This window comes from Ruegeria sp. CE6, from assembly GCF_056537485.1.
Genome location: NZ_JBQFRR010000001.1, coordinates 1,124,474 through 1,585,846, shown reverse-complemented (window position 1 = coordinate 1,585,846; position 461,373 = coordinate 1,124,474). Strand labels below are relative to the sequence as shown.

386 protein-coding genes, 2 tRNA genes, 4 pseudogenes and 2 riboswitches (2 of these 394 only partly in view) are annotated in these 461,373 nt (G+C 56.2%); of the genes and pseudogenes, 227 read left to right on the top strand and 165 right to left on the bottom strand.

Features of this window, described 5'->3' with window-relative positions; all coding sequences use genetic code 11:
- The 3 genes from ACR0DK_RS07555 to ACR0DK_RS07545 all read left to right on the top strand — a co-directional run.
- On the top strand, window positions 1-1,066 hold the 3' portion of the coding sequence (locus ACR0DK_RS07555; protein WP_170407894.1) for a nucleotide sugar dehydrogenase. The gene continues 251 nt to the left of window position 1, outside the view; 1,066 of the gene's 1,317 nt are visible here — the last part of the coding sequence; the start codon falls outside the window, past its left edge; it ends in the stop codon at window positions 1,064-1,066.
- A 360-nt stretch (window positions 1,067-1,426) separates the two neighbouring features.
- Window positions 1,427-3,166 carry a type I secretion system permease/ATPase gene (locus ACR0DK_RS07550; protein ID WP_480735489.1) on the top strand — a complete coding sequence of 580 codons (1,740 nt, stop codon included), beginning with the start codon at window positions 1,427-1,429 and terminating at the stop codon, window positions 3,164-3,166.
- Window positions 3,166-4,473 (top strand): HlyD family type I secretion periplasmic adaptor subunit, encoded by a 1,308-nt coding sequence (locus ACR0DK_RS07545; RefSeq protein WP_170394559.1) that lies wholly within the window; start codon window positions 3,166-3,168, stop codon window positions 4,471-4,473. Before ACR0DK_RS07550 ends, ACR0DK_RS07545 begins: the two co-directional genes overlap by 1 nt.
- A gap of 20 nt (window positions 4,474-4,493) precedes the next feature.
- On the opposite strand, the gene ACR0DK_RS07540 is transcribed toward ACR0DK_RS07545, so the two are convergent.
- Window positions 4,494-6,407: a M10 family metallopeptidase C-terminal domain-containing protein gene (locus ACR0DK_RS07540; protein WP_480735486.1), complete on the bottom strand. Its 1,914-nt coding sequence runs from the start codon at window positions 6,405-6,407 to the stop codon at window positions 4,494-4,496.
- 349 nt (window positions 6,408-6,756) lie between these two features.
- Between ACR0DK_RS07540 and ACR0DK_RS07535 the strand changes: the two genes are divergently transcribed.
- The 5 genes from ACR0DK_RS07535 to ACR0DK_RS07515 all read left to right on the top strand — a co-directional run bounded on the left by ACR0DK_RS07535 (window position 6,757) and on the right by ACR0DK_RS07515 (window position 15,455).
- Entirely contained in the window at window positions 6,757-10,611 is a 3,855-nt protein-coding gene (locus ACR0DK_RS07535; RefSeq protein ID WP_480735485.1) for an Ig-like domain-containing protein, read from the top strand.
- A gap of 22 nt (window positions 10,612-10,633) precedes the next feature.
- Window positions 10,634-11,482 (top strand): SapC family protein, encoded by an 849-nt coding sequence (locus tag ACR0DK_RS07530; RefSeq protein WP_480735483.1) that lies wholly within the window; start codon window positions 10,634-10,636, stop codon window positions 11,480-11,482.
- Window positions 11,483-11,849: 367 nt separating this feature from the next.
- The gene (locus ACR0DK_RS07525; RefSeq protein WP_170394547.1) at window positions 11,850-12,032 is read left to right on the top strand and encodes a hypothetical protein; all 183 of its coding nucleotides are present in this window, start codon (window positions 11,850-11,852) and stop codon (window positions 12,030-12,032) included.
- A complete protein-coding gene (locus ACR0DK_RS07520; protein ID WP_170394544.1) occupies window positions 12,029-14,161 on the top strand; it encodes a type I secretion system permease/ATPase in 2,133 nt (710 codons plus the stop codon). Before ACR0DK_RS07525 ends, ACR0DK_RS07520 begins: the two co-directional genes overlap by 4 nt.
- A complete protein-coding gene (locus tag ACR0DK_RS07515; RefSeq protein ID WP_480735481.1) occupies window positions 14,145-15,455 on the top strand; it encodes an HlyD family type I secretion periplasmic adaptor subunit in 1,311 nt (436 codons plus the stop codon). The genes ACR0DK_RS07520 and ACR0DK_RS07515 overlap by 17 nt, the downstream gene beginning before the upstream one ends.
- 74 nt (window positions 15,456-15,529) lie before the next feature.
- On the opposite strand, the gene ACR0DK_RS07510 is transcribed toward ACR0DK_RS07515, so the two are convergent.
- The 4 genes from ACR0DK_RS07510 to aspT are packed head-to-tail and all read right to left on the bottom strand — an operon-like array spanning window position 15,530 to window position 21,509.
- Entirely contained in the window at window positions 15,530-16,231 is a 702-nt protein-coding gene (locus ACR0DK_RS07510) for a response regulator transcription factor (RefSeq protein ID WP_480735479.1), read from the bottom strand.
- Window positions 16,232-18,133, bottom strand: a complete 1,902-nt coding sequence (locus ACR0DK_RS07505; protein WP_480735478.1) for a PAS-domain containing protein — start codon at window positions 18,131-18,133, stop codon at window positions 16,232-16,234.
- A 55-nt stretch (window positions 18,134-18,188) separates the two neighbouring features.
- The gene (locus ACR0DK_RS07500; protein WP_170663495.1) at window positions 18,189-19,805 is read right to left on the bottom strand and encodes a bifunctional aspartate transaminase/aspartate 4-decarboxylase; all 1,617 of its coding nucleotides are present in this window, start codon (window positions 19,803-19,805) and stop codon (window positions 18,189-18,191) included.
- Window positions 19,806-19,823: 18 nt separating this feature from the next.
- Entirely contained in the window at window positions 19,824-21,509 is a 1,686-nt protein-coding gene (aspT, locus tag ACR0DK_RS07495; RefSeq protein WP_480735476.1) for an aspartate-alanine antiporter, read from the bottom strand.
- A 396-nt stretch (window positions 21,510-21,905) separates the two neighbouring features.
- On the opposite strand from aspT, the gene ACR0DK_RS07490 reads away from it, so the two are divergent.
- The 4 genes from ACR0DK_RS07490 to ACR0DK_RS07475 are packed head-to-tail and all read left to right on the top strand — an operon-like array spanning window position 21,906 to window position 25,822.
- A complete protein-coding gene (locus tag ACR0DK_RS07490; RefSeq protein WP_170422810.1) occupies window positions 21,906-23,030 on the top strand; it encodes an ABC transporter permease in 1,125 nt (374 codons plus the stop codon).
- 1 nt (window position 23,031) lies between these two features.
- Entirely contained in the window at window positions 23,032-23,847 is an 816-nt protein-coding gene (locus ACR0DK_RS07485) for an ABC transporter ATP-binding protein (RefSeq protein WP_170422811.1), read from the top strand.
- Between the two features lie 5 nt (window positions 23,848-23,852).
- A complete protein-coding gene (locus tag ACR0DK_RS07480) occupies window positions 23,853-25,169 on the top strand; it encodes an MlaD family protein (RefSeq protein WP_170394518.1) in 1,317 nt (438 codons plus the stop codon).
- Entirely contained in the window at window positions 25,166-25,822 is a 657-nt protein-coding gene (locus ACR0DK_RS07475; RefSeq protein WP_170407827.1) for an ABC-type transport auxiliary lipoprotein family protein, read from the top strand. Before ACR0DK_RS07480 ends, ACR0DK_RS07475 begins: the two co-directional genes overlap by 4 nt.
- Before the next feature lie 6 nt (window positions 25,823-25,828).
- Here the strand turns inward: ACR0DK_RS07475 and ACR0DK_RS07470 are convergent, their stop codons facing one another.
- On the bottom strand, window positions 25,829-27,409 hold the full coding sequence (locus tag ACR0DK_RS07470; RefSeq protein ID WP_480735473.1) for an FMN-binding glutamate synthase family protein: 1,581 nt from the start codon (window positions 27,407-27,409) through the stop codon (window positions 25,829-25,831).
- Between the two features lie 177 nt (window positions 27,410-27,586).
- On the opposite strand from ACR0DK_RS07470, the gene ACR0DK_RS07465 reads away from it, so the two are divergent.
- Window positions 27,587-28,033 carry a fluoride efflux transporter FluC gene (locus ACR0DK_RS07465; RefSeq protein ID WP_480706199.1) on the top strand — a complete coding sequence of 149 codons (447 nt, stop codon included), beginning with the start codon at window positions 27,587-27,589 and terminating at the stop codon, window positions 28,031-28,033.
- The gene (gene crcB / locus ACR0DK_RS07460) at window positions 28,030-28,392 is read left to right on the top strand and encodes a fluoride efflux transporter CrcB (protein ID WP_170394509.1); all 363 of its coding nucleotides are present in this window, start codon (window positions 28,030-28,032) and stop codon (window positions 28,390-28,392) included. Before ACR0DK_RS07465 ends, crcB begins: the two co-directional genes overlap by 4 nt.
- On the opposite strand, the gene ACR0DK_RS07455 is transcribed toward crcB, so the two are convergent.
- Genes ACR0DK_RS07455 through ACR0DK_RS07430 form a run of 6 tightly spaced genes read right to left on the bottom strand, consistent with a single transcriptional unit; the run spans window position 28,389 to window position 34,913 of the window.
- Window positions 28,389-29,906 carry a DHA2 family efflux MFS transporter permease subunit gene (locus ACR0DK_RS07455; RefSeq protein ID WP_170663497.1) on the bottom strand — a complete coding sequence of 506 codons (1,518 nt, stop codon included), beginning with the start codon at window positions 29,904-29,906 and terminating at the stop codon, window positions 28,389-28,391. The two genes, crcB and ACR0DK_RS07455, sit on opposite strands and share 4 nt — an antisense overlap.
- Complete coding sequence (locus tag ACR0DK_RS07450) at window positions 29,903-30,880, bottom strand: HlyD family secretion protein (RefSeq protein WP_170407817.1); 978 nt, start codon at window positions 30,878-30,880, stop codon at window positions 29,903-29,905. Before ACR0DK_RS07450 ends, ACR0DK_RS07455 begins: the two co-directional genes overlap by 4 nt.
- Before the next feature lie 35 nt (window positions 30,881-30,915).
- The gene (locus tag ACR0DK_RS07445) at window positions 30,916-31,242 is read right to left on the bottom strand and encodes a cytochrome o ubiquinol oxidase subunit IV (RefSeq protein ID WP_255612219.1); all 327 of its coding nucleotides are present in this window, start codon (window positions 31,240-31,242) and stop codon (window positions 30,916-30,918) included.
- Window positions 31,235-31,867 carry a cytochrome c oxidase subunit 3 gene (locus ACR0DK_RS07440; protein ID WP_480735470.1) on the bottom strand — a complete coding sequence of 211 codons (633 nt, stop codon included), beginning with the start codon at window positions 31,865-31,867 and terminating at the stop codon, window positions 31,235-31,237. Before ACR0DK_RS07440 ends, ACR0DK_RS07445 begins: the two co-directional genes overlap by 8 nt.
- Complete coding sequence (locus ACR0DK_RS07435; protein ID WP_170732727.1) at window positions 31,864-33,954, bottom strand: cbb3-type cytochrome c oxidase subunit I; 2,091 nt, start codon at window positions 33,952-33,954, stop codon at window positions 31,864-31,866. Before ACR0DK_RS07435 ends, ACR0DK_RS07440 begins: the two co-directional genes overlap by 4 nt.
- The gene (locus tag ACR0DK_RS07430; protein WP_170407810.1) at window positions 33,951-34,913 is read right to left on the bottom strand and encodes a cytochrome ubiquinol oxidase subunit II; all 963 of its coding nucleotides are present in this window, start codon (window positions 34,911-34,913) and stop codon (window positions 33,951-33,953) included. Before ACR0DK_RS07430 ends, ACR0DK_RS07435 begins: the two co-directional genes overlap by 4 nt.
- 132 nt (window positions 34,914-35,045) lie before the next feature.
- Between ACR0DK_RS07430 and ACR0DK_RS07425 the strand changes: the two genes are divergently transcribed.
- The 8 genes from ACR0DK_RS07425 to ACR0DK_RS07390 all read left to right on the top strand — a co-directional run bounded on the left by ACR0DK_RS07425 (window position 35,046) and on the right by ACR0DK_RS07390 (window position 45,944).
- Window positions 35,046-36,281 carry a lytic murein transglycosylase gene (locus ACR0DK_RS07425; RefSeq protein WP_480735468.1) on the top strand — a complete coding sequence of 412 codons (1,236 nt, stop codon included), beginning with the start codon at window positions 35,046-35,048 and terminating at the stop codon, window positions 36,279-36,281.
- 391 nt (window positions 36,282-36,672) lie between these two features.
- Window positions 36,673-38,301, top strand: coding sequence for a peptide ABC transporter substrate-binding protein (locus tag ACR0DK_RS07420; protein ID WP_170407804.1), 1,629 nt, complete (start codon window positions 36,673-36,675; stop codon window positions 38,299-38,301).
- 66 nt (window positions 38,302-38,367) lie between these two features.
- Window positions 38,368-39,291: an oligopeptide ABC transporter permease OppB gene (oppB, locus tag ACR0DK_RS07415; RefSeq protein WP_170422826.1), complete on the top strand. Its 924-nt coding sequence runs from the start codon at window positions 38,368-38,370 to the stop codon at window positions 39,289-39,291.
- A gap of 10 nt (window positions 39,292-39,301) precedes the next feature.
- Entirely contained in the window at window positions 39,302-40,231 is a 930-nt protein-coding gene (locus tag ACR0DK_RS07410; protein ID WP_170732730.1) for an ABC transporter permease subunit, read from the top strand.
- 1 nt (window position 40,232) lies between these two features.
- Window positions 40,233-42,038, top strand: a complete 1,806-nt coding sequence (locus tag ACR0DK_RS07405) for an ABC transporter ATP-binding protein (protein ID WP_480735465.1) — start codon at window positions 40,233-40,235, stop codon at window positions 42,036-42,038.
- 246 nt (window positions 42,039-42,284) lie between these two features.
- On the top strand, window positions 42,285-43,178 hold the full coding sequence (gene galU, locus ACR0DK_RS07400; RefSeq protein ID WP_170394477.1) for a UTP--glucose-1-phosphate uridylyltransferase GalU: 894 nt from the start codon (window positions 42,285-42,287) through the stop codon (window positions 43,176-43,178).
- 77 nt (window positions 43,179-43,255) lie between these two features.
- A complete protein-coding gene (locus ACR0DK_RS07395) occupies window positions 43,256-44,686 on the top strand; it encodes a mannose-1-phosphate guanylyltransferase/mannose-6-phosphate isomerase (protein ID WP_480735463.1) in 1,431 nt (476 codons plus the stop codon).
- A gap of 181 nt (window positions 44,687-44,867) precedes the next feature.
- The gene (locus tag ACR0DK_RS07390) at window positions 44,868-45,944 is read left to right on the top strand and encodes a DUF2793 domain-containing protein (protein WP_170646939.1); all 1,077 of its coding nucleotides are present in this window, start codon (window positions 44,868-44,870) and stop codon (window positions 45,942-45,944) included.
- 171 nt (window positions 45,945-46,115) lie between these two features.
- Here the strand turns inward: ACR0DK_RS07390 and ACR0DK_RS07385 are convergent, their stop codons facing one another.
- Genes ACR0DK_RS07385 through ACR0DK_RS07375 form a run of 3 tightly spaced genes read right to left on the bottom strand, consistent with a single transcriptional unit; the run spans window position 46,116 to window position 48,513 of the window.
- Window positions 46,116-47,195: a helix-turn-helix domain-containing protein gene (locus ACR0DK_RS07385; protein ID WP_480735461.1), complete on the bottom strand. Its 1,080-nt coding sequence runs from the start codon at window positions 47,193-47,195 to the stop codon at window positions 46,116-46,118.
- A gap of 59 nt (window positions 47,196-47,254) precedes the next feature.
- Window positions 47,255-47,992: an anti-sigma factor gene (locus ACR0DK_RS07380; RefSeq protein WP_480735459.1), complete on the bottom strand. Its 738-nt coding sequence runs from the start codon at window positions 47,990-47,992 to the stop codon at window positions 47,255-47,257.
- Window positions 47,989-48,513, bottom strand: coding sequence for an RNA polymerase sigma factor (locus tag ACR0DK_RS07375; RefSeq protein WP_480735458.1), 525 nt, complete (start codon window positions 48,511-48,513; stop codon window positions 47,989-47,991). The genes ACR0DK_RS07380 and ACR0DK_RS07375 overlap by 4 nt, the downstream gene beginning before the upstream one ends.
- A 98-nt stretch (window positions 48,514-48,611) precedes the next feature.
- On the opposite strand from ACR0DK_RS07375, the gene ACR0DK_RS07370 reads away from it, so the two are divergent.
- Window positions 48,612-49,193: a YceI family protein gene (locus ACR0DK_RS07370; protein ID WP_480735456.1), complete on the top strand. Its 582-nt coding sequence runs from the start codon at window positions 48,612-48,614 to the stop codon at window positions 49,191-49,193.
- A gap of 37 nt (window positions 49,194-49,230) precedes the next feature.
- Here ACR0DK_RS07370 and ACR0DK_RS07365 read toward each other — a convergent pair whose 3' ends face one another.
- The 3 genes from ACR0DK_RS07365 to ACR0DK_RS07355 all read right to left on the bottom strand — a co-directional run bounded on the left by ACR0DK_RS07365 (window position 49,231) and on the right by ACR0DK_RS07355 (window position 52,166).
- Complete coding sequence (locus ACR0DK_RS07365) at window positions 49,231-50,253, bottom strand: trans-3-hydroxy-L-proline dehydratase (RefSeq protein ID WP_480735454.1); 1,023 nt, start codon at window positions 50,251-50,253, stop codon at window positions 49,231-49,233.
- A gap of 63 nt (window positions 50,254-50,316) precedes the next feature.
- The gene (locus ACR0DK_RS07360; protein ID WP_170407775.1) at window positions 50,317-51,375 is read right to left on the bottom strand and encodes an ABC transporter ATP-binding protein; all 1,059 of its coding nucleotides are present in this window, start codon (window positions 51,373-51,375) and stop codon (window positions 50,317-50,319) included.
- Window positions 51,372-52,166, bottom strand: coding sequence for an IclR family transcriptional regulator (locus ACR0DK_RS07355; protein ID WP_170394450.1), 795 nt, complete (start codon window positions 52,164-52,166; stop codon window positions 51,372-51,374). Before ACR0DK_RS07355 ends, ACR0DK_RS07360 begins: the two co-directional genes overlap by 4 nt.
- Window positions 52,167-52,306: 140 nt before the next feature.
- On the opposite strand from ACR0DK_RS07355, the gene ACR0DK_RS07350 reads away from it, so the two are divergent.
- The 12 genes from ACR0DK_RS07350 to ACR0DK_RS07295 all read left to right on the top strand — a co-directional run bounded on the left by ACR0DK_RS07350 (window position 52,307) and on the right by ACR0DK_RS07295 (window position 66,476).
- Complete coding sequence (locus ACR0DK_RS07350) at window positions 52,307-53,566, top strand: ABC transporter substrate-binding protein (RefSeq protein ID WP_170394448.1); 1,260 nt, start codon at window positions 52,307-52,309, stop codon at window positions 53,564-53,566.
- A gap of 94 nt (window positions 53,567-53,660) precedes the next feature.
- Entirely contained in the window at window positions 53,661-54,587 is a 927-nt protein-coding gene (locus ACR0DK_RS07345) for a carbohydrate ABC transporter permease (protein WP_170394445.1), read from the top strand.
- Between the two features lies 1 nt (window position 54,588).
- Complete coding sequence (locus ACR0DK_RS07340) at window positions 54,589-55,437, top strand: carbohydrate ABC transporter permease (protein WP_170394442.1); 849 nt, start codon at window positions 54,589-54,591, stop codon at window positions 55,435-55,437.
- A gap of 22 nt (window positions 55,438-55,459) precedes the next feature.
- Complete coding sequence (gene melA, locus ACR0DK_RS07335) at window positions 55,460-56,800, top strand: alpha-galactosidase (protein ID WP_480735450.1); 1,341 nt, start codon at window positions 55,460-55,462, stop codon at window positions 56,798-56,800.
- 54 nt (window positions 56,801-56,854) lie between these two features.
- Window positions 56,855-58,564 carry an IlvD/Edd family dehydratase gene (locus tag ACR0DK_RS07330; RefSeq protein ID WP_480735448.1) on the top strand — a complete coding sequence of 570 codons (1,710 nt, stop codon included), beginning with the start codon at window positions 56,855-56,857 and terminating at the stop codon, window positions 58,562-58,564.
- Window positions 58,564-59,331 carry an SDR family NAD(P)-dependent oxidoreductase gene (locus ACR0DK_RS07325; RefSeq protein WP_170625528.1) on the top strand — a complete coding sequence of 256 codons (768 nt, stop codon included), beginning with the start codon at window positions 58,564-58,566 and terminating at the stop codon, window positions 59,329-59,331. Before ACR0DK_RS07330 ends, ACR0DK_RS07325 begins: the two co-directional genes overlap by 1 nt.
- 4 nt (window positions 59,332-59,335) lie before the next feature.
- On the top strand, window positions 59,336-60,229 hold the full coding sequence (locus ACR0DK_RS07320) for a 2-dehydro-3-deoxygalactonokinase (RefSeq protein ID WP_480735446.1): 894 nt from the start codon (window positions 59,336-59,338) through the stop codon (window positions 60,227-60,229).
- The gene (locus ACR0DK_RS07315; RefSeq protein WP_480568625.1) at window positions 60,226-60,831 is read left to right on the top strand and encodes a 2-dehydro-3-deoxy-6-phosphogalactonate aldolase; all 606 of its coding nucleotides are present in this window, start codon (window positions 60,226-60,228) and stop codon (window positions 60,829-60,831) included. Before ACR0DK_RS07320 ends, ACR0DK_RS07315 begins: the two co-directional genes overlap by 4 nt.
- Window positions 60,828-61,688 carry an SMP-30/gluconolactonase/LRE family protein gene (locus ACR0DK_RS07310; RefSeq protein ID WP_480735444.1) on the top strand — a complete coding sequence of 287 codons (861 nt, stop codon included), beginning with the start codon at window positions 60,828-60,830 and terminating at the stop codon, window positions 61,686-61,688. The genes ACR0DK_RS07315 and ACR0DK_RS07310 overlap by 4 nt, the downstream gene beginning before the upstream one ends.
- Window positions 61,685-63,598, top strand: coding sequence for a beta-galactosidase (locus ACR0DK_RS07305; protein ID WP_480735442.1), 1,914 nt, complete (start codon window positions 61,685-61,687; stop codon window positions 63,596-63,598). Before ACR0DK_RS07310 ends, ACR0DK_RS07305 begins: the two co-directional genes overlap by 4 nt.
- Window positions 63,599-63,665: 67 nt before the next feature.
- A complete protein-coding gene (locus ACR0DK_RS07300; protein ID WP_480735440.1) occupies window positions 63,666-65,510 on the top strand; it encodes a family 1 glycosylhydrolase in 1,845 nt (614 codons plus the stop codon).
- 39 nt (window positions 65,511-65,549) lie between these two features.
- The gene (locus tag ACR0DK_RS07295; protein WP_480735438.1) at window positions 65,550-66,476 is read left to right on the top strand and encodes a carbohydrate kinase family protein; all 927 of its coding nucleotides are present in this window, start codon (window positions 65,550-65,552) and stop codon (window positions 66,474-66,476) included.
- A gap of 135 nt (window positions 66,477-66,611) precedes the next feature.
- Here the strand turns inward: ACR0DK_RS07295 and ACR0DK_RS07290 are convergent, their stop codons facing one another.
- From ACR0DK_RS07290 to ACR0DK_RS07280, 3 genes are all read right to left on the bottom strand, one after another.
- Window positions 66,612-67,877, bottom strand: coding sequence for an ABC transporter permease (locus tag ACR0DK_RS07290; RefSeq protein ID WP_480735435.1), 1,266 nt, complete (start codon window positions 67,875-67,877; stop codon window positions 66,612-66,614).
- The gene (locus ACR0DK_RS07285; protein ID WP_170394409.1) at window positions 67,874-68,680 is read right to left on the bottom strand and encodes a taurine ABC transporter ATP-binding protein; all 807 of its coding nucleotides are present in this window, start codon (window positions 68,678-68,680) and stop codon (window positions 67,874-67,876) included. Before ACR0DK_RS07285 ends, ACR0DK_RS07290 begins: the two co-directional genes overlap by 4 nt.
- 74 nt (window positions 68,681-68,754) lie before the next feature.
- Window positions 68,755-69,750, bottom strand: coding sequence for a taurine ABC transporter substrate-binding protein (locus tag ACR0DK_RS07280; RefSeq protein WP_170394406.1), 996 nt, complete (start codon window positions 69,748-69,750; stop codon window positions 68,755-68,757).
- A gap of 176 nt (window positions 69,751-69,926) precedes the next feature.
- On the opposite strand from ACR0DK_RS07280, the gene ACR0DK_RS07275 reads away from it, so the two are divergent.
- The 4 genes from ACR0DK_RS07275 (at window position 69,927) to hisD (ACR0DK_RS07260) (ending at window position 74,147) form a co-directional block, all read left to right on the top strand.
- Window positions 69,927-70,901, top strand: a complete 975-nt coding sequence (locus ACR0DK_RS07275) for a LysR family transcriptional regulator (protein WP_170394403.1) — start codon at window positions 69,927-69,929, stop codon at window positions 70,899-70,901.
- 218 nt (window positions 70,902-71,119) lie between these two features.
- On the top strand, window positions 71,120-72,133 hold the full coding sequence (gene cuyA / locus ACR0DK_RS07270) for a D-cysteate sulfo-lyase (RefSeq protein ID WP_223118485.1): 1,014 nt from the start codon (window positions 71,120-71,122) through the stop codon (window positions 72,131-72,133).
- A 35-nt stretch (window positions 72,134-72,168) separates the two neighbouring features.
- A complete protein-coding gene (gene cuyB / locus ACR0DK_RS07265; RefSeq protein ID WP_223118486.1) occupies window positions 72,169-72,864 on the top strand; it encodes a cysteate racemase in 696 nt (231 codons plus the stop codon).
- 8 nt (window positions 72,865-72,872) lie between these two features.
- Window positions 72,873-74,147 carry a histidinol dehydrogenase gene (hisD, locus tag ACR0DK_RS07260; RefSeq protein ID WP_223118487.1) on the top strand — a complete coding sequence of 425 codons (1,275 nt, stop codon included), beginning with the start codon at window positions 72,873-72,875 and terminating at the stop codon, window positions 74,145-74,147.
- 33 nt (window positions 74,148-74,180) lie between these two features.
- Here hisD (ACR0DK_RS07260) and ACR0DK_RS07255 read toward each other — a convergent pair whose 3' ends face one another.
- The 5 genes from ACR0DK_RS07255 to ACR0DK_RS07235 are packed head-to-tail and all read right to left on the bottom strand — an operon-like array spanning window position 74,181 to window position 78,999.
- Entirely contained in the window at window positions 74,181-75,647 is a 1,467-nt protein-coding gene (locus tag ACR0DK_RS07255) for an aldehyde dehydrogenase (protein ID WP_480735432.1), read from the bottom strand.
- A gap of 9 nt (window positions 75,648-75,656) precedes the next feature.
- Window positions 75,657-76,694 (bottom strand): LLM class flavin-dependent oxidoreductase, encoded by a 1,038-nt coding sequence (locus ACR0DK_RS07250; RefSeq protein ID WP_480735430.1) that lies wholly within the window; start codon window positions 76,692-76,694, stop codon window positions 75,657-75,659.
- A 1-nt stretch (window position 76,695) separates the two neighbouring features.
- A complete protein-coding gene (locus ACR0DK_RS07245; protein ID WP_480735428.1) occupies window positions 76,696-77,616 on the bottom strand; it encodes a flavin reductase in 921 nt (306 codons plus the stop codon).
- Window positions 77,613-78,425, bottom strand: a complete 813-nt coding sequence (locus ACR0DK_RS07240; protein WP_480735427.1) for an alpha/beta fold hydrolase — start codon at window positions 78,423-78,425, stop codon at window positions 77,613-77,615. Before ACR0DK_RS07240 ends, ACR0DK_RS07245 begins: the two co-directional genes overlap by 4 nt.
- Window positions 78,397-78,999, bottom strand: a complete 603-nt coding sequence (locus ACR0DK_RS07235; protein WP_223118490.1) for an amino acid synthesis family protein — start codon at window positions 78,997-78,999, stop codon at window positions 78,397-78,399. Before ACR0DK_RS07235 ends, ACR0DK_RS07240 begins: the two co-directional genes overlap by 29 nt.
- A 102-nt stretch (window positions 79,000-79,101) precedes the next feature.
- Between ACR0DK_RS07235 and ACR0DK_RS07230 the strand changes: the two genes are divergently transcribed.
- Window positions 79,102-79,788 (top strand): GntR family transcriptional regulator, encoded by a 687-nt coding sequence (locus ACR0DK_RS07230; RefSeq protein ID WP_170732757.1) that lies wholly within the window; start codon window positions 79,102-79,104, stop codon window positions 79,786-79,788.
- A gap of 100 nt (window positions 79,789-79,888) precedes the next feature.
- Window positions 79,889-80,863, top strand: a complete 975-nt coding sequence (locus ACR0DK_RS07225; protein ID WP_170732758.1) for a LysR family transcriptional regulator — start codon at window positions 79,889-79,891, stop codon at window positions 80,861-80,863.
- 14 nt (window positions 80,864-80,877) lie between these two features.
- Here the strand turns inward: ACR0DK_RS07225 and ACR0DK_RS07220 are convergent, their stop codons facing one another.
- Entirely contained in the window at window positions 80,878-82,395 is a 1,518-nt protein-coding gene (locus ACR0DK_RS07220) for a trimethylamine methyltransferase family protein (RefSeq protein WP_223118491.1), read from the bottom strand.
- Between the two features lie 189 nt (window positions 82,396-82,584).
- On the opposite strand from ACR0DK_RS07220, the gene ACR0DK_RS07215 reads away from it, so the two are divergent.
- Window positions 82,585-85,020 carry a GcvT family protein gene (locus ACR0DK_RS07215; RefSeq protein ID WP_480735424.1) on the top strand — a complete coding sequence of 812 codons (2,436 nt, stop codon included), beginning with the start codon at window positions 82,585-82,587 and terminating at the stop codon, window positions 85,018-85,020.
- An 8-nt stretch (window positions 85,021-85,028) separates the two neighbouring features.
- Here the strand turns inward: ACR0DK_RS07215 and ACR0DK_RS07210 are convergent, their stop codons facing one another.
- On the bottom strand, window positions 85,029-85,946 hold the full coding sequence (locus ACR0DK_RS07210) for a GlxA family transcriptional regulator (protein ID WP_223118493.1): 918 nt from the start codon (window positions 85,944-85,946) through the stop codon (window positions 85,029-85,031).
- 95 nt (window positions 85,947-86,041) lie between these two features.
- On the opposite strand from ACR0DK_RS07210, the gene ACR0DK_RS07205 reads away from it, so the two are divergent.
- The 4 genes from ACR0DK_RS07205 to ACR0DK_RS07190 all read left to right on the top strand — a co-directional run bounded on the left by ACR0DK_RS07205 (window position 86,042) and on the right by ACR0DK_RS07190 (window position 90,737).
- Entirely contained in the window at window positions 86,042-87,202 is a 1,161-nt protein-coding gene (locus ACR0DK_RS07205) for an acyl-CoA dehydrogenase family protein (protein WP_223118494.1), read from the top strand.
- A 7-nt stretch (window positions 87,203-87,209) separates the two neighbouring features.
- On the top strand, window positions 87,210-89,225 hold the full coding sequence (locus tag ACR0DK_RS07200) for an acetate--CoA ligase family protein (protein WP_223118495.1): 2,016 nt from the start codon (window positions 87,210-87,212) through the stop codon (window positions 89,223-89,225).
- A gap of 3 nt (window positions 89,226-89,228) precedes the next feature.
- Window positions 89,229-90,008: a carnitinyl-CoA dehydratase gene (locus ACR0DK_RS07195; protein ID WP_170407705.1), complete on the top strand. Its 780-nt coding sequence runs from the start codon at window positions 89,229-89,231 to the stop codon at window positions 90,006-90,008.
- Between the two features lie 147 nt (window positions 90,009-90,155).
- Window positions 90,156-90,737 carry an XRE family transcriptional regulator gene (locus ACR0DK_RS07190; protein WP_223118496.1) on the top strand — a complete coding sequence of 194 codons (582 nt, stop codon included), beginning with the start codon at window positions 90,156-90,158 and terminating at the stop codon, window positions 90,735-90,737.
- Window positions 90,738-90,751: 14 nt separating this feature from the next.
- Here the strand turns inward: ACR0DK_RS07190 and ACR0DK_RS07185 are convergent, their stop codons facing one another.
- Genes ACR0DK_RS07185 through ACR0DK_RS07175 form a run of 3 tightly spaced genes read right to left on the bottom strand, consistent with a single transcriptional unit; the run spans window position 90,752 to window position 92,810 of the window.
- On the bottom strand, window positions 90,752-91,549 hold the full coding sequence (locus tag ACR0DK_RS07185; protein ID WP_480735419.1) for an iron chelate uptake ABC transporter family permease subunit: 798 nt from the start codon (window positions 91,547-91,549) through the stop codon (window positions 90,752-90,754).
- On the bottom strand, window positions 91,549-92,295 hold the full coding sequence (locus ACR0DK_RS07180) for a metal ABC transporter ATP-binding protein (RefSeq protein WP_170407697.1): 747 nt from the start codon (window positions 92,293-92,295) through the stop codon (window positions 91,549-91,551). The genes ACR0DK_RS07185 and ACR0DK_RS07180 overlap by 1 nt, the downstream gene beginning before the upstream one ends.
- 2 nt (window positions 92,296-92,297) lie before the next feature.
- The gene (locus tag ACR0DK_RS07175; RefSeq protein WP_223118497.1) at window positions 92,298-92,810 is read right to left on the bottom strand and encodes a Fur family transcriptional regulator; all 513 of its coding nucleotides are present in this window, start codon (window positions 92,808-92,810) and stop codon (window positions 92,298-92,300) included.
- A gap of 56 nt (window positions 92,811-92,866) precedes the next feature.
- Here ACR0DK_RS07175 and ACR0DK_RS07170 point away from each other — a divergent pair, with 56 nt between their 5' ends.
- Complete coding sequence (locus ACR0DK_RS07170; protein WP_223118498.1) at window positions 92,867-93,865, top strand: zinc ABC transporter substrate-binding protein; 999 nt, start codon at window positions 92,867-92,869, stop codon at window positions 93,863-93,865.
- Window positions 93,866-94,329: 464 nt separating this feature from the next.
- Here ACR0DK_RS07170 and ACR0DK_RS07165 read toward each other — a convergent pair whose 3' ends face one another.
- From ACR0DK_RS07165 to ACR0DK_RS07155, 3 genes are all read right to left on the bottom strand, one after another.
- Complete coding sequence (locus tag ACR0DK_RS07165; RefSeq protein ID WP_223118499.1) at window positions 94,330-94,674, bottom strand: hypothetical protein; 345 nt, start codon at window positions 94,672-94,674, stop codon at window positions 94,330-94,332.
- Between the two features lie 371 nt (window positions 94,675-95,045).
- Window positions 95,046-96,194 (bottom strand): TolC family protein, encoded by a 1,149-nt coding sequence (locus tag ACR0DK_RS07160; protein ID WP_170732767.1) that lies wholly within the window; start codon window positions 96,192-96,194, stop codon window positions 95,046-95,048.
- Window positions 96,195-96,639: 445 nt separating this feature from the next.
- A complete protein-coding gene (locus tag ACR0DK_RS07155) occupies window positions 96,640-97,782 on the bottom strand; it encodes an alpha-D-ribose 1-methylphosphonate 5-triphosphate diphosphatase (RefSeq protein WP_480735416.1) in 1,143 nt (380 codons plus the stop codon).
- A gap of 49 nt (window positions 97,783-97,831) precedes the next feature.
- Here ACR0DK_RS07155 and ACR0DK_RS07150 point away from each other — a divergent pair, with 49 nt between their 5' ends.
- A complete protein-coding gene (locus tag ACR0DK_RS07150; protein WP_170512023.1) occupies window positions 97,832-98,503 on the top strand; it encodes a DUF1045 domain-containing protein in 672 nt (223 codons plus the stop codon).
- Here the strand turns inward: ACR0DK_RS07150 and phnN are convergent.
- The 7 genes from phnN to phnG are packed head-to-tail and all read right to left on the bottom strand — an operon-like array spanning window position 98,479 to window position 103,435.
- Window positions 98,479-99,030, bottom strand: a complete 552-nt coding sequence (gene phnN, locus ACR0DK_RS07145) for a phosphonate metabolism protein/1,5-bisphosphokinase (PRPP-forming) PhnN (protein WP_480735414.1) — start codon at window positions 99,028-99,030, stop codon at window positions 98,479-98,481. The genes ACR0DK_RS07150 and phnN overlap by 25 nt on opposite strands.
- The gene (phnL, locus tag ACR0DK_RS07140; RefSeq protein WP_170407674.1) at window positions 99,027-99,710 is read right to left on the bottom strand and encodes a phosphonate C-P lyase system protein PhnL; all 684 of its coding nucleotides are present in this window, start codon (window positions 99,708-99,710) and stop codon (window positions 99,027-99,029) included. Before phnL ends, phnN begins: the two co-directional genes overlap by 4 nt.
- Before the next feature lie 3 nt (window positions 99,711-99,713).
- Window positions 99,714-100,484: a phosphonate C-P lyase system protein PhnK gene (gene phnK / locus ACR0DK_RS07135; RefSeq protein ID WP_480735413.1), complete on the bottom strand. Its 771-nt coding sequence runs from the start codon at window positions 100,482-100,484 to the stop codon at window positions 99,714-99,716.
- Window positions 100,481-101,332, bottom strand: coding sequence for an alpha-D-ribose 1-methylphosphonate 5-phosphate C-P-lyase PhnJ (locus ACR0DK_RS07130; protein ID WP_480735411.1), 852 nt, complete (start codon window positions 101,330-101,332; stop codon window positions 100,481-100,483). The genes phnK and ACR0DK_RS07130 overlap by 4 nt, the downstream gene beginning before the upstream one ends.
- Window positions 101,329-102,417 (bottom strand): carbon-phosphorus lyase complex subunit, encoded by a 1,089-nt coding sequence (locus ACR0DK_RS07125; protein ID WP_480735410.1) that lies wholly within the window; start codon window positions 102,415-102,417, stop codon window positions 101,329-101,331. Before ACR0DK_RS07125 ends, ACR0DK_RS07130 begins: the two co-directional genes overlap by 4 nt.
- Window positions 102,417-102,980, bottom strand: coding sequence for a phosphonate C-P lyase system protein PhnH (gene phnH / locus ACR0DK_RS07120; RefSeq protein WP_170818202.1), 564 nt, complete (start codon window positions 102,978-102,980; stop codon window positions 102,417-102,419). The genes ACR0DK_RS07125 and phnH overlap by 1 nt, the downstream gene beginning before the upstream one ends.
- Window positions 102,980-103,435, bottom strand: coding sequence for a phosphonate C-P lyase system protein PhnG (phnG, locus tag ACR0DK_RS07115; protein ID WP_170394307.1), 456 nt, complete (start codon window positions 103,433-103,435; stop codon window positions 102,980-102,982). Before phnG ends, phnH begins: the two co-directional genes overlap by 1 nt.
- 81 nt (window positions 103,436-103,516) lie before the next feature.
- Between phnG and phnF the strand changes: the two genes are divergently transcribed.
- A complete protein-coding gene (phnF, locus tag ACR0DK_RS07110; protein ID WP_170509522.1) occupies window positions 103,517-104,236 on the top strand; it encodes a phosphonate metabolism transcriptional regulator PhnF in 720 nt (239 codons plus the stop codon).
- Here phnF and ACR0DK_RS07105 read toward each other — a convergent pair.
- The 5 genes from ACR0DK_RS07105 to phnC all read right to left on the bottom strand — a co-directional run bounded on the left by ACR0DK_RS07105 (window position 104,233) and on the right by phnC (window position 108,897).
- Window positions 104,233-104,850, bottom strand: coding sequence for a DapH/DapD/GlmU-related protein (locus ACR0DK_RS07105; RefSeq protein WP_170663538.1), 618 nt, complete (start codon window positions 104,848-104,850; stop codon window positions 104,233-104,235). The two genes, phnF and ACR0DK_RS07105, sit on opposite strands and share 4 nt — an antisense overlap.
- Window positions 104,850-106,175 carry a phosphonate ABC transporter, permease protein PhnE gene (phnE, locus tag ACR0DK_RS07100; protein WP_170512037.1) on the bottom strand — a complete coding sequence of 442 codons (1,326 nt, stop codon included), beginning with the start codon at window positions 106,173-106,175 and terminating at the stop codon, window positions 104,850-104,852. The genes ACR0DK_RS07105 and phnE (ACR0DK_RS07100) overlap by 1 nt, the downstream gene beginning before the upstream one ends.
- Complete coding sequence (gene phnE, locus ACR0DK_RS07095; RefSeq protein ID WP_480735407.1) at window positions 106,172-107,047, bottom strand: phosphonate ABC transporter, permease protein PhnE; 876 nt, start codon at window positions 107,045-107,047, stop codon at window positions 106,172-106,174. The genes phnE (ACR0DK_RS07100) and phnE (ACR0DK_RS07095) overlap by 4 nt, the downstream gene beginning before the upstream one ends.
- A gap of 65 nt (window positions 107,048-107,112) precedes the next feature.
- Window positions 107,113-108,024, bottom strand: coding sequence for a phosphonate ABC transporter substrate-binding protein (gene phnD / locus ACR0DK_RS07090; RefSeq protein WP_170509511.1), 912 nt, complete (start codon window positions 108,022-108,024; stop codon window positions 107,113-107,115).
- A gap of 57 nt (window positions 108,025-108,081) precedes the next feature.
- On the bottom strand, window positions 108,082-108,897 hold the full coding sequence (gene phnC, locus ACR0DK_RS07085; protein ID WP_170394291.1) for a phosphonate ABC transporter ATP-binding protein: 816 nt from the start codon (window positions 108,895-108,897) through the stop codon (window positions 108,082-108,084).
- 218 nt (window positions 108,898-109,115) lie between these two features.
- Between phnC and ACR0DK_RS07080 the strand changes: the two genes are divergently transcribed.
- Complete coding sequence (locus tag ACR0DK_RS07080) at window positions 109,116-109,409, top strand: hypothetical protein (protein WP_170512044.1); 294 nt, start codon at window positions 109,116-109,118, stop codon at window positions 109,407-109,409.
- An 86-nt stretch (window positions 109,410-109,495) separates the two neighbouring features.
- Here ACR0DK_RS07080 and ACR0DK_RS07075 read toward each other — a convergent pair whose 3' ends face one another.
- Window positions 109,496-109,882 carry a carboxymuconolactone decarboxylase family protein gene (locus tag ACR0DK_RS07075; protein WP_480436495.1) on the bottom strand — a complete coding sequence of 129 codons (387 nt, stop codon included), beginning with the start codon at window positions 109,880-109,882 and terminating at the stop codon, window positions 109,496-109,498.
- Between the two features lie 198 nt (window positions 109,883-110,080).
- Window positions 110,081-111,172, bottom strand: a complete 1,092-nt coding sequence (locus tag ACR0DK_RS07070; protein WP_170394282.1) for an aromatic ring-hydroxylating oxygenase subunit alpha — start codon at window positions 111,170-111,172, stop codon at window positions 110,081-110,083.
- A 214-nt stretch (window positions 111,173-111,386) separates the two neighbouring features.
- On the opposite strand from ACR0DK_RS07070, the gene ACR0DK_RS07065 reads away from it, so the two are divergent.
- The 4 genes from ACR0DK_RS07065 to ACR0DK_RS07050 all read left to right on the top strand — a co-directional run bounded on the left by ACR0DK_RS07065 (window position 111,387) and on the right by ACR0DK_RS07050 (window position 117,556).
- Window positions 111,387-113,861, top strand: coding sequence for an FAD-dependent oxidoreductase (locus tag ACR0DK_RS07065; protein ID WP_480735404.1), 2,475 nt, complete (start codon window positions 111,387-111,389; stop codon window positions 113,859-113,861).
- A gap of 71 nt (window positions 113,862-113,932) precedes the next feature.
- Window positions 113,933-115,048, top strand: coding sequence for a mandelate racemase/muconate lactonizing enzyme family protein (locus ACR0DK_RS07060; protein WP_223118510.1), 1,116 nt, complete (start codon window positions 113,933-113,935; stop codon window positions 115,046-115,048).
- 13 nt (window positions 115,049-115,061) lie between these two features.
- Window positions 115,062-116,165 (top strand): mandelate racemase/muconate lactonizing enzyme family protein, encoded by a 1,104-nt coding sequence (locus tag ACR0DK_RS07055; protein ID WP_480735401.1) that lies wholly within the window; start codon window positions 115,062-115,064, stop codon window positions 116,163-116,165.
- A 29-nt stretch (window positions 116,166-116,194) separates the two neighbouring features.
- Window positions 116,195-117,556: an aminotransferase class III-fold pyridoxal phosphate-dependent enzyme gene (locus ACR0DK_RS07050; protein ID WP_480735399.1), complete on the top strand. Its 1,362-nt coding sequence runs from the start codon at window positions 116,195-116,197 to the stop codon at window positions 117,554-117,556.
- Window positions 117,557-117,729: 173 nt separating this feature from the next.
- Here ACR0DK_RS07050 and ACR0DK_RS07045 read toward each other — a convergent pair whose 3' ends face one another.
- The gene (locus tag ACR0DK_RS07045) at window positions 117,730-118,209 is read right to left on the bottom strand and encodes an invasion associated locus B family protein (RefSeq protein WP_170509492.1); all 480 of its coding nucleotides are present in this window, start codon (window positions 118,207-118,209) and stop codon (window positions 117,730-117,732) included.
- 18 nt (window positions 118,210-118,227) lie between these two features.
- Window positions 118,228-131,439 (bottom strand): hypothetical protein, encoded by a 13,212-nt coding sequence (locus tag ACR0DK_RS07040; RefSeq protein WP_480735397.1) that lies wholly within the window; start codon window positions 131,437-131,439, stop codon window positions 118,228-118,230.
- A 384-nt stretch (window positions 131,440-131,823) separates the two neighbouring features.
- Here ACR0DK_RS07040 and ACR0DK_RS07035 point away from each other — a divergent pair, with 384 nt between their 5' ends.
- Window positions 131,824-132,861, top strand: coding sequence for a zinc-dependent alcohol dehydrogenase family protein (locus ACR0DK_RS07035; protein WP_223118673.1), 1,038 nt, complete (start codon window positions 131,824-131,826; stop codon window positions 132,859-132,861).
- 65 nt (window positions 132,862-132,926) lie between these two features.
- On the opposite strand, the gene ACR0DK_RS07030 is transcribed toward ACR0DK_RS07035, so the two are convergent.
- On the bottom strand, window positions 132,927-133,730 hold the full coding sequence (locus ACR0DK_RS07030; protein ID WP_480735395.1) for a helix-turn-helix transcriptional regulator: 804 nt from the start codon (window positions 133,728-133,730) through the stop codon (window positions 132,927-132,929).
- Window positions 133,731-133,861: 131 nt separating this feature from the next.
- On the opposite strand from ACR0DK_RS07030, the gene ACR0DK_RS07025 reads away from it, so the two are divergent.
- The 11 genes from ACR0DK_RS07025 (at window position 133,862) to ACR0DK_RS06975 (ending at window position 148,039) form a co-directional block, all read left to right on the top strand.
- The gene (locus ACR0DK_RS07025; RefSeq protein WP_480735393.1) at window positions 133,862-135,838 is read left to right on the top strand and encodes a CocE/NonD family hydrolase; all 1,977 of its coding nucleotides are present in this window, start codon (window positions 133,862-133,864) and stop codon (window positions 135,836-135,838) included.
- A gap of 25 nt (window positions 135,839-135,863) precedes the next feature.
- Window positions 135,864-137,429 (top strand): ABC transporter substrate-binding protein, encoded by a 1,566-nt coding sequence (locus tag ACR0DK_RS07020; RefSeq protein WP_480735391.1) that lies wholly within the window; start codon window positions 135,864-135,866, stop codon window positions 137,427-137,429.
- 86 nt (window positions 137,430-137,515) lie between these two features.
- On the top strand, window positions 137,516-138,454 hold the full coding sequence (locus ACR0DK_RS07015; protein ID WP_170422950.1) for an ABC transporter permease: 939 nt from the start codon (window positions 137,516-137,518) through the stop codon (window positions 138,452-138,454).
- A gap of 11 nt (window positions 138,455-138,465) precedes the next feature.
- Window positions 138,466-139,323, top strand: a complete 858-nt coding sequence (locus ACR0DK_RS07010) for an ABC transporter permease (RefSeq protein ID WP_480735389.1) — start codon at window positions 138,466-138,468, stop codon at window positions 139,321-139,323.
- Entirely contained in the window at window positions 139,320-140,300 is a 981-nt protein-coding gene (locus ACR0DK_RS07005; RefSeq protein WP_480735386.1) for an ABC transporter ATP-binding protein, read from the top strand. Before ACR0DK_RS07010 ends, ACR0DK_RS07005 begins: the two co-directional genes overlap by 4 nt.
- Complete coding sequence (locus ACR0DK_RS07000; RefSeq protein ID WP_170407608.1) at window positions 140,297-141,241, top strand: ABC transporter ATP-binding protein; 945 nt, start codon at window positions 140,297-140,299, stop codon at window positions 141,239-141,241. Before ACR0DK_RS07005 ends, ACR0DK_RS07000 begins: the two co-directional genes overlap by 4 nt.
- 3 nt (window positions 141,242-141,244) lie before the next feature.
- Window positions 141,245-142,888, top strand: coding sequence for an amidohydrolase (locus tag ACR0DK_RS06995; protein WP_480735383.1), 1,644 nt, complete (start codon window positions 141,245-141,247; stop codon window positions 142,886-142,888).
- A gap of 1 nt (window position 142,889) precedes the next feature.
- The gene (locus ACR0DK_RS06990) at window positions 142,890-144,395 is read left to right on the top strand and encodes a M81 family metallopeptidase (protein ID WP_480735381.1); all 1,506 of its coding nucleotides are present in this window, start codon (window positions 142,890-142,892) and stop codon (window positions 144,393-144,395) included.
- A 751-nt stretch (window positions 144,396-145,146) separates the two neighbouring features.
- Window positions 145,147-146,094 (top strand): hypothetical protein, encoded by a 948-nt coding sequence (locus tag ACR0DK_RS06985; protein ID WP_223118519.1) that lies wholly within the window; start codon window positions 145,147-145,149, stop codon window positions 146,092-146,094.
- Window positions 146,095-146,254: 160 nt separating this feature from the next.
- On the top strand, window positions 146,255-147,367 hold the full coding sequence (locus ACR0DK_RS06980; RefSeq protein WP_480735379.1) for a glycosyltransferase family 2 protein: 1,113 nt from the start codon (window positions 146,255-146,257) through the stop codon (window positions 147,365-147,367).
- A 12-nt stretch (window positions 147,368-147,379) separates the two neighbouring features.
- Window positions 147,380-148,039: a sulfotransferase gene (locus tag ACR0DK_RS06975; protein ID WP_170407560.1), complete on the top strand. Its 660-nt coding sequence runs from the start codon at window positions 147,380-147,382 to the stop codon at window positions 148,037-148,039.
- A 289-nt stretch (window positions 148,040-148,328) separates the two neighbouring features.
- Here the strand turns inward: ACR0DK_RS06975 and nadC are convergent, their stop codons facing one another.
- The 5 genes from nadC to ACR0DK_RS06950 all read right to left on the bottom strand — a co-directional run bounded on the left by nadC (window position 148,329) and on the right by ACR0DK_RS06950 (window position 155,562).
- Window positions 148,329-149,180 (bottom strand): carboxylating nicotinate-nucleotide diphosphorylase, encoded by an 852-nt coding sequence (gene nadC / locus ACR0DK_RS06970; RefSeq protein ID WP_223118520.1) that lies wholly within the window; start codon window positions 149,178-149,180, stop codon window positions 148,329-148,331.
- Window positions 149,181-149,192: 12 nt separating this feature from the next.
- Complete coding sequence (locus ACR0DK_RS06965; protein ID WP_223118521.1) at window positions 149,193-150,731, bottom strand: L-aspartate oxidase; 1,539 nt, start codon at window positions 150,729-150,731, stop codon at window positions 149,193-149,195.
- Window positions 150,728-151,699 (bottom strand): quinolinate synthase NadA, encoded by a 972-nt coding sequence (gene nadA / locus ACR0DK_RS06960; protein WP_480735376.1) that lies wholly within the window; start codon window positions 151,697-151,699, stop codon window positions 150,728-150,730. Before nadA ends, ACR0DK_RS06965 begins: the two co-directional genes overlap by 4 nt.
- Window positions 151,700-151,776: 77 nt before the next feature.
- Window positions 151,777-152,658 carry an NUDIX hydrolase gene (locus tag ACR0DK_RS06955; RefSeq protein ID WP_170561666.1) on the bottom strand — a complete coding sequence of 294 codons (882 nt, stop codon included), beginning with the start codon at window positions 152,656-152,658 and terminating at the stop codon, window positions 151,777-151,779.
- 864 nt (window positions 152,659-153,522) lie between these two features.
- On the bottom strand, window positions 153,523-155,562 hold the full coding sequence (locus ACR0DK_RS06950; protein ID WP_480735374.1) for an alkyl/aryl-sulfatase: 2,040 nt from the start codon (window positions 155,560-155,562) through the stop codon (window positions 153,523-153,525).
- Window positions 155,563-155,879: 317 nt separating this feature from the next.
- Between ACR0DK_RS06950 and ACR0DK_RS06945 the strand changes: the two genes are divergently transcribed.
- Entirely contained in the window at window positions 155,880-157,577 is a 1,698-nt protein-coding gene (locus tag ACR0DK_RS06945; RefSeq protein WP_223118525.1) for a hypothetical protein, read from the top strand.
- 566 nt (window positions 157,578-158,143) lie between these two features.
- On the opposite strand, the gene ACR0DK_RS06940 is transcribed toward ACR0DK_RS06945, so the two are convergent.
- Together ACR0DK_RS06940 and acdA are read right to left on the bottom strand one after the other, a co-directional pair.
- Window positions 158,144-158,497 (bottom strand): hypothetical protein, encoded by a 354-nt coding sequence (locus tag ACR0DK_RS06940; RefSeq protein WP_170394225.1) that lies wholly within the window; start codon window positions 158,495-158,497, stop codon window positions 158,144-158,146.
- A gap of 341 nt (window positions 158,498-158,838) precedes the next feature.
- Window positions 158,839-160,056 carry a 3-sulfinopropanoyl-CoA desulfinase gene (gene acdA, locus ACR0DK_RS06935; RefSeq protein ID WP_223118526.1) on the bottom strand — a complete coding sequence of 406 codons (1,218 nt, stop codon included), beginning with the start codon at window positions 160,054-160,056 and terminating at the stop codon, window positions 158,839-158,841.
- A 95-nt stretch (window positions 160,057-160,151) separates the two neighbouring features.
- Between acdA and ACR0DK_RS06930 the strand changes: the two are divergent.
- Window positions 160,152-160,277: pseudogene (locus ACR0DK_RS06930) on the top strand (LysR family transcriptional regulator); the annotation flags it as partial.
- Here ACR0DK_RS06930 and ACR0DK_RS06925 read toward each other — a convergent pair.
- On the bottom strand, window positions 160,248-160,424 hold the full coding sequence (locus tag ACR0DK_RS06925; RefSeq protein WP_480735710.1) for a hypothetical protein: 177 nt from the start codon (window positions 160,422-160,424) through the stop codon (window positions 160,248-160,250). The pseudogene ACR0DK_RS06930 and the gene ACR0DK_RS06925 sit on opposite strands and share 30 nt — an antisense overlap.
- 36 nt (window positions 160,425-160,460) lie before the next feature.
- Here ACR0DK_RS06925 and ACR0DK_RS06920 point away from each other — a divergent pair, with 36 nt between their 5' ends.
- On the top strand, window positions 160,461-161,036 hold the full coding sequence (locus ACR0DK_RS06920; RefSeq protein WP_480735703.1) for a LysR substrate-binding domain-containing protein: 576 nt from the start codon (window positions 160,461-160,463) through the stop codon (window positions 161,034-161,036).
- A 287-nt stretch (window positions 161,037-161,323) separates the two neighbouring features.
- On the opposite strand, the gene ACR0DK_RS06915 is transcribed toward ACR0DK_RS06920, so the two are convergent.
- Window positions 161,324-162,235: a LysR family transcriptional regulator gene (locus tag ACR0DK_RS06915; protein WP_170625577.1), complete on the bottom strand. Its 912-nt coding sequence runs from the start codon at window positions 162,233-162,235 to the stop codon at window positions 161,324-161,326.
- A 107-nt stretch (window positions 162,236-162,342) separates the two neighbouring features.
- Between ACR0DK_RS06915 and ACR0DK_RS06910 the strand changes: the two genes are divergently transcribed.
- From ACR0DK_RS06910 to ACR0DK_RS06890, 5 genes are all read left to right on the top strand, one after another.
- Window positions 162,343-163,119 (top strand): CmcJ/NvfI family oxidoreductase, encoded by a 777-nt coding sequence (locus ACR0DK_RS06910; RefSeq protein ID WP_223118528.1) that lies wholly within the window; start codon window positions 162,343-162,345, stop codon window positions 163,117-163,119.
- Window positions 163,120-163,132: 13 nt separating this feature from the next.
- Window positions 163,133-164,098 (top strand): LLM class oxidoreductase, encoded by a 966-nt coding sequence (locus ACR0DK_RS06905; RefSeq protein WP_480735369.1) that lies wholly within the window; start codon window positions 163,133-163,135, stop codon window positions 164,096-164,098.
- Between the two features lie 12 nt (window positions 164,099-164,110).
- Entirely contained in the window at window positions 164,111-164,899 is a 789-nt protein-coding gene (locus tag ACR0DK_RS06900; protein ID WP_223118530.1) for an SDR family NAD(P)-dependent oxidoreductase, read from the top strand.
- Window positions 164,900-164,990: 91 nt separating this feature from the next.
- Window positions 164,991-165,836 carry an enoyl-CoA hydratase/isomerase family protein gene (locus tag ACR0DK_RS06895; protein WP_170394211.1) on the top strand — a complete coding sequence of 282 codons (846 nt, stop codon included), beginning with the start codon at window positions 164,991-164,993 and terminating at the stop codon, window positions 165,834-165,836.
- Between the two features lie 82 nt (window positions 165,837-165,918).
- Window positions 165,919-166,905: a zinc-dependent alcohol dehydrogenase family protein gene (locus ACR0DK_RS06890; protein ID WP_480735366.1), complete on the top strand. Its 987-nt coding sequence runs from the start codon at window positions 165,919-165,921 to the stop codon at window positions 166,903-166,905.
- A 185-nt stretch (window positions 166,906-167,090) separates the two neighbouring features.
- On the opposite strand, the gene ACR0DK_RS06885 is transcribed toward ACR0DK_RS06890, so the two are convergent.
- The 4 genes from ACR0DK_RS06885 to ACR0DK_RS06870 are packed head-to-tail and all read right to left on the bottom strand — an operon-like array spanning window position 167,091 to window position 170,250.
- Window positions 167,091-167,888, bottom strand: coding sequence for an ABC transporter permease (locus ACR0DK_RS06885; RefSeq protein ID WP_170625582.1), 798 nt, complete (start codon window positions 167,886-167,888; stop codon window positions 167,091-167,093).
- Window positions 167,885-168,637, bottom strand: coding sequence for an ABC transporter permease (locus tag ACR0DK_RS06880; protein ID WP_170423024.1), 753 nt, complete (start codon window positions 168,635-168,637; stop codon window positions 167,885-167,887). Before ACR0DK_RS06880 ends, ACR0DK_RS06885 begins: the two co-directional genes overlap by 4 nt.
- A gap of 9 nt (window positions 168,638-168,646) precedes the next feature.
- Window positions 168,647-169,411 carry a transporter substrate-binding domain-containing protein gene (locus ACR0DK_RS06875; protein ID WP_170394204.1) on the bottom strand — a complete coding sequence of 255 codons (765 nt, stop codon included), beginning with the start codon at window positions 169,409-169,411 and terminating at the stop codon, window positions 168,647-168,649.
- Window positions 169,412-169,452: 41 nt separating this feature from the next.
- Window positions 169,453-170,250, bottom strand: a complete 798-nt coding sequence (locus ACR0DK_RS06870) for an ATP-binding cassette domain-containing protein (RefSeq protein ID WP_170561701.1) — start codon at window positions 170,248-170,250, stop codon at window positions 169,453-169,455.
- Between the two features lie 77 nt (window positions 170,251-170,327).
- On the opposite strand from ACR0DK_RS06870, the gene ACR0DK_RS06865 reads away from it, so the two are divergent.
- Genes ACR0DK_RS06865 through ACR0DK_RS06850 form a run of 4 tightly spaced genes read left to right on the top strand, consistent with a single transcriptional unit; the run spans window position 170,328 to window position 174,552 of the window.
- Entirely contained in the window at window positions 170,328-170,984 is a 657-nt protein-coding gene (locus ACR0DK_RS06865; RefSeq protein WP_480735361.1) for a TetR/AcrR family transcriptional regulator, read from the top strand.
- The gene (locus ACR0DK_RS06860) at window positions 170,981-172,165 is read left to right on the top strand and encodes a pyridoxal phosphate-dependent aminotransferase (RefSeq protein WP_480735359.1); all 1,185 of its coding nucleotides are present in this window, start codon (window positions 170,981-170,983) and stop codon (window positions 172,163-172,165) included. Before ACR0DK_RS06865 ends, ACR0DK_RS06860 begins: the two co-directional genes overlap by 4 nt.
- Complete coding sequence (locus ACR0DK_RS06855) at window positions 172,162-173,766, top strand: 5-guanidino-2-oxopentanoate decarboxylase (protein WP_480735357.1); 1,605 nt, start codon at window positions 172,162-172,164, stop codon at window positions 173,764-173,766. The genes ACR0DK_RS06860 and ACR0DK_RS06855 overlap by 4 nt, the downstream gene beginning before the upstream one ends.
- A gap of 3 nt (window positions 173,767-173,769) precedes the next feature.
- Window positions 173,770-174,552, top strand: a complete 783-nt coding sequence (locus ACR0DK_RS06850) for an arginine deiminase family protein (RefSeq protein ID WP_170509394.1) — start codon at window positions 173,770-173,772, stop codon at window positions 174,550-174,552.
- Between the two features lie 119 nt (window positions 174,553-174,671).
- On the opposite strand, the gene ACR0DK_RS06845 is transcribed toward ACR0DK_RS06850, so the two are convergent.
- The 3 genes from ACR0DK_RS06845 to ACR0DK_RS06835 form a co-directional block, all read right to left on the bottom strand.
- Window positions 174,672-176,282 (bottom strand): glycosyltransferase family 2 protein, encoded by a 1,611-nt coding sequence (locus ACR0DK_RS06845; RefSeq protein ID WP_480735354.1) that lies wholly within the window; start codon window positions 176,280-176,282, stop codon window positions 174,672-174,674.
- On the bottom strand, window positions 176,282-177,412 hold the full coding sequence (locus tag ACR0DK_RS06840; protein ID WP_170611817.1) for a glycosyltransferase family 61 protein: 1,131 nt from the start codon (window positions 177,410-177,412) through the stop codon (window positions 176,282-176,284). Before ACR0DK_RS06840 ends, ACR0DK_RS06845 begins: the two co-directional genes overlap by 1 nt.
- A gap of 522 nt (window positions 177,413-177,934) precedes the next feature.
- The gene (locus tag ACR0DK_RS06835; protein WP_480735351.1) at window positions 177,935-178,807 is read right to left on the bottom strand and encodes a glycosyltransferase family 32 protein; all 873 of its coding nucleotides are present in this window, start codon (window positions 178,805-178,807) and stop codon (window positions 177,935-177,937) included.
- A gap of 474 nt (window positions 178,808-179,281) precedes the next feature.
- On the opposite strand from ACR0DK_RS06835, the gene ACR0DK_RS06830 reads away from it, so the two are divergent.
- The 13 genes from ACR0DK_RS06830 (at window position 179,282) to ACR0DK_RS06770 (ending at window position 189,693) form a co-directional block, all read left to right on the top strand.
- On the top strand, window positions 179,282-180,277 hold the full coding sequence (locus ACR0DK_RS06830) for a glycosyltransferase family 2 protein (protein ID WP_480735349.1): 996 nt from the start codon (window positions 179,282-179,284) through the stop codon (window positions 180,275-180,277).
- Between the two features lie 72 nt (window positions 180,278-180,349).
- Window positions 180,350-181,045: an FkbM family methyltransferase gene (locus ACR0DK_RS06825; RefSeq protein ID WP_480735347.1), complete on the top strand. Its 696-nt coding sequence runs from the start codon at window positions 180,350-180,352 to the stop codon at window positions 181,043-181,045.
- Between the two features lie 399 nt (window positions 181,046-181,444).
- Window positions 181,445-181,545, top strand: a riboswitch (TPP riboswitch).
- Window positions 181,546-181,624: 79 nt separating this feature from the next.
- Window positions 181,625-182,413, top strand: a complete 789-nt coding sequence (thiD, locus tag ACR0DK_RS06820; RefSeq protein WP_480735345.1) for a bifunctional hydroxymethylpyrimidine kinase/phosphomethylpyrimidine kinase — start codon at window positions 181,625-181,627, stop codon at window positions 182,411-182,413.
- Entirely contained in the window at window positions 182,410-183,438 is a 1,029-nt protein-coding gene (locus tag ACR0DK_RS06815; protein ID WP_223118542.1) for an FAD-dependent oxidoreductase, read from the top strand. The genes thiD and ACR0DK_RS06815 overlap by 4 nt, the downstream gene beginning before the upstream one ends.
- Window positions 183,435-183,632: a sulfur carrier protein ThiS gene (gene thiS / locus ACR0DK_RS06810; protein WP_170423083.1), complete on the top strand. Its 198-nt coding sequence runs from the start codon at window positions 183,435-183,437 to the stop codon at window positions 183,630-183,632. Before ACR0DK_RS06815 ends, thiS begins: the two co-directional genes overlap by 4 nt.
- A 1-nt stretch (window position 183,633) precedes the next feature.
- Window positions 183,634-184,404 carry a thiazole synthase gene (locus tag ACR0DK_RS06805; protein ID WP_170423085.1) on the top strand — a complete coding sequence of 257 codons (771 nt, stop codon included), beginning with the start codon at window positions 183,634-183,636 and terminating at the stop codon, window positions 184,402-184,404.
- Entirely contained in the window at window positions 184,401-184,997 is a 597-nt protein-coding gene (locus tag ACR0DK_RS06800) for a thiamine phosphate synthase (RefSeq protein WP_170407481.1), read from the top strand. Before ACR0DK_RS06805 ends, ACR0DK_RS06800 begins: the two co-directional genes overlap by 4 nt.
- Window positions 184,994-185,962 carry a HesA/MoeB/ThiF family protein gene (locus ACR0DK_RS06795; RefSeq protein WP_170423087.1) on the top strand — a complete coding sequence of 323 codons (969 nt, stop codon included), beginning with the start codon at window positions 184,994-184,996 and terminating at the stop codon, window positions 185,960-185,962. The genes ACR0DK_RS06800 and ACR0DK_RS06795 overlap by 4 nt, the downstream gene beginning before the upstream one ends.
- Window positions 185,963-186,004: 42 nt before the next feature.
- Window positions 186,005-186,913, top strand: a complete 909-nt coding sequence (locus ACR0DK_RS06790; protein ID WP_370644481.1) for an ABC transporter substrate-binding protein — start codon at window positions 186,005-186,007, stop codon at window positions 186,911-186,913.
- Window positions 186,910-187,581, top strand: coding sequence for a thiaminase II (gene tenA, locus ACR0DK_RS06785; protein WP_223118545.1), 672 nt, complete (start codon window positions 186,910-186,912; stop codon window positions 187,579-187,581). Before ACR0DK_RS06790 ends, tenA begins: the two co-directional genes overlap by 4 nt.
- Window positions 187,578-188,303, top strand: a complete 726-nt coding sequence (locus tag ACR0DK_RS06780; RefSeq protein WP_223118546.1) for an ABC transporter ATP-binding protein — start codon at window positions 187,578-187,580, stop codon at window positions 188,301-188,303. The genes tenA and ACR0DK_RS06780 overlap by 4 nt, the downstream gene beginning before the upstream one ends.
- The gene (locus ACR0DK_RS06775) at window positions 188,300-188,953 is read left to right on the top strand and encodes a TenA family protein (protein ID WP_223118547.1); all 654 of its coding nucleotides are present in this window, start codon (window positions 188,300-188,302) and stop codon (window positions 188,951-188,953) included. Before ACR0DK_RS06780 ends, ACR0DK_RS06775 begins: the two co-directional genes overlap by 4 nt.
- Window positions 188,950-189,693, top strand: a complete 744-nt coding sequence (locus ACR0DK_RS06770; protein WP_223118548.1) for an ABC transporter permease — start codon at window positions 188,950-188,952, stop codon at window positions 189,691-189,693. Before ACR0DK_RS06775 ends, ACR0DK_RS06770 begins: the two co-directional genes overlap by 4 nt.
- A gap of 258 nt (window positions 189,694-189,951) precedes the next feature.
- Here ACR0DK_RS06770 and ACR0DK_RS06765 read toward each other — a convergent pair whose 3' ends face one another.
- The 3 genes from ACR0DK_RS06765 to ACR0DK_RS06755 all read right to left on the bottom strand — a co-directional run bounded on the left by ACR0DK_RS06765 (window position 189,952) and on the right by ACR0DK_RS06755 (window position 193,470).
- The gene (locus ACR0DK_RS06765; protein WP_480735340.1) at window positions 189,952-190,908 is read right to left on the bottom strand and encodes a glycosyltransferase family 2 protein; all 957 of its coding nucleotides are present in this window, start codon (window positions 190,906-190,908) and stop codon (window positions 189,952-189,954) included.
- Window positions 190,871-192,619: an ABC transporter ATP-binding protein gene (locus tag ACR0DK_RS06760; RefSeq protein ID WP_480436466.1), complete on the bottom strand. Its 1,749-nt coding sequence runs from the start codon at window positions 192,617-192,619 to the stop codon at window positions 190,871-190,873. Before ACR0DK_RS06760 ends, ACR0DK_RS06765 begins: the two co-directional genes overlap by 38 nt.
- A 137-nt stretch (window positions 192,620-192,756) precedes the next feature.
- Window positions 192,757-193,470, bottom strand: a complete 714-nt coding sequence (locus ACR0DK_RS06755) for a DnaA N-terminal domain-containing protein (RefSeq protein ID WP_480735338.1) — start codon at window positions 193,468-193,470, stop codon at window positions 192,757-192,759.
- Window positions 193,471-193,910: 440 nt separating this feature from the next.
- On the opposite strand from ACR0DK_RS06755, the gene ACR0DK_RS06750 reads away from it, so the two are divergent.
- Complete coding sequence (locus ACR0DK_RS06750; protein ID WP_170647014.1) at window positions 193,911-195,218, top strand: AAA family ATPase; 1,308 nt, start codon at window positions 193,911-193,913, stop codon at window positions 195,216-195,218.
- A complete protein-coding gene (locus tag ACR0DK_RS06745; RefSeq protein WP_480735336.1) occupies window positions 195,215-196,321 on the top strand; it encodes a ParB/RepB/Spo0J family partition protein in 1,107 nt (368 codons plus the stop codon). Before ACR0DK_RS06750 ends, ACR0DK_RS06745 begins: the two co-directional genes overlap by 4 nt.
- 880 nt (window positions 196,322-197,201) lie before the next feature.
- Here ACR0DK_RS06745 and ACR0DK_RS06740 read toward each other — a convergent pair.
- From ACR0DK_RS06740 to ACR0DK_RS06705, 8 genes are read right to left on the bottom strand one after another with little or no spacing between them, the layout of a single operon-like run.
- A complete protein-coding gene (locus ACR0DK_RS06740; RefSeq protein ID WP_170407446.1) occupies window positions 197,202-198,044 on the bottom strand; it encodes a fumarylacetoacetate hydrolase family protein in 843 nt (280 codons plus the stop codon).
- 17 nt (window positions 198,045-198,061) lie between these two features.
- Entirely contained in the window at window positions 198,062-198,817 is a 756-nt protein-coding gene (locus tag ACR0DK_RS06735) for an SDR family oxidoreductase (protein WP_170407443.1), read from the bottom strand.
- Between the two features lie 8 nt (window positions 198,818-198,825).
- Window positions 198,826-200,328, bottom strand: coding sequence for an aldehyde dehydrogenase (NADP(+)) (locus ACR0DK_RS06730; protein ID WP_480735334.1), 1,503 nt, complete (start codon window positions 200,326-200,328; stop codon window positions 198,826-198,828).
- A gap of 12 nt (window positions 200,329-200,340) precedes the next feature.
- Complete coding sequence (locus tag ACR0DK_RS06725; RefSeq protein WP_480735332.1) at window positions 200,341-201,453, bottom strand: fumarylacetoacetate hydrolase family protein; 1,113 nt, start codon at window positions 201,451-201,453, stop codon at window positions 200,341-200,343.
- A 1-nt stretch (window position 201,454) separates the two neighbouring features.
- Window positions 201,455-202,285 carry an amidohydrolase family protein gene (locus ACR0DK_RS06720; RefSeq protein ID WP_480735330.1) on the bottom strand — a complete coding sequence of 277 codons (831 nt, stop codon included), beginning with the start codon at window positions 202,283-202,285 and terminating at the stop codon, window positions 201,455-201,457.
- Complete coding sequence (locus tag ACR0DK_RS06715; RefSeq protein ID WP_170608945.1) at window positions 202,282-202,710, bottom strand: RbsD/FucU domain-containing protein; 429 nt, start codon at window positions 202,708-202,710, stop codon at window positions 202,282-202,284. The genes ACR0DK_RS06720 and ACR0DK_RS06715 overlap by 4 nt, the downstream gene beginning before the upstream one ends.
- Entirely contained in the window at window positions 202,700-203,752 is a 1,053-nt protein-coding gene (locus ACR0DK_RS06710; protein ID WP_480735328.1) for an aldo/keto reductase, read from the bottom strand. Before ACR0DK_RS06710 ends, ACR0DK_RS06715 begins: the two co-directional genes overlap by 11 nt.
- Complete coding sequence (locus ACR0DK_RS06705) at window positions 203,749-204,486, bottom strand: GntR family transcriptional regulator (protein WP_170394143.1); 738 nt, start codon at window positions 204,484-204,486, stop codon at window positions 203,749-203,751. The genes ACR0DK_RS06710 and ACR0DK_RS06705 overlap by 4 nt, the downstream gene beginning before the upstream one ends.
- Window positions 204,487-204,570: 84 nt before the next feature.
- On the opposite strand from ACR0DK_RS06705, the gene ACR0DK_RS06700 reads away from it, so the two are divergent.
- From ACR0DK_RS06700 to ACR0DK_RS06675, 6 genes are all read left to right on the top strand, one after another.
- Window positions 204,571-206,124, top strand: coding sequence for a UxaA family hydrolase (locus ACR0DK_RS06700; protein ID WP_480735326.1), 1,554 nt, complete (start codon window positions 204,571-204,573; stop codon window positions 206,122-206,124).
- Between the two features lie 29 nt (window positions 206,125-206,153).
- Entirely contained in the window at window positions 206,154-207,692 is a 1,539-nt protein-coding gene (locus ACR0DK_RS06695) for a sugar ABC transporter ATP-binding protein (protein ID WP_480735324.1), read from the top strand.
- Window positions 207,689-208,696 (top strand): ABC transporter permease, encoded by a 1,008-nt coding sequence (locus ACR0DK_RS06690; RefSeq protein WP_170423121.1) that lies wholly within the window; start codon window positions 207,689-207,691, stop codon window positions 208,694-208,696. The genes ACR0DK_RS06695 and ACR0DK_RS06690 overlap by 4 nt, the downstream gene beginning before the upstream one ends.
- Window positions 208,697-208,743: 47 nt before the next feature.
- On the top strand, window positions 208,744-209,688 hold the full coding sequence (locus tag ACR0DK_RS06685; RefSeq protein WP_170423123.1) for an ABC transporter substrate-binding protein: 945 nt from the start codon (window positions 208,744-208,746) through the stop codon (window positions 209,686-209,688).
- 839 nt (window positions 209,689-210,527) lie between these two features.
- Window positions 210,528-211,778, top strand: a complete 1,251-nt coding sequence (locus tag ACR0DK_RS06680) for an aminotransferase class V-fold PLP-dependent enzyme (RefSeq protein WP_170407417.1) — start codon at window positions 210,528-210,530, stop codon at window positions 211,776-211,778.
- A 21-nt stretch (window positions 211,779-211,799) separates the two neighbouring features.
- Window positions 211,800-214,244 carry a GcvT family protein gene (locus ACR0DK_RS06675; RefSeq protein ID WP_480735321.1) on the top strand — a complete coding sequence of 815 codons (2,445 nt, stop codon included), beginning with the start codon at window positions 211,800-211,802 and terminating at the stop codon, window positions 214,242-214,244.
- A 16-nt stretch (window positions 214,245-214,260) separates the two neighbouring features.
- On the opposite strand, the gene ACR0DK_RS06670 is transcribed toward ACR0DK_RS06675, so the two are convergent.
- Window positions 214,261-215,148: a LysR substrate-binding domain-containing protein gene (locus ACR0DK_RS06670; RefSeq protein ID WP_170423129.1), complete on the bottom strand. Its 888-nt coding sequence runs from the start codon at window positions 215,146-215,148 to the stop codon at window positions 214,261-214,263.
- Window positions 215,149-215,351: 203 nt separating this feature from the next.
- Between ACR0DK_RS06670 and ACR0DK_RS06665 the strand changes: the two genes are divergently transcribed.
- The 7 genes from ACR0DK_RS06665 to ACR0DK_RS06635 are packed head-to-tail and all read left to right on the top strand — an operon-like array spanning window position 215,352 to window position 224,123.
- Window positions 215,352-216,707 (top strand): MmgE/PrpD family protein, encoded by a 1,356-nt coding sequence (locus tag ACR0DK_RS06665; RefSeq protein WP_480735318.1) that lies wholly within the window; start codon window positions 215,352-215,354, stop codon window positions 216,705-216,707.
- Between the two features lie 16 nt (window positions 216,708-216,723).
- The gene (locus tag ACR0DK_RS06660) at window positions 216,724-217,965 is read left to right on the top strand and encodes an FAD-dependent oxidoreductase (RefSeq protein WP_223118559.1); all 1,242 of its coding nucleotides are present in this window, start codon (window positions 216,724-216,726) and stop codon (window positions 217,963-217,965) included.
- 1 nt (window position 217,966) lies between these two features.
- Window positions 217,967-218,230: a sarcosine oxidase subunit delta gene (locus ACR0DK_RS06655; RefSeq protein WP_170407402.1), complete on the top strand. Its 264-nt coding sequence runs from the start codon at window positions 217,967-217,969 to the stop codon at window positions 218,228-218,230.
- Window positions 218,230-221,067, top strand: coding sequence for a 2Fe-2S iron-sulfur cluster-binding protein (locus ACR0DK_RS06650; protein ID WP_480735316.1), 2,838 nt, complete (start codon window positions 218,230-218,232; stop codon window positions 221,065-221,067). The genes ACR0DK_RS06655 and ACR0DK_RS06650 overlap by 1 nt, the downstream gene beginning before the upstream one ends.
- 2 nt (window positions 221,068-221,069) lie before the next feature.
- Entirely contained in the window at window positions 221,070-221,618 is a 549-nt protein-coding gene (locus tag ACR0DK_RS06645) for a hypothetical protein (protein ID WP_480735314.1), read from the top strand.
- Window positions 221,615-222,580 carry a D-2-hydroxyacid dehydrogenase gene (locus ACR0DK_RS06640; RefSeq protein WP_223118563.1) on the top strand — a complete coding sequence of 322 codons (966 nt, stop codon included), beginning with the start codon at window positions 221,615-221,617 and terminating at the stop codon, window positions 222,578-222,580. Before ACR0DK_RS06645 ends, ACR0DK_RS06640 begins: the two co-directional genes overlap by 4 nt.
- Before the next feature lie 4 nt (window positions 222,581-222,584).
- The gene (locus tag ACR0DK_RS06635; protein ID WP_480735311.1) at window positions 222,585-224,123 is read left to right on the top strand and encodes a trimethylamine methyltransferase family protein; all 1,539 of its coding nucleotides are present in this window, start codon (window positions 222,585-222,587) and stop codon (window positions 224,121-224,123) included.
- Window positions 224,124-224,165: 42 nt separating this feature from the next.
- Here the strand turns inward: ACR0DK_RS06635 and ACR0DK_RS06630 are convergent, their stop codons facing one another.
- The 5 genes from ACR0DK_RS06630 to ACR0DK_RS06610 form a co-directional block, all read right to left on the bottom strand.
- A complete protein-coding gene (locus ACR0DK_RS06630; protein ID WP_480735309.1) occupies window positions 224,166-224,906 on the bottom strand; it encodes a maleate cis-trans isomerase family protein in 741 nt (246 codons plus the stop codon).
- Window positions 224,903-225,970, bottom strand: a complete 1,068-nt coding sequence (locus ACR0DK_RS06625) for a pyridoxal phosphate-dependent aminotransferase (protein WP_480735306.1) — start codon at window positions 225,968-225,970, stop codon at window positions 224,903-224,905. Before ACR0DK_RS06625 ends, ACR0DK_RS06630 begins: the two co-directional genes overlap by 4 nt.
- A complete protein-coding gene (locus ACR0DK_RS06620; RefSeq protein ID WP_480614178.1) occupies window positions 225,967-227,619 on the bottom strand; it encodes a hydantoinase B/oxoprolinase family protein in 1,653 nt (550 codons plus the stop codon). Before ACR0DK_RS06620 ends, ACR0DK_RS06625 begins: the two co-directional genes overlap by 4 nt.
- Window positions 227,619-229,715: a hydantoinase/oxoprolinase family protein gene (locus ACR0DK_RS06615; RefSeq protein WP_480735304.1), complete on the bottom strand. Its 2,097-nt coding sequence runs from the start codon at window positions 229,713-229,715 to the stop codon at window positions 227,619-227,621. The genes ACR0DK_RS06620 and ACR0DK_RS06615 overlap by 1 nt, the downstream gene beginning before the upstream one ends.
- 257 nt (window positions 229,716-229,972) lie before the next feature.
- Window positions 229,973-231,580, bottom strand: coding sequence for an ABC transporter substrate-binding protein (locus ACR0DK_RS06610; RefSeq protein ID WP_480735302.1), 1,608 nt, complete (start codon window positions 231,578-231,580; stop codon window positions 229,973-229,975).
- Window positions 231,581-231,798: 218 nt separating this feature from the next.
- On the opposite strand from ACR0DK_RS06610, the gene ACR0DK_RS06605 reads away from it, so the two are divergent.
- The 4 genes from ACR0DK_RS06605 to ACR0DK_RS06590 all read left to right on the top strand — a co-directional run bounded on the left by ACR0DK_RS06605 (window position 231,799) and on the right by ACR0DK_RS06590 (window position 236,435).
- Window positions 231,799-232,779: an ABC transporter permease gene (locus ACR0DK_RS06605; protein WP_480735301.1), complete on the top strand. Its 981-nt coding sequence runs from the start codon at window positions 231,799-231,801 to the stop codon at window positions 232,777-232,779.
- On the top strand, window positions 232,776-233,696 hold the full coding sequence (locus ACR0DK_RS06600; protein WP_480735299.1) for an ABC transporter permease: 921 nt from the start codon (window positions 232,776-232,778) through the stop codon (window positions 233,694-233,696). The genes ACR0DK_RS06605 and ACR0DK_RS06600 overlap by 4 nt, the downstream gene beginning before the upstream one ends.
- On the top strand, window positions 233,686-235,326 hold the full coding sequence (locus ACR0DK_RS06595; RefSeq protein WP_480735297.1) for an ABC transporter ATP-binding protein: 1,641 nt from the start codon (window positions 233,686-233,688) through the stop codon (window positions 235,324-235,326). Before ACR0DK_RS06600 ends, ACR0DK_RS06595 begins: the two co-directional genes overlap by 11 nt.
- 797 nt (window positions 235,327-236,123) lie before the next feature.
- A complete protein-coding gene (locus ACR0DK_RS06590) occupies window positions 236,124-236,435 on the top strand; it encodes a helix-turn-helix domain-containing protein (protein WP_480735699.1) in 312 nt (103 codons plus the stop codon).
- 83 nt (window positions 236,436-236,518) lie between these two features.
- Here the strand turns inward: ACR0DK_RS06590 and ACR0DK_RS06585 are convergent, their stop codons facing one another.
- From ACR0DK_RS06585 to dctP, 7 genes are all read right to left on the bottom strand, one after another.
- Window positions 236,519-237,169 carry an adenylate kinase gene (locus ACR0DK_RS06585; RefSeq protein WP_480735697.1) on the bottom strand — a complete coding sequence of 217 codons (651 nt, stop codon included), beginning with the start codon at window positions 237,167-237,169 and terminating at the stop codon, window positions 236,519-236,521.
- Between the two features lie 145 nt (window positions 237,170-237,314).
- A complete protein-coding gene (locus ACR0DK_RS06580) occupies window positions 237,315-237,722 on the bottom strand; it encodes a universal stress protein (protein ID WP_480735296.1) in 408 nt (135 codons plus the stop codon).
- A 127-nt stretch (window positions 237,723-237,849) separates the two neighbouring features.
- A complete protein-coding gene (locus ACR0DK_RS06575; protein WP_480735294.1) occupies window positions 237,850-239,364 on the bottom strand; it encodes a malonate--CoA ligase in 1,515 nt (504 codons plus the stop codon).
- Window positions 239,365-239,369: 5 nt separating this feature from the next.
- Window positions 239,370-240,626, bottom strand: coding sequence for a malonyl-CoA decarboxylase (locus ACR0DK_RS06570; protein ID WP_170423171.1), 1,257 nt, complete (start codon window positions 240,624-240,626; stop codon window positions 239,370-239,372).
- On the bottom strand, window positions 240,623-241,939 hold the full coding sequence (locus ACR0DK_RS06565) for a TRAP transporter large permease (protein WP_170423173.1): 1,317 nt from the start codon (window positions 241,937-241,939) through the stop codon (window positions 240,623-240,625). Before ACR0DK_RS06565 ends, ACR0DK_RS06570 begins: the two co-directional genes overlap by 4 nt.
- A gap of 5 nt (window positions 241,940-241,944) precedes the next feature.
- Window positions 241,945-242,487: a TRAP transporter small permease gene (locus ACR0DK_RS06560; RefSeq protein WP_170423175.1), complete on the bottom strand. Its 543-nt coding sequence runs from the start codon at window positions 242,485-242,487 to the stop codon at window positions 241,945-241,947.
- A 101-nt stretch (window positions 242,488-242,588) separates the two neighbouring features.
- A complete protein-coding gene (gene dctP / locus ACR0DK_RS06555) occupies window positions 242,589-243,575 on the bottom strand; it encodes a TRAP transporter substrate-binding protein DctP (RefSeq protein ID WP_480735292.1) in 987 nt (328 codons plus the stop codon).
- Window positions 243,576-243,713: 138 nt separating this feature from the next.
- Here dctP and ACR0DK_RS06550 point away from each other — a divergent pair, with 138 nt between their 5' ends.
- The 12 genes and pseudogenes from ACR0DK_RS06550 (at window position 243,714) to ACR0DK_RS06495 (ending at window position 252,286) form a co-directional block, all read left to right on the top strand.
- The gene (locus tag ACR0DK_RS06550) at window positions 243,714-244,370 is read left to right on the top strand and encodes a GntR family transcriptional regulator (protein WP_170423179.1); all 657 of its coding nucleotides are present in this window, start codon (window positions 243,714-243,716) and stop codon (window positions 244,368-244,370) included.
- A 180-nt stretch (window positions 244,371-244,550) separates the two neighbouring features.
- Window positions 244,551-244,808 (top strand): metal-sensing transcriptional repressor, encoded by a 258-nt coding sequence (locus ACR0DK_RS06545; RefSeq protein WP_480735289.1) that lies wholly within the window; start codon window positions 244,551-244,553, stop codon window positions 244,806-244,808.
- A gap of 4 nt (window positions 244,809-244,812) precedes the next feature.
- Window positions 244,813-246,150 carry an MFS transporter gene (locus tag ACR0DK_RS06540; protein ID WP_480735287.1) on the top strand — a complete coding sequence of 446 codons (1,338 nt, stop codon included), beginning with the start codon at window positions 244,813-244,815 and terminating at the stop codon, window positions 246,148-246,150.
- Window positions 246,151-247,167: 1,017 nt separating this feature from the next.
- Window positions 247,168-247,716, top strand: a complete 549-nt coding sequence (locus ACR0DK_RS06535) for an ABC transporter permease subunit (protein WP_480735285.1) — start codon at window positions 247,168-247,170, stop codon at window positions 247,714-247,716.
- A 56-nt stretch (window positions 247,717-247,772) separates the two neighbouring features.
- On the top strand, window positions 247,773-247,901 hold the full coding sequence (locus tag ACR0DK_RS06530) for a hypothetical protein (protein ID WP_480735283.1): 129 nt from the start codon (window positions 247,773-247,775) through the stop codon (window positions 247,899-247,901).
- Window positions 247,902-247,949: 48 nt separating this feature from the next.
- Window positions 247,950-248,384 carry an ABC transporter permease gene (locus tag ACR0DK_RS06525; protein ID WP_480735281.1) on the top strand — a complete coding sequence of 145 codons (435 nt, stop codon included), beginning with the start codon at window positions 247,950-247,952 and terminating at the stop codon, window positions 248,382-248,384.
- 221 nt (window positions 248,385-248,605) lie between these two features.
- On the top strand, window positions 248,606-249,346 hold the full coding sequence (locus ACR0DK_RS06520; protein WP_223118577.1) for an oligopeptide/dipeptide ABC transporter ATP-binding protein: 741 nt from the start codon (window positions 248,606-248,608) through the stop codon (window positions 249,344-249,346).
- Window positions 249,300-249,863, top strand: a pseudogene (locus tag ACR0DK_RS06515) (ATP-binding cassette domain-containing protein); the annotation flags it as partial. The gene ACR0DK_RS06520 and the pseudogene ACR0DK_RS06515, both read left to right, overlap by 47 nt.
- Window positions 249,837-250,328, top strand: coding sequence for an oligopeptide/dipeptide ABC transporter ATP-binding protein (locus ACR0DK_RS06510; RefSeq protein WP_480735696.1), 492 nt, complete (start codon window positions 249,837-249,839; stop codon window positions 250,326-250,328). The pseudogene ACR0DK_RS06515 and the gene ACR0DK_RS06510, both read left to right, overlap by 27 nt.
- A gap of 164 nt (window positions 250,329-250,492) precedes the next feature.
- A complete protein-coding gene (locus tag ACR0DK_RS06505; RefSeq protein ID WP_170465622.1) occupies window positions 250,493-250,861 on the top strand; it encodes a hypothetical protein in 369 nt (122 codons plus the stop codon).
- A 59-nt stretch (window positions 250,862-250,920) separates the two neighbouring features.
- Complete coding sequence (locus ACR0DK_RS06500; RefSeq protein WP_480735279.1) at window positions 250,921-251,649, top strand: HupE/UreJ family protein; 729 nt, start codon at window positions 250,921-250,923, stop codon at window positions 251,647-251,649.
- Between the two features lie 16 nt (window positions 251,650-251,665).
- A complete protein-coding gene (locus ACR0DK_RS06495; protein ID WP_170596413.1) occupies window positions 251,666-252,286 on the top strand; it encodes a transmembrane anchor protein in 621 nt (206 codons plus the stop codon).
- Between the two features lie 568 nt (window positions 252,287-252,854).
- Here the strand turns inward: ACR0DK_RS06495 and ACR0DK_RS06490 are convergent.
- Together ACR0DK_RS06490 and ACR0DK_RS06485 are read right to left on the bottom strand one after the other, a co-directional pair.
- Window positions 252,855-252,993: pseudogene (locus ACR0DK_RS06490) on the bottom strand (IS5/IS1182 family transposase); the annotation flags it as partial.
- 884 nt (window positions 252,994-253,877) lie between these two features.
- Window positions 253,878-254,639: an HpcH/HpaI aldolase family protein gene (locus tag ACR0DK_RS06485; protein ID WP_223118578.1), complete on the bottom strand. Its 762-nt coding sequence runs from the start codon at window positions 254,637-254,639 to the stop codon at window positions 253,878-253,880.
- A gap of 200 nt (window positions 254,640-254,839) precedes the next feature.
- Between ACR0DK_RS06485 and ACR0DK_RS06480 the strand changes: the two genes are divergently transcribed.
- Entirely contained in the window at window positions 254,840-255,730 is an 891-nt protein-coding gene (locus ACR0DK_RS06480; RefSeq protein ID WP_223118579.1) for an SMP-30/gluconolactonase/LRE family protein, read from the top strand.
- On the opposite strand, the gene ACR0DK_RS06475 is transcribed toward ACR0DK_RS06480, so the two are convergent.
- Window positions 255,727-256,725 (bottom strand): ester cyclase, encoded by a 999-nt coding sequence (locus ACR0DK_RS06475; RefSeq protein WP_223118666.1) that lies wholly within the window; start codon window positions 256,723-256,725, stop codon window positions 255,727-255,729. The two genes, ACR0DK_RS06480 and ACR0DK_RS06475, sit on opposite strands and share 4 nt — an antisense overlap.
- Window positions 256,726-256,882: 157 nt before the next feature.
- On the opposite strand from ACR0DK_RS06475, the gene ACR0DK_RS06470 reads away from it, so the two are divergent.
- From ACR0DK_RS06470 to ACR0DK_RS06400, 15 genes are all read left to right on the top strand, one after another.
- Complete coding sequence (locus ACR0DK_RS06470; RefSeq protein ID WP_170394099.1) at window positions 256,883-257,932, top strand: ABC transporter ATP-binding protein; 1,050 nt, start codon at window positions 256,883-256,885, stop codon at window positions 257,930-257,932.
- Between the two features lie 84 nt (window positions 257,933-258,016).
- Window positions 258,017-259,243: an extracellular solute-binding protein gene (locus ACR0DK_RS06465; protein WP_170509123.1), complete on the top strand. Its 1,227-nt coding sequence runs from the start codon at window positions 258,017-258,019 to the stop codon at window positions 259,241-259,243.
- 63 nt (window positions 259,244-259,306) lie between these two features.
- The gene (locus ACR0DK_RS06460; RefSeq protein WP_170394095.1) at window positions 259,307-260,335 is read left to right on the top strand and encodes a carbohydrate ABC transporter permease; all 1,029 of its coding nucleotides are present in this window, start codon (window positions 259,307-259,309) and stop codon (window positions 260,333-260,335) included.
- 1 nt (window position 260,336) lies between these two features.
- A complete protein-coding gene (locus ACR0DK_RS06455) occupies window positions 260,337-261,218 on the top strand; it encodes a carbohydrate ABC transporter permease (RefSeq protein ID WP_170394093.1) in 882 nt (293 codons plus the stop codon).
- 178 nt (window positions 261,219-261,396) lie between these two features.
- Complete coding sequence (locus ACR0DK_RS06450) at window positions 261,397-262,386, top strand: hypothetical protein (protein ID WP_480735275.1); 990 nt, start codon at window positions 261,397-261,399, stop codon at window positions 262,384-262,386.
- A 132-nt stretch (window positions 262,387-262,518) separates the two neighbouring features.
- Window positions 262,519-263,055, top strand: a complete 537-nt coding sequence (locus tag ACR0DK_RS06445) for an ester cyclase (RefSeq protein WP_480568295.1) — start codon at window positions 262,519-262,521, stop codon at window positions 263,053-263,055.
- A gap of 4 nt (window positions 263,056-263,059) precedes the next feature.
- Window positions 263,060-264,391: a histidinol dehydrogenase gene (hisD, locus tag ACR0DK_RS06440; protein WP_223118581.1), complete on the top strand. Its 1,332-nt coding sequence runs from the start codon at window positions 263,060-263,062 to the stop codon at window positions 264,389-264,391.
- Window positions 264,388-265,440 carry an ester cyclase gene (locus ACR0DK_RS06435; RefSeq protein WP_480735273.1) on the top strand — a complete coding sequence of 351 codons (1,053 nt, stop codon included), beginning with the start codon at window positions 264,388-264,390 and terminating at the stop codon, window positions 265,438-265,440. The genes hisD (ACR0DK_RS06440) and ACR0DK_RS06435 overlap by 4 nt, the downstream gene beginning before the upstream one ends.
- Before the next feature lies 1 nt (window position 265,441).
- Window positions 265,442-266,209, top strand: a complete 768-nt coding sequence (locus tag ACR0DK_RS06430) for an SDR family NAD(P)-dependent oxidoreductase (protein ID WP_480735271.1) — start codon at window positions 265,442-265,444, stop codon at window positions 266,207-266,209.
- Window positions 266,209-267,228: a LacI family DNA-binding transcriptional regulator gene (locus ACR0DK_RS06425; protein ID WP_170465610.1), complete on the top strand. Its 1,020-nt coding sequence runs from the start codon at window positions 266,209-266,211 to the stop codon at window positions 267,226-267,228. Before ACR0DK_RS06430 ends, ACR0DK_RS06425 begins: the two co-directional genes overlap by 1 nt.
- Window positions 267,225-268,214, top strand: coding sequence for a nuclear transport factor 2 family protein (locus ACR0DK_RS06420; RefSeq protein ID WP_480735269.1), 990 nt, complete (start codon window positions 267,225-267,227; stop codon window positions 268,212-268,214). Before ACR0DK_RS06425 ends, ACR0DK_RS06420 begins: the two co-directional genes overlap by 4 nt.
- Window positions 268,215-268,366: 152 nt before the next feature.
- Complete coding sequence (locus ACR0DK_RS06415) at window positions 268,367-269,329, top strand: cupin domain-containing protein (RefSeq protein ID WP_170663400.1); 963 nt, start codon at window positions 268,367-268,369, stop codon at window positions 269,327-269,329.
- Window positions 269,330-269,431: 102 nt separating this feature from the next.
- Entirely contained in the window at window positions 269,432-270,556 is a 1,125-nt protein-coding gene (locus ACR0DK_RS06410) for a cobalamin-independent methionine synthase II family protein (protein ID WP_480735266.1), read from the top strand.
- The gene (locus ACR0DK_RS06405; protein ID WP_480735264.1) at window positions 270,553-271,257 is read left to right on the top strand and encodes an alpha/beta fold hydrolase; all 705 of its coding nucleotides are present in this window, start codon (window positions 270,553-270,555) and stop codon (window positions 271,255-271,257) included. Before ACR0DK_RS06410 ends, ACR0DK_RS06405 begins: the two co-directional genes overlap by 4 nt.
- 463 nt (window positions 271,258-271,720) lie before the next feature.
- A complete protein-coding gene (locus ACR0DK_RS06400) occupies window positions 271,721-272,443 on the top strand; it encodes a response regulator (RefSeq protein WP_170561885.1) in 723 nt (240 codons plus the stop codon).
- Here ACR0DK_RS06400 and ACR0DK_RS06395 read toward each other — a convergent pair.
- Window positions 272,422-273,798 (bottom strand): sensor histidine kinase, encoded by a 1,377-nt coding sequence (locus tag ACR0DK_RS06395; protein ID WP_480735262.1) that lies wholly within the window; start codon window positions 273,796-273,798, stop codon window positions 272,422-272,424. The two genes, ACR0DK_RS06400 and ACR0DK_RS06395, sit on opposite strands and share 22 nt — an antisense overlap.
- A 300-nt stretch (window positions 273,799-274,098) precedes the next feature.
- Here ACR0DK_RS06395 and ACR0DK_RS06390 point away from each other — a divergent pair, with 300 nt between their 5' ends.
- The 6 genes from ACR0DK_RS06390 to ACR0DK_RS06365 all read left to right on the top strand — a co-directional run bounded on the left by ACR0DK_RS06390 (window position 274,099) and on the right by ACR0DK_RS06365 (window position 286,728).
- A complete protein-coding gene (locus tag ACR0DK_RS06390; RefSeq protein ID WP_223118586.1) occupies window positions 274,099-275,874 on the top strand; it encodes a type I secretion system permease/ATPase in 1,776 nt (591 codons plus the stop codon).
- A gap of 39 nt (window positions 275,875-275,913) precedes the next feature.
- Complete coding sequence (locus tag ACR0DK_RS06385) at window positions 275,914-277,245, top strand: HlyD family type I secretion periplasmic adaptor subunit (protein WP_480735260.1); 1,332 nt, start codon at window positions 275,914-275,916, stop codon at window positions 277,243-277,245.
- 323 nt (window positions 277,246-277,568) lie between these two features.
- Window positions 277,569-278,231, top strand: coding sequence for a hypothetical protein (locus tag ACR0DK_RS06380; RefSeq protein ID WP_223118588.1), 663 nt, complete (start codon window positions 277,569-277,571; stop codon window positions 278,229-278,231).
- A gap of 308 nt (window positions 278,232-278,539) precedes the next feature.
- Complete coding sequence (locus tag ACR0DK_RS06375; protein WP_480735257.1) at window positions 278,540-281,434, top strand: calcium-binding protein; 2,895 nt, start codon at window positions 278,540-278,542, stop codon at window positions 281,432-281,434.
- A 353-nt stretch (window positions 281,435-281,787) separates the two neighbouring features.
- Entirely contained in the window at window positions 281,788-284,382 is a 2,595-nt protein-coding gene (locus tag ACR0DK_RS06370; RefSeq protein WP_480735255.1) for a hypothetical protein, read from the top strand.
- A 432-nt stretch (window positions 284,383-284,814) separates the two neighbouring features.
- Window positions 284,815-286,728, top strand: coding sequence for a heparinase II/III domain-containing protein (locus ACR0DK_RS06365; RefSeq protein WP_480735253.1), 1,914 nt, complete (start codon window positions 284,815-284,817; stop codon window positions 286,726-286,728).
- Window positions 286,729-286,932: 204 nt separating this feature from the next.
- Here the strand turns inward: ACR0DK_RS06365 and ACR0DK_RS06360 are convergent, their stop codons facing one another.
- From ACR0DK_RS06360 to ACR0DK_RS06335, 6 genes are all read right to left on the bottom strand, one after another.
- A complete protein-coding gene (locus ACR0DK_RS06360) occupies window positions 286,933-287,850 on the bottom strand; it encodes a hypothetical protein (protein ID WP_480735252.1) in 918 nt (305 codons plus the stop codon).
- A gap of 4 nt (window positions 287,851-287,854) precedes the next feature.
- Window positions 287,855-288,688: a class I SAM-dependent methyltransferase gene (locus tag ACR0DK_RS06355; RefSeq protein WP_480735250.1), complete on the bottom strand. Its 834-nt coding sequence runs from the start codon at window positions 288,686-288,688 to the stop codon at window positions 287,855-287,857.
- Window positions 288,689-288,701: 13 nt separating this feature from the next.
- Window positions 288,702-289,886, bottom strand: a complete 1,185-nt coding sequence (locus tag ACR0DK_RS06350) for a glycosyltransferase (RefSeq protein ID WP_480735248.1) — start codon at window positions 289,884-289,886, stop codon at window positions 288,702-288,704.
- Window positions 289,883-291,559, bottom strand: coding sequence for a hypothetical protein (locus ACR0DK_RS06345; protein WP_480735246.1), 1,677 nt, complete (start codon window positions 291,557-291,559; stop codon window positions 289,883-289,885). The genes ACR0DK_RS06350 and ACR0DK_RS06345 overlap by 4 nt, the downstream gene beginning before the upstream one ends.
- Window positions 291,552-292,538, bottom strand: a complete 987-nt coding sequence (locus ACR0DK_RS06340; RefSeq protein WP_480735245.1) for a glycosyltransferase family 2 protein — start codon at window positions 292,536-292,538, stop codon at window positions 291,552-291,554. Before ACR0DK_RS06340 ends, ACR0DK_RS06345 begins: the two co-directional genes overlap by 8 nt.
- A gap of 281 nt (window positions 292,539-292,819) precedes the next feature.
- Window positions 292,820-293,773, bottom strand: a complete 954-nt coding sequence (locus tag ACR0DK_RS06335; protein ID WP_480562203.1) for a LysR family transcriptional regulator — start codon at window positions 293,771-293,773, stop codon at window positions 292,820-292,822.
- Window positions 293,774-293,909: 136 nt separating this feature from the next.
- On the opposite strand from ACR0DK_RS06335, the gene ACR0DK_RS06330 reads away from it, so the two are divergent.
- The 7 genes from ACR0DK_RS06330 (at window position 293,910) to ACR0DK_RS06300 (ending at window position 301,551) form a co-directional block, all read left to right on the top strand.
- The gene (locus ACR0DK_RS06330) at window positions 293,910-294,917 is read left to right on the top strand and encodes a TAXI family TRAP transporter solute-binding subunit (protein ID WP_170422662.1); all 1,008 of its coding nucleotides are present in this window, start codon (window positions 293,910-293,912) and stop codon (window positions 294,915-294,917) included.
- Window positions 294,918-294,997: 80 nt separating this feature from the next.
- Window positions 294,998-297,211, top strand: a complete 2,214-nt coding sequence (locus ACR0DK_RS06325; protein WP_480735242.1) for a TRAP transporter permease — start codon at window positions 294,998-295,000, stop codon at window positions 297,209-297,211.
- 4 nt (window positions 297,212-297,215) lie between these two features.
- Window positions 297,216-298,454, top strand: coding sequence for an NAD(P)/FAD-dependent oxidoreductase (locus tag ACR0DK_RS06320; protein ID WP_223118599.1), 1,239 nt, complete (start codon window positions 297,216-297,218; stop codon window positions 298,452-298,454).
- A gap of 30 nt (window positions 298,455-298,484) precedes the next feature.
- Complete coding sequence (locus tag ACR0DK_RS06315) at window positions 298,485-299,228, top strand: aspartate/glutamate racemase family protein (protein WP_170801608.1); 744 nt, start codon at window positions 298,485-298,487, stop codon at window positions 299,226-299,228.
- Between the two features lie 76 nt (window positions 299,229-299,304).
- Entirely contained in the window at window positions 299,305-300,057 is a 753-nt protein-coding gene (locus ACR0DK_RS06310; protein WP_170596468.1) for a TSUP family transporter, read from the top strand.
- A gap of 16 nt (window positions 300,058-300,073) precedes the next feature.
- Complete coding sequence (locus ACR0DK_RS06305; protein ID WP_223118600.1) at window positions 300,074-301,090, top strand: D-cysteine desulfhydrase family protein; 1,017 nt, start codon at window positions 300,074-300,076, stop codon at window positions 301,088-301,090.
- A gap of 116 nt (window positions 301,091-301,206) precedes the next feature.
- On the top strand, window positions 301,207-301,551 hold the full coding sequence (locus ACR0DK_RS06300; protein WP_223118601.1) for a RidA family protein: 345 nt from the start codon (window positions 301,207-301,209) through the stop codon (window positions 301,549-301,551).
- 446 nt (window positions 301,552-301,997) lie between these two features.
- Here ACR0DK_RS06300 and ACR0DK_RS06295 read toward each other — a convergent pair whose 3' ends face one another.
- The 11 genes from ACR0DK_RS06295 to ACR0DK_RS06245 all read right to left on the bottom strand — a co-directional run bounded on the left by ACR0DK_RS06295 (window position 301,998) and on the right by ACR0DK_RS06245 (window position 316,567).
- Entirely contained in the window at window positions 301,998-303,086 is a 1,089-nt protein-coding gene (locus ACR0DK_RS06295; protein ID WP_223118602.1) for a ferritin-like domain-containing protein, read from the bottom strand.
- Window positions 303,083-304,987 (bottom strand): GMC family oxidoreductase, encoded by a 1,905-nt coding sequence (locus ACR0DK_RS06290; protein ID WP_480735239.1) that lies wholly within the window; start codon window positions 304,985-304,987, stop codon window positions 303,083-303,085. Before ACR0DK_RS06290 ends, ACR0DK_RS06295 begins: the two co-directional genes overlap by 4 nt.
- Window positions 304,984-305,460, bottom strand: coding sequence for a hypothetical protein (locus ACR0DK_RS06285; RefSeq protein WP_170511783.1), 477 nt, complete (start codon window positions 305,458-305,460; stop codon window positions 304,984-304,986). The genes ACR0DK_RS06290 and ACR0DK_RS06285 overlap by 4 nt, the downstream gene beginning before the upstream one ends.
- Entirely contained in the window at window positions 305,447-306,388 is a 942-nt protein-coding gene (locus tag ACR0DK_RS06280; RefSeq protein WP_170511785.1) for a hypothetical protein, read from the bottom strand. Before ACR0DK_RS06280 ends, ACR0DK_RS06285 begins: the two co-directional genes overlap by 14 nt.
- A gap of 43 nt (window positions 306,389-306,431) precedes the next feature.
- Complete coding sequence (locus ACR0DK_RS06275; protein WP_480735236.1) at window positions 306,432-309,791, bottom strand: adenylate/guanylate cyclase domain-containing protein; 3,360 nt, start codon at window positions 309,789-309,791, stop codon at window positions 306,432-306,434.
- A 208-nt stretch (window positions 309,792-309,999) separates the two neighbouring features.
- Window positions 310,000-310,368, bottom strand: a complete 369-nt coding sequence (locus ACR0DK_RS06270) for a putative quinol monooxygenase (RefSeq protein WP_170561940.1) — start codon at window positions 310,366-310,368, stop codon at window positions 310,000-310,002.
- A gap of 331 nt (window positions 310,369-310,699) precedes the next feature.
- Entirely contained in the window at window positions 310,700-311,932 is a 1,233-nt protein-coding gene (locus ACR0DK_RS06265) for a Tm-1-like ATP-binding domain-containing protein (RefSeq protein WP_480735234.1), read from the bottom strand.
- Window positions 311,933-312,005: 73 nt separating this feature from the next.
- Window positions 312,006-313,490 carry an aldehyde dehydrogenase gene (locus ACR0DK_RS06260; protein WP_480735233.1) on the bottom strand — a complete coding sequence of 495 codons (1,485 nt, stop codon included), beginning with the start codon at window positions 313,488-313,490 and terminating at the stop codon, window positions 312,006-312,008.
- 5 nt (window positions 313,491-313,495) lie between these two features.
- Entirely contained in the window at window positions 313,496-315,028 is a 1,533-nt protein-coding gene (locus ACR0DK_RS06255) for a tripartite tricarboxylate transporter permease (RefSeq protein WP_480735231.1), read from the bottom strand.
- A gap of 10 nt (window positions 315,029-315,038) precedes the next feature.
- Window positions 315,039-315,575 carry a tripartite tricarboxylate transporter TctB family protein gene (locus ACR0DK_RS06250; RefSeq protein WP_170394014.1) on the bottom strand — a complete coding sequence of 179 codons (537 nt, stop codon included), beginning with the start codon at window positions 315,573-315,575 and terminating at the stop codon, window positions 315,039-315,041.
- 62 nt (window positions 315,576-315,637) lie between these two features.
- On the bottom strand, window positions 315,638-316,567 hold the full coding sequence (locus tag ACR0DK_RS06245; RefSeq protein ID WP_480735229.1) for a tripartite tricarboxylate transporter substrate binding protein: 930 nt from the start codon (window positions 316,565-316,567) through the stop codon (window positions 315,638-315,640).
- A 109-nt stretch (window positions 316,568-316,676) separates the two neighbouring features.
- Between ACR0DK_RS06245 and ACR0DK_RS06240 the strand changes: the two genes are divergently transcribed.
- Window positions 316,677-317,456, top strand: coding sequence for an IclR family transcriptional regulator (locus ACR0DK_RS06240; protein WP_480735227.1), 780 nt, complete (start codon window positions 316,677-316,679; stop codon window positions 317,454-317,456).
- 31 nt (window positions 317,457-317,487) lie between these two features.
- The gene (locus ACR0DK_RS06235) at window positions 317,488-318,840 is read left to right on the top strand and encodes an aminotransferase class III-fold pyridoxal phosphate-dependent enzyme (protein ID WP_223118607.1); all 1,353 of its coding nucleotides are present in this window, start codon (window positions 317,488-317,490) and stop codon (window positions 318,838-318,840) included.
- 34 nt (window positions 318,841-318,874) lie between these two features.
- Here the strand turns inward: ACR0DK_RS06235 and hpaR are convergent, their stop codons facing one another.
- Entirely contained in the window at window positions 318,875-319,315 is a 441-nt protein-coding gene (hpaR, locus tag ACR0DK_RS06230; protein WP_170394006.1) for a homoprotocatechuate degradation operon regulator HpaR, read from the bottom strand.
- A gap of 105 nt (window positions 319,316-319,420) precedes the next feature.
- Between hpaR and ACR0DK_RS06225 the strand changes: the two genes are divergently transcribed.
- The 7 genes from ACR0DK_RS06225 to ACR0DK_RS06195 all read left to right on the top strand — a co-directional run bounded on the left by ACR0DK_RS06225 (window position 319,421) and on the right by ACR0DK_RS06195 (window position 326,003).
- On the top strand, window positions 319,421-319,804 hold the full coding sequence (locus tag ACR0DK_RS06225) for a 5-carboxymethyl-2-hydroxymuconate Delta-isomerase (RefSeq protein WP_170422680.1): 384 nt from the start codon (window positions 319,421-319,423) through the stop codon (window positions 319,802-319,804).
- 2 nt (window positions 319,805-319,806) lie between these two features.
- Entirely contained in the window at window positions 319,807-321,318 is a 1,512-nt protein-coding gene (hpaE, locus tag ACR0DK_RS06220) for a 5-carboxymethyl-2-hydroxymuconate semialdehyde dehydrogenase (RefSeq protein WP_223118608.1), read from the top strand.
- 51 nt (window positions 321,319-321,369) lie between these two features.
- Window positions 321,370-322,221, top strand: a complete 852-nt coding sequence (gene hpaD, locus ACR0DK_RS06215) for a 3,4-dihydroxyphenylacetate 2,3-dioxygenase (RefSeq protein ID WP_223118609.1) — start codon at window positions 321,370-321,372, stop codon at window positions 322,219-322,221.
- Window positions 322,222-322,233: 12 nt separating this feature from the next.
- Window positions 322,234-323,217, top strand: coding sequence for a 3,4-dihydroxyphenylacetate 2,3-dioxygenase (gene hpaD, locus ACR0DK_RS06210; RefSeq protein ID WP_480735223.1), 984 nt, complete (start codon window positions 322,234-322,236; stop codon window positions 323,215-323,217).
- 63 nt (window positions 323,218-323,280) lie between these two features.
- Window positions 323,281-324,135 carry a fumarylacetoacetate hydrolase family protein gene (locus ACR0DK_RS06205; protein ID WP_480735221.1) on the top strand — a complete coding sequence of 285 codons (855 nt, stop codon included), beginning with the start codon at window positions 323,281-323,283 and terminating at the stop codon, window positions 324,133-324,135.
- Window positions 324,132-324,932: a 2-oxo-hept-4-ene-1,7-dioate hydratase gene (gene hpaH / locus ACR0DK_RS06200; protein ID WP_480735219.1), complete on the top strand. Its 801-nt coding sequence runs from the start codon at window positions 324,132-324,134 to the stop codon at window positions 324,930-324,932. Before ACR0DK_RS06205 ends, hpaH begins: the two co-directional genes overlap by 4 nt.
- Before the next feature lie 12 nt (window positions 324,933-324,944).
- Window positions 324,945-326,003, top strand: a complete 1,059-nt coding sequence (locus tag ACR0DK_RS06195; protein WP_480735217.1) for an aldolase/citrate lyase family protein — start codon at window positions 324,945-324,947, stop codon at window positions 326,001-326,003.
- A 60-nt stretch (window positions 326,004-326,063) separates the two neighbouring features.
- Here the strand turns inward: ACR0DK_RS06195 and ACR0DK_RS06190 are convergent.
- Both ACR0DK_RS06190 and ACR0DK_RS06185 read right to left on the bottom strand, forming a co-directional pair.
- Window positions 326,064-326,140 (bottom strand) — tRNA-Pro (locus ACR0DK_RS06190).
- Window positions 326,141-326,266: 126 nt separating this feature from the next.
- Window positions 326,267-327,382, bottom strand: coding sequence for a THUMP domain-containing class I SAM-dependent RNA methyltransferase (locus tag ACR0DK_RS06185; RefSeq protein WP_480735215.1), 1,116 nt, complete (start codon window positions 327,380-327,382; stop codon window positions 326,267-326,269).
- 299 nt (window positions 327,383-327,681) lie between these two features.
- Here ACR0DK_RS06185 and ACR0DK_RS06180 point away from each other — a divergent pair, with 299 nt between their 5' ends.
- From ACR0DK_RS06180 to ACR0DK_RS06150, 7 genes are all read left to right on the top strand, one after another.
- Window positions 327,682-329,025 carry a Na(+)-translocating NADH-quinone reductase subunit A gene (locus ACR0DK_RS06180; protein WP_170561972.1) on the top strand — a complete coding sequence of 448 codons (1,344 nt, stop codon included), beginning with the start codon at window positions 327,682-327,684 and terminating at the stop codon, window positions 329,023-329,025.
- Window positions 329,026-329,030: 5 nt separating this feature from the next.
- Window positions 329,031-330,239: an NADH:ubiquinone reductase (Na(+)-transporting) subunit B gene (locus tag ACR0DK_RS06175; RefSeq protein WP_170393985.1), complete on the top strand. Its 1,209-nt coding sequence runs from the start codon at window positions 329,031-329,033 to the stop codon at window positions 330,237-330,239.
- Window positions 330,232-331,047 (top strand): Na(+)-translocating NADH-quinone reductase subunit C, encoded by an 816-nt coding sequence (locus ACR0DK_RS06170; RefSeq protein ID WP_170393983.1) that lies wholly within the window; start codon window positions 330,232-330,234, stop codon window positions 331,045-331,047. Before ACR0DK_RS06175 ends, ACR0DK_RS06170 begins: the two co-directional genes overlap by 8 nt.
- The gene (locus tag ACR0DK_RS06165) at window positions 331,047-331,700 is read left to right on the top strand and encodes an NADH:ubiquinone reductase (Na(+)-transporting) subunit D (RefSeq protein ID WP_152460184.1); all 654 of its coding nucleotides are present in this window, start codon (window positions 331,047-331,049) and stop codon (window positions 331,698-331,700) included. Before ACR0DK_RS06170 ends, ACR0DK_RS06165 begins: the two co-directional genes overlap by 1 nt.
- Window positions 331,700-332,308, top strand: a complete 609-nt coding sequence (gene nqrE, locus ACR0DK_RS06160; RefSeq protein WP_050603817.1) for an NADH:ubiquinone reductase (Na(+)-transporting) subunit E — start codon at window positions 331,700-331,702, stop codon at window positions 332,306-332,308. Before ACR0DK_RS06165 ends, nqrE begins: the two co-directional genes overlap by 1 nt.
- Window positions 332,309-332,318: 10 nt before the next feature.
- Entirely contained in the window at window positions 332,319-333,542 is a 1,224-nt protein-coding gene (gene nqrF, locus ACR0DK_RS06155) for an NADH:ubiquinone reductase (Na(+)-transporting) subunit F (RefSeq protein WP_170393981.1), read from the top strand.
- A gap of 134 nt (window positions 333,543-333,676) precedes the next feature.
- On the top strand, window positions 333,677-334,456 hold the full coding sequence (locus ACR0DK_RS06150; protein ID WP_480735212.1) for a metallophosphoesterase: 780 nt from the start codon (window positions 333,677-333,679) through the stop codon (window positions 334,454-334,456).
- A gap of 4 nt (window positions 334,457-334,460) precedes the next feature.
- Here the strand turns inward: ACR0DK_RS06150 and ACR0DK_RS06145 are convergent, their stop codons facing one another.
- Complete coding sequence (locus ACR0DK_RS06145; RefSeq protein WP_170393976.1) at window positions 334,461-334,985, bottom strand: CBS domain-containing protein; 525 nt, start codon at window positions 334,983-334,985, stop codon at window positions 334,461-334,463.
- 120 nt (window positions 334,986-335,105) lie between these two features.
- On the opposite strand from ACR0DK_RS06145, the gene ACR0DK_RS06140 reads away from it, so the two are divergent.
- From ACR0DK_RS06140 to ACR0DK_RS06110, 7 genes are all read left to right on the top strand, one after another.
- The gene (locus ACR0DK_RS06140) at window positions 335,106-335,291 is read left to right on the top strand and encodes a hypothetical protein (RefSeq protein WP_480735210.1); all 186 of its coding nucleotides are present in this window, start codon (window positions 335,106-335,108) and stop codon (window positions 335,289-335,291) included.
- 67 nt (window positions 335,292-335,358) lie between these two features.
- Entirely contained in the window at window positions 335,359-336,384 is a 1,026-nt protein-coding gene (locus ACR0DK_RS06135) for an FAD:protein FMN transferase (protein WP_480735208.1), read from the top strand.
- 15 nt (window positions 336,385-336,399) lie between these two features.
- The gene (nqrM, locus tag ACR0DK_RS06130) at window positions 336,400-336,630 is read left to right on the top strand and encodes a (Na+)-NQR maturation NqrM (RefSeq protein ID WP_170393970.1); all 231 of its coding nucleotides are present in this window, start codon (window positions 336,400-336,402) and stop codon (window positions 336,628-336,630) included.
- A 15-nt stretch (window positions 336,631-336,645) separates the two neighbouring features.
- The gene (locus ACR0DK_RS06125) at window positions 336,646-338,316 is read left to right on the top strand and encodes a sulfatase-like hydrolase/transferase (RefSeq protein WP_480735206.1); all 1,671 of its coding nucleotides are present in this window, start codon (window positions 336,646-336,648) and stop codon (window positions 338,314-338,316) included.
- A gap of 86 nt (window positions 338,317-338,402) precedes the next feature.
- A complete protein-coding gene (gene gpmI, locus ACR0DK_RS06120; RefSeq protein ID WP_480735204.1) occupies window positions 338,403-339,920 on the top strand; it encodes a 2,3-bisphosphoglycerate-independent phosphoglycerate mutase in 1,518 nt (505 codons plus the stop codon).
- Window positions 339,917-341,050 carry a peptidase M23 gene (locus ACR0DK_RS06115; RefSeq protein WP_170625670.1) on the top strand — a complete coding sequence of 378 codons (1,134 nt, stop codon included), beginning with the start codon at window positions 339,917-339,919 and terminating at the stop codon, window positions 341,048-341,050. Before gpmI ends, ACR0DK_RS06115 begins: the two co-directional genes overlap by 4 nt.
- A gap of 6 nt (window positions 341,051-341,056) precedes the next feature.
- Complete coding sequence (locus ACR0DK_RS06110) at window positions 341,057-342,400, top strand: S41 family peptidase (RefSeq protein ID WP_480735203.1); 1,344 nt, start codon at window positions 341,057-341,059, stop codon at window positions 342,398-342,400.
- Window positions 342,401-342,447: 47 nt separating this feature from the next.
- On the opposite strand, the gene ACR0DK_RS06105 is transcribed toward ACR0DK_RS06110, so the two are convergent.
- The 3 genes from ACR0DK_RS06105 to ACR0DK_RS06095 all read right to left on the bottom strand — a co-directional run bounded on the left by ACR0DK_RS06105 (window position 342,448) and on the right by ACR0DK_RS06095 (window position 345,175).
- The gene (locus tag ACR0DK_RS06105; RefSeq protein WP_480735201.1) at window positions 342,448-343,974 is read right to left on the bottom strand and encodes an MFS transporter; all 1,527 of its coding nucleotides are present in this window, start codon (window positions 343,972-343,974) and stop codon (window positions 342,448-342,450) included.
- 63 nt (window positions 343,975-344,037) lie between these two features.
- Entirely contained in the window at window positions 344,038-344,403 is a 366-nt protein-coding gene (locus ACR0DK_RS06100) for a hypothetical protein (RefSeq protein ID WP_170407248.1), read from the bottom strand.
- Between the two features lie 10 nt (window positions 344,404-344,413).
- Window positions 344,414-345,175, bottom strand: coding sequence for a DUF6478 family protein (locus tag ACR0DK_RS06095; protein ID WP_223118635.1), 762 nt, complete (start codon window positions 345,173-345,175; stop codon window positions 344,414-344,416).
- Between the two features lie 233 nt (window positions 345,176-345,408).
- Between ACR0DK_RS06095 and ACR0DK_RS06090 the strand changes: the two genes are divergently transcribed.
- From ACR0DK_RS06090 to ACR0DK_RS06075, 4 genes are read left to right on the top strand one after another with little or no spacing between them, the layout of a single operon-like run.
- A complete protein-coding gene (locus ACR0DK_RS06090; protein WP_223118636.1) occupies window positions 345,409-348,504 on the top strand; it encodes an ABC transporter transmembrane domain-containing protein in 3,096 nt (1,031 codons plus the stop codon).
- Window positions 348,494-349,393: a CPBP family intramembrane glutamic endopeptidase gene (locus ACR0DK_RS06085; protein ID WP_223118637.1), complete on the top strand. Its 900-nt coding sequence runs from the start codon at window positions 348,494-348,496 to the stop codon at window positions 349,391-349,393. Before ACR0DK_RS06090 ends, ACR0DK_RS06085 begins: the two co-directional genes overlap by 11 nt.
- A gap of 59 nt (window positions 349,394-349,452) precedes the next feature.
- Window positions 349,453-350,385 carry an acetyl-CoA carboxylase, carboxyltransferase subunit beta gene (gene accD, locus ACR0DK_RS06080; RefSeq protein WP_170393952.1) on the top strand — a complete coding sequence of 311 codons (933 nt, stop codon included), beginning with the start codon at window positions 349,453-349,455 and terminating at the stop codon, window positions 350,383-350,385.
- The gene (locus tag ACR0DK_RS06075) at window positions 350,382-351,656 is read left to right on the top strand and encodes a bifunctional folylpolyglutamate synthase/dihydrofolate synthase (protein WP_480735197.1); all 1,275 of its coding nucleotides are present in this window, start codon (window positions 350,382-350,384) and stop codon (window positions 351,654-351,656) included. Before accD ends, ACR0DK_RS06075 begins: the two co-directional genes overlap by 4 nt.
- A 43-nt stretch (window positions 351,657-351,699) precedes the next feature.
- Here ACR0DK_RS06075 and zapE read toward each other — a convergent pair whose 3' ends face one another.
- Window positions 351,700-352,758, bottom strand: coding sequence for a cell division protein ZapE (zapE, locus tag ACR0DK_RS06070; protein WP_223118639.1), 1,059 nt, complete (start codon window positions 352,756-352,758; stop codon window positions 351,700-351,702).
- Between the two features lie 148 nt (window positions 352,759-352,906).
- Between zapE and ACR0DK_RS06065 the strand changes: the two genes are divergently transcribed.
- Window positions 352,907-354,148 carry an MFS transporter gene (locus tag ACR0DK_RS06065; protein ID WP_223118640.1) on the top strand — a complete coding sequence of 414 codons (1,242 nt, stop codon included), beginning with the start codon at window positions 352,907-352,909 and terminating at the stop codon, window positions 354,146-354,148.
- A 1-nt stretch (window position 354,149) separates the two neighbouring features.
- On the opposite strand, the gene ACR0DK_RS06060 is transcribed toward ACR0DK_RS06065, so the two are convergent.
- From ACR0DK_RS06060 to ACR0DK_RS06040, 5 genes are all read right to left on the bottom strand, one after another.
- Window positions 354,150-354,770: an HAD family hydrolase gene (locus tag ACR0DK_RS06060; protein ID WP_170625675.1), complete on the bottom strand. Its 621-nt coding sequence runs from the start codon at window positions 354,768-354,770 to the stop codon at window positions 354,150-354,152.
- A 141-nt stretch (window positions 354,771-354,911) separates the two neighbouring features.
- Window positions 354,912-355,367 (bottom strand): YaiI/YqxD family protein, encoded by a 456-nt coding sequence (locus ACR0DK_RS06055; protein WP_170393941.1) that lies wholly within the window; start codon window positions 355,365-355,367, stop codon window positions 354,912-354,914.
- Complete coding sequence (gene sthA, locus ACR0DK_RS06050; RefSeq protein ID WP_170393939.1) at window positions 355,364-356,824, bottom strand: Si-specific NAD(P)(+) transhydrogenase; 1,461 nt, start codon at window positions 356,822-356,824, stop codon at window positions 355,364-355,366. Before sthA ends, ACR0DK_RS06055 begins: the two co-directional genes overlap by 4 nt.
- Window positions 356,825-356,827: 3 nt before the next feature.
- Complete coding sequence (gene fghA / locus ACR0DK_RS06045; RefSeq protein WP_170663463.1) at window positions 356,828-357,661, bottom strand: S-formylglutathione hydrolase; 834 nt, start codon at window positions 357,659-357,661, stop codon at window positions 356,828-356,830.
- Between the two features lie 102 nt (window positions 357,662-357,763).
- Window positions 357,764-358,693: an AEC family transporter gene (locus ACR0DK_RS06040; RefSeq protein WP_170509273.1), complete on the bottom strand. Its 930-nt coding sequence runs from the start codon at window positions 358,691-358,693 to the stop codon at window positions 357,764-357,766.
- A gap of 161 nt (window positions 358,694-358,854) precedes the next feature.
- Between ACR0DK_RS06040 and ACR0DK_RS06035 the strand changes: the two genes are divergently transcribed.
- Entirely contained in the window at window positions 358,855-359,472 is a 618-nt protein-coding gene (locus tag ACR0DK_RS06035) for a TetR/AcrR family transcriptional regulator (protein WP_170393933.1), read from the top strand.
- A 50-nt stretch (window positions 359,473-359,522) separates the two neighbouring features.
- On the opposite strand, the gene ACR0DK_RS06030 is transcribed toward ACR0DK_RS06035, so the two are convergent.
- Window positions 359,523-359,607, bottom strand: a tRNA-Leu gene (locus ACR0DK_RS06030).
- A gap of 769 nt (window positions 359,608-360,376) precedes the next feature.
- Between ACR0DK_RS06030 and ACR0DK_RS06025 the strand changes: the two genes are divergently transcribed.
- The 12 genes from ACR0DK_RS06025 (at window position 360,377) to ACR0DK_RS05970 (ending at window position 376,077) form a co-directional block, all read left to right on the top strand.
- Entirely contained in the window at window positions 360,377-360,790 is a 414-nt protein-coding gene (locus ACR0DK_RS06025) for a hypothetical protein (protein ID WP_170393931.1), read from the top strand.
- 2 nt (window positions 360,791-360,792) lie between these two features.
- Window positions 360,793-362,793: a dynamin family protein gene (locus ACR0DK_RS06020; protein ID WP_480735193.1), complete on the top strand. Its 2,001-nt coding sequence runs from the start codon at window positions 360,793-360,795 to the stop codon at window positions 362,791-362,793.
- A gap of 8 nt (window positions 362,794-362,801) precedes the next feature.
- A complete protein-coding gene (locus tag ACR0DK_RS06015) occupies window positions 362,802-364,451 on the top strand; it encodes a dynamin family protein (RefSeq protein ID WP_480735191.1) in 1,650 nt (549 codons plus the stop codon).
- Window positions 364,452-364,476: 25 nt separating this feature from the next.
- Window positions 364,477-364,878, top strand: coding sequence for a hypothetical protein (locus ACR0DK_RS06010; protein WP_480562230.1), 402 nt, complete (start codon window positions 364,477-364,479; stop codon window positions 364,876-364,878).
- A gap of 22 nt (window positions 364,879-364,900) precedes the next feature.
- Window positions 364,901-365,764 carry a hypothetical protein gene (locus ACR0DK_RS06005; protein WP_480735186.1) on the top strand — a complete coding sequence of 288 codons (864 nt, stop codon included), beginning with the start codon at window positions 364,901-364,903 and terminating at the stop codon, window positions 365,762-365,764.
- A 68-nt stretch (window positions 365,765-365,832) separates the two neighbouring features.
- Window positions 365,833-367,875 (top strand): dynamin family protein, encoded by a 2,043-nt coding sequence (locus ACR0DK_RS06000; protein WP_223118643.1) that lies wholly within the window; start codon window positions 365,833-365,835, stop codon window positions 367,873-367,875.
- Window positions 367,872-369,161: a dynamin family protein gene (locus tag ACR0DK_RS05995; protein ID WP_480735184.1), complete on the top strand. Its 1,290-nt coding sequence runs from the start codon at window positions 367,872-367,874 to the stop codon at window positions 369,159-369,161. Before ACR0DK_RS06000 ends, ACR0DK_RS05995 begins: the two co-directional genes overlap by 4 nt.
- 340 nt (window positions 369,162-369,501) lie before the next feature.
- Window positions 369,502-371,685, top strand: a complete 2,184-nt coding sequence (locus ACR0DK_RS05990) for a serine/threonine protein kinase (protein ID WP_480735182.1) — start codon at window positions 369,502-369,504, stop codon at window positions 371,683-371,685.
- A 200-nt stretch (window positions 371,686-371,885) separates the two neighbouring features.
- Window positions 371,886-372,863 carry an FHA domain-containing protein gene (locus ACR0DK_RS05985; RefSeq protein WP_480735180.1) on the top strand — a complete coding sequence of 326 codons (978 nt, stop codon included), beginning with the start codon at window positions 371,886-371,888 and terminating at the stop codon, window positions 372,861-372,863.
- A complete protein-coding gene (locus ACR0DK_RS05980) occupies window positions 372,863-373,642 on the top strand; it encodes a PP2C family protein-serine/threonine phosphatase (RefSeq protein ID WP_170393913.1) in 780 nt (259 codons plus the stop codon). Before ACR0DK_RS05985 ends, ACR0DK_RS05980 begins: the two co-directional genes overlap by 1 nt.
- Before the next feature lie 22 nt (window positions 373,643-373,664).
- On the top strand, window positions 373,665-374,927 hold the full coding sequence (locus ACR0DK_RS05975) for a transporter substrate-binding domain-containing protein (RefSeq protein WP_170465587.1): 1,263 nt from the start codon (window positions 373,665-373,667) through the stop codon (window positions 374,925-374,927).
- 43 nt (window positions 374,928-374,970) lie between these two features.
- Window positions 374,971-376,077 carry a transporter substrate-binding domain-containing protein gene (locus tag ACR0DK_RS05970; protein ID WP_170393909.1) on the top strand — a complete coding sequence of 369 codons (1,107 nt, stop codon included), beginning with the start codon at window positions 374,971-374,973 and terminating at the stop codon, window positions 376,075-376,077.
- Between the two features lie 385 nt (window positions 376,078-376,462).
- Here the strand turns inward: ACR0DK_RS05970 and ACR0DK_RS05965 are convergent, their stop codons facing one another.
- The 4 genes from ACR0DK_RS05965 to ACR0DK_RS05950 all read right to left on the bottom strand — a co-directional run bounded on the left by ACR0DK_RS05965 (window position 376,463) and on the right by ACR0DK_RS05950 (window position 381,960).
- Window positions 376,463-378,676: an NADP-dependent isocitrate dehydrogenase gene (locus ACR0DK_RS05965; protein ID WP_480735176.1), complete on the bottom strand. Its 2,214-nt coding sequence runs from the start codon at window positions 378,674-378,676 to the stop codon at window positions 376,463-376,465.
- A gap of 209 nt (window positions 378,677-378,885) precedes the next feature.
- Window positions 378,886-379,851, bottom strand: a complete 966-nt coding sequence (locus ACR0DK_RS05960) for a sensor histidine kinase (RefSeq protein WP_170393905.1) — start codon at window positions 379,849-379,851, stop codon at window positions 378,886-378,888.
- Complete coding sequence (locus ACR0DK_RS05955) at window positions 379,839-380,516, bottom strand: response regulator transcription factor (protein ID WP_170393903.1); 678 nt, start codon at window positions 380,514-380,516, stop codon at window positions 379,839-379,841. Before ACR0DK_RS05955 ends, ACR0DK_RS05960 begins: the two co-directional genes overlap by 13 nt.
- Complete coding sequence (locus tag ACR0DK_RS05950) at window positions 380,494-381,960, bottom strand: DUF4153 domain-containing protein (protein WP_480735173.1); 1,467 nt, start codon at window positions 381,958-381,960, stop codon at window positions 380,494-380,496. Before ACR0DK_RS05950 ends, ACR0DK_RS05955 begins: the two co-directional genes overlap by 23 nt.
- Before the next feature lie 167 nt (window positions 381,961-382,127).
- Here ACR0DK_RS05950 and ACR0DK_RS05945 point away from each other — a divergent pair, with 167 nt between their 5' ends.
- The 6 genes from ACR0DK_RS05945 (at window position 382,128) to ACR0DK_RS05920 (ending at window position 391,669) form a co-directional block, all read left to right on the top strand.
- Window positions 382,128-384,434: a Tex family protein gene (locus ACR0DK_RS05945; RefSeq protein WP_480735170.1), complete on the top strand. Its 2,307-nt coding sequence runs from the start codon at window positions 382,128-382,130 to the stop codon at window positions 384,432-384,434.
- A 209-nt stretch (window positions 384,435-384,643) separates the two neighbouring features.
- Window positions 384,644-386,224, top strand: coding sequence for an ABC transporter substrate-binding protein (locus tag ACR0DK_RS05940; RefSeq protein ID WP_170393897.1), 1,581 nt, complete (start codon window positions 384,644-384,646; stop codon window positions 386,222-386,224).
- Window positions 386,225-386,373: 149 nt separating this feature from the next.
- Window positions 386,374-387,939 (top strand): ABC transporter substrate-binding protein, encoded by a 1,566-nt coding sequence (locus ACR0DK_RS05935; protein WP_480735168.1) that lies wholly within the window; start codon window positions 386,374-386,376, stop codon window positions 387,937-387,939.
- A gap of 88 nt (window positions 387,940-388,027) precedes the next feature.
- A complete protein-coding gene (locus tag ACR0DK_RS05930) occupies window positions 388,028-389,005 on the top strand; it encodes an ABC transporter permease (protein ID WP_170393893.1) in 978 nt (325 codons plus the stop codon).
- Window positions 389,002-389,952, top strand: a complete 951-nt coding sequence (locus tag ACR0DK_RS05925; protein WP_170393891.1) for an ABC transporter permease — start codon at window positions 389,002-389,004, stop codon at window positions 389,950-389,952. Before ACR0DK_RS05930 ends, ACR0DK_RS05925 begins: the two co-directional genes overlap by 4 nt.
- Before the next feature lie 4 nt (window positions 389,953-389,956).
- Window positions 389,957-391,669, top strand: coding sequence for an ABC transporter ATP-binding protein (locus ACR0DK_RS05920; RefSeq protein WP_480735166.1), 1,713 nt, complete (start codon window positions 389,957-389,959; stop codon window positions 391,667-391,669).
- A gap of 31 nt (window positions 391,670-391,700) precedes the next feature.
- Here the strand turns inward: ACR0DK_RS05920 and ACR0DK_RS05915 are convergent, their stop codons facing one another.
- Together ACR0DK_RS05915 and ACR0DK_RS05910 are read right to left on the bottom strand one after the other, a co-directional pair.
- Window positions 391,701-392,438 carry a creatininase family protein gene (locus ACR0DK_RS05915; RefSeq protein WP_170646908.1) on the bottom strand — a complete coding sequence of 246 codons (738 nt, stop codon included), beginning with the start codon at window positions 392,436-392,438 and terminating at the stop codon, window positions 391,701-391,703.
- A 45-nt stretch (window positions 392,439-392,483) separates the two neighbouring features.
- Complete coding sequence (locus ACR0DK_RS05910; RefSeq protein ID WP_170393886.1) at window positions 392,484-393,254, bottom strand: transporter substrate-binding domain-containing protein; 771 nt, start codon at window positions 393,252-393,254, stop codon at window positions 392,484-392,486.
- A gap of 120 nt (window positions 393,255-393,374) precedes the next feature.
- Here ACR0DK_RS05910 and ACR0DK_RS05905 point away from each other — a divergent pair, with 120 nt between their 5' ends.
- The 5 genes from ACR0DK_RS05905 to ACR0DK_RS05885 all read left to right on the top strand — a co-directional run bounded on the left by ACR0DK_RS05905 (window position 393,375) and on the right by ACR0DK_RS05885 (window position 397,877).
- On the top strand, window positions 393,375-394,115 hold the full coding sequence (locus ACR0DK_RS05905; RefSeq protein ID WP_170407352.1) for an amino acid ABC transporter ATP-binding protein: 741 nt from the start codon (window positions 393,375-393,377) through the stop codon (window positions 394,113-394,115).
- Between the two features lie 10 nt (window positions 394,116-394,125).
- Window positions 394,126-394,887, top strand: a complete 762-nt coding sequence (locus ACR0DK_RS05900; RefSeq protein ID WP_480735163.1) for an amino acid ABC transporter permease — start codon at window positions 394,126-394,128, stop codon at window positions 394,885-394,887.
- A gap of 10 nt (window positions 394,888-394,897) precedes the next feature.
- Complete coding sequence (locus ACR0DK_RS05895) at window positions 394,898-395,233, top strand: carboxymuconolactone decarboxylase family protein (RefSeq protein WP_170393880.1); 336 nt, start codon at window positions 394,898-394,900, stop codon at window positions 395,231-395,233.
- A gap of 41 nt (window positions 395,234-395,274) precedes the next feature.
- Window positions 395,275-396,723, top strand: coding sequence for a phosphonoacetaldehyde dehydrogenase (gene phnY / locus ACR0DK_RS05890; protein ID WP_480735162.1), 1,449 nt, complete (start codon window positions 395,275-395,277; stop codon window positions 396,721-396,723).
- A gap of 140 nt (window positions 396,724-396,863) precedes the next feature.
- Window positions 396,864-397,877, top strand: a complete 1,014-nt coding sequence (locus ACR0DK_RS05885) for an NAD-dependent epimerase/dehydratase family protein (protein WP_170611609.1) — start codon at window positions 396,864-396,866, stop codon at window positions 397,875-397,877.
- Between the two features lie 63 nt (window positions 397,878-397,940).
- Here the strand turns inward: ACR0DK_RS05885 and ACR0DK_RS05880 are convergent, their stop codons facing one another.
- Genes ACR0DK_RS05880 through ACR0DK_RS05870 form a run of 3 tightly spaced genes read right to left on the bottom strand, consistent with a single transcriptional unit; the run spans window position 397,941 to window position 401,084 of the window.
- On the bottom strand, window positions 397,941-399,023 hold the full coding sequence (locus tag ACR0DK_RS05880; RefSeq protein WP_480735158.1) for a DegT/DnrJ/EryC1/StrS family aminotransferase: 1,083 nt from the start codon (window positions 399,021-399,023) through the stop codon (window positions 397,941-397,943).
- A gap of 4 nt (window positions 399,024-399,027) precedes the next feature.
- Complete coding sequence (locus ACR0DK_RS05875) at window positions 399,028-400,134, bottom strand: formyltransferase family protein (protein ID WP_170562078.1); 1,107 nt, start codon at window positions 400,132-400,134, stop codon at window positions 399,028-399,030.
- Complete coding sequence (locus ACR0DK_RS05870; protein WP_170562081.1) at window positions 400,131-401,084, bottom strand: Gfo/Idh/MocA family protein; 954 nt, start codon at window positions 401,082-401,084, stop codon at window positions 400,131-400,133. Before ACR0DK_RS05870 ends, ACR0DK_RS05875 begins: the two co-directional genes overlap by 4 nt.
- 163 nt (window positions 401,085-401,247) lie before the next feature.
- Here ACR0DK_RS05870 and ACR0DK_RS05865 point away from each other — a divergent pair, with 163 nt between their 5' ends.
- A complete protein-coding gene (locus ACR0DK_RS05865) occupies window positions 401,248-402,750 on the top strand; it encodes a glycosyltransferase (protein WP_170562084.1) in 1,503 nt (500 codons plus the stop codon).
- On the opposite strand, the gene ACR0DK_RS05860 is transcribed toward ACR0DK_RS05865, so the two are convergent.
- A complete protein-coding gene (locus ACR0DK_RS05860; RefSeq protein WP_255612260.1) occupies window positions 402,747-403,049 on the bottom strand; it encodes a UDP-N-acetylglucosamine 2-epimerase in 303 nt (100 codons plus the stop codon). The genes ACR0DK_RS05865 and ACR0DK_RS05860 overlap by 4 nt on opposite strands.
- A 230-nt stretch (window positions 403,050-403,279) precedes the next feature.
- On the opposite strand from ACR0DK_RS05860, the pseudogene ACR0DK_RS05855 reads away from it, so the two are divergent.
- A pseudogene (locus tag ACR0DK_RS05855) lies at window positions 403,280-403,589 on the top strand (transposase); the annotation flags it as partial.
- Between the two features lie 74 nt (window positions 403,590-403,663).
- On the opposite strand, the gene ACR0DK_RS05850 reads toward ACR0DK_RS05855, so the two are convergent.
- From ACR0DK_RS05850 to ACR0DK_RS05830, 5 genes are all read right to left on the bottom strand, one after another.
- Window positions 403,664-406,456, bottom strand: a complete 2,793-nt coding sequence (locus tag ACR0DK_RS05850) for a bifunctional aconitate hydratase 2/2-methylisocitrate dehydratase (protein ID WP_480735154.1) — start codon at window positions 406,454-406,456, stop codon at window positions 403,664-403,666.
- A 291-nt stretch (window positions 406,457-406,747) separates the two neighbouring features.
- Entirely contained in the window at window positions 406,748-407,236 is a 489-nt protein-coding gene (locus ACR0DK_RS05845) for a sarcosine oxidase subunit gamma (RefSeq protein WP_480735153.1), read from the bottom strand.
- A gap of 1 nt (window position 407,237) precedes the next feature.
- Window positions 407,238-410,108 carry a 2Fe-2S iron-sulfur cluster-binding protein gene (locus ACR0DK_RS05840; RefSeq protein ID WP_480735151.1) on the bottom strand — a complete coding sequence of 957 codons (2,871 nt, stop codon included), beginning with the start codon at window positions 410,106-410,108 and terminating at the stop codon, window positions 407,238-407,240.
- Window positions 410,095-410,352 carry a sarcosine oxidase subunit delta gene (locus tag ACR0DK_RS05835; RefSeq protein ID WP_170393857.1) on the bottom strand — a complete coding sequence of 86 codons (258 nt, stop codon included), beginning with the start codon at window positions 410,350-410,352 and terminating at the stop codon, window positions 410,095-410,097. The genes ACR0DK_RS05840 and ACR0DK_RS05835 overlap by 14 nt, the downstream gene beginning before the upstream one ends.
- A gap of 14 nt (window positions 410,353-410,366) precedes the next feature.
- Window positions 410,367-411,617: an FAD-dependent oxidoreductase gene (locus tag ACR0DK_RS05830; RefSeq protein WP_480735149.1), complete on the bottom strand. Its 1,251-nt coding sequence runs from the start codon at window positions 411,615-411,617 to the stop codon at window positions 410,367-410,369.
- 273 nt (window positions 411,618-411,890) lie between these two features.
- Here ACR0DK_RS05830 and ACR0DK_RS05825 point away from each other — a divergent pair, with 273 nt between their 5' ends.
- Window positions 411,891-412,694 (top strand): phytanoyl-CoA dioxygenase family protein, encoded by an 804-nt coding sequence (locus ACR0DK_RS05825; RefSeq protein WP_480735147.1) that lies wholly within the window; start codon window positions 411,891-411,893, stop codon window positions 412,692-412,694.
- 34 nt (window positions 412,695-412,728) lie between these two features.
- On the opposite strand, the gene ACR0DK_RS05820 is transcribed toward ACR0DK_RS05825, so the two are convergent.
- The gene (locus tag ACR0DK_RS05820) at window positions 412,729-413,778 is read right to left on the bottom strand and encodes an aromatic ring-hydroxylating dioxygenase subunit alpha (protein WP_480735145.1); all 1,050 of its coding nucleotides are present in this window, start codon (window positions 413,776-413,778) and stop codon (window positions 412,729-412,731) included.
- Between the two features lie 96 nt (window positions 413,779-413,874).
- A complete protein-coding gene (locus ACR0DK_RS05815) occupies window positions 413,875-414,804 on the bottom strand; it encodes a LysR substrate-binding domain-containing protein (RefSeq protein WP_170407021.1) in 930 nt (309 codons plus the stop codon).
- Window positions 414,805-414,875: 71 nt separating this feature from the next.
- On the opposite strand from ACR0DK_RS05815, the gene ACR0DK_RS05810 reads away from it, so the two are divergent.
- The 3 genes from ACR0DK_RS05810 to ACR0DK_RS05800 all read left to right on the top strand — a co-directional run bounded on the left by ACR0DK_RS05810 (window position 414,876) and on the right by ACR0DK_RS05800 (window position 417,405).
- A complete protein-coding gene (locus tag ACR0DK_RS05810) occupies window positions 414,876-415,985 on the top strand; it encodes a hypothetical protein (protein ID WP_480735144.1) in 1,110 nt (369 codons plus the stop codon).
- 154 nt (window positions 415,986-416,139) lie between these two features.
- Window positions 416,140-417,084: a fatty acid desaturase family protein gene (locus ACR0DK_RS05805; protein WP_170646827.1), complete on the top strand. Its 945-nt coding sequence runs from the start codon at window positions 416,140-416,142 to the stop codon at window positions 417,082-417,084.
- A gap of 3 nt (window positions 417,085-417,087) precedes the next feature.
- The gene (locus ACR0DK_RS05800) at window positions 417,088-417,405 is read left to right on the top strand and encodes a non-heme iron oxygenase ferredoxin subunit (protein ID WP_170663377.1); all 318 of its coding nucleotides are present in this window, start codon (window positions 417,088-417,090) and stop codon (window positions 417,403-417,405) included.
- Window positions 417,406-417,412: 7 nt separating this feature from the next.
- On the opposite strand, the gene ACR0DK_RS05795 is transcribed toward ACR0DK_RS05800, so the two are convergent.
- The 4 genes from ACR0DK_RS05795 to ACR0DK_RS05780 are packed head-to-tail and all read right to left on the bottom strand — an operon-like array spanning window position 417,413 to window position 420,808.
- Window positions 417,413-418,294, bottom strand: a complete 882-nt coding sequence (locus ACR0DK_RS05795; protein ID WP_170646825.1) for an amino acid ABC transporter permease — start codon at window positions 418,292-418,294, stop codon at window positions 417,413-417,415.
- A gap of 53 nt (window positions 418,295-418,347) precedes the next feature.
- The gene (locus ACR0DK_RS05790; RefSeq protein WP_480735140.1) at window positions 418,348-419,181 is read right to left on the bottom strand and encodes a transporter substrate-binding domain-containing protein; all 834 of its coding nucleotides are present in this window, start codon (window positions 419,179-419,181) and stop codon (window positions 418,348-418,350) included.
- Window positions 419,182-419,217: 36 nt separating this feature from the next.
- On the bottom strand, window positions 419,218-420,060 hold the full coding sequence (locus ACR0DK_RS05785; protein ID WP_170393841.1) for an amino acid ABC transporter permease: 843 nt from the start codon (window positions 420,058-420,060) through the stop codon (window positions 419,218-419,220).
- A 1-nt stretch (window position 420,061) separates the two neighbouring features.
- Complete coding sequence (locus tag ACR0DK_RS05780; protein ID WP_480459463.1) at window positions 420,062-420,808, bottom strand: amino acid ABC transporter ATP-binding protein; 747 nt, start codon at window positions 420,806-420,808, stop codon at window positions 420,062-420,064.
- Between the two features lie 269 nt (window positions 420,809-421,077).
- On the opposite strand from ACR0DK_RS05780, the gene ACR0DK_RS05775 reads away from it, so the two are divergent.
- The 3 genes from ACR0DK_RS05775 to ACR0DK_RS05765 are packed head-to-tail and all read left to right on the top strand — an operon-like array spanning window position 421,078 to window position 423,656.
- Window positions 421,078-421,656 (top strand): carboxymuconolactone decarboxylase family protein, encoded by a 579-nt coding sequence (locus tag ACR0DK_RS05775; RefSeq protein WP_170393839.1) that lies wholly within the window; start codon window positions 421,078-421,080, stop codon window positions 421,654-421,656.
- 11 nt (window positions 421,657-421,667) lie between these two features.
- The gene (locus ACR0DK_RS05770) at window positions 421,668-422,255 is read left to right on the top strand and encodes a helix-turn-helix domain-containing protein (protein ID WP_223118661.1); all 588 of its coding nucleotides are present in this window, start codon (window positions 421,668-421,670) and stop codon (window positions 422,253-422,255) included.
- Between the two features lie 12 nt (window positions 422,256-422,267).
- Entirely contained in the window at window positions 422,268-423,656 is a 1,389-nt protein-coding gene (locus ACR0DK_RS05765) for an MATE family efflux transporter (protein ID WP_170562108.1), read from the top strand.
- Here ACR0DK_RS05765 and ACR0DK_RS05760 read toward each other — a convergent pair.
- The 4 genes from ACR0DK_RS05760 to ACR0DK_RS05745 are packed head-to-tail and all read right to left on the bottom strand — an operon-like array spanning window position 423,631 to window position 429,950.
- The gene (locus ACR0DK_RS05760) at window positions 423,631-424,875 is read right to left on the bottom strand and encodes an NAD(P)/FAD-dependent oxidoreductase (RefSeq protein WP_480705994.1); all 1,245 of its coding nucleotides are present in this window, start codon (window positions 424,873-424,875) and stop codon (window positions 423,631-423,633) included. The two genes, ACR0DK_RS05765 and ACR0DK_RS05760, sit on opposite strands and share 26 nt — an antisense overlap.
- An 11-nt stretch (window positions 424,876-424,886) precedes the next feature.
- Window positions 424,887-425,900 carry an Ldh family oxidoreductase gene (locus ACR0DK_RS05755; protein WP_170625709.1) on the bottom strand — a complete coding sequence of 338 codons (1,014 nt, stop codon included), beginning with the start codon at window positions 425,898-425,900 and terminating at the stop codon, window positions 424,887-424,889.
- Between the two features lie 60 nt (window positions 425,901-425,960).
- The gene (locus ACR0DK_RS05750; protein ID WP_170393827.1) at window positions 425,961-427,481 is read right to left on the bottom strand and encodes a trimethylamine methyltransferase family protein; all 1,521 of its coding nucleotides are present in this window, start codon (window positions 427,479-427,481) and stop codon (window positions 425,961-425,963) included.
- Between the two features lie 15 nt (window positions 427,482-427,496).
- Entirely contained in the window at window positions 427,497-429,950 is a 2,454-nt protein-coding gene (locus tag ACR0DK_RS05745; protein WP_223118664.1) for a GcvT family protein, read from the bottom strand.
- A 255-nt stretch (window positions 429,951-430,205) separates the two neighbouring features.
- Between ACR0DK_RS05745 and ACR0DK_RS05740 the strand changes: the two genes are divergently transcribed.
- Window positions 430,206-431,099, top strand: a complete 894-nt coding sequence (locus ACR0DK_RS05740) for a LysR substrate-binding domain-containing protein (protein WP_480436388.1) — start codon at window positions 430,206-430,208, stop codon at window positions 431,097-431,099.
- 48 nt (window positions 431,100-431,147) lie between these two features.
- Here ACR0DK_RS05740 and ACR0DK_RS05735 read toward each other — a convergent pair whose 3' ends face one another.
- From ACR0DK_RS05735 to ACR0DK_RS05715, 5 genes are all read right to left on the bottom strand, one after another.
- Window positions 431,148-432,161, bottom strand: coding sequence for an iron ABC transporter permease (locus ACR0DK_RS05735; protein ID WP_170509083.1), 1,014 nt, complete (start codon window positions 432,159-432,161; stop codon window positions 431,148-431,150).
- Window position 432,162: 1 nt separating this feature from the next.
- Window positions 432,163-433,110 (bottom strand): ABC transporter substrate-binding protein, encoded by a 948-nt coding sequence (locus ACR0DK_RS05730; protein ID WP_170509081.1) that lies wholly within the window; start codon window positions 433,108-433,110, stop codon window positions 432,163-432,165.
- Between the two features lie 18 nt (window positions 433,111-433,128).
- Entirely contained in the window at window positions 433,129-433,914 is a 786-nt protein-coding gene (locus tag ACR0DK_RS05725; protein WP_480436385.1) for an ABC transporter ATP-binding protein, read from the bottom strand.
- The gene (locus ACR0DK_RS05720; protein WP_480735133.1) at window positions 433,911-434,267 is read right to left on the bottom strand and encodes a DUF1636 family protein; all 357 of its coding nucleotides are present in this window, start codon (window positions 434,265-434,267) and stop codon (window positions 433,911-433,913) included. The genes ACR0DK_RS05725 and ACR0DK_RS05720 overlap by 4 nt, the downstream gene beginning before the upstream one ends.
- A gap of 102 nt (window positions 434,268-434,369) precedes the next feature.
- Window positions 434,370-434,577, bottom strand: a riboswitch (cobalamin riboswitch).
- Window positions 434,561-434,716 (bottom strand): hypothetical protein, encoded by a 156-nt coding sequence (locus tag ACR0DK_RS05715; protein WP_170422553.1) that lies wholly within the window; start codon window positions 434,714-434,716, stop codon window positions 434,561-434,563. It overlaps the preceding riboswitch by 17 nt.
- Before the next feature lie 119 nt (window positions 434,717-434,835).
- Here ACR0DK_RS05715 and ACR0DK_RS05710 point away from each other — a divergent pair, with 119 nt between their 5' ends.
- Both ACR0DK_RS05710 and ACR0DK_RS05705 read left to right on the top strand, forming a co-directional pair.
- Window positions 434,836-435,903: a catalase family protein gene (locus tag ACR0DK_RS05710; RefSeq protein WP_480735131.1), complete on the top strand. Its 1,068-nt coding sequence runs from the start codon at window positions 434,836-434,838 to the stop codon at window positions 435,901-435,903.
- An 18-nt stretch (window positions 435,904-435,921) separates the two neighbouring features.
- Window positions 435,922-437,583, top strand: a complete 1,662-nt coding sequence (locus tag ACR0DK_RS05705) for a peroxidase family protein (RefSeq protein WP_480735129.1) — start codon at window positions 435,922-435,924, stop codon at window positions 437,581-437,583.
- On the opposite strand, the gene ACR0DK_RS05700 is transcribed toward ACR0DK_RS05705, so the two are convergent.
- Entirely contained in the window at window positions 437,580-440,582 is a 3,003-nt protein-coding gene (locus ACR0DK_RS05700) for an ATP-binding protein (RefSeq protein ID WP_480735127.1), read from the bottom strand. The genes ACR0DK_RS05705 and ACR0DK_RS05700 overlap by 4 nt on opposite strands.
- A gap of 580 nt (window positions 440,583-441,162) precedes the next feature.
- Here ACR0DK_RS05700 and ACR0DK_RS05695 point away from each other — a divergent pair.
- A complete protein-coding gene (locus tag ACR0DK_RS05695; protein ID WP_480735123.1) occupies window positions 441,163-442,479 on the top strand; it encodes a UDP-glucose dehydrogenase family protein in 1,317 nt (438 codons plus the stop codon).
- 30 nt (window positions 442,480-442,509) lie between these two features.
- On the opposite strand, the gene ACR0DK_RS05690 is transcribed toward ACR0DK_RS05695, so the two are convergent.
- From ACR0DK_RS05690 to ACR0DK_RS05665, 6 genes are all read right to left on the bottom strand, one after another.
- Entirely contained in the window at window positions 442,510-443,442 is a 933-nt protein-coding gene (locus ACR0DK_RS05690; RefSeq protein ID WP_480562258.1) for a hypothetical protein, read from the bottom strand.
- A gap of 6 nt (window positions 443,443-443,448) precedes the next feature.
- Window positions 443,449-444,762, bottom strand: coding sequence for a TRAP transporter large permease (locus tag ACR0DK_RS05685; protein ID WP_223118444.1), 1,314 nt, complete (start codon window positions 444,760-444,762; stop codon window positions 443,449-443,451).
- Window positions 444,763-444,766: 4 nt separating this feature from the next.
- Window positions 444,767-445,300: a TRAP transporter small permease gene (locus ACR0DK_RS05680; RefSeq protein ID WP_170406962.1), complete on the bottom strand. Its 534-nt coding sequence runs from the start codon at window positions 445,298-445,300 to the stop codon at window positions 444,767-444,769.
- Between the two features lie 70 nt (window positions 445,301-445,370).
- Window positions 445,371-446,345 (bottom strand): TRAP transporter substrate-binding protein, encoded by a 975-nt coding sequence (locus ACR0DK_RS05675; RefSeq protein ID WP_170393799.1) that lies wholly within the window; start codon window positions 446,343-446,345, stop codon window positions 445,371-445,373.
- Window positions 446,346-446,397: 52 nt separating this feature from the next.
- The gene (locus ACR0DK_RS05670) at window positions 446,398-447,648 is read right to left on the bottom strand and encodes an NAD(P)/FAD-dependent oxidoreductase (protein ID WP_480735121.1); all 1,251 of its coding nucleotides are present in this window, start codon (window positions 447,646-447,648) and stop codon (window positions 446,398-446,400) included.
- Window positions 447,645-448,778 (bottom strand): enolase C-terminal domain-like protein, encoded by a 1,134-nt coding sequence (locus ACR0DK_RS05665; protein ID WP_480735119.1) that lies wholly within the window; start codon window positions 448,776-448,778, stop codon window positions 447,645-447,647. Before ACR0DK_RS05665 ends, ACR0DK_RS05670 begins: the two co-directional genes overlap by 4 nt.
- A 96-nt stretch (window positions 448,779-448,874) precedes the next feature.
- Here ACR0DK_RS05665 and ACR0DK_RS05660 point away from each other — a divergent pair, with 96 nt between their 5' ends.
- Window positions 448,875-449,795, top strand: a complete 921-nt coding sequence (locus ACR0DK_RS05660; protein WP_170406952.1) for a LysR family transcriptional regulator — start codon at window positions 448,875-448,877, stop codon at window positions 449,793-449,795.
- On the opposite strand, the gene ACR0DK_RS05655 is transcribed toward ACR0DK_RS05660, so the two are convergent.
- Entirely contained in the window at window positions 449,756-451,450 is a 1,695-nt protein-coding gene (locus ACR0DK_RS05655; RefSeq protein ID WP_480735116.1) for a thiamine pyrophosphate-binding protein, read from the bottom strand. The two genes, ACR0DK_RS05660 and ACR0DK_RS05655, sit on opposite strands and share 40 nt — an antisense overlap.
- A gap of 111 nt (window positions 451,451-451,561) precedes the next feature.
- Between ACR0DK_RS05655 and ACR0DK_RS05650 the strand changes: the two genes are divergently transcribed.
- The 8 genes from ACR0DK_RS05650 to ACR0DK_RS05615 all read left to right on the top strand — a co-directional run bounded on the left by ACR0DK_RS05650 (window position 451,562) and on the right by ACR0DK_RS05615 (window position 458,638).
- Window positions 451,562-452,266 (top strand): GntR family transcriptional regulator, encoded by a 705-nt coding sequence (locus tag ACR0DK_RS05650; protein WP_170562158.1) that lies wholly within the window; start codon window positions 451,562-451,564, stop codon window positions 452,264-452,266.
- Window positions 452,263-452,973, top strand: a complete 711-nt coding sequence (locus ACR0DK_RS05645) for an aspartate/glutamate racemase family protein (RefSeq protein ID WP_170393787.1) — start codon at window positions 452,263-452,265, stop codon at window positions 452,971-452,973. The genes ACR0DK_RS05650 and ACR0DK_RS05645 overlap by 4 nt, the downstream gene beginning before the upstream one ends.
- A gap of 194 nt (window positions 452,974-453,167) precedes the next feature.
- Window positions 453,168-454,175 (top strand): phosphate acetyltransferase, encoded by a 1,008-nt coding sequence (pta, locus tag ACR0DK_RS05640; RefSeq protein WP_170393785.1) that lies wholly within the window; start codon window positions 453,168-453,170, stop codon window positions 454,173-454,175.
- Window positions 454,176-454,244: 69 nt separating this feature from the next.
- Window positions 454,245-455,276, top strand: coding sequence for a putative sulfate exporter family transporter (locus tag ACR0DK_RS05635; protein WP_170732609.1), 1,032 nt, complete (start codon window positions 454,245-454,247; stop codon window positions 455,274-455,276).
- A 161-nt stretch (window positions 455,277-455,437) separates the two neighbouring features.
- Entirely contained in the window at window positions 455,438-456,676 is a 1,239-nt protein-coding gene (locus tag ACR0DK_RS05630; RefSeq protein ID WP_480735114.1) for an AGE family epimerase/isomerase, read from the top strand.
- Between the two features lie 146 nt (window positions 456,677-456,822).
- The gene (locus ACR0DK_RS05625; RefSeq protein ID WP_170393778.1) at window positions 456,823-457,065 is read left to right on the top strand and encodes a hypothetical protein; all 243 of its coding nucleotides are present in this window, start codon (window positions 456,823-456,825) and stop codon (window positions 457,063-457,065) included.
- A gap of 46 nt (window positions 457,066-457,111) precedes the next feature.
- Window positions 457,112-458,386: a hypothetical protein gene (locus ACR0DK_RS05620; protein ID WP_170422523.1), complete on the top strand. Its 1,275-nt coding sequence runs from the start codon at window positions 457,112-457,114 to the stop codon at window positions 458,384-458,386.
- Window positions 458,387-458,422: 36 nt separating this feature from the next.
- A complete protein-coding gene (locus ACR0DK_RS05615; RefSeq protein ID WP_170422521.1) occupies window positions 458,423-458,638 on the top strand; it encodes a hypothetical protein in 216 nt (71 codons plus the stop codon).
- Between the two features lie 58 nt (window positions 458,639-458,696).
- On the opposite strand, the gene ACR0DK_RS05610 is transcribed toward ACR0DK_RS05615, so the two are convergent.
- The gene (locus tag ACR0DK_RS05610; protein ID WP_480735112.1) at window positions 458,697-460,178 is read right to left on the bottom strand and encodes an aminotransferase-like domain-containing protein; all 1,482 of its coding nucleotides are present in this window, start codon (window positions 460,176-460,178) and stop codon (window positions 458,697-458,699) included.
- Between the two features lie 615 nt (window positions 460,179-460,793).
- Here ACR0DK_RS05610 and ACR0DK_RS05605 point away from each other — a divergent pair.
- Window positions 460,794-461,294 carry a TRAP transporter small permease subunit gene (locus ACR0DK_RS05605; protein ID WP_170393772.1) on the top strand — a complete coding sequence of 167 codons (501 nt, stop codon included), beginning with the start codon at window positions 460,794-460,796 and terminating at the stop codon, window positions 461,292-461,294.
- A 68-nt stretch (window positions 461,295-461,362) separates the two neighbouring features.
- Window positions 461,363-461,373 carry the 5' portion of a TRAP transporter substrate-binding protein gene (locus ACR0DK_RS05600; RefSeq protein ID WP_170393770.1) on the top strand. 1,039 nt of this gene lie beyond the right edge of the window, so only the first 11 of its 1,050 coding nucleotides appear in the window; its start codon is at window positions 461,363-461,365; its stop codon lies beyond the right edge, outside the window.

Genomic DNA, 461,373 nt, shown 5'->3' with positions numbered 1-461,373 from the left:
TTTTTCGCGTATCGCTGAGGCGGATGGCATTATGCTTTGCGTGCCAACGCCACTCAACAAATATCGCGAGCCTGATCTGAGCTTTGTCACCGACACGTGCGATCAGATAGCAGATCATTTGCGTCCGGGTCAGGTTATTGCGCTGGAAAGCACAACTTATCCAGGCACAACCAAAGAAGAAGTTTTGCCTCGGCTTGAGAAGAACGGCCTCAAGGTCGGCGAGGATATTTTTGCGGTCTACTCACCTGAACGGGAAGACCCAGCCAACCCGGATTTTACCACCAATACCATCCCAAAGGTTGTCGGCGGGCATACAGGCGCCTGCCTGAAAGCGGGTATCGCGCTTTATGAACACGCAATTGATAAACTTGTACCAGTAAGCTCGACTGAAACTGCCGAGATGACAAAGCTTCTGGAAAATATCCACCGGGCGGTAAACATTGGCCTTGTGAACGAGATGAAAATCGTTGCTGACCGCATGGGGATCGATATTTTTGAGGTTATCGACGCGGCCGCGACCAAACCCTTCGGGTTCACGCCTTACTATCCGGGTCCGGGACTTGGAGGGCACTGCATCCCTATCGATCCATTTTACCTGACCTGGAAAGCACGTGAATACGGCATCAACACACGCTTCATCGAATTGGCCGGTGAAGTGAACACGGCGATGCCGGAATATGTGTTTGGCAAACTCGCCAATGCGCTGAATGATCGCAGCAAAGCGATTCGTGGCAGTAAAATTATGGTTTTGGGCATCGCGTACAAAAAAAATGTCGACGACATGCGTGAGAGCCCTTCTGTCAGCTTGATGGAGCTGATCCGAGACAATGGCGGAGACCTCAGCTACTCGGACCCCCATGTGCCCGAGTTTCCCACGATGCGGGAACACTTCTTCGAATTGTCATCTGAGACCCTTACCCCTGAGGTTCTGTCGGAGCAGGATGCAGTTATTCTGGCGACTAATCACGATGCCTTTGATTATGAGTTGATCAAAAAACACGCGAAGCTCCTCATCGACACCCGCGGTAAATACCGTACCTCTGAGCAAAATATTGTTCGTGCTTAAATGAAACTGCGACCGGCTCTGCGTAGCTGGGCCGGAACATCTGGCGGATGGTACTTAGGAACGGCTGTCGCTCGTATGACCGCTTACGCGGGACCAAAACTCTGAATGGTTTGACGGTGTCCTAAGCGCTGGATGAATGCGCTGAGAATTGGACCCGCAAGGAAAAAATGTCGGCACTTTCCTGCCAATCCAATCAATTCATAGGTACGAACACCGCCTAAACAACTGGCGGCGCATGAAACGCGCGTTGTTCCGGTGCAGGTAGGCAGATATAGTTGCGGGAAATGTCAGGCCGCCTTCGGGTACAGGAAGATTGGCTGTTGACGAGTTCCAATTGTGAGCAATCAAGGGCCAAAACGCGTGAGCTTGAAAAACCGCAACACCCCGCCTCAGCGCCATGAGCTGCGAAAGGTGCGTAATCAGGGGAACAGTTTCCTGGCGCTTGCCTTCATTTTCAGCGTTTTTGTCAATCTGCTTATGCTGACCGGACCGCTGTTCATGCTACAAGTGTATGATCGGGTCCTTGGGTCACGCTCGGTCGAGACTTTATCAGCGCTATTTCTGCTTGTCGCGCTGCTTTATACGCTGATGGCGATGTTGGACTATGCGCGCGGCCGAATTGTGGCTCGGTTCGGAGCGCGATTTCAATCGGCACTCGATGAACGCGTGTTTGAAGGGACCATGCGACGCGCATTGTTCCCACAGGTTCGATCAGCGCCGGCGACTGCATTGCGAGATCTGGAATCGATCCGTGCATTATGTGCCTCGCCCGTTTTGTTGGCGGTAATGGACATCCCTTGGACTCCAATCTTTGTGGCTGCAATTTTCCTGTTCCACCCGTTGCTAGGCTGGTTGGCCGTCGCAGGCGGAACGCTTCTGGTTGTTATCGCCCTACTGAACCAAGCGTTGACCCATCGCAAAGTGGCAGATGCTCAAATCGCCTCTGCCAAAGCAAATGCATTTTCTGAACACGCCAGACAAGCTGCCGAGGTCGTCAGATCTCAGGGCATGCAGGAAGATGTCTCAAAACGCTGGTTGAACCAACGCACCGAGGCGCTTTCTCAATCCATATCCGCAAGCGACTGGACCGGCAGCTTTACTTCGTTGACTAAGTCTCTGCGGCTGTTTTTGCAATCCGCCATGCTGGCGCTTGGCGCGTTGCTGGTTCTGCGCAACGAAATGACGCCCGGTGCTATGATTGCTGGCACGATCCTTCTAGGTCGCGCTTTAGCTCCGGTCGAAATGGCGGTGGGTCAATGGTCGATGATCGAACGCGCGCGCACGGCATGGATTAACCTGAACACATTTCTTGATTCAACGCCCCCCGAGGCGTCGCGCACCAAATTGCCCGTTCCCAAAGCACATCTTGTCGCAAAGGGCCTGACGGTGATCCCTCCGGGCGCGAAGACACCGACACTACGGAATGCGGCACTTGAGTTGCGCCCCGGCACAGCTCTGGGTGTGATTGGTAAAAGTGGGTCAGGCAAAACGACCCTAGCCAAAGCGTTGTTGGGCCTTTGGCAACCGGCGGCAGGGGAAATCCGTTTGGCCGGCGCTACACTTGATCAATACGACCCTGATGATCTTGGGCAACATATTGGCTATTTGCCCCAGCAAGTGACCCTCTTTAACGGAACGGTTGCTGAAAACATCGCCCGGATGTCACAAACCCCTGATCCCGAAGCTGTAGTTGCCGCAGCGAAAACAGCCAATGCGCATGAGCTGATTCTGGGGCTTGAGAAAGGATACGATACGTTCCTTGAGGGCAATGACAGCCAGCTTTCCGGTGGGCAGAAACAGCGGATCGCATTGGCGCGCGCTCTCTATGGTAATCCAGTATTGTTGATATTGGATGAGCCAAACTCGGCCCTGGATGCAGACGGAACCCTTGCCCTGAACAACGCGGTCCGCGAGCTCAAGAGCGCGGGCAAATCCACGATTATCATGACGCACCGGCCTCAAGCGATCTCGGAATGCGACGATCTTGTCGTTGTCGAGAAAGGCCAGATCGTCAAATCCGGTGGGCGCGATGAAGTTTTGAACACGATGGTCCAAAACGCCAACGTTATTAAAAGGCACCTGAACAAGGTGGGTGAATAATGGCAGACAAGAGTTCACGTCCCGTTTGGAGTATTAAAGCGCCCGCTTTTGTCGGCCTTTTGGCTCTGGCAGTTTTGATCCTGGGACTGGGATTATGGAGCGTCCGCACTGAGCTGGCCGGTGCTATTATCTCGCAAGGTGTGATCGAAGTTCAGAGCAATCGTCAGGTCATCGAACACCCCGATGGTGGCGTTGTAGGCGAGATATTCGTACGTGACGGTGACGCAGTGGCGCGTGGGGACATGATGCTGCGGCTTGACGATACGTTTTTGGCCTCGGAGCAAACGATCGTGGAATCTCAGCTATTTGAGTTACTTGCCCGAAAGACCCGGCTAGAGGCTGAACGGGATGGTGCGAACGCAGATACGTTAAAGCAAAATCTGCAAGAGCTCAAAGCCCGCGAATCGATCGACGACGATCTGTTGGAAGGCCAACAACGTCTGTTCAACGCCAGGTTGGAAACGCTGACCCAGCAGATCGACCAGCTTGGGAAACAGAAAATACAGATCCAGAACGAGATTGAGGGGACGCAGGCGCAATTGGCGTCACTGAATACTCAGGTCGAATTGATCAGAACGGAGCTCGAAGATCAGCAAGGTTTGCTTGATCGCGGCCTGACACAGGCCAGCCGCGTTTCTGCATTGCAGCGGGAAGAGGCAAATCTAACAGGGCAAATCGGCAGCCTCGAATCCACAGTTGCGCGACTGACAGGCCAGATCGCCACGACCGAGATTCAAATTGTTGAATTGCAGGCCACGCGGCGCGAAGAAGCCATCACCGAGCTTCGGGATGTGCAGTCTCGCGTTGTAGAACTGGCGGAACGTCGTCTTTCCCTTTCCGAGCGTTTGTCGCGTCTAGACATCCGTGCACCCGTCGCTGGCACAGTTTACGACAGTCAGGTTTTTGCCATCCAGTCTGTGATCCAGCCGGGTGAGCCGATGATGTATGTAGTGCCTCAGGATACGCCCTTGTTGGTCGCAGCACGGGTGGATGCGTTGCATGTGGATCAGTTACATCGCGGGCAGGAAGTCGCCCTGCGCTTTCCCGCATTCAATCAACGCGACACGCCTGAGCTGAATGGCCGTGTGATCAATGTCTCAGCAGATTCATTCACAGATGAGACAAGCGGCTTTACCTTCTACCGTGCTGAAGTTGTGCCTGACGAAGGACAACTGGACCGTTTGAATGGTCAGGAACTGTTGCCAGGTATGCCTGTCGAAGCCATGATCAAAACTGATGAACGCACTCCGCTTTCTTACCTGGTCAAACCATTGGCAGATTACTTCTACCGCGCGTTTCGAGAATAGCACCGGTCACGCAGTCGCATTCAAACTGCCTCGATATTGCCAAGCAGTATTGAGGTCATGTCGACCGACTGATCACTATCAACAATTGTGACCTCTGCTCCGGTTTCGTAGGTGACGTTGCTGCGTGAAATTCCGGATAGATCCGCATTTGCATCCAGAAAAACCCACTCAGCGTTGTGCGCAGAAGGCTGGCCAACCGCAACCTGAAGAATTGCCAGTGCATCCAACGCGTTTACCGATCCATCCCGGGTGATATCGGCCGCGATGTAATTTTCGGCCGTTGCCGGACCCCATGTCGGATCAAGTCCAACCGACATGCGCAAAACCTGCAATGCATCCAGCGCTGTTATCTCGCTGCTTGCCGTTGAATACGATTTAATGATGTCCAATTGGCCGGAAAACGCGCCGTCTGGTAGATCCAGATCAAATTCACCTTGTGCATTTGCCTGCGCAACAACTGCAGACCCTCCGTCTGGGGTGAACCGGATTTCAGCATTTCCCAACGCTGCGTTTGGAGTTGTCGAATTCAGCGTGAACCCACCAGCTACCCCATCTGATGAGTTGTTATCCGGCCCGCTACCCAGATTGACAGGAATATGATCAGGACCACCAAACCCTGCGCCGAATACCTGCTCAGTTGTCAGGGACGTGCCATTAGCTGAAACAAGTTCTATCGTTTCGTCGCGATAAGCGATTTGGGCGCCTCGAGCGGTGGAAGTGAAATCCAACTGCGCTGGGGTGCGCAGAAAAGGATAGTCGGTCAGATCCAAACGATCGGTGCCGGCCTGAAAGTCCGTGATCAAAGTCGGGCCGCTTGTTTGGCGGATCACAAAGATGTCCGCGCCAGCACCACCCGTCATGGTCGTGGAACTGGTGCCCGTAATCAGCATATCGTCCCCTGCTCCGCCGTCCAGAATAGTGTCCAGTATGCCGCCTTTTAGCATGTCGTCCTGCGCGGTCCCGGTTACTGTTCCGAATCCTTCGGCAACAATTCCAAGGTCGGCAATCGATATACTCAGCTGAGTGAGCCCTGCATCGTGTTGAGATGATACAAATATCTGCAGTTCATCCCCCATATGCGCAACGCTGATCGTTTGAACATTTTGCAATCCACTGTCCAGGGTATCAGCAAAACTATCCATATGGATGAGCTGCCCGTCCGGCGTCATTGTAAACAGTGTGATCCCATCATCCCCGCCCCCAGCCACCACGAAAACCCGACCATCAACCTCAAGGACTGAAAGATCCTGTACGGCCCCAAACCGGGTATGCAGGGTGTCCAGAATATGATCCGTCGGCTTTAACCGCCCGCTGACGCCCAATTCCATAACGCTTAGCGAATTGCTTTGCGATCCAGCCACAACAATCCATGACTTTCCATAGGCTTGAATTGTCTCAACCGCAGTAGGAGAACTGATGCCCAGCGTTTGGATATCGTCATTACCGGCAACCTCAGAGAGCACGCCACTGCCTTGATCGATCGAATATGACGAGATTGTTCCACTGGTTGCATCTGCGCCGACAATGAAATGATTCGACCCCGATTGCAGGGTCTGAAGCGTACTGGCAGACGCGTTGATGCTATGCGCCGGGCTCAGCGATCCATCACCATTGATACTATAGGTGCCGATCTGGCCTGTGTCCTCATGCGCAAGCGCAAGCAAGTCGCCAGCCCCAATCGTTACCTGGACCGCTGCAGCGATATCCCCGCCGCCAGTCAAGGCATTGGTTTCTTGCAAGGCACCGATAGTGCCATCCGCGTTTAGTTCATAACCCACAAGCCCTGTGGCAGTATCGACGTCGAGGACCAGTTGATCATTGCCCGCCAGATGAATCGGGGTTCCGCTGTGCCCGACCTGATAGGCAATCGAGGCATCGAAATATTGTTGGTCCTGTTCTTGTGGGCCAGCCCCCTCCACAAGGCGCCAAGACACGAGCCCTCCCCCGGATCCGCTCGTGCTGTAAAGATACGTTTCCCCGTTAAACGTTTTTAAAGCCGTATCGCCGATACCTGAATCGAGCGCTGCGGTCCCCGTTGCCACCACTCTTTCGAACTGAAGCATCATCGCCCGTTACCCCCTGCCACCCCTGGCAACACATACAGGATGAAGCGATGTTCGGTTCTGAACCAGAACAGAAATGTGGTGAAAACAAGGACTTCAGTTCCAGATTAACTCAAATTTTTCGCAGCGGTCGAATGGCTCAGAAGATCAAACCACAGACCAGATCGGCCGAAAACAGCATATCACGCAACGACCAGCGTCCATCTAATGAGAGGGCAAAATGACCAAAGATACCGTTTCGACCAATAAATCGACCACGGACGCCGGGCCCGATGCGCAACGTACGCGCCATATCCGCAAATGGTTCGACAAAAAACTTCAGCGATGGGTAGGACGCGGGGTTGCTGGCGGCCTTGGCTCGACACTATTCGCATTACCAGCTCTTGCGCAGGCCACCGATGAACAGCTTGCGTCACATCAGTTTGCTGAGTCAATTCCGGGCGTTCGGGTGGCAAAGCTGCTTTCGAATGGCGACGTGCAGCTGAAACTGACAGATGGGCGGACGATTGTTGTCTCTGCCGAGAACGTACAGATTCTGGAAAACGGCACCATAATGGTTGCAGATGAAGTCGTCGGCGAAATTGCACAATTAGGTCTAGCCGCAGAGGCCGCAGGTGCGACCGCAGCGACCGCAGGTGGCGTAAGCGGTGCCGGGCTGGCCTTGGGCGGGCTGGGAATAGCCGGTGCTGCAGCTGCCGGTGGCGGAGGCGGCGGCGGTGGAGACAGCGACGATGAAACTGATGCCGAACCCACCGTTACCCCCTCACCTCCTCGACCGCCCAGCCTGAACCTGGCTGAGCTGCAATCAAACGCATTGAGCAATCTCAGCAGCCAAACAACAGCGCCGGATGGAACAACGACTGTCGAAGTTACCATCGGATCGGTGACAAAATCAGTCACTCCTGCAGGCGACGGAAGCTGGAGCGTTTCACTGACGCAGGCCGAGGCAGCGGCCCTGCCTCAGGGGATCTCGGATGTTTCCGTGCGCCATCTGGATGGTAGCGGGATGGAGCTATCGGCTGAAACCGCAAGGTTCGACGTTGATACCATTCCGCCGGTCCTGACCATCGATACATTCTCGGCGGGTGCGGTAATGAATGCTGCAGAACAAGGCACAAATCTCGAAATCTCTGGCACAACGGATGCCGAGAATGGGCAGACCGTAACGGTAGCGATTGGTGGACAATCCTATAGTGGCACCGTTTCGGGCGGCGGCTGGAGCGTTTCGGTGCCCGCTTCAGATCTTACCACGCTGCCAGACGGGTCAAGCGTCACGGTGACGGCTGATGTATCGGATCGCGCTGGGAACCCAGCAGCTCAGGCCAATGGAAGTTTTGACACTGATCTGACCGCGCCTGATCTGACACTAAACCCAGTGGGTGGCGGTTCAATAGATCTGGCCGATGTCGTTGGGGATCTTGTCTTGTCGGGCACGACCACAGCTGAAAACGGCCGGGTGGTCAATGTATCTTTCGACGGTCAGGATTACACGGGTTCTGTATCGGGCGGCAGTTGGTCAGTGACGATCCCGAATGCCGATTTGTCTGGTTTGGCTACCGGTGTGCCCGCATCCGTTTCAGTTGCCGTCAGCGACACAGCAGGCAATTCGGCAACACCAATATCGGTCTCCGTTCCGGTCGATCTTACGGGCCCATCAATTGCAATCACTCCCTTGTCGGTCGGGGCTATCCTGAATGCGGTCGAAACCGGATCTGACCTGGTCGTAAGCGGGACAACAGGGAACGTAACCGACGGGCAGCAGGTAACAGTAACCCTTGATGGGCAGACTTATACCGACTCGGTCTCGGGCGGCAGTTGGATTGTGACAATCCCCAGCGCCGATCTCATAGCGCTTGCCGATGGTGGAGACTTCAATATCACGGGCGACGTGACGGACGCCGACGGCCTTGTCGCCCCGCAAGCCAGCGTCAACTTATCCAAAGATGTTACCGCCCCAACTCTGAGTATCGACAATTTTTCGGGCGGAGCGGTTTTGAATGCTGCGGAACGTAGTACGAACTTGACCATTACGGGCACTACATCCGCCGAAGATGGTCAGACAATCACCGTAAATCTGAACGGCCAATCCTACACTGGACAGGCCTCAACCGGGGGGTGGTCGGTGAGTGTCCCCTCGGCGGATTTGGCGGCGCTACCCGATGGGGCCACGATCAGCGTGACAGCGGATGTCTCGGATGCCGCCGGTAATCTGGCGATACAGGCGACCAACAGCTTCGACACGGACTTCACCGCCCCATCGCTTGCCATTTCATCGCTATCCGACGGAGCCGTGGTGAACCTAGCCGAACAGGCAACGGATCTGGTCGTATCGGGGACATCTGACGCCGCGAATGGCACGCAAGTTTCAGTACAAATTGTCCAGTCCGGAGGTGCAGTTCTGGTCGGCGGGACCGCTACAGTCAACAGCGGCACCTGGACTTACACAGCTGCCGCTGCCGATTTGAGCGGCCTGCAGGACGGTCAACCTTATGACGTGAATGCATCGATCGCGGATGCGGCTGGCAACACGAATGCGGCGACCACCAGCTTCGGCACCGACCTCAGCGCACCAACAATTGCATTGAACCCGCTTTCGGTTGGTTCCGTTCTGGATATCGTTGAACAGGGAACGGATGTCAGCGTGTCGGGGACAACAAATGCCGAGGACGGGCAGACTGTCACTGTAAGCCTGAATGGTCAGACCTACGGCGCGGTGGTTTCGGGTGGCTTGTGGAGCACAAGCATTCCTTCGGCGGATTTGACCGGCTTGGCAGATGGCGGCAGTTTTGCGGTCACGGCCTCGGTTCAAGACGCCGCAGGAAACCCCGCAACCGATGCGACAACCATGTTGGCTACGGATTTCAAGCCTATCCTCTATATCGATGATCTGGGTTCCAACAATGCCGTCTCGCTGAGCGATGCACAAAACACTGGAATGACCGTATCAGGCAGTTCCGCAGGCCTGTCTGCCGGACAAGCGGTCGATGTCACGCTTAACTCGGTCTCGCTTGGTTCGGCCACAGTTGCAGCCGATGGGAGCTGGACCCTGTCCGCGCCTGCTGCAAGCTTTGCCTCGATTGAAGCGGGAGACGCCCTCGATTTCGCGGCACAGGCGACAGTCGCAGGCGGCCCCGATCCTGATCCGGTGTCCGAACAGGCAATTGCTCATGTTCCGGCGGCCTACACCATCGTTGAAGCCGGTCGCAGCGGAACGACAGTGACGTTCGAGGTCTACGCAGATTCCGATCGCGATATCTCAAGCGGTCTGGCCTTTACCGCCGAGCTGGGGTTCGATCCTTCGGTGGCGACCTACGATAGCGGCTCCGAGACAGAAAACCCTGACTTCAATCTCTTTCTGGCTAACCCGAATGGAGGTTCCGCAATCAGTTTCGCGGGCGCGGCCACGAGCTATGGGGATTTATCGCAGCCTGTGGTGACATTTACCATGACAGTTCAGGACGCGAACCAACCCATCGTCTTGACGTTGACCACTCCAGACGGAGGGCCATCACAGCTCCATCTCGGCACCAGTGGGAATGATACCATTACGGGCTCGGATGTTGATGATGTCATCCGCGGCAACCAGGGCGACGACACCATAGATGTGTCCGGGGGGGGTCGAGACGTCATCGTTTTCGAAGCTGACCCATCTTCAAATGGCATTGATACGATCAATGGTTTCACACTGGGCCCAGCAGCCAGCGTTTCTGACGCCTTGATGTTCCAGGGGTTGAATACCACATCGCTTCGCGGCGACGGGACCGGTGTGGAGACCTTGGTGGCCGGCGGCACAATTGGTGCCAACACCGGTTTCATCGGGCTGGAGACCACGCTTTCGGACCTTGATCTGGATACAATCGCTAGCGCAGCCGAAAACCTGAATGGTGCTCAATCAGGTGATGAGATGTATCTGCTGGCAACGGACGGCACTGACAGCATTCTGGTCAAGGTTGACTACTCTGGCCCAGATTCGGCGTCGGTCGAAGCGCTTGCACAGTTCGATGGCCTTTCCAATCTGAGCAGTTTGTCCGACGACAACATCCTGATCACTGACCCAACTGGCGCTTCAGCCTAAACGGCGCACGTAGCTTGGGGCGATGCACAAATGTAGCCTCGCCTCTTCAGAACAAGAGGATCACATGGCAGAGAACGGCCTTTTCCCAGTCAGCCTTGTACGGCACAGGAATCGATTCTGGCGCCGGTTCACATCATACCAATTTGTTGCAGAGATGGACGCCTGTCCTATCGTCATCTCAGAAGTTCCGCAAATTGCCACATCTTTTCCGATTGTGTTCCTGTCAAACCAAACAGGTTTTTCTCCCGTCGCACTATTCTCAGTCATCCCGGAAATGGCACCGCCTTTCGTCGACCAAAACGGTCGCTGGCTTGCGCCTTATGTGCCCTCAGCGTTGCGTTGCTTTCCATTCCAGGCAGAAGCCTCAAAAAAGGGCGACTCTCGGTCACGTCTGTTTGTCGACGAGGACTCAGGGTTGGTAACACATGACCCTAAGGACCAACCATTTTTTACAGTGGACGGGCTTTTGACGCAGGATCTATGCGATGTGCGCCGCTTTCTGCAAAATCGCCTGGCCTCGGCAAACAAAACGGACCAAGTCTGCTCTTTGATCGCTGAAATGGGTCTGCTTGTACCACTGGACGAACAGAATGGCGTCACTTTGACCGAGGGTTACTGGGGCGTTGATCCAATTCTGCTGGAACGATTGCCCGAGTCTTATAAATTGGCCCTGCTTTCCAGCGGCGCGCTACGGTTGATTCACGCTCATCAAGTATCCCTGTCGCATTGCGTTTGGCTGTCCAGTGCACAGAGCCAATCAGGCACGAGGAGTTCAGAACAAAACGACACCTTTGGCGGATTCATGACTGCACTTGCTGAAGAGGTTCGGCACGGACAATGCAAGGAGGGCGCGATCCATGCAATGGGTTAAGCTCGGGCTTGGAATCCTTGGCATAACAGCGGGGTTACTGTCAGTTTCAGCCTGCACCTCAACGCCCAACCTAGCCGATGTCGAGACATCTTTAACGCGAGGAACGACCGGAGCAAGCGCAACAGCACGATCAAAACAACTTTCAAAGAACGCTTTTGACCAACAAGTGCGACAGGCTGTTCAGAGCAGTTCGATTGTGGCACGAAGTGGGTCCAAAACAAGGACAATCCAAGCTTACCAGAATGCCGCTGGCGGTGCATTCTTGGCTCAGGCCTTATTGGGGTTGATAGCGCGGCCCGTTCAGACGAACTCCAATAGTAGTGAAGCGCCCCCTTACTGGCGGGTATCGGAAGGTCATGAACCTAGAATGGATGTATTGACTGCGAGATCCCGAGTGTCGGGTGCGAAACGCAACGACATGCAGCTACAGGAACGGCTGATTCTGGCAGAACAGAACTTCGCTTTGGCCAATTACACCTCATCGATCCGAACCGAGACCATTCTGGGTTTTCCGGGGTTCACGATGGACACGCTGGATAAGTCGCTATGAATGTTGATCGTGCAACTCTGACCGAATTGGAAGCTTGCTTGTTGAATGTCGCGGCGACACTTGAGCGGCCATTGACAGTTGCAGCACTGAACGCCTGCCAATCTGGTGATACAGATGAGTTGACCGTGCGCGATGCGATGCACGCGGCACAACGAGCAGGCCTGCAGGTCGGGTTTGGTGCGCGAAAGCTTTCGGCATTTGATGCACCGCTGGCACCTGCGATCTTGTTGTTGGAAGGCGATCGCGCCGTTGTGTACCACGGGCGTACGCGCAATGGCGATCTATTGCTTTACGACCCCGCTTTGGATGACGGTATCGGAGAGGTTCCCGAAAGCGGCGTGGGCGAAATCTACACGGGCTATGCATTGTTGTTTCGACCCTTGCACCGCGACGAGGGTAACGCCGATCAGGCTGATCAGCGGGGTCATTGGTTCTGGTCGGCACTTTCCGCAAACCGCTGGTCTTACGTTCAGGTGGCGCTGGCTGCGGCAATGGCAAACGTTCTGGGGCTTACGACCTCAGTCTTTATCATGATCGTCTACGACCGGGTCTTGCCCAACGAGGCGACCGAGTCGCTGATTGCTTTGACGCTTGGCGTGGGGTTGGCGCTTCTTTTTGACTTCGCGCTGAAGCTACTTCGCGCGGGGTTCATAGATCGCGCCGGCCAGAATGCTGACATGTCCATGGGACGGCGAGTATTTGACCAGGTACTGAATATTCGCATGTCGTCCCGAACGGGCTCAACGGGTGCAATGGCCAGTACCATCCGCGAATTCGAAACTTTGCGTGAATTCTTCACTTCTGCCACACTCGTCGCTGTCGTAGACTTGCCATTCATCGCGGTATTCATATTCGCGATCTATATGGTGGGCGGCCCGCTGGCGCTTGTTCCGGCACTCGCTGTACCAGTCGTTCTTCTCAGCGGACTGGCTGTTCAACCGATCCTGTCGCGTCTTGCTGAACAAAGTTTTGCAGACGGACAATCCAAGCAATCTGTTCTGGTTGAGGCTGTATCAGGCTTGGAAACCATCAAGACAACCGCCGCCAGTCGGCAGATGCGAATGCGGTGGGAAGGTGCAATTGCACGCCAGTCAAACTACGGATCACGCAGCAGGGCCGTTACTCAATTTGCCCTGAACCTAACTGGATTTACTCAGCAGGCCGCGCAAGTTCTTATCGTCTTTTATGGTGTATTTCTGATCACGGATGGCCAGACGAGCATGGGGGCACTTGTTGCGTCGGTGATGCTGACCGGCCGTGCCCTGGCACCGCTGGGACAATTGGCGCAAACCCTGACACGTGTCAATCAGGCACGCAGTGCCTACCGCAATCTGGACACGTTAATGCAGGCGAGCAATGAGCGGCCTGAAGGCAAATCTTGGATCAGCAGATCCGAGTTTTCCGGGCGGATAACGTTTAACAATGTTCATTTCGCATATCCTGATCAAACGGAAGATGCGATGAAAGGTGTCTCATTTACAATCGAACCCGGTGAAAAAGTCGCTGTCCTGGGCCAGATCGGGTCGGGCAAGAGTACGATTGCGCGACTATTGTTGGGCCTCTACCAACCGCGCGTGGGCTCGGTGATGTTGGACGGGCTGGACATTCGCCAGATTGATCCCGGCGACTTGCGGCGAAATATTGGTTCAGTCTTGCAAGACATCTGGCTGTTTTCCGGTACCGTCCGGGAAAACATTGCCAGCGGGTCGGTGCGCCCGCGTGATGATGAACTGATCCGTGCAGGGCGCATTGCAGGTGTCGAAGATTTTATCGCGCGGCACCCACGGGGCTATGATCAGCCTGTAGCCGAACGAGGAGAAGGATTGTCAGGTGGTCAAAGGCAGGCGATTGCATTGGCCCGGGCGCTTATCGGGCATCCTCCTGTTCTGCTGCTGGATGAGCCTACGAGCGCGATGGACGTCAAATCCGAATCCGAAATTATACGCCGCCTTAAAAAGACCACGCCAGATACCACGATGATCATCGTGACGCACCGAACCAGCCTGCTGGAACTGGTTGATCGGGTCATAGTGATTGAGGATGGCAAAATTGCGATGGACGGACCCAAAAACATCCTGACGCAGACAGTTCGCAAACACGGGAGGCATCTGAATGTCGCGGCATCCTGATCTGGAAAGCCTCGCCCGTGAAATGCGTGGAGGGTCACCGCTGCGGGGATCATTGCTGCTGCTCCTGATACTCAGTTGTTTGATAAGCGCCGTCGCCTGGGCTCATTTAACTGAACTCGACGATGTCGTGAGGGCAGATGGGCGTATCGTGCCATCCGGCGATATTCAGGTGATCGAAGCGACCGAACCCGGTGTTTTGCGGTCCGTTCACGTGCGCGAGGGTCTGGTGGTTGAGGCTGGTACATTGCTGATGGAGCTGAATACTACTCAGATCGAGCGAGAGTTGAGCCAAGAGCAACAGCGTGCCTTTGGTTTGATGGCCCGCGCACAACGACTACGTGCCGAAATCGATGGGGCTGAGCTTGAGTTTGACGACGATCTTCTGACTGGCGCGCCAGACGTCGTGCGGTCGGAGACTGCGCTGTACCACGGTCGGAAAGCAGAACTTGAAGCTGAGATTGCAATTCTCTCTCGACAGCGCGAACAGCGGCAACGCGAGTACGAAGAGGGATTGGTTGACCAGGTCACGTCAACCGAGACCCTGAATGTGTTGGCCGATGAGCGCGCTATGATGGTGCCATTGGTCGAACAGAAGATGGAACCGGCAACAACCCTTTTGGCCCTGCGCCGTAGCGAGGCGGAATGGAAAGGCCGCAAGGTCAGAGCAGAGGCGATGATCAACCGGTTGAAGGCCGGGCTGGATGAAGTGGATGACAAGGTCCGCGCGACGCGCAGTCGGTTTCGTAGTGCCGCACTAACTGATCTGGCTTTGGTTTCGGCAGAGCTTGCCGCCTTGCAACCTGCCCTGCCCTCTTTGCGTGACCGTGCGTCTCGCGCGCAGATCCGGGCCCCCGTACGGGGTGTCGTAAACCGGATTCACCGGACGACGATCGGCGGGATGGCCCGAAGCGGTGAGGAACTGATTGAGATTGTTCCGTTGGACGACCGATTGTTGGTGGAAGCCTATGTTCGACCCAAGGACATCGCCTTCCTGCACCCAGAGCAAAAGGTCAAAATCAAGATCACGGCCTACGATTTTTCGCGGTACGGCAGTCTGGATGGTGAGATCGTTCGAATCGGTGCCGACACCATCACTCGCTCGGAACGAAGTGAAGAAGAGGTTTTCGTCGTCGAAATTCAGACTTCAGACACGATGTTGGATGCGGGTGGTACAGCGGTTGAAATCATCCCAGGAATGATCGCTCAAGTCGATATTCTGTCAGGCCAAAAGTCAGTTCTTGATTATCTGATCCAACCTGTTCTGAAGATAAAAGACGAGGCGCTGCGCGATTGAAGAGAACGACAGATGGGCAGCAGATAGCAAAGCGCCAGCCGATAGACATCTTAGGCGTCGGGGGGGACCGACGACTAAGACCAGGTCACGTCACCAAGAAAGATATATCCCGCACCATATATCGTTTTAATAAGGCGCGGGTTTTTGGGATCTTCGCCCAGCTTCGTTCGCAAGCGGGAAATCCGAACATCCATAGCGCGGTCAAAGCTGTCACCTGCCCCGCCACCCAACATGTCCTGCATGCGCGCGCGGCTGATCAGGCGTTTGGGACTTTCAAGAAACAATCGCAGAACCTCACCTTCGGCGTGGCTGAAAGGTGTCTCGACGCCATCGGCATTGATCAAGACATATCGATCAAACTGTGCGGTCCAACCATTGAATTCGGCTATGTTTGAATTCGGCGTTGCTGGTCCAGTAGAGCGTAGCCGGGCGCGGACCCGAGCAATTACTTCGGCTGGATCAAATGGTTTGGTGATGTAATCATCTGCGCCAAGCTCCAATCCCGTTACCCGGTCCTGTACCTGAGCGCGGCCTGAAATGATGATGACGGCAGCACCTTGCTCAAGCGCAAGTTTGTGCACAAGTGCAAGACCGTCGGTATCCGGCAATGATAAATCCACCAAACACAGATCCGGAGTGACCCTTTTCAGCGAAGCTTCAAATTCACGGGCACGTGAAAAGCTCTGAGTTTGAAACCCGGCATCTTCCAGCGCTTCCGTTAGGATACGGCGGATTTCAGGTTCGTCATCGAGAATGGTCACCAAAGGTTGTGTCATTCAGGCGGCCTCGGTTCGGATCAACGCCGACAATTGCGACGATGTGAATGGTTTGCTTAGGACAGGTGCACGGGTCAATGCCTGATGATGTAGCGGGTCATTTAGCGGCAGCGACGTCATCAGTATACAGGGCAACGCACCATTCAGGCGGTCGACAATGTCGATCCCAGTGCCTTCGCCCTCCAGCTTAATATCTGATAGAACCAGCGCGATATCACCGATTTCCGACGTCAAGGTCAAAGCTTCATCGACCGAGCTTGCCTCGATCACCGAACACCCCAAATCGACCAGCATGTCCCGGAACTGACTGCGCAGGTCATCGCTGTCTTCAACCAACAATACGAGACCCGCTTGCGCGGACGGGGCAGGACGGTAGGGCAAACGTATCACGACCGAAGCACCAGAAGGCGTGTTGCGCAAATTAAGGTCACCGCCCGCCAGCTTTACCGTGTCGTAGACCATTGGAAGTCCCAACCCCGAGCCATCGCTGCCTTTGGTGGAAAAGAATGGGTTTAACGCTTTCTTTAATGCTTCCCCGGTAAACCCCGGGCCAGTGTCCGACACCGTGATCTCAACCCATATTGTCCCGATTGCATGCGCAGTGATCGTGATCTGGCCCGATGTGCCGCAAGCATCCCGCGCATTCAGAACCAGGTTCAGCAGTGCATCCTGAACCATGCCGGGATCGAGCATCAGCGCCTTGTCGGGTAGAGTATTGACCACCGACAACCCCATGCCCCGCGGCAAGGACGGGGTGGCAAGGATTCGCAAATCCTCAAGTAAACCGCGCATATCCGTCGCCTGAGGTTGCGGCGTGCGATTGCCGGTCATGTCTGCGATGCGATTCAGCAGTTGCCCCCCGCGTCGGGCAGTTTGTTGCGTAGCCGTGACTAGCTGATCGGCTTCCTCGGGTAGATCCATCCTCTCTAATCGCGCCTGCATGCCCAGAATGATGGTCAGCAAATTAGAAAAGTCATGGGCAAGCCCGCTTGTCATCTGCGCCGCCATGGCTCTGCGCCGCGTTTGCTGAAGGGCGACACGGGCTTGAGTTTCTTCGGTGATATCCACCGACATGACATAAACACCACCCGCTTTATCCGGGGTGAATGATACCCGAATGCGGCGTGAATCCTGATCTTCGGTAAACTCGAAAACCGAAGGTTGGCCTCCATAGGCCTGTTCCAGATGTGGCTTTACCCGGTCATAGGCAGATGACCCCAAAGCCTTTGATATATGAAGGCCCAGAATGTCAGACGGACGGCCGGGCATGACCGAACTGAGGCGGCGGTTTGAGTAATCGTATCGTCCATCGGCATCCAGATGCGCGATATGAGCCGGCATCATCTCGGTCGTCATCCGCGTGCGGGCCTCGATCTCTGTCAGTTGACGCTTGGCTTCTTCCAGCGCGGTGATGGTCGCGGCCAGTTTGCGGTTGGTTGCGGAAAGCTCTTCGGCATGGCTCAGAAGTTGGCCAGACAGTTCTTCTGAACGGGCACGCAGCAAATCTTCTACCCGCTTCGTGCGAGTTATGTCGGTATAGACGGCCACCCAACCCCCATTGGGCAAAGGTGCACCTTCGACCGAGATCACCTGACCATTAGGCCGTGTGCGCTCCATATAATGCGGCTCGAACGCGAGGGCCTGTGAAACGCGTAGCTCGACCATCTCGTCAACATCGCCGACCGAACCGTATTCCCCGCGGCTAGCGAGAAAATAAATTGTGTCACGAAACAGAGCCCCCGGCTCGACAAGTTCGTTTGGCAGGTCGAACATTTCCTGAAACCGCAGGTTGCTGACCACAAGACGCAATTGGCTGTCATAAATTGACAGCGCCTGACCGATCAGGTTCAGGCCAGCCGTGGTCATCGCCTTGATGCGCTGTTCGGAAATGTCCAAATTCATCCTCCCCTGCGCCCATGGGTATCACCAGTTCAGGCGCAGGTGTAGGGAGATTCACCTATCCGTGCAGCGGCAAATTGTTCGCGGCACGGTAGGCTTGAACATAGCCGCGTGCCACTGATCGAACGGCTGTCCCGATCTGAGAATACGCCTCGTCCGGCAGGTTCGCAAAGGACACGCGAGCCGACCAGCCCGGAGCATCAAATCCGCTGCCGTTCAGCAGAACGATCCCATAGTCTTCCGCCAATTTGAACGCAATATCCAATGGGTGAACATTCTGCTTGATCCAAGCCACGACATCTTCACCGACATATTTTCGCAACCAATATTCGAAATCGATGATGCCGTAATAGGCGTCGTAATGCTCACCTGCCTGCACCTCGATGCCCATCGCTTCGGTCAGCAGTTTGAAACGGCGATGAACCAGTTCCATGCAGGCGGTCTGATAGATTTTCTTGCTGTCGACCAATTCACTGAGTGAAAACAGCGTCATCATCACCTGCTGCGGCAGCGACAGGCCCGCCGTGTGGTTCAAAGCCACATCGCGGCTATCGGCCACAAGCCGGTCGATAAAGCGAATGTCACGTGGTGTCAGGCTAAGCGTGCCATAGCGCTTGTCCAGGGCCTGTTTGATCTCATCCGGATGATCCGCCAGCTTGAGATCGAAGATGTTGTCTTGCGCCACGGCAATCACGCCGAGACGCCAGCCGGTGCAGCCAAAATACTTCGAGTAGGAATACACACCGATTGTGTTGCGCGGCAGATGGCCCATGACCGAGGTAAAATCGTGCACAAAGGTGCCGTAAACATCATCCGTTAACACGATCAGATCAGGCCGGTGATTTTCAACTAGGTCCGCTAGTTTGCGAAGTGACGCGGTACTGAGCGCGACCGAAGACGGATTGCCGGGATTGACTAGGAAGAACGCCTTTACCTTGGGATCTTTCAACTTTTCCACTGCTTGGTCGGTCAGTTGAAAACCATCCTCTTCATCGGTTTCCACATGCACGGATTCAAGGCTGTAATCCTCCAACTCAGGCATTTCCAAGTAAGGCGTGAAGATCGGAGTGCACAGAGCTATCGTGTCACCCGGGTTCAGCAATCGGTTGGCTTTGAGCGTCTTGAAGATGTAGCACATCGCCGCCGTGCCGCCTTCGACTGCGAACAGATCGAACTGAGCGTCAGGCCGGTGGCCCCGACACATGGACCACATCAGGTATTCATGGGCAATGGTGGCATTGTGTTTCAGGATGCGGTCAGGCACCGGATAGTTATCACCGATGATCGAATCCGTCAGTTCATGCACAAACTCGTCCGCATCGAAATCAAATGCGGATATAGCATGCGCCACGAGCTCAAGCAGCGTATCGACGCCCGGCGTTTCGGAATTATCAGACGCCCAGCTTTGCAGCCGTCCATGGCAACCTTTTTGCGCCGGCATTCCGCCTAAACCAGCGGGGTGATCCATCACACGTTTGGATTCAGTTATAGCAAATTGACCAAGGGCAAAGAACGCCTCACGCGGACGCGTGGCAACCCAGTTAGGATTGCCGCGCCCCGCGTTCAGGAAAGCACTATTGGCCTTACGCGCCTCGGCCGAGGCCAGTTTGATCAGCTCATCCTTGATCTGAAACGGGCTGAGTGCTTCGTAATCGTGCAGCGTTACTCTATCCATAACGTGAACCTCTCCAAATCAGCTTAAGACCAAAACGACGACCATCCCGAAAATGGTCAGCAATGTATTCCCGATCGCATACGGCATTCCGTAGCCAAGCGCCGGGATGCGACTTTGCGCGGCTTCCTGGATCATACCCAACGCCGCTGTCGTGGTGCGTGCACCTGCGCAGGCACCAAACAGAATGGCCGGGTGGAATTTGAACACGTAATGCCCGACGTAAACTGCAAAGATCATTGGTAGCGAAGTCGCGACGATTCCCCATAGCAGCAGCGCAATACCGGCCTGTTGCAGTCCCGCGACAAATCCCGGCCCTGCGGTGATCCCTATCACCGCGATAAACACGTTCAGACCCAGAGTGTTCATCAACCAAAGCGCCGGACCCGGGATGCGCCCGAAAGTCGGATGGACCGTGCGCAGCCAGCCCAGCACCAGCCCGGCCAGCAGCGCGCCTCCGGTGGTGGAAAGGCTGATCGGGAAACCACCCATCATGACTGACAGTGTTCCAATAATGCCGCCGATGAAAATCCCCCAGCCTACAAAGGCCAGATCCGTGGTGTCTACCGGGCGGTCGGCATAGCCAATCTGGGCAACTGCGGCCTCGACATGCCGCTTGCTGCCCTGAATTGTGACGATGTCACCACGATGCACGACTGTCCCGGGTAGCAGCGGCAAATCCTGCATGTTTCGCATCAGTTTAGAGACATAAATGCCCCGCGCGATCGACAGTTTGCTTAGCTCTTCAAGCGTCTTGTTATGAACCTCTTTGCTGGTGATCAGCACATCCAGTTTTTCCGACGGTATGCTCAGCAGATCAGGCGCGTCAGCTTCTGTAAGATTGGTCTCAAGCAAACCCACCAGATCAGCGCGGCGGCCTGAGAACATCACAACATCTCCGGCCTGCAATACGGTGTTATCATCTACCTCTATGATCTTCCCGTCACGTCTCAGGCGTTCGGCATAGATGCGGATACCGGGCATCAGATCTTTGACCGGTTGCCCCAGCAGATCGCTACCTTCTGGGATCTCAAAGGCCCGCGCCTCGATCGCGCGATATGCCGAGACGATGCCATCACCGGTTTCAACCGACGTCGTGCCACCCAGCTTAGCCTCATATTCCTTGCAGGCCGCGACCAGATCGACGCCAATCAGACGCGGGCCGATCTTGGCCAGAATGATGGCCGACCCGATTGTGCCGTAAATATAGGTCACCGCATAGGCAATCGGAATCTGGTTAGCATAGGTTTTGGCCTGTTCCGCCGACAGGCCCAGCTGGCCAATTTGGTCGGTGGCAACACCGATCGCCGCTGAAATCGTCTGCGATCCGGCATAAAGCCCCGCAGCATAGCCAAGTTCCAGACCCGCGACCTTAGCTGCGATGATTGGGATAACAAGGCAAAGCGCAAGTACGCTGAGCGCAAAGAACACCTCGCGAGCGCCGTCTGCTTTCAGGCCGCGGATGAACTGAGGTCCGACACCGTAGCCCACAGCAAAGATGAACAAGATGAAGAAAGTCGATTTGACCGCCGAGTCGATTTCAATCTGGGCCTGTCCGATCACCACCGCCGCCAACAAGGTTGCCGTGACCGTGCCCAGACTGAACCCCATCAGTTTCCAAGGACCAACGAGAAAGCCGATACCGATGGACAGGAACACCGCCAGTTCAGGGTAATTTTGAAGAATATGCACCAGCCAATCGACCATCAATCACCTCTCAATCCGCGCCTGACAGGCATTTGAGGCAAAAGCCGGAGACAAGGTGAAGAAGCGCCCAATTGGCCCACTTACTGCCCGACCAAGCCGCCTGTTCGAACACACAACCGCAACAGGAAAACTTCGGCTTCACGATACCTTACAAAGGACATTTGTCTATAATTATCTGAATATTAATAGTTCTGCTTGTCCGCCCTCATTCAGAACACCCCGACTGAGCCTGCGCCACAATGCAAACACGCGAAACGCATGGCTCGCCCGCTCTGCCTGCTCCAGAACCGGAACCATGGGCTTCACTGTCGCTCTACCGCAATGCGCGGGTGCAAAATCCTGAGGGGTTCGAACAAATCCATTGCAGCGACCCGGTGTTTGCCATCACATACCGCTATGACACGGCCGACGATTATTTCCGAGACCAGCGCAACCGGCGTTTGTATCCGCCTTGCCGGAGATCTGCGCACTCAATCGTTGGATCGTGTCGAAGCGGGTTTTGCTGCCCAAAAGCCCAACGGCCAAGATGTCATTGTGGACATGTCGCAGGTGGAATCGCTGGATACCGGAGGGGCCTGGCTAGTCGCCAATCTGGTGCAGCGGATGGGAAGCGAGGGCGCTCAGGTCCAGCTCGAAGGGTTGGCCCCTGCGCATTCGTCATTGATCGAAACAGTATCGCACAACATATCCGAGGTTACAGGAGAAGAACTGCCGCCGCATGGCTTTGTGAATTGGGTTGCCCGGATTGGGCAAAAAACTTTTGGCGCCTGGCAGGACACATTATCAATCATCGGCTTTCTTGGCCTTACTCTGCATCGATTGGTCCGGACTCTGATCATGCCATGGCGACTGCGTCGTGCTGCCTTGGTGTCACAGATGGAGCAAGTCGGCTTCAAGGCGCTGCCGATTGTGTCCTTGATGGGTTTCCTGATCGGCGTCGTTCTGGCCTTTCAGGGCGCGACGCAGTTGAAACAGTTCGGGGCTGAGATCTTTGTTGTCGAATTGATCTCCATCTCGATCCTGCGTGAGCTTGGTATCCTGCTGACAGCGATCATCGTCGCTGGTCGCTCCGGTTCGGCTTTTACGGCTTCGATTGGCTCGATGAAGGTGCAGGAAGAGATTGATGCGATGCGCACCCTGGGGTTGGATCCGATTGAAGTTCTGGTCATTCCCCGTGTTCTGGCGCTGTTGATCATGTTGCCCATTCTTGGCTTTGTTGCCGATATGGCTGGCCTGATCGGCGGAGCGTTGATGAGTTGGATCGACCTCGGTGTCAGCCCCGGCATGTTCCTGACCCGGTTGAAGGAAAATACCGGCGTCGCACAGCTTGCCGTCGGGATGATCAAGGCACCGTTCTTTGCACTGGTGATCGGTGTCATTGCCTGCTGGCAGGCTATGCAGGTCAAAGGTTCATCCGAAAGCGTTGGTCAGCGGACGACAGCCTCGGTCGTGCAATCGATCTTTATGGTCATCGCCATCGACGCCCTGTTTTCGATCTTCTTCTCAGAGTTGGGGATCTGACATGGATGGAGCCGCGCTTCAGGACAAGCCCCAATCCGACGCGAAACGCGAGGCCGTTATTCGTGTGCGCAATTTAACCAACCAGTTCGGCGAGCAAGTGGTCCACGACAACCTCAACCTCGATGTCTGGCGCGGTGAAGTGCTGGGTGTTGTCGGTGGATCGGGCACTGGGAAGTCCGTGCTTTTGCGTACCATCGTCGGGCTGAACAAGCCCAAGTCGGGAAGTATTGAGGTTCTTGGCGTCGATGTTCTTAACGGCCCCGAAGAAGAACGTCAGCGGATCGAAAGAAGCTGGGGTGTGGCATTTCAGGACGGTGCGCTGTTTTCCTCACTGACTGTATTGCAGAACGTGATGGCGCCTCTGCGCGAGCACACGGGTATCAGTGAAAAATTGATGGCCGCACTGGGTGGTCTGAAGATCAGTCTTGTTGGCTTACCTCAACTAAGTTGTAGCAAGTTCCCCTCGGAACTGTCCGGCGGAATGCGTAAACGCGCTGCGTTGGCCCGCGCACTGTCGCTGGACCCCGAAATCGTTTTTCTGGACGAACCAACTGCCGGGTTGGACCCGATCGGGGCCGCCGCATATGATGACCTGATCGGGGAACTTCAGCACACGTTGGGGCTGACCGTGTTCATGGTAACGCATGATCTGGACAGCCTTTATGCCATATGTGATCGCGTTGCGGTACTTGCGGAAAAACGCGTGCTGGTTGAAGGTCCGATAGAAGAGATGACCAAGGTCGACCATCCTTGGGTTCAGGAATATTTCACAGGCCCCCGCGCCCGTGCGGCACAACAGAAGGGGCAGGACAGGTAGAGGCGATGGAGACCCGAGCGAATTACATCCTGATCGGTGCGTTCACCCTGGCGGGCATCCTTGGTGCCTTCGGGTTCTTTCTGTGGCTCGCCAAATTCGAAGTGACCCGGCAATACGCCTATTATGATGTGTTGTTCGACAATGTCTCGGGCCTGTCGGCTGCAGGTGGCGTAAATTACAACGGCTTGCCTGTGGGTCAGGTGGTTTCCCTGGACTTGGACAAAGATGACCCGTCAAAGGTGCGAGTGCGGCTTGAGGTTGATGCCGACATCCCTGTTACCAAAGAAACCATCGCACAGTTGCAATCTCTGGGTGTGACAGGGGTTGCTTATGTTGAGCTTTCCGGAGGGTCTCCAACCGCAGAAAGGCTAGCCCAGAACAGTGTCATCCCAAGCAAGCGCAGTTCGATTCAATCCTTGCTTGAGGGTGCGCCAGAGGTTCTGGAAAAGGCAGTCACCCTGTTGGAGAACCTCAATTCGGTTGTTGATGACAAAAACCGAAAGGCGGTGTCGGATATCCTGAACAATCTGGCAGAAGCGTCGGGCAAGCTGGATAAAACTCTGACGGATTTCCAGTCGCTCTCGTCCGATTTGGGCGGTGCGGCCAAAGACGTTGGAGAATTTACCAAGAGACTGGATACGTTGGCGAACACGGCCGAGACGACGTTGAGCACAGGAACGGACACGCTGAAGAGCATCAAAGAGACCTCAGAATCCGCCAAAACAACGCTAGAGACTGCAAATAACGCCATTGCCAGTGCTGAAAGCGTGATTCAGGAAGATATCCGGCCCTTTATCGAACGCGGGTCAATCCTGGCCGAAAGGCTGACTCGGCTGTCAGATGAAGGCAGCGTTACGCTTGAGGTAATCAGCGAGACTGTTCTGAATGCAAACACCACCCTTGAGTCGGTTACATCGACTATGGATTCAGCCAAAGGGGCGCTCGATTCAGCAGAGAGGGCGTTTGACTCGGCAAACCGGGTGATGGACGAGGATATCTCACCTGTCGCTGAAGATGTGAGTAAGGCGGCTAATCAGGTTGCGGAAACCGTCTCGAATATCACCGAAAAGATCGACAAGATTTCCGACGATGTTCTCAGCGCCTCCCAATCGGCGTCGGATCTGCTGGGAACCATCGACGGGATCGTTCAGGACAACCGCCGTCAGGTTTCGGACTTCTTGCGCGTTGGGTTGCCTCAGTTCATCCGGTTCATCGAGGAATCACAGCGTCTAGTCATCAGTCTGGATAGATTGGTCGACAAGGTCGAACGCGACCCGGCCCGCTTTTTGTTAGGCACCCAAGCATCGGAGTTTCGTCAATGATACGGCCCTTAATATTGACTCTGGTTTTGGCCGCTTTGACGGGCTGCACGGGCTTGGGCACGCTGCGGCAGGCTTCTAAGCCCAATGACTTGTATTTGCTGACACCCAAAAGCACGTTCTCGTCATCGCTGCCGCGAATCCAAAAACAGATCGTTGTCGAAGAGCCCACAGCGACGGCGGCCGTGAACACCGATCAGATCGCCGTGCAGCCCACCTTGCTTCAGGTACAGTATCTGCCGCGGGCCCGATGGGTGGATCGCGCGCCGTTAATTGTGCAGGCGCTGATGGTCGAAAGCTACGAAAATTCGGGCAAGGTCGCGGCCGTAGGACGTTCGACCGTAGGCCTGAGAGCGGACTATGTGATCGCGCCTGATCTGCGCGAATTTCAGGGCATCGTCATCAGCGAAACCGAAGACACGAAGACGGTCCGCGTAGAAGTGCGCATCAATATCAAGATTATCGATGAGTATGAGGACAAGATCATCGCTTCAAGCTCATTCCAGGAAGCAGTGCTGGCGACCAGCGATAAAACACCCGAACTGGTTGAGGCCTTTGATATCGCCTTGGGCAAGACAATGCGGGATGCCGTGGAATGGAGCATCCGCAAAATCCATACGCACACGCTCAATAACCCGCGATCAAGACCTAGCTAGTGGTCGCTAGAACTGGCTCGCTGAGGCGACTTGCCAGTCAGCGACGAACTCTTCGGGGATGGTCTTGCCCAACAGAGAGCCGTCATCCAGAAAGCTGTATAGCTCGGCATAAGACCGCTCTCGTTCATCCGCATTTCGGCGCCGGATGTCAGCAGGGCGCAGGTCGGAAACTTTTGCTTTGCCCATAGCCCCTAATATCTCGCGGAAGCTTTCAAGTGTCGCGTCATGAAACCGATGTACGCGCTGTCGTTTCTGTGGCACATTCACCGCCCGCCCACGGATCGGATCTTGCGTTGCCACCCCCGAAGGGCACCTGTTGGTGTTGCAATGCAGCGCCTGAATGCACCCCACCGCAAACATCATCGCCCGCGCCGCGTTACACATATCCGCACCCAAAGCGAATTTCTCGACCATATCGAACCCAGTGGCCACTTTGCCCGAACAGATCACCCGCACCTTGTCGCGGACTCCAATACCGCGCAGACAGTTGTTTACAAAGATCAGTGCCTCGTTAAGCGGCATCCCCAATCGGTTGGTGAACTCGACCGGGGCAGCGCCAGTGCCCCCTTCCGCGCCGTCCACCGTGATGAAGTCAGGCAGAATCTCAGTTTCCAACATCGCTTTGCAAATCGCCATAAACTCGGATCGACGACCGATGCAGAGTTTGAAGCCCACGGGCTTGCCACCTGACATCTCTCGCAGATGCTGAACGAAATGCATCAATCCAGTCGGTCCATCAAAGGCCGAATGAATAGGTGGGGAAATCACATCCTGATGTACTGGAACCCCACGAATCTCGGCGATTTCTTCATCCACCTTTGCTGCCGGTAGGACCCCGCCATGAGACGGCTTCGCCCCTTGCGACAATTTGATCTCGATCGCTTTGACGACATCTTTCTTGGCCTTTTCGGCAAACAGGTCCTTATCGAACCCACCATCAGGCGTGCGGCATCCAAAATATCCTGTTCCGATTTGCCAGATGATGTCTCCACCTTCTGCCAGATGGTGGGGGGACAGTCCGCCTTCGCCCGTGTTATGCGCAAAACCCCCATCTTTTGCACCACCGTTCAAAGCACGGATTGCGTTGGCGCTGAGTGCACCGAAACTCATTGCTGATACGTTCAGACGCGACGCATTGTAGGGTTTGTCGCATTGAGGGCCGCCCAATAACACCCGTTCTTCGCTCTCTTCAACGTGCTTGGGGGATAGCGAGTGATCAGCGCGGTGATAACCTACCGTCATGATATCGTACTGAGTACCGAACGCCTGAGTATCCACCTGCCCCTTGGCGCGGGAATAGACCAGACTGCGGATGATCCGATTATAGGGCCGCCCGCTTTCATTGGTTTCAACGAAATACTGCCGGATTTCAGGGCTGACAAACTCCAACATATATCGGAAGTGACCCAGTACCGGGTAGTTGTTCAGCACATTATGCTTGGTTGTCAGCATATCGTAGAGACCGACAACCGCATAGGGGATCAGTATGATCAGCAACCAGTGAGCGGGTGGCCAGAAAAAACCCCAAAGCAAAGTCAAAGGCAAGCAGACATAGCTGAGGAAATAGTAAAGCCTGCGAACAATCATTTCCTATCTCCCTGAGTAGCGCTGTGACAGCGTGACCTTGAATGGGTATTGGGTCCATGACCCTGCTCTTCATCCAGAACGTGGAACAAATTGACCTGTTTGCGCAAGCCCTTGCTAATCAAACAAAGATAACGGTTGGTTTAGCGAGGCCGGTTGAACCAAGCAAAAGCAGTCTGTATGCAAAATGAAACGCTGGTCAGAGCAGGATCAACCGCAGTGTCGAAAACAGCGCCTGTATTCGGGCATCGCGCCCTGATGTATACAGCCGTCTTTGTGGGGGGTGCTGCAGGGTCGTTGCTGCGCGAGCTATTTTCGCTGGAGATCCCCGGCGCTCCGTTCCTGACCGCGACTTTCGGCATCAATGTTGCGGCCTGTTTCGTTCTAGGTTGGCTCTATGCCATTCGAAATCGTGTCCACGCCCACGTCCTGCATCTAGGGGCCGTCGGATTTTGCGGTGGGCTATCGACGTTTTCCTCATTCGTCGCCGAGCTGGAAAGACTGGCAGAAACCGGGAATTGGTTTGTGATTATCGCCGTAAGCGCGGAGATCGCATTTGGTCTTACGGCGGCGGTTCTTGGGGAAGCGCTGGGTCGGCGGCATCATTCCCGGGAAACATCGGAATGACGACCTTGTATCTACATGCCATGTTCGCATTGGGCGGAGGATTGGGGGCTGTACTGCGGCATTGGCTGGCGCTTCGGGTGACGCATGATCTGCCGTACTCGACCCTGATCGTGAATGTTCTGGGCAGCCTTCTGCTGGGTCTTTGGATTGGTTATCTGGGTGGCTCTGCGGAAATGGGCGAAGAGGAAAAGCGCCTTGTATTCGGGTTTTGCGGCGGCTTCACCACATTCTCAAGCTTCGCCTATCAATCGCTGCAATTGCACCGTGAACGGACGATCGTATTTGCCGCCGGTAACATCGTTCTCAGCCTCGTCTTGTGCTGGTTCGCGCTATGGCTGGGCCTTGTTCTGACGCGCTAGTGAACGGGTGCTGCAGCCCTTTGATCGGGCCTGGGCGCGCGGCAGAAGAACAACAGTGGGATCGTGGCCAACGCCAGCAGTCCAAGATTGTTGAATACAGTAAGGTACGAGATCATCTCGGCCTGTCGAGAAATTTCTTGCCCCAGAATGGAGGCACCCTGGGCGCTATCGGGTGTCAGCCCCAGCGGCGCAAGATAAGCCTGTGCAGCAGGATTGTAGGGTGTCACATTCTGGCTGAGCACTGCCGTATTGGTTTGCAGGCCTCGCACGACCCAAGTCCCCACCAATGAAATACCTACCGAAGAGCCAAGCTGCCTGGTGACGTTGAATAGGCCCGAGGCCTCATCCTGCCTTGATTTACTGATGCTCTCGAATGCCAGAATAGACATCGGCACAAACACCAGCCCCATCCCCAGACCACTGACAAAGCCCGGCCAAGCCAGTTGCCAGAAACCGGCGTCGAGGTTGAGCGTGCCCAACATGAAATTCCCCACTGCTGTCAACAGCATCCCCAACCCGGCTAAAACTCGTGGATCAAACCGGGTGACCAGTACGGCCCCGGTCAGCACCATCGATGCACCTGCGGCGATCCCGCGCGGTATGAACAAATGACCGGATTCGATCACGGGGTAATCGAGCAGGCTTTGCACAAAGGTTGGCAGTATGGCGATCCCGCCAAACAATGAGATCGCGAACCCCGCTATCACCAGGTTGCACAGGGCAAAGTTGCGATCCGCAAAAAGGCGCAAATCAACGACAGAATGCCGGGATGTCAGAGAATGGACTATGAACCCCAGCGCCCCAAGAACCGAAGCGATCAGCGCCAGCTGTATCATCCTCGATGACAGCCAGTCCTTGGTCTCACCTTGGTCAAGAATGAATTGAAGGCATCCAATGCCAACTGCCAGCAGCGCCAGGCCTTTCCAGTCGATGCGCACCTCTTCGGTTTTGTCGTCCGGCAACTCGCCCGCCAAAAGAAGCAGGGCCATGGCGGCGACCGGAAGGTTGACGAAAAACACCATTCGCCACGAAAAATACTCTGTCAGGACTGCACCTACAGTTGGGCCCAACACCGGTGCGACCACCACGCCCAAGCCAAAGACCGCCATGGCCTGTCCCCGTTTTTCACGCGGAAAGGCGTCAAACAGGATGGACTGCGATAACGGGATCAGGAACGCGCCGAACATCCCCTGCGCCAGGCGGAACGCGACGATAGTCTGAAGACTCCATGACAGGCCGCACATGACAGACATTGTGGCAAAACCCGTGACCGCAGTCAGGATCAGCCTGCGCCGCCCGACCCGACGCGCGACAAACCCGGTCAGCGGCATGACCACAACGGCTGAGACGATATAGCTGGTTAAGATCCATGTCGCCTGATCGGTTGTGGCCCCAAAAGCCGCCTGAATATGCGGCAACGCAACATTGACGATGGTACTGTCCAGAACTTCGAGAATTGCACTGAGCACGACGGCCACGACAATCACGCGATTGATATGGCCGGCATCAGTCATTGGCTGGTTCCGGTTGTATCCACCGTAACTTTGCTGCTGCCTCCTACACGTAGCGGAGCATCAGTTGGATCAAGCTCAATCCGCACCGGGAAACGTCGAGTGACCTTGACCCAGTTGCCGCTGGAGTTTTCGGACGGCAACAACGAAAACGTATCGCCCGAGCCTCGACCGATCGACGCAACCTTGCCGGTCAGGGTCGTGTCTGGAAGCATATCCACCTGCACTGTGACCGGCTGACCGGGTCGGATGCGTGGCAGTGATGTTTCCTTGAAATTTGCATCGACCCACCAGTCAGACGACTCGACAATGGAAAATTGCGGCGCATTGGCCGAGACAGACGACCCTGGCCGCAGCGTCAGATTTGCGATCCAGCCATCGGCCGCGGCATAGACCTTGGTCCAGACAAGATCGGCCTGCGCGATTTCCAACGCAGCCTGTGAGGACAACACATTGTCCTGCCGGGCCGCGAGACCACTTTGCAATGCGGAAAGCTCGGACCGGCTGGTGGTCAACCGGGCCGAAGCCTGTGCGAATTCGGATGTAGTTTGGTCCAGCGAGGCCTGCGCGAGGTCCCCGTCCGAAAACAAAGCTCGGGCACGTTCAAGATTGCTCTGAGCCGTTTCGTAGAAAGAGTTGGCGCTTTCGACAGCGGCCTGTGCAGCGGTGATCTGGTTCGAGAAGGAGTCAGCCTGCTGAATGGCACTGTCCAGATTAGCTTTGGCCTGATCGACCGAGGCTTGGAACTGTGTCGGATCAATCGAGAATAGCAAATCGCCTGCATTGACCGGCTGGTTTTCGACCACCGCAACGTCTGAAACCTGCCCGGTCACCTGTGCGGCCACATAGATGATATTCGCGCCGATATAGGCGTCTTTTGTTGACGGATACCGCTCTTCATGCCGCCAGAAAAGGAACAATCCAACAGCAATCGTGACCAGGATCCCTGCGGCGGCAATTGCCTTGAATGACTTCATAAGCAGCTTCCTTTTTGGTGCCTAAGCGAGCGACCTCACATCACCTGCATATGCATGCGCATGGCCAGATTGCCCAGAATCCAAACTGTCCCGCCGATGATAATCAGCAGAACAAGTGTCGAGAACAGAACCAGGTCCAGATCCTCTCGGCTGCTGCGGCGGCGGTCGATGTGTAGAAAATAGATCAGTTGAACAACCAGTTGTGCCAACCCCAGAAGGCCTATGGTCATATAGACGCCTGGTGTTTCAATACCGAAATGATAGGCGATCACAAATACCACCAGCGTGAGCAGCAGTGACCCACCATAGCCAATCACGTAACGCCGCCGTTCGCGGTGATGCATCTCGGATCGTTTATCCATAGGCCAGCCCTCCGAAATACACGATGGTTATTATGCCGATCCAGATAAGATCGAGGAAATGCCAGAATAGCGCCAACCGCACCATACGCGACATCAGCAGATCGGTCAGCCCGAACATACGCAGCTGAATACCCAGCACGATTAGCCACAGACACCCGGCTGCAACATGCAAGCCGTGGAGCGGTACGAGACCATAGAAGGCCGACAAAAACCCGCTACGCTGTGGGATACCGCCTTGGGCTGCCATGTTTATGAAATCACGGATTTCCAAAACCAGAAAACTGAGCCCCAGCAACAGAGTCACTCCGAACCACAGCACGATCCGTGCCCGAGGCAGGTTGTATTTCAGCGCCAACATCGCCAGCCCGACGGTCAAACTGCTGGTCAGCAGAATGAGAGTCTGGGCAAAGATGCTTTTCAGGTCGAACAGCTCATGCGGGCCTGGACCGCCGGCCTGCGCGTCTATCATGGTGATATAGATCGCGAACATCAGGCCGAAATAGACCAGATCGCTCATCAGGAAGACCCAGAAGCCGAAAGTGACGACCTCGGTCGCCTTGTGGGCGCTGGCGTGGTCCTCGCCGAGGTTTATCCCCGGATAGCTGTGCTTGGGTGCGCGCCTCATGTCACGGCCTCCATATCCGGGCGGGCGAGGCCGCGATTTTCCGGTGTACTTTCATGATCGCGATCCACAGCGGCGGTGCTGTGGACCAGCGCCAACCACGCCTCGTGTTCTTTGCGGACCTCTTCGGCGGGGATTATGACCTCGGTGCTGGTGTCGAAACTCCAGATGATAATGGCGAGGATCATCGCGATGGTCATCAGTGCTGCCAGCCACCAGATCCACCAGACCAGAGAGAACATCCAGATGCCACTGAGCACGCAGAGGATAAACCCGATGCCGGTGTTGCGCGGCATCTCGATATCTTCGTAGGCCGCGGGTGCAGGATAGGCTTGTCCGCGCTCCTTAGCTGCAGCAAAGTCATCGCGGTCACTAACCTGCGGAATAATAGCGAAGTTGTAGGGTGGCGGCGGAGACGGGATCGACCATTCCAGCGTGCGCCCGTCCCAAGGATCACCGACCGGTGCGCGGGTCTGTTCTCGGTCGCGTATACTGACCCACAATTGGACCAGGATCGAAAGCAACCCGCAAGTAATCACTAGCGATCCTATGGCGGCGGTGATCATGTAGGGGTGAAAGCTGGGATCCTCCCAACTGAACGACCGGCGGGGCATGCCCATCAGACCAACGAAGTAGAGCGGCATGAAGGTCAGCAGAAACCCAACCGTCCAGCAGAAAACCGAAACGCGGCCCCAGAACTCGTTTAGACGGAACCCAAAGGCCTTTGGGAACCAGTAGTTATAGCCGGCGAGCAACCCGAACAGCACACCTGGTAGCAACGCGTTGTGGAAATGCGCAACCAGAAACAGCGTATTATGGACCTGATAGTCGACGGTTGGATTGGCAAGAACCACTCCGCTGAGGCCGCCGATGACGAACAACATCAAGAACGCAAGGCCATAAAGCATCGGGACCGAGAATCGAATGCGCCCACGGTACAGAGTCGCCATCCAGTCATAGACCTTTACCCCGGTCGGAATGGCGATCAGCATCGTGGCAATCCCGAACACCGCGTTGATCAGAGCGCTTTGCCCCATGGTGAAGAAATGATGCAACCAAACCGTGAAGGACATGACCGCAATCGACATTGTTGCGATGACCAGTGAGTTGTAACCATAGAGACGCTTGGCCGAAAAGGTGGCAAAGACTTCGGAATAGATACCATATGCAGGCAGGACCAACAGGTAGACCTCAGGGTGACCAAACAGCCAGAACAGGTTGGCATAGTTCATCATGTTGCCGCCAAGGTCATTGGTGAAGAAGTGGAAATCGAGATATCGGTCAGCGGCCAGCAACAATGCAGCTACGCCAAGGGGGGGCATGGCAAAGATGATCAGAATCGAGCTGCAGATTATCGTCCAGCAATACATGGGCAACCGCATGAACTTCATCCCCGGCGCACGCAGCTTGTAGATCGTGACGGCAAAGTTGATGCCAGTCAGTGTTGTGCCCACGCCAGAGACCACGATGGCCCAAATCCAGTAATCCGGCCCAACGCCGGGATTAAAAGCTGCTCCGGTATAGGGTGGATACGCGGTCCAGCCACCGGTCGAGAACTCTCCGACCACCAGCGAGACCATCAGCATCAGCCCGGCCGATACGGTCAGACCAAGCCCGATCTGGTTCATCACCGGAAAGGCCACGTCGCGCGCGCCTATCATGAGTGGAATTATGTAATTAGCGACGCCAAAGACAAAAGGTACCGCGACGAAGAACACCATTATGGTGCCATGAGTGCTAAACAGTTCCGCGAAATGCTCGGGTTCCAGAAATCCGTCCCCCGGTCCCGCCGCCTGTTGGGCCCGCATCACTACGCCTTCCAGGACGCCCCGCGCTAGCATGACGATGGCGAAGACAATGTACATGATGCCGATCTTCTTGTGATCAGCGCTGGTCAGCCAATCGCGCCAGAGCGGGCCCCACAACCGGAACCACGTCAGGATGCCAATCACTACCACTACGCCCACGATCACAATGGCAGCAGCAGCGTTTGCAATGATCTCATTTGCGCCAGGATTCTGGATCAGTCCAGCGATGGGAAATGCATCCCAGCTCAGGCGACCGAAGAAACCGGTCTCGGCATTTGTCATTGGCTTGCCTCCTGCCCGTATTCAGCCGTTCCGGGTTGCTGATCCAACTGCAGAGGCTCTCCGCTGTGATAACGACGCAGGATCGAATGGAACAGGTCGCCCTCTTCCAGCGTGAAATAAAGCGCATTCAGCGGCATGAGTTCGGTGCCCAATGCTGCCTGCACCTCATCCCGATCCGTACGCATCGCCAACGTTCGATAAGTGCTTTCGGTCAACGGTATGCCATGCGCTTTTACGCTGGCGACCCATGCCTGAAAATCCTCGGGCTGCATGGCTTGCGCCAGGAATTTCTGCTTTGTGAATCCTCGGCCATTATACTGTGTGTTCTCGCCTTGCATCGTTTCAGGCGAGTCTGCCACCAGGTGTAGCCGAGTCGTCATCCCCGGCATGGCATAGATTTGCCCCGCCAGCGCCGGGATCATGAACGACTGCATCACCGTGTCTGTGGTCAGCGTCATCGCAACTTGCTGTTTGATCGGTATGCCCAGTTCTCCCACCGTTGCGATGCCATGATCTGGATAGATGAACAGCCATTTCCAATCGAGGCCAACCACCTGCACATTTAGGGCAGGCTCCTCTCCAAAAGGGGCGGAATAAGGGTCAAGACGATGTGTCGCTTTCCAGAGATAGAAAGACAGGATCATCACGATCACGACCGGGACGCCCCACATCAGAAATTCAAGCTTCGCCGAAAAATCCCAATGCGGCGTGTATGCAGCATTTCCACCCTTACGTCGGCGATAACGCAGGGCAATCAGCGGCACCAGAGCCAGAACCGGTATCACAGCGATCAGGATAAGAGCCGTCGCGCGCAAAAGGTGTGTCTTTTGCACCGCTGCAATCGGGCCTTGGGGGTCCATGAAGCTATCACTCGCCCCGGCAGACTCAGCCGTCAACAACAGAGCAACAAAGATCACCAAGGCTGGCACAGCGACTGAATGTATCCGAGACAAGGTCACACCTGATGATCCTCTTGCGGCGGGGTTTCCCGGCAACTATCGGCAGAGTCACGGATTTTCTCAAGAACTTTTCCAAAATCACCCTGCGGCGCCGCTGTTGACATGAGGTCAAGCGCGCGCGAGACCAATCATATGCGTTTGGTTCTTGCTATAGTCTCCCTGGTTTGTCTTGCCGCCCCCTCGGCAGCGCAAGATCGCGCTGAGGTTGAACGTCAGTTCCAGAACTGGCTGCAACAAGCCATATGGCCTCAGGCAAAAGCAAAGGGCGTTTCGAAACGCACATTCCAAAGTGCCTTTGACGGGGTAACACTAAACTGGGACCTTCCTGACTTGGTTCCGCCGGGCAGCTCTAAAAAGACACCCAAGCAACAACGGCAGGCCGAGTTCGGCTCACCTGGTCGTTATTTTAATGCCGAATCAGTTCAGGGTGCCACCTCCGTCGGTCGCAAGATGGCTAGGCGCCATGCGGGTACACTGGCGCGTGTCGAGGCAGAAACCGGTGTACCCGTCCGTATCATACTGGCCATCTGGGGCCGCGAAAGCGGATACGGACAAGTCCCGATCCGCCATAATGCGTTTCAGGTGCTGGGCACCAAAGGGTTTATGAGTACGCGTGCCGAGTATTTCACGGCTGAACTGATTGCTGCGCTACAGATCGCTGAATCCGGTCACGGCCAAGGCCACGCACTGAAAAGCAGTTGGGCGGGTGCCTTGGGGCAGCCTCAGTTCATGCCCACAAATTTTCTGACTTACGCGCGCGATGGCGATGGCGATGGCCGAACTGATATCTGGGGCTCAGCCTCGGACACGATTGCATCGATCGGCGCGTATCTTGACGAGCACGGATGGGTGACAGGCCGCGACTGGGGGTTCGAAGTTATCCTACCCACGACCGTTTCTTGCGCGTTGGAGGGCCCTGATCAGGGGCGGTTGATCCGCGATTGGGTCGCCATGGGCGTAAATCGCGTTTCCGGCAAACCTTTTCCTGCACATGAACTTGATGCCGAGGGCTATCTTATGATGCCTGCCGGTCGTAGCGGTCCGGCCTTTATCGTAACGCCCAATTTCTATGTCCTCAAAGACTATAACACCAGCGACCTTTATGCGCTGTTTGTGGGACATGTCGGTGATCGCATCCAATACGGAGTTGGCGATTTTCGGGGTCGTTGGGGCGATGTCGGCAATCTCTATCGTTCAGATGTCGCCAGCATGCAGCAGGTGCTTGTTCAACAGGGTCATGACGTCGGTGGCGTCGATGGCCTGCCCGGATACAAAACCCGACGCTCGATCGGGCGCTGGCAAGAGGCTTCTGGAAGCACACCAACCTGCTTCCCCGATGCCTCATTGAAGGCCGTTCTGAAGCCGTAGCAGCGTACTGATTCGCCATTTACGAGCATCAATGCGAACACATTCACCCAAGGTGATGTGTTGAGCTTCACGAAAATGTCACTGCCACGAAGTGTTTCAAAATAAAATTTTAACACCTCCGCCGGCTGCGGTTCTAATCAGCCTTTGTGGTCTTCACCCACCGCAAAACCCTTTACCTTTGCTTCAAAACTGACAGGTTCATGGGCAGTGAAAGATAGCTTTCGCATTCGGATCTCCGACATTGCCTGATGCATGAATGCCGAAATTATCGATCTTGGCACGATCTAGATCAAGGTAAAGTCCAGACAATTGCCGGAGACAAAATGGCAGACAAGCGCCCACCGCGAATGCGGTTTGGACGTTCGAAACCATACAAAATGGGAGTAAACACATGAACAAAATAATCAGAACCTCTTTGGCAGGACTGTTGTCCTCGACCATCATTACCGGTGCTGCAATTGCTGCCGGTACACATCCCGAAACCGGAGAAGCCCTGGCCGACGATCAGACCTTCACCTATCGGATTCTCGATGAACACAGCTCGGTCGACCCGCAAGTCGTAGAAGATGTGTCGGGTGCAGAAATTGTTCGCGATCTGTTTGAAGGCCTGATGAATCAGGATGAGGACGGTAACCTGGTTCCTGGTGTCGCCACCGAATTCTCGGTCAACGATACCAAGGACGTTTACACCTTTACCCTGCGCGATGAAGCGAAGTGGTCGAATGGTGATCCGGTGACCGCAGGTGACTTTGTGTATGCCTGGAAGCGCGCCGTCGATCCCGAACTTTCGTCGCCCTATGCGTGGTTCATGGAACTGATGTCGATCGAAAACGCTGCCGAGATCATCGCGGGCGAAAAACCGGTAGATGAGTTGGGTGTCAAAGCCATCGACGACAAAACGCTGGAAGTCCGCCTGAGCGCCCCCCTTCCCTATTTCCCGCAGATGACCACACATTCGACAACCTTCCCGGCACCGCAGAAAGTGATCGAAGAATTTGGTGACGCCTGGACCAAACCGGAAAACATCGTCTCGAACGGCGCTTATGTTCTGACCGAGCACCTGCCGCAGGAACGCTCGGTACGTGAACGCAACACCGCCTATTGGGACAACGATAACACCATCATCGACAAGGTCGTGGCGCTGGTCATCAATGATGAAAACGTCGCCCTGACCCGCTATTTGGCTGGCGAACTGGACCGCACCGAAATTCCAGCCGGCCAGTACCCACGTCTGAAGGAAGAGCACCCTGTAGAAGCCATCAGCTTCCCACGCCTGTGCAACTATTATTACACCTTCAACCTATCTGATGGTGGCCCCGAGGCTTTCAAGGACCCGAACGTCCGCCAAGCCCTGTCACTGGCCGTTGATCGTGCGATTATCACCGAAAAAGTGATGGCAGGCGGTCAGCCCGAAGCCTACACTTTCGCCCCCGAAGCAACCGCAGGCTTCACCGTACCGGCCGTTGAAATGGCATCCATGTCCCAAGCCGAACGCGACGAGTTGGCGAAGGAGCTACTAGCAGAAGCAGGTTATGGGCCTGACAACCCTCTGAGCTTCCAGATGGTTTATAACACCGCGGAAAACCACAAGAAGGTCGCCGTTGCGCTGAGCCAGATGTGGAAGCAGAAGCTTGGCGTGAACGCCGAACTGGCAAATATGGAGTGGAAAGTCTTCCTCGAGGAGCGCGGCAACCAAAACTTTGAGCTGGCACGTGGTGCTTGGTGCGGAGACTATAACGAAGCGTCGACCTTCCTGGACCTGCTGCAGTCGGACTCGGGCTATAATGACGGCAAATATGCCAACGCGCGCGTTGATGAGCTGCTGGCCGAGGCCAAAACCTCGGACGATCCGGCTCCGCTTTACACCGAAGTTGAACGCATCATCGCCCAAGAAACGCCTGTGATCCCGATCTATCACTACGCAGGCGTCTATATGATGGACAGCGATGTAGGCAACTGGCCGGTGAACAACGTCGAGCAGAACTGGTACTCGAAGAACCTCTACAAGCTCGCTGAATAATCGTCTTTGAACCACGCCCTGCCCCGGAAACATCCGGGGCAGGGCCAATAAACACGGGGGCATGAAATGCTTGCCTACAGTTTAAAGCGGCTGCTGGTCGCTATTCCGACGATCCTGTTATTGATCGTCGCCTGCTTTTTCCTCATGCACATCGCGCCTGGCGGGCCATTCACCTCGGAACGGCCATTGCCGCCGCAGGTTCTGGCCAATATCGAGGCGCGCTATGGATTGGACCAACCGTTGTGGAAACAGCTTTGGGACTATCTGTATAACATCGTGGTGCATTTCGATTTCGGACCGTCCTTCAAATTCAAGGATCGGGATGTGAACGACATCATCGCACAGGGTTTCCCGATTTCGCTGACCTATGGTTCGTTGTCTTTCCTGGTGGCAACTTCCGTTGGCGTCGCGCTGGGAATTGCCGCTGCAATCAAACACAATAGCTGGATTGATTACTTTGCGGTGGGTCTGGGTATTGCCGCTCAGGCGCTTCCTAACTTCATCATGGGGCCGATCCTGATCCTGACCTTTACCCTGTGGCTGGGGTGGCTGCCGGGTGGCGGCTGGCATGGCGGTCAATGGCAGTATCTGGTGATGCCGGTGATTGCGTTGGCGACCTCCTACATGGGATCGATCGCAAGGATTACGCGGTCATCGATGCTGGAGGTTCTGAACTCGAACTTCATTCGAACTGCACGGGCCAAGGGATTGCCGACAAGAACCGTGATCTGGCGCCATGCGCTTAAGCCGACATTGCTTCCCGTGGTCTCGTACCTCGGGCCGGTTTTTGTCTACGTTCTGACCGGTTCGGTTTTTGTCGACATCTATTTCTCAACCGGCGGTCTGGGGCAGGCCTATGTCGGCTCGGCTTTGTCTCGCGACTATGCTGTGCTGCTGGGGGTCACCATCCTTTACGGCGCGTTGACCGTGGTTGTGAATCTTCTGACCGACCTGGCTTATGCCTGGTTCGATCCGAAAATCCGTTACTGAGGGGCAGGCAATGCTTGGAAAATCACAAAAAGCCGCCCATCTGGCCGAGGAAATCACTGATTACACGGTCATTCAGGGGCGCTCGCTTTGGCAGGACGCACGGATACGTTTTGTCCGCAACAAGGCCGCTATGGCCAGCGTTTTCATTCTGGGTCTGATCGTGTTGTTCACGATTGTTGGCCCTTACTTCGCAGTCTGGAACAATGAAGAGATCGACTGGAACGTCATGGGGGACGTGCGCGGCATGGGTATGCCGTCCATGGAAACCGGACACTTTTTCGGCGTCGATGATCTGGGGCGCGACCTATACAGCCGTGTCATTCAGGCCACCACCACATCGCTGCTGGTCGGTTTGATCGGGGCCGCGACCGCTCTGATCGTCGGCACCTGCTATGGCATCACCGCTGGATATATTGGCGGGCGCACCGACAGTGCCATGATGCGGTTCGTGGACATCCTGCTTGCAATTCCGGCAACACTGATCATCATTTTGCTGCTTGTCGTGGCGGGAAGATCCTTTTTCATGCTGTTCATCGCCTTGGGCGCTGTTGGTTGGCTGACGATGGCACGGATTGTTCGGGGGCAAACCCTGACCCTCAAGAACCGCGAGTTTATCGAAGCCGCGCGCGCCGCCGGTGTCAGCGAATTTACCATCATGTACCGTCACATTCTGCCCAACCTGTTGGGCGTTGTGATCGTGTACGCTTCGTTACTGGTGCCCGAGATGATCCTGACGGAAAGCTTCATCTCGTTCCTCGGCCTCGGAATCTCAGAACCCTACACATCGTTGGGCCGCCTGATCGCCGAAGGGGCTGGCACCATGGCGTATGGTACGCTCTGGCAGCTGATGTTCCCACTTACTTTTTATGTCGCCATCATCATCACCATGTTCTTCATCGGTGACGGGCTGCGCGACGCTCTGGACCCGAAGGATCGCTGATATGAGTCTGTTTTCCGTGAAGGACCTGAGCGTCCGATTTGATACACCTGACGGCGTGGTTGAAGCTGTAAAAGGCATCAGTTTCGACATCAATCCCGGCGAATGTCTGGGCATCGTCGGCGAAAGTGGCTCGGGCAAAAGCCAGACGTTCATGGCAGCGATGGGGCTGTTGCCCTCCGCTGGCCATGCGTCTGGTTCTGCTTTGCTGAATGGTCAGGAGATCCTGAATCTACCTGTGAACAAAATCAACAAGATTCGTGGCTCAGACGTCGGCATGATTTTTCAGGATCCGCTGACCGCCCTGACCCCACATCTGCGGGTCGGCCAGCAGATGCGCGAAGTGCTACAGGTTCACGAAGGTTTGCAAGGCTCGGCTGCCCGCCAACGTTGCCTTGACTGGCTGAATCGCGTTCGCATCCCTGAAGCGAAACGGCGGCTGGATCAATATCCACATGAATTGTCTGGTGGCATGCGTCAGCGTGTGATGATCGCCATGTCGATGCTGTGTAATCCCAAACTTTTGATCGCGGATGAGCCGACTACTGCGTTGGATGTGACCGTTCAGGCCGACATTTTGGACCTGATGGTACGGTTGCAAAAGGATGAAGGTACGGCCATAGCTCTGATCACCCATGACATGGGCGTTGTTGCGCGCATGTGCGACAATATTCAAGTCATGCGTATGGGTGAGTTTGTGGAGGCCGGTGACACGCGCGAAGTCTTTCGTTCTCCTCAGCATGATTATACCCGAACGCTACTTGAGGCTATGCCGCGAATTGATGCGGGCGATGCTCCGAAAGCTCTTACGCAGACGGGAGAACCGCTACTGAAAGTGGATGACGTGAAGGTTCATTTCCCCATCCATGTCTCGGGAGGTCTTTTTGGGCACAAGGTACCGCTGAAAGCCGTTGATGGCGTGAGTTTCGACATCCGAAAGGGCGAGACCCTAGGTGTTGTTGGAGAATCCGGCTGTGGCAAATCCACGCTGGCCCGGGCTGTGCTGCAACTGATCGAACCCAGCGCGGGCAATGTCAGCTGGCTGGGGCATCCGATCGTCGGGCTGAAACGGGCCGAGTTGAACAAGTACCGCAAGGACTTGCAGATCGTGTTTCAGGACCCGCTGGCGAGCCTTGATCCACGGATGACGATCTCGGCCTCGATCGCAGAACCGCTGAAAACCTATCGCCCGGATCTGACCGAGCGGGAACGCAAAGAGCTGGTCGCAGAGATGATGGAGCGTGTTGGCTTGAAGGCCAACATGATCAACCGGTATCCGCACGAGCTGTCCGGGGGGCAAAACCAGCGTGTTGGAATCGCGCGTGCCATGATCAACAAACCAAAACTGATTATCTGTGACGAGGCAGTCTCTGCGCTGGATGTGTCCATTCAAGCCCAGATCGTAGGATTGTTGCGTGAACTGCAACAAGAGTTTGGCCTATCGATGATCTTCATCAGCCACGATTTGTCTGTGATACGCGCGGTTTCGAACCGGATCATGGTTCTATATCTGGGCCGCATCGTTGAATTGGGCGATGGTGAAGTGATCTGTTCCGAACCGAAACATCCTTACACTCAGTCCCTGATTTCGGCGGTTCCGATCCCTGATCCGGATGTCGAGCGCAGCCGCCAAAGGCTTAAACTACCGGGAGAATTGCCTTCTCCCATGGATCCGAAAGCAGCTTTGCGCTTTTTGCCCAGCAGATTGTCTATGGGTGAGACCGACTATGTACCTCAACTCAGTGAGATTGCCCCGGATCACTTCGTCGCCGAACACGATCCGCTTGAGGCGATTATGGCCAATGCATAAGCTTACGCGCCCGATCCAATCTATCGGGCGCGTTTTAAACTTTATTGAACAAGTGATTAGTGGATTGGTTCGGTGATCCCGCTTTCGGTCGTGTTTCGTTTTGACTCTGCCCTTAAGTTAATGGCAGATTCCAGCGAACCCGTAACAGACCAGCCGGGTGTGATTGATTGGTAGGATTTTAGATTATATGTGGGGGCTCCGGCATCACCGAGAGTCGTCGGCAATATATAGAATTAGTGAGGTAATATGGTACGCAAAGTCACCAAGGCGATATTTCCCGTAGCGGGAATGGGCACTCGGTTTCTTCCGGCGACAAAGTCGGTGCCAAAGGAAATCATGACATTGGTTGATCGTCCGCTGGTCCAATATGCCATCGACGAAGCGCGTGCGGCCGGGATCACTGAATTCATCTTCGTGACATCGCGCGGAAAATCAGCACTTGAGGACTATTTCGATCACAATCTCGTGCTGGAGCAGGACCTCAAGTCTAAGGGCAAAGACGAACTGCTTGAAGTCTTGAACGCAACCAATATGGAAAGCGGAGCGATTGCCTATATCCGTCAACACAAGGCTTTGGGATTGGGGCATGCGGTCTGGTGCGCCCGTCGACTGATCGGGGATGAACCCTTTGCCGTGATGCTGCCCGACGATGTGATTGCCGCCGACAAACCCTGCCTACAGCAGATGGTCGAAGCCTATGAGGAAACCGGCGGCAACATGGTCGCCGCGATGGAAGTTCCCAACGAAAAAACCAGCTCCTACGGTATTCTGGATACCGGCCAGAATGTTGGAACGGTTGTCCGTGCCAAAGGAATGGTGGAAAAACCGAGACCAGAGGACGCGCCATCCAATCTTGCGGTGATCGGTCGTTACATCTTAGGTCCTTCGGTTCTGTACAATCTGAACCAGAAAAAGAAGGGAAGTGGCGGCGAAATCCAACTGACCGACGCAATTGCTGAGGATATTGGCAATGGTGTCCCTGTCTTTGGCTACAAGTTTGACGGACAGCGGTTCGATTGTGGTTCAAAGGCTGGCTTTCTGCAGGCAACGGTCTCGTTCGCATTGGCTCGCGATGATCTGCGCGACGACCTGAACCAATATCTGCATGAAGTCGTGGCCTCTGATCGGGCCGCGCAGTAGGCCTAGTTGTGTCAGCTATTCCGATTTCAATTCAATAGTTTAAGCTAAAAGGTTCAGAAGGGGCAGGCACCGTGAGCATGGTCTATCCTGTAATTTTATGTGGCGGATCCGGCACTCGGCTTTGGCCGTTGTCGCGTAAAAGCTACCCCAAACAGTTTGTTCCGCTGATTGGTGAAACCAGCCTGCTGCAGCAATGTGCCGAGCGGTTGAAAGGCCCGACCGACACGCCTTACGCCAAACCTCTGATCCTGACCAACGAGGCTTTCCGCTTTGTTGTCCCTGAACAATTAATGGCCATCGGAGTCGATCCGGGTCCGATCTTGATCGAACCCGAAGGACGCAATACTGCACCTGCAGTGCTGGCCGCTGCCCTGCACCTTTCATCCACTGACCCCGACGCGATGATGCTGGTGGCCGCGTCGGATCACGTCATTCCAGACAGTGCGGCCTTTCATGCGGCCGTCGCCGAAGGGGTCCGCACAATAGCCGAGCGTGGAGATCTGGTGACGTTTGGGATCACACCCGACCGACCCGAAACCGGATATGGCTACCTTAAGCTCGCCCAAGCACCGGACTCGTCAGGCGCTTCTGTGCAACTTGACCGGTTCGTTGAAAAACCCGATCTTGAAAACGCCAGGGCAATGGTGGCTGAAGGGAGTTATCTTTGGAACTCGGGCATCTTTTTGTTCGCGGTCCGAGATATCCTTGAGGCTTTCGACCAGCATGCACATGATCTAATTGCGCCCGTTCAGAAGGCGGTTGAGCATGCACAGTGTGATCTGGGCTTCCTGCGGTTAGATCCCGAGGCCTGGGCGACAGTTCAGGACATCTCTATCGACTATGCGGTTATGGAGAAGGCCGACAATCTCAGCGTTGTCCCTTATGCCGCCGGGTGGTCAGACGTGGGCAGCTGGTCTGCCGTACAAGAGCTGAGCAACCCCGATACAGACGGCGTTGCAACTGCCGGCGAAGTGACCGCCATAGATTGTCGCAACGTGCTGGTGCGTTCTGAATCGCCCGCGCAAGAAGTTGTTGCAATGGGGTTAGAGAACGTAATCACCGTGGCTATGCCTGACGCGGTTTTGGTCGCCAGCATGGACCGGGCGCAAGACGTCAAGCAGGCCGTCGCAGCATTGAAGGCAAAAGGCGCCAAGCAGGCGGAAGCATTGCCCGTTGATCATCGCCCTTGGGGATGGTTCGAAAGCCTCGTCATCGGCGATCGGTTTCAGGTCAAACGCATTCACGTCCATCCCGGCGCTTCGCTGAGCTTGCAATCGCATCACCATCGGTCCGAGCATTGGATTGTCGTGGAAGGCACCGCCGAGGTGACTATTGACGACAAGGTACAGCTCGTGTCTGAGAATGAATCCGTCTATGTGCCGCTCGGGGCCGTGCACCGGATGATAAACCCAGGCAAAGTGCCAATGGTTCTTATCGAGGTGCAGACCGGGACCTATTTGGGTGAAGATGACATTATTCGCTACGAAGATGTCTACGCGCGTGACTGAGATCTGATTTCAAGAACTGATCCAAGTTTTGGGGCATCTGCAAGGCAGATGTCTCCATATTTCTGAGACCAAATCTTAAAAATTCGAAACCTGGGCGTTCGGCTGGGTCAGGCGGGATTTACGCACATCACGGCAGTGTGGCGCGCAATCATCATCGGACCGACACCACAGGAGGATGCCCATGCCACAGAACTCTCCCCGTCTAAATCTGCCCTATCTGCAACCCGCGCAGGCCCAAAAACATGTGACCCATAACGAAGCGCTGCGTGCGCTAGATCTGGTGGTGCAGCTAAGCGTTGCGTCCGTTAACGCGACTATCCCACCAGCTGCTCCTGATCAGGGTGAAACCTATGCATTGGGCACGTCTCCGACCGCAGCATGGTCCGGACAGGATGGAAAACTGGCGGCTTGGTTGGACAACGGGTGGCATTTCTTGACGCCCGACATGGGCTGGCGGGCTTGGGATCAAAATGCAGGGCTGTTGAAAGTCTGGGACGGGTCGGCGTGGATCGACCCGCCGGTCAATACACAGAACCTTTCCGGGATCGGCATCGCAACCGGATCAGACAGCACAAACCGTCTGGCCGTACGTAGCCCTGCCACCTTGTTGACGCATGAGGGCGCTGGCCACCAACTCAAGATCAACAAGGCTGGTGCCGGTGATACTGCCTCGCTGCTGTTTCAATCGAACTGGACCGGCCATGCCGAAATGGGCCTATCCGGCGATACAAATTTTTCAATCAAGGTCTCGCAGGATGGCGGAAGCTGGGTCGATGCTTTGCGGTTTGACGCCACAACCGGAACAGCCAGCGGAGCGGCTGTGCAAAGCAGCGCCGATGACACCACCTCGGGTCGCCTGATGCGGGCAGATTACGGGTACGGACCGGGCAATGTGCTGGGCACCGTATCCGAAAGCAGCGGCGTACCCAGCGGAGCGGTGATCGAGAGGGGCGGCAATGCAAATGGTGACTACACGCGCTTTGCTGACGGAACCCAGATTTGCACCGCCGTTCTAAGTGCGGTGGCCTGCACGACTGCAACTGGTAGTATGTTCGCCAGCGGTACCGCCAATTGGGATTTCCCTATTGCCTTTGCTGACAGCAGTTCTCCCGCTCTCAGCGGGAACGGCGGCGGTATTGGCCGATTTATGGGGTTTGACGCACCTTCAGAAACTCAAGCGACGTATCAGGTGATGGCTCCATCCTTGGACGCTACCAGTATAGCGCCAACAGTGATCGCAGTCGGTCGTTGGTACTGAATAAAGACCGTTCGGGCCATCGCCCGGACGGTTATCGTTCTTGCAAATTGGTTTCTGACCGATCCAGACAACACGCAAAGATCTGTCTTATCCTGTACCAAGATCGATACCAGGAACCCAGCTAACAACCCTATCATTTCACTCTTTGTGAAAGCGACAGATCAATGCCAGTTACAAGGCCGCCGTCCATACGCGATATCGACCCTGCCCGGTTACTTCGCGGATCAGCCCCCTATCGCTGAATTTGTCCAGATTTCGCTGTGCCGCTGCACGCGAGGCATGGGTCAGTTCTTCGGCCAGCGGGGCGGAAACCATCGGCCAAGCCGCCAATGCATCGATCAGCACGGGTGGGGTTCGACCGCTCAGGTCCGAAACGGCGTCGCGGGCGCGAGTTTCCCAAGCGCTGATCCGGTCCAGATGCAGCAACGCCGCAAGTGAGGCCTGACCCGCCCCTCGAATCCAGGCCGAAAGTTTCTCGTCCAGTGACCCAGCCCCCCGCAATGCACCTGGCCCCGACAAAGAAAGCGGCATGAACAATGCGCCACCTCGTCCCATCGCGGCCGCATGGCGGGCTGCAATGACAGCGGCTTCAGTATCCTGTCCAATGCCCGGAGACAACGCGCGCCACGCGTGAAATCCGATGGCGGCCTGGGTAACCGGGTGCAAACCGGCGACATTTCGCATGGTTTCCGCCAGATCAATCACTGCTTCGGGTGTATCTTCGAAACCTTGGGCCTGACGGTCTAGAAAAGCGGTCAGCCCGGCCTCCCATCCGCCCTCTGATGGCGCAGCACTCGACGACAGCCGCCTTACAGCCCATCCTGCCCGATATAGTGCCTGCACATCGTCGCTGGTTGCTCCGATCCGCAAACCGGTCCAAAGTGCAAGGCGGTCGACGCTGATCCGGTCGCCCGTCCACCAGCCCAGATCCGAGACCTCCATCAGGGCCAGACGGTGACCCCACCCCTTGGGACCCGCGCGCAAACGTTCATCCAAAGCTCCAAATGTGACGGCCAGATCGGCAAGTTCAGCCGATAACTCGGATTGGGCCGCACGCCAGTCCCTTGGGTCAAACAGCAAACGCTGGTCCGGTCTCGGTACAGAGGGCAGAAAATCTCCCGGGTCTTCTTCGCCGTCGGGCGGAAGGAACCACAAATCGTCGTCTTCCGGCGGATCGGTGTCATAGATGCTGCGCGGCCCTTCTTCCAAGGCCTCATCATCCGGGTCCGGTATCTGAGGGTTCGGCTTCATGTCGGGTATTCTTCGGGCATTTACCGCGGTTCACAAGTGGTTTTGCGAATTCTTGTCGCTCAGCCTGAAAACGCCTCGGTCAAAACATTTAGTTCTCCACTCAGGTCAGTTTGCGCATCGCCACCCAACAGCATATAGCCGTAGCCATCATTCGCCCATGTCGCTGTTGCAAGACCACTGAGCACCGCAAGATTCACATCCTTGACCGGTGCTCCCGCGCCTTGCCGGATCACACAAAAAGCCACCGGATTACCCTGGGCGTCAGCAAAGACCACCTGCACCAAAGGTTTACCTTTGAACGACAGTACCTGAGCACGTTTCAGATCAAGGCCCGGCAGATTTTCCAACACGTCCCGGTTCAGTGAACGACCCAACTGAGCCTCGGCCTGAACAAACTGCGCGTCCAGCGTTTGCTGAGAATTGTCCAGATCGGCAATCGTGTCCGGTGAATAAAGCGATTGATAGATCGCAGCCTGCTCCGCCCAGCCCAATGCCTGTGGTCGCGTGGCCCAGAATGTTGCAGACGCAGCAATAACAGCAACTGAGGCTGCGACCGCCAGCAAACGGAGCGGTCCGGCATTGGATTGTTGAGCGCTCGGAATGGGCAGATCGATCGAAGGCGCCTCAGTTGGAATGCCTTCAAAAGCCTGCTGCACAACCTGGGCAAATGGGTCGAGCGCCATGAGACGGTGTTCGAGTGCAGAATCCTCGGCCACCGCGTCTTCGATGGCGCGGGCTTCGGCCTCATCGAGGCTGCCTTCCAGATAGGCCAGAAGTGTTTCGTCGGAAAACTTCATTTGCCACTCCGTTGCACGGTGTCAGCCGCATCGTGCTGCATAACGGTTTTCAGTTTCTGCCGGGCATTGGAAAGCCGGCTCATGATTGTGCCGATGGGTACGTTCAGCATATCCGCAGCTTCGCGGTAGCTGTAGCCTTCGACAAACACAAGCATCACCGTTTCACGTTGCGCCTCTGGCAGCTGCATCACTTGAGTAAACACCTGAGCGGCGAAAATATTCGTTTCTGAATCAGGCCCTGTCGCGACTAATTCCGCCTCGGGCGTGACTGAAAGCGCCTGCGCCTTTCTTACGGATCGCGCCCGTATCTCGTTCAGCCATATTGAACGGCAGATCGTCATCAGCCAACTGTCCAGCCGTTCATACGAGGTGACCTGGTGGTGTTTCTCCAACGCACGCAATGCCGTCGCCTGCAACAGATCATCCGCAACGTCCGACGCACCCGACAAAGCCAGCCCAAACCGCCAGACCCGTTTCGAGTGGGTCTGGATTGCGCCGCGCACGGCTTGTTCAGTGCTCATCTCAACACTCATCGAATAAAACGCGACCTGTGTGTGTTTGCTTTGACATGGGACCGGGCCCGCTTGGTCAGAACTGTCATAGATGCTGGAGGAAAGAAATGAAACTTCTGTTCAAAACAATCACGATTGCGTCGGCTATTATTGCAGGCCCGAGTCTGGCTGCAGATTGGACACTAAACCCGGATGTGTCTCATCTGGCTTATGGAACGGTCAAGATCGATGATGTTGGAGAGGTCAATTCTTTCACCAACCTTTCGGGTCATGTCAGCGAAGATGGCAAGGTTAATATCGATATCGGTCTGTCGTCGGTCGAAACGAATATCGACATCCGTAACGAAAGGATGATCGAGTATGTGTTTCGCAAGGCCGCGACCGCGACATTGAGCGCGAATATTGATATGGACCAAGTGTCGAAGCTGGATGTGGGGGCCAGTAACACGATTGAGGTGGATGCGAAGCTGGCTCTGGCGGGGACCGAGGTGGAATTCTACACCGATATATTTGTCCTGCGTGTGGCCGAAGATACCGTCATGGTTTCAACCAACGACATGGTGTTCATCAGCACCGAGGATGCGGGCGTTTCGGCAGGCGTAGACAAGCTGATGGAGTTGGCACAACTACCCAGCATCACCCGCACCGTACCGGTGACCGCACGATTGATGTTCAGCCTCGAAGGCTGAAACCTAAGAAAAGTACGGGGTCGAATTTGGCCCCGGCTTATGCCCCCCAAGTGTCGCTTAGGCGATAGCCGCCAGGCCATGGGTCATCGGGGTCCAGCATGTGCTGGTGCGTACCCGTAATCCAGCCTCGCCCCGAGATTTCCGGGGTGATCGCCACGCGGCCGTTCAGATCATGCCGCTCTACGATACGGCAGCGAAATTCACTGTTGATGACTGAACGCGCGTGGTAGCGATCGGTCATCGTCATTTCTCCCTTGGCCAGCAAAACCGCCATCCGGGCTGAAGCACCGGTGCCACAAGGTGAACGATCCAGCTTACCCGGTTTGATGGCGACAGTATTACGTCCGATGAGAATATCGCCCTGACGATCGAGCGGGCCTGCAATCTGGCAGAACGAAATGTGGCTCCAGTCTTTAGTAGGGTGATCGAAGCCAAGCTGCTCATTGGCGGCATCGGTGATACGCGCGCCAGTCCTTGCAAGATCAGCCCCTTCATCAGGGGTAAGCTCGAAACCCAGATCGGCGGCATCGACAATTGCAAAACTGTCGCCACCAAACGCGGTATCCACGCGCAACGTCCCGATGCCCTCAACCTCGATCCGGGCATCCAGCTTGTCGACGAAACTTGGCACATTATGCACAAAGATACGTTCGGCCTTGCCATTTCGGCATTCGGCGCGGACGCGGATCAACCCTCCTGGGGCTTCCAATGTCAGATGGGTTTCAGGCTCGTGCATCGGAAGAATGCCACTGTCCAACAGAACCGTTGAGACACAAATCGAGTTGGAGCCTGACATCGGTGGCGTGTCTTCTGGTTCCATGATGATGAACGCTGCATCCGCCTCGGGTTTTTTTGGTGGAACCAGAAGATTCACATGGCGAAAGACGCCGCCGCGAGGTTCATTCAGCATGAAATCCCGCAATGTCTGGTCTTCAGCGATAAAGGTCCTTTGGTCCCATATCGTCTCTCCCGGAGGCGGAGCGACACCACCGACGATAACGTCGCCCACTTCGCCTTCAGCATGGGCCGAGATTACATGGATGGTTTTGGAACTGCGCATAAAGCCTCCGAAAAGCCGATGGATAATGCGCAGTCATGCAAAACAGATCCGGTCTGGCAAGCCCTATCGCAGCCGCTGACCCGTCTCGGGATCGAACAGCATCGCACGCTCAGGACGAACCGAAAGCCCGATGCGGTCACCGGTCGTACTGCGTTGGTCTTCCCGTTCTTCCACAATCAGCTTATCGCCATTTGGCGTCAGCAGATAAGAATATGAAACACCACCGAGCGCTTCGGTCAGATCAACTGTGCAGGTGTCACCGTTTCGATCCACCTGAATATGCTCGGGGCGAATACCCAATGTTACTTTCGTCGCTCCTTTGGGAACGCTCTCGGTGACCGGGACATCATCAGTAAGTGCAGGGTGCCGCACCATGCCGTCCACGACATCGCACTCAAGGAAGTTCATTGCAGGAGACCCGATGAAACCCGCCACGAACTTATTGTCGGGGTCGCGATACAGGTCCATAGGGGCTCCCACTTGCTCAATCCGACCGTCGCGCAATACCACAATCTTGTCGGCCATGGTCATCGCCTCAACCTGATCGTGCGTAACATAGATCATCGTCGCGCCGATTTCCTGATGAAGCCGCGCAATTTCAACCCGCATTTCCACGCGAAGTTCTGCATCCAGATTCGAGAGCGGTTCGTCGAACAGGAACACCTCGGGGCCGCGCACAATGGCACGCCCGATCGCGACCCGCTGACGCTGACCGCCGGACAACGCTTTGGGTTTGCGTTTCAGATATTGGTCGAGCTTCAGAATATTTGACGCTTCCTGAACCTTCTGATCGATCTCGGCCTTGGCAACACCGTTCATCCGCAGACCAAATCCCATGTTCTCGGCCACGGTCATATGAGGATAGAGCGCATAGGTTTGAAAAACCATCGCCACTCCGCGTTTGGCAGGATCCACATGCGTGACTTCACGTGCGCCGATATGGATTTCCCCGTCCGAGGTTTCTTCCAAACCCGCGATCATCCTCAACAGCGTGGACTTACCGCAGCCCGAGGGGCCCACGAACACGCAAAACTCACCATCTTCAATCTGCAGATCAATCCCGTGAATGACCTGCGTCTGGCCATACCGTTTGATCGCGCCTTTCAGGGTTACACCTGTCATGTTGCTTGCATCCTATTCTGTTGGCCCTCGGGGAACCGCCACGCCTGTGCTTCTGTGCCGATCTGTTCAGCGACGCGCCGGACGCGCGGCACCCAAGATTGCAATTGCTCGAAATCCATTCGCCCAGTCGATCCTGTCACCGAAAGGGCCCCCAACATGCGGCCCCCGTTAGTCAGAATCGGGCAGGCAATGCAGATGATGCCGGGCTCATGCTCTTCATCATCAACTGCGTAACCACGGCTGCGGATCTTAACGAGATCAGCCCGCAATGCCTTTTCCGAGGCCAAGGTCTTGTCAGTGAACCGATGAAAGCTTTGTTGCGAGATCGTCTTTTCCAACTGTGCCTCGTCCAAATAGGCCATCATCGCTTTGCCAACGCCTGTGCAATAGGCCGGGCCGACCTTGCCGGCCTCAGAATACATCTCAATTGGTCGTTGCGCGTTGCGCTTATCCACATAAAGCACCTGCCCGGAATCAAGTTGCGCCAAGTGCACGGTCTCCCCTGTCTCGGCGCTGAGAGCGTCCAGGAAAGGCCGCGCAATTGGAGCTAATGAGCTATGCGTCCATGCCGAATGTGCCAGTCGCACCAATCGCATACCTGGCGAATAGGTCTGCCGTTCCGGTTCGTAGTGCAGCATGCCCTGATTGGTTAGCGACTGCAGAAAACGGTATAGCGTCGCCTTGGGAAATTCACTGCGTTCCAGCAATTCCCCGAACCGCACCGGGCGTTCGAAGGCCGCGACCTGTTCCAGCACGTCACATGCTTTTCCTATTGTTCCGTCACCTGCCACGGGTGCCTGTTCTCCTCCACTTTCCCTCGGCTTTGGGCACGAGGGTCTTGACAAGAGTAGCCGAGTCGATGTGTAGTTTTCAATATATAAAACAAGGTTTCAATATTTGAGACCAATATGGAAGCTTAAGGGAGGAAACTATGCATTCCATGTTCAAGCGCACAGCGGCTGCTTTGGCTGCCAGTGTGGCACTTGCTGCGCCCGTCGCGGCAGAGCTGACCGGCGAGCTGCGAATCTTCCTCGATACGTCCAACCCGGCGCCGCGCGCGACGATGGAAGCGATGATCGAGCGATTCGCGGCCGAACATCCCGGTCTGGAAATCGAAACCACCGTGATCGACCGTGAGGCCTACAAGACCCAGATTCGCAACTTCCTGACGGCTGACACGCCAGACGTTGCCACCTGGTATGCAGCCAACCGGATGAAGCCTTATGTTGAAGCGGGTCTGTTCGAAGACGTCTCGGACCTGTGGGCTGAACCTGAAATCGCCGACAATCTGGCCTCGACCAAAGGTGCGATGACCATTGATGGCAAACAGTGGGGTGTTCCGTACACCTACTATCAATGGGGCGTTTATTACCGCAAAGACATCTTTGATGAGCTGGGTCTGACCGAGCCGACCACTTGGGAAGAAGAACTGGCCAATTGCCAGAAGATCGTCGATTCCGGCCGCGCCTGTTATACCATCGGCACCAAGTTCCTGTGGACAGCAGGTGGCTGGTTTGACTACCTGAACATGCGCACCAACGGGTTCGACTTTCACAATCAACTCGCAAATGGCGAGATCAGCTGGGAAGACGACCGGGTTAAGCAGACCTTCGCCAACTGGAAACAGCTGATCGACATGGGCGCATTCATTGACAACCACCAGACCTATAGCTGGCAAGAAGCCCTGCCCTTTATGGTCAACGGTGAGGCCGCCGCCTATCTGATGGGTAACTTCGCAGTGGCTCCGCTGCGTGAAGCAGGCCTAACCGACGATCAGTTGGACTTCTATCAGTTTGTCGCCATCAACCCTGATGTTGAACTGGCTGAAGACGCGCCGACCGATACGTTCCATATCCCGGCCAATGCCTCGAACAAGGAAGCCGCGCGTGAGTTCCTGCGTTTCGCAGTCTCTGCGGACGAACAGACCGAAATCAACAACGGTGCAAACCTCGGCCAGTTGCCTGTGAACGCGCAATCTGCAGTGGACGACGACAAGTTCCTGCAGCAGGGCTTTGTCATGCTATCGTCTAACAGCCCCGGCGGTGTTGCACAGTTCTGGGACCGCGACGCACCAGCGGAAATGGCAAAAGTGTCGATGGAAGGCTTCCAGGAATTCATGGTCAAGCCGGACAACGCTGACAAGATTCTGGCCAAGCTGGAACGTGCGCGCGAGCGCATCTACGACAACTAAATCTTGTCCAGGGTCGGGCTGAAGCCCGGCCTACACCTTGCACAATAGTAGGGCGGGCTTCAGCCCGCCTTCACCCACCAGATCCGAGATGCCCATGACCGCTGCCGTTGACGCCCCCGAGCAAGAAAGCTGGTTCCACAGAAACCAACAGCGCATCGCGCCCTGGCTGTTTTTGGCTCCGGGTCTGTTGTTCTTCATGGTCTATGTGATCATCCCGGTCTTTCAGTCTTTCAATCTGTCTCTTTATGAATGGGACGGTTTAGGTGCAGCTGAATATGTCGGCTTTCGAAACTATGAAGATCTGTATTGGGAATGGGTGGACCGCGACGCTTTCTACATCTCGCTAAAGAACAACCTGATCTGGCTGATCCTGTATCTGGCCGCAATCCCTGCAGGCTTGTTTATTGCACTGTTCCTAAACCAGACGGTCTGGGGCATCCGCCTCTACAAGTCTTTGTTCTTCTTTCCCTTCGTCATCTCTCAGGTCGTCGTTGGGCTAGTATTCACATGGTTCTACGACCCAACCTTCGGCCTTCTAAATGAATTCCTAAGCCTCTTTGGCCTCGGTCCACTGAACGTGCTGGGGGATGAGCGCTTCGTAACCTACGGCATCATCTTCGCAGGTCTATGGCCACAAACGGCCTATTGCATGATCCTCTACCTCACCGGCCTGAACGCCGTCGACCCCGAACAGATCGAAGCCGGGCGTCTGGACGGCGCAAAAGGTGGGCGAATGCTGTGGCATATTATTCTGCCGCAGCTGCGCCCGGCAACCTTCATCGCATTCGTTGTGACAATCATCGGCGCGCTGCGCAGCTTTGACCTGATCTCGATCATGACACAGGGCGGTCCTTTTGGTTCGTCCCGCGTGCTGGCCTACTACATGTTCGAGGTCGCGCTGTCCGAATACGGCTTCCGCATGGGATATGGCGCAGCTATCGCTGTGATCCTGTTCCTGATTATGCTCTGCTTCATCGCCTACTTCCTGTGGTCGATGTACCGCGAAGAAAGGGGGCACTGAGATGTTTCCCAAACCGATCGAAAAACAACCCCGCGCAGCGCAGATCACCTATCAGGCGATGTTGCCTCTGGCACTGCTACTATGGCTGGGGCCCCTTTTGGCGGTCGCGCTTTTCTCGGTCAAACCTGCCGCAGACTTCACCAATGCGAATTACTGGGGGATGCCGTCCAGTTTTGAGGGCGCGTTCAACTATGGTCAGGTCTTTTTCAATTCGGATATGCCACGCTACTTGATGAACTCGTTCCTGATCACCGTACCAACGGTAATCGGGGCCGTTGCGCTCAGTTGCATGACAGGCTTCGCGCTGGGGATCTACAAATTCAAATCGAACCTCTGGATCTTCTTCATGTTTGTGGCGGGCAATTTCGTACCCTTCCAGATCCTGATGGTCCCTGTGCGCGATCTCACGCTGGAGTTGGGCCTTTACAACACCAAAACAGGGCTTGTGCTATTCCACATCGCCTTCCAGACCGGGTTCTGCACGCTCTTCATGCGCAACTTCATCCGCGCCCTGCCATTCGAACTGATCGAGGCCGCACGGGTCGAGGGCATTAGCGAATGGCGAATCTTCTGGTACGTCGTTCTACCACTGATGAAACCGGCCATCGCCGCACTCAGTGTCCTGATTTTCACCTTCATCTGGAACGACTATTTCTGGGCTGTTGTTCTGACCCAAGGGGCCGAAAGCCAGCCCGTGACAGCCGGGATCACCAGCTTTAACGCGCAATTTCGCGCTGCCTATCAGTTGATGAGTGCCGGTTCTATAGTGGCAGCCCTGCCGCCGGTTGCCATGTTCTTCCTGATGCAGAAACACTTCATCGCGGGCCTGACCCTCGGTGCCGTAAAATAACGTCAAACCAGAGGTTTACCTCATGACCAAGATCACCTTTGTAGGTGCAGGTTCCACGATCTTCATGCAGAACATCGTGGGCGACGCCCTGCTCACCCCTGCCCTTGCAGACAGCCACTTTGCGCTGATGGATATCGATCCGGTGCGCTTGGCCGAAAGCGAAGCTGTAGCCAAGGCCATGATCCGCTCAGTCGGCACGGGTGCAACCGTCTCAACCCACACGGATCGTCGCGCGGCGCTGGACGGCGCAGATTTCGTGATCACTGCCTTTCAGGTTGGAGGGTATGAGCCTTGCACGGTGACAGATTTTGAAATCCCAAAACAATATGGCCTGCGTCAGACTATCGCCGATACGCTGGGTGTTGGTGGCATTATGCGCGGCCTGCGCACTGTGCCCGTTCTGTGGGGCGTCGCGCAGGACATGATGCAGTTGTGCCCCAATGCAACGCTGCTGCAATACGTGAATCCGATGGCCATCAACACCTGGTCTCTGGCTGAGCGCTTCCCTAATCTGAAACATGTCGGCCTGTGCCATTCTGTCCAGAATACGGTCGAAGAACTGGCGCATGATCTAGACCTGCCCAAGGCGGACTTTCGCTACAAAGTTGCCGGTATCAATCACGTCGCGTTCTTCCTCAAGCTCGAGCATGAAGGCCGCGATCTGTATCCGGCTTTGCGTCAGGGCTATCGCGCCGGGCATTTACCCAAGCCTCCGCTGCTAATGCCGCGCTGTCCAAACAAAGTCCGGTACGAAGTGATGGACCATCTTGGATACTTCTGCACCGAAAGTTCCGAGCATTTTGCAGAATACGTTCCTTGGTTCATCAAAGACGGTCGCAATGACCTGATCGAACAGTTCAGCATACCGCTGGACGAATACCCGACCCGCTGTGTCGAGCAGGTGGCCAGTTGGAAGGAACAGGCCAAGACCCTGACAGATGGTCGGAACATCGAAGTAACCCGAAGCCATGAATTCGCCGCCGACCTTATGAACGCAATCGTGACAGACACGCCGTACACAGCTTACGGCAACCTGCCGAATACGGGTCAGATTCCGCAACTACCCCTAGGTGCAGCGGTTGAAACGCCGTGTCTGGTTGACTCGAATGGCGTCCAACCTTCCGTGGTCACGGATATCCCGCCACAACTGATCGCGTTGATGCGGACCCAGATCAACGTACAAGAGCTAACGGTTCGTGCGCTGACCGAAGAAAACCCCGAATACATCTATCACGCCGCAATGATGGATCCCCATACTGCGGCCGAGCTGGATCTGCGCCAAATTCGCAGCCTCGTCACCGATCTGCTTTCTGCCCATGGCGATTGGCTGCCAGATTGGTGCCGTCCAGCCCGCGCAGCTTGATCTTCGTCTTCTCTAAAAACACTCAATTCCAACGCCAGACAGACAGAGCCAATAATGACCAAGAAACGCCGTTCACAGCATTGGTATGGAAAACTCGATAAGGACGGGTTCATTCACCGGTCCTGGATGAAAAACCAGGGCTTTCCGGATCACGCTTTTGACGGGCGCCCCATCATCGGCATCTGCAACACATGGTCGGAACTGACGCCCTGCAATTCGGGCCTTCGTGATCTGGCCGAAGGCGTGAAACGGGGCGTGTGGGAGGCCGGCGGCTTTCCAGTGGAATTCCCCGTTATGTCGCTGGGCGAGACCCAGATGAAACCCACCGCCATGCTGTTTCGCAACCTGCTGGCGATGGATGTCGAGGAATCGATCCGCGCCTATGGTATCGACGGCGTTGTCCTGCTGGGTGGATGCGACAAGACCACCCCGGGGCAGCTGATGGGTGCAGCCTCGGTCGATTTACCGTCCATCGTGGTTAGCTCTGGCCCGATGCTGAACGGCAAATACCGGGGTCTGGATATCGGCTCGGGCACAGATGTCTGGAAGTTTTCCGAGGCTGTTCGTGCCGGAGAAATGACACTTCAGGATTTCATGAACGCTGAATCAGGCATGTCGCGTAGCGCGGGTGTGTGCATGACTATGGGCACCGCTAGTACTATGGCCTCATTGGTTGAGGCGATGGGCATGTCTCTGCCCACCAACGCCGCACTGCCCGCCGTTGATGCCCGCCGCATGGCACTGGCGCATCTGACCGGCAAACGCATTGTCGAGATGGTGGACGAGGACCTCAAGCCATCAGATATCCTGACCAGGGAGGCGTTTGAGAATGCCATCCTCGCCAATGCAGCCGTCGGAGGATCGACAAACGCAGTGGTCCACCTGTTGGCACTTGCAGGTCGCGTGGGTGTCGACTTGACGTTGAAAGACTTTGAAATCGGATCGGAAATCCCCCTGCTGGTCAATTGCATGCCTTCTGGCAAATACCTGATGGAGGATTTTTGTTATGCAGGCGGTGTGCCAGTGGTTCTGAGCGAGCTCAAACCTTTCCTGCGCCCGGCAAGAACAGTTCTGAACAAGGACATCTCAGCCCACTGTGAAGGGGCTGAGTGTTTCAACACAGACGTCATCCGCCCATTTGACGATCCGGTAAAACCCGCCGCAGGCCTGCGGGTTCTGCACGGCAATCTTGCGCCCAACGGGGCAATCGTGAAGCCTTCGGCGGCCACAGATGCACTGCTGGAAACCGAGGCCGAAGCATACGTTTTTGAGAGCATCGAAGATCTGAAAGCCAATATCGACCGCGACAACCTACCAGTTACACCTGAGACCATTCTGGTTCTCAAAGGTTGTGGTCCCAAGGGCTATCCCGGGATGCCTGAGGTTGGGAACATGCCAATTCCGGCCAAGCTGGTAAAAGACGGCGTGCGCGACATGATCCGTATCTCGGACGCGCGTATGTCTGGTACTGCATTCGGGACAGTTATCCTGCATGTCAGCCCTGAGGCTCAGGCCGGTGGTACGTTGGCGTTGGTCAAAACCGGTGACCGTATTCGCGTGTCCGCCAGCAAGGGCGAGCTGCAGCTGCTGGTCGACGAAAAGGAACTGGACGCCCGCCGCGCCCTGTGGCAACCGGACGATCCGCATTACTCGCGCGGGTATGCGAAGCTTTATATCGACCACGTGTTGCAGGCTGATCGCGGCGCGGACCTTGATTTCCTTGTGGGCAAAGACACGCGCCTAGTGACGAGAGAGAGCCACTGATGGATCAACCTGCTACATTTCAAGACCTCAACGGAGCCTCTGTTTATATCACCGGCGGCGGTTCGGGCGTTGGTGCAGCGTTGACTGACGGGTTCATGGCCCAAGGGGCTAAAGTTGCCTTTATCGGTCGGTCAGATGCCGGTGAATTTGTCGAACAGATGCGTGACAAGCATGGCCGCGCCCCCTTGTTCCTGCAGGGTGACATGACTGATACCGAGCTGTTGCACGCCACCATGGCCAAAGCAGCTGAAGCCCATGGCCCGATTAAAGTGCTGGTCAACAACGCCGCGAATGACAAGCGGCACTCACTTGAAGAATCTACAACCGAGTTCTGGGACTGGATGATCGAAGTCAACCTAAAGGCCTATTATTTTGCCTGTCAGGAAGCCGCGCGACAGATGAAGGACAAAGGCGGTTCGATCATCAATTTCAGTTCGATCAGTTACCTGATGGGGAACGCAGGTTATCCAATCTATACAAGTTCAAATGCGGCAATCACCGGCATGACACGCTCGTTGGCGCGTGAACTTGGGCCACATAAAATTCGCGTCAACGCGCTGGCACCGGGATGGGTTCTGACACAGAAACAGCTGGACATGTGGGCCACACCCGAAGATCTGGCTGCGCATATGGATCGCCAGAGCCTGAAAGAGCATCTGACGCCCGAAGACATGATCGCACCAACCCTGTTTCTGGCTTCAAGCGCAAGCCGTGCAATGACCGGGCAGTGCATGGTGGTTGACGGCGGCGTGGTAGGAACGGGGTGATGCTATGAATGTCGAGTGGATCGCTGTTGACTGGGGAACATCTCATCTGCGGGCATGGGCCATGCAAGGTGATAGCGTCTTGGCACAGGCCGCGTCGTCAGATGGTATGTCCCGCACAACCGGCGGAGGTTTTCAGGCAGCCTTGCTGGCTTTGATCGAAGATTGGCTGCCCGGGCAACCGGTAGATGTGATCGCCTGCGGAATGGTTGGGGCACGGCAAGGTTGGGTCGAGGCCCCGTATTCAGCTGTTCCGTCCGAACCAATCCCGGTCGTACCATTCCGTGTTCCAAACACCGATCCGCGCATTCGGGCCTTCGTTGTCCCTGGGCTGAAACAGACCAGCCCTCCCGATGTGATGCGCGGCGAAGAGACGCAGATCGCAGGGTTCCTCAGCACGCATCAAAATTGGGATGGTGTGATTTGCCTGCCCGGCACGCATACGAAATGGGCACAGATCAGCGCTGGTGAGGTCGTCAGTTTCCGAACCTTCATGACCGGTGAGATGTTTGATCTGCTGTGCGGTCAATCCGTTCTGCAGCATTCAATTGACGAGGGCTGGGACGACGTGAGTTTTACCGAAGCGGTTGCCGACATGCTGTCGAAACCCGAGCAGCTGGCAGCGCGCCTATTCGGGCTACGGGCTGCTGATTTGCTGCACGGTCAAAACAAGAGCGTTGCACGCGCCCGTCTTTCAGGGTTCCTGATTGGCGCCGAGCTTGCCGCATCGCGACCCTATTGGCTGGGCCAGCAATTGGCGATCATCGGCTCGGAAAACTTATCCAAGGCCTACGCAACCGCCCTGCAGCAACAAGGTGCCATGGTCGAAACCGCAGACGCCACAATCGCAACACTTGCGGGTCTGTCGCAGGCCCGAACATTAACGAGGCAAACCGCATGAGCCGCCCCATCATTGCCATCCTGCGTGGGCTGACCCCTGACGAGGCAATACCCGTCGGTCACGCCCTGTTGGAAGCGGGCATAGACCGGATTGAGGTTCCGTTGAATTCTCCCGATCCGCTGGAAAGTATCCGAGTTCTCGCCTCGGAAATCGGGGACCGCGCGCTTATTGGGGCGGGTACTGTATTGACCCCCGATCAGGTTGACGCGGTTGCCGATGTCGGGGGCAAACTGATCGTTTCGCCAAATTGCGATGTGTCAGTGATCCAACGCTCTGTCGCGCTTGGGCTGCAAAGCTGGCCAGGTGTGTTCACGCCGACCGAGGCCTTCGCAGCGCTCCAGGCCGGGGCTACAGGGTTAAAACTTTTCCCCGGTTCGCTTGCCGGTCTTGCAGGGTTGGCTGCGCTGCGCCCTGTTTTGCCGCCGGGTGCTCAGGTCTTTGCCGTGGGCGGTGCAGGCCCCGAGAACTTTGGAGCCTGGATCGAGGCCAGCGCCGACGGCTTCGGAATTGGATCTGCGCTCTATAAGCCCGGAATGTCAGTTGGAGATATAGCAAACCGTGCCCGGCAAATCGTTGCTGCCTATGATGAGGCCGTTGGATGAGTCAGGTCTATGACGACCGCCCCTGCGAATTGGGCGAGGGGCCATTGTGGCACCCTAAACGGCAACAGCTTTTCTGGTTCGATATCATCGGCAAGCGATTGATGACGCGAGAAAATGAACAAGCGCATAGCTGGGCGTTCGATGAACATGTCTCAGCCGCAGGATGGGTAGACCGTGACACTTTGCTGATCGCGTCGGAAACCGGCCTGTGGCGATTTGGGCTTGAGAGTCGAGCCAAAGATTTGATCGCCCCGCTTGAGGTCGACAATCCGGTGACTCGATCCAATGATGGGCGCGCCGATCCTTGGGGCGGGTTCTGGATTGGCACCATGGGCAAACAGGCAGAAGTAGGCGCAGGTTCGATCTATCGCTATTGGAATGGCGAGCTACGGCCATTGGTCCGAGATATCACCATCTCAAATGCAATTTGCTTTGCGCCGGACCGATCCTGCGCCTATTACAGCGATACCGCCACCAAGCTGGTCATGCGTTGGGAACTGGACGCGCAGACAGGCTGGCCCATAGGAAAAGCGGCGGTCTTCCTTGACCTGCAAAGCGAAGATCTGAACCCGGACGGTGCCGTGGTTGATCACGACGGAAACATCTGGATCGCCCAATGGGGTGCCAGCCGGGTTGCAGCCTATACGCCCGGCGGTCAATTCCTGAGAGCGGTTGGTTTCGATGCCAAACACACTTCGTGCCCGAGTTTTGGTGGTGATGACCTGACTACACTGTTCTGCACCACCGCCCGCCAAGGGCTGGACGCGGACACTCTTGTAAGAACGCCGACGAATGGCATGACACTCACCGCGCCAGATGTGGCGCAAGGTCAAGCTGAACACAGAGTTATACTATGAAGCCGGAACTTGGCGTTTGCTATTACCCTGAACACTGGCCCGAAGAAAACTGGGCTCAGGACGCCGCGCGCATGGTCGAGATTGGCTTGAAATGGGTCAGGATCGGCGAATTCGCCTGGAGCCGAATGGAACCCACTGCTGGAGACCTGCAATTCGACTGGTTGGATCGCGCGATTGAAACCTTGGGTGCGGCAGGGCTGAAGATTGTGCTGGGCACCCCGACGGCAACACCTCCGCGATGGATGCTGGACAAGCATCCCGACATGCTGGCTGTGGATGCTGATTGCAATCTACGCAAGTTCGGCTCACGCAGACATTATTGCTTTAGTCACACCGGCTATATCGACGAATGCAAGCGGATCACGAAGATCATGGGTCGGCGCTATGGCCGCAACCCGTATATCGCTGCTTGGCAAATCGATAACGAATATGGCTGTCACGATACGACGCTCAGCTATAGTGCTGCGGCGCTGTATGCTTTTCACCGCTGGCTGTCGAACCGATACAACTCGATCGACGCGTTGAACGATGCCTGGGGGAATGTGTTCTGGTCGATGGAATATAACAGCTTCGATCAGATCGAGCTGCCGAACCAGCCCGTAACCGAGCCCAACCCGGCACACGTCTTGGCGTTTCGCAGGTTCAGTTCGGATCAAGTGGTGGCGTTCAACAAGGCCCAGGTCGATGCGCTGCGGCCGCTAACGGATCAACCATTGCTGCACAATTACATGGGGCGTGTGCTGGAATTCGATCATTTCGATGTAGGCAGGGATTTGGACATCGCGACGTGGGACAGCTATCCGATTGGCTTCCTGTCGGATAGGTTGGAAGTGGACGAGCCGCACAAGACTGCATTTCTGCAGCAGGGTGATCCGGACATGCAGGCCTTTCACCACGACCTATACCGCGCCGTCGGTCGAGGCCGTTGGTGGATCATGGAACAGCAACCCGGTCCAGTGAACTGGGCCCCCTACAACCCGGCACCCCTGCCCGGCATGGTGCGTCTCTGGTCGCTTGAGGCGGTGGCCCATGGGGCCGAAGTGGTCAGCTATTTCCGCTGGCGGCAAGCACCGTTCGGGCAGGAACAGATGCATGCCGGTCTACTTACCCCGCATGGCGACGAAGCACCCGGTTTGGCCGAGGCGCGTCAGACCGCCGATGATCTGGCCGCGATAGGCACGGTTCAGCCTATCCATGCGCAGGTTGCGATCGTCTTCGATTATGCATCTGACTGGGCCTGGACAACGCAGCCTCAGGGCGCGGGGTTCGATTATTTCCGGCTCGTATTCTCTGCCTACCGCGCGTTGCGGCGCGCTGGGTTGTCGGTGGATTTCGTGCCTCAGAACGAGGTCGGCAAGGAGCACTATAATCTGATCCTAGCACCGGGCCTGGCTGCCCTAGGCGATCTTGAACAAAGGCTACTACAAGGATGTGATCTTGCCGTTCTGGGACCGCGCAGCGGGGCAATCACCGAAGATTTTCAGATCCCTGATTCGGGGCGCCCAGGTCTTGATGGCCTCAGCAGCCATGTCGATCTGATCGAAACTTTGCCACCCGGCGCAACCCGTATTGTCGAAGGGGGTGGTGCTGCGGAACATTGGGTTGAGCGCTTGTCAGGCTCCGCCCAAAAATTGCTTTCTTTCGTAGATGGCACTGCGGCGTTGCATGGCGGTGCCGGTCTTTGGTATTTGGCGGGGTTCCCCGATGAGGCCCTTTGGGATCGCGTCATAGCCATGGCGGCCCAGAAAACGGATCTGGCGCTCCATCCGATGCCCAAAGGGCTGCGGCGGCGCGAGACGCAGTCGCACGAAGTGCTGATCAACTATAATGCGCATTCAGTGACATGGGACGGCCAGCAGGTCGAGGGATGTGATGTCCTGTTCAGGACGCGCGGTTCATATAAACGTTAATCTAGATACCGCTAACATAACCTGTTAGATGGCGAGACGCTGGTCATGGCTCCAACAGGTTGCGACAATGAAATATACCCGTTCTGACTTTCCCAATGGCTTTCTGTTTGGTGCGGCTTCCCCTGCAGAACCGGCAACTGGGCTAGACATGCACCGCTTTACAGTCCGTTGGCAGCACATCATGCCAGACGGTCGCATTTCTGATGCACGCGCATTGGATCAGAGCGAGCAGCGAATTGATCAGCTTTTGGCACACAGCATTCGGCCATGCATCGTGCTGGATCACAACGATATCCCCCCAGCGCTGGAGGATATCGGCGGGTGGCGCAATCGAGTAATGGCCGACTATTTTGCAGCGTTTTCTGAGGCAGTCGTCGCTCGGATGGGTGATCGGATATTCAACATCTCTACCTTGAACCCGTCCGTCGGAATCGAACGCGACCCTCGCACTAATGCCCGCAGCCTGCACCATCAATTGCTTGCACAGGGCGCGGCGCGTCAGGAAATGCGGAGCTATGGGATGGCCAATCTGGGTGTAGAGGTCGATCCGCTCATCCTTGATACGATAACCAACGGGCAATACCCGCAGTCTTTGCTGGATCGATTGGCCTGCCACTTTCCCGAAAATTGGCGGGATGATTTTTCCATCATCGCCGAGCCGATTGATTGGTGCAGCGTAGTCGTGAAAGAGGGCGCTGACATAGACATACTCATGCGCACAACACATGAGCAATCGCTGCCTTCATTCGTGACCGTAGCCGCCGATGCGGGTCATGACTTGGTGCATTCGCTGGCGCGCGTACATGACGCGCTTGAATCCGACACCTTGGTACACGGCATTTTCGTTCAGTCCGGGACCGACGTCGAGGCGTTGCAGACAATCCAAACAAGTGACGCCCAGCCGGCCTCATGGGTTAGACCCAAGGGAGGGTTACACGCACATTGGAATCTGGTGGCTGATATCGGCGGCACAAATACAAGATTGGGCGTCGTAACCGAGGGGGCGCTGACCGATCTTCGCAAACACCCCACCGGCTCCGTAAGCGACCTGCAAGACGCATTACACAGCTTGTGCGACGAGGTCGGAACAAGACCGCGCGCGGTCGTTGCTGCCGGGGCGGGGCCGGTCCAGAACGGCACCATTCGCCTGACCAATGCCAATCTTGATCTTTCCGAAGACGCTCTGGCCCGAGCAACCGGCGCGCACCATACCTATGTCATCAATGATTTCACGGCTGCCGCATGGTCAGTCGCCGAGATTACCGAGAATGATGTTGAGGTATTGCAGGGCTCACCCGCTCCACCACTGGGGACACGGCTAGTTGTCGGGCCGGGAACCGGGCTGGGCGTGGGCGCCCTGCTCTACTCCGAAGGACATTTTCACACCGTTTCCGGCGAGGGCGGCCATGTTGGATTGTCCCCGCGCCATCTTGACGAGGTCGAGGTTTTCCGCGCAGCGCGCAAGATCATACCCGAGTGCTTTTTTGACGATACGCTCACCATCGAGGCCGAGATGTTCCTGAGCGGAACTGGCCTACCGGTTCTCTATCAGGCGATCGGAATGGCCGAAGGTCAGCCCAACGGCATGATACGTTCGGCAAAAGACATTCTGCAGGATGCTCAGGACGGCTCGGATGCCTGCGCTGTTAAGGCGGCTCGAATGTTCACCGAGCATCTGGGCGCCATAATGGGCGATCTTGCTGTTGCTCTTATCCCCTCCGGAGGTGTGTTTCTTGTTGGCGGGGTGGCCGAAAAGAACCGCTGGCTGTTTGGTCAGGATTTTCTGCGTGCCTTCAACGCAGGAGGTCGGTTCGATGAATTGCGGCAATCGATGAACCTGTATGTGTCAGAACAGGATGAGTTTGGCATTGTTGGCGCTAACAATTTCTGTAAGAATGCCTTGGCACGGTAATTTGGCCGCGCATTTTCAAGCAGGCCGAGGGATAGCAGAATGATCCTGTGCTGTGGAGAAGCTCTGATCGATATGATCGCCGAACCAACGGTTTCTGGCGGCAAAGGGTTTGTCCCACATTCCGGTGGTGCAATCTTCAACACCGCGATTGCACTGGGTCGTCTGGGCATACAAACGGGGCTGCTGTCAGGGCTATCTACCGACATGTTCGGAGAGCAGTTGATCGCCGCCTTGCAGATCAGCCATGTCGCGACCTCGCACGTTATCCGCTCGGACCGTCCTACGACACTTGCATTCGTGCAGTTGCGGGATGGGCACGCCACATACAGTTTTGTCGATGAGAATACGGCGGGCCGGATGCTGCGGCCCGAAGACATGCCGGATCAACTACCGGGCGTTTCCGCACTGTATTTCGGAGGGATCAGCCTGGCTTGCGAACCATGCGCTGATGCTTATGCATCCACACTTGATCGTCATGGCGCGGATCATGCAGTGATGTTGGATCCCAATATTCGACCCAGCTTTATCAAGGATCAGACGCGATACCGGACCCGCTTGAACCGTATGATCGCAAAGACCGACATCATCAAAGTTTCCGATGAAGACCTTGATTGGATTATACCGGGACCCGAAAGCCATGCCGAGAAAATTCCCCTGCTGCTTCGTGCAGGACCAGCGATTGCAATCGTGACCAAAGGGGGGGATGGCGCGACAGGCTATCTTTCTGATGGAACGGACGTATCCGTACCCGTCCAGAAAGTTAAGGTCGTGGATACTGTTGGTGCTGGCGATACGTTCAACGCAGGTGTGCTGGCTGCGCTAAGCCAAACCGGTCATCTCAACAAGCCCGCCTTGCGCACTTTGCCCACAAGCAGTCTTCGCGACGCGCTTGAATACGGTGCAAAGGTCGCTGCCGTCACCGTATCCCGAGCGGGGGCAAACCCGCCTTGGGCACAGGAGCTCTGAAGGTATACAGACCGATGCGGTGTTCAAGCTAAGACAGCAGCAAGGTCCAACGCCGCGTTCTTAATCGCAGCTGAAACAAAAGGCCCCCGAGATTGCTCGGGGGCCGCTTTGTTACCACAGTATCGGAAAGACCGATCAGCTGCGGCCTTTCCATGGCACCAGCCAGTTCTCGGCCTTGCGCATCAGGATATCGATTCCATATCCGATCACCCCGATAAGGACGATCCCCATGATGACAATGTCGGTCAGCTGGAATTTGGATGCGGCGATGATCATCATGCCGGCACCCTTTTGTGCGGCAACCAGTTCAGCCGCAACAACAGTTCCCCAACAGACACCCATAGCCACACGTGCACCGGTGAAAATCTCGGGCAGCGAGTTGGGCACGATCACATGGCGCATGATCTGCCATTTCGACGCCCCCAGAGAATACGCTGCGTGGATTTTCGAGATGTTCACACCGGACACACCAGCCCGCGCGGCGATGGTCATGATCCAAAGGGCCGCAAGGAACAGCAGAACGATCTTGCCGGTCTCCCAGATGCCGAACCAGATGATCACCAGTGGGATCAGCGCAAGTGGCGGCACCGGTCGCATGAACTCGACAATCGGATCGAACCAGCCTCGGAACCAACCGGATAGGCCCATTGCATAACCCAGCGGAATCCCCACAAGCGCACCTGCGATAAACCCAGCAATCACGCGCAACAGCGACCAGCCCAGATGCTCCCAAAGCGAGAAGTTCTGGTAGCCTTCATTCGCAATCTCAAAGAACCGGGCCACAACGGTTTCAGGGGCTGGAAGCCAGATGGGGTTCATCTGCAAGCCCTGTTTGGGGGTGAAACTGATCGCCCCTTTCCCGGTCAGCGTTACGGTACCATCGCCTGTATCAACCTTTTGGCCTTCACCTATAGGTGTGTCGTTGATCGCGACGATCTTTGCACCCTCATTACGTTTAGCATCATCGTTCTTGTCGAACAGGATCGTCGATGAGCGGCCCGCAGCAGCAGCAACCGCATCGTCTTTGGCAAATCCGCTGCCGGGCTCGACCTCGAATTTTTCTGCTTCCTCACCGAAGGCTGGAACACGAACAAAAATCGTGGCTTCATCCGTGCTGCCATCCGCGTTTTCGAGCGTATAGGTGAATTGCGTATCACCCACAAATGGGCCCGGCACATGGATCGGAAACAACTTCGAGCCGGTGAAAGCCGCCCAGATTACAAAGATCACGAGAACCGAGATTATCGATGCAGCCCTATCCGCTCGTACGGCACTTTCGTCGCCGAAAGTCACAGTTTTCAAGCTTGTGAAATCCTGACGCGATTGCAAACCGCGGCGTAACGCGTAGACGATAAAAAACGCGCCACCGAACAGGCCGATATAGAAGAGAAGTACAATCATGATGCCTGCTCCGTCCGACCCATAATTTCTTCTTCCATCTCCCAGATCATCGAGAGGATCTCATCGCGCTTTTCCGCAAAACCTTCGGATTTCTTCACATCACGCAGATCGGCATTCACACCGCGTTCAGCAAAAGGCAGATTGTATTCGCGGTGAATGCGCCCCGGTCTGGGGGCCATGACAATCAGACGCTCACCCAGCAACAAGGCCTCTTCGACCGAGTGGGTAATCAGGATGATCGTCTTGCCTGTTTCTTTCCAAAGCTTCAGGACAAGGCCCTGCATTTTCTCACGGGTCAGCGCATCCAAAGCACCCAGCGGTTCGTCCATCAGGATGACGTCCGGCTCGTTTGCCAGGCACCGCGCCAACGCAACACGCTGCTGCATCCCGCCCGATAGTTCATAAACCGCCTTGTCTTTGAAATCCTGAAGCCCGACGACCTCAAGCAGATGGTCGGAAATCTGGTCACGCTCGGCTTTGGGCATGCCTTTCATGCGCGGGCCAAACTCGACATTTTCCCGCACGTTCATCCATTCGAACAACGCGCCCTTCTGAAACACCATCCCTCGTTCAGCATCAGGGCCTTTGACCAGATGGCCGTTCAGTTCAATCTTGCCAGATGTCGGCGCCAGAAATCCTGCAACGATGTTTAGCAACGTCGTTTTACCACAGCCCGACGGGCCAAGGACAGACATCAGCTCACCCTCTTTAAGGCTGAGTGAAACATCTTGTAGGGCCTGTACTGAGGAGCCGTTGGGTAAGTCAAAGCGCATGGACAATTCTACGATGTCCAGTTCAGGCATCCTGCCTCCTTCCTGCTTTCATAGCTGTCGACCGGCCCGAAACCGGGGCCGGTCGCATGAAATGTCCTGCGTGATTAGTTATTCGCAGCTGTCAGCGGGCCTGCATTAACGGCACCATCATACGAATCCAGAGCGGATTCGATGCTGCCTGCCGACACGAACACGTTTGCAACACCCTGCATGAAGTCTTGCGCGCCACCACCCAGCCACTTCTCGGACAGCTGGTCTTCAACTGACGGGAAGGTGAAAGTCGCGATTGTGGCTTCAGCGTCTGCAGGATCCATACCAGCATCCTTGGCAATCACCGGCAGCATTTCATCTTTGCTGTCGCCTGCGTTCCACTTGGCGTTGGCATCTGCGGTAACCTTAAGGAACTTCGACAGAAGCTCGGGCTCTTCTTCGATGAAGCTTGCCGGAGCGCTAGTGACGTCGAACACCAGGATACCGATCTCTTCTTTTTCAGCACCGGTCAGCAGAATGTTGCCATGCTCGGTCATACGACGAAGCGCGCCACCCCAGCCGCAAACCATGTCGAGGTTGCCCTGGGCAAACGCCGCGGCGCCATCGGCCGGAGCCATGTCAACAATTTCCATTGAACCGATGTCGACACCAAAGTGAGACATTTGCGACAGGAAACCGTAATGCGCAGCTGTACCGATCGGAACACCGACCTTTTTGCCGTTCAGTTCACCCGCATTGCCCTTGTCGATTTCAAGCGCTTCGGCGACAACGCAGTTGTCGTTGTCTGAATAGCTAACTGCCACATCGACGATCTGGATGTCCTGACCGGCCGAAGTGGTTACCACAAACGGTGGTACCCCTTGGCTGACCGCGATCTGTACATCACCCGAGGCCATCGCAGCTGACATGGCGGTACCGGTGTCGAAAGACACCCAGTTGATCTTGACGCCCAGTTCTTCTTCGTAGGTTCCGTTTGCTTTCGCATACTGGAACGGCATCGGCCATTCGAGGAAATATGCAACCGTCAGTTCATCAAGCGCGGCGGCTTGTGAAGCGGTAACGGCCGCAATCCCGGCATATGCTGTTGTGAGCAGATATTTCTTGATCATTTTGACTATTTTCTCCCTGCTGGTTCCACTTGTCGGCTCTTGAAACGTCCGAACTCTGGAACAGTAGAAAAACCATAGTCCTTACGCGTTGAATTAGTAAATCAAAATACTGGTTGCGTAAAAAGCGAAACTTTGTTTCGCTTTTGACTGATAGTTCGCTGGTTTGGGAGCATCCGATGACAAAGAAAGCACTCAGTCTCAGGTGGCTGGAGGTCTTCCAACTTATTTCCAAGTTGGGTTCAATCCAAAAGGTGTCAGCTGAAACCGGTTTGTCAATCAGTACGGTCTCCAATCATTTGCGCAGTCTTGAAAAGGCGCTGGATGTGGATTTGGTGGACCACAGCCGCAGACCCATGGGTCTGACACCCGCAGGCACGGTGTTCTCACGACATGTGCATGACGGCCTGATCGCCTTGAAACGGGGCGAGGCCGAGCTTCGCTCGGGCAGTTGGCAACATGCAACAGATTTGCGTCTGGGCCTGATTGACGATTTTGACAGCCGGGTCGCGCCAGAACTGTTCCGTCATCTCTCTGCAAGCCTGCCGCGGTGCAATTTTCGCCACTTTACCCGCCCCAGCCATGAGATTCTTGACAAACTGCAGTCTCAAAAGCTGGATGCAGGCGTTGCGACCCGACCTCCTGAGCACTTTGAGGGGTTAATCGAATTCCCGCTACTTCGAGATCCGTTTATCGTCATTCTTCCGCCCGCATATGACGGACCGGTCGAGGAACTGACCAAATCAGACAGTCCGCTTCCGCTTTTACGATATTCGCGTGATCACACCATAGGCAGACTCATCGAAATTCAGCTAACCCGTAGCAAGATCAACCTGCCCAACCGGTTCGAACTTGAATGTAATCAGTCAATTATCGGACTTGTCGCCGGGGGCAGTGGTTGGACGATCACGACTGCTGCCAGCTACTATCGCGCACGACGATTCCACAAAGATACACGCGCATTACCTTTCCCGGGCAAAAGCTTTGCGCGTACCGTATCGTTGTTCACGACCAATATCTATCCGTCGACAACCACACGACTGATCCACAACACACTGCAAAACCTGATCCGTCGTCATGTGACCGAGCCTATGAATTCGCGGTTTCCGTGGTTGAATGACGACTTTCGAACCATTCCCGCACCCCCCGAATGAGCAACCAGGTAATCTGAGCGCAATATCGAAGTTATTTTCCGGCTTTTTCGAAACCGGGTACAGTGCGCTTGACCGACGCGCCCCATCCGCTGTGATTAGGCCTGACCTTGCAGCTTGACTACAGGCGGCATTCTAAACCCAGAAACCTACCCAGCGGCCCATGTTGGCAAGACCTACCGGTCTTGAACCATGTGCCGGGCCCAGATCAGGACAGCTTGATGCATCTTTCCCGTTTTCCCCGTGTTTTTCTTGCCCATCTGCCAACACCGCTTGAACGGATGGATCGTATGTCCGAGGCTCTGGGAATCGATCTTTGGATCAAGCGAGACGACTGCACCGGCATGTCGACGGGTGGCAACAAGACCCGCAAACTAGAGTTTCTGTTCGGCGAAGCGCTCGAACAAGGCGCAGACATGGTGATGACACAAGGGGCAACGCAATCGAACCATGCGCGTCAAACCGCTGCATTCGCTGCCCGGCTGGGTTTGAAATGTCATATCCTACTGGAAGACCGCACCAGCTATAACAACGCCAACTACAACAACAATGGCAATGTCCTGCTGGATCATCTGCATGGCGCAACCACCGAGAAGTTTCCCGGCGGCCACGACATGCCCGCCGAGATGGAGCGTTCGGCCGCGAAGAAGCGTGAAGAAGGTCACAACGTCTATGTCATTCCGGGCGGAGGTTCGAACCCGACCGGAGCGCTTGGCTATGTAAACTGCGCGCTAGAGCTTGTGAGCCAAGCCAATAACGCCGGTCTCAAAATCGATCGCGTGGTGCATGCGACGGGCTCCTCGGGCACGCAAGCCGGGCTGGTCACCGGGCTTTGCGCCATGAATACGGGCATTCCGGTTCTTGGCATTGGCACCCGCGCGCCGCAGCCCAAACAAGAGCAGATGGTCTATGATCTAGCCTGCAACACGGCTGAGAAATTGGGTTGCCCAGACGTGGTGCGGCGCGAGGATGTGATGGCCAATACCGACTATGTAGGCGACGGCTACGGCTTGCCGACCGAAAGCGGCATTGAGGCGATCCGCATGTTTGCCGAACTGGAAGGCATTCTGCTCGACCCGGTCTATTCCGCCAAAGGGGCCGCCGGTCTGATCGATCTGGCGCGCAAGGGCTCGTTCAAGGATGAGCGCGTGGTGTTCTTGCATACCGGAGGCTCGGTTGGCCTGTTCGGTTATGATTTCGCTTTCGATCACACCGACCGCTGGGTCAATCTGTAAATCACGGTGATAAGTTCCAGCAAGCAGGTCTTTGCATGAAACCCCGCGTCACCGGCATATTGGGCGGAATGGGCCCAGAGGCGACAATTCTGTTGCAGCAGCGCGTGTTATCCAAGGTACAGGCGGCGGATGATGCCGATCACCTGCCACTATTGATTGACATGAACCCACAGGTGCCTTCCCGCATCGCGCACCTGATCGAGGGCAACGGGTCTGATCCCGGGCCGGTTCTGGCCGATATGGCGAGAGGATTGGAGCAATCAGGGGCAACCGCGCTTGCGATGCCGTGTAACACCGCACACCACTATGCGGCGCAGATAGAGGACGCCGTCTCGATCCCCTTTCTAAACATGGTAGACCTGTCCGTGGATCAAGCGGCGCAGCTCCTGCCTTCTGGCAGCCAGGTCGGAATTCTTGCCTCCCCAGCGCTGCGAAAGGTCGGAATTTTTGACGCCCCCCTGAACCGCGCCGGATTTACCGCAATCTGGCCCGAGGATGAAGATAGGATGCTCGGCACGATCCGCCACATCAAATCTGAAGGGCCAACCGGCGCTGCACTCAGCACACTTTCCGACGCTGCTAACGCCCTTTCGGGCCGGGGTGCCGCGCTTTTGTTTGTGGCCTGCTCCGAATTCTCTCTGCTCACCCGCGACTTGCCCAAAAGCGTTCCGATCATCGACACCGTCGATGTTCTGGCGGGCGCTATCCACTCCCACTCTCTGACGCGTTGAGGTTTCCCATGGCCGTCTCTTATCTGAAAACCGCCCTGCCCCGCCCCGATGCAGAAAATTCGGATATCCGCGATATCGTCGCAATCATGCTCTCCAATATCGAGCGTGAGGGCGAAGAGGCCGTTCGGCGCTATGCCGGAACGCTCGATGGCTGGACGGGAGAGTTCGTGTTGACTGATGAAGCGCGCAAAGCCGCATGTGACCGCGTGCCTGAACAGGTCAAAGACGACATCCGCTTTGCCCATGCCAATATCCGTCGATTCGCCGAAGCGCAGATGACCACGGTGAGCGAATGCGAGATCGAGGTGATGCCCGGCCTGATTGCAGGTCAGAAACAGATCCCGATCTCGAGCGCGGGATGCTACGTTCCTGGTGGTCGGTATAGCCATATCGCAAGTGCGTTGATGACAATTACCACGGCAAAGGTGGCTGGGGTGTCCCACATCACGGCGGTCTCGCCACCGCGTCCCGGTGCGGGCATCCCTGATGCAATAGTTTATGCGATGGACCTTAGCGGTGCAGATCTGATCCTGAATTTGGGCGGAGTTCAGGGGATTGCTGCGATGGCCCATGGCTTTTTTGGTGCGCGGCCAGCCGACATTCTTGTCGGTCCGGGAAACTCCTATGTCGCCGAGGCGAAACGGATGCTGTTTGGTAAGGTTGGCATCGACATGTTTGCAGGTCCAACCGATACCTTGGTCATTGCCGATCACACAGCATCGATCGAGACTGTCGCCTGGGATCTGGTGAGCCAAGCCGAGCACGGCGTCGATAGCCCTGTCTGGCTGGTCAGCACCGATAAAGCTTTGGCCCAGGGTGTTATCGCGCGCGCCGATGCCCTGATCGAAAGTCTTCCCGAGCCGAACGCTAGTGCAGCGCGCACGGCATGGCGCGACCGGGCCGAGATCATTCTTTGCAACAGCCGCGACGAGGCTGCCAGGGTCGCCAATAACTACGCGCCCGAACATCTGCAGGTGATCGCCGAGGACCTGGATTGGTGGCTGGACCAACTGACCACCTATGGATCGCTGTTTCTGGGTGCCGAAACAACAGTGCCCTTCGGCGACAAGACGTCCGGGCCAAATCATGTTTTGCCGACAAGCGGAGCGGCCCGATATACCGGCGGTCTGTCAGTGCATAAATTCACCAAAACGGTGACATGGCAGCGCTGCTCAGCGCAAGCCTCGCACGAGCTTGCTGAACGCACTGCCAGGATCAGTCGGATGGAAGGCATGGAAGGCCACGCACGCGCGGCAGAGATGCGATTGTCTAAAGTGTGCTAAATCTGGCCCAAAGATGCTGTTGATTAGTCAGATTCACCGCATCACGAACGGATCGGGGATCGGATCGTCGCTCGTGCGCAACCAGACCGATTTGACCCGTGTGTAATCAAGCGCCGCCTGCAGGCCCCCTTCGCGCCCGTGGCCCGATAGTCCATGACCTCCGAATGGAGCAATCGGGCTGACCGCGCGATATGTGTTAACCCAGACAATGCCAGCCCGAATTCTGCGGATCATTCGATGTGCGCGGGTCAAGTCTTTGGTAAAGACACCCGACGCCAGCCCAAACGCGGTGTTGTTGGCTATTTGTACCGCCTCCGCTTCGGTCCCGAAACTGACGACCGAGAGGATCGGACCAAAGGCTTCGCGCGTCAGACAGGGCGCATCAGGCGCGTCCGTACAATCAATGATTGTCGGTGGAAAATAGTGCCCCTCACGGTCCAAAGGTTGCCCACCCGCTATCACGGTAGCCCCTGCCGAGACGGATTCAGCAACCAGATCTGCAGCAGTCACAAGCTGAGCCTGAGTGCACAGCGGGCCAACCTCGGTCTTTAGGTCATCGGGCGCCCCGATCACGATCTCACCCGCTTTTTCAGTGAGCAGGGCCAGAAACTCATCTTTGATCTTGTCAGAGATTACCAATCGCGATCCCGCCACGCAGCTTTGCCCAGTAGCAGCAAAGATCCCCGAAACCTGCGCGTTCACAGCACTTTCGATATCGGCATCTTCGAACACGATGAACGGGGATTTTCCACCCAGTTCCAACGAAGTCGAAGCGAGGTTTTCAGCCGAGTTGCGCACGATATCGCGCGCGGTTTCCGGGCCGCCTGTAAAGGCAACATGATCGACATCCGGGTGACTGGTCAGAACGGCGCCGCATTCCGGCCCGAAGCCGGTGATGACGTTCAGAACTCCGGGCGGGAAGCCTGCCTGATCGAAAATACGCGCGAATTCCAGCATCGGGGCCGGACCATCTTCGGATGCTTTCAGAACGATTGTGCAACCGGCGGCAAGCGCCGGGCCAATCTTGACCGCAGACAGAAACAGTTGCGAATTCCACGGCACTATGGCGGCCACCACACCAACTGGTTCGCGGCGCAGCCAAACCTCCATGTCGGGCTTGTCGATCGGCAGGTGCGCCCCTTCGATTTTGTCCGCCAATCCGGCATAGTAACGGTAGTAGTCCGCGACATAGGCGATCTGAGCAGAGGTTTCGCGAATGATCTTGCCGGTATCGCGCGTTTCAAGCTCGGCTAAGGTCTGAGCATTTTCGGCGACCAGATCGGCCAGCCGGTACAAAAGTTTACCACGCGCCGTTGCTGTCATGGTCGCCCATTCGGGGGCATTCAGCGCTGAACACGCAGCCTCAACCGCGGCGTTCACATCATGTGTTCTGGCCTCAGGCATTTTCGCCCAAACGGTGCCCGTCGCGGGATCAAGGCTGTCGAAATGCGCGGTCCCATCCGAAAACGTGCCGCCGATATAGTGCTGAAACTGCCGCATTTTCTCTCCTTAGGCGAAGGCGGGCATGACGTCCGCGATGAACCGCTCAAGCGACGCTTTCTTGCGCTCAAAGCTCATCCCACTGTCGATCCAGAAAGAATACTCATCATATCCAAGATCGCTATAGCCCTTGATGCGTTCGATTGCTTTGTCGGGCGTGGCGATCACGTTGTCCCGGATCATCGCCTCGAGCGAATAGAAGGGATGGTTAGCGATGTCGTCATCGCTCAGCGCCTGGATCAGTCCCTGCGACACTGGGCGTTCGTTTTTGAACCACGCGCCGAAATAGCAATAAAAGCGATTGATCTCTTCCGCCGCGCGACGGGCATCCGCCTCGTCCGAGGCGATGTAGGTGTGGTTCAACAGCATGATTTCGGGGCGCGGGACGTCATGGAATTTGGCGCAGGCTGCGTTGAACGTATCCATCAGCCGGGTGATCTCTTCGTCGCCCTGCCACAAAGGGGTGACCTGCACGTGACAACCGTTCGATACCGCAAACTCATGACTGTTGGGATCGCGCGCGGCAACCCAGATCGGTGGACCGTTTTGTTGCAGAGGCTTGGGTGAAGATGTGGTTGCCGGGAAAGAATGAAACTCTCCGTCCAGCGCATGATCGCCCTCCCAAAGACCCCGCACTGCCGGAACAAGCTCGCGCATACGCTGGCCTGCCTCCCAAGCGTCCAGCCCCGGCACCATCCGCTCGTATTCATAGCTGTAGGCGCCACGCGCAATGCCCAGATCCAAACGGCCATTCGTGATCATGTCCGTCATTGCGGCCTCTCCGGCCAGCCGGATCGGATGCCAGAACGGAGCGATAACGGTTCCGGTTCCCAGACGCACATTGTTGGTCTGGCGTGCTAGATCGACGATATTCAGGAACGGGTTCGGCGAGATGGTGAAATCCATCCCGTGATGTTCGCCGGTCCAGACCGCATGCATGCCGCCCGCATCAGCGATCTTGGCCAGTTCTATGAAGTTTTCATACAGCTCCTGCTGGTCCTGATCGGGAGAGGTGCGTTCCATATGCACGAAAAGCGAAAACCGCATGTCAGTGACCTCCTCGTGTAATCGGGCGAACCTCGCCGCTGTTCTTGTTTCCGTAGTAAATGCCAAAATCTCCCAGACGGGATTCCTCGGACAATCGTTCCAGCATGGTTCGGGTCGCCGTGTCGGTTACAGTGCCAAAGGATACGACATCCAGCGGTACGAAATTACCTTTCTTCGGCTCACCATCTGCGGCCTGACACAGAAACGCGATGTGTTGACGCTTTTTCTCTGCATCCTCGTAAACCGAATAAACAAAGCCAGGCTCTGCGGTCAGCCCGGTGGCCTCAATCAATTGTTCCAATGCCGCTGAAACACCTTCTGACCCAACCACTGCCTCGGGCGGTGCAAGCGCGCCGTCACCAGCATCGATCAACAGAACCTCACCTGCGCGTTCGATCAAGGCTGAGACGATCAGGCCGGTGTCCTGCATCAAGGCACCAGCAGCTGTTGATGGTGTTACATAGGCCCCCCTGACATATCCGAGACCGGGTGCCGGAGTATTGTCGAAGGCTTTGACCTCGCCGATCAGGATCACATGATCCCCCGCTTCGACGGTTTTGTGCATAGCGCAGTCAAACCAGGCCGACGACCCATCGATCAACGGCGATCCCGCAGGTCCACGCCGCCACTCGACGCTGGCAAACCGGTCTTCGACGGGCCGGGCAAAGGTATTGGATACCTCGATCTGTGTCTCTGACAGGATATTGACGGCAAACCCGTCGGCGGCAATCAATGCGTCATAGTTCTTTGAACTGTTGGCGAGACATACCAGCACAAGCGGCGGGTCTAGTGAGACGGATGTGAACGAGTTCGCAGTAAACCCGATCGGGTTACCTTGGGTATCATGCGACGTAACCACGGTGACGCCCGTCATGTACGCTCCAAATGCATTTCGCAGCGTGCGGGGATCGATCGAGGTCATTGCGCAATCCTTTCTTCGGCGGGCTGGCCGAGCCATTCAACCAGATGCGCTGTTACTTCATCGGGTGCTGTCAAGTTCACCATATGTCGGTGGCCTTGGATCACAACTGCCCGACCGTTTTGAACTGCTGCGGCCATAGCTCGTGACATAGCCGGGGTTGAGTTCGAGTCTCCGTCGCCGGTGAGCGCCAGAAACGGGCATGAAATCCGATTCATCTTGCTGGCGTAGGTGGCATCGCCCCGCGCAAAAGCGGAATAGGCGATGGCGTAGCCTCGTTGATCCACAGACCCAAGCCACGACGCCACCTGCGCACGGGCAGCCAGATCACCCGGACTGTCACCAAACCAGCGCGACAACGGCGTTTCCAGATCAACTCGACCCGCGCTGATTTCTGCGGCCCGTTGGATGACTGCGGCGCGGGCTGAGGCATCGCGACAGAAGACGCCGTTCAGCATAGCAACACGGCTAGTGATATCGGGATACTCTGCCGCAAAGCCGGCGGCAATCAGTGCCCCCATTGAATGACCGATGATTGCGACCGGAGCCAGATTCAATGCGTCGACAACATCATGTATCCAGCCGACAAAATCCGGCAATTGGCTTCCAGATAGCAGACGGTCACTGCCTCCATGCCCCGGCAGATCAACCGCAATTACACGGCAATGCTGGCTCAGCGTGTCAAACTGAGGGCCCCAGGCCGCAGATTGCATGCCTACGCCATGGATCATAAAGACCGGTTGCCCTTCGCCCGCCTCTCTGAACGCGACTGATCGGCCCGAGTTAGACAGCTGCAGGGTTGTCAACGTCATGACCAAGTTCCTCGATGTCCCGATAGCGATCCCCGATCCGGTGGTGCGGCCGCCCTCCAATCGATGCACCCAGTGCAATCAGAATCTCATCTGCGGCAGGTGCATCTGCGACCGAAGTCTGGATCGTAAGGTAGTGAGAGCGACGACCCCCATCATGTTTGTCCATCAAGGGGATCAGCAGCGGCGCATTGGCAGGGCCGCGCGTATTGCAGAAGGAAAGGTAGGATTTCGCGCCGACTGCTTTGCGATAATGATTGCCAAAATGCAGCGTGTGGATCAGGGCCGACGCATGCTCGACCTCTCCGTTCAAGCCCACAATCGCGGATTTTCCATAGGCTTCGACGCGGTCGCCGCCACCTGAAGCATCCAAAATCATTTTGGTCAGCAACTCCCCCAATCCGGGGGCGCAATCGCGGATCGCGGGGCCAAGATCTTCGACAAAACCCTGACCAGCCCAAGGGTTCCGAATGACAGCTATTGCGGCAATTAGCTTCAGCGGAGTGTCCGCCAACTTACCACCCTCGATCAGAGTGTCTTCGACATGCAGAAGCGTTTTTCGAATTTCGGCGGACATGGTGATTCCTTTGGCAAGCCTTTGGTCGAGAATATGGTATACCATAATACGATATGTCAATCATACTTGTTCCGGATCCGTACCACAGATATGAAAGCGTCGATGATGAACACCGACTCCACCCTACAAAAGATCGAAAAAGCACCGCAAACCTTGCGGGATATCGTGCAAGCGCGCCTGCGCGAAGCGATCATCGCCGGGCATTTTGCCCCCGGTGAGCGGCTTGTTGAACGCCCGCTTTGCGATCAGCTTGGTGTCAGCCGCACCGTCATCCGCGAGACGATCCGGTTTCTGGAAGCCGAAGGTTTGGTTGAGATTATCCCCAACCGCGGGCCAATCGTCTCGACCCTCAGCTGGGACCAAGCGCGGCAAATCTATGACATCCGCTTACAGCTAGAAGGCTCAGCCGCCGCCGCCTGTGCACAAGCGCATGAGACAGGTTTCGCAAACGATCTGGGCAAGGCATTGAAAGCAGTGGGCGCGGCGCAGAATGACACCGAATGGTCAAATCTGCTACAGGCCACAACTCGCTTCTATGAAATGATTTTTTTACAGGCTGGGCACAGCATCGCCTGGGATGTCGTGCAACGTCTGAACGGCCGGATCAGCCGCCTGCGGGCCTTGACCCTCGCAGCGCGGAATCGAGAGCGTTCTGGGATGAGCCACATGACTGCCATCCATGATGCCATCCTCAGTGGTGATCCTGCCAAAGCCCGAAAAGCAGTCGAAAGCCATATCGCGGATGCTGCACAGACCGCGCGCGGCTTTTTGGAAAGCTCTGAAACCTGAGTGCTCGGCAATTGAGCCAGAATTCCAAGATTCTGATATCAAAGCTCTCATTATCTGCGTAGATTTGCCGGGAATGCCCTGATCTCACGAAAGCACCGGAATGCCGCGTCAGTCTACTCCGAAAGACCTCAGCCTCAAATGGCTGGAACTGTTTCAGATATGCGCGCAAAAGGGCTCGCTACAGGCGGCCTCAAAGGAAACAGGGCTGACGATAAGCACCGTTTCCCATCACCTGCGCAATCTCGAAGACCATCTGGGCGTTGAGCTGTTCAACCACACCCGTAGACCCATGGTTCTGACCCCAAAGGGCCGGGTCTTCCTGCGCAATATCGACGATGCGCTGCACCTGATCCGAAAGGCCAAGGCCGAAGCGTCTGCAGGAAGCATCACCGAGGCCAGCTATCTGCGTTTCGGCACGATCGAAGACTTCGACAGCGACATCATTCCAGAGCTGGCGGTCTATCTTTACGCGAATATGCCCGCCTGTGATTTCATGTACCACACGGATTCCAGCCACGCGATTATCGACATGCTGCGCGACAGGCAGTTGGATCTGGGGATTTCCACTACTCCTAGCGAACGAATGCGCGATCTGCAGGATCGCCCCCTTCTGCGCGATCCATTTGTGATCGTTTTGCCTGCGGTGAATGACAAGTCTTTGCAAGACATTGTTGAGGGTAGAACCAAATTGCCGTTTCTACGATATTCCAGCAATCTGATCATCGCGCGCCAGATCGAGTCCCAATTACGCCGGATGGGGATTTCGTCCTCTCACAGGTTTGAATGCAGCAACAATCAGACGCTGATGTCGATGGTGTCCTCCGGTGCGGGTTGGACCATCACGACGCCGCTGCTGTATTCTCGGGCAAAGCGGTTCCAATCAAAGCTGTGCATGCACCCATTTCCGGGCAAGAGCTTTGCACGCACACTGGCGCTGGTCGCGACGCCGGATTGTTCAAGATCAGTGATTGAGCTTGTGGATGCCAAAACCCGATCATTGATCAATGACCGCATCATTTCCCCACTGCGCGATGATATCCCGTGGCTGACGGATAGTTTCAAACTTATCGAATAGCACTGGATCAGCTTTCAAAGAATGTTGAAGCGATCTCGGATTTGCCGATCCTGTTCGTCTGACAGGTATCTTGGCGTATGGGTCTGCAAAATTTCTTGAGCCCGATGTCGCGCGCGGCTCCAGGCATCTTGCGCTCCGTTTTCTGCCCAAGTCCGGGGCTCATCCCTGTCTGCGAGTGAGGGATAAAAGTAATCCCGTTCCATGGCCGCAAAAGTATGCTGACCACCCAGAAAATGGCCCTCGCCCAGAACTGCTTCGCAGATTGCGTCAAAGCCCAGATTCTCGTGTGTCACCTCTATCCCCCTCAAAGCGCGGTAGGTGTACGAGTGCATCTCATCATCCAACACGAACGCCTCAAAACTTGCACCCAGCAACGAGGCCGTCATGCCTGAGCTTTCATAGATCAGATTACCACCTGCCAGCGCCGCCGCCATTGAGGTCAGTCCCTTTTCCATCCCGTATTGAGCATCGATCGCCTTGGCATCAGACATCGAACAGGCCACGCCTGAAGGCAGCCCAAGCCAATTTGATAATTGTGCTGATGCTGCATTCAGGACAGCCGTCTCTCCGCTGCCACCTGAGAACGCGCCGGTCCGAAGGTCAATCACCAGTGGCCAATTCGAAAAGACCATAGGAAACCCGGGCTGGATCGCGTGGACCATTACCAGACTCGCAAGGGTTTCTGCCAATGACTGCGCCAGAAAACCAGCCAAGGTCGCCGGTGCAGTCGCGCCGGCCTGAGCAGCGGTGATGCAAGAAATCGGAATATTGTGTTCGATGCAGGCGTAGACCACATCCACCGCGTCTTCACCGTAGCGCATCGGCGAGATCACCGGGCTTATATGTGCTTTCATGAACGGGCGTTTTGCGAATTCACCGGGTCCCCCGGCTGCGATATCCAATATCTCAACAATTGGCGCAACGTGCTGCGCCAATGTAAAAGACGTCGCGGTGGGCTTGGAGGTATTCTTCAACAGCGCATAGACGGTGTTCACATCCAGATCGAAGGTTTCCTCCAGATCGGTTGCAACGCAACAGCGGGTGAACCAGCTGACATTTGGCAAGACATCCTGAAGACGCGTGAAATCATGCAAGTCCTGCAAGGTCGAAGGCCGATAGTGACCACTGCGCAGATCAAGCGTCTGAACCGCCGCCCCTCCGGTTCCGAAATAGACGCGATTACCGCCAACTTCGATGGATCGGGCTGGATCACGCCCGTGCAGAACGAAGGTCTTGGCGGCCTGATCAATCGCCTGTTCCACAAGTTGAGGCGAAAAAAGTATCCTCCCCTCCCCGCTATCTTGCGCCCCAACCGCCAACAAATCAGAACGCAAGCGATCCGGCACCTCGCCGATCCCCAGCTTCTCAAGAAGATCCAGAGCCGTGTTGTAAATCCGCTCAAGCTCAAACCCAGTCAAGGGTTTGTAAGCGCCTCCCGGTTGACCTGGCGGACAGGGGTCGAGCGCAGGCTTTTCAGCCCGCTGTGCGATACGTCCTTTTCGACCGGACCTTTTCGCCTGCTGCGCAGCCATTTGTGATCCTCCAACCGCATCAGGTTGATCAATTCAACTAAACGCCCAGGGCCAATTTCAACCGCATTCGAATTACTACGAGTTAATGAGCTTTTATTTTCGATTTTTTACGTAACAATATCCAACCGCTTGTGAACCAACTGACAGAACAGGCTAATCCCCAAAAGACTACCTACCGGAGGGTCCTTGATGAAATCGCGCACTAAAGTGGTCGTTATTGGCGGCGGTATCGCCGGCTGCTCGACTCTGTATCACTTGACCCGTGAAGGTTGGACCGATGTGGTGCTGGTCGAGCGCGATGAGTTGACCAGCGGCACAACTTGGCATTCGGCCGCGCAAGTGACCAATTTTGGCATGAACCAGACCATGGTTGGTCTGAAGACCCACTCGATCAACCTGTATAAGGAACTGGCCGAGGATCCGGACTATCCTATCAACTACCACCACGGTGACGGCGGCATCCGGCTTGCAAATACGCCTGAGCAGATGCAGGGGTACCACCATTTTGCGTCTATGGCGCGCGGAATGGATGTGCATTTCGAGGTCATAGATGCAGAGGAATGCGCCCGCCGGCACCCGTTGATTTCCACCGACAACCTTTTAGGAGGGCTATGGGATCCGCTAGATGGCGACATCGATCCGGCTCAACTGTGCCAAGCTCTGGCACGCCGTGCGCGCAAGGCCGGGGCCGAGGTATATCGCAATACTCCGGTCACAGGACTGACACAGCACAAGGACGATACCTGGACGGTTCACACGGAACACGGCAATATTGACTGCGATATCGTAGTTAACGCTTGTGGTTATCGGGTCAACGAAGTGGGCGCTATGATGGGCGTGCACCACCCTGTCGCTTCGATGGAGCATCAGTATTTTCTGACAGAAGAAATCGCATCAATCCGCGACGCAGGCCATCGGATGCCTCTGCTGCGCTGTCCGATCAGCGACTATTATTGTCGGCAGGAGAAGAACGGCTTGCTGGTCGGCTTCTACGAGCAGGATTGCAAAACCTGGGGCATGGACGGGATCGATCCGAATTTTGTGAACGCGCTGTGCCCTGACGATCTGGACCGCGTGACGGATGTGCTGGAAGGTGCCTTCGCACGCATGCCTGCACTGATGGATGTCGGCATTCATACAGTGGTGAATGGTCCGATCACCTACACAATTGACGGCGCACCTTTGGTCGGGCCAATCCCCGGAAAGCGCAATGCTTTCTGCATCATCGGTCTGCGCGCGGGTTTGGGCGAAGGGGGTGGCCATGGCTGGCTGCTGGCCCAACAGATCGTTCATGGCGAAGCCTGCTATGACACCTGGTGCCTTGATCCGCGTCGGTTTACCGGCCACACAAATGTGGAGCTGACCGCGCTGAAAGCCATCGAAGATTACCAGAATGAATTCCGCTTTCATTTCCCGCATGAACACCGGCCTGCCGGTCGCCCCGCCAAAACCACACCGCTGACCCCGATCCTCGCAGCAGAAGGGGCTGAATTTACAGTGGTCAACGGTTGGGAGCGGGTCGACTACATCAAGCCTGCACCAGATTTTCACCCAACGCTGAGTTTCAGTTTTGATGAGACCTTTGACGTCGTGGCAGCGGAAATCAGAAACCTTCAAGAAAATGTCGGACTGGCCGAAGTTAACGGCTTCAACCGGCTGGAAATCACCGGAACCGATCGGCATCGGTTTCTGGATCGGATGATGTGCGGCGCGGTGACAAAACGCGACGGGCGGGTCGGCCTTGGTTATCTGCTGAACCACCACGGGATGGTCAAAGCCGAGGCCACCATCGCCAACCTTCCCGCGAGTGATCGCGGCCCGGCACGGGTCTGGTACGGGTCCGCCGCCGCCAGCGAATACCATGATATGGACTGGCTAAAGGCGCATCTGCATGATGGCGAAGATGTGCAAATCCGCTCACTCACCAATGATCAGACAATATTAGTGCTGGCCGGACCCAAATCGCGCGACGTGCTGTCCGCTTGTGCTCGAGGAGACTGGTCGCGAGAAGCTTTTCCCTGGCTGTCAGTTCGCGAGTGCTTTGTCGGGTTCGCGCCAGCAACTGTATTGAATATCAGCTTCTCAGGGGAACTGGCCTACGAGATACATGTCCCGAACGCCTCACTATACGCGGCCTATCTGGCGCTCAGAAAAGCTGGCGAGACACATGACTTGAAATTATTTGGTGCTCGCGCCGTCGAGTCCATGCGGATGGAGAAAGGGTTCTTGCACTGGAAAGCCGATCTGCTCACAGAGTTCGACCCGTTTGAGACCGGTTTGGATCGGTTCGTGAAACTGACCAAAGGCGATTTCATTGGCCGAAACGCGTTGCAGAGACGCCTTGAGAACGGGCCTCAAAAGAAACTGGTAAGCCTGAAAATCGATACAATCAAAGCACCTGCCTATGGTGGAGCCTCTCTGATGTTGGACGACATGGTTGTTGGTACGATCACGTCAGGTGACTGGGGCCACAGAACAGGGCTAAACCTTGCTTACGGCTTTGTGAATCCGGAATTTTCCGAACCCGGCAGCCGAATGCAACTTGACCTGTGCGGAGAAATGATCGCTGCCGAGGTGATTGCGCCGTCCCCGTATGACCCGGACCTCTCACGCGTGCGAGGCTAATCCCAAAGTTACTCCCCGTTTCGATAGGCTGTTGGTGTCTGCCCGAATTGCATCCGGAACGCCCGCGTCATTGCGCTTGGGTTCTCATACCCGCAGCGGCTGGCGATCTCGGCCACGGACTGCTGGGTCTCGACCGCAAGTTTACGCGCCAAATTCAGACGCAGGCGACGATAGAGCGCCTGCGGTGTTACACCCAGCTCGGACAAAACCCGGGTCTCAATCTTCTTTTGAGAGCACCCGAGCTGACGAGCGATATCCTTTATCATTACTGGCGCATCCAACGTGCCCTGCATGACGCCCAGCACCCGATTCACCAGCCTGTCTTCGGATTTCATCTGTGGTGAAGCAGCACTTGGTTCACCACGGTTCATCAGAAGATGCGCCACCTCCATCGACAACAGCGGCCCGTGATCCGCGAGAATCAGCGCAGTCGCCAGATCATAAGCAGCCATCGCGCCTGAACAGGTGATCCGGTCCCGGTCGATCACAAAACGTTCCTGCACGACCTCGACATCGGTAAAAGTTTCTTCGAACCGGGAAAGTTCATCCCAGTGAATGGTCGCGCGATGCCCTTCCAACAGTCCCGCACGCGCGAGCAACCAACTCCCTGTGTCCAGACCAGCCAGTTTGCGATGACGGGTTGCGGCCCTGCGCAAAGCGCGATGAGTATCGGGAACCGAGTGTTCCAGATACCCATAAGACGGCATGACAACCAAAGCATCACCCGCCTCAATGCCCATCGCTCCATGCGGCGCGACCTGCAACCCGCTGGAGCTTTGAACTGGCGCACCATGGGGTGAATAAAACTGCCAGGCATAGAGATCCTGCCCCGCCAAAGTGTTCGCCGCGCGCAATGGCTCAACCATGTTGGCGAGGCAAAGGTTCGAGAACCCGTCGAACAGCAAAAAGTTATAGATCTGGGTCAAATTTTTCTAACTCGGCATGATATCGTACGATTACTGCATGTCATCGTGTCAGGCAATTACGTTTCATTGCCAATCAGACATCAGGGGAACGCGTCATGCAATTTGGCTTAACCGAAGAACAGGAAATGATCGTCTCAACAGTGCGGAGCTTTGTTGAGAACGAGATTTACCCCCACGAAGCTGAGGTCGAACGCACCGGACAGGTGCCGCAAGAGCTGGGCGACGAAATCAAGCGGAAATGCATTGAACTGGGATTTTATGCCTGTAACTTCCCCGAAGAAGTTGGTGGCGCGGGTCTCTCGCATCTTGATTTCACTCTTGTCGAACGCGAGCTCGGCCGAGGTTCGATGGCATTGACCCACTTCTTCGGTCGCCCGCAGAATATCCTGATGGCCTGCAACGCCGACCAGCGTGAACGCTATTTGTTGCCTGCCGTGCGTGGCGAAAAGATGGATGCTCTAGCTATGACCGAACCTGACGCGGGGTCAGATGTTCGGGGCATGAAATGTCAGGCCATTCGCGATGGCGGTGACTGGGTCGTCAACGGTTCGAAACACTTCATCTCGGGCGCGGAGCACGCGGATTTCTTCATCGTGTTCATCGCAACAGGTGTGGATGAAACTCCGAAAGGCCCCAAAAAACGGATCACTACCTTCCTCGTAGATCGTGGTACGCCGGGTTTTGAAGTGCGCGAGGGGTACAACTCAGTCAGCCACAAAGGCTACAAGAACTATATCCTGTATTTTGACAATTGCCGTTTGCCCGACGCACAGGTTTTGGGCGAGGTCGATGGCGGTTTCGCCGTGATGAACGAGTGGCTCTATGCAACGCGCCTGACGGTTGCTGCTTTTTCGGTCGGGCGCGCGCGGCGCTGTTTTGATTATGCGCTGAACTACGCGGCTGAACGCAAGCAATTCGGCCAGCCGATCGGTAAGTTTCAGGGTGTCGGCTTTCAGATCGCCGACATGATCACCGAGATCGACGCTGCTGACTGGCTGACGCTCGCGGCCGCATGGCGACTGGATCAGGACTTGCCCTCAAATCGCGAGATTGCCTCGGCCAAGCTTTATGCTTCGGAAATGCTGGCAAAGGTCACGGATACGACGCTGCAAATCTATGGTGGCATGGGTCTGATGGACGACTTCCCGATCGAACGGTTCTGGCGGGATGCGCGCGTAGAACGTATCTGGGATGGTACGAGTGAAATCCAGCGGCATATCATCAGTCGTGATCTGCTGCGGCCTCTGGGTGCCTGAGGCCCGAATGAGCAAGGATATCTCCCGTCTTCTACGCCCGGAATCCATCGCGGTGATCGGCGGCGGCGCGTGGTGCAAGCAGGTTATCCTGCAATCGGAACGCATGGACTACGCAGGGAAAATCTGGCCTGTCTATCCCAAGGCGGATGAAATTGCCGGGCACAAGGCCTACGCACGGATTGAAGACCTGCCATCGTCCCCGGACGCGGCCTTTGTTGGCATCAACCGTCACGCCACCGTTGAGGCCGTTCAGGTTCTGTCAGACATGGGCAGCGGCGGCGCAGTTTGCTTTGCCTCTGGCTTCTCGGAAGCTGCAGCCGAGGATCAGGCAGGAGGAGATTTGCAATCAGAGTTGATCAATGCAGCAGGCAGCATGCCCATTCTTGGGCCAAACTGCTATGGCTTTATCAATGCGCTTGATGGTGCGCTATTGTGGCCCGATCAGCATGGAGCCGCTCGGGTAGATCGAGGCGTTGCCATTCTGACCCAGAGCTCCAACATCTCGATCAACCTGACTATGCAGAAACGAGCCCTGCCGATTGCCTATATGGTGACTTGCGGGAACATGGCGCAGACCAGCCAGGCTGAGATTGCCATGTCGCTGATCGATGATCCACGGGTCACTGCCGTCGGTTTACATATCGAGGGCTTCAAGGATATCCGCGAATGGGAGGCCCTTGCTGCCAAGGCACATCGGAAAGGCGTGCCTCTGATCGCACTTAAGGTGGGTGCATCCGAACAGGCGCAGGCAGCAACAGTTTCTCATACCGCCTCACTGGCTGGGAGCGATACGGGTGCGCAGGCTTTGCTAAACCGGCTGGGCATCCCGCGCCTGTCCTCGCTGCCCGAGTTTCTGGAATCCTTGAAACTGTTACATTGCTATGGGCCTTTGCCGGGGGGCAACATTGCGTCGATCAGCTGCTCGGGCGGCGAGGCCAGCCTGATCGCAGATATGGCGATCGGCACTGGCCTCAGATTTCCAGAACTGTCCAGAGACAAGCAAACCCGATTGCGCGATGCGCTTGGTCCGATGGTCGCACTAAGCAATCCACTCGATTACCACACCTATATCTGGCGCGATGAAGAGGCGATGGCGAACGCCTGGGCGGGAATGACTGGCGACGACATAGATCTGACATTCACGATCGTTGATTACCCGACCACCGATCCCACAGATTGGGCCGCTGCCACGCGTACAGCACAAAAAGTGCGGGCAGATACGGGTGCGCGTTTTGCCGTGGTTTCTACCCTGCCCGAATTGCTACCTGAGGATGTAGCACAAACCCTAATGGAGGCCGGTGTGGTACCCTTCATGGGTCTCCGCGAAGCCCTTTCTGCCACGCGCGCGGCGGGTCAGGTCGCCGCACCTGCAAGCGTGCTAGTCTGCTTGCCGGGTACGTCTGATGTCACGCATACGCTGTTCGAAGCCGAGGCCAAGCAAGCTCTGGCTGCCCATGGTTTGCGCATCCCTCGGAACAGGTCCGTTCGTGGCGCAAAGGAAGCCCTCAGCGCGGCGCAAGAAATGGAAGCGCCATTTGCTGTCAAAGGCGTCGGCCTTGCCCACAAGTCCGAACATTCCGCTGTACGATTGAGGGTTCAGGCTGCCGATGTGACAGGTGTGGCAGCGGATATTGGAACTGATGAGATTCTGATCGAAGAGATGATCACGGGTGCGGTGGCTGAAATCCTCGTCGGTGTGGTGCGGGACCCTGCCCATGGCTTTGTGCTGACAATAGGGGCCGGTGGTGTCTTGACCGAAATACTGCGCGATACCACCTCTCTTCTGGTCCCGGCAACATCCGACAGTATTCGCGCTGCTCTCGGCGAACTAAAGATCGCGTCATTGCTGGCAGGCTATCGCGGCCAACCAGCGGCTGATATGGATGAAATCGTTGCCGCCATTCAGGCCGTTCAAGACTATGTAATGCAAAATGCCGAAACGCTCGGCGAGGTCGAAATCAACCCGCTTCTCTGCACGCCCACCCGGGCGGTGGCGGTGGATGCGCTTATCAGAAAGGCCTGAGAAATGGACCCGATCAAGACCCGCCGTGACGGCGCAATTCTCGAAGTGACGCTGGATCGGCCAAAAGCCAATGCGATCGATCTAGCTACCAGCCGCATCATGGGGCAGGTATTTGCCGAGTTTCGCGATGATCCCGAACTGCGCGTCGCGATCTTGACCGGAGCAGGTGACAAATTCTTTTGCCCTGGCTGGGACCTGAAGGCAGCCGCCGAAGGCGATGCCGTAGATGGAGATTATGGTGTCGGTGGCTTTGGCGGTTTGCAGGAGTTACGCGATCTGAACAAACCGGTCATCGCGGCCATCAATGGTATTGCCTGTGGTGGCGGGCTCGAGCTTGCGATTTCAGCCGATATGATCCTGGCCGCTGAACACGCAACTTTTGCCCTGCCTGAGATTCGATCCGGAACCGTTGCAGATGCGGCGAGCGTCAAGCTACCCAAACGCATTCCCTACCACATCGCGATGGAGCTATTGCTGACTGGACGCTGGTTCGATGCCGAAGAAGGTCAGCGTTGGGGCTTGGTCAATGAAGTCCTGCCTGCCGATCAACTGATGGATCGTGCCTGGGAATTGGCGCGTCTGCTCGCCTCGGGTCCTCCGCTGGTTTATGCTGCGATCAAAGAGGTCGTGCGCGAAGCTGAAGACAGCAAATTTCAGGACGCCATGAACCGCATCACCAAGCGCCAGCTGCGCACCGTCGATATCCTCTATTCCAGCGAGGATCAGCTTGAAGGCGCAAAAGCCTTCGCTGAAAAGCGTGATCCGGTCTGGAAAGGAAAATAAGTTCAAAACACCGCTGCCTTCATCGCATTGGCGCAGTTTTGCTCCAATCGCTCAGCTAAGCTTGTTTTTTGTCAGAACACACTTTTACTATCCTGCAATTCAGGCCACAGCTACTTTAACTGGAAGAAGGAATGTCAAAGCGGCCCGATGCAGGACAAGAAAACAGAACCAGAACTTGAGATCGGGCGAACCCTGCAGCGTTTGCGACAGGAACGTCAGCTCACGGTGACCGAACTCGCCGCGCAGTCAAAGGTTTCCGCGCCGATGATCAGCCGGATCGAAAATGGTCATGTGTCGCCGTCCCTTGGTACCTTACACGCGTTGGCAGATGCACTATCTGTCTCTCTGATGGCGATGTTCAGCCATACCGACACGACCTCGGATGTGCATCACGTTCAGGCGGGAACCGGGTTGCGGTCGCGGCGTATCACACCAGACCATGCCCATGACTATCTACTGCTCGGCAAACACAGCGGGCCTAGCGGGTCATTCCAATCCGCACGCATCCGCATCTCAAAACAAGACCAACGCAAGTTGCCTAACTATCAGCACGAAGGCTACGTCTTCATCTACATGATTGAAGGCAGCGCCATCTATGGCTGTGGGACCGAAGAGTTCCAGATGTCAGAAGGTGACACGCTCAGCTTCGACGCCAAGCTCCCACATGGGGTACGGGTCATCCTGTCAGACGAAATTGAATTCGTGACCGTGTCGACGCGACCGCATTGATCTTTGCAGATGCCCTAGGCTCCACGCCGCGTTTGCCATCCGATCAGACTGAAACACGCGAACACTACTGCAGCAACACAAACAATGGATGGCCCTGCAGGCGTATCAAACATGTAAGCAGCCCGTAGCCCGGCGATTGCGGAGAATGCGCCAATCGCCGCCGCAATCAATGCCATCGCTTCCGGAGATCTGGCCAGACTGCGCGCAGCCGCCGCCGGGATGATCAGCAATGCAGCAATCAGTAGAACACCTACGACCTTTATCGCCACGGCCACTGTAACTGCCAGAGACAGCGTCAGGATCAACTGCTCTCGCTTGGGGTCAAAGCCGCTGGCATAGGCCAACTCTTCATTCATGGTCGCCGTCAAAAGCTGCGACCAGCGCCATACGATCAGGGCCACGACAAGCGCTGCGCCCCCCCAGATCACAACCAGATCGGTGCGTGACACGGCCAGAATATCACCGAAGAGATAGGCCATCAGGTCGATGCGAACACCGGACAGGAACGATACGGCGACTAGACCGAAGGCAAGTGCAGAATGTGCTAGAACACCCAGCAGTGTATCCATCGCGTAGCCACGTCCGGACAACAGTGTCACGGTAAGTGCCATTGCAAGCGCAACAGCTAGCGCCCCAGTAAAGATGGACAGCTGAAACGTCAGCGACAAAGCGACACCCAGGATTGCCGCATGGGCGGTGGCATCCCCGAAATAGGCCATTCGACGCCAGACAACAAAACACCCCAGCGGTGCCGCAGCAAAAGCAACGCCAACACCTGCAAGCGTCGCGCGCGTCATGAAATCATCCAGCATTATTCTGCGGCTTCCTGAGAGGTTTCACAGTGACCGTGATCGTGATCATGGTCGTGATCATGGCGATAGAGGGCCAGTGCGCCTCCGGTACCCGTTCCGAACAGGGCCCGATATTCCGGGGCCGAAGCTACGACTGCGGGGGACCCTTGGCAGCACACATGACCATTGAGGCAGATCACCCTGTCCGACGCGCTCATGACCACGTGCAATTCATGGCTGATCATCAGTATGGCGCATCCGGTTTCACGCCGGACCTCCTCGATCTGACGATAAAACGCCGCAGACCCCGGTTGGTCGAGACCCTGAGTGGCTTCGTCCAAAAGCAGAACGTCGGGCCGATTGATCAACGCCCGCGCCAGCAAGACGCGCTGAAACTGTCCGCCTGACAATTGCGACATTTGGCGCTTTAGCAGATCCGGCACCCCAGCAGTTTCAAGCGCTTCTGTACATTGAAGCCTAGAGACACGATCCGTCAGACGCATGAATCTTTCGACTGATATCGGCAGGGTCGGATCAATGTGCAGTTTTTGGGGGACATACCCGATTTTTAGCCCAGGCTTCAGTGTAACCTTACCTTCCGCAGGCTTGGTCGCGCCAATGACGGCACGCAACAGGCTGGTCTTTCCCGATCCGTTTGGACCAACGATCGTCACGATTTCACCAGCCTCAATCGTCATGCCGACATGGCGCAGAACGGTATTCGCGCCATAACGCACGCTGAGATTTTCAACGGTGATCAGGGTCATGTCTACGCCTTCTCGGTGCAGTCTGGGCAGAGTCCCTCGGCTTCTACAACGGTTCGTTCGATTTCGAAACCCGCCGCGCGCGCGGCTGCGCCGAGGACGCCATTGGACGGTGCCGACTGAGCTTCGGCGACAGCGTCGCATTTTCTGCAGATCATGAAGGCCGGGGAATGGACCTCTCCGGGATGAGAGCAGGCCACAAAGGCGTTCAAACGTTCAATTTTATGGACGAACCCGTACTGGACCAGAAAATCCAGCGCGCGATAAGCCACCGGCGGCTGCGAGCCAAAACCGGCTTCGCGCAAACGATCAAGTATAGCGTAAGCCCCAAGCGACTTGTGATCTTGCAACAGCATTTCAAGAACTTTTCGCCGCACAGGGGTTAGCCGCAACCCTTCTTCCCTGCACCGAGCATCCGCTGTGGCCAACGCCGTTTCGACGCAATTCTTGTGATCATGCTCCTGAAATCCTACCGGCGCATCTTCAACAACCGAAATAGGGTGCGTCTCGCTTGTCATGTTACTCCATATCATATAGGTCGGTCGTAATGTTATAAAATCACATAGAGAACCTGATGTCCAGAAAGTTGCTCCCACTAGCCATGACCACTGCATTGATGGCCGGAACCGCCGTGGCGGATGCACCCAAGGTTGCGGTTGACATCGCACCCGTTCACTCATTGGTGGCCCGGGTGATGGAAGGTGTCGGAACACCTGATCTGATCATACAACCTGGCGCATCGCCTCACGAATACAACCTTCGTCCATCAGAAGCAGCCGCACTGCAAGAGGCCGATCTGGTATTCTGGATTGGCGAGGACCTGACCCCTTGGATGGAAGGCGCTGTCGATACGCTCAGCGCTGGTGCATCGGTTACGGAATTGCTTGAGTCGGACGGAACGGTTCTGCTTGATATCCGTGAAAACGCAGCATTCGAAGCGCATGACCATGGCGACGAAAAAAACAACGATGATCATGCAGAGGACGAAGAGCATGATGAGCATAGTCACGAGGAAGAGCATACTCATGATGATCAAGAAGCTCATGAGGGCCACGCACATGGCGCGCACGATCCTCATGCCTGGCTCTCTCCGGCAAACGCGGAAATCTGGCTGAACACGATCGCCGCGCAGCTTTCTGCAGCTGACCCAGACAACGCAGATGCCTACTTTGCAAACGCAGCAGCCGCGCGTGAAGAAATGGCCACTCTTTCAGCGGAAGTGACCGAAACACTGGAACCAGTCAAAGGTGGCAGCTTTATCGTATTCCACGATGCCTATCAGTATTTCGAAGATGCCTTTGGCTTCCCGGCCTCGGGCGCAATTTCCCTCAGCGACGCGACTGCCTCAAGCCCGGCAAGGATCGCCGAAATTCAAAGCCGTATCCGCGACGAAGGTGTGGATTGTGTTATGACCGAACCGCAGTTCAACCCCGGGATCGTCACAACCGTTCTTGAAGGTACTGAAGCCAAAACCGGCATCATGGACCCGCTCGGATCTGATCTGGAACCCGGAGCGGATCTTTACCCGCAACTCATCCGCAATCTGGCCAAAACACTGTCTGAGTGCCTCTGACTCAATCAACAGCCCGGTCGGGATTTGGTTCCAACCGAGCTGAAGTCTGAGTGGTCTTTCCGCTCATCGCTCCGACAAAGTCATCAGTATTCGGCTACCGGCCTCCCTAAGCTGCCCAATTTGGCGGTTAAGCTGCCGGCGCAAGTCAATCATCGCCAGCGGACTTTCGATGCCGCGCTCGACCATAGGTTGGATCACGCCAATCTATTCCTCCAGAAACGCCGCCTCCACACCTGTACGGTCGGGAAGATCAAATTCTTGTCCGGATATCTGAGCCTCAAGTCTCGCGCGCGACGCGATCGCAATCGCCCGTCGTGGCCTGCCAATCGCCTAGATCACGCCACGAATACGAAAGGGAAGGGCAGATCGACCAAAGCAACCAGCGAGGCAGACGTAAAGAAATCCCGGACAACCTCAAAATCCCGAAGGATCCAGGCCATGCGTCCATTCTGCCCGCCCCGGGCTTACATTTTAAGCGCCATCAACTGATTGAACAGCCGTTCGGTGATCTTCAGGTCCGCCCATTTTCCCGCTGTATCGATGAACCGTGTCCACAGGTTCTTGATCAGGAAATCGAACAACAGTGCAAGGCCAACCCCGACGACTAGAGCCAGCAAGCTATCAACCACTTCGTTTGGCAGAATGGGGTCATGAACGACCATGGTGAACCGCGACGTCACCAGCCCAAGCACGCTTGTCACCATCGCGGCCAATAGGATCTGAATGTAGACCCCGCGCAGATCGCTGAACGCGGACCAAAACCGATGACCTTGTGGCCTAAACGATTCTCGTTCCAGCGGCGCGAGCATTATGCTCGCAATATCCTGCGCGTCTTGCGCAGTCGTGTTTCCTGTCGCCGCCAGATCTGAGGTTCGCTGAATCCGCTGCTGGCATCGATCACAAGAAAGCGTCGGTGTCTTCTCGATCCAGAACCACTAAAGGTTGAACATCTGGGGCAAACGCCAGGACCAGAAACAAGTTCAGGTCCAGTTTCAGTAACCGCGCTTTCCCAAAACCTGACTGTAGCCCACCGCTTCCACTGCGCTGACCGCCTAGGCGACTTCATTGCCCTAGAACACCCGAAAGATATCCACCTCGGACAACCCAAGACCCAAATGCTCTGTCAGTAGTCGGAGGTGCGTATTCAGCGGGTTAGTCGCAGTCGGGTTCACGACGGATATCACAAGGTTGGATCGGTCGGCTGTGCAACACCCAACGCGTCCAGGATATCGCCCGTGACCGCCAGCACGGCATATTCTGCACGACGTGCCTGAGCCTCAAGCTGGATCACCCGAACCTGCGCAAGATTCAACTCGCGCAACGCATCCAATATCTGTACCAGCGTGCTGCGCCCGATATCAAACTGTCCACGAGCTGCATCCAGCGCTTGCTCATTGATCTCGACAGCGCGCCGGGCTGTGGCGAGCCGTCGCTGAATTGAATTGGTCTCTTCCAAGGCCTGGGAGAGATTACGTTGCAACTCGCGCCGCAATTCTTCTTCATCAGCCCGGCTTTGTTGAAGATTCGCCCTTGCGGTTTCGACATTGGCGCGCGCGGATCCCCCTTGGTAAATCGGGACCGTTACACCCAATCGGGCCTGCACACCGTCGTCGATACTGCCCTGGTCGAAATCTGTCTCAAGAATCGCAGAGAGTGTTGGGCGGGTCGCTCTTTCAGCAACCACAACCTCTTGCGCACGCACTTGACTGAAGGCGACCTGAGTACGCAGACGCGGGCTGCGTGCAACCATTTGCTGCGAGGTGGCCGCTGCCAGAATGGGTGCGGGGGGGATGGTCGGAATAGCACCGGGTCGCGTTCCGAAGACTTCGACCCATGTTGCCGTCGCCAGTTCCACATCCGTCTGAGCCTGCGCTAATTCTGTCTCGGCATTAGACTTCCGCCCCTGCCCCGCCAGCAAATCCGCCACCGACCCCGCCCCGGCATCAAAACGGGACTGGAGGTCGCTGACCAAAACGTCCGTACGATCCAGATTCTGCTGGGCTTGTTCTTCGAGGCGGCGATTTCGATCCAGATCAATTATGGTTTCGATGGCCTCGAAGCTCAGCGCGCTCAGCTCTGACAATTCGTTTAACCAGGTCTGCCGGGCTTCAATCTGACGCAAACCCACACGACCCGAGACTTTGCCACCATCATAGATGATCTGGCTAAGCCGCAGGATCGGTACTGTATCCCCATCGGACGTCAGGGATGTCTCGGCCTCGATCTGCGGCAGGAATGCACCCTGCTCGGCATCAATGCGGGACTTCGAGGCCAGAACGCTGGCGGCTCCGGCTGCGGTGGTGGGCGATGTCGCGACAGACCTTCGCACCAACTCAGCGAATTCAGTGCGTGCAACATTTCCCTTCAGATTATTCCCCCCCGATAAGGGGGCGGGGGCTGGTGTCGCCCCGGGATCAAAGGACTTGGTTCCCTGTAAATCCTGACTGCAGCCCGCCAAAATAATAGTGGCTATCACAACCGACAACCATGCCCTCATCCCGCCAAAGCTCCTGATTTCAACTCTGAGATAAGCAACAAATTTCCAGTCAGTTAATCGTGGAACTTGTTGCCCGCATTTTGCGTTACAGGAGAAAGTGCGGTAAAAAAGTAACCATATTCTTTACGAGTTTAATGTTCTGGCACGACATCAGTTTATCAAGATGCGGGTCCAGAAAAATCAAGCGGAGCAAAGGCGCAGATCCAATCTGGTAATCCGCGAGCTTTCGGCCGCCAGCCATGTTCTGTTCGGCAAGTTTGATTCAACCAATCACAACTCATCCAACCTTGTTGCCTTGGCTCCAGACACCGCGCAAAACTGGTGTTTGACCCATGCGACGCACACGCAGAACGTCACCGCGCAGACCTACATTCAGGATGCCACGGTCATCAAGACCGACAGCCATTGCAGGATTACGTGTAACCGTGGCCACAGCACGTGGCAGGTCGTCCCAAACACTGGCAAGATGAAAAGCCGACAGCAGTAGCGCAGAGGGCACATAGTCGGAAGACACAATTTCCAGAAGATCGGCCTTTGCAAGATCTTCAGCCGCGACATTGCCGGAATGCGAGCCGCCACGGATCAGATTCGGGGCACCCATCATGACGGCGATGTTGCGGGTACGGCAGGCCTCGGCCGCCTCGAACGTGGTTGGGAATTCGGCGAAAGCCACACCATTTTCGGACGATTTTTCGACATGCCGCGCCGTGGTATCGTCATGGCTGGCCAGCGCGGCGCCAAGACGGGCGGCCTCGATCACTGCACCGGCTTCGTGCTTTTCTCCGAAACGCTGCTGTAGACCACGCAGGTTCTCGACATGTGTAACGAAATCGGCGTCGGTCATACCGCGCTTTTTGGCGACATAGGTCTTCAATGCACTCAGATCGCTGAATTGACGTTGACCCGGCGTGTGGTCCATCAGACTGACAATGCCAACCCTGTCTTCCGGCCCGAAGGTCGCCAATTCCTCAAGCAGTGTCTCCGAGCAGATCTCGGCTCGCAGGTGAAGGAAATGGCTGATCTTGAAATAGCCTGCGGCGCGCGCCGACAACAGTTCGTCCGCCAGTTTGCGGGCATAATCGATGTAACGGCCCTTGCCGCTGTGAATGGAACCTACTCGCATGGCGTCGAACACGGTTGTGATTCCGGTCGAAGCCAGCTCGCTATCATGCGCGATCAGGGCCGGAAGATGAGGCCAGTCCACTTCTGGGCGAGGCTCGATATGACGTTCGATATTGTCGGTGTGCAGCTCGACCAGTCCCGGAAGGATGTAATCACCTGCACAATCGACTGCGCCGGTCGGAACATGATCCCCTTCGGTGATCTCGGAAATGACGCCCTGTTCGATTGTCACCGAACCGGTTACTACCCGATCGGGCATCACAAGCTGGGCATTCGCAAGGCACAGATTATCTGACATATCGCTGTCACAAGCCTTTGCCAAAGAGGGCGCGGGAAAAGGGGAATTCATGTCATACTCTCGATTTGCAATCTACTACGTGCCGCCCGAAGGACCATTGGAACAGTTCGGCGCGCGCTGGCTGGGATGGGATGTCGTGCAGGGCTGCGAGGTGCCTCAGCCCGATCTGCCCGATTTGCATGACGTTACGATGACACCGCGCAAATACGGCTTTCACGGAACGCTGAAACCACCCTTTCAACTGGCCGGAGGTTATTCGCTTGAAGCCCTGAAAGCGGCGGCGTCTGAGATGGCCGCTGGCCTGGCGCCTTCGAGCTGTGAAGGGCTGAGTCTGACGAGGCTGGGCCGGTTTCTCGCCTTGACCCCACAGGGCGATGTTAGCGGCTTGCAAAGAATTGCTGCGGCCTGTGTACGTGAGCTTGACCCGTTTCGCGCCCCAACCAACGAGGCTGAACTTGAGCGGCGGCGCGGTGCAAGGCTGAGCCAACGTCAGGACGCACTGTTGATCGAGTGGGGTTATCCCTATGTGATGGACGAGTTTCGGTTTCACATGACGCTGACAGGTCGGCTGCCGAATGGTGATATTCCTGTATGGACCGAGGCGCTGCGCCGCCATTTGCCAGCCTTGCCCGAGCCCTTCGTCATCGACCAAATTGCCTTGTGCGGCGAGCGCATTGATGGGCGTTTCGAGCTTATTCATCGGTACGCGCTCGCTGGTTGAAGGACCCCTGCGGCGCGCGCAACCGTCTCGGCCAGTGGGCCATCGTTGGAAATGGTGATAACGTCCAACCCATCGGGCAAGGGTTTTTCTGCCTGAGCAAGCCGATTTGCAATCTCACTATCGCTTTCTCGGCCGCGAGTCGCCAAACGCCGAGCAAGAGTTTCCGGCTTCGCGGTGATATTCAGGACAATGAAGCGCGGGAATTTTTCTGCGGCCTCGAGCAGAGCTTTACGGGAGAAATTTGCCAGACAATCTGCGCCATCACTCAGCCGATCTTTGACGGCAACCGGTATCCCGTAGCAAAGCCCATGAGCAACCCAATGCACCGCAAAGGCACCATTCGCTGCCATTTCTTCAAATTCGGCGATTTCGACGGCGTCATAGTCTTCCCCGCCCAACTCTGGTGCCCGGGTGATGACGCGGCGCACCAAATGCAAATCGGGCAACAAGTCACAAAGCCCTAGCATCACACTGTCTTTGCCAGCCCCCGACGGGCCAACCACAGCGATGAGGCGACCCCGGGTCATGCCGCGACCTCGGGTGAAAACTGACTGGCGTCGATTTCGCGATCACAAACGCGCGCCCTAGCCGCTTCGTCATGGAAAATGCCGATGATTGCAGTACCACGCGCCTTTGCCTCTTCGATGAGCCTTAGAACAACCTCGCGATTGGCCGCATCCAGACTGGCAGTCGGCTCATCCAACAGCATCGCGGGATAGGTATGGGCGAACCCGCGTGCGATGTTGACACGCTGCTGTTCACCACCCGAGAAGGTAGTCGGTGAAAGGGTCCAGAGCCGCTCGGGAATGTTCAGTTGCCGCAACAAAGCTTCAGCCCGCGCCTTCGCGTCAGCAGCGGAAATGCCCACAGCCCGCAAGGGCTCGGCCACGACATCGACGGTGGGCACGCGCGGAACCACGCGGAGAAACTGGCTGACATAACCCAGAACCTCGCGGCGCAGGGCGATAACTGTCCGAGGCTCTGCCTGCACGATATCCACATCACCGATGCGAATTTCTCCGCTTCGGGCCAGATAGTTGCCATAGATCATACGCATGAGGGTGGACTTGCCCGCTCCAGACGCGCCCGTCAGCGCTACGCATTCGCCCGGAGAGACCGAGAAGGATACATCGCTCAGCACCTCGATCACGGCCGCACCTTGATTATGGAGAGTGAAAGTCTTTGAGACGTTGTTAAGCTCAATCATTGCTCACACCTGCAAAACGGAACTGACAAGAAGTTGGCTATAAGCGTGTTGCGGGTCATCCAGCACTTGATCGGTCAGGCCTGCCTCGACCACGCCGCCCGATTTCATCACCATCAACCGATCTGCCAGCAGGCGCACCACGGCCAGATCATGCGTGACGATGATCGCCGACAAGCCCATGTCGCGAACTAACCCACGCAACAAGTCAAGCAACCGCGCCTGAACGGACACGTCCAGACCGCCCGTTGGCTCATCCATGAACACCAGCCGAGGACCGGTCACGAGGTTTCGTGCAATCTGCAGGCGCTGCTGCATCCCACCCGAAAAGGTCGTCGGGCGATCATCCACACGGGAGGCATCGATCTCCACTCGTTGCAACCAATCCGTGGCCTTGCCGCGAATGTCGCCATAGTGGCGCTCCCCCACGGCCATCAGCCGTTCACCCACATTGCCCCCAGCACTGACGCCCATGCGAAGACCGTCGCGGGCATGTTGGTGGACAAAGGCCCAATCGGTGCGGCTCAGCATCCGGCGTTCGGGCTCGGACATAGTCACGGTATCCTGCGAACCATTCGCGCGGGTGTCGAACACAACCTCTCCGGCATCCGGGGTCAGATGCCCGGCCATGCAGTTCAACAAAGTCGATTTGCCTGACCCGCTTTCGCCGACGATCCCCATGACCTCACCGGGATAGAGGTCGAATGACACATCGGCACAGCCAATATGTGGGCCATAGCGCTTTGTGATGCCCCGAACAGACAGCAAAGGTGTCATGCGGCGTCCTTTCCTTTGTGGCCCGCCGCCTGGCGCGCCTCGCAATAGTCGGTATCCGAGCAGACAAACATCCGCCCGCCCGCGTCGTCGATGATCACCTCGTCAAGATAGCTGTCTTCGGCCCCGCACAAGCTGCAGGCGTGTTCGGCTTTGGACGCCTCAAACGGGTGATCCTCGAAATCCAGCGAGACAACCTGTGTATAGGGCGGCAGTGCATAAATCCGTTGCTCACGCCCCGCTCCAAACAGCTGGATCGCAGCCATGTCACCCAATTTCGGGTTATCGAATTTCGGGATTGGCGACGGGTCCATCACATAGCGGCCCTCGACCTTCACGGGGTAGGCATAAGACGTCGCGATATGCCCGTGCCGACTGATGTCTTCGTACAGCTTCACATGCATCAGCCCGTATTCTTCAAGGCTGTGCATCTTACGAGTTTCGCTCTCTCGCGGCTCGAGAAAACGCAAGGGTTCGGGGATCGGGACCTGATAAACAAGGATTTGGCCCTCTTGCAATGGCTCCTCGGGAATCCGGTGGCGGGTCTGGATGACGGACGCCTCGCTGGTCGTCGTGGTCGTTTCCACCCCCGCAGTGCGCTCAAAGAAGGTACGGATCGAGACCGCGTTTGTGGTATCGTCTGAGCCCTGATCGATCACTTTGAAGGTGTCATCCGGGGTCAACACAGCGGCCGAGACCTGCACACCGCCCGTTCCCCAGCCATAAGGCATGGGCATCTCGCGCGACGCAAAGGGCACCTGATAGCCCGGAATTGCCAAACCCTTCAGGATCGCACGGCGGATCATCCGCTTGGTCTGTTCGTCCAGATAAGCAAAGTTATAGGCGTTCATTCCGCAGCCTCCTGCACCTGATCCGCGCCCGCTTCACGGCGCAGTTTGCGCACCAGTTCCAGTTCAGACTGGAAATCGACGTAATGCGGCAGCTTGATATGTTCCAAAAAGCCCGTCGCCTGAATATTGTCCGCGTGATAGAGGACAAATTCGGCATCCTGAGCCGGTGCGCCTACGTTGTCCTCACCCAGCTCTTCCCAGCGCAATGCGCGGTCGACGAGGGCCATCGAAATCGCCTTGCGTTCCGTCTGACCAAACACAAGCCCGTAACCTCGAGTGAATTGCGGCGGCTCGGTTTTAGAACCCTTGAACTGGTTGACCGTCTCGCATTCGGTCAGAACGACCTCACCGATTTCAACGGCAAAGCCCAGTTCAGGGATCTCCATTTCGACCGGCACGGACCCGATCCGAAGCTCACCGACAAAGGCATGATTGCGCGCGTACCCGCGCTGTGTGGAATAGGCCAGACCGAGGGTGAAGCCTTCGTCCGAGCGGGTCAGGGCTTGCAGGCGCAAGGCGCGATCGGCGGGCATCTCAAGCGGCTCGCGGGTCAGATCAGGTGGCGGCGTATCGTCATGCGGCGCTTCCTCGATCAGACCTTCGCGATTGAGGAAATCCGTGACGTGCGGCACATCGCCCGGTTCCGCTTCGCGAACAGGGGCTTCGGGCACTTCACCATCAGCGGCCAGTTTGAAATCCAGCAAACGATGCGTGTAATCGAAGGTCGGCCCCAGCACCTGCCCGCCCGGCAAATCCTTGAAGGTTGCCGAGATGCGCCGGTCACAGGCCATTGCGCCGGTATCAACAGGCTCGGAGGCACCAAAACGCGGCAGAGTGGTGCGATAGGCACGGATCAGGAAGATGGCCTCGATCAAATCCCCGCGCGCCTGCTTGATCGCAAGCGCGGCCAGATCCGGATCGAACAACGAGCCTTCGGCCATGACCCGATTGACCGCAAGGCTCAGCTGTTCGCGGATTTGCGCGATGCTCAGTTCCGCCACATCGGTATCACCGCGGCGTTCTTCGGCAAGCCAAGCGTGGGCGTTCTCAATCGCGCGCTCACCGCCTTTTACTGCGACATACATCAGGACACCTCGGTCGTTCTTGGCAAAGCCGCTAGGCGGCTGCCATTCGTGAAGATGAAGTCGAGCCCCAGTGGATATAGCGTCTGATTATGCTGAAACGCCTCAAGCTCGGGCAATGAAAGCGCGGCTTTATCCTTGATTCCCGGACCTGTCAGTGTCGCCCCTGAAGCGATGAGTTCGGGGCATTCCACGATCAACGTGACAGAACGATCCGGATATTCAGACGTCCCGATCGGGTATGCGTTCAATGGTCCCAGATCCGACCACGCACCAATGGCAAACATACAATGCGACGGGCCGGTCAGCGGTGCGCCTGTGTGGAATGCAAGCCAGCTGCGTACGGCGTCGCAATCTAGCGCACCTGCCAGATAAACGGGCGTCTCAGTGTCGCAAAGCGTCAACAACACCGCACCTGCTGCTGGTGACATTGGGGCCGGAGGAACTGCGCCAGAAATCTCTTGCACGGTACCAGGACGCGCCATTGCTTCCATCACGCTGCGAAAGGCGTGGGCAGATTGGATCGCGGGATCCTTGAAACCGCCGATCAGGGCTTCTGACTGCATCAATCCTCTCCTCGTACCATGGTGAAGAAATCAACCTTAGTGGCTGCGGCTTTGGCGGCACGCGCGGCCTTTGCATTGGTCAGCTCATCTCGCAAAGGGGTCAGCACTTTTGTGCGCAACAGATCAGACACATCTGTCTGCATCAGTGCATCAACCAGCGCGGCGACTTCGGCATCTTCTTTCCGACGGCCTTGTATATAGGCATGTCCGACTTCGCCCGCTCCCAGAGTCAGCGCACAGCGTGTTACCGTCATTTCGCCCAGATTGAACGGCGCACCGGTCCCGCCAGCGCGAGCCCGAACCATGGTGCTGCCAATCTCAGGAGCACGCAGCCATGTGAAGCCGGGGCGAGGCATCGCTGCATCCAATAGGGCGGCCACGCGCCCCTCCGGCGCTTTGGCCAGCAGGCTCATCCAAGCCTTCCGGTCCGCGTTTTCATCAAAAGTGTCTTTCATCTCGACAACTTTTCCATATACTATACAACTATACACATCTTATCATATTTGCCGCCGTCAGACAGAGGAATTTTGTGAAACTTGCGTGACACTCCCACCAAAACCCCGATCTGGAAGGCCATCGCCGACGCACTTCGCAGCGATATGGCCGAAGGGCGCTATGGCCCGGGTGATAAGCTGCCAACCGAAGCGGCACTGGCAGAGCGGTTCGGTGTGAACCGCCATACGGTGCGTCACGGCATCTCGGCCCTTGTGGATGAGGGCCTAATCCGAACGCGCCGGGGCGCGGGCGCTTTTGTGGCAGCCACGCCCACCGATTACCCCATCGGCTCGCGGGTGCGATTCCATGAAAACCTCATCGCTGCTGGTCGCAGACCAGAAAAGAGGGTGCTTCATGTTGAAGAACGGGCAGCGACCGAGGGCGAGGCCACCGCACTGACCGTTTCACCCGGTGATCAGATCTGTGCGTATCACGGCCTCTCATTGGCGGACGGGCACCCGATTGCCGTGTTTGAAAGCATGTTTCCCCTTGAGCGCCTGCCTGGCATCACTGCTGCGCTGCAAGAGACCAGCAGCGTTACCGAGGCATTAAACAGGTCGGGCGTCACTGACTATACTCGGGCCTCAACCCGTCTGACGGCCACGCGCGCAACGGCCACCCAAGCGCTACATCTGCAGGTTTCAGAAGGTGATCCGCTGCTTAGATCATCCGGGGTGAATGTGGACGAAAAGGGACAACCGGTTGAATTTGGCCGAACCTGGTTTGTTGGAGATCGGGTGACACTGACCCTTGAGAGTTAAGGCTCGTATTTCTCCAGAAACGCATCAGCCGTAAGAGCACGGAAATCGTCGAGCGCCAACCGCAACTTGTCATGAGACCAATTCCACCAGGCCAATGCGATCAACCGATCGGCGATGTGTCGTGGCTGACGCAGTCGCAAGGGTCTTGCAGGTTTACCGGCAACAATTGTGTAGGGGTCTACATCCTTCGTCACCAAGGCACCCGCAGCCACAACAGCCCCGTCACCCAGTGTGACCTCGGGCTTTATCATCGCGCCTGCGCCAATCCATGTATCGTTCCCGATATGGACAATTCGGGATTTGCGGTGACTGAAAAACACCTCGTCCCGATCCGCATCGTCCCAATAATCGTTCGAGCGATACAGGAAATGGTGACAGGACGCCGTGTGCAGCGGGTGATCAGTCGCGCCGATCCGCGAAAACGCGGCGATGTTGGCGAACTTACCGACCTTCGCGTTGGCGATGTCGGCATAACGATCGCAATAGCTGTAGTCGCCCATTTTTGTATGTACGACGCGACTGCCCTTGCCGATTTCAACATAGGCCCCGAACGTGCTTTCGGTAATCTCACATTCGGGGTGAATGCAGGGCTGTTCCGCTGAAAGCCGCGCCATCAGTCTTTCCGCCCGATCAGCTTACCGCGCAACCAGCCCGAGGCCCAATCCATGAACATCACCATGATGATGATCAGGACAATGTAATAGGCGACCTCTTCCCAATCTTTCTGCGTCTGGATGGCTTGCGTCAGCATCAGTCCGATGCCGCCACCGGTGATCGCACCGATGATCGTCGCAGAACGTGTATTGGATTCGAGGAAATATAGAATCTGGGCCAGCAGCACGGGAACAACCTGCGGGATCACCCCGAACCGGTATCGCTGTAGCGGTTTAGCCCCGGTCGAGGACACCCCCTCGATCTGTTTCTGATCAACGTTTTCCAACGCCTCCGAGAAGATTTTGCCAAACGTGCCTGTGTCGGTAATCAGAATCGCCAACGCGCCGGTCAATGGTCCGGGGCCAAAAGCCCGAGCCAGAACCACAGTCCAGATCAATGCGTCCACACCGCGCACAAAGTCGAAAAGACGGCGCGTTGCGGCGCGAAGCAACATGATCGGCGAAAACCGTTTGGCGGCGAGAAAGGCCAATGGCAGCGCGATCATCGCGGCACCCATCGTACCCAGAAATGCCATCAGGATCGTTTCTCCGATGGCCCAGGCCACATCCTTATGCCGCCACATCGCGTTGTTCCACCAGTCAGAGATTGCGCCTGCGATATTCGAACGGCTTGGATCGATCTGCGCGCCAAACAGGATCTCTCCAATCCCATGGCCGTGGTAGGGACTGTCAAGCGTGAACCAGAACAGCTCCCAACCCGGGAAATAGTTGAACACTTCAGTCCGAGCGCCCGTCATGGTGATCCGGCCCTCAGGCGTTGTGACGCCAACACGCCGTTCAGATGCGGAAATCCAGTCGGGCAGTTCAGAGGGCAGATTTGTCGTCAGGCGGCGTCCCTTGGCCTGCACTTCGATCAGCTGGAAATCGGGTATTTCAATCTCGGTCCGGTTGTCAGGCAGGAACCGCACGATATGATTGCGGCCCAGATCGATCGTCGTCACCTCTTCACCCGATACCCAGTCGGGACGTTTACCCTCGGGATAAGTGCCCTTACGCTCGCCCTCAACCGCATAGGTCACCTCACCGCTCCGATTATTGCGTGTGACATGCACTTTGTGTGACCAGCTATCAGAAGCCAGTGTAACGGCGTTGTCCAGATTGGCACGTTGCGCAAGGCCCGGCAAGTCGAAGGCGAAGAAGATGTAGGTGAGATAAACGAGGATCACGACGGGGATGCTAAAGCCGATCAATCGTTTACGCTGAAATAGCTTTTCGGCGTCAAGCTTGGCCTCGTCCAGCCCGAAGTTCCAATCAATTGTGGTCATTGGCCCTGCCCTTCGGTCAGACGGTTGCGGTAGCGGCTGGACACCTGATCGAAGAATACGATGGTGCTGAATAGCAGGATGAAAATCGCGCCGGCCTCGTCAAAACGACCCGGACCCCAAGCCATGGCATTGCGCAGTTCGTAACCCAACCCTCCCGCGCCGACGAAGCCCAGGATGGCAGAAGCGCGAATATTGATCTCAAATCGCAGCAACGTGTAGCTGATATAGTTTGGCGCGACCTGTGGCAGGATACCCAGCATCATCTGTTTCGACCAAGTCGCCCCGGTCGAAGCCAACCCCTCAACCGGTTTCAGGTCAGCGTTTTCGGATACTTCCGAGAACATTTTACCAAGCGCCCCTGCGGTGTGGATTGAGATAGCGATCATCGCCGGCACCGGACCGCCCCCAAGGACGAAGATCAGCACAAGCGCGATAACGATTTCCGGCACTGCGCGCATAACATCCGAGATACGCCGGAAGACCGGGATCAATCGCGGCCATTTCGCCAGCCCGCGTATGCCGAGAAGCGACAGGATCAGGCCACCGATGGCCCCGATCAACGTGGAAACTGCGGCAATGTTCACCGTCTCAACCAGTGCAGGGAAGTACTTCACGATCAGGCCAGGCAGATCGGCCCGCTTTTCCCAAGCTTCAGACAGCACATCCGCCGGGTAATCACCGATCTGATGCAATCCGTCCCAGAACCCACCCGCGTTTCGGGAATCCGCAATGTTGAAACCTGATACCATCAGGACCACAAAGATCAGCAACGTCAGCCCGCCATAAAGCCTGCGCTTGTGAACTTGTGCCATATAGCTGGATTGAATGGTCTCGACGCCGCCTGGCGCCGCACCGATTGATAAATCTGCCATCCCTAGCCCCGAATGAATAAAGACCGGCAACCCCAATGGGTTGCCGGAAACGTCATGTGCGCGCGTTAGCCACCGATTTTGGCTTTGCGGGCCTCAACAATCGAGATGTAGGTGTCATGCGATACCGGCTGGAAACCCAGCGTCTCGCCTGCCGCCACACCATAAGCGCAATCGGGGTCACGCTCGTGCAGGCCATCGACAAGATCTGTCATGGTCGCACGGACATCGGCAGGCAACGCCTTGCGCAGAACCACAGGGCCTTCGGGGATAACGTTCGATTTCCAGATCTGGACCATGTCGTTCATGTCGACAAGACCTGCGTCAACCGCTTTGCGCAGGGCACCAGAATTGTATCCATCTTCCCAGTTACCCTGACCATCGGCCCAGGTCACACCACCATCAATGTCGCCATTATTCACAGCGACGATCGTCTGCTCGTGGCCACCAGTGAATTTGACCTCACCGAAATACTCACCCGACTCCATGGTGATACCTTCTTTGTATTGCGGGATTTCGATCGAGGGGATCAGATAACCTGAGGTCGAGTTCGGATCACCAAACCCAAACACTCTGCCTTTCATGTCGTCCAGTGAGGTGACGCCACTATCCTTGCGGGCGAACCCAATCGAGTGATACCCGATTGAACCATCCACATTGACCTTGATCAGAACGGGCTCAACTGCTTCGGGGTCTTGCAGATAGGTGGCTGCGTAAGAAGAGGCACCCAGCCATGCCATGTCGAGTGTACCGCCCAACAGGCCCTGTATCACACCGTTGTAATCCGCCGGGGCGAATAGCTTGGTCTCAACTCCTAACGCCTCAGAGGTATAGTCTGCAAGACACTGGTACGAGTTCATGCGGTCCTGGGCATTTTCACCACCGAGGATGCCAATGCGAAACTCGGTGATTTCTTCGGCAAGAGCAGCAGTGCTCAAAACGGTCGTGGCGGCAAACGCCAGTGCGAGGGTCTTTTTCATCATTTTCTCCGTTCGGTTAGATGAAGGTGGCCCGCGACGGACGCGGGGGAAACTGGCTCAGACGTAGGCTTCCGCTTCGCGGACCTCTGGCCTGTCCAGTGTTTCGATCTCGGTCGAGGTTGCGGCCTCGGAAAAGTCTGCACCTGCACCGTAGATGTCGCGCGCAACGCCCGTAGTCAGCTGCGCAGGTGTGCCGTCAAACACGATCCGGCCATCGCGCATTCCGATGACCCGGTCGCAATAGCGGCGAGCGGTATCCAGCGTGTGCAGATTGGCAATGACCATGCGGCCGTCTTCTTCGTGAATGGCGCGCAGCGATTGCATCACAACCTGCGCATTCATCGGGTCGAGCGAGGCGATCGGTTCATCCGCCAGAATGATCTTCGGGTCCTGCATCAGCGCGCGGGCGATGGCGACGCGTTGCTGCTGGCCGCCTGACAAGGCTTCGGCTCGCTTGGGTGCTTGCTCGGCAATGCCTAGCCGATCCAGAATTTCAATCGCCTTATGAATATCCGACCGCGGGTACAGGTTGAACATCGTCGAAAAGGTCGATTGCCTGTTCAGCGTGCCATGCAAAACGTTCGAGACGACATCCATGCGCGGTACAAGATTGAACTGCTGGAAAATCATCGCACAGCGCGATTGCCATTCGCGTTTGGCAGCACCGCGAAGCGCAGAGATCTCTTCGCCTTCAAAAGTAATTGTGCCGGTCGTTGCATCGCTCAGACGGTTGACCATGCGCAAAAGCGTGGATTTTCCAGCTCCGGAGCTGCCTATAATCCCGATCATGGTTGGCTTGTCGACAACGATATTCGCCGAATCCACGGCCCGTTTGTCACCAAACTTTTTGGTCAGCTTTTCAATTCTCAGCATATCGCCCCCATCGTTGCGAGGCGGATAGAACGTCAAAACAAAGGCTTCGTGACGCTTTTGAATCGTTTCGTTTACATCTACGCGAAAGATTTGTGACAGGCGCGATGATTGCCTGGTTCTGCGGTGTGTGGCGTTTCTCGCAGGACTCTGCGCGAGTTTTATCCACAGGGCGTCATAAAACTGTTACGCTTGAGCGCAGAAAGAACTAACCTTCACCTATGACCCGTCCTCATGCCAGCCTTCTTCTTCTATGCCTTGCGGTGCCTTCTACTGCGCAGTCTAAAATGGCGGATGTCAGCTGTGATGACAGCGCGCGGATGGCACAGACACTGAAACAGGTTCTGGGGGCCGAACGTCAGGGCATGGGTTTGCGCGATCCCGAAACAATGCTGGAGGTTTGGGTCAAACGTACAAGCGGAGACTGGATGATCGTTCAGAACTACGCCAACGGTACTTCATGCATCGTCGCGATGGGGGACCATTGGCAAGGTGAGGTGCGAGACCCGGCTTAGGCAAGTGTCAGCAGACCCCACGAACTGCAGACGCGCAATCTCGCTGCTTGTGTTGTTCCTTCTGAAGATCTCGCGAAGGGATCAGGTCAGTCCAGCAGCCCACGTTCGGTCAGGACTTTGCGCGCGACACGGAAGCATTCAAGAGATTGCGGGACGCCACAATAAATGCCAATCACATGAATGATTGATCGGATTTCCTCTTTGGTGACACCATTGTTCAACGCGCCGTTACAGTGGATTTCCCATTCATGCATCTTGCCGAGTGCCCCAATCATAGCGAGGTTCATCATCGAACGGGTCTTGTGATCGATCGTGTCATCCCCCCAGCCGAAGCCCCAGCACCAAGCAGTCATGTTCTCTTGGAATGAGCGGGTAAAATCATCCGCCGCTGCCAGGTTCTTCTCAACATACTCGGCGCCCAGCGTCGACTTGCGCTGCTTCAGGCCATGTTCAAACAGGTTATCGTCCATCATTCTCTCCTCAGGTGAAACGACCGATCTGCAACTTAGTCGGTCCTGGCTCGATATTCCGCTAAAGCCGCCGCCCCTGTCTTACAACCAACCCCACCACCGAAGGCAAGGGGCTCGATCGCGTCGTTCTGGTCGGGTGTGCCCTTTGGCACAGCGTTGGCTTCGGTGATGTCTTATCTGGCCCATCCACAGCACGTAACGTTATTCAATCGCCTCGCGCATCCATTGTTGAAGCTTCGCAACGGAATGCTCGCTCATGACGCCACAGGCCGGATCAAGCACCAGCGGTCCCGGTTTGTACCCTTTGGATTTCAGGCCGCGGTGAACGGATTCCACTAACCGAATATCCTCGGCCACAGTCGTTTCGCGATCCTGAGTGGCAAGGCCACGGATCACGTCGCTTTCATGACCGCCTTCTGTGTACCACCCGCGCCAGACGGTACAGCTGTCCACTGTATTTGCCCGCCAATGATAGGTGTTCAGAACATTTCCTGGATAGCATTGGAACGAGAACATCGGCCACAGGAACCAGCTTTGATAGTCGCCCGCATGCTTGTTGCTTTCCAGATCAATCGGATAGGTCATCTTTTCGAGGCTTTGGCACTCGGTCGTGTGACGCAGCACGTAACCTCCCGACACGTCGGGCTGAATGTCATAGGTTTCCGGTTTGATCACGCCTTCGGCAAAGGTCGGGTGATTAGTTGGGCAGTGATAGCATTCCGAGTAATTCTCGATCGAAACCTTCCAATTGCAGTTCTCAGGAATTTCGACCCACTCTAAGGGGGCCAGAGCGTTAGTGTTCGGCACGAACTCAGACAACTCGTCCCGGACACCGGGATACCATTCGTCCATCGTTGCCGCGTTATCGTCCAAATTGACAAAGATGAACCCGAGGAAGTCTTCGGTCCGTACTTCGGTCAGACAGATTTTCGCGCGATCAAAACCGGGAACTTTCTTGATGTTCGGCCCAGACCGCAGGCCGCCGGTAAGCTCATAGGTCCACTGATGATAGGGACAAACCACTACACGGGTATTCCCGGTTCCGGTCACCATTTCATGCGCACGATGCTGGCACACGTTGTAGAAAGTCCTGACAAGATTGTCGCGTCCGCGAATGGCAAAAAGGTTCTGACCAGCGATTTCGAACGCAAAGTAATCGCCTACATTTGGGATATCTGCCGCATGACCTGCGTATTGCCAAGTTCTGCACAACAGGCCGTTCATCTCTTTGTCGAATATGTCAGGATCCGTATAGTACCGGGCCTCGAGCGAGTGGGTTGGCAGGACAGTCATATTTTTTCTCCTGATACAAGCCGAGCTGGTGTTTCAGTCAAAAAGATCGCGTCAGGATTCGTAACATCCGTACGCGTCAGAATACCACTTGAAACATCTGTACCGCACATTGCTTACCTCGGTATGTACATTTGTGCCATTTTTAATTGACAGTGGTACATATGTAGCAATAGGAAGTCCACAGAATTCCATGTCTCGGAAACAGGAAGTTGCGATGTCTAAAAAGGAACTGCCTGCACGCGCAAAGGTCGTCATTGTCGGCGGTGGCGTCATGGGTTGCGGACTGGCCTATCACCTGGGCCATGAAGGTTGGGGCGAAGACACGGTGCTGTTGGAAAAGGCCGAGTTAACTTCGGGCTCCACCTGGCATGCCGCTGGTCAGATTACTCACTCCACCAGTTCCTACGGGCTGGGCAAGATGGTCGACTATAACATTGGCCTCTATTCCAAGACACTTGAGGAAGAAACCGGTCAAGCGGTCACGTGGCACGGCTGCGGTTCATTCCGTCTGGCCTATACCGAGGATGAGATGGACTGGCTGCGCCACACATTATCAGTTGGCCGAGCGCTGGGGTTCAACATCGAGTTGGTAGGGCCTGACTTCATAGCTGAAATGCACCCCTACTATAACCTCGACGGTGTCATTGGCGCGCTTTACACGCCAGATGACGGTCACGTTGATCCTTCGAACGTGACTATGGCCATGGCCGCTGGCGCCCGTCAGAAAGGTGTGAAGATTTTCCGCCACTGTCGCGCGACCAACATTACCCAGAACGATGCAGGTGAATGGGTGGTGGAAACCGAACAAGGCACCATCACCTGCGAACACGTCGTTAATGCAGGCGGCACCTATGCCCGTCAGATGGGCGAATGGTCGAACCTGCAATTACCCATGACCTCGATGACCCATCATTATTTTGTCACTGAAGATGTGCCTGAATTCAAAGACCTGATAACTGAGCTGCCGGTGATCCGCGATGACAAGATGGTTTCGGGCTATATCCGCATGGAACAGAAAAAGGGCCTGATCGGGATCTATGAAAAGGAGAACTCGAACTCTGTCTGGCATGATGAATGCCCATGGGAGTACGAAAACTGGCTGTTCGAGGCGGATTATGACCGTGTCATGCCTTGGCTGGAAAACTCATTGGAACGGATGCCGATCTTTTCTGAACTGGGCATCACCCGCGAAGTCCATGGTGCAATCAGCCACCCGCCAGATGGCAACCCGATGGTCGGCCCCGCACCCGGCGTCAAGAATTACTGGTGCTGCTGTGGCACGCAGATCGGCATCGGTTGGGGGCCTGGTCTGACCCGTGAACTGGCCAAATGGATGGTACACGGTGCTGCCGATATCAACATGCGTGACTATGATCCGCGCCGCTTTGGCAGCTATGCCAAGAAAGACTGGCAGGTCATCAAGGCGCATGAGGATTACAAGCTGCGGCACGAGATCCCCTTTCCGCATTTCAACCGCCTTGCAGGGCGTCCGATCAAACCCTCGCCGCTTTATGAAATCCTCAAGGAAAAAGGCGCGGTCTATGAAGAGGTTTTCGGCCACGAACGCCCCCGCTGGTTCGCGCGCAATGGTGTTGAACAGCGTGATCACTATTCGTTCCGCCGTAACGAGGTTTTCGACATGGTGGCGCTGGAATGCCAGGCCGTACGTGAACGCGTCGGCATCATGGACGTGACCGCGTTCACCAAAGTCGAAGTTTCCGGCCCCGATGCCTATGCCTATCTTGACCGTCTGACGGCCAACAAGATGCCGCAAAAAGACGGCTCGATCACGCTGACCCACTTTTTGAATCGCCGAGGCCGGATCGAGCTTGAGACGACGATCGTTCGCATGGCCGAAGAACGCTTCTACCTTGTATGTGCCGCCTTCTTCGAACAACGCCTTGTCGATCACCTGAACCAGAACCTCACGGGAGAGACAGTCTTTGTCAAAACGCTCTCCGAAGATTGGTCGGCTTTGTCCCTGAGCGGGCCAAAATCCCGCGAGGTGCTGGCCAGATGCACCGACGCGGACCTGTCCAACGCCGGGTTCCGCTGGCTGTCGGCTCGGGAAATCACCATCGCGGGGCACAAGGTCTGGGCCTTTCGCATGTCCTATGCGGGCGAGTTGGGTTGGGAATTCCACATGCCGGATGAAGCCTGCGTTGACGTCTACAACGCACTGTGGGCTGCCGGCGAGGAATTTGGCATCGAAAACTACGGCTCGTTTGCGATGAACAGCCTGCGCATGGAAAAAGCATTCCCCGGTGCTGGAGAACTGACCAACGAGGTCACGCTGCCAGAGGCCAATGTCAGCCGGTTCTTCAAGCTGGACAAAGAGTATCTAGGTGTCGAAGCAACGCGCGCCAGTGCCGCTCAGTCTGAGGCGGGCGAGATGCCTTGGATTTGCGCCTATTTGGAGATCGAACCGGATGGGGTCGAAGATGGTCATGGGGGCGAGGCTATTCGGATCAAAGGCGAGGTTGTCGGTGCAGCGGCCTCGGTCGCCTATGGCCACAGCGTCGGCAAAATCCTCGCCTTTGCTTACGTCAAGCCACACGTGAATGTTCCGGGCACAGAGATCGAAGTAGTTATCGCTGGTGTACCCCGCAAAGGGCTTGTCCTCGGCGAAGCAGCCTATGATCCGAAATCTGAGCGCCCACGTACGGATGCGGTTCGTGAATTGGCGTGATCTGAATGTCAGTGCGCCGGGGATTGCTCCTCAGCGCATGGCGGCCATCGCAGGAGCCCTGTGGTGAAACCATGAAGATAACGCGTATCCAAGTTTTCAAGACCCCCCTGCCCTATATCGGCGGCTCATATGGCTGGGGGGCGGGCAACGCGATCACAACGTCGATGTCTTCGGTAGTGGTGATCGACACGGATGCAGGGCTGCAGGGCTGCGGCGAGTTTGCCCCTTGCGGCGAGAACTACATGATCGCCCATTCCGAAGGGGTCGAGGCCTTTGCCCGCCTTGCCGCCCCGCATTTACTGGGTGAGGACCCCCGCCAGCTGTCCAAGATCGAACGGCTGATGGATAACATGGTACAAGGCCACGGCTATGCCAAAGCGCCCTTTGATGCAGCGTGTTGGGATATTCTGGGGCAGTCCACCGGACAATCTGTCTGGATGCTGATGGGCGGCAAACTCACCGATGGTGCACCGATGTACCGGGTTGTACCGCAGAAACCTGTCTTGGCAGAGACCATTGCCGAGATGGAACAGCACCGGGCAGCGGGATACCGGCAGTTCCAGATCAAGGTTGGCGGGGATTGGGTGACTGATATCGACCGTATCCGCGAAGGCGTGCCCCTGCTGAAACCCGGTGAAAAGGCTATGGCAGATGCCAATCAGGGTTGGCGCGTTGACAACGCCATCCGTGTGGCCCGCGCAACCCGCGATCTGGACTTTATCCTCGAACAACCCTGCCACAGTTACCACGAGTGCCAGCAGGTGCGCCGCGTAGCCGAGCAACCAATGAAACTAGATGAATGCGTCACCGGGATTGAAATGGCCCGACGCATCGTGAACGATCGGGGTGCCGAAATTTGTTGCTTGAAGATTTCTAACCTGGGCGGCCTGTCCAAAGCCCGCCGGGTGCGTGATTTCATGATTGATCACGGTATTCCGGTTGTCTCCGAGGACACATGGGGCGGTCAGATCACCACCGCCGCAGTTGCCCATTTTGCGGCCTCGACACCCCAAGAGATGCTGATCAACTCGACCGATCTGATGAACTACAATACCCGTAACACCGGGATTGGCGGCCCCACAGTAAGGGACGGCAAACTCTATGCCACAGATACTCCGGGGCTTGGGGTGACGCCGGACTTTGACAGCCTTGGCCCACCTGTCGCAACCTACGAATCCTGCGCCTGATGGAAACCGCTTGATGAAGATTACTCGCATCACCGCCTGGGAAGTCCCGCTGACCTCGCATGACACCTATTACATGGCCGAGGGCAAGACCTGCGATACGACGGTTTCCGTGGTCGTCCGCCTGGATACCGACACCGGCGCATCGGGCTGGGGAGAGGTTTGTCCGATCCCGCATTATTTACCCGCCTATGCCAAGGGCGTGGCTCCAGCGCTTGAAGAGATGGCACCCGTTCTCATCGGCGCTAACCCGGTTGGTCCCGAAGCGCTGATGGAGCGCCTTAATAAGCATCTGATCGGGCATGGCTACGCCAAGTCTGCCATTGATACAGCGCTTTGGGATCTGACCGCACAGGCAGCCGACCTACCGCTTTACGCTTTGCTCGGTGGGCGGGCGGTCGCGGATTTGCCGCTGTATCACTCGATCACCTGTATCGCGCCGGATGAAATGGCGCGCATGGCGCGCGATGCCTTTGATCAGGGCATGCGGCAGTTTCAGGTGAAGCTGGGTGCAGATAACAACTGGGAAGCCGACGTTGCTCGTTTGATTCAAGTGCGCGAGGCTGTTGGTGATGGCCCGTTGGTTTATGGAGACTGGAATTGCGGGTCAGATACGCTGACCGCCACACGAGTTGGCCGCGCTGTCTCGCATCTGGACATAATGCTGGAACAACCTTGCGCCACGATCGAGGAATGCGCCCATGTCCGCGCCGCGACTGGTCTGCCGATGAAGCTGGACGAAAGCGCCTGTGACATTCATTCGGTTCTGGCAGGACACCGCGCTGGCTGCATGGATGCCGCCGCACTAAAACTGTCGAAGATGGGCGGCCTTTCGACGATGCGTCAAATCCGCGATCTCTGCCTGTCGCTTGGCACGCAGATGTGCATCGAGGACACCTGGGGCAGCGATGTTACGACGGCCGCCTCGCTGCATCTTGCAGCCTCAACCCCAGCGCACGGCATCATGAATACCTGTGATCTGTCCCACTATGTCAAACCGCGTCTCGATCCGAATGCACCTAGCCGCCGGAACGGTCGCATCGCCCCACCCGAAGGCCCCGGCCTTGGCGTCACGCCTGATGCAGACGCTTTGGGCCAGCCAGTAACCATCATCGATTGATCCCAACCCCGCACGCCAAGAGGCCTGTTATGGAAGACTTCAGCAACGCCTACCCCTCCCATGATCCCGAATGGGTCAAAGACATGCATGCGGATCATTATCTGCAAAGCTGGTCGAAACAGGGCAGCCGCCCGCGCGTCATAACAGGTGCTCAGGGCAGTTGGTTCTGGGACAGCGACGGCAAACGCTACCTCGATTTTCAAAGCCAACTGGTAAACGCCAATATGGGTCATCAGCACCCCAAGATCGTACAAGCGATTAAGGATCAGGCGGACAAGCTTTGTTATATCGGCCCGGCCATGGGCTCGGATGTTCGATCAGAACTCGCGGCAATCATGACCGAGATCACGCCTGCCAACATCTCATCAACCTTTTTTACAACCGGAGGGTCCGCCGCCAATGAAACCGCGATCCGTTTGGCGCGGCATTACACCGGTCGGACAAAGATCATTGCCCGCTACCGTTCCTATCACGGAGCAACCGGAGGCACGCTGTCGCTGACGGGCGATCCACGTCACCATCTGACCCGCGCCGATATGCCGGGCGTCGTGCGGATGCTTGATCCTTACGTCTATCGGTTGCCAACAGGCCACAAAGACCCGGCCCAGTGCCCGGTCGCCCAAGGCGGGCCGCATCTGGAAGAAATCCTGATGTATGAAAACCCCAATACCGTGGCTGCCGTCATTCTGGAACCCATTGTCGGCACAAACGGGATCATCGTGCCACCCGACGGATATCTGCAGTCCATCAAGGCAACCTGCGAAAAATACGGCATCCTACTGATCGCGGATGAGGTCATGGCCGGGTTTGGCCGGACCGGAAAATGGTTCGCCGTCGATCACTGGGGTGTTCAGCCGGACATCATTTGTTCGGCCAAGGGCATCAACTCGGGTTACGTGCCGCTTGGCACCATGTCCGTCAGTACCGAGCTGCATGACTGGCTGCGCGATTACCCATTGCCCGGAGGCCTGACTTATGCCGGCCATCCGCTGGCCTGCGCATCTGGCGTTGCCGCGATCCGAGCCATGCAGGAAGAAGGCACGCTGGCCCACGCCACCGCGATGGGTGAGAAGATGCGCGCCGAACTGCACAAGCTGGCAAAGAAACACCCCTCGATCGGGGATATTCGCGGCAAGGGCATGTTCAACGGGATCGAACTGGTCAAGAACCGCGACACCCGCGAACCGCTGGTGCCGTTTGCCGCCAAAGGCGAAGACGCCAGACCCATGAGCGAGATGATGAGCTTTGCGATGAACGAAGGCCTCTACCTGTCCTTCTTCTCGAACGTGATCCGCCTGACCCCACCGCTCAACATCAGTGAAGACGACCTGATGACAGGGCTGGCGATTCTGGACCGCATCCTCGACATCGCCGACCGGGAGTGTCTCTGAGAACTAGTCGGCGCGAACGATCGCATTTCGGAAATCCAAAGCCATCACATAGCCCTACGCCGCAGCCTCCGCTCGTTGCGAGCGCAATCACAAAATGAACGCTCTTGTCAGACTCTTCTACGCGTTGCTGACCAAGAAGGCCTGCGCGGCCTTCTGGAAGGAAGGCCAGGCGATCACGGCAGCATATCGGATATTCTGCTAAATCCCGCCAGATCGAAGCCAAAGGAAATCGGATCGCCGACCCGGTTTACGCTTTCAATGCTCAACTGATTGCCAGCGCGCATCTTTGACATCCAGTCCTGAGAAACAGGAGAACGGGCAAAACAACCCTGTGCTTCGCAGGTTAGAAAATCCAGCCGCGCGATCTCGGCATCATCCACTTTAGCAATCAGCCCTTCAGAGAACAGCAGGCCAAATGGCAGTGTCAGCACCGCTTCGATCTCGTCTCTGCCGGCAGGTTTGACGAACGCAATCGAGGCAAGCCTTTGATTGTTCTCGGTTAAGATAATGGTCTGGGTCATTTCACAAATCAATTCAGTTCCGTTGACCTGATTGCTGCAGTTGACCGACCACAATGGCGCTTCGTTTTCCTGTGCGCCAAGTTGAGTTGTCAAACCGAACGACGCCACCAAAGCGTAGATCCAAGTTTTCATACTGCTGTTCCTCATAAACTAGAATTGTATCCCAAGGCCAATGCCAACCTGCAGGGCTTCGGTTGAGTCTCCAAACATATGGTCCAGGCTCAGGTTGATAAAGCTGCTGTCATCCAAAGCAAACAATCCCAACCGCGCGGACACGACGCCGTGGGCGTCACCGATATAGCTGGTATTCACGAACCCTCCGTCGGCGGCGCTGGCCCCACTGAAGCCAGCGGTTACCGACACCGTGTCGTCAGACGAGAGGATGGCACCGGCGCGCAGGCTCGCACGCAGTTTCTGCGAGGCGCTCAGGATCTGCTCGGTCCCGATCTCAATCGACGGCGTCAGCGAATAGATCATCTCGTTGTCGTCCTGCAAGACGATACCTGACAAAGTGGCATCGCCATTGCTTTCCGTCGCCAACCGCGTCGCATCGATGGCCAGTTCGGGGCGCAGGTACGCTCCACCAGCGCCAAGTCTTTGATCATACGCCAGGCTGAGCCGCAGGTTCTGGTGGTTCATCTTGTGCTTGATCTCGCTGACACCAACGGTGTCCACAATTGTGCCATTGGGCAAAACGCCCCGGATCCCACCTGCACGGCTTGTATCGTAGTTTGACCAACCTGCCGACAGCATGGCCGCAAACTCCCACGCGCCTGTGTATTTGGTCAGCGATGCACCCAGATTGAACCGATCGCCAGATGCATTGTATTGCGATCCGTTCTGCAGGCTGATCTGGTCGTAGCCCAGGGCAAACCCTGCATACAACTCATCCCCCACCGGTAGACGGACACCCGCCGACCAATTGGTGTTATTGACGTTCAGATCGTTGTAAATCCCGGTCTGCTCGCGGTCGAAGAAATAGCGGCCGCCGGTAAACCAGATACAGTTACGCGGATCATCCCCGGCTTGATAATTGGTGTAGCGTTCGCAGTTTTGCAGCGTATCCGCGAATACCCGCGTGCCAAAATACGCATCCACCGCATCTGCGGCGTAGTCCGCTGTCGACAAGCTCTCAATGGCCGCGATCACATCGGCCTCGGATTGCATGTTCCCGATCAGCGCCAAAAGCTCGCCCTGTTCGGACGTTCCCCGCCCGTTCAGGACATCATTGATATAGTCACCGATCGCGGTCTGGTTGGAGTTCATCCTAGGCGTCGAATAGTCTGGTGTGATCACCAGATCGATCGAACTGCCGTCCGACGTCGCCCCGTTCAAACCAATGGAGTAATCAAGAACCACAGTGTCCTGGATGGTCGTGCCAGCATCTGCGGCCGTTCCATCGGGATTGATGATGACAAGCGGCAATGCGCGTTCGAGCGTGTTCAACCGCGGCACCAATGTACCACCAATGGTGGCATCCCCGGTGACATTGATCAGATCGCTGTCTCCACCCGATATGCCAGTGGTTCGGAAATACACGTCGAACGTTGAAGTCGCAGTGCCGCCAAAGGCCAGACTTCCGGTCACGTTCGTGGTCTGGCTGACATTTTCGGTGAAGGAAAAATCATCCGCTTGAACAGAAGCCGTCAGGCCTCCGTCGACGCCCCAATTTGCGCCCAGAACCAAGTTGCCATCCACCTGCATGAGCCCGGCGTCGCCCAGATTCACGGTATCCAATGCATAGAAGGTTGCACCATCTTCCACGGTCAGGCCATTCGTCCCGTCACCAAGGTTCAGGTTCCCAAGCGCGCGTCCGGACAGCGTGATTTGTTCATTGCCATCGCCGCCGTTCACCAGTTGGTTATTGCCCGCGATCAGCACCGTGTCTTCTGATAGGGTCAGCGTGTTGTCGGTACCTCCTTCGACAATGATCGAGGCAACCGAGTTCGCTTGCCCGGTGCCGCCCATGACAACACCATCGAACCCAAGCATAATGGCGTCTGCACCGTCACGGCCTTCGGATTGTGCAAAGACACCAATGCCACCGTCGCCGACCGACAAGACATTGCCGGTCAGGGTCATGTCGATAGCACCGCCCGACCCGGCGCCACCTGCGGCACCCCGGAATATGGAATCGACGATGCCGCCGCCGCCACCCAACGACTGCGCGGCGACACCGATCGCGTTCTCTCCACTGGTGACCGTGTTACCAGTTTGCAAGAACAGAATGTCCCCGCCGTCCCCGCCATTCGCTGCTGACAGATTTACGGTCACCTGGTTGGGGTCCAGGTCTGTCGTGACAAGACCACCGCCGCCGCCGATGCTCTGGATCACGAACGCATGCGATCCGGTACCACTTGTGTTTACGTCACCGGTATTGGTGAAATCGACGTTGCCGCCATCTCCAGTTGAATCGTCCTGAGCCCCGAGGGTCACATCGACGCCTCCAAGACCAGCAACGACAGCTTCACCACCACCCGCGCCGATGCTTTGAACGCTTTGGCCAAAGGACCGGTCACCGCTGGTGAAGACATCTCCATTCAGATCAAGATCGATATCACCGCCACTGTTGCGGAAGCTTGGATCGGACCCCAGGATTACCGAAGCAAACCTGTTGGTATCAGCCGGGCCCGTGCTGTTGAGCACCAGCTTACCGCCGCCGCCGCCAATAGATTGCGCCGTACCTGCCGAGGAAAACGCACCATCAGTGCCGACATCGCCAGTCCGGCTGCCGAACACATCGCCACCTGCTGCATCATTCGTATCAATCGCGCCCAGGCGCGCATCAATCTCGATACCGTCGCCATCCTGAAGGCTGATGTTGTTGGCCGATGTGCCACCACCGCCGCCAACACTCTGCAGCATCAGACCTGTCGAGCGGTCACTGGTGGTCGCTATGTTACCGACGTGCGACTGGGCAACCTGGCTGCCCGCCGTGCCCGAAACATCATCACCGCCCAGCGAGATGTCACTGATATAAACAGTGCTGGTTCCACCCGCGCTTGCCGTCGCGGTCGTAAAGTCGACCGATGTTTCGGAGTTGCCGCCGCCGCCATTGACGGATTGTGCGAAGATGGCCTCGCTGCCTGCACCATTCACCAGAATGTCACCGGTTGAATTGACAGTCGCGGTTCCCACCGATCCGGTGGTCCCTTCTCGCGCGCCCAACACATGAGAGATCGTGTAGTCCAGCGCCGAGACCAAGGGCGACGATACCGAATATCCCGCATTACCGCCGCCGCCACCTACGGATTGGGCATAGATACCGAACCCGTTTTCAGCGTTCACGACAATCGTACCGGTATGGTTGACCGTGACATCTCCACCATCCGCACCGTCGCCACCAGAACCGCCAATGGCGATCTTCGAGTATGACTGGCCGGTCATGGTGTTTTTGAGGTCATTCACATCCATCGCAACGGCCAAACCACCGTTACCGCCGCCCCCACCAACGGATTGCGCGAAGATACCGTAGGCCCCTTCGCCATCAACGCGGATGTCGCCGGTATTGGTGACAACCGAGTTTCCGGCAGCATTGCCACTGCCACCCGAACCACCGATGTTCAACTGCGCGGTCGGAGAGCTGTTGTCCCCAGTCTTTAGCCGCAGCGTCCCAGTAATCGAACTCCCACCGTTGCCGCCGCCGCCACCAACGGATTGAGCAAAGATGCCATGCGCACCTGCACCAATGGTGAGGATCGTGCCCGCATTTGTGACGGCCACGTTGCCTCCGGTTCCACCGGAACCACCCGAGCCACCCAGGCCAAACTGCAACGCCCGCCGAGTGCTCGCCTCGGCCCCGCCATAGCGACCATCAACCGAGATTGTCGATCCGCCATTGCCGCCGCCACCGCCGACAGACTGCGCGAAGATACCGTGGCTTTCCGCTCCGCTGGTCACGATCGTACCATCGGCTTCGTTCACAACAGTGGTTGTACTGCCAGAACCACCGGTGCCGCCGGTGCCACCAATAAGGATCGCGTTTGTCGTAGACCCCTCCGAGGACCGGCCCAGAATAATGTTTCGAACCTGCTGTGCATCACCACCGCCACCACCGACCGATTGCGCGTAGATACCCACCGACTTGTCGCCCGTGGTCAGTATCACGTCCCGGTTGGTCACAGATACCGCCGCCGACATCGCACCCGAGCCGCCGTTGCCGCCGATGGATAATGTCGCGGTGTTTCCAATCTCTTTACGCAGGCTGATGATGCGGTTTTCCACGACACCACCCATGCCGCCGCCGCCTCCGACGGACTGCGCAAAGATACCATGGGCCATGGTGCCTGCTGTGCTGATTATTCCGTCGCTCACAACGGTCACGATGTCCGAGGTCATACCGTCCCCACCTGTACCGCCTATGTTGATCGATGCTGTGGTGCCGACTGTGGACGGGTTGACCACAGCTTTGATGGTATCGAGGTTCGATTGTCCGGCCTGTACCATGCCGCCAGTTCCGCCTGCGCCACCGATGGATTGCGCCATCAGCCCAATCGAGCGATCTCCGAACGTTGCGATCTGGGCAGTGTTGGTCACGTCCACCGTGCCACCAACGCCTCCGGTGCCGCCGGTACCACCGATGGACAAGGCAATTGACGTGCCCTTGCCAGCCGAGTTGCTGGCCTTACCGCCATTGCCTCCGCCGCCGCCAACGGACTGCGCAAATACGCCATGTGCGTCATCGCCCTGCGTGACGACGGTGCCCGCCACCACAGAAGTCACATCGCCTGCCGCGCCACCCGTACCGCCTTCAAGCCCGACTGACAGGCTGGCTTTGTTGCCTTTGCTGTCGCCGGATTTCGGGGTGCCGATGCTGACCGAAGTTGATGACGAGTTACCCCCGCCATTGCCGATGGACTGTGCAAAGAAGCCATAAGACCGGTTGCCCGTCGTGCTGATCGCGCCGTTCGAGCTGGCATAGACGTCCCCGCCGCTGCCCCCGGTTCCACCCGTGCGGCCGATCTGGATGTTTACATTGCCGCCATCAACCGACGTCGATGCCGAATTGTAGCCAGCATTGCCGCCGCCGCCGCCAACGGACTGCGCAAACAGACCATGGGAATCTGCGCCCGAGGTCGCGATGTCGCCTGTATTGCGCACATCCACCGAACCACCGATGCCGCCCTCACCCGTGCCGCCGCCAATAGCCAAGCCAAAGCCTTTGTTGGTCGCGTCGGAGGCAAGCTCATAGGTCATGCCGAGGTTCAAGGCAGCATTGCCGCCGCCACCGCCGATGGATTGCCCAAACACACCGTGGCTGCCATCTTGCAAGGTGACGATATCACCATAGTGATCAACATCGACCTCGCCACCGTCCCCTGCCGTACCTGCATCGCCACCGATGGCAACCACCGCTGACACACCGGTTTTATTGCCAGAGGAATCTGCAGGGTTCACCTTGCCTTCAAGCTCATCCAAAACCGCGTTGTAGTTGGCGATGACCGAGTCATCGACGCCGGTATTGGTCGGTGTCTTACGATCGGATGAATCGCCTGTGCCGCCGTTGCTTTGGTTGCCGGTGGTCTTGCTGATACCCACAACTGCGTTGATCCCGGCATCGCCGCCGCCGCCGCCAATGCTCGACGCCTCGATACCGTGCGATCCAACGCCATCGGTCGTGATTGTCCCCGCAGCAAGGGCCGCTGTGCCACGCGCGACGGTCACGTCACCCGCATCGCCGCCACCGCCGCCAAAGCCGCCGATCCCCATCGCGATAGGTGAGCTGTCCTTGGTACCAACAAAGGTCGCATTAATGCCGCCGGTACCACCGCCGCCGCCGATGCTCTGGGCAAAGATTCCGCGCGCGTGATAGCCATTTGTTGCGATGTTGCCGGTCTGAGTGACCGACACGTCACCCGCATCCGCACCAGTACCTCCGTGGCCGCCAAGGCCGCCCACAATGCTCAGATCCGTTTTGCCGTCCGAGTTGTTGGAGTCGCCATAGTTCAGCTGCCCGGTCACGTTCAAAGCACCGTTGCCACCGCCGCCTGCGATCGACTGGGCCAAAACTCCATGTTTCCAGTTGCCGGCGACTGACACAGTTCCCGCGTGATTGACGCCCACATTGCCCGAGACATTGCCGTCACCGCCAAAGCCTCCGACGCCAAACGTAACCGAAGGGATCTTGCCATCTTTGCTGAGCGCGATTCCACCCGAGACATTCAGACCGCCATTGCCGCCGCCGCCGCCGATGGACTGCGCCAGTAGACCCGCCGAACCGTCAGTATCCGGCTTTTCTTCGTTGAAGACACCCATGTCGATGAACAGGCGTTCCAACCCGAAGTTCGACGCCAATTCCTCGGTCTCATCTACGATCGAGTCGCCCAGGAAATCACGCAGTTTGTCTTCGAAGGTCGTTGTGTTGGGGATCGAGATATCATCCGGGTTCGTTGTAACCGTAATATCCGCTTGCGAGGTGACCGTGACGTCTCCGGCCTGACCGCCATCGCCTGCGAAACCACCGACGCCCACGATCAGAGAGCTGTCGGATACGATCCCGCCTGACACGTTCAGACCACCGTTGCCACCGCCGCCGCCAACGGATTGGGCCAGCAGGCCGGATTGGCCAGTGCCGTGAGCTGTGATCGTACTGCCTGCGCCAATGTTCACATCGACATTTCCGGCGTCTCCACCGCCGCCACCAAAGCCCCCGACGCCCACGACAACCGCGTAGGATTTGCTGCTATCTGTCTGGCCTGCGCCGGGTTTGCCGCTGATCGCGAGGCCGCCCGAGACGTTCGTACCACCGTCACCGCCGCCGCCGCCAAGCGACTGAGCAATGATGCCACTGGCTCCTTTGCTTTCATCAACAGCGAATGTTCCATCCGGTTGCTCGACCATCGGAACGGCCTGCACATTGCCGGTATAGTCCAGATCGACGTCACTTGCGTCACCGCCAGCCCCGCCAAAGCCGCCAACACCCGCTGAAACCGAAAAGATCGTGTCCGACCCCGATGGTTTAGTCAGCGCCAGAGTGCCCGAAATATTCACGCCCCCGGTACCGCCACCGCCACCAAGGCTTTGCGCAAACAGACCATGCGACCCGTCACCCGCCGTCACTACATCGCTTTGAACATCCAACGTGACCGCATCGGCATTGCCACCACCGCCACCAAAGCCACCAAGTCCCAGGGCAACCGCTGCACCGGATTTGCCGGTGAGATTGACAGCGCCAGAAACGTTCAGACCGCCGTTACCGCCGCCGCCGCCGACCGACTGGGCCATGACACCAATACTGTCTACGCCAGTGGTTACCACCGAAGTTGTGCCACTGCTGTCCGTTCTTGAGCGCAATGTGCTGTTCACTTCGCCAGCGTTACCCGCCCCGCCACCGAAGCCGCCAACGCCCAGACTGACCGAGCCGCCATTTTCCTGGCTGATACCCAACGAGGCCGAGATATTAGTGCCGCCGTTGCCACCACCGCCGCCAAGGCTCTGTGTCAGGATCCCGGTGCTGCGATCGCCGGTCGTGGTCACTCCGCCGGTGATTGTCGATTGCACCAACGCTCCGGCATCAGCGCCGCCGCCGCCAAAGCCGCCCACACCGATGCCGACCGCCGCATTGGCTGATCGGGACAGAGACAACGCTGCCGAGATGTTGGTGCCGCCGTTGCCACCACCGCCGCCGAGGCTTTGCGTCAGAATGCCGACCGAGTCATCACCGGTTGTCATGACATCTCCGGTGACCCGCTGCGTGACGTTATCTGCCGCACCACCGTCCCCGCCAAAGCCGCCGACGCCGATCCCCAAACCCCCGGAATAGTTGCTGGCTACAGAAATGGCCCCGGAAATGTTTGTGGCGCCATTGCCGCCACCTCCGCCAAGGCTTTGTGCGATAATACCAGCCGACCGCGGACCCGAGGTGCTCACATTGCCAGAGAACGTGTTGTCGACTACCCCGCTGGTCCCGCCACTGCCGCCGAAGCCGCCCACGCCGATACCTGCCGCACCCGATCCAGTGCGTGCGATGCTCAGAGCGCCCGAAATGTTGACGCCGCCATTACCGCCGCCGCCGCCAACGGATTGGACCAGAACGCCCGTCGCGTTCTCACCACTGGTAGTGACATCGCCGGTGACCGACCCCGTCGCCGCGCTCGCAGCACCGCCATCGCCACCCGAGCCACCGATGCCAACCCCGACGGCGCCGCCTCCGGTGCCCGAGATGTTCACGGCGGCTGATACATTCAGCCCACCATTGCCACCGCCGCCTGCAGCAGATTGCACCAAGACGCCGCCAGAATTGTCACCGGTAGTGGTAACATTGCCAACGACCGTGCCTTCGGCCGTATCCGCGTCGCCACCGTCGCCACCGCTGCCACCAAGACCGACAGACGCACCGCCGCTGCCGGTTCCGGCAACAGTGACTGTGGCGGAAACATTCATGCCTCCATTGCCACCACCGCCGCCAAGGCTCTGCACGATCACCCCGCCGGATTCATCGCCTTGTGTCGAAACGTTGCCGTTCAATGTGGCTTCAACTGTGCCTCCGTTGCCACCGGTGCCGGACGCGCCGCCAAGGCCTACTGACGCGCCACCTGATCCGGTGCCCGCCGCGGCCACTGCGACCGAGACGTTCATGCCACCATTGCCACCGCCGCCGCCCACAGATTGTGCCAAGAGACCGCTAGAGGTTTCACCTTGCGTGATCAGATTCCCGGTTACATTCGCCGTGACCGCCGAGGCGTCACCGCCACCAGTTCCACGGCCGCCCAAGCCAACTGCCGCAGCGCCAGAACCCGTACCTGCGCCACCGACGGAAGCAGAAACGTTGAACCCGCCATTGCCGCCGCCGCCGCCGATTGATTGCGCCACAACTGCGCTGGACTGCGCACCTTCGGTTTGAACACTATTGGCAACCGTCAGGCCAACAACACCCCCCGTGCCGCCGCTGCCACCGGACCCACCCAGACCAACGCTGATCGCGCCCGATCCGGTGCCGGCCCCAGCCAAAGCCGGTGAGACATTGAAGCCACCATTACCACCGCCGCCACCAACGGACTGCGTGAGGATACCCACCGAAGCATCCCCTCGGGTTACCACGTTAGCTGTTGTGCTGGCCGTCACCAAACTGCCGTCACCCCCGGCGGACCCTGAGCCGCCCAGACCAACCGAAACTGATCCCGCACCCGTTCCAGCCCCGGACACGGTGGGCGAGACATTGAACCCGCCGTTACCACCGCCACCGCCAAGCGACTGCGCAACAAACCCGCTAGAGGCGAAGCCATCCGTCAGGATGGTGCCATTCGAGGTCAGCGTGACAATGCCGCCATTGCCGCCGGTATCACCTGAACCACCCAGTCCTACACTCACCGCACCACTGGCTGTACCTGCGCCCGACAGAACCGGGGCTACGTTGAACCCACCGTTGCCGCCTCCGCCACCGATGGATTGCGCTACGACGCCCGAGGACTGATCCCCCTGCGTTTCAACCGCATTGTTCGATGTGGCATCGACCGTGCTGCCATCGCCGCCACCGCCGCCGTTGCCACCCAATCCGACCGAGACGCCAGCCCCTGCAGTGCCCGATCCCTGAACCGATGCGCTGACGTTAAACCCGCCGTTACCTCCGCCACCGCCGATGGACTGCGCAAGGAATGCTGTCGCCGAGTCGCCTTGCGTCAGAATTGTCCCACTGGATCTTAGCGTAACCGACCCGCCATTACCGCCACCTGCGCCCGTTCCACCAAGCCCGACGCTGACCGCACCGCTTGCAGTACCTGCACCGGCCCCAGTCCCCGAGATATTAAACCCACCATTGCCGCCACCACCGCCGATGGATTGGGCGACGACGCCTGAAGAACGGTCCCCGACAGTTACAATCGTATTTGTAATCGTCAGATTGACTGTGCCACCCGTCGAGCCCGTACCTGCGTCGCCGCCAAGGCCAACTGAAACTGCACCGCTCGCAACCCCAGCCCCTGCAAGTGACGCGCTAACATTAAAAGCACCATTGCCACCGCCGCCGCCAACGGACTGTGCCAGAACGGCAGTTGAGTCCGCGCCACCGGTGCTTACTGTGCCTGTGACGCGACCGGTCACCGATTGACCGATTCCACCTCCTGAGCCGTCGCCACCAAGGCCTACGGTGACGGCACCGCCACCTGCCCCCGAACCAGCAACACCGGCCGTCACGTTGAAGCCACCATTGCCACCACCGCCGCCGATGGATTGGAAAACTACGCCGCCTGAACCTTCGGACACTGTTGTGACGTTTCCTGCAACCTGGCCTTCAACCACGCCGCCATTGCCGCCTGTATCGCCGTTGCCGCCGAGCCCGACGCCAATTGACCCAGCACCGGCTCCTGCCGCTGCCACTCCGGCGGTGACATTGAAACCACCATTACCACCGCCACCGCCGATGGATTGAATAACGACAGCCGTCGAGCGTGCACCTTCGGTCCGAACGTCGCCGTTGACGCGCACGCCGGTTACCGTACCGCCTATGCCGCCGCTGCCTCCGTCGCCGCCAAGTCCGACTCCAATCGTTCCGGCACCGCCACCGCCGGCCGCCAAGCCAGCAGCGACGCTGAAGCCGCCATTGCCACCGCCACCGCCGATGGATTGAACCACGACCGCACCGGCATCGTCCCCACGGGTTGTAACATCCGCATCAACTTGGGCCGTCACTGTACCGCCCGCACCTCCACCGCCAGCTTTACCGCCGAGGCCTACACTGATGGACCCGGCAGCGCCGCCCGCAATATCGGCACTGGCACCGATGGCATAACCACCATTACCACCGCCGCCGCCAACGGATTGCGCAACGACACCGCTGGAGAATGCGCCACTGGTTTCGATTGAGGTCCCACCGGCACGCAAAGTGACGTTGCCACCGATACCGGCACCTCCACCATCTCCGCCGACACCGACGTTGATCCCGACCGCAGCGCCTCCGCTTGCGCTGATACCGGCCGCGATGCTTCCACCACCATTACCGCCACCGCCACCCACGGATTGGGCGATGATCGCGCTGGAGCTTGTGCCAGTCGTGGTCACGTCAGCATTGGTATAGACCTGAACAAGTCCACCATTGCCCGCACTGCCGGCCTTGCCGCCAATTCCAACTGATACGTTGCCCGAAAATAGTGCCGAGGCGCCACCGGTCGTGGCGACCGCCAATCCACCATTGCCACCACCACCGCCGACGGACTGAAACAGCATACCTGTCGACCGGTTTCCGGTCGTGACGACAGTGCCTTCAAACCCAGCTGCTGTTGCGACGCCACTACCATCGAACTGGCCAACCGTGACCGGACCACCCGTGCCGCCCGTACCACCGTCACCGCCAACCCCAACAGCCAGCGAACCCGATACCGGGCCGCCTGACGCTGCGACAGATACGGCATAGCCACCATTGCCGCCACCACCGCCAACAGATTGCAGCATCACCCCAACCGAGTCGTCACCACCGGTTTGTACAGAAGCTGAACCGCTGCCGCTAAGCGTGACCGTCCCACCGTTGCCACCATTGCCAGCGGACCCACCAACCGAGACCGATGCCGCGCCAAATGCGCCAACCGCAACCGAGACCGCTCCGCCACCGTTGCCGCCACCGCCGCCGACGGATTGTGCAAATACACCTGCCGAGCGCGCGCCCGAAGTCCGGATAGCCGACGGCTGGCTGCCATCGGTGTTGGATAAGGTTACATTGACATTGCCACCGGTCCCTCCGGCCCCGCCATCACCACCGATGGCTACCCCGACAAACGCACCTACCGAACCGGACGAACCACCATTGCCGCCACCGCCACCAATCGACTGGGCCAGAATACCCATCGCATCATCACCCGAAGTGGTGATGATCCCGTCATTCACGATCGTCACAGTGGACCCGCTGCCACCGCCGCTGCCATTGCCACCGACCGAGACCATTCCACCGGACGAGCCACCATCACCGCCACCGCCGCCGATGGATTGCGCGATAATCCCGCGGGCGTTGTCGTCTTCGGTTACAATACGCCCGTAGTTGCTGACGCTCACTGCAGCGCCCGTTCCGCCCCGAGATCCTGTGCCACCAATCGCAACAAGCCCATAGGAGTTTGCACCGGTTCCGCCGCTGCCGCCGATGGATTGCGCCATGACACCGTCAGCCCCAATGCCCGAAGTCAGGATGCTTCCCGAACCTTGCACAGTGACATTCACCGAGTCCCCGCTACCGCCGTTCGAGCCCACGCCACCAAGAGAAAGGGATACCAGACCGCCTGCAGTTCCGCCCGAACCGCCGCCGCCGCCGATGGACTGGGCAACAATACCGCGCGCGAAATCACCTTGTGTTTCAATCGCGCCACCGTGCGAGACGTTAACCCTGCCTCCATTTCCGCCATTATCGGCCCCGCCAATGAGCGAAACCAACAAGTTGCCACTTGTCCCCGCTGACCCCCCCGAACCGCCGATGGATTGGGCGTAAATCCCGTTCGCGTAGTCGCCGGTCGTCAAGATGCTACCGCTTGAGGCCGTGTTTACCGTTACGGTGCCACCGCTACCGCCATAGCCTCCGTTACCGGACGAGCCAACCAGCCCCCATTGTGACCCACCATTACCGCCATTGTTCGACACGCTCAGCGCATAGATGCCATCAGCCGAGTCGCCGGACGTAGAAATGTCACCCCGCTGCGTAACTGTTACATCGCCACCATCTGCCGAGTGGCCACCGGTGCCCCCACCCGGAGCCGCGAAGCCGCTTCCGCCATCACCAGCCTCGCCGCTGCGGCTGAAGGCAAATATACCGTCATAGCCGTCGCCCGATGTCTGGATCGTGCTGCTGGAGGATTGTGTTGCGTTAACCGTGCCGCCTTCCCCGCCGTCGCCGCCATCGCGCCCGTCCCAAAAGCTCAGATACGAGTCGCCGCCCTGACCACCGTCACCGCCAACGCTACCCACTTGCCAACCGACATTGCTGGTTGCGTTGACATTCCCGCTCAGGGTTTGTGTCTGGGTTGGGCCATCGGCACCGTTTCCACCTGAACTTGGTGGCACAACAAGCGCACCATCGCGCCCATTGCTGCCATCTCGCCCGTAAACGACCTGGCTCACACCGTTGGGTCCGGAGACGTTCACCGGCGGGGTGACAGAGCCAGGAGTACCCGAACTGTTGAAGTTGCTGTTGTACTGAGACAGGGTCAGCTGAGTGGACAAGCTGGCCGTTCCGGTCGCACCAGAATTACTGATCTGAGCCGTTGTTCCCGTTATGGATACAATCTCAAATGCCAGTGGGGGATTGTCGGAGTTGTAAATTGTATCGCCGGCATCTTTGACGAGAAACACATAGCCATCCGCCGTCTCAACAAAAGCCGTCGTCCCGGCTGTAGGTGTTGAAGCGGGATCCACGATCAGTGCGGTGACTGTCGTATCCAGACCAGTCACAGGGTTGTTAACAGTGTCTCCAACAATTGAATCTGCGGTCGGCGCGGCAAGCAAAGGTGTTGAATTAAATAGAAAAATAGAAAGCGCAAACAGCAGGTTTGAAAACTTTGACACCTTGAGACCCTACAACCCAATTCACCAGCACAGAAGGCAAAGAAGAGCTGCACCCAAAAGCAACACATTGCTTTTGGGAATTTCCCCATCACCACCTAAAGAAAGATATGCGCAAGTTTAAGGAGAGTGGATTTCTTAAATTTGTCTAAAACTGGATTTGGTTAAAATAGTGCTAAAATGCCACAACCTGGGTTCATCCCTAAGGCTGGATCAGTTCGGCTGAGTTGGTTTAGGTTCACACAACTTTTCGAAAAAATGAAAGAGCACACTATGAAGGCTGTCCTGTTCGAGAAGTTCCAACAAACCCCCAAGGTTGTCACAGTCGACGACCCTGCACCCGATACTCATGGCGTTGTTCTGAAGGTCGAAGCCACCGGCGTTTGTCGTAGCGATTGGCACGGGTGGATGGGGCATGACAGTGATATCGAGCTGCCTCACATACCCGGTCATGAGTTGGCTGGCGTGGTCGAAGCCGTCGGACGGGATGTAAAGAACTGGAAAGTTGGCGACAAGGTAACCGTGCCTTTCGTCTGCGGCTGCGGAACGTGCAGCGAATGTCACGCAGGGCATCAGCAAACCTGTCTGTATCAAGAGCAACCCGGCTTTACCCATTGGGGCAGTTTCGCGGAATATGTACCAATTCATCAGGCTGACCTTAATTTGGTCGCGCTGCCTGAAACCATGGAATTTGCAACCGCCGCCAGCCTTGGCTGCAGGTTTGCCACTTCATTCCGCGCGGTCGTCGATCAAGGAAGGGTCTCGGCCGGTCAATGGGTTGCCGTACATGGCTGCGGTGGGGTCGGTCTGTCAGCCGTTATGATTGCTGCCGCCGTCGGGGCCAATGTCATCGGGGTTGATCTAGACGAAGCCAGACTCGAACTTGCGCAAGAACTGGGTGCAGTTGCGACCATTAACGGTACAGATGCTGATGTTCCCGAAGCGATCCGCGAAATCACCAAAGGCGGCTCCCATGTGTCAATCGACGCTTTGGGTCATCCCGTCACTATGACCAACTCAATCCTCTGCCTGCGTCCGCGCGGCAAGCACATTCAGGTCGGTCTGATGCTGGGTGATCACGCTTCGCCAGCAGTACCCATGCCAAAGATCGTAGGACAAGAGATCGAATTGCTTGGTTCGCACGGGATGCAGGCGCATCGCTATGGCGCGATGCTCGACATGATTAAAAATGGCAAGTTGGATCCGGCCCGGTTGGTGGGGGAAAAAATCAGCCTGGAAGACGCGCCCAAGGCCTTGATAGGGATGGATAAGTTTACCTCAATCGGTGCGACGGTCATCACAAGGTTCTGAGTCACAAACAGGATCCGCCCCGTGCGAAAATGGCGCCACTAAACGGCGATTTAAAAATGCATCACTCAATTGGCAAGTTCTGTTGGTATCGCTGAAAAATGGGCATCGCCTGATCCCAAAAGGTACTTTCGGACCGCCAGGTCGATTGATTTACTCTGTTCTGAATAGACACCGCAGGCAGTGAGCGCTTCACGGGCGGTAATGCGCTCATCAAGCCGTTTCCAGATTGTTTTCGCCGCATAAGGGTGTGGAAACGGCCGCCAAGCCACACCCATTGTCATGCCACGCAAGTATTTTAGCTGTTGGCGATGGGCGGAATAAAGGATGGTCTGCGCAATGCTTCCTTCCTTGCCGCATTCATGTTCGGTGGCGAAGATCCTGTTACCGCGCAGGGCAACCAGCCCTTCGTAGCGCGAAATCTGCCGAACGCTTTTGTCCGGGGACGTGGCGTTTTCGTGCGAGCGGATCGTCACGACGCCATCCACCTCCTTAAGTCGAATCAGAGAACAAAAAATGCGCCCCTGCCAAGACGGGGTGCAAAAGAAAGAATGATAGAAGCCCACATAGCGTCTGAGATTCTTCACCTGATCACTGTACGGCTTAACCAACAAGCTGGCAGGAGTTTCTTTCCGACGGACGATCGAGTCTTTTAATGTTTCTTCAAACTCCGTCCGAGGCGCAAAAAGCTGTGCCTCAGGCAGATCGAAATACCGAGCGATACGGCGTAGGTTGTGGGCTGATGGCAAGCTTTCGCCGTTGAGGTAGCGATTAAACTGCTGCCTGTTCAGGCCGATTTCTCGACAAACTTGCGAGATATTGCCTCGCTCGGCGCACAAAGACCGTAAATTTGCGGAAAAACTTTCGGACATAAGCGTCATTTCTTTCGCGTTTTGACGCTATAATGCTAAAGATTGAATAAAAGCGCGTAAAGTAGCTCAGTTCAATAATTTTCGGAATGCGGGTTGGCTGTACCAAACGCAACAACGGGACCTCGCTCCGAATGTCCACAAAAATCATCGAAAACACCTGGATCCCCCTGCCGGATGGTCGGAAACTGGCTGCACGAATTTGGTTGCCCGAAACCGGGCCGTCACCCGCCATTCTGGAATACCTCCCCTATCGCAAACGGGATGGAACTGCGCCGCGAGATGCAACCACTCATCCAGTATTTGCCGAGGCAGGATACGCCTGCATCCGCGTCGACATTGCCGGGACCGGTGATAGCGAGGGGCAGTTCGACGACGAGTATTCGGAACAGGAACTCCGCGATGGTGAAGCCGTTCTGAGTTGGATCGCCGCACAAAACTGGTGCGACGGAAACATTGGGATGATCGGTATCTCCTGGGGAGGGTTCAATGGGCTGCAGCTGGCCTTTCGCCATCCGCCCGAGCTCAAGGCGGTGGTCAGTGTTGCCTCGACCGTGGATCGGTACGCCGATGACATACACTTCATGGGCGGCTGCCTGTTAAGCGACAATATCAACTGGGGCAGTCAGATGTTCGCCTATTTGACACGGCCCGCAGACCCCGAGCTGCGATCTGATTGGCGAGAAGACTGGCTTGCCCGACTTGAGAATGTACCATTCTCAGCAGCCGATTGGCTACTTCATCCAACGCGCAGCGCGTTCTGGAAACATGGCTCGGTCTGCGAGGATTGGTCGGCGATTCAAGCTCCGGTTCTTGCGATAACGGGTTGGTCGGATGCATATGTCAACGCTCCGCCAGCGCTGGCAGCAAATCTGGCCGTGCCGTCAAAGGCGCTGATCGGACCGTGGGAGCACCGCTATCCGCATATCTCGAAACTGGAGGCAGGGGATTTCCATTCCGAGGTGATCGGCTGGTTTGATCGCTGGCTGAAGGGGCAGCAGAATGGCGCCGAAGACCTGCCCGCCTACCGAACCTATATGCAGGATCATTTTGGCCCGAGCAAAAAGAACAAACCCAGGCAGGGCCGCTGGATCGCCGAGACAGAATGGCCGTCGCCCAATGTCAGTGATGAAGTCTGGCATTTGGGATTGGGTGGGTTCTCCGACGTCGCCACTACGGCCGAGACAACCGTATCGAATCCGGCCCATATCGGACAGGCTGGCGGGTATTTCTGCCCGGGCATGCGGATCGACAATGAGTTGGCCGAAGATCAAGCAGCCGATGACGCACTGTCGCTTTGTTTCGATACGGCACCGCTGGACAAGCCGCTTGAACTGCTTGGACGGGCGCGACTGAAACTGTCCTTCACCGTGGACAGACCGGTAGCCCAACTGATTGCGCGATTGTGTGATGTCGCCCCGGATGGGGTTTCTCAGCGGATCACCTATCGGGCGCTGAACCTGACGCACTACAAGAGCCACGAGACCCCTGTAGCGTTGGTTCCCGGTCAAGTTTACAGTGCGGAAATTGCACTAAATGAGTGCGCGCATCGCGTGAAACCCGGTCATATCCTGCGTCTTGCGCTGTCTACCGCTTACTGGCCAATCGTTTGGCCCGCGCCAGAAGCGGCAGAGGTGACGTTGCAACTGCAAGGTTCGGCGCTGTATTTGCCGGTTCGGACGATGTCTGAGGAAGCTGATCCTGCACATCCCGGACCAGCGCAGGATTATCCGACGTTGCAAAGCACCGAGCTGCGCGCGCCGTCGGGCCGATCCGAACGGCGCATCGAAGCGGACGGAACCGTCGTACTTGAGACATTCGACGACTACGGCAAAGCACAGGACCCCGGCCACGGCCTGATCGTCGGAAGCCACGTCGCCATGCGCTATGCGATCCATCCCGATGACCCAGCGACCGCGCAATTCAAGGCGGGCTGGCGTTTCACGTTCGAGAGGGACGAATGGCAGGTCGAGATCAGCACCGAAAACGCGATGACCTGTGACGTCGAGAATTTCTATCTGCATCGAAAACTGCGCGCCACCGAAGGCGCGGACAAAACAGAAGTTCTGACAAAGGAATGGAACAAAACCATCCCGCGCAGGCTTCTGTAAACGATCTGACCCAAGGGAGAACATCATGAAAATCGAATGGACAAAAGCAAATGTCGGGCGCAGGGGCTTCTTGAAAGGGGCAACTGCGCTTGGGGCGGCATCCGCGCTGCCTGCAAGCTGGGCCAATCGCGCCTTCGCCGCTGATGACGGGGTGTTGCGGGTGCGCGCCTACGGTGATGCCCAGAACATGGACCCCGCACATTCCGTCGGTGTTGTCGAAGAAGAAGTGCATGCCTCGATTTACAACAAGTTGATCCAATACAAGCCCGGCGAGGAATGGGGTTGGCAGCTGGATGCGGCGGCGATGATCGAGCAGGTTGACCCGACCCATATCAAGTTCGCCCTACGCGATGATATCGGTTTCACCAATGGCTTCGGTGCGATGACCGCTGAAGACGTGAAATTCAGCATGGAGCGCATCGTGGACGATGCGACCGAAAGCCCGAACAAGCCCGATTTGGGTCCGTTCAGCCATGTCGAAGTGAGCAGCGAACGCGAAGGTACCATCGTTCTGAACGAGCCGTTTGCTCCGATTTGGTCGATCGCCCTGCCCTACATAACCGGCAACATCGTCTCGAAAGCTGCGGTCGAGGCCGCAGGGGGCCGCATCGGGGCTGATCCGGTCGCTGAATCCGGCCCTTATCTGCGGGACAGCTGGTCACCCAAAGAAAAAACCGTGCTTAAGCGCAACCCGGATTGGAAGGGTGACGCACCAACATGGGACACAATCGAAATCCTGCCGATCGACGACGAAAACACCGCCGAGATCGCCTTTGAGGCGGGCGAACTGGACATGACTCGGGTTTCGCTGGGATCGGTTGAACGCTATCGGGCCGGTGTTCCGAACGGCGGATCTTTGGTCGAGAAACCCTCACTGTTCTATGTCTGGTTGGGCATGAATCTGGATCACCCCAAGCTTCAGAACCCAAAACTGCGTCAGGCGATTCAACATGCAGTCGACGTACCAAGCATCCTAGAGGCGGCCTATTTTGGAGCCGCTGAACCCTCGACAGGCATCATCGCACCTGGCCTTGCGGGCCACCGCCCGCAATCTCTGGTCCCTCCGGCGGCAAACTTCGAGAAAGCGGCGCAATTGCTGGCGGAATCTGGCGAGACCAATGTGACGCTTACGCTGGACACGCTGAACAAGACCACTTTCACAACGACGGCTCAGATCATTCAGGCAACTCTGGCGCAGATCGGGATCACGGTCGAAGTCAACGTACTGGAATCCGGTGCATTCTGGGCAAGCGGAGACAACGAGAACCTGCAACTGGTTCTGAACCGCTTCTCGATGACCCCCGATCCATATTATGCGACGGCTTGGTTCACCACCGAACAGGTCGGCATCTGGAACTGGGAGCGGTTCAGCAACGCTGAATTTGACGAAATTCACAACTCGGCATTCAAGGAAGCGGATGTGGCCAAACGCGCTGAGATGTATCAGCAGGCGCAGGATCTGATGGAAGAAAGTGGTGCCTACCGCTTTATCACCCACGAGGCGACACCGGTGATTCATTCGGCTCGTGTCACCCCCGCGCTAAGACCCGACGGTCTGGCACTGCTGCGGTATTTCGGCAAGGCGACCTGACCTCCCCAAGGTCGGCTATGTCCGGCGGGGTTTGACGCCCGCCGGACAAAACAGCTCGCCACCCATCCACAAGGAGCCAGCTTTTCATGTTGAAGTTTGCAACCCGCCGCTTCGGGCTAGCGCTGCTTATCCTGTTCGTGGCGGTTACCGTCATGTTCCTGATGATCCGCGCCGTCCCCGGGGACCCGGTCCAGATCATGTTGGGGCCACGCGCAACACCTGAGCTTCAGGCCCAGCTCACCGCTGCGTTGGCGCTGGATCAACCAATCTGGAAACAGCTGGTCATATTCTATGGAAACCTGGTCCGTGGCGATCTGGGAATCGACGTATTCTCGGGCCGGTCCGTGACAGATATCGTGTTTCAGCAGCTACCCTACACTCTGGAACTGATCTTTGCGTCGATCCTGTGGTCCGCCACCTTGGGAATTGCGCTTGGGGCATATGCCGCCGCCCATCCGAACACTCTGATCGACCGAATTGCGGCGGCGATTTCGGTCAGTTTTGTTGCAGCACCCGCCTTTGTCGTAGCACTTCTGTCGCTATTGGTCTTCGCCGTGCATCTTCAGTGGTTTCCAGCCATCGGCGCGGGCGAAGGCTTCTGGGGTCGCATTGATCACCTCGTTTTACCCGCCTTTGCCATCGGGCTAAGCTGGGTGGGCTACATCGCGCGGTTGGTGCGCGCCTCGATGTTGGAAGTCTTAGGCGAAAACCACGTTCGGACCGCACGTGCCTTCGGTATCGCAGAGCGCCGCGTGGTGATGGTTTATGCCTTGCGTATCGCCATTCTTCCGGTTGTCACGGTGATCGGCGTCGGCATGGGTTTCCTGCTGAGCTCGGCCGTATTCGCCGAAATAGTGTTCGCGCGCCCGGGTCTGGGCAAGCTGGTGATCGACAGCATAACCACCCGCAATTACCCGATTGTCATGGGCTCGGTTCTGATCTCAACCGGTTTGTTCGTCGTGTCGACCGCACTGGCGGACCTGATCAATGCGTGGCTCGACCCACGCGCTAGACAAGCGCATTGAGGAAAGCCGAAATGGAAAAATCTCGTTCTGAACTTGGTCAGATCATTGTCGGCGTCGCCCGCGACCCTCTGGGTCTGATTGGTTTGGTCATTGTCGGCACCATCGTCTTCTGTGCGATTTTCGCCTATTGGATTGTGCCCTATGATCCCGTGGCCATGGATATCAAAGCCCGGTTGCAAGGCCCGTCTGCCGAGCACCTTCTGGGTACGGACCAACTTGGCCGCGATACGTTTTCCCACGTGATTGCCGGCGGTCAGGTTGCATTGAAAGTCGCCTTGCCTGCGGTCTTTGGTGCGATGGTAATTGGCCTAACCTTGGGAATGATTGCGGGGTATGGGCCAAAATGGCTCGACAACCTGTTGATGTTGTTCTTTGACACCATCCGATCCTTCCCAACCGTGATGTTCGCGCTGGCCGTTGTGGCCCTGGTCGGTCCCAGTTTGCAAACGGTTGTGTTCGTGGTGATGGCGACTTCGATCCCAACCTATGGCCGTGTGGCGCGAACGCAGACCCTGACGTTGCGCAACTCCGAGTTCATTCTGGCCGAGCGGTCGATGGGGGCCAGCATGGCCCGCATCTTGGGTGTGCACATGCTACCAAATATCGTGGGGGTTTTGGCCGTCCTGGCTGCTATGGACATCCCGACGGTGATCGCGCTTGAGGCGGGGCTGTCCTTTCTCGGGCTTGGCGTGAAGCCCCCAACCCCCAGTTGGGGCGCACTTCTGAAGGACGGGTATTCCCTGATCCGACAGACACCTTGGCTGGTGGTGGGCGGCGGTCTGCCGATCATTCTGGCAACCCTGGGCTTTACGTTTTTAGGGGAATCCCTGCGCGACGTGGTTGATCCCAAACTGAGGAAACAGCGATGACCGAAACTCTTCTGGAAATCGAGAACCTCAGCGTCGATTATGAAACGGCACGCGGAGATCTCAAGGCATTGCGGGATATCACCTTTGACATCCGCAAAGGTGAGATCGTGGGTATTGTCGGTGAGTCTGGTTGCGGAAAATCAACCTTGATCTCGTCGATCCTGCGGCTGACCGCACCGAACACGCGGTTCCGGCAAGGCGAAATACGCTTTAAGGGGCAAGACCTGTTGCAAGTGCCTGAACGCAGGATGCGGGATCTGCGCGGGGCCGATATCTCGATCATCTTTCAGGACCCGATGCAGACCCACAATCCGGTTCTGACCATTGGCCAGCAGATGGTCGATATTCAGCACCGGTCCAAGGCTAGTAAGCAGGAAAAACTGGCCAATGCGGCAAAGATGCTGGGGGCTGTCGGAATTCCGGACCCAGAGGCACGGCTAAAGCAGTTCCCGCATGAGTTTTCAGGCGGAATGCGACAGCGGATCGCGATCGCCATGGCGTTGATGTCAGAACCCGACCTGCTGATCGCGGATGAGCCGACCACCGCGCTGGACGCCACGCTTGAGGTGCAGATCATCGAACGCCTGCAAGAGCTGCAGCGCGAATTCCATTGCGCCATCCTATTTATCTCGCACCATCTGGGTGTGATCGCGGAACTGTGCGACCGAGTGGTTGTGATGTACGCAGGCGCCGTTGTCGAAAGCGGTGAAGTGCGCGAGATTTTTCACAATCCCAAGCACCCTTACACACGCCGTCTAATCGACTGTGACCCGGGCCATATCAAGGAACGCGCACGGGTCCTGCCAACCATTCCGGGCGAAGTACCCGATCTGGCCAATCTGCCTGGTGGATGTATCTTCCGCGACCGCTGCAACCAGGCGATGCCGCGCTGTGCAATGGACGTTCCCCCCTTGGATCTTCTGAAAGAAGGGCATCACGCCGCCTGCTGGCTGAACCATGAGGAGGCCGCGAAATGAGCCTGCTGAACGTCCACGACCTGCAAACCAGCTATGGCCCTGTCAACGTGCTGGCTGGCGTCAGTTTTGAGGTCGAAGCTGGCGAAACCTATGCGCTTGTCGGCGAGAGCGGTTCGGGCAAGACAACTGTCATCCGTGCGATTGCGGGCCTGGCCCCGGCGCAGGCCGGTTCGGTCGTGTTTGACACGCAAGAGATACGAGGCGCGCCGGAACGGGTAATGCGTCCGCTGCGCAAGGACATGGCGATGATGTTTCAGGACCCTGTGGGCAGCTTGTCACCACGCCTGACAATTCGAAGCCTGATCACGGAACCCTATCGCATTCAGGGCATGAAAGATCGCGATCTGGATGCCGAAGCCAAGCGTCTGCTGGAAATGGTGAACCTGCCGGTGCATTTCGCGGACCGCTACCCCTATCAATTGTCCGGTGGCCAGGCACGACGGGTTGGTGTTGCCCGCGCTTTGGCGCTGGAGCCGAAACTGATCCTGGCGGATGAACCAACGGCAGGGTTGGATGTTTCGGTACAGGGTGAGCTGCTGAACCTGCTCAACGACCTGCGGGAACGCCTGGGCCTGGCGATGGTGATCATCACCCACAACCTGAACGTGGTGCGCCACGTGGCAGACCGCATGGGCATTATGTATCTGGGTCGACTGGTCGAGGAAGGCACGACAGAGGCGATCTTCGACGATCCGCGCCACCCCTATACCCGCTGCCTGCTCAGCGCCAACCCCGAGCCGGACCCCGATGCGCGCCTTGAACGGATCGCGCTCAAAGGTGAGCCGCCCAGCCTCTTGCAACGCCCGTCGGGCTGTGAGTTCCGCGAAAGATGCCCGTTTGCCAAAGACATCTGCACACAGACACCGCAATGGGAGGTTGCGGCGGGCCACGGGCTGCGCTGTCTCGCACCCTTGTCGGGTGCGCCTGCTCCGGGTCACTAAAGGATGAGGGAAACACTCTATTTCGGCGGTCCCATCCTGACGATGGACGCCGACAATTCCCGACCCGAGGCGGTGTTGGTGCGGGACGATGTCATCATTGCGGTGGGGGACGAAGCAACGCTGCGGCGGCAGATGTCATCCGATGCGGGTGTATATGACCTAGCTGGCCAGACCCTGATCCCAGCCTTCATCGACTCGCACGGCCACTTCCCAGATCCCGGCTTCATCCAGCTGTTTCGGGTTGATCTTGCATCACCTCCGCGCGGCGCGTGTATGGATATGGCGCAAGCTTTGGAAAAGCTGCGCTGCCGGGCCGAAGAGACGCCTGAGGGCGATTGGGTGATGGGCGTTTTGTTCGACAACACCGCCATTTCAGAAGGCCGCATGCCCTCCCGGGCCGAACTGGATGATGTCTCAACGGCGCATCCAATCTGGGTTCTGCATGCTTCGGGTCACAACGGCGCGGCCAATTCGATGGCGCTGAAGCTGCATGGCGTCAATCGCGACACCCCGGACCCGGCCGGAGGGCGTTATGGCCGCGACCCCGATACCGGCGCCCTGACGGGGCTGGTCGAAGGGCTGTCGGCCATGGGCGAAATGGGCGACACTGATTTTCTGATCGACCGGGACAGGTTCTGGCAAGGGTTCAACGCCTGCCGTGATGAGTATTTGTCCCACGGAGTAACTTATGCACAGAACGCTTGGGCATCGCAGGTTATGCTCGACCACTTTGCCAGCCTTCGTGCCGATCAGGATCCCGGCATTGATTTGGAATTATTGCCAATTGCCGATCTGGAACCGGCTCTGAGCCAGGGCTGGATCGACAATAACTGGCCCGGCAACCCACATTTTACGCTGGGTGCGCGCAAGCTGTTTACCGATGGTGCATTCCAGTTACAGACTGCCTATCTGTCTGCGCCCTACCACAAGTCGCTGGACCCCGATCACCCCTGTGGCATGATCTATGCCACGCAGGTCGACATGGATTCCGAGGTTCTCCGCCTACACGCTATGGGGTTTCAGATCCATTGCCATTGCAACGGGGATGCCGGGGCCGAGATGTTCATCGATGCGGTGGACAAGGCCTTGCTAGCGCATCCGCGAGACGATCACCGCCATACAATCATCCACGGCCAGGTTCTGCGCGACGATCAACTGGACCGCATGGCGCGGCTTGGAATAACTGTCAGCTTCTTTTCAGCACATGTGCATTTCTGGGGGGACCGACATTACGATACCTTCCTCGGCCCGGAACGCGCTGAACGGATTTCGCCAGCCGCAACTGCGGAACGATACGGTGTACGCTATACGATCCACAATGACGCGTCGGTTACGCCAACGCGGCCAATCCATCTGGCGCATTGCGCGGTGAATCGACTGACTGCATCCGGCCGGCAACTGGGTGAAAAGGAAAAGGTCAGCGTACTGTCTGCGCTACGGGCACAAACCATCGATGCGGCGTGGCAAGTGTTCAAAGAAGATCAGCGCGGTTCGATTGAGCCCGGAAAACTGGCAGATTTCGCCATCCTTTCTCGCAATCCCCTAGATGATCCTGAACGGCTACTCGACACATCGATTGTTGCAACCATCCGGCGAGGTCAGATTGTGTTTGGCACCACCAAATCCAGAAAAGAACTGGAATTTTAGAATGACAGCCAAACGCATTGCCATTGCCGGATTTCAACACGAAACCAACTGCTTCGGAGCGACCAAAGCGGGTCTGCCCGAGTTCGAGATGGCAGATTCCTGGCCCGAAATGTTGCATGGCGCGCGTGTCATCGCAGACACCAAAGGCATGAACCTACCCATCGCCGGGTTTTCTTCCGCCGCGAACCAGGCAGGTTTCGAGCTTTTCCCAATCCTGTGGTGTGCGGCAGAACCTAGCGCTCATGTCACGGATCACGCGTTCGAGAAGATATGTACTATGATCTTGGATGGCCTTCGCGGCGCGGGACCGCTGGACGGAGTGTATCTCGACCTGCACGGTGCCATGGTGACTGAAAGCCTTGCCGATGGTGAGGGAGAGCTGTTGCGCCGAGTACGTGATCTGGTAGGGCGGGATGTTCCGGTCGTGGCGAGCCTGGACCTGCATGCCAATATCTCTGACCAGATGATCTCGCAGGCGGACTATCTGGCAATTTTCCGCACGTACCCGCACCTCGATATGGGCGAAACCGGTGCGCGATGCGTACCGGTTCTGCAAAGGCTACTGGCAGGAGAGAAGCTGCACAAAGCCTTCCGGCAGGTGCCCTATCTGATCCCATTACATGCGCAATACACCTGGGCCGCACCGTTTGATGAGATTTATCAGTTGCCCACCCGGTTCGAACAGGCCCATGTCTATGCAGAAATCGCGCTGGGTTTTACAGCGGCAGACTATCCCGATACTGGTCCGTCCTGCGTTGCCTACGCGACCAGTGCCGCGCAAGCGACCGCCGCAGTAGATCAAATTGTCGACCTTTTTCTCGCCCGAGAACCTGATGTGGACTGCTCTATGTTGTCGTTGGACGAAGCCGTTCTGGCCTGTCGTTTGCATCGCGACAAACCGCTCGTGTTAGCGGATGTACAGGACAACGCAGGCGCAGGCGGCACATCCGATACCACCGGACTTCTGGCCGCTTTGATCGAGGGGGACGCGCAGGAGGTTTTGATGGGTCTCTTCCACGACGCCGAAAGCGCAGAGAAAGCGCATCGTGCAGGCCAAGGCGCAATACTGAACCTTGCCATCGGCGGAAAATCAGGTCTGCCCGGGCACCACCCCGTTGAGGCAAAGTTCGAAGTTCTGGCCATCGGAGATGGCATCTGCCGATACTCAGGTGAGATGTACGGAGGCGGCATCGCGACGCTTGGCAAAACGGCCGCTCTGAGGATGATAGAGTCTGGCGCGAAGATAGACTTGGTCGTCACCAGTGTGCGCAACCAATGCCTAGACCGCGCTCATTTCACCCATATCGGCCTGAATCCCACATCCTATTCAGTGATCTGTGTCAAAAGCACCACACATTTCCGGGCGGATTTCCAACCCATCGCAAGCGACGTGAAAGCCGTTGCCGCTCCAGGCACCTTTCTCTGCGATCTGGACCAGATCCCCTACTACAACATCGCAGGCAAACGCCGCATCGAAACAAGTGGACCCAAAACCAGAAACCATTGATTTCCCACCCGCATCGCAGCTCGCAATCGACATAGCAGGCGCAGAAACTGCATCGAGATCCCGCTCGTAAACTAAGAGATTGGAAACTTCTCGCTTCACGTTTTGACAATGCTGCGTCATCACTCGCTTCAAACCTACAGAAGATAGGGCTTAAACCGCTTCTGTTCGGCAGAAACCCAAGCCCATTACGACCAAGCTTTGACAGAGCAACCCTGCAGCAAATCCCGACCCAGCGAACGGACCTTGCTAGCGCGATTCACGGTTCGAAATCGAGCGGTGAAGATGTCTGACTTATATTGGTTGGCTGGCGAACATAAAGCGCGTCTTGAGCCCTTATTCCCCAAATCACACGCCAGTCATCTACGCGAGACCCGCGGAGTTACAGACCCAGATTGTGATGATCTGCTAAAACCCGCTTTTTATCGGAATAGTGAACGAAACCGCAACGCTGGGAAATACCATCACACCGGATACCTCCGCTCAAACAAACTGGTCTGAGATCCGGCCTGTTCGGCGTTGGATGTAGACGGCAAGTGTAGCTATCGATAGACAACTTCCAAAGGGTCAAACCGAAAACGAGGGCCCGAGGCAACCCAGGCAACAGGAAGAAACTATGAAGCGCTGTGCAATTGTACAATTTGAACCGCGCCATGAAGAAGTCATCCCCAGCTTGGTGGCCGCCTGTAATGCCAACGGGTACCGACCACGAATCTTTCTGCATCGCCGGATCTTAAAGCTGCGCGGAGATATCATGGCCTTGGTCCCGGGATTGGAATTTGATGTTGAGTATGTGCCTTTAAGCACGCCGGATTACCGGGCTGCGGATGCACCAAAACATATCAAGTCTACTATGGCTGCAATTGAAGCGGCCGAACATGACTTCGTCCTCATGGCCTCTTTGAGTCGTCCAAAAGCGGCAAGCTGGGCGCGTGGAGTGAAGAAGCCATTGATCATGGTCCTGCATAATCTGGATCAGTTCAGCCAGATGGCACCCCTGCGCGAGACGCTTCAGATGCCAAATGCGCGCTACATCAGCCTGAGTGCACATGTCACGGCTGAATGGATCAGCCGGGTGGGCAAAGCCCATATGGACAGGATCGCGACGTTGGAGCCGTTTTATTGGATCGATGATCCGGAACCAAAATTGGGCCAGCCGCGTCAGGTCGTGATCCCCGGCAACGTTAACATGCGGACACGTGATTACCCTGGCCTGCTGAATCTTCTTGGCAATCGACCGGACGCCTTTCAGAATCTGCATTTCATCCTGCCGTCAGGAGGCGGAGATCGCGCCAAGGTTGAAAGTGAGATCCAGGACCGAAAGCTTGACGCGCGTTTTACGTGCGTGCCTTTGGACAACAGCGGGCAGGTCGGGCATGCCGCGTATTTTGACGCACTGGCAGGCGCTCAGGTGATACATCCGCTCATGCCATTTGACTATGAACAATATCAACGGATCAAGATCACATCTGCCCTGTCCTCATCGGGTGGATTCTGTGTGCCGATCGTCATGGACCGCTGGTCAGAGGCCTGTTACCGACCACCAATGCTGATTGCTGACAATGGGTTGGAGGCAAGCCTGACCCGCATTTCAGAGGCGAGTGATGCAGAACTCAGCGATCTGCAGGCAGCGCTGAAGTCTTACCGCCGATCTGCACTTTCAAACGGAGCTGTCGGGCTAAGACGGCTAATTGAACAATAAGTGCATCTATTCGGTACACTCTCAGCCTTTTAGATCCACCTAACCTTGAGTTGGAAATCGCCCAAGTTGGCAACATGATGCCGCGCCGTACTTTTTTCGTTCCTACGCGAAATTCGCAGTTCAGAACATCTGCAAAACCGTTATTCTCAATGAGCACCACATGACATGCGGTCTGGCGGATCACCAGACTGAAGCGTCGGATCAAAGGAATAGAATGACACGAATGCTAGCGATCCTGACGGTCAAAGATGAAGGCGCGTTCCTGTTGGAATGGCTCGCCCATCATCAGATGGTTGGTTTCACTGATTTTCTGATCTTCTCGAATGATTGCGCGGATGGCACCGATCTGATGTTGCACCGACTCGAAGAGATGGGGCAAATCACTCATGTCAGCCATGAAGCCAAGCCCGATAAGAGCGTACAGTGGCAGGCTATGAAACAAGCCGCCAAACATCCTCTATTGAAAGAAGCAGACTGGATACTGGCGCTCGATATTGATGAGTTTGTAAATATCCATATTGGCGACGGCTCATTAAACGCGCTCATCCATAGCCTCCCCGAGGCGGATGCGATCACGCTCACCTGGCGGCTATTCGGAAATGCAGGGATCGTTTATTTTGAAGATGCGCCGGTGACCCAACAGTTCACTTCGTGCGCCCCCAAACCCATCCTTTGGCCGTGGCGCGCCTCGATGTTCAAAACGCTTTATCGCAACAACGGGATTTACCGTAAACCAGGCATTCATCGGCCAATTTCGCCTGATCAGACCCGCGTGGATGAGGCGTGCTGGTATGATGGATCAGGCCGTTTGCTTGGCGGCGATTATCGCCGCCAGCGGGTATTTTCCAACTATACCCAAGATACGACCATGAGGGTTCAGCTTAACCATTATGCTTTGGGCGCGATGGACTCCTTTCTGCTCAAACGTGCGCGTGGACGTGGGGTGCATTTCAAAGAGAAAATCGGCATGGATTATTGGGTCGATTACAACTTTAACAGCGATCAGGACGTCTCTATTTCCCGCTACCAATCGGCACGGGCTGCTCGGGTTACCGAGCTAAAATCAGATGCCACACTGAAGAAGCTACATGACAAGGCCTGCGAATGGCGGCACAAGCGATTTAAGGAACTTTTGGAGTCAGAACCTGAACGCGCGTTTTTTGCTCGCCTGATGATGGCTGGCCAATCCACACCTCTGACGGAGCATACGGCCCGTCAGCTTATTTCAGTTGCCATGCGCGCGAACCAGAAAGCCGCCGCAGAGTCCGAGTAGGAGCCTTCCTTCGTGCCGCAATCATCAAAAACCCATCCTGAATATCTGTCTACTCGTGCAGGCCGTACGCGGCGGATATTTCAGGTCGGTTTCAACAAGTGCGGCACAAGGTCGATTTCCGCCTTTCTAGATAACAACGGCATTCCGACGGTTCACTTCAAGCGTGGCAATCTGGCCCGCGCGCTCGCTAACAATCTTAAGTATGGCTATGCGCCGCTCAATGGCATTGACCGTTGGGTCGGCTACACCGACATGCAGATGGTAAGCGGCTCGCGCGTGATTGAAGGTTGCCGTTATTTTCGTCAACTCGCGGCATATTATCCCAATTCCTATTTCATATTGAACACTCGAGACAAAGACAGGTGGATCGCAAGTCGCCGAAACCATGGCAATGGGTTTTATGCCGAGCGTTATCGTAAGGGTATGAATTTCGAGTCGGTTGATCAGGTAATTGATCATTGGTCAGAAGAATGGGACCGGCATCATCAGGAGGTGCCCGAATTTTTTAAGGACCAACCGGATAAATTATTGATATATAATATAGAAACAGACAGCCCTGACCAGATGTCCGAGTTCCTTGCGCCTGATTTTGAGACTGATCCGACTTTCTTCGGCCATGAGGGTAAAACGTCCGGAGGCAATGACGCCGACGATGCGGTTTCTCCGAATTGAGATGTCATGGCCTACTTATTTAAGCAGCATAAGAAATCGAGTGTGGGCGAGAACGAAAGGTTCGGTCGCCAACTCTCTGACGAATGAATGCGACTTAAAACTTGCCCAGCTTAGCTGGCTAACGGAGTGACAAGATTGAACAGGCAGGCTGCGCCGCCGCGCACCTTTTGATTGCCTTGATTCCTATGGTGCGCGCGATGCTCTTGCCGTTGGCAATCTTTTGGAAAGGCCGTTGATTTCGACAATTTGGGCAATGAGCGTCGTAACTGTTGGTTTACTCTTGGTGCTGTTAGAGCACAAAATCCAGACCAATATCGAGGCAGTGTGCACTGTGGGTGATCCAGCCCATAGAAATCAAATTAACACCGGTGTTCGCCACAGCCCGCACATTATCTGGGGTTATCCCGCCTGAAGCTTCGGCAATGGCTTGACCATCAATCATGCCTATAGCTTCGCTTAAGGTTCTTGGATCCATGTTATCCAGTAGCACCGCATCAACACCGATTTTCAGAACTTCGGCCAGCTGCTCCAGCGTGTCGACCTCGATCTCGATCTTGACCATATGACCGACTGTCTCTTTGGCCCGCGTCAAGGCCGGGCGGACACCCCCGGCTATGGCGATGTGGTTGTCCTTGATCAGCACCGCGTCACTTAGGGAGTAGCGATGGTTCATGCCGCCGCCTGATCGCACAGCGTATTTCTCTAAAGCCCGCAAACCGGGCGTTGTTTTTCGGGTACAGACGATGGCAGCACGCGTGCCTTCGACGCGGCGAACCATATCGGCAGTCACACTTGCAATACCCGATAGATGACCCAAGAAGTTGAGCGCCGTACGTTCGGCAATCAGCAGACTGCGCGACGGCCCTTTGAAGGTAGCGATCACTGTGCCGGGCGCGACTGTCCCACCATCCTCGACATGACGGATTACTTTGATCGCCGGATCTATCAGCTCACAAGCCAATTCAGCACAATCCAGACCGGAAATACATCCGGATTGACGCGCGCAAGCCACAACTTCGGAAACATGATCCGAAGGAATAACAGCCGAAGAGGTGACATCTCCGGCGAGGCCCAAATCTTCATCAAGTGCGCGGCGGATCACCGGCTCCAGCATCGTTCGGGGCAACGGGGCTAGGGGCATGATAGTCATTTCTCAAGCAGTCCTCAAAAAGGGTTCCTGACTGGTCAAACTCGCATGAGCAAGTACTTCGGTCAGAGTCATCAAAAGAGATTGCGCGTTCGCCTCAGGATTAGGGAAGTCACTTCGGTAATGTCCGCCACGCGATTCTCGGCGTAGATCGGCAAAGACCGCGATCGAAAGCGCGACTAGTGCCGGGTCAGAAGCGCAGGCAGCGGTTTCGACCAACGGAGACAACTTTGAAATGACTTGACGCAATCCCACCTCGTCGCGGATCAAACCCAGAAATTTTGTAGCCAAAGGCCGGACAGAGCTAGGGTCAGAACGAGGCAGAGCGGTAACTGTAGGAACAAATGACAGGTTTCTCATTTCTGCCTTGGCAACATCATTTGCGGCGCGGCATCCCATCACCACCGCCTCTAGCAGTGAATTGCTAGCAAGGCGATTGGCACCATGCAGGCCAGTGGCCGCGCATTCACCTATGGCCCAAAGGCCTGACAGAGTGCTTCTTCCATACTCATCAACGGCGATACCGCCCATGTGGTAATGCGCAGCCGGAAGTATCGGTATGGGATCGCGCGCCGGATCAATTCCGGTTGCTGCGCACAATGCATGGATGCCAGGGAACCGCTGGACAAATTCGGCACCAAGCGCGGCACGAGCATCAAGAAACACTCGCCCACCTTCCAATATGACCTGATGCACGGCACGAGCCACCACGTCACGCGGGGCCAGTTCAGCCCCTGGAATATGCGACATGAAGCGCTTGCCGGTTTGGTCAATCAGAATTGCGCCTTCGCCCCGGACGGCTTCACTGACCAATGCCAGTGGTGTCTGCTTGGCATCCAGCGCTGTGGGATGAAACTGGACAAATTCCATATCGCGCAACGCTGCCCCGGCGCGGGCGGCCATCATGACACCCTGGCCGAAATTACCTGAAGGGTTGGTGCTGACACCAAACAGACCGCCGCAACCGCCTGTCGCCATAACGACCTGAGATGTGCGCAATACCTCTGCTTGGGCATCTTTTTGCAGATGAACGCCTGTGACGTGTCCGTCTAGCGTCAACACCCGTCGGGCTTCGACTCCGGTCAAGCAAGTGATCGACTGGCATTGCAACACGGCACTCGCAAGGGCCGATGTGATTTCGGCTCCGGTGCGGTCGCCGCCTGCATGCAGTATGCGGCGGCGGGAATGCGCGGCCTCGCGCCCCAAGGCATATGTGCCGTCGGCGGTTCTATCGAAACGAACGCCATGTTTCTCTAAACCAGTGATCGCCTTTTGCGCTTCGCAGAGAATGGCCGACGCCAGGGTTTCGTCGCACAGCCCGTCGCCCGCCCGCAAAGTATCGGCCAAGTGTTGCGCAGGATCACCATCCGTGCCTAGTTCGGCGGCAATCCCTCCTTGAGCCCAAGCGCTGGAACATTCCTGGCCCAGCCCTGCACGGGTGATTAGTACTACGGGTTGTGGAGCTAGTTCCAGCGCTGCCGTCAGCCCGGCGATGCCGCCACCGATGATGGCAGTTCGACCATGAAGCCCTTCGAGCCAGATCATTTAACTGCCAGCATCCGTTCTACCGCGCGGCGCGCATCTTCGGCGATGGCCGGATCGACGGTGACTTCGTGATGGCCCAGTTCCAATGCGTTGCGAATGTTGCGCAGACTAATGCGCTTCATATGTGGACACAGGTTACAGGGGCGCACGAATTCCACCTCAGGATGGTTCAGCGCCACGTTGTCGCTCATCGAGCATTCGGTCAGCAGGCAAACCCGCGTCGGTTTTTTGTCGCCGACGAAATCCGACATGACTGCGGTAGAGCCAGAAAAATCTGCTTCGGCAACCACTTCGGGCGGGCACTCAGGATGGGCCAGCACCGTAACACCCGGCCACGCTTCGCGCATTTCACGTATATCGGCTGGAGTAAACAGTTCGTGCACCTCGCAATGTCCATGCCATGCGATCAATTCGACATCGGTCTCTTTGGCGACGTTCTTGGCGAGATACTCGTCCGGGATCATCAACACGCGCGACACCCCGAGGGATTCCACCACCTTTACTGCGTTGCCCGACGTGCAGCAGATATCCGATGCCGCCTTCACCGCTGCCGAAGTGTTTACATATGTGATCACCGGAACGTCGGGATGGGCTTCGCGCAAAAGCGCAATATCCTCGGGTGTGATGGAATCCGCCAGTGAACACCCCGCCCCCAAATCTGGGATCAGCACTGTCTTATCCGGATTCAGCAGCTTGGCAGTTTCCGCCATAAAATGCACACCAGCCAACACAATTACATCGGCATTAACCTCGACAGCTTCTCGCGCAAGCGCAAGGCTGTCGCCCACGATATCGGCAACTCCATGGAAGATCTCCGGCGTTTGGTAATTGTGGGCGAGGATGACCGCATTCCTCTCACGCTTGAGATCAAGGATGGCTTCCAGATCATCTTCAAACAGCATCCATTCGGGTTGCGGGATGATCTGCTTTACCCGGTCGTAGAGGTCTGGAAGGCGAAAATCTTTCATTGGCTTCTCCATTTATACTCGAATCGAGTATATTGAGGTCATGCTTATTCTCGATTCGAGATTATGTCAAGCGAGGTTCAGGACCGGGAGAGAGGTAATCTGACGCCCGACAGCATGCGAGCCTCTAGAATGGCCGGCCGATATCGGAACAGGCGTGCCGGACGACCACCGGTGCCGCTGGACATTTCGCCGGTATCTTCAATCAATTCCTGCTGATCAATCTGGCGGCGAAAATTGGGTTTGTGCAGGTGTAGACCAGACAGCGCTTCAACTGTGCGCTGTAACTGCAGCAAGGTGAAGCTTTCGGGCATGAGCTCGAACACAACCGGAGAGTATTTTATCTTGGCCCGCAAGCGAGATATGCCGGTGGCGAGAATGCGACGGTTGTCCGCTTCCATGTGACGACCGAATTCAGGAGTGTCAACAAGCCCTGCTTCGTACATAAGCTCATAACGTTGCAAAACCAGCTCTTCGTTCCAGGTCTTCCCATTCAGACCAAACAGATAGTCCACACGCTGCAGTTTTAGCGGATCACTCCCTGCCCAAGCTGAGATACGTTTGATAATTTGTGGTAGTTCTTCGGGGCTGCGATCGCGATGATCCTCCCATGGGAAGTATTGATACCAGCTACGCCATGCCGGACGTCCAGCACCAGTAGTATCCTGCTCCCGCACCAGACCGAGATAGCTGATCGAGATACGCTGAGAGTTGTCGGCATAACCCGAGCGTGGATCGCGATCCTTGTCTGCAAAGGTGTAAAGCTGTTCAAGATATCCCACCGGATGGCCGGTCTGCGCCTCAATCCAGGCCCGCAAGCCGCTTTGCAAGCTGCGGTGTGAAGATTCGAACGGTCCCGAAGGTAGCGCGTTACCGCCACGCAAGGTCATGACACGCGGCTGATCATCAGTCACGGCGATTAGGATAGCGATCAGTTCGGCAGGGGCTAGTCCACTTGGCAAGGAATTTCCTGTTTGTAGAATGTCGCGAAGCGTTGGTTAGAATGTGCGTTCTAACCCAAATTTAGTACCTTGGCTTGAAGAAAAATACGGTGTGACGGGTGCTTCTTCAGAGAACAAGCATTTCTGGCCCAGTTAATCGCCCCACTGTTCTAACATCAGGTTACTACTTTCGGTCCAATGAACCTGAAATACAGTTTCGTCTCACGACTTGAGAGGTGTCGCAAGATATGGGTTCGGGCTGACCAAACAGCCAGTTGAGGTGTTCGTTTCGCTAAAGTAGTTCTCGAACCGGTCTTACATATGATCTTCTAGAGGCTGCCGTTTCCGCAAAGACATTATTGATTACACTAAATACTTCGATTTGCGACACACAGTGTCTTATCGAAATTTGGAAGCGATCATAGCATGTCGCAGCTAAAGTCTGACCACGTCACATTCGACAATTGGGTTGTGAAGCTTCCTCCAATTCGAAGATACCCATCCGACCCGCGGCGCTAAGCGGCCAGTTCTTTGAATCGTTGTACGCAACGAGGTCCAGGAGTGAATTGAAATCTACGGATCGGGACCTCTAGGTAGTTTGATATCTTGGCTGGTGTTCACAAATTGCAAGTTTCAGAACATCCCAGTATGATTTTTGCGTCATGCGCTTTGGCTTTCTTAGGCTGAAGATTCTGATCCCGCATTGACACCACGGATGAGAGTGTCCGCGCACGGCGGTAGCAATCCAGCAGTCGTTCGGGCTGGGCATCCTGCTGCTCCGATACCAGCACTACTGGCCGAAAACTTCTCTCGGTCCAATAGTCAGAAAGAGAGAGGCCCAGGGCAGCAAAACCCTGAGCCAGCTTTCAATCGGACGGTCCCGTCTCAGCCGCCACTCGAGTTTGCTAACCCGGGCTGGGCAAAATCATTGGCGGGTGGTGTCAAATCCTGCGCTCCGGTGCCGGGCATCAACTCGAAACCCAAATCGAATTGATCCAGGGTCGAAGCCAGTTGCGCTACGATCTCGGCGTTGCCCTCAGACTGCGCGGTGCCATCAGCGAGCATCTCGGTCAATCTGCGCTCACCGGTCATGACCTTTTCCAGGTCCGTGCGGCTCAGACTGATCGAAAGATCGGCGTCTTCCGCCACCTGATCGACGATATGAGTCAGAGTGGCATTGCTCATCTCGACAACGATGTTCTCGTCCCGGTCGGGGATCGACAGGTTGATGGTGAACTCCATATCGGCGGCTTTGGCGCTATTGACACGAATGGCCAGAAAGTCGAGCCACATCGTGGTCTGCATGGCCTTGATCGTATCGGGACCGGTGGTCTCGATAGTAGCGCCCTGAGGAATACCGTTGCGCAGTTCGAACGCCGCGCCAAGGAACGAGTTGCGGACCGAAGGGCTTTCCTTCTGATACCCGATCTGCTCAAACGCGTCGGCCAACAGGTCCTTGGCGGCCTGGTTCTGTGGTTCGGCGTAGACCAGTTTGTTCAGAATCTCGGTCGCTTCAAGGTATTTGCCGGTGTCGACCAATTCCTGCCCTTTCGACAGGATCGGTTCGGCGCCGCCCATCATCTCGACAAACAGCGGCGCGCTGTCTTCTGGCGACAGAGGTGTGAGCGTGGTGGGGTTGGCATCCCAGTAGCCCAGATAACGGTTTATCACCGCCCGGCTGTTATGCTCGACCGAGCCATGATAGCTGCGCGCGGCCCATTGCTGCTGCAGGCTTTCCGGCACGTCATAGACGTTGTGAATCTGATTGATGGTCACGCCCTTGTTGGCCAGATTCAACACCCCGTTGTTAAGATTGGCGTAAGTGTCACGCTGCGCACGCATCACTTCTTGAATGCGCTCATTTCCGTAACGGGGCCAAGAGTGAGAGGCGAACATCAACTCGGCATCCTGCCCAAACTTGTACAGCGCGTCATTGACATGCTTGGACCAGCTCAGCGCATCGCGCACCAGTGCGCCACGCAAGGTATAGATGTTGTGAATTGTGCCAGTGATGTTTTCCGCCGCCCAGAATGCCTTGAGGTCGGGGAAATAAGTATTCATCTCAGCAGGTGCTTCAGTACCCGGTGTATTCTGGAAGATCATACGCACGCCGTCTACGATGATCTCTTCATACGCGTCCGAGACATAGCGGGTCGGTTCGATCAGGCCCGTGGTGCCAGCCGAGATGTTCTTGCCGATGGACTGATCCACATGGCCGAACGGGCTGCGCGGCAGCAATACGCCGTATTGGAAAAACAGACGGCGGTTCATCACGTTGCCCGCATAGACGTTTTCGGAAACCGCATGTTCCATGAAACCTTCGGGCGCGATCACCTCCACACCGTTGGCCACGTCCTCATCGGTGATCACTCCGCGCACACCGCCATAATGGTCGGCGTGGGAATGCGAATAGACAACCGCCTTGACCGGCAGTTCGCCCACGGTGTCGTTCAGCAGCTTCAGCGCTGCTGCGGCAGTTTCCTTGGAGGCCAGCGGGTCAAAGATGATCCAGCCGGTATCGCCACGAATAAAAGTGATGTTGGACAGATCGAAGCCACGCACCTGATAGATGCTGTCGTCGAGAATCTCGTACAGGCCGAAATTCATGTTCAGGATCGCCTGACGCTGCAACGACGGGTGGATCGAGTCGAACTCTTTGCCCTCGAGCAGATAGTCATAGCTGCCGATGTCCCAGGCGACGGTGCCATCCTCGGTTTTGATCTGGCGGTATTCTGGAACCGCAATTAGCCCCTTGCGGCTTTCTTCAAAGTCACGCTCGTCATCGAACGGCAGGTTATTGCGTTGGGTTTGCTGGAATTCGATCGTGTAATCCGAGGGCAGCTTGCCCTTCGGGTCAAAGTGCTGAGGACTATCATCCTGCGCGACGGCAAGGCCTGAGGTCAGCGTCAAAAGGGTGACGGTCAAGAGTAAGGTGGATCGACGTGGCATATATAATCGGTTCCTATCATGAACGCTTCAAAAGAGATCGCAGCGCAGGAGGTCTGACGGGACGAACCACGAGGTTGAAATTCGTCCCGCCGGTGCATTGACGTCCAGAAGTGCCGAGATGCGCGATCTTTTGGAAGCCGGGTGCCTGCCTGTACGACCAGCAGTGCGGCCCTCTTATCCGCAGAATTTTTCCCGAGAAGTGCAAACATGTTGCCACCTGTCGAAAAACACATGTATCAACGAGGCCAACATAATGGTTTTCCTTGGTTTTCCCGAGGCAGAGGGATATTGAAGTGGATACTACCGAGCGCGAAATTCGGGTACAGATGCAACGTATCCTGGATCATCCGGATTTCACCGCCAGCCCCAAACGCCGCGCATTTCTGAACTATATCATCGAGGAATATCTGGCCGGTCGTTCAGATCAGATCAAAGGCGTGTCGATTGCCATGTCGGTCTTTGACCGCGACGAAAGCTTCGACCAGCAGGTCGATCCGATTGTCCGACTTGAGGCGCGGCGACTAAGGCAGGAGATTGACACCTACTATGCCGGGCCCGGTCGGGGCGATCCGATACGTCTCACCATGCCCAAAGGAGGATACGCGCCGCGGTTCGAAAAATCTTCACTGCCCAGCCCTGATCAGGCACCTGCTGATGCCCGGCCAAATGCCGGGTTCAGCGGACGACGACGCGCTGGGATTGGACTGGCTGTCGCCGTTGGCCTGGCATTGTTTGGGCTAATCTGGGGATTGACCCGTTCAGGGACGCCTGAGGAACAGGCAAATCACAGCTTGCCCAAAGGGCCCGTCGTGGCTGTACTGCCCTTTGAAACTCTGGGAGAGGGCCCCGAGTACCTCGCCGATGGTCTTACCCGGCAGTTGACGACCGAGTTGATCCGGTTCCGGGACATCTGGGTCTTGCCCCTTGGCAGCACACTGCATTCTGGTGAAACTGAGATTGATACGACGAGCTTGCGTACAGAATTCAACGCCGATTTCGCGCTGGAAGGCAATGTGATGGACAGGGGCGACACCTTGCGCCTGTCCGCACGCCTCATTGATCTGAAAGACCGAAGATATATCTGGTCGCAAAGCTATGAGGTCAGCAATACCTCCGAGGAAATTTATGCGGTACAGGACAGCATTATCCGAGATGTAATGGGTAAACTGGCCGGGAAATACGGGCTACTGACGCTTGGCGCGATGCGAGATGCCGATAGAATTCCACCCAACAATCGCGATGCTTATGACTGTGTGCTTGGTTATTACAGCTATCAGGTAACCATCAATCTGGATCGCCATGCCGAAATCAAATCCTGCATCCTGAACGCGCTTGAGAAGGCTCCGGATTATGCCGAGGCCTGGGCGGTGCTGTCGAACCTGTATCTGCAACAGATACGTTTTGGGCTGGGCGGAAATCGCGAACAGATTCTGGCCGCAGCCGATGCCGCAGCACGCCGGGCGGTCGAGATCGACCCAAATCTGGCGGCGGGACATCTGATGATGGCCAATATGCGGTTCGTGCTCGGTGATTTTGCCGGGTTCCGAGAGGCCGGGCAACGGGCGATTGACCTGAATCCGAATGACACCGACATTCTGGCCCATTACGGGATGCGTCTGGCGTTCAGTGGCGAATGGGACAAAGGACTTGCTATTGTAGACCGGGCAATCGCTCTGAACCCTGTGCATCCTCAGTGGTATCTGTTTCCGCGGGTTTTTTACGAGTTCGACCGGGGCGACTATGAAGCGGCGCTGGCACAATTGGAACAAATCGATATGCCAGGTTTCTTCTGGACCCATCTATGGCAGGCCGCGCTACACAGCAAACTGGGAAATGGGGAACAGGCCCAGGCGGGTCTACGCAGCTTGTTGGTTCTACGCCCAGATTTTTCATCTGTTGCATCGGATATACTTGCCATTTGGCAACTTGACGCCACATTTAAGGAGAACCTGTTGGCCAGCCTCCAGAAGGCTGGTTTGTCAGATTCTTGACCGGCTTATCCAGTTTCCGCACACTTAGTCATCGGTGGGTTTCACAGTTATCTGGAATCGCATCACCCTTGTACGCAGCAATAAGTAAACCACGTCAGATGGCTGACTTCATATCATCAGATCGTCGTTTGATTTTCTAGCTTTCGCGCAAGCGGGCCAACGGTCGCTGCCAGTCCATGTCTGGAATGGTTTGTCAGAGTTGGCGTTTTTTTGGGACGACCTTTTACGTAGTTTCGGCATTGCAAAACACTTTGATCATCGGTGCTAAACATGCGGAAGTTGATCACCTGTAGCCTGAAAGAAGCGCGCTTCTGGGTGGGATATGTCAATTCGACGCTCCAACATGCAAGGCAATCGAAACGCGTCTTTGGAAGATCTGCGCGACACTGTTCACCCACCCAATCAGGCCGGTTTCTTTAACTTTTACAACTGAAACGTTTATTCGGCATCAGAGCACTCCTTCTCTGGTCAGAATTTGCCCCAAAATTACGAACTCTGTTCGGACCCTTTTTTGAGTCAGGGCCAAGGCCCAGTTCGATAAACCACTGAGTAATCTGCAGCCATTACTAGCCCACCACACCGTGACCACGCACCTGCATGCAGTTCACAAGCACATGACGCCGCGCCATTTCGTCATTGTACTGGCCGCGCACAGATCCGACGATGCCACCTGCGATCGCACCTCCGATGACATCTTCCTTCTCGCCAACAACCCAACCAGTAACCGCACCATCAATAGCGCCGAACGTAGCATCCATTTTACGCTGCCCAGGATTGAAACTCGCGGCCATCAATCGGCATTCAGCCTCATCTGTGTAGAAGGTCGCATTCCTGGTTCCGTCAACCATCAGTGGCTTCTGCATCGGGTACTGAGTGCATGCGGTGAGACTGATGAGAGCAACAAAAATGAACTTTTTCATCGCAGCTTTCCTTTAGGGAATCGAAGTAATTGCTTGGCGTACACGCTAAACTTGCCTGCCTAGGCAGATCTCATTTAGGAAGTTTACGATTGTCAAAAAATAGCCCCGCCATTTTACGCAGCGTAAAATTGCATTTGTTTCGCTGGCTCGGTCGCAAACTTCTCTGGCGCATGAATACAGCGCCTTTCTTGCGCAGCTAAGTTGGCTAACTAGGCAACTAGATTAACGCGAAAAAACCGTCGGCCCAGCATGCCGAAGGCGTGACGGCACGCAGACGCGTAGGGCTGCGGCACAAGAAAGTCGGCGGCCCGAAAGTCCTTTTTCAATTTTTATAGGGTCTTCTATTCAGCCGCGTAACGCTCCATGTCGGCAAGGCGCGAATATCCGTCCCGCGTCTGTGGTGTTTTAATGCCTAGAATATTTCCGGCGATTTGGGTCCGGAGAATCTGTGCGGTCCCGCCGCCGATAGTGAACATGCGCACATCGCGATACATCCGCTCCAGAGGTTCACGATCGCTGTAGCCGCGCGCGCCGAACATCTGCAGCGCATCGCTGACCACCTTAATAGCCATCTCGGACGCAAAAAGCTTGGCGCGGGCGGCCATGGTCATATCGGGATACTGACTGCCGTTTGGGCCACGCGATCGTGCCGCTTCATGGAGCAGCAGCCTAGCTGCATGAACTTTCGTGTCCATATCGGCCAGCATCCATTGAAGCCCCTGGAATTCTGCAAGCGGGCGCCCGAACTGTTCACGTTGAACGAGGTAGCGTTTTGCATGTTCAAGTGCCCCTGCCGCAACACCCATAGCAACTGCTCCCGCACCGACGCGTTGCGAATTGTAAGCGTTCATCAGGTCGGCAAAGCCACGCTTCAATCCTGAAGGCGGTTTGACCAGCCATTTCTCGTTGATCTCGACATTTTCGAACCGCAATTCTGCTTCGGGCATACCGCAAAGGCCCATCGTGTATTCGCGACCCACCACGGTGAACCCCTTGGGCGTATCTCCTGACATCGGATCGGCAAACAGAATGAAACCGCCAATCCCCTGATCGGCGCCTGCCTCATCGAGCACGCGGGCAAAGATCAGGTACAGCTTCGAGACCCCTCCACCAGTGATCCAATGCTTGGACCCGTTGAGGATGTATGTGCGACCCTGTTTCCGCGCGGTAGTCTGCATATCGGTCGCGGCACTTCCCGAGTCAGGTTCGGTTATGCAGATCGCAGGCTTATCTCCTGCCAGGACATGCTGAGCACAAAAAGCCTTCTGCTCGTCATTGCCGTACCCCATGACCGCACTGATGCCACCCATGTTGCCCTCGACAACGATGCGGGCGGTCAGGGTGCAGGCTTTTGCGATCTCTTCGACCACCATGGTGACGTCCAAAAAACTCGCGCCCTGCCCACCATATTTCTTTGCAATGGTCATACCCATGATGCCAGCATCGGCCAATTCGCCAACATTCTGCCAGCAATACCTGCGCGATCTGTCCCAATCTGCGGCACGTTTCTCAAATTCTGGGGCCAGTTCTTTCGCAACGTTCACAAGCGGATGCGGCATGCGTGTCCCTCGTCTCTGTTTCTTAACAGAATACGCTTGCAGTAATACAACACAATCGAATAAAATTGGATATCTAATCCAATATACCTTAACTTATGCAGACACGTTCTCTCAGAACCCTCATACGGGTCTCGAATGTCGGCTCCTTTGCGAAAGCGGCCGAGCAGCAAAACATGACATTGTCTGCACTTTCAATGCAGATGAAGGCGCTTGAGGCGGAGCTTGGCGTTGACCTCTTTGACCGCACCGTACGACCACCGCGACTTACGCCAATCGGCCGGAGCGTCGTCGAGGCATCGATCCCGCTCCTGCAGCACGAAGACAGCCTTCTCAAAATCTGTCGCCCGACGAACACGCTTGTCGGGCATTTCCGAATAGGATTTGTCACAACTGCTGCCGTTCGCTTGCTGCCGAACTTCCTGAACAACGCAAAACGTCAAGCACCGCAAGCGACCTTCTCATTCGAAACCGGCCTGTCCAAGGTTCTACAAGAAAAGGTTGTAAGCGGTCAGCTTGATGCCGCCCTTCTTACAGATGCAGAAGGTGTTCCTGACACGCTTGCGGACAAGGTGCTTCGAGAGGAACCCTTTGCCTTTGCAGCCCATAAGAAATTGCTGAAAGATGGCCTCGCGGGTTTATTGAATGCGCAGCCCTTCTTTCATTTTATGCCCGACACCGGGATCGGAAAACTCATTGCTGGAGAGATGCTTAAGCACAAAAGACCGAAGGGTTCCGAAACCATTGTCCTTGATAACCTTGAAGCGATTATGGAATGTGTTTCGGCAGGCCTGGGATTTACGCTTCTGCCTGTCCCCGATGTTTTGCGGTACCGGTCTGACGACGTCAAAAGTATTTGTCTCCCACAATCGTCGGCTCGGAAACTTGTTCTTGCGACCGTGCGCAAGGGCGCGCTGGCTGGAAGTGAGGCGATGCTTGCCGCGCTATTCTCGACAGGCGAGGCCGTCGCTGCGGGCGAATAAGAAACACCTTTCCTGCACTCGCGGCTTCGGCTGGATCGACTAAGGTCTTGAAACCCTCTTTTGGGTTCACGCAAGAACGACCGGAACCGGCCTTGGATAAACCGTTTAGATGCTGCGATGCAGCCTGTCTAACTAGCCACTCGCTACGGGAGCGATGGCCGCGTTCACGGGAACTCATAAATCGCGGAACAGATCAGGCTATTGCAATTGTAATAGGCGTGTCCGCCTCGTGCATTTCTCCAAACTGGCGCCGTGATGTCTTAAGGCGCGCTTGACCAATATTGGGATCATGTTTCCCAAGGTGGATTTGAGCCAATCTCTGCGATCAGAAAATCCATGAATACCCGAACTTTGGGGGATAATACGTTGGACTTGGGATAGATAAGCCATAGTACATTGTCTTCCGTAGCCTCAAAATCTGGCAGAATTTGCATCAACCGGCCCGATTTCAGGTGATCATACACGCTCCACAGTGCGTTCAGGGATATTCCGGCGCCGGCCAGAGTGGCGCAGACCTGGCTTTGGCCGTCGTCGATGATCAATTGACCCTTGGCCATCGCTGGATCAAATGTGGCTTTCTCACCTGCCTTTCCCGTTAGCGTGCGCAAGTGGCGATTTTGGAAAGCGATCAGGTGGTGGCTTTTCAGATCGGCAGGTGTTTTGGGTGTGCCGTATGTGTCAAGATAGTGCGGCGCGGCGCACAGTATGCGTCGGTCATCAGCCAATTTTCGGCCTTTCAGACTGGTGTCGACAAGCGGCGCATTTCTTAGTGCAAGATCGTAACTCCCCTCGATAAGATCGAACTGCATATCCGACAGGCGCAAATCGAGCGTCAGATCGGGGTGCTGTTGAAGAAATTTCGGCAGGATTGGAGCAATGTAGAGCTGAGCAAAGGTGCTGGGCGCAGCGAAGCGCAATGTACCGCGGATGGTCGCTGTTTGTTTGCCCAACGCCGTAAGTGCTGCCTCTTCCTGCGCAATAATCTCTCGGGCGAAGGGCAGGAAATCGGCACCTTCAACAGACAGCGACACCTTGCGCGTTGTGCGATGTAACAGTTCGGAACCCAGGCTTTGCTCCAACTTGGCAAGCTTTGCGCTCGAGACAGCTGGAGCCATGCCCAAAGCGCGCCCCGCCGCACTGATGTTCAGCCTTTCTGCCGCCGCTACAAACAATCTCAGCGCGTCTGTATCAAGCCCCATTATATCGCAAACCCGAATTATCAATCCATGAATGGGCAGTTTATACGCAAATAGATTAGCGTTAAATCCCCTTCATGGATGCAACTCGGCATGGGAAGGAGACGCAGATGACGCGAACAGCCACAGTCAACTACCACGTTCACAAGCCCTGGCGGCAAGCCTTTGAACTAGATGCAGGCGGGATTGCTGGTAATTTGATTTCGCCCGAACTGGCCAGCACGGCTGTTGCATTGACAGATGCCCGCACCACGAGCAACACAGTTACATTTGCGTCTGATGCTGTTGAGTTCGCGCTGCTGGAAACGCAGGTACAAGATTTTACCGGCGAGGTCTGGAAACCGACATACGATGCGGAACTAACGGCAATGCTCTCGAACAAGTTAGGTGCGCGCGAGGTTGTGGTTTTTGATCACACGATTCGGATGGATGACCCAGGAGCGACGCGCAAACCCGCGCGCAACGTCCACAGTGACTATAGCAAGGACGGAGCCGAACAGCGGCTTGTCGATCTTTTGGGTGCCGAGGCCGCAGCCGAGTGGGCGCGCGGTCACTATGCTTTTGTTAATGTGTGGCGCCCTGTGGATCATCCTATCAACTCAGCACCCCTGGGCTTTGTTCGCCCGTCATCAGTTGAACCGTCTGATTGGATTTTGCTGGACCTGATCTATCCCGACCGCAATGGGCAAATAATGGGGCTGGTAGGAAACCCCAGGCATGAGTGGATTTATCAGTCGAAGATGACGCCGGATGAGGTCGCGATCTTCAACATCTATGACAATCGAGGTGCTCCGTCGATCGCGCATAGTGCGCTTGATATGGTCGAAGATTCAAACGTCAACACCATTCGCAAAAGCATCGAGAGCCGCACCTTGGTGCGCTATTAAAGGAGAGCCGGACATGTTGGATAAAATGCAGCCTGCTGATTTTGCCCAAATCAACGTGGCCTATAACCGGGTATTTCGACCGGGACGGCTAAGCGTTGGCCTTGTGTTGCCGCTCGAAGCATATGCAGTCGGTGCAGAGCCGACGCTTCGGGATCATCTGGAAGCGGCTCGGAAAGCGGAGAACCTCGGGTTTGCATCACTTTGGCTGCGCGACGTGCCATTTAACGTTCCAAGCTTTGGTGATGCAGGACAGATTTTCGATCCATTTGTCTATCTGGGTGCGCTTGCTGCGGTGACGGACCGAATTGCCCTTGGAACGGCGAGCGTGATCCTGCCATTGCGTCACCCCGCTCATGTAGCCAAGGCGGCGGCGAGCGCGGATGTGCTCTCGGGCGGACGGTTGCTCTTGGGTGTAGCCTCCGGGGACCGGCCTGAGGAGTATCCGGCTATGAACCAGAGCTATGATGACCGCGGGGCACGTTTCCGCGACAGCTTTGACTACATCCGCGCCGTTGGATTGGACTATCCCGAGCGTGAAAGTGCGCAGGGTACGCTGTCTGGCGGGATTGACCTGCTGCCAAAGCCGCATGGGACCCGCCTGCCGATGATTATTACGGGTGGTAGCCAGCAATCCCCCGATTGGGTGGCGCAGAACGGCGATGGTTGGATGACCTATCCGCGCAATGCGACTGCTCAAAGGCAGGTTATTGCGGACTATCGGAGGCGCGGGAAGGAAGCGGGCCAGCCAGACAAGCCTGTCATGCAATCCCTGTATATCGATGTCGTTGCCGATCACGCCGCATCACCGCGCCCGATCCATCTTGGGTTTCAGTCTGGCACCGATTTCCTGCGTAGCTATCTACGTGAAATAGAAACGCTTGGGGTCAATCACGTTGCACTGAACCTACGGTTCAATCAAGCGCCCATCGATACGACCCTCGAACACTTGGCAGATACCGTACTGCCCGACTTTTCCTAAAGGATCAGATCAATGACCAAGACTATACTCATTACAGGTTCAACCGACGGCATTGGTTTGCTCACGGCAAAGAAGCTGGCCGCCGATGGACACAAAGTACTTCTGCATGGACGCAGTACCTCCAAATTGGACAGCGCTGCCACCGACGTCGGCGGCTATGTCGAAACTTATACCGCTGATTTGAGCGATCTGTCCGCAGTGCGAGAACTGGCTGAAAGCGTAAAGGCCAAACATGACAAACTGGACGTGTTAATCAACAATGCAGGTGTGCTGAAAGCTCCGCAAACTGTGCTTGCGAATGGGCAGGACATCCGCTTTGTCGTCAACACACTCGCACCCTATTTGCTCACAGAATTGCTGATGCCCATCATTCCCGCCGACGGGCGCGTCGTGAACCTGTCATCGGCAGCGCAGGCCCCGGTGAATATAAATGCACTGGAGGGCAGTGTTCCGCTGGCTGATATGGAGGCTTATGCGCAAAGCAAGCTGGCGATCACCATCTGGACCCGGGAATGGGCCAAATCTCTGCCCGATGCACCCGTCATGGTCGCGGTAAATCCGGGATCGCTGTTGGCCTCAAAGATGGTGAAAGAAGGATTCGGCCTAGCCGGGAACGATATGAACATCGGCGCTGATATCCTGATTGACGCAGCATTGGGTGATCGGTTCGCTGATGCGTCAGGTGCCTATTTTGACAATGACAGCGGTGCCTTCGCGAATCCACATGCCGCAGCACTAGACAAAGCACATGTTGCCGACGTCATGAACTCGATCAGAGGTTTGATTAACCAGACCAACTGACCCGCGCTGCACTAAATCCAGACGCGCTTCCAACTTTAACCTCCCTTACCCCTCGCGCGTGCCGCGTCGAGGCCCAAGAAAGGACTGTCTGATGAAATATGAGAACTTTCAAACCTTTGACGTTGCTGTTGAAAACGGCATCGCAACAGTCACATTCAACTTTGGCACCGTAAACGTGCAAGGCCAGGAAATGCTGGCCGACCTCAACAGTCTGGCCATGCGGCTAGAGCGAGACCGCGAAACCAAGGTCGTGATCTTTCAGTCCGCCAACCCGGAAATCTGGGTCTGCCACTACGATACCGAGCTGCTCAAGGATATGTCGACTGAGGCCGTATCCCGCGAGGACGCACAGCTTTTGGACCTTCAATCGGTCTGCGAGCGGATCAGCAAGGTGCCACAAGCCACCATCGCAAAGCTGGAAGGGTTCGCACGTGGTGGCGGACACGAGTTGGCGTTGGCGCTCGACATGCGATTTGCGGCGCGGGGTAAGTACAAGTTCATGCAGATGGAAGTTGGAATGGGCATCCTGCCTTGCGGCGGCGGTGCTTCGCGCATGGCACGTCAAACCGGCCTTGGAAAAGCGCTTGAGATCATCCTGAGCGCACAAGACTACGATGCGGATGATGCAGAACGTCTGGGCACCATAAACAAGGCTTTGGAGCCAGATGAGATTGGCCCGTATGTGACAGCGCTCGCCGAGCGGATCGCAAAATTCCCGGCAGAGTCGATCAATGCCTGCAAGCAGATGGTCTATGAATCCATCGACAAACCCATTGATGAAGCGCTGAAGGCCGAAGCCTATTGGCTGTATCAGGCCACAAGCAAAACCCCGGCGGTCAAACGGTTCACCATCGCGGATGAACAGGGTCTGGAACACGACATCGAAAACCAGCGCAAGTGGGGCGATCTGGTTATGCAGGTTCAGGATATCAACTGATCCGTCCTCCAACACAATGATCACGTCAGGCGTGCGCTGTTCAAAGCCGCGCCTGACACTTCGCTAAAAAAGGAATATCCCAATGAAAGCTATGGTTCTGAACGCCTACGGACCCGATGCACCGTTCGAGCTTGTGGAAATGCCCGACCCGGTCGCAACGTCTGGGCATGTAGTCGTCAAAGTGGCCGCGGCCAGCGTCAATACCGTCGATACAATGATCCGAAGCATGGGCGCGGATCTACCTCTGTCCCCCAATTTGCCCGCGGTCCTTGGCATGGATTTTGCTGGCACAATCACCGCCGTTGGCGAAGGTGTTAGAGGTTTTTCCATAGGTGATGAAGTGTATGGCTGCGCTGGTGGTTTGATGGACCTCCATGGTTCGCTAGCCGAGTACATCAAGGCGGATGCCCGCCTGATTGCACACAAACCCAAGACGCTGAGCATGCGAGAGGCCGCGGCGCTGCCTCTCGTAGGCATCACCGCCTACGAAGGATTGACCCGCGCCGGTGTCGGCGAAGGGCAGACCGTTCTGGTTCAAGGCGGTGCCGGTGGCGTTGGTCATGTTGCCGTTCAAGTTGCGCGCCACCTTGGCGCAACCGTGTCGGCAACAGGTCGTGGAGCGGATCAGTTAGCCCTCATCGAGGGTCTCGGTGCGCGCCCGTTGGATTTCACAACCCAAAAGGTCGAGGACTACGTGGCCGAACACACTGATGGCGTGGGCTTCGATGTGGTGTTTGATAGCGTGGGTGGGCCTAACATGACGAACTCGTTCGAAGCGGCCAAGCTCAATGGCCAAGTCGCCTCAACCGTCGCGATGGTCGAGATTGATCTGACACCTGTGCATTTCAAAGGTCTGTCTCTGCACGTCGTCTTCATGCTGATCCCGATGATGCATGATGTCGGGCGTCAATCCCATGGTGACATCCTGAAAACTCTGGCGGAAATGGCGGATGCGTGCCAACTCAAACCAATTGTTGACGAACAGAGGCTTGGGTGGACCAATGTCGATGCAGCCTATGAGCACCTGACAAACGGAGCGGCGGTCGGAAAAGTTGTTGTAGAGCTGTGAACGGAACCGGCCGGGATTGGTGCGCAGAGATATAATTGCGCACCATTCCAGTATGGCCTGATATTGATGTCAGCCATCAGAACTCAGCTAACCTGAACGCAAGTTGCAGCACAGAGTGCTTTGAGCTCGAAGCATTTGTCGGAGCCGACTTTCAGCACATGGATCCCCATCCGCTGCTGGCAATACTAACTGATACCGCCATTGCGGTTTCCAGTACCAAGAACCTTTACTTCCAGCCAGTGGAAACCAAATGCGATCACGCCCGCGACGAGAATATAGAATACGGCCAACAGGATGAGCGGCTCGTAAATAATGAAAGTGTCGGAGCGCACACGTGAAGACACGGCGTAAATGTCGACGACAGTGATCGTCGCAACCAATGGAGTTGCTTTGAGTTGTAATATGGTTTCACCGCCCAATGTCGGCAGGACGTTGCGGATAGCCTGCGGCAACCAGATACGGCGAAACATGGTGAAACGTGGCATGCCAAATGCCTTGGCTGCCTCAAGTTGACCCTTGGCGACCCCTTTGAAGGCACCGCGCATCACCTCTCCTTCGTAGCCGGCATAGGACAACGTCAGCGCCAGTACTGCATATGGCCAGGCCTGTCGCAAATAGGGCCACAACTCGGAAGAGCGTATCCAGGGGAACTGCGGAAACAAAGACCCAAGCCCATAATACAATAACCAGAGTTGCAGCAGCAGCGGTGTGCCGCGGATGATAGTGCAAAATGCCTTGGCCGGGGCGGCAAGATACCAAGGCCCAACCGCCTGTGCCAATCCAAGAGGAACGGCGAGTAGGAAACCCAAAACTACGGTGACCACCAACAGCCAGATTGTCGTCCAAATGCCCTGAAGGGCGAGCGGCGCATATTTCGGGATCCAGTCCCACTGAAGAGAGACGGCGCACCAGACAACGATTCCAGCGAATATCAGCATCATCACAATGCGATGTGGTTGCATCAAAGATCTGAAATCAATCATCTGCCCCCTCCCTTCAGAGAGGGTTGGCCGCGACGCGCCCATTTCTCAATCCGAGCGAAGATGCCGCCCGAACACAGCGTAACCATGAGATAAAGAAATCCCGCTGCCAGAAAGAAAGTAAAATAGGCGCGTGTACTGCTTGCAGCCTGGCGGGTTTCCAGTGTCAGCTCGTTGAAACCCACAACAGCGAGCAACGCGGTATCTTTGGTTGCAATCAGCCACAGGTTGGCAAGACCTGGCACGGCGAAGCTCATCATGGCCGGGATTGTCACGCGGCGCATGGTCATGAAGGCGGGCATCCCGTAGGATTTGGCGGCTTCGATCTGACCGGGCGGAACCGCCTGAATTGCGCCGCGCAAAATCTCGGTCGCGTAAGCGCCCTGGACAACACCCAGCACCCATATGCCTGCGCCAACACCACTGACCTCAACCCGACCCCCGCCCATTGCGGCGGAGATTTTGTTTATGATGTCAGATCCCACGTAATACAGGATCAGGATCAGGACCAGCTCGGGCACGGCCCGGATTACCGTCGTGTAGATGGCGAGAAGATCGCGCGTGACCTTCCCGCCATAGAGTTTGCCGTAAGCTCCGAACAATCCGATCACGAGACCGAGGGCGTAAGCGCCGAAAGCAATCTGCAATGAGTGGGACAATCCGCGCAGCAGATTGGCCCCCCATCCCGGCGGCGAGAGCGACAAAAGCTCTGCGCTCTGCGCCAATCCAAGTGAATCCAACAGTCCGTTCACAGCAGCGGCTTAGTAAATGCTGGCCGAGAAATAGTTCGATGTGATCTTCTCGTGCGTGCCATCGGCAAGAATTGCGGCGATGCCTTTGTTCAGCGCCTCACGCAGGTCATCTTGCCCTTTGCGCACGCCAGCCCCAACGCCGCGTCCCAGAATAGCGGGATCATCTGCAACGGCGCCTTTAATTTCACAGCAAGCGCCCGCATCCGAGTTTACAAAGTCGGCCATGGCGATGCTGTCTGCTTGAGTTGCATCAATACGGCCTGCGAACAGGTCCTGATTGGCCTCATCCTGTGTCTGATAAACCCGCAGTTCAGCATCCTTGAAATATTCCTGCGCATAGGCCTGGTGGATGGTCGAAGCCTGAATGCCGACAACTTTACCCGCCAGCGACTCTGGTGTCGCTTCGATATCCATCGATTTGTCCGCAACGATCACAGCGGGTGTGTTGTAGTAAGGATCGCTGAAATCAATGGTTTTCAGCCGCTCCTCGGTGATCGACATAGAGGCCATGATGGCGTCGATTTGCTGCCCGGTCAGCGATGGGATGATACCATCCCAGGCTACAGGCGTTATAACACAGTCCAGTTCGGCAGCGGCACAGACAGCATTGATAACATCGATCTCCCATCCAACCCAGTTGCCTGAGCTGTCAAGCGAAGCGAATGGTGGATAAGGTTCAGCCGCGATACCGATCTTGACCTCTTCGGCACTGGCGACACCAACTGAAAGGATGGCGGCGGCAACTCCGGACGCAAGCAGTTTCTTAAGGTTCATTTTGTTACTCCCTTTTGGTTCATTAGTTTGTTTTGACTGGATCAGGCGACCGAGCTGAGGAACTGCTTCAACCGCTCTGATTTTGGATTACCGAAGACCTCGGCAGGTGGCCCCTGCTCTTCAATACGGCCTTCGAAAAGATAGACAACGTGGCTGGCAACTTCGCGCGCAAATTTCATTTCATGGGTGACGAGCAGCATGGTGCGTCCTTCACCAGCGAGATCACGGATCACGTTCAAAACTTCGCCGACCAACTCGGGGTCCAGCGCCGATGTGGGCTCATCGAAAAGCATCACCGAAGGATCTACGGCAAGCGCACGGGCAATGGCGGCGCGTTGTTGCTGACCGCCAGATAGATAGGCCGGAAAGGTGTCGGCCTTGTCACCAAGCCCTACCCTTTTCAACAGGTCGTGCGCCCGCGAGATAGCCTCTGCCTTTGGCACCTTGAGGACATGTATCGGCACTTCAATCACGTTCTCCAAAAGCGTGCGATGAGTCCACAGATTGAACTGCTGAAAAACCATTGCCAGCCGCGTTCGGATACGCTCGATCTGGCGGCGGTTCGCGGGACTGCCATCGGCGTGCATTTCAACCAATTCACCGCCAATGGTGATTTTTCCCGAACTCGGCGTTTCCAAGAAGTTGATGCAGCGCAGCATGGTGGATTTGCCCGAGCCTGACCCCCCGATGATTGCGACAACGTCCCCCTTGTTGGCAGTCAGGGAGACACCCTTCAGGACCTCTAGCGCACCAAAGGATTTGTGCAGGTCCTCAATCTTTATCGCCTCAATGGACGCAGTGGCTTCGGGTGTGGGTGATGCTGCTTCGGCTGTGTCCATATCCAACAATCTTCTGATTTCAGCTTGCAGTAAGCCTCGAATCTCGCAATTATGCAAGTGTATAATAACTCCATGCCATGGATGACACTGACGTGCAGGACGACAGCCGCAAATTTAAACGTGAGTCTGCTGAGTTTCGGCGCGAGGCGCTGATATTGGCGACTTTGGACCTGATCGCCGAGATGGGCGTCCACGGTGCCACGGTGCGTGATATTGCAGCCCGCGCGAACGTGACCCAAGGGTTGATCCGTCATTATTTCTCTTCAAAAGAAGAGTTGGTTCAAGCGGCGTATGAGCACCACATGAATACGCTAACCGATCAGACAGCAGCTTCGTCAGGAATGGGAAGCGCGGTATCTCAGTTGACCAACTTCGTTGACGCGTCGCTGCGACCACCAATCGTTGATCCAAGCGCCGTGGCGTTGTGGGCCAGCTTTCTGAACAAGGTGCAACATGATTCAAAAATGCAGCGCATTCACCAGCAGACCTATAACTATTTCCGGGGTCACCTCGAGGAGCTGATCGTCGCCGCATTGCTGGAAACCGGACGTTCAGTTGCTGCAACGGAGGCAACGCAACTGGCCATTGCTTGCAACGCGGTAATCGACGGCCTTTGGCTGGAAGGCGGTGCGCTTCCGGACGCGTTTTCCGAAGGGCAACTGGCGCGGATCGGCTTGGACTCCGTGAGCGCCATCCTGGGGATACCATTAAACAAAGAGGCGGAGCAGCCATGAAGACAACATCTGTGACTGAGCGTTTAGCGGGGTTGGGTGGTGCCAAATGGGGTGTACACCTGAAAGCACGTGACCTTATCAAAGCCGGAGTGGATATCGTCGAAATGACGATTGGAGAACCGGATGTGCCCGTGCCAGCCGTATTGGTAGAAGCCACCGTAACCTCCTTGCGGGCACAACGGACAGGGTATTCCAACGGGCGCGGTGAAGCCGGACTGCTTGACGCGCTTGCTGCTCGCTATTCAGCCTCTCGTGGGCGGCCCTTCGGACCCGAGAACTTTTTGTGCTTTCCCGGGACGCAAACCGCCCTTTTTGCAGTGATGTCCGGGATTGCAGAGGCCGGAGACGAAGTTTTGGTTGGTGATCCGATGTACGCGACATACGAAGGAGTCGTGCGTGCATCCGGGGCGGATATGGTGCCTGTGCCGCTTCGGCCAGAGCACGGGTTTCGCATGCAAGCCGAAGATATTGCCGCACGCATCACTCCACGCAGCCGCGCCATTCTTCTGACAACGCCACACAACCCGACAGGTGCAATTCTGACTACCACGGAAATTGCCGAAATCGGGCAGCTCGCCATGGCGCACGATTTATGGATCATCTCGGACGAGGTCTATGAAGAACTGATCTTTGACGAGGCCGAATTTGCTTCACCATTGGCAGACCCGAAACTGGCGGATCGTGTCATAGGTGTATCATCCATCTCGAAATCACATGCTGCCCCAGGGTTTCGTAGCGGTTGGTGTGTCGGACCAGCAGCGTTTTGTGAAGCGCTGCTGCCGTATTCCGAAACAATGCTCTTTGGCAATCAGCCCTTCATCGCGGACATGACCGAAAAGGCAATCCGCGACGGGTCCGAGGTTGCGCCCGGCATGGCCGCTCGTTTCTCTGGCCGCGCCACCCTGCTGGCTGATCGTCTTGAAGCAGAAACGGATCTGACGGTTCATCGCCCAGAGGCGGGAATGTTCGCCCTCATTAACGTTTCTGCCACCGGGTTTGATGGCGAAGCTTATGCGTGGGATCTGTTACAGGCAGGGGTGGCTGTCATGCCAGGGCCCGCCTTTGGCGACGGTCTGAAAGACTGGGTCCGGGTCGCGCTGACGATTAGTGACGCCGATTTTGCCACAGCGGTTTCTCGCATCATTGATCACGCCAACAGCAAATCACGCGAGGTTGCATGAGCGGAATGACAATCGGTGAAGCTTTGGTTGCCGAGCTTCGCCAAAGAGATGTGACCTGCGTCTTCGGAATTCCGGGCGTTCACACGGTCGAACTTTACCGCGGTCTTGCGGCTTCGGGCATTCGTCATATCACGCCCAGGCATGAACAGGGTGCTGGTTTCATGGCTGATGGCTACGCGCGTGTTTCGGGGAAACCGGGTGTGACCTTTGTGATCACCGGCCCCGGATTGACCAACACCTTGACACCGATGGCGCAGGCGCGCGCTGATTCAGTTCCGATGTTGGTGGTCTCTGGTGTCAATAAAACCACTTCACTTGGCAAGGGCTTGGGACATCTGCATGAATTGCCAGACCAACTGGGGCTGGCCAGAACAGTTGCGTTGGTGTCAGAACAAGTTCCCGACACCAACGCTCTGGACCCGGTCTTGGACCGCGTTTTTCACGACCTGACGAACGGCCGCCCAGGGCCGGTGCATATAGAGGTCCCGCTGGATGTAGCAGCAGAAAAATATCAAAAAACACCAGTCGAGACGCTCGATCCAGCACCCCCGGTCAATCCAGACTTAATCTCACAAGCGGCAAGGCAACTGGCTGAAGCAGATAGAGTTGTCATTCTGGCGGGTGGCGGCGCGAAACAAGCTGAAACCGATTTACAGACATTGGCTGAAACTCTCGATGCCCCCGTCGTGCAAACCGTCAACGCACGGGGCCTGATGCACGGACATCCACTGACCGTTCCGGCCAGCCCCAGCCTCAAAGCAGTACGCGAGCTGATAGAAAGCGCTGATTGCGTTTTGGCTTTGGGAACCGAATTGGGGCCAACCGACTATGACATGTACGCCACCGAGCAATTTGCAGGAAGGTCAGGCCTGATCCGGGTAGATCGCTGCAGCGATCAACTGGCGCGACATGAGGCAGCGCTTACCATTCAAGGTGACGTTAATTTGGTTGTACCGGCGCTGTTTGGGGCATTGTCCAATGAGGCCAAGCAAGACGACGGTGCCGAGCGCGCCAGCAAAACACGCCGCGCCGCCTGGGAGGAAATAGGTCCGGACTATCGCCATCAGGTCGAAATCCTGAACGCCATTCGCTCGGCAGTTCCGAATGCACTGATGGTCGGAGACTCTACCCAACCAATTTATGCCGGCAATCTTTTCTATGACCACGACCGGGCCGGGGGTTGGTTCAACGCTGCAACGGGATATGGCGCGCTCGGCTACGGGATACCCGCTGCCATCGGCGCGTCGATCGCCGATCCGACTGCAAGGGCGATCTGCATTGTCGGCGATGGAGGTGCACAGTTTTCATTGCCTGAAATCATGGCCGCAGCAGATGAAAACCTGCCGGTCACCTTCGTGATCTGGAACAATCATGGATACCAGGAAATTGCCGCGTCGATGCGGGATGTGGGTGTGACCGTCATAGGTTGTGATCCTTCGCCCCCGAATTTTTCTGCATCAGCCAAGTCTTTTGGCATTCCATTCACCAAGGTTCCGGCCGAACCACAGGCTGTCGCGCAGGCGTTGCGCGAAACTGTCGCTTTAGATGGGCCAGCAATGATCGAAGTCATCGCTCCGAAATGTGAACCTCAGAAAGATTGAAACATGTCAGACCCGACCTTTGAGTTCTCCCGCGCCATCACCCGCCGCCCGGCTGCGACCATTGCCGGCGGTTTGCGTGCAAAGGATATTGGAAACCCCGATTTCGAAGGAATGATGGCGGCACATAAGGCTTATGTGGCTGCACTGAAAAGCACCGGGGCTGAAGTGATCGAACTTGATCCCCTTGACGCGTTCCCCGACGCACAGTTTGTCGAGGATACGGCCCTTTGCCTGCCGCAAGGCGCTGTGCTGATGCGACCAGGCGCACCATCGCGGATGGGTGAGGTGGCAGAAATGGCGCCAAATCTTCGCGCTTGCTACGAGACGGTTCTGGAAATCAACGGCCCCGGCCATATCGAGGGCGGAGATATTCTTGTAACTGGCCGCGAAATTTTGGTGGGCAGATCAGACCGCACGGACGCTGAGGGTGTCGCCGAGCTGGCTAAAATCACCTCCGCGTGGGGCCACAAACTGCGCGAGGTGTTTACACCGGAAGGCGTTTTACACTTCAAGACAGATTGTTCACTGATGGATGCCGAAACAATCCTGTCAACTCAAAGACTTGATGCATCAGGCTGCTTTGAGGGCTACCGAGTGCTTCATGTTGCTGATGGGGAAGAAGCTGCTGCCAACGCGATCCGCTTCAACAATCTGGTGCTGATGGCCGCAGGCTTCTCGCGCACAGCAGACATGTTGGATCGTGAAGGTTTTGAGATCGTAGAAATTGACAACACCGATTGCGCCAAGCTGGATGGCGGCATGTCATGTCTCTCGCTAAGATTTTGAAGGGTTATTCGTCAACTTTTGGTTATCGGCGGTCTTTTAGTTGGCGAATGAATATCAGCCGCGCGCTATCTGCGACAGCCGGGGCCGTTCTGTGAATCTGTTCATTGCGGCAGGATAAGTCAGCTTTGCATATCCGCATCTATGATGGCGCGGATCCGTTGCAAGTCCTCAAGTTCGATGCTGGTGATCTCGTCATAAAGGTTGCGAAACTCGGGCTCATCCATCAAAAACTCAATCTTAGCCTGGTGCCAGGCAACAGCTTTTTCGTGTAGCCGCGCAATCTGCGGAATGGCTAGCAACGCTTCAATCGCCTCTGACAATCTGGCCAGGTTGCGTTGGATAGTGACGTCCTGATACTGGTTCCAATCCATCCGTATCCAATAGTTGCGCCCGACAGTGCGATCCACATGCAGGGCCCGGCCGCGTTGGCGCTTGACCAAGAAAGACTGCGCAGATCTTAGTGCGTAGTGGTTTAGCTGGACCAGCTCATAGCCGATGGTCTTGATATCGGATCTCCAGCCATTCTTTGCCACTTTGTGCGTGATATCCTGACCCGATCCATTGACCCATAGCACCTGTTCGGCTTTTGCTTCTTTAAGCTTATTGGGCCGGTGACAGCTTAGTTTATGATAGGCGCGAATATTCCTGGTGGCGGTCTTGAAGCCCCAAGCGGTATGCGGTTTGGGCAGATATGACGCAGCGCATCGGTCAAATTGCGCCAGGACCGGCCTGTCCTCGTAGGTCTTTATTCCGGCTGACCCAAATTGCCGCCAGGTCATTGCAATATTGCTGACCCCCTCAGGCAGGCGCTTATAAAGTTCCGGCAGTGTCCCGTTACCAAAGCGGATGTTGATAAACTCATCCACATCAATATGGATAACCCAATCGGCACGTTTGACCACCTTGAGCTTTGCAGACTGGTTCAGAGCCCACTGTTGCGGGGAATTGCCCTTCCATTTGTTGTTGTCGACATGCGTGACCAGACCGGTTTTGGCCAGCGCATCTAGCATCAGATCCGTGCCATCCTCGCAGCCATTGGTATAGATAACAAAGTGATGCACACCGATCGATTGATGGTATGCAATCCATTCCAATAGGAAAGGGCCTTCGTTTTTCATGCAACCGATCAGCACCGTGCCGCTGGTACCCTCTGGCGGCCTTAGGTCCACCGGCACCGTGTCACCCATGGGTTGACTTTCATCAAAACTGGTCAGGTCATTGCGCGGCAAGAAGCGACGGGCAAATGGCAGCACTTCTTTTGGAGTGGATTCTTCTTTTGCAGAGGAGGCCAGGGTAGAGAATGCAGGAGGCTGCGCAGTCAGATCATCTGGCCAGTCAATCCGGTTAACTATCGCATCGGCCCCAAATTGTGTGGCCCAAATTCTGGCGCGATCAGATCCTGAATCAAGATCAGTCAAAATCAGGATGTCGGCCGCCAATTGCCCCAAAACTTCGTGGACTCGACTAACAGAGACTTCCGTGGTGAGGTTTTCTGCTAGCCCTGGCATGGCCAAAAGCATGAACCACGGTCGCTCATTAGCAATCGCACTAGCGAGTGCGGGCAAAAATTCGGGCGGCTCGGCCTTTGCACGTCTTCGCCGTGTAATCTGCGCAAACGTAACCAGTTGCTGCTGCAAATCCGCATTATCGATACTCAAAACAGACGCAACCCCATTGGCTTGGCGCGCCTGATCCCGAGCTGTGTCGCGTATATCCAGGATTAGCTGCATTAGTCAGCGGGCTCTTGATGGATGGGAACCAGCTGGTCGCCAAGGGCTTTTTCCAGTTTTCGGATGGTTCGCCGCCGCTGCCGCCAGAACATTTCTTCCCAGGCCAGATCAGGTGAGACAAATCCTGCATCGGCAAGCATTTTATGCAATCTGGACATGTCAAGCTCTCCAAGTGAATGGCGGTTGGGACGACCGCGCGAAGCCAATACCCAATCGGTGCGAATGGCATTGGCGACTAAAGGCTCTTGCCCGCAAAAGGCCGCTAGCTGAGCTGAGATATTGTGATGCACCGAAGAAGTGCGGCGCGGGATCATTGCAACCTGCTGATCTGGACGGCCTACCAGAGCAAAAAGATGCAGTGCCGACCCGTCTAGTGCAACGATCTGACGGGCGGCTTTGTAACGCGCGATCTGCTTTTCCATCGGGTGTTGTTCCGGATAGAAAATCTCGTACCCGTTCTGGCGCAAATTCTCTTCGAGAAACTCTTCTCCGATAACGCCACCCCGCCGTATTCCAAGACCTGCGCGCGAGATATAAAGCCGCTCCGGCCCATCAGGGGGAACGTCGGCGCCAAAATTTTGATGGATCAAGGCACGATATTCAGGCGTTCCCGCCACAATCGGGCCCAGCCCAAACCCCTGACCGGGCACATGCAGATATTCTATCTGAGTTGGCTCGGTCACCACTTTGATTGGAAGATCAATACCCAGAAGCGTAAAAAAATTATGCTGCATAGGGCGTGTTTCATCCCCATTGGCGGGTCGCTTGGGGGTAAAGAGGACCCCATCAATATCCTTCGCGATTGCCGGCAGCGGCCAAAGACGTGCGGTGCTTTCAGCCAGGAAATGACCAAAGTGTACCCATAACAGCCCGGCATAAAGCCAGCGACCCGACAATTGCGGCAAAGGGACTGTTGGCGATACCGGTTGGGTGGTCATGGCACGCTTTCCCCGCCAAAGCGCCCCATGCGCGCAATATTCCCGGTCTTCAGTCAGAACACCGGCTTCCTGCACCGTATCGGAGACTGCGGGCGGAACCACGATAGCCCGCTCAAGTGCAACAAGTTCACGTGACCATCCTTGATCAGGCTGAGGAGGTTGGTTCAGATCATTATCGTTAAGCGTAGACATCTTTGTTCACACCTGGTCAGAGCGACCGGGTCGACAAAGACATGCTTTTAGTCGGTCTTCTGGTGTTAAAGGCCGGGATAGATGATCGGCGAATATCCTTGTGATCTGTAGCCAGCTTCTTTGACATTCGCCTATCCCATAAACTGGACCCCAGATTAATCCAAGATCTGTGTTCGGGCTTCATAACATTCGGCCCTATTCACCCCAGTATTCTGATATGGCCGTACCTGCGCCGCTGCAAGTAATCGTAGTGAAATTTCTACGCCAGAAAAAGTAAAGGCTCTATCCGTAGGAAGACAATCGAATATGTTGACAGTGTCGCAGTTTATCATCCTTGCCTGAAGCGACCGCCATTACTTTGATTGCCAAGTTGTTGCACGTTGTACTCAATACAGTGGCCGGTTGGGGAACTGTCTGCCGAACAACTTGGCACTACGGTGTTAGCAGATGACGCCTAGTGTTTTTGATTCCGATCGTCCGAAACTTGGACACATACTGGCGCTTCTGACTTGCCCGGACATTTTAATCTTGGTCAACAGACTTCAGCACATCCTGTGGCATCGCCTTAGAGGGATCGATGTCATGTTTCTTGCATAGCTTGGCGACCTGGCTGTTGGGATGCGGCAAAGGAAACCCACCGTCCATATTGTATTTCTTGCGCATGCTTGAGCCGCCAATGTGATGAACCCCCAACGCGTTTTCATCGAGCGATATGCGGGAAAACCGCGGCCGGAAATAATTCAAGCGCATGGCCGTAGGTTCTTGGGAATAGAATGACTCGGGTGGCAGGGCGTGTTTAACTTCACCGTTTTTGCCCAGAAAATACGAGATAGCCTGAGGCCCGAACGTATAAAATGGCAGCTGCGACAGGTTTTCCAACGGTACCGAGAAAGAGCCGTCTTCATTGGACTTGCCGATGGAAACATCAATATTTTTTTTCCACGGCCAGTCATTGGGGATCACGATCTCAGACCCGTTCATAAAGTCATGCATACCCTGCAATGTTGGAGAACTGTGCGGCAGCCGGAGAGCCGCATTGTTATAATAGCGTTTCTCTTTTGCGAAAATATACGGAATGTCGGGGATCGGCTGCATACACAACATATCGCAATCCATCCAGATTTCGTCGGATTCCCGAAGCATGTTGATCCTGAAAAAATCCGACAACGGGGCATAAGCGCTGTTTCGCTTTTCGTTTCGCCATATTTTCAGGTGGTCAGGTAAGAAAATACGTGCATCCGCATTTTCAACGCCCGGTGGCGTATTCGTGATTTCATTCAAAGAGTACAACTTGACCTTATGGCCGTGATCCACAAAGCTTTTGAGGCAGAGTTGCTCGAAAAAAGTCAGACTGGATCCATGCCAAAACGATGAAATTACTGGAGAAATATCCATGCTGGATCAATGCCCGTTATATTTTTCGCTTGCTCCGCATTAGCATGGCTCCGGTATTCGATCCACTGGTTTAATGATCCCGATACAAGCGCAATTGTGATGGTGACCCAACCGTCCAATATGAACTGTCTGTAGCGCAGGTCCGTTAGTCAGAATTCTCGCACCTTTGTGTTTCGCGAAAAAGAACGAGCGGTAACGATCAAACTTTAGGGGCTCGCAATAAGCGGTAATTGTTTGGTTACCTCAACTTTGGTCCAGTTTTCTCAGTCCTCCCCGACAAAGGTCGCAAGATCACCCAAACTGTCTTAAATCGGATCGTCCAATAAGACCTCAGGATGCTCTTGCTTAAGGCGGAAAATTCACCGATCAAGGTTGCCACAAATCCAGACTTACTGGGCAATAGAGGAAGCCGGTGACTCTAAAGACGTGCAATCAGCGAATTTGGCTCTTCCCAAACACAGGACTCCTTTGAAGATGGCCACCTGGGGTGTCGTTACCATGGTCAAAGAGCCGCCAGAGCTGGTGGCTATATTTGCTTCCTATTATGCGTCACTCGGCGCGCAAGAGATCTTTATCTTTCTGGATGGTAATGATCCGAAAGCGCGGCAACTTCTGGCTCAGATACCGAACTGTCGCGTTGAAGTGATGGATGACACGTTTTTTCGAAGAAACTGGGACTGTGCTTATCCAGAAAACAGTTTCAGACGCCAAAGACTGATAGCGACAAAAGCCTATCGAGAAGCAACGGTCGATTGGATGCTTTTCCTCGATGCGGACGAGTATCTGCAAGCCGATGATTTTGCGCAAGAGCTTGCTGACCTGCCCTCGGATGTTGATACGCTTTCAATTCCAAACGGCGAGCGTGTGTTTTCAACCGAAGACACAAGCCCCGGCCTTTTTGGTGGCCTTATGCTGAAGCCTAAGCACACCCGCGGCTATGTCGCCCGAAGCTTATTCGGAGAAGAACGACTCAAGTACAGCGACAGAGGATTTTGTGCGCATCGTTTCGGAAAAAGCGCCACCCGAACGGGGAAAAACATCAAGTTAGGTGTTCATGCGCCACAGCGGTGGAGAGGCAACATCAAGCGACATGTTTCTCAACAATCGGTCATTTGTCACTTTGACGGACTGACCGAAATCCACTGGATGCTCAAATTGCTGAGATATCATGATATGGGCACATATGAATCACCTAAGGGCAGCAACGATTTCCGCTATGAACAGGTCCAATTCCTGAAAAATTCATCTTCTATGAATGCTGTTCAAGAGCTTCATGACATTATCCGAAAATACGACAAGGACACGGAAGAAAGATTGAGGGGTCATGGTCTTCTCGATGATGTGCAGGTCCGCCCTTTCCGGGGTTTGGATACTTATTATCCTGAACACGAGTTTGACTTGTCGGTTGAGTGGTTCAACGAGGTTCTGAAGACGAATATGTCGGACCTCTATGCGAGATTACCGACATGATGTTTGATGCAAATAGTCTGACCTTATGCAAAACATGCTCTACCGACCGCTCATCCTTGGAATGGAGCAAGAATGACCGAAACGAACCCTGATGTTGCGATCCAGTACCGTGGATTGAAGATACCTTCATCGCCATTTCTGGACGAAACGATCATGAATCTGATCGAGCAGGACAATTATGAAAGCTGGGAAATGGATGGCGCTTTGAGCGTCGTTCAACCTGAGGATCGTATTCTGGAAATGGGCGCCGGGCTGGGTATCGTGAGTGGTGTTGTCGCGCTCGAGAACAAACCAGAGGCTATTCTCAGTTTTGAAGCCAATCCAAATCTAATTCCACACATCCGTCGTTTGCATGCCCTAAATGGGCTTTCAGACCGGATCGAAGTCCGGAATGCGATACTAAGCGCCAATCCAAAGGATCCCGACTTTATTCCGTTTCATATTGACGCTTCATATCTAGGGTCTTCAGTTTTTGATAATGCTGGTGAATCAACAACATCAGTGCGCGTGGCTAAAGCGGACTTCGAAGCGGTGAAACGAGAGTTCGCTCCGACGGTTCTTGTGATGGATATTGAGGGGGCAGAACTGGAATTCTTGAGGAATGCGGACCTGTCGGGCATTCGAGCCATTGTTATTGAATTCCATCGCCTCATTTATGGGCACAAAGGTGTTCGGGCCTGTAAAAGGATTCTTTCTAACGCGGGTTTTCTACGGCTGGACGATTTGTCTTGGAGGGTCGTTTGGACCTGCACGCGAGATCTTGGCTGAGCCCTCTTCATTGCGATGGGCATTTTTTGGGTTAGGTGAATTGGCCAAGCCAGTTGAGCGCCCTGAAATGAGACTATCGGCCGGCTTGTGACCTGAATTTGCCCATCGCAATTCACGCATTGCAACTATCTGCATCTATGAGCAGTAACTTGTGACAGAATCTCAAAAAAACTGTTTCTGCCTTCAATTTCGGATCGCGGGGCTGGGTCAACGACCACGATGTCGGCGCTGAGTGTCCCTGTCTTATTGTGCCGTTTTCCGGTCATAGCATCTGGAAACACCACCATTTTGCGACACCGGCAACACCCCGAGTTAACTGCAAAGCTCAAAGCGAAGCCGCACCCATCAAACTGTGTGCAACAAAACTGTTGACGAGACCTGATCTCATCAATAGTCGGTAACCATCTGTTGGGGTGCCCCTCGGGGCTGAGATGCAGACATGCAAACCCATTGAACCTGACCCGGTTAGGACCGGCGGAGGAAACAGGCATACCGGGCGCCCCGTGTCACAACTCGTGTCACTACGCAGGCTCTGGGTCTTTCCACGCACATCCTGACCATGACAACGAAGGATGTGCCATGGTTGCGACAGCATTGACGATTGCCGGTTCCGACAGTGGGGGCGGCGCGGGAATTCAGGCAGATCTTAAATCATTCGGCGCAATGGGCGTGTTCGGTTGCAGCGTGGTCACCGCGATAACCGCGCAGAATACCTGTGACGTGACCGCAGTACATCCGGTACCCGACAATGTGGTCGCGGCTCAGATCAAGGCGGTCCTGGACGACATCCGCATAGACGCCATCAAGATCGGAATGCTGGGCACGCCATCATTGGTCGAAACAGTGGCCCGTGCATTGGAAGGTTTTTCCGGACCTGTCGTCCTCGACCCCGTCATGGTGGCGAAATCCGGGGTCGCCCTGCTTGAGGATCAAGCGATTGCCGCGCTTAAGCAGTATCTTCTGCCGCACGCTGACCTGCTGACACCAAACCTGCCCGAGGCGGACAAGCTGCTGGGACAAACCCATAATGGCGAAAGTGCCGGACTGGTTGCGCCGTTGCTGGCGCTAGGTCCTAAGGCAGTTCTGATCAAGGGCGGCCATGCCGATGGCATTGAGTGCCTTGATGTGCTGGCAAAGTCAGGGTTGGTTGTCACGCTGGGGGCACCGCGGATCGCGACCCGCAACACGCATGGTACTGGCTGCAGTTATTCCGCAGCAATTGCGGGCTGCCTTGCGCGGGGCATGGATCTTGAAACTGCGGTGCGGCGAGCGCATGGCTGGCTGCACGCTGCAATAAAACGTGCCGACGGGTTGGAGATCGGACAAGGCCATGGCCCGGTACATCATTTTCACGAGATGTGGGCATGAGCGCTGTCACCATACTGGGTGCCGGGGTTGCCGGGCTTTGCGTTGCAGCCGAGCTGGTGTCACGCGGTGTTTCCGTACGGATGATCGACCCGGCAGGTCCCGTGAATACGCATTCCTGCAGCTGGTGGGCCGGGGGCATGTTGGCACCGGAATGCGAGGGCGCAGTCGCCGAACAGCCCGTTGTGGAACACGGGCGCAAAGCAGCGGATTGGTGGCAAAAGCAGGGGGCGCAGTTCGGCCAGGATGTGATCCGGAACGGTACCATGGTTGTCGCTTTGGGTCGGGATCAGAGCGAGCTGGTGACATTTGCACGGCGCACCGAAGGTGTGGAATGGCTGGACCGTGAGGGCATCGCCCTCCATGAGCCACATCTGGCCGAGCAATTCGGCAAGGCGTTGTTCATCGCGAGTGAAGCGCATCTCAATCCCCGCCCGATGTTGACCGGGTTGCATGCGCAGCTGGTGGCCTCGGGCGTTGAGTTTCTGACCACAAGCGAAACGCTGGGTCAGGTCATCGACTGCCGTGGTCTGGCCGCGCAGGATCGGCTGAGCGATTTGCGCGGGGTAAAGGGTGAGATGCTCATCGTGCGCTGCCCGGACCTGTCGCTATCGCGTCCCGTGCGGCTGCTGCATCCTCGTTTCCCGCTCTACATCGTACCGCGCGGCGATGGCGTATTCATGTTGGGCGCAACCCAGATCGAAAGTGGGCAGCGCACCCGCGCAAACCTGCGATCCGTGATGGAACTAATGAATGCGGCCTATGCGCTGCACCCGGCATTTGGTGAGGCCGAGCTGCTGGAAATTGGCGTCGATGCCCGCCCGGCCTTTGCGGACAATCAGCCGCGCATCCGCCATTTCGAAGATCGCATCATGGTGAACGGGCTGTTCCGGCATGGCTATCTGCTTGCTCCGGCGTTGGCGGAGATGGTGGCAGATCTGGTGACCTGCGGCACGCAGCCCGCGCTTTGGTACGAGAACTGCGAAGGCACGAAAAGCGCGTATGAAACACCGGGGAGAACCACATGAAACTGATGGTGAATGGTGAGGTCACCGAGGCCAAGGGCCCCAGCCTTGCCGATCTTCTGATCGAACTTGGCAAAGGCAATGACAAACTGGCCACGGCGGTGAACGAGGTGTTCGTTCCGGCATCAACACGTGCGGCGCACATGCTTTCCGATGGGGACCGGATCGAGCTGGTTTCGCCGCAGCAGGGGGGCTGACATGCCGGAATTCTACGGCAAGGAAATAGCGTCGCGCCTGATGTTGGGCACCGCGCAGTATCCGTCGCCCGCAGTGCTCGCCGATGCGTTTCGACGTTCGGGCGCAGGCATTGCCACGGTGTCGCTGCGTCGCGAGGCGGGTGGTGAAAGGGCCGGGCAGGATTTCTGGTCTCTGATCCGTGATTTGGGTGTCGAGGTGTTGCCCAACACCGCCGGGTGCCACTCGGTACGTGAAGCTGTCACCACAGCGCAGATGGCGCGCGAGTTGTTTGAAACCAACTGGATCAAACTGGAAGTGATCGGCCATGCCGACACGCTGCAACCCGACCCGTTCGGCCTTGCAGAGGCGGCGCGCATTCTCGCCGACGAAGGGTTCGACGTCTTCCCCTATTGCACTGAAGACTTGGTGCTGTGTGAGAAACTGATCGAGGCTGGCTGTCGTGTGTTGATGCCTTGGGGGGCGCCGATCGGCACCGGACTGGGGCTGAACAACCTTTACGGCCTTCGCTCGGTACGGGCTCATTTTCCCGAGGTGCCTCTTGTGGTTGATGCAGGGCTGGGCCTGCCATCACAGGCGGCACAGGCCATCGAAATCGGCTATGATGCGGTGCTGCTGAACACGGCGGTCGCTAAGGCAGGTGATCCGGCGGCGATGGCCCAAGCGTTTGCCCGCGCGGTTGAAGCCGGTGCCTTGGCCTTCGGTGCCGATGCTATGGAACCGCGCGACATGGCCGCGCCCTCAACACCTGTTTTCGGAAAGGCCATGCTGTGACGCTGCCGTCGTTCTACCCGATATTCGATGACATCTCATGGCTGCGCCGAATGCTGCCGCTCGGAGTGCGGTTGGTGCAGCTGCGCATCAAGGAACATCCCCTGGATGCGGTGCGCGCGCAGTTGGCGGAGGCGCGGGATTTGTGCCGCGACCACAGCGCGCTGTTGGTGGTCAATGACTATTGGCAACTGGCGATTGAGCTTGGCTGCGACTGGGTGCATCTGGGGCAGGAAGATCTGGATACCGCTGATGTTGATGCAATCCAGGCTGCTGGATTGAAACTTGGCGTCTCAACCCATGACGAAGCAGAGCTTAAGCGTGCGCTGGCTTTGCGGCCTGACTATGTGGCGCTTGGGCCGGTGTATCCGACCATCCTCAAGAAGATGAAGTGGCACCAGCAGGGTGTTGAAAAGCTGACCGACTGGAAGGCGCGGATCGGACCTATTCCGCTTGTGGCGATAGGTGGCATGTCGGTCGAGCGCGCGCCGGGTGCGTTCGCCGCCGGGGCCGACATCGTGTCCGCCGTGACCGACATCACCTTGAAGGACGACCCAGAAGCCCGTGTACGCGAGTGGCTAAGGATCTGCCCATGAGCCGCTATGCACGCCAGATTGCTGTACCTGGCTTTGGCGCATCGGGGCAGGAAAACCTGCGCACCGGGCATGTACTGGTGATTGGCGCAGGAGGGCTTGCCGCACCAGTGCTGCAATATCTGGTCGGGGCCGGTGTGGGACGTATCCGTTTGGTTGATAATGATATGATCAGCCTGTCGAACCTGCACCGCCAAACGCTGTTCCGTGAACGCGACATAGGGCAATCCAAAGTGCAGGTGGCAGCACGTGAAATGATGGCGCTGAATGATGAGGTGCGGATCGAACCGGTCGAAACCCGCTTTGATCCGGCCAATGCCCCGCAACTTTGTCAGGGTGTTGATCTGGTGCTAGATTGCGCCGACAGTTTTGCCGCCAGCTATGTGGCCTCGGATGTTTGCCTTGCTGCCGATCTGCCGCTGATCAGCGCCAGCGTTGTGGGCTCGGAGGGCTATGTTGGGGGCTTCTGCCACAAGGCTCCGGGTCTGCGCGCGCTGTTCCCGGATCTGCCTGCAAGGCTGGGTTCCTGCGACGCCGATGGCGTGCTTGGCCCGACGGTGGGTGTGATCGGCAGTCTGCAAGCGCAGATCGCGGTTGCGGTGCTGAGCGGGGACCTTACGCCAATGGGGCGTCTGGTGACCTATGACGCCACCAGCATGCGCTTTGGCGGTTTTCGCTTTGACGGCGCACCGGATCCTGCACCAGAGCCGGACTTCATAGCGCAAGAGATGCTTCGGGCCGGCGATCTGGTAATCGACCTACGCGCCGCAGATGAAACTGGCCCGGAGCTGGCCGGGGCTCAGCGCCTCAGTGTCGATGAAATCGATCCGCGTGACCCCCTTTTGCAAAACAACAGACGCCTCATCCTTGCCTGCCGTTCCGGTCTTCGGGCCTGGCAGGTGGCGATGCGGATTTCCACGAAAAACGGGCCCGAAATCAAACTTCTGGCCCTAGGTGACAACAACTGAAACGAGGAAACCGAATTGAAACATTTTCTGACCGTAGCGGCGATGCTGATGGCTACACCGGCGCTGGCACAAGACAAGATGACTCTGCTGCTGGATTGGTTCGTGAACCCTGATCACGGTCCGATCATCGTGGCGCAGCAAAAGGGTTATTTCGCAGACCAGAATCTTGAGGTCGAGATTGTGCCGCCTGCTGATCCCTCGGCCCCACCCAAACTGGTGGCCGCTGGGCAGGGTGACATCGCCGTGAGCTACCAACCAAACCAGCACCTACAGGTAGCCGAAGGTCTGCCGCTGATGCGCGTAGGTACACTTGTGGCGACACCGCTCAGCTGTCTTCTGACACTAAAGGACGGCCCGATTCAAGAGATCAGCCAGCTAAAGGGCGGCAAGATCGGGTTCTCAGTTGCCGGCGTAGAAGAAGCGGTGCTGAGTGCCATGCTGGGCAAGCACGGTGTCGCGCTGGACGAGATCGAAATGATCAACGTCAACTTCTCGCTCAGCCCGTCGGTCATGTCCGGACAGGTCGATGCGGTGATCGGTGCCTATCGCAATTTTGAGCTGAACCAGATGGAAATCGAAGGCGTCGAAGGCCGATGCTTCTATGTCGAAGAAGAAGGCGTGCCGACATATGACGAGCTGATCTATGTCGCCAACCCCGAGCTGATGGACAAGGACAAGGTGCGCCGCTTCCTGCGCGCCACCGAGCTGGCCACGCAATACATCGTCAACAACCCGGATGAAAGCTGGGAGGTTTTCAAAAGCTACGCGGAAGAGCTGGACGACGAGCTGAATGCAAAGGCTTGGGTCGACACCCTACCCCGCTTTGCCTTGCGTCCTGAGGCGCTGGACGAAGGCCGCTATATCCGCTTCGAGGAATTTCTGACCAAAAGCGGCCTAGTCGAGGGCACCCGCCCAGTATCGAAAATCGCGGTCGATCTGGGGGCACAATGAACTACGGCACCTCATTTGAGGCGTGGCGAGCGGCGGCCGGGGAAACCTGGCCTGCCTATACCCGCCACGCATTCGTGCGGGGCATGGGTGATGGAACCCTCCCGCGCGCGGCGTTTTTGCATTATCTCAAACAGGACTACGTTTTTTTGATCCATTTCGCCCGCGCTTGGGCGCTGGTGGTGACCAAGGCCGAGACCGTCGCGGATATGCGCCTCGCCGCGGGGACAGTGAATGCACTGATCAATGACGAGCTTGCCCTGCATATCGGCATCTGCGCCGAGGCTGGGATTTCCGAGGAAGAACTTATTGCAACGCAAGAGCGTCAGGCTAATCTTGCCTATACACGCTATGTGCTGGATGCCGGGCATTCAGGGGATATGCTTGATCTGCTGGCCACACTGGCCCCCTGCGTCATGGGCTATGGTGTGATCGGGGCGGAGCTTTCGGCGACAAAGACCTCGGAAACCTATGCCGATTGGATCAACACTTATGGCGGGGAAGATTACCAACAGGTCTGCTGCGATGTTGGCGCGCTGATCGATGGCGTGGTAGCGCGGCGCATCGGGGATGACCCGCAAAACTGCCCACGTTGGGCAAATCTTTGCGACCGCTTCCACAAGGCGACCGAGCTTGAGGTCGGCTTTTGGGGCATGGCATCGCAGCCATGAGCCCGGCCCCCGCCCTATATCTGCGCGGATCACTGTCGATTGGCGACACATCCATCGCGCACGGCATTGATCTGCGACTTGATGCAGGGCGGTGGACCTGTCTTCTGGGGGCCAGTGGTGTGGGCAAATCCACAGTGCTCAAGCTGCTGGCCGGACTGGGAGACCATGTTTCTTTGGACGGTGAAATCTGGGCCTCGGACGGTGGCGCGCTGGCCGGGCGGGTGGCCCTAATGGCGCAGAGTGATTTGTTGCTGCCTTGGCTATCAGCGCTCGACAATGTGGCAATAGGGGCACGATTGCGCGGCGAGACGCTTGACCGGGATCGAGCCGAGCACGTGCTGGAGCAAGTTGGGCTAGGCGCGCATCTAGACAAGAAACCGGGAGAGCTCTCCGGTGGGCAGAGACAGCGCGTGGCCTTGGCCCGAACCCTGATGGAAGACCGCCCCATTGTGCTGCTGGACGAACCTTTTTCCGCCCTTGATGCCCTGACTCGGGTGCATATGCAGGACCTCACCGCACAGCTGCTGAAGGGACGTACGGTGCTGCTTATCACCCATGACCCGGCCGAAGTGGCGCGGCTGGGGCAGAACATCATGATCATGACGCGCGACGGGCTGCACCCGGTCGAAACTCCAATGGGCAGCATCCCGCGCCCTGTTGATGATCCGGGCGTGCTGGGCATCCAGGCCGCGCTGCTTCAACAACTCAGGACTGACAGATGAGCACAAGCGAAACTCTCAGGGCGCTGAACCAGGACAACTGGACAGCGGCCACGACACATGACTTTACCAATGCGCTGGCAACCGGAATGCTCGATCATGGCAAAATGGCTGGCTATTTACAGCAGGATTACCTTTTCGTGGAAGGCTTCGTGCGTCTGCTGGCCTCAGCAGTGGCGCATGCACCCAACCTCGCCGATGCTGTGCCGGGCGCGCGCTTTCTGGGCCAGATCTGCGGGCCAGAGAACACGTACTTCCTGCGTGCATTAGACGCGCTGGACGTGCCCCAGGCAAGCGAAGCCGCACCCGAAACTCTGGCGTTTCAGGCCCTGATGGACGAAGCCCGCACATCCGGGCGCTACGAGCGGATGCTGGCGGTGTTGGTGGTCGCGGAATGGGTCTATCTGGATTGGGCCAGCCCGGTCGAAGCCCGCGCCGAAGATCTGCCGTTCTGGCTGGGGGAATGGATCACTCTGCACTCAGGCGACGGGTTCGAAAGTGTGGTCGCCTACCTACGTGGACAATTGGACGCGATCTGGTCGACCCTTTCGGACCAGGCACAGGCCGAGGTCGCTGCAACCTTCGGCAAGGCCGTCGCCCTTGAGCGTGCCTTTTTCGATGCCGCATGGGCAGGCTTCCCGGTAGCCCGATGACAGGTTGGCGTGCGGGTATCGCCGCCACCGCAATGGCAGTAGCGCTTTGGCAACTGGTGGTTTGGGCCACCGGCTTGCCGCGTTTTATCTTGCCCCCGCCAGCGCTGGTTTCCGAAACCATTTGGAACAGCCGCAACCTTCTGCTGGAGCATGGGCTGGTCACCGCGACCGAAGTGCTGATCGGGCTGGCCCTTGGCGCAGTGCTGGGCGGGCTGTCGGCCATCGGCCTTGCCGCCTCACCGCTAGCACGCGCGCTGGTGCGACCAATTTTGGTGTTTTCCCAGACCATCCCCGTCTTTGCCCTGGCACCGATTCTGACCCTGTGGCTTGGCTTCGGGCTCGAGGCCAAAATCGCCATGGCGCTGCTGATCATTTATTTCCCGGTTACTTCGTCTTTCTTTGATGCATTGATGCGCAGCAATCGCGACTGGCTGGATCTGGCTCGGGTCATGGGGGCGTCACCCGCCCGAGTAATGTTGCACATCCGTATTCCATCTGCTCTGCCCGGATTTGCCAGCGGCCTGCGTCTGGCTGCCGTCTATGCCCCGATCGGTGCCGTCATCGGTGAATGGGTCGGAGCGTCGCGTGGGCTGGGATATCTGATGTTGCTGGCCAATGGCCGTGCCAAAACCGATCTGATGTTCGCCGCGCTGATCGTGTTGGCGGTACTCACCATCATCCTGCACGCAACGGTCAACGCCCTGTGCAATCGGTACCTGGATCAGCGTGATCAGATATGAACAAAGTACTGACCATAAGTATACGCGAACGCGGAGATCGACTTTAATCGTGCCACTAGCTGTGATGAAAGAGCTCAAAGCTAGAGTACATTGATTTCCAGAGCGCCATGTTAAACAAAGCTAGTTGGTCGAGCGGCGAACACAGAGTGTGCCGCAGTCACTTGTCCAAGAGTCCTACCTTAAGGATCAACTTGAATTAAGCCGAACCAGAACGCGTAGCGTCATGGTCTGAAAGTGGTTTATCATTGCCAGTGGCCACTACTTCCGCTGGTCAGGCCTCCGCAGCCAGAGAAGCCGAATGGTTTCCGTAATTTTTGCAACGCGGATCACATAGTGAACGCCCCACACACCAAAAGCCTGTTTGGTTGACAGATCCTGATTCCTCAGAAGGTTTTTCAACGTCTTGAAGGAAGGGATCAATTTCTGCAAAGGCGGGATGTAATTTACGATGCCGCGCTTGGCATTGCGGCGCAGCCTAGCCCCCTCAATACGACGGGCTTTGGTGATGTGATCCCCAAGACTGTCGCGCGCCGGGTGACGGACGATGGCGTCTTCGGCAAACACAATCGCTTCGCCCGCAGATTGTGCACGATCATTCCATTCCATGTCCCCGCCGGACAACACCGTGTCGTTGAACCGACCGATGCGATCCATAAGCTCCCGCCGAACGATCAGATTGGCCGTAACCGCGCGCCCACGTTCCACCCATTTTTTTTGCTCTAATCCCAAATGAACATCATAGAGTTCGGTCGTCTTCCAATCCTGCCCGTTCGGGATCAGCACAACATTGCCACCAAAGCGATTAACCTCGGGGTGGTCTTCGGCTATTTTCAACCCGGCCTCTAGATAGAGCGGGTCAGGCTGACAATCGGAGTCGGTGAAAAACAGTAGCTCCGAGGCGGCTTCTTCGATTCCCCGGTTGCGCGCTGCGTATGAGCCGGGTTTTGCCTCACTTAGGATGCGGGCGTTGGCGGGCAGGCGAAACCCGTCTGGCATGGGGTTGGTCGGATCATTGTTGACTGCAAGTATCTCGAACTGATTTGTGTTCAATGTCTGAGAGGCGAGCCCATCCAGACAAAGCTGCAATTGGTCCCAGCTTTGATAGGTCGGGATGATCACTGACGCGCTCAGGGGCGAACGCGCCGGTGTAATGTCAGGCCGCTGGATCACGTCGGGATCATTCGGCATTGACGGCGTTCGAGTACTGATGGTCATACAGGGTTTTGAATGGTCCCGGTTTCTTCAGCAACTGTTGGGCGCTGCCCTGCTCAAGAACTTCACCAGCCTCAATCACGACGATCTTGTCCGCATGCATGATGGTTGAAAGCCTGTGAGCCACAATGATTGTCGTGCGCCCCTCGGTCAGGCGGCCCAATGCCTCCTGAACCAGATGTTCCGACCGCGAGTCCAGCGCACTAGTTGGTTCGTCCAGCAGCAGGATCGGGCTGTCGCGCAGAAGCGCGCGCGCAATCGCAAGGCGCTGTTTTTGACCACCGGACAGGAAGGCACCATTTTCACCAACCAGAGTGTCAAAGCCTTTCTCAAGCGACATGATGAAGTCATAGGCATTCGCGGCCTTGGCAGCCTCGATCACGTCGTCTTGCGAGGCACCCTCACGGCCAAAACGGATGTTGTCGGCGATTGAGGCCGAAAACAGAAACGTCTCTTGCCCGACGAACGACATGTTCTGGCGCAGTGATTTGAACGAGGCGTACTTGATATCCTGACCATCGATCGATACCGAACCACTGCTCGGGTCATAAAGGCGCAGGGCCAAATTCAAAATGGTCGACTTGCCGCCGCCGGACAGACCAACCAGAGCGGTGGTCTTGCCAGCTTCGAACGTCAACGAAAGCCCTTTCAGGATCGGATCGCGACGACGGTAGCCGAAAGTGACGGCGTCGAACACCACCTCTCGCGGACCATCAGGCAGGCTTTTGGGATTGGCCTCTTCCGGCAGAGTTTCAGGCTCGTCCAACATATTGAACAACATCTGCACCCGGCGCAGACCCAGCTCCATCTTCACCCGCACCTTCGTCAGGCGCTTCGCGGGCTCATAGGCCATCATCACAGCGGTCACGAACGACATCAGTTCACCCGGAGTGGACGCTGCAGCGCCAAACAGCTTACCAGCGCTCAACCCGATGACCGAGGCAATTGCAAACCCGGCGAGGATATCCGTCAGCGGGCTCGTCGCAGCTTGCAAACGCGCAAGCTTGTTGCGGCGCTTCTCAACGCTTTTCACCGCCGAATTCATTTCGAGGGCCATGCGCTCTTCCAATCCGAAGGACTTGACCACACGTATACCAGCCGAGGTTTCTTGAATGACCTTCATGATCGCGCCCATCGATTGCAGCTCCATATCCGCAATCTCTCGCACTTTGCGAAGCAGCATGCGAACACCCAAGATCGCCAAAGGGCCGACGATAAGCGTAAACAAAGACAAGATCGGTTGCTGGTAGAACATCACGGCCAAAAGACCAATCAATGTAAGCATATCGCGCACCGCAGTGGTCACCATGATCTCGATCACCGTGCGCGCAGCCTGGGCGGTTTGTGTCACCTTCAACAACAGATCCGAGCTTTCGGTCAAATTGAAGAATGACACCCCTTGCCGCAAAAGTTTGTCGTAAAGCTTGATCTGCTGTTTCGAGACGATCCGGTTACCGGCACGGGTCAGAGCCACAATCTGGACGTAAGTCGCAATCCCTTTGACCAGGAAGATCGAGAATACAGCCATCGAAACGCCGAAAATCTTGGCTGAGTTTTCACTGTCAAACAGCGAATCCACCACATCACGCATGATAAAGGCGATACCTGCAGTGGTTGCCGCAACAAATACCATCGCGATGATCGCGATCGTATAAGGGACCGCTTGCTCGCGCATATTCTCGGAGAGCAGTCGCCACAGGACGGAATCACTCAATACGGTCGCAAATTTTGATTTGATCTTTTGCAATGCACATGTCCACTGTGATCAGGATCGAGCTAAGTCACATCTGACGCGCTCATAAACAGTTTCCGCTAGATAGTCGCCTGTTGCCAGTTGAGCAAGCCCGCGCCCTATTCTGCCGCTTCAATGCGAATTGTTCGAACCGAAGGGTCTACACGCGAATAAGCGGCCAAAACCCTCCCCGACCATTTCTGTGCAATGTAATCCGCCATAAAACGCGATGGCGCAATCAGGGTCGCCAGGCCCCCTGCCCTTTCGGCTTCGTTTAGATGCTTGAACCAACTGGACCAAAGTTCTGGGTCACGCCCATGTAGGATCGATTGAACCTGTGCCCAAACGTCTTCACCCTTTGGCGGCGGGATCGATGGCTTTGACTGAAATGGCACAACATTGGTATCGCGCTCTGGCTCTTGCTGCATTCGTTCTTGGAAATCCGTTCCGATCACGGGCCAGGTTTCCATTGTGTCCAGCATGATCTGCTTCAGGTCGAGTTCATAAACCGCAACCCGTCCTCGAGCGGCGGGTCGTTTGACCACAATCCAGCCTGCGCTGCGCAGCTTAGCCATCTCACGTTTAACTGTGCGTTCGTTCACGGACCACAACCGAGCGATCTCTTCCCGGCCAATCGACAGTTCATTGGAGCGCCAGTTATAGCGCGTGGTAATTAAAGTCATGATGCGTAGAACACTGCGATGACGATGCTTGTCACCTGATAAGGCGTGAACGGCGAGGGCCGACAAGATATCGTACTTCAGTGCAGGCGCATTTCGCCCGATCGGTTTCGCAACCTGCATCCGTTTCCTCACCGCTCTTTTTTGCCTCATGCGGGTTGATCCCGCCGTAATCGCACCGTTTCCCAACGCTTTTCGTGATTGTTCACTGATTAGCGTCCAATACTTCGATTCTGTCAAGAGTTCGTTGAGATCACGCTATTTGATAGGTGCTATTCGCTATCAAAAAATAAAAGAAATAGGTGAATCTATGGTGATGGGGGACATACTGGGTGTCCCCTAATAGAGCAATAATGTCCCCCTATATGCCGTATTTGCTTGAGTTGTGTCCCCCTAAATCTGGTAGGATATCCGACGTCAGGACGATTGCAGAGAGCAGCAGCGTCCCGAATCGGTCAGCACTAGATGCGGCCATATTTTCTTACCCGTGGGTAACATCACAACCTTACAATAATTTCTTTTGCCAAATATGCAAATCGGGCGTAAATAACAAAAGAGAGAAAAATAACGTCCAGAAGAATGAGAACTGAGGCATGTACACGCACGAAGACCTGAATGCATTGCGCACCCAGTCCCTGAAATTGCAGGGCTGGATTCGCCAGCAGACTTTCAGCCCTGAGATGGAGAAGACGCTAAGGCGGTTCTCAAGCTGGGAGGTGTCCGAGCTGATCTTTAAGGTGAACCAATCGACTTTCCGAGGAAAGCTGGCCGCCGATCCTTCATTGCCGGGAGGCGAGGTCGAGCCTGATGGGCGGCAGCGTTGGTTTAGTCTGGAAGAGGTAAATGAGCTCAGGCGGCGGCTTAAGGTTAATCGCAAAGCGCTCACTCCCCCACGCCCTGCGGGCAAGCGGGCGGTTCGGGCCGCTGTTGCCAATTTCAAAGGGGGGGCTGGCAAGTCGACCGTGGCGTTGCATCTTGCGCACGCCGCTGCTCTGGACGGCTACCGAGTATTAGTGGTGGATTTTGACCCTCAGGCGACGCTCAGCCATTCGATGGGTCTAACCGATGTCGCTGAAGATTTCACCGTCTGGGGTATCATGGCGCGGGATCTGATCCGTGAAACCGATCGCATGAATAACCGCCCTGCGGCTGCAGAGTCAGGAACCGCCCTGCCCCGCCGAGAATTACCACCTTCTATAACGGATATGGGTCTCGGCGAACTGCGCATTTCTGATTTTATCAAGCAGACCTCATGGTCAACGATTGATGCGATCCCTTCTTGCGCCAATGCTGCTTTCGTCGAATTCGCATCAGCACAATATCGGCACCTGAATCCTGAGTGGTCTTTTTTTGCAGCTGTGTCCCGCTATCTGGATCAAATACCGAATGATGCTTATGACCTGATCCTGTTCGATTGCCCGCCTGCGATAGGATACCAATCGATGAATGCGGTGTTCGCAGCAGACATGTTGTATATCCCGTCGGGGCCCGGATACTGGGAATACGATTCAACCACCTCATTCATTGGACAGTTGGCTGAAGCCCTCGAAGATTTGGCCTATGGTTTCGACAAGACCTTACCCACGGGTAAGATTGGTTTACCCAAGACATTCTGCGAAATTCGGTTTTTGCTTACGCGCTACGAACCGGGGAATGCACTGCACACAGCGATGTATGACGCATTCCGCAAAGTCTTTGGTGAGCACCTCGCCGAGCACCCGGTCGAGATGACGCGTGCGGTCGAGCAATCTGGTCGGTTCCTGAGTTCAGTTTATGAGATGGATTACCGTGAGATGACGAGGGAAACCTGGCGTCGCGCGCGTTCGACATTTGACAATGTTTATGATGAATTCCGGGGCGTCATGCTATCGGCCTGGGACAAGCTGGAGGATGACGTATGAGCCGAAAACGCAGAATGTTCGATATCGATATGCCAGCGATGGAAGAAATCCCGGTTGGCAAGATTCCGGATAAAGCGCTTGAGAAAAGGCGCGGACCGATGGCTACTGCAATCTCCGAGAACGCTAATGCGCTACGCGACCAGCAAACTACCGAAGATGCAATCAGAGTCGAAAATGACAGGTTAGCGCACGAGCTTGTACGACTACGTTCAGAAGGGTATGTTACTGAACAGATCGCATTGGCGGATGTTGTTACCGAGCGCCTGACGCGCGACCGCAAGCCTGGCCCTGATCCTGAGTTGGATGAGTTGAAGGCTTCTATTCAGGATGTGGGTCTTTCGAACCCGATCCGGGTCGAGCGTCGCAACGATGGACGCTTTGAGTTAATTCAAGGAATGCGCAGATTATCGGCATTTCGCGCATTACTTGAGGAAACTGGCGACGCGCGATTTGCGACGATTCCGGCCGGTGTTTCTGACGTTGCAGAGCTGGATGATAGCTATCGTCGCATGGTCGATGAAAACCTGATCCGAAAGGATATCTCGTTTGCGGAAATGGGCGCGCTTGCGCGTGCCTATGCGGAAGACCCCGCCAATGATTGTCCGGATGTCGACAAAGCGGTTTCAACCTTGTTCAAATCTGCAAGCTATACCAAGCGCAGCTATATACGGGCGTTTGCGAGTTTGCTGGCCATGTTGGAAAAGGTTCTTATGCACCCAAACGACATTCCACGGAATGTGGGTGTTGAACTCAAACGAAAGCTCGACTCTGATCCCGGATTGATCCGACAAGTCAGTACGGCTTTGGTGAGTGAACCAAATCGCAACAGCGTGCGCGAAGTGGCCATTCTTCGCGATTTTCTCACAATCGAAAATGCGACCGCCGCTAAGCCAAAGGCTGAAGCCGTTGGTAAACCACGCCGCGCGAAGACAACGTTTCAGGTAAGGGGCAGGGCAGGGATTGCAAAATGTTCTGCATCCAGCGGAAGGATCGAACTTCGCTATGATCTCGATTTTACCCGTGTCGATAGGGCGAAATTAGAACGTGCTGTGGCCACCTTGATCGAGGATCTGCGAGAAGAAGACGATCTTACCCACGGGTAAGACGGGCTTAGCGAGATAGATCCGAAGCGCGGCGCTGGTTAATTTCAGCGCCGTTTTTTTGCACAAACAGACCAATCGTGTAATACGGTACCCTGGGGGACCATCTAAACGCTTAGCTTTTACCGCCCGGCCTCAAATTCTTGTTTTGTAGTTCGGGCAGGTACGTTCCGAGCAGAGTTGACGAATACAAGTTCGGGCCATCAGTAGAAGGTTTCTTAACGTATTGATATGGAACTAGGGCAGATAATCTACAATTTATGTAGTTAGTCGCGGCTGAACAGATACACAGTTTTCGCGGCAGGGCAGGGACGACGCGATCGCTTCTATCTTCGAGCGCCCCGGCACTACATTTCATCGGGAAGACCAACATAGCGTACCGAAACATATTCGAGGCGCGTGAGCATATAACGGATTGGCCGTGAGCACCTATCAATGATGGATATGATCGTGCTGTGGCTTGCCAAAGAAAAGGCGGCGATGGGTTGAATGATTGACCGAGTAGAAGGTCATTTGGGCGTAGTGTGCAAAATACTTTAATAAGTATTATTAAGAGCTGTATCGGTCTGTCTACTTTAATGCGAAGGGCACCCATCTTGCCGGCTTGGGGGCCTGCTGAATCGTGACTTAAGGACAGGCTTTGTCAAAGCTTGCAAAAAAATAACGACTCTTCTCAGTATTGAAACGCCCGAAGCAACTAGGAAGATGTTCGGTAACCTGATCCGATACTACAAATACCGGATTAATCGCGCGAGAAGCGCCTATAAGATTATTTACTGGCCTGATAGATAATCAGTATACGGGCAGCGTTATCTGAAACAAAACCTTCTCGCTTACTTTTGTTGTTTCAAGGCTACATATGGTGTTCGCCTACAGCGCGCTCTCATCCCTGGATGACGTTCTGACGTTGCGTGCCCAGCCCCTGAATACCAAGCTCCATTTTGTCGCCGGGATTCAAGTAGGTCTGCGGGTTCTGTCCCATACCAACACCCGGGGGTGTGCCTGTAGAAATCACGTCACCGGGTTGCAAAGACATAAATTGCGACAGATGCGAGATGACCGTCGCTACGCCAAAATGCATCGTTTTGGTTGATCCGTCCTGATATCGGTGCCCGTTTACCTCAAGATACATCGGAAGGTTTTGCGGGTCGGGGACTTCGTCTCGTGTTACCAGCCAGGGGCCAATTGGGCCGAACGTGTCCGCAGACTTTCCTTTGACCCATTGGCCAGAGCGATGAAGCTGAAAGTCACGTTCTGACAAATCGTTCACTACGCAGTAGCCGGCGACGTGGTCTATGGCTTCCGCCTCAGAGACATATTTGGCCTCTTTGCCGATAACGACGCCCAGCTCAACTTCCCAATCGGTTTTGACCGATCCGCGCGGGATTTCTACGGTATCGTCGGGGCCGGCGATGGCCGAGGTGGCTTTGAAGAAGATCACGGGCTCAGCAGGCAATTCCATGCCGCTTTCTGCTGCGTGATCGGCATAATTCAGGCCAATGCATATGAACTTTCCAACATTGCCAACGCAAGGACCGATGCGCGGGTTGCCGTCTACCAATGGCAGGCTGGCCAAATCTAGTGCGCGGAGCTTTTCAAGAACGACATCGCCAAGAGTATCGCCCGAGATATCATCCACCACACCGGAAAGGTCGCGAACCGAGCCGTCTGAGGCCAAAATGCCGGGTTTCTCAGCGCCCTTCGGGCCATAGCGTAGTAGTTTCATTGTCAGGTCCTTCCTGCTCAGATCGTCCAGCCGCCATCTATGGCAAAGGGCTGGCCCGAAGTGTATTTGCTGGCATCACTGGCCAAATACAGAGCCAGTTCAGCGATCTCTTCCGCTGTGCCAATACGGCCCATCGGTTGACGGGCGATGAAATCAGTCATTGCCTGCTCATAATCCCCGGTGGTGCGAAGCCGGTCATGCAGGCTGGGGCTGTCCACCGTACCTGGACAAATCGCGTTGCACCGAATGCCCTGGGTCACAAAATCGACTGCCACAGACTTGGTCAGGCCAATCACCGCTGCTTTTGACGCGCAATACGCAAATCGGTTGGGCACGCCTTTCATGGACGATGCGACCGACGACATATTGATGATCGATCCTCCGCCTGCTTTCAGCATTCCGGGTAGAGTCAGTTGGATCAGTCTGAACATGGCCTTTACGTTGAGGTCAAAGCTGAAATCCCAATCCTTTTCAGTGCATTCAAGAATTGATCCCCCCGCTACATAACCTGCGCAGTTAAACAGAATGTCCAGTTGCGGCAGATTGACCGCTGCATCTGTAACGGCCTTATCGTCCATTACGTCCAGTTGCAGCGGTTCGATACCCGGAATACCGCCCAATTCGGCAAGCGCAGCATCGTTGATGTCGCTGGCTATCACCCGTGCGCCTTCGGCAGCGAACAATTCGGCGGTTGCACGGCCAATGCCTTGGCCAGCTGCTGTGATGAGAGCGGTCTTATCTGCAAGCCGGTTGGATGGGTTGATTGTCGACATGAACAACCTCACAATATCTCGGGTAGAAGCTCGGATGGGATGTCCTGATAACAAACCGGCCGCAGGAAACGGCGTATCGACAATGTTCCCACGGATGTTGCGCCAAAGTTGGTTGAGGCGGGGTAGGGGCCTCCGTGAACCATGCTGTCGCAAACTTCGACCCCGGTCGGAAAGCTGTTGGCCAACAATCGCCCAGCCTTTCGTTCAAGCAGCGGTAGCAGTGCCTGAGCGTCGGGTTTGTCGCCAGCGTCCAGATGTAGTGTGCAGGTCAGTTGCCCTTCGATGGTCCGGGCAATCCGTTGCATCTGAGCGCGGTCTTTCACACGCACGATGATGCCTAATGGGCCGAAAACCTCTTCTTGCAGCTTCCGATTGGCCAGCCAGTCATCACCAGAAACAGTGAACAGGTAAGGGGCCGCATCGCGTGACTTGCAGCTTGTGCCCATAATGTTCGATACACCGGTACCAGCAGCTACACGCGAAACTCCGTTTCGGTATGCCTCCGCAATTCCATCGGTCAGCATTGTCTGCTCGGCCACCGAAGACAGGCCAGCCTCTGCCGCTGCTTGAAACGCGTCAGCATCCGGACCTTCGGTGATCGCGGCGATACCGGGATTGGTGCAGAACTGTCCAGCGCCCATGGTCAGGGACGCGGCCCAGCCATTGCCGATTTCAGCACCGCGCGCGGCCGCCGCTTGCGGCAGTATGAACATCGGATTGATTGAACCCAGTTCGCCAAAAAACGGAATGGGTTCATCGCGTTGCGCGCATAAATCGAACAGCGCCCGTCCACCTCCGAGGCTGCCCGTAAAGCCAACCGCCCGGATCAAGGGATGTTGCACCAATCGCGTGCCCACATCCCGTTTGCCACCCTGTACCAATGAAAACACTCCGGGATGAATTCCTGTCGCTTTGATGGCGGCGTCGATTGCCTGGGCGACAATTTCGCCAGTGCCGGGATGGGCCGAATGGCCTTTGACAACGACAGGGCATCCTGCGGCTAATGCTGCGGCTGTATCACCCCCTGCGACTGAGAAGGCCAATGGGAAGTTCGAAGCGCCGAACACCGCAACAGGACCCAGCGGGCGCTGTATCATGCGCAGGTCGGGGCGGGGCAGGGGTGCACGATCCGGCATGGCCGGGTCATGGCGCATGTCCAGGTAATCGCCCGCTTCGATGTGATCGGCGAAGAGGCGCAGCTGGCCGACGGTACGGCCACGTTCCCCTTGCAGGCGTGCCTCGGGCAAGCCAGTTTCCTGAGTGCCGATTTCGGTGATGGCATCCCCGCGGGCATCAATCTCATCTGCGATCTTGCGCAATAGCGCGGCGCGTTCGGTACGAGAGGACCACCCGAAAGTGGCAAATGCCGCCTCAGCTGCCTCCACTGCGCTATCAACCAGCGCTGCTGTCCCCGCAGAAAAGTCATGGCTTGGTCCATGCGCTGGTTCCGACGCAAAAGTAGTGTCTGCACCGAGCCATTCGCCAGCTATCAGGTGTTTTCCGGTCAACATATTCGTTCTCTCTTACAGCAGGCCGCGATGGGCGAGGTTTCGCATCAGGTGTGATGCCCCAAAGGTCCATTCGGGGCATTCCGTCGACAGGCGCACGGTGTTTGTCAGCGCTCCAAGGCGCGTATTGGAGATAGTGACGACATCGCCAATTTTGTGAGTAAACCCGCCGCCAGGTGTGTCACGGTCTTGGGTCGGGGCGAACAGAGTGCCAAGGAAAAGCATCAGCCCATCAGGATATTGGTGATGGCACCCGATAGTCTGCTTCACAAGGTCTGCAGGATCGCGACTGATCTGGGACATAGATGAGCTTCCGTTCAGCACAAATCCATCCGATCCGGTCACGGTCAGCGCAAGTTCAGCCTGGCGTACATCGTCCAGTGTGAACCCATCATCGAACAACCGGATCATCGGTCCGATCGCGCAAGAGGCATTGTTGTCCTTTGCTTTGCTCAGCAACAAAGCCGAACGACCTTCAACGTCACGCAGGTTGACGTCGTTCCCCAGCGTAGCGCCCTTAATCTCGCCCTTAGATGTAACGGCCAGAACGACCTCGGGCTCGGGGTTGTTCCAGGTCGAAATCGGGTGAAGACCGATTTCTGAACCAAACCCGACCGAAGACAAAACTTGTGCTTTGGAGAACACCTCGGCATCGGGGCCGATCCCGACTTCCAGATACTGGCTCCAGAGGCCTTCAGCGATCAGTGCTTCTTTGACCTCTGCGGCCGCGTCCGATCCAGGTACGATGTTCGAGAGGCTGTCTCCGATCCGGTCTCCGATGCGCGCCCGGATCGCGTCGGCTTTGGCAGGATCACCGGCGGCTTGTTCCTCGATCACGCGTTCGACCATGGACCCGGCAAATGTGACCCCGCAGGCCTTGACCGCCTGCAGGTCACACGGGGCCAGCCATTGGTGGTCGGCGTCCAAAGGGCCGATATCTTCACCTTGGGCGTTGCGCGCATGATCTGCTGCATCGTCGCGTTCCAGAATGTCCCGGACAGTTGGTGCCGTTTTTGACGTGATATCGATAATCCGCATATTGCGCAGGGTCACCACGCTGGGGCCGATTCCGCCGCGCTCAATACGGCCGAGCCATAGCCCGCTCGAATCCAATATACCTATGGTCATTTCAATTCCTGAGGTTGTAGGCGCGGGCGGCGTTGCCACCCATTATTGCCTGCCGTTCTGCGCTGCTCAGATGTTTCAGCAGCATGTCGGTGGTTTCACACCAGCGCTCATAGCTACTGGCCAAGGTGCAAACTGGCCAATCGCTACCCCAGATCAGACGCGATGGACCGAAGGTGTTCAGCAGGTGATCCACGTACGGGCGCAGATCGTCGATCGTCCAGTCTGTAGCAGCCTCAGTCACAAGGCCTGAAAGCTTGCACCATGCATTTGTATCTCGGGCCAAGGCGGTCATGTTGTCGGACCAGTCACCCAAGATTGCGTCTTTGATCAATGGTTTCGACCCATGGTCAATGACAACACTCATATCGGAATGGTGCTGAAGAAGTTGCCTGAGCGGGCCCAGGTGTTGAGGCAAGGTCAAGGCATCAAATGTCAGGCCATGCCGCTGAGCTGCCTCGAAAGCGGGCGTTAGCGCGTCGCCTAGCATCCAAAGCGGGTCGGCGATGTCCTGTATCATCGGACGTAGACCGACAAATGCCTTGTGGGTAGCCAAGGCGGAAATCTTTGCAGGTGCATCAGTGGCTTCAAAGTCAACCCAGCCCACAACACCTTTGATAAACGCATTCTGATCGGCCAGAGCGAGCATATATTCGGTCTCGGCCACTGTGGGTGCTGCCTGCACAAGGACCGTGCCATCAATCCCGGCGGCGCTGAGCAGAGGCATCAGATCGTGCGGTGCAAAATCCCGGTAGATCTCGCTCAGATCGGGCGTCAGCCAGCCATAGTCGCCCCGCGCCAAAGCCCAGAAATGCTGATGCGCGTCGATCCTCATGCGATCACACCCTTTTTCAGGATGATGTTGCCATAAAGCCTGCGTTCGCCCGTTTGAACGATGGCAAACGCGTTGGCTGCACGCTCGTAGAATGCAAACCGTTCCAAGCCCTGAACTTTGGCCGGGTTGTCGGCGGTCGTGTCGATGATGCGTTGAAAGTCCGCGACTGCGTCGGGAACCGCCTCCGCGTCGCCGACAACCTGCATGGTCAACGCCGGATCAGGAACGAATGTGTCCAAGGGCATCACCGACAAGACCGCTTGCAACACTTCACTGGCCGAAGATCCATCCGCCCGAATGCAGTCCGGCCCGCTGCTGGAACCCGGGAAGTTCGCATCTGCAATAACGATTTCATCCCCGTGGCCCATGGCTCTGAGGGTATACAGCAGCTCCGGCGACAGGATCGGATCGATGTTACGCAGCATCTGCAGTCTCGCTTGGCAGAGGCGCATCCGGTCGGATCAGACCTTCGGATCGTAGGTCTGCCCACAGGCCCGGGGGAATGTCACGCTCCATCAATGCCACATTGGATTGGACTTCGGATGCGTTTACAGCCCCGGGTACAACTGTTTTGACGCAAGGATGGCCCAGAACAAATTGCAACGCCGCCGCAATCAGCGGAGTGTTGTGGGCTGCGCACACGGCTTCGATCTTGCGGACCCGGTCCAGAATGTCTTCGGGCGCGTCAGCATAATTGTACTTGGCGCCGGGCACTGCTCCGGTCGCGAGAATGCCTGAATTGTAAGGTCCTCCGAGGATGATCCCGACATCGCGCTGCTCGCAGAGTGGCAGGAAACTGTCGAGGGCCTCTTGTTCAAGCAATGTATAGCGCCCAGCCAAAAGGAACCCGTCGAAGTCGCCCAGCCCAAGAAGTTTCTCGCAAACCTGCCATTCGTTTACACCTGCGCCGATTGCTGCGATTTCACCCGCATCGCGCAGCTCGGTCAAAGCCTTGTAACCTCCGCCATCAAACAGTTCACGCACCTTGGCGTCCGAAACCTCTTGGCTGCCTTGGCTGAAGACACAGACATCATGGACCAGAAGAATGTCAGAATTGGCGACACCGATCCTGTTGCGGCTTGCCTCGTAAGACCGCATTACGCCGTCATAGGTATAGTCAAACACGATCCGTTTCTGCGGTACATCGACGAAAGCTTCGGGCGTTACTTCATGCGGTTCGCAATCCAGTAACAGGCGACCGATCTTGGTTGAAAGCTGGATGTTTTCGCGCCCGAACCGACCAATCGCCTGCCCGAACCGATGCTCTGATCGGCCAAGCCCGTATTGCGGCGCTGTGTCGAAAAACCGGATGCCTGCGTCATAAGCGGTCTGCAATGCCGCCTGCGCGTCCTCGTCCGAGACTTTGCGGTACAGGTTCCCCAATGGTGCCCCACCGAACCCCATGCGGGTCAGGGGAACGGGCCGTGTGGTCCGGTTGTTCAGTAATTCTGTTTGGGAAACGGTCATCCTGCCTCGCTATTCAGCTGTGGGGTGAGGTTGAACAGATGCGGCTTCAGTTGCTCCAACTGCTCAATGCGCGGCATCAACTGCCCGAGGTGGGCGCGCATAGCGACCTGCGCGGCCTGTTCGTCGCGATTGCTGATTGCCTCGAAAATGGCCCTGTGTTCTGCCAGTGTTTCAGCGATCCGGCCAGGGGTGGGCAGCAATAGCATGCGTGCGCGACTGACCTGTAAGGAAACGGTTTGGGCAACGTCGGCGAGGCGGCGGAAGCCTGTAAATTCCATCAGAAGACTGTGGAACTCTTCATCAGCCTGATAAAAGCCTGGGATATCATCATCCATAATCAACAGTTCCTGCAGACGCATGTTGCGGCTTAACCTTTTACGCTGAACGTCGGTTATGTCGCGCGCGACTTTGGCGACAGTTGCAAGTTCAAGCGCTTCACGCAGGAATACGCCTTCGCGGATCTCGTCCATCGAAAAGTAGGATACGCGAGTGCCTGATTGCGGTACCACATCCACCAGCCCTTCCGAGGCCAAACGCGCGATCGCATCGGCCACAGGTGCGCGCGACACACCCAATCTTTCACACACAGGTGCCTTCCTGAGGTTCGCTCCGGGTGGGAAATCCAGTGAGAGAATCGCCTGCTTCAATGAGTGGTGAACCCGCTGAGCGAGCGGTCCTTCGATCGTTGTGATCTCGGGCAATAGTTCGGCATCAATATCTTGGTGTTTGTTCATACTGCATAAGTTAGCATTCTAACATGTTAGTTGACAAGTAGAGATATTGGATTTAGCAACATTGACCAAGCAAGTGGAGAAGAGATGCGAGCGAACGGCAGCATAAACGTTTTGGAAGAGGCGGCTCGCGATGTCGTGAAGCTAAATCCGCAGGACAACATCGTTATTGCTTTGCGTGACTTGCAAGCGGGTGAGCAGCCGGCACATGTTCCCGTGCAATTGGCTGCGCCCGTTACCCGCGGTCACAAGCTTGCCGTGTCATCAATCCAAACTGGCGAGAATATTGTCCGCTACGGTCAGATCATCGGGCAGGCCAAATGCGATATAGCGCCTGGCGAACATATCCATGTGCACAACCTTGGCATGGGGGCGCATCAGCAGGATTATGCGCATGCCAGCGCCAACACCCCGCTGCCTGTTTTGACTGAAAAGCGTACATTCGACGGATACCATCGATCTGACGGTAAAGTGGGAACCCGAAACTACATCGGGATTCTAACCACCGTGAACTGCTCGGGTTCGGTAGCGCGTTTTATCGCCGACGCAGCGGAAAAGACCGGGTTGTTGGAAAGCTATCCCAATGTTGACGGTGTGGTCCCGATTGTGCACGGGACCGGATGTGGAATGTCCAGCAAGGATGAGGGCTATGCTACCCTGTTTCGGACGTTGGCCGGCTATGCACAGCATCCGAATTTCGGGGGTATTCTGCTGATCGGTCTGGGCTGCGAAGTCATGCAGGTGGCAGATCTTGTCGGCGGTCGACCAATCCGCGCTGACGGTGCGCTGCGTTACATGACCATTCAGAACGAGGGCGGAACACGCCGCACTATCGAACGGGGGCTGGCGGAGTTGCGCGGCATCGCCCATCTGGCCAATCAAGCCGAACGCGCTCCGGCTCCGATCAGTGCCATCACGGTCGGTATGCAATGCGGCGGCTCGGACGGGTATTCTGGGATAACCGCGAACCCGGCGCTGGGGTATGCGTCGGATTTACTTGTGCGCCATGGAGGAACAACGATCCTGTCGGAAACCTCGGAAATCTACGGTGCCGAACACCTGCTGACCCGGCGGGCCGAGACTGTTGAGGTGGGTGAAAAACTGATTGAACGTATCCACTGGTGGGAGGACTACACGGCCCGAAACGGCGGTGAGATGGACAACAACCCAAGCCCAGGCAACAAGCGCGGGGGGCTCACAACCATTCTTGAGAAATCGCTTGGTGCCGTAGCTAAGGGAGGCACCGCGCCACTGCGAGACGTCTACAAATTCGGTGAGATGATCGACAAGAGCGGGTTTGTCTTCATGGACAGTCCCGGTTTTGATCCGTGTTCGGTCACCGGGCAAGTCGCTTCGGGTGCGAACCTGATCGTGTTTACCACCGGGCGCGGTTCGGTGTCTGGATATCAGCCAACGCCATGCATCAAGCTGGCCACCAATTCCGAAATGTATGCCCGCATGGCCGAAGATATGGATCTGAACTGCGGTGACATCGTGACAGACGGGATCAGCATCGAGAGCAAGGGCGAAGAACTGTTCGAAATACTGATCCGTGTCGCCTCAGGCAAGAAAACCAAAAGCGAGGAACTTGGATTTGGGGGCGTTGAATTCGTCCCCTGGCAAATTGGTGCGGTGATGTAAACCGCGTTGGCCCAAGGGGAGAGGGGCAAATGGGAGGCAATAAAAATAGACTGGTCGAAATGACGGGGATTGATAAGTTTTTCCCCGGCGTGCACGCGCTGAAATCCGTGCAATTCGATCTTGAACCGGGTGAAGTTCACGCGCTGATGGGCGAGAACGGTGCCGGCAAAAGTACGTTGATGAAAATCCTGTCGGGTATTTATCAACGTGATGGCGGGACCTTGAAGATCGAAGGGCGCGAAGTCAGCCCGACAACCCCGCGCGAGGCGCAGGATCTAGGTATAGGGATCATCCATCAGGAATTGAGCCTGATGAACGACCTGAACGTAGCCCAGAACATTTTTATCGGACGCGAACCGCGTAAGAGCTTTGGCCGTTTGGACGAGGCGGCGCTGAATGCGCAGACTGCCGAAATCTTTGCTTCGATGAACCTCAGCCTTGATCCCAAGGCGTTGGTTGGCAGCCTGACCATCGCAAAACAGCAAATGGTCGAGATCGCCAAGGCACTGTCCTTTCGGTCCAAGGTGCTCATCATGGACGAGCCAACAGCGGCCCTGAATGACGCCGAGATTGCTGAGCTGTTCGTGATCATCCGCCGCCTCAAGGCTGAAGGTGTAGGCATCGTTTACATTAGCCACAAGATGGACGAGCTGAAGCAGATCTCGGATCGCGTGACGGTTATGCGCGATGGGGAATATGTCGGAACAGTTGGGGCTGCTGAAACCCCGATCAGCCAGATCATCGCCATGATGGTGGGCCGAGAGGTCAAGGAAGAACCGCTGGACGTGCCCGATCTGGGTGATGCGGAGATGTCTCTGCAGATCACCGGGCTGAGCCGGAGCAACGAAATTCAGGACGTCAGTTTCTCGGTCCAAAAGGGTGAAATTCTGGGCTTCGCCGGTCTTATGGGCGCAGGTCGCACCGAGGTCGCGCGCGCCATATTTGGGGCCGACCCCAAGGATAGCGGAGAAATCCGGGTACATGGTCAGGTGGTGTCGATCAAATCACCCACCGACGCCGTCAAAGCGGGGATTGGATACCTGTCCGAGGACCGAAAGCACTTCGGTCTCGCCACTAGTATGAATGTACGCGACAACATCGCGCTTGCCTCGATGGACCTATTCACCGGCGCAGGCGGGGTTCTGCACGATGGTGAAATCAGCGACACCGCCAAAAGCTACATCCAGCAATTGGGCATTAGAACGCCATCGGATGTGCAGGAGGTTCGCCTACTGTCAGGCGGCAATCAGCAGAAGGTTGTCATCGCCAAATGGCTGCTGCGCGACTGCGATATTCTGATCTTTGACGAACCGACCCGCGGTATCGACGTCGGCGCGAAATCCGAGATTTACAAGTTGCTGGAAGAACTGGCAGGGCAGGGCAAGACGATCATCGTGATCTCGTCTGAACTGCCCGAAATCATGCGCCTCAGCCATCGCATCGCCGTGATGTGCGAAGGGCGGCTGACCGGCATTTTGCCCGGCGGAAAAGACACAACTCAGGAAGACATCATGCATCTGGCCACGCAACGTGCGGCGGCGATGCAGGTAACAGGGACAGTCCAATGACCACAGCAACCGACATCGAAAAGAAAAAGCCACTATCGGGCCTCGCGGACAGTGGCGCCTATCAAAAGCTGTTGGCCTTTGCCAGTTTGATCGTCCTGCTGATCGGATTTTCTATTGCGTCGCCGAATTTCATGCAGACATCGAACATGATCGCCATTCTGCAGGCGACATCAGTGAATGGCGTTCTGGCCGTCGCCGCGACGCTGGTCATTATCACCGGCGGGATCGACCTTTCAGTCGGAACACTGATGACCTTCTGTGCTGTGATCGCCGGGGTGGTCCTGACATATCTCGGCATGCCCTTGCTGTTGGGTGTGGCCGCAGCCATAGCGGCGGGCGCATTTTGCGGACTTTGCTCGGGCACTTTCGTAGCGAAAATGAAAATTCCGCCATTCATTGCGACGCTTGGAATGATGTTGATCCTCAAAGGCCTGTCGCTGGTGATCTCGGGCACGCGACCAATCTACTTCAATGATACGCCGGGCTTCGATCTGATTTCGCGCGGGTCGCTGATCGGAGAGGTTTTCCCGTCGCTGCCCATCCCCAATGGGGTCTTGATCCTGTTCCTGGTTGCCATCGCGGCCTCGTACATTCTGGGGCGCACGGTTCTAGGCCGGTACACCTTTGCACTTGGCTCAAATGAGGAAGCAGTGCGCTTGTCCGGCGTGAACACCGACATGTGGAAGATGCGCATTTACGCTCTGGCCGGCGCGATCTGCGGCATCGCCGGAATCCTCATCGCCTCGCGCCTGAATTCCGCACAACCGGCATTGGGACTGGGTTACGAGCTGGAGGCGATCGCAGCTGTGGTGATCGGCGGCACCTCCTTGTCCGGTGGACGCGGGACGATCCTGGGTACGCTGATCGGTGCGCTTATCATGGCCGTGCTGACCAACGGATTGCGCGTGCTGTCCGTTGCGCAGGAATGGCAGACCGTTGTGACCGGCGCAATCATCATCCTGGCCGTCTATGCCGATATGGCACGGCGCAAGAAATCGGGATGAGCTAGCAGCTAATTCAAAGACCAAAACGACCAACTGGAGGAGAAAACATGTTATCACGTCGTTTCATTCTGGGTGCGCTGAGTGCAGCCACCCTGGCAGGACCCGCCTCGATGGCGGCAGCCGAAGAGATCTACATCCCGCTGGTATCCAAAGGCTTCCAGCATCAGTTCTGGCAGGCCGTGAAGTCGGGTGCGGAGCAGGCGGCTGACGAATTTGATGTCACCATCACATTCGAAGGCCCGGACAATGAGACTATGGTGGACCGTCAGATCGACATGCTGGCTGCCGCTCTGGCCAATAATCCAAAGGCAATCGGTTTTGCCGCGCTGGACAGCCAGGCTGCTATCCCGCTTTTGAAACAGGCCAACAAAAAGGGCATTCCGATTATCGCCTTCGACAGTGGTGTTGATAGCGATATTCCGCTTTCAACCGCGACAACGGACAACCTGGCGGCAGCAGGGTTGGCAGCAGACAAGATGGCTGAAAAAATCGGGGGCAAAGGGAAGGTTGCTGTTGTCGCCCATGACCAGACAAGCCGCACAGGTATTGATCGTCGCGACGGTTTCGTCAATCGCATGGCTGAGAAGTATCCGGATATTGAAGTTGTCACGGTTCAGTACGGCCAGGGCGACCACCTGAAATCGACCGAAGTCACCAAGGCGATCCTGACTGCTAACCCTGATCTAAATGGTATCTTTGGCACCAACGAAGGCTCAGCTATTGGTGTTGTAAACGGTGTTCAGGAGCTGGGCACCGAGGGTTTGGTGATCATCGGTTATGATAGTGGCAAGGCCCAGAAAGACGCAATCAAGAGCGGTCTGATGGCGGGTGCGATCACGCAAAACCCTGTGGGCATCGGCTATGAGACTGTGAAAGCAGCGGTTGCGGCTCTGAATGGGGAAGAGGTTCCAGGTCTGATCGACACAGGCTTCTACTACTACGATGCCTCGAATATTGACGACCCGAAGATCTCGGCCGTTCTGTACGACTAAAAGTACTTATTAACACTGTCCGGCCTGCCTTTTTGGTGGGCCGGACAACCAATGTTCATCGTTCAGGTGAATTATGTCAGTTTTTGCGGGGCAACGGCGTTTGGGTCGCAACACCGGTCTGTCGCTGCTCTGCGCATGTCCTTGGTGCGTCGATGATGGGTTTAAGCCTAATTAGCAGAAATTTTGGCAAATTGATTTAATACTCGAAGTCTGGACATAAGCTAACCTGTCGCAGACGATTAACTTTTCAGCTTTCAATCAGCAAGCTCTATACACCAATATGTTACAAGCTATTGACCATCGACGAATGCGCCACCAGCGCGGGAGTGGTTCGCGGTATCGCCGCGTCGAAGGCAAGTTCGTGATCTCTTACAATGGCGATTAGTCAGGTCTGAAAGGCGTGACGAAATCCCAAACTGCTGTAAACAAATGCATGATTCGCTATCAATCTAAATACCCCTGCCGATATGGGAATATCTGGAATGCAGGATGCATGCCCGCTTCTACGATGTCTGGTTTGTGATGGCGGTACAGGCTGCGCCAATGAGGTTGGATCGTCACTCTCTCAACACCGTCCTGCAAAGCGATGTCTCTAGAACAACGCTCAGGTTACAAACCGTCGGCCTGACCAGCGGTTTCTCAACCGAGCGAAGGCATGCGTGAGGGTGTGATCGGGCCGACGAATCTGAAATTCGCGAACCACATTGTTCTTGTGGCTGAGTTCTCTTGGCTCGATGGTCTCAATTTCCACCCACAATGCCCCAAGTTTTTTTGTGAGTAGTTTTGCAAAAGGGCGCATATATCTTGCCAGAATGACATTTTCGCAGGAATGGTTCCCGATGACTAAGATCACTCCAGAATTGCTTGAACAAATCCGTGCCCGATTTGCGCAGGTCGACCACTGCCCGCAGCAGGGACCGCGTATTTTCTTTGAAAACGCGGGTGGCGCGCTGACGCTGAATTCGGTTGTGGGCACCTCGCAGGCTTATGCTGCGATCCCTGACAATCAGGGCCGCGACAACCCGGGAAGTCACGAACTGGTGCGGGTAATCAACAAGGCCAAAGAAGATATGGCCGTGTTCATGAACGCCCCCGGTGGCCAGTTCTTTGTCGGCGAAAGCGGGACCGAGCTGCTGTTTCGTTTGATAATGAACGCCTGTCTGGGCACAGGCACCGGTCGGGTGCTTGGCACAACGCTGGAACATCCCGCGACCCGAAGCGCTTGCGCGCGTTGGGCCGGGGTGGCCGGGCAAGATCATGTTCTGGTGGTCCATGACGACGCCACAGGCACCGTCACCGCAGATGCTTATGCGGCGCAGGTAACGCCGGACACAAAGGTTGCGACTATCGTGCACACCTCGCCGGTGACCGGTATGGGCGTGGATGTAGCGGCTGTGGCTGCCGAGATCCGCGCCGTTGCGCCCAATTGCTTCATCATAATCGACGGTATCCAGCACGCCGCGCATGGCCGGATCGACCTGACCGCCTATGATGTCGATGGCTATGTGATCTCGCCTTACAAGGTGTTCTCGCGCCATGGTTACGGGGTGGCCTGGATTTCTGACCGGCTGACCAAGCTGCCACATAACAGCTTGATCGACGGCCCCGCCGACAATTGGGAAATGGGGACGCGTGATACCGGCTCTTACGCTACAATGTCTGACGTAATCAGCTATTTCGAATGGCTGGGCGCACAGGTCAGCGACGCCACCGACCGGCGCGCAAAATTCGTCGCTGCCGGAGAGGCGATCCATGAGCAGGAAAAAGCGTTGACTGATGCGATGATCCGCGGAACCGGCAACCTGCCCGGGCTGGCCGAGATGGAGAAGGTGACCATTCTGGGCGGTGTCGATAACCCAGCACGCGAGGGGCTGGTGTCACTGCAGGTCGAGGGCGTGCCGTCGGTCGATGTGGTCAAGCAACTGAACGAACAAGGCATCCGTACGCATTTGCGCAAGGCCGATCACTACTCGGGCAACATCTTGACACCGCTTGGCATGGACAGCTGCGTGCGTGTTTCGATGTGCCACTACAACAGCGTCGCCGAAGTGGCCCAGTTTCTGGGTGCAATGAAAACCATCGCCGCCTGAGGCATTTGAGAGGGGAAGCACATGAAAACGCATGCGCAAGCGGTTGTAATCGGCGGCGGCCTAGCCGGCTGTTCAATTCTGTATCATCTCGCCAAGTTGGGTTGGACCGATGTGGTCCTGCTAGAGCGGGACGAACTGACCAGCGGCTCGACCTGGCACGCGGCGGCTAACATTCATGGGCTGCATGACAACAACAATATCACCCGCATCCAGCACTATACGATGAATCTGTATAAAGAACTGGAACAGGAAACCGGTCAAAGCTGCGGCGTGTTCCAGCCCGGTTCGCTCTATTTGGCGCAAACCGAAGAACGCGAGCATCAGCTGCGCCTGCAGGAAGCCAAGGCTAAATTTTATGGTTTGAACTTCCACGAGGTCAGTCGCGAGCAGGCCAAGGAACTGCACCCGCTGGCGCAGTTCGACGATATCCGCTGCATCATGTATGAACCCGATGGCGGCAATGTGGATCCCTCGGGCGTGCCCCACGCCTATGCTGCCGGTGCCCGCGCCATGGGAGCAACCATAGAACGGTTCTGTCCGGTACTAGGTACGGATCAGCAACCCGACGGGTCTTGGATCGTGCGTACCGCAAAGGGCGATATTCACACGCAATGGGTGGTGAATGCCGCTGGTCTTTGGGGCCGCGAAGTTGCGGCGCTGGCGGGGCTGACTCTGCCGTTGCAACCGACCGAGCACCAGTACTTCGTGACTGAATCCATCGAAGAAGTTGCCAATCTGGGCCGTCGCCTTCCGTCAATTGCAGACCGGGATGGCGAGTACTATTTCCGTCAGGAAGGCAACGGATTGCTGATCGGGGCCTATGAGAAGGACATGAAGTTCTGGGCCGAGGACGGTACGCCGCTGGACTTTGCTCATGACCTGTTCCCCGACGATTTGGATCGGATCATGGAAAACGTGATCCGCGCTACCGAACGTGTGCCAGTTGCCGCCACCGCAGGGGTCAAACGGGTGATCAACGGGCCGATGATCTGGTCTCCGGACTCCAGCGCCTTGTGGGGTCCGGTGCCCGAACTGAAGAACTATTTCCTCTGCGGCGGACTGATCCCGGGTTTCTCGCAATCGGGTGGTTTGGGCCTGCTGGCGGCGCAGTGGATGATCGAGGGCGAGCCGCAATACGACATGTTTGCATGGGATCTGGCCCGCTTCGGCGACTGGGCCGACAAAAAATTCACCAAGGCACGGGTTGAGGACCAGTATACCCACCGTTTTGCCATCCACTTCCCGAACGAGGAGCGTAGTGCAGGTCGCCCCGCCCGAGTCCGCCCTGCCTTTGAAATGCAGAAAGACATGGGCTGTGTCTTTGGTCTGAACTGCGGCTGGGAGCATCCCCTATGGTTCGCCGATCAGCCCGGCGTGCAGGAAACCAACGGCTTCACACGCCAGAACTGGTGGGAGCCGGTGGGACGTGAGGTACAGATGCTGCGGGAGAATGTGGGCGTCATCGACATATCGAATTTTGCGAACTACATCATCAAAGGACCCGGTGCGCAAGATTGGCTGGATCGCTTGGTCGCCAACCGCGTACCCACCGTGATCGGGCGGTCTTGCCTGACGCCGCTGATCTCTGTGCGTGGCGGCGTGGCTGGCGATTTCACCATAACCAAGGTGGCCGATGACGAATACATGATGATCGGATCGGGCATGGCCGAGCGCTATCATCAACGCTTTTTCAACATGATCGACCTGCCAAAGGACACAACCCTCGAAGTCGCCACCGACCGCATAGCCGGGTTCAACGTCGCCGGTCCGAAAGCGCGTGACCTGCTGCAGCGGCTGACCAATGCAGACCTGTCGAACGAGGCGTTCCGCTTTATGCGCTCGGCCACAATCGAGGTTGCAGGTGTCACCTGTCTGGCCATCCGCGTCAGCTTTACCGGCGATCTAGGGTGGGAGTTGCACTGCGCCGAAGAAGATCAGACCCGCCTGTACGCTGCGCTTCTGGATGCGGCCAAGCTGCTGGATGGCGGCCCCGTTGGCGGCCGCGCGCTGGGGTCGTTGCGGATCGAAAAAGGTTATGGCTCTTGGGGCCGTGAGTATTCGCAGGAATACTGGCCGCAAGAGGTCGGGCTGGCGGGCCTGATCAAGCTAGACAAGGATTTCCTGCACAAGGATGCGTATCTGTCGGTCAAGGACAACGCCGCGCGCGAAGTGCTGTCAATCTTCGAGGTCGAAGTCTCCGAGGATGCCGACGCTACCGGCGGTGAGCCGATTTTTACCCCGGATGGTACCCCGGTTGGCCGCGTGACATCCGGTGCATACGGCTATTCGGTCGGCAAATCGCTAGCGCTTGGCTATTTAAACCCTGAGGTCGCACAACCTGGTGATACGGTCGAAGTGTTCATCCTTGGCAAGCCCCATAAAGCGAAAATCCTGTCCGAGCCTCCCTTTGATCCGGATGGAAACCGCCTGCGCGATGTTAAACCGGCACTGGAAGGGGCTGCCTGAGCAGCCCCGTTGCAGGTCAGCGGTTCATGCTGGCGGCGGCGTTTAGTAGCCAGTCCTGAAACAGCCTGACCGACGGTGAAACGGGTTTTTCCTTGAGACGCACGAAATAGGCCCAGGGGCTGTCCAAATCGAATTCGAACGGTTCGATCAGCAGCCCCCGGTCCACATAAGACCCGGCCAGAGAGCGGGGTAGGGCGACGCAGCCCAACGACTTCGCCGCCATCTCCATTGCCAGATTTGAAGCGTTGGTCCGCAGCCCTTCCTTCTGGTTCAGGTCTGCCAGATCAAAATGACGTGCGACCCGTTCCCAATAAGCTGGACGACCCAGAATATGGATCAGAGGTGCCTCTTGCAGTTGTGCCGGATCGGTTAGCTGCGCGCCATTGACTGTGAATTCGGGTGCACACACGACCGCAAGCTTTTCGGCCCACAGCTGCCGTGCGCCCACCGTCACATCGTCAATATGATTGACCGTTATCGAAATGTCCGAGACGTTCGGCTCGACATCAATCCAGACGGTGCCGTGTACCGTCAGGTCGATATCCGGGTGCTGGTCGCTAAAGCCCCGGATTACGTCCGGTAGCCAATTCTCGGCCAGGCTGACCGGGCAAGACACGACGACTTTGCGGGTGTGTGACCGCTGGATGACCGATTGTGTGGCCACGTCAATCTCATGCAGAGCATGCCGCACTGAAGGCAGATACGCCTCGCCCACGTCGGTCAGCGACAATGACCGGGCATGGCGCACGAACAGAGGCCGCTGCAAAAACTCTTCGAGCGAACGCACATGGTTGCTGACGGCGGATTGGGTGCAGTTCAGCTCATCTGCCGCGCTGGTAAAGCTGAGGTACCGGGCGGCGGCCTCGAAGGAGCGCAGGAAGATCAGGTGGGGCAGGTTCATCATGGCGACATTTTCCTGGGCGGGCGGATGGGTGGTGCGCCGGGAATCCTGTTTCGCGGCGGGAATTGATCTGGTTCATATGCTACAATGGAGCGGAGCCAAAGCTACAAATTTTCCGGGGCCATTGCCCTCGTATTGTTTTCGTGCTGCGATGGGCAAACACACTTAGGTTTTGGCCGAACCCGAAACCTCATCTGTAGGGCATCGTGACCAACACATTTCAAACTATCGCAAAGTTTGCGCTAAATCGAAGGGTGCAGGATTTCCCCGACAGCGCGCTCGAAGCGGCGGCACTGATGCTGCTGGACACGATGGGGATCACCATCGGGTCCGGACCGATGCAGGCCGGTCAGATCGCGCGTGACAGCGCAGTGGCGCTTTACGGTGCGGGCGATCCGGGCCTCAGCGCACGGATGCTGTTCGATGGCCGCAAGGTTAGCGTTGCCGGCGCGGCTTATGCCGCTGCGACTCAGACCGATAATCTGGATGGCCATGACGGCTATAACCCCACCAAGGGCCATATCGGTGTTGCCGTTGTGCCGGCTCTGGCGGCTTTGGCGGAAACGGTCGCGGATTTTTCCGGCCCCGAGGCGTTGGCGACCGTAACTATTGGATACGAAATCGCCGGGCGCGCCGGGATTTCGTTGCATGACACAGTCAGCGACTACCACACTTCCGGCGCATGGAACGCGTTGGGAGTTGTGGCCGTTGCCGCCCGTCTGCGCGGGCTGAGCGCGGAACAGATGCGGCAGGCCATGGGCATCGCCGAATATCACGGGCCGCGCAGTCAAATGATGCGCGAGATTGCCAACCCCACCATGCTGCATGACGGCTCGGGCTGGGGCGCGCTGGTGGGTGTATCCTCGGCAGTGCTGGCCGAGAAGGGATTTACCGGCGCGCCGGCGATCACAATAGAGGCGGATGAGGTCGCGCATCACTGGCGGGATCTGGGCAGCTTCTGGCAGATGGAACATCAATATGTGAAGCCCTATCCGATCTGTCGTTGGGCCCATGCAGCGATCGACGCCACCAGGGCGCTTATGCGTGAATATGGCTTGTCTCATCAGGACATTGCCGCGATTCAGGTGAACACTTTCCACGAAAGTGCCTGCCTGTTTCAGGGTATGCCGGATGACACTTCGAAGGCGCAGTATTCGCTGCCCTTCGCTGTGGCGACGATGGTGGCGCACGGCCGTATCGGGGTCGAGCATATCACCGGCGCGGGCCTCTCCGATCCGCTGGTCGCGGCGATTGTCGACCGTATCTCGGTGGCCGAGACCGCGCGCCATTCCGACCGCTTTCCTCAAAGCCGCGTTGCTGATGTCGTCATGACCTTGACGGATGGGCGGGAACTGGCGTCGGGCGACGTCCACGCGCGCGGCGGGCCCGAGGCACCCATGGACCGTGACGAAGTGATTGCCAAGTTCATGGAGTTCGCCACTCCACCGCTGGGGGTCAGCCGTGCCGCCGCCATACGCGACGCGGTTCTGGGGTTGCAGTCGCCGGACGCCAAATTCTCGGATCTCGGCGCGCTGATTCATGACGCCGCTGACAACCGCTGAAATCAGGACAACAAAAATGCCGCTAAGGCTGCTGAAATACGGGCTATCCGCCGATTACCCTGTCACCGGAGACATTCCGGCCACGCCAGAGCTTAAATCCAGTTACGATGTGGTCATCGTAGGTGGTGGCGGCCACGGACTGGCCTGTGCCCACTACCTATCAAAGTATCACGGCATCACCAATGTGGCTGTGCTGGAAAAGGGTTATCTGGCGGGCGGCAACACCGCGCGGAACACCACTACCATCCGCTCGAACTACATCACCAAAGAGGGCATCGCGTTCTACAAGGAAGGTGTGCAGCTTTACGGGAAGATGAGCGAAGAGCTGGATTTCAACGTCATGTTCAGCCAGCGCGGTCAACTGACGCTGGCCCATACCGAGGCGACGCTACGCTCGTTCCATCTGCGGGCCGAGATGGGTAAACACGCGGGCACCCGGATCGAGGTCGTTGATGCGCAGACGGTCAAGGACCTGTCCCCGCATCTGAATATGGATGAAGGCGGGCCGCTGGAAATCATCGGCGGTTTGTGGCACGCCGATGGAGGCACTGCGCGGCATGATGCGGTGGCCTGGGGCTATGCAGCGCAAGCCAGTAGGCGCGGGGTGGAAATTCATCAACGTACCGAGGTTGAAGGGTTCGACACTGCCGGTGGCAAGATCACAAAAGTGCGCACCAATCGCGGTGATATCAGTGCCGGGCAGGTGATGATTGCTGTCGGGGGCATGAACTACGACATGGCGATGAAAGCCGGGGTAGAATTGCCGATCCGTTGCTATCCGTTGCAGGCGATGGTCACGCAGCCGCTGAAACCGTGGCTGTACACGCTGGTCAGTTCGGTCAGCCTGCACACCTATCTGGTGCAGTCATCGCGAGGCGAGATCGTGATCGGCGGTGGCTCGGACCCTTATCAGCTGTATTCCACCCGCTCGACACTGGACATGAAAGAACATCTGGCCGAAGGCGCGGTACATTTGTTCCCGTTCCTGCACGGGGTGCGTCTGCTGCGACAATGGGCCGGGATTACCGACATGACGCCCGATTACTCACCCATCATGGGTGCCAGCCCATTGTCCAACCTATGGCTAGATTGCGGTTGGGGCACTTGGGGGTTCAAAGCCACTCCGGTGGCGGGCAAGTACATGGCGCAGTCCATCGCCAACCAGAAGGTCGCGCCGATACTCGAACCCTTCACAATGGAGCGTTTCGCCACCTTTGATCTGCTCAATGAAATGGGCGCAACTGCCGCGAGCCACTGACATGAAGATCCTGATCTGCCCGATGAACGGGCCCCGCAATATTAATGAATTCCAGAGCTTCGGCCCTCTGCGCGCCAACCCCGACCCGGATGCAACCAGCGATCAGGACTGGGCACGTCACCTGTTCCGCGCCGACAATTCACGCGGAACGCTGGTGGAATGGTGGCGGCACGTGCCCTCGAACTATTTCTTTCTGGCCGAGCGCAACGCCACCACGAACGAGGTGATCCGCACTTTTGACCCCTCAGAGCTGGAGCAAAGGTGATGGCCCGACTTCCCGCACCCTGGGGCAACAGGATCAATCGAGATGCGCCGGTATCGTTCAGCTTTGAAGGGCAGGCATTTCAGGGATACGAAGGTGATGTGATCGCCTCGGCTTTGGCCGGGAAGGGGAAGTGGATGCTGTCGCGCTCGTTCAAATACCACCGACCGCGCGGTGCGATGTCGATGGCGGGCACCGAGGCCGATACGCTGGTGCAACTGCCCTCGGACCCGAACGTGCAGGCCGACCGGCATCCGATTTCGGCAGGGCTGCAAGTTACGGCGCAGAACGTCAACGGATCACTGTCGCGAGACCGCGACGCATTCATGGACAAGCTGGGGCGATTCATGCCGGTGGGGTTCTATTATCGTACCTTCATGGGCCCGACGCGCAATAGCTGGCTGAAACTGTGGGAGCCGCTGATCCGCAAGAAGGCTGGGCTGGGCGTTCTGGATATCAACGCACCGAATGAAGACTACGAAATGGCCAACCTGTTTTGTGACCTGCTGGTCGTCGGCGCGGGGCTCGCCGGGTTGACCGCCGCCATCGAAGCCGCCGAAGCCGGGGCTGACGTCATCCTGGCCGAGCAGGAGCCGGTATTGGGCGGCGCGCTGACCTATGGCCGCGATGTCGACAGGCTGTCCGACCTACTGGCGAAAGTGCAAAGTCTGCCGAACCTTCGCATCATGACCGATACAGTGGTGAACGGCTGGTTCGAGGACAACTGGCTGCCGCTGATCCGGGGCAACAAGCTGTTCAAGACGCGCGCGCGCGAGGTTCTGCTGGCCACCGGCTGCATCGAACAGCCCGCGATCTTCCGAAACAATGACCTGCCGGGCATCTTGCTGGGCACTGGCGCGCAACGGCTTATGCGGCACTATGGTGTGAAACCGGGCAAGCGCGCGGTGGTACTGGCCGCCAATCTCGACGGTTATCGGGTGGCGCTGGATCTGTTGGACGCAGGCGTAGAACTGGCGGCTGTGGTTGATCCGCGCCCCGGTGGCAGCGGCAGTGAGCTTGGCCAGCAACTGGCAACAAGGGGAACGCGTGTCATTCACGGCGCCGTGGGCGAGGCGCGTGGCAAGACCCATGTTACCGGCGTAAAGGTCGGAGGCGACTGGCTAGATTGCGATCTGTTGGTAATTTCGGTCGGCTATGCGCCAATGTGGCAACTGCCCTGTCATGCTGGCGCGAACCTTGGGTACAATGAAACGGCGGCGCGGTTTTCCCTGTCTCTGCCAGACGCTCCGCTGGGCATTGTCGGGGGTGTTGCCGGGGTCTTTGCGCCTGATGCGGTGGTGGCCGATGCGCAACGCGCGGCACAGACGGCGTTGACTCGTCTGGGGCTGCCAACCCGCGACATCGCGCAGGTCGAAGATGTAGAGGCTTCGTTGACGAATTTCGAACCGGCAATCGCCGGGCATCCCAAGGGCAAGGATTTTGTCGACCGGGACGAGGATATTCAAATCAAGGACCTGCAAAACGCGGTTAAGGAAGGCTATCGCGAGTTGGAGCTGATCAAGCGCTTTACCACAGTTGGTATGGGGCCGTCACAAGGGCGGCACTCGGCGCTGGCCACCGCCCGGGTGGTGGCCAAGGCGACCGACCGCACCATCGGGGAGATCGGCGTGACTACGGCCCGTCCGCCCTTTGGCCCCGAAACGCTGGGCGTGCTGTCCGGTCATCATCACCCGGCAGACAGGCGCACAGCGCTGCATCACGAACATATCCGGTTGGGGGCGGACATGCGCCCGGTCGGAGCGTGGTGGCGGCCTTATTTCTACGGCCCGAAACAAGACGCCAAGCGCCTCATCGAAGAAGAGGTGCATGCGGTGCGCAATGGGGTCGGCGTGCTGGATGTTTCAACTCTGGGCGGGCTCGAGGTGCGTGGCCCGGATGCGGGCGAATTCCTCAACCGCATTTACACCATGGCCTACAAAAAGCAGCCTGTGGGCCGCTGCCGGTACTGCCTGATGACAAACGAAATGGGCACGGTGATCGACGATGGCGTGGCGTATCGGCTGGCCGAGGATCTGTTCTATGTCACCGCCACCACCGGGGCCGTGGCGCGGGTTTATTCGGATATGTTGTTCTGGAATGCGCAGTGGCGGTTGGATGTGGATGTGCTGAACGTCACCTCGGCCTTCTCGGGCTTCAACATTACCGGTCCCAAGGCGCGCTCCGTGGTCGAAGCGCTGGACAGCGACATCGATTTCTCGCGCGATGGATTTGCCTATCTCGACGGGCGCAGCGGCATGGTGGCCGGGGTGCCGGTGCGCGCCATGCGGATTGGGTTCACCGGCGAGTTGAGCTACGAGCTGCACTGCCCCACCAGCTATGCCCACACCCTGTGGGATGCGGTGATGGCGGCGGGTCACGCGCACGAGTTGCGCCCTTACGGGCTGGAAGCCAGCCGGATTCTGCGGTTGGAGAAAGGCCATATCCTGATTGGTCAGGACACCGACGCGCTGACCTCGCCGGATGAGCTGGGGTTCGAATGGGCGATCTCGAAGACCAAGCCGTTTTTCGTGGGCAAGCGCTCAACCGAGATGCGCCGAAACCAAGGCCTGCCGCGCAAGCTGGTCGGGCTGACATTCGACGGGCCAGATGTACCGGGGGAAAGCTGTCTGGTACTGAGGAATGATGTACCGGTGGGGCATGTGACCTCGGTCCTGTGGTCGCCGACGCTGAACACCCATATCGCGCTGGCATATGTGCATGGCGATGACGCTACGCAAGGATCGCAGGTCACGGTGAAGTGCCGCAATGGCAAGCGCGTCGTTACAACTGTGCGCGGCCACACCTTTTTTGATCCTGAAAACAAACGGCAGGAGGTGTGATGATGCGAACCTATCCGCTTGACCCAAAGGGCGCTGCTGAAGGCACACTACTGGTTTCCGGGCAGATTATCGTGCAGGACCTGACCCATACGCCGCGTTTTGGCCTCAAGGGCCGAGGCACCGTGGCGTTTTTGCAATCGCGGGGCCTGAAGGTGCCAGACGTCAACGAAACCGCCGATGGCCTTCTGCGTCTGGGTCAGGAAGAGGTGGTGGTACTGGATGCACCTGCCGACCTGTATGCCCGGTGGCAGGTCGCCGCCACGCCAAAGGGCTATTATTCCTGGCGCGAGGAAACCTGGGCCATGATGCACCTGACCGGCCCGCGCCTGTTCGATCTGCTGGCCAAGATTTGCCCGGTCGACCTGTCGCCCGGTGCCTTTCCAGTGGGAAAGATCGCCCAGACCCGCGTGGGCTATGTCGAGGCAATCACATGGCGCAACGAACGCAAAGGTGTGGGGTTCGATGTCCTTTTCGACATCGCCGCCACTGCTTTTTTCGCCAACGCGGTAGCCATTGCCAGCGCTGAGTTCCAACCGGAGGTACCCGCATGAAATCCCCCACCGTGATCTTGCACACCGATAACCCCGACGCTGCCCGTGCCGTTCTTGCTGAAGGTCATCCCGATCTGCCGATCCACACCTGCGACAGCTACGAGGCGCTCACGGGTTTGATCGAGGATACAGGGGCTGAGGTTGTCTATTCCGTTCGCTTTGCGGGCACCCCCGGCTTTCCACGCGCAGCACTGGTCGAGAACCCGCAAATCAAATGGGCTTCGGTCGGCGGCTCGGGCACCGATCACCTGAACCCTTGGAACCCTGATGAGGTAACGGTGACAAATGCCGCCGGGGTCGCCGCCGATATGATGGCACAATATGTGCTGGGGGCGATGCTGCATTTCACGCTGGATTTCCCGGGCTTTCGTGCCGCGCAGGTGCGGCGGGACTGGATCGGCGGCAAAGTCGAGCCCATCGACAGCAAGACGGTGCTGATCATCGGCCTTGGCAAAACCGGAGAGGCTGTTGCGGCACGATCCAAAGCTATGGGGCTGAACACAATCGGTGTACGGGCCCGCCCGAAACCGACCCCCAACGTGGACGAGGTACACGGGATGGAGGCTTTGCCTGATCTCTGGCCACGCGCTGACTTTATCGTCGTTTGCGTACCACTGCTGGACAGCACGCGCGGTCTGGTCGGGGCGGAGGCTTTTGCCGCCATGAAACCGACGACGGTGACAATCGACGTCTCGCGAGGTGGGGTAATTGACGAAGCACCTCTACTGGCCGCGCTGGAACAGAACCGGATCAGAGGCGCGGCGCTGGACGTGTTCGTTACCGAACCGCTGCCTCAGGGGCACAGGTTCTGGGAACTGGACAACGTGATCGTCACACCGCACTGCAGCTCGGTCTATGACGGCTGGGATCTGAAATCGGTCCGCATGTTTTCCGAGAACCTGATGCGCTATCGCAAGGGCGAGGTGCTGAACAACATCGTAAATCCACAACGGGGATACTAGGTCAATGGCACGAGACAGACGCAGCGGCGGGCGACGCGGCAAATCCGGGCGCGCGGCGGTGGGGATCGAACAGCTGCCCTGGCAACAGGTGCGCAACAGCTATCCGCCATTCGAGCTGTTAAACCCTGAACAGATGGATCAGCTGCATACAACCTCAATGCGCATTCTGTCCGAGGCCGGTATCCGGGTGATGGGCGACAATGTTATGGACATTTTCGAATGCGCGGGGGCCATCGTAGACCGCGACACCAAGACCATCCGTATGGACGAAACCATTGTCGCCGAAGCGTTGAAAACGGTGCCCTCGGAATTCACGCTGACCTCTCGCAACCGCGCGAAACAGATTACGCTGGGCGGCGATCATGTGAATTTTGGTTTGGTTGCCGGGCCGCCGAACGTACATGACTGTATCAATGGCCGCCGTCAGGGTAATTACGATGACTATTGCAACTTCATCCGGTTGGCGCATCACTTCAACGCTATCCATCTGATCGGCAATCAGGTGATGGCCCCGATCGAAATGCCCGCCAACAACCGCCATCTGGACACCTACAACGCCAACCTGAGCTATAGCGACCTGAGCTTTCACTGCACCGCTATCGGGCGCGGGCGGGCGATGGATGGCATCAACATGATGGCGATTTCGCGCGGTCAGAAACCTGAGGACATGCGCGGCGATCCGGGGGTGATCACAATCATTTCGGTGAACTCTCCACGCCTGTTCGACGATGCCATGGGTGACGGCCTGATCGCGATGGCCGAGTATGGTCAACCTGTGACGGTCACGCCATTCACTCTGATGGGGGCAATGACACCGGTCACGCTACCTGCCGCGCTGGCGCAACAGAACGCCGAGGCGCTGTTCGGTGTGGTGCTGACGCAGTTGGTCAGCCCGGGAGCGCCTGTCATGTATGGCTCATTCACCTCGAATGTGGACATGAAATCCGGGGCTCCGGCATTTGGCACACCGGAAAATGCCAAGGCGAATATTGTCGGCGGGCAGCTGGCGCGGCGCTATGGTATTCCATACCGGACATCGAACGCAAATGCATCCAACGTGGTGGATTTGCAGGCGGCATACGAAACGATGATGGCCACATGGGGCGCGGTTCTGGGAGGGGCCAATATCGTCTATCATGCCGCCGGCTGGCTTGAGGGCGGGCTGACCGCATCTTATGAGAAATTCGTCATGGATATCGAGATCATCCAGAACATGATGGAATTCCTCAAACCGATGAAATTTGACACGGATGAACTGGGCCTGGACACCATCAAATCGGTGCCCACTGGCGGCCATTTCTTTGGCGTCGATCACACGATGGAACGCTATGAGACCGCGTTCTACAAACCGATGCTGTCCGACTGGCAGAACTATGAAAACTGGGAGGCGGCCGGAGCCAAGGACGCCCTGCAACGCGCCACCGAGGTTTGGCAGCAGGCGCTACGCGAGTATCAGATGCCCGAGATGGACCCCTCTGTGCGTGAGGAGCTGGATGCCTATATCGCCAAACGCAAGGAAGAGATCGGCAGCGGCGAACCCTGATGGAATATCGGGGCAGGGGGGGCGACCGCTGCCCCGGTTCGGTTACAGCAGATCGAACAACCGGCCCGGCAGCGCCTCGTGGCGTGGCAGACCCAGCGCCCGCATCATGCAGAACATCATCGCCTGATTTGAGGTCACTACCGGCTTGTCCAGCGTGTCCTCGATCTGCTCGATGGCCTCGACTGCGCGCATGTCGGTGCAGCTGAGCACGACGGCTTGCGCGTTCGGGTGGTCTGCCTCACAGGCGAGGTCGTAAACCTCGTCCGGGGTCAGCTCTCCCTGTCCGTAATTGCCCAGCTCGCGGCCAACATCGGCGCAACGCACGGTTTCGATGTCGTTTGCGGCCATGTAATCCATCGCCTGCGTGTTGATCTCGCCCATATAGGGCGAGGAAAAGCCCACTTTCGTCACCCCAAGCGCCTGAATGGCAGCGATCAGCGATCCGGCTGCAGTCAGCGATTGCGCCCCCGATCCGGCCTTGATCTGCTGCGCCAGATCGGCGTCGAAAGACGGCCCATGGGTCAGCGTGGCCGAGGTGCAGCCGTACAGCACCACATCTGGCCGCACGCCCGAGATCATCCGCAAATCGTGGCTGATGTCCGAGGCCCCAAGCCCCGCCATCTGGTCAGAACCGGGGATTTCATCGACATCATAACCACCCATGCGCTGGAAATGCACGGTGGTGTTCGGGCAGCGCATCAAGGCCATATCGGCCTCGAGGTTGGTGTTGGTGAAGGGCACCAGAACGCCGATCTTGGCCCGGGTACGCGTTTCGTGGCTCATGACGTTACCTTTCTCAGAACGGCCAGACAGCGATCCATCACCGGTGTGTTGCAGATCGTGGCGCGCAGGCAGTCGGACAGACCATAGCCGCCCATACCGCGCATCAGCAGTTTCTCGGCCCGTAGCGCAGCGTCGGCCTGGTGCGCCTGCTCGGTCGAGGCAAAGTGGATCAGCACGAAATTGGTGTGGCTGTCCGGCACGATCAGCCCCAGATCGCGGCAGTCCTCCGCGAACCGATCGCGAATGGTTGCCGTTTTCGCGACCACGTCCCGCATATGCGCCTGATCGCGCATCGCCGCCGCTGCCGCAGCCTGCGAGGCAATCGAGATGTTGTTGGGGTTCAACAGCTTGCGCAGCTCTCTGGCGATGTCGGTGGGGAAATAGCCCCACCCGGCGCGCGCCCCGGCAAGCCCGTAAGCCTTGGAGAAGGTGCGGGTGATCACGGTATCCCCCCGATCAGCCAGCGCGAAAATCTCTGCTGGATCGTTGGCTTGGTCGGCGAACTCGGCATAGGCCTGATCGACCACCAGCAGCACGTCGCCGGGTAGCGCGTTGCGCAGGCGCAGGATGTCGGCATTCGGGATCAGGGTGCCGGTGGGATTGCCCGGGTTACAGACAAACACGATACGGGTCGCCGGGGTGACGGCGGCCAGAACCGCGTCGACGGATACGGTCAGATCGACCTCGGGCGCGGCGACGTATTTGGCCTGCGCCTGCGCCGTGGCCGAGGCCACGAAGGCATAGCCATACTGCGTGCCCAGCACGTGATCGCTGGGCCCGGCAAAGGCGCGGATCAGGCAGCCGATCAGCTCCATCGAGCCCGCGCCACACAGCACCCGCGCCGGGTCGACCCCGTGTACCCCGGCAATGGCCGCGCGCATGTCGGGCCATTCGGGATCGGGGTAGAGCGTCAGATCAGCCAGCGCTGCCTGCCCGGCCGCCACGGCGGACGGACTGGCCGGAAAGGCGCTTTCGTTCTGCGCCAGCGAGATTGTGCCTTCGGCACCCAGATCGGCCAGCGCATAGGCGCCCATGGCGCCGACATAAGAAACCGGACGGATCATGTGTCACCTCCGTAAGCTTTGGCCCCCTCGGCACTGACCAAACCGCGTTTGAGGTCCAGCGCCAGCGCATCCGAGTTGCGGTCGCCCGGATCGCCGAAACCGCCACCACCGGGAGTGTCGAAGATCAGATAATCGCCGCCTTCGACCCGCAGCTCTCCCTTGCCGGGAATGTCGCTGTCGCCATCACGGAACCGGATGCGCCCCGGCGCGCCGGGCTGACCGCCCATGCGGCCCAGGGCGGGGAATTTCAGCCGCTCGACCGACAGGAACACGATGAAGGGCGCACCGTTGGACGAGGTCATCTCGATCCGCTGCCCCAGCCCGCCGCGATACTTGCCCGCGCCGCCGGAATCCGCACGCAGTTCGCGCCGCCAGATGGTGACGGGCGCGACGCTTTCGGTGATCTCCACCTGCGAACCGAACACGCCCGAGGGGTAGGCGGTGGCTGACAGCCCGTCCGCATGAGGCCGCGCGCCGGTGCCGCCATTATGTACCGGTTCCACTGCGAATTCGCGCCCACCATCGCGGGCCACCTCGGGGGCGTGGCGCATGGGCAGGTCGAACATGCAGCTTGCGCCCTCGGCGGGCACTTCATCAGGTAGTGCCTGATGCAGACAGCCCAGCACCAGATCGGGTGTCACCTGACCCAGCGTGTGCCGCATCGCCACCGGCACCGGGCGCTGTGCGTTCAGGATGCAGCCCTTGGGGCCGTCGACGGTGAACGGCTCCAGCGATCCGGCATTGTTGGGGATGTCCGAGCCGACGATGCAGCGCAGCGCAAACACCGTATAGGCGGTAGCATAGTTCAGCGGCACGTTGATGCCCTTGCGCGAACAACCCGAGGTGCCGGTGAAATCCACATGCATCCCCGATTTACTGACGGTCAGGGTTGCGTGCAACTCCAGCTCATTCTCATAGCCATCCATTTTCAGGACGTTTTTGTAGATACCTTTGGGCACCTCGGCGATGGCCTCAAGCGTGCCACGGCGCGAAGTGTCGATGATGTAGGACCCCAGCGCATCCAGATCGGTCAGGCCGAACTCTTCCATCATACTGACCAGCCGGTTCACCCCGGCCTCGCAACAGGCGATCAGGGCATAGATGTCGCCCTCGTTGGCGATGGGCTCGCGGCTGTTCGCGCGGATGATGTCCAGCAGCAGCGCGTTTGGGGTGCCTTCCTCGACCAGTTTGCAGGGCGGAATCAGCAGCCCCTCGTCATAGATGTCGGAGCCTTCGGGGCCCATGCCCAGACCACCCAGATCAACTAGATGCGAGGTGCACGAGGTAAAGCCCACCACCTTGCCATCCTTGAACGCGGGCATCATCAACAGGAAGTCGTTCAAATGCCCCGAGGCCAGCCACGGATCGTTGGTCATGTAGATATCGCCCGGTTTCATGGTCTGAACCGGGAAGGCGGCGCGCAGATGCTGCACCGCTTCGGCCATGGTGTTGATATGGCCCGGCGTGCCGGTCACCGCCTGTGCCAGCATCCGGCCGTTGACGTCGAAAATCCCGGCAGAGATATCGCCGCATTCGCGCACGATGGGCGAAAAGGCGGCGCGGATCAGGGTCTGGCCTTGTTCTTCGACCACCGCCAGCAGACGGTTCCACATCACTTGCAGGCGGGCGGGGGAAAGATCGGTCGTCATCATGCGCCTCCTTTCTGGTCCTGAACCAGGACGAGGTTTCCTATGGCATCCACGTGGGCCGAGAAATCGGCAGAGACCAGTGTAGTGGTCTGTGGCTCGTGGATCAGCGCCGGGCCGCGTACATGGTCGCCGGGATTCAGATCAGCCCGCGCCACAAAGGCAGCCTGTTTTATCGCGCCATCCACATCGCAGGTGATCGGGCGGGTGTCAGGCGCAGCGATCGTGGCCAGTGCAGGTGTTTCAGGCACCGATGGCACTGCGCTGTCACGGGTTGCAACGCGCACCGCCCAGTTGAGAATCTCGATTTGCATCCCCGGCACCGGGCGCGAGAATTGCTTGCGATATTCTTTCTCGAATGCGGTGGTCAACGGTGCAATGTCGTCCGCCGTCAGATGCCGGTCGGGCAGGGTGATCTCGATCTCGTGGCCCTGACCGTTGTAGCGCATGAAAGCCGTGCGTTGGATTTCGGTTGGGGCATCGCCCGCACCCTGAGTGACCACGCCTTTGGCCTCGGCTATCATGGTGTCGAACAGCGCGTTGATTTCGTCCATATCCATGCTGCTCAGCAAGGAATAACGCGAACGGACGATTTCGAAAGACACGGGTGCGAACAGGAAGCCCACCGCCGAACCTACGCCCGGATTGGGCGGGATTACGATGCGGCTAACCCCGGCGGATCGTGCCACCCGGCTGGCATGCAACGGCCCGTTGCCGCCAAAGGCAATCATCGTGCGCGGTCCAAGATCCTTGCCCGATTCCACCGCGTGCATCCGGCCCGCGCTGGCCATGCTTTCGTCGACGATGCGGCTGACGCCGTCGGCTGAGCCAACGGCATCGAGATCTAGTTTCGACCCGATCACCCGGCTCAGCGACTGTTTGGAGCCTTCGGGGTCCAGCTTGATATGCCCCTCGGCAAATGTGTCGGGCACGATGTAGCCCAGCGTAATGTCACTGTCTGTCACCGTGGGCTCGGTGCCGCCGCGCATGAAGGCCACGGGTCCGGGTTCAGACCCCGCCGATTTCGGACCCACGATCAGGCGTCCCAACCGATCCACCCCGGCGATGGAGCCACCGCCCGCGCCGATCTCGATCATCTCGATCACCGGGATGCGCACTGGCATGCCCGAGCCCTTTATGAATCGCGCGGCGCGGGCGATCTCGAACTGGCGCGAGGTCTGCGGGCGGGCCTTGTCGATCAGGCACAGCTTAGCGGTGGTGCCGCCAACGTCAAAGGACAGCACCTGATCCAGCCCGGTGCGGGCGGCGATGCGGGCGGCCAGAATGGCCCCTCCGGCGGGGCCGGATTCCACCAGCCGGATCGGAAAACGCGCGGCGGTGCGCACGGTGCACATGCCGCCGCCCGCCGTCATCATCAGGATCGGACAGGTCACGCCCTCGGCCTCGAACCGGTCGACGAAACGGGTCAGATAGGTCTGCATCAGCGGCTGGATATATGCGTTGGCGACGGTGGTGCACAGCCGGTCGAACTCGCGCGCCTCGGGGCTGACCTCGGACGAGATCGAGACGGTCAGACCGGGCCGCTTCTCAGCCAGCACATCGCGCAGGCGGCGTTCGTGGGCGGGGTTGGCGTAGGCGTGCATCAGGCAGATCGCTATGGCCTCTGCGCCGCTCGCGTCGATATCGGCCAGCAGTGCGTCGATGGTCGAGTCTTCGAGCTCGATCAATACCTGACCACCCGCCGACATGCGTTCGCGCACGGTCAGCGCACGCTCGCGCGGCACCAGCAGGTCAGGCTTCTCGAGGTTGATATCGTATTGCGAATAACGCCGCTCATACGCGATTTCCAGGATGTCGCGAAAGCCTTCGGTGGTCACCGTCGCCACCACCGCGCCGCGACGTTCGATCAGCGCATTGGTCGCCAGGGTGGTGCCGTGGATAAAGCCGGTCACCTGATCCAGCGTCCGGCCCGATTGCTGCATTACTCGCGCGGCCCCTTCCATGGCGCCGTCGGCAGGGTTCTGATGGGTGGTCAGGGTCTTGGTGGAGGCCAGGATTGTCTCTTCGCCAGAGACAAGGACCGTATCGGTGAAGGTGCCGCCAATATCGATGGCCAGGCGCAGCGTTTGAGTTGTCATGAGGTCTTCCGAAATTTCTGTAATCGCAGCGTAAAGCAAAAGGTCCGAGGCCCTGCTTTATGCAAGGATCACAAGATCACAGCCGGTTGCGCGGCGGTCCGTAGGATTCGGAATATCAGTCTGTGTCATGGGCGAAATGTGCAGTTTCAAGATAGCCGCAGCAAGCTGGATTGCGACAGAAAGGCCTGCAAGCGACATCTTTCGGCGTAGCAGGCCCGAAATCTGCCGAAACGGGCCGTCAGACGGCGAGCGCTCGATCAGGCAAGCCACCAGCGTTCAGGGGCTTTGGCACCATCCATTTCCCAATTCGCGGCGATCTCGCCCTGGGCGACGGTTTTGGCAACACCCATGATATGATTGGCGAACATCGGAACGATCGCACCACCATCATCATGAACCAAAGTCTGCGCCTCGGCATACAGAGTGCGGCGTTTGGCGTCGTCCAGCTCTGCGCGGGCATCGACCACGATGGCGTTGAAGCGATCGGCGGCTTCGCCTGTGCGCCAGGCGGTCTCGTTCCATTCGGTGTCGTTGGTATAGGCCGATGCAAACATCCAGTCCTCGGTCGGGCGGCCCGACCAGTACGAGAATGACCAGGGTTTCTTGTTCCAGACATTCGACCAGTAGCCATCCGAGGGTTCGCGAACCACTTCGATTTCAATACCTGCTTCGGCCGCGGATGCGGCGATCAATTGAGCCGCATCTACTGCGCCAGCAAATGCCGCGTCTGAAGATGACAGCTGCAGCGCGCCGCTATGGCCTGATTTCTTATAGTGATAGGTGGCCTTTTCAGCATCAAATTCGCGTTGCGGTAGATCGCCGTCGAAATAGCGGTTGGCGGTCGAGATCGGATGATCGTTGCCCAATGAGCCATGACCCAGCAGGATCTTGTCGACCAGTTCCTGGCGTTTGACTGCCAGCTTCAGCGCCATGCGCAGATCGTAATTGTCGAAGGGCGCGGCATCGACCCGCATTGGTATCGTGTAATGCAGGGTCGAGGTTTTCTCGAGGATGTTGATATGTGGTGCCCGCGATAACAGGGCGACCGTCTTGGGATCGACCCGGTCGATTGCCTGGACTGATCCGTTCATCAGCGCAGTCTGGCGCGCAGTCGGGTCGATGATAGTAAGGAACTCGACCTCATCGAAATGGGCCCGATCCTGTTTGAAGTAATTCGGGTTGCGGCGCGCCTTTACCCGCACGCCCGGCTCGTACACCTCAATGATATAGCCACCGGTGCCGATACCGGATTGCGGGTCGGTCAATTTGCCATCGGTCGAAGGCATTATGACCAAGTGATAGTCCGACAGGATGTATGGGAAGTCGGCATTGGCTGATTCCAGCTCGAACACCACGTTGTTGCCATCGGCGCGCATTGATTTGATTTGGGCGACCAAGCCGTTCACCGCAGATTTCGATCCCTCGCCACGGTGGTGGTCGATAGTGGCGATGACATCGGCAGGGCTAAGGATTTGGCCATTGTGGAACTCGACCCCTTCACGCAGGGTGAATACCCAAGTGATCGCGTCGTCCGAGGAATACTCGGTCGCGAGTTCGGGCACCAAATTGCCGCTTGCATCTACTTCGACCAAGTTGTTGCCGAACAGATAGGCGACAGCGGTGTTGATCGTACCTTCATAGGTTGCTGGATCTAACGAGTCGGTGGTCGAACCGCTGCCAAAGCCAAATTTGATCGCTCCGCCTTTTTTGGGGACCTGCGCAAGTGCTTGTCCGGATAGGCTCAATGCTGCTGGAACGGCAAGGCCTGCAGCCAGTGCGCTTGACATGAAGCTGCGACGTGAAACCCGACCGCTCTGCAGTTTCTGCATCTGAGAGGACAGGAAAGGTGATCCGGGCTTTTTCATTTGGGGCCTCCTGGTTGAACCTGTTGTTCACAATGTTCTTTGAACCGCAGCACGCAGGCCCGTTCCGAACGTCCAAGCGAAGATCACTCGGCTGTACGGCTTCAACAAACGAAGAAAACGGGGACATAGGTCATGTTTTCTTTGTCAGTGTTGCGGAGATGATCTGTCTAGACTGCGCGCACCCGCCGAATGAAGCCCCGCAGACGCAAGGAGTTCAGATGCATCCGGTTCTGGTGACGATACTGAAACGCCTGGGACTTGGCGTAGTGACCCTAGTTGTCGTTTCCATCATTATCTTCTGTTCAATACAAATGCTGCCCGGCGATTTCGGTGAGGCTGTACTGGGCCAGGCCGCGACTGAGGAAACGGTGGCGGCGTTCCGGGCCGAGCTTGGCCTCGATAAACCTGCCTATATTCGATATTTCGACTGGATCGGTGCGTTGGCGACCGGGGATCTGGGAACGTCGTTCTCAGGTCGGGCGAGTTCGGGTGTGGATCGATCACGTCCGGTAGTGGAACTGGTCGCACCGCGCTTATGGAACACATTGTTTCTTGCGGGTATGGCGGCGCTGATCTCGGTTCCGCTAGCGCTGTTTCTGGGCATCACCACCGCGCTGTGGCGCAATTCGCGTTATGATAAACTGGCCAGCGCCAGCACCTTGACGGCGATCTCTTTCCCCGAGTTCTTCGTGGCCTATATCCTGATCTTGCTGTTCGGAACGCTATGGCCGGTGTTGCCGTCGTTGGCCAATGTGGAGCCAGGGATGCCGCTGGTCGAGCGGATCGTCAAATGCATATTACCTGCGCTTACACTGACACTTGTAATCGTCGCGCACATGATGCGTATGACGCGGGCTTCGCTGATCAGTCTTCTAGCTTCACCCTATGTCGAGATGGCGCGGTTGAAAGGAGAGAACGCCCGCCGCGTGGTTCTGCATCACGCGCTGCCCAATGCGTGGGCGCCAATTTCAACGGTGGTCGCGTTCAACCTGGCCTATCTGGTAGTTGGAGTGGTCGTGGTCGAGGTGGTGTTCGTCTATCCCGGCGTCGGCCAACTGATGGTCGATGCGGTCAGCTCGCGCGATATCCCGGTGGTTCAGGCGTGCGCCCTGATATTCGCCGCCACATATGTCGTTCTGAACCTGATTGCCGACATCATTGGAATCGTCACCAACCCGAGGCTTCTGCACCCAAAATGAGCCAGACAAGCAAGACATATTCAGCCGCCGCCGAGGTGGGTCGCGTGCGGACCCGTCGCAGCAAGCGCAAGCGTATTTGGATCGAGCTGAAGAAAGCACCGCCGACAGCAATTTTCGGCATGTTTGTGATCCTGTTCTATCTAGTCATGGCAATCGGAGCGCCGGTCATCGCGCCTTATGGTGAGGCCGAGGTATTCCCGACGCCTTACGCACCCTGGTCGTCCGAGCATTGGCTGGGTACCGACCAGATCGGGCGTGATATCCTGTCGCGGCTGATCTATGGCGCGCGCAACACCATCGGTATCGCTTTTGTCACTACGCTGCTGGCGTTCTTCATCGGAGGCGGTCTGGGGCTGATCGCTGCGATTAACCGCAGTTGGCTGGATCAATTGATCAGCCGGGGCGTAGATGTATTTATGGCCATTCCCAGCCTGATTTTCGCGCTGATGCTGCTGTCGATTTTCGGCTCGTCGGCGCTGTCGTTGATTTTGATTATTGCGATTCTGGATTCAACCCGCGTGTTCCGCCTGACTCGCGCTGTGGCGGTGAACGTGGCAGTGATGGATTATGTCGAGGCAGCCCGGCTGCGCGGCGAAAAACTGCCTTGGGTGATGCGTCGCGAGATTTTGCCCAACATCATGCCTCCGCTGGTGGCCGAGTTCGGGCTGCGATTCTGTTTCGTGTTCCTAACCATCGCTGCGCTCAGCTTTCTGGGCGTCGGTATTCAGCCCCCCACCGCCGATTGGGGCACCATGGTGCGCGAGACCGCCAACCTGATCCAGTTCGCCAAATATGATTTCAAGGCCGGGATCACGCCACTGCTGCCCGCTGCCTCGATCGCGTTGATCACTGTGGCGGTCAACTTTGTCGTCGACTGGTTCTTGCACAAAACAAGCGGATTACGCGATGAACACTGAGACTGACCTTCTGCTGGATATGCGCGACATCCGTATCGAGGGGTTCTCGGACGAAAAGTGGAATCCGATCATCAAAGGTGTCAACCTGAACCTAAAGCGCGGTGAGGTGCTGGGCCTGATAGGCGAAAGTGGCGCGGGCAAGTCGACGCTGGGCAAAGCGGCTATGGGATACACTCAGCCCGGCTGTCGTATCACGGGCGGTTCGATCCGGTTCAAGGGGCAGGAGTTGCGCGATCTGGACGACCACGTGCTGCAGCATCTGTGGGGATCGCGGATAGCCTATGTGGCCCAATCGGCGGCTGCGTCGTTCAACCCGGCGCATAAGTTGTTGGATCAGACCGTTGCTGCAACGGTGCGCGAGGGACTGCAACCCGAGAATTTCGCGCGTGAGGATGCCCGCGCGCTTTATGCCTCGTTGTCGTTACCGCATCCCGAAACGATTGGTGACCGCTATCCTCATCAGGTCTCCGGTGGCCAGTTACAGCGGATCATGACAGCCATGGCGATGTCACCCCGTCCCGATCTGATCATTTTCGACGAACCGACAACTGCGCTGGATGTGACGACCCAGGTCGAAGTTCTGACTGCTATGCGCCGGATCGTCGAAGAATTTCATACCGCCGCAATCTACATAACCCATGACCTGGCGGTGGTCGCGCAGATGGCGGACCGGATCAAGGTGCTGCGCTATGGAGAAGAGGTAGAAGAGGCGGAAACGCGCAAAATGCTGTCTGCGCCCGAGCAAGAGTATACCAAATCCCTCTGGTCCGTGCGGCTGTTGCAAAAGCAGGCCGAGACTTCGGATGATATCATCCTTAAAATTGACGGTGTGGATGCGGCCTATGGCAAGAGCGCCAAGGTGTTGCACCATGTGTCAATCAGCCTGCCGCGGGGGCGCACGGTGTCGATTGTCGGCGAATCCGGATCTGGTAAATCGACCACGGCGCGGGTGATCACCGGCTTGCTGCCAGCCACAAGCGGGCAGGTCACGTTCAATGGCGAGGTCCTGCCAAACGAACTGAAAAATCGCAGCCGTGATCAGCTGCGCAGAATTCAGATGATTTATCAGATGGCCGATACCGCGATGAACCCGCGTCAAACCGTAGGTGAAATCATTGGACGTCCGCTGGAATTCTATCATGCTCTGCGGGGCCGGGCGCAGGAGAACCGGGTCATCGAACTGCTTGAAGCCATCGAGTTGTCGGAAGACTTCTATGATCGTCTTCCCAGCGAATTGTCCGGCGGACAAAAACAGAGAATTTGCATTGCGCGCGCTCTAGCCGCCGACCCTGAGGTGATTATTTGTGACGAAGTGACGTCCGCGCTGGACCAGATTGTGCAGGAAGGCATCCTGCAATTGCTGATGCGCCTACAAAAGGAGCGCGGAATTTCCTATCTGTTCATCACGCATGACATTGCCACGGTCGAGGCTATTTCGGACGAGATTGTTGTGATGCTGAATGGTCAAGTCGTCGAGCAGGGATTGAAGAATACCGTTCTATCCGAACCCTTCCCGGACTATACAAAGCTGCTGCTAAGTTCGGTTCCCGAGATGGACCCGGATTGGTTGACGAACCTGCTGAAAGAGCGAAAAGAAAATCACTTAAATACAAAACATGACACTGCGTAGGCGCGGGCAATAACAACACTTGCGAAGCTCAGTCGCAGTGGACTTCTCATTTTGCTTGTATTCCGAAACTCTTTTTTACCGGCATAACAATAGATCGATACGCAGATAACCTGAAACTCAGGAGCAACTCGCGAATTAAGGTGGCTTTTGACTGGATCGCATTGATGTTCTTGGTCACGATCAGTTCAGTACTCTTTTGGGCTGCCATTAGGGTTAATACTTGAGGTCACCGCAGGCCGTGCAATTGCCCCGTTCTTCGACACCCCATTGGTGACATGGGTCGCAGTCATCGCAACCTTCCTCGCCGGGTTTCCTCAGTCCGCGCGCGCGAAGCCTTGTCGCAAAATACGAGTACAAGGCTGCGATCAATAATGTGTGAGCGGCGCTTGTCGTGATGACTGTCCCAATGGCATCATCCTCGACGGTCATGGGACTGCTCTCTGTAATGGGTGCTCGAGTAGTGGCTGGAATGCTGCAGAGCGCACCTTACAAGCGTCGCAAAAAGACCTTACCGACTAAACCTCCTAGAACGACATAGTCCAATTTGGTGATGCCTTATGAACAATAGATCTGGGACCGAGTGAACGTCGATCTCAATCTGGCATCTCCTGTCTTGTTCGTTGGAGGTGGCAGTAGCACTTTGCCCACCAAGCTGCTCGCATCGCGACCACTGATGCAGGTCGCCCGGTTTTTTTCTGATCGACCCTGGCGAGCGGGCGCAGAGCTTTTACATCTCTTTTTCGACCAACCTGACTCATGGGGACAACGCAATCCTTCGAACGCAGCATTGGGTGCAAATGCGTTATGCGGGCCCGATCCCGGTTTCCGAATTGGCCCGCACCGCTCGACTTGAGCTGCGCACTTTTGGATTCCGATTCCTGACGGCCACGGGTTTCACGCCATCGGAATACCTGCAACAGCGTCGCATCTCCAATGCCTGTCAGAGGCTGGAACTATCGCAGTCCAGTATCGAAACCATCGCCCGGGATATGAGGTATATGGATGTTTCAGCATTCCGCCGAATGTTTCACGAAATAGTCGACCTCTCGCCGGGAGATTACCGCAAGCGCTTTTCTTTTCTTAAAGACGCTTCGCATTTAAGAAAATGACGTCTGAACAGCCTTTCTTGGGTCTGTTTTTGCTTTGGCTAAGCGTAATTGCAAAGGTCTTATTCCTCTGCTTTCTTTTGTCATCACGACCTTGATGATATGGCGGCCTCGATGCTTCGATTGATTGCCTCGATCGGTCCCATTGCATCAACATTCGCCAAAACGCCCATATGGCTATAGTAGTCGATCAAGGGTGAAGTCTGTTCACGATATTCAATCAGACGTGCAGCGACTGTTTCGGCCTTGTCGTCAGCGCGGCGCATAAACTCAGAGCCTCCGCAATTGTCGCAGCGTTCCGCTGCCTCAAGCGGTTTGAATGTATCATGGTAACCTTCGCCACATCCTGCACAGGTAAAGCGACCGGAAATGCGGTCGACCATCTTCTTGTCATCCACCGCAAGACTGACGACAGCACTGATCTGCTGCCCCGTTTCCGCCAATAGTTGATCCAATGCGCGCGCCTGACTAAGCGTGCGTGGAAATCCGTCTAATATCACCCCTCCGGCACAGTCCGAATCCCTCATACGGTCACGCAAGATCGAAATGACGATGTCATCTCCGACGAGTCTGCCTTCAGCCATGATAGATTCCACCGCCTTGCCTGTTTCGCTGCCGCTTTCAATCGATCTGCGGAGCAAATCGCCTGTCGACAACTGAACCAAGTCAAATTTTTGCTCAAGCAGTCGGGATTGCGTTCCCTTACCGGCACCAGGAGGGCCGAGAAGGATTAACACTTTAGACGTATTCGGGCTGGTCACTCTTTTTCCTCTTAGAGAATATCGTAAACACGACTTGGAATAGACCGCTCAGTGCCATTTCAGATGTATTAGCGGTGTATGACGGTCGTGTGTGGGCGTTGCGTCTGGTCCGTAGACCAGACTATCGCACCACGTGTACGGAACAGTTTGCATGCCTGACTACGCGTGCCGCGGTGGACCCCAGAAGATAATCCTGCAATCCAGGCTGGTGGCTTGCGATAACGATGCAGTCTGCATTGTTATTCGTTGCATAATCGAGAATTCCACGGCCCGACTGTCCTTCGACAATTTCAATTTTGGAGTCCGCAACCCCGTCCACTAGTGGGCCCAGTCTGTCAGTAACACTGGTCTTTGCGATATCCAGATGGTTTTCAGGAAGCAGGTCGCTTGTGTATTGCGGAAGGTGCTCAATGACATGCAATAGAGTAATATGACCACCATCCGAGCGGAGAGTTTGTGCGACATCCAGCGCTCTTTGCGCGTCGCGGTCGGTATCAAAGGAAACAGGGACTAGAATATTTCCATACATTTCTGGTTCTCCAGCAGGTAGAAAAATTCAACAACCAGAGCAGGGAACAGGTCCGCCTGCCCTGGTTGTTGAAGTTAGGCCCGTAGCATTATCGAGAAGAGGGGCTACTGGGCCGGGGAGGGTCATCTTACGCTTCCACGAACATGTCTTTGTATTGGTCGCGCAGGATGTTCTTTTGAACTTTGCCCATGGTGTTGCGGGGCAGTTCGTCCAGCAGGATCAGTTTGCGTGGATGCTTGAACCGCGCCAAGCTACCGCGCACGGCCTCCATCATTGCGTCCAGATCGGGGGTTTGGCCCGGCTCTGCAACGATCACGCCCAGAACAGTTTCGCCGAAATCGGGATGTGGAACGCCCACCACGGCGCTTTCCAGCACGCCGGACTGGTCATCCAGAACCAGCTCGATTTCTTTGGGATAGATGTTGTAACCGCCTGAAATAATAAGGTCTTTGTTGCGGCCAACAATATGAACATAGCCGTCTTCGTCGATCCGACCCAAATCGCCAGTGATGAAAAACCCGTTCTCGCGCAGTTCGGCGGCAGTCTTCTCCGGCATCTGCCAGTAACCTTTGAACACGTTGGGCCCGCGTACCTCGATCTCGCCGATCTCGCCCTGAGCCAGCGCATTGCCGTCTGAATCACAGATCTGCAGCTCGACCCCAGGCAATGGAAAGCCCACCGTGCCTGCGCGGCGGTCACCGTCATAGGGGTTCGAGGTGTTCATGTTGGTTTCGGTCATGCCATAGCGTTCAAGGATGCGATGGCCAGTGCGTTCTGCGAACTGTACATGGGTTTCGGCCAGCAAGGGTGCCGAGCCTGAAACAAACAGGCGCATATGTGCGGCCAGATTCTTGGTGAAGCGGTCATCGTCCAGAAGGCGGGTGTAGAAGGTTGGCACACCCATCATGGTCGTGGCATTGGGCATCCGCCCGATGATCTCATCCAGATCGAACTTGGGCATAAAAACGATGCTGCTGCCTGCAGCCAGCGTGACATTGGTGGCCACGAATAGTCCGTGAGTGTGAAAGATCGGCAGCGCATGCAGCAGCACGTCGTCGGATGTGAAGCGCCATTCTTTGACCAGCGTCTGTGCATTCGACAACAGGTTGTTCTGGGTCAGCATCGCACCCTTCGATCGGCCTGTGGTCCCCGATGTATAGAGGAATGCGGCCAGATCGTCGCCATCACGGTCAACGGTGTCAAAGCTGGCAGGCATTGCTGCAGCCTGCTCCATCAGGCTGCCGCTGCCATCAGCGTTCAGGGTTTCCACCTTCGCGCCTAGCTGCGCACCAACCGGGGCGAGTTTCTCTTCGCTGCGGCTGTCACAAACGATCAGCGAGGCGCCACTGTTTTCGATGAAATAGGTCAATTCATCCACAGTGTAAGCGGTATTGAGCGGCAGGAATACAAGACCTGCCTGCGCACAGGCAGCATATAGCGCCAGCGCTTCGGGCGATTTCTCGATCTGTGCCGCAACCCGGTCGCCGGGTTTCAGGCCCAGCTGCGTCGCCACATGGGCGATTTGTGCCGCGGTGCTCAGGAAGTCCTGATGGGTGATGGTCGTTCCGTCGAGCAACTGCAAGAAGGCTGTGTCTTTACCGGCATGTGCGCCGAACAAACCGTCATAGAGAGGATTGGCCATAAGGGTTACCTTTCCTGTGTCGTGGTGAGAGAGGCTGACGCGGCAAGCGATTTGGCCTCGGACGAGGCGATTACCTCGCGGGTGTTGGCGAACTGTTCGTGGTTCTGCGCTACGCGGCCAAGGTCATAAAGATAGTTGACCATGGTGCCACCGGACTGTGCCCGGCCCTTGTCCGAAACATCCGCGTCGGCATGAACCGCATGGACCAGCGCACCGTTGCCAAGATGGAACCGTGCCACCGGATCGAACGGCAGATCGCCCCGACCTTTGGCGTTCAACAGGTAATGTGCGGCCAGTGCTTTCATCTGATCGGGCTCTTCGATGTTCCAATCGATGCCTTCCTGCGACAACCATTTGGTCAGCCCCGGAATTGGCGAGAGCGTGACGAAGGTTTTCAGCCCCGCCAACTCAGCCGACAGGTCCGAGGCCACCTGTTTGATCAGCGAATTGCCGAAAGAGATGCTGGCCAACCCGGCCTGACAGTTGGAGATCGAGTAGAACACAGCCGTATCGGCCTGATCTTCGGGCAATGGATCGCGGTCTTCGGCGAGCAAGGCCTGTACGGAACCCGGAATACCGCTGTTCAGCGCCACTTCGACAAAGATCAGCGGCTCATCAGGCATCGAGGGATGAAAAAAGGCAAAGCAGCGCCGGTCAGTGGGTTCCAGCCTGCGGCGCAGGTCATCCCAGCTGTCGATGGCATGGACCGCCTCATACGCAATGATCTTTTCCAGAATATGCGCCGGGCTTTCCCAGTTGATCGGGCGCAGCACCAGAAAGCCACGATTGAACCAGCTGGCAAACAGGTGCCGGAAGTCCAGGTCGAGCGCCTGCAATTCGGGCTCCTTGCCGCCCAGTCGCAATAGGTCGGCGCGCATCTGAACCAGCGCTCCGGTGGCACCGGGTACCCGGTTCAGACGGCGGATCATTTCCTGCCGGGCCGGTTCCACCGCAGCCGCAAAGGTGCGATAGGTCGCTTTCGAAGGGTTGCGCTCGTATTCGTCCAGTGACGAACGTACCGCCTCGGGATCGATATTCATGGCGGTGGCGAGATAGCGGAAGAACTCCAGCTTGTCGTCATCACTCAGCGTATCGAACCGGGTCAGGATTTCCTCGGCCAGCGCCAGCCCCGAAGTTTCCCCCGCTGACCCAACCAGCGCGTCGGCCAGTTCGGTCAGTGGTCGGCCATCCGGAGCCACCGCGCCGTCGCGGCGGTAACGCCGCTCGAACACGGTGGATAGAAGATCCGCCAGCAGGGTCATACCGCTGCTCCCATCACCAGGTCAGGCAGCCATGTGGCCAGACCGGGGAACAGGCACAGCAGGACAATCGCGATCACCATGCAGGCCACGAAGGGGAGAGAGCCTGTCAGGATGGTCTTGAGCGAGATGTCGGGCGCAATGCCGTTGATCACATAGAGGTTCAGGCCGACAGGGGGCGAGATCAGGCCAATCTCCATGTTGATGGTCAGTACAACCGCAAACCAGATCGGATCGAAGCCAGCGGTGGTGATGATCGGCAGCAGGATCGGTGCCGCCATCAGGATCACAGCGACGGGCGGCAGGAAGAACCCGGCGATCAGCAGGAACACGTTGACCGCACCCATCAGAACCCAGCGGTTCACGTCCAGCGTACCGATCCATTCGGCAATCGCCTGTGTGATGAACAGCGAGCTGAGCATGTACGAGAACACACCGGCAGCGGCGATGATGAACAGGATCATCACGCTTTCCTTGGTGCTGTCGCGCAGCACGACCCAGATGTCCTTGGGGTTCCACAGCTTGTAGATGATCATCGCGATCAACAGGCAGAGCAGGGCACCGACAGCAGCCGTTTCCGACGGGGTGGCGATACCGCCATACATGGCGTAAAGCACACCCAGAATGATGCCGAGGAAGGGCAGCACGCGCGGCAGAATCTCGAACCGTTCGGCCCAGGTGTAGCTGCCCGAACCCAGACGGGTCGCGTCACCGGATTTCCAGGTCGAATACAGCGACCAGGCCATGAACAGACCCACCAGCATAAGGCCCGGGATCACACCGGCCAGAAACAGACGGCCAATCGAGGTTTCGGTGGCAATACCGTAAACGATCATGGTGACCGATGGCGGGATCAGGATTCCCAGAGTACCGCCTGCAGCGATCGAACCGGCGGCGACACCGTCAGGATAGCCACGTTTGCGCATCTCAGGGATGCCCATCTTGCCGATGGCGGCACAGGTCGCGGGTGACGAACCGGACATAGCCGCAAATAGGGCACAGGCACCGAGGTTTGATACGACGAGACCGCCGGGAACACGGGTCAGCCAGCGTTCCAGCGCTTCGTACAAATCTGCTCCGGCTCTGGTAGAGGCGATTGAGGCCCCCATGATGATGAACATCGGTATAGATAGAAGGGCGAAGTTATCGAGTTTGCCGAACAGGATTTCCGGCATCAGTTCCAGCGAGCGCGGGCCGTCGAAGACGATCAGGAACCCAGCCGAGACGATCAGCAGGCCGATGGCCACGGACACGCCCGAGAAAAGAACAAGGATGGTGGCGATGGCGACAATAGCGCCGAGCAGAAGGGGGTCCATCGGCTTTACTCCAGACCAAATGGTTTATCGATGCCAAGCAGGACGGCGACGAGATCGGCGATCAGTTGCAACAACAGCAGACCAAAGCCAACTGGGATGGCGAGGTAGGGGATCCACAGACGAACGCCCCAAACGGTGTCGGATTTCCATCCGCGCTCCCATGCGAAGTGCCAATATTCGTAGCCGTAGAACAGCATGACTGAGACGATGGCGATGGACAGAACCGAAGTCAGGATCGCCATGTAAAAGCGGGCTCGAGGTGCGAGCGAAATCGGGATCAGGTCAACATTCACGTGACCGCGCAGGCGCTGCACATAAGGCAGACCGACCAGGGTTGCGGCGATGACCAGATAAATGACCGCTTCGGTTTGCCAAATGGTCGATTGATTCAGCACGAAGCGCACGATGATCATCTGGCAGGTGATGGCGACAGCAGCGACGATCATGCCTGCGGAACACCATCCAGCCAGAGTTGAAAGCGCAGCGACAAAGCGAAGGAAGGGATTGTTCCCTGTGTGGGAAGCAACGGCAGAGCTATGACCGGCCATTTGCGCCTCCTGTGATTGAGATGCAATTAAGTCTGAAGATCAGAGAAGATCAGAACCAAGATCGGATGCCGAGCGGCGGCAGGCCGCCCGGCAAGATGGGGTCATTCGACTGCCAGAGCCTTGTCCAGCAGGTCCTGCCCATCAGGAACCTCTTCTACGAAGGCCTTGTAAGATGTTTCCAGTGCCAGCGTACGCCATGCTTCGAAGTCTTCGGCGCTCATCTCCGCAATCTCAACACCGGCGTCGGCAAAAACTTTCGCCGAGTTGGCGTCCTGTTTCTTGGCCTCTTCCAAATAGAAGGCCTGTGCCTTTTCCGATGCAGCCAGCAATGCGGCTTGCTGATCTTGGTTCAGTCCGTCGAAGGTGGATTTGTTCATCAGAAGCGGCTGATACATGAACCACAGCGCCACATCGCCCGCAGGGGTATAGCAGGCAACCTGCTCGTAGATGCGGTAGCTGACAAAGGACGAGGACGACGTGTTGGCCGCCTGCAAAACGCCGGTTTGCATGGCGTTATAGATTTCCGACGACGCCATTGATGCGATCGAGGCATCAGCGCCGGCCAGCATCTGCTCAAAGGATTTACCTGCCGCGCGAGTCTGCAGGCCTGCGACATCCTCAGGGTTCGTGATGCACTTGTCTTTACCGGCGAAGCCACCGGCCAGATAGCCATGCACCAGCACCATCACGTCGTCCTGAGCCATTTTCTCTTCCAACGCCTCCATGAAGGGCGAGTCGGCCAGACGGGCAGCGTGATCGTGGTTTTTCACCAATCCCGGCATCAGCGTCAGATTATAGGCAGGCTGCTGACCGCCGGCGTAGGACAGCGGCAGTATGGTCATATCCAATTGACCGCGGCTGAGCGGCTTGTACTGCTCGCGCGGCTTGAACAGCGATTTCGAGCCGAAAATCTTGATTTCCAGATCAACGTCCGCCGCCGCAACCTCGTCTGCAACAATCTGTGCTACTTGATGGCGAATGTCCTTGTTCGACCACTGATGTGACAGGCGCAGTTCCTCCGCTGCCCCCAATGTACCTGCGGATGCAAGCGCCAACGCAGCGACGGCCGTTTTGAACACTGATTTCATTTTTTCCTCCCGTTTTCAGTCCCGGATGAGCCGGGGATGAATAGAAGCATAAGGCAGCAATGTTTTTTTAGTCAAGGTTTTTGTATACAAGATATGATTTCTTGAGTTCTCGCCTAATCACAAGTAAAACAGAAACCTATGGACCAACGACTTGCAGATACCATCGCTCAGGATTTGGAAGAGCTGATTTTTGACGGGACATTTTCGGACGGTGACCGTCTAGATGAGGTCAAACTGGCTGAGCAGTTCGGGGTCTCACGAACGCCACTTAGAGAAGCATTCCAGAGACTTGCCTTGTCGGGGTTGGTCGATCTGATAGCGCGGCGGGGCGCTTTTGTCCGACAGCCCGGCCCGGTGGAACTGATGGAGATGTTCGAGGTCATGGCCGAGCTTGAAGCCGTTTGTGGTCGACTTGCGGCGTTGCGCATTTCCGATGAAGCTTTGCTTGAACTGACCGAAGCTAACAGCAAATGCCAACTGGCCGTGGATGCGGGCAATCCCGATGCGTACTATCTGGAAAACGAGCGGTTCCATCGTATCATCTATCAACAGTCCGGCAATGCATTCTTAGAGCAAGAAACTTCCAAGCTGCACAGAAGGCTCAAACCATTCCGTCGACAGCAGCTTCGGTTCCGTGGTCGTATGGCCCAGTCCATGGCCGAACACGAAGAAATTGTCAGAGCCCTGAAAAAAGGCGTACCGGAAGAAACAGCGAATGCGCTGCGTGACCATGTCGCCGTACAAGGTGAGAAGTTTCGCAACCTTATGGCTTCACTAAAGAGCGCAGCTGAGTAGCAGTTGCCGTTAATACACGCGGAATTTCATTGTGAGCGCGACTGAGCTGGTCAGCTAGCGTTGATGCCAGTGCGCCATTGAAACAGATCTCAAGTATAATCGAGTCAAATTTCGAACCCATATTGACGCGGCAGGATTTCCTATTGTCCTATCCCCCTGGTAGGGATATGTGGTTGCGATATGAATCACAAGCACACCTCACACCCAACGATTATCGCGCGGCTTAAGCGGGCCGAAGGCCATCTTGCGAAAGTCATCAAGATGTTAGAACAGCAGAGTCCCTGCACAGACGTCGCGCAGCAACTACACGCGGTTGAAAAAGCAGTTACGAACGCAAAACGAGCGCTTATTCACGACCATATCGATCACTGTCTGACGGGCAGCGATGATTCCAGGCAAGCCGCGGAAGAATTGAAGAGTATTAGCAAATATCTTTGATCCGATGCTTTCAGTTCTGAAAAATCGAACATATCGCCATCTGTTCTTCGCCCAAATCGTAGCGTTGTCGGGCACTGGTTTGGCAACAGTGGCTCTCGGCTTGCTCGCCTTTCAGCTTGCCGAAGATTCTGCTGCGTTGGTGCTGGGAACTGCGCTCACGATCAAGATGGTCGCATATGTCACAGTGGCGCCTTTAGCTGCCGCATTCTCGGAACGTCTGGACCGGCGCGCAATGTTGGTCGCGTTAGATCTGGTCAGAGCGGCAGTTGGCTTGGCGTTGCCCTTTGTTTCCGAGGTATGGCAGATTTATGTGCTGATCTTCATCCTCCAATCGGCATCCGCCGGGTTCACACCGACCTTTCAGGCAACCATTCCTGATGTCTTGCCGAATGAGAAAGAATACACCAAAGCACTTTCTCTTTCGCGATTGGCCGTGGATATGGAGAGCTTGTTGAGCCCGATTTTGGCCGCCGCACTGCTAACGGTCATGAGCTATGACAATCTGTTCTGGGGCACCGTCTTGGGCTTCCTTGCATCAGCCGTTCTGGTTGCATCCGTATTACTGCCATCGCCGAAACCTTCCAAACCGAGAGGTATCTACGATCGGACAACACGCGGAATGCGGTTATATCTCAGGTCGCCCCGATTGCGAGGATTGCTTGCGGTAAATTGGGTCATCTCTGCTACGGGCGCCATGGTCATTGTCAACACAGTTGTCATTGTCCGCAGTGATTTGGGATTGTCAGAAAGTGCCGTCGCTTTGGTTCTTGCCGCTTTCGGGGCAGGGTCAATGATGATGGCGATGACTATCCCGAGCTTGCTGGATTACCGCAGCGAGCGCGCGGTCATGCTATCCGGTGCAATACTGAATATACTTGCATTGGCGCTATTGGCCCTCAGCGTTGTAGCCATTCCTATATCAATGTCGACCATCATGGTTGGCTGGTTTACGATCGGCGCGGGGTACTCAGCAATGCTCACTCCTGGGGGGCGTGTTCTGACGCGGTCCGCCCATCCTGAAGATCGGCCTTCCGTGTTTGCAGCGCAGTTTGCATTGTCACACGCCTGCTGGTTGGTCTTTTACCCGGTTTCCGGCTGGTTGATCACTGAATTCGGAACCTTGGTTACGATGCTCGTGCTGGCGGTTCTGGCGTGCCTCGGCTTGATTACGGCATGGTGTATCTGGCCAATAGACGCAGATCTACCTGTAAAGCATGAGCATCCAGATTTGCCGCCCGACCACCCTCACCTGAAAGGTGCGGGGCCACACAAACATGTGATCATCGTCGACAGTTTGCATCGCCAGCTGACGCGCTCGGTGCGAGCCTCTGATCGCCTATGAGGTGCTGCTATTCGAAAAGCCCTTAATAAATGTGTAGACATAATGATATATTGCATGTTTATAAAAGATGGTATTGGACGTGTTTATCCGTCTTCACTAGGCATTCAGTGCCAAAGGTAAACGCCTTTTGTCTGAACCACCCATGGATGGGAGCGAAGTTGGTTGCAGAGCTACAACGTATAGAAGCACCACCCCGCTTCACTTTACGGGCTGTCTATACTGGGCCCGCACAGTGTATTTTGGACTGATTCTTGATTGTCTGACAGCCTCACTTGTAGCTGGTTCTCATGTTCATAAAGATCGGGCAGTCACCCATCAGGCAGAAGCGTCAGCCAAATCGGCTCCTGTGGCTCCTGGGCTGGGTGCTCAATTCGCTTCACGACATGTGTCGCACAATCAAAGTAACAAATCCTCGGACGACGACAGTGCTCCGGTAAAACTCACTGCCAACCACAGCACGACGCATGTACATGAAGTACCTTTTGTCGCATTTCAGATGGCGACGGCGGCCGAGCGGGGTTATCGATCGATCTGCCTTGTGTCGTCACGGTGTTCGCAGGTGTTTGAGCTGTCAACGGACATTTTCCATCCTCCAAGACTTGGGTGATCGCACGCATGAAGTTCACGTATCGCACGGGCTGAAATCTTCTTCAGACTGATAGCGAAGTGTCCGCCCACCCGGGCAATCTAATGCGCAATCAAAAGTCACATCAGAAGCTCTGAGTATTGACGTCGGACTTTCTGACCCAACAGTTTTTGAGAATCGAAATGCCAATTCTTACCCGCCGCGCCGCGCTGATGGCCGAGCGTGTCGTCGGCCCTTTGGCTTAGGCGGAACTGGTTGCACAGATCGAGGACGAGCTGGGCCTGAACGACCCTCTGCCCGTCCGCTATGTCCGATGGCTGGGCGATGCACTGACCGGTGATCTGGGCATCTCGCTGCGGTCCGGCAAACCCATCGGGCAGGAGTTCGCCGAACGCCTGCCCATAACCGCCACCCTGCTGATCTGGGGTGGTGTGATCGCCTTTTTCCTATCGCTGCTGGTCGGCCTTGCGGGCGCAATCAGTAATGGTGGTTGGATCGACAGGCTGCTACGGGTGTTTTCGCTGCTGGCGGCCTCGACCCCCAATTTCTTTGTCGCGGCTCTGCTGGTGATTCTGTTTTCCGTCACGCTGGGCTGGCTGCCCGCATTTGGCGGCGCAGGCGTGGCCAGCCGGATCATGCCGTGCCTGACCATTGCGCTGTTTCCCGGCGCGGTGCTCAGCCGTGTGGTGCGCGTCGGCCTGCAAGAGGTGATGGCTCGCCCTTTCGCCACAACTGGCTTTGCCAAGGGATATGGCCGGTCAGGCGTGCTGCTGCGCGAGGCGCTGCCCAATATAGCTGTGCCTTACCTGACCACATTCGGCGCGCAGTTCACGCTGATGATCATCGGGTCGATTGTGGTCGAGACGGTCTTTGCCCTCAAACGGCGTCGGCGCGTTCTTCATCGAGGCGATCCGGTTCCGCGATTTCGTCTCGATGCAGGCGATCCTGCTGACCTTCATCGTGTTCTTTGTGTTCGTTAACCTGTTTGTCGACCTGCTGTGCATGCTGATCGACCGCCGCATCCGGAGGCAGAAGAATGCATATCCTGAAAAAATTGCCGTGGCTGGTGATCACCCCTGTGGCCTTGTTCACCTTGATCGCCATTCTCGCTCCGTGGATCAGCCCATATGATCCAACTGCGCAGAACTATGGCGCCATCCTGTAGGGTCCTAGTGCCGCCCATTGGCTTGGCGCCGACTATCTGGGCCGCGATATGCTCAGCCGTCTGATCAATGGCGCGAGTGTGTCTCTGTTTGCCATTTCTATGGTGCTGGCCTCGGCGTTGTTGATTGGCGTGGTGATCGGGTCGTTAGCAGGCTATGCCGGCGGCAAGGTCGAGCTTGTGCTGATCAGCGCCATCGAGATCGTACTGTCGCTGCCCAGCCTGATCGCGGCGCTGACCATGGCATGGTGGGCCAACTATACCCGCATGAGCCGCTCCGTCGTCGCATCAGAACTGCATCAGCCGTATATCGAGGCCGCGCGGATCATGGGTGCGGGCCATGTACGCATATTCTCGCGCCATATCCTGCCGCATGTGCTGGCGCTGGTGGTGGTCTATGCCTCAGCGGATTCAGGCGCGCTGGTGCTGGCGATTGCCACGCTGTCCTTTCTGGGTTTGGGGGTCGAACCGCCCACACCGGAATGAGGCCAGATGTTGGTCGACGGCATGAGCTATCTTGAGGAATATCCCCGCCTCGTCATCGCGCCCGTTCTTGCCCTGACCATGGTGGTGGTCAACTTCAACCTGCTGGGTGAACATTTCGCGTTGTAAAAAGTGCCGCGCGCGCTGAACCCGCGCCGTTTGCGTAAGCTAAAACGGGAACGCCTCGGCGACGAGGCCGAGATTCAGGCCAAGGAGGTCAAAGCATGACCCAACCCGTCTTTCAAATCGAGGATCTTGTGATCGATCTTTACACTGAGCAAGTCTCGGTCCGGGCGGTCGATACCGCCTCGCTGTCGGTGATGCCGGGTGAGATTCTGGCAATTGTCGGCGAAAGCGGATCGGGCAAAACGGTGATGACGTTGGGCCCGTTGGGCCTTCTGCCCGAAGGCGTATCAGTCGATATTCGCGGCAGTGCTGTGTGCGGCGGGCAATCGCTGCTGAACCGCTCCGACCGGGTGCTGGCGGGCAATCCGCGCGTGCTGATCGCGGATGAGCCGACAACGGCACTGGACGCCACCGTGCAGGCGCAGATTCTGGAACTGATCAAGGATATCCAGCAACAGGAAGATATCGCGGTGGTGCTGATCACCCATGATATCGGCGTGGTCGCTTCGGTCGCCGACCGCGTGGCGGTGCTCTATACGGGTCGGGTGGTGGAAAGCAGCACGGTTGCGCAGGTGCTAACCGCACCGGTGCACCCTTATACGCAGGGGTTGCTGGCCTCGGTCCCTAATCTGCGGGCCAACAGCAACGAAGTACCCAAGGGCATCCCCGGATCGTCCCCTGATCAGTCGCGGCTGCGCACCGGTTGCCCGTTCGATACGCGCTGTTCGCGCATGCTCCCGGTCTGCGCCACCCAACGCCCGGCGCTCATCCCGGTGCCTGAGGACGGGATTCATGTCACAGCCTGCCACGCGGCGCAGGCGGAACTGGAAAGTGCCTGAGATGGAGACGCAAAACGCAATCGAGGTTCACGACCTGAAGGTTCATTTCCCCGGCAGCGGCCCCGACCGGATGGTGCGTGCGGTGGATGGCGTAGATCTGACCGTCGCGCGCGCTTTTCACGCCATCGTTGGCGAATCCGGCTGCGGCAAGACCGCACTGGCGCGAGCCATGGTCGGGCTGCAACCGGCCACATCGGGTTCGGTGCGCATTCTGGGGCAGGATCTGGCCGACGGGATGCGCGACCGTAAGGCGCTGGCAAAACAGATGCAGTTCGTGTTCTAGAACCCGCTGGGTGCGCTTAGCCGTCGCCAGACGGTTTATCAGTCGCTTGAGGAACCCCTCTCGATCCACAGGTTCGGTCGCAAGGATCGTCAACAGCGCATCGCCCGACTGATGCATCTGGTGGGGCTGCCTGAAACGGCGGGTGAGCGTCTGCCACGGTCTCTGGCCGGCGGGCAACGGCAGCGTGTCGCGATTGCTCGCGCCCTGATGCTAGAGCCCGAAATTCTGATCTGTGACGAACCGCTTTCAGCGCTGGATGTCTCGACTCAGGCGCAGATCGTGAAGCTGTTCGTAATCCTGCAGCAGGAACTCGGCCTGACGGTACTGATGATCTCGCACGACTTGGCGGTGGTGCGGGAAATGTGTAGCGACATGACAGTGATGTATCTGGGTCGCGTGATGGAGAAAGGTTTAACCGAGAACCTGTTTAACGATGCACAACATCCTTATACCCAAGCGCTTTTGTCTGCTGTCCCGTCTCCCGACCCGCGTATTGAGGCAACCAGGCAGCGCATCGTACTACACGGTGACCCGCCCAGCCCAATGGACCGGCCACCCGGATGCCGTTTCCAGACGCGCTGTCAGCGGGCGCAAGACATATGCCGGCAAAAAGGGCCAATTCTCACAGGTCAACACAATGAACACGCAGTTGCGTGCTATTTTCCTGGTTCGGCTGCACCGCGAGAACACGCAAATTGAAGTCCTGATCTGTCGAGAAGGAGATCTTTAGGCCTTTTCGGCAGATCGGAGACTTCCCGCTGACAATGATATCCAGGGTTGCGAGACAACGATTATTGACGCTAAGTGATTACGATAGCGCATGAAGAAAAACGGACGGAAAACCGTCGCGGGCAGGAACAGTTATGCAGATTGTGTCGGGCAGACAACTGGCTGATTGGATCAGACACGCGTTTATCGCGATGATGGTTCTATGCGTATTTGCCTGGTCAGTGGCCCCGTCTTTCACACACTCTGCCAACTATTTGCTTAGCGTGTCAGAACGCAGCCAGATAATGGGTGATCACGGCCATTCCCATGGCGAAGCACTGGACAATTACTGGGCGCTGCATGGCCATAGTCACGATGCGGTCGATCATGATCACAGCTCGGCGATCCTGTTCCTGGTTGCCGAGGCGGAATCGGTCGACAGATTTAGGTTGCCTGATGCGCTGGAACCGTTTCTGGACAAACCTGACCCCATATATAGGCTTGACCGACCTCCGCGCGTGTGACCGAACCCGCTTTTGCGGGGTTTGACGATCAATCACACAACATAGCGGAGAAATATCTCATGCAAACCGTCCAAAGGGGCCGGTTAGGGGAGGCTATGCGCCAATCCCTGACGCTGGCAGCCCTTGTCTTTGCGGCGCTCGCCTACAGCGCGTCTTATGCCGCAGCCCATAACGTCACGGCTGGCGATGCCGGCTATATTCAACAGATCTGGGGCGTCAAACTGATCCCCTTCGCCTATCTGGGTGCCAAGCACATGGTGACGGGATATGACCATATCCTGTTTCTGTTCGGGGTCGTGTTTTTCCTGTACCGGGCCAAACATGTCGCCACCTATGTCAGCATCTTTGCCGTGGGCCATTCCACGACCATGCTGCTTGGCGTCTACTACGGCTGGAACGTCAATGCTTACATTATTGATGCCATCATCGGTTTGTCTGTCGTCTACAAGGCGCTGGACAATCTGGGAGCGTATCAGCGTTGGTTCGGCCATCAGCCCAATACCAAATGGGCCACGCTGATCTTCGGCTTTTTCCACGGCCTTGGTCTCGCAGCCAAGATTTTGGACTATGATATGCCCGAAGACGGGCTGTTGCCCAACTTGCTGGCCTTCAACGTCGGCGTCGAAATCGGCCAGTTCATAGCCCTTGCCCTGATCCTGATCTTCATGGGGTTTTGGCGCAAATCCAAATTCTTCTGGAAACACGCCTATGGCGTCAACGTCGCGATGATGGCGGCTGGTTTCGTGCTGATGGGATATCAGCTGACCGGCCTGTTCGTCTCAGCCTGAATAAACGGAGATACACATGTACAATTCTGAAAAACCAAGCCCCGAAGAACTGCCTAGCTCGGCCCAGTTGATCAAGTCCACTATCATTGCGGCCGTGGCCGCTGTGGTTTTGCTGGTGACCGTGGTTCTGCCCGCAGAATATGGCATTGATCCCACTCGGATCGGCAGTGTTCTTGGTCTGACCGAGATGGGAGAGATCAAGACCGATCTGGCCGAAGAGGCCGCTCGGGACGCGCAGCAGGCACCAGAAGATCAATCCAGCTTGTTTAAGGATATCTTTGGCGCCTTTGTGGGCGCCGCCTATGCGCAGCAAAGTGCCGAGCCCTGGGCGGATGAATTCTCGTTCACTCTGACCCCTGGAGAAGGAATCGAGTGGAAGCTGGTCATGGATGAAGGTGCTGTGACTGAATTTGATTGGGTTGCCGAAGGCGGCCGGGCAAATTTTGAACTCCATGGCGACAACGCTGACGATTCCATCAGCTATGAGAAAGGCCGTGGCAAAACCGGTGCAAAGGGAACATTGGTTGCCGCATTCACCGGCAATCACGGCTGGTTCTGGCGCAACCGTGATAAGCAGGACATCACGATCACCGTGAAGCTGCGCGGTGCCTACAGCGACATCAAGCGCACCTATTGATATCTTAACGCCCCGTTTCGTCTGAAACGGGGCGTTCCACAGATCATTTGGCTCACGACCCGTTGCGTGAAATTACTCTATCTCAGTTGCTTAATTTAATTCCTGAAAGCTTCGGATGGGTTTGAACATCCGTGGCGCTTTCTTGTTCTCCTTCAAGGAATCCCAAACCGCTGACACATAGGACACAGGAGCGGCGATGCCTGCGTCTAGCCGACTGTGAGGAACCGATATTCGCTTAGAATGTGTAGGTTTAGGCTGGCCGAGAATTCCGGCGGCGAGGATTTGTTTTCCAAGCCTAAGTATCCCCACACAAATGCTACCAGTTACTGTCCCCGATCTTGAAATGAGCGGTCGAAAGCGAATTCCAATCGAAGGGGAGAATCCCAATCCGTTCGAAACAGGCTGGCGCAATCACTTTCCTTCAATTCTATGATACGCGCAGCTGTCTTGGTGTGTGATGTACTTCGAATTCCCATCAAATTTCGAAGTCTTCTTCTACGCGAATTTTTACAGATTAACCCTACATAAGCAGTCGATACCCAAGCCTTATTAGCTTCATGATACCATACTAATAGATGACGGTTTCCGCGAGCGCCGGCTGCGAGCAAGACCTTTGGACATCGGTCAAAGCGCGTCGCCACGCGTCTCCAACTCTTGAGTCTGTCGGACATGATCTCGTTGCGGTTTTGCCGTTTGTAACGGCGCTTCCGTCGGCTGTTGAGGGTCCTGCACGGGCCATAAGCGACAGGAGCGCCACACCAGCGCAAGCCATTGTGATTGAAGAAAACTATTCCATTAAATACACACCTATCGTCGACCCGGGGCTTTCCAAGCGAGTTCGGCAAGAAGGACTTAGACGTGCGATCTGCCCGCCAGCCAGCCTGAAAAGATCACGCATTTCAAAGTTCCGTTATCGATGCCGTGAGGCATGCAGTGCGATCTTAATCAATGAAGCCGGGCGTTGGTCTCTTCTTTAGTGAATTCGTCGACCGCTTTTTCTTAATGGCGTTGCGCTGGTGGCAAATCTGCGGAGGATCTCGAAAAACTGTTCAACAGTTTCCGGGTTGAGGCGGACGAGCGTTTCCTATCCGGCCGCCGCGAACCTCTGCGTCAATCAGACGATCATAAACCCTACGAACCAGTTCGGCGCAAGGTGGTCGAGTTTTTCCTGCTACTGGCGGAATCGCCGATCAAATAGTGCTGGAACGGCTACATTACGGATGCGGCAGATGGTCTGCCGCGTTTGCAAACTCTTACCTCTGGTCTCTGGACATCTATGGGGATTAACGTGTGCGGTTTAGGATATGCGACGGTGACTGGTGAACTGCTAGACGAACTGCTCTTGGGCCAACGCCGTGCAGTTTCTGATCTCGACTGTTACTATTAAACCTAGCCCGTTTAGCGATTTTTGCCTGATCAAGGCGGGTACGGCGGACTGGAGAAAAACCGACAGGACACCGCTATTCAGCGAAGCGAATAATCCGCAATCGCGCATCGCATTTCTAGCAAAGAAAGTACTGTCGTCGCAGCATTTACCAGCCCGCGGATATTTCGATCCCAAGGCCCTTTCCACTAAAAAGCCCTGTGCGTTTCACGTCCTCGCGGTGCCATGGAAGTTCTCAGCTTCCGCGTTTGCAGCGCGAAGCATGAAGGCGTGTTCCGAAGCGACGAAGATCATGGTCACCCCATAGTCGCGCAGCTTGAGTCCGGCTTCTGCGCTGGCTGCAAAGGTCATCAGCGTCTTGCCATGTGCTTTGGCTGCAACGCCCGAGCGTCGCATTGCATCAAGAACCTGTGGGTCGGACTGATCAGTCACGCCGTAGCACACCGCAAGATCCGCAGGTCCTACAAAAATCCCGTCGATGCCCTCGGTCGCGGCGATATCATCAACTTCTGCGACGCCTTCTGGTTCTTCGATTTGGGCAATGATAATTGTCTCTTCTTCGCTTTGCTTGAGGACATCAGCCATGGATCGAGTCGCAAACCCTGCCCACCGGGTTGATCCGGCATAGCCGCGACCACCATGGCCAAAACGACCCTCGCGCGCAATGCGACGGGCCTTTTCGGCGCTGTCAACATGCGGCACAACAATACCTGTCGCGCCACTGTCAAGCGCCTTGAGAATCTCGTCCGCCGACCCAGTCGGCACCCGCACCAACGTCGGCAGCCCCAGTGCGCGCGCGACGGCGAGGCAGATATCCAACCGACCCCGGTCAAAGGGTGCGTGTTCCGCATCCAGGCACAGGAAGTCCAGTTTCGACTTGGCAATTATCTCGACCAGTTCATGGGCTGGTGTCTTGAGAAACGTTCCGACGAGAGGTTCGCCAGAAAGCATGCGTTGTTTGAAATTCATAGGAAAGTCCTGACGGTTTTGTTTGGGCGGCACATGGCAATTGGCAGCCAAGCGGTTTGGAAACATCGGCCATAGCGTAGAGCATTGACGTTGGCAGGGCCAGACTATCGAACAGTCGTTATTGCGTTTTCACCCGAAACGCTGTTCTTGTCGAGGCTTGCCGGTAGTGTTGGCAGGCGCAACTCTGAAAAGGTGTTCACATGGTATTCGATATCCGTTCCAAATGCTTCACAGATCTGGTGCACTCTGACGCTCAACTGGAAGAAATCGCTAGCGGTCTGGGGTTTACCGAAGGGCCAATATGGCACCCCGAAGAGCATTGGCTGGTATTTTCGGACATTCAGGAGAGCCATCAATACAAGTGGAGCGAGGGTGAGGGAGTTCGCGTTTTTCGCACCCCATCCAACCAAGCAAACGGAAATTGCTTCGACAAAAGCGGGGCAGTGATCTCTTGCGAGCACGCCAGTTCGCATTTGGTACGCCATGATCACGGCGGCAAGCGGGTTACTTCGATCGCCACGCATTTTGATGGCAAAGAACTAAACAGCCCCAACGATGTTATCTGCGACTCGCACGGTCGGATTTGGTTCACTGATCCCAGTTTTGGTCGTATCCGAGAGGATCTTGGCATTCTGAGAGAGCAGGAACTGCCGGTGCAAGGCGTGTTCCGGCTGGATCCCGACGGCACCTTACACCTTGTCGCGGATGATTTTCAGCAACCCAACGGGTTGTGTTTGTCAGCTGACGAAACAAGGCTGTTTGTCAATGACAGTTGGGGTGGCCATATCCGCGTCTTTGATGTCGCCACTGATGGCTCACTGACCGGTGGGGTGGTCTGGGCCGATGTTGTTGGCGATGGGGAAGGGGTACCGGACGGTATGAAGTGCACCCGCGACGGCCAGATTTTGTGCAATGGTCCCGGCGGTGTACATCTGTTTGATGCCCAAGCGCACTGCCTTGGTGTCATTCTGACGCCGCAGAAATCTACCAACTTCTGCTTTGGTGGAGCCGAGTTCAGCATGCTGTACATCACTGCCAGCACGTCCGTTTACCGTATTCCGACCAAAATGATCGGCCTGCCTATGATCTAAGAACCACCGTGGGTCATGCGGTCCAGAATATCGACACCCTGTTGCTTCCAGAAATGAAGCAGATCGATGAAAATCCAGTTCTCGGCCAGTTTATCACCTTTGCGACGATAAATGTCTATCACCCGGAACTCACCGGCTTTGTCAGTGGCAGGCATCCCCATGAACCCGCCGGTTGGTCGGGCGGTAAAGTTCGGCCAGCCAAAAAAGCCGCCATAGTGGCCCTCGGCGATGCGGCAGATATGGTTGGTTTTTGACCGGTCGGCAAACCCAGCACGGAACGGGCCAGCGTGTTGTTTGGCGTAACGTTCGATTGTGTAGGTCGCACCGATACCGGATGGCCCCCACCAGATCATGTCTTCGCACCATGTGCGGCGCAACTCATCTTCAAGGCTGAGCCCGCTGTCCCACCGCCCAAGATCGGAGATCATCGCGTTGATAGCGGCCAATGTCTTTTGGCCGTCTTCGGCGGGTTGAGGCGTGAACATCAGGCCGTCATGGGTCATGGGCCCGGGCTGGACAAGTTGTGCGGCGGTCTGCGGCGGGAAGGGCTGCAACCCGGCCTGAATCATGAAATGCGGGATGTCGAAATACATCGCGGTTTCGACAATCTTACCGTGCTCAATCCAGTTGAACTCGCAATAGCGCAGCAAGGCCATTTTTCCGGTTGGCGCAATGCCCAGCCAGTCCTTGTCAAACAGCCCCATGAGATGGCCCATCGAAACAACCCAGACTGAATTGAACCCGTCGATTTCATTTTGACCAGCCATGAACACGTCCATCCGACGCTGCAAGTTAGTTAGGCTGTGATTCAGCGGCTGCCAGAATTTTTGCGCCACGTTGCTAGCGCCACGCAACTCGTTGAACGGGTGAAAGCCGCGCCACAGGAGGTCCTCGGCGCAATACTCAGCGATCACATCAGAGTGGGCTGATTCCTCTGCATCGCTCAGAGCTTTGTAGAAGTTCAGGACAATTTCTTTCTCGGCTTCGTAAGACATATCTATTACTTTCAATGCTTTGCCCGGAGGGAAGCGTCAGTCTTTAGCAAGATTGCGGGCGCTTTTGCATTCGCTTGCAAAAAATACTTGCCAGATGTTCCTTTGGATGTCTATGCTTTTGCAAACGTATGCACTCAGGTGCAACTGGGAGGACAGTATGGCCGAGATTCAACTGCGCAATGTTGGAAAACGTTGGGGTTCGTTTGTTGGAGTGGACAATTTCGACCTGACAATATCCGACAAGGAATTTCTGGTGCTTCTCGGCCCGTCGGGTTGTGGCAAGACCACGACGATGCGCATGATCGCAGGTTTGGAAGACGCAAGCGAGGGTGATATTCTGATCGACGGTACCCGCGTCAACGATATGGAGCCAAAAGACCGCGACGTCGCGATGGTGTTCCAGTCTTACGCTTTGTATCCGAACATGAATGTCTACGAGAACATTCGTTTCCCGCTGAGGGTACGTGGCATCGACGCTTCCACCCATGACGAAAAAGTGCGCCGTGCGTCGGCGATGGTAGAGTTGGACGACTTTCTGCATCGTAAGCCGGCAGAGCTGTCAGGTGGGCAACGTCAACGGGTGGCTCTGGCGCGTGCGATTGTACGCGAGCCCAACGTGTTCCTGATGGATGAGCCGTTGTCCAACCTTGACGCAAAACTGCGCGTTTCGACTCGCGCGCAGATCAAGAACCTTAGCCATGAACTGGCGGTGACTACGATTTATGTGACACATGACCAGATCGAGGCGATGACACTGGCCGATCGCGTGGTGATCATGAAGCAGGGTGTTGTCCAGCAGGTTGGCTCTCCGACGGCGATCTACGACGAGCCTGCGAACACGTTTGTCGCCAGCTTTATCGGCAACCCTGCGATGAACCTGGTTGATGGCGATGTTCAGGGCGGTGTGTTCCGCGCGCAGAATACCGAAGTGCATGGTCTGAATGCTCCGGATGGCCCAATAACTTTGGGTTTCCGCGCCGAGGACGCCAATGTCGTAGAAAGCGGGGGCGAGATTAACGCGCCCATCTATACGCAGGAATTGCTGGGCGACAGCACCATGGTCTCGGTTCGGATCGGCGGAGCGCTGGTCTCGGTCAAGGCCGACAAAACCTATCGTGCTGAAATCGACGATCAGGTGTCGATTCATATCCATACCGATCACTGTCACCTGTTCGATGCGCAAACCGGCGCGCGCCTTGAGATCTGAGAGACGAAAACCAATCCCGCAATGACGGGACAATCTCGGGTGCAGGCTTCGAAGATGCACCCAATCACCTAGGGAGGAATCAAAATGTTTCTAAAGAAAATCGCATTGGCCGGGTCACTGACCGCCTTTGCTGCGAGCGCGGGTTATGCCTGCGAGATCACGGATCGGGTCAACATCGTCGGCAACGAATTTGCCGCCATTCAGGCTGTGGCCGCTGCTGCAAAGGAATGCACGGGCGCATCTGTTGAATCCAACCTGACATCCGAACACCAAACCATCAACGTCGCCGGTCTGTCGGGTAATCCGTCGGAATACACCTCAGCCATCATCGCCAACAGCTCGATTGTGGCGTTGATGAATGAAGACGTTATCCGACCGCTCAATGACCTGGTCGAAAAACATGGTCAGAACCTGCAGCCGGGACAGTTGATCAAGATCGGCGATGACATCATGGCCATCGCCTTCATGGCCAACGCTCAGCACCTGATGTACCGCAAGGACGTTCTGGAACAGGCAGGCGTCGAAGTTCCAACCACGTATGAAGAACTGCTCGAGGCGGCCGAAGCCATTCGCGCGCAGGGCATAATGCAAAACCCGGTTGGTGGTGCTTACGCTGCGGGATGGAATCTGGCGCAGGAATTCAACAACATGTTCCTTGGCTATGGAGGTACTCATTTCAAGCCCGGCAGCGCAGAGCCCAACATCAATACCGAGGCCGGTGTCAAAGCGCTGAACATGATGAAGGCTTTGTCCGAGTATATGAACCCCGACTTTCTGACCCATGATTCCAATGCCACCAACGCGGAATACCGCGCGGGCAATGTGGCGATCATGAATATGTGGGGGTCACGGGCGTCACAGCAGACCACAACCGAAGGTGTCTTGCAGGAAGTAATCGATGGCCATGCCATTGCAGCGCCGCTGACCGTGGGTGGCGGCACGACTCCGGCCTCGACCCTTTGGTGGGACGGATGGACCGTCGGCAAGAACATCTCGGATGAAGAGGCTGAGGCGACTTTTGTCGCGATGACGCATGGCGTCCGCCCCGAAATGTTGAACGATGAAACCACGCCGCTGGCAGTCTGGTTGATCGAAGGGTACGAACCTGCGGACGACGCGCAGGGTGTATTTGACGCTGCCAAAATGGGCACGACGCCTTATCCGATGCTGCCCTACATGGGTTTGATGCACAGTGCACTCGGCAATGAACTTGCCGATTTCATGCAGGGCAAGGAAAGCGCTGAACAGGCGCTGGCCGATGTCGAGGCCGCCTATCGCGCCGCGGCAATCGAACAGGGCTTCCTACAGTAAAACGCCCCTCGCGGGTGCCCAATTCGGGCACCCGCCCAATCAAGCCGACACGGGAATTGCGACATGCGCCATAAGACATTCCTTTGGTTTTTCCTGCCCACAGGACTTGCAATGCTGCTGTTCATTGCAATGCCCATCGTCTCGGTGGTGATCCAATCCATTTACGCCCCACACCCGGCGGTTCTGGTGGAAGTCGAAAACTGTACTCCGCTTGTCGGGTGCACAACCGAGACCACCATCGATCAGGAAGCCACCGCAGCGCTTCGTGCCGAACAACCATTGGGCAGATTTGTCGGGCTGGATATCTACTTTGATCGCGGCCACCTGGCGATACAGGAGGTTGGCGAAATCTGGGCGGCGAGTGACACGTGGGGTGACCTTTTCTCAGAGGTCGGAAACTTGCCCTTCTATCGGGCCATGGCCTTTACGCTGACCTTCACATTCATTGTGACACCCCTCACGATCATTCTGGGGCTGGTGATTGCGCTGGCGGTCAACTCACTGCATCGGCACCTCAAGGGTTTGATGATCTTCTTCTCGCTCTTGCCTATGATAGTTACACCGCTGATCGGCTCGCTCATTCTGTTTTGGATGATTGACAGTCGTGGCGTCATCGGCAACGCCCTTGTAAACTTGGCCGGAGATCCGGATTTCAGTCTAAAGGCTTCGACCGGGCTGATGTGGGTGGCGCTGATGGTTTATGGCGTCTGGAGCTCGGCCCCCTTTGCCTTCGTGGTGTTCTACGCCGGTTTGCAAACTTTACCCAAAGATCAGATCGAGGCTGCCCAGATCGATGGGGCAACCCGCTGGCAACAGGTTAAATTCGTGGTTGTTCCCCATCTCATGCCACTGGTTACGTTTGTTGCGCTGATCCAGTTGATGGATAATTTCAAGGTGTTCGAACCGATTATCGGCTTCAGCGCCGGTGCCCATGCGCAATCGCTCAGCACTTTCATCTTCAACGACCTCGGCGGTGAAACGCGACAGCTGTCCTCTGCGGCCGCTACGTCTGTGATCACGATTATCGGGGTCGCCATTCTGTTGTCGCCCGTGCTTGTCCGCACCTGGCGTGACTTCAAAGGAGCAAGATAACATGGCCAGCCGTGCGCAAAGAATGCCCAAAAGCCTTCGGATTGCTTCGTCGCTTTTTGTGATCCTTTGGTTCATCCTGGCCGCTTTCCCGTTCCTCTGGACGGTTTGGGGGTCGTTCAAGGTAGAGCTGGATTTCTTCTCGATCGCCGATTGGACCAACGCCTTAACCGGCGCGCGGACCGAGGCAGTTTATGGCTCACCCTTTACCACCACCGGTTACGAAGGGGCTTGGATTCAGGAAGAATTTTGGCGGAATGTTCTGAACACGGGGATCGTTTGCGTCTTTGTGGTCGCCATCTCGCTGACCATCGGAACGCTGGGGGGCTATGCGCTTTCGCGGTCGAGCTATAACTACACATTCTGGCTTTTGATCACGGCGCTGATCTTCCGCGCGATGCCGCCGATCACGTTGGTTTCGGGTTATCTGTTGCCCTTCTTTGAATGGAATATCTGGGGGATACTGCCGACGACAATTATCGTACTTGTCGCGATCAACCAGCCGTTCACCCTGTGGATGCTACACGCCTTCTTCAAGAACATCCCCAGCGAGCTTGACGAAAGCGCAAAGGTCGACGGCTGCAACCAGTTTCAGGCCTTCCGCCGCGTGATCATTCCGGTGATGTGGCCGGGTGTGATCACCACGGGGCTGTTCTCGTTTCTTCTGGCCTATAACGACTTTGCCGTTGGGGCGATGCTGTTGTCAGAAAGCAACCGCACGATGGTTCCAGCCATCGCTGCGTTCCTTGGTACAACGCAAACCGAGGGCAACGTAATGTTTGCCGTTGCGGCCGTGGTTTCTGCGACGGTTCCGCTGTTCATCTTGGTGATGTTCTTCCAGCGTCAGATTGTGGGCGGTTTGACCGCCGGGGCTGTGAAAGGCTGACGCTGATGGGACGCACGCATCCTCAGTCCGTATTTGCCCATGCGCACGCGGCCAGCCTGAATATGGCTGCGTGCCGGGCAAGGCGGCCAGGGCGAGTTCCTTTTGCTTTGATGCGCGCAGGGCCATGCGGGGCGTTTCTCCGCAGACGCCTTGAACAGATCCTACAGAGACAAAGTTAATGGAACGCCTCGACCGTAAACCCTTTCTGAATTTCACCGCCGCGCAACGCCATCCAGGCAATTTCCGGCCAGCCTATGAGGGATTCTTCGCCCCCGGTGCACATGTCAACGTGGTGCATCCTTTCAACGAGGTCGCGGGTGGCCTCGGGCTGCACGATCACGTCATCGCCCCGCTCGCAGCCTCCTTCGATGGGCTTTTTCGGCGCGATGATATCGTCATGGCCGGTGTATTTGAAGGACAGGGCTGGATCAGCGCCACCGGCTATTTCGTCGGTCGGTTCTCGCGCGACTGGCTTGGTATCCGCGCCACAGGTGAGCTTGCCTATCTGCGCTTCGGCGAGTTCCACCGTATGCAGGATGGCAAGGCGGTGGAGAGCTATATCTTCTTCGATATCCCAGAACTGATGCTGGCTGCAGGGCAATGGCCGATCACCGATAGCCCGGGCAAGACCCGTGGCTTCACCGGGATGATTCAGGGTCCAGCAAGCCATGATGGCATCTTGACCACGCCGCAAGACCCAGTCGAGGGGGCCAAGAGCTATCGTATGGTCACAGAAATGCTGGCCAAGCTTGCCACCAAGAACGAGGCCTGGCGCCCGTTCTGGCATGACAACATGGTCTGGTACGGCCCCGGCGCCTTCGGTTCTTTCGTCGGGCTCGAGAGTTTTGCAAGCTTCCAGGTGCCTTTCGAGGCCACCTTCGAAGGTTGGTCCGGAGGTAGTGCGGGAAATGGCATGACTGCGCATTTCACCCGCTTTGGCGAAGGCAATTACGTATGCTCGGGTGGCTGGCCTTCCTTGACTGGTGTCCAGGTGAAACGCTTCCTCGACCAGCCCGCAAGCGAAAAACGCGTCTTCATGCGGGTCTGCGACTGGTGGCGTCGAGAGGACGATCTGTTGGTCGAAAACTGGGTTTTCGTCGACATCCCGCATGTGTTGTTGCAGCTGGGATATGACCTTTTTGCCGACATCGCCGAGCAAGCCGCATGAGCAGCTCTGCAAGACATAACGCCGTTGGCCGCCACCCGGCGCTCAACCGGATGCCGAGGGATTTTCTGTCAGCTGATTGAGCTACCCGATGAAGACAGAATTTCTATTGGCACCAATACAAGGATGAGAAAGATGAAGGGTTCCCGCCCGGAACAGGCCGTGCTGACACGTGATACGGACCTCGACAAAACAGAAGACACCCGCCGTGTGATTGAAACCATGGTGGATGGTCTGAACGATCACCGTATCGATGACATCGGCGAATTCTTCTCGGAAGGCTTCCGCTGGATGGGCAATCAGGGCTGTGGCACAAAAACTGGCCTGAAACAGTTTCAGGACAATTGGCAACGCCCGTTTCAGGCGGCTTTTTCGGACAAGACATGCATCGACGAAGCGCGCCTTTACATGGGCGAGTGGGCGGCTGCGTTTGGCCGACAGGAAGCAACCCATTCGGGTGAGTTCCTGGGGATCGCCCCCACCGGAAAGCGGGTCGAGATCCGATATATGGATTTCTGGAAAGTGGTCGAAGGCAAGATCGTCGACAATTGGGTGAATGTGGATTTCGCGCATGTAGCGGCACAGCTGGGTGTCGATCTGTTTAACGGCGAAGGCTGGGAAGCATTTGACCGGGGTGAGAAGTCTCCGCCCCGGCCTGAAACTAAGGATTAGGACAATGACAATCGAGTATCTGAAACGTGGTAAGTCCGATGCTGACCGAGCCGAGGATGACGCCAAAACACGCGCTGTCGTCGAAGCGACGCTGAAAGACATCGAAACACGTGGCGATGCTGCGGTACGCGAGCTAAGCGAGAAGTTCGATAACTATTCGCCAGCATCGTTTCGGTTGTCTCAAGACCAGATCGGCGACCTGATCAATCAGCTAACGGATCGAGAGCTGGCGGACATCAAATTCGCGCAGGAGCAAGTGCGCAACTTTGCACAAGCTCAGCGCGATTCGATGCTGGATATCGAAGTTGAGACTCTGCCGGGCGTCATTTTGGGCCACAAGAACATCCCCGTACAATCGGTGGGCTGTTATGTGCCCGGTGGAAAATTCCCGATGGTGGCCTCGGCGCATATGTCGGTGGCGACGGCCTCGGTGGCGGGCGTGCCGCGCATCATCGCCTGCACCCCTCCGTTTCAGGGCAAGCCCAATGCAGCGGTGATCGCCGCCATGCATTTGGGTGGGGCGCATGAGATTTACGTGATGGGCGGCATTCAGGCTATCGGCGCCATGGCGTTGGGAACCGAGACGATTGATCCAGTCCACATGCTTGTCGGTCCGGGTAACGCCTTTGTCGCAGAAGCTAAACGTCAGCTATTTGGCCGCGTCGGTATCGACCTGTTCGCCGGCCCGACCGAGACCATGGTGATTGCTGATGAGACCGCCGCAGACGCAGAGCTGTGCGCGACCGATCTTCTGGGTCAGGCCGAACATGGATATAACAGCCCCTGCGTATTGCTGACCAATTCTCGCAAACTGGCCGAGGACACGATGGCCGAGGTGGACCGGCTGCTGGGCATTCTACCGACCGCGGGCACCGCAAAAGTATCGTGGGAGGAATATGGCGAAGTGATCGTCTGCGACACGTATGATGAGATGCTGCGGGTTGCTGATGACATTGCATCTGAACATGTGCAGGTCATGACCGATCGCGACGACTGGTTCCTTGAGAACATGACTTGTTACGGCGCACTGTTCCTTGGCCCGCGTACCAATGTCTCGAACGGTGATAAGGTTATTGGCACCAATCACACGCTACCTACCAAAAAAGCTGGCCGCTATACAGGTGGTCTATGGGTAGGTAAATATCTGAAAACACATAGCTATCAAAAGGTTCTGACTGATGAGGCAGCAACCTTGATCGGCGAATATGGCTCGCGCCTATGCATGCTCGAAGGTTTTGTGGGGCACGCCGAGCAATGTAACGTCCGCGTACGGCGTTACGGCGGCATCAATGTCCCCTACGGCGCGCCTGCACCTTACAGGGACGCCGCAGAATGAGTGACAGGCATACTGAGCACAAGACCCTGATCGCACAGGTCAGGGCTGCGATGTATGACTTTACCGAAGCCGGTGTCCGGCAGGCGTTGGATAAGATTTGTTCTCCCGACGCTGTGTTCCATCTGAGCTATCCGTTTGGCGACACCAATGGGAGTAGTGCTTATTACGATTGTTGCTATCGCGATCTTCTGACCGCATGGCCCGATCTTGAGCGCCGCGATTATATCGTCATGGCTGGACCTGATGAATTCGGGGCTGATTGGGTTGGATGCGGCGGGTACTATACCGGCACTTTCGCGGGGCCATGGCTGGAGATTCCGCCGACAGGCCATCAGGTCACCATGCGGTTTCACGAGTTTTACCGGATCGAAAATGGCAAAATCGCCGAGGTGCAGGCGCTTTGGGACATCCCCGAAGTGATGATGCAAGCGCAGGCCTGGCCCATGGCACCCGGTTTGGGGCGGGAATGGCATGTTCCGGGACCCGCGACGCAGGACGGGCTGGTGCCCGGCCCGTATGACGAGGCCAAGGGCAAAGAGACTTGCCAGCACATTGTCGACATGCTGAATCATCTGACCAAACATCCCGCAGAAGGTGGTCCGGAGGTGATGGAGATGGAGCGGTTCTGGCATCCTCGGATGAACTGGTACGGCCCCTCGGGGATCGGCACAGGGCGGGGTATTGCGGGGTTCCGTAATTGGCATCAGATTCCATTCCTCAACGCAATGCCGGATCGCGGGCAGGATGTAGATGAAATCACCTGTCATTTCTTTGGCGACGGTGACTATGCGGCTGTTACGGGTTGGCCCAACATGATCCAGACTGTCACCAATGATGGCTGGATGGGGATTGCACCGTCGGGCAAGAAGATCACGCTGCGCAGCCTCGATTTCTGGCGGCTTGAAAATGGCAAGATTCGCGAGAACTGGGTTTTAGTTGATCTGCTGGATACCTATCGCCAGCTGGGTGTTGACGTCTTTGCCCGGTTGCGAGAGTTCAACAAGGCGCGCGTTCCGGGCCGCATTCCATTTCCGGTTGGCGAGGTTTGATATGTCCCAATTTCCCAGCACCCCAAGTTTCAATCTTAACGGCAAACGCGCATTGGTCGCGGGCGCGTCGTCCGGTATCGGCATGGCCTGTGCCGTAGCGCTGGCAGAGCATGGTGCCGAAGTGACACTGGCGGCGCGGCGCAAGGATGCGTTGCAGGATCTGGCAACAGAGATGAACGCTCGGGGATGGTTGGCGAATATACTTGAACTGGATGTTTCTGACGTTGCAGGCACTGCTGATGCTGTGGCGCAAAACGGGCCGTTTGATATCCTGCTGAACTCAGCCGGTCTGGCCCGACACAGCAGGGCCGTGGACACACGGCCCGAGGATTTTGATGCGGTAATGGATGTCAATGTCCGAGGGGCCTATTTTCTGACCCAAGCGGTGGCAAAAGGATTGTTAGAAGCTGGGCGCCCCGGATCACTGATGAACATCTCCAGCCAGATGGGCCATGTGGGCGGGCGGGAAAGGGCGGTCTATTGCGCGTCAAAATTCGCGGTCGAAGGCTTTTGCAAGGCGATGGCGCTGGAGTTCGGCCCTGCAAAAATTCGGGTCAACACGATCTGCCCAACTTTTATTCTGACCGATTTGACCAAGTCGACTTTTGATGACCCGGACAAGCGCGCATGGATATTGGACAAGATCAAGTTGGGCCGTCCGGGCGAGATCGAAGACATCATGGGGGCAGTGGTTTATCTTGCCTCGGATGCATCGGCTTTGGTGACGGGCACCGCGTTGATGATAGACGGAGGTTGGACAGCAGACTGATGGCGGCGCAAAAAGTTACATCCATGGAGGTCGCCCGCCTTGCCGGGGTCAGCCAGTCTGCCGTTAGCCGTGTGTTCACTCCGGGGGCTTCAGCCTCGAAGAAGACGATTGAAAAGGTTCGTCAGGCCGCCAAGCAACTGGGCTATCGGCCGAACGTCCTTGCGCGTGCCGTAGTGTCCGGCAAAAGCCGGATCATTGGGCTTGTTGTGGCGTATCTGAATAATCAGTTTTATCCTGAAGCACTGGAAAGGTTGACGAACACGCTGCAGGAGCGCGGCTACCATGTGATGATATTCATGGCGTCGAACCAGGCCGAAAACGTAGATAGCGTGGTCGAGGAATTGCTCGACTTTCAAGTCGACGGCATAATCGCGGCATCGGTGGCCCTGTCGTCGACCTTGTATGAACGTTGTCGGACCGTTGGCGTACCGATGGTGTTGTTCAATCGGGCACAGGATGACCTCACTATGTCATCGGTTACATCCGACAATGTCGCCGGTGGCCGAAAGGCAGCCGAGTTTCTGCTGGCTGGCGGTCATGAGAAGATCGGATATATCGCCGGGTGGGAGGGCGCTTCGACCCAGCGCGATCGCGAAGCGGGGTTCGTAGCGGCCCTGCAAGAGGCGGGTGTCAAACTGCACGCCCGTGGCGCCGGGAACTTCATCGCTGAACAGGCGCGTGAGGCAACGCTACGCATGTTCGCGTCCGATCCACCGGACGCTGTGTTCGTGGCCAATGATCACATGGCGATCTCTGTGATGGACACGCTGCGGTTCGAGTTGGGCCTGCAAATTCCGGCCGACGTCTCGGTTCTGGGATATGACGATGTCGCCGTTGCCTCTTGGCCAGCCTACAATCTGACAACTATTCGTCAGCCTGCCAATCGGATGGTTGCCGAAACCGTCGATATTCTACTTAGCAAGATCGAAAATCCCGCTGCTGCGCCCCGCCGCACCGAGATTGACGGACCTTTGATCGTTCGCGGCTCCGCCCGCATACCTGAAGGATGGAAGACATGAAGGGATTTGATCCCAAATTCAAAGATTTCCCGGACTATATCATCGGCATCACCAAAGAGATTTGGGAAGACCGTGGCATTGCGACTCTGCATCAATATTACAGCCCAGACATCGTCGTCCGCTCGCCCGGTTCGGTTGTGTTGGGTAACCAGAATGTCATTGGTGCAACAATGGCCACGTTGGCCGAGTTCCCCGACCGTCAGCTGCTGGGCGAGGATGTGATCTGGTCGGGCACCCCGGAAGAAGGCATGCTGAGCTCGCATCGTATCCTGTCGACCGCCACGCATCGGGGCAATGGTGTCTATGGCAAAGCCACCGGAACACGCTTGCGATACCGAATTCTGGCCGACTGCCACGCCATCGACAACATGATCGATGACGAATGGCTTATCCGAGATCAGGGTGCGATTGTCCGGCAAATGGGCTGGGATCCCAAGGAATATGCCGCCGATCTGATAACGCGTGAAGGTGGGGCCGAGGCCAGTGTGAAGCCTCTGTCACCCAAGAACGACATCGAAGGCCCCTACAAGGGGTACGGCAATGACAATGAATGGGGACACCGCCACGCGGATCTGCTGACACGGATAATGAATGCAGATATGGGCGCGATAGAACGAGAGTATGACCGAGGCGTGCAGACCGAATATCCCGGCGGTGTCACGGGCCATGGCTGGGATGCGGCTGATCGGTTCTGGATGTCTTTGCGTGCAGCCATGCCAAGCGCAACCTTCACCATCCATCATCAGATCGGGCGCGATGATCCGAATATGCCACCCCGCTCGGCCCTGCGCTGGAGCTTGCATGGCAAGCATGACGGTTGGGGCGTGTTCGGCAAACCCACAGGCGCTGAGTTGTATGTGTTGGGGATCAGCCATGCCGAATGGGGCGAGTTGGTTGGAGGCGACATCAGGCTGCGACGCGAATGGACCTTGTTCGATGAAACCGCAGTCTGGAAACAGCTTCTGTTGGAAACCGGGGATCTCTGATGCCTCAAACGCGCGTCGCATTGGATGCCAGTGAAGGAACTCGGCGGTACCACGGCCACCGGGCGTCCTTGCGGGCGCGGCGGCTGAATAATCGCCCTCCGGGTGCATGAGGATCGAGACCTCTTGTACCAATTCAATGAACGGAGACCATTATGAGCACGATCCAACAACGCATTGTCCGCTACGGCGAACTGCAGCCTTGTAAAACCGCATTTATTGACGCGCACACGCCCGGTTCGGACCAGAAGGAAAACTTTACCATCGTAGGCGGTGGCGTATCCGAAAGCCCCGATCAGCATGTCCACATCACCGACAAAATCGGTTTCAATATTGGCGCGGCGGGGCAACCTCCGAAATGCCGGAATTCGCTGCACAGCCACACCACGGCCGAGGTGTTCTTTGTCGCCAAAGGACGTTGGCGGTTCTTCTGGGGTCGCTATGGCACTGCGGGCGAGTTTATTGCCGAGGAAGGTGACATATTTAACATTCCAACTGGCATCTTTCGCGGTTTCGAAAATGTCGGGCAGGATTATGGGATGATCATGTCGATCCTGGGCGGCGATGATGCGGGTGGCGGTGTCACCTGGGCACCACAGGTGATCGAAGACGCGCAGGCGCATGGGCTGATGCTGGGCGACAATGGCGTGCTGTATGACAGCAAGAAGGGTCAGGAACTGCCCCACAACGTGCGCCCCATGCCGCTGCTGACCGAAGAAGAGCTTAAGAGCTATCCGGAAGTTCCGGTCGAAAATGTTATCGGCAAATATGTGGCACGCTATTGGGATCTGATGGCGCTTTCCGCTAACAAGCCAGCCAAAGTGATTGGCGAAGATGCCCTGATCACGGATAAGCCGGGGTTTGAGGTCGATTTCCTCGGACGCGGCTCTTGTTTGAACGAACCCGTCGCGGCGCATATGCCCGTCGTCCTCATGCCTGCGAGTGGTCATTGGCGGATTACAGTCGATGGCTATGAAACAACTTTGTCCGCAGGCGATACAGCGCTGGTTCTGTCAGGTGAAAGCTACAGTATCGTGCCCTCAATGACCGGAGAGGCCGGTCTGTATCGTATCACGGCAACGGACGATCCCGCCGGTGCTACCTGGACCGGTGCATAAAGGCAAAGTTGCGCGCTCCGATCTTTTTCGGGGCGCGCAGTATGTGACCCGTGCTTCACTTTGGACTCGGCACAGGGAAGTAATTGAATTGGAGATGACAAGATGACCCGAATTTCAACCACCCATGTGGGAAGTCTGCCGCGCAGTCAGGAAGTCGTCGATTTCATCTTCGCGCGTGAGCGGGAGGAACCGTTCGATCAGACAGATTTTGATGCCTGCATGACGAACGCGGTGTCCGAGACCGTAGGCAAACAGGCTGCAGCGGGGATCGATATTGTATCGGATGGCGAGACTTCGAAAATCTCTTACGCGACCTACGTCAAGGACCGCTACACCGGGTTTGCAGGCGACAGCCCGCGCAACGCTCCGGCTGATCTGAAGATGTTTCCGGGCTTTCTTCAACGTTTGGCGAATGATGGCGGAACTCCACAATACGCGCGGCCCATGTGCGTAGGCGATGTGCGCTCGAAAGGGCAGGGCGAGTTGCAGAAGGATATCGACAACCTCAAAAGAGCCATGGTTGAGCACGGGATTGAGCGCGGATTTATGAATGCTGCCAGCCCGGGTGTGATCTCTCTTTTTCTGCAGAACGACTATTACCCGACGCGCGAGGCGTATCTGGCCGCGCTGGCCGATGCGATGAAATCCGAATATGAAACCATCGTCGCGGCGGGCCTGGATATTCAATTGGATTGTCCCGATCTTGCCCTGTCGCGCCATATGCTGTTCACCGATCTTTCTGACGAGGAATTTGTCAGTATTGCCGAAATGCATGTCGAAGCGCTGAACCATGCATTGCAGGATGTGCCCGCCGACAAGGTTCGGGTTCACATCTGCTGGGGCAATTACGAAGGTCCGCATTGCTGCGATATCGGAATGGACAAGGTGTTCTCGACTTTGATGTCAACCAAGTCGCGCTATGTGCTGTTTGAAACCTCGAACCCGCGCCATGCACATGAGTGGACAGTGTTCCGCGAACGCAAGTCCGAGATACCGGATGACAAGGTACTTGTGCCGGGCGTGGTCGATACCACCACGAACTTTGTCGAACACCCTGAATTGGTCGTGCAACGTCTTGAGCGGTTCGTGAACATCGTGGGAGCGGAGCGGGTGATTGGCGGATCGGATTGCGGTTTTGGCACTTTTGCGGGGTTTGGCGCTGTCGATCCTGATATCGCCTATGCCAAACTGGGTGCGCTGGCCGAAGGGGCTGCTCTGGTCAAATGACACCACTTGTCTTTTTGCCGGGCATGATGTGCGATGCTCGGCTATTCTCGCCGCAAATTGGTGCATTGTCTGGCAGATATCCGATATTTGTCGCCCCCATTGGTGCGCATGATACGATGCGGGCTCTGGCCGCCGAGGTTTTAAGACACGCGCCCGACCGGTTCGCATTGGCCGGTCTTTCCATGGGAGGCATTGTTGCGATGGAAATACTGCGGCAAGCACCGGGGCGTGTAGCGGGGATGGCGTTGATGGACACCAACCCGCTGGCAGAGGCGGATCAGGTCAAGGCGAGGCGTGAGCCCCAGATAGAGGCGGTTAAAAACGGTCGGCTACGCGATGTGATGGCCGAGGAAATGAAGCCCAACTATCTGATCGATGGCCCTGATCGACAATCAATTTTGGAGCTATGCATGGATATGGCTATGGCCTTGGGGCCGGAGATTTTTACTAACCAATCCATGGCCCTACGAGATCGCCCGGATCAAAGTCACACATTGCGCGCTTTCAAGGGATCTGCGCTGGTCCTTTGCGGTCGTCATGACGCGTTATGCCCAGTCGAACGCCACGAATTGATGCATGACCTGTTGCCGCAAAGCCGGTTGGAAGTCATCGAACATGCGGGGCATTTACCAACTCTGGAACAGCCGCGGCAAACCACGGCGGCGCTGCTGCGCTGGCTGGAGAAAATCGAAGAAATCTAAGCCGGATTTCCGCAAGGCCGTAGATAGCCCTGGTAGAAACTGACTACGATATTACTCTGTCGGACTTGGAGCCCCTATCGTAGCATGGACGCAGCAGTAACGATTTAGAGTTTCTGAGGCACCCAAGTCTTGTTCAGAGCCTACTGTCGTGATCAAAACTGCACTCAAGTCGGGGTGCACGCGATACACCAAATACAAAGCCCGCTACCAAGTCTCTGACGAAGATTGCCTCGTTGCACGCAGCCACCCGCGGAAAGTGGTGGAAGAGGGAGGAATTTGCTGTTTGGCGTGACAAACTTTTCAATCGTCCGGAATGCCCCGGTAGATGATTGTCTGGTTTAGCCATGAGTGGCGATTGCGGTCGCCGCGTACCAGACAGTTTGATCGTTCTCTGCAACATTGACAGCTTCGAATAGCAAATGTTGTTATCGTAACGACAGGCATCGTCCCGAGGAGAAGAGCTATGCAAGACGTCGCGGATCAATCCGCTGGCTATGATGAGCACATTCTGATTTGTGACGATGACATCGAGTTTGCTCAGGGTGTTTGTGCATTTCTGACTGACAAAGGGTACAAAATCGAACACGCGCAAGATGTACCCGCTGCGCGGTTGATGATGGCTGATGAAACCTACAGCTTGTTTCTGCTGGACCTCGTGATGCCAGGAACTAGTGGTAAGGTGTTATGTCACGAGATTGCTTCGCGCATAGATGCCGGGATCATCATGATCAGTTCGATTGATGACGACGCCGAGCGGATTTCCCTGCTGGAACTGGGCGCGGATGATTACATCATTAAACCATTCAACGAGTTGGAACTCCTGGCGCGCGTGCGTGCTGTGCTGCGCAGGCGTGCTGGTGGAACGCAGGGAAAATCCCGGGTTACCCGGTTCGGAGAATGGGAGCTTGTTGAAAACGAGCGGCATCTCAAAAGCGAGGATGGTCGGCTCATCACCCTCACCTCAAGTGAAGTGCGGGTCATGCGGTTTTTTGCTGAAAATCCGGACGTGTTGTGCACCCGGGAAGACCTACTTGCCGTCGCTCGAACGCGGCAGCATGGCGGAGCAGGGGACCGGAGCGTTGATGCTCTGATCAAACGGTTGCGGTCGAAGATCGAGAACGATCCATCAAATCCGGAATATATTCGAACGGTCTGGGGGCAGGGTTACATCTTTCGTCCAGGCTGAACTCCGGAATCAAGCGGCAAAAGCACATTAGCCCTAAGGCCCCCGCTAGGGCGGTTTTCAAGCGTAACAGTGCCCCCCTGATCGACAACAATCGCCCGGACAATAGCAAGGCCGAGGCCCGTGCCGGGTTCGGTGGCTCCTAGTCTCTGGAAAGGCTCAAATGCTGTTTCAAGTTGTTCGGTTGGGATACCTGGTCCTTCATCTTCTATGTGAATTGCCGCCATATCATTCGACGTGGTCAAAGAAACACTTGTTCGGCCCCCGTATTTGACCGCATTCTCCAACAAGTTTCTAAGAACCCGCGTAAGCGCGTTGTGTCTTCCTTTGACCACCGCAGATTGTTCGATTGTGCAGGTCACATCGCGACCCGCCTCAACCTGTTCATCTACCAACGCCTCAACCAGTGAGCGCAAATCCAGGCGTGCAAGCTCTCCATCGTGATGCGTTTCACGATTGAGGTTGGTGACGGAGTTTACAATATCGCTGATGGTTTCCAACCGCTTGAGCAGTTGCTCTTTGGGTGCTGTTGGTTCCAATTTCTGGATCGCATCGTGCATCCGTGCAATCGGTCCCTTCAGGTCATGCCCGAGGCTACGAAGCAAGGTTGTCTTGTACTCAAGCGCCAGAACAATCCGGGCTTCCATGCGATTGAACGCAATAATTGTGTGGCGGATATCAATGGCACCCGCCTCGACGAGTGGGCCGACTTCTTCACCCCGGCCGATCAACTCGGCATTGACGGCCATCGCGCTCAGCGGTCGCATCACTTTCTGAATAAGAAACGCAAGTGCGCAAAGCAGGGTAAGCGCGACCAGACTGTCGATTGAGCCAACGATGACCAAAGGTACAATGTTCTTGTTTTTCATAAGCAAATAGCAGTTCAGCCATTCGTCATCATCCTTGAGCCGGACCGAAAAAACGCTCACCAGAAACGCGTCAACGCTTTCTGCATCGATAGGTTCGCCCGAGTGGCTCTTGAACAGTTGCAACAGCGCGCTTTGGTCGTGTTTGGCGTCAACGACCGTGTCTGCCACGGACAGTTCCGCGACGGCGATCCCACGGTGTTCCAGCCGCGCCGTCAGCCAGTTAGCCAGATTCGGGCGGTCGCGGCCATTGGCCAAAGTGGTTGCTGCATCCTGCGTGCCGACCCTGACACTCCATTCTGCAGGAAAGAAACCAAGCGCTGCTTCGGAGCGGCTGTCAGGGGGCACGCGGGCCAGGGTTGAAACCACCTGCGCAAGAAAGGCATCGCCCCTGTTTCGGATCTCTTCAGCGCGAGAGTTTCGGATCTGGACCACGTCGGTGACTACCGAGAACACGCCGACAATCGTCCAGCTGATAAGCACGATGCTCATAACTTGTGTTCGAAGTGTCAGATCATTCCAGCGCATTGCGCGTAGGCTCCCTGTCCCATCCCCCTGACTTGGGACGCTAATTCAAATACCGCCGCATTCCCAAGCGGAAATTGCAACCGCCATGCCGCTGATGATGCAAAGGGGTTTCACCCACCGGTACCGCATTTCGGGGCACCCGGCTTCGTCAGCTCGGTAAACAACCGGCCAAATTCGTCAATTGAATCAAAGTGTGACAAGCCCTTGGGGCATCGGCGGCTGGTCTCCAAGTATCACCCACAGAGTTTTTATTGGGAGCCAGCTATGTCAAAGCATTCATCCGTTCATCCACAACTTGCCAGCGCCCGGCGCGCGCTGAGGGGCAATCTGATTGCCACCGGCGTTTTCAGCGGTGTTGTGAACCTATTGATGCTGACAGGGCCGATTTTCATGCTTCAGATCTATGATCGCGTGATGTCTAGCCAAAGCGTGAATACGCTTGTCGCGCTCAGCACACTTGTCGCCGGTCTGTACTTGTTCATGGCCTTGATTGACGGCGCGCGGACCCGTGTGCTGGTTGCCATGGGGCATCGCTTTGAACAAAGGCTCACCCGAACAGCGTTTGATTGCACTTTGTCCGAGCCGTCACGCAACCGTCCGGGTGGCAACCCTGCGGCGGCAATTCAAGATGTCGAAAAAATTCGCGGTTTCCTGTCGGGCCAAGGTGCCGGAGCTTTGTTCGATCTGCCGTGGATCCCGGTCTATCTGGGATTGGTTTTTGCCATGCACATGTGGCTAGGTATGGTCGGTGTAATTGGCGCGCTGGCATTGGTTGCCATTGCCATCGTTACGGATATCAAGGTCCGCGCTGCCGCGTGCGTTCAGTCTGAGCATTCAGCCAAGCGCAACCGTCTGGCAGAAGCCGGCCGCCGGAATGCCGAAATGGTTCGCGCGATGGGGATGCAGTCCAATCTTGGCAAGACCTGGCAGGATGTGAACGATCTCCACCTTGGTGCGAGTGCTAAGGCGGCCACTACTGTCGGAGTGTCTGGTAGCTTTACCAAAGTGTTCCGCCTGGCACTTCAGTCCGCCGTTCTTGCGGTCGCCGCTTATCTTGCCATCCATGGACATATATCGGCTGGCTCAATCGTTGCGGCATCGGTCATCATGTCCCGTGGCTTGCAGCCTATCGAGACTCTGGTCGGTAGTTGGCGCAATCTGGTTGCTTCCCGGCAGGCATGGGCTCAGCTGAAGCAAACTCTTTCTGGTGACGAAGCTGACCATCGTATTTCTATGCCCAAGGCACAGAAGTCGCTGACCGTTGACGGCCTGATCGCTGCCCCTCCGATGGCCACTGCCGCTGTTCTCAAAGGTGTTGGTTTCGATATGAAAGCAGGCGAGGCACTGGCTGTGATTGGGACGACCGGCAGCGGAAAATCAACCTTGGCGCGCACACTTGTTGGTGCATGGTCGGCGGCCAAAGGCAGCATCAGCCTCGACGGTGTGCCGATCGACCAGTACCTGCCTGAGGAGCTTGGCCCCCAGATCGGTTTTCTGCCGCAGGATGTTGAGCTCTTTGACGGAACGATCGCCCAGAACATCGCGCGTTTTGATCCCGAGGCGACGGACGAGATGGTGATTGCCGCCGCCAAGGCAGCGGGTGTTCACGAACTGATCGCTAGCTTCAAAGACGGCTATGCCACCTCGGTTGGCGAGCGTGGCGCGGCCTTGTCCGGTGGTCAGCGACAGCGTGTTGCCCTTGCACGAGCGCTTTATGGTGATCCATTTCTGGTGGTTCTGGACGAGCCCAACTCGAATCTGGATGCCGTGGGTGAGGCCGCACTGAACCATGCCATTCTCGCCGCCAAGGCACGCGGGGCGATTGTGATCGTCATCGCGCACCGGGCGAGTGTGCTGGGTTCAGTCGACAAGATTCTGATCATTGAAGACGGTCGCGCTGGAGATTTTGGTCCTCGAACAGAAGTGATGGAGCGGTTGCGTCAACGCAATCAGGCCGCCGCCGGAGCTGCACGGCCTGCCGCTGAACAGAAGACCGTCGAACAACCCCAACAAACAGACATCGTTGCCGCCACGGGCTGACCCAGTCCCGCGCTGTAAACAGAATGAATGGAGGAAGTCATGAATACCAACAAGAATTCCAACACGAAGACCGAAGGGTTTAGGGATCGTTCTGCCCGATCCATCGGCTTTGGTCTGGTCGCAATTGCAGCGCTCGCCATAGGATTCGGTGGTTGGGCGATGAAAGCCCCGATGTCCGGGGCGGTCGTGACGGCTGGTAGTGTGGTGGTCTCGTCCGACCTCAGAGCTGTGCAACATCCCGACGGAGGTATTGTCGGCGCCATTCACGTCAAAAACGGAGATAGGGTTCAGGCTGGCGATGTTGTTCTGACACTTGATGATCAGCTGTTGTCAGGCAGCCAAGCCTTGGTCGATGACAGGCTTGTGGCGCTTGAAGCGCAGTTGGTTCGTCTCACGGCCGAGCGCGATGGTCTGGACGATCTCGTACTGTCCGAGGAGCTTGCGTCCCGGAAAGACGAAGACAAAGTTGACCGCGCACTCGCAACGCAGCGCGCGGTGATGGAAGCACGTCGTCTGTCGCAGGATGGTGAGGTCGCGGCCTTGGAAGAGAAAATCGAACAGGCAGAGCAGGAAATTGTGGGCCTGGAGGCGCAGCGCGAAGCTTCCGAAGAAGAGATCAAACTGATCGACAGCGAATTGGAGGGTCTGACGCAGCTCTTTGAAAAGGGTTTAGTGCCAGGCACCCGGGTGACGACTTTGCAGCGTCAAAGAAGCAGTCTTGTCGGTAATAGTGGCGGCCTGACCTCTCGGATCGCAGTCGCCCGTGGTCGTATCAGCGAGACGCGTATCCATATCCTGCAACTGGAAAAGACTTTCCGCGAGCAGGTGATGAACGAGATCTCCTCGCTGGAGGTCGAACTGGATGGCTTGAAAGAACGTCGGAGCGCGGCCGCGTTGCAGCTGGCGCGGGTTGACCTTCGGGCTCCGGCGGATGGCATCGTGCACGAGTTGGGTGTGCATACAATCGGCGGCGTGGTGTCTCCGGGCGAAACGCTGATGCAGATCGTGCCCGAGGATGACGGGTTGGTGGTGACCGCTAGTGTCATGCCACAGGACATCAACAATGTCGCCTTGGGCCAGGCTGCGAGCGTGATGATCGGGGCGTTCGATCAACATGTTGCCCCTCGGTTGGATGGGCACGTTGAGTTTGTCTCGGCTGATTTGAAAACAGATCAGATGACTGGCTTACCCTACTACGAGGCGCGGGTTGCACTAAGCGAGGAGGCTGTCGGACTTTTGTCTGACCGCCAGTTGAGCCTGCTGCCGGGTATGCCGGCTGACGTCTTCATCGAAACCGGCGAACGTACCCTGTTCCAGTACCTTCTTGATCCTCTCAGTAAACAAATCCGGACCACGTTCCGGGAGGTCTGATCGACCGCATGATGTGAGCTGCCCAATAGGAAGAAACAGCTAAGACCAGCGCCAGAAATGGCGCTGGTTTTTTCGATCCTGAAGGCGAGGAGGGGCGAAGGTGGTACCTGAGCGGGTGCTGGTCCACATCTTGGAAGCGCGTCCTGTCTGAAAAGAGATGATGCCCGGCTTAAGAGCCTATTTTTGTCATACTTTGTAACAATTTAGCCCCCTTTTTTGCGTTGTAATGAAGGGGCCGGATAACCACCTTTTTGTTATACCCGAGGAGGAAGTTTCTAAGATTTTTTGGGTGCTAAACAAAGTGTGTAACAAGGAGAAATACAATGAAACATGTAACCGCTACGAGCTTCGAGAAAGCCAACGACGATGTCATCGCCGTGCCCCCAATTCAGCCTTTTCCAAAGTGCGGAACCGAGGTGCCAAATGATGGTGAAGACCTGGTGGCTGTAAATCCGTTGCCGATTGATCCGCTGGTTGCCGATCCCATCGAAGATCTGGTTGCCGTGAACCCGCTGCCTTTTGGTGCGGTTCCTGCCGGTGAAGGTGACGACGTCACCGCAGTTTCCCCGATCATGCCTGACCCCCGGTGTGGTACCGAGGTTCCGCAGGATGGTGAAGACCTGATCGCAGTAGCCCCGCTTCCTTATGGTGCGGTTCCTGCTGGTGAAGGTGACGATGTGACCGCAGTTTCCCCGATCATGCCTGATCCACGTTGCGGCACCGAAGTGCCTCAGGACGGTGAAGATCTGGTTGCAGTGAACCCGCTGCCCTTTGATCCGATCGTTCTGGATCAGGGTGATGACGTCATCGCTGTACCCCCGATCCTGCCGCTGCCCAAATGCGGCACCGAAGTACCGGAGAATGAGTATGACCTGACGGAAATGGCGCCTCCGCCGCTGTGCGAAATCGTACCGACTGCAGGCGGCGAAGACATCTGCGGAACCCCCGTTCCGACCGACAGCTTCTTTGTCGATATGGTTGCCTAAGTGGGGCGAAAACTCAGCGATCATCTATCGCTGCACAACCAAAATCCGGGCGTCTTAGTTCCTGTTGAAACGGACGCCCGGGCAAACAGAGGGAAAACTAAACTCACCGGCTGGGGCCTGAAACAGGCGCCAGCCGGATTGCTGGTTTTCTCAGGCCGTGGATTCCATTTTTGTCATACTTTATAACAACTTAACTGGCTTTCGCCTGTTGAGATCAACAGCCTGAAAAACCACATCTTTCCTATGATCTGTGATGCGTATGGGCCCGAACCTCGGGTGTCGACCATCCAGGAAACAGGAGGAAAGACATGAAACATGTTAGCAAATCAAAATTCCAGCCCAACTCAGCGAGCACGCTCAACATATCGGTTGGTCTTGGTGAAACGGATGACGATCCTATCGTGATCCCGCCGGTTAGTCTGCTGTCGGAAGAAAGCAGCGAATTGCAGGACTACGTCTGGGAAGATTCAGCCTCGGACGACGAGACTGTGGCCAGCAACAAACCTGATATTCCCGTCTGGACCGGTGGTAAATCACCTGGCGATGGCCACAGCGGTTGGTGGGATAAATATGGGACCCATCTGCATGACACCAGCGGCACCTATGTCGGCCGCGATGTCAAAGCCCGTGGTGAATACAATATGGCCGATGGTGAGGTGAGCTTTGAAAACCTGATGCACCGTCTCTCAAGTGGGCAAAGCAAGGGGACATATCTTTACACCCGTATCGAAGGGAATGACGGGGATAACGTCATCCACGGTTGGAACCCCGAAAACTGGGATAACTATGATGGCGGCACCTCGATCAAGAATTACTATTCCAACTATCATCATCGGGACAATATCTCGGGCGGTGACGGAGATGACATCATCATCGCCTACCGTGGGAACGACCAGTTGTTCGGTGATGGCGGTAATGATGTCATCTATGGTGGCGGTGGCCACGATTACATCGATGGAGGTGAAGGTGATGATCAGCTGTTCGGCGAATCCGGCAACGACAAGATCATTGGCGGCGGAGGCAAGAACATCCTTGTTGGCGGCGAGGGCGATGACATCCTGATTGCCGGGAATGAAGGCGACAAACTGTACGGTGGTACTGGTAACGACCTTCTTGTCGGCGGTGACGGTGATGATGTCCTGTTTACCGGGCATATCGACGAAACCTCTGCCGACACGCTTTACGGTGGAAAAGGGGCCGACACGTTCGTTATTGGCTCTGTGCCTGAACCAACAACTCATGATCCCAACCATAACCAATCGAATGGTCTGGGCGAAGAGTGGCTGGAAGAGGCAGGTAATCTGGCACTCGCCAAGATGCTGCCGGGCGCGAAGCTGTTCATCAACCTTGCCAGAGGCCTGATCGACGGGATCAAGAACATGTTCAAGACAGAGGAGCAGGTTGTCGAAACCGTCAACCCGCCGAAAGTGTCTCTGGTCGAGATCCTCGACTTCAACCCGCTTGAAGACAAGATCATTGTACCAGTCAACGTGGAGGGGCCAGTAACGCTGGACCTGCAGTCATCGATCGTTGATGGCGCGGCATTCGATCTGGTCGCGCTTGATCCGGCCGACAACAAGTTCAAGGTGATTACAACCTTCTATTGGGATGAGGCGTCGAACATCTTTCCGGGCGCAACAAGTATCTCGCAGCAGAACACAGATGCATTCATTCAACGGTTGAAAGAAACCGCTCTGATCACGGGGCCGGATGGTGCGCATTATGGCTTGGGCCAAAAGATCGACCTTGGCCTGAGTAGTGAAGACCTTGCAGGTCTTGGAACCAGCAAGTTCGTCACATTCGGGGCGTTCGGCGGTGTTTCGATGGTCGGCTTTCACGACGAGGATCGTCAGTTGGGAACAAACCACAACGACGTTCTGCAAGCCTATACGTCCGAGCGCGATACCCACGGCGGAAACGAGGCCGAAATCCGTAATGACGGCAATGATGTACTCTACGGCTTTGGCGGTGACGATATCATGGCTGGCGGTGGCGGCTTTAATAAGCTGTATGGTGGAGAAGGCAATGACACGGCCTGGTATGGTGACAGCCTGAGCGGCATCTATGTCGACATGAACAACAAGGCGGAAGATGCCAGCGGTGAGTATTACTGGGCCTGGCATGGCAACAGCGCCAATCCGTTCGATCTCAATGACGAGATTCGCGACAAGGAAGGCTATGATCTGCTCTGGAGCGTCGAGAACATCTATGGCAGCGACCATGATGATGTGATCATCGGCGACGACGGCGATAACGTCTTCACCTCGGGTGATGGTAAAGACGTGCTGACCGGTAACGGAGGAGCTGACACCTTCATTCTGAACGGCGGCGAGAACACGATCACCGATTTCGATGCCAATGAAGGCGACCGTATCGAGATTGACCTCGACGCCTACGGGATGACCGGCTGGTTCGATCTGGATCACCGCATCGAAAACGGCCAGATCGTGCTGTTCAACAAGCTGACAGACGAGATCATCGTGCGCTATGACGATGACGGGAACGGATTTGACCCGTCATACATCGACCTGCGCAGCTTGGTTGGCAACGATGAAGAAGGCTATCAGGTTGTCTACGAACCGCCCTTTGGTGCAAACACGCTGGAGTGGTTCGAGAAGTATGGCAACCGGATTGATGCCGAGGTCGGCGAAGAGCTCGTTACCGTAGATGGCACCGATAGTTGGGACTACATGATCGGCGACACCGGCAGTGGTGGATTGACCCTGAATGGTGGTGCTGGTGATGACTACATTGTTGGCGGTGCGCTCAATCAGTTCGCTACTCTGAACGGCGGCGACGGCAATGACACCATCTTGATCCGCAAAGGCGCGATGATCACCAATGCAAATGGTGGAGACGGCGACGACGTCATCATCCTTGATGCGGACCAGTCTTCAGAAGCCGGGTTTGCCAATATGTTCGGTGGCGAAGGTAGCGATACTTTTGTCATCACCGGCCCGGGCAGCCAGTATGGTGGTCAGGTGATCCGGGATTTTGAGGCTGACGACTCGATTGTTATCGATCTGGAAGGGTTCGGGATCTCGTCTCTGGATCAACTTCAGATCGAATGGCGTTCCAGCACTCACTGGGTCACGGCAAATGGCCAAAAGGTGATCAGCGTACAGGGTGTTGATGAGCATTTCGATGTCATGCAGCACATCAGCGAGCTGACGGCTCAGCAATCACAGGATTGGGGTCTCTGATCATCGCCTGATTACCAAAAAAGCTTCAGCCGGTCTGGATCGGCTGAGGCTTTCTTAACAGTTCGATCTGGCAATAATGCAAAGTTAATTATTGCGACATTCCAAATTTGGCGAAGACTCGCGCAACTGCACCGATCTTTTGCTCAAACCCCGCTATAACCCACTGACGTACAGCGTTTTTTAGCGCATCAAAAGGTTGGCCTAGGCCCGCATCCGCTCAGATTAATTCGTTAATGAACTCTTAACGTGTCCTGAACTTCTGACTTGTTACGCAAGTTGGGCCTGAATTCATCGGGCTAGTAAAGCCGAAATACTTGGGCTGAAACAACGACAAGATGGGAGTCTGTTTCAAGATGAGTAATGGAACATATGAAGAATTTCGCGACGCTTTGCGTGCATTTGAATCTGGTTGGGATCGAGATCGATACGACGCAGGAATCATTCAGGATTGGCAGCTGAACCAATGGGCGGGAGGGGCCGTTGCCGACTTCTATCCAAGCTATTCCAGCTGGTCTGATCTAAGCAGTGATGAATGGGACGCGATGTCCTATCGCTCGATGAACTCGCTTGGTTTTGTTGGATATCAGTTCGGCGAGGCGCTGTTAATTGACCTCGGGTATTACACCGATGATGTCTATTATGGGAATGGCGCGGCTTCGAACACCTGGGATGGCACATGGACCGGTAAGAACGGGGTGAATTCGCTGGCAGAGTTCACAACCGCCGAAGCGCAGGAGCGCGCGATTCAAGAAGCTTTTGGCTACAATCTTCAAGTCATCGAAACCGGGCTGGGCTATCAGGGAGAGAGCCTGTCCGACTATCTCGGCACGACACGCACTTATCTGGAAAATGGCCAGGCCGTCTCTGTCACGCTCAGTCTTACTGGCATAATGGCCGCCGCGCACCTGCGGGGGGCATGGGGTACGTTGGCTCTGCTTCAGGGTGGAAGTGTATCCACCGATGAATACGGTACTTCGATCCTGCGGTATGTCTCGCAATTCGGCGGTTATGACGCGCCGAGTATCGAAGACGCTATCAAGGTATACACCGACGGTGTCTTGCCCACGGATACAAATGGCGGCACCGATAACGGGAATACGTCGCCGCCCGTTGTCCCACCGGTTATACATCCGGAACCCACGGAACCGACCGGCAACGGGACTGCTGACACCACAGAAGATACTGCGGATGTGGTGATTAACTGGGCTTGGGGCACGAATGCAACGATCCCGGATTTCGACCCTACGACAGATACGATCTTCATCGCATGGGTCGGTGCCGACGCGTTGGAGGTTGCCGAGGTTGATGGCGCGGTTGTGTTCTCGATCCCGTCCAATAACCAGGCCACGACCCTCAGCGGTGTGACACTTGCTGAGCTGAGCCCGGCAAACTTCGCTATTCTGGACAATACCGCCGCAGCTGAAGTGCTTGGGCTGATAGGCACTGATGGTTCAATGCCGACCAGCGGTGGTGATGGTGGCGGAGATGGTGGTGGCGGTGGCCATAGCCACCAACATATGCACGTTATGCTGGGCCTTGCCAGCGAGGCACAGACGGTCGAAGGCTTCCTGCCCGCGATGGGAGATGTCATTGAAATCGGACCGGACATTGGGGCTGATAACTTCTCGATTTTCGAAGAGAGTGGGGACGCCCTGGGGCAGACCGTTAGAATTGAGCTGACATCGGGCAATGTAACCAAACAGGTCGTATTCACGGGCTTTGGCCTGTCTGATCTTTCGCTTAGCAATTTCTCTATCACGGATCAGACGGTGTTGAACGAAGTGTCCACAGCTTTGGGGCAAGTTATCGTCTCGCCGGGAGACGGAGAGGGCTATGACCTCAGTTATGATGCAGACGGGTCAAACCCGCCCGCGATTACCGGCAATACAGACACGGGCGGGGTGAAATACCGGGCCGATAGCAACGCTGACGACATAACCGGATTCCGCCCCGGTGTGGACGAGTTGGACTTTGGCGGTACGTCGGTTCACGGCATGATCGTCACCAAATCCAAGGCCGGCGAGATTGTTATCGACAGCCCATGGTCGGACGCGGCGCAAATCGTGCAAGGTGTCACCTTCCAGGACGTGACCATCGACAGCTTTGGTGTGGTCGGCAACGAACACCTCCGTCAGGATATGGGCGGCGTTCTTAGTTGGGAGCAGGGCGTAGGACCTCGCGATGCTGACACAGTCTATGTTCGCAGCCACGAATATGGCGTGCACGAAGTTATTGACGGTTTTGATCCTTCAACGATGAAGATCAGCTTTCTGTATTTCGGAACCCGCGAGCGGCTTAGCGTCGAGGACAGTGGCGATGGTCTGGTGATCTCATCCTTGCCGACCGGACAAAGCATCACGCTGACCGGCGTGACCAAGGCTGACCTGATCCCGGGTCTGGTCGAATTCCATTTTGATCAGGTGATGGAAGACAATCTCGAGGTGCCATTTGGCTTTGACCAGAACGATGTGACGTTGGTTGATCGCACCATACTGCTGACCCCACAGGCTTCTGTCGGGGCGACGACAGACGGTTATCAGACACGGGTCGGAGATCTGACAGGGGGATCGACCCAACCAGATATCGGTAGTGGAACCAACGAACCCGGAAACAGCCACACACCAGGAGTTGTGACCTTCGGCGCTGAAGCGGATGTGGCAGAGCTTACCTGGAACTGGGGGGTAAAGACCCAGATTATCGGTTTTAATGCCGATGAAGATATCATCGATTTCAACGCTTTGAGCGAAAGCGATGTGTCGGTCACCGAAATCGATGGCGATCTTATCTTTGAAGTTGTCGGAAATGGCGGCCATACCGTTACACTTCAGGATGTTCAGGCCGAGGATCTGGATCTTGGCAACCTGACGGCTGATGACTGGAACAGTGTTGCCGAAGCAGAAAGCGCCCTGACAGACCAACTTGAAGCGCTCGGCATGTCCATCGCCTGAAGCACTCCAATAAGTGGTTCCCGGTCTGCGCTAGGCCGGGAACGAAAACAAACACATGAAAATCGATGGGCTCTAGCCTCGTTTCCGGTTCGGTTCCGTGATCAAGTCATGCGACCATAATATTAATGCTCGGATCGCTTGCGCTAGGTCTTCGTGGCTGGCTTTCTTATAGGTTGTCCTTCCGGCTCTACTTAAACATTACTCCAATAGGCTGCCGGACGGAGCGTTTAGCATATCAATTTGCTAAGCCAAACTAATCGGATGTCTTTGACAGAATTTGGCCACCGCTGCAGAGTCGGGTTGCAGGCGTTTCCAGTGCGGAAGAAACCCATGATCGCAACCGTTAGAAGTGTGAATCCGATTAAAGCCTTCTTTTTGTTCGTTTTGTCCTTCGCTTGTTTTTGCGCTACAAGCGCTTTGTCCCAAAACTCAGTGCCGCAAGTCGTTCTAACGGATGAGATCGTGCAGCGCATAGAAACACAGCGCGCAGCCGATCAGGTGTTCGCGGCTGACTATCAGGCATTGATTGACAGTGCAGAAGCGCATTTGCAGTCGCCTACTATTGTTGAGGCAGTTCGGAATGGAGATGGTCAACTTCACGAAGCTTTTCGTGGATTTGGACAACGTCCGGTCGAACGCCTCACCACACTGGCTTTGGCTTGGCGATTGACTGGTGACAGTCGATATGTTGATCGCGCCAGAACCGAGCTCTTGCAGTTTTCGGAACTGGAAACATGGCAGCCCGCACACTTTCTGGGATTAAGCCGTGTCACATTGGCGGTGTCGCTCGGATACAGTTGGATTAGTGACAATCTGGACGAAGAGGATCATCAGACTATCCGATCGGCACTTGTTGAGAAGGGGCTGAAAGAAGCCGCAAAAATCTACGATCTGGATACGCTCTATTATGACAAGGGTTGGGTCGCCCCCCAACACTGGGTGAACCCAGTGTCTGTTCCCGCGTCGCTTCCTGATGGGACGGCTACTGCGGATATCGCCTGGCCCGTTGCATCCTTCAACTGGAACATCGTTTGCAATGCGGGAATGATCGTCGCTGCTCTGGTTGTGTCAGAAACAGAACCGGAACTGGCTGATCATATTATTGAGCAGGCTCAGGTTTCACTTAGAAATGGGTTGGCAATGTTTGCTCCGGATGGTGCATGGCCAGAAGGACCGATGTACGGGGCTTTGTCCGCCCGGGACGCGGCAGTATCGTTTGATGCGCTTGTTTCCGTCCTCGGGCACGATTTTGATCTTTCGCGAATGGTAGGTTTGGAGGAATTCGGGGAGTTTCTGATCCATGCGTCTGGACCAACTGGCATGCTGTTTAACTTTGGAGACAGCGATACAAGCACTGACCTTGTTGTGTTGACCTGGTTGGCGTCGCGGTTCAATCGCCCGGGCTACGACATTAAAATGAATAGCAAAATGCGGTCTTCCCATCCAGCATTCGAGCTGATCTGGCAGCAGCGACGCAATAGTGAACCAATCACTGCCCGATCAACATCCTATTGGTCTGGAGGGCTTGGGATCGTAACCATGCGGTCTGGTTGGAATGACCCTACGGCCAGCTATATCGGCCTCAAGGCTGGGCCGCTTAGCAGCCATCACAATGACCTTGATGCGGGCACCTTTGTGCTTGAAGCCGACGGTGTACGTTGGGGGGTTGATCTTGGGCTCGGAAATTACCAATTGCCCGGCTACTTTACTGACAAACGTTTTGACTATTATCGAACGGCCACGATCGGGCAGAATACACTGACCTTTGACATGGCAAATCAAATCGAAACGGGGCGGGCCTATGTTGAGGAGTTGGCGCAATTTCCGGGTTTCGATTTTGCAATCGCCGATCTTTCAGACGCCTATGGAAAGCCCAAGGGAACGGTCAGACGAGGCATAGCTCTTGTCGATGGAACGACTGTGTTGGTTCAGGATGAAATTAGCTCTGATCAACGGGGGCGGGTGGCGTGGGCAATGCATACCGAAGCGCAGGTAACGGTTGATGGCTCCAAGGCCACATTGCGTCAGGATGGGAAAGAACTAACCGCGCGCATACTGTCGCCGCCAAATGCCACCTTCTCTCAACTTTCAGCCAATCCTTGCGAAACGGCATTCAATTCTGAATGTGCGATGCAGAATCCGAATTCAGGCGTTACACGGCTCATGATCCAGCTTGATCTTGATGAAAGTGACAAGCGTGAAACCATTGTTGTTACTTTTGAACCTGATGCACAGGCCGCAAACAAGCCGGTCATCCCGTTAGGTGAGTGGCGACTGAACGCGACCCTCTCGAACGATGTTGTGAAAAAGCACATTGATCGGTTGCCTGCTGAAAACTCACGATAGGTTTGGGTCAAACTTGAACGACCTCAACCCTGGCTTTAGGCGATGCTGGGTGCGCTCAAGGAATGTAGTACGCACCAGAAGTCGCACTATGTTTGGAAACGAATAGAAGACGGCACCCTAGCGCCTGAGGCAGCGCATGGCGACCTTCAGATACGATAGACGCCGATTCAAGTTGTCTGGCTGACCCGATCCAAATTAATAAGCCTATACAGCTTCGTGCTCACCACTGCTTAGATATCGGCGCAGGGTTACGCCAAGCCCAAACACAGCTACATCCCCCAGAACCGAGATCGCGCGATGCGCGATCGCAGCGCTTAGACCGACTCCCTGATCAGTGAAAAGGCCAAGTCCGAGAGCAATAATTCCGTCTCGAATACCGATACCACCGGGTGCGCCCGGCATCAGAAAACCGATGACCCAGGCTGTCGAAAAGATTGCGATGCATTGCAATATACCGGCACCACCCTGAGGGTAGATCGCCCGTGCGACACACCAAAGTGACAAACCCAGCATCAAAAAGTTGAAGCTATGCAGAAACAATAGGATCAGGCATTTTGAAAATGTAAGTTTCGGTTTTCCCGCTTTGCGCCAAATCACAATCTGGCCAATCATTACGCAGGCCAGAATTCCGAAGAAGATGATTGTCATCTGTCCATCGAGCCAGGATCCTGGAAGGTCTGCAATTACTGCGGCGACAAGATCGGGCATGGTCAGGAGCACAATTCCGACGACCAGAGCACCGCTGGCGAGCAGAAAACCGATCTCGAGCAACAGAGATGACGCAATAATTGCGGATAGCACTCCATCACTCCTTGCGAGGGCGAAACGTCCCAAAAGGTGGGCAACATTGCCGGGGATGTATTTCCCGATCTGCGATACCATTAACTGACTTTCAGCGCGTGTGCGCGTTAGGGCAACGTCATAGATGTTTAGCGTCACCCCCCAAGCCACAGCACCTACGAGCTGCGACAGCACATAAAGGGTAAACCCACCTAGCAGTGCATAACGGGCGCGGCCTGACCCGAGGTCGAGCACTGCAATGTCTCCTGCGTGTCGAACCAGAATGATTCCGATGAAGATCAGGGCAGCAGCGGTGCCGATATAGCGCAGGGCGGTAGCCATGTGTTTACGTTTTGCGCGCCACTACAAGAAAACCATTTCCAAATTCGGTGTTAAGGAAAGGGCGTTGTAGCTGGAAAAAAAGCCGCATGACCGTGACTGCGGGTATGGAAGAAAACACAGGCCAGAAGCGCCGCTCAATGGAACGATCGCTACCGCTCTCGTTTGTAAGGTCGTTCGCTGTTTTACCAGATTTGGCGTTGGTTTCTAATATCTGCCCATAGGCCCGAGCACGCCAATACTCCATGATATTGGCCAAAGGAAAACCGTAGCACTCAATAGTTTCGACCGTGAAGCCGGCTTCCTGAACCGAATGTACTAAAAGTTCTTTACTGTAGCGTCGAACATGCCCTGCCCAAACGTCGGCCGCATTCCAGCGGGATGGGTGCGCAGGCGTCGACAAGATCATTGTTCCACCGGGTTTCAGATAAGTTTGCCATTCTCTCATGGCCTCAATATCTTGCTCCAAGTGCTCAATCACTTCAAATGACATGATCAGGTCGAAGGAGTTTTTCCAATCCGGGTCAAGCTCGGCCAAGAGTGTAATAGGGCTGGCTTGAGTGTTGAGCTTATCTGCCAGTTCAAGGGCCTGCTGCGAACGATCTACGCCATAAGCTTCAAAACCCTGTTCTGCCAGTTCTGACAATAGCGCAGCCGGTCCGCACCCGATATCAAGCACTCTGCAAGGCATCAGATTTTTGAGATGCCGCATAACCCGATCACGCCTCAGAAGATACCGCGGCGCGGGCACCCAATTGGATTGCGGCAGGGCCGGGCCAAAGTGCCTGTGATAGATGGCAGAAGCACTATGCTCTGCGGAATTAATGGCGGTATCAGTCATGTCGACCACAGTTTTATCCGGCTTGAGGTGCACAATGAAACAAGTATCCGCAAAGAGTCCGCGCGATCTCATGCGGCTGGGCCATTTTCAGTTTGTCTTCAGGCATTACCGGATAGCCCTCGTGCCTCAATTCAGCGATGGCATCCAGCAGCGCTTCGGGATTTGAATGAGGGATAAGCTTCACCCCGAGAGCTTCGGTGCCGAATGTTTCGATCATGGCAGGTGAGCTTCGGGTGATCACTGAACGCCCTGACAACAGCGCCTGATAAACCTTGTTCGGCACCACTGACGCAGCCTTGCCAGAGGCGCCAAAAATGCCGAGGCAGATGTCGGCATTTGAAATTGCCTCGGTCAGTTCCTCATAGGGAACCCACTTCTGCCAGGAGATATGATTATGCTCCGCATCCACCAGAGCTGTCTCGAGCAATAGGCGCTCTTGCCCGGTGCCAATCAGGTGCCAATTGATATCGCGACCTCGATCCGAGGTAGCTGCCGTCAATATCGTTTTAAGCCCATGCAGCGGGATGAGCTGTCCGTAAAACAACACTCTAGTGGGACCGTCGTGGCGCGCAGGAGGAGGCAGACGCTGGAAGGATCCCGGCTCAGCTCCCACCGGCACTGCTCCAATCCTGGATTCAGGCAAATTGAAGATCCGTGCAATATGCTCGGCATGCGCCTTCGTATCGAGCAAGACATGATGCGCTGCCCGACAGGCCAGCCATTCAGTGACCCAAAGCATCCGGCCCGGCAGTGACTTGGCTCCAACCATACTTCGATCGTTAACGACAGTGTCGTAAAGCGAAAGGAACATGTCCCAGGTGATCTGCCGCCGACGTAGCAGGGCAAAGGGCCACAACACCAATGTATCGAGCGCGCCAAGATAGGGAACCATCACTGCATCATGACGAGGCGCACGCAAATAATGCAGGATCAGAAGCGGATAGGCCAAGAGCGCGCTGAACAACACTCGGATCATTACAGCCATGTTCAACTGGCTTTTATCCGCGTGTTTGGGCCAAATCTCTGCGTGGATTTCAATTACTTCTACGCCGAGCTCTTGCAATCCAGTTCGGAGAATTCGAGTACGCGGTTTGCTGAGATCATATGTTCCCCAAAAAATCACCCGCTTGTTGCCGGGCTCAGATGGTATCGGAGTGGTGCTGACCACCGGAGGGGAAAGAGGCATATCGGCATTCATGGCGAAAGCATCCGGAAGCCGGTATAAACCTCTCGATCCAAGCTTTCTGGCGCAACCGGATCCACACCAGTATCCCAGATCAGCCTGACAGCAACACCTTTCGGTCCGTTGATTGTTACTGCCTCTGCCCCAATGCTAAGAATGTCTCCAGATGCGACGGCACTTGTATCAATCTGTACTGGCTGGCTGGTTTCGACCCGATACCTCCCGGGGAACGGAAGTGCCAATTCAACCGGTTCGCCGGTCAGCGTCACTGATCCTCCGGCAAGCCAGATCGATCCCGAATAGTGCACATATGACTCGCGTAATATCTTGTGGTCCTCAGGCAGCAGCACAGGCTCGGCTCCATTGGCCGAACTTGGGTCCATCGTCAGCGTCAGAGCAGTTTTGTTGGCGATAAGTAGAGGTGGCTGCTGTTCTGCGATGATTCTGGCAAATACGGGCTGGCCCGCCGCCTGATAGCGTGCAACGCCCCAGCCTGACATGAAGAAACCAGGATTCGGGAAACTTGCGATCATGTGGCTGTCATCAATATAGGCGACCTGATCTGGGAACAGGCGATGAATTTCCGCAATAGTGGCGCGTTGGTTTCCTGCACGATCTTGCAGTGCTAGGGCTGCCTGGACAAAAAGCCCCGCAAGCATCACCATCACCAGCTGTGCTAAGCGTCGTGATGATCCAAGCCTCTGTGCACCGATCGCGACGGCTACCATCAGGAGTGGGGTAGCGAAGGGGTAAAAATAGACAAAGGCATTGCGATAGATCACCACCGAGAGGAGCGGTGCAGCAAAGAGCGCAATCAACAGAACCCGCCGAGCATTCCGACCGGCACACAGTCCGATCCCCACAAGAATGATCTGTGGGAGACTGAGCATAGCCCAACTCATGAATTCAGTTGATCGTGGGAATATGCCGCTTTTCAACAGCGTCGTATTCAGCGCGTCCTTTGCATTGTTTGCCGTCTGGTTGCCTTCGGCGACGCGGAGGCCAGACGCATGCCAGAGGTAGAATGACACGCAAATGCCAGCCGCCAATATACCCGTGATAATGATGCGCCGTACCGCTATTCGATCTTCGATCCTCCATATCAGAACGGCCAGAAATGCGGGCAGATAGAGTGCCGATTTGATCGTAACCAGTACGGCCAGAGCGCTCAGAAGCGCTGCCGCCAGTGTTTGCCAGACAGACAGGCGCGTGGTCAGCAAGATTGCAATCGAAGAAGTCAGTAATGCCGCAGCAATGGGATCGGCACGGAAACTGGCGCCATAGGCCAAAACGTAGCCCGAAGTCAGGAAACCCAGAGCAGCGATATCAGCAAATCGCTGTTCGGTAAAATACAGGGCGATACGGCGCACAGAAATTGTGGTCAGCCCGACGCATGCAACCATCACAAGCCGGGCTGCAAATATCTGTTCCATCTCATGACCCGGCAGCGCATCGAGCCATGTGAAACCATGCACGAAGAAGGTCTGCATTGGACGGTCCAATCGACCGTCGAGGAAGGCATGGACATGTGACAGGAAATAGAATTCGTCCCAATTCACATTGTGAGTATACGCCAGCACCAGCATAAACACGAAGACAACGACAATGCTCGCTCGTACCACTCGATCAAGAGTGATAGCCCCTACCAATCCGGCGTTTCGCTGATCGCCTAGCGCCGGATTATCCATTCTCTACCGCCCTGACCTGGTCGAGGGTAATTACTTCAGTAGGTCTAATCGGCGCGCGCAGTAACTCTCGGGCCCGGATGTCTTCCAGCAGACTACGGTTGGTGGCGATAAGATCGGCGAGGATACCAACGGCGAACAGTATCGTGGCCATTGCCAGCAGCACACCGGACAGAACCAGCGACTGAACATGCCCGGCCCCCCCGTCTGTCGCGTAATAATAGAGAAATCGCCCAACCCCGATTAAGCCAGGCAAGGCGAATACTGCCGAAAGCGTCAGGAAGAACTTCAATGGTGCGTAGATCACAAAAACGCGCAGAATAGTTCTTGCTGAGCGGATGACATACTCTCCGATACCTCTGAACAGACGAGACGGGCGTGTTACCTTGTTGACCCGAACAGGCACCGAGGTCATCGGGATATGTTTGCGTCCGGCCTGAATGATGGTTTCCAGAGTGTAGGTATAAGTGTTGACAACACAGAGTCGGGCAGCGGCATCTCGGGAATAGGCGCGAAATCCGCTGGGCGCATCAGGGATTTCTGACTTGCTTGCCAGTCTCACGACCCAACTGCCCAGCCGTTGAAGGGTTTTCTTCAACGGCGAGAAGCCCTCGATCTCTCTGATCGGGCGAGCGCCGACCACGATTTGTGCCTTACGCTTCAGTATCGGATCAATCAGGGCCGGAATGTCGTCAGCGCAATACTGATTGTCTGCATCGGTGTTGACGATCACATCCGCGCCCAATGAAAGTGCATACTCGATGCCGGCACTGAACGCACGGGCGAGGCCGACATGGCTGCTCATTTCCAGAACGTGATCAGCTTTGGCGTTCCAGGCGACTTCAACGGTCCGATCGGTGGAGCCGTCGTCGATGACCAGTACTTCAACTTTACTGACGCCAGGAATCGATCGGGGAATTGCCGCGATCGCTTCGGCAAGGGTTTCCTCCTCGTTAAGCGCCGGTATTTGGACGACAAGCATCATGATCATGCCACATTGATAACTATTGAGTGCAATTACATTTTATTTTGGGACAAAATTGTGTCCAAAAGGGGTAATTGTTGAGCCATCTGAAACGGTTGAAACGCTCCTTTGAAACAATTCGTATGAATACTCGATGGTTGGTGCGTCATCGGTGTCGACCGAAAACTGCGTTACTCTAAATCCGTGAATTGCGACCAGCCGTCTTTCTTCTCAAATCAACTTGACGCTGTAAATCGCTTCGAGCGATCAAGAGATCAACTCATTGGGGCCGATCAGTTTTACTCACGCCCGGCCTGGAAAATCCATTCTGTGTGAGGATTCGCCTTCACGTCTTCCAACATTTTTAAGACCTCGGCTTTCCATCCAGCTTTGATCTTTAAAGCCAGTTGAGACGGCGGCCGGTGGTTGGGTTCAAGGATCGCGTATTCATATCTGAGCGGTTTCTTGAATGGCAAAAAAGCGACCTTTCCGTCGGACAGGTTCAATTCTTGCTCGGTCACGACGGTCAGCGGATCAACGATGCTGCAACATTGCCCGGAGCTGACGAAGGGGATGAGGGGCTGAAAATACTGGCAGGTCACTGTCGGATTGTACTCAGCACCGACCTCCTCGAATTCCTGCCGGATTTTGCGCTGGAATGGGTGTGACGCATGCAAGCCGCCCATGGGCGTATCGTTCAGATCAGACAGTGTCAGGCTCTTACGCGAAGCAAGTGGGTGGGTGCGGTCAATGGCACAGAAGCAATCTGCTTTGATTAGTTCGGCAGAGTACTGCGGTTCTTTGCCCGCTGAATGTTCGAAATCAGCAAATCCGAAGTCGATGTTCTGGGTCCCTGCAAGCTCCATAATCTGAGGTGAACTGCGGGTGGAAAGAGTGATGCGAATATCGGGGTTTTCTCCGACCGACTGGCTGATGAAACGCGGGAACAAAAAGGCGGACGGGCCGGGCATCGTTGCGATGTTCAGGCTGCCTGCATGCCCTTTGATCAACCCTTCCATTGTGCTGGAGATGGTGGCGAGACGGTCCAGAATGCCTGTGGTTTCGGCCAGAAGGTAGTGCGCTTCAGGAACCGGAACCAGGCGTCTTCCCTTGCGTTCAAACAGGGTCAGTCCCAGCGTTTTTTCCAGGTTTTTCAACGCAAGGCTAATCGCCGGCTGAGTGCGATTCAGTTTCTTGGCAGTTTGCGAGATAGAGCCGGTCTCCATCACTTCGCGAAACACTGTGAGCTGCATAAGGTTCATGGTTTATGTATAAATAAAACCTTAGTTTTGTGAAGTATAAAAAATTTGCATTTATGCGAATCGTCTCTACGCTGAGAAGATCGAATTCGGGAAAACCGAATCCAGCGATCCAACAACGGAGATGATTATGAAATTCGTGAAATGTTTGACCGGACTGGCCTTGGCAGGCGCGCTTGCCGCCCCTGCGCTGGCGCAGGATCCAACATTCTTCCGCATCGGGACCGGTGGCGCAGGCGGAACCTACTTCCCCATCGGCGGCACCATCGCCAACGGAATTTCTGCCCCTCCGGGATCTCGCCCGTGCGAAGAAGGTGGCCAATGTGGCGTCCCGGGCCTGATCGCAATCGCGCAATCCACGACAGCGTCGGTGTTCAACAATGCCGCAGTGCAGAATGGTGAGCTTGAGGCCGGTCTGGCCGCAGCCGATGTGACCCGTTCAATGTATCTGGGCGAAGGCAAGTTCGAGGGTAAACCTCATCCTAACCTTCGCATCGTAGCAAATCTGTTCCCCGAGGACCTGCATCTCGTGCTGCCCGCCGGTCAGACGATCAACAACCTGGGTGATCTGGAAGGCAAGCGCGTCGGCATAGCACAGGCCGGATCGGGTACGCAGGTTGCTGTTCTGCAGATGCTCGACGCCTGGGGCGTGAACCGCGACAATATGGATGAAGCCGAACTGAACAACAGTCAAAGCGCCGAGCGTTTGGCTGACGGTCAGTTAGACGCCTATTTCTACGCTGCGGGCTGGCCAGTTGCTGCGATGGTACAACTGTCGTCGACCAAAGGCATGAACCTGCATTCGTTCAGCGATGAAGATCTGGCCAAGATCAATGAGATCATTCCGGCCTATATCCCTTCGGCCATTCCAGGTGGTGTCTATGAAGGCATAGACGCGGAAACCAAGACCCCTGCGGTCAGTGCTATGCTGGTTGTGTCCTCGGATCTGTCGGAAGATCTGGTCTATCAGCTGACCAAAGCCCTGTGGAACGACAACACCCGCAAGCTACTGGACAACGGCCATGCCAAGGGTAAGCAGATCACGCCCGATACCGCGCTGGATGGTGTAGAGGCGCTGGGTGTTCCGCTGCATCCGGGTGCCGAGAAGTTCTACAAAGAAGCCGGACTTCTTCAGTAAACGTAACAGACTGAACTGTATCGTCGGTGCCCCTATGTGGGGCACCGCACACTGGAACTATGCGAAATCGGGAGGCCATCATGTCCGAGACCCAGAAACTTGATGACCACGAATTGACGGCCGAGGAACTAGCGGCCATCGAGGAACAGTTCGATGAAGGTGCCGCCGTCCGGCAGGTGACGCCCACCGCTGGAAAAGTTCTACGTGTTGTGGCCCTGATTTTAGCGTTCTACGAATTCTTCACGGCCGGATTCGGCCTGCCCGCAGACCACTGGCACATGGGCATCTACCTCGCCCTGCTGTTCATTCTGGTCTACGCCACAATCCCGATTGTCGGGGCCAAAAGCCTTTATGCCCTTAAGGTCAGCCGGTTCCGCATCGGTAACATCCCGCTCTATGATCTGGTTTTCATGGCGCTTGGCATCGTTGCCGCGCTCTATGTTGGCGTAGCCTGGCGCGGCATTCCGTTCCTCGGGATCGAGGAACAGACGTTCCGGATGGGCAACCCCAACAACTATGATGTATTTCTGGGCGTCGTCATCATCCTTTTGGTGCTGGACATTGCGCGGCGCACGCTGGGCTGGGTGCTGCCCCTTATCATCTGTGTTTTCATCTCATACGCCCTGCTGGGGCCGTACTTCCCCGGACTGCTGCAGCATCCCGGCGTGAATTTCAAAACCTTCGTATCGTCGATGTATTTTCCGCAGGAAGGTATCTACGGCGTCACGCTCTGGGTGGTTTCGACTATCGTCTTTCACTTTGTTTTGTTCGGCGTCATCGCGCAACGCACCGGTCTGGGGCAGCTGTTCATCGACAACGCGACTATACTTGCGGGCCGTTATACTGGCGGTCCGGCAAAGGTATCAGTCGTGTCCTCAGCTTTCTTTGGCACGATCTCGGGCTCATCGGTGGCCAACACCGTATCGACCGGAGCATTGACTATCCCCAATATGAAGCGCCTCGGATACCCGGGCCATTTTGCGGGCGGGGTTGAGGCTGCGTCTTCGGCCGGCGGCCAGATTACTCCGCCGATCATGGGCGCTGCGGCCTTCATCATGGCCGAGTTCCTTGAGGTTCCGTACACCACCATTGTGATCGCAGCGATCTTCCCGGCAATTCTGCACTATGTCGGCGTCTTCGCTGTGGTGCACCTGATGGCACGCAAGCTGAACCTGAAGGGTCTGGCGAAAGAGCAACTGCCGCAACTCAAAGCCGTCTGGGCGGAAGGTTGGGCCAATATCGTGCCGCTGATCGGTCTGCTGGTGGTGCTGTTTACGGGCTACACGCCGTTCATGTCCGCTTTCTGCGGTATTTCTCTGGCGGTTATGGCGGGCATGTCGCGGATTAAGCAGCCACCAACGCTGATCTATGCCGCGGCTTTCCTGGCTTTTGTGCTTTGGAAATTCTCAGATGGCGGGTTCGACCTGACGATGACCGCAATCCTCTGTGGCCTGTCGGTTATTGCCACGCTGAATCCACAGAAACGGATTGAAGTGCCCGAGATGCTGCAGGCGGTCGAACTGGGCGTGAAGTACTCGCTGGCCGTTGGTGCCGCAGCGGCTGCGGTTGGCATCGTGGTCGGAGTGATCAACACCACTGGCATCGGCTTTCGCATTGGCTTCATGGTGACACAGGGCGCGGGCAATCTGGCGTCAGATATTTACAACATGATCTCGTTCGGCAGCTTCCAGCTGTTTGCCATGGAAGACCTGCAGCTATTCATCTCACTGGTCTTCATAGCCATCGTCTGTATCCTGATGGGCGCAGGTATCCCGACCACAGCGTTGTACATCATGCTGGTATCGGTCGCACAGCCTGCTTTGGCGCAGCTCGGCGTTCCTCCCATCGCCAGCCACCTGTTCGTGCTCTATTACGGCGTGGTGTCAGAAATCACACCCCCGGTCTGTACGTCGGCCTACGCGGCTGCTGCAATTGCCAACTCGAATCCGTTCCGCACTGGCCTGTCGGCATTCACTCTTGGATTGGGCAAGGTGATTGCGCCGATGGCTTTCGTATATGCGCCAGTTCTGCTGTTCGTATCCTCAACCGGCTTCAATTTCTGGGAGTTCACTTACACCGCCGCCAGCTGTATCGCCGGGGTCATCGCCCTGTCGGCTGCGGTTGTGGGCTACTGGCTGAAACCGATGAATGTTGCGGCGCGGATTCTGATGGCCCTTGCGGGGATTATCTTTGTCGCGCCCAGCCTGACGGCAGACCTGATCGCGCTGGCCGTTGCCTCGCCTGTCATCGTCACCCAATTGATCGCGCGCAACCGCAGTCAATCTCCGGCCTGAACTGATGACAGAACAAGTGACCATCATCGGCGCAGGAATCGTCGGCATCTGTTGCGCTTTGTCGCTGCAGGAACGGGGCATTCAGGTTCGGCTGATCGATCGAGGTGAGCCGGGTCAGGAAACCTCGTTCGGGAATGCTGGTGTGGTTTCGCCTTGGTCGATCATTCCGCAAGCAATGCCCGGTATCTGGAAAATGCTGCCCAAAATGTTGCTTGACCCAAAGAGCGCGCTGTCAGTCAGGCCCAGCTTCTGGCCCAAAATGATTCCTTGGGGGTTGCGATTTCTCGGAAACTCAGGAGAAAAAACTGTTCGCGAAGTCTCGGACGCGATGGAGGTTCTTTGTCGCCCCTCCGTCGATCTGTACCGGCGTCATTTACATGGTACCGGGCACGAGAACCTGATCACCGATAGCTATTACATCCACGCCTTTCGCCGACCAGAACAGGCTGATCTGGACGGGCTTGGATATCTTATCCGCCGAGAAAAAGGCGGCGATCTGGAACGCGTCGACGGTGACGAACTGCGCCGATTGGAGCCCGCTATGTCCGAAGCGTTCAAAGGTGCGATCGTGATCAAAGGGCAAGCGCGTGTAACCGCTCCGGGACGTGTGGGAGCGGTTTTGGCCGAAAAGGCGCAAGTGCAAGGTGCTGAGATTGTGCAAACCGAAGTCACCAAGCTTACCCCCGCAGAAGAGGGTGGTTGGCAGATTGCAACTGCGCAGGATACGCTAACCGCCAGCCATGTTGTTCTTGCGGCAGGCGTATGGTCTGCCGACCTGTTGAAACCATTGGGATTGCCTATGCCCCTCGTGGCCGAAAGGGGCTATCATGTCGAATTCCCAACCCCTGCGGTCGAACTGAACAACTCGGTCATGGATGTGGATGCAAAGGTGGTCGCAAGTTCGATGCTTGGGGGGCTTAGGGTCGCCGGTACGGCTGAATTCGGCAGCGCCGATGCACCCGCTGACCCACGGAAGAAGCAAATCCTGTCCCGACAGGCCAAGGCCATGATGCCCGAGCTTGATACAGATGAGGCGCGGTTTTGGATGGGTCGGCGCCCGTCATTCCCGGACAGCTTGCCGGCAATCGGGCATTTAAAGGACCAAGAGGGGCTCTATGCAGCGTTCGGGCATTCTCATTACGGGCTGATGATGGCCCCGAAAACCGGCGAGCTAGTGGCGGATATCGTCTTGGATCGCATCCCGAATATCGATCTAGCACCGTATACACCAACCCGGTTTTGAACGTTCAAATCAAAAAAGGACCTGATGACAATGCCAATTTATCAAGGCGGCCAGAATATCTGCGGGGCCTCAATCGGTGTGCTTTGCCTTGAAAGCTATTTCCCAAAGCCACCGGGCCATATCAAGAACCCGTCCAGCCTGCCATTTCCGGTTCTGTATGAAATGATCGACGGGGTGACTGTCCCGACACTTCTGAACAACCCTACGCCGGAATTGCTTGAACCCTTCATCGAAGGTGCCAGACGGCTTGAGGCCGAAGGCGTGCGCGCCATTACCGGCAGCTGTGGCTTTCTTGCGCTGTTTCAAAAGGAACTGGCGGCAGCGGTTTCTGTTCCCGTCTTTGCCTCCAGCCTGATCCAAGTGCCGCTGGCTTATCACATGACCGGCGCGAACGCTCCGGTGGGTGTTTTGACTGCAGACGCGTCTGCTTTGACCGCCCGGCATTTTGAAGGCGTCGGTGCCGCCGGTGTTCCGGTGGCGGTGAAGGGACTGGAGGACACTAGTGAATTTGCAGAAGTGATCTTGCGGAATACCCGCACCCGTATGGACACAGACCTGATCGAGGCCGAGGTCCTGAACGCAGCCCGTAGCCTGATGCTTGAGGCCCCTGATATCCGCTCGCTGGTTTTGGAGTGTACAGACCTGCCGCCCTACGCATCGCGCCTTCAGGAAGAACTGCGCCTTCCCGTGTATGATCTGACGACACTTGCGCAAATGGCACATTCCGTAGCGGCCCGCGAGCTATACTCTGGATTGATGCCCTGGCAGCGTTAGTGCGTGCCAATCAATTCGAATGAAGGAATGACATGGACCATGGCCGTAACCTCAGGATATCTGAGGTCCTGCAACAATGCCAAAGCTGCAGGAGTGCTATGTGACCATTGATCTGTCCATTTTGATGGCCGCCATTTGCCTCGGGGCAATGCTGCAGGTTGGCGTGGGCATCGGTTTCAGTATCATCGCGGGTCCCCCGATGATGATCCTGCTCGGCACCTCGACGGCAGTTCCCATATTGCTGTTGCTGAATACCCTTGTGTCGGTAGTCGCGACGGACCGTCATGTACTAAAGAACAACAAGCCACTCATTCTTAATGCGATCATCGCATGTTGTGTCGGTGTAGCTGCCGGTCTTACTGTTTATCCGTTGTTGAACGAGGCGTTTGTTCTGGCCTTGACGGCCTGCTTGTTGTTGATCGGTTTAATCACCACCCTGCTTCCCTTGCGCGGCACAATCGGGCGTTTTGGGTTTTCAGCCATTACAGGACTGTCCGGGCTTGCGACCGTCTGGGCAGCAACACCGGGCCCACTTATGGTGTTTGGTTTGATCGCAAAGGGCCGTTCAGCAAAAGAGGTGGCCAAGTTGGTGCAACCCATCGCGCTGGTGGCTTATGGCATTGCATTCCTGTTGCACAGCCTGTCCGAAACGCAGGCCATCACATACGGGCCGCAACTGCTCGGCTTTGTCATAATCACGCTGGTAGGCAGCCTGCTTGGACGGGCAGGGGGCCCTTACTTGCCGCAATCGGTCGTCATAGCCGCGATCCGCGTGGTTTCTTTCATCGCTTGCTGTGTCCTGTTCCAGCGCGCCTATATGATTGCATAATCCCGGGAGGTACACGATGCAACGAAACGACAATCTGGAGAGATTTCCTCGCGCCCGGCTTATGTCGGGCCCGACACCTCTGGAACGTTTGGACAGGTTGTCGGCGGAATTGGGGATCGATCTCTGGCTCAAGCGCGATGATCTGACGGAGCTTGTGTTTGGCGGCAATAAAACACGGCAGCTCGAATTCTACTTCGGCGATGCTCAGCAACAAGGTGCCGATACCATTCTAATCACCGGTGCTGTTCAGTCCAATTTTGTCCGATCTGCAGCTGCGGCGGCCGCTAAGCTGGGGATGCAATCCGTGCTTCAATTAGAAGAGCGTGTCCCAGATATGGACGAAGAGTATTACAGGTCCGGGAACGTATTTTTGGCACAGATTCTGGGTGCCGAGCATATGAGCTATCCCGAGGGCGAAGACGAAGCTGGGGCCGACGCGGCATTGCACGCGCGTGCTGACGAATTGAAGGCCCAAGGCCGCACGCCATACGTCATTCATCTGGGCTTGAATCATCCACCTCTGGGGGCGTTGGGCTATGTCGTTGGCGGACAGGAATTGTGCGCCCAGATGCCCAATTTCGATGCGGTGGTTGTGCCGTCAGGCAGTGGTGCTACGCATGGCGGTTTGCTAACCGGTCTAGCACTGGAAGGCAGCACGGCCCCGGTATTTGGAATATGCGTGCGCAGAGATCGCGAGAAGCAACACGCCCGCATGATGATCGTTCTACAGAACCTTGCAAACTTGCTGGATGTTGATGCCGCTCGATTGCAGGCGCGGATCGATGTCTATGACGATGCATTGCCGCCAGGTTACGGCAAAGTGAACGCAAGAACGCGTGCCGCACTAGAAAAAATGGCACGGACCGAAGGGGTTTTCCTCGACCCGGTTTATTCCGCCAAGACATTCGCCGGTTTGATGCATCTGGTTGAAAGCCAGAAGATTAAACCGGGTCAGAAGGTCATTCTGCTGCACACCGGCGGGCTGCCGGCCCTTTTTGGATATCAAAATGAACTGGCGGACAATCTGACTTGAATGAACCTCGGCCTCGTAATGCCGGCTTCTGATCTATGGCTCCCATTGGCATTTCAACGCTTGTGCCGTGGGCAGCTCAAATCACTGCTAAATTCAACAATGAGAAAGTACAAGTTATGACAATCACCCGCATCGAAACCGGTCAGCGCATGAGCCGGATCGTCAAACACAACGGCGTTGCCTACCTGTGCGGTCAGACTTCGGACGCGCCGACCGTGGCAGATCAGACGCAGGACATTCTGGCCAAGATTGAGGATCTTTTGCAAAAGGCAGGCAGCGACAAGACCCGCATCCTAAAATGCGAAATCTGGTTGGCGGATATGGCAGACTTTGCCGAGATGAATGCCGTTTGGGACGCTTGGGTGCCTGAAGGCCACGCGCCCGCCCGCGCCTGCGGAGAATCCAAGCTCGCCCGTGATGTATTGAAGGTCGAAATGATCGTGACGGCAGCTTACGACTGAGCGGCGGCTGATTGCGGTTAATAGGGTAGGTTTTCTGGACCTTTGCAAGTCCAGTCCCTCGGAGATTGAGCTATTCACGGTCCAGAAAACACCCTAGGTCTTCGCTTCAGCATTCGCGTGCCCACATTTGCGTCTCTGAAAGCGATTGCTGACGGGAGATGACGGCGATGCGTTAGTTTCGCAGTTTCACCACCAACTGGCATGTGATGCGCGCCCGGTGGGTTCATATCGATTGACCGAAGTCATCGTCGTGGATTCAAATCCTCACGCATCCTGGGTGAGTCAAGAAACAACGCACGATAAATAGCGCTATTCGAGTGCTATCTCAGATCATTTTGGCCGATTCAGGACTTCGCTATGCTGCTGTTAATACAGCAAATTATTGCTTTCCGAATTTGACCAAATAGCTGCGGCGTGTATTCATCGACTTGCAACGAAACGAGCGATCAACTCTTTCTCTTTGCAAGATACGTCCAGGTTGGTCCGGCAGTTTCCCCTGATCCATCCGGCAAAGGAATACGCATCAATTTCTGCGCCAGAGACTTGATGTCATACATTGCTGGGACCAATGACCTTAGCGCAGTCTTGTCCGTGTTGAACGCAATGTGAAGACCATCAAGCAGGCCGGACCAGGCCGCGTTAAATTCGGCAGATATTTCTGCGATCTCTGGCGCGTTCTTGAAGTCCCTTTCGGACGGATCATCCCGCATCGGGGATACCGCGCTCCAATCGACGATGAGGTCGCCACCGGTGGGCGGGCCGTCTATGCTGTCATCTGGTTTATAATACCGGCTGTGCAGGATTTCGTTGAATTTGAAATAGTGCGCAACATCCTCGCGGTGGTCAGGGCCAGGGATGATGTCATTGTCGCCAGCTCTGTGACCAAGGTCTGCGCCTTCCCCTTCATCCATGATTTTCTTTATCGCCTTCAGCGCGGCCTTACGGCGCTGCGACGGGGTACCAATCACCTCGATCACCTCACCTCCAGCTCCGAAATAGTCGGCGTTGGTGATTTGTCGTACCTCATTACCGGTAAAAATCGCGGCATCCCCATAAGTATTACAGGCTTTGCGCAACCTTTCCCGGATGTAGATGTAAAAACCTCCGATCGTATGATAATCACCGCTTTTCGCAGCTCTTTCATCTTTTGGTGCCGTTTCAACCGCACGAAAGCTTTTGATTTGGTCCGGCGTGAACCGGCGTAGATAAACAGTTGGACCGCGCCCGTTCAGCAGTGGCTGGGGGTATTTGGGTAGCAGCTTAGGATTGTTCAGCTCCGGAGTTCCGCCAATCGAATTCATGACATTCGCCGCAAGAACCATGTGGAGCATTTCTTCGACCATAACCTGCCGGATCACTTCGATGGGTTCGGCGTTTACGATTGTTGGCTCAGACCGGTCATACTGGCCTTGTTCGAGGATCGAATAACACGCAGTCGCATAGGGAGGAATGGTAGTGAGTTCAAGAATAAGCGCGTCCTGAAACAGTTTACACAGTGTCGCGCGCTCTTTCTCCAGTTTGTCTTTCGAGGTCATTTTGCCCCCCCTTTCCGAACAGCATCCGATATTGCTCTGGAGGCTCGGTAAGCCATTGCCGACATCGTGAGTGTCGGGTTCGATGTTGCGATTGTTGGCATCGATCCGGCGCCTACCATCCACAAATTGTCGTGATCCCAGGTTCGCATTACGTCATTAGTCACCGAATTGCGCGGGTGCGTTCCGATCCGATGGGTTCCGACAAGATGACCTGCGCCAAAGAACGTGTATCCCCGGCCGTCATAGGTGAAATATCCGGCGTCAGATGGGTTGTAGGCCGTGTGGTTTCGAATACCCAGGCGCTGAAAAATCTGCGTACAGGTGTCGTACGCCGTCGCCAAACCGGCCCGCGAATAGTCATCCAGATCATAGCTGATCACAGGGCGATATTCACCCATCGGTGTGCGATAGGCGGGATCAATCGTGACTCGGTTGGTCGAGCGGGGCAGTTGTTCGACCATCGTGCCGATGCGAACCTGTCTTTGAACATCGTGATATAATTTGTCACGAAGCGCTTTGCCAAAGAGGTTCTCCTGTTCAACAAAGCGCGCCACATCCGTGTTTGGGGCCCCGGTGGCAAAGTTCCAGCCCCAGTTTCCGATCTCGAGCCTATGGGCGGCAGTTCTGTCACGAAAGGTCCCGTCCCGGAAATTGGCGTAGCTTGACGTCGATCCCGGCCCACGAAACGGACCAACTGGCTCGGGCGCGGAACCCCACGTCATCATGTAGGGATGATCCATCAGGTTGCGGCCCAGTTCGCCGCTGGTCCGACAAATCTCGGAAGCCAGCGCAAGAGTTACGTTTTCCACCGCTCCACCAGCAAGGACGTATTGTTTGCCCTTGGCACGGCGCAGTTCGTATTGCGCAACACCGGAGAACGGGTATTTCTTGTACACGATACCCGAAACCCGACCGCTTTCGGCAAGCTCGACCTTGGACGCCACGGCTTGCGTGATTGTTTTCATGTGATGTTTGCGAATGTGCTTGGCATCTTCCAGCGTCTTCATCGCATTGTATTTTGCCTGAATTGGGCAGATCGGAATGCAGCTTGAGTTGCCCTCGCACCGCTGGCCCATATAAGCAAACGGGCCGGTTGACCCGCGCGGTCGGAATTGGGGCCTCATCTTACGGCCCACAGGTATGCCATTGGCATTTTTTGGCTTGCGCGGGGTTGAGTTGCGGCCTTGTGGAGTGCGTGAGACTTTCAGTCTAACTGTATCTTTAGAGTCTTCGCCAATTTCAATGGGCATGCCGTCTGCCCGGGCAAAGAACCCGTCGATATAAGACGAGGGTATCGAGTGCATGGGGAAGTCATATCCTTTAGCAAAGTACCCCCGGTTATCATGCTTGCCCGAGGTCTTTATTCCCAATGCTCTGGGTGTCTGTTCCTTGGCGTCCGCAGAGACGCCGATTTCCCACTCGGCTCTTTCATAGTCGGATCGAATATCCTTGTAGCCAAATGGCCAATCGACCCCTTGGCCGAACCTGCTCTGCATTTCGAAATCTGCGGGCATCATCCGAAGGCTGGTGCCCAGCCAATGCAAGGAGGTTCCGCCATAGGCACGCAGATAGTTGCTGCCGAAGGGCAATGGGCCACGTTGAACAAAGTACCCGTTCGTGTCCGGTTCGGTGCCGCGAACCGCCGTAATGTCCAGCACCGAAGGTGACGGCAAAGTCGGCAGATCCGGGTAGGGTGAGTTCGGTGTTTTCGCCAACGAGAGGTAGTACTGATCCAGATAGGATCGGTAGGTCTCCCACGTTTTACCGTGATCTGCACCGGCCTCGAGGATCAGAACTGTATGCCCTGCTGACACAAGCTCTTTCGCCAGAATGGCACCAGAAAATCCAGCGCCGACAATGACCACATCATAGGTTCTGTCGTCGTCTGTAATCGCGTTCATTGGCCCGCCTCCCGTTTCCGAGGAGGTTCAAGCGCCCAAGCACCAAAACCCTGCTGCTTTGCCCCCATGGGATGGGCACCGATGGCGTCCCAGACCAACCCTTCCTTGTACGAGCGTGTCGAGATGATCTTGACCACATCAAAGCGAGAAGCGCCGTAGCTTTCGCGCCATTCTTGCGAAAGCGGGACCCACTGACCCGTGTACCAAAGCTGAATCAGCGAACGCGCAATCGGGCCAAGGCACCTGTCCGACAGATAAGTTTGGCGGATAATCTGATCATCGTCCCCTTGCCCGAGGGATTGAGCGTGAGACAGAAACCGGCTCAAAATCTCTTCTGGCAGAACCTGTCGGAATTGATGCCAGTATTCCCCGGTGCACCCGGTCCCTTGCAACTCGGCACTATTGTAACCCGTCAATGCCGCGCTGACCGTCAGGAAGGCCTGATGGGCGGGACTGTTGTCATGCTGTGACATGGCGGTCTCCATCAATGGCATCCACGTAGAACCCGCGCGGCTCGAAGCAGGCGGGGGGGCTTTCGAAAACCTGTACGGCGACAGGGGTGAAGTCGGTGAACAACCGATGCATGTCCCGTGTCATCGGGAAATCGTTGTTGCCGAGTTTCAGTTTGAATGTCTTGGCGATGCGCTTGCCGTCCTTGTTGTCCAGCATTGCAGTTTCGAAGAGGCCCGAGATTGTCCAGCGGGTCCAAACAGTGCGGCCAAGACCGGTCGCGAATTCTGGGATCGGAGTGCAATTTGTCGTCGTCCACTGATTGCCACTGAGCTTTCCCAAATCGGCGGTCAAATCGTAGACGATGGTTTGCGGGTCGTCGGGGTTGACCAATTGAATCCACCAGGATTTCGGAGAGATTGGCGGATGGCCTTTCATCTTGGCGTTCAGCGACGGCACCTTGTAATTGAACTGCCCCAGAAACTTGGGCTCACCAAAGGCCTGACGCCCAGCCTTGACTGCAACCGCATTGTCTGCGGCTACGTGTATTCGCAGATGCCCGATGGTTTTGGTCTGATCGCGGCCGTGCAGATACTCGGTCAGGGACATCTTCGGAACGCCGGGCACCCGGTTCGAAGGGTAAGCCAGAAGGTTAAATTCAACCTCGTTCACAAAGCCCAAGGAATTGTCATAGTGGGCGGTGTAGCGTTGAAAATTCAATAGAATGACAGCTTTGTTCTTTCCATTTTCATCGGGGAACTCCGCCACGCACAATCCTGTACCCTTGACGAAGGGTTTGGCGGCTTCGACTGAGGTATACCAATACATCCATTGGCATTGCAGAGAGGCATAATAGAAGGGAAATGTATCAAACTGCTTGGGCAGTTTTGGCATGACACCGGTGACATTCGTCTGATGGCAGCGGTCACCTTTTGATTTCTTCTTAGTCATAATGGCTATGTCCTCCCGACTGGCTTTGACTATCTCGTATTTTTCAAATGTCCTGTGATGAGCTCTCCGTTTTTGCAGTTCCAAGTTTATTCAGAATAGCGCGTGTCTCGGCCAAATCCGGACCATCGAACCCGGCGACTTCTTCAACCGCTTTTTTGATCCGGTTCAGGCAATCGGGGGTTGGATCAAGCTTTGCCAGCTCTTTGATCGTACGCAGCAGCGGACCAAAATGCCCGCGGTCCAGCGCCAAACTGACAGCCTGCTCGAAATGATCGATACACGCTTCTTCATGACCTTGGGCAAGCGCCAGACGTCCTCTTAGCCGGGTCAAACCGACAATCCAGAATTGTTCCCCCCCACCCAACGTGATCTGCTCGGCTTCGTCCAAAAGCTCTTCTGCGAGTTCGAGATGTCCGTGCAGGATGGCCGCGTCTGCATAAAGATACAGAAAGAAACTCAACCCCAGCCGGCAGCCGGTATCCCGCCATTCCTGAAGACCAAGTTCGATTTCCTTCAGCGCGCCGTCGCCCAACTCGTTCCGGCGTGCCCATCCGTTCATGATCCGCGCCCATCCACGCCAGAACTGAAACGAGTACTCCTCTGAAAGCGCAATCAGATTGGCCGAGCTTTCCAGTACAAGGTCTTCATCACCGCGGAACTGCGAGATCCAACCCAGAAATGCATTTGCAAAGGATTGACTGAAGGGATGCGCTGTTTCTTCCGCGTGAAGCACGGCCTTTTCGATCGCTTCCAAAGCGCTTTTCGTGTCGCCTGACAACCAGCAAGACAGCGCACGATATCCCTGAAGCGCGACGGATAGATCAACGACGTCAAAATCCAGCCCCATGAACCGGTGCTCAAGCGACAGATTGACATCAATCCCTGCCTGCAAATGCGTTAGGGCGTCCTGCGGCTGGCCAAGATATGTCTGCAGCGAGCCAAGTGATCTCTCGGCGGATACAATAGCAAGAGGGCTTTTCAGATCCTGACAAAGCGACACCAGGCGATCCGCATTCTGTTTCGATACAGCATATTCGCCCCCCAGCATTGTCGATCGGAACTGGCCATAGACGACTTTGAACAACCGCTCTGTTTCGCCGTATTCACGACACAAATTTTGTGCCCGGGCATATGCGGAAAGGACCGAATTGTGTGCGTATCCTCGTACAAACGCCAAAGGAACCGCGATGGTGATTTGCAGATCAATCTCGCGCCGGTCGCGGTCTTGCGACGCAGGCAGTTCCTGCAGACATTCCAGGGCGTGCTGCAGATGGGTGATGGCCTCAACATTTGCAGAATGATCCAATGCCTGGCGCGCGGCCCGCATAAGGTTGAGCTCGGCCGCCAAATAATCACCGGCCCGCCAATAGTGATGGCCCAGAATCTCTGGCTCGTGTTTAACAATTTCCTTGTAGTTCTCTTCAAGAACCGCCGCGATTTGACCGTGCCATCTGGACGCTGTCGAACGCAGCATGGATTGATACGCCGCATCCTGTACCAAGGCGTGACGGAACCGATATGTGTCTTCCACGCCTCTCAGCCCGGCGGGAACAATCAGCTCTGTTTCAAGTAGCTGCTCCAACGCTCTGGTGATTTCCTGGTCGCTCCATTTCAAAACATGGCTAAGCAGGTTTCTTTCAAAGTTGCGCCCGATTGCGGCAGCGACCTGCACGATTTCGCGGCTGGCGGATAATCGGTCCAGCCTGGCCATCAAGGAATCCTGCAGAGACTCCGGAATCGCCATGGACAACTCGGCCTTGCTTTGCCCCCGGCTTGCCAGCAGACCGGATTCCATCGCCATTTTAGTCAGTTCTTCGACAAACAGCGGCACGCCATCGGTTCGGTCTGCCAACTGGGTCAGAACCTCATCCGAAGGCCGGATCCCCGAAATGCTTTCAACCAGTTTGAAGATATCGCGCCGGACCAGACGGTTCAGCTCCAAGGTGGTAACATGTGACTGGTTTCGCCAGGGTGACTGGAATTCACTGCGGGCCGTCATCAAGACCAGGCAGCGTCTACTTGACAGTTGCTCAACCCATCCGTCGACAAACTCAAGCGTGGAAGCATCGAACCAATGTACGTCGTCTAGCAACAACATCAGCGGTGAAGATTGTTCTAAGCCTGCGCAAAGCCGCAGCAACGCTTCGATCAACGCACCCTTTTCCCGTTCAGGCGCCATTGGTTCAGCCGGGATTGAAGTGTCTTCCAGCGCCACTAGGCGCAGAATGGGCATAACACAGTCAGGATCATCGAGACCGAGTTCAGACAAAAACCCGATGATCTTAGCCCGGTTCTGTTCTGGAGTCTCATCAGGTGTCATTCCGGTCAACGCCGTAAGCGCGTTTTTTATCGGGTAAAATGCGCTGCTTTGATGAAGCGGTGAGCCGAACAGAATGAATTGCGACGCATCTTCTTCGGCCAGGTCATCGTTTAGCCCAAAGGCGATCTTAGATTTTCCGACACCCGCATCGCCGGTCAGCAACAGCACTTGCCCTTCACCTTCCAGCGCACCCTCCCACCGAGATCGGACCAAGGCAATTTCCGCCGTCCGACCGATGGTTGGTGTTTTGTCGTGTGAAAAGTCTTTGCGCCCCGTTTCGAACCCCAAAACCTTCTGCCGGGCCTCAAACAGCTCTAGCGGAGCGCTAATCCCTGCCAATTGCGGCGCGCCCAAAGACACAAAGTCGAGCCGTTCACCAATCAGGCGTCGCGTCACCTCGGAGATCACGACTTGCCCGACCTCGGCAACGGACTGAATACGGGCCGCCACGTTCGGTGTGTCTCCGAACAGCCACATCTTTTCGTCCAATGACGAGCTGTTGGCGGTGCCAACAACAACGGGTCCGGTATGCATTCCGATGCGAACGTTGGTCGCAACCGGCTGGCTGGAAAATCCAACTTCAATACCCTCTGCCATCTGGGTAATTTCAAGCGCGCACAGCGCGGCCGAATAGTGACTCGCCTCTTGCGCGACGGGGTAACCAAAGACAGCCACCACACCATCACCCGCATAATTTGCAATCTCACCGCCAAATTTCGCAACCGTGCTACCGACCAGATCGCGATATTGGGTGATAAGCTCACGATAGTCTTCGGGATCAAATTTTTCGGACAACGCGGTAGAACCAACCAGATCGCAGAACATGACGGTCAGTTGCCGCCGTTCCGCAACATTTTCAGGTGCGGGCGTTAGTGGCGGTGAATTGTCTTGCTCTGACTTTTTGACCGGCGCTGATCCGACCACAGACGCACCGCAGGCCGTGCAGAACTTTGCCTTTTGCAAAGCTGGGGCTCCGCACGCTGTACACGTAAGGGACAGGGCGTTTCCACAGCTTTGGCAATATTTCGATCCGGCAGGATTGGCCGAACCACAATTTGGGCAATTAACGTCAGGACTTACCAAAATGGTCGCCTTCGTAAGTTTAGATAGATCAGGTCAAAATTAGAAACGATAGAACGAAATCACGGCTTCTTATAACATAATATCAACAATGCGTCGCCCAACAATTCCTGATGGATGAACCAGGCTGCAACTTTACCCGGCGCAAAGCCCCGTGGATCAACAAAATTACAGGGTTTCCTTGGGGCGGCCGGGATCGCCCGACCTACCTTTAGCCGTTGCTCGACCCAGCTTCGGGGCGCACGAATCCCTGAATGCGATCCACGTTCATGACCTGAAAGAATGGGCTCTTGCTCCCTGGGGCAGAAAGAAAAAGGTGACCACTTTTTTTCAGGAACTTCGAAAAATCCGATCCTTTGCTCAGGTGTTTTTTGAATGCCTTTTCGTTTTTGTAGATTTCCACGAACACAATCTTATCGTCATCGCATGGCGGGACCGAGTCCGCGCCACCTGAGTGCACAAGGTAACCCCAGGTATCAGGTTCGTTTTTCTTGACGTCCCTAGCAAGCCGCCGGAGTGCAGCAATACCTTCGGACCGGGTTTCTGGGTTCAGATACCAAATCGCAATCGTGGTTAGCATTTCCTCGCTCCTTTCATGGGTTGGACCGATCGTCTAAATGCGGGTCCAACGGTTTGGTTGCCGCTCAATATTGGCAACGTCACCGGCGGAACGGGTCGCTAATCCTGGGCATTTGTCGAGTTCAATTCTTCACTTACTGCGCAGGTCTTTGGCCACCTTGAACCGGTGACACGGTTCCGCCGAAAAATAGTCTTTAACAAGTATCCAAGCGGTGATGGTTATGCATCCAACTGCAAGTCGGCCGCACGTGGAAGAATGCGCCCGAACTCACCGCCACCGAGGCTGTGTTTGACCTGCGTGTATATCATAAAGACGGGCGTAAATCCCGAATTTATGTTGCGACCACGCCTTCTGCGACCCATTCATCGAACTGGGCCAATACATGATCGCAAAACGCGGCATCGTTGATATGTGCGTCTATTTCGGTCATAGGAACGCGCCCGGGCATGACTTTACGGGCCTCATCCATCATCTCGGCCAGGGCTTCGGGATCATACGCCTCTTCACCCTCCTTGTCCCAGGCTTCGACCCCGTGAACGGGCAGAAAAAAGTGAACCGGGCCAGTTGCGGCCTCCAATCGGTTGGCAAGCTCCCGCACCCAGGCACGGCGTTCATCGCCATTGAAGACCGAGCTTTTTATCAGGCGGTTGTGTTCATGAAATGGACGGTCGGCATACTGGTCAGGGATGTCCTGCCATCCGGCAAAGTCCAAAAGGTCCAGCGCGCCTGGCGCAACCAGCTGTGGTGTGCCCACACGCCCGGCATTTGTCACGCGATCCTCACCGCTGGAGACCACGGAACCCGCCATCAGGTTCCCGAATTCCTGCATGCAGAAGTCCATGACGCAGGCAAACGCCCCTTCACCCGCCAGTTTTTCGAAAGCCATGCCGCCCATTCCGGTGGAATGAAAAACGGCAACCTCGAACCCGCGCTCTTCCAGCGCTGGTTTGAGCGTTTTCATGTAGCGCAAACACGAGGATCCAAGACTGGTCATCCCAATCAGCGGTTTGCTGCGATCCGGTATTGTGGCAGCCTTTGTGGCACCAACAACAGCGCCGGCCGCTTGCGCAAGCGAAGACTGGCAGATCGAATTCATACCATAGAGCCCCCCGGCCCACAGGATCATCTGAATGTCCGGAGCCAGTCGGTGCGGCGGGATCAGCGGAGAAAAACTGACGGTCGACACGATGTATTTAGGCACCCCCATGGGCAAGGCCTGTGCACAGTCCAGGGCCAGATCGGTGCCCATAGTGCCCCCGGTCGCCAGCATCCCGTCAAATCGCCCATCCGCATAGGCTTGGGTAACGGCCTTTGAGGCACCGTCTGACATCACGCGAAAGGCCCTGTTCTCGTCCCCTTGTGCGATGACATCTTCGATGGTCATTCCAGCCGCTTGGGCGACGTCGTGCTTGGAGATGTCGGTTGGCTCCAAAGGGTCGCCCAATACCGAGACATCCATCGTCAACACATCCGCGCCCTGCGCCTTGATCGCCTGTTCGATGAACCGCATCTCGGGTTCTTTCGTGTCGTAGGTCCCAATCAGCAGGATTGTCTTTGTGGTCATTGGTTCCTCCTATTCATGCGACCTATGGGCCCCAGACAAAGCGGTGAAGACATGTCGTACAGACACCCCGCAGTCAGAGCTTTATCCAGGCGGTTTTCAATTCAAAGTACTTCTCAAGCGCGTGCAAAGATTTGTCATGCCCGTTCCCGGATTGACCCACGCCCCCAAGCGGAACGGTCAGGTCCGAGCCGCCATAGGTGTTCACATGCATGACCCCGGTCCGCACTTCGGCCACCATGCGATGCGCGCGACTGAGGTTCGAGGTCCAAACTGCGCCTGCGAGCCCATAGACTGTGGCATTGGCAAGCCGGATCGCCTCGGCTTCGTCTTTGAAGGGGGTCACGGCCAAGACTGGGCCGAAGACTTCGTTCTGAAACAGATGATCCGTTTCTTTGACACCTGCCATTACTGTAGGGGACATATAGTAGCCCCCGGTTTCGGGCAGAATGCGGTTTCCGCCCGTACGACGTTCGGCACCTTCAGCTTCGGCCTTGGTAACGAACTCCAAATTGGCCTCTAACTCGGGCAGGCTGTGCACGGCACCAATCTGGCTGTTCAGGTTCAACGGATCACCAACGCGAAAGGCTGCGGCGTAGCGCGTGATCTCGGCGACAAAATCCTCGTAGATGTCCTGCTGCACCAGCAGGCGCGAGCCCGCGATACAGACCTGTCCGGAGTTGCGGAAAATCCCGGCGGCCGAGACCTTTGCAGCTTCCGCCAAATCGGGCGCGTCAGCGAAAACAATATTTGGAGACTTGCCACCCAATTCCAGATAGCAGCGTTTCAGATTGGACCGCGCCGAGTATTCCAGCAGTCGCCGACCTGTCGCGCCGGATCCCGTGAAGACCATGATGTCCACATCCATCGACAAGGCCAAAGTTTCCCCCACGACCGACCCGCGCCCGGTCACCACGTTGAAGACGCCATCCGGAACTCCGGCTTCGGCAGCCAGCTCAGCGATTTTAAGCAGGCTGAGCGATGCGCTTTCTGCAGGCTTCAAGACGATGGAGTTGCCCGCCGCAAGGGCAGGGGCGATTTTCCAACTGCCGATCATCAGCGGGAAGTTCCAGGGCACAATCGCCCCGACAACTCCGACAGGTGCATGATGCACAAGGCCCAGAACGTCATGGCTGGTTGGCGCAACCTGTCCGTAAATCTTGTCGACGGCTTCGGCATAGTAGCGGAAGGTGGCGGCGGCCGAGAGCGCCTCGGCCTTATAGGCCATATTGATCTCGGTTCCGTTGTCGCGTACGCCCAGCACCGCGATCTCGAGCGCGCGGGATTCGATCAGATCCGCCAGTTTCAGCAGAACCTTCTTGCGTCCTGCAGGGGCCATGCGCGACCACCGGCCATCCTCAAACGCGGTCCGCGCGGCGCGCACCGCTGCATTCACATCCGCCGGGCTGCCCTCGGCGATTTGAGCGAGAGGCTGGCCGTCGATGGGCGACAGCACCTCACGCAGGGCGCCAGTTTCACCGGCACGGAAATCGCCATTGATAAAGTGTCCGCGTGTGGCAATCTCCTGTACGCGCAAGGCATCGATGGAAGACTGATCCATGAAAGCTATCCTTGTTGGTTCGGGTGGTCGGAATCCACGGCTGGGACATGGGGTTCGGGGCGCAGCTTGTTTTTGAACTCGTAGTACAGCGTGCGGAAATGCAGGATCAGGATCAGCACGATCAGGCAGAACAGGATGGCTGCGATGGGCCGGTCGATGAAGTCCAGCGGCGTCTTGACCCGAGCCATTGCGCTGCGAAGCTTGGTTTCCATGATTCCGCCCAAAACCATACCCAGGATGATTGGAACAATTGGCAGATCAAGCCGTTTGAGGATTAGGCCAAAGACACCAAACCCAGCAGCGATCGCGCAATCGGTGATCGAGTTGCGTAAACTATAAACCCCGACAAAGGCTAAGATCAGGATCATCACACCCAGGAAGCGTGTGGGAATCTGAATGATCTTAAGCAGCAGGTTTGTAGAGAACAGCAGAAAGACTAGAACGATCACATTCAGCAGGATCAGCGCCATATATAGGGCCATGACGAAATCCATCTGGTTCTCAAACAATTGCGGGCCGGGGATCACGTTGTGAACATAGAAGACCGACAGCATCATCGCCGTAAGCGCTTCGCCGGGTATACCGAGGGCGAGTAGGGGGATCATTGCTGCCCCCGGCACGGCATTGTTCGCGGCTTCGGATGCCACCAACCCTTCGGGCGAGCCATCGCCGAATTTGTCGGGATTTTTCGAACTTTTCTGAGCATAGGTGTAGGACAGAAACTGCGAAGTGAACTCACCCGTTCCCGGCACCATGCCCATAAATACCCCGATGCTTGAAGAAACGGTGGCGATCCGTTTCAGGCCCAACAGTTCCTTCAAACCTGCAAAGATATTCCCGCTGACATGGGTGTCCTCTGGAGCGTGGTTCTTTTCCAACAGCAAAAGAAAAGCCTGGCTGAGCGCAAACAGGCCCAGCACAACCACGATCAGGTCAACGCCTGACGCCAGCCAACTTTGATCGAATGTATAGCGGCGCGTATATTTGACGGGCTCCAGTCCGACCGTGTTCAAAAAGACGCCAAATGCAGCAAGCATACCTGCTGCAAAGATCTGTCCTCGATGGGCTAAAACGACCAGAACAATACCTAGCAACGCGGCCAAAAAAATCTCGCGGCTGCCAAAATGCGGGGCGATCATGGCCAACACGGGCGAGAGGACCATCAGGCAGATGATGGCAAAGACCCCCCCGAAGAATGAAGCTGAATAAGCCAGCGATAACGCCCTGTGGCCTTGGCCGCGCTTGGTCATTGGATAGCCATCATAGGTCGTGAGCGCATTGACCGCCGTGCCGGGCGTGTTGATCAGGATGGCCGGGATCGCGCCGCCATACATGGATGATCCGTAAATCCCCAACAACAAGGTCAGACCGGCGATGGGCTCAAAGGCAAAGGTTGCGGGCAACAGGATGGCGATGGCAACGGCAGCGCCCACACCGGGCAGCGCGCCGATGATGACACCACCGATCGAGCCGATGAACAAGGCCACGATGACCTGCCATTGCAGCAGGATTGAAACACCGGACAGAAGGGTATCCATACGTGCCTCCCTACAAATATGTCAGCGCAAAGGCGCGGATCGAGTCGGGAAGGTATTCATAGACAGCCCCTGCCGGGATTTTGACTTGCAGAAACGCTCGGAACACGATGGTGACGACGAAGCCGAACAGGGCTGCGATGCCGATCGCGCCCGAGCCTCGAAACCCTGAGCGCAGCGTCAGAAACACCGCGAACAACATGGTGGACGGCAGATAGCCAAGCTGTGGCACCAGTAGGACATAAATCAGGAAATAAGCCACATATTCCAGAGACCGGACCCAAAACCCGACCTCGGCCCAACGACCATCGATCCGATCGGATAAGGCAGAGCTGAGCCAATGTAAAAAGCTAAACAAGACCATGCACCACACGGCAACGGTGGGCCACAGACCGGGTTGAGCAAACCATTTGGTCCGCTTGACGACCTGCGTCTGCTCCCCAAGCTGAGACAGCAGAAACACCGAGAAAGCCAGGAACAATACGGCAAAGACAATATCACCCGGACGGCGATACCGTTTGAACATGTCCTGAAGCGTTCTTGCGATCATTTCATCCTCCCAGCCCTATGAAGAAGGCGCGGAAATCACTGCCCGCGCCTCGATCCGGGGTGCTACTCGCCTAGAATCTCTTCTATTTTGGCGAATGACGCTTTATCTTGCTCGATCTGGGCATTCGAAGCATCGGGATCCTGCCAATAGACCAGCGCACCGGTTTCTTCGGCAAGCTTTTTAGCCTTGTCCGATTGCAGTGCTTTTTGGGCTGCGGCGGTGATTTTTTCGCGAGCCTCGGGCGGCGTGTCTTTGTGAACAAACAATCCGTTCCACAGTGCCAATGGCAGGTCTGGGTTAAGCTCAACCACTGTCGGCGTATCCGGTACCAGAGCGATCCGGTCGCCGCCGATGCTGGCCAGCACGTTCACTTCATCCAGACAGGGCAGAATAAGCTGGAGCGTGGTGTTGATGACATCAACGTCACCGGACGCCAAGGTGTTGCAGTCCAGCGCATCGAACGCGGCTTCGCTGGCAAAGTCGAAACCGCTGCTGACAGCGGCGGCAAAAGTAACCTGCGTGGGTGGCAGAACCGAGCCAAAGTGGCCGAGTGCCACGTCGTTTGACTTGCCGTGTTCCACCAACTCATCCCAGCTTTGGAACGGGGCGTCTTTGCTCGACGCGATTACGAACGGGTAGGTCAGGAAGATGCCGATCGGTTCAAACGGGTTCGGGTTCAATTCAGGAATACCAATCTCGGGCCCGATGACTGGAACACCAATCACAAACGACCCGATCGTATAGCCATCCGCCGGTGCTGTGGCGACTTCGACTGCGCCGGGGAAAGGACCACCACCGCCGCCGGGCTTGTTCACAACAGCTGCCGGTACCCCGTACATCGCCTGAAATTCATCTGCGATCATTCTGGTCAGGACATCTTCAAGATCACCCGGAGGCCAAGGAACCACAAAGGATACCGGCTTTTCGGGGTATTCTGCCAAAGCGGCCGTTGCAGAGGCGGCCATCACGGCTGCCGCAATAAACTTTTTCATTTACACCTCCCAGTGTATGGTTCATTATTTGAACCGTGTTAACAATAATAATCTTGCTTTGTTAAGTTCATTCTGTCAAGGATAACCTCAGGGGAAGGAGGCAAAACACATGGGTGCCGCACTTAATGCGCTAAAAATGCTGGACTTATTCTCAAACACGATGGCCGAAATCGGCCTGAGTCAGGCCGCGCGCCTGTCAGGGTTGAATAAGACGACAGCCCTGCGTCACCTACGAGCGCTTGAAGAATTCGGGTTGATCGAACAAAACCCGCAGTCAAAGACCTATACCATCGGACCAGCTGCGCTGCGGCTTGCGGCACTGCGCGAGATTGCCAAACCCGGCCTTGAAGGCGCGCGCCAAAAAATGCACTTGGCCATGCAGGAGGTTGGCGAAAGCCTGCACCTAACGCTGCTGGAACAGGGCAGCCTGCAAACCGCCATCGTGGTTGAGACAACCAAGCACAGCGTTCGCGTCAGCCTTGATCCAAGCGAGATAATCCCGGTCAACGCGACTGCGGCGGGTCTATGTATGCTCAGCTTTGGCCCACCTTTCCTGCTGGATCGTCTGGATCAGGAAGCGCAGGTACGTTTCACCGAATCCACCCTGACAGACCCGGATCTGATCAAGGAAAAAGTTGCTCTGATCCAGCGGGCTGGCTGGGCCAACAGCAACGGCAGCTACGAAGAAGGTGTTTTTGGTTTTGCAACGCCAATCTTTGGCATCGATCAAATCGCCCTTGGAACCATTTCGATCGCCGTGCCCGAGATTAGAGCCACTTATGAGCGCCTGCCCTTGATCCTGAAATCCCTTCAATCCCTCTCGCGCGATCTGACCGCAAATTTCGGCGGCCAAATGCCCGAGGCCTTTCCAACCGAGTTCCACCCATGAGCGAAAGTGGACAACCCCGGAGAACCGCAACATGAAAGACTCCAACTTTCTTAAGGAGAACAACGCCCGCCATTTTTGGCATCCGATGGCGCACCCGGCTGACAGCCGGAACAACCCTCCGACCATTCTGACCGGCGGGGAAGGAGTTAGCATCATCGATGTGGACGGGCACAAGGCCATCGACGCCGTGGGTGGCCTTTGGAACGTCAATCTGGGCTATTCCTGCGATCCGGTGAAACAGGCGATCACTGATCAACTAAATGCGCTGCCGTATTATTCGACCTTCCGGGGTACGAGCAACGACAAGGCGATCGAGCTGTCTTACGAACTGGCGCAGTTCTTTGCCCCTGACGGGCTGACACGCGCCTTTTTCACCTCGGGCGGATCGGATTCTGTGGAAATCGCACTAAAGCTTGCGCGTCAGTTCCACAAAGTTCGGGGTGAGCCTGGTCGCACCAAGTTCATCAGCCTTAAGCAAGGATACCACGGCACCCATTTCGCTGCCGCTTCGGTTAACGGCAATCAGAAGTTCCGCGCCGTGTATGAACCCATGATGCCAGGCTGTTTTCATGTGCCTGCGCCTTGGACCTATCGCAACCCGTTTGACGAAACCGACCCTGAACGCCTGGCTCAGCTTTGCGTCAAAGCGCTTGAAGCCGAGATTGCGTTCCAAGGGGCCAACACGGTTGCCGCCTTCATCATGGAGCCGATTTTGGGCGCTGGCGGTGTAATTCCGCCGCACAAAAGCTTTATGCCCATGGTGCGTGAGGTTTGTTCGAAGAACGGTATTCTGCTGATCTCAGACGAAATCATCACGGCGTTTGGTCGAACCGGTAGTGAAAGCGGAGCGAGACATTGGGGCGTCCAGCCTGACATCATGACGACAGCCAAGGCGATCACCAATGGTTATTTCCCGTTTGGCGCCGCTATGATCTCGGGGGCAGTTGCCGAGGTATTTGAAAATGACACAACCGGGTTGGCATCCGTTGATCAGGGATACACCTATTCCGGTCACCCCGTCGGCGCGGCGGCGGCACTGGCGGCTCTTTCAGAAATCAATCGTCTGCGGATTTGGGAAAACGCTGCAGCACGCGGGGATGAGCTGTTCGAGGGCTTGAAGAAACTGGCTGAAAAGCACGAGGTGATCGGTGACGTACGAGGGGGCGAGGGCCTTATGTGCGCGCTGGAGCTGGTCTCGGACCGCGCAAGCAAGGCGCCGATTGCCAAACAACTGCCAATACAGGTGCAAAAGGCAGCTTATGAGGATGGTGTGATGGTGCGCGTATCTGGCAACAACATCATCATTTCGCCACCTCTGATTGTCACATCCGACGATGTTGCGAAGATCCTGTCAGCGCTGGATACAGGATTGTCGAGTTTGTAGTTGTCGCGCAGACCCCGCTTGCCAACTGGCGGGGTCAAACCTTAACAGCTTGCAGCTCTTCAAGCAGGTCCAGTAGCTCATCAAGCTTCTCTCGCCCCATCTGCGCCTCAATACTATTTGAAATGGCCAATGACGCTTGCAGGTTGTCTTTCAAAATCTGCCGACCCGCATCAGTAATCATCACCATCGTCCGCCTTTTATCCTGGCTGTCCTGACGGCGCGTGACCTGTCCATCGGCTTCCATGCTGCGCAATATTCGCGTCAGGCTGGGCAGCAACAGACAAGCTTCTTTGGCGATAGCGCTTTGCTCGACCTCGCCAAGCTCATCCAGTACGCGCAGGACGCGCCATTTTTGCTCGGATATCTGTATATCCTGCAGCATGTCCCTGATGGGGGCCATGATCGTTTCGCGGGCGCGCAATAATGCAATGGGAAGCGACCTTGAGGTGCTCTTGGTATGGCTTTGAGTGTTCATGCCGCCTTCTAGTGTGCTGCCCCAGGAAATGCAAAGATTAACAACGCAACTTCTTGACGACATAAGCTCATAAAGGTAAACATGTTAATTAATAACGGAGGAATCATGCCGCATTTTCACGTCGAATATTCCGGGAATCTGGAAGACAGGATCGACATGGGCGGTCTGTGCGATTGCATCCGTGCAACGGCCGCTGAGGTTGACACCTTTCCGCTAGCAGGCATTCGCGTCCGAGCGATCCGTGTTGATCACTATGCCATCGCAGACGGAAATCCAAAGCATGGGTTCATCGATATCTCGATCCGGCTGCGGGCCGGTCGTTCGCAGGCCGACAAGAAGGACGCAACGCAGCGCATCTTCGAGGCGGCCCGAACCTATCTGGAGCCCGCCATGAGCCAGCATTCCATCGCGCTGTCGCTTGAGATGCGCGACATCGATCCCGACCTCTCCCCCAAAACCGGCACGATCCGCGACCATCTGGAGGCCTGACCATGAGTGACCTGCGCAAGAATATTGAACGGCTTGATGGTTTCCTTGCCCGTTTCAAGAGGACTGGGATAAAGAACCGGATCGCAGGAGAAGATCAAGATGGGTCAGCAGGGGTGTTTCAGTCGATCTCTCCGGTGGATAAATCGGTGATCTGCGACGTTGCCCATGGCACGGCGGAAGATATCGATACGGCGGCACAGGCCGCGCATAATGCCTTTGCAGACTGGCGCGACATGCCCGCTACGGAGCGCCGCCGGATATTGCTTAAAGTTGCAGATGGCATTGAGGCAAGAGCCGAAGAGATCGCGCTGTGCGAATGCTGGGATACCGGCCAGACCCTGCGCTTTATGTCCAAAGCCGCCCTGCGAGGGGCTGAGAATTTCCGCTATTTCGCCGATCAGGTGGTTCAGGCGCGGGATGGTCAACACCTGAAATCACCGACACTGATGAACATAACCACCCGCGTCCCAATCGGGCCCGTTGGTGTCATCACGCCGTGGAACACCCCGTTCATGCTGTCGACATGGAAGATCGCTCCGGCACTGGCCGCTGGCTGTACGGTCGTCCACAAACCGGCTGAAGATTCACCGCTGTCTGCGCGGCTATTGGTAGAAATCGCGGAAGAAGCCGGTCTGCCCAAGGGTGTGCTGAACACTGTCAACGGTTTTGGTCCAGACGCAGGTAAGCGGCTGACCGAACATCAATTGATCAAAGCCATTGCCTTTGTCGGTGAAAGCCGTACGGGCAGCATCATTACCAAGCAAGGCGCAGATACGCTGAAACGGATGCATCTGGAGTTGGGCGGTAAGAACCCGGTCATCGTCTTTGACGACGCCGACATGGATCGCGCGCTGGATGCGGTGATCTTCATGATCTATTCGATCAACGGCGAACGTTGCACGTCTTCTTCGCGGTTGCTGGTACAAGATACAATCAAGGAAGAGTTCGAAGCCAAGCTGATCGAGCGCGTGAACAATATCAAAGTCGGCCACCCGTTGGACCCTGCAACCGAGATTGGCCCTCTTGTAACGGAAGAACATTACAACAAGGTCACTTCATACTTCGGCATCGCCAAGGAAGACGGCGCGACCGTCGCGGCCGGTGGCGTCAAGGTGGGCGAAGAGGGGTACTTCGTACGGCCCACCCTGTTTACTAACGCTAACAATCAAATGCGCATCGCACGCGAGGAAATCTTTGGCCCTGTCCTGACCGTGATCCCGTTCTCGACTGAGGAGGAGGCGCTGCAGATCGCAAATGACACGCAATATGGTCTGACCGGCTATGTCTGGACCAACGATCTGACCCGTGCGTTACGTTTCACGGACAAGCTTGAGGCCGGAATGATCTGGGTGAACTCGGAAAACGTGCGCCATCTGCCCACACCGTTTGGCGGGGTCAAAGCATCCGGTATCGGGCGCGACGGCGGCGACTGGAGCTTTGAGTTCTACATGGAACAAAAGCATGTCGGCTTTGCCACAGGCCAGCACAAGATCATGCAGTTGGGTAAGCTATAGCGGCCCCTCAGACGACAATCGCGCGAAAAACCTTAACTCCAGGAGGAGACCATGGGAGAAATCGTTCTTGCCGCCAAAATGACCCATGTGCCGACTCTGCTCATGTCCGAGCAGGAAGGCCCGGTTAAAGGCAAACGTCAGCCCGCCATTGATGGCCACCGCGAGATCGCGCGCCGCGCCAAAGCACTGGGGGCGACCACGGTGATCATCTGTGACACCCATTGGGTGATCAATGCCGGGTTCCACATCAACGCCAATGAGAAGTTCGAAGGCCTGTTCACGTCGAACGAGTTCCCGCAATTCATTCAGGACCTGCCCTATTCCTATGAGGGCAATCCTGAAATGGGTGATGCCATCGCAAAGATCGCGTCGGACAAAGGCGTCTACACTTTAGCGCATCACTTGGACAGTCTCGAACTGGAATACGGTACGCTGGTCCCGATGCGCTTCATGAGCCGCGAGCATGATATGAAAGTCGTCTCAGTCGCGGCCTGGGCCACGGTGCATAGCCATGACGAAAGCCGGGTAATTGGTGAGGCCATTCGTGAAGCGGTTGAGGCTAGCAATGAAAAGGTGCTGTTGGTCGCGTCAGGCTCGTTGTCGCACAAGATCTGGGCGAACAAGGATTATGCCGCCAATAACGGCACTTTCACCATCAGCTCGGAATTCAACCGTCAGATGGACTTGCATGTGCTTGAGATGTGGAAGAACGGCGACCACGCCACGTTCCTGAAAATGCTGGGCGACTATGCCTATTTCTGCTGCGGCGAAGGCTCGATGCATGACACGTCGATGCTCTACGGAGCGTTGGGTTGGGACGCCTATGACAAAAAATGCGAGGTTGTGACCGAGTATTTCCCAAGCTCCGGCACTGGTCAGACCAACGTCATCTTCCCCGTTTAACAGGAGGTTTCAATGCCCGTTCCAGCCCCCAACCTGTACCCCGACTTCAACACGATCCGGCTGAGCCATGTTTGCCTGAACGTCAGCGATCTTGTTGCTTCGCGCAAATTCTACTCGGATATTCTGGGTTTGCAGGTCTCGGACGAAAGCGACACACATGTCTACCTGCGCGCTATGGAGGAACGTGGACATCATTGTGTGATCCTACAGAAATCCGATCAGCCGGCGACTGTCGAGGTCATGGGCTTCAAAACATTCGACGAGGATGATTTAGATCGGGCCGAGGCGTATTTTATATCCAAAGGCCGACCGACCTCATGGGTTGATCGCCCCTATCAGGGCCGGACTCTGTTAACCTCGGACAATATGGGCATACCGCTGGAGTTCTATCACAAGATGGATCGCCTGGAGCCGATCCATCAGAAATACGCACTCTATCGTGGTGTGAAACCGCTGCGGATCGATCACTTCAACTGCTTCTCGACCAATGTCGATGACAGTGTCACATTTTATAGTGATTTCGGGTTCCGCGTGACCGAGTATACGGAAGACGAAGACAGCAAGAAACTGTGGGCCGCGTGGATGCACCGCAAGGGTGGGGTGCATGATATGGCCTTCACCAATGGCAAAGGCCCACGGATGCACCACGTGGCCTTCTGGGTGCCAACACCGCTGAACATCATCGATTTGCTCGATCTAATGGCCACCACCGGCTATGTGGACAACATCGAACGCGGCCCGGGGCGACATGGTATTTCGAATGCTTTCTTCCTGTATATTCTCGATCCCGACGGACACCGGATTGAGATTTATTGCTCGGATTATCAGACCGTTGACCCCGATCTGGAGCCGATCAAATGGGACCTGAAGGACCCGCAGCGTCAGACGCTCTGGGGCGCTCCGGCACCGCGCAGTTGGTTTGAACACGGCACATCCTTTGTCGGTGTGGATGTAAACGAGCCAGACCTGTCTGCGTCTCCCATCATCGCACCGTAAGCAAAGTATGCTTGATCTAAAACATCTTAGTATGGGCGGGTTCCATAACGCCGAGGAGGCCTGATGCGCATTGCAACCTACACTGCCAACGGTGAAACATTTTTTGGTGCGATCACTGATGAAGGCGCGGTCGCACTAAACAGCGAATTTGCCGAGTTCAAAAGCCTCTACGAGGTTGTCGCCGCTGGTGCGTTTGGCCAATTGGCCGAGGCTGCCGAAGGAAAGCCGGTAACCCATACGGATTTCACCTTTGAGATGGTGATGCCGGATGTCCGTCGCATTCTGTGCGTTGGTGTGAACTTTCCAGATCGCAACGCGGAATACAAAGATGGCAGTGCCCAGCCGAAATACATGTCGCTGTTTCCGCGCTTCGCCAGTGGATTTACCGGCCATAATCGCCCTCTGATCCGCCCGCCCGAAAATCACACGCTGGATTACGAGGGTGAAGTGGCCATCGTGATCGGCAAAGCAGGCCGCCGGATTTCGCAGGACGATGCTTATGGCCATATTGCAGCCTTGACCCTGTGCAACGAAGGGACAATCCGCGATTGGGTTCGGCACGCCAAGTTCAACGTCACGCAAGGTAAGAACTGGGACAATTCGGGTGCCATCGGCCCTTGGCTGGTCCCGTTCACTGATGCCGCGCAACTGGATGGCGCCCACATTCAGACCCACGTGAATGGTGAGTTGCGTCAGGACGATACGTTGAACCGAATGATGTTTCCGATCCGGCGCGAGATTGAATACATATCAACCTTTATGACGCTTCAACCGGGCGATATCATCGTTACCGGCACCCCAACCGGCGCAGGTGCACGATTTGATCCGCCAAAATACTTGGCTCCCGGCGATGTGGTTGAGGTATCCGTCGATGGGATAGGCACCCTGCGCAACACCATCGAGGATGAGCAGATATGACCCCTGAAGACCATGCGCGCGCTGCCGCCGATCTGCTGAACGCGGAAAGGACGCGACAGCAGATCGGTCTACTGACATTGCGGTATCCCGAAATGGCGATGGATGACGCTTATGAAGTGCAGAATGCCATCTATCGGGCCAAGCTGGCGGAAGGGCGCAAGGTCATCGGCTGGAAGATCGGGCTGACCTCGAAAGCGATGCAATATGCTTTGAATATCGACATTCCTGATAGTGGTATCCTGTTTGACAACATGGCCTTTGAAAATGGCGGGACCGTTCCCGCAAGTCGTTTCATCCAACCACGTATCGAAGCCGAGATCGCCTTTGTCATGAATGAGGCCATTGGTGGCGCCGATGTGAGCCGCGATCAGGTTTTGCGGGCGACCGACTATGTTACTCCGTCCATCGAAATCCTCGACACTCGTATTAAGCGGGCAGACCCTGGGACTGGAAAGTCCCGCACTGTATTCGACACAATCAGCGACAACGCCGCAAATGCCGGCATTGTACTAGGGGCGGAACGCCACCCAGCGGATGCATTTGACCTGCGATGGGTAGGGGCCCTAACCTTCCGCAACGGCGAAATCGAGGAAACCGGCCTGGGTGCGGGCGTATTGAATGATCCGGTCGAAAGTGTGGTCTGGCTTGCCCGTCGCATGGCGCAATACGGCCAGAGCATTGAACCCGGCCACGTAATCCTGTCCGGCAGCTTCATTCGCCCGATCGAATGCCCATCGGGTGCGGAAATCCACGCCGATTTCGGATCGTTCGGATCCGTCGACATCAATTTTGCCTAAAGGAGCAGCGACATGCCCGCACCAAAGAACACCTTTAAGGCCGCATTAAAGGCTGGAAAGCCTCAGGTCGGGTGCTGGATCGGAATGGCCGACGCATATGCAGCAGAAGTTTCCGCGACCGCAGGGTTCGATTGGTTGTTGGTCGATGGCGAACACGCACCAAACGACCTGCGCTCGACCCTTGAACAGGTGCGAGTGATCGAAAGTTCGGGCAGCGCGCCAGTTGCACGTCTACCGATTGGTGAGACATGGATGATCAAGCAATATCTCGATGCGGGTGTTCAGAGTATTCTGGTGCCGATGGTCGAAAGCGCTGATCAGGCGCGCGAACTGGTACGCGCGGTGCAATACCCGCCACACGGCGTGCGAGGTGTGGGATCATCCCTTGCGCGGGCTTCGCAATTTGCCGAGATCCCGGACTACCTCGATACGGCGGATGAGCAGATTTGTCTGCTGCTACAGGTTGAGAACAACGCGGGCATGGCCGCTCTGGACGACATTCTGACAATTGATGGAGTAGACGGAGTTTTTATCGGACCTGCAGATCTGGCCGCCGACATGGGTCATATCGGCAACGCCGGGCACCCAGATGTTGTAGGGGCAATTGAAGACGCACTGACCCGCATCGTCGCGGCGGGTAAAGCCGCGGGTATCCTAACACTGGACCCTGCAATGCAGCGTAGGTGTCTTGAGATCGGCGTGACCTTTCTGGCCACTGAAATTGACGTCACCCTTTTCGCAAAGAGTATGCGCGCAAAAGCGCAAAACGGCCTCGCGCTTTTGCCGCGACAAAACGCTATCGGATCGGCGACAACAGAAAATGCCAGCAAGTACTTACAGAAATTGTGCAAACATTGGTCACATAAGGGACAGGTCGAGTTCGATGCAAATACTGGAACCGTTTTTTTTGATAGTGGCAATGCCGTCGAACTAAAGGCGACGCCAGTAGCACTGGAAGTTCGCGCCTCGGCGCAGCCACGCGATGACCTGGACAGTTGGAAGACAGTGATTTCCGATCACCTGAAACGGTTTGCCTTTCGCGAAGAGTTTGAACTGAACTGGGATGACTAGCGACTTTTGCTAAGCTGGATATCGCAGAAAAACAAAGAGGCCCTTCAGGAACTTTGTTTTTGGTCGGAGTGAGAGGATTCGAACCTCCGACCCCTGCCTCCCGAAGACAGTGCTCTACCAGGCTGAGCTACACTCCGACCGTGGCGCGTGATCTATACCTCGTCATATCGATGTGCAAGAGGGATTTTGGGCGTACACACATATGTCGTCGCTGGATTCGAGGGGTGGTTTTAACCCTTCGCCCGATCTGCGAATTCGCTGAGTCACTGCAACGGATCGGTTCGATACAGTCGGATTTTTGTTCCGCCGTGATCAACGATTGGGCCGGGGGGAAGCATTGGCAATCGCGTTGCGCGGGCAAGTCCGGGTGTGGTGGTGATGATGCCGACACGCCATCGCTGGAAACGACTGGATAATACCTTGCCTAAACTGCCATAGAGCGACCGCAGGCGCTTTTCATCACCGATGCGTGCCCCGTAGGGCGGATTGACGATGACCAGCCCAGCTGGGCCTTCTGGCGGCTTGATATCACTGACCGAACAGTGCTGAAATCGGGTGGCATGATCCACTTGTGCCTGTCGGGCGTTAGAGCGTGAAGCATCGACTGCGCCTGTATTGCGATCTGAGCCAAAGAATCTCAGCTCTGTTTCGGGTCGACCGGTACGAGTGCGCATTTTTTGCCAGACAACTGGATCGAAGCTTGCCAAATCTTCGAATGCGAACTGACGTGAGCGGCCTGGGGGCAGACCAAGTGCAATTTCAGCCGCTTCGATAACGAATGTTCCAGAGCCACACATCGGGTCCAGAACCGGTTCAGACCCGTCAAACCCACACTCACGCAGGAACATCGAAGCCATTGTTTCCCGCATCGGGGCCTTGGCGACTGCAGGCTTATGACCGCGCTTGTGCAAGAGCTCGCCGGATGTGTCGACGGAGATCGTGCATATGTCTTTTTCGATTCGTAGCAGCACGCGGACTTTGCCATCGAGTGAGATTGAGGTGCCGAGCCCCTCGGATATGGCTTGTTCGATGCGCTGTCGCGCCGCTCCTGCATGATAGATACGAGATTTACGGCAGGTTGCTTCGACCTTCACGGGAATGTCTGGCCTGAGATAACTCGCCCACGGGAATTTTCGGGCGCGCTTGTCCAATTGCGCCAAATGCACGGCGGGGAAACTGCCCAGTCGCACCAGAACCTTGTTGGCACCGCGCAATTCCAGATTGGCGCGCCAGACTTCCGGCCAATCGCCACGGCACACGACACCACCTGGAACGATCCTGGCGCCCGAGAATCCGCGCTCGATGGCCTCGGCACACAAAGGCGTTTCGAGCCCCGGAGTGGCAATCAGAAAAATCTCGAATTTATCATTGTTGTCCATTGTGGTTGCTTACACCGGTTGATCAGCCTGTGCGACACGCAAATTAAATGGGCAAATTGTTCTGAACGACCGTAAGCTCAAAAGAATGTGACATTCCTTTTCGATTTTGGGCGGTAACAGGTTTGCGTTTGCACTCATCCCCGCGTAAAGGAGCCGTGATCGGAAATACGCCTGCGGATTCTGGTCGGATAATGGCGCTTTCGCGACCGGACAGACGGGAAATTTCGTGTTATTTCCTGGCATCATTGTAAGATGGCGCGCAGCAGGCGCAGGACAAAGGCTTGGAAGAACGTAGCAACATGCAAACTTTCAAACTAAAAAAAGGGTTGGATTTGCCGGTTGAAGGCGCGCCCGAACAGAAAATCCAGCCGGGGCCTGAATTTTCGTCGGTTGCCGTTCTGGGCAGTGATTATATCGGATTAAAGCCCAAGATGCTGGTGCAAGAGGGCGACGCGGTCCAGCGAGGAACGCCGTTATTCTGCCACAAGGATGCGCCCGACGCGATGATGGTCGCGCCGCTGACTGGCAAGGTCGTGGCAATTAATCGCGGGGCGCGACGTGTATTGCAGAGCGTGGTGATCGAGGTTTCGGATGCCAATGACGCCGGCATAGATTTCTCGGGCACCGGCGATGCCGAGACTGCCGAAGGTGTTACGGCTAAGCTCTGCGCGGCCGGGCTGTGGACTTCTTTCCGGACACGTCCTTATTCAAAGATGCCCGAACCAGGCTCCAAGCCTACAGCAATCTTCGTGACAGCCATGGACAGCGATCCACTGGCAGGTGATGCGGCATTGGTTATTGCGGATGCGGGCGAGGCATTTGCGGCTGGTCTCGCAGCTGTCTCAAACCTGACCGACGGCAAGACTTATCTGTGCCAGCAAGAGGGGGCATCCATCCCCGGTTCCGATCTGCCAGGTATAGAAGCGGCTGCGTTTTCCGGCCCACACCCCTCGGGCCTTGCTGGAACTCATATTCACTTCCTTGAGCCGCTGGGAGGGGACAAGCAGGTTTGGACCATTGGCTACCAGGACGTGATCGCGATCGGTCGTCTGATGCAGACCGGTCATCTGGATACAAACATCGTGATTGCTCTGTCTGGACCGGGCGCGCGCCAACCGCGCCTGATCCGCACCGTGATGGGCGCGTCGACGGATGACCTGACCCGGGATGAAGTGAACGTCGACGGAATCGCGCGGATCATCTCGGGGTCGATCTTGTCGGGGCAGCATGCCGATGGTCCGACCGCCTATCTGGGCCGTTTTGCGCGCCAGATCAGCATTATTCGCGAAGATCATGATCAGCACACACTGGGCTGGATTCTTCCTATGCCTTCGAAATATGCGGTACAGCCTGTTTTGGGATCGGCTTTTGCCAAGAAGCTCTATTCATTCACGTCTAACCTGAATGGTGGTCGCCGCGCGATGGTGCCGACGGGTGTATTCGAAGAGCTTATGCCCCAGGATTATCTGCCGACGCAATTGCTGCGGGCGCTATTGGTGATGGACACCGACACCGCGCAGGCGCTGGGTGCACTGGAACTGGACGAAGAAGACCTGGGCCTTGTGGGCTTTGCCTGCCCTGCGAAATATGAATATGGGCTGGCGCTGCGCGACTGCCTCACCAAGATTGAAAAGGAGGGCTGATCCACATGGGTTTGCGCAGCTTCTTCGATCGGATCGAGCCGAACTTTACCAAGGGCGGCAAGTACGAGAAATATTTCCCCATCTACGAGATGGTGGAAAGTTTTATCTACACTCCGAAAACCGTCACGACCGTCGCGCCGCATGCGCGCTCTTACGTGGATATGAAGCGGATCATGACCTACGTCGTGATTGCTACGATCCCCGCAATCCTCTGGGGGATGTATAACACCGGCTATCAGGCAAACTCGGCCATTGCTACGTTGGGACCGGATTCGGCAACAGGCTGGCGGATTGCGATCCTGCAGGTGTTCGGCATCTCGCTGAACCCTGACAGCATTTTCGCCAATGTGATGCATGGATTGATGTATTTCCTTCCGATCTACATCACCACACTGGTTGCGGGCGGTATTTTTGAGGTCATCTTCGCCACTGTGCGCGGCCATGAGGTCAATGAGGGTTTTCTAGTAACCTCCATGCTTTACACACTGATTATGCCTGCGACAGCGCCATTGTGGCAGGTCGCGTTAGGCATCATTTTCGGTGTCGTGATCGGTAAGGAAGTATTTGGCGGCACGGGCAAGAACTTCCTCAACCCGGCGCTGGTCGGGCGTGCTTTCCTATATTTCGCCTATCCCGCGCAAATGTCGGGGGATTCAGTCTGGACCCCGGTGGATGGATTTTCCGGTGCGACTGCATTGGGCATCTCCGCCGCTGAAGGCGTTCAGGCACTGGCGGCCGACGGGATCACCTGGGCCAATGCGTTCTTCGGGCAAATTCAGGGTAGCTTTGGAGAGACATCGACGCTGGCTTGCATGATCGGCCTGGCCTTCCTGCTGACGACCAAGATTGCCAATTATCGCCTGATTGTGGGCTGTCTTGCGGGCACGATAGGCTTCACGCTTCTGCTGAATCTGATCGGATCGGACACAAATCCGATGTTCGCGATGCCTTGGTACTGGCATATCGTGCTTGGGGGCTACGCCTTTGGTCTGGCGTTCATGGTAACTGAGCCCGTTTCGGCCAGCCACACCAATATGGGCCGCTACATCTATGGCGCGCTGATTGGTATCATGGTTGTGATGATCCGCGTCATTAACCCCGCTTTCCCAGAAGGTATGATGCTGGCAATCTTGTTCGGAAACGTTTTTGCGCCGCTGATCGACTATTTCGTCGTCCAGGCAAACATCAAACGGAGGGCGCGTCGCCATGTCTGATACGCAATCCAATGAACCCAAGGGAGCGATTGCCAAGTTTCTGGCTGCTTCGCCGGATTCGGTAGGCAAGACTATCTTTGTTGCCGTTGCCGTCTGCCTTGTAGCCTCGATGGTCGTGTCTGCTGCTGCGGTCAGCCTGCGCCCGGTGCAGGAAATCAACCGTTTGAAGGATAAGCAAGTCAACGTTCTGCAAGTTGCCGGCATCTACGAACCAGGCATTGATGTGACCGAGGCATTCGCTGCCTTTGAGCCGCATGTACTGGAATTGTCTACAGGTGAATTCGTTGATGATCAGTTCGACGCGACCACCTTTGATGATATCGCTGCTGCCAGCGATCCAGAACTGAGCGTCGCTTTGGACGATGACCCGGCTGGGATCGGGCGCAAGTCCAAGTACCGCGTGATTTATCTGCTGCGTGATGATGCAGGCGCGCTTGATAAGGTAATCCTGCCGCTGCACGGTTATGGCCTCTGGTCCACGCTTTATGGTTTCATCGCGCTGGAAAACAACGGCAACGATATCTACGGCCTGCAGTTCTATCAGCACGGTGAGACACCGGGCCTTGGCGCCGAGGTGGACAATCCTCGCTGGAAGGCGCTGTGGAATGGCAAAAAGCTGCGCGATGATGCAGGCGATCTGCAAATCACCGTTGCCAAGTCGCAGCCTGCGGCAGGCCCCGATTTCTATGTCGATGCGCTGGCTGGTGCCACGCTGACGTCGGTTGGTGTCGATAACCTGGTGAAATTCTGGATGGGCGACGCGGGCTACGCCCCGTTCCTGGCCAAACTGCAAGCAGGAGAGCTCTGATGTCTCAGACCAAGAAAGAGATGCTGGTCGACCCGCTTGTCGACAACAACCCGATCACGCTGCAGGTGCTGGGCATCTGTTCGGCGCTGGCGGTGACCTCGTCACTGCAGGTGTCTATGGTGATGGCGCTGGCGGTGATCTTCGTGACCTCGTTCTCGTCTTTCTTCATCTCGTGCCTGCGCAACCAGATCCCCGGCTCAATCCGGATCATCGTGCAGATGGTGATCATCGCCTCGCTGGTGATCCTGGTGGACCAGATCCTCAAGGCTTATGCGTTTGAGATTTCGAAAACCCTTTCGGTCTTTGTCGGCCTGATCATCACCAACTGTATCGTGATGGGCCGGGCCGAGGCCTTTGCCATGAAGAACCCCCCGGTCGCGTCCTTTATCGACGGCATGGGCAACGGCATGGGCTATGGTCTGATCCTGCTGCTGGTCGGCTTCATTCGTGAGCTGTTTGGCGCCGGGTCACTGTTCGGTGTCACCATTCTGGAGACCGTCAACAACGGCGGCTGGTATGTGCCCAACGGCATGCTGCTGCTGCCGCCGTCGGCTTTCTTCATCATCGGTCTGATCATCTGGGCCTTCCGCACATGGAAGCCGAACCAGGTGGAAGAGCGTGAATACAAAATCCAGCAGGTAGAGGCCCACTGATGGAAGGTCTGATTTCACTGGCCGTAAAGGCCATCTTTGTCGAAAACCTTGCGCTCAGCTTCTTTCTGGGGATGTGTACCTTCATCGCTGTTTCGAAGAAGATTTCAACTGCGCTGGGTCTGGGCATCTCGGTCATGGTGGTGCAGGCCATCACCGTGCCGGCGAATAATCTGCTGCTGAACTATCTGCTGAAACCAGGTGCGCTGGCTTGGGCAGGTTTCCCGGATGTGGACCTGACTTTCCTTGGACTGATCTCGTATATCGGCGTGATCGCAGCGATGGTTCAGATCCTAGAGATGGTGCTGGATAAGTACTTCCCCCCGCTCTACAACGCGCTTGGGATTTTCCTGCCGCTGATCACTGTAAACTGCGCCATTTTGGGTGGTTCACTGTTCATGGTGGAACGCGACTACAATTTTGCCGAAGCGGCGACTTACGGTCTGTCCTCTGGCTTTGGCTGGGCTCTGGCGATTACTGCGATGGCGGGTGTTCGGGAAAAGCTGAAGTATTCGGACATTCCCGATGGTCTGCAAGGCCTGGGCATCACTTTCATCACCGCTGGACTGATGGCGATGGCCTTCATGTCCTTCTCGGGCGTGAAACTGTAAGGAGGGCGGAATGGAAACCTTTGGCTTAGGTGTAGCCCTTTTCACCGTTATCGTTCTTGGTCTGGTTGCCATCATCATGGCGGCGCGGTCCAAGCTGGTTTCAACCGGTAACGTGAACATCACCATCAATGGTGAGAAAACAATCTCGGTCCCGGCGGGTGGCAAGCTGCTGCAGACGCTTGCGGCAGAGAAGCTATTCGTACCCTCCGCTTGTGGTGGTGGTGGCACCTGCGCGCAATGTCGCGTGCGCGTGCATTCCGGCGGTGGCTCGATCCTGCCGACCGAGGAAAGCCACATCACCAAGCGCGAGGCGTCTTGTGGTGACCGGCTATCCTGTCAGGTTGCAGTCAAGCAGGATATGGACATCGAAGTTCCCGAAGAGGTCTTCGGCGTCAAAAAATGGGAATGCACGGTGCGTTCGAACGAGAACGTAGCGACCTTCATCAAGGCTCTGACATTGGACCTCCCGGAAGGTGAGGACGTGAACTTCCGCGCTGGTGGTTACATCCAAATCGAAGCGCCTGCACACCAGCTCGCCTATACGGATTTCGACGTAGAAGAAGAATACCGCGAGGATTGGGATCGCTTCAATCTATGGCAGTACAAATCCGTCGTCGCCGAACCGATCGAACGCGCCTATTCCATGGCAAACTATCCGGATGAAAAAGGCATGATCATGCTGAACGTCCGCGTGGCTTCGCCCCCTCCTGGGTCCGAAGGTATCCCTCCGGGTCAGATGTCGTCGTATATTTTCAACCTGAAACCGGGCGACAAGGTCACAATCTCAGGTCCCTTTGGCGAGTTTTTTGCTCGCGAGACAGAAAAAGAGATGGTCTTCATCGGTGGTGGTGCTGGTATGGCCCCAATGCGCAGCCATATCTTTGACCAGCTCAAACGCCTTGAAAACCGCAACCGCAAGATCAGCTTCTGGTACGGCGCGCGGTCGAAGAAAGAGATGTTCTTTGTCGAAGACTTCGACACGCTGGCCAAGGAATTCGACAATTTCGAATGGCACGTTGCGTTGTCGGACGCCCAGCCCGAGGATGACTGGAAAGGCTACACTGGCTTTATCCACAACGTTTTGTTCGAGGAATATCTGAAGAACCACCCCGCACCCGAGGATTGCGAATACTACATGTGTGGTCCGCCAATCATGAACCAGTCGGTCATCAACATGCTGCTGGATCTGGGCGTGGACCGCGAAGACATCATGCTCGATGATTTCGGCGGATAAACAGCATCGGTCGGTTCCAACCCTTGGGACCGACCATTTTCATTTTTAGGTCTGATGTTGGGCAGGCTGCCAATATCAACGTCTGCATTTGGCGAATGCTGCTCCATATTTTTCCGCATTAGGCAGCAGGTCTTATGTTAACCGGATGGATCAAAAGGCTTATCGCATCTCAAACACCGTCTGATCAGCCGGTGAATCTGTATTCATTGGCGCCTACAGAAAAATTCTACGCAATCGGAGACATACATGGGAGGTTGGATCTTTTACAACGGCTCCTACCTGCGCTGGATAACGACTGTCCGGTGGTGTTTGTAGGCGACTATGTTGACCGGGGCGGATACAGCGCGCAGGTGTTGCGTCAGCTACACCACCTCGACACGAACCCTGAAACCCGGGCGATCTGCCTGAAAGGCAATCACGAAGATATGCTGCTTGGGTTTTTGTCTGATCCAACACGGATGGAGCGTGTCTGGCTGTATAATGGCGGTGCTCAGACTTTGGCTTCGTTTGGGCTTGCTGATATTGACCAGTCCAACCCGCAAGCCGTTGCCGAACAACTGCAGCAAGCGATGGGACAACCGCTTTTGGACTGGCTGCATGATCGGCCGCTGACCTGGACGAGCGGGAATGTAACGGTTGTTCATGCCGCGCTTGATCCTTCGCAGCCGGTCGATCGGCAACAGGACAGAACTTGCCTTTGGGGGCATCCTCAGTTCCGCAAGAAACGCCGGAAAGACGAGCAATGGGTGGTGCATGGCCATACCATCGTCGACGAAGCTCGGGTCGAGCATGATGTCATTTCGATTGATACAGGTGCGTTCATCACCGATCAGTTGACGGCTGCGGAAATCTCGCCTGGTTCTGTCCGATTTATCTCGACCGCGAACACCGGAATCGCGCGCGTATCGGTGTAAGTCGCTAGCCTACGATCATTTGCTTCATTCTAAGTGCTTCATATTCCAGTTCTTTCAAGCGGAAATGAACCACGTCGCCAATGGTGATCACCCCGCGCAGATTCCCATCACTCAATACCGGCATATGCCGGAACCGGCCCTCGGTCATGGTTTTCAGCACGTCGTTCAGATAGTCTTCGGGGCTGCAGGTTTTGACCTCGGTCGTCATCAGATCGGCCACCGATTGGGGTAGGGTCTGGCCGGGCGTTTCCGCCATACGGCGCACGATGTCACGTTCGGACAGGATACCCTGCAGGGCACCATTTTGATCCGTCACAACAACGGCCCCGATGCGTTTTTCGCGCAAGATATCCACGACCGAGTGAATCGTGTCGTTGGGCCGCACCGAAAAAACGGCATCCCCTTTGCCTTCCATCAGTTTCGCAACCGTTGTCTGGGTATGCGACAGATTGGTCTCAACTGATTGACTGCGGGTTGTCGCCGCGGCCTTGTCGCCGCGTGTCGGAGGCTGGTAAGAGCTTGGGGCCATGGGCGGTCTCCTCTTTCACCGGTATTGTCCTTACAACCTACCTTACCGCAGGGACCGGCCCTGTATAGGGTGCAATTTCGAAAACCGGCGTAACTTGGCCACTTCAAAAGGAAATTGCTTGTGAGCAACCTGTATCTGACGCCACCAGTTGCCGCGCTGATATTCTTTATCGTGGTGGTCTGCGGCCATAATTTTCGCATGGCTTGGAAACAGCAATCGGAAGGTTGGCAAAAGCGCGCTTGGCTGTTTGGCGTCCCGGCAGCAATCGGGCTTTTCGCATTGGCGTTTTTGCCGCTCGAGATTTGAGGCCGGTTTGACTCTGAACAGGCTCACTGGCATATGCCGGGCAAGAACACTCCCGGGAGATTGCACCATGCGCCCACTGATCGCACTGGCCTTACTTTTGACTGTTTCGGCCTGCTTGTTTGGCAAAGAGCCTGACGTGGTACGCCTGTCCGGCGAGACGATGGGCACCACGTTCAACATCACCGCAATCGGCGATGATTTGGACGAAGCAGCGCTGGGGCAAGCGGTTCAGGAGACCCTGGCGCAGGTCAATGCCAAGATGTCCAACTGGGACCCGAAATCCGAGGTCTCGACCTTCTCGGCCTCAGGCAGCACGGACCCCATGCAAGTGTCAGACGAATTTGCCTTCGTCATCGAGGCCGCAAATGAGGTTCACGAGAAATCCGGTGGTACGTTTGATGTTACCCTTGGTCCGCTGATCGAATTGTGGGGGTTTGGACCGCGAAAACCTGAAGACCCAATTCCGGCAGATGACGAGATCGCGACAGCGCTTGGGCAAGTGGGACAAGCGCGGTTGTTAGAATTGGATCGCGGAGCGGGCACTTTGGCCAAGTCAGAGGCCGGAGTCGGAATCAACCTGTCTGCGATTGCCAAAGGCTATGGCATCGATGCGGTTGCCGCACAGCTGCGCGAGGCCGGGATCGAGAACTATATGGTCGAGATCGGTGGTGATCTGGTGACCATGGGCGAGAATGACAAAGGCGAAAGCTGGCGGATCGGGATCGAAAAACCCGAGACTGGCGCGCAATCAATCCAGTTGATCGTGCCGCTCGACAATCTGGGAATGGCGACCTCGGGTGATTACAAGAACTTCTTCGAACAGGACGGGGTGCGCTATTCGCATATCATTGACCCGACGACGGGCCGCCCGATTACTCATCGCACCACTTCGGTTACTGTTTTAGCAGACAACGCCATGATGGCGGATGCGTGGGCAACGGCGATGCTAGCATTGGGTCTGGAAAAGGGTCTGGAACTGGCCGAAGAGCATAAACTTGCCGTGTTCTTCATCTCTCGGGATGTGACAAGCGGAGAAGAAGCCTATATCACCGTACAAAGCAGCGCCTTCAAGGATGCGCTGGGGACCAACTGACCGGTAGGAACCGCTATGAGCACCTTTATTCTGGCCTTTTTCCTGTTGCTGATCGTCATGGTTGGCATGGCGCTGGGTGTGATGTTGATGGGCAAAACCATCAAAGGCAGCTGCGGTGGCCTGAACGCGATCTCGGGTGCCGATAAATGTGTGGTCTGTCAAAAGGATATCGATCCCGACAGCCCTCTGCGCGACCAGTTGCAGTGCAAGCGTGCGAAAAAGATGCTGCAACAGATGGAAGGCTAGGATAACCCTCTTGGCATGAACAAAGCCAAGAACGTCCTCTTCATCATGTTCGACCAATTGCGCTGGGATTACCTCAGCTGCTACGGACATCCACATCTGCATACGCCAAATATTGACCGTCTCGCCTCGATGGGTATGCGGTTCACACGGGCCTACATCCAGTCACCGATCTGCGGCAGTTCCCGTATGTCGACCTATACCGGCCGCTATGTGCATTCGCACGGCGCGTCATGGAATGGAATCCCGCTGAAAGTTGGTGAGATCACCATGGGCGATCACTTGCGCAAGGCAGGGATGGATTGCTGGTTGGTAGGCAAGACTCATATGCGTGCAGATGCCGAGGGTATGGCCCGTTTGGGGCTTGAGCCCGACAGCCTGATCGGCGCGCGCGTCGCTGAATGCGGGTTTGATGTCTTTGAACGCGATGACGGGATGCGCCCTGAAGGGCCGGATGGGTTTTATGACCCAGATGGCGCCAAAAGGTACAACGAGTATCTGAAAGACAAAGGCTATGAGAGTGACAACCCCTGGCACGACTTCGCCAATTCGGGGCTAGATGAAGAGGGCAATGTACTTTCAGGTTGGTTCCTGAAGAATTCGTCAGAGGCCGCGAATATTGCCGAGGAAGACAGCGAAACGCCTTATCTCACCTCTCGCGGCATGGAGTTCATGGAAAACCATGAAGGGCCGTGGTGCTGCCACCTCAGCTATATCAAACCGCATTGGCCCTATATTGTGCCGGAACCCTACGCCTCGATGTATGGTCCCGAACATATTCTGCCTGTCATTCGGTCCGAAGCTGAACGGCAGAACGCTCATCCGGTGCTGAAAGCGTTCATGGATACGAAAATCGGCCAGACCTTCTCGCGTCAGGATGTACGCGAGGCCGTGATCCCAGCCTATATGGGCCTGATCAAGCAGGCTGACGACCAAATGGGGCGGCTGTTTGACTGGATGGATCAGACCGGACGAATGCAGGACACGATGATCGTGCTGACCTCGGATCACGGGGATTTTCTGGGCGATCACTGGATGGGAGAGAAGACCTTCTTCCATGACGCCTCGACCAAAATGCCGCTGATCATCTTTGATCCATCGCCCGAGGCTGATGCCACACGCGGCACCACATGCGATGCATTGGTCGAATCCATCGATCTAGCGCCCACGTTTCTGGAGGTTGCAGGCGGTGAACCCGCAGGGCACCTTCTGGAAGGGCATTCATTGCTGCCCATCCTGCACGGTCAGGCCGAAAGCACTCCGCGCGATGTGGTGATTTGTGAGTACGACTACTCCGCATCCCCCATTGCGCAGACACTGTACGCCTCGGTTCGGGATGCGGTCATGTTCATGGTCGCAAACGAGAAATGGAAGCTGATCCATTGTGAAGGGGGCTATCGCCCGCTTTTGTTTGATCTAGAGAATGATCCGAGCGAGCTGACGGACCTGGGCGAAAGCGATGAACATGCAGACATCATCGCCGAGATGTATGATCACCTGTTCACCTGGACGCGGCGCCAGTCGCAGCGCACGACCCGGTCGGAAGAACAACTGCTAAACATGCGTGGATCAAGCCGAGGAACAGGCGTGGTGATCGGTATTTACGACGAAAACGAGATGCCGCTTGAGCTGACCGTTAAATACCGCAACCGCAAAGCGCGACCCTTTGGGGACTACAAGACAGATTAATTCTTCATTCGCGGCCCTAATGACGGTTCAACCTTGAGCGGGCAGGGGGTAGAAGACAGCAACGCCGCCTCAATCGGAGAGCTTTCATGACCGCCCCAAAGCCCGTTGTCCTTTGTATCCTTGATGGTTGGGGCCTATCCGACGACACCAAGGCCAATGCGGTTTATCTGGCAAATACGCCAACCTTTGATGCTCTCATGGCTGAAGGTCCTCATGCGCAACTGATAACGCACGGGCCGGATGTGGGTCTACCTAGTGGTCAGATGGGTAATTCCGAGGTTGGTCACACCAATATCGGGGCTGGGCGCGTGGTTGCGATGGATCTGGGGCAGATTGACCTAGCCATAGAAGACGGTTCTTTCTTTCACAATGAGGCGCTGCAGAGCTTCATCGCTAAGGTGAAAGCTGCAGGCGGGACAGCGCATCTGATGGGGCTGGTATCGGATGGGGGCGTGCACGGGCACCTGGATCACATCGTGGCTGCCGCCAAAGCGGTTACCGATGCGGGTGTGCCTGTGGCGCTACATGCGATCACCGACGGGCGCGATGTGGCCCCGAAATCGGCCTTTACCTATATCGCCGAACTCGAAGACCGGTTGCCCGATGGCGCAAATGTTGTCACCGTCTGTGGGCGCTACTTTGCCATGGACCGCGATAATCGCTGGGAACGCGTTTCCGAGGCCTATGACGCAATAGTCAAAGGTCAGGGGCGCACCGTGGCCTCGGCCCATGAGGCCGTCGACCATGCCTACGCCCAATCCGAAACCGACGAGTTTATCGCGCCCACGGTTCTTGCTGGTTATTCCGGTATTAAGGACGGTGATGGGTTCTTTTGCCTGAACTTCCGCGCCGACCGTGCCCGAGAAATCCTGCGGGCAATTGGGGAGCCCGGTTTTGCTGAGTTCGACAACGGTCCGCGCCCGCAGTTGTCGGCGTTACTGGGCATGGTTGAGTATTCCGATGGCCATAACGATTATATGACGACCGTATTTCCCAAGCGGGATATCGTGAACACGCTGGGCGAATGGGTTGCTAAGCAAGGCCTGCGCCAGTTCCGGCTGGCCGAGACCGAGAAGTACCCTCATGTCACTTTCTTCCTGAACGGTGGCAAAGAGCAGCCTGAGGGTGGCGAGGATCGCTTCATGCCCAAATCGCCCAAAGTGGCGACATATGATTTGCAGCCCGAGATGTCCTCGGCCGAAGTGACAGAAAAGTTCGTCGAGGCGATCCACGGCGGATATGATCTGATCGTCACCAACTACGCCAATCCAGATATGGTTGGTCATACCGGTGATCTGCAAGCTGCGATTGAAGCCTGTGAAGCTGTTGATCAAGGGCTGGGGCAGGTGGTTGCAGCGCTGAAGCAGGTCGGGGGTGCGATGATTTTGACCGCAGATCACGGTAATTGTGAAATGATGGTTGACCCGGAAACGGGCGGTCCACATACGGCGCATACGCTGAATCCCGTGCCTGTTGTTCTGGTCGGCGGCCCCGAAGGGGCAAGCCTGCGCGATGGGCGCTTGGCCGATCTTGCTCCAACTTTGTTGCAGCTTATGGAATTGCCGAAACCCGTTGAAATGACAGGGGAAAGCTTGCTGACATGAGATTGCACCCGATCGTTGCTGCAGCGCTGATTTGGGCCACCCCTGTCGTCGCCCAAACCAGCCCGTCAAAGGCGGCACTAGAAGCGGCCGAGATGCTGGAGCAAGCCTCGATCGCGTTGACTGAGGCCGAATCTGCCCGCGACCGGGTCAAAGCTCTGACCGAAACCATAAAAGCCTACGAGGCTGGTCTGAGCGCCATGCGCGACGGCCTGCGCCGCGCGGCCTTGCGCGAGGCGCAATTGACTGCAGAATTGCAGGTACAAGAGCAGGAGGTAGCGCAGCTGTTAGGTGTTCTCCAGACGATCGAAACCACCGCGCCTCCGGTACTTATGCTGCACCCGTCCGGCCCACTAGGGGCCGCGCGCACTGGTATGATGTTGTCCGAAGTCACGCCTGGGTTAAACGCGCAGGCTCAGGCGCTAGCAAACGAATTGCAAGAGGTACAGACACTGCGACAGCTTCAACAAAACGCTGCCAATACGCTGACCGAAGGGTTGGAGGGTGTTCAGGATGCCCGCACGCAGCTTAGTGAGGCGATAGCGGACCGGACCGATCTGCCGCGCCGTTTCGTAGAAGATCCTGTGCGTACAGCGATCCTGATATCTTCGACCGAAACGCTGGATGGGTTTGCCAGTGGGTTATCCGAGATCACCGATGGTGAGATTGAAGATACAAATGCAGATGTCTCGGGCCGGAAAGGTCAAATCGCCTTGCCCGCACAAGGGGTCATGCTGCACCGGGCGGGCGAAACGGACGCAGCGGGGGTAACGCGCCCCGGGCTGGTGCTGGGCACGCGACCCCGCGCATTGGTCACCGCGCCAACGGCTGCCACGATCCGTTACCGCGGGCCCTTGCTGGATCTCGGGAATCTTGTGATCCTTGAACCCCAGCCCGGATTGCTATTCGTGTTCTCAGGTCTGCAAGAGGTATATGGTCTGACCGGGGAAGTGATACCCGAGGGTACTCCGGTAGGTTTGATGCCGGGTGAAACTCCGGAAATCGGCGCTATTATGTCAACAAGCGGTGATGGCACTGGAACTGACTGGTCAGAAACGCTCTATATAGAAGTAAGACAGGATAACAGCCCAGTGGACCCGGAATCATGGTTCCGGACGGACAAGGATGGATAAACGAGTATGAAGAAATTTGTGATGGCCGGACTGGCCGGCACCGTGGCAGGGATAGTCGCAACAACACAGATCGCAGGCCCTCTGCTTGCGCAAGAGGCCGAGAACAAGGCAAGCGTTTATGAACAACTTGATCTGTTCGGTGACATTTTCGAACGTATTCGCGCCCAGTATGTCGAAGAGGTAGAAACCGACGAGCTGATCGAGGCTGCGATTGACGGGATGCTGACCTCGCTAGACCCACATTCCAGCTACCTGTCGCCTGATGATGCCGAGCAGATGCGCGTGCAGACACGTGGCGAGTTTGGCGGGCTCGGTATCGAAGTCACGCAGGAAGAAGGCTTTGTCAAAGTTGTATCGCCCATCGATGACACCCCAGCGGATGCTGCTGGTATCGAAGCGGGCGATTTCATCACTCATGTGGATGGCGAGAGCATTTTGGGGCTGACGCTGGATAAAGCCGTGGACCTGATGCGCGGCCCGGTGGGATCGGAAATCGTGATCACAGTCGTGCGTGAAGGCGAGCAGGAGCCATTCGACGTAACGATCGTTCGCGACACGATCAAGCTGACCGCAGTTCGTGCACGTACCGAAGGTACAAGTGTCGTGTTGCGTGTCACGACCTTCAATGACCAAACCTATCCGAACCTTAAGGAAGGACTGGAAGAACAGATTGAAGAGGCCGGGGGCATCGAAAACGTCAATGGGATCGTTCTGGATCTGCGTAACAATCCCGGCGGGTTGTTGACTCAGGCCATCAAGGTCTCTGACGCATTCCTGGATGAGGGCGAAATCGTCTCGACCCGGGGTCGCAATCTCGAAGATGGTGAACGATTCAACGCAACACCCGGCGATCTGACCGGAGGCAAGCCCATCGTTGTGCTGATCAACGGTGGTTCGGCCTCGGCGTCGGAAATTGTCGCGGGCGCCTTGCAGGATCACAACCGCGCCATCGTGGTTGGCACAAAGAGCTTCGGCAAGGGATCGGTGCAGACGGTCATGCCGCTTCGGGGTGACGGGGCAATGCGTCTGACAACCTCTCGCTACTACACGCCCTCGGGTCGTTCGATTCAGGCGCTTGGCGTCAGCCCGGACATCATCGTCGAACAACCACGCAACAACCTGGTTGACGAGGAAGAAGAAGATACAAACACCCGCACCCGGTCCGAGGCCGATCTGCGCGGCAGCCTGAATAATGACAGCCTCAGCGAGGACGAGATTCGCCAGATCGAAGAGGATCGCGCCAAAGCCGAAGCCACCGCAGAGCTGCGCGAAGAGGATTATCAACTGGCATATGCCATCGATATCCTCAAAGGCCTGTCCGCGTTCAATCCGACCGGGCCGTCACAATAAAGGGGAGGGGGCCGCCATCAGCGGCCCTATTCTCGCACCCTGAAGCGTTACCCTTCGAACTTGTGCAGTTTTTTCTCATCCAGCATCAGCGCCAGGACGATTCCAGCAGCGACTGAGATCGTGGCGAATACAAAAGCCATATTCATTCCGGTATCAAAGGCCGCCGCAATGGCGGCCTGAACCTTTTCAGTTTCACCTGAATTCAACTTTTCAAGCACTGCTTTTGCCGAGTCTGTGTTCAGCGTTCCACCATTGATCGCTTTCTGATCAGCCTCGGACATTTTGATGCCTGACGCGGTCAATCGGGTTTTCAGGCTGGACAGGCTTGTCACATACATGACCGCCGTCGCACAGGCGACCGCGATTGCCCCATAGACGAGATGGGTCATGAAACTCAGGCCGCCAACCAGTCCGGCGCGTTCCGGCTTGACCGCGCATACAGCGGCTGTTCCCGAAGGCCCGACCGTCAGCGTTGCGCCCAAACCAATCAGCGCCATTCCGGGCAGAATCTGAAAATATCCGGTCCCGGAAGGCATGATGACAACGCTTGCCGCCCCGACTGTGGCGCAAATATATCCCCAAAACAGCAGTCGCTTGGGCCCAAAATCGTTATACAGCGTACCCGAGACGATTGATCCGACCGCTAGCAACACCGTCAGCGGTGCCAAACCCAGCGCCGATTGGAACACAGACCATCCCAAGACTTTTTGCATATACTGCGGAAAATATAGCAGCCCGACAAAAGCTGCCGAGACGTTGAACATATTCAGACCCAAGGTAATCAGAAACTCTCGGTTCTGCATCAACTGAGGCATTAGCAAGGGTTCCTTGACCCTCTTTTCGACTTTCGGAAACAGGAAGAACAAAACGGCGCTGACAAAAAACAGCAGCAAAAGCGGCAGCGAAGTCCAGCCCCAATCGGCACCAACATCCAAACCGTAAAGCAAGAGCAAAACTGCAAAAGACAGGATGCCCATCCCGGCAAAGTCGATGTGTTCACCTTTCTTATGCTCGGTCTCACGCTCCATCAGCAGGATCGCAGTCGTCATCGAAATGCTGGAAAACACCACATTGGCGAGGAAAAACAACCGCCAATCACCCAGATTGACCACCGCGCCGCTAATCATCGGTCCAAAGACATTACCCGTGGTGACACCCGCCAGTATCAGCCCCATCACCAATGCGCGGTGTTCTTCTTTCGACACTTTGGTGGCTCCAAATGCCAGTGTGCAGGGCCACACGCATCCCGCCCCGATCCCCTGCAAGGCGCGTGCGCCGATCAGGTAGTCCAATCCGGGTGAGACAAAGCATAAAACCGACGCAAACAGAAAGATCGAAAGACCGATGATCATCATCTTGCGATGACCATACATGTCACCCAGGCGACCTCCGGCCACCATCGTCATGGCAAAGAACAGAGCGTAAATATTCAGAACCCACTGGGTGCTGGTGATGTCGGCGTCAAAGCTGTTTTCGATTGCCGGGACCAGCATGAGGGCACCGGTAAAATCGATCCCGATCCCGAAACCCGTCACCATCAGCGCGATGACCTTTATGATGCTGTTGCGATCCATAGGCCAATCCAATGATGCACGTATGGACCTGAAAAGATAGGGACAATCCTATCGGTACTGTGGTCAGGTTTCGCTTTGAGATGCCTGAGAGCGGCGGAACGCGCGCTTTAACATGTCCAACTCGGCGCGCAACAAAGCGACTTCGGCCCTCAAGTCATCTGCGGCGGGTGAACCGGCGATGATGGTGAAATCCCCCAGCTTATGGCCTGTTGTTCCATCGTGAATCACGACAGTATGGACACCTTCCGACAGGGCGGCGGGCGGCACAGGGATGCGCAAGGCCCAGCCATCTGTTGCTGGTTCCAACTCAACATCAGTCAAAGGCTCACCAAGAAACAGCACCTTGATCTGAGGGGGGCTTTCGCTGGTCAAATGGCCTTCCCACAGGCCGTTTTCGAAGCGGATTGGTGTCAGGGTGGTATGAGACATTGAGTACCCTTTACAGATCAGCCCGGTGGTAACGGCAGAATGTCAGGTCACGAAACACCACACGGTTCATCGCGGGTTGATCAATGATCAGATCCAGCCAGAGTTTTTCAATTCGACGCTCATTCACGTTCAGATGGGCCAGATCAAAATCTACAGTCGCCGCAGGTGTTGAAAGATCAAGTTCGCGCAGAACCTGCTCGGTATTTGGGCCATGCTGAATGTTCAGGCGGGCGAAGACTACGGTAGAACGCTCGTACTCAACCAGAGTGTCGACCCGCATCAGATGCTGGCGGGACAGATTTATGGCGGCATCCGTGGGCAGATCAATGGAAAGCGACAGGAAAGATCCCTGAAAATCAAATACCTCAACGGCCAGACTGAAAGGCGCCAAATCCTTGTCTCGCCGATTTCGGATTTGCTGCAGCCCGATCTCGACCTGGCTGCAATCGTGAAACAGGATGACCTGCCCATCCATCCGCGCCTTGCGCGGGGCCGAGGCTATACCTTTGCGGATCAGTGGCGTCCGCCACAGGTCCGGTCGCCACGACCAATCCGTTCCCAAGGGTTTTGGAAACTGGGTCGCCCCAATCAAGGGTTGGATCAGGCGAGCATCAGCTTTTTGAATTGCTTGTTCAAGTTTGCCGCGCAACCGCCGGGCGTCATCACGTTGGCGGCGAAGCTCAGGCAGTGCGAGGTGGTCAGACTGCTGCGCGGCACGCTGCCAGCGCCCCAGAGCCTTTAGTTGAATATATCGATCCAGTAATCTGCCCATCGCCCCATCTTTCAAGACAGCCCCTCTTTAGTCAAAGTCGGGGTAGGGGACAAACCAGTCTTACTTGATTAGCGGATAAATCTTCCCGAATCCTAAATGTGATCTCCTATCCAGCTGGTTTCTGCGTCGCAAAGAGCCGCCATTCTTGCAATAGCTCGGGCCGAGGCTTACCGTCGGCGCTCGGGCAATCGGCATTTGTCCCGGATCATACAGGCTCATCATGAGGCAGGGGAATGGAACCCACCCTATTTTCATTCATATGGAAGCATTCGAAAAAACAGCAATTGGTCCTGCTATTGCTGACCGTTCTGTCATTTCCGTTCCTTTACGCTTCGTTGGAGCTTCCCAAGCAGATCATCAACGACGCGATTGGTGCGCCCGCTGACACCGTGACAGCACTTGGTATCACCGTGACACAGGTGCAGTACCTGCTGATTCTGTGCTTTGCCTTTTTGGCAACTGTCATCGCCAGTGGCGTGATGAAAATGCGCATCAATACCATGAAAGGCATTCTCGCCGAGCGGATGTTGCGTCGCCTTCGCTTTACCTTGATCAGCCGCTCGATGCGCTTTCCCAAATCCTATTTCGCCACCACCAGCCAAGGTGAACTGGTATCGATGATCACGTCCGAGGCCGAACCCATGGGCGGGTTGATGGGAGATGCCATCGCGCAGCCCGTTTTTCAGTTCGGCCAGATGATGACGATCGTCACGTTTCTTTTCATGCAAAGCGTGTGGTTTGGTCTGGCCAGTATTGCATTGATCCCTTTGCAGGCTTGGCTGATTCCCAAATTGCAGCGTCAGATCAACCTTCTGAACAAGGATCGCATTCAGGAGGTCAGGCGGCTGAGCTCTGAGATTGGCGAAAGTGCTGCTGGTATCAGCGATCTGCGCACCAATGGCGGCTGGCGCTATCGTCTGGCGCAATTCAGCCATCGGCTAGGAACCTTGTTCGAGATCCGCTTTAAGATCTACAACAAGAAGTTCTTCATGAAGTTCCTCAACAATCTGATCACTCAGATGACACCCTTCCTGTTCTATTCAGTGGGCGGCTATCTGGCGATCACGGGCGAGGTGACAGTAGGCGCATTGGTCGCCGCGTTGGGTGCATATAAAGACCTCAGCGGCCCTTGGAAGGATCTTCTGACCTACTACAACCAGGTACAGGACATGTCACTGCGCTGGGAAATTGTGACCGAACGGTTTGCCCCATCGAATATGATACCCGAACAGTTGTTTGAGGGCGTCCCCGAGGCGATCCCGCACCTAACCGGCGATATCGAACTGCGCAACGTGACCGTTCGTGATGATGACGGCAAGACCATACTTGAGGATATTGATCTTACCATTCCCCAAGGCGCTCGGGTTGCGATTCAGTCGAAACACGCTTCGGAACGCAGTGCGCTTGCGCAGTTGCTGACGCGCGAAGTGCTGCCGGTTCAAGGCGAGGTTCTGATGGCTGGCCACAACCTCAACAGCCTGCATCAGGCGGTGATTGCGGCGCGGATCGGCTATGCCTATTCACGCCCTTACCTGTTCGACGGAACATTGGGTGATAACCTGCTAATGCCGCTGCGCACGCATCCTCAACACGAAAGTGGTTCATTGCAGGCCCCCTCACGCCGCCAGATCGAAGCCGTGCGCGCCGGGAACCCACCCGATTCACTGTCCGATGAATGGATCGATCCAAGCCTCGCGGGTCTTGATGACATCGAGGATATTCGCGATTGGTGGTTCCAGCTTGTCGAAGCGATGGGCATTGATGAATTTATGTTCCGGCGCACTTTGCGCTCTCAGTTCGACCCGGAAGTACACCCGGTGCTGGCGAAAGAAATAGTCGATCTGCGAGATACCGTTGCCACACGCCTGCAAGAGCGCGGGTTGGACAAGTATGTCTATCGGTTCGATCCTGACCAGTTCAATCCCGCCGTGCCCTTGGGCGGGAACCTGCTGTTCGCTTCACCGACGCATGATATCGCACCGGACATTCTGGCGGGGGACCACCGCTTTCTGTCGTTGCTTACGGGCAATGGCCTGGATGATGACGCGCTCAGCATCGCTCAGGCCGTTCTGGAAACCCTAAACCAGACTTTCGGGCGAGATGGGGCCGATCACCCATTGTTCTTGCGGCTTGGCATGTCAAAAGACATGTACCACCGTCTGCTTGACATCGAAGAGCGCCGCAAAACCAAGGGCGAAGAAGCCATCGGCGATCAGGAACGTGCGCTGCTGTTGACCGTCCCATTCATGCTGACCGCTGAACAAATCGGCCCGAGTTTCCCTGAGGAGTACAAGGACAAAATCCTTTCCATTCGTCACAGTCAGGCCGAACGGCTGCGGGGCGCTATGGGTGCGATGTTCGTGCCGGTGTCACCGGACGTCTACGTTCCCCGCCTGACAGCAATGGAAAACGCTCTGTATGGTCGGGTATCCATCATGGCTGGTGCTCATGCAGAAGAGATCGAAGATCTGGTCGCGGAGGTTCTGAACGAGGCCGGGCTGCGCCGAAGGGCCGCCGCGATCATCTACGACCTGCCGTCCGGGTTAGGTGGGAACAACCTTCCGACAGTGTTTCAGGAGCGTGCTGCCTTTTCTCGTGCCGGGATCAAACGCCCCGATATCCTGATACTCGACAAGGCACTGGCCAGCCACGACTCTGAAAGCCGCCTGCGGACCCGTCTGAAGCTGCGCGAGTTATTACCCGACTCGATTATGATCTTTATGGAGGATCATTTTGCCCATCCGGAAGCCTATGATTTGTTTGTTGAAATAAAGGACGGTCGCATCGATGGTGTCTCACGCGTGTCCACCGATGCCGAAGACACCGGGACGGACGACCTGAGCCGGAAACTCAAGATCATTTCTTCGACCGAGTTGTTTTCACGAGTCGATGGGCGCAACCAGCGTCTTCTGGCGTTTTCGGCCCAATGGTACGAGGTCGCGGCAGGTCAAACCATTTTCGCACGTGGCCAGGCTCCCGATGCGGCGTATTTGTGTATTTCAGGTTCGGCAAGCCTGAATTGGCTGAATGAACACGGTGAAATGCGTTCGCTCTCGATAGTAGAACCCGGGCGCCTTATCGGCGATCTTGCGATTATCACCAATGAGCCGCGACAATTGGATTTGGTGGCCCTCACGGATTGCTCGTTCCTGCGGATCGGCGCGGAGGAATTGCGTGCTGTGATTGAAAGTGACGCGGGCGTTGCGATGAGGCTGCTTGAAACCGTGGCCGGATACCTGTCCACGGTGTCCGAGCGGTTGCGTGACCCCAACACTCCAATTGGGGATGACCTGCCTTCGGTAAGTGCTGAGCAAACCGATGAGCACTAATGAAAGGCGGGGGGCCTATTCAAGTCATCAGCAATTGCTAGGTGCCGCCCGCAGATATCCCGAGATATGGCGCTTGTTGGCTGGTCTTGCGCTGGTCTCAGTGGTTGTGGTCACGCTCAATGCAATCTTGTTCGCAATCGTTGCCAGTCTTGGCTCATCAGGATCGGCGGTCACATTCTTGAATGGATCGTCGCCAACAGCGCTCCTTATTGTGCTCTCCAGCTTTATTTTTGTCACTATTGGCGTGGCGTTGGGGGCACGACTATTTCAGCACCGGTCACTTGCCTCGGTCCTGGGCGAACAATCCATCGCAATCTGGCAGTTTTGGCGCGTTGTTCGCGCATTGCTTCTGCTGGGTGCAGTCATATTCATACTCCCCCCCTATGACCTTGGTGCACCATTGGTGGCGAACCTCGCGTTAACCAAATGGCTTTTGCTGCTTCCCTTATCCGCTGTTGCGGTGCTGATTCAGACCAGCGCCGAGGAAATCCTGTTCCGAGGCTATATGCAACAGGGCCTCGCCGCGCGGTTTCGGTCTCCGCTGATCTGGATGGGTCTGCCATCAATCTTGTTCGCAGCTGGCCACTACAGCCCCGCGACGGTCGGAGACAATGCGGTCTTGATTGCCATCTGGGCGCTGACATTTGGGCTTTTGACCGCCGATCTGACCGCGCGAGCGGGTACGCTGGGCCCCGCCATTGCGCTGCATTTTTTCAATAACATCGCGGCTCTGCTTGTCATTTCGTTTCCCGACAACCTTGGTGGCCTGGCCTTGTTCCATCTTCCTTATGAGGCATCGGACGCCGAAGCGTTGCGACCTTGGTTGCTAGTCGACTTTGCGCTGATGATCGTGGGGTGGCTCACCGCAAGATTGGTCCTCAGGCGCTGATTGCATTTCCCGGCATTGCGTCTTATTTGACGTCAACGCCGCATTATCAAGGTTCCGACATGAACTGGATCACAAACTACGTCCGCCCCCGGATCAATTCGATCTTCTCGCGCCGCGAAGTGCCCGAAAACCTTTGGCACAAGTGTGATGAGTGTGGAACCATGCTGTTCCACCGCGAATTGGCGGAAAACCAGAATGTCTGCACCCAGTGCGACCATCACATGGCAATCACGCCGCGCGATCGGTTCCAACATCTGTTTGATGGCGGTATTTTTTCCGAGGTTGATGTCCCGGCACCGAAAGACGATCCCCTGCAGTTTCGGGATCAGAAAAAATACCCTGACCGTATGAAGGCGGCCCAGAAAAAGACCGGCGAGAAAGAAGCGATGCTGGTCGCCGTTGGCGAAATCGGCCGTACCCCGATCGTGGCAGCCGCGCAGGATTTTTCGTTCATGGGCGGATCGATGGGCATGTATGTAGGCAATGCCATCATTGCTGCAGCACAGGAGGCTGTTAGGCTACAGCGGCCCCTGATCCTGTTTTCGGCAGCCGGCGGCGCGCGGATGCAGGAAGGCATTCTGAGCCTGATGCAAATGCCGCGTACGACGGTCGCAGTGGAGATGCTTAAAGAAGCAAACCTGCCCTATATTGTTGTCCTGACCCACCCGACTACAGGCGGCGTTACAGCCTCGTACGCGATGCTGGGTGACGTTCATATTTCGGAACCCAATGCCCTAATCTGTTTCGCCGGACCCCGTGTGATCGAACAGACCATTCGTGAGAAACTGCCCGAAGGATTCCAGCGCGCTGAATATCTGCTGGATCACGGGATGCTCGACCGAGTGACCAAACGCACCGAGATGCGGGATGAGCTGATCACCATCACCCGAATGCTGATGAAGCAGCCCCCTGCGGTCAAAGGCGACCTTCCTGCGCCCGAGCCGGAAGAAGCCCCAACCGAGGCACCCACCGAGGACGCGGTCGAAAAATGACCTCCCCATCTTCGGATGCCATCCTAGACCGGATGATGGCGCTGCACCCCAAGATCATCGACCTGACCTTGGACAGGGTATGGCGTTTGCTGGCGGCAATAGACAATCCTCAGGTTAAGCTGCCTCCGGTCATTCATATCGCTGGGACCAATGGCAAGGGCTCGACCCAGGCCATGATCCGGGCGGGGCTTGAAGGGGCAGGACATGCGGTCCATGCCTATACCTCACCTCATCTGGCCCGGTTTCACGAGCGAATCCGACTGGCAGGTGAGCTGATTTCCGAACCCGACCTTACCGCCGTGCTGGATGAGTGTTACGCCGCCAATGGCGGTGAGAACATCACCTATTTTGAAATCACCACCTGCGCCGCGCTGCTGGCATTTTCCCGCACCAAAGCTGACTATACGCTGCTCGAAGTCGGGCTGGGCGGGCGGCTGGACGCCACCAACGTGATCGAACGGCCCGAGTTGACGGTCATCACCCCCGTCTCGATCGACCATGAGCAGTTCCTGGGCGACACTTTGGGCAAGATCGCCGCTGAAAAAGCCGGAATCATCAAGCCGGGCGTTCCCTGCATCGTCGGCCCGCAGCAGGATGAGGCGCTGGAAGTCATCGAATATACCGCAGCCCGTCTGGGCGCTCCGCTATTGGTCCACGGGCAGCACTGGCATGTTCATATTGAGAACGGTCGCCTTATTTATCAGGACGAAACCGGTTTGCGCGATCTGCCTATGCCAAACCTACTGGGTGCTCATCAGATCGAAAATGCAGGCGCGGCTCTGGCTGCGTTGCGCCACCTGCAAATGGGCGATGATGCCTACGAGGCCGCTGTGGCCAAGGCCGAATGGCCCGCGCGCATGCAGCGGCTAAAAACCGGTCCTCTGGTCGAGCAGGCCCCTCAGGCTGAGTTGTGGTTGGATGGTGGTCACAACGCGGCTGCAGGCACTGCTTTGGCCGAGGTTCTAGCCTCACTACCAGAACGTCCCACGCATTTGATTTGTGGTATGCTGAATACCAAAGATGTCACCGGTTATCTCGCGCCATTGGCCCAAAGGGCAGACAGCCTGACGGCCGTATCGATCCCGGGTGAGCAGAATACGCTGAGCGCGGACGAAACCGCCGCCGCTGCTGCTAAGGTGAATCTGGCCGCCACAACAGCAGACAGCGTCACAGACGCGCTCGCCGCAATCACCGCTCAAACCCCTGATGCACGCATTCTGATCTGCGGGTCGCTTTATCTTGCGGGAAACATCCTTAGAGAAAACGCCTGATCCTCCGCCTGATGAAAAAGATCCTGCGCCAGGGCAGCACCCCCTATCTGCCCCAATCCTTGTCTTGCATCTCCCGCAGGCGCGAGGCCGTACGCTCAAACTCAAAAGTTCCTTCTCCTTCGACATAGAGCATCTCGGGCTCGGCAGCGGCGGAACAAATCAGCCGAACTTTCGCCTCATAAAGCGAATCGATCAGGGTGACGAAGCGCTTGGCCTCATTGAAATTATTGCGTGACAAACGCGGGATATCTTCAAGAACCAGTACCTTCAGCGCTTCTGCGATGGCCAGGTAGTCTCCCGGACCCAACATTCGTCCGCAGAGGTCATAAAACGAGGCCCGTGCAACGCCGTTGCGAAAGGCGGGCAGGACAACTTCGCGACCCTTCACCTGAAGAGCCAGCTCTTCTGCCGGTCCACCCGACAGATCATTCCAAACCCCACGAATCTTCTCCCGCGCTTCGGGCCCGATGGGGGTGAAGTAAACCGGCGAGCCTTCAAGTCGGTTCTGCCGGTAATCCGTGGGTGAAACCAACTCCCACACTTCCAGTTGCTCTTTGATGTGCTGTATGAAAGGCAGAAAAAGCTGCCGGTTCAACCCATCCTTATATAGATCATCCGGATGTCTGTTCGAAGTCGTAACGATAACGACACCACCCTTGTAGAGCAGATCAAACAACCGCCCCACGATCATCGCGTCGGTGATATCGATGATCTGCATCTCATCAAAGGCCAGCACCCGCGCCGATTTGATGACTGCATCGGCTACAGGGACCAGCGCGTCCTCAACGCCGTCTTCACGCGCCTTGTGCAGACCGGAATGGATTTCCTGCATGAACGCATGAAAATGCACCCGTCGAACTGGGATTTCACCCAATGTCTCGACAAACATGTCCATCAACATCGACTTGCCGCGCCCAACACCTCCCCAAAGATACAAACCCTTAGGTGGCGGCGGCGCTTTGCGGAAAAATCCACGCTTAACCGGTTCGGCCAAGGTTGCCCGAATGCGCTCAAACCGGGGCAGCACAGCCTCTTGCGCGTCGTCCCGGGTCAGTGTCCCATCAGCAATAAGATCTTCATAGTGTGAAATTAGATCCGTCATGAGTTGAGCCATACCGATCGCTTCGTGTGTTGAAAAGAAACCTTTTTTCCAGACACATCAATTTTGCTGAACTGGCGTCACAAAACTCCTGAATTGACGCGCCGAGTTGTACCGCTAACGTCTGCTGGGACCAATCTTCGGAGCCTTAATGTCGCAATCCACCCGTTTGCTGAACCCGATCCTGATCGTCGGCTGTATCGTAATTACAGTCAGTTTTGCCGTACGCGCCTCTTTTGGTGTGTTCCAGATACCGATTGCGGATGAGTTCGGCTGGCTACGCAGCGATTTTTCGATGGCGATCGCCATACAAAACCTGGCTTGGGGGATCGGCCAGCCGATCTTTGGCGCCATTGCGGAAAAGATAGGTGATCGGCGCGCCATCGTTCTGGGCGCTCTGACCTATACGGCGGGAATGGTCCTGACGGCATGGTCCGTTACCCCGTTTGAACATCAGATGTATGCTTGGCTCGTGGGTTTCGGGATCGCTGGGACGGGGTTTGGCGTGGTCCTTGCGGTCGTAGGTCGTGCCTCATCGGATGCGAACCGCTCGATGTCATTGGCGATTGTCACCGCAGCGGGCAGTTTCGGGCAAGTCATTGGCGCACCCACAGCAGAGTGGTTGCTGACTTTCTTACCCTGGCAGCAAGTGTTTCTGATCTTTGCGGTGGCTATCCTTGCATTGATTCTGACATTGCCATTCATGCGCGCGCCTCAGCCCATCAGCAGGACGGAGCTAGAGGAGAGTATGGGGCAGATCCTGTCCAAGGCATTCCGCGACCCGTCTTATTCGCTGATTGCGATCGGCTTTTTCAGTTGTGGCTATCAACTGGGCTTTGTCACAGCCCATTTCCCCGCCTTCGTCACCGAGATGTGCGGCCCGATCCAACCCGGTGGCTTCTTACATTCGATGGGGATCACCACAACTTCAGCCTTGGGGGCGATTGCGATTTCGTTGATTGGGTTGGCCAATATCGGCGGAACCCTTTTGGCCGGATGGGCTGGAAATCACTTTCCGAAGAAGTACCTGCTCGCGGCGGTTTACACCGGCCGAACGCTTGCCGCAGGTGCCTTCATCGTGTTCCCAATCACGCCCTTGTCCGTGATCGCATTCTCGCTTGTGATGGGATCGCTCTGGTTGGCGACCGTACCGCTAACATCTGGCCTTGTCGCACATCTCTATGGCCTGCGGTACATGGGCACGCTCTACGGGATCGTATTCCTGAGCCATCAGATCGGCAGTTTTCTGGGCATCTGGTTAGGCGGGCGCATGTACGACCAATTCGGTGATTACACCATGGTTTGGTGGATCGGCGTCGCTATCGGAGCGTTCAGCGCCATCATTCACCTGCCCATCCGCGAAAATCGTTCACCAACCGGCGTGACAGCCTGAGCTATGCGGCCTCTTCAGCGGTCAGCAGCCCCTCAGAAACCAATCGATCCGCCCAACCCTGCGGATCGATGAAGTGATGCGTTTGCCATCCGCGCGCCCTTGCTGTTTCGATATTCTCGATCCTGTCATCTGCAAACAAAAGCGCCGAGGGAGGGATGCCGCAATCGGCCTCAACCATTTCGTAAATTGGCATATGAGGTTTGACCGTCTTCATCCGACCCGAGACGTATTGACGATCAAACTCATTCAGAAACGGATAAACGGTAGTGGCATAGTCAAAATTCTGAACCCCAAAATTCGTCAGGGCAAAGACCGGGATCTTCTTGGTCCGCAACGCGCGCAGAAGTCGCGCTGAATGTGGGATCTCGGGCGCGGCCAGTTCGATCCAGTTGTCATGCCACATTCGGATTTCATCGCGCCATTCCGGGTACTTGTCCGCCCAATTGTAAATCGTATCCGTGAAATGATGGCCCTGATCTACCAGATCATTCATCCCATGCAGATCGACCTCGTCAAACATGGCGCGACGACGATCCTCGCCGATTACCCGATCATAATAGCGCTCGGGCTGCCACTCGATCAGCACATTTCCGATGTCAAAGATGACGGCTTCAATGGCCATGACTTAATCCCATACCAGTTCAATCACAACGACTGAACCAATCGCAGGTCAGAGATGCAAGCGCCAACCGCAGCGCGGCACGCGCTGCCCAGCCCAACGGAAGGATATGCATCTTTGATGCGTCTCTGACCGGCGGGAGCACTACCTGCGAAGGGCAGCGCGTATCTCGCGCTCAAGCGCATCCAGAAAACGCGAACGGTCGGCTTTGCCAAATGGTTTTCCTCCGCCACCTGTCCCCAGCGGGTTTGCCGCGCGAAGGTCCGCCATCAGATCGCGCATTGCCAATTGCTGACCGATATTGGCCGCGGTGAAAGCCTCACCACTGGGCCGAAGCACGCGTGCTTCGGCTTCAATACACTTGGCGGCCAGCGGTATATCAGAGGTAACGACAATATCGCCGGTGCCGCAGCGTTCGGCAATCCACTTATCCGCCTCATCTGCTCCCGAGGCGACGATCACTACCTGCACCAACGGGTTGGCAGAGGGGCGTAGCCCTCCGTTTGAGACCAGAACCATCGGCACCTTGTGCCGGGTTGCCACCCGTTCAGCCTCGGCCTTGACCGGGCAGGCATCCCCGTCGATGTAAAGCGTCGTCACGCCTCTTTGACCTTTGGCGCTGACTTTGCCTTTGGCGTCGATTTGCGCACCTTGAATTCGTCCGGAATGGGCATCCGGTTAAAGGCATCCAGCCCCGCGATTTTGTAAGCTTCGGCAAGGGTCGGATAGTTGAACGTGTTCTGCACGAAGTAATCCACCGTGCCTTTCAGGTTCAGCACCGCCTGCGCGATATGGATCAGCTCGGTTGCGCCTTCGCCGACAATCTGAACCCCTAAGACCCGGCGGGTCTTGAGCGAGAACAGCATCTTCAGCATGCCATGCTCCAACCCCATGATGTGCCCGCGCGAGGTTTCGCGGAACCGGGCCACACCCACTTCGTAGGGAATACCACGCTCCTGCAGTTCTTCCTCGGACATCCCGCAGGTTGAGATTTCGGGGACCGAGTAGATCCCATACGGATACCAGGGGCTTTCCGGCAGGGTTGGAGTCTCCAGCGCATGACAGGCCGCGACCCGCCCTTGTTGCAACGAAGTTGAGGCCAACGACGGATGCCCGATGACGTCTCCGGTGGCATAGATATGCGGCACCGAGGTCTGATAGGTCTTGCGGTCCACGCTGATACGATTGCGATGATCCGTTTCAATGCCAACCGCGTCCAAGTTCAGCGCCGAGGTCGCCCCCATCCGGCCGGCTGCAAACAGCAGCATCTCGGCCCGGACGTGCCGCCCATTGTCCAGCGTGATCTCAACATGGCTACCGGCGTCTTCTATTTTCTCGACGGCTGCCCCCAACCGCAGATCGACGCCATTTTCACGGATCTGATGTGTGAAATCGTGGATCAGTGTCTTGTCGATGAAATCCAGAAACGTCTCGCGCGGTTCGATCAACGTCACCCGGACATCAAGCGCCGAGAACATAGTTGCATATTCAACGCCGATCACGCCCGCACCGATCACGCAGAGCGAACGCGGGATTTCCTCCATCTCAAGGAAATCATCCCCATCGACGACAGTTTTGCCATTGAAAGGCACGTAATCTGGCCGGTAGGTCTTGGTGCCGGTGGCGATCAGGAATTTGGCTGCTGTCAGACGCGTGGATTCGCCTGCATCCGTAGCCACCTCGATCTCGTGTGGCCCCGTGAACGTCGCCAACCCGTTCAGCGTTTCAACATGGTTGCGGTTGAACTGATGCTCCAGCACATCGACCTCATGATCGAGTGTCATGTGCAGCCGTGCTTTCAGATCCTCGGCGCTGATCTGATCCTTGACCCGGTAGGAGCGCCCATAAAAACTGCGCTCGCGCCAGCCTGACAGGTTCAGCACCGTCTCTCGCAAGGTTTTCGATGGGATCGTTCCGGTGTGAACAGAGACACCACCAAAACGATCTTTGCGGTCAATCACCAGCACCCGGCGCTGCAATTTGCCTGCCTGAATCGCCGCCGCCCGGCCTGAAGGGCCCGAGCCGATGATGATCAGGTCATAGTCATATTTGCTCATGCCTCAGTCCCCATACAGCGCTTCGGCGTGGAAGGTGATGTGATCCTCCATAAAGGTGGACACGAAATAATAGGAATGGTCATAGCCGGGCTGCAGTCGGTAAGTGGCCTGCTGGCGACGCTCGGCAATTGCCTGCGCCAGTGCCTCCGGGCGCAACAGATCCATAAACTGATCGTTTGCACCGGTGTCGATCAGGACCGGTCCGTCAAAGCCTGTGCTTTTCATCATCGCCGACGCATCATGCTTGGCCCATGCGGTCTCATCATCGCCTAAATACGCGCTGAGTTGCTTGCGACCCCAATCCGCCCCCATGGGGTTCGAGATCGGCGAGAAGGCCGAAACAGACCGGTAACGCCCGGGCAGGTTCATCGCCAGCGTTAATGCGCCATGCCCACCCATCGAATGCCCGGTGATGGCCTGACGATCAGGATCAATCGCAAAGTTCTCGGCCAGAAGGGCCGGCAGCTCTTCGGCAACATAATCCCACATGTTGAAGTGAGGCGTCCAAGGGCTTTGCGTGGCATTGACATAGAACCCTGCGCCTTGGCCAAGGTCATAGTCTTCGTGATCTGCCACGCCTTCGCCGCGTGGTGAAGTGTCGGGGAACACCAGCGCAATGCCCTGTTCGGCCGCCCAACCCTGGGCACCCGCCTTCGTCATGGCGTTTTCATGGGTGCAGGTCAGGCCCGACAGATACCACAGAACAGGAACGGGGCCGTCCTTGGCTTCGGCCGGAAGAAAAAGGCCAAATGTCATATCACATTTGCAGGCCGAGGAAGCATGGCGATAAACGCCCTGCACACCACCAAAACAGGCATTTTCCGAAAGGGTTTCCATCAAGCTGATCCTTACGTTGTGTCCGGGCCATGGCTAACGCTCTGCAGCGTCGGCGTAAAGTGCAGCCACCTCTGGAAAGCTCATTTTTCGAAAAGGTGAAGATCAGAATCCGCTGACCCATCCTATCGCCAGCGGGACGGTCAGAATGCTGGCGATGGTAGATAACAGGATGGCAGCAGATGCCCGTTGCGGGGCCACACCGTAGTGCGCGGCCAGCATGTAAACATTGCCCGCTACTGGTAAAGACGCCGCCGCGATTGCGACCATCGCCGGAAAGGCGGCAACCGGGATCAGCCAAATCACCATTAGTGCGACGAAAAGCGGATGCAGCACCAGCTTGCAAAAGCTTAACCAACCCGCGATCTGGATGCGCTCGGCCGATTTGTCCGCCAGTGATGCCCCGATGGCAAATAACGCACCTGGCGTAGCAGCGCCGCCCAGAATCGTCAGAAAATCATTCAGAGGCACCGGTACAGGCGCTTTTAATGCAGACCAGAGCAATCCGGCGGAGATTGACAAGATCATGGGGTTTCTCAGCAGGCCAATCCCGATCAGGCGCATCGTCCCCAGGCTGAGCCGACCATCGCGGCCACCGTTGATCAGGATCACGATCAATGAGGAAAACACAACCAGATCAACTGTCAGCACCAACATCACTGGACCTATGGCAGCTTCGGAGAATAAAAGCGCAAGCATGGGCAGGCCCAGAAACCCAACATTGCCAATAGCAGCACATTGCGCCTCGACCGCGGCGGTGGGGATGTCCAGCCCTCGGAGATAAGCGATAGCCGTCGCCAGCGCATAGACGCCAGCAGTGCCGATCAGATACCCGATCACCAGCCGACCGTTGAAAATTTCGGCAAAGGGCAGGGTGGCGGCAAACCGGAATAGCATAGCCGACAAAGCAAAGAAAAACACGAACTTGGTTAGATATGCTGTCGCCTCGGGAGGGAAAAACCGGCTGCGTCCGGCCCAGAACCCCAGGCCGATGATTGCGAAAAAGGGGAGAGTGCGCAGAAATATCTCGACCATGGCAACGTGTTAACATGGCTGGTCAGGCTCGCAAGGTTGACGCACGGTCGGCGGTACGATTGAAGCCGTAACGTTGTGCCAAAACCGCTATCGGAGTGAAAAGCGTTGAAACTGAACCGAACGGTTTATAGTGTTGCAGGATATCGCAATCCGGAGACACCATGACCCAAGCCGCCACCATCCTGCGTACAGGCCGTAAATTCGACCAGGTGTTACGTGGGGCCCGAGAGGTTTTCATGGCGGATGGGTTTGAAGGCGCAAGCGTCGATGACATCGCGCGTGCGGCGGGTGTTTCGAAGGCAACGCTATACAGCTATTTCCCCGACAAGCGACTGTTGTTCACCGAGGTTGCCCAGACCGAATGTCGCCTGATGTCTGAACGCATCCTTTCGATGATCGATGAGACCAAGCCAGCCCGCGAGGTGCTGACGATAGCAGCCACTCAGCTTACGGCTTTTCTCGTCTCGGACTTCGCGCAGCAAGTCTTTCGCATATGTGTGGCCGAGCGCGACCGATTCCCCGAGCTTGGTAAAGCGTTTTATGAAGCAGGACCGAAGAACGGCCAACGCCAGATGGCCGAATATCTGACCAAGGCAGTTGGCAAAGGTGAGTTGGCGGTTGAAGACGTCAACATCGCGGCCGAGCAGTTTTCTGAACTGTGCAAAGTCCGACTATGGGGCCGCGCGGCTTTCGGTATCCAAAATCGATTTGACCAGAACGAGATAGACGAGGTTGCATTACAGGCCGTCGACATGTTTATGGCCCGCTACGGCGTTTGAACTGCGTAAGTTCGCCAGCGATCAATCACATTGATGGTAAGAAGTCGTGTTGGTGCGGGTGGAGGGACTTGAACCCCCACGCCTTGCGGCGCCAGAACCTAAATCTGGTGCGTCTACCAATTTCGCCACACCCGCAACCCGATGCCGAAGCACCGCGACGACGCGCTGAATAGCAAAGCTTTTGAATGAGTGCGAGAGGTAAAATCAAGCGAGAGGGCAATTTATTATCGTCTCGATGGAAACAATCTTTTGCCCAAGTAAGTTTAACCAGAACTCGCATGTGCCAAATGTTAAAGAACGTGCCTTGGACAGTGAGAATGCAGTTTGGCCAGTCTTTCCAGCACGAACAGTGCTCAGGTGCTGGTTTTGGTCGTAATTTCACCTGTGTGAAGGCCCGTTTTCTGGTCCTTCTTTTTGTTTCCATTTAGCGAACATTTATCGCAATTTTTCTCTTTATCTTAAACTCGCATACGTTGAGTCGCTGAAAGATTACTTTGTGTGGGGCACATTTCAAAAAAGTGTAACTTGAGGTGAGTGGTTTCGTATCGAATTTCAATCAGAGGTTCCTTCGATCACAGAAATAGAAATTATTTTTATATATTTCAAAAACGTAAGAAGCAACATGTAAATCCTTGACGCCACGGAATCTCGGACTTTTTAACAAGCAATCAAAGCCATAAAAACTTGGGCAACTCGTCAACGTCGTGGCTTACACTCTCATAGGTTGAGGTATTTCTATGAGACGCCATCATAATTGTGCCACATTTCAAACGCCAAAATATCCTATTCGCGTCAAAATAACACCGCGGTAATCGTAATTGATTGGGTGCAGGAGTTAATGAGTCTTTTTTGCCTTCTGGCACCGTGCGAGTTTCTGCTCAACTCCAGAACAAGGGTCTCTGTCGTGACCAACCAGATCAAATCCGTTGCTTCCGAGCAAGACGCTGTCAGCCTTGCGCGTGAAAGCTTTATTGGCGAACTGAAAACCCTGAACCGTCAGCACCCTGGCACAGGATTCGGCGTCGCTCTCCGTACGCATTCGGGCAATCGCTACTTGCTGGCTAATGCCCGCATGCCGCTGCCTGCCAACAAAACAGATGATTTTCCGACCGGACGCCGTGTGGCTTGTTTGGAAAATGGTGAAGGCTTCAGTTCAATCGAAGTTCTGGCTGATTCTTTCGCATATGAATCGATTTCACCGCGAACCGAGGCCGCAATCCTCGGCAACGCGCTGGACCTGATCGCACGAATCGACACGCTTGCAAGCCTGCCTGACGGGGCAGGGAACCACATCGCTGCAACTGGTACCGGAGGCTGACCATGGCGCGTAACGACCACCTTCTGTCTGTCGGAAACGAGTCCCTGTCTGAGATGACAGAGGCAATGACCTCGTTGACGACACAGATCGACCAACTGACAGAGGTGGCGGATGCACGGTCTTCCGCACGGCTGGCTGCGCTCAAGACCAAAATGGAGAATTTTACCGCCAGTGTCACGATGGTGGGGCAGGTGAAGGCCGGCAAATCCTCGATCGTGAACATATTGGCCGGGAGGCCAAATCTTTTGCCTTCGGATGTGAACCCGTGGACCTCGGTGGTTACAACGCTGAACATCAACACCCGCACAGAAGGCGACACCCGTTCCAAATTCACATTCTTCGAGCAGGAAGAATGGGACAATCTGATGGTTGGCGGCGGTCGTCTGGGCGAGTTGGCTAATCGAGCCGGTGCCGATGATGAGATGGACGATATTCGCCGTCAAATCGGCGAGATGAAGGCCAAATCAGAAGAGCGGCTTGGGAAGCACTTTGACCTGATTCTCGGTCAGAGCCACCAGTATGATTATTTCGACGATGAACTGATTCAGCGGTATGTCTGCCTCGGGGATGAGGATGACCCGGATATCGACCCCAAGACGGGTCGTTTCGCCGATGTGACTAAATCGGCCGAGCTGTTCATGGATATCCCGCAATATCCGATCTCGCTCAAGCTCTGCGATACCCCAGGTGTGAACGATACCTTTATGGTGCGCGAACAAATCACCCTACGCAGCCTGCGTGGATCAGAGGTGTGTGTTGTTGTTTTGGCTGCCAGCCAGGCGTTAACCACGATGGACATGGCGCTAATGCGGATCATCGCACAGTTCGAGAACCGCCAGATCATCCTGTTCGTGAACCGCATCGATGAATTGTCAGACCCGGTCAATCAAGTGCCTGAGATACGTGATCGTATTCAAGACACACTGAAACAGAACAACATAGACGCCAGCACCAGCGTTGTTTTTGGCAGCGCTCTGTGGGCCGAGGCTGCGCTAACCGGAAACCCGGACATTCTAACTGAGGAATCGCGCGAGGCGTTGAACACCTTCTATCTGGCGGCTGGATTTGGCGATCAGGCTGCATCGCTGGATAAGATCTGGGCGCTATCAGGATTGCCTGATCTGCTGCTCGCCATGAATGAGCGTATCGCTGAGGGTGCAGGAACGCGTCTTTTAGATCGCGTTCGCCATCGGGCGCGCAACATTGCCAGCCAGATCCGGGCGACTGCAGTGGCCAAGACGCTGTCTAACTCTGACGGTATCGTTCGGGATCTGGACGGTGCGTCGCCCGAAGAAGCGATCGCAAAGGTTTCGGCTGAGTACGAAAAGAAAGCCTCGGAACTGACAACCAAGCTTCGCGACAAGGTATTAGAGCGACTTGCGTCTGCGGAAGCAAATTTTGTCAAACGTGCGACGGATTCTCTGATCTCACATCTGGAACAGAATGGTGAGCAGGGTACATGGCAATATGATCCAGCAGGTCTGCGCACCTTGCAGAAGGCGGCATATTTCAGCTTTGCCCGATCCATGCGTAAGGATGCCGGTGCTCTGTATTCGGCTGCTGCAGCGGACGTGGAGGCACTGTATCAGAAGCTGCTGGGCAACCACTTGGGTGAATTCAACATTGAAGCTCCGATCGTGCCGCGTGTACCCCCGCCATTAGGGATTGGCCGCACAATCGCACTGGACCTGCAGAGCACATGGTGGCGACGTTGGTGGCAACGCCGCAAAGGGTTCGAAGCCTATGCCGCAGATTATACGCGACTGATCGCGTCCGAGGCGAACTCGATCACTAAAGACATCGAGGAAAACCAGATCGCCGCAGTCCTAGAGAACGTGCGGGCCGCGCTGACCGACTTTATTGCCGAACAGAAAGACACGCTGCTCAGCATCTCGCAATCGCCTGAAAGGGCTGCGGCCCAGATGGCCGAGCAGAAGCCGCAGAAATCACGTGACGATATTCTGGGCGATATCCTGAAAGACCTTAGTAACGAAGCAGCATAAGAAGAGTTATGGTAAAAGAATCACAAACCCGCTTCGTCTCTCCCAAGGCTTGGAACCGCATCGAGCAGTGGTCCCGCCGCAAACCTGTGTTTGCGCTCATGGGGGAATTCAGTGCAGGCAAATCGACGTTGATGAATTTCCTGCTGCGCAAACAGGCACTGCCGACGCAGGTCACAGCGACGCAACTGCCGCCGATCTGGTTCAGCTGGGGCAATCGACCCGCCTATATCAAACGCCATGATGGTAGTACGCAGAATATCGAATTGGATCAGCTTGAACAGGTTGGTGTCAACGACGCCCAGTTCATTCGCATCTTCCTTGAAGCCGACATTCTTGAGGCGGTCGACCTGATCGACACACCCGGCATTTCGGACCCGAAGATTTCGACGGATGTCTGGCAACGCGCAGTTGGCCAGGCCAATGGTGTGTTGTGGTGCACGCACTCGACCCAGGCTTGGCGCGAAACTGAACGTGCCACATGGGTTTCGCTGCCGGAACGGCTGCAGCATAAATCGCTTTTGCTGGTGACGCGCGCAGATGCATTGAATCAGAAAGACCGGCAGAAGGTCTTGCGCCGCGTAAATCGCGAAGCGGGTCATTTGTTCAATCGCACGATCCTGTTCTCGGCCCGTGATGCTATCATGGCCCGTGACAAAACCGGTGACGCCGAGCTGTGGTCACGCAGCGGCGGCGGCAAGATGGTCGACAGTTTCCTTGAGATCACTGAGCAGATCATGGACAGCCGTGCGGATATGCTGTCGCGCTATCAAATTGACAAATCCCTGTCAGACGCACCCAAAGTTCAGCCATCGCGGCCCGAGAAAACCTCTGGCGATGCACCGCTGAAACTTGTCACGCCGATGGAAGATGACTCTGCCGAGAATGATGTGGTTACAAGTTTCCCAGTACGCCCTGCCCGCGTGGAGCGTCGCACCGAGGAGTCCGGACAGGCGCGGATTGATGCAGAAGAAGCCGAGCGGATGCGCGCGGAAATGGCTACCGAAGCGGAGCCTGCTGATGAAGACTTACGTGCCTTGTTCTCTGACAAGACGGAAGATCCGCTGGATCTGAACCTCTTGGCAAACCCCATCACCGACGTGGATGAGTTTGATTTCATGGATGACGATGATGAGGAAGAGCAGGAAGATGCCGAACTGATCGTCTTGGGCGAAGGAGAGGACGAAGCGGAAGCAGTCGAAGCTGCGGACACCGAACAAGAGCCGTCGGAAGACGCCGAAGAATCATCAGATATCGAAGTATCGGTTTCGTCGATTGCGGCCCTGTTGGCGGAACAGTCGGAAAACTCGGCAGACGAATATGAACCGGAGCCCGAATCGAATGCGCTGGCTCCAAACCGCGTCGTATCAATGGTGGGTGAAGCTGCTGCCGAAGAGATTGAAGATGCAGCCGATGACAAGGCAGATGATTTGGGCGATCGCCTCATAGAAACGCCACTCAGTGCTGCAGCAATGTGGGGTGAAATCGTGGCGCGTGAGAACCTGCCTGACGATGCAAATGGCCTGAAAAGCGCCTTTGCAGCATTCTTGTCCGAGTTTGACCAGATTGCGTTGGAACATGACGCTAAGCGGAATCAAGACATACCGCGCGCCGTTTCTGAGGCTCGCAAGAACGGCGGAGCGGAGTGGCATGCGATTTAGATTAAACTCGAAGGTGGGCATCTGAATGTCGATTGACTTTGCTCTGGCTTCGGCCATCGAAACCATACCCGACTGCATCGCAGCCGGGTATGTCGACATGGAGACCGGCATGTTATTGGGCGTCGACGCGTCGGACCAAGACAGCGCTGATGCGCTCGAAAATCTCGCACTTGCAGTAGCTAATCTGTTTCAGGGACGCGGTATGAAGGGATTCGAAGAACTCCTGCGTGCGGCAAAAATCGACGATACTGAACACCCCGGATTTGGGGAAATCGCGGTGTTCTCAAACGACCGGCTGCACATCTTTCTCAGGACAACAGAATATCCTGATCACGTGGTATGCTATATCTGCCGCGACAGCGCGAATGTCGGGCTGGCGCTTACGAAATCACATCTCAGCCTCGGGCCGGTGGCGGCCGCGGTGTAGACGGGACCAGAGGGGGTCACGCATGATGGATAGTGAAATACTGGATATGCTCGAAGGGATCGGGCGGACTTCGGTCGCGCGCTTATCGCCTGCAATCTACCTATCGGGTAGCAGCGCACTGTTACGCCGGAATGAGGTGCTGGGGGCCATCCGGGGCACGATCTTGCCTCGGCGTTTGGAATTTACGGCGGCTGACGGGGCAACTTTGGCTATCGAAGTCAACAGCTCTCGGGTCACCGACGTATTCCGCTGTGCTTCGGGCCCTGTCCCGGATTTTGAAACTGAAGCACGCGAAAAACTGATCGAACGACTGGCGCAAGTGGTGTCGGAAATTGCAACGGCACCCGGCCCGCTTGAGTTGGTTTCTCTGCGCCCGGATACGGCGCTTGAGGCTGATGAAGTAGGGGTTACCTTTTCGGAGGTCCAAGCGGCCTGCGCGCGGATTGAACTAATCGAAGAGCCACGCATGGCCATCGTTTCCGACCAGACCTTAGAACCAGAAGCCCAGCCAGAAACTGCGTCACAAGGCGCCACCAGTATAGCCGGAAAATTCTTTGAGGGCGCGGATCGGTTCGCATTAGGTCGAATACTGATTGGGTCGACTGAAGACGAGATGCAATTTGACGGGTTGTGTGCGCAGGGCCAAGACGCACATCCGGACAAGGATATATTGGCCCGATTCACCCGGGATCTGGCGGGATGGCAGGCCGATGGTTCCGATGCTTTAACTGATCCACAGCTGATCGTCATTCGCCCGACAGGTGGACAAGGCGCGGGTCTCGCCATCTTGTGCGACGGTCAGGAAACCGCCGCCGCCGTTCATGACGCCCGCAAGCTGGGCGCTGTCGTCAACCTATGGAAAACATTGAATAGCGCCGTTGAATAACCGCGTTCCTGCCAAATAGTGTCCACTTTGCAAAGTTAAACAAAATACGAGTTACCAGGGTAAATCTTATGAGTGAGTTAAACCGCCGCGAGCTTATTCGCATCGCAGAAGACATGAACGGGACGAGCAATGACGAAACGCGTCACTTCATCTCGCGCATCGTTGACGACTTGTCGAACCTCAAGCCTTCGATAGCATTCGTAGGTCAAATCAAGGCCGGAAAATCGCGCTTGATCAACGGTTTCACCGGGCATGCAGAATATCTACCCTCGGACGTGAACCCATGGACGACAGTGATCACCGACATGCATTTCGGTCATCCGTCCGGTCGGACGTCGGGCGCCGAGTTTCATTTCTTCGACAATCGCCAATGGCAGGCCCTGATCGCCGAAGGTGAAGAGTTGCGCAACATGTTCCCTGATGAAGAGGACAGCTACAAGCGCGAGATGATCGAAGAGCAGGTCGAGGCAATGAAAACCCGCGCCAAGCTACGCTTGGGGGAAAGCTACAAACACCTTCTTGGCGAGCATCACGATCTGGATGAATTGACCTCGGATGACCTGGCGCGCTATGTCTGTGCCGGGGATGACCCGACAGATGAAGACCAGTATGACCCCGGTTCAGATCGGGGCCTTTACAGCGACATCACCCGTAAGGCCGAGGTCTATTTTGACATTGGCCATTTTCCGTATCCGGTGACAGTCACAGACACACCCGGTGTCAATGACCCGCTGCTGATCCGTGAAGAGATCTCGCGCCAGTATCTCAAGGAATCCGACTTTTTCGTCGTCGTGCTGTCTGCGCATCAGGCGTTGTCGCGGGCCGATCTGAAGCTATTCCGCCTGATGCAAGCGCTAGAGCTTGGTCAGATCGTGGTCTTCATCAACCGCGTGGACGAATTGGGAGGTGGCGCCGAAGATGCCGGCAAGGTGCGCACTGACGTATTGGATGGGCTTGAACAGGCGCTTGGCAACTCGGAGATTGACGTTCTGATGGGCAGCGCCCAATGGGCCCATTATGCGCTGACCGGGGATGAAACCGGAATCGACCATGATCAGATATTGGCGTGGTTGAGGGCGCATCCCGAACAGATGAAGCAATATCTTGACGGCGTCGAAGAGATCAAACAAGGTCCCGGCCCCATCAGCCGCGAAGGTGTATTGCGATTTGCCGCGATGATCGCGTCGGGCTTGCCCGATCTGCGCCGTCATGTGACCAAAGCCCTGACCGAAGGACCGCGCCAAGAACAGCTTAATATTGCGTGGCAGCACTTAAACAGTTTTGCCCAAGGTGAGCTTGAGCGCAGCACGGCGCGGCTTCGTGCGATTGAGGAAAAGGATGGTCCTGACACAGCGGATGTCGAAGAAAACAACAAATCGCTTTCTGAGTTGCGTGCGCTAGTTGAAGATAAATCCAAGGCCATCACCAATGATATGGACGATGTATTGGCCAATTTGCGGGGCGTTATGGATGACACCGTCGCCGAGGCTGTCTCGATCGTTGTGCGCGGCCCTGATGGGCAATCGCCTTTGCTGGCCAAAGACGGAGATACTGAGCTGAACTTTACGCCTCTGCGTGAGCGGATGCGCGAGCTTGTCCAGGGCGCGACACAGGTGGTACGGCAGCGCATGCTTAGTGAGCTTTACGCTATCGATATGCAGACCAATGCTGCTTTGCGCGCCCTGCCCGGATGGCAGGAGCCCGTGGACAATCGCATGAATACCAGCGCGGTGCGTTGGTTCCGTCCAAATACAAGCGCGCTGACGCGTGGCATTACGGTTGAGTTGCGTGTGACATGGCTGTCGCGACTGATATCGCGTCGCAGTGTGTTGAACCGCGCCGAACGGATGATCGTGCAAGAGTTTGAGATGATCGGAGACGATCTTGTAGATACCGCCAGAAGCGACCTGATCGAACGGATGAAAACCGTTCTTGACCATTATATGGCGCTGCTGGCCGGGCATCTGGAACATCGCGCAGGCCCCGATGGGTCGAACGCGCGCGCCGAAGCGCAACGTGCGGTTGACCAAGCGCGGCGCATCAGCGATGAACTAGGGGCGGTGCACGGAACTGCACCCGTGGACACTCGACAGGCAGAGGCCGCAGAATGATTGAATTCCCCGGAACCGAGAAGGAAGTGCGCCAGCTAGAGCGTTTCCTGACCGCCACCGAAAATGCACCCTCATCGGCAGAGCTGGATGATATGCGCGCCCGCGCGCTGGCCCATGCCGAGCGGCTTTCGAACGCGGTTTCCATTGGTTTTGCCGGGGAGTTTGGAGCCGGAAAGTCCAGCCTTGCCAACATGCTGGCGGGGGCAGACATTCTGCCCACCGGGCCGCAGCATCTGAAATTGCCCCTGGTGATCGTGGCCTATGCCGATACGCCTGAGACAACCGTTGGTTGGTGGGACAAGGAACCCAAAGTCTATTCCGGTATAGCGCTGGAAAAGGCAGCGGCGGATGAACCCGATTTCATCTCGGTCGGGTTGAATACCCCTGCCCTGCAGGAGATTTCGCTGTTTGATCTGCCCGGTGCCGGTGCACTGGATGATACCTACAAACAGACTCTAAATTTGCTCGACTATGTGGATTGTGCGATTTGGTGCACCAATGGCACTAACGCCTGGCGTGAAACCGAACGCCATTTGTGGTCGCAGGTCCCTCAAAAGCTGCGCGATAACAGCTTGTTGGCTGTAACACATGCCGATTTGCCTCCGGTGCGGGATGCTCTGGATCGGGTAGTCGCACGCCTGAACAAGGAGAAGGGCGATTTGTTTCGCGCGGTTGTGACCATCGGCACCCCGGTAGCGGTACGGGCCATGGAACAAGAGCCTGAACCCGACTTTGCTTTGTGGGAAACCTGTGGCGGGCAGAACTTGGCAGAACAGGTTTTGCACATAGCCTCTGATCACCGTCGCCATGATCTTGAGGCCGCCCAAAAAGATCTGGCTGAAGAGTTTATGCCTTATCTGGAGAACCTTACTGGTGCGGCTTCGACAGATGGCGCTGAGGCCGACGGCAATACAGTGCAGGCAAGCCTAGAGGCCGCCCTGCCCCCCCTGGACAATCCGATCCTTGAAGACTGGCTTGCGGCCATCGCCAGCATTTACAACGATCTGCGTGAAAGCTCGGATATTGAACCGGCGGCCTTCCTGCAAAGCTGTCAGGAAATCGTCGAGGATTTTGCCGAAAGGTTAGAATCTGGTACCGAAATCGATCCCAAAGCAGACTGGGTTCCGGCCGAGTTTGAAAAGGCCACTGACCTGTTGCTGTTGCTGCAGTTTGAAACCGGGGACGCACCGCTGAAGGATGCAATAAGCATTCTCGCACAACTCAGCGACAATCTGGCTTGGGCGGGCAGCTCTGTTGCGTCGGCGCCCCCAAAAACCGGCACATAAGTTTTTCCCGCTTGAATTGAGCCGCATCGCAGCGATTCGAAGCGTTCGGAATCAGCGCGATATTGTTTCGAATTCGTGGACCAAGCCTCTATTTCGGCGGTATAGAATCCATTTCTTCCATCAGGCAAACACAACATATAGTGTAGTGAAGGTTTGGGCTGACTATATAGGCGATTTCGATTTTTGTGATCCATAGTGAAGCCATCAGGCGGCCCCAATAAAGTCAAATTTGAAACGTCTAACCGTCTTAAGTGTCCTGCGGTTGTGTTTGGTTGTGAGTTCGCGGGCTGAAGCCCTGGTTATCTATGCCGCAATAAACGAGTAGAATGGGCGGGAAGAAATGAGCCACAACCAGGCGGTCGGCGCAACGCACGACGAACCTCAGATCGAAGGATTGCAGCCAGGCGCAAAGCTGCTGCGCGGACAGTATGAAATCCTCCGGTTCCTAAGCAACGGCGGGTTTGGGATCACCTATCTCGCGCGCGATAGTCTGGATCGCGATGTGGTCATCAAGGAATGCTATCCGGGGGCGCTCTGCCAGCGGAATGGTGATCTGGTCGAACCTACCAACCCTGACCACAAAGAAGACCTGCGCGCCATTATCGACCTGTTCATTCAGGAAGCACGCAACCATGCGCGGCTGGTTCATCCCAACATCGTCGACGTGCATCAGGTGTTTGAGGACAACGACACCGCTTATATCGCGATGGACCTGATCCGCGGATGCGATCTGCTGGACTATGTCGAAAAACCCGAAAACAAGAGCGGACCGGACTTTATCGTTCAGGTCACCGAAAAAATGCTGTCTGCGGTGTCGTTCATTCACCAAAGCGGCATGCTACATCGCGATATTTCACCCGACAATATCCTGATCGATGAGAATGGCGAACCCATCCTGATCGACTTTGGTGCAGCACGCGAGCAGGCGGCACACAAGTCAGCGGCGCTATTGACGCTGCGCGTGATTAAGGACGGGTATTCGCCACACGAATTTTATGTGCGTGGCGCGGATCAGGGCCCCAGCAGTGACCTCTATGTACTGGCTGCAACGCTGTATCATGCGATCAGCGGCGAGCGACCGATTGATGGCCAGACACGTTTGAATGCGTTCAACAACGGCCAAGACGATCCTTATGAACCGCTGACAGGGCGATTCAAAGGTTATCCTGACGGGTTCCTTGAGGCGATCGACAAAGCAATGGAAGTGCACGCCACTGACCGTGTGCAAACCGCATTGGACTGGCTGCGTATGTTCCGTGGGCCCGGTGTGATGTTCGACAGTTTCGCGTATCGCCCGGTTTCGGTCATTGTTGGCATGGATCGCAAAGACGAAGAGGCCGAAAAAGAACGGATCAAAGCCGAAAGCGAGAATGCAGAGGCCGTCGTGACCGCGCTGCTGGCCGGGAACTCTGATCTCGCCCTCGGGAACGAGGAAAAAACGGAAGACACTCTTGCTAAATTTGCACCTCAGGACGAGGCCGTTGCTGCAGTCGACACCGTTGTAAAAAGCGGCTCGGGCGGCAGTGGCAAGATGATCGCGGGTATCGCGATTGTATTGGCGGCTCTGGCCGGAGGTGGATACTTCGTAATGACGGGCGATCAGCAATCGCCCGAGGCAACTCCGGTGACTGCAGAGGCTCCGACTACTCCGGTGCCCGCAGAAGCAGCTCCGGAACCCGTCGAGCAGACCGCCGAAGCCACAACAGAGCCGCAACAGGCCGAAGTCGCTTTGGCATCAGAACCAGAAGCGGCGCAGGAACAACCTGTCGAGCAGGCTAATGAGGTGCCGGAAGCCGCCATTGTGTCAGAGCAGCAACCCGAAGAAATCGCTTTGGTGGAACCTGAAGTAGTGGAACCTGAAGTGACGGAACCTACGGTTGAAGACATCACACCCATCGCACCTGCAACGCCGGTAAATCTCGCCGAAAACCAGGTCGCATTTGGGCACTGGGATATTGAGATTCCATTCACGATGTCCAAGCGTCGCAGCTCGACCGGGAGTGTCATTGCCATCAATGCATTGAACGCCGGGCAAGATAGGTCGGTGATCGGGGATTGGGTCGAACGGGGCGCTACGATTTTTACTCTGAATGGTGAACCTATTCGTCCGGACACAACGCTTGCATCGTATGTTCTAGATAACTTCTCGGTCGATCCAGACGGGTATATCCGTGTAGCAGCGCGCTATCGCAGTCTGGGCGAAACACGCGCGCAGAATGGATTGCTGGCCCTGCCCGCCTTCCGCAGTTTTGGCCTTCTGAACGGTTATTCGTTTGATGTGGCTCATGCGGGCGAGGCAGGTTGGCAAACCGTCGTCGCATCTGTTCCGGAAGAAGTTGCTGGCAGTTTGCAGCGGGGGGATGTGCTGCTGCGCGAAACACAGACTGGTGTCTCGATCAATGAGCCCGAGAGTCTGGACGGCATCCTTGCTCAACTTGTTTCCGACAACCAACCCGAGGCGCGCCTAAGCATTCTGCGCAACGGAGCTGAAAGTACTGCGGTCATGCAACTAACGCAGGAGTGATCGCCCAGTTGATGTGACTATCGCCAGTTTCAGTGTGCTGGGGGTGCCGCCCATCGCGTCACCCCGTCGGGGACCAACCCGTCGCGACGTAAATGTTTCTCTGTTTCCTCTTCATCAGTGCCCTGCGCCTACGGCGAAGCGGTTTGTAGCAGTCCCGCGGGTAAAACCCCGCATCAGAAATCAAAGAAGGTGACGACACCATGTTCAAATACAAAAGCCCTCTGAGCCGGCTTCTAGAAGGTGCCGGAAAACCGAAAGAAGAAGATGCGGTGGAAACCGAAACCGAAACCGTTGCGGAAGCGGTCGAAACAGAAAGCGCTGCTCCGATTGCGGATTTCAACGCCCTGCGCGCGGCCCTTGCGGGTGGAAACGTTAGCTCGGACAGCTACGAGGAAGCAGACGAACTGATCCCCGAAGAACCGATGCCCGAGTTTACGGAAGACCAGATCGAAGATCAGGCGACCGAAGAAGAAGTGGCCGAGGTTCAAGAGGTCGAAGAAGATGAACAGATTGTCACGCTTCATCTGACTGCGGAAGACGAGGTTCAGGACGATGAACCCGAAGTCACCTTAGAAGAACCAGAGGCCATCGAACCTGAAGTCGTATCTGAAGTTGCGGGCGAGGTGGAAATCGTCGGAGAACCCACACCGGAACCGGAGCCTGTTGATGTAACCCCGGAACCCGCCATGGTCGCACCTGCACCTGCACCGGCTGAAGATCGGCGTTCTCGTGTGAAGACGACGTTTTTGGGTTTCGAGCGTGCAGACACGCATGTTCAGGAGCTGATGGAAACAGTTGAGCCCGTTGAAAAGACAGAAGCGGCCGAACAGACATTCCCGGTTGGCTGGCTGGTCGTGACCGCCGGACCGGGCCGGGGTGCCGCGATTACCTTGACCGAGGGATTGATGCAGATCGGTCGGAACGACGATCAGGCTATTCAGCTGGATTTCGGCGACACCGGGATCTCTCGCAGCAATCACGCCGTCATCGCATATGACCCTGAGGACCGGAAATGCTATCTGGGCCATGGCGGCAAGGCCAACTTGGTGCGCCTGAATGGCAAGCCTGTGCTCAGCACCATAGCCTTGTCCAGCGGCGATCTGATCCGGATCAGCGAAACCTCGATCCGCTTCACCGCTTTCTGTGATGACGGCTTTGACTGGCGGGATGCCGATTAATGCTGGCGACCCCTGCATATGATATTGCCCTGATCCTGGACCAGGGTCAGCGCGACTCGCAGGAAGACGCGATTGCTGCGCGGGTCTCTGACGCGGCAGACGCGGGTTATGTCGTGATTGCCGACGGTATGGGTGGTCATGAAGCGGGTGAAGTCGCTTCGCAGTTGGTCATTTCAGCCTGGCGCGATGCGATGGATGCCCAGTTGGATGGGCCCGACCTTGCTGAGAGCGCACTGCTCGACGCTCTGCCGTTGGCCGCAATGCAGGCCAACGCCGCTATGGCGAGCCATAGTGAGGAAAACGAGGTCAATCTGGGCTCCACCCTTCTGGGCATGTTGATGCTGGATCAACGCGTATTCTGGATCTCGATCGGTGACAGTCCACTTTACCTGTTCCGCAATGATGCCCTGTCACAGGTCAACGAAGATCACTCGATGGCCCCGGTGATCGACGAACAGCTCGCACAAGGATTACTGAGCGCGGAAGAGGCGCAGGGCCATCCGGATCGTAACCAACTGACTTCGGTGATCATGGGGGCTGCGATTCCAAAAGTGGATTGTCCGGAACAACCATTGGCGCTGATTGCGGCAGATGTACTGATCCTTGGCAGTGATGGCCTGCAATATCTCGGCAATTCCGAGATCGAAACGCTGGTGCGCACGCATATTCATTCCCCGGCTCGCGATATTGCTGATGCGCTGCTTCAAGCACTGCATGCAAAGGCAGACCCGGATCAGGACAACATTTCAATCGCCGTGGTCAAACCGGCACAGACTTAGACAGGCAGTGAAACAGGACAAAATGCGAAACCATCTTATCATATCCACCCTCGCTCTTGCTGCTGCAACAGGTGCAGCATCGGCGCAAGAGGCGTGTTCGACTTATGAAATCCAGCCCGGTGATAGCTTGCGGGAACTGGCAATTGCCGTCTACGCGACGGAAGATTACCGGATCATCTATGATGCGAACCGGGATACGATCGGGTCGAACCCCAATATCATTCGCGTCGGTGATGTCCTGACTTTCCCTTGTCTTGAAGATATCGGGCGCGCGGCGCAACTGCCGGATACCGAAGCTGGCCGCATGGCTGCCGAAATGGCCTCGGAACTGGTCAAAGCTGCCGAGGAACGGGCTGAAAAAGCCATTGCCGAGGCCGAAGCCCGCGTGGCCGCTGCAGAGGCCGAAGCTAAAAAGACCAGCGAAGAAGCCGTAATCGCGGCCAAGGCTGCGGCCAAGAAAGAGATCGAAGCAGCCCGTGCGGAAGGTGCCGCATTGATCCGCAACGCGGATGGTGGCGAAAGCCCTGAAATTCGTGACCGTCAGATTTTGTTGATCACGGGTGGTAACTACGCCCCGTTTACGGATGAAGCGCTGCCAAATCGTGGGCTTTATACCAACCTGGTTGAAACCGCGATGCTGAGGGCCGCGCCCGAGCAGTCCTACAAGATTCAGTTCGTTAATGACTGGTCGTCGCATCTGGACCTATTGATGCCGACACTCGCCTTTGACGCCACATTCCCTTGGTCGCGGCCGAACTGTGAACAAGCCGCTACGTTGTCGGAAAATGATCGTTCACGGTGCGAAACCTATAATTTCTCAAACCCATTCTACGAGGTCGTTGATACGTTCTTCGCAAAAAGCGGTTCGGGTTACGAAGAGACTCTGACTTATGCAGATTTCGCGGGCACAACGATTTGTAGGCCGGAAGGTTGGTCATTGTCGCATATGGATGCAGTTGGTCTTTACGAGCCTGCAATCACTTTGATGCGCCCCGTTTCACCCGATGATTGTTTTCGCGCAGTCATGGATGGCACAGCCGATATTGTCGCGATCGAAGCGCATCTGGCGGTCGAAGCAATCGGGCGTCTGGGCTACGAACATCAGATCATCGAAAACCCCAACCTAGCGGCAATCAAGTCGCTTAACGTCATGACCCACAAAGATAATCCGGATGGGGAAGCGATCCTTGAGACGCTCAACCAGGGTCTGGCGATCATGCAGCAATCAGGCGAGTGGCGCGACATCGTATCTACCGCACTGCGCTATCAAATGGAAAATGGCTAAGGCCTTGATTGGCCCAACGAAACAAAGTCTGGAGGAAGTGGACATGTTTAACAAGAAATTGAAGAAAGCAGTACTGTCGGCATCAGCCTTCACCGCCCTGAGCGCAGGTGCAGCCGCCGCTCAAGAGGCCTGCTCCAACTATACGGTTCAGGATGGCGACACATTGGCGACCATCGCCATTGCCGCCTACGGCACCTCAAACTATCAGCCGATCTTTAACGCTAACCGCAATGCAATCACCAATCCCGGTTCGCTAACCCCCGGTCTGGTACTGGCGCTGCCCTGTGAGGATGGCAGCCTGCCCAACGGTCAGAGCGCGCAAGAACTGATCGCGGCAGAAGAACAACGTGCTGCAAGCGTCAAGCGCTCGAATGTCTACGCGCCTCCGATCAAGATGGTCGCTGGCAACGGTTGGGAACCGTTCACTACTGAAGATCTGAGCGGCGGTGGCATCATGACCCGTCTGGCGACGACAAGCCTTCAGCGTGCTGGTAACAGCCGCGATTTCTCGGTCAGCTTTGTAGATGACTGGAGTTCGCATCTGGACACACTGTTGCCACTGGGTGCGTTTGATATTTCGATCGCGTGGACTGTTCCGGATTGTACCAACCGCTCCTATGAGTGGTCTGCAGAGACCGAAGCCCGGTGTACCCAATTTGTCGCTTCTGTTCCGGTATATGACATTGTCGGAGGTTTCTTCACTTTGCCTGAAAGCGAATACGCAAAGGCGACAGATTTCTCCGACCTTGAGGGCTCGACCGTTTGCCGCATGGCAGGCTGGAGCATGGTGGTGCTGGAAGAACAAGGGCTGAACCGCGAGAACACAACCGTGGTCCAACCCAATTCGGCTCGCGAATGTCTCGATGCCGTATTGACCGGTACGGCAGACGTGGCTGCATTCGAAGTTGATCTGTTTGCCTCGACAATGAAAGACATGGGTTTGACCTCGGCGGATATTGTTGAGAACCCGTATGTCTCGACACTGTCTTCGATGAGCTTCCTTGCACACCGCACCAATCCATTCGCGCGCGAGTACATCGCGATGATGAACAAGGGTTTGATCGAGATGCGCGAATCCGGCGAATGGTACGCGATTATTTCCGACACGCTGCGCGAACAAAATGAAAAGCTGAACGCAGCATCAAACTAATCCCTCGGTCGTTATGACCTTTCTTAGGGGCCGGTCTTCGGACTGGCCCTTTTTTTGTCGGTGGGTCAGAATCTTCAATGATAACGGCAAAGCCAACTGACTAGGCCTCAGACGTGGCGCAGTCAGCATTTGGTCTTATTTGCACATACATAATGACTATTTTTATCCTTAATCGCTCATAAAAGGCGGCCGTCTACGGGAATCCCCGAATATTCAGCGTGAACGATAAGCGTAGGATGAACTCAACTGCACCGGTGAGGCGTAAGCCCCGCCACTCACTCAGAAAGAGGCTGGCTATGGGGGCTGGCCTTTTTCTTTTTCAGGGCATGAAAAAACCGGCCCTCTTCGGACCGGTTTCTTTTTAGGCGTTTATGCAACCCTTGGCTTATCCGATGATCGCATTCAGGGTCGCACTTGGACGCATCACCGCAGCCGCTTTGGCCGGATCAGTGTGGTAGTATCCACCCAGATCGGCGGGTGCGCCCTGCGCTGCCGCCAACTCGGACAAAATCTGTTCTTCTTTGTCCGCCAACTCTTTCGCGAGCGGTGCAAACTCGGCGGCAAGCCCAGCATCATCGGATTGCCCCGCCAAAGCTTCGGCCCAGTAACGAGCGAACCAGTAGTGGCTATCGCGGTTATCCGGCTGGCCGACTTTGCGGCTGGGTGACTTGTTGTTATCCAAAATTCCCTGCGTGGCAGCCTCGGCAGCGGCACCCAGGACGCCCGCTTTGGCGTTGCCCTTGCTGTCAGCAAGGAAGTTCAGGGATTCTCCGAGCGCACAGAATTCACCCATGGAGTCCCAGCGCAAGTGGTTTTCTTCAACCAGTTGCTGAACATGTTTCGGCGCCGAACCACCTGCACCGGTTTCGAACAGACCGCCGCCATTCATCAGTTTGACGATTGATAGCATCTTGGCCGACGTCCCCAGTTCGAGGATCGGGAACAAGTCGGTCAGATAATCCCGCAAAACGTTACCGGTAATGGCGATGCTGTCCTTGCCCGCCGTGATAGTTTCCAGCGACTGGCGGGTTGCTTCACGCGGGGCCATAATCAAGAACTTGTCGGCCACGCCTGCAGCTTCAAGCGCTGGTTTGACATACTTAATCAGCTCGGCGTCATGGGCACGGTTTGCGTCCAGCCAAAAGATCGCCTCGGACCCGGTCAGGCGCTGACGGTCCATCGCCAGCTGGATCCAGTTCTCGATCGGGGCCTTCTTGACGGTGCAGGCGCGCCAGATGTCGCCCTTTTCGACGTTGTGGGAATGCAGCGTTTCGCTATTGGCCAGAACGATACGGATTGCACCATCTGCGGGCGCTTCAAACGTCGTCGGGTGCGAGCCGTACTCCTCGGCCTTCTGCGCCATCAATCCAACGTTGGCGACGGCTCCTGCGGTGGCTGGGTTCAGTGCACCATTGGCTTTGAAGAAATTGATGGCCTCATCATACACCGGTGCATAGCAACGGTCAGGGATCACACAGTTGGTATCGCCCTTGGCGCCGGTTTCGTCCCAACCCTTGCCGCCAGCACGGATCACTGCGGGCATCGAGGCGTCGATGATAACATCAGACGGGACATGCAGGTTGGTGATGCCACGGTCCGAATCCACCATATACATCGACGGACGATCCCCTTTAATCGCATTGATTGCGGCGACGATGTCTGCGTTGCCCTGAACCCGCTCAAGCAGGTCCCCCAGACCCGAGTTCGGGTTTACACCCAGTGCGTCCAGCTCTGAACCGAATTTTTCGAACACGGGGGCAAGCCACGCCTTGACTGCATAGCCGAAGATAATCGGGTCACTGACCTTCATCATCGTCGCCTTCATGTGCAGCGAGAACATGGTGCCGTCTTTCTTGGTGTCCTCAATGGCTTCGGTCAGGAACGACGACAGCGCCTTGACCGACATGAATGTTGCGTCGGCCACAGTTCCTTCGGCCAGTGGCCAAGCGTCTTTCAGAACCGTAACGCTGCCATCTTTGCCCACAAACTCAATCTTGGCATCGCCGGCTTGCGCCGCAGTGATCGTTGCCGATTTCTCATTGGCGTAAAAATCATTGCCCGGCATCGAAGACACTTTGGTCTTGCTGTCCGCGCTCCACTCTCCCATCGAATGAGGGTTCTTCTGGGCATAGTTCTTCACAGCGCGCGCTGCGCGGCGATCGCTGTTGCCTTCGCGCAGGACCGGGTTCACGGCCGAACCCTTGATGGCGTCATAACGCGCACGGATCGCCTTTTCGTCGTCCGTCGAAGGCTCTTCGGGGTAGTTCGGAATGTCATAACCCTGTGATTGCAGCTCTTCGATGGCAGCCACCAGCTGGGGCACCGACGCCGAGATGTTGGGCAGTTTAATGACATTTGCGTCCGGTGTTTTCACCAGCTCACCTAAAGCAGCCAGATCATCAGTAATACGCTGTTGGTCTGTCAGCTTTTCGGGGAAGGTCGCGATAATGCGCCCGGCCAGCGAAATGTCTTTGGTTCCGACGCTGACACCGGCTGCTGACGCAAATTTGCGGATAATGGGCAGGAACGAGGCGCTCGCCAGCTCGGGCGCTTCGTCTACAATGGTATACAATACGTCGAAGTTCGATTTTTCTGCCATATTCCCTTACCTTTTTAAGCCTTTCAGGGGCGTGCGATCCAAGAGCATGTGCCGCCGTGACATAGGCACCAATCCCAAAGGGGACATGACGGCCCCACGGGTGACTCTGATTTGACAGGGCCTCCCTTAAATGAGGATTGGCTTGGGATCAATCGTATTGAGCGGCGCAAATTGACACGGGTCGAATTAGTTTGGGCTATTGAGTGATATCACACACCCGGAAACACCAACTCAAATCGCGCACCGGTCTTGGAAGGCACCAGCAAAATCCGCCCGCCATGTGCCCCCAACAGGTTTGTAACGATGGTCAGGCCCATCCCGGTCCCTCCCTTCTCGCGGGCGGTTGTAAAGAATGGGTTGAAGATGCGGTCCCGATTACCGTCGGATATGCCGGAACCATCGTCTTGGACAACCAATCGACCGAGTTCTGCGTGCAGGACCACCTGCCTTGCCCCGTGACGGCATGCATTGTCCAGAAGATGTTGCAGGGCAATTTTCAGGCCAGAGGCTGCAAGGTTCAATGCCTGATCGCCGCCTTCTATGCTGATGTCCAGTTCGGGAAACGAAGCGCGCAACTGATCGGCAAGATCGTTCAGGCTTGCCTCCCCATGATGTTCCGGCACTCGTGCCTGTGCAACCGTGTTAAGAGCGCTGAGCTGCGTTTGCATCTGATCGCTTGCGCCCAATATCTGTTGCAGCAATGCGTGATCCTGGTCCGAGAGCGTTTCGGCCTCGGCCAACAACTCTCCTGCCGCACGGATCGCGGTGACAGGGGTTTTCAACTCATGCGTGACATGATCTGCAAAGACGCGGATCGAAGCTTCGCGCCGTTGCAGTGTATCCGCCATGCTCAGAACCGAACCGGCGAGGCGCGACAGTTCTTGTGTGCCGTAGTGATCGGGCGGCTCGGCGCGTTGCCCTTGTTCAATGGCCCCTGAATAGGTCGCCAGCGACGTTATGGGGCGGAGCAGAAGCCGAACCATAAGGTATCCGACCACTCCGGTCGCACATCCGATCACGATCGCCAGCAAGCCCGCAGCGTTTCGAAACCCGATCTCAGGTCCAAGATACCGCAGCGCGATCAGACCCAGCAGAGACAGGGCGAGCGTACCCGCGAGACCTCCGCCAAGAACAAAACCCAGCGAAGGGCGCCATTTGCGTCTCAGCCCGGCCATGCACCCATCCGCAATCCGATCCCATGCACGGTTTCGATGGCACCGGCCCAGCCCTGATCCCCCAACTTGCGTCGTAAGTTCCGCAAATGACTATCCAGTGTCCTATCCGAGACCGGACTGCCTGCGCCATAAATCGCATCAACCAATTGTGGTCGCGAGACGATGGCGGCGGGCGTTTGCATCAGGCGACGCAAAATCGACAGCTCGGTTGCGGTTAAGGCAAGCGCATTGCCGTCGACCCGAACCAAATGCGCCGACACATCCATTTCAACCGGGCCATGCCGCAGTAGAAGCTCTGCAGCACCCGGTTTGCTGCGTTTCAGGATGGCTTTGATCCGTGCAACCAACTCACGGGGGCTGAAAGGTTTGGTCACGTAATCATCCGCTCCCAACTCGAGGCCCAAAATGCGATCAATCTCGTCATCACGCGCGGTCAGGAACAAGATTGGTACGTCCGAGCGTGCCCGCAAGCGACGACAAACCTCAAGCCCATCGATCTCAGGCAGGCCGACATCCAGCACGACAAGATCAGGCGCTTCCCGCATCGCGTGGGTTAGAGCCATTTGGCCATCGCGGGCGGTAACCGTTTGGTAGCCCGCGCGCTCAAGCGTGATCGAGACCAGCTCTCGCAGGCGTGGATCATCATCCACGACGAGGATTTTCATCTATCTTCTCCGGCATGGGTTCGACGGCCAGATTACGGATCACCCGATCTGCGCGAAAGCCCCAATTCCTCCAATTGTCGACGACCGGAGGGGTTACGCAATTGCGTACCCGTTTGTCCTTCAGCAACTCTGCCGCCGCCATCTCATTGAGCTGACATGCGTAGTAGGCATCAAACCGTATCGGATTTTCCAGATTCCAACGGGCGATTAAGGCTGAAAAATTCACGAAGCAGCATGCATAGAGCACGCCAATCCCCAAGATCGCAGATCGCAGCAATAACCAACGGTTCGATTTACCCTGCAAAATTTGCCAACCGGTCAGACACAAGCCCACAGCAACCAGCGCCATCCATATTGCCGCATGAACACGCAAATAGGTCAGCCCGTAGAAATCAACGTAAAGCGACAGGCGCATCAGCGATGAGATCACCAGCAGTACATTCTGCGCCAGCCACAGCATCATCCATCTTGTCAGCCCCTGCCGCTCGTTCAGATAGGGTCGCGCGGCCAAGGCAAATGCGCCCGCCAGCAAAGCTGTGACCAAGAGTGGGTATGCCCCGCGATGAGCATATTCAGCATAGGTCATCCCCTCGGGCAACTTGGCGCTGCCCCAGAGATAAACCATGTCCATCCCCGTTTGCACCGCCAGCAGCAAGTTGAACACCATTAGCGCATTTGCAACGGATTGGGCATTCAGGCCAAAAGCAGGCAATGGGCGCTTGCGTCCGGGGCCAAATCGGGGGGCAAGCAAGTCAGGCCGCAAGGTGACCGCAAGAAAGGGCCAGATCGTGATTGCCGCCCCGATCCAGAATAGCAGTCGGTCGAACCGCAGATCAAATCGCCAAATCCGATCGATCCAATCAGACAAGATCGGATTGGCCGCAACCATCAGCGAAGCAAGGATCAGTGCGCCTCCGATCGGGAAACTCCAGTTGCGCAGTGCACGAAGGGCAACCCCGTCAACGCGGGAAACCGAATGACCTTTCTGAACCGCCTCTATCCCGTGTCTGAGCGCCAATATTGGAAACAGAGACAGAAACCGGCGAACCGAAGCGACCTCATGATTGCCCAGCACGGCCCAACACAGCGCAATGGTCGATCCACCCAGCAAGAAAGCTACGGACAGGGCCTGAACATATTCCACCACCGGAAGAATGCTAAGCAGCAAAAGAAGGGTTGGCCCGACAAGTCCACCACGGCGGCGCAGCAAGGCAAACACTACAGCGGAAACCGCCAACGTAAAGAGTGCGATTGAAAGGCCAGGAGAATGGTCGAAAAACAGAAAATCGGCGAGCGCAACCAGAAACACCAAACCCAAAAAAGCGTGGCGATTGCCGGGTTCCGCTAAGCCATCGGCTCGGTTTGTGCCTCGATCAGGGGTGTCCAGCCACCAACTATCTTGTAAAACTGATGCCGGTACACCGCGCACGATGAACTGTCCCATTTAACTGCTCCTTGTTTGTGTTGGTTCTGTCTGGCCTAGGCAGGTGCAGATCACCGCGTAAGGGTCGTGCATTTTTTGTGCAGAGGTGCTTTTCGTAGCGCAGCCTCTTCCCCTTGTGCGTGCCGGTGGCTAAGACGATCTTCCAACCGCAAGTCAGGAGGCCCCTTTTGGACCGTATCACCCGCACCATCGCCACCGAGATTAACGCCCGCGCGGAACAGGTTGGGGCCGCGGTCAGGTTGTTGGATGAAGGTGCGACCGTGCCCTTTGTCGCCCGTTATCGTAAGGAAGTGACCGGCGGGCTGGATGATACCCAATTGCGCACCCTTTCCGACCGACTGAATTATCTGCGTGAGCTTGAGGCCCGGCGCGAGGCGATTCTGTCCTCGATCAAGGATCAGGGGAAACTGACGGACGATCTGGTGAAATCGATCGCCCAAGCCGAAACCAAGGCGCAGTTGGAAGACATTTATCTGCCGTACAAGCCCAAACGCCGGACCAACGCGATGATTGCCCGCGAGAATGGTCTGGAGCCGCTGGCCGATGCGATTCTGTCGGACCGGTTGGCTGAACCAGAAGGGCTGGCTGAAGGGTATCTGATTGAGGCTGTCCCCACGACCAAAGACGCGCTGAATGGTGCACGGGACATCATCACAGAGCGGCTTACCGAAAACGCTGCTTTGCTGGGAGAGCTCCGAAACTTCATGCAACGTGAGGCGTTGCTGAGCGCAAAGATCGTCGAGGGCAAGGAACAGGAAGGTGCCAAGTTCAGCGATTACTTTGATCATTCCGAGCTTTGGTCGAAAACCCCGTCGCATCGAGCGCTGGCAATGCTGCGCGCCTCGAAGGAAGGGATCGTAACGCTAGACATTGCTCCCGAACCCGAAGCGGGCGCCGCGCGGGCCGAGGCCATGGTTGCGGCTCATCTGAACACGCGCGGTGATACTCCTGGTGACAAGTGGCTACGCAAGGTCGCGGGCTGGACATGGCGGGTCAAGCTGTCGCTGTCGATGATGGTCGAACTGATGGCCGACCTGCGCAGCCGCGCACAAGACGAGGCAATTCAAGTGTTTTCGCGCAACCTAAAGGATCTGCTATTCGCTGCTCCGGCGGGGGCACGTCCGACGCTTGGGTTGGATCCCGGCATTCGCACCGGGGTCAAAGCCGCCGTGGTGGATGCAACCGGTAAGGTGGTTGCAACGGATACGCTATATCCGTTTCAGCCCAAGAATGATCTGCGTGGTGCACAAGCGGCAATACTGAACCTTATCGCTACACATAAAATCGAGCTTATTGCCATCGGCAACGGCACAGCCAGCCGCGAGACTGAGCGTTTGGTGGCCGATACGCTGTCGCTTCTGCCCAAGACCGTCAAAGCGCCCACCAAGGTCGTCGTTTCCGAGGCTGGAGCCTCGGTCTACTCGGCATCCGAGCTTGCCGCGCGCGAATTTCCCGACCTCGACGTCTCGCTACGTGGAGCGGTCTCGATTGCCCGCCGGCTGCAGGATCCCTTGGCTGAACTGGTCAAGATAGAACCCAAGAGCATCGGCGTCGGCCAGTATCAGCACGATGTGGATCAGCACCGCTTGTCACAGTCACTGGAGTCGGTGATCGAAGATGTAGTGAACGCTGTGGGCGTGGATCTGAATACAGCTTCAGCCCCTTTGCTTTCGCACGTCTCGGGTCTGGGACCGGGATTGGCCGAGGCGATTGTCACGCACCGCGATATTCATGGTGCCTTTGCGTCTCGGAACGAACTGTTGAAGGTGGCCCGCCTTGGTCCACGCGCCTTCGAGCAGTGTGCAGGTTTCCTGCGAGTTCGTGACGGTTCAGAGCCTCTGGATGCCTCCTCGGTTCACCCCGAGGCTTACGATGTTGCCCGTCGAGTAGTGGCAGCATGTGGGCGCGACATTCGCCAAATCATGGGGCATGAAGGCGTACTGAAAGACCTGCGCGCCGAGCAGTTTGTGAGTGAAACCTTCGGCTTGCCAACGGTTCGGGACATTTTCACCGAATTGGAGAAGCCCGGCCGAGACCCGCGACCCAGTTTCAAAACGGCGTCGTTTACGGACGGGGTTGAGGAAATCACGGACCTGAAGCACGGCATGGTGCTGGAGGGTACCGTCACCAACGTCGCCGCCTTCGGCGCGTTTGTCGACATTGGCGTGCATCAGGACGGGTTGGTTCATGTCAGCCAACTGGCCGATCGGTTCGTGAAGGACCCGCATGAGGTGGTCAAAACCGGGCAAGTTGTCAAAGTGACGGTGGTCGAAGTCGACGTTTCACGTAAGCGCATTGGGCTGTCCATGCGCAAGGACGGTGGCGCTTCGGCACGCGAGGGCAATGCACTCCGTGGCAAGGGCAAACCGGCACGAACACCCCAGCCAGGGGAACAGCGGCGCAGCCATGGGGGGCAGAGCACCCAGAACGGGGCCTTTGGTGACGCTCTTAGAGACGCCTTCAATAAACGTTAGGCGGCAACCCTGTCATAGGGCTAAATACGAGGCGTGTTTCTGCATGACCTACATTCACCTAAGCCCCGGCAGACAGAAAGAAAAGCAGGGCGCTAACATTCGGGTGTTGCAACTCGGACCATGATCTGGATGATGCTGGCCCATGATGGCCGAAAAATTCGGCCAACCGTATGAAAATGCGGCCACAACAAAAAATGGGGAGACGACTTATGTCATTCAAAACTCTGATGCTTGCCGCCAGTGCAACGGCGATGATCGCGGCGGGCGCTTCGGCGGAGACGCTGCGATGGGCCCGTGCAGGTGATGCGCTGACGCTGGACCCGCATGCGCAAAACGAAGGCCCGACCTCGGCCATGGCGCACCAGATCATGGAAACGCTGGTGATGCGTGATCACTCAGGTGCACTGGTTCCATCGCTGGCGACCGAATGGGCACCATCGGAAGAAAATCCGAATGTCTGGGTGTTCAAACTGCGCGAGGGCGTTACCTTCCACGACGGTGCCGAGTTCGACAGCGAGGATGTCGTGTTTTCGCTGAACCGCGCGATGACGCCGGATTCGGATTACAAAGAACTGCTGGCGTCTGTGAAAGAGGTGCGTGCGCCCGACAAGTTCACGATCGAGATCGAAACTGACGGACCGAACCCGATCATGCCCAACAACCTGACCAACATGTTCATGATGGACAAAGGTTGGGCCGAGGCAAACAACGCTGTCAAGGTTCAGGACTATGAGGGCGGCGAAGACACGTTTGCGGCCAAGAACGCCAATGGCACAGGTCCCTACAAGCTGGTCAGCCGCGAGCCCGACGTGAAAACCGTCCTGGCCGCCTATGACGGCTATTGGGGCAAGGATGAGTTCCCGCTGCAGGTAACCGAGATCATCTATACCCCGATCCAGAACGCCGCGACCCGTGTTGCCGCGCTGCTGTCGGGTGAGGTTGATTTCATTCAGGACGTGCCCGTACAGGACCTCGAGCGTGTAGCCGGAACCGATGGTCTGGACGTACGCACCGCGCCGCAGAACCGGGTGATTTTCTTTGGCATGAACATGGGCGATGCTGATCTGACCTCGGACAATGTGGATGGTAAGAACCCGCTGGCTGATGTCCGCGTTCGACAGGCGATGTCAAAGGCGATCAATCGTGATGCGATCAAACAGGTCGTGATGCGTGGTCAGTCTGCTCCTGCTGGTATGATCTCACCTCCGTTTGTGAATGGTTGGGATGCAGATATGGATGCGTCCTCGTCAACCGATATCGAAGGGGCCAAGGCGTTGATGGCCGAAGCAGGCTATCCTGATGGATTCTCGCTGACCCTGAACTGCCCGAATGACCGCTACATCAATGATGAGGCGATCTGTCAGGCAGCGGTTGGAATGCTGGCCCAGATCGGCGTCACAGTTAACTTGGACGCCAAACCGAAAGCCCAGCACTTCCCGTTGATCAACAACCTAGAAACAGATTTCTACATGCTGGGCTGGGGTGTTCCGACTTATGACTCGGAGTACATCTTCAACTTCCTCGTCCATTCGAAGGGCGAAAAGTACGGCTCGTGGAATGGCACACGCTACTCCAACCCGGATCTGGATGCCAAAATCGTGGCCCTTGCCTCTGAAACTGATCTGCCCGCACGTGATCAGCAGATCGGTGATATCTGGCAGGTTGTTCAGGACGAACAGCTTTATATCCCGATCCACCATCAGGTGCTGAACTGGGGCATGAAATCGGGCGTGGGCACCATCGTCGAGCCGGAAGATTCACCGAAGATCAAATACTTTGAGATGAACTAAACTATCCTCTGTGATGGTATGCAGGGCGCGGAAACGCGCCCTGTTCTTGTTTGCGCCGTCGGTAACGGACATGTGATCTCGGCGCAGGAACGGCTTTACGTGGCAGCGAAAAAGCTGGATTGTTTCAGCGCTAACAGGGAGATTTCGCCATGATCCTCAGAAACAGTGCAATCGGCCTGACCATGTTGCTTGCAAGCGCCGCGCAGGCGGCCGAATTCAAGTGGGCCTCGACCACCGATCCGCAGACGATGGACCCTCACGCGGTCAACTCGGCCCCAGTTCTCGGGTTCCTGAACAACGTCTACGAAGGGCTGGTCCGCCGCGGTAAGGATATGAGCGTTGAGCCCGCGTTGGCTGTCAGTTGGGAGCCGATCGGCGACGGCGAAGGATGGCGGTTCAATCTGCGTCAGGGCGTGACCTTTCACGACGGAAGCAGCTTTGACGCGCAAGATGTGCTGTTCAGCTACCAACGCGCCTCGGGTGAGGCTGCGGACACGCGTAGCTGGTTCGCTCCTGTCAGTGACGTCATCTTAGTTGACGACTACACAGTTGATATCATGACCACAGCACCTAACCCGCTGTTTCCGTCATCGATTGCCAACTGGATGATCATGGATCAAGACTGGACCGAGGCCAACGACGCCGTGGTCCCCGACAAAGAAACCGGAAACTACGCCACCATCAACGCCAACGGCACCGGCGCGTTCAAGGTGACCGAGCGCGAGCCGGGTCTTAAGACCGTGTTGGAACCTTATGAAGGCTGGTGGGGGGATGTTGAACACAACATCACCCGTGCAGAATTTAATCCGATCCAAAATCCTGCCACGGCCGTAGCGGCGCTGCTATCGGGCGATGTGGACATGATCAACCCGGTCCCCATTCAGGACGTCGCACGGCTGCAGCAGAACGCAGAGGTCGATGTCATCCAGGGCATTGAGGCGCGCGTGATCATGCTGGGCTTCGACCACGAGGCTGACACGCTGAAATACACAGACGATGCGGGCAAACCCAACCCGTTCCGTGACGCGCGCGTGCGGCAGGCAGTTGCGCAAGCGGTGAATGTCAACGCCATTCTGGCCACGATCATGCGCGGAAATGCCGAGCCCGCATCGCAGCTCGTCAGCCCAGCCATGAGCGGGTTTTCCGAAGCGAACGCCGGGCGCCCCGCGTTTGATGTGGAATCGGCAAAGGCGCTGCTGGCCGAGGCCGGATATGCAGATGGTTTCTCATTTGGCCTGAAATGCCCCAATGACCGCTACCTTAATGACGAGGCCGTCTGTCAGGCCGTCGTCGGTATGCTGGCTCAGATCGGGATCACCGCCGAGCTGGACGCCATGCCAGTGCGGAACTATTGGCCCGAATTACGCGAAGATAATTACGACATGTACCTGCTGGGCTGGAGCCCCGGTACATTCGACGCCGAGCATCCGGTCCGGTTCCTTGTCGCAACCCCGAACGAAGAGAAAAAGTTGGGTAGCTGGAACTTCGGCGGGTTCTCAAATGCACGTGTCGATGAGCTGTTGCCGATGATCCAGTCAGAACTGGATGAGGCCAAGCGTCAGGCGATGCTGGACGAGGTTACTCAAATCTATCAGGACGAACACGTTTATGTGCCGATGTATGTCCAGCCGCTGGTTTGGGGCACGCGCAGCAATGTCGAGGTCACGCAGCGTCCGGACAACTTCTTTCTGCTGCGTTGGGTGAATGTGAATTGATCGGCGGCAACGTCGCGTTGAGTTGACAGCACTCTCTTGACCATCTGGTCAAGGTCGGCCTAGAGAGACCGATCTACGAGGGAAACATATGTTCGCATATATCGTCAGACGGATGTTCCAGTCCGTCATAGTGCTGTTGGTCGTGGGGTTGGTCGCCTTTTCGATGTTCCGATTTGTTGGCGACCCGATCGACAACATGCTGGGCCAAGAGCGCACGCAGGCCGACATTGACCGCCTACGGACCGAGCTTGGGTTGGACCAACCCTTTGTTGTGCAATACGCCAAGTTCCTGCAAGGCGCTGTTCAGGGCAATTTCGGTGTGTCTTATCGCCAGGGGCGACCGGTCTCGACCATCCTGGTGGAACGCGCTCCGGCGACGTTGGAATTGGCCTTTGTGTCCGGCTTTCTTGCGATCACGATGGGCATTGCCCTCGGTGTCTTTACTGCAATCCGACGACAAGGGATCGCTGCCAATGTGATCATGACCGTTTCCTTGATCGGGGTTTCGCTGCCGACGTTCCTCATCGGTATCCTGCTGATCTATGTTTTCTCGGTTGAACTTGACCTACTGCCCAGTTTCGGGAGGGGCGAGACTGTTATGATTGGCAGTTGGTCCACCGGGTTTCTGACGACCTCGGGGCTCAAGGCGTTGATATTGCCTGCAATCACGCTGGGCCTCTATCAAATGACACTGATTATGCGGCTTGTCCGGTCCGAGATGCTGGAGGTTCTGCGCGCTGACTATGTCCGCTTTGCCCGCGCCCGAGGGCTGTCGGACCGGGTGATCAATTTCCGCCACGCGCTGAAGAACACTCTTGTGCCGGTGATCACCATCACGGGCCTGCAGCTGGGGTCGATCATCGCTTTTGCCATCATCACCGAAACGGTGTTCCAATGGCCGGGCGTGGGACTGCTGTTCATCAACGCGATCCAGTTCGTGGATATCCCCGTTATGGCTGCCTATCTGATGCTGATCTCGGTGATGTTCGTGACAATCAACCTGATTGTCGACCTTCTGTACTATGCCATTGACCCGCGCCTGCGTGTCGACGCGAGGGCCACATGACCGAAACGATGGAAACCCCGAAAGTCGCGCCTAAATCGCGCACGGCCAAGTTCTGGGACAGCGATTTCGCCTGGTCTTTCCGGCACTCTCCGGTAGCCATGATCGCATCTTTGGTCGTGGTCATTCTGGTGCTGGCGGCGATCTTTGCCCCGCTGATCGCGCCATATAACCCGTTCGATCCAGCAACACTGAACCTAATGAACGGGTTCACACCACCAGGTACGCCCAATGCGTTTACGCAAGAGACCTTTTTGCTAGGCACAGATGACCAAGGGCGCGATGTGTTCTCGACCATCCTCTACGGGTTGCGCATTTCATTGTTCGTAGGTGCCTCTGCTGTGCTTCTTGCCTTGATCATCGGCGTGATCCTCGGTCTGATCGCTGCGTATTTCGGAGGTTGGATCGAGACGCTGATCATGCGTATCGCAGACGTGCAGCTGACGTTCCCGGCCATTCTGGTCGCAATGCTGATCTTTGGGATCGCCAAAGGGATCACTCCGCCGGAATACCGCGATGAGATGGCAATCTATGTTCTCATCATCGCGATTGCGTTGTCGGACTGGGTGCAGTTCGCACGCGTCGTCCGTGGTGCTGCTCTGGTTGAGAAAAACAAGGAATATGTACAAGCCGCGCGCCTGATCGGGCGTGGATCGTTCCCGATCATGTTCCGTCACATCCTACCCAATGTCCTCAGCCCTGTTCTTGTTATTGCGACCATCTCGCTGGCGCTGGCGATCATTGCTGAGGCCACATTGAGTTTTCTGGGTGTGGGCGCCCCCCCGACCCAGCCGTCGCTGGGAACACTAATCCGGATCGGGCAAGGTTTCCTGTTCTCGGGCGAATGGTGGATTTTGTTCTTCCCGGCCTGCACGCTTCTGGCCCTCGCCCTGTCGGTCAACTTGTTGGGCGACTGGCTGCGCGACGCGCTGAACCCAAAACTGCGGTGATTTCATGAGCCTTCTGACCATCCAAGACCTCACCGTCGAATTCCCGACCCGCCGCCAGCTGTTTACTGCAGTGGACCACGCCAGCCTTTCTGTCGAACCCGGTGAAATCCACGGACTTGTGGGCGAATCCGGGGCAGGTAAATCCACCATCGGCGCTGCCGTGATGGGCCTTCTGGAACGCCCAGGTCGCATTGCCAGCGGTCAGATTAAGCTGGGCGGCGATAAGATCAGCGGCATCGATGCCGAGGCGATGCGCGGGCTGCGCGGCAAGAAGATCTCGATGATCTTTCAAGACCCGCTTACGTCGCTGAACCCGCTATTTACAGTGCGCGAGCAACTGGTCGAGACGATCCAGACCCATCTGGGTGGTTCCGAGGCCGAGGCAAGCAAGCGCGCCCGTGATTTGATCGACCGCGTTGGCATCCCAGACCCGGATACTCGGCTGGATCAGTACCCGCACCAGTTCTCGGGCGGCATGCGGCAACGCGTGGTGATTGCTCTGGCACTTTGCACCGAACCGGATGTGATCATCGCCGATGAACCCACGACAGCTTTGGATGTTTCGGTTCAGGCCCAGATTCTGGACCTTATCAAGGAACTGGCACAAGAGCGTCAGGTGGGTGTCATCCTGATCACCCATGATATGGGCGTGATCGCCGATACAACTGACCGCGTGACCGTGATGTATGCGGGCAAGGTGGTTGAAAGCGGCACCACGGCACAGGTGATGGGCCAGCCGCAACACGAATACACCAAGTCCCTGATCGCCGCCGTACCACGCCCGACGCTGAAACTGCATCGCTTCCCTCAGATCAGCTATGGCGGGCGTGAAACGCGTTTCGCGATCGAGGATATGGCACGCCACTGGCCCAAGGTGGATAATGACGCCAGCAAACCGATCTTTGAAATCCGCAACCTGACGAAGAAATTCCTGCAAAAGCGTGGATTACTGCCTTGGGATCGTACCTACTTCACCGCTGTCGACAACGTCAGCTTTGACATTCGCGCAGGTGAGGTCTTTGGGGTTGTCGGTGAGTCCGGATCGGGCAAGTCCACCGTCGCGCGGATGATTGCGGGGCTCTATCATGTGGATGGTGGTACCATCACTTTTGACGGGCAACTGGTAAGCGATCTGAGTAATCGTACGGTGCAGGAAGAGTACCGCAAGAACATCCAGATGATCTTTCAGGACCCCTACTCGTCTCTCAATCCGCGTATGCGGGTGGATGAAATTGTGGCGGAGCCGATCCGCCATCACCGCCTGATGGAAGGTGCCGACGTCAAGCGCCGCGTGGACGAATTGCTGGATCAAGTGGGTTTGGGGTCAGAGGCCGGGCTGAAATATCCACATGAGTTCTCGGGCGGTCAGCGCCAGCGCATCTCGATCGCACGCGCACTGGCAACACAACCCCGGTTCCTGATCTGCGATGAGCCCACAAGCGCGCTCGACGTTTCGATCCAGGCGCAGATTTTGAACATCCTGAAAGACCTGCAAGAGCATCTGGGCCTGACCATGCTGTTCATTAGCCACGACCTACCTGTGGTGCGCCAGATGTGTGACCGAGTCGCGGTCATGAAACAAGGACAAATCGTCGAGGTTCAGGACACCAGCGATCTGTTTGCCAGTCCGAAAACCGAATACGCGCAAGAACTGTTGCGGTTGATGCCGAAACTCGATGACCTGTCGACTGACGGGCTTGGGGTCGAAGCAGAATAGGGCTGCGACACCCGTTGCAGGCGCTCCGTGACTAGAAGCCTTGTTCGAATGCCCGGAACTCGGCAGCGATAGCCGCAGCTGCTATCGCCAGCAGACGCTCGCCATCCTGAGGATTGGCCAAAGCTGAATGCGATCCAACGCGGCCATCCGGGAAGTCCGCGCGATGCTCGTCAGGTGGACCATGGCGATCCCCTGCGTGATCCCGGATGTATTCGGCGCTGAGTTTTTGGGGCGGCTCAGCGGCCTGATTGGCAGGTAATGGTCCAAGCAAAGACTGGGTTATGGCAATCTCCGAGGGGGTGGCGTGCATCCCTTCCCAATCTCCATAGAGCTGCTGTCGCAGAACATTCACTGCGTTCGGCTCCCACCAGCTACGGATCAGCAATTGACCACCGGCAATTTCGCTTTCGATCTGCCGAAGAGGCGCCAGATTGGCCCCGTGCCCATTCACTATGAACACTCCAACGAAACCTTGCTCCAAGAGCCCCCGGATCACCTCATCTGCGATGGTGCGAAAGGTTTCGGCTGAAATAGACACCGTTCCGGGAAATCCCGTGTTAAAAGGCGCTGGCGTGTAGGCCAGCGCCGGAGCGACGATACCCTCGCATTGCCTGGCAGCAGCGAGCGCGACAGCCTCGGCGCAAATCGTGTCGGTGCCAATGCGACCCATCGGGCCGTGCTGCTCGGTCGATCCAACCGGCAGCAACACGGCCGCACCGGCATTGATACGAGTGTCAACCTCGTACCATGTCATGTGCTCAAGTTTCATGACTTTGAAAACTCTCGCAGGCGCTCCAGTTGCTAGGGCCTCTGATCAGAGACCCCAGCGTTCCCGGTTTTCATCAAAGAAGCCTTGGGCTTTTTTCACTTCAATCCAGTTGTTCACATAGTTGATCCAGACCTGATCACTTTGCGGCAACAGCATCGCGATGGGAGAAGGAGAACGCGGCCCGGCATTCTTGACGCGGACGACCGGGAACTTTGCTTCAAGGGTCGATCCCTCGATATTCGAGGTTATGAACACATCTGCACGACCGGCCAAGACCTCCTGAAAACCACGTGCAGGAGCTTCGACCACTTTGATATCCGCATCGGGGAACCATTCGCGCACGCGCTTTTCAAAGGTGGTGCCTAGGGTAGTAGCAACCTTCACGTCCGGCTTGTTGATCGAGTCGTAGCCATCAAATTTGTCGGCCTTTTCCTTGGTTGTGTAGGGAAACAACTCAACCGCGATGTAACTGTCGGAAAACCCTGCAACTTTCATGCGCGGAGGTGAGATAGAAGCCGAACCGGTGATGTGGTACTTCCCCGCTACCACACCATTGACCAATGTTTTCCAGTCGGTGGGCACGTATTCTACCTCAACACCCAGATCAGCGGCCAGCGCGTTCATGATGTCGATATCATAGCCTTTATAGCTGTTAGTCGCCGGGTCGCGCAGTGACATCGGATTCCAGTCACCGGTTGTCCCCACTTTCAGCACGCCGTCATCCAAAATTTCATTCAGAGCCGACTGTGCTTGCGCAGCGCCGCTGATCACAAGACCGAGCGCAGCCGCAGCCGCGACTTTAACAAAACGTTTCATGTGGTTCTCCCGTTGGTGGCGTTAGTCTTTTATCACGACATTGCTTCTTGATTTAAGCGTAAAGAAAAAGATAACCTCAAGCAACTAATTAACTCATAGTAATCACAAGTGGGCCAGCAGATGCCAAACGCAGCGATCGAGCTTGTCGACGTAGACAAGTGGTTTGGCACATTTCACGTGCTCAAGAACATCAACCTGACAGTAAACAGTGGTGAAAAGGTTGTGATCTGCGGCCCATCCGGATCGGGTAAATCAACGGTCGTAAGATGCATCAATCAGCTTGAGAAACATCAAAAGGGCACCATCCGCATCGATGGGGTCGAACTGAACGATGATGCCAAATCTGCAGCCACCATCCGGTCAGAAGTTGGCATGGTGTTCCAGCAATTCAATCTGTTCCCGCATCTAACAGTGCTGGAAAACCTGACCCTTGGTCCGATCAAGGCCCGCGGGTTGAGCCGAAAAGAAGCCGAAGACAAAGCGCGCCACTACCTTGAGCGTGTTCATATACCCGATCAGGCCGACAAGCGCCCGATACAGCTTTCAGGTGGACAGCAGCAGCGAGTGGCAATTGCCCGTTCGCTTTGCATGGAGCCCCGGGTCCTTTTGTTCGACGAACCCACCTCGGCGCTCGACCCTGAGATGATCTCCGAGGTGCTCGACGTGATGGTCGAACTTGCCGAGGAAGGCATGACCATGGTTGTGGTAACCCATGAGATGGGATTTGCCCGAAAAGTGGCCGACAACATGGTGTTCATGGATGCAGGCGAGATTGTCGAACAAGGTAAGCCCGAGCATTTCTTCACCAATCCAAAGTCTGAGCGGTGTCAGAAATTCCTGAGCCAAATTCTGCAGCATTGAGTTGGGTCCGATGAAAAAAACACTTCTCTTCCTTCCCCTTTTCTTGCTGATCACGGGCTGTTCGTCCTCACAGACCTGGGGTTGGTACGTCATTGACCCAACCACGGCTTCAGGCTGGACCAATGTAAAATTCCTGATTTCGGGCATGGGTGCGACCATTCAGATTTCGCTGATTGCGGCGATTTTGTCGATTGTCATTGGATTGCTGGTCGCCCTGCCGGGTCTGTCGGAAAAGCGCGGCTGGCGGCTGGTAAACCGGGTATATGTCGAATTTGTCCGCTCGATCCCTCTGTTGCCTATGCTGTTTTGGGTATTCTACGGGTTGCCGATTGTCTTTCAGTCGATGGGTATGGACATCCCAATCGATCCCTTCTGGGGCGCAATTATCACCCTTGCGATATCGGACAGCGCCTTTACCGCCGAGATCTACCGTGCCGGTATACAATCTATCGCAAAAGGGCAAAGCGAGGCGGCGCAGACGATTGGCCTGAACTATATTCAGACCATGCGCTATGTGATCCTGCCGCAAGCGATCCGGCGCATTCTGCCGCCGCTGGCCAACCAGTTCATCTACATCGTGAAGATGAGCGCATTCGCCAGCGTCATCGGCATGCAAGAATTGACACGCCGTGCGAATGAGCTGGTAGTGACGGAATACCGCCCGCTTGAGATCTATACCTTGTTGATCTTCGAGTATCTGGTGCTGGTACTGATCATCAGCGCCGGTGTGCGTTGGCTCGAGCGCCGGATGGGCGCAGATGAGCGCGGATAAGGAGCATAAGATGGACTGGAAAGACTTCATGGTCGAGACCGAGGCCAATATTGGTGCATTCTCGAAAGAAGTGCCCGAAACCGTCCGTGGTTTTGGCATCATGGGTAAGGCGGCCAAAACAGATGGTGCGCTGAGTGAAAAGACAAAGGAATTCATGGCGTTGGGGATTGCCATCGCGACGCGCTGCGACAGCTGCATCGGCTTCCATGTCCGCTCATTGGTGCGGCTGGGTGCGACCCGCGAAGAGCTGTGCGAAGCGCTGGCAATGGCCACCTATATGGGCGGCGGCCCGTCTTACGCCTACAGCGCCAAGGCGTTGAAGGCGTTTGATGTGTTTTCAGAGTAATAGACCGGTACGCGGTCCGATTTCATTGGATGGTTCTTGCCATGGCAGTCACCGAAATCCGTAATGAAGGGATGCGAATTGGTGGCGAGATCATCATTACCGCTGAGACCATCCCGGTTCACTACCCCTATACCAATGAGGTCGTGGGCCATGTGCCCGCAGGGCAGGCTGAACACGCGCGCCGCGCCTTCGAAATTGCGGCCAACTACAAGCCCGAACTGACCCGCTATGAACGCAGCCAAATCCTGCAAAGGGCTGGAGAGCTGATTGGTGAACGTCGCGATTACCTCACCAAATGGCTGGTGCTTGAGCTTGGCATCTGCCATCAACACGCGATCTACGAGACCAAGCGCGCGCAGGATGTCTTTCAATTTGCGGCGACCGAGGCACTGAAGGATGATGGCGAAATCTTTGCGTGCGATCTGACCCAAAACGGTAAAGCCCGCAAGATTTTCACGATGCGCGAGCCTGTGACCGCTATCAGCGCGATCACTCCATTCAACCATCCACTCAACATGGTCAGCCACAAGGTTGCTCCGTCGATCGCCACCAATAACTGCATGGTCTGCAAACCGACCGAGTTGACGCCTCTGACCTGCCTGACGCTGGCCGATATCCTTTATGAGGCAGGCCTGCCGCCTGAGATGTTTCAGGTGGTCACTGGCTGGCCACAGGACATTGGGAATGAGATGATCACCAATGAAAACATCGACATCATAACCTTCACCGGTAGTGTTCCCGTGGGCAAGATGATCGCAGAGAAAGCGGTTTACAAACGTCAGGCGCTGGAGTTGGGCGGTAACGATCCACTGATTGTTCTGAATGACCTCAACGATGCCGATCTAGACAGGGCCGCAACGATCGCCGTAGCCGGGGCCACCGGCAATTCGGGACAACGCTGCACTGCGATCAAGCGAATACTGGTGCAAGAGAGTGTCGCGGACACCTTTGTGCCTTTGGTGCTGGAGAGGGCCAAAAAGATCAGGTTCGGCGATCCGCAGGATCCTGAGACCGAGCTGGGTTGCGTGATCCACGAGGATGCGGCCAAGCTTTTCGAAGATCGTGTTCACTTGGCCCAGAAAGAGGGAGCAGAAGTCCTTTACCACCCCGGACGTCAGGGCGCGCTGCTGCCGCCGATCGTGGTCGACGACGTTCCCCACGACTCTGCGTTAGTGATGGAGGAAACTTTCGGCCCCATTATTCCCATCATTCGCGTGCCCGACGACGATGACGAGGTCATGCGCATCTCGAACTCTACTGTGTACGGCCTGTCGTCGGGGGTATGTACCAATGACCTGAACCGCGCAATTGCCTATATCAATGGGCTGAACGTGGGCACCTGCAATATCTGGGAACAACCCGGATACCGTATCGAAATGTCCCCCTTTGGCGGCATCAAGGATTCGGGCAATGGTGTCAAAGAAGGGGTCATCGAGGCAATGAGGTTCTTTACGAATGTCAAAACCTACTCGCTTCCTTGGCCCGGTTGAAGACTTGTTGAAGATTGCAATGCACACCACTAGAGATTCATGCTCACTCAGCCATGAAATGACCGCTTGAGCCCTTCGGCTCTTGGCGTCATATGTGCCTTCGAACGCACGCGCGATGCCCCGAAACAAGGAAATACCTCATGCAAAAGGTTCTGATCACAGGTACTGCCGGATTTATCGGGTTCCATCTTGCCAAACTTTTGCTTGAGAACGGTTGCCGGGTTCATGGCTTTGACGGGATGACTGATTATTACGATGTCCGCCTCAAACAGAGCCGACATGCGCTGTTGCTGGAGAACCCAAATTTTTCGTGCGATGAAGGGATGCTGGAAGATACCGCCAAGTTCGACCAGATCGCTGATGCTTTTGAACCGGACGTGATCATCCACCTCGCGGCGCAAGCTGGCGTCCGATATAGCCTGGAGAACCCGCGCGCCTATGTCGAAAGCAATGTTGTCGGGACGTTCAACGTTATGGAAGCTGCGCGGCGGCACAAAGTGCGGCATCTGCTGATGGCTTCGACTTCGTCGATCTACGGGGCAAATCCTGACATGCCCTTCGATGAGTGCGAAAAAGCAGATCATCAACTCACTATGTACGCAGCCACCAAAAAGGCAAATGAAGCGATGGGACACTCCTATGCCCATCTTTGGGATATTCCGACGACAATGTTCCGCTTCTTCACAGTCTACGGTCCTTGGGGGCGCCCGGACCTTGCGTTCTTCAAATTCACGGACGCGATCCTCAACGACCGCCCGATAGACATCTACAACCACGGCGACATGTATCGTGATTTCACATATGTGGATGACCTGGTGCGCGCAATCTCTCTGCTGATCGACGTTGTGCCTGTTCGCCCCAAAGCCCCCGAAGACATCGCCGAAGGTGACAGCCTGAGCCCGGTCGCTCCCTATCGCATAGTGAACATTGGAAATTCAGACAAAGTGCGTTTGTTGGATTTCATCGACGCCATCGAAGAAAGCCTCGGCAAACCCGCGATCCGAAACTATATGGAGATGCAGTTGGGCGATGTGCCTGCAACTTGGGCCAATGCCGATCTGCTGCACCGCCTGACCGGTTATCGCCCAAAAACCGAAATCAGGGACGGCATTCAGGCCTTCGTGGACTGGTATCGCGCATATTACGGTAAATAGAACCTGCAAACCTGCCTAAACCTGAATTCGCCGGCCACAGCACCGATTAAACCGTCAGCGCGATCAGATCGCTTTTCTCAGTGCCTCGATTATCTGCTCTTGCGAATTCTCCTGCAGATACGGGTGCATCGGCAGGCTAATCACTGTTGCGGCGGCCTGATCGCCAATAGGCAAGTCGGCATTTGGGTCAGAAACAGCTGGTTGCTTGTTCAACGGCAGTGGATAATGCACGGCGGTCGGAACCCCGGCGTCTTTGAGCTTAGCTTGCACATCCTCACGATTGTCCACGCGTATCGTATACTGCGCCCAGGCGCTGGTCGCCCCCTCCATCAGCGTTGGAGCGGCGATATTGGTTTCCTTCAGTAGCACTTTGTAACGGTCCGCGACGGTGTCTCGCAGGACCAGTTCATCCTCGAAAATATCCAGCTTGCACAGCAGGATCGCAGCCTGCAACGTGTCCAGACGGCTGTTAACGCCAACCCTGATATGGTGATAACGCCGATCCTGCCCGTGCCGGGCAATCTGGCGAAGAATGACGCTCAGATCATCGTCCGAGGTGAAGATCGCACCACCATCGCCGTAGCAGCCAAGGGGTTTCGATGGGAAAAAGCTGGTGCAGGAAATCGTTGACAGGTTTCCTGACCGTTTGCCACGCAACGATCCGCCAAAGCTTTGAGCAGCATCCTCGATGACAGGTAAGCCGTTTGCCACAGCTACCTCGTTAATTTGTTCGAAATCAGCAGGTTGGCCATACAGCGACACCGGTATAATTGCCTTTGTCCGGGGTGTGATCGCAGCGTCAAGCTTGTTGGGATCAATGTTATAACTAGTCTGGTCAATATCGACATAAACCGGCTTTGCGCCCAGCAATCTGACGGCTTCAGCCGTGGCGATATATGAAAATCCGGGCGTGATGACCTCATCCCCCGACCCGACCTCAAGCGCCATCAAGGCAATTTGCAATGCATCCGTTCCATTGGCGCAAGTGATGCAATGTTTGGCACCCGTAAAGGCAGTCAGCCGTGCCTCTAGTTCAGCCACTTCTGGGCCAAGAATGTACTTTCCATGCGCCAACACTTTGGCAATGCCGGCATCAAGCTGATCCTTGATACGTTTCTGTTGTTCCGCCAGGTCAATAAATTGCATTGATCTAATGACGCCCTATCTTCTCTTGAAAATATCGTTCTAGGTGCTCTGCCTTTGCATCCTTTACATAATCCATAAGTGCTCGGCCATGCATATCTGTTCGCAAAGGATCTGCTCCACTTGCCAACAACGTATCCAAAAGTTCAAAACTTGCATTTGGATGAGCCATAAGCGCGGTTTTTGCATACATTAGAACAGTAGTGCCGTTTCTTCCGGTCGCGTTCGGATTTGCCCTGTGCTCTAGCAGGTAGTTTGTCAATTCAAGGCGCTGATTGAAGGCAGCCATGATCAGTGGCGTCCACCCTTTTTCAGTGCGCTCTTCCAGAAGATCAGGGTGGATTTCAAGTATCTTCGAAACAGCCTGTACGTCACCCTGGTTGCACGCCACCTTCATGCTTTCAAATGCCTGCATACGGACCCTAGTTGCACGCCAAGCTGGGAAGTTAAGTAAGGTTTCCCATTTTTTGGAGGGTGCCATGGGCTCATTTTTAGTGGGCCTATGAAGCGCAGTTGGCGACAGCTCCGATTTGGTCCAGCAATCCAAGAATTGTCTTAGCGCTGTGATTTGCAGTCGATAGGTGTTTTCCTGAACTATTTCAGGAGTATCCGTCGCGCTGATTTGAGTAGCGTCAAATGCCAGATGTTGCCCCGCGTCAACCCTGGGGTCTATCAGGTGAGTCGTAACCCCGGCATCGACTCCATTTTTGAGAGTATAGAAAAATGCATCCAGGCCGGATGTCTCGGGAATCTTTCCAGGATGAAAGTTCACAATACCCTGCTTGAAGGCTTCGATAACTGGTCGTTTGAGGATTCGCGCGCCGGATATGATACCTAGCTCCAAACCATGCTCATCAACCAGATTAATGATGCCGTCGATATCACTATGCGGCATTTCAACGAAAGAAAAACCTAAGCGCTCGCAGAGTTCCTTTGTATCAAGCGGTGGTACTGCCCTGAGCGTATGTGGGAAGTAAACTGTGCGATCCATTGATGGCAGCTTTTGAAAAGGTGCACCGATTACGGTCACCTCTCGTTGACCCATCAGCGCTAGCTCTACGAGAAAATCATGAGATTTTCGATGAGGAAACGCGTAGGCGAACACTGCAATCATTGATCAGTGCCGGAATTCAACTTGGGGTGCTGCTCGCCCTTGCGAGCTTCGATTGGTGCATTGCGGATATAGTTGACCATACCAATCGCTGGTCGATTTTCGTTAAGCCCAAACCCGTTCCCTTTCAAAATCTCTTCGTAGCTTCGCGTATGCAAATCAGCGAAACCACCAGAAAACTCGACCTCTTCTTCATTGATCGTGATCGACCGATAGGTTCTGGCTCCAGCTTCCCGCGCATCTGCCGGAACGTCGTTAATATCCAACGACAAGAACCAACGGCACCGGGCATGTTCGAACTCCAGATAACCCGCAGCCTTTGTCGGGGCATTGAGATGGACGTGGTTTGCCTGAAGGTCTCCGAAGAGAAAATGCAACATGTCAAAGAAATGTACGCCGATGTTGGTGGCAATACCACCAGATTTGCGGACATCCCCCTTCCAGCTCTCCAGATACCAACGTCCACGGGACGTGATGTAAGTCAGATCGACCTCGTACTTGGTATCTTTGGGGCTATTTCGAATCTTGTCCCTCAGAGCAATGATCGATGGATGTACGCGCAACTGCAGGATCGTGTTTACGGTCTGTCCGGTCGCCTGCTCGATCGCTTCCAGACCATCGATATCCTCGGGGTTCAACACCAGCGGCTTCTCGCAAATCGCATCAGCGCCTGAACGAAGGGCAAACCGCATGTGGCTGTCATGGAGATAATTCGGCGAGCAGATCGAAACATAATCAACTTTGCCCGTTTCGCTGCGACGTAACATGTCAACGTAGCGATCAAAACGCTCAAACTCTGTGAAAAAATGTGCATCGGGGAAGTGGCTATCGATAATCCCAACGGAGTCGCTTGTGTCTAGAGCAGCCAACAACGTGTTTCCGGTATCCGTTATCGCCTTCATGTGGCGCGGCGCGATGTATCCTGCGGTTCCTATCAGTGCGAAGTTGCTCATTCGGTGCGTCCCAAGTGCTCAAATTGTGCTACAGCGCTTCCAAGAATTTCTTTGGGAAGTCAATAGAGGCAGGCATTTCAAGCATCACCAATCGCGCTGGAAACCCCGATCAACCTCTGTTAGAGCAGTTCGGAATTGTCAGAGCTAGATTGATCTTCGACCGATGTCAGACACCCGTGCCAAATCTCAAAAAACCGTATTCTGTCTTACCTACCACGAAATTACGGCGGATGCGCGCGTTCTCAAAGAAGCGCGCGCGCTTCAAGCAGCGGGCCACAATGTCCACATTTTCTGCGACTGGCCTGGAGGCTCGCCGCAAGAAGAGGTCATTGATGGCATTCAGATCACTCGATTCAACTGGCAGTCTTGTGAGAACATCACTGAAAAATTGCTTGAACGTTTCTCGTTTATGGAGCGAACGTCCGCTCAAGTCGAGCAACGTGTCTTACCGTATGTCGAATCCGCTATTCAGCTAAATTCTTTAAAAACCTGGTTGAAGACTTTCCTCACGGACGAAGCCGTCCAAAAGCTTGACCCGATGTACTACAAAAACTTCGGTGGTGATGAAAGGCGGGCTAGAAAACTCGTACACAAGCGGCTGCTTTGGAAAACACGGCTTGGACTTGGATTCGGAAAGGGCCCGAAAAACCTCAAGTCATTTATGTTGATGGCCCGAAAAGTCAGAGAGAATTTCTTTAAACTCTATCAGTTGGAATCATTGATTTACGCAGAAAACCTTTGCCACCTTAAATTTGATGATACCCCGGACGTCATTCACGCTCATGACATCTATTGTCTCCCGGCGGGCGTTGTGCTTGCAAAACAGTTTGGGGCGAAGCTTGTATATGACGCACATGAATATGAACCAGCACGGGCGACGAAGAATCCAACTGATGGATCGAACTTTGCAGAAAACCTAGAAGACGATTGCCTCCCCTTCGTCGATTATATGATCACCGTATCGTCGTCCATCGCAGATTTGTATGCCAAACGCTTCAAAGATAGTCCGACACTAATCCTCAACGCTCCAGAGATAGATGTCGATTACATAGACGGTCGTAATAAACAGGAATTGGATCAGCTTTCAATTCGTGCTCAGGCAAAAGTTGCAGACGGGGCGCCCTTGATTATTTTTACTGGCGGCATTCAAACATCGCATCGTGGGTTAGATAAAGTACTTGAGGCTTTGGTTCATCTTCCCGAAGTCAAGTTAGCTTCGATGGGCCCACGGCACCTCCGAAACGACAAGTGGTTCATGAGTGTCGCTCATGACCTAGGTGTGGATGATCGCGTTACCTTGCTTCCACCAGTGGCTGCTCCAGATGTACCCATAGCGATTAGTACCGCAGATGTTGCAGTCATTCCGATTCAAGATGCGTCATTAAGCTATCGGTTTGCAATGCCCAATAAGCTATTCGAAGCCGCGTTTGCAGGATTGCCGATCTGTGTCTCCGATCTTCCCGACATGCGCCGTTTTACAGAATCGCTCGGTTTGGGGCGAGCAATGGACGAAACAGATCCTCAGAGCATTGCTGAAGCTATTCGGGATGTCTTGGACCATCCCGAACGCTTTACGTTAAGCGTCGACAACAGAAGGAAGCTTTGGGAGACCTACAGCTGGCCTGCGCAAGCCAAGAAGTTGGCGGCGCTATATGAAGGTATTTAAACTCGCGCGGCTAGTATCTGTGCGATTTGTTGCGAAGCGGTTCCATCACCATAGATTTCTATCTGATTTCCGCTAGTCCCTATCGCACTTAGGATACCATCCTCGATATCCCTTTCTATGGGCGAAACGATACGATTCCAGCCGCTTTCATCAAGCTCAATCGACCCTGTTTCCGTTCTAATAGTGACGCAGGGTACGCCGTAGAGATACGCTTCTTTCTGCATTCCGCTAGAGCCCGTAGAAACCAGCACCGCATTGCTTTCTAGAGCGACCATATCCAAGTACCCGACTGGGTTTATCGTTTAGACATGTCCGAATTTACGACCGATTCCATTTATCCTTGCGGCAGTACGTTGATGAAATGGCAAGACAACCGGATTTTGTTTCGCAACCGCCTCCAGACCATCCACAATGCTTGTCAACGTTTCTAGCGAACCCGTATTTTTAGCTCTAAGGATCGTCGCGAGTATGAATCCCTTTGCGTCAACCCCAATGTCGGTCGAGATCGTTGATTTCTGCTTGGACTCACCTCGCAGATCGCGGCTCTGATGCAAACCAGTTCAGGGAGTCTTCACAAGACAAGGGGATACGCGCTGGCATTCCAGGCCGAAAGCAACAAAGTACAACTTCAAATACGACAAACGCAGATGCAAGCGGCAAAACCGCGTTGAAATCATGTTCGGCCGGCTCAAGGGCTGTAGACGCGGCGCAACGCGCTATGAAGGCTGCCCAAAGGTCTTTCTCGCAGACATCGCTCTCGCGGAAACCGTCTCTATTGGTTGGGGATCATGACCCTACTGAAATGGCTAAATCTCATTCCGCAATACAAGCATTGCTAGACTTATCGATTCAGAATGGATTCTATTAGACAGCATAAGGCCGGTGCGCCTGAGCGGCGACCGGCCTTTTCCAATCAGAAATGTGCCGAATTGGAATTTGCGGGCTTGGCGACCGGAGGTGCAAAGCGGGTCAGGTCGATCCCTTCGACAGCGGCCTTGTATTCCTCGATTTTCGGAGTTCGCCCGAGGATGGCAGACAGTACAACTACCGGTGTGGAAGCCAGAAGGGATTCACCTTTCTTATCTTCCGAGTCCTCGACAACACGCCCTTGGAACAAGCGGGTAGATGTCGCCAGAACAGTATCACCTTTCTCAGCCTTTTCCTGATTACCCATGCAAAGGTTGCAGCCCGGACGCTCAAGATACAGCGTATTTTCGTATTCGGTTCGCGCTGATGTCTTGGGGAAAAGATCGTCGAATTCGAAACCGGAATATTCCTGAAGAATGCTCCACTCACCTTCTTCCTTCAACTCATCAACTATGTTGTAGGTTGGCGCCGCGACGACCAGAGGGGCCTTGAATTCAATCTTGCCCTCCTTCTTCTCAAGGTTCTTAAGCATCTGCGATACGATGATCAGATCACCCTTGTGGACCATGCAAGATCCGACAAATCCCAGATCCACTTTCTTTTCCCCTTTGTAGTAGGAAACAGGCCGGATCGTATCGTGCGTATAACGCTTGGAGACATCCGCGTTGTTCACATCAGGGTCGGCGATCATGGGCTCGTTGATCTCGTCCAGATCAACGACCAGCTCGGCAAAATACTCGGCATTTTCATCCGGCCTCAGGGCTGGAACTGCGCCGGATCTGATCTCGGCTATACGTGCGTCGGCTTTGTCGATCAGGCCTTGCAGGGTCCGCGCCTCATTCTCCATGCCCTTGTCGATCATGATCTGAATCCGACCTTTGGCGATTTCCAGTGACTCGATCAGGGTCTCGTCTTCGGAAATACAGATCGAAGCCTTCGCCTTCATCTCGGCCGTCCAGTCGGTGAAGGTAAAAGCCTGATCCGCCAGCAGGGTTCCGATATGAACTTCGATAATACGCCCTTGGAACACGTTATCGCCGAAAGCCTTCAGCATCTGCGCCTGTGTCGCGTGGACCACGTCGCGGAAATCCATGTGATCGGCCATTTTGCCTTCGAACGTCACCTTCACAGATTCCGGAATGGGCATGGTTGCTTCGCCCGTGGCCAGTGCCAAGGCAACGGTGCCCGAATCCGCCCCGAAAGCCACACCTTTGGACATGCGCGTGTGCGAGTCGCCCCCAATGATGATGGCGCGATCATCCACGGTGATATCGTTCAGAACCTTGTGGATCACGTCGGTCATCGAGTGATATTCACCCTTGGGATCGCGCCCTGTGATCAGGCCGAAATTGTTCATAAACGCCATCAGTTTGGGGATGTTGGCTTGCGCCTTCTTGTCCCAGACCGAGGCGGTGTGGCAACCGGACTGATACGCACCATCGACGGTTGGAGAAATCACGGTCGCCGCCATCGCCTCAAGCTCTTGCGAGGTCATCAGGCCAGTGGTGTCCTGCGATCCTACGATGTTGACCTTGACCCGTACGTCCGACCCGGCGTGCAAGACCGTGCCTTCCAGTACTCCCAAAGCGTTGCGGTTAAAGATCTTTTCGACCGCGGTCAGGCCCTGTCCATCTCGGCTGATCTCTTTCGAAGGCGCAAATGCCGACTTCAGCTCGACTCCCAGTGTCTGTGCTGCAAATGTTTGCAACTTCTTGCCGAACACGATGGCGTAGGATCCGCCAGCCTTCATGAACTCCTGCTTTTGCGGAGTGAAGGACGAGGCAATATCAACAAGCTCTTTGGCACCTTCGGCATCATAAAGCTTTTTGTCTTTCGTATTGATCGTGAGCACTGTCCCGGTTTCGACCGAGTACTTTTGCTCCAGGATAGGGCTGTCGTCATTGTTGAGGATCGGATTCCCCTCGGAATCGACTTTCTTGACCCAGTTTTTCAGGTCGATACCAATCCCGCCCGTCACACCAACGGTGGTCAGAAAGATCGGAGAGATACCGTTCGTGCCGGCCACGATCGGGGCAATGTTTACGAATGGCACATATGGGCTGGCCTGCTTGCCGGTCCAAAGCGCCACGTTGTTGACACCCGACATCCGGGACGAGCCAACTCCCATTGTCCCTTTCTCAGCAATCAGCATTACGCGTTTATCTGGGTGCTGGCGCTGTAATTCTTGAATCTCGTCTTGCGCTTGCTGCGAGATTAAGCACTTGCCATGCAGCTCCCGATCAGAGCGCGAGTGCGCCTGATTGCCCGGCGACAGCAAGTCAGTCGAAATATCGCCCTCGGCAGCGATATACGTGACAACTTTGATCTCTTCCTCGATATCGGGCAGCTTGGTGAAGAACTCGGCCCGTGCATAGCTTTCAAGAATGTCGCGTGCGACCGGATTTCCGGCAGAAAACGCCTCCTTCAAACGATCCGTATCAGCCTCATATAGGAATACCTGTGTTTTCAGCGCTTCAGCCGCCTGCCCTGCGATCTCGGGATCACCACCCAAAGCCAGATCAAGAAGAACCTCAACCGAAGGACCGCCTTTCATGTGCGACAGCAGTTCAAAGGCAAAGGGTACTGAAATTTCGTCAACCAGCGCTTCGCCCTGAATGATCTCTTTCAAAAAACGTGCCTTCTCGCCAGCGGCGCTGGTTGTGCCGGGCAGCGTATTATAGATGAAATAGTTTAGAGAATCCGCACGATGCGCATGATCGACGTCCTTGATCTGCGTAACAAGCTCTTTGACAAGCGCGCCGTCATCAATCGGTTTCGGATGCAGACCCTGCGCTTTGCGGGCTTCAATTTCGTCGAGGTAGTTGGTGTAAAGGCTCATGGCTCGTTCCGGTATATGTGGCTCGATTAGCAGGGGCTCAAAGACGTTATGAACGCCCGAGGATCCTAATTGTATGCGGCGGTATACTAAATGATCGGAACTTGCAAGCCTTGCACCTGTGGCGCGATGTCCCGTCTAAAAGCAACACTTCACAAAGGATTTTGTGCCAGCCAATGACTTTCGATAAGTCCGCTATGTCCTTATCTGAACCCCGTTCCCGGATGATATGCATATAGACCGGCGAGGTAATGAATAGCCATAAGGCGTAAACCGCCCCTGCTTCGAATTGCGTCAGGCAGTTGCTCGGGTCAGATAATCCTGAACCATGTCGCCAAAACTCTGTTCAACCGCAAACTCAAAACCAGCCTCGCAGCGCATCACAAGTGCTTTTAGGCCAAACAACTCGGAATAGGTTACTGCGTCTTCATCAAAAGCAGTGACATGCAGATCAAGCGGGCAGGCAATAGCCATCACTTCAGCTGCTTGGGGTCCGGCGACACTAAAGAAGGCAAGGGTGTCCGATATCCGCACTATACTGATGTCCGCAGGGCAATCCGTTGGTTTGAGCTGTGCTTCCAGTGCCTCTTCCAGTTCCAGCGAAGCACGTACAATCCAGTGATTGCGTCCAATGTGATATACCTCAACCGCTTCCTGCATCGCCCTTGTGTTGGGGCGGCTTGGCAGAGAAAACTCGGCCCAATTTTGAACGACCTCGGGATCCCCTTTGAGGTCAAACAGCGCATTCAGGGTTTGGCGTTCGATCTTGACGTCGTAGCTCATCTCAGGACCTCAGGCGCTGACCCTCGGGGTCATGGAATACAGGCTTTGTGATGGTCACCGGGATCACCTCGTCTTTCAGCCGAACATGCGCGGTTTGCCCGTGTCGCTCCTGCCCGTTCTTCAGCAACGCCAGGCCAACCCAGCGATTGTTGACGACGCTCCAGACGCAGGCGGTAACCAATCCTTCGGTCGCTTCTTTGCGACCTTCGGGGGTCAGTGGCGCGCCTTCAGGCACTTGCTTGTCAGGGTCTTCGGGCAAGATGCCGACCAATTCCCGGCGTTCCCCTAGCGCTTCACGGCGCAAGTGGACCGAGCGCTTGCCTAGGTAGTCGGGCTTTTTCTTCGACATTGCCCAGCCCATGCCCAGGTCATAGGCGTCCACGGTACCATCGACCTCGTGCCCCAGCGAAAGAAAGCCTTTTTCCACACGCAAGACATGGCTGGATTCCGATCCTACAGGCAGGATACCAAGGGGTGCACCAGCCTCCATCACCTTGTCCCACAAGGCGGCCATGTGGCGTGGGGCAACGTTGACCTCATAGGATAGCTCACCGGTGAAGCTGACGCGCACAACCCGCGCAGGGAACCCCGCAACCGTACCGTCCCGGAACGACATGAAGGGGAATGCCTCGGGCGACAGATCGATATCCGTACACAGCGCGTGCATGACATCGCGCGCGCGGGGTCCACAAATGGTGGCGTTGTTCCACTGGCTTGTCACAGTTGTGATCATGACTTGCCAGTCAGGAAACTCGGTCTGAAGCAGCTTTTCCATGTGCTGGTTGACGGCGTCTGCATGGCCCGTTGAGGTCGAGATCATCCAGCGGCGCTGATCCAGCCGAAAGGCCACCCCGTCATCTATGATCAGACCGTCATCCGACAACATAAGACCATAGCGACCATCGCCGGGCTTCAGGCTGGACATGATGTTCGAATACAGAAAATCCAGAAAGCGCGGAGCATCGCGCCCTTTAAGCTCGAACGTGCCGAGCGGCGAACCGTCGTATACGCCAACGCCTTCACGCACCGCGCGGCATTCCCGGTTCACCGCCTCTTGCAGGCCCTCACCGGGTTTGGGAAAAAACCCCGGACGGCGCCATCGGGCACCAGCCTCATACATCACTGCGCCATAATCCTTGTTCCATTGGGTCACCGGCGTGTGCCGGTAGGGGAACAACACCGAGTCCTCACGCAGCCCCCCAATCGCACCGAATGAGACCGGCGTGTAGGGAGAGCGGAATGTCGTCGTGCCAACATCTTGCAATAGAACGCCCTTTTGCAGAGCAACGGTGCCAATAATGTTGATATTGCCCGTCTTGCCCTGATCTATGCCCATCCCGCCAGTGGTGTAGCGTTTGACATGTTCCACGTTGTCATATCCTTCACGCAGCGCCAGATGCACATCGCTGACCGCAACATCGTTCTGAATATCCAGGAATGCCTTTCCACGTTGCCCTGGCACATTTACGCGCCATAGCGGTTCAATCGAACAAGGCAGCTCTGAACCGTCATCGATGATCCGATCCAGTGTGAGATCCCCCGCCGCCGCGCCGACGGCCCGACAGGATTGAATCGGTTGATCGGGCAAAAACGCAGCGAGTTCTTCATCAAACCGAAGTGTGCTGCGGGACTGAGACCACAGGTGCACCGTCGGATTCCAACCGCCGGAATGAGCCAGCAAGTCGCAGTCGATCCAGGTGCCTGCGCCCCCGGACTTGGGAACGGCCTTGACAGCACGGATGCTTTTGTACCCTCGGATATCGGCGGCTACTGTTCCGGCATGGACGGTTATCCCCGACACCAGATCAAGAGCTTCCCTTGGAACCGTGTCGCGGCTATCGAGGATCGCGTTAACCATTACCTCAGCTGCGACCAGATCGGCGGCCACTGCGTAAGCGCTGTTGTTGTTGGTGAACAGAACCACACTCTGACCGGGTGTCACGCCCCAACGATTAACATAGGCCTGCACGGATGAGGCCAACATGACGCCCGGCCTGTCATTATTGGCAAACACCATCGACCGTTCCGTGGCCCCGGTGGCAATCACCACCTCAGCAACACGGACCCGCCAGTTGCGTTCTAGAATGCTGGCCTGATCCGGCTCGCGTTCATTGACGATCACTAGGTTGTGTTCGCGATAGGCCCATACGGTCGCGTTCTGAAGATGGGTGACGTTTGCCATTTGGCTTAGTTCTTCAACCGCTTCGCCTACCCAATCCATCGCCGGACGCCCGCCAATGGTCAGGGTGCGGTTCAGGAGGCTGCCGCCCGCTTCGGTTCCCTCGTCTGCGAGGAAGACTCGCTTGCCTGCCAGACCAGCCTCAAGTGCAGCTTGCAGGCCGGCGGGACCTGCACCTGCAATCAAGACATCTGCATGAGCGTAGCGCGCTTCGAAATGCCCCGATGAAGGCGGTTGCGCAGGCGCTGCTGCCAGCCCCGCCGCCTTGCGGATGTATGGTTCAAACAGATGCCAGTTAGGCCATTTGAAAGTTTTGTAGTAGAAGCCCGCAGGAATAAAACGGCCAATCAATTGATTGATCCCGCCCAGATCAAACTCGGGCGATGGCCAGCAATTGACCGAGCGTGCATTCAGCCCTTCGCGCAATGGAACCGTGGTCGCTGGACGGTTGCCCGAGGCGTCCTCGCCTTCCAGCTCCACAAGGGTTCCCGGCTCTTCAGGCCCGTGTCCGACAATGCCGCGTGGGCGGTGGTACTTGAAACTACGGGCTGTTACTCGCACCCCGTTCGCCAGCAGGGCCGAGGCCAGAGTGTCCCCTTCGAACCCTTCGTAAGTTTTCCCATTGAACTGGAACGTCAGAAGGCGGCTTCGATCAACACGACCACCCACCGCGCGGCGATTAATCTGAGCCATCGGGCACCTCCACAATGTCATGTGTCACGGTATCCCGCCAGATTGTCAGCCACTCGCCGCAGCCCCGTGCGTGCCACCACCGCTCTTGCACAGGCCCCATCGGGTTGGGCGTTATGGTCAGGTATTCGACCCAATCAGCATCGCTGACGGCGTTGGTATCGGGTCGAGCAGCTCCGACCGGGCCGCCATAGACGAACTCGCTTTCATTGCGCTTGCCACAGAATGGGCAGGGGATGAGCATCATGATCCTGTCCCTTCCTATCTCGCCGTTGTGGTGCCGGCTTCCATCACAAACTCTAGATGGCGGAAGCGGTCCAAAGTGAACGAGGCCATCAGCGGATGCGGCTCGCCTTTGGCGACCAGATGCGCAAGCGTCAGTCCGCCCGCAGGAATGGCTTTGTATCCGCCCCACCAGCCAGCGGTCACGAACAGCCCCGGTACGTCAGTCTGATCCATGATGGGCGAGGCATCATGGGCAATATCAAGATGCCCACCCCATTGGCGCATTAGTTTGAGTTTCTTGAAGCTCGGGAAAAGCGATAGCATCGCGGTCACAGTGTCTTCGAACACATGTTGCTTGATGTCGCGACGAAAGCTTTGCCCCATATCAGGAGCGCCGCCGATCACCATCTCACCCTTGTCAGACTGGCTGAAATAGAACCCACTGTCCGGGCAATTTACGATGACATCCACCAAGGGCTTCACTGGTTCGGACACAAAGGCCGTCAGGTTCATCGTGCGCAATGGCAGCTTGAGCCCCGCTGTCTCGGTCAATGTCGTGGTATGGCCCGATACGGCCACCACAACCTTTTTTGCCCGCACGGTGCCGCGATTGGTCTCGACACCTTCGATGCACCCATCAGCGCCACGGATCAATGCTTGCACGGCGGTCTGCTGGTGGATCTCGACCCCCATCGCATCCGCCGCACGGGCATAGCCCCAGGCCACCGCATCATGCCGGTTTACACCTGCATCCGTGTGGACCATGCCGCAGATGATCGGCAGGCGCGCATCTGGCCCACCACCTGTCAGAGCAGGTATGCGTTTGCGCAATTCGTCTGTGGTGATCTGCTCATAGGTCGAGCCATATATGTCCATAATCAACTGCCGACGCCGCAACTCTCGCAGTTTGGGCCAGGTCTGCACCACATCCACCATGGTGCGCTTGGAATGCATCATGTTGAAGTTCAACTCATGCGTCAGCCCTTCGTACATCTCGACGGATTTGACGTAGAACGGGATCGACTCGTCACGCATGTAATTTGACCGGATCGTAACCGTATTGCGCGCTATGTTTCCGCCACCCAACCAGCCCCGTTCCAGCACGGCGACGTCGGTTATGCCAAACTCTTTGGCCAGATAATAAGCCGTGGCCAGCCCGTGACCCCCTGCCCCGATCACCACCACCTCGTACCGGTCTTTGAGCGGCAGGCTCCGCCAGGCTCGGGACCAGTTCTTATGACTAGAAATCGCGTTACGGGCGAGTGAAAATGCCGAGTATTTTTGCATAACGAGCACAATATTTATCAGAAAAAATATATCGTCAATAAATATATTTACCATTGCGCAAAAACTGCTTGGGCAATCAAAGGTCGGGGGCTACCATGGCGCATGACCTTCAAAATTGAACAGTTTCATCGGAATCTTGCTGGCAAATGGTCGGCCCGATCCCGCTGGCCCTGCTTCATCATAAACTGCCGCAGTTCACCCTCTCTCTGACTCCATGCAGACCGTGGCGCTTTGCGCCTGAATTCAAACCCGCCGGGAAATGAGGCGGAAGCTATGGATGGAAGAACTATGATTAACACACCGGATACAGATACTGTTCAGCAAGCGTATGCGCGCGACGGCGTCGTTTTATTGAGAAACATCCTCAGGGACGATTGGTTAAACAAGTTGCGTGATGCCGTGGACGAAGAGGTTAAAAAGGGTGACCGGTATTTTGCCTATAAAAATATGCGTGAAAAACCGAGTGTCTTTCAGGACTATTGTCTGAACTCAGATATTGGAAAGCGAGTGGCCGAGGTGGCGGGCAGCCCCTGGACTTCGTTGATCTATGACCAAATTTTCGTGAAAGAACCTGGCACACGCACCCAGACCGGCTGGCATACAGATCAGCCCTATTGGCCTGTGGCCGGTCCCATCATGACAATGTGGATCGCACTTGATCCTGTCGACCCAGACAATGGAGCGCTGGAATTTGTCCGTGGCTCGCACGCTTGGGGCGCAAAATACCGGCCTTTCAAAACTGACCAGCTTGGCAAGTTTCTTCACTATCTGGAAGAGGATAACCCGGACTATATCGACATGCCCGATTTCGAGGCGGATCGCACTAAATATGACATATTCCATCATGAACAGATGGAACCTGGCGATGCCCTGGCCTTCGATGGAATGACTGTGCATTCGGCGATGGGCAACCGCACCTCGACCCGTCGCAGGCGTGGATATGCGGTACGTTTTGCCGTTGAAGGTGCCACCTATGAACCGCGCGATAGCGTTACTGAATGGCTGCATGATGACGACCTGAAACCGGGTGCTCCCTTTGCCGGTGGGCGCTTCCCTGTCATCTATAGCAACACCTAAGATAAGGGGCCGGGAACTGGCCCCTGTTCAGGTTTCAGGCGTGCCGAATTGCACCCTCTGGCACAGCGGCCTCGGCCTCGATCGCTCGGTCGAGCACGCGTCGGTATGTTTTTGCCCCGGCATCCAAACCCAGATCAATATGCGGTGTCTGAGCATTTTTCATGCCCTTGTGCACTTTTTCCAGCACATCTTTGTCTTCAAGAAACGCCATCCGGGCACCGTCATTCATGAACTTTGAAACCTCGGCATTGTCCGGATCAGAGTTGCGATGCTGGAACCAGAAATACCTGGTCTGATCCTCGTTGATTGGCGTCATGAAGTTGTAAGAGATGTTGATGAATGTCTCATCGACAGGATCTTTGTCATATCCACCCGTGCCAACCGGAGTATAGATGGACTTATTCAGCCCGATTGCGGGCATGCACATTTCGTAATGCTGCAAACGGTCGCAATCGCCGTCGAACGAGACCAGTTTGGCATAGTAAGGCGATGGTGGTTTGTTTTCGATCCAGCGCGAGACAATCACGCCGCGATCTGTCTTTTTGACGTCCAGAGGCTCTTCATCCGTTCCCGCGCCGGCGAATGACGAGACATGTACCCAGGCCACATGGCTGGGATCAAGCAGGTTGTCGCAAACCCAAAGATAATGGCAATCGATATCCATCACCCCGCCATCGGTTAGGCCCCAGCTCGTGTCATCAAAGTTTTCAATTGGGAAAATCAGGTCCGGATCAGCCAGTTCAGGATCGCCCATCCAGATCCAGAGCAGGCGATAGCGGTCGGCAACTGGATAAGACTTCACCACCGCGCGCCGAGGCGTCATCCCCCGCTGCGTTGGGCTGTCCGTACATTTGCCCCAACAATCGAATGTCAGCCCGTGGTAGCCGCATTCGACCAGATCCCCTTTCAGATTGCCATCGGATAGCGGGAGCTTGCGATGCGGGCAGGCATTCTCAAGCGCAACGGGCGTCCCATCCTGCTGACGATAGAGCACAATGTTCTCACCCAGATATGTCGCAGCCTTCAGTTCGCGCCCGATATCCTTGCTCCAGGCGGCAACATACCAGCAATTTCTGAGGTACATGGTTTGCTCTCCAATTTGATCAGTTGGCTTAGCGCCATTATGGCAGCGTCAGTGCAATACACCATTCTGGATTTGTAATGATACATATAAGGCAAGCTAATTCGGCAGCATTACCGACGGGGGCAGATCGGGCTGCGAAGCAACTTCGGCCTTGATCCAGTTCAGGAACTCGCTGACTTTTTGGCTGTCTTTGCTATCAGGGCGCCGGACGAGCCAATAGGAAAGTGGCGATTGAGTCAGTTGCTGAAACGGTCGCACCAGACGGCCATCGCACAACGCATCAATAACCAGCGGTTCGCGCCCAAGCGCCACCCCCAGCCCCTCAATCGCTGCCTGTATGACCATGTTTGATTGGCCCAATCGGCGCGTGCGCACTCCAGACGGCAATGTCAGATTGGTTTGCCGCGCCCAGAACTCCCATGTTGGGCTGGACGTACCATGGTGCAGATTTTCATCTACGAGCAGTGTGTGCTGTGACAAATCTTCAATGCGCTTCAATTCAGGCAACAGCGCGGGCGCGCAGACGGGAAACAGCCTTTCCCGCATAAGCAAATCCACTTCAAACCCGGGATATTCACCAAGACCATATCGAATGCCGATATCGGAATCTGCGCCGGAAAACGGATAGTATCCCGTATCCGTCGCGATCGAAATAGACAGGTCCGGGTGGGCCAAATCAAAGTGCAGAAGCCTTGGAAACAGCCAGTTGAATGCAAACCCCGGCAAGCATGAAATCACGATGGTCCGGTCCGCACGCGTTCGATCGCGAAGTTGCGCACACACATCTGAAATGCGGCCCAGCCCATCCGAGATTGCCTGCGCCAATTGCTCACCTTCGCGGGTAGGTCGCGATTGCCGCGCACCGCGCACCAGCAAATCCCGCCCAAGCCATTCCTCAAGCGATCTGACGTGCTGGCTGACGGCACTTTGGCTGACCCCCAGTTCCTCGGCGGCGGGTGAAAAGCCGGAATGGCGTACAACTGCCTCAAAGGCTCGCAGCGCGGAGTATGGCAGATTCAAGATCATATTAGTCATCCTAATGTCAGCCATTATCACTTTCAAATGGATTGCCGGCGGCCTTAGGCCGTAAGTTGATAATGTCAAGTAATCAGGAGATGTCGATGTCCGACATGACGCCAGAGCGGGGCGCTTACAATCTGCTGGTCAATTGCGCCCGCGCGGCGGCGGGTGAAAGGCTGCTGATTGCCTATGAACCTGCAGAGTTTGGATATTTCGACGCCGACAGCGTGAATGTTGTCAGTCAGGCGGCCTGTCAACTTGGGCTGGGGGTCGACACGGTTGATGTGGGCTTCAATCCGGGCAATCCGCAATTATCGCCTGATCTGCTTGCCCGGTTCGAAGCGGCAGACATCATTCTATTTCTGGCCCGTCTTGGGGATCAGTTGCGGTTCTCGGACATGCCGCAGGGTAAGAAAGTCATCGTTAGCTTCGCTTTAACCAAAGAAATGCTGGGATCTGGTTTCTCCAACGGCCACCACGATGCGTTCATGGAGCTTAAGGCCGATATCAACGCGGTCTTGGACGCGGCCAGCGAGGTGCGGATCACTTGCCCGTTGGGCACTGATGTAAGCGGTCGGCCGGTGATGAACCTGCAAGCCTCGGGCGACACCTCGATCCTGCGCTTTCCGATGTCAGTCTTTACCCCGGTTCCTGCCCACAGTTTCTCGGGCCGTGTGGCCATCAGTTTTCTGACGGGAACGGGGTCGAAGTATTACGATGACTACACCATCGAATTCGACCGCCCCGTCTTTGCGATGATGGAGAATGGGCGGCTGCAGCGTTTTGACGGCGATCCCGCCAACGCCGCACGGGCCGAGGCGCATTATGACCGGGTAGCCAATCAGTTGGGAATTGATCGCAATTTCGTGCACTCTTGGCATGCAGGTATCCATCCGGGCTGTGGCTACCCCTGGGATATGCGCGAAAACTATGAACGCTGGGGCGGCTCCGCTTTCGGAAATCCACGCATCCTGCATTTCCACACCTGCGGGGCGTACGCGCCCGGAGAAATCAGCTGGAACGTTATTGATCCTTCCATCGAAATCGATGGCGTAACTTATTGGGACCGCGGTACATTCCATGCCGAACGGCTACCTAGCGGTCAATCAATCCTGGATCGGCACCCTTGCGCGGCCGCCCTGTTCGCCCATCCCGATCCGGATATCGGTCTACGTGCAATTGGCTGATCAATAGCGGCTTGATCGAATCACGAGCTGTGGAAATACTCTTAGATAATAGGGTCTGTTCGAGTTGGCCCTATGGTGCGGAGCACTCCCGTCTCCGGTGCCGGAATATGCGCAGAGGGCAAGACCCCCGCTCCGGCAAAATCATGGAAATCACATGTCAAAAGCTATCGTCACGCCGCTGACTCAGGCTCTGGCCGAAGGAAAACTGACACGCGAAGAGCTTAAAGGATTCATGCAACGCTCGAACGGGCCCGGATTGCGCCATTTGGCGCTTTGGTTTCTGGTTCTGGCCTGCACGACAACGCTGATCACTCTAGCCTGGAACAGCTGGCTGATCTGGCCCGCGATGTTCCTGCAAGGCACCGTTCTGGTGCACCATTTCTCACTGCAACATGAATGTGTGCACTATACTGTGTTTCGCACCCGTTGGCTGAATGATCTGGTTGGCCAGATTTGCGGGCTGATCATTATCCTGCCGCATCGGTTCTTTCGGTATGAGCATTGCGATCACCATACCTATACCCAACTGACTGGCGAAGACCCCGAACTGATCCCGCTACCCAAAACGCTTGGCGAGTATCTTCTGTATCTGTCCGCCTTGCCCTACTGGCGCGCCAAGTTTACCGAGCTGTTTCGCCATGCATTTGGCAAACTCAGTGCGGCAGAACTGCGCTTTATTCCCAAGGAAGAACACCAATCGGTCTATTGGGACGCGCGTCGTATGCTTGCCATCTACGCGGTTGTCTTTGTTGCTATGGCGATCACCGGGTGGTGGGGCCTGATCTGGTACTGGATCATACCATTGTTTCTGGGCGAGCCCGTGATGCGATTTGTGCGCATGACCGAACATGTTGGGCGGCCAACCGTGGCTCAGATGTCAGAGAATACACGCACCAATCTGGTGTCAAAACCGATGTCCTTTCTGTGCTGGAATATGAACTATCATGCTGAACATCATTATGTCGCCTCGGTCCCATTCCACGCCCTGCCCCGGCTGCATGAGAAGCTGAAGGATCATATCTTTGTCGAAAAGGGCGGATATCTTGCCGCGCATCGCGACATTCTGCGCCAGATCATGCAGCGCAAAGCGAGGACCTGAGCGATGCAGGCAGACAAACCATGGCGCGATCTGATCGAGGCATCTAAACTGGAAAAAAACTGGGTCACGCGGGTCTCAGTCGGGCGACGATTGATTGCGGTATATGACACACCCAGCGGTGTCTACGCCTCACTGGCATTGTGCAATCACGGTGGTGCAGATCTCTGCGATGGTTATTTTGACGGCCATGTCATCGAATGCCCCTTGCATCAGGGCGCGTTCGACGTTCGGGATGGCAAGCCTGTTTCTGCACCTGCGACCCGAGCCATGCGCGTATTCGAAACGCGCATAATAGACGGGATGGTTCAGGTCCGTATGTGACCAGAACCTAGCGCTTATCTGATCGTTTTTCGAGCCGCGCGAAAATACGGCTGAGACCGAAACAGACAACGAAGTAGAATGCCGCCGTTGTGATCCATGCCTCGAAGATCATTCGAGACGAGGCGACTAGTTCGACGGTCTTGTAGGTCAGTTCCTGAACCGAGATCAGCGACAGGATTGAGCTGTCCTTGATCAATGAGATGAACTGGTTCGCTAACGGTGGCACAACCTTTTTCATCGCCTGCGGGAGAACGACATAGCGCAATTCCTGTATGCGGCTCATACCGATCGAGCGTGCAGCTTCGCGCTGACCTTTCGGGATCGACTGGATACCTGCTCGGACAATTTCGCCGACAAATGCGCTTTCAAACAGCGCCAGAACGATGACACCTGAGACAAGCGACGGAAAGCGCCGCATCTCACCAAAGAAAAATGTCCAGATCTGGTTGTCTTCCTGCCGCGCAATTCCACGCGCCCAGCGTTCAAGGTTCAGTGCGTCGATCAGTTGCTGCGATAGGAAGAAAAAGAAAATAAAGACAACAACAACCGGTGGCACATTACGCAGAAATTCAAGATAAGTGCGTGCCAGCATGCGTATGGTCAGGTTCGCGGAACAGCGCGCGATCCCCAGAATTGTACCCAGAATGAGCGCCAAAATGCCGGAATAGATGCTGATACGAACCGTCGCCACCAAGCCTTGCAGCAATAGATTGGCAAAATACTCTTCTCGCCCAGTATGCCAGCCGACGATGTAGCTGGGGATCAATTCCCACCGCCACTTATAGTTCAGCGTGCCTTCGATCGACAGCCAGATATATCCGAAGAAGGCGATCAATACCGCCACGATCAGATAATCTGGCCATCTGAGTTTTCTAAGAAATTCAGGCACCTGGGCGCTCCGCTTCAGGCCCGAGGGCGGCTGACCCGCCCCCGGCTAATTGGTTATTGGGCAACCTGGTCTGCCCACTCTTCAGTTGCGAACCAATAGTTGTGACGCTCTTCCAACCAACCCGACCGCCAGTTCTGAGCGATCCAATTGTTGAAAAAATTCATGGCGTCCGGATCGCCCTTGCGTACTCCGAACGCTTCGCCACGCGGATCATAGAGGTTATCGAACGGAACGGTCAGAGTTTCCGGATGACGACCGGCCTCGCGGTTCGGTGTGGGTTGGGCCGCCATTGAGGCATGCGCGTTTCCGTTCAGCACTTCTTGCGTTGATGCACCGTCTTCATCAAACAACAGCAGCGTCGCGTTGGGGAAGCTTTCCGCGATCACCGTAGCTGGTGTCGCACCGCGACGAGCGGCAAAGGTGACCTCAGGTTTATTGAAATCTTCCAAAGACATACCATCGGTCAACTGTTTGTTAGCCATAATAGCCAGGCCCGAATACGCATAAGGATCGGTGAAGTTGATCGTCAAGTTTCGCTGCGCAGTCACCGACATGCCCGAGATGATCACGTCGAAATTGCCGGATACGAGCGCCGGGATGATGCCATCCCAGGCGGTCGGTACAAACTCGACCTCTACACCCATGTCCTCGGCCAGCTTGCGACCGACATCCAGTTCGAACCCGATCAGATCACCATTCTTGTCGCGCATCGACCACGGCACGAACAGCGACAGACCAATCCGGATCACTCCATCCTGTTTGATCGTTTCAATCACACTTTCGCGGGACAGTTCCTGAGTCGCACTTTGCGCCCAGCCTGAGGTCGCCATGCCTGTTGCCACGACCGCGCCCAGGGCCGCCCCGAGCATTCTGCGAGATAGCTTCATCTTGGTTCTCCTTGTTGTCCGGTTAAGTTCTTGTGGTTATTGGTCGACGGCATATTTCTTCTCCAGATAGCTAACGCCAATCGACAGGATCAGGGTCACCACCAGATAGACCAGCGCGATAGTGAACCAGATTTCAAAACTCATATACGTGTCGGATATAATGTTGCGCCCGAAGGTGGTGAGTTCGGCCACGGCAATGACGCTGACAATAGCCGAGGATTTGATCAGGTGGACGACCTCGCCCGTCATGGGCGGTAGCATAAAGCGAACAGATTGCGGCAGAATTATATATCTGTAGGTCTGATAGGGGGTCATACCGATAGACTTGGCCGCCTCCCACTGACCAGATGGGATGGCGTTGATCCCCGCCCGTAGGATTTCTGAAATCAAGGCTGAATGAAACACCGCCAAAGTCAGGATGCTGGCGGTATATCGATCAAATCCAAAGATAGGACCCAGGACATAATAGAACAGGTAAAGCAGAACCAGCAGCGGGATATTGCGGATCAGTTCAAGGTAGGCAACCGCGACAGCAGTGCCAACTACCAAGCCGGACAAGCGCAGTAACGCCACTAGCAACCCGATAGCTGTGGCCAGCAGAAACGAGGTAACTGACAGCTTGATCGTGGCAACCAGTCCGATGGGGATTTCGCCCCACTCGAACCCAATCTCGGTGTTGCGGTACAGGAATTGGGGCACGCGATACCACTGCCAGTTATAGCCCATACCCTGCGCGCCAACATATGACCCGTAGGCGATCAACCCGACAATAACCGCATAGATCACGACGGACACTAACACCGAACCAAAGAACCGCTTGTATAGTGGTGGCTTCGGCAGCGCTTGCCCGCGTCCCTGTGATATGCCCAGATCGGTCACGTTAGTGTTCCAATATCTGGTTCAGGAATAGACGGCAGCGCTCGCTTGACGGGTTGGTGAAGAACTGATCGGGCGGCGAGATTTCAACGATCTGCCCCGACTCCATAAAGACCATCGTGTCGGCGACCTTGCGCGCAAACCCCATCTCATGCGTGACAACCACCATGGTCATGCCCGTATCGGCCAGTTCAACCATCACATCCAGCACCTCATTGATCATTTCGGGATCAAGCGCGGATGTCGGTTCATCAAACAGCATGATCCGTGTTTCCATGCATAAGGACCGCGCGATCGCGACGCGCTGTTGCTGCCCCCCCGACAATTGCGCCGGGTACTTGTCGGCCTGCTCGGGGATGTGAACGCGATCAAGATAGTTGCGCGCGGTTTCCTCGGCCTGCGCCTTGGATAGCTTGCGCACCTTCATCGGTCCGATCATCAGGTTTTCAAGCACAGTCAGGTGCGGAAACAGGTTGAACTGCTGGAAGACCATGCCGACTTCCTGTCGCAGTTCACGGATTTCCTTGGCACCCTCATAGACTTCGATCCCATCGATCACGAGACGCCCGGAATTATGCCACTCTAACCCGTTGAAACAGCGGATCAGCGTGGATTTTCCCGATCCGGACGGGCCGCAGATTACCACCTTCTCGCCCTGATGAACGGTCAGATCGATGTTCTTGAGCGCATGGAAAGTCCCATAGAACTTATCCAGATTGGTCACTTCGATCATGGGGGAGAGCTGTGTCATGCCGAACCTGTCAAGATGCGGATCAGCTGGCGTCGCTGATCTATGACGCTGTGGTAGTGCGATCGCAACATGAGGTCATGCACGCATGCGCACGAAGTCATTCGCGGCGATTCAGGCAGAGTGGAGAGATCTGGCAAAGCTTCAGAATCCTCAAATTCGTTGCGCGCTGTTCAATATGGTTGCTTAATGTGCAATATTCGTCAATAAAAAACTCAGCCGAACGGCACACGCCGCGAAAATAGAAACAGAAAACACGAGAGGAAACGTGAATGTCCGCCTGGATTCGGATGATATCTGACGAAGATGCCGACGAGCACCTGAGAGCGACTCTGGATCTGGCGCGCACACCACACGGGACCGTGGACAACGTGATGCGCGTGCATTCACTGCGTCCCAACACCATGAAAGGTCACGTCATTCTGTATCGCGCGTGCCTGCATGATGAAGCCAATTCCATACCCATGTGGTTTCAGGAAGTCATCAGCTCTTACGTATCGACGTTGAACACCTGCCCCTATTCTTATGCCAACCATTGGGCAAACGCCCGACATCTGATCGGTGACGACGCACGCGCCGACGCAATCGAGGCCGCGTTAAAGGCCCATCGTCCGCAGGACGCATTTGAAGGTGCGCAGTTGGCCGCGCTGATCTATGCGCAAAAGCTGACCCTGTCGCCGGGTGCAATGGAGGAATCCGAAGTTCGCGCATTGAAAGATGCCGGCTGGGAAGACGGAGAGATTCTCGAGATCAACCAGATCGTCGGATATTTCAATTATGCCAACCGATTGCTGAATGGTCTGGGTGTCACAACGGAAGGGGACGTGGTGGGCTACTACGCCGAGGATTGACGGATTGAATCATGCACGATGACACGCCGGGAAGACAGATTGATCGCGCTATTGGTGCCTCGCTCAGGGAGCTGCGCCAAAGCCGCAAGCAATCCGCCCGTCGGTTGGCAGAACAGTCTGGTATCTCGGCTGCAATGGTCAGCCGTATCGAAAACGGGTTGGTCTCTCCGTCAATCGATACGCTGGCTGCACTTGCCGAGGCGTTGGAAGTACCAATCGTATCGCTGTTTCGCGAAGCGCGGACAGATCACACCGACTATACGCTGGTTCGCCATGGCGAAGGACTAAAGTCTACGCGACTGGCGGGCGGCCATTCGCACGAATACGTCAACCTTGCGCTGCATTCCCGGAAGGACCTGCGCTTTCAGGCCCGTCGTGTCACGTTGTTGCAGGACGAGGGGCAGCCGCCCACTTATGTCGGCCATGGCGTCGTGTTTGTGCAGGTTCTCGAAGGGCAGGCCATCTATCGGTATGGCGAAGCCCGATTTACTCTTTCAGCAGGAGACAGCATCAGCGTCGATGCAGAGCTGAATCACGGCTTCGAAGAGGTCCTAACGCCAGAGTTCGTTTTCCTGACCGTTCAGGCCGAACGTCCGTAGTGGCCAGTTGATATGGCCATCCCAACTGAAATTGATCTGACACGCGGGCCAATCTCGACCCATTTCAGAACCCTGGCGATCCCGGGCGCAATCGGGATGTTGTTCAACACTCTTTACAACGTTGTCGACATGTTCTTCGCCGGCCTTCTCTCGACCAGCGCGCAGGCTGGATTGGCACTAGGGTTTCAGGCCTTTTTCATTGCCATTTCGGTCGGGGTCGGGTTGGGTGCCGCGATGAGCGCGCTGGTCGGCAACGCGTTAGGCGCTGGAGACACTCGCGCAGCGCGGCGTTTTGCAGCACAGGGAATGATCTATGGTTTCATTGCAGCCTGTGTTCTGGCGGCGGCGGGTCTCTGGTACGGCCCTGCGCTGATAAATCTGGTTTCGGAACCGGGACCTTATCGCGATGCAGGTTTACGTTATTTCCACTGGCTCCTATTGGCCTTGCCCGGATTTCTTCTGGCCTTCGGTTGCAATGGCATTCTTCAGGCACATGGTGACGCGGTATCGATGCAACGCGCCCTCATGGTGGCGTTTTTTGCCAATATCGGTCTGAACCCCCTATTGATCTACGGCATTCCGGGCGTGATCCCGGGCATCGGATTTGATGGCCTCGCTGTATCGACGGTGATCAGCCAGACCGGTGTGATGGTGTTTCTGATCCGTCAGGTCCTCAGACGCCGCAGGATGAGGCGCATGCGCCCCCGAAACTTCATTCCGCGCCTACAGAAGTTCAAGGAGATCTCGGTTCAGGTACTTCCCACAGCGACATCTTTCTTCGTGATGCTGCTGTCAGGTTTCGTCATGCAGTTCGCCCTGAAAATCTTTGGAGAGCACGCAATCGCTGGCTTTGGCATTGCCATTCGGCTTGAGCAGATTTTGCTTTTGCCGGTGCTGGGGGTCACGGGGGCACTGCTGCCCATCGCGTCCCAGAATTTCGGTGCCCGCGACTATGAAAGGGTTCGCGAGGCACTGTTTTATTGCTGGAAAGTCGGGTTCATCATGACCGCCATCGCAGCCCCCATATTGTGGATTTTTGGCCGCCTTATGATGGGCTTTTTCACCGACGATCCCGAAGTGATCCGCGTCGGACTTAGCTATCTACGTGTCGATAGTCTGATCCTACCGATCTACATGATGCTTTTTTCCATCAACTCGCTATTGCAAGCCTTGAAGCGACCGATCTGGACCGTGTGGATCAGCCTATATCGTCAAGGATTTGGCGTCGCCTTTTTTGTCTGGATTTTCGTCGGCCTGCTCGGCTTTAACGAAATTGGTGTCTGGTTCGGCACTGCAGGTGCCGTGGTGACTGGCTGGATGATCGCGTTGCTGATGACGTCCCATGTGGCTCAAAAAGAGCTGGGCGGGCTTTGGCTCAGGACGAGAACCGATCTGGGCTGAAGGCTTCTATATCGATGTCCGGTGATCTGCCAGCAATTACATCTGCGATTATACGTGCCGTCGTCGCGCCTAGTGTCAGGCCAAGCTGTCCGTGACCCGTCGCAAAGGCGACATTAGCCAGTCGCCTGCTGCGGCCAATGATCGGACGTGTGTCCGGTGTAAACGGGCGGCGACCCATCCGGCGTTCCGCGTTATCGGTCTTCAAACCCGGTAATACGCGGCATGCACGCCTGACCAGCACATCGGCTCGGTTCCAATTCGGCTGCGCGTTCAGGTCGGCAAATTCTGCGGTACCGGCCACTGCCAGCGCCTGCTGATACGGTGTAATGCCAAACCCGCCTTTGGCATAAAACACCGTATGGCGGAGCTCGACCCCGCTATCTTTCAACGCAGTCGAATATCCGATCACCCCTTCCATCCTCAATTGAACACCCAGCGTCTTGGCCAAATTCCTAGACGGCGTTCCCGCAGCGATGACGAAATCATCTGCGCTGATCGATCGCCCATCGCTCAGCTTCACGCTTTTCACATGTTGTCCGTCCTGCGTAAAACCGATTGCTCTTCCTGCCACGACTGCCCCGCCGCGGCTGCTAAAACTCTGCGTCAGCGTTTCAACCAATACCTTAGGGTCCGTCACAAAACTCCAGTCTCTAAGCAAAGCTGCATGTTTGAAATCAGATGCTATTGCAGGATCGATTTCATGCGCTTCCTGACCTGTAACTTGATCAATCGTGCAGCCCAACTCACGCGCCAACTCAAAAGCTGGGCGCATGGTCGCAAGGTCATTGTCGTCGTCAAACAACTTGATTACCGGCCGTTCGACCAAAAGCTCAGGATGGCCTACATCTAAAAGCTGAGCCTTGAAATCCGCTGTTGCAGCAAACGTAAGTCTTGCCAGATCGGAGGCGATTGCGCGCATTTTCGAGCGACGCGCATTGGCCGTAAACCGTGCAAACCACGGCAGCAATTTCACCGCTGAGGCCGGGCGCAATGTCAACGGGGCCTCGGCATCCAGCAACCAGCCCGGCACTTTCATCAGCATCCCCGGCTGCGACAACGGCACGATCTCACCGACTGCGATACAACCGCAGGAAGCCCAACTCGCGCCCTCACCAACCGGACCCGGTTCTACGACGGTGACCTCGTGGCCCTGCGACTGCAATGTCAGCGCACAGGATATTCCGACGATGCCGCCGCCAATTACAACCACCCGTGCCATTACTGGGACCCCTACAGAAGTTCGCGAAGTTGCTTCATCAAGTCCGCCGTGACGCGAACACCATCCGCTTCGGCGGCAGCACGGTTCTTCAAGCGGCCATCTCCGGGAACGCGGGCATCCCCGTTACCTTCAATCTCAGCGCAGATGCGTTGGACATAGCCTTCAAATGCGGCATTCCCGAAACGCGCCGGATCAATCGCGATCAACGTTGAGCCGCCCTTGATATTCAAGGCACCGTGCGCTTCGCGGTTGGCATTGTCCACGGACAATGTTCCACCGGCCAGTGCCGCGCCAAGAACTTCGATCAGGAAGGCGATCGCCGCGCCTTTGTGCTCGCCAAACGGCAACAGACTGCGGGTCTCCAAAATCGCGTTGGGATCGCTGGTTGGCTGACCGTTCGGGTCAAGCCCCGCAGGGCGCGGCAATTCGTGCCCTTCAGCCGCGGCCATCCGGATGTCCATCAGCGCAACCATTGACGAGGCCTGATCCCAAACAACCGGCGCACGACCCGGTCGCGGGCAAGCAAAGGACATCGGATTGGTGCCAAAAACAGGGCGGGTGCCGCCTTGCGGCACCACCATCGAGAGCGAGTTCACAACACCTAGCGCTACCAGCCCAGCGTCCGCCAGCGGACCTGTATCGAAACGTAGTGCCCCCAGATGGTGGCAATTGGCACAAGTAAACGCGGCAATACCATTCGCGCGCGCCATTTCAATAAGTTCGTCTCGCGCTTTGGCGGCCACGATCTGGTAATAGCCATTGTCACCATCTCCGCGCAGAACCCCCGGTGCGATCCGTTCGACACTCGGGTCGGCCTCGGGGTTGGCATATCCCGAAGAAAAGCTCTGCGCATAAACAGGCAACATCCTTAACCCATGGCTACGCGGGCCGTCGCGCTCGCTCATCCGCACAAGCCCGGCCAGAACCGTGCTGCCATGTTCATCCATGCCTGCAGCCACAAGGACAGATTTTGCCAATTCCTCTACTTCGTCGAGTGAGAGAGCGATCGTCGAGTTATCGGCCATGTGCCTAATCCTGTCGTTGGTTGAGGAAACGGGCACATAAGTGCCCGCTTGCAGATCTGTTTAGGCGCTGTATTCCACCCGCTTCTTAGCGACGAATTCATCCAACGCCCCGCGCTGATCGTCCGGCATTGGTGGTTGGACGTAGGTGTTCAGCATACGCTGCGCCTCTTCCGTGCCAACGGTTTCTGCGGTTTTAGCACCTTCTGCTTCCCACTGTTCAAAGCTGTCATTGTTTTGCAAGTGGTTCATATGCATTGGGTTTTCGCGCGTGTGGTCAGTACCAAGGAAGTGCCCACCCGGTCCGATTTTGTCAATGTCGCCCAGCAACGTGTCCAGATTTTCCTCTTGCAGGCCGCTGAAGAAACGGTGGAAGTTCTCCAACTGCAACGCGTCCTGCACCCATTTTGAGTAGCTGACCCCAAGCGCGCCTTCAAGGAAGCCTGCTGAGTGTACGATGTAGTTTGCACCGCCCAGAAGCACCGGCCACATGGTGTTTGCGGTGTCGAACGCAGCCTGCATATCCGGGGATTTCGATCCGGTCCACATGGTACAGGTCCGCCATGGCACACCATAAAACCGTGCCATCTGCCCCACCAGAAGGTTCATCAGCCCGGGTTCCGGAGAGCCCATCATCGGTGCACCTGTCTTCATCGAAACGCCCATGATTGCCACCCCCAGCACCATCGGGGCTCCGCGCCGGATGATCTGGCTGTAGGCCATACCGGCCAGAGATTCTGCAATCAGCAGCGCGACACCACCCTGCGGGCTTGCAGGTGTGCTCGCCCCGGCAAGAACAAAGGGCGACAGCAGGCAGGGCTGGTTGGCGGCGGCATAGACGCGTAGGCTCTGCAACATGGTCTCATCCCAGACCAACGGTGTGTTGCAGTTCAGCAGGGCTGCCATCACCACATTGTTGTCAACAAACTCCTCACCAAACACGATGCGAGTCATCTCTACCGAGTCCAACGCTGCCTGTTCGGATAGAACTGAACCCTTGATCGGTTTGTCGGTCAGCGTCAGCGCGGCATGAACCAGCTCCAAGTGGCGTTGCGGCACGGGGACATCCTGCGGCTCAACCGGCAAAATACCCGGCACCATCATCGACTGACTCATCTGACTGAGTTTGAAGAAGTTATGCGCATCCTCCAGCATCGAAGGGCGGCGCACACCATCCAGACCATAGACAAACGGCGCACCATACGCATTGGCAAAGACCGAATGCCGATTGCCCACCCGCAGCGAGCGTTCCGGGTTGCGCGCGGCATAGCCCCATTCCGAGGGAACGGCCGAGATCAGGTCCATCAGCATCTCGCGTCCGATGCGCACCCGCTCACCCTGCACATCCGCACCGTACTTCTTCCAATCCGCTAATGCCACCGGATCGCGGAACTCAATCCCTGTGGTTTCAAGTATAGTCATGGCCGCGTTGTGGATTTTCTCAACGCCTTCGGGACCAAGCAGATCAATCGGGCCAACTTTGCGGTTCAGCGTCGACAAGTAGACTGGGGGCGGGTTGGTGCGAGCCTTGACCCGCGCGGCACGTCCACCGCCACGGCCCGAGCGTGCTTTGACTTCTGCCATCTCAAATCCTCCGGATCAGGCGCGCGCGCGGGCGCTGGTGGGATCAACGGCGCAGGTATCGATCACTTCGGCCTCGCGCATTTCATTGTGGATGAGCACCTGCATTTTGGTGCCGGGTGCCGTCATCTCGTGTGGAACCAGCGCCATCGCAATGTCGTGGTTGCAGTAATACGAGAACCCGCCCGAAGTGACGCGTCCGATCAGCTTGCCATCGGCATAGACGCCTTCGTCAAACATCACCGAGGTGTCGCAGAACGGCAGCTTCAGTGTGACCAGTGTGTTGTATCCACCCTGCTCCTGCTGCTGTTGCAACGCGGCTTTGCCGATGAAATCACGTTCGGCCACCTGCCCGCCGATCTTCTCGGTCATTGCAACGAAACGGCCCAAATCGGCCTCATATGGGGTCAGGTCCTTGCAGATTTCGCGGTTGATTGCGCGATAGGATTTCTCAAGCCGCATCGACTCCAACGCTTCAAGCCCGAAAGGTTTCACACCCGATTTCAGCAGCAAATCAACGAGGTGGCGATTGTACCCGACCGGGTGGTGCAGTTCCCATCCCAACTCACCGGTGTAGGAGACGCGCAACAAGTGCACACCTTTGGCATAGCCCACCTCGCCCATCTGTGCCGACAGCCATGGGAATGCTTCGTTCGACAAATCATTATCGGTCAATGGTTGCAGGATGTCCCGTGCCTTGGGCCCGGCCAGTGCGATCACGCCCAGCTGTTCTGAGATATCCTCGATCACCACCGAGCCATCACCTGGCAGCACGCGCTGTAACTGATCCCAATTGTAGGCTCGCCAGTTCGGCGTCGATATCAGGTAGAAATCGTCGTCGGCATAGCGCACGATTGTGTACTCCGCATCCATGCCGCCCTTATCGTTCAACATCAGCGACAAGGTCATGCGGCCCACCTTGGGCAGCTTGTTGGCCATCAGGCTATCCAGCCATTTGGCGGCACCCGGCCCGCGCACTGTGAACTTGGTCATCGGCGACATTTCGATGAAGCCAGCCTCTTCACGGGTGGTGCGCACCTCTTCCTGAACACGCTCCATATGGTTGGTGCGGCGGAAACTGTGTTCGGGGATCGCCTCTTCGGGCGATTTGGCAAACCAGCGAGGAAATTCGTAGCCGTTAAAGCTGGTCCAAACCGCGCCCTGAGCAGTCAAAAGATCATATGACCCCATGGTCTTCATCGGGCGCGCATCCGGGAAGTCCTCACCCGGAACATGCGCATCCATATGGGTGCCCCATGTCTCGCGCACCTTATCCATGGTCCAACGTTTTGAGGCGTAGTCCGAGAATCGACGCGGGTCGAGCTCCGACATATCCATGCCCGGATCGCCATCGACGATCCATTTGGCCAAACGGTTACCAACGGTGCCGCCCCAGAGGATGCCACCTGGCATGCCTTCGGCCAGCCAAAGGTTCTCATGCCCCGGTGCGGGTCCGGCCAGAGGCAGCTCGTCCGGGGTCATCTGGAACGGGCCACGGGTGTTGGCCTTGATCCCAACCTCACCCAAGGTTGGCACCCGTTCGATGGCGCGTTCCCATTGGGTTTCCACGGCATCAAAATCCTCGGGCAACAGATCGGCTCCGAACTCGGGCGGGACACGATCCTCGGCAAACAGTTTGAGGTCTTTGGTGAATTCATACGGCCCGAACTGGATCCCGCCCACATCTTCGCGCAGATAAGCGCCGTAGTCCTCATCCCGCAGGATTGGGAATTCGGGCAAGCCTTGCGCCCGGCGCTCTTTCAACAGCGGCACCGTCTCGGTCGTCCAATACTGGTGAACGATCGGGATACATGGCAGGTCCAGCCCCACGCGGCGCGCATTTTCGCGGGCGTAGTTGCCGGTGGCAAAGATCAGATGCTCGCAGGTGATCTCACCCTGATTGGTGGTCACTTTCCAGTGGCCATTGTCCAGCTTCTCATAAGCCTGCGCTTCGGTGTTCTGGTATACCTTGGCGCCGGCATCCCGCGCGAGCTTGGCCAATGCCATGGTAATGTCGGCGGGATTCACATAGCCGTCTTCCGTGTGCAGAATACCACCCCGAATATCTGAACTTTGATTCAGCAAGGGATGAATCTCGGCAATCTCCTCCGGCGTCAGCAGTTGGCAGGGCACGCCTGCAGCTTCGGCAATCGAGATATAGGACTGGAACTCATCCCAGCGCTTTTCGGTATTGGCGACCCGCAGTTGTCCTACCTTACGCAGCCCGACCGAACTGCCCATCTTCTCTTCCACCTCGGTGTAGATGCGGATGGTTTCCATCGTCATCTTCGACACGTTGTGCGACCGCACAAAGGTTACTAGCAAACCAGCCGCATGCCACGTCGAACCCGAGGTCAGTGTGGTGCGTTCCAGCATAACGGCATCAGAGCATCCATGTTCGGTCAGCCCATATAGAATTGACGCCCCGACGCATCCGCCACCGACAACCACGACTTTTGCATGTGACTGCATACTGCAACTCCTTCAACTTGTGCACGACCAACCGGGGGTCGCATTGCATGAGGAAAGATCGATATGAACGCCAAGAGTTTTGAGGACCTTTGGCACATCCCTTGATCATGTCTCAAACGGTTGTGGCGAATTTTCACCGTGAACCGCTGGCGGGCAATTGCAAAAAGATTCACTTTGAATAAGATCAGCTAAGCCTGATCTTCGGATAGTGCTTATATAATATTGGATGTAAAAAACATCACAGGTCAAATCACCTTGCTCAACAGGCCCTACGATCTTCCACCTGTAAGTTCGCTTATCAGCTTTGAGGCTGCTGCGCGGCATGTAAGCTTCAAGACCGCTGCAGAAGAGCTGAACGTCACGCCGGCCGCAATCAGCCATCAGGTCAAAGCGCTGGAAAACGAGCTGCAATGCGCGCTGTTTCTGCGCCATCATCGCGGCGTGGAACTTACTGAAAGCGGTGCTTATCTTCTTGTTGCCCTTCAACGTGGTCTGGAAGGCATCAGCGAAGCACTTGGGCAGTTGCGGCGTCAATATGACAGAAAAGGTGTAACGATCCGCTCAACCACGGCTGTCAGTTCACTTTGGCTCACCCCGCGCCTTGCGCAATTCTGGAAGCAATACGGACATGTTTCCGTGACGCAGGTCGTGACTGACCTCGGCATCGACACGTCAAAATGCGACCTAAGTATCCATTACGGCGATTCCAGTCGCGAAGCGGGCATCTTCAAGACACTATTTCACGACAAGATCATGGCGCTTTGCAGCCCAAGGTTTGCGCAACAGAATCCCATCAAACGTGTTGAAGATATTGCCAGGGTCCCCCTAATTCATCTCGACGCTCCGGATACCGGCTGGACCGACTGGCGTGCCTGGACCCGTAAACTGGGCTATGAAGGCCCGCTGAATTCCGCGCATCGGGTCAACAATTACACGATTGCGCTTCAGGCCGCTCAGGACGATATGGGCGCAGTGCTGGGATGGGAAGGACTGACCTCGGAACTGATCGCATCCGGAAAGCTGGTCAGGCTGTTGCCGCAAACCATCTCATCGCAATTGGACTTCTATGTGAAACTGCACAACACCTCATCCGACCGCGCCAAGCTTGTGTTCAAGTGGCTCGGCGAGGCGGCTGACGGGAAGGTTTGAAAGGGTCCTGAATCTGATTTCAGAAGCTAGGGGTGCGGATTGAGGGCCTCACCGCTGATTTCTCGCTGTTCTGAACAAAAGCAGGAACACGAAGACGGATCCAATCGAAGTCGTGACGATCCCCACTGGCAATTCCTGCGGAGCCAGCAGAAGCCTGCTGAGAATGTCAGAACCGGTCAACAAGGCAGCACCAACCATAGCGGCGGTTGGTAGAAGGTTTTTGTGCAGGGGACCTGCGATCCCGCGTGCAATATGCGGCACCATCAGACCGACAAAACCAATCACTCCGGCTACGGAAACAAACACGGCCGTTGCCAACGCTGCGGTGAAAAACATGCTGAACCGCAGACCCCGAACCGGCACACCCAGAGTAGCGGCAGTCAAATCCCCGGTCAGCAGCGCATCCAACCAGCGGCTGCGATAAAGCGAATAGCTCAGGATCAGCAGCAGACCGATGCACACCAGCGGGAACGTCTCCCAACGGGCCAGGCCCAGCCCCCCCAGCATCCAGAAGATGACAGAATGAGCGGCGCGGCTATCACCGGCGAAGATCAGATAGTTGGTGATGGCCGAAAACAAAAATGACACAGCCAGACCCGCAAGGATCAGCTTTTCCGGTGCGCTAGTGCGAAGCCCATGAACCAGCGCCAGCACGATGCCCGACGCCACAAGACCGCCGCAAAAGGCAGCCAGCGGCAGAGTCCAGAAACCCAGAATATCTCCGGTCACGGTAATTACAAACACCGCCCCCGCTGCCGCGCCCGAGGACAGGCCGAACAGAAATGGATCGGCAAGGTCATTACGTGTGGTCGTTTGCAGCACCACGCCAACGATGCCCAGCCCGGCACCGATCACGGCTGCAAACAACGCGCGGGGCAATCGCAGGTCGAATACGATCCTATGCAGCGGCGACATCTCTCCGTCCTGCAACCCGGTACCGCGCAAGATCGCGGTGAAGGTGTCGGACAAAGGAATCGAGGTTGTGCCGTAGATCGTGGAAATCAGCAAAAGGGCGGTCAGAACGACCGCCCCCAGCAACAACGTCAGGCCCAGTCGGCCCATATTAGCTCTGACCCGGATGCATCGCGCGCGCCATCTTCGAGATCGCTTCGATATTTGCCGGTCCGGGCGTCAGCTCTTCGTAGCGCAATCCGATCCAGCGTTCGTTCTTGACGGCATCAGTCTGCGACATGACGGGATGTTCCTGCAGGAACTTGAAAGTGTCCTCGGCGCCATTGCCGGTCTGATAATCCAACAAAACCAGGAATTCCGGGTTCGATGCGGCAACGGCCTCCCACGAAGTGCGGCCCCAGCTCGTGTCCATGTCATGAGTGACGTTTTCACCACCGGCGGCTGTGATCATCGCATCGGGAATCGCGAATTTACCGGCGGTAAACGGAGCATCTGCAGGACCATCCAGAAGAAAAACGCGGGGCTTGGGCAGTTCAGCAGTCTTGGCTTCGATCGCTGCCAGCTGCTCTTTCCAGCCCGAGACCAGAGCTTCGGCCTTGTCTTCGACTTGCATCACCTTGCCCAAGCGCAACACATCGCCAAACAGAAGATCCATGCTGGCTTCGGGGCGATCCTTGTCCAGATGGACACAGCTTTCCGTTAGAACCAAGGTCTTGATTCCGAACGGTTCCAATGTATCTGGGGTCACATCACCACCCGGCTTCATGCCATAGTACCAACCGGCAAAGAACAGGTCGGGTTCAACCGCCACCAAGTTTTCGACTGTCGGATATTTCGGCGCAAGCTCGGGGATGTCGCCGCGCAGGGCATCAAAATCAGGGCTGGTCTTGTACCAGCCGGTGATGCCGGTCAGGCCGACGATCTTGTCCTGCAGACCCAATGCAAAGGCCATATCGGTCATGTTCATGTCATGCACAACCAGGCGCTCGGGCGCGGTATCAAAAACCAGCGGTTCGCCGCAGTTGTCTACGGTGACTTCTTGCGCAGCAGCACCGCTTGCCATGGCGGTGGCCAACGCCACGGGCCAGATGTATTTCATCTCAGTGTGTTCCTTCGACTAAGTTGAGATTGTGGTTCTTCGAATATCAAGCGCCGGGATCACGCGGCCTTCGTGGAGAAAGCAGAGGAAATCAACGCCAAAAGTTTCGCGGACTCTTTCGGGTGTCAGCACCTTGTCCACCGATCCAAACTCGATCATGCGGGTCGATTTCATCAGCGCCACGTGTGTGGCGAATTCGGGGATCATGACCAGATCGTGTACGATCATGACCACGGTGATCCCAAGCTCGGCGACCAAAGACAGCATCCGCCCTTTTGCATCAGGATCCAGATGGTTGGTCGGTTCGTCCAGAAACAGCAACGAAGGGTTCTGCGCCAAAGCGCGCGCGATATGGGCACGCTGACGTTCGCCTCCGGACAGTTGGGCCATGCGCTTGTCCGCGAGATTGGCGAGACCGGTCAGGTCTAAAATCCGGTCCAGCTCTTGCGCGTGGCCTTCGGCAGAGCGGTCCGCACGGATGGGTATTTGCCCCAGCGCAACATAATCGCGTAACGCCAAGCGTCCATCTGGCAGTTCCTGCTGACCTACCACTGCAATCATGCGCGCACGCTCTTTGGCGGAGAGCTGTTTCAGACTGCGTCCTTTGATCCGAACATCGCCAAGTGCCAGCGGCTCAGCGCCGCACAACAGATTGAGAAGCGTCGTTTTCCCCGCCCCGTTCGGGCCGGCGATGGCTAGAATGGAACCCTCGTCCAACTCGAACGAGACTCCCTGCAACAGGACATCTCCGTTAAGGGCATAATACTCAAGGTTTTCGGCAATCAGAAAGGGTGGCAACGTCATTGCGATGCCCCCTGTTCGATCCGCGGCATGCGCGAGAGGGTTTTATTGAACAACGCCTGCGGGCGATCAGTGGCATTTGTCCAGCCATCCGGGCTTTCACGATACTGCGCTGCAAACTCAGCCAGCGCCTGCACCTCATCCGTGGTCTGAATGCCACCAAAAAGGTATTGCGCCTTTCCTACGGCCTGGAACCCAACCGTTCTGGGACTATCGCAGCCTGCCATGCAAGACGACGCGCGGATCGCAAAGCCGCGAGGTAATTTCCCAGTCAACGCATCGCAAATTTCATCGAGGCGCAGCCCTTCAGTGCAGCTTTTGCAGACTAGAATGAAATGATCAGGCGTATCTGGCATGGTCCACTCCACTTGTTTCCAAGCGCATGCGGAAGCTGCCGACAATGTAAACACGCGATTGACGCGCCATCAAAGCCTCCTTCCAGGACGCCCCGCCCCGGGTTGGTTGAACATCTGATGGCAGGTCTCCTGACTTGCGGGTCCGCGCTCGGCCAACCTTCCCGATCCTGTGGACCAGTGGCTGTTTGGCCTTGCTCACCGCTTACAGTTGCGGGGGCAGTTACGGAATTGGCACCTTATGGCAAACCTCACCGTATTCCCTTTTCATCCCGCGGCAACACCACCGGGAACCATCAATCGATTGAGTGCCCGAGAACACCGGACACGTCAATGATAAAGTCGAAGGCACCCAACTCTGGTCGAGGATCGAGCGCCGCCAACCACGTGTCCGAAGCACCAACCGAATAGCTTGGGCTGCGCGCCGAATTTGTCTGGCCACGGTTGTCCATAGTTGGTGTGTTTGGAAATTAGACAATCTGAGGTAAGCTGAACAAATTTAGAGGTTTAGCTTTGTCAGCACCTTACCCCTGTTTGATCATTGCCTGGGTTTATCCAAGGAGACGGTTCTTTGACACATGTTTCGCAAAACGCATTGCCGCCGGATATTGTTGATGATGTCATTGACCACAATCTCGAGGCCGTTGCACGGTGGAAAGGCCATCGCTTAAGGGCTCAGCATGGGCGCAGTCACGGGTGTGTGGCTGCAATATTCACCGTCAGAAACGATCTACCAGAACAGTTCCGTCACGGCCTGTTTGAACAGCCCGCAGCCTATTCAGCCGCACTTCGCTTTTCCAACGGCGCGCATCTGGATGACCGGAAATCGGATGCCCACGGGATGGCGATCAAGCTTTTTGACGTGCCTGGCCCCAAGCTGATCGACGCCGAAGCACTTGCGCATCTGGGGACCACACAACTCAGCGACGAGTTCGATTTTGTATTAGTCGATCAGGATGTGTTTCCCAGCTACGTCCCCGATGAATATGAGCGATTGGGCAGGCTTGTCGCCACATTACAAGCGGTCCAGCACGCGATCAAAGGGCGACGAAAATGGAGCCTTAGGTTGATCACCAAAGGGCTGCGCGCAGGATTTCGCGCCTTCCTCACTCGTGAAGGCAAGCGTCAGTTTCGCGTCGCGAGTGATTTTGCCTCGAACTATATGCACTCGCCTTTTGAGGTCCATTTCTGGTCGACAACACCGTATCGGCTGGGCCCCGATCTAACGGTCAGATACTTGGCCCGCAGCGCGAAACCAAAAATTCCGGCACATCCGGTAGACGACCCAGATGGGATCGGGCAGTGTTTGCGGCAAGACGTGGCCGATGGAGATAATCACTTCGAGCTGTGTGTGATTGAGCCCCCGCGCCCGGCCGACGAATTCGATGTGCTAGACAATCGCATCCGGTGGGCATGCGATCCGCAACCAGATGCACCTCTTGATCCGTACCATCATACCGTCACGCCCGTGGCGGATATCACGATTCCCAAAGGTGCAGAATTTGATCCGCAGAATGGCGACGCGATGAGCTTCTCGCCCTGGCGTGTCACGGCAGATCACGAACCTTTAGGACCGATTAATGCGATCCGGCTCAGAACCTATCTGAGCCTGGCCCGCGCCCGGTTCCCGAACCGATGACCAAACGGAGATGTATTGATGCTGGACGTTGATGATCTGATCAAACTCGGATTCAAGATCTCCCCACCCGTTACGAGCTATTTAGCCGCGATCAGGCTTGCAAACGCCGCGAAGATCCACCGACCGCGGCCCTATACAATGGGCGCAGACTACACGACATGGCCCGGCGTGTTTTCCCATCGCTGGATCGGTCGGCATACGACGCCAGAAGACCTCTCACCCGTCCTGCCGTCGGAAAGCGAAGTTGCTGATCTCTTTCGCCGACGGACACAAATGGATGGCAGCCCGCTTACCTTGATGTGCCCGCAAGGATCGACACTATTGTTTATCTCGGCCGCACAATGGTTTACCGACAGTTTCCTGCGCACCTTTGGGGCGAAAGGACCGGTTGATCAGACGGATTCGAACCACGAAGTCGATCTGTGCCAAATCTACGGGCTGAACGATTTTCAGACCGACATGCTGCGCGAACGCGATCCCGATACCAATGAACTAACGCACCGGCTGGCCTTTCGTCTGGATACACAGGGCGAGATGTGGGCTCCGAAGCTGTTTCAAAAAAACCAATCCGGTGGTGTTAAGCTAGCACCCCCTTTTGATGGCAGTCTCGCCACTGGCGAGAATTGCGGAAAGCCGTTGCACGATCCCTGCAAGCTGTGGAATGCGGTGAAACGGGCGCATCCGGGTCTCAGCGATCACGCAATCGACCAGCTACTGCTCGATTTTCATGCAACCGGGCTCGATAATGGCAATGGTACGATAGGCTATATCACGATCAATACACTGATGTTGCGCGCCCATAACACCTTTGCCGATCTGTTGTGGCGCGAAAAGCGCGGCATATCAGGCTGGGACAAAGAGCGTGTGTTCCAGACCACACGCTGCACCTTGATCGCATTGCTGATCAAGCTTGTGCTTGAGGACTACATCGCCCACATCGCCAATATGCCATTCAAACTGCCTGTTGGCGTCAATCGCTGGCAACCGTGGCATCATTCCAACCAGATCGCGATTGAGTTCAATTTGCTCTACCGCTGGCATTCGATGATCCCCGAGCGATTCATAATCGACGGCGCACAGGTTGGCCCGGAGGGGTTCAGATTCAATCCACGACTGGTCGAACAAACGGGCTTGGCGGAAATGATCCGATCATTGTCGCGCCAACCTGCGGCCCGCATGTCGCTGCGCAACACGCCCGATTTCCTGTTCCAAAGGCCTGCGCCCGGTGCTCCTGCCCCTGTCGAAGCTACAATTGCCCTGACGCGTAAGGCGCGTCTTCCGTCGCTGAACACTTATCGTCATCATTTCTGCCGCAAACCGCATTCAAGCTTTACTGAGATGGTTGGTGATCAGCCGTTTGCGGACGAATTGATTGCCGACCTGAGCCGGCTCTATTGCGACGTCAATAGGGTCGAGTTGTTCCCTGGTCTCTTTGCGGAACAGCACAAGGGCGATGTGACCATGGGCGATCTGATGACATCGATGGTGGCGTATGACGCGATCACGCAGCTTATGAACAACCCAATGGTGTCCAAAAACTTGTACTCGGCTGAGACTTTTTCAGAGAAAGGTTTTCAGTTGCTGAAGAAAACTTCGTCATTCTCGCAGGTGGCGCGATTTGTTGGCTTGGACCTGCAACCCGAAGACTGCACTTTAGGTCGACGTCCCGGCGGGACCTAAGACGCGACCGCGCGCTCTTCCAGCTCAGCAATCCGCGCGGCAACTTCCGTATCGGCTGGCCGGATGCAGGCAAGATCACTCAGCGCGCGCAATTCATACAGCGCCGCGCCCTGATCATTTGCCACGGCTATAGCTTCACGCAAAGCCGCCTCAGCCGCGTCGAACGGACTACCTTGTTCCAGTAGAAGAGCCGCCTTTATCCGGTGGATTTCAGCCTCATAGTTCCGCTCGTCAGTGTTTTCTGCACATGTCAGACCAGCCTCCACCGCATCCAACCCTTTCTGAATCTCACCCAGAGCAAGATAGCCCCGTGCGAGCTCGGCGTTGACGAGCACGCCAGCCGCCTCGGCACCCGTTGCGTGCATCCTTCCCCAAGCGGCCTGCAGCATGGCCACGCCCTCTGTGGCCTCGCCGGTTCTGATGGCAGCCCCGGCAAGATGGGCCGTCGCAACAGCTTGGTAATAAGGGCCGCCCTTGTCCTGAACAGCCGCGCTCAGCGCCTTGGCCATGCGCACATAATCCGGGTGGTCCATCTGCATGTGGATTTCGGTCAACCAATGCATTGCATTTGCGATGATCAAGGGCTGGCCCGACGCCATCGCGGCGTCAACTGCCCGCTTGGCTTTGGCGAGTGCCACCTCAGTTTTGCCCTGAAAGCTGTCAACCAGCGCGCTCATACTCTCGATTTGTATCACGGCTGCAATATCGGGGCTGTTTCCAGCTTCGGCGCGATGCGCATCCGCATGAGACGCCGCTTGTTCCAGAGCTGCTGCCGCATCCTGAAACCGACCGCGCGGGGATAGCGCGGCGCCACAGATGTAGTTTCCGACCATTCGGGTGTGGTGATCGTCATACGCATCGATGATAGCTTGCCCCCATTGCTCGGCGTTCTGGTAATCACCTTTGACCATTGCAGCGGTAAACAGACCCCTGCCCGCGCGCACAAGAGTACGTCTGTCGCCCAGCTTTTCAGCCAGTTCAAAACTGCGCCCAAAGGCATCGATTGCGGGCTCGGCACCATAACCGACATGCACGCGTTCGGCAGCGGCCAGAAGGAATTGCAAGTTCAATTCAGCTTTATCGCGTTGGTCTGCGGGCAACTTGTCCAACAGCCGCAATCCGTTTCGGGCATGCTGAGCCCCTTCGCGATTTGCGTGGCGCCTCAGGTTCAGCCGCGCGGCCTCCGACCAGGCGGCCACCGCCTTCGTTGTTTCACCGGCCAGTTCCCAGTGCCGCGCTATTTGTTCAGGCTGTCGGGCGGCTTCCGGTTGGGCGGCAAGGGCTTCTGCCGTGCGTCGATGCAAATGAATGCGACGGTCCCGCACAAGGCTTTGATATGCCGCCTCGCGCACCAATTCATGGCGGAACCGCCAGATCATTTCTGCGTCGTCATTCGCGCCGGGCAGATGTTGCAAAATACCCGTGGCGGCGAGCCCGAAGATAGCGTCTTCGGACTCGTCTTCAGTCAGTTCACTGATCTGAGCCAGCAAAGGTGCCCCAAAGGCACCACCAATAACAGCGGCCTCGATCGCGGCGCGTCGGAGTTCTCCGACCTCGTCCACCTGTTGCGCCAGGAGGTCATGCAACGTGGCGGGAATGTTGTCCACGATACGTTCAGGCGACGCAGCGATGGCGGCAGAGCACTCCTTGATGAAAAGGGGCACGCCATTGCCCCGCGCCAAAATCTGCGCCGTGGTGCGGTCGTCAAGGCGCTCACCCGAGGCCGCCTTGGCCAGTTCTGACGATGTCGCATCATCGAGCGGTGGAAGCGACAATTGCTCAAGAGACGGTATGCTCTCTTTGATCGCTGATGGCGCCGGCATCCGCGAAACCATCAACATCAGGACGGGAAGTGATGTCAGATGCTCGGCCACGTCGCGCAGCACCGAAAGGGTCGATGGGTCGACCCATTGCATATCCTCAACCACGACAAGCACCGGCCCCTCTCGGCTGAGTTTTTGGTAGACGCGGATGAATATGTCACTCAGTTGCGCGCGCAGTTCGTCCTCACTGGTCGTCCCGCTGTCGCCAGGGCCCGGGGCAAGAATGAAATACAGCGTGCGAAGTTGCGCGTCGTCCAGAATATCGCTCAGATGTTCTGACAACCGGTTGCGACGCGCGGCAATATCGTCCTGATTGTGGATGCCGCACCACCGTTCGACCTGTGATATGAAGGGAAAGAACGGTGTGCTGACATGGAACGGGCTGCAGTGATAGGTCACCCATGCCTGCGGCCCGACCGACGAACGCAGATCACGGATCAGGTGCGATTTGCCAATCCCTGCCTCACCCAATATGTGAATCACCCGCCCTCTTCCGGCTTCCACATCTTTCCACGCGCGGCGGAGTTGTCCGCGTTCGGCTTTGCGGCCAAGCAACGGGGTGCGGTTATGGCGGCGGGCCTGATCCTTGCCTTCACCGGTCAATCGATAAACTGGAACAGGCCGGTCGAACCCCGCGAGGTTCTGAACGCCTTGCGGCTCGAACTCCATTTGCTCGGCCCCAAGCGCTCGTGTTGCCGCAGAAACCATTGTTCCACCGGGGGTCGCCAACGACTGAAGACGTGCCGCAAGATTTAGCGTCGATCCAAAAATCGCGTCGGGCTGAATATTGGTCCCAAGCGCGATGTCCCCGACAAGAACCACGCCGGATGCGATCCCAATCCGACACCTGAGATCGAGCGGACCCGCCATTGCGGGCAGATCAGTGTGGATGCGCAGCGCCGCGCGTAGGGCGCGCTCGGCATTATTTTCAGACGCAGCAGGCCAACCAAAGGCGACGAGGATACCGTCGCCCACGATCTGCAGCACCCTGCCCCCGAACTCATCGGCAATTTGTTCGACCAGTTTATGATAACGTAATGTCGTAGACAGCAAATCTTCGGGCTCAAGCATTTGAGCCAATACCGTGGACTCGACAAGATCCACCATCATGACAGTCAGATGGCGGTGCTCCATCGCGCCAAGATCAGTTTCCGGGCCGGTGGGGTGCAGCACCATCAGCGCGCTCCGCGACCGGCGCTCATGCGGCGTGGAGATTTAAGGCCAACGCCTTCCCCGGAACCCAAAAACGAGAACATGCCCCCCATCGCGAAGCCTTAAAATAATTAACAGATTGCTCGCACCGCCGCTCGACACCACGAAAACTGATTGTGAGACTATATGAAGCTTCGCATTCTGGCTATGCCCAACGCCTGCTGAAGCGAAGAAGTGCCTGATATTACATGTAGGATTGAGAATGCGCGCCAGCGGTCGAACGAATGCCATCGTCGAAAATCCGATCTGGCAACGAATCTTGATCGCAACACGCCGTTCTTCGCCGAGACCAGATAGCCAGTTCAACGCAAGCCACGAACAGCACTTGAACAATTCACCACAACAAGCATATTCGGTCGCCAAGAGACAGTCTGATGATTTTGCCCTATCGCCCGCAACACCTCAGAAGTGCCGAGCTGTTGTCGAAAGCAGCCGGCAATGCCTAGGCGGTTGTAATTATCGAGCCCCAAAAGCTCTTAGTTCAGCGGTTGAAAGAGACCAGGAAATGCGCCATTGGCGAAACCCAAAAGAAGGAATTCGATAAATGCGCATTGCGATGATTGGCACCGGATATGTCGGTTTGGTGTCCGGGGTTTGCTTTTCGGACTTTGGCCATGATGTGATTTGCGTCGATAAATCCGATCGCAAGATCAAGATGCTTCAGAATGGAGAGGTGCCGATTTACGAGCCGGGCCTTGATGTGCTCATGGCCAAGAACGTGGCTGCTGGCCGCCTGACCTTTACCACCGACCTGGCCGCTGCGGTCGACGGCGCGGACGCGGTGTTCATCGCGGTGGGCACACCTACGAGACGCGGGGACGGGCACGCTGATCTGACTTATGTGATGGCCGCCGCCGAAGAAATCGCTCAGGCCATCACCGGCTATACGGTTGTCGTAACCAAATCGACTGTCCCGGTCGGCACCAACCGCAAGGTTCATGAAGTTGTCTCGGGTGCAAATCCGAAGGCGGAATTCGACGTCGCATCGAACCCCGAATTCCTGCGCGAGGGCGCTGCAATTGATGATTTTATGCGCCCGGATCGTGTTGTCGTAGGGGTCGAAAGCGAACGAGCGGCGGATGTCATGGCCGAGATTTACCGCCCGCTTTATCTGCGTGACTTTCCGATCCTGACCACTGATCTAGAAAGCGCCGAGATGATCAAATACGCGGCGAACGCATTCCTGGCGACCAAAATCACGTTCATCAATGAAATCGCCGGTCTTTGCGAGCGGGCAGGCGGCGATGTCAAAGAGGTGGCGCGCGGTATTGGTCTGGATGGGCGGATCGGCAACAAGTTTCTGCACGCAGGCCCTGGCTATGGCGGCTCGTGTTTTCCGAAAGACACCGCTGCACTTGCCCGGATCGGACAGGATTTTGCCCACCCGATGCAGATCACCGAAACCGTCATTCGTGTGAACGATGAGGTCAAGAAGCGGATGATCGAGAAGATCCGGGATGCCTGCGATGACAGCTTCAATGGCAAGACCGTGGCGGTTCTGGGTGTGACTTTCAAGCCCAACACCGATGACATGCGCGACGCACCTTCCCTGACCATCGTTCCCGCCCTGATCGGCGGCGGTGCCCAGGTCCGCGTTGTCGATCCGCAAGGCCGTGCCGAGGGGGAAGCGCTGCTTCCTGGCGTCGAGTGGATGGATGATCCCTACGCCGCAGCCAAAGATGCGGACGTTGTTGTCTTGCTGACAGAATGGAACGAGTTCCGCGCCCTGAACCTGAGCGAGCTGGCAGAGACTATGAGATCCCCCCGAATGGTCGACTTGCGTAATATCTACTCGTCCACGATGGTTCTGGGATCGGGATTTGAAACCTATGTCGGCGTCGGGGTTGGGGATCAGCGTTAGGGCTGGCACCGCCAATGCCTCTGGCCCAAATCAGCTGGTTGTGGCAGCCGTCTGATACAGTCGGCGCATGATCAGCGGCGTCAGATACATCGGTATCTGATAGGCCCCGATGAACACCATGATCGGCGCGGTCACTTCAGGTGGCAGTGCCACGAAGAATATCGCGATGTTCCGGTTTCCGGCGATCAGAGACACCGCCGTAGCCTCGGCACCGGGCATTCGAGTTCGTGTGAATTGGAATGAGACAACCTGAGCCCCAAAGTTGATCAGACAGGCAAACGCGATCCAGAACAGCGCGAAACGTGGGTCCACAAGTGCGGTTGCGCTCAATGATGGCATCAGGCCAACAACGAAAACGGACAGAGTAATCGTTGCCGCACCTTCCACGTTCAAAAGCGTAGACTTTGAAGGTTGGCGCAGCACCGTGCGGCGCAATATGACAGCCGCGAGAATTGCTATTGTGATGGTAAGAAAAAGCCGAAGCGCGGTCATCAGGACCGCCCTGAGATCACCCAATTCCGGCATCAGCCAAAAGATCGGTAACGCGGTCAGTGGCAAAACAGCCGTTCCAACCACGACTAGTCGCATCGCCGGTTCCGCAGAATAGCCCATCATCAGGCACATATTGGGGCTGCCGGATATTGATGGGGCTGCAGCCATGACAAGCAATGCCAAAAAAACTGGCGAACCGGTCCATCCGCAGGCAATTCCAATCCCAACGACAGACAACGGCAAAACCAATTGAAAGGCGGCAATCGTTCCCGCAACTTTTCGCAGGTCAACCAGCGAACCCACAATGGCCCCCGGCTGCATTCGCAGCAGCGTCAAAAACAGCAGGAGCATGACCAAGGGCGGCAATAGAGGCCGCATCGGTGCGGCCAGCCCCGGCAGCAGAAGGCCTGCGGCAAGGCCCGATACCAACACATATGGGCCGTGACGCGCCGCAAGGTGAAGCGGGTTCAACGGCGTCTACCCACCGGGGCTTTGACGCAGGTTTTCGGGCAGCCACGTCGCCAACTCGGGGAACCAGATCAGAACGAACACCATCAGCACCATGATCAGGAACATCGGGATCGCAGCGCGGGCGATATAGCTCATTTCATGGTTAGTCATGCCCTGCATCACGAACAGGTTGAAACCAATAGGCGGTGTGATCTGCGCCATCTCGACAACGACCACGATGAAGATCCCGAACCAGATCAGATCGATCCCGGCGTCCCGGATCATAGGCTCGACAACGGCCATGGTTAGCACAACCGAAGAAATCCCATCAAGGAAGCATCCCAGAATGACGTAGAATACCAGCAGAACCATGAGCAGTTCGAACCGGGTCAGTTCCCAGCCCGCGATCAAATCCGCAAGCCCGCGCGGCAGGCCGGTAAAGCCCATCGACAATGACAGGAACGCAGCACCCGCTAGGATCAGCGCAATCATCGCACTGGTGCGGGTTGCGCCCATCAAACTTTCAGTGAAGGTCTTCCAGTTCAACGATCCCTGCCCTGCTGCCAGTAGCAGTCCGCCAATCACACCGAAAGCCGCCGCCTCGGTCGCCGTAGCATAACCCAGATACATCGATCCGATTACCACCATGATCAGCAGGATCACTGGCAACAGAAAGCGAGAGTTCTTAATCTTTTCGGAAAAGGTCAGCTTGCTCTCATCGTTGGGGTTCCAGTCTTTGCCAACTTTCGAATAGATGGCGACATAGCCCATGAACATTGCGGCAAGCACAAGACCGGGCAGGATGCCTGCAAAGAACAGCTTGGTAATGGACTCGTTGATCGTAACGCCGTACACGATCAACGTCAGTGACGGTGGGATCATTAGCCCAAGTGTTGCCGCGCCGGTCAGCGTGCCGATGACCATGCGTTCGGGATAGTTGCGCTTTCGCAGTTCCGGGATCGACATCTTGCCAACCGTGGTCAACGTCGCGGCAGATGACCCCGATACCGCGGCAAACACCGTACAGCCTACGATATTCGTGTGAACCAGCCCTCCGGGCAAAGGTGCCATCCACGGCGACAGGCCTTTGAACATGTCTTCGGACAATCGCGTTCGGTAGAGGATCTCGCCCATCCAAATGAACATCGGCAAGGCGGTCAGCGTCCAGGATGACGAAGCCGACCAGATCGTCGTGATCATCACATCACCCACCGGGCGCGTCGTGAACAGCTCCATCCCGACCCAGGCGACGCCCATCAGAGCGAGCCCGACCCAGACACCGGTGCCCAGCAAGGTGAAAAGGACAAAGAGGAAGAGGATAATAACGGATATATTTTCCATGCTCTTACTCTCCGTGGCTCTGATCGGCCAGATCACGGGTGATGCGGTGATCACCCTTGAACAGGACATGGAACAGGTGATCAGTCAGCGCGATGGCCAGAATGACCGCTCCGATCAGCATGGTAGATTGCGGTATCCAAAGGGCGGTTTTATCTTGCCCCTGGCTGATATCGTTGAACTTCCAGCTCCAGTACACAAAGCGATAGGCATACCAGCAGAAATACCACATGACCGCCGAACCAATCGCAAAGCACCAGATTTCCAGAATTCTGCGAAAGCCATCGGGAACCGCGTTCAGGAGAATGGAGACTCTAATATGGCTGCCTCGGTTCAGGGCGTTGGCGAAGGCCAGAAAAGACGCAGCGGCCATCGCATATCCAGCATAGTCTGGCGCGCCGGGAAACACCTCACCGGTCCAACGGGCCAGCATTTGCACAACAATCAACACCAGAATGGCAATCAGGCTGAGCGCCGCCAGAACCCCTGCTGCCAGATAAATGAAATCCAGTACGGACCTGAGCCCTCGCATTGCCGCCATGCTGTCCCCGCTGTGCTTTTTGTGGATTGGGAGCAGACGGCAGGATGAACTGCCGCCCGCATTCGAATGGTTACTGAGAGTTGAACGCGTCGACGATAGCTTTGCCTTCGTCTCCGGCGGCCTCAAGCCATTCGTTGGTCATGGTGACGCCGATTTCTTTCAGCTCATTCGTCATCTGTTCGGATGCAGGACCAACTGTCATGCCGCCATCGCGCAGACCCTGAAGCGTAAAGCCGGTATATTCCTTGGCGCGCCAGTTACCTGCATACTCGGCCAGTTCCGCACAGCCTTTGATGACGTTCTTGTTCGCATCCGAGACACCGGCCCAGACATCCGAGTTCACCATCACGTAGTTGCGCGGCAACCAGGCATCCACTTCATAGAAGTAGTTCAGGCTTTCCCAGACCTTCCGGTCATAGCCGGTCGACCCGGATGATACCATGGAATCCGCTACTCCGGTGGCAAAGGCCTGGCTAATCTCAGCCGCCTCGATGGTGACGGGCAGCATCCCAGTCAGTTCGGCCAGGCGTGAGGTGGCGTTGTTGTAGGAGCGGAACTTGATCCCCTCCATATCCGCAACCGAGTTCACTTCGTTCTTGAAATAAAGCCCTTGAGGCGGCCAAGGCACGGCGTAAAGCAGCGTCAGGTTCTGTTCAGCCAGCAGCTTTTCGATGGACGGCTTTGCCGCATCCCACAGCTTGGCGCTATCATCGAATGACGTGGCCAGGAACGGGATGGAATCAAAGCCGAACAGCGCGTTTTCGTTCTGGTGCCCAGACAGCAGACGCTCACCAATCGGGGCTTGCCCGGTCTGGATCGCACGCTTGATGTCGGCACCTTTGAACAGCGAGCCGGAAGGGTGCGTGACAATCTCAATCTCACCACCTGTGCCGGTGGTCACACATTTGGCGAACTCCGCGCCCGTGGCCGAGTGGAAGTTTGATGCCGAATAGGCCATCGGCATATCCCATTTCTCTGCCATTACTGGCGCTGCTGCGGCAGCCGTCAGAGCGGTTGCTGCCAGAAGGCTTGTCAGTTTTTTCATCATGTTTCTCCCTGTTGAGTTTTGAGACGCCGGCGTTCTTCGCCAGTCATTTCTATGTTGCGAAACGCGAGGGCGCGTAGACGCTCATGTCAGTGTTCGGTGTTCTGCCCGCAATCATCTGGGCCAGAAGTCGCCCCGTTTTCGGCCCGCCTGTCAGGCCAATGTGATGGTGCCCAAAGCCCATATACGCACCGCTGATCCCCGGAGCCTCACCGATAATCGGGATCGAGTCGGTTGGTGCTGGGCGGTGCCCCATCCATTCCACTTCCTCCTTCCATGTCAAACCCGGGAAGGCCATCCGGGCATTCTTGCGCATCAATTCAAACGGCGCGCGTGAGGGTGGCGCATCAAGACCGCCAAATTCCACGATGCCAGCCAAACGAATGCGGCCATCCATCGGTGTGGCGACAAATTTGCCGGAAACCACCATGACCGGACTGCGCGGCATGGCAGAAGGCTCCACCAATTCAAGATGATAGCCGCGTTCGGTTTCAAGGGGAACAGAAATGCCTAAACGCTTGGCCAAAGGCCCCGACCAAACGCCCGCAGTTACAATTGCCGTATCACACGCGATGGTTTCGCCTGCCGCCCGTATACCGGTTACACGACCGTTTTTCTGAACCACGTCATCGACCGCTGCACGCAGGATTGTGCCCCCATGTGCCTCGACATACGCCGCCAGATCTTTGACGTACCGGCCCGGGTCCGTGATATGGCCATGATCCGAAAGCTTCGCCGCAAATCCAATGTCTTCACTATAGACCGGATCATAGGCGTGAAAGGCAGGGCCTTCCAATTCGTCCCATGTGAATCCGTTCCTGCGCCGAATGTCCCAGCCAAACGCATCATCTTTGAAATGCGCGCGGTCGTTGTACAGGAACAGATAGTCAGAGGGCACGATCCATTTTTCAGCGCCTGTGCCCTCGGCCAACGCTTTGTGGTCGTTCAGGCTATCGCCAACAATTGGCGTCAAAGCTGACGCGATGCGTTCCACATCTGATGCATTCGCATGACTAAGATAGCGGGTTAGCCAAGGGATCAGCTTTGGAAGATACCCCCATCTCAGGAACAACGGCTGAGACGGGCTGAGCAGCATTTTGGGCGCCTTCCGGAGCAGCCCTGGAACAGTCACCGGAACAATCGAGCAGGACGCCAGCACGCCCCCATTGCCGTGTGAGGTGCCCTCTCCCGGTCCGGCCTTGTCGATCAGGATTACCTCGTGACCATCCCGCTGCAGCCAGATTGCGGCTGAAACGCCAACAATCCCAGCGCCGATGATCGCTATGGTCTTCTTCTCGCTCATGCCACGACCGCCTTGGCCACTGCATACTGCTCAAGCTTGGTTACATCAGGCCTGTTTCCGAGGCCGGGTGCGTCAGGGACTACAACTTCGCCGCTGCTTACTTGGAAGGGGCTTTCAAGAATGTCTTCTTTCAGGAAGTAGGAGGCTTGATAGAACTCGCAGCCCAACGTTATCTCAGGTGTTGCAGCAATCATATGTGTGCCTGCCAGATGCGCCAATCCGGCCTCGAACATATCACCGCCATAGGCTGTCAAACCATGTGCAGCAGCGATACGGGCCACAGTCTGGCCTCGCGTCGGGCCACCTGATTTCATGATTTTCACTGAAACCCCGTCACAGATACCGTCACGCGCTGCCCGTTCCATGTCTTCGGGGCCAAAGACGCTCTCATCAGCTAGAAGTGGGACGTCAATCATCTGTCGCAACTTGCCCATCATGCTGAATTGATGAGCGCGGACAGGTTGCTCAATGAAATCCGGAGCGAATTGCGCAACATCGCGAACCTGTGCCGGTGCGTCCTCGATACTGAGCCCCTGATTGTAATCAACACGAACCCTGAAATCCGGATGGTTCTGCGCGAGATACTCCAACCGCATGATATCGAAGGCGTGATCCTTGAACCCGGTCTTGAGCTTTACAATCCGAACGCCATCGGCCTGCAATTGTGCCAGCAGCTCAACATCCTGAGCAAAATCCGGGTTCGCAATTGAGCAACTGAGTGGAATGGTTCCCCGGCACTTCCCGCCCAGCAGAGACCAAACAGGAACCTCGCTGATTCTGCCCGCAAGATCCAGCAAAGCGGTTTCCAATGCAGCTTTCGCCTCGGTGCAATGAGCCACGGCATAAGCTGCCTGTGCCATGATCGCTGAACGGTCGCCCACTCTGGCCCCAACCACAATTGGGCGCAAATAGCGATCAAGGGCTGCATAAGTGGCCTCTGGGGTGCCCGTGAAGACAGACCAGGGAGAGGCCTCACCAAATCCTTCACTGCCGTCCTCGGATCTCAGCCGAAGGACGACGACTTCGCATGTTCCTTCGACGGACCCGATGCCATGATCACGGCGAGACGTCACGGGCAACTCAAGGTGCCAAAGATCATAGCCGATGATTTTCTGTGTCAGATCGCCCATTGCACCCCCTGCCAATGGCCGAAGCCTGCCTTGACGAGGATATCATTTCAAATACTATATTATCTAGAGGTCATCAGGAAAAATGATACTATAGCGATGTCCCTGCGATTTCGTCAGCTACAGGCTTTTCACGCCATCATGGAAACCGGCACTGTCACGGGTGCGGCCTCGGTGCTTGGGATTTCACAGCCCGGGATCAGCAATCTGTTGGCACAGCTAGAGCGCGAAGCGCGTTTGCCGCTGTTTGAACGCAACAAAGGCCGGTTGCTGCCTACGCCAGAAGCTGAACTTCTATACCGCGAGGTTGATACGGTTGTTCGGGGGCTGGATCACGTAGCGCAGGCGGTCACGGATCTGCAGAACAAGCATCCGGGTCAATTGCAGATCGCCGCACCACATCTGCTATCCTTCGGCTTCATGCCGCGTGAGATCGCTCGCTTCGCAGAAAGCCGCCCGAACCTGTCGGTGAGTTTTCAGTCGCAGTATTCCTCGAAGATTCAAGAATGGGTAATCTCTGGCCTGTTTGAGATCGGCATTGTCGAGATGCCCATTCTGCATGACACACTGAACTATCAGGTCTTTGAGTTCGAAACGCTGGCGACCTTTCCGGAAACCAGCCCTTTGGCAGATTATGATGTACTTACACCTGAAATTCTAGAAAACGAACCATTCATCGTGATGGGGCCAGAGCATCAAACCCACCGACGAACTCGGGACATCTTCCAATCAGCGGGGCGCAACTGGCGGACCCAGATTCACACCCATCTGTCAGAAAACCTGCTAAGTTTCGTCAAGCAGGGCATGGGGGTCGCGATGATCGATCCCTTCACTGTCACCTTTGACGACGAGAGCGGGTATCAAACCCGCCCCTTCCGACCGGCTGTGATGCTTGATCTGGCCATTATCACCGCGAAAGGGCGACCCCTATCAACGATTGCACAAGATTTTCTGGCTCAGCTAACCCCTTCGATCGCCTCTTATGCCACCCATTCCGAAACCGGTGCAGCGGCCTCGTGAAGCGGTTGTGAGTGAATGTCGACCAATGTCGGGCCATCATGCTCGATAGCCTGTTTCAGAACTTTGGACAGGTCTTCGGGATCTTTGACAGTCCATGATTTCACACCAAAGGCGCTTGCAACAGCGGCGTGGTCGGTGCGGTTGAAATCAACATTGTAGTATCTCTGCCCAAACCCTGCGTCCTGTCCGGCCTTGATCCAGCCAAAGACCGAGTTCGAGAATACAATTGAGGTGATCGGCATGTTGTGTCGCACCATGGTTTCGAACTCACCACAGGCAAAGCCGAATGAGCCGTCACCCATCACCGACAAGGTTTTGACCGAAGGCCGCCCAATATGCGCACCCATTGCAGCACCCAATGAATACCCCAACGCCCCATGCGCCCGGTTAGTGATGAAATGCCGCCCCGGTGTCCGCCAGCGGTAATGCGCGCTGAAATATGGGCATGGCGTGCCGGGATCAGCGACAACAATCGCATCATCATCCAGGATATCCATTAGCGAAGTCATGACAGCCTCGGGCCGGATCGGCGTTTCTCGGCTGGCTGCAAGCGGGGCGAACGCAGCCAATTTGGCCGCCCATGCCGCGTTTGATTTGGCCGCCCCGCCCAGCCTGGGCAGGTCTTGGCGTGCCGCCAATGCGTCCGCCAATGCTTCCAGCGCGAGACGCGCGTCGGCACAAATAGCGACTTCGGTCGGATAGTTGGCTCCGATCACCATCGGGTCACTGTCGATATGAATGATGGTGGCATCGCGCGCAGGGCTTCTCCAGCGCTCGGTCGTGACGGATCCTGCGCGACATCCGATGAACAGAACGACATCCGCCGCATCTACCACAGCGCGGGTGGCAGGCACCCCGCCATTCGATCCGACAACACCAAGCGCGAGCGGGTCTGTCTCGGCAATCGAGCCCTGCCCCGACACGGTCGTGGCGACAGGCATATCCAACAGTCCCGCAACCCGGCGCAGTGCGTCGCTTGCCCCTGATAGAACGGGTCCACCGCCACAAACGGCTACGGCGGATTTAGACTTTGAAAGTATCTCTGCTGCCGCCTCGACCGCATCCATGTCGGGGCCTGCACGTTCCGCCGGATAGCTGCGATGTCTTGCATCCGCCCAGATCTCTGCCTCGTCCACCGGCGCTTTCTGAGTATCGAAGGGTAAGGCAAGATGTGTGGCCCCAGGTGTACCGGTGGTCATTGCACGGAATGCCGCACGAACCATGGCCGGCAATCGTGTGGCGTCATCCAGCGACGCATTCCACTTGGCCAGCGGCTTGAACAGCGCGGGTTGGTCCAATTCGGTCAGCGGGTACTTTCCCCGGCTGGTTGTTGCCACATCCGAGGTGATCGCAAGAATAGGAACCGAGCTTTCGTTGGCTTCGACCACGCCAGGTAGAATATAGGTCGCCCCGCCCCCAGACGGGCCTTCGCAGACACCCGGCTTACCTGTCACCCTTGCATAACCATCCGCCATGTAGGCAGCATGACGTTCATCCCGCGTCAGAATGTGCTGAATATCGTGATCCATCCGAGATAGCGCATCATAGAATGGCAAGGTTGTATCACCACATAGGCCGAACATGTGCTTCACGCCATGCGCCTCAAGCATACGGACCATTGCCTCGGCTCCGGTCAGGTAATTCGTTCCTGTCATGGTCGGCGACTCCCTCAATCTAATCTGCACACAGATCTGTATACAGTTTTGTATATTGATTTCAAGACTGGCCTGTGGCACCTGTGGGGCAATGACCAAAAGGCAGTACCAATGGCAGGTCCACGCGTTGATGATATCTACGATCAGGTGAAGGCCATGGCGGTTTCATTCCGCCTGCGTCCCGGCGATCGTTTGAACGAGGTCGCCCTGTCGAAGGAGCTGGGCGTCAGCCGCACCCCTTTGCGCGAAGCACTGAACCGGCTGGTCGCCGAACGTTTGTTCGACTTCCGCCCGGGACAGGGTTTCTTTTGCCGCCCATTGGATGCCCAAAGCATTTTTGACCTGTTCGAGCTGCGCCAAATCATCGAAACCGCCGCCGTCCGCGCAGCGTGCACCAAGGCCACCACAGAACAACTGCAGGCGCTTCACGACGAACTTTATGCGACGGGTATCGATATCACGGGGCTTACCGTTGAAGAGGCCGTCACGCGAGATGAAGCGTTTCATCTGGGCATCGCCCGGCTGTCTGGCAACATGGAATTGCTGCAAACTCTGATGCGGATTAATGAGCGCATTCGCTATATCCGATGGATTTCCATGAGTCTGGACCGGGTCCAACGCTCAAAAGACGAACATAAGCGCGTCATGCAGGCCTTGATGAATCGCGACGCTGATGAGGCCGCGCAGGCTTTGGGCACCCATATCAACAAGCGGATGGATCAGGTGCAGGACGCGGTGCGCCATGGGATATCAAGCATCTATATGGAAGGGTCGGACGATATCTCGACCCGCATCATTCAGGAGGCGCAGTCATGATCGCGCAGGGCGGAAAATCCATATACGGCGCATCTGTCGGCATCCTGATGTTGGACGCACAGTTTCCACGTATTCCCGGTGATATGGGCAACGCTCGGACATGGCCGTTTCCCGTGCTCTATCGCATCGTGCGCAACGCCTCGCCTGATCTTGTGGTCCGACAAGGTGCTGAAGGAATGCTTGGAGCGTTCATCGATGCCGCACGGGAACTTGTCAAAGACGGAGTAGACGGGATCACCACCAATTGCGGCTTTCTTTCGCTGTTTCAGGATGAACTGGCCGAGGCGGTTCCTGTTCCGGTCGCGACGTCGTCGATGATGCAGGTCGATATGGTGAACCGTATCCTTCCTGCAGGAAAGCGCGCCGGCATTCTAACCATCTCCGCCTCAACACTTACGGATGAGCACCTGCGAAAGGCACAGGTCCCCGACGGAACTCCAATTGGCACCACCGAAGGCGGCAGCGAATTCACAACCGCTATTCTCGAAAACGCATTGACGCTGGATGTGGACAAAGCCCGCGACGACAATGTGGAAGCAGCGCTTGCGCTGCAAGCGGGCAATCCCGACCTTGGTGCAATTGTACTGGAATGTACAAACATGTGCCCTTACGCGGCGGACATACAGCAAGCGACCGGTTTGCCCGTGTTTTCTATCGTCACTTTCATCAACTGGTTTCAGGCCGGGCTGACACCGCCAAGGTTCTGATCGAGTGACCCCGTAAGTCCAGAGTAGCCGCCTCCTATAGCCAGATGGCGATTCTGGACCTATCGGCAACAGCTTGACGGTGAACCAGAACCAAGCAATCAAGAAACGAAATCGGAACAGCGCCAAAACGACCATCGTTAACCTCAAGGCACCTGTTCTGACGCCGATTAACAACAGTTCAGGAACCGAGAAGCATGACGAAAACACCGATCGAGTTGTTGGCGGCCAGTGCCTCGGAAACCCGCCCAGTTGTAGCGCTGAGCGAAGGCACCGATCCCCGCATTGTTGCCGGAGGATTGGCCGCCCATAAGGCTGGTCTGGCCAATATTATTCTCGTTGGACCTGAGGCTGACGTTAAAGCGGCGCTCGCGGCAGAAGGTGGCTCTGCCGGGGATGGTATTGCCATCCATGATCCTGCGCATTCGGAACTGACTGACGCTTTTGCGGCCGAGTATCATTCTCTGCGCAAACACAAAGGTGTCGATGAAGCCAAGGCACGCAAGGCCGCAGAAACTCCGCTGGTCTATGCAGCGATGCTGGTACGGCTGGGCCACGCAACCGGGACCGTGGGCGGCGCAGTCCATACCACGGGCGATGTCGTCAGAACTGCCATCCAAGTCATCGGGATGAAGCCCGATGCTGGAATGGTATCCTCGTTCTTCCTGATGTACCCACCCGAGGCCGCCGCTGAGGGCGCTCGCGCCATGCTCTATTCAGATTGCGGCTTGGTGATCGATCCGACATCCGAAGAACTGGCAAACATTGCGGCCGCTTCAGCGGTTTCCGCGCGGGCATTGCTGCAGGAAGAGCCAAAGATCGCGATGTTGAGTTTCTCAACAAAAGGCAGCGCCCAACACCCAGCGGTGGACAAAGTCGTCAACGCGACAGAAATTCTGCGGGCGAAACACCCAGAGTTGAATGTGGATGGAGAGCTGCAATTTGATGCCGCCTTCGTGCCGTCGATTGGTGAGCGAAAATCCCCCGGGTCCTCGGTCGCGGGTCAGTCGAACGTCAAGATTTTCCCAAATCTGGATGCCGGAAATATCGGGTACAAGATGACTCAACGGCTGGGCGGTTATCTGGCGATCGGTCCGGTTTTGCAGGGGCTCGCCAAACCGGCCAATGATCTATCGCGCGGATGCAGCGCAGAAGATGTGACGCAGATCATCGCGGTGACCATCCTGCAGGCGCGCGAACCCTAAACTCGGCAGCTCGCCTGCCCCTTCGTGCGGGCTCGCGACCCATTCCTTACAAACGAAAGACTATCCGTTATGGCGTCCGCCGATCCCTCAGACCTATCCCTAACCGAGCGGAGCAAGGAGCGTGTTCGCACGCTCTTTCCCGGCGTCATGATTGCCGTAACCGTTGCCGTCGCCGCCAAGTTCCTGTCCGAGCATTATGCTACCCCGGCCATGCTGCTTGCCCTTCTATTGGGGATTGCGGTCAGCTTTCTCGGCGAAGAAGGAAAAACCGTTGAGGGGATCGGATTCGCCGCACGCACACTTCTGCGCCTTGGCGTGGCCTTGCTGGGTGTGCGCGTGTCGATGACCCTGATGCTGGGTCTGGGCTGGGACCTGATTGCCCTTGTGATCGTCGGAGTGCTGTTGACCATAGGTTTTGGCCTGTCCGTAGCTCGTTTTTTTGGCCACAAATGGCGCTTTGCCTTTCTGACCGCCGGTTCGGTCGCAATTTGCGGTGCATCGGCGGCAATGGCGATCAGTGCAATCCTGCCCAAGGACGAACGCTCGGAAGAGCGTCTGATTTTTACTGTCATGGGCGTGACCGTTTTGTCCACCATCGCCATGATCGCCTATCCGATCCTCGTACGCTCATTAGGGATGAACGATGTTGCGGGCGGTGTGTTTCTGGGTGGCACCATCCATGATGTGGCTCAGGTTGTCGGCGCGGGATTTTCGATCTCGGAACAAACCGGAGATACAGCGACGCTGGTCAAATTGTTCCGCGTGGCGATGCTGGCACCAGTGGTTTTGGTCGCTTCACTGATTATTCGTGGCTTTGCTGAAATGGACGCAGACGGGAAACGCCCACCGCTGTTGCCGGGATTCGTGTTAGGATTTCTGGTTCTCGCTGCGGCATCCTCATTCGGATTGATCCCGCCAGCGATTTCAGAATTTCTAAGCCAATGCTCTCGATGGTTGTTGCTTGTTGCGATCGCAGCTGTTGGGATGAAGACAAACCTTAAACAAATCCTGTCGGTCGGTGCAGCCGCAATCGCCCTCATCATAGTGGAGACGTTGTTCATCGCCGTGGTAATTCTGGCCGGGATTAACCTATTAACCTGAAGCAGTTACCAAGAGTTTTCCGCCAACTGCGACGGCTGAACGGCAACCCCTGACAGTCCGGTGCGGGTTTGCCGATTGCCTTCGTTCGCGGTGTTTGGTTCATTGGCGACTGGCGCTTTGCAGCGCTTTTTCGTTCGATTCCGAATGATTCCTCAAGCGAGATGAAGAATATGGACAACACCTTGCCTCTGCCACCTGGCCCGCATTCCGAACCGGGTTTTTGGCTTGATACATCTGAACACCGCACGTGGTTGAAAGATCAGGCTATGCGACAGTTGGCGTTTTTCAGCGCAAGTTGTCGGACCGAGCCAGGATTTTTCATCCTCGACCATGATGGCAGCCCGCTGCCAAACACATTGCAGGAACTGCACACGACTACACGCCTGGTGCATTCTTACGCTCTGGGGCATCTGATTGGATTTCAAGGCGCTGAGCGGATCATCGATCACGGTATGGCCTACCTCAACAGCCACCACAAAGACCGGGATCACGCCGGTTACCTTTGGGCTTTGGATGGCGACAACATCAAAGATGATCGCAAGCTTGCCTACGGGCATGTCTTTGTTCTGCTCGCTGCCTCAAGCGCAAAACAGATAGGGCACCCGGAAGCTGACAAACTGCTGACCGAAGTCCGAGATGTTTTGGACACACATTTCTGGGATGATGAGGCCGGGTTGTACTGTGACGAGTGGAACCGCGATTGGACGCCGTTTTCCACATATCGCGGAATGAACGCGAATATGCACGGAGTTGAGGCACTGCTTGCAGCTTTTGAGGCGACAGGCGACGAAATCTATCTTACCCACGCCGGTCGTATTCTGGATTTCTTTATCGGCCGGATCGCACCTGCTGAAAACTGGCGCTTGCCCGAGCATTTCACCTCAGATTGGCAGATTGACCGGGGCTATGCCGGTGACCCGATGTTCCGTCCCGCAGGCACGACCCCGGGCCATTCGTTCGAGCTTGGGCGACTTCAGCTGCAGCATTGGGATTTATCAGGCCGACCAAACTCGGGCGCGCCCGAGTCATCGCGACGATTGATTGAGCAGGCCCTCAAGGATGCATGGCTGGCCGGCGGCGGCATGGCATATACGCTGGATTTCGGGGGTCGGGTCGCAAATGCGTCGCGGTTCTGGTGGCCAGTAGCTGAAGCCATTGGTGCGGTTGGAACCCTGATCGCACTGGATAAAAGGCAAGAGGATGAAGTTTGGTACAGAAATCTCTGGACCTTTGCGAATGAAACGTTCGTGGATCACCAACATGGCGGCTGGTTCCCTGCGGTGGATGAATCCGGTGACATCGTGACATCCATCTTTGACGGCAAACCGGATATCTATCATTCATTGCAGGCTTGCCTGTTCCCGCTATCGGGGCGCTTATCGCGGATGGTGCCGCTTTGACGCGCGCGAATTCAAGCAGAGCGAGACCCGCATCGAGCCGGCTCAATTGAAGAGTCGGGGCAAATCTGCTATGTATAGTGCATTCAACACCATCCGACGACCTGCGAATTCGGATGCGTTTCTTGACGAACGGATAGGAGAGTTGAATGGCAAATCAAGCACGTGGAAAGCGAACGACCCGAAAGGGCACACTTGAGGTGAGACCACAACCATCGGCCCATTCCGCCCTGAGCGAACGGGCCGGGGCGTCAGGCCTCATGACCCCGCAAATGCTGAGCGAACGCGATGAGCGCGTCTCAAAAACTCGCAAAAAGGGCGGGCCTGCTTTGGAAGAAGATAATTCGGATCAATCCGGCAATGACGCTGATCCGACGGAACTGGATTACTAATCAATTAAGCACATTTTTTTGACATGAATAGATTACGGAGGCTGCTATGCCCTCGACCCATCAGCCAAGGATTTTCAACACAATAAACCTTACGGATTTCGATACTAACGGCCAAACCTCTACTGTGGGCGAGCCGACAGTTTCCAGCAATGGAGGCCAGATTCTGGCCACTGGCAACTGGTATGCAAGTCGGTCACTGGACGGCGGCCAAAGCTGGTCTCACATGAGTCCTTTCACGTTGTTCCCACCTGTTGACGGGGGGTTTTGCTGTGACCAGACCACGATTTACGACCCAAGCCGGGATCTGCTTATCTGGCTGCTTCAATATATCGAACAGGGGGGCACCAACACACTGCGGGTTGCGGTCAAACAAGGGCGCACCTTGGGGAACGACACATGGAACATTTGGGATTTCACCCCCGCCGGGCTTGATCCCGCGTGGAACAATGAGTGGTTCGACTATAATCACGTTTCGTTGTCCGAAAACTATATGTATGCAGGCACCAATGTGTTCTCGGCCGGGGCTAACCAGTTTACCCGCTCGGTCATTCTGCGGATTTCACTGGACGAACTGGCGACCGCGGCAACGCTATCATTCGACATATTCGAAACAGAAGACAACTTCTCTCTGCGCTGCGTACAAGGCGCACGCGGCGCGATGTACTTTGCCAGCCACAACACGAACTCGCAGATCCGCGTATTCAGATGGGCCGAGAACGCCTCGGACGTAGATGAATTCGACATCGATGTCACGCCTTGGTCCGCAGGCAATTATTCCGCGCTGACCACCGGTGGCGACTGGATGTCGCGCACTGATCCACGCATTATGGCTGGTTGGCTGGGACGCGGCGTTCTGGGCTTTATGTGGACAGCTAATCGTCAGACCAACAGGCCACTCCCTTTCGTCAGGACCGTCCGCATTGACGAAGCAACCATGTCATTGATTGACGAACCAGATATCTGGAACAGTCAGATCGCGTTCGCCTACCCCTCAACAGCTGTAAACCGGGTTGGTGATGTAGGGCTTTCGGTCTTTGCGGGTGGTGGGAATTTGCATCCGAGCCATGTTGTTGGCTCATACGACGATATCGATCTGACTTGGCGGCTGGCCCTCGCTCGACGTGGCACAGACACTCCGGGTCTGGGAAAATGGGGCGACTACACCAACTGTGCCGAGGTTGCCGATGATGGCTTCACCTGGCTGGCAGCCGGGTACACGCTGCAGGGCGGGAACACCCAAACTGACATCGAACCAACCATGACCTGGTTCGCACAGCAGCGCTATGACGCACCACGTCGCCATCCGCCCGTTATCGTCTAAAACATTATAACCATTTATAATTCAGGGATATACATCATGCACAGAGCGATTAAATCACAAGGCGTAAAGTCATTCTTGCGGCAGGAAGCCCCCTGGCTACTTATCGCCTTTGTTATTGCTGACCTATTCTACAAATGGGGGTCATTCGCCCTGGAATGCGTCGGCTTTCTGCTGACTTGGTACGTCCTGAGCCTTCTAGCCAGCCTGGTGTCACGTATGCTGTGGGGGGAAAACTCAGCTGTCGGAGATTGAACCATCGATCAATCTTTTTAAGCTTGCGGACTATTGGTTTGCCTCCCGCCCTGGTACATTACGAGTTTGTTGCGCGTAGGTCTGAAATCACTTCGGACAACAGCTCAATCCCTTTTCGGATAGAACCGGGTTGGATTGACGAGACGCCAAGACGAAAGTGGTATCTCCCTGCGGTTTTATTTGAGAAACAGGGCCCGATCGGCTCCACAATAACACCGCGTTTTAGGGCGGCTTGACATATCGTCATGGCATCCAAACGGGCCTCGGGATCAGAAAGCACAAAAACCGTTCCGCCAAATTCGCCCGTTTTCAGGAAATGGGGTAGCTTTTCACGGATCGTCGTATCAGCCAGATGCCAGCGCAGCTCATAATTCTGGCGAACCCTGCGCAACAAGCCATCATAGTACCCCAAGTTGATAAACGCTGCAGCAGTGTGCTGAAGGATCATCGGCGGATGGCGCATCATCATGCCCCGGCAATCGCGCGCGGCGTCAATAAATTCTGGCGCAGCCGCCAGATACCCCAGGCGCAAACCTGGTGAAAGACCTTTGGAAAGGCTGCCCAAATAGATCAGTCGATCCGTGTCATCCAGACTGCGCAGCGGCAGCAAAGTAGAATGCCGGTAATCCACATCGCATTCGTAATCGTCTTCGACGATGTAAAAATCATACTCTTCAGCGGCCTGCAGCAAGGCCTTGCGGCGACGCTCGGACATCGTGACGGTGGTTGGGTGCTGGCGATTGGGGGTTACGAATACCAGGTCAGCCTCGCGCAGACGTTCATCGACGATCAGACCCTCGTTATCAATGGGTTGAAACCTTACATTCCCAAAATTTGCCTGAAGGATCTTGCGTGCATCCGGATATCCCGGATCCTCCATGACCGCTGTTTTATCGCGCCCGCCGAACAACAGGCTGGTGATAAATAACCCGTTTTGCGAACCCAATGTGATCAGGATTGAATCGCTGGGTTCAAAAATACCGCGACGGGGCAGGATGCGCTGCCGGACCTGCTCGATAAGTTCAAAGCAATCCTCGTACAGCCCGTCCGCAGACCAGATTTTCAGGTGCTTTCGATTCATGGCCAACCGAGTGCATTCGCGCCAATCCGCAACTGGGAATGCGCCATCATCGATTTGGTTGCACACAAACGGATAGTCGTACTTGTACCAGTCATTCGGGCGCTGGATGGTTTCGATCTCTTCGGTGCGGCGCAGTTTGTTCAGTTTCTGGCCAATCGATGTGCGCTGTCTGGTGTTGGTTCGCCCAATCGCATCACCGTCCGTGCGAATCCCCACGTCAGAGCAGACATAATAACCCGAGCGGGGCCGGGCCTCGATCAGTTGCTCTTCTTCAAGCTTTCGATAAGCCGCGACGACCGTATTGATCGAAACATCGAGATCCCGCGCCAACCCCCGACATGAGGCAAGCTTTAGTCCAGACGGCATCAAACCTTCAAAAATGAGTCGTGAAATCTGCGAGACGATCTGATCTCGCAAACCGCTGGACTGAGATTTGTCGATGCTCAACCGTTGTGTCATGTCCTGTCAGGCTCTAGTGCAAATTCTGCGACGCGATTTGCAAACTGTATCCATGTTTTCAAGTGCTCCATGCAAAGTGGAAACGACGCCAAATTCCCAAATTCTGTACTGGCAATGCTGAAAGCAATAGCGCTCTTACTAAAAGCGGGTTGATGATAACTCAAAAAAGAGGCTTCAGCCAACGCTATGTTTTTAAAGTACTTATACCGACCTGAGATGTGCTTAAGCAACCTGCGCTGCCATTGTTTAACTTGTAACATCTTAACGTTCGGGACTGAATCGCGGCATCGAACAGTCACTTGGCGCGATGAAATCTGTACCCATTATTACAAACAACTGTATCTTTCTCAGTCGAACTCCTTCGCGTTTGCTGTAGCGATCCGGGAAGTTCCATGTCGAAATTAGGGATCACCCGGGCCGTTCGATGCGACTAGGGAGGGAGACCGTTCGCATGGTTTTGCAGGAGTGGGATATGCGTCGACTCTGTGAACAGCGATTCAGCAGACGTTTCTCTGATGTCCGTCCGAACCCCGACGCGAAGGGTCCGGTACATCAATTCAGCGCACAGATTTTTTGAGGGAGAACCAGATCCATGAAAAACACAACGAGGTTGGCATGCTGATGCGCGGTCTGGAAAAGCTGACAAGCGCAATCTCAGAAGTCATGGGCCGCATCGGCTGGTTTCTCATCTTGTATTGCATGGCGTTTGGCGTGTCGGACGTATTCATGCGCTATGTACTGAACGCGCCCTCCCAGTGGATCGGCACCACATTGCAAGCTGCGATGGTGTTGTTGGCCTGCACCGGCGGCGTCTATGCATTGCAGCATGACAGTTTCGTCAAACTCGACCTGTTTTATGCAAACGCCAGCAAGCGGTCAAAGGCGATTTTGGATGTCCTGACGGCACCGATTGCAATCCTGTTTCTGGTCGCATTGATCTGGAAGGGTTACGAAGCCGCATCGCTGTCTCTGATGCTTAATCAGAAGACCCCGACATCCATTCCGATCCCGATTTATCCGATCAAATTTGCGATCCCACTCAGCGGTGCAATGGTTCTCTTGGTGGTCCTGAAACACTTGCTCCGCGATCTGCAAACGATCTTCGGGCGCAGTTAGACACGCTGTTCTGGGCGCCTGCAAATACAAACGAAAATAGACTGATCCACTAACGAGGAGGAATTATCATGAAACCAAA

Coding starts and splice junctions, on each gene's coding strand:
- ACR0DK_RS07465 (WP_480706199.1), top strand. CDS start 27,587: ATGCAAAATGAAACGCTGGTCAGAGCAGGATCAACCGCAGTGTCGAAA.
- ACR0DK_RS05850 (WP_480735154.1), bottom strand. CDS start 406,456: ATGAGCCTTTACACCAACTACCTCGACGAAATTGAAGCCCGCAAAGCG.
- ACR0DK_RS07170 (WP_223118498.1), top strand. CDS start 92,867: ATGTCCAGAAAGTTGCTCCCACTAGCCATGACCACTGCATTGATGGCC.
- ACR0DK_RS06550 (WP_170423179.1), top strand. CDS start 243,714: ATGGACCAACGACTTGCAGATACCATCGCTCAGGATTTGGAAGAGCTG.
- ACR0DK_RS06600 (WP_480735299.1), top strand. CDS start 232,776: ATGAGCCAGACAAGCAAGACATATTCAGCCGCCGCCGAGGTGGGTCGC.
- ACR0DK_RS06410 (WP_480735266.1), top strand. CDS start 269,432: ATGACCCGAATTTCAACCACCCATGTGGGAAGTCTGCCGCGCAGTCAG.
- ACR0DK_RS06580 (WP_480735296.1), bottom strand. CDS start 237,722: ATGTATGGAAATATTCTAGTCCCTGTTTCCTTTGATACCGACCGCGAC.
- ACR0DK_RS05675 (WP_170393799.1), bottom strand. CDS start 446,345: ATGAAAAAACTGACAAGCCTTCTGGCAGCAACCGCTCTGACGGCTGCC.
- ACR0DK_RS07150 (WP_170512023.1), top strand. CDS start 97,832: ATGTCATACTCTCGATTTGCAATCTACTACGTGCCGCCCGAAGGACCA.
- ACR0DK_RS06270 (WP_170561940.1), bottom strand. CDS start 310,368: ATGCTAACCACGATTGCGATTTGGTATCTGAACCCAGAAACCCGGTCC.
- ACR0DK_RS06250 (WP_170394014.1), bottom strand. CDS start 315,575: ATGATCGCAAGAACGCTTCAGGACATGTTCAAACGGTATCGCCGTCCG.
- ACR0DK_RS05820 (WP_480735145.1), bottom strand. CDS start 413,778: ATGTACCTCAGAAATTGCTGGTATGTTGCCGCCTGGAGCAAGGATATC.
- ACR0DK_RS06560 (WP_170423175.1), bottom strand. CDS start 242,487: ATGGCCGGTCATAGCTCTGCCGTTGCTTCCCACACAGGGAACAATCCC.
- ACR0DK_RS06235 (WP_223118607.1), top strand. CDS start 317,488: ATGAAAGACTCCAACTTTCTTAAGGAGAACAACGCCCGCCATTTTTGG.
- ACR0DK_RS06775 (WP_223118547.1), top strand. CDS start 188,300: ATGAGCACAAGCGAAACTCTCAGGGCGCTGAACCAGGACAACTGGACA.
- ACR0DK_RS07130 (WP_480735411.1), bottom strand. CDS start 101,332: ATGAACGCCTATAACTTTGCTTATCTGGACGAACAGACCAAGCGGATG.
- ACR0DK_RS06705 (WP_170394143.1), bottom strand. CDS start 204,486: ATGAACAAACACCAAGATATTGATGCCGAACTATTGCCCGAGATCACA.
- ACR0DK_RS05695 (WP_480735123.1), top strand. CDS start 441,163: ATGCGCATTGCGATGATTGGCACCGGATATGTCGGTTTGGTGTCCGGG.
- ACR0DK_RS06525 (WP_480735281.1), top strand. CDS start 247,950: ATGCTCAGCCGTCTGATCAATGGCGCGAGTGTGTCTCTGTTTGCCATT.
- ACR0DK_RS06385 (WP_480735260.1), top strand. CDS start 275,914: ATGAATACCAACAAGAATTCCAACACGAAGACCGAAGGGTTTAGGGAT.
- ACR0DK_RS05815 (WP_170407021.1), bottom strand. CDS start 414,804: ATGATCTTGAATCTGCCATACTCCGCGCTGCGAGCCTTTGAGGCAGTT.
- ACR0DK_RS06165 (WP_152460184.1), top strand. CDS start 331,047: ATGTCTCAGACCAAGAAAGAGATGCTGGTCGACCCGCTTGTCGACAAC.
- ACR0DK_RS07250 (WP_480735430.1), bottom strand. CDS start 76,694: ATGCGGTTTTCGCTTTTCGTGCATATGGAACGCACCTCTCCCGATCAG.
- hpaH (WP_480735219.1), top strand. CDS start 324,132: ATGACCCCTGAAGACCATGCGCGCGCTGCCGCCGATCTGCTGAACGCG.
- ACR0DK_RS06995 (WP_480735383.1), top strand. CDS start 141,245: ATGAGGGAAACACTCTATTTCGGCGGTCCCATCCTGACGATGGACGCC.
- ACR0DK_RS06925 (WP_480735710.1), bottom strand. CDS start 160,424: ATGCCCGACAAGCGTGTTCGTCGGGCGACAGATTTTGAGAAGGCTGTC.
- ACR0DK_RS07320 (WP_480735446.1), top strand. CDS start 59,336: ATGAATGTCGAGTGGATCGCTGTTGACTGGGGAACATCTCATCTGCGG.
- ACR0DK_RS06065 (WP_223118640.1), top strand. CDS start 352,907: ATGTCGCAATCCACCCGTTTGCTGAACCCGATCCTGATCGTCGGCTGT.
- ACR0DK_RS06405 (WP_480735264.1), top strand. CDS start 270,553: ATGACACCACTTGTCTTTTTGCCGGGCATGATGTGCGATGCTCGGCTA.
- ACR0DK_RS05985 (WP_480735180.1), top strand. CDS start 371,886: ATGTTCAAATACAAAAGCCCTCTGAGCCGGCTTCTAGAAGGTGCCGGA.
- ACR0DK_RS05625 (WP_170393778.1), top strand. CDS start 456,823: ATGGCAAATCAAGCACGTGGAAAGCGAACGACCCGAAAGGGCACACTT.
- ACR0DK_RS06325 (WP_480735242.1), top strand. CDS start 294,998: ATGTCCGAGACCCAGAAACTTGATGACCACGAATTGACGGCCGAGGAA.
- ACR0DK_RS05975 (WP_170465587.1), top strand. CDS start 373,665: ATGCGAAACCATCTTATCATATCCACCCTCGCTCTTGCTGCTGCAACA.
- ACR0DK_RS07395 (WP_480735463.1), top strand. CDS start 43,256: ATGGTCTATCCTGTAATTTTATGTGGCGGATCCGGCACTCGGCTTTGG.
- ACR0DK_RS05680 (WP_170406962.1), bottom strand. CDS start 445,300: ATGGCGGCAATGCGAGGGCTCAGGTCCGTACTGGATTTCATTTATCTG.
- ACR0DK_RS06465 (WP_170509123.1), top strand. CDS start 258,017: ATGTTTCTAAAGAAAATCGCATTGGCCGGGTCACTGACCGCCTTTGCT.
- melA (WP_480735450.1), top strand. CDS start 55,460: ATGACCAAGATCACCTTTGTAGGTGCAGGTTCCACGATCTTCATGCAG.
- ACR0DK_RS06770 (WP_223118548.1), top strand. CDS start 188,950: ATGACAGGTTGGCGTGCGGGTATCGCCGCCACCGCAATGGCAGTAGCG.
- ACR0DK_RS05895 (WP_170393880.1), top strand. CDS start 394,898: ATGGACTGGAAAGACTTCATGGTCGAGACCGAGGCCAATATTGGTGCA.
- zapE (WP_223118639.1), bottom strand. CDS start 352,758: ATGACGGATCTAATTTCACACTATGAAGATCTTATTGCTGATGGGACA.
- ACR0DK_RS06570 (WP_170423171.1), bottom strand. CDS start 240,626: ATGACCCTGCTGGCGGATCTTCTATCCACCGTGTTCGAGCGGCGTTAC.
- ACR0DK_RS07070 (WP_170394282.1), bottom strand. CDS start 111,172: ATGACTGTCCTGCCAACCCACTCGCTCGAGGCCCGGTACTATACGGAT.
- ACR0DK_RS05965 (WP_480735176.1), bottom strand. CDS start 378,676: ATGGCAGAAAAATCGAACTTCGACGTATTGTATACCATTGTAGACGAA.
- ACR0DK_RS05810 (WP_480735144.1), top strand. CDS start 414,876: ATGTCAAGTAATCAGGAGATGTCGATGTCCGACATGACGCCAGAGCGG.
- ACR0DK_RS06335 (WP_480562203.1), bottom strand. CDS start 293,773: ATGCAGCTCACAGTGTTTCGCGAAGTGATGGAGACCGGCTCTATCTCG.
- ACR0DK_RS06650 (WP_480735316.1), top strand. CDS start 218,230: ATGGCCCGACTTCCCGCACCCTGGGGCAACAGGATCAATCGAGATGCG.
- sthA (WP_170393939.1), bottom strand. CDS start 356,824: ATGAGCAAATATGACTATGACCTGATCATCATCGGCTCGGGCCCTTCA.
- ACR0DK_RS06890 (WP_480735366.1), top strand. CDS start 165,919: ATGAAAGCTATGGTTCTGAACGCCTACGGACCCGATGCACCGTTCGAG.
- ACR0DK_RS05845 (WP_480735153.1), bottom strand. CDS start 407,236: ATGAGCTACGACGTCAAGATCGAACGCCAAACCCTGAATGCGCTGTTT.
- ACR0DK_RS06290 (WP_480735239.1), bottom strand. CDS start 304,987: ATGAACGCGATTACAGACGACGACAGAACCTATGATGTGGTCATTGTC.
- ACR0DK_RS07030 (WP_480735395.1), bottom strand. CDS start 133,730: ATGTCCGAAAGTTTTTCCGCAAATTTACGGTCTTTGTGCGCCGAGCGA.
- ACR0DK_RS06990 (WP_480735381.1), top strand. CDS start 142,890: ATGACAGCCAAACGCATTGCCATTGCCGGATTTCAACACGAAACCAAC.
- ACR0DK_RS06075 (WP_480735197.1), top strand. CDS start 350,382: ATGACCTCCCCATCTTCGGATGCCATCCTAGACCGGATGATGGCGCTG.
- thiS (WP_170423083.1), top strand. CDS start 183,435: ATGAAACTGATGGTGAATGGTGAGGTCACCGAGGCCAAGGGCCCCAGC.
- ACR0DK_RS06520 (WP_223118577.1), top strand. CDS start 248,606: ATGACCCAACCCGTCTTTCAAATCGAGGATCTTGTGATCGATCTTTAC.
- ACR0DK_RS06790 (WP_370644481.1), top strand. CDS start 186,005: ATGCTGATGGCTACACCGGCGCTGGCACAAGACAAGATGACTCTGCTG.
- ACR0DK_RS06035 (WP_170393933.1), top strand. CDS start 358,855: ATGACCCAAGCCGCCACCATCCTGCGTACAGGCCGTAAATTCGACCAG.
- ACR0DK_RS06195 (WP_480735217.1), top strand. CDS start 324,945: ATGCCCGCACCAAAGAACACCTTTAAGGCCGCATTAAAGGCTGGAAAG.
- ACR0DK_RS06630 (WP_480735309.1), bottom strand. CDS start 224,906: ATGAGCCACGAAACGCGTACCCGGGCCAAGATCGGCGTTCTGGTGCCC.
- ACR0DK_RS06625 (WP_480735306.1), bottom strand. CDS start 225,970: ATGATCCGTCCGGTTTCTTATGTCGGCGCCATGGGCGCCTATGCGCTG.
- ACR0DK_RS06485 (WP_223118578.1), bottom strand. CDS start 254,639: ATGAATTTCAAACAACGCATGCTTTCTGGCGAACCTCTCGTCGGAACG.
- ACR0DK_RS06825 (WP_480735347.1), top strand. CDS start 180,350: ATGACCGAAACGAACCCTGATGTTGCGATCCAGTACCGTGGATTGAAG.
- ACR0DK_RS05605 (WP_170393772.1), top strand. CDS start 460,794: ATGCTGATGCGCGGTCTGGAAAAGCTGACAAGCGCAATCTCAGAAGTC.
- ACR0DK_RS06010 (WP_480562230.1), top strand. CDS start 364,477: ATGTCGATTGACTTTGCTCTGGCTTCGGCCATCGAAACCATACCCGAC.
- ACR0DK_RS05925 (WP_170393891.1), top strand. CDS start 389,002: ATGACCGAAACGATGGAAACCCCGAAAGTCGCGCCTAAATCGCGCACG.
- ACR0DK_RS06755 (WP_480735338.1), bottom strand. CDS start 193,470: ATGAGGCAAAAAAGAGCGGTGAGGAAACGGATGCAGGTTGCGAAACCG.
- ACR0DK_RS07525 (WP_170394547.1), top strand. CDS start 11,850: ATGGATGTATTGACTGCGAGATCCCGAGTGTCGGGTGCGAAACGCAAC.
- ACR0DK_RS05790 (WP_480735140.1), bottom strand. CDS start 419,181: ATGAAGCTATCTCGCAGAATGCTCGGGGCGGCCCTGGGCGCGGTCGTG.
- ACR0DK_RS07185 (WP_480735419.1), bottom strand. CDS start 91,549: ATGCTGGATGATTTCATGACGCGCGCGACGCTTGCAGGTGTTGGCGTT.
- ACR0DK_RS07295 (WP_480735438.1), top strand. CDS start 65,550: ATGATCCTGTGCTGTGGAGAAGCTCTGATCGATATGATCGCCGAACCA.
- ACR0DK_RS06245 (WP_480735229.1), bottom strand. CDS start 316,567: ATGAAAAAGTTTATTGCGGCAGCCGTGATGGCCGCCTCTGCAACGGCC.
- ACR0DK_RS06265 (WP_480735234.1), bottom strand. CDS start 311,932: ATGACCACAAAGACAATCCTGCTGATTGGGACCTACGACACGAAAGAA.
- ACR0DK_RS07235 (WP_223118490.1), bottom strand. CDS start 78,999: ATGTCCGCCGAAATTCGAAAAACGCTTCTGCATGTCGAAGACACTCTG.
- ACR0DK_RS05635 (WP_170732609.1), top strand. CDS start 454,245: ATGGCGTCCGCCGATCCCTCAGACCTATCCCTAACCGAGCGGAGCAAG.
- dctP (WP_480735292.1), bottom strand. CDS start 243,575: ATGAAATCAGTGTTCAAAACGGCCGTCGCTGCGTTGGCGCTTGCATCC.
- ACR0DK_RS07535 (WP_480735485.1), top strand. CDS start 6,757: ATGACCAAAGATACCGTTTCGACCAATAAATCGACCACGGACGCCGGG.
- ACR0DK_RS06060 (WP_170625675.1), bottom strand. CDS start 354,770: ATGGCCATTGAAGCCGTCATCTTTGACATCGGAAATGTGCTGATCGAG.
- ACR0DK_RS07300 (WP_480735440.1), top strand. CDS start 63,666: ATGAAATATACCCGTTCTGACTTTCCCAATGGCTTTCTGTTTGGTGCG.
- ACR0DK_RS06260 (WP_480735233.1), bottom strand. CDS start 313,490: ATGGATCAGTCTTCCATCGATGCCTTGCGCGTACAGGAGATTGCCACA.
- ACR0DK_RS06505 (WP_170465622.1), top strand. CDS start 250,493: ATGCAGATTGTGTCGGGCAGACAACTGGCTGATTGGATCAGACACGCG.
- ACR0DK_RS07390 (WP_170646939.1), top strand. CDS start 44,868: ATGCCACAGAACTCTCCCCGTCTAAATCTGCCCTATCTGCAACCCGCG.
- ACR0DK_RS06185 (WP_480735215.1), bottom strand. CDS start 327,382: ATGGACAACAATGATAAATTCGAGATTTTTCTGATTGCCACTCCGGGG.
- ACR0DK_RS06005 (WP_480735186.1), top strand. CDS start 364,901: ATGATGGATAGTGAAATACTGGATATGCTCGAAGGGATCGGGCGGACT.
- ACR0DK_RS07255 (WP_480735432.1), bottom strand. CDS start 75,647: ATGCGGCAGTTTCAGCACTATATCGGCGGCACGTTTTCGGATGGGACC.
- ACR0DK_RS07005 (WP_480735386.1), top strand. CDS start 139,320: ATGACCGAAACTCTTCTGGAAATCGAGAACCTCAGCGTCGATTATGAA.
- ACR0DK_RS06445 (WP_480568295.1), top strand. CDS start 262,519: ATGAAGGGTTCCCGCCCGGAACAGGCCGTGCTGACACGTGATACGGAC.
- ACR0DK_RS05650 (WP_170562158.1), top strand. CDS start 451,562: ATGGCAGGTCCACGCGTTGATGATATCTACGATCAGGTGAAGGCCATG.
- ACR0DK_RS06885 (WP_170625582.1), bottom strand. CDS start 167,888: ATGATTGATTTCAGATCTTTGATGCAACCACATCGCATTGTGATGATG.
- fghA (WP_170663463.1), bottom strand. CDS start 357,661: ATGGAAACCCTTTCGGAAAATGCCTGTTTTGGTGGTGTGCAGGGCGTT.
- nadA (WP_480735376.1), bottom strand. CDS start 151,699: ATGAAAGATTTTCGCCTTCCAGACCTCTACGACCGGGTAAAGCAGATC.
- ACR0DK_RS06430 (WP_480735271.1), top strand. CDS start 265,442: ATGTCCCAATTTCCCAGCACCCCAAGTTTCAATCTTAACGGCAAACGC.
- ACR0DK_RS06320 (WP_223118599.1), top strand. CDS start 297,216: ATGACAGAACAAGTGACCATCATCGGCGCAGGAATCGTCGGCATCTGT.
- ACR0DK_RS06415 (WP_170663400.1), top strand. CDS start 268,367: ATGAGCACGATCCAACAACGCATTGTCCGCTACGGCGAACTGCAGCCT.
- ACR0DK_RS05725 (WP_480436385.1), bottom strand. CDS start 433,914: ATGACGTTGCCACCCTTTCTGATTGCCGAAAACCTTGAGTATTATGCC.
- ACR0DK_RS06225 (WP_170422680.1), top strand. CDS start 319,421: ATGCCGCATTTTCACGTCGAATATTCCGGGAATCTGGAAGACAGGATC.
- hpaD (WP_480735223.1), top strand. CDS start 322,234: ATGCCCGTTCCAGCCCCCAACCTGTACCCCGACTTCAACACGATCCGG.
- ACR0DK_RS07445 (WP_255612219.1), bottom strand. CDS start 31,242: ATGGATAAACGATCCGAGATGCATCACCGCGAACGGCGGCGTTACGTG.
- ACR0DK_RS07060 (WP_223118510.1), top strand. CDS start 113,933: ATGAAGATAACGCGTATCCAAGTTTTCAAGACCCCCCTGCCCTATATC.
- ACR0DK_RS07205 (WP_223118494.1), top strand. CDS start 86,042: ATGCAATTTGGCTTAACCGAAGAACAGGAAATGATCGTCTCAACAGTG.
- ACR0DK_RS06595 (WP_480735297.1), top strand. CDS start 233,686: ATGAACACTGAGACTGACCTTCTGCTGGATATGCGCGACATCCGTATC.
- ACR0DK_RS06460 (WP_170394095.1), top strand. CDS start 259,307: ATGCGCCATAAGACATTCCTTTGGTTTTTCCTGCCCACAGGACTTGCA.
- phnE (WP_170512037.1), bottom strand. CDS start 106,175: ATGACCACAATTGATTGGAACTTCGGGCTGGACGAGGCCAAGCTTGAC.
- ACR0DK_RS07380 (WP_480735459.1), bottom strand. CDS start 47,992: ATGAAGTTTTCCGACGAAACACTTCTGGCCTATCTGGAAGGCAGCCTC.
- ACR0DK_RS05920 (WP_480735166.1), top strand. CDS start 389,957: ATGAGCCTTCTGACCATCCAAGACCTCACCGTCGAATTCCCGACCCGC.
- ACR0DK_RS05805 (WP_170646827.1), top strand. CDS start 416,140: ATGTCAAAAGCTATCGTCACGCCGCTGACTCAGGCTCTGGCCGAAGGA.
- ACR0DK_RS06675 (WP_480735321.1), top strand. CDS start 211,800: ATGAAAACGCATGCGCAAGCGGTTGTAATCGGCGGCGGCCTAGCCGGC.
- ACR0DK_RS06750 (WP_170647014.1), top strand. CDS start 193,911: ATGTACACGCACGAAGACCTGAATGCATTGCGCACCCAGTCCCTGAAA.
- ACR0DK_RS05750 (WP_170393827.1), bottom strand. CDS start 427,481: ATGGCAGAAGTCAAAGCACGCTCGGGCCGTGGCGGTGGACGTGCCGCG.
- ACR0DK_RS06435 (WP_480735273.1), top strand. CDS start 264,388: ATGAGTGACAGGCATACTGAGCACAAGACCCTGATCGCACAGGTCAGG.
- ACR0DK_RS05970 (WP_170393909.1), top strand. CDS start 374,971: ATGTTTAACAAGAAATTGAAGAAAGCAGTACTGTCGGCATCAGCCTTC.
- ACR0DK_RS06315 (WP_170801608.1), top strand. CDS start 298,485: ATGCCAATTTATCAAGGCGGCCAGAATATCTGCGGGGCCTCAATCGGT.
- ACR0DK_RS07440 (WP_480735470.1), bottom strand. CDS start 31,867: ATGAGGCGCGCACCCAAGCACAGCTATCCGGGGATAAACCTCGGCGAG.
- ACR0DK_RS07075 (WP_480436495.1), bottom strand. CDS start 109,882: ATGATGGACGATAACCTGTTTGAACATGGCCTGAAGCAGCGCAAGTCG.
- ACR0DK_RS05655 (WP_480735116.1), bottom strand. CDS start 451,450: ATGACAGGAACGAATTACCTGACCGGAGCCGAGGCAATGGTCCGTATG.
- ACR0DK_RS06655 (WP_170407402.1), top strand. CDS start 217,967: ATGAAGATCCTGATCTGCCCGATGAACGGGCCCCGCAATATTAATGAA.
- ACR0DK_RS07505 (WP_480735478.1), bottom strand. CDS start 18,133: ATGAATTTGGACATTTCCGAACAGCGCATCAAGGCGATGACCACGGCT.
- ACR0DK_RS06145 (WP_170393976.1), bottom strand. CDS start 334,985: ATGGCCCCAAGCTCTTACCAGCCTCCGACACGCGGCGACAAGGCCGCG.
- ACR0DK_RS06425 (WP_170465610.1), top strand. CDS start 266,209: ATGGCGGCGCAAAAAGTTACATCCATGGAGGTCGCCCGCCTTGCCGGG.
- ACR0DK_RS06350 (WP_480735248.1), bottom strand. CDS start 289,886: ATGAATGCCGATATGCCTCTTTCCCCTCCGGTGGTCAGCACCACTCCG.
- ACR0DK_RS06620 (WP_480614178.1), bottom strand. CDS start 227,619: ATGACGACCGATCTTTCCCCCGCCCGCCTGCAAGTGATGTGGAACCGT.
- hpaD (WP_223118609.1), top strand. CDS start 321,370: ATGGGAGAAATCGTTCTTGCCGCCAAAATGACCCATGTGCCGACTCTG.
- ACR0DK_RS05990 (WP_480735182.1), top strand. CDS start 369,502: ATGAGCCACAACCAGGCGGTCGGCGCAACGCACGACGAACCTCAGATC.
- ACR0DK_RS06340 (WP_480735245.1), bottom strand. CDS start 292,538: ATGCTTGTCGTCCAAATACCGGCGCTTAACGAGGAGGAAACCCTTGCC.
- ACR0DK_RS07350 (WP_170394448.1), top strand. CDS start 52,307: ATGCATTCCATGTTCAAGCGCACAGCGGCTGCTTTGGCTGCCAGTGTG.
- ACR0DK_RS07010 (WP_480735389.1), top strand. CDS start 138,466: ATGGAAAAATCTCGTTCTGAACTTGGTCAGATCATTGTCGGCGTCGCC.
- ACR0DK_RS06715 (WP_170608945.1), bottom strand. CDS start 202,710: ATGCTGCGTAACATCGATCCGATCCTGTCGCCGGAGCTGCTGTATACC.
- ACR0DK_RS06450 (WP_480735275.1), top strand. CDS start 261,397: ATGGAACGCCTCGACCGTAAACCCTTTCTGAATTTCACCGCCGCGCAA.
- ACR0DK_RS05875 (WP_170562078.1), bottom strand. CDS start 400,134: ATGATTGCAGTGTTCGCCTACGCGTTTCCTCATCGAAAATCTCATGAT.
- ACR0DK_RS05620 (WP_170422523.1), top strand. CDS start 457,112: ATGCCCTCGACCCATCAGCCAAGGATTTTCAACACAATAAACCTTACG.
- ACR0DK_RS06725 (WP_480735332.1), bottom strand. CDS start 201,453: ATGACCATAGGTATATTGGATTCGAGCGGGCTATGGCTCGGCCGTATT.
- ACR0DK_RS05995 (WP_480735184.1), top strand. CDS start 367,872: ATGATTGAATTCCCCGGAACCGAGAAGGAAGTGCGCCAGCTAGAGCGT.
- ACR0DK_RS06865 (WP_480735361.1), top strand. CDS start 170,328: ATGGATGACACTGACGTGCAGGACGACAGCCGCAAATTTAAACGTGAG.
- ACR0DK_RS05665 (WP_480735119.1), bottom strand. CDS start 448,778: ATGGGCGATCTGACACAGAAAATCATCGGCTATGATCTTTGGCACCTT.
- ACR0DK_RS07325 (WP_170625528.1), top strand. CDS start 58,564: ATGGATCAACCTGCTACATTTCAAGACCTCAACGGAGCCTCTGTTTAT.
- ACR0DK_RS06915 (WP_170625577.1), bottom strand. CDS start 162,235: ATGGGGCTTGATACAGACGCGCTGAGATTGTTTGTAGCGGCGGCAGAA.
- gpmI (WP_480735204.1), top strand. CDS start 338,403: ATGACCGCCCCAAAGCCCGTTGTCCTTTGTATCCTTGATGGTTGGGGC.
- ACR0DK_RS06840 (WP_170611817.1), bottom strand. CDS start 177,412: ATGTCTACGCTTAACGATAATGATCTGAACCAACCTCCTCAGCCTGAT.
- ACR0DK_RS05715 (WP_170422553.1), bottom strand. CDS start 434,716: ATGGACAACCGTGGCCAGACAAATTCGGCGCGCAGCCCAAGCTATTCG.
- ACR0DK_RS06175 (WP_170393985.1), top strand. CDS start 329,031: ATGGGTTTGCGCAGCTTCTTCGATCGGATCGAGCCGAACTTTACCAAG.
- ACR0DK_RS06180 (WP_170561972.1), top strand. CDS start 327,682: ATGCAAACTTTCAAACTAAAAAAAGGGTTGGATTTGCCGGTTGAAGGC.
- ACR0DK_RS07370 (WP_480735456.1), top strand. CDS start 48,612: ATGAAACTTCTGTTCAAAACAATCACGATTGCGTCGGCTATTATTGCA.
- ACR0DK_RS06795 (WP_170423087.1), top strand. CDS start 184,994: ATGAGCCGCTATGCACGCCAGATTGCTGTACCTGGCTTTGGCGCATCG.
- ACR0DK_RS06300 (WP_223118601.1), top strand. CDS start 301,207: ATGACAATCACCCGCATCGAAACCGGTCAGCGCATGAGCCGGATCGTC.
- ACR0DK_RS07225 (WP_170732758.1), top strand. CDS start 79,889: ATGCCGCGTCAGTCTACTCCGAAAGACCTCAGCCTCAAATGGCTGGAA.
- ACR0DK_RS07285 (WP_170394409.1), bottom strand. CDS start 68,680: ATGCCTGAACTGGACATCGTAGAATTGTCCATGCGCTTTGACTTACCC.
- ACR0DK_RS06670 (WP_170423129.1), bottom strand. CDS start 215,148: ATGATGAACCTGCCCCACCTGATCTTCCTGCGCTCCTTCGAGGCCGCC.
- ACR0DK_RS06590 (WP_480735699.1), top strand. CDS start 236,124: ATGCGTTATGCGGGCCCGATCCCGGTTTCCGAATTGGCCCGCACCGCT.
- ACR0DK_RS06375 (WP_480735257.1), top strand. CDS start 278,540: ATGAAACATGTTAGCAAATCAAAATTCCAGCCCAACTCAGCGAGCACG.
- ACR0DK_RS05765 (WP_170562108.1), top strand. CDS start 422,268: ATGGCCATCCCAACTGAAATTGATCTGACACGCGGGCCAATCTCGACC.
- ACR0DK_RS06105 (WP_480735201.1), bottom strand. CDS start 343,974: ATGGATCGCAACAGCATCATAAAGGTCATCGCGCTGATGGTGACGGGT.
- ACR0DK_RS06000 (WP_223118643.1), top strand. CDS start 365,833: ATGAGTGAGTTAAACCGCCGCGAGCTTATTCGCATCGCAGAAGACATG.
- ACR0DK_RS07500 (WP_170663495.1), bottom strand. CDS start 19,805: ATGGATAGAGTAACGCTGCACGATTACGAAGCACTCAGCCCGTTTCAG.
- ACR0DK_RS06830 (WP_480735349.1), top strand. CDS start 179,282: ATGGCCACCTGGGGTGTCGTTACCATGGTCAAAGAGCCGCCAGAGCTG.
- ACR0DK_RS05930 (WP_170393893.1), top strand. CDS start 388,028: ATGTTCGCATATATCGTCAGACGGATGTTCCAGTCCGTCATAGTGCTG.
- ACR0DK_RS05950 (WP_480735173.1), bottom strand. CDS start 381,960: ATGGGACAGTTCATCGTGCGCGGTGTACCGGCATCAGTTTTACAAGAT.
- ACR0DK_RS06635 (WP_480735311.1), top strand. CDS start 222,585: ATGGCACGAGACAGACGCAGCGGCGGGCGACGCGGCAAATCCGGGCGC.
- ACR0DK_RS06605 (WP_480735301.1), top strand. CDS start 231,799: ATGCATCCGGTTCTGGTGACGATACTGAAACGCCTGGGACTTGGCGTA.
- ACR0DK_RS06860 (WP_480735359.1), top strand. CDS start 170,981: ATGAAGACAACATCTGTGACTGAGCGTTTAGCGGGGTTGGGTGGTGCC.
- ACR0DK_RS07290 (WP_480735435.1), bottom strand. CDS start 67,877: ATGATTGTACTTCTCTTCTATATCGGCCTGTTCGGTGGCGCGTTTTTT.
- ACR0DK_RS05865 (WP_170562084.1), top strand. CDS start 401,248: ATGTCAGACACCCGTGCCAAATCTCAAAAAACCGTATTCTGTCTTACC.
- ACR0DK_RS07165 (WP_223118499.1), bottom strand. CDS start 94,674: ATGCTCGCGCCGCTGGAACGAGAATCGTTTAGGCCACAAGGTCATCGG.
- ACR0DK_RS06280 (WP_170511785.1), bottom strand. CDS start 306,388: ATGACTAAGAAGAAATCAAAAGGTGACCGCTGCCATCAGACGAATGTC.
- hisD (WP_223118581.1), top strand. CDS start 263,060: ATGACAATCGAGTATCTGAAACGTGGTAAGTCCGATGCTGACCGAGCC.
- ACR0DK_RS07195 (WP_170407705.1), top strand. CDS start 89,229: ATGGACCCGATCAAGACCCGCCGTGACGGCGCAATTCTCGAAGTGACG.
- ACR0DK_RS06640 (WP_223118563.1), top strand. CDS start 221,615: ATGAAATCCCCCACCGTGATCTTGCACACCGATAACCCCGACGCTGCC.
- ACR0DK_RS07155 (WP_480735416.1), bottom strand. CDS start 97,782: ATGTCAGATAATCTGTGCCTTGCGAATGCCCAGCTTGTGATGCCCGAT.
- ACR0DK_RS07035 (WP_223118673.1), top strand. CDS start 131,824: ATGAAGGCTGTCCTGTTCGAGAAGTTCCAACAAACCCCCAAGGTTGTC.
- ACR0DK_RS07080 (WP_170512044.1), top strand. CDS start 109,116: ATGACCCGTCCTCATGCCAGCCTTCTTCTTCTATGCCTTGCGGTGCCT.
- ACR0DK_RS06500 (WP_480735279.1), top strand. CDS start 250,921: ATGCAAACCGTCCAAAGGGGCCGGTTAGGGGAGGCTATGCGCCAATCC.
- ACR0DK_RS07310 (WP_480735444.1), top strand. CDS start 60,828: ATGAGTCAGGTCTATGACGACCGCCCCTGCGAATTGGGCGAGGGGCCA.
- ACR0DK_RS05720 (WP_480735133.1), bottom strand. CDS start 434,267: ATGCCAGATACGCCTGATCATTTCATTCTAGTCTGCAAAAGCTGCACT.
- ACR0DK_RS06090 (WP_223118636.1), top strand. CDS start 345,409: ATGGAACCCACCCTATTTTCATTCATATGGAAGCATTCGAAAAAACAG.
- ACR0DK_RS07545 (WP_170394559.1), top strand. CDS start 3,166: ATGGCAGACAAGAGTTCACGTCCCGTTTGGAGTATTAAAGCGCCCGCT.
- ACR0DK_RS06540 (WP_480735287.1), top strand. CDS start 244,813: ATGCTTTCAGTTCTGAAAAATCGAACATATCGCCATCTGTTCTTCGCC.
- ACR0DK_RS06735 (WP_170407443.1), bottom strand. CDS start 198,817: ATGTCGACAATCAACCCATCCAACCGGCTTGCAGATAAGACCGCTCTC.
- hpaR (WP_170394006.1), bottom strand. CDS start 319,315: ATGAACACTCAAAGCCATACCAAGAGCACCTCAAGGTCGCTTCCCATT.
- ACR0DK_RS05770 (WP_223118661.1), top strand. CDS start 421,668: ATGCACGATGACACGCCGGGAAGACAGATTGATCGCGCTATTGGTGCC.
- ACR0DK_RS07215 (WP_480735424.1), top strand. CDS start 82,585: ATGAAATCGCGCACTAAAGTGGTCGTTATTGGCGGCGGTATCGCCGGC.
- ACR0DK_RS05755 (WP_170625709.1), bottom strand. CDS start 425,900: ATGGCCGATAACTCGACGATCGCTCTCTCACTCGACGAAGTAGAGGAA.
- ACR0DK_RS05760 (WP_480705994.1), bottom strand. CDS start 424,875: ATGGCACGGGTGGTTGTAATTGGCGGCGGCATCGTCGGAATATCCTGT.
- ACR0DK_RS06730 (WP_480735334.1), bottom strand. CDS start 200,328: ATGTTGACCGGAAAACACCTGATAGCTGGCGAATGGCTCGGTGCAGAC.
- ACR0DK_RS07485 (WP_170422811.1), top strand. CDS start 23,032: ATGGATGGAGCCGCGCTTCAGGACAAGCCCCAATCCGACGCGAAACGC.
- ACR0DK_RS06390 (WP_223118586.1), top strand. CDS start 274,099: ATGTCAAAGCATTCATCCGTTCATCCACAACTTGCCAGCGCCCGGCGC.
- ACR0DK_RS05900 (WP_480735163.1), top strand. CDS start 394,126: ATGAAAAAAACACTTCTCTTCCTTCCCCTTTTCTTGCTGATCACGGGC.
- ACR0DK_RS06395 (WP_480735262.1), bottom strand. CDS start 273,798: ATGAGCATCGTGCTTATCAGCTGGACGATTGTCGGCGTGTTCTCGGTA.
- ACR0DK_RS05955 (WP_170393903.1), bottom strand. CDS start 380,516: ATGAAAATCCTCGTCGTGGATGATGATCCACGCCTGCGAGAGCTGGTC.
- ACR0DK_RS06110 (WP_480735203.1), top strand. CDS start 341,057: ATGAAGAAATTTGTGATGGCCGGACTGGCCGGCACCGTGGCAGGGATA.
- ACR0DK_RS07000 (WP_170407608.1), top strand. CDS start 140,297: ATGAGCCTGCTGAACGTCCACGACCTGCAAACCAGCTATGGCCCTGTC.
- ACR0DK_RS06615 (WP_480735304.1), bottom strand. CDS start 229,715: ATGACAACTCAAACGCTGCGCCTGGCCATCGATATTGGCGGCACCTTC.
- ACR0DK_RS07305 (WP_480735442.1), top strand. CDS start 61,685: ATGAAGCCGGAACTTGGCGTTTGCTATTACCCTGAACACTGGCCCGAA.
- ACR0DK_RS07410 (WP_170732730.1), top strand. CDS start 39,302: ATGCTTGGAAAATCACAAAAAGCCGCCCATCTGGCCGAGGAAATCACT.
- ACR0DK_RS06255 (WP_480735231.1), bottom strand. CDS start 315,028: ATGGATACCCTTCTGTCCGGTGTTTCAATCCTGCTGCAATGGCAGGTC.
- ACR0DK_RS06575 (WP_480735294.1), bottom strand. CDS start 239,364: ATGGCCAATCCTCTCTATGACGGTTTGTTCGGCGCACATGCCGGTAAA.
- ACR0DK_RS05980 (WP_170393913.1), top strand. CDS start 372,863: ATGCTGGCGACCCCTGCATATGATATTGCCCTGATCCTGGACCAGGGT.
- ACR0DK_RS07045 (WP_170509492.1), bottom strand. CDS start 118,209: ATGAAAACTTGGATCTACGCTTTGGTGGCGTCGTTCGGTTTGACAACT.
- ACR0DK_RS07245 (WP_480735428.1), bottom strand. CDS start 77,616: ATGACCTCGATCGATCCCCGCACGCTGCGAAATGCATTTGGAGCGTAC.
- ACR0DK_RS06530 (WP_480735283.1), top strand. CDS start 247,773: ATGCATATCCTGAAAAAATTGCCGTGGCTGGTGATCACCCCTGTGGCC.
- ACR0DK_RS06740 (WP_170407446.1), bottom strand. CDS start 198,044: ATGAAACTACTACGCTATGGCCCGAAGGGCGCTGAGAAACCCGGCATT.
- ACR0DK_RS05960 (WP_170393905.1), bottom strand. CDS start 379,851: ATGGCCGGGCTGAGACGCAAATGGCGCCCTTCGCTGGGTTTTGTTCTT.
- crcB (WP_170394509.1), top strand. CDS start 28,030: ATGACGACCTTGTATCTACATGCCATGTTCGCATTGGGCGGAGGATTG.
- ACR0DK_RS06285 (WP_170511783.1), bottom strand. CDS start 305,460: ATGTCACAGCATGACAACAGTCCCGCCCATCAGGCCTTCCTGACGGTC.
- ACR0DK_RS07470 (WP_480735473.1), bottom strand. CDS start 27,409: ATGATTGTTCGCAGGCTTTACTATTTCCTCAGCTATGTCTGCTTGCCT.
- ACR0DK_RS06985 (WP_223118519.1), top strand. CDS start 145,147: ATGGCCTTGGTCCCGGGATTGGAATTTGATGTTGAGTATGTGCCTTTA.
- phnH (WP_170818202.1), bottom strand. CDS start 102,980: ATGCAGTCAGAAGCCCTGATCGGCGGTTTCAAGGATCCCGCGATCCAA.
- ACR0DK_RS06295 (WP_223118602.1), bottom strand. CDS start 303,086: ATGACCTCGAAAGACAAACTGGAGAAAGAGCGCGCGACACTGTGTAAA.
- ACR0DK_RS06040 (WP_170509273.1), bottom strand. CDS start 358,693: ATGGTCGAGATATTTCTGCGCACTCTCCCCTTTTTCGCAATCATCGGC.
- ACR0DK_RS06370 (WP_480735255.1), top strand. CDS start 281,788: ATGAGTAATGGAACATATGAAGAATTTCGCGACGCTTTGCGTGCATTT.
- phnK (WP_480735413.1), bottom strand. CDS start 100,484: ATGACACCTTTGCTGTCTGTTCGGGGCATCACAAAGCGCTATGGCCCA.
- ACR0DK_RS06645 (WP_480735314.1), top strand. CDS start 221,070: ATGCGAACCTATCCGCTTGACCCAAAGGGCGCTGCTGAAGGCACACTA.
- ACR0DK_RS06565 (WP_170423173.1), bottom strand. CDS start 241,939: ATGGACCCCCTTCTGCTCGGCGCTATTGTCGCCATCGCCACCATCCTT.
- ACR0DK_RS07515 (WP_480735481.1), top strand. CDS start 14,145: ATGTCGCGGCATCCTGATCTGGAAAGCCTCGCCCGTGAAATGCGTGGA.
- ACR0DK_RS07420 (WP_170407804.1), top strand. CDS start 36,673: ATGAACAAAATAATCAGAACCTCTTTGGCAGGACTGTTGTCCTCGACC.
- ACR0DK_RS06965 (WP_223118521.1), bottom strand. CDS start 150,731: ATGATCTGGCTCGAAGGGCTTCATGGTCGAACTGCCATCATCGGTGGC.
- ACR0DK_RS06125 (WP_480735206.1), top strand. CDS start 336,646: ATGAACAAAGCCAAGAACGTCCTCTTCATCATGTTCGACCAATTGCGC.
- oppB (WP_170422826.1), top strand. CDS start 38,368: ATGCTTGCCTACAGTTTAAAGCGGCTGCTGGTCGCTATTCCGACGATC.
- ACR0DK_RS07385 (WP_480735461.1), bottom strand. CDS start 47,195: ATGAAGCCGAACCCTCAGATACCGGACCCGGATGATGAGGCCTTGGAA.
- ACR0DK_RS05830 (WP_480735149.1), bottom strand. CDS start 411,617: ATGCAAAAATACTCGGCATTTTCACTCGCCCGTAACGCGATTTCTAGT.
- ACR0DK_RS07065 (WP_480735404.1), top strand. CDS start 111,387: ATGTCTAAAAAGGAACTGCCTGCACGCGCAAAGGTCGTCATTGTCGGC.
- ACR0DK_RS07365 (WP_480735454.1), bottom strand. CDS start 50,253: ATGCGCAGTTCCAAAACCATCCATGTAATCTCGGCCCATGCTGAAGGC.
- ACR0DK_RS06685 (WP_170423123.1), top strand. CDS start 208,744: ATGTTATCACGTCGTTTCATTCTGGGTGCGCTGAGTGCAGCCACCCTG.
- ACR0DK_RS05745 (WP_223118664.1), bottom strand. CDS start 429,950: ATGCAGTCACATGCAAAAGTCGTGGTTGTCGGTGGCGGATGCGTCGGG.
- ACR0DK_RS06100 (WP_170407248.1), bottom strand. CDS start 344,403: ATGTCTCATACCACCCTGACACCAATCCGCTTCGAAAACGGCCTGTGG.
- ACR0DK_RS06355 (WP_480735250.1), bottom strand. CDS start 288,688: ATGACTGATACCGCCATTAATTCCGCAGAGCATAGTGCTTCTGCCATC.
- ACR0DK_RS06095 (WP_223118635.1), bottom strand. CDS start 345,175: ATGGGCAGATTACTGGATCGATATATTCAACTAAAGGCTCTGGGGCGC.
- ACR0DK_RS05905 (WP_170407352.1), top strand. CDS start 393,375: ATGCCAAACGCAGCGATCGAGCTTGTCGACGTAGACAAGTGGTTTGGC.
- ACR0DK_RS06085 (WP_223118637.1), top strand. CDS start 348,494: ATGAGCACTAATGAAAGGCGGGGGGCCTATTCAAGTCATCAGCAATTG.
- ACR0DK_RS06905 (WP_480735369.1), top strand. CDS start 163,133: ATGTTGGATAAAATGCAGCCTGCTGATTTTGCCCAAATCAACGTGGCC.
- ACR0DK_RS06895 (WP_170394211.1), top strand. CDS start 164,991: ATGAAATATGAGAACTTTCAAACCTTTGACGTTGCTGTTGAAAACGGC.
- ACR0DK_RS07340 (WP_170394442.1), top strand. CDS start 54,589: ATGTTTCCCAAACCGATCGAAAAACAACCCCGCGCAGCGCAGATCACC.
- ACR0DK_RS07450 (WP_170407817.1), bottom strand. CDS start 30,880: ATGAAGTCATTCAAGGCAATTGCCGCCGCAGGGATCCTGGTCACGATT.
- ACR0DK_RS05705 (WP_480735129.1), top strand. CDS start 435,922: ATGCTGGACGTTGATGATCTGATCAAACTCGGATTCAAGATCTCCCCA.
- phnG (WP_170394307.1), bottom strand. CDS start 103,435: ATGAAAGACACTTTTGATGAAAACGCGGACCGGAAGGCTTGGATGAGC.
- ACR0DK_RS05630 (WP_480735114.1), top strand. CDS start 455,438: ATGAAGAATATGGACAACACCTTGCCTCTGCCACCTGGCCCGCATTCC.
- ACR0DK_RS06610 (WP_480735302.1), bottom strand. CDS start 231,580: ATGAAAAAGCCCGGATCACCTTTCCTGTCCTCTCAGATGCAGAAACTG.
- phnN (WP_480735414.1), bottom strand. CDS start 99,030: ATGACCCGGGGTCGCCTCATCGCTGTGGTTGGCCCGTCGGGGGCTGGC.
- ACR0DK_RS06305 (WP_223118600.1), top strand. CDS start 300,074: ATGCAACGAAACGACAATCTGGAGAGATTTCCTCGCGCCCGGCTTATG.
- ACR0DK_RS06805 (WP_170423085.1), top strand. CDS start 183,634: ATGCCGGAATTCTACGGCAAGGAAATAGCGTCGCGCCTGATGTTGGGC.
- ACR0DK_RS06695 (WP_480735324.1), top strand. CDS start 206,154: ATGGGAGGCAATAAAAATAGACTGGTCGAAATGACGGGGATTGATAAG.
- ACR0DK_RS06150 (WP_480735212.1), top strand. CDS start 333,677: ATGTTAACCGGATGGATCAAAAGGCTTATCGCATCTCAAACACCGTCT.
- ACR0DK_RS06660 (WP_223118559.1), top strand. CDS start 216,724: ATGCCGCTAAGGCTGCTGAAATACGGGCTATCCGCCGATTACCCTGTC.
- ACR0DK_RS07180 (WP_170407697.1), bottom strand. CDS start 92,295: ATGACCCTGATCACCGTTGAAAATCTCAGCGTGCGTTATGGCGCGAAT.
- ACR0DK_RS05645 (WP_170393787.1), top strand. CDS start 452,263: ATGATCGCGCAGGGCGGAAAATCCATATACGGCGCATCTGTCGGCATC.
- ACR0DK_RS07230 (WP_170732757.1), top strand. CDS start 79,102: ATGATGAACACCGACTCCACCCTACAAAAGATCGAAAAAGCACCGCAA.
- ACR0DK_RS06330 (WP_170422662.1), top strand. CDS start 293,910: ATGAAATTCGTGAAATGTTTGACCGGACTGGCCTTGGCAGGCGCGCTT.
- ACR0DK_RS06020 (WP_480735193.1), top strand. CDS start 360,793: ATGGCGCGTAACGACCACCTTCTGTCTGTCGGAAACGAGTCCCTGTCT.
- ACR0DK_RS07435 (WP_170732727.1), bottom strand. CDS start 33,954: ATGACAAATGCCGAGACCGGTTTCTTCGGTCGCCTGAGCTGGGATGCA.
- ACR0DK_RS06780 (WP_223118546.1), top strand. CDS start 187,578: ATGAGCCCGGCCCCCGCCCTATATCTGCGCGGATCACTGTCGATTGGC.
- ACR0DK_RS06240 (WP_480735227.1), top strand. CDS start 316,677: ATGGGTGCCGCACTTAATGCGCTAAAAATGCTGGACTTATTCTCAAAC.
- ACR0DK_RS05700 (WP_480735127.1), bottom strand. CDS start 440,582: ATGGTGCTGCACCCCACCGGCCCGGAAACTGATCTTGGCGCGATGGAG.
- ACR0DK_RS05880 (WP_480735158.1), bottom strand. CDS start 399,023: ATGCAATTTATTGACCTGGCGGAACAACAGAAACGTATCAAGGATCAG.
- ACR0DK_RS05885 (WP_170611609.1), top strand. CDS start 396,864: ATGCAAAAGGTTCTGATCACAGGTACTGCCGGATTTATCGGGTTCCAT.
- pta (WP_170393785.1), top strand. CDS start 453,168: ATGACGAAAACACCGATCGAGTTGTTGGCGGCCAGTGCCTCGGAAACC.
- ACR0DK_RS06015 (WP_480735191.1), top strand. CDS start 362,802: ATGGTAAAAGAATCACAAACCCGCTTCGTCTCTCCCAAGGCTTGGAAC.
- nqrE (WP_050603817.1), top strand. CDS start 331,700: ATGGAAGGTCTGATTTCACTGGCCGTAAAGGCCATCTTTGTCGAAAAC.
- ACR0DK_RS06345 (WP_480735246.1), bottom strand. CDS start 291,559: ATGGATAATCCGGCGCTAGGCGATCAGCGAAACGCCGGATTGGTAGGG.
- ACR0DK_RS07490 (WP_170422810.1), top strand. CDS start 21,906: ATGACACGGCCGACGATTATTTCCGAGACCAGCGCAACCGGCGTTTGT.
- ACR0DK_RS07025 (WP_480735393.1), top strand. CDS start 133,862: ATGTCCACAAAAATCATCGAAAACACCTGGATCCCCCTGCCGGATGGT.
- ACR0DK_RS06470 (WP_170394099.1), top strand. CDS start 256,883: ATGGCCGAGATTCAACTGCGCAATGTTGGAAAACGTTGGGGTTCGTTT.
- galU (WP_170394477.1), top strand. CDS start 42,285: ATGGTACGCAAAGTCACCAAGGCGATATTTCCCGTAGCGGGAATGGGC.
- ACR0DK_RS07530 (WP_480735483.1), top strand. CDS start 10,634: ATGCACAAATGTAGCCTCGCCTCTTCAGAACAAGAGGATCACATGGCA.
- ACR0DK_RS06360 (WP_480735252.1), bottom strand. CDS start 287,850: ATGGCTACCGCCCTGCGCTATATCGGCACCGCTGCTGCCCTGATCTTC.
- ACR0DK_RS06420 (WP_480735269.1), top strand. CDS start 267,225: ATGAAGGGATTTGATCCCAAATTCAAAGATTTCCCGGACTATATCATC.
- nqrF (WP_170393981.1), top strand. CDS start 332,319: ATGGAAACCTTTGGCTTAGGTGTAGCCCTTTTCACCGTTATCGTTCTT.
- ACR0DK_RS06480 (WP_223118579.1), top strand. CDS start 254,840: ATGGTATTCGATATCCGTTCCAAATGCTTCACAGATCTGGTGCACTCT.
- ACR0DK_RS07125 (WP_480735410.1), bottom strand. CDS start 102,417: ATGTATGTCGCAGTAAAAGGCGGTGAGCGCGCGATTGAGAACGCCCAC.
- ACR0DK_RS05735 (WP_170509083.1), bottom strand. CDS start 432,161: ATGGGCCGACTGGGCCTGACGTTGTTGCTGGGGGCGGTCGTTCTGACC.
- phnC (WP_170394291.1), bottom strand. CDS start 108,897: ATGCTGAGAATTGAAAAGCTGACCAAAAAGTTTGGTGACAAACGGGCC.
- ACR0DK_RS07050 (WP_480735399.1), top strand. CDS start 116,195: ATGGAAGACTTCAGCAACGCCTACCCCTCCCATGATCCCGAATGGGTC.
- ACR0DK_RS05730 (WP_170509081.1), bottom strand. CDS start 433,110: ATGAAATACATCTGGCCCGTGGCGTTGGCCACCGCCATGGCAAGCGGT.
- ACR0DK_RS06815 (WP_223118542.1), top strand. CDS start 182,410: ATGAGCGCTGTCACCATACTGGGTGCCGGGGTTGCCGGGCTTTGCGTT.
- ACR0DK_RS06850 (WP_170509394.1), top strand. CDS start 173,770: ATGTCAGACCCGACCTTTGAGTTCTCCCGCGCCATCACCCGCCGCCCG.
- ACR0DK_RS05915 (WP_170646908.1), bottom strand. CDS start 392,438: ATGAAACTTGAGCACATGACATGGTACGAGGTTGACACTCGTATCAAT.
- ACR0DK_RS05840 (WP_480735151.1), bottom strand. CDS start 410,108: ATGGCTCAGATTAATCGCCGCGCGGTGGGTGGTCGTGTTGATCGAAGC.
- ACR0DK_RS07280 (WP_170394406.1), bottom strand. CDS start 69,750: ATGATCAAGAAATATCTGCTCACAACAGCATATGCCGGGATTGCGGCC.
- ACR0DK_RS05910 (WP_170393886.1), bottom strand. CDS start 393,254: ATGAAACGTTTTGTTAAAGTCGCGGCTGCGGCTGCGCTCGGTCTTGTG.
- ACR0DK_RS06135 (WP_480735208.1), top strand. CDS start 335,359: ATGCGCCCACTGATCGCACTGGCCTTACTTTTGACTGTTTCGGCCTGC.
- ACR0DK_RS05615 (WP_170422521.1), top strand. CDS start 458,423: ATGCACAGAGCGATTAAATCACAAGGCGTAAAGTCATTCTTGCGGCAG.
- ACR0DK_RS07480 (WP_170394518.1), top strand. CDS start 23,853: ATGGAGACCCGAGCGAATTACATCCTGATCGGTGCGTTCACCCTGGCG.
- ACR0DK_RS07345 (WP_170394445.1), top strand. CDS start 53,661: ATGACCGCTGCCGTTGACGCCCCCGAGCAAGAAAGCTGGTTCCACAGA.
- ACR0DK_RS07360 (WP_170407775.1), bottom strand. CDS start 51,375: ATGACAGGTGTAACCCTGAAAGGCGCGATCAAACGGTATGGCCAGACG.
- phnY (WP_480735162.1), top strand. CDS start 395,275: ATGGCAGTCACCGAAATCCGTAATGAAGGGATGCGAATTGGTGGCGAG.
- ACR0DK_RS06680 (WP_170407417.1), top strand. CDS start 210,528: ATGACTAAGATCACTCCAGAATTGCTTGAACAAATCCGTGCCCGATTT.
- ACR0DK_RS06205 (WP_480735221.1), top strand. CDS start 323,281: ATGCGCATTGCAACCTACACTGCCAACGGTGAAACATTTTTTGGTGCG.
- ACR0DK_RS05780 (WP_480459463.1), bottom strand. CDS start 420,808: ATGACACAGCTCTCCCCCATGATCGAAGTGACCAATCTGGATAAGTTC.
- ACR0DK_RS07015 (WP_170422950.1), top strand. CDS start 137,516: ATGTTGAAGTTTGCAACCCGCCGCTTCGGGCTAGCGCTGCTTATCCTG.
- ACR0DK_RS06455 (WP_170394093.1), top strand. CDS start 260,337: ATGGCCAGCCGTGCGCAAAGAATGCCCAAAAGCCTTCGGATTGCTTCG.
- ACR0DK_RS06690 (WP_170423121.1), top strand. CDS start 207,689: ATGACCACAGCAACCGACATCGAAAAGAAAAAGCCACTATCGGGCCTC.
- ACR0DK_RS07175 (WP_223118497.1), bottom strand. CDS start 92,810: ATGACAAGCGAGACGCACCCTATTTCGGTTGTTGAAGATGCGCCGGTA.
- ACR0DK_RS07475 (WP_170407827.1), top strand. CDS start 25,166: ATGATACGGCCCTTAATATTGACTCTGGTTTTGGCCGCTTTGACGGGC.
- ACR0DK_RS07190 (WP_223118496.1), top strand. CDS start 90,156: ATGCAGGACAAGAAAACAGAACCAGAACTTGAGATCGGGCGAACCCTG.
- thiD (WP_480735345.1), top strand. CDS start 181,625: ATGGTTGCGACAGCATTGACGATTGCCGGTTCCGACAGTGGGGGCGGC.
- aspT (WP_480735476.1), bottom strand. CDS start 21,509: ATGGTCGATTGGCTGGTGCATATTCTTCAAAATTACCCTGAACTGGCG.
- tenA (WP_223118545.1), top strand. CDS start 186,910: ATGAACTACGGCACCTCATTTGAGGCGTGGCGAGCGGCGGCCGGGGAA.
- ACR0DK_RS05670 (WP_480735121.1), bottom strand. CDS start 447,648: ATGAGCGAGAAGAAGACCATAGCGATCATCGGCGCTGGGATTGTTGGC.
- nadC (WP_223118520.1), bottom strand. CDS start 149,180: ATGCCCCTAGCCCCGTTGCCCCGAACGATGCTGGAGCCGGTGATCCGC.
- ACR0DK_RS06855 (WP_480735357.1), top strand. CDS start 172,162: ATGAGCGGAATGACAATCGGTGAAGCTTTGGTTGCCGAGCTTCGCCAA.
- ACR0DK_RS07240 (WP_480735427.1), bottom strand. CDS start 78,425: ATGACGTTGACAACCCTGCAGCTGTCTAACTCGGGCCGATCAGTCGCG.
- nqrM (WP_170393970.1), top strand. CDS start 336,400: ATGAGCACCTTTATTCTGGCCTTTTTCCTGTTGCTGATCGTCATGGTT.
- ACR0DK_RS05660 (WP_170406952.1), top strand. CDS start 448,875: ATGTCCCTGCGATTTCGTCAGCTACAGGCTTTTCACGCCATCATGGAA.
- hpaE (WP_223118608.1), top strand. CDS start 319,807: ATGAGTGACCTGCGCAAGAATATTGAACGGCTTGATGGTTTCCTTGCC.
- ACR0DK_RS06870 (WP_170561701.1), bottom strand. CDS start 170,250: ATGGACACAGCCGAAGCAGCATCACCCACACCCGAAGCCACTGCGTCC.
- ACR0DK_RS07200 (WP_223118495.1), top strand. CDS start 87,210: ATGAGCAAGGATATCTCCCGTCTTCTACGCCCGGAATCCATCGCGGTG.
- ACR0DK_RS07330 (WP_480735448.1), top strand. CDS start 56,855: ATGACCAAGAAACGCCGTTCACAGCATTGGTATGGAAAACTCGATAAG.
- phnD (WP_170509511.1), bottom strand. CDS start 108,024: ATGAAAAAGACCCTCGCACTGGCGTTTGCCGCCACGACCGTTTTGAGC.
- ACR0DK_RS07020 (WP_480735391.1), top strand. CDS start 135,864: ATGAAAATCGAATGGACAAAAGCAAATGTCGGGCGCAGGGGCTTCTTG.
- ACR0DK_RS07520 (WP_170394544.1), top strand. CDS start 12,029: ATGAATGTTGATCGTGCAACTCTGACCGAATTGGAAGCTTGCTTGTTG.
- ACR0DK_RS07455 (WP_170663497.1), bottom strand. CDS start 29,906: ATGACTGATGCCGGCCATATCAATCGCGTGATTGTCGTGGCCGTCGTG.
- ACR0DK_RS05870 (WP_170562081.1), bottom strand. CDS start 401,084: ATGAGCAACTTCGCACTGATAGGAACCGCAGGATACATCGCGCCGCGC.
- ACR0DK_RS06495 (WP_170596413.1), top strand. CDS start 251,666: ATGTACAATTCTGAAAAACCAAGCCCCGAAGAACTGCCTAGCTCGGCC.
- ACR0DK_RS05800 (WP_170663377.1), top strand. CDS start 417,088: ATGCAGGCAGACAAACCATGGCGCGATCTGATCGAGGCATCTAAACTG.
- cuyB (WP_223118486.1), top strand. CDS start 72,169: ATGAAACCCCGCGTCACCGGCATATTGGGCGGAATGGGCCCAGAGGCG.
- phnE (WP_480735407.1), bottom strand. CDS start 107,047: ATGGCAGATTTATCAATCGGTGCGGCGCCAGGCGGCGTCGAGACCATT.
- ACR0DK_RS06310 (WP_170596468.1), top strand. CDS start 299,305: ATGCCAAAGCTGCAGGAGTGCTATGTGACCATTGATCTGTCCATTTTG.
- ACR0DK_RS06940 (WP_170394225.1), bottom strand. CDS start 158,497: ATGAAAAAGTTCATTTTTGTTGCTCTCATCAGTCTCACCGCATGCACT.
- ACR0DK_RS07220 (WP_223118491.1), bottom strand. CDS start 82,395: ATGGCTGCGCAGCAGGCGAAAAGGTCCGGTCGAAAAGGACGTATCGCA.
- ACR0DK_RS05775 (WP_170393839.1), top strand. CDS start 421,078: ATGTCCGCCTGGATTCGGATGATATCTGACGAAGATGCCGACGAGCAC.
- ACR0DK_RS06980 (WP_480735379.1), top strand. CDS start 146,255: ATGACATGCGGTCTGGCGGATCACCAGACTGAAGCGTCGGATCAAAGG.
- ACR0DK_RS06720 (WP_480735330.1), bottom strand. CDS start 202,285: ATGAGGATCGACGCGCATCAGCATTTCTGGGCTTTGGCGCGGGGCGAC.
- ACR0DK_RS06835 (WP_480735351.1), bottom strand. CDS start 178,807: ATGGATATTTCTCCAGTAATTTCATCGTTTTGGCATGGATCCAGTCTG.
- ACR0DK_RS06170 (WP_170393983.1), top strand. CDS start 330,232: ATGTCTGATACGCAATCCAATGAACCCAAGGGAGCGATTGCCAAGTTT.
- ACR0DK_RS06875 (WP_170394204.1), bottom strand. CDS start 169,411: ATGAACCTTAAGAAACTGCTTGCGTCCGGAGTTGCCGCCGCCATCCTT.
- ACR0DK_RS06710 (WP_480735328.1), bottom strand. CDS start 203,752: ATGACCGTTTCCCAAACAGAATTACTGAACAACCGGACCACACGGCCC.
- ACR0DK_RS06510 (WP_480735696.1), top strand. CDS start 249,837: ATGCTAGAGCCCGAAATTCTGATCTGTGACGAACCGCTTTCAGCGCTG.
- ACR0DK_RS06765 (WP_480735340.1), bottom strand. CDS start 190,908: ATGACCATCAGTACTCGAACGCCGTCAATGCCGAATGATCCCGACGTG.
- ACR0DK_RS07315 (WP_480568625.1), top strand. CDS start 60,226: ATGAGCCGCCCCATCATTGCCATCCTGCGTGGGCTGACCCCTGACGAG.
- ACR0DK_RS05825 (WP_480735147.1), top strand. CDS start 411,891: ATGGATGGAAGAACTATGATTAACACACCGGATACAGATACTGTTCAG.
- cuyA (WP_223118485.1), top strand. CDS start 71,120: ATGCATCTTTCCCGTTTTCCCCGTGTTTTTCTTGCCCATCTGCCAACA.
- ACR0DK_RS06400 (WP_170561885.1), top strand. CDS start 271,721: ATGCAAGACGTCGCGGATCAATCCGCTGGCTATGATGAGCACATTCTG.
- ACR0DK_RS07275 (WP_170394403.1), top strand. CDS start 69,927: ATGACAAAGAAAGCACTCAGTCTCAGGTGGCTGGAGGTCTTCCAACTT.
- ACR0DK_RS06745 (WP_480735336.1), top strand. CDS start 195,215: ATGAGCCGAAAACGCAGAATGTTCGATATCGATATGCCAGCGATGGAA.
- ACR0DK_RS05835 (WP_170393857.1), bottom strand. CDS start 410,352: ATGATGCTCATCCCCTGCCCATTCTGTGGCAAGCGCAATGAAAGCGAG.
- hisD (WP_223118487.1), top strand. CDS start 72,873: ATGGCCGTCTCTTATCTGAAAACCGCCCTGCCCCGCCCCGATGCAGAA.
- ACR0DK_RS06845 (WP_480735354.1), bottom strand. CDS start 176,282: ATGCAGCTAATCCTGGATATACGCGACACAGCTCGGGATCAGGCGCGC.
- ACR0DK_RS05935 (WP_480735168.1), top strand. CDS start 386,374: ATGATCCTCAGAAACAGTGCAATCGGCCTGACCATGTTGCTTGCAAGC.
- ACR0DK_RS06545 (WP_480735289.1), top strand. CDS start 244,551: ATGAATCACAAGCACACCTCACACCCAACGATTATCGCGCGGCTTAAG.
- ACR0DK_RS05610 (WP_480735112.1), bottom strand. CDS start 460,178: ATGACACAACGGTTGAGCATCGACAAATCTCAGTCCAGCGGTTTGCGA.
- ACR0DK_RS07055 (WP_480735401.1), top strand. CDS start 115,062: ATGAAGATTACTCGCATCACCGCCTGGGAAGTCCCGCTGACCTCGCAT.
- phnL (WP_170407674.1), bottom strand. CDS start 99,710: ATGATTGAGCTTAACAACGTCTCAAAGACTTTCACTCTCCATAATCAA.
- ACR0DK_RS07405 (WP_480735465.1), top strand. CDS start 40,233: ATGAGTCTGTTTTCCGTGAAGGACCTGAGCGTCCGATTTGATACACCT.
- ACR0DK_RS07425 (WP_480735468.1), top strand. CDS start 35,046: ATGCGTTTGGTTCTTGCTATAGTCTCCCTGGTTTGTCTTGCCGCCCCC.
- ACR0DK_RS07510 (WP_480735479.1), bottom strand. CDS start 16,231: ATGACACAACCTTTGGTGACCATTCTCGATGACGAACCTGAAATCCGC.
- acdA (WP_223118526.1), bottom strand. CDS start 160,056: ATGCCGCATCCGCTTGTGAACGTTGCGAAAGAACTGGCCCCAGAATTT.
- ACR0DK_RS05940 (WP_170393897.1), top strand. CDS start 384,644: ATGTCATTCAAAACTCTGATGCTTGCCGCCAGTGCAACGGCGATGATC.
- ACR0DK_RS07375 (WP_480735458.1), bottom strand. CDS start 48,513: ATGAGCACTGAACAAGCCGTGCGCGGCGCAATCCAGACCCACTCGAAA.
- ACR0DK_RS06900 (WP_223118530.1), top strand. CDS start 164,111: ATGACCAAGACTATACTCATTACAGGTTCAACCGACGGCATTGGTTTG.
- accD (WP_170393952.1), top strand. CDS start 349,453: ATGAACTGGATCACAAACTACGTCCGCCCCCGGATCAATTCGATCTTC.
- ACR0DK_RS07105 (WP_170663538.1), bottom strand. CDS start 104,850: ATGGCGCGGCTTTCAGCGGAACAGCCCTGCATTCACCCCGAATGTGAG.
- ACR0DK_RS06475 (WP_223118666.1), bottom strand. CDS start 256,725: ATGTCTTACGAAGCCGAGAAAGAAATTGTCCTGAACTTCTACAAAGCT.
- ACR0DK_RS06700 (WP_480735326.1), top strand. CDS start 204,571: ATGCGAGCGAACGGCAGCATAAACGTTTTGGAAGAGGCGGCTCGCGAT.
- ACR0DK_RS05685 (WP_223118444.1), bottom strand. CDS start 444,762: ATGGAAAATATATCCGTTATTATCCTCTTCCTCTTTGTCCTTTTCACC.
- ACR0DK_RS06910 (WP_223118528.1), top strand. CDS start 162,343: ATGACGCGAACAGCCACAGTCAACTACCACGTTCACAAGCCCTGGCGG.
- ACR0DK_RS06380 (WP_223118588.1), top strand. CDS start 277,569: ATGAAACATGTAACCGCTACGAGCTTCGAGAAAGCCAACGACGATGTC.
- ACR0DK_RS06115 (WP_170625670.1), top strand. CDS start 339,917: ATGAGATTGCACCCGATCGTTGCTGCAGCGCTGATTTGGGCCACCCCT.